This window comes from Variovorax sp. ISS6 (genome assembly GCF_056523145.1).
Map to the genome: position 1 here is coordinate 995413 of NZ_JAWRZC010000001.1, position 444184 is coordinate 1439596.

Sequence of the window (444184 nt, forward strand, 5' to 3'; positions counted from 1 at the left end):
TGCGGCGCAGCAGGTCGCCGGTCTGCTCGCGCTCGCGCGGGCTCATGCCGGCCACGGGCTCGTCGAGCAGCAGCAGCTCGGGCTCCTGCATCAGCAGCATCCCGATCTCGAGCCACTGCTTCTGGCCGTGGCTCAGCTGGCCCGCGCGGCGGTCGAGGCGCTCGAGCAGGAACACCTCGGTGGCCATCGCCTCGATGCGCTCGCGCAGCGCGCGGGTGCGGCGGAAGCTCAGCGACTGCCACAGGCCGTGCATGCGCGGCAGCGAGATCTCGAAGTTCTCGAGCACCGTGAGGTCCTCGTAGACCGAGGGCGTCTGGAATTTGCGGCCCACGCCGGCGCGCACGATCTCGTGCTCGTTCATGCGGCCCAGGTCCTGGCCGTTGAACAGCACCCGGCCCGCGCTGGGCCGGGTCTTGCCGCAGACCATGTCGAGCAGCGTGGTCTTGCCCGCGCCGTTCGGGCCGATGATCACGCGCAGCTCGTTGCGCTCGACCGAGAGGCTCAGGCCGTCGACCGCCTTGAAGCCGTCGAAGGAGACCGTGAGGTCCTCGACGCGCAGGATCTGCTCGTTCGAGGGCGGCACGGCCGAGGCCGCCTGCGGCAGGCCGCCGTTGGGCATCGCCAGGGTCGCGTTCATGGCGCGGCCTCCGCGCCGCGGCGGCGCAGCAGCTTCTCGCCCAGGCCCGCCAGGCCGTTCGGCATCGCCCACACCACGAGGATGAAGACCGCGCCGAGGAAGTAGAGCCAGCCCTCGGGGAAGGTCTCCGACAGGTAGGACTTGAGGAAGCCGATCAGGAGCGCGCCGATCACCGCCCCGGGAATCGAGAGCCGCCCGCCCACGGCCGCGTAGATCACCATCTCGACCGAGGCCACCACGCCGATCACGCCGGGCGCGATCAGCCCCACCTGCAGGCTGTAGAAGGCGCCGCCGATGGCCGACAGCAGGGCCGCCACCGCGAACACGAAGGCCTTCATGTGCGCCGTGTTGTAGCCGCTGAAGCGCACGCGGTCCTCGCGGTCGCGGATGGCGATCAGGATCTTGCCGAAGCGGCTGCGCACGATCAGCAGCGCGCCCACCATGGCGAGCGCGACGGCCGCCACCTCGATGAAGTACATGGTCCGCTTGGCCGCGTCGCCCGCGATGTCCCAGCCCAGCAGGGTGCGGAAGTCGGTGATGCCGTTGGCGCCGCCGGTGTCGCCCTGCTGGCCGATCACCACCACGGTGAGCGTGAGCGCCAGCGACAGCGTGACGATCGCGAAGTAAACGCCGCTCACGCGCCGCTTGAAGATCGCGTACGAGAACACGTAGGCGAGCACGGCGGGGATCGCGAGGATGCCGACCAGGGTCCAGCCCAGCGAGTGGAAGGGGATCCACCACGAGGGCAGCTGCTCGACGCTGCTCCAGACCATGAAGTCCGGCAGCTCGGGCGCCGAGGCCTCGAGCTTGAGGAACATCGCCATCATGTAGCCGCCGAGGCCGAAGAACAGGCCCTGGCCCAGGCTCAGCACGCCGCCGTAGCCCCAGGTCAGCACCACGCCGATCGCGACGAAGGCGAAGGCCAGGTACTTGCTCACGAGGTTGAGGCGGAACGGATCGAGCGTGGCCGGCAGCACCACGGCCAGCAGCAGCAGCACGGTCGCCAGCCCGACGAGGTCGCCGCGGCGTTGGGGAGAAAGCTTCATGCCCATGCGCTCAGCTCCTCGAGCGGGTCGCGAACAGCCCGTTGGGCCGCACGTAGAGCACCGCGATCACCAGCAGCAGGATCGTGGCCTTGGCCATCGAGCCGCTCATCAGGTACTCGAGCCAGGTCTGCGATTGCGCGATGGCGAAGCCCGAGAGCGCGGTGCCGATCAGGCTCTGCACGCCGCCGAACACCACCACGATGAAGGAGTCGACGATGTAGAGCTGGCCGGTGCCGGGGTTGGTCGAGCCGATCATCGTGAACACCGCGCCCGCGATGCCCGCCAGGCCCGCGCCCAGCGCGAAGGTCAGCGCATCGACGCGCTGCGTGTCGATGCCGACCGCGCCCGCGATCGCGCGGTTCTGCGTCACCGCGCGCACCTTCAGCCCCCAGGAGGTGCGGTAGAGCAGCAGGTAGACACCGATGGCGACGACGGCCGTGAGCCCCACGATGAACAGGCGCGTGAGCGGCAGCTGGATGCCCGGTGTGGGCTCCCACGCGCCGGCGAGCCAGGAGGCCAGCGGCACGCTGACTTCCTGCGCGCCGAACAGCGAGCGGTAGGCCTGCTGCAGCATGAGGCTCAGGCCCCAGGTCGCGAGCAGGGTGTCGAGCGGCCGGTCGTAGAAGAAGCGGATGAAGCCGCGCTCCAGCACATAGCCGAACGCGAAGGTCACGGCGAACGCGAACGGGATCGCGGCGAACAGGTAGAGGTCCATGAAGCCCGGCGCGTAGTGCTCGAAGAAGCGCGACGCCAGGTAGGTCATGTAGGCACCGAGCGCCATCAGCTCGCCGTGCGCCATGTTGATGACGCCCATCAGGCCGAACACGATGGCCAGCCCGATCGCCATCAGAAGCAGGATGGTGAACAGGCTCACGCCGTTGAACACCTGCATCACCGCGATGTCGAAGTTCATCGCGTTCAGACCTTCGGGAACGGGTTGGGCTCGACCAGCTGCGGCGATTCCCAGACGATGTCGAACTGCCCGTCGGGCCGCGCGCGGCCCACGCGCACCTTCTTCCACACGTGGTGGTTGGTGGCGTGCACGCGCACCGTGCCCTCGGGCGCCTCGATCTCCACGCCCGCGGCGGCGGCCGTGACCTTGTCGACCTCGAAGGACCTGGCCTTCTCCACCGCCAGCTTCCAGAGGTAGACGCTGTTGTAGGCCACCTCCATCGGGTCGCCGATCACGCGGTCCTGGCCGTACTTGGCCTTGAAGGCCTTCACGAACTTCTCGTTGGCTGGCGACTTGATGCTCTGGAAGTAGCCCATGCAGGCGTAGTAGCCCGCGGCGTTGTCCTTGCCGATGCCTTCGATCTCGTTCTCCGACACCACGGTCGACAGCAGCACCTGCTTCGTGCCGTCGAGCCCGGCCGCGCGCAGCTGCTTGTAGAAGGCCACGTTCGAGCCGCCGACCACCGTGCTGTAGATGCAGTCGGGCCTGGCGGCCTTGATCTTGTTGATGATCGAGGAGAACTCGGTGTGGCCCAGCGGCGCGTATTCCTCGCCGAGCACCTTGCCGCCGGCCTTGGCGATCGCGGGCTTGGCGATCTTGTTGCAGGTGCGCGGATAGATGTAGTCCGAGCCCACGAGGAAGAAGTTCTTGCCCTTCTCGCGCGCCATCCATTCGACCGCCGCGATCACCGACTGCGTGGCTTCCTGCGAGGGATAGAACACGCGCTTGTCCTGCTCCTGGCCCTCGTAGTAGGTGGGATAGAACAGCAGGCCCTTGGCCTGGGCGAGCACCGGCAGCAGCGCCTTGCGCGAGGCCGAGGTGTAGCAGCCGATGATGGCTGCCACCTTGTCGCGCTCGAGCAGCTTGCGCGCCTTCTCTGCGAACACCGGGTTCTCGCTCGCGCCGTCTTCCACCACGGCCTCGATCTTCTTGCCGAGCACGCCGCCGGCGGCGTTGATCTCCTCGATCGCGAGCTTCTCGGCGTCGACCAGCGAGGCCTCGGCGATCGCGATCGTGCCCGAGAGCGAATGCAGCAGCCCGAGCTTCACCGTGCCGCCGTCCTGCGCGAAGGCCAGCGGTGCCATGCCGCCCGCGGCGCCCAGCACGATCATCGAGCCGCCGGTCTTCACGATCTGGCGGCGGTTGAAAGCGTTCGTCATGTCAAATTCCTTTGTGGTTGTGCGAGTCGTCAGGAAGATCCGACCTTCGGAACCGCGCTCGGGGTGTCTCCTCCCGCCACGCGGCCCTGCAAACGGGCGCTTCGTCGCCAGTGCTTTCGCTTCGGGCAAAGCTCCGCCAGCGGATGCATGCATCCGTTTCGACGAAAGCCCTGTTGCGACCGAAAAAACAAAAAGGCCCGAACCGGTGTTCAAACCGATTCGGGCCTTGTTGCCCGACACCTCGCTGGCAGCATTGGCAGCGGGCGTCGCATGACTGGTAACGATTGCTCGTTGCGGCGGATTCTTCTCAACCCGCGCCGGTCTGCAAATACGTTGTTGTGCGGATTGGCGTGGCGGCGGGGACTGTGCTATTTGCGCGCACAGGCGCGCCTGGGGCCACTTCGACGGAGGTCAGCGCGGCCGCGCGAAGTCCGCGTCGATCCAGGCCGAGGCGCTGGTGGCGCTGAGCTTGAACGAGGCCGGCACGTTCACGCGCGCGAGCTCGCTGTCGTCGGCCTCGTCGAAGGCGCTCAGCGTGGCCGAGGGGTTGTCCTCGTCGGGCACGATGGCCAGCGTGACGCGGATGCGCCGCTCGCCGGCGCTCACCGTCACGCTGCGGTTGAGCGTGGCGTGCAGCTGCTGCTCGTGGCGGCGAATCACCTCGGCCGCGGTCTTCACCAGCGTGGAGAAGGCGGGGCCGTCAAGCGGCTTGGGGTTCTTCTTGTCGCGGCCCATGGTCCAGGGGCCGACCAGCGCGGGCTCGGGATCGCCATGGCGCGTCATCTCGACGGCCCAGCCGTCGTCTTCCTCGTTCTTGATGATGCGGGCGGTCCAGCGCTCGTCGCGCCAGAGGCGGTCCTGTTGCAGCGGGAGGGTGTCGTCGGATTCGGTGGTCGGGGTCGTGTCGGTCATTCGGGAGCGGAGGTTCTTGCGCGTGCCATTGTCCCCTGGCCGGCGATGTAGGCCTGCAGCCCCTCGGCCAGCGCGTCGAAGGTGACGCGGCAGCGCGGGCTCGCGCGCAGGTCCTCGTGCATCGTGACCCAGGTCTCGAGCTTCAGCGACAGCGCGCGCGGCAGCAGCCGCACCAGCGCCGGGCCGCGCCGCGCCAGCGCGACCTGGCACACGCCGATGCCGGCGCCCGCGCGTATCAGCGCCATCTGCGCGAGGTCGCTGTCGGTGCGCAGCGAGAAGGCGTCGCGCGTGAAGCCCTTGAAGGACTTGATCGCGTCGCGCACGAAGGCCGTGGGCTGGTCGTAGCCGATCAGCGTGTGGCGCATCAGCTCCTCGGCCGTGCGCGGCGTGCCGTGGCGCGCGAGGTAGTCGGGATGGGCATGGAAGCCCAGCTCGATGTCGCCGATGCGGCGCGCCACCAATTGTTCCTGGCGCGGGCGCACCATGCGCACCGCGATGTCGGCCTCGCGTCGCAGCAGGTCCTGCACGCGGTTGGTCGACACCAGCTCGACCTTGAGCGCCGGATGGGCCTCGCGCAGCTTCACCACGATCGGCGGCAGCACCTCCACCGCGACCACCTCGCTGGTCGATACCCGCACCACGCCGCGCACGCCTTCGCCCTGGCCGCTGGCCGCGCGCTGCAGCGAGGCGGCCGTGCTCTCCATGGCCTCGGCATGCGTGCGCAGCGCCAGCGCCACCTCGGTGGGCAGCAGTCCGACCTGCGAGCGCGTGAAGAGCACCACCTCGAGCGCCTCCTCGAGCGCCGCGACGTGGCGCCCGACGGTGGGTTGCGTGATGCCGAGCGCGCGCGCCGCGCCCGAGAGGGAGCCCTCGCGCAGCACGCCGAGGAAGGAGCGGTAGAGCTCCCAGCTGATGGTCCAGGTCATGCATAAATGTATGGCTGATGGCTCATGTTCGGCAATTCCATTCCAACCCCGGCCTGCCCAGAATTCATCCATCGATCACTGTTCTGGAGATGTTTCATGGCAAGCAACGACACGGTTCTGGTTCTGGGCGCGACGGGCGGCGTCGGCGGCGAAATGGCACGCCAGCTGCGCGACGCGGGATGGCGGGTGCGCGCGATGAAGCGCGGCGCGGTGCCGGAGCGGCGCGACGGCATCGACTGGGTGGGCGGCGACGCGATGGATGCGCGGGACGTGCGCGAGGCCGCGCGCGGCTGCGCGGTCATCGTGCATGCGGTCAACCCGCCCGGCTACCGCCGCTGGTCGGAACTGGTGCTGCCGATGCTCGACCACACGATCGCGGCAGCCAAGGCCGAGGGCGCGACCATCGTGCTGCCCGGCAACGTCTACAACTACGGCGCCGACGCCTTCCCGCTGCTGGCCGAGGATGCGCCCCAGCATCCGGCCACGCGCAAGGGCGCGATCCGGGTCGAGATGGAGCGCCGCCTCGAGCTGGCCAGCCACGAGGGCGCGCGCGTGCTGATCGTGCGCGCCGGCGACTTCTTCGGTCCGAAGGCCGGCAACAACTGGTTCTCGCAGGGCCTGGTGAAGGCGGGGCAGCCGGTCAGGGGCGTGAGCTATCCCGGCGACGCCGGCGTGGGCCACCTGTGGTCGTACCTGCCCGACGTGGCCCGCACCATGGTCGAGCTGCTGGCGCGGCGCGATCGGCTCGAGCCCTTCGCCAGCTTCCACATGGCCGGCCACTGGGATGCCGACGGCACGCGCATGGCCGATGCCATCCGCCGCGTGGTGGCGCGCCGCACCGGCACGCAGGTGCGCGTGTCGGCCTTCCCGTGGTGGCCGCTGCTGCTGGCCTCGCCTTTCGTCGCCACCTTCCGCGAGCTGCGCGAGATGCGCTACCTGTGGCGCACGCCCGTGGCCATGGACAACGCGAAGCTGGTGGCGCTGCTCGGCCGCGAGCCGCACACGCCGCTCGACGAGGCGGTCGAGGCCGCGCTCGAGGGCATGGATTGCCTGCAGGCGGCGCCGCGCGCGGCGCTGGCCTGAGCGCGGCGCGGGGGCGTCGTTTTCGACCATCGGGCCGGGATGCTGATAGCCTGAGTTGCCGCTCAGCCACCGCAACCCAGCCCTTCCTGCCATGCCCGACTTCCGCTCGCCCGACTTCCTGATCGGCCACGTGCAGCACACGCTCGCGTTCTACGATGGCCGCAGCCTCGATCCGCACGGCGGCTTCTTCCACTTCTTCAAGGACGACGGCACGGTCTACGACCGCCGCACGCGCCACCTGGTGAGCAGCACGCGCTTCGTCTTCAACAACGCCACCGCCTGGCGCCGCTTCGGCCGGCCCGAGCACCTGGCGGCGACGCGCCACGGCCTCGAGTTCCTGCAGCGCGCCCATGCGCATCCGCAAGGCGGCTACCTGTGGGAGCTCGACTGGCACCAGGGCCGTGCGCAGGTGCGCGACGGCACCCACTACTGCTATGGCCTGGCCTTCGTGCTGCTAGCGCACGCGCATGCGGCGATGGCCGGCGTGGACGAGGCGCGCGCGGGCATCGAATCGATCTGGCAGTTGCTCGAACAGCATTTCTGGGAGCCGCGCCACCAGCTCTACGCGAACGAAGCCACTGCCGACTGGGCCGTGTCTCCCTACCGCGGCCAGAACGCCAACATGCATGCCTGCGAGGCGATGATGGCGGCCTTCGAGGCCACGGGCGACGCGAAGTACCTCGACCGCGCGGCGACGCTGGCGCAGGCGATCGCGCTGCGCCAGGCCGACCTGACCGGCGGTCGGGTCTGGGAGCACTTCCGCGAGGACTGGTCGGTCGATGCCGACCACAACCGCGGCAACCGCGCCGACATCTTCAAGCCCTGGGGCTTCCAGACCGGCCACCTGACCGAGTGGGCCAAGCTGCTGCTGCAGCTCGAGGGCCTGCTCGCCGGCCGGGGCGTGGAGACGGGCTGGATGCTGCCGCGCGCGCAGTCGCTGTTCGAGGCGGCGATGCGCCATGGCTGGGACGCCGAGTTCGGCGGCCTGGTCTACGGCTTCGATCCCGAGGGCGCGCTCTACGACGGCGACAAGTACTTCTGGGTGCAGGCCGAGAGCTTCGCGGCCGCCGCGCTGCTCGCGGTGCGCACCGGCGAGCCGCGCTACTGGGACTGGTACGACCGGATCTGGGACTACGCCTGGCGGCACATGGTCGACCACGAGCATGGCGCGTGGTTTCGCATCCTGTCGCGCGACAACCGCAAGCTCGGCGACGAGAAGAGCCCCGCCGGCAAGACCGACTACCACACGATGGGCGCCTGCCACGACGTGCTGCGCGCGCTCGGCGCCTGAAGCCACTCAGAACACCGACAGCCCCGTGCGCGCCACGAACATCTCGAGCGCCTTCATGCCCAGCAGCGAGTTGCCGGTGGCATCGAGCGCGGGCGACCACACGCTGAGCGTGAGTCGGTCGGGCACCACGGCCACGATGCCGCCGCCCACGCCGCTCTTGCAGGGCAGGCCGATCGAGAAGGCCACGTCGCCCGCGGCGTCGTAGGTGCCGCAGGTGAGCATCAGCGCATTGATGCGCCGGGTCTGGCGCTCGCTGGTGATCGCGGCCTCGCCGTCGATCGGGTGCGCGCCGTCGCGGCACAGGTAGCCGGCGGCGCGCGCGAGCTGGCGGCAGCTCATGCGTAGCGCGCACTGGTGGAAGTAGGTGTCGAGCACCTCGGCCACGTCGTTGTCGAGCTTGCCGAAGCTCTTCATGAAGTTGGCCAGCGCCACGTTGCGAAAGCCGGTCTCGGCCTCCGAGCGCGCGACCTCCTCGTCGAAGCCCACGGGCTCGCCGGCCAGGCTGGCCATGAGCGCGAGGATGCGCGCCTTGGCGCTGCCGCCCTCGGCGCGCGCATGGCTCACGAGCCGGTCGGCGACCGCGATCGCGCCCGCATTGATGAAGGGATTGCGCGGCTTGCCCTGCTCGTTCTCGAGCTGCACCAGCGAGTTGAACGGATTGCCCGAGGGCTCGCGGCCGATGCGCTCCCACAGCGCGTCGCCCACGGCCTGCATCGCGAGCGTGAGCGTGAACAGCTTGGACACGCTCTGGATCGAGAACGGCGTGTCGGCATCGCCGGCCGCGGCCTCCTCGCCGTCGCAGGTGCGCAGCGCGATGCCGAACTGCCGCGCGTCGACGCGCGCGAGCGCCGGGATGTAGCTGGCCACCGTGCCGGCCTGGCCCAGCAGCGGTTGCATCGCGGCCGCGATCTCGTCGAGCACGGGCTGGAATCGGGTGGATGTCGCCATGTCGCTCGTTCCTTCAGGCGCGGCGCGCGCCGCCGCGGTTGACCAGCACGATGCCCACCGCCACGCCGGCCAGCGCGATCACCAGCTGCGGCGTGAGCGGCTCGGACAGCAGCAGCACGCCGAACACCAGCGCGAACAGCGGCGTGAGGAAGGTGAAGGAGGACATCTGCGTGGCCGGGTAGTGGCGCAGCATCCACATCCACGCGAGGTAGCTCGCGAAGGCGCCGATCACGGTCTGCAGCGCGATCGAGGTCCAGGCCCAGGCCGAGTAGTGCGTGCCCCAGGTTTCGCCGAGCAGCAGCGAGATCAGAGGGCAGACCGCGGCCGTCACGGCAACTTGGTAGAACAGCGTCTTCTCGGCGCTCGCGGTGGCGAGCCGGGTGGCGCGCAGCGTCAGCGTGGTCAGGCCCCACAGCATGCCGGCGGCCAGTGCCAGCGCGTCGCCACGCAGCTGCGACGAGGAGGTGTGGCCGAAGCCTTCGCTGAAGGCCAGCACCACGGCCGCGAAGGCGATCGCGAGCCCGGCCCACTGCAGGCCGCGCAGCCGCTCGGCCGGCACCCAGCGCGGCAGGAACAGCGAGACCCAGAACGGCGCCGTGTAGAGGAACACCGTGAGCCGCGAGGCACTGGTGAGCTGCAGGCCCAGATAGATGCCCGCGAACTCGCCCGCGAACAGCAGCCCCGCGAGCAGGCCGCCGGGCAGCGTGCCGTCGCGCTCGAACAGCGGCACCTTGCGCCAGGCGCACCACAGCCCCAGCAGCACGACCGCGCCAGCCATGCGCATCGAGGCCTGCCACATCGGCGGCACCTCGGCCACCGTGGTCTTGATGAGGATCTGCTGCAGGCCCCAGAAGGCGCAGCAGACGACGAGCAGGCCGATGGCGAGCGCGTCGAGGTGGGTTTTTCTCTGGATCATCTGTTGTTCGTTCTTCGCAAGGCGGCGCGCCCGCATCGCGCGGGGGCGCCGACGATCCTAGCGCGCGGGCGCTTCCCCGCTACCATCCGGGTTTCGTTCCCGGGTACCGCCCCTCCCGTTCCTGGTTTCGCATCCGGTATAGATGCGGGGCCCGGGAGGCATGCATGGGCATGCGGAATTTTTCGTGGCTGCTGCTCGCGGCCAGCATCGCGGCGGAGGTCGTCGGAACCATCGCGCTGCGTCACGCCGACGGCTTCACGCGCGCACTGCCCTCGGCCGTGGTGGCGGCGGCCTATGCGCTCGCGATCTGGCTCATGGCGCTGGCGGTGCGGCAGCTCGAGGTCGGCCTGGCCTACGCGGTCTGGGCCGGCGCCGGCACCGCGCTGATCGCCGTCTGCGGCGTCTTCCTGTTCGGCGAAGCAGTCACGCTCGCGCGCTGCCTCGGCGTGGCGATGATCGTGCTCGGCGTGGTCGTGCTCCACCTCGACCCGCGCTGACTCGATCCGCGCCGAGGCTTCAGCGCCCCGCGACCGGGTACGGCGGCTTGCCGCGCGTGCCCACCATCAGGTCGGGCACCACCGCCTCGACGTCGGGCAGCGCGCGCGCCGCGCGTTCGAGCTGGCGTGCCAGCGCGGGCGAGGGCACGCAGCCCTGCAGGTAGACCCAGCGCCGCTGCACCATGACCCACACGCTGCCCCGGCGCACACCCGGCACCGCCTCGAGCGCGGCGCGCACCTTGGGCGCGAGCGGCTTGTCGTAGCGGTAGGCGTTGCTGTCGCTGCATTTGCCCGCGAGCCAGCAGCTGGTGCCGCGCTCCAGCCGCGAATGGATCTGGATGCGGCGCTCCTCGGCCGTGTAGAACGGGCCTTCGGGTTCGGGGCAGCCCGGCAGTCCGGCCGAGACGCGGAAGAAGGGATCGTCGAACCAGTTCTGCTTGAGCGGTGCGGCGGCGTCCTGAGCGCTGGCCGCATGCGGCGCGGTCACGGCGCACAGCAGGGCGAGCATCGACGCCGCGTGCTTCACAAGGGATGTTCCGTGTAGAAGCGGCCGCCGTGGAATAACAGCGGCGAGGCGCCGGCGTCGTGGCTGCAGCGCTCCACCTCGCCGACGAAGATCACGTGGTCACCCTCGTCGTAGCGGCTGCGGTTGAAGCACTCGAAGCTCGCCGCGGCGCCCGCGAGCACCGGCGCGCCGCCCAGGCCCTCGGTGAAGGCCACGTCGGCCCAGCGGTCGATGTCCTTGGTGGCGAAGCGCTCGGCCAGCGTCTTCTGGCTGGCCGCGAGGATGTTCACCGTGTAGTGCGAGCCGGCCCGCAGCGCGGCCATCGAGGCGGCGCTGCGCGACAGGCTCCACAGCACCAGCGGCGGCGACAGCGAGACCGAATTGAAGGAGTTGGCCGTGAGCCCGACCAGCGCGCCGTTGGCCGCGCGTGCCGTGACGATCGTCACGCCGGTGGCGAACATGCCGAGCGCCGCGCGGAATTCAGCGGACGAGAAGGTGGGCGGCTGGGCGCGGCGCAAGATGGTCACGAGGGAGCGGGAACGGTGGAGGGCAGGGGCCTATTCTGGCGCACCCGTCCTTCCCGTCCCCGGCGCGGCCGACATCACCTCGGTCACGAAGCGGGTGTAGGCCGCCGCGGCCGGCGAGGGCGTGCGGCCCGCGAGCCTGACCAGGCCGTAGTGGGTGCGCATGCCGTCGAGGCCCGCGATGGGCAATGGCACCAGCGGCTGGGTCTCGTGGCGGAAGGCCGGCGCATCGGGCGCGAGCACCACGGCGCGCGCCGTGAGCGCGAGATGGCGCAGGGTGCCGGTGTCGTCGCAGACCAGGTTGAACACGCCGCGGCCGGCGCGCTTCGCCTGGCGCTCGAACTGCGCGGCCACGCGCGCGGGCAGCCTGGGTCCGGCGACCGGGTAGTCCATCGCCTGCTCGAGCGTGACCGAGGCCAGCCTGCGCAGCGGATGGCGCGGCTGCACGAAGAACGAGACCGGCACGTCGGGCAGTCGCATGGTCTCGAGGCCGCCCTGGCGCGCGAGGTCGCGCGTGTCGGCGATGAACAGGTCGATCTCGCGCCGGTGCAGCCGCTCGGCCAGCGTGGCGGTGTCGGCCACCTCGGTGCGCACCGAGAGCTGTGGATGCCGCTGCACCAGCAAGGTCAGCGCCGCGCGCCCGAGCATGCCGGCCGCGAACGGCCCCAGGCCCACCTGCAGGCTGCCGGCGGCCAGGCCCTCGAGCTGCAGCACGTCCTCCTTGAGCTGGCGCGCGTCGATCAGCAGTTCGCGGGCGCGCGCGAGCACCAGCTCGCCGGCCTGCGTGAAGCGCACCGTGCCGTAGGCGCGGTCGATCAGCCGGACCTGCAGGCCCTCCTCGAGCGCCTCGATGCTGCGCGAGAGCGCGGGCTGCGAGAGGTGCGAGGCCTGGGCCGCGCGGCCGAAGCTGCCCTGCTCGGCGAGGGCGACGAGGTGCTGGAGCTGGCGCAGCTGCATGACGATCTTGTGTTTTTCTTTAAATCAATCGACGTATTTTGCATTTGCCAATGGTTTGGGGGCTGCCCAGAATCGCGCCACTTTCCAGCTTCCAGCTTCGCGTCAGGCCGCACATGCATCTCCTCCACGTCTTCCCACGCGCGCATCGCGCCGCCGCCGCCTGCGCCGCGATGGCCTGCGCCATGGCCTTCGCGCAGCCGGCAACGTCCCTCGCGCCCAAGCCGCCGGAGCCCGCCACGCTGGCCGCCAACGCCGAGTTCGCGAAGACGCTGCCCTTCGCCGACCGGCGCGATTTCGAGGACGCGATGCGCGGCTTCATCGGCACCGTGCCCGACGCGCTGGTGCCCGGCGCCGGCGAGCGCCCGGCATGGAGCATGAAGCCCTACGGCTTCCTGCAGGCCGACGCGCCGGCCGACAGCGTCAACCCGAGCCTGTGGCGCCAGGCGCAGCTCAATGCGATCCACGGGCTGTTCCGCGTGACCGACCGGGTCTACCAGGTGCGCGGCTTCGACATCGCGAACATGACCATCGTCGAGGGCGACGGCACGCTGATCGTGATCGACCCGCTGCTCGCCGCCGAGACCGCGCGCGCCGCGCTCGCGCTGTACTACCAGCACCGGCCGCGCAAGCCGGTCGGCACCGTGATCTACACGCACGGCCACGCCGACCACTTCGGCGGCGTCAAGGGCGTGGTCGACGAGGCCGACGTGGCGGCCGGCAAGGTGCAGGTGATCGCGCCCTCGGGCTTCATGGAGACCGCGGTGGCCGAGAACATCCTCGCGGGCAACGCGATGAGCCGGCGCTCGCAGTACCAGTTCGGCTCGCTGCTGCCGCCGGGCGTGCGCGGCCAGGTCGACACCGGGCTGGGCAAGGCGCTGGCGCGCGGCACCGTCACGCTGATCGCGCCCACCACCACCATCGACAAGCCGACCGAGGAGCGCACCATCGACGGCGTGCAGTTCGTGTTCCAGCTCGTGCCGGGTTCGGAGGCGCCGTCCGAGATGCTGATGTACCTGCCGCAGTTCCGCGTGCTCAACATGGCCGAGGACGTGACGCACACCATGCACAACCTCTACACCATCCGCGGCGCCGAGGTGCGCGACGGCAGCCTGTGGTCGAAGTACATCGACCAGGCGCGCGTGGCCTTCGGCGACAGGACCGACGTGCTGATCGCCCAGCACCACTGGCCCACCACGGGACGCGAGCGCATCGTCGAGCTGCTGAAGAAGCAGCGCGACATGTACAAGTTCATCAACGACCAGTCGCTGCGGCTGCTCAACCACGGCTACACCGCGGCCGACATCGCCGAGACCCTGCGCATGCCCGCGAGCCTTGAACAGGAATGGTCGGCGCGCGGCTACTACGGCACCCTGCGGCACAACGCGAAGGCGGTCTACCAGAAGTACCTGGGCTGGTACGACGCCAATCCCGCCAACCTGAATCCGCTGCCGCCCGTGGCCCAGGCCCGCAAGACGGTGGAGTACATGGGCGGCGCCGAAGCGGTGATCGCGCGCGCCCGCGGCGATTTCGCCAGGGGCGAGTACCGCTGGGTCGCGAGCGCGATGAGCCAGGTGGTCTATGCCGATCCCTCGAACCGCGCGGCGCGCGAGCTCGGCGCCGACGCGCTCGAGCAGCTGGGCTACCAGTCGGAGGCCGGCACCTGGCGCAGCGCCTACCTGGTGGGCGCGATGGAGCTGCGCAACGGCGTGCCGAAGATCCCGTCGGGCGGCACCGCCAACGCCGACACGCTCAAGGCCGTGAGCAACGACCTGTTCTTCGACTACCTCGGCGTGCGCCTCGATGCCGCGAAGGCCGAGGGCAAGCGGCTGGTCATCAACTGGAACTTCACGGATTCGAAGCAGCAGTTCGTGCTGACGCTCGAGAACTCGGCCCTGACCCACATCGCCGGGCGGCAGCCGGATGCCGACGCCACGGTGACGCTGAGCCGCGCCGCGCTCGACGCCGTGACGCTGAAGCAGACCAGCTTTCCGGCCGCGGTGCTGGCCGGCAAGGTGCGCATCGAGGGCGACCGCGCGAAGCTGGCCGAGCTGATGGCGATGCTCGACAGCTTCGAGCCGATGTTCCCGGTGGTGGAGCCGCGATGAACGCGGCTCAGGGCAGGTCGGGCAGCGGCATGCCGCCGACGACGACCTGGCCCAGCGTGTCCAGGTAGGTCTGCCAGAAGCGCGTGGGCTGCTGGCCCTTGCCGGGCCGGCCGAAGTCGCACACGCCGGTGGGGAAGGCGGCCTTCAGGCGCGACCATTGCGCGTCCGAGAACACCACCGTGCCGTAGCTCGCGCGGTCGAGCGGCGCGAGCTGGCACTCGAGCACGTCGCCCGTGATGGCCTCGCCGGCCGCCATGCGCGTCGAGCCGTCGGCCAGGCCGGTGCATTCGAGCATCGAGAGCCCCGTGCCGTCGGCGCTGCCGCAACGGTCGTTGGCGCTGGCCGGGCGATGGGCGATCACCTTCTGCGCGAGCGGCGTGGCGCCGCCGTCCCGCTCGATCGCGCCGAGCCAGGCATCCATCGTGTCGTAGGCCTCGCGCTGGCTGCCGGCCTGGTACCAGATCGCCTGGTTGGCGTGGCCGCCGTTGGCGCGGTCGAGCCGCGCGCGCAGGGTCCACGAGCGGTGCTGGTGATGGATGCCGCTGATGTCGAGCGTGCGGATGTCGATGATCGCCACCTGGCCCAGGCCGTTGGCCTGGTTGAACGAGCCCGAGCGGTACGAGGCCTCGATCGCGCCCGGATCGGCCGCCACGCGCGGCGCCTGCGGCGCGTAGTCGATGGTGTGCGAGCCGATGTTCGCGTTGAGGTCCACGAACTGCTCGGCGCTGATGCGGCCCGCCTTCAGCGCGAGCAGGCCGTACTGCAGGCCCACGTTCGAGTAGGGCCGGTTCGCGAAGCCGTCGGGTCGCTTGCCGAAGATCGAGATCGCCGAGTCGGCCGAGGTGCAGCGCGCGCCGCCGGAGTTGAAGGTGGCGTCGTAGCGCGCGCCCGGGGGCGCGTCGCAGCCGCCGAGCGCGGTGGGCGAGGTGCCGGGGATGTTCGCGATGTTGGTCGCGTAGGGGTTCAGGTTGTTGTTGAACTTGTAGAAGTCGATCCACTCGGTGCACACGGCGGTGTTCAGGTGGCCCGAGGCGGCGGCCTGCTGGTCGGGCGTCCACGCGGTGGCGGTGCGGCCGAAGTAGTTGCGCAGCAGCGCGCAGTCCTCGACCTCGTTGCCGGTCGATCCCGCGTCGGGGAAGGAGGCGCCGACGATGATCCCCTGGTAGAGGCCCGGGTAGGCGTTGGCCATCCACTGCTGGGCGATGGCGCCGCCCGAGCTGCCGTAGCCGAAGGTGTAGCGCAGCTCGCCGTAGGCCTCGACGACGCGCTCCTTGGCCATCATCGTGGCCTCGGCCTGCACGGCGATGTTGCAGTTGTGGCCCGAGTCGTTGAGCGACACGGCCAGCACCGCGAAGCCGCGCGAGAGCGCATCGCGGTCGAGCACGCGCTGCGAGGACAGGGCGTTGGACTGGCCGTAGCCGTTGCCGCAGCCCGAGCCATGCTGGATCAGCAGCTTGCGGTTCCACGCGGCCTGCGGCTGCCACGGCGCCCAGGGCTTCGCGGGATCGAACAGCACCGCCACGTCGTAGTAGTCGCGGTCCTGCACGCCGGTCTCGATGCGCACCACGAAGGGCACGGTGCGGCCCTGGTCGGTGGTGGTGGTGGCGATGTCGGCCGGCGGCCGGGCCGGGTCGTAGGGCTGGAAGCCCGCGACGGCCGGATCGCTCGACAGGTACTTGAAGCTGTAGCTCACGGGGCGGTTGCAGTCGGCGTCCTGCGCGCCGGCATCGCAGGCCCAGGGCTGGATCTGCGGGCCGTAGAGGATGCGCCCGCCGTTGGCGTGGTTGGTGATCACTAGCGACGACAGCGCCGTGTCGCCGGCGCGCGCGGTCAGCAGGTGGCGGCCCTCGCTCATGCCGGTGACCAGCCCCATGAAGCGCTCGCCGGGCCGCATCGCGAACGCGGACGACACGTCGGTGCCGTCGAGCTCGATGCGCAGCGCGCTCGCCGCGATGCCCGCGGCCGGCACGATCTCGACCAGCGCGTCGCCGCCGCTGACGAGGTCCGCGCGGTTCGACAGCACCTTGATGTCGGCCGCCTTGGTCGTCGTTGCGGGCGGCTGCGCGGGGTTGCCCGTGCTCGCGGGCGGAAGGCCCGCGAAGCGCGCGCCGCCATCGCCGCCCCCGCAGCCGGCAAGCAGCGCGCCGCCGCCGATGCACCACGCCGCCAGCAGCACGCTGCCGCGGCCGCTCCATGTCTTCTCGCTCATCGTGTCTCCAGGTATTGATTGGCGGCGCGATGCTAGGCAGCGCGCGTGGCCATGGCTTCCACGAAACGGCGCGGCTTTTCAGAATCTTGCAATTGCTTGCGGGCGCTGCGGGCAAACCTGCATGCCCGCGGCGGGCCGTGCGCCGGACACTCGTGTTTTCCTTCCCCGACAGAAAGACAAGACGCCCGTGCAGACCTTCGCCGAGCGATTCGACACCACGACCGCGTCCCGCACGAAGTTCGAACCCGAGGCGGTCCTGCTGCAGGACCAGGGCCTCTGGCCCGGGCTGCGGCTCGAGGAGTGGCGCGGCTCGGGCGGGGAGATGCCCGAGACCGTGCTGTTCCAGCACGGCGTGATGCTTCACCACGAGGCACTGACCTCCGCGCGCATCCACTGGTCGGGGCACCGGCCGGTGACGGGCGACTTCGCGCCGGGCAGCTTCGGCATCTTTCCCGCCGGGCTGTCGTACAGCGGGCATGCGCGCGGCCGCTGGCGCGGCGTGGTGCTGGGTCTGACGCCGGGCCTGGTGCAGGCGGTCTCGAGCTCGCCGGGCGCGAGGACGGTCGAGCTGGTGCCGGGCAACGGCATCCGCGACGGCTTCGTCTGGCAGGCCAGCCTCGCGCTCGCCGCCGACATCCGCGAGGGCTATCCGGGCGGCGCGATCTACGGGGAAAGCATCGCGGTGGCGCTGGCGGCCTACCTGCGGCGGCACCATGCGGCCGATCCGCGGCTGCAGGTCGAGCGCATCGATGCCGGCGACGCGCTGCGCCGGCGCGTGCAGCAGTTCATCCTCGACCAGTTGCACGAAAAGCTCACGCTCGCCGAGATGGCGGCCTTCGTGCAACTCGATGTCTATTCGTTCGCGCGCTGGTTCAAGCGCGCCTTCGGCATGCCGCCGCACCGTTACCTGATGGCCGCGCGGATCGCGCGCGCGAGGACGCTGCTGTTGCGCACCGAGCTGAGCCTGGTCGAGATCGCGCTGCAGTGCGGCTTCAGCAGCCAGAGCCACCTGTCGAGCGCGTTCCGGCGCTTCGCCGGCATCGCGCCCGGCAGCTACCGGGCGCGCGGGAGGGAATGAGGCGGCGGCGTGCGCCGCTCACGCCTTCAGCAGCTGGAGCCGCACCAGGCTCTCGGCCGTCGCGACGATCGCTTCCTCGGCCGAGCGCGGATTCCATCCGAGCAGCCGGCGGGCCTTCTCGCTGGTGGCGTTCATGTTCAGGCCGAGCATCGGCACGACGGCCTTCATGCGCGGGTCGGTCTTCGCGCCGAGCCGCACCAGCCAGTTGGGCAGGGCCCGCGTCGACACCTTCTGCGCCGCCGCGCCCATGCGCTCGCGCAGGATGCCCGCCACGTCGGCCAGCCACAGGCTCTCGCCCGCGATCGCGAGGAAGCGCTCGCCCTTGCCGGCCGGATGCGTCATCGCGAGCAGGTGCAGGTCCGCCACATCGCGCACGTCGACGAAGCCCGAGTTGATCTTGGGCGAGCCGGGCTGGCCGTCCATCATTCCCTTGATGATCTGGATCGAGTGCGAGAAGTCGGCGCCGAGCGCGGGGCCCAGCACCGCGGTCGGGTTGACGGCCGCGAGCTCGAGACCGCGGCCTTCCTTCTCGACGAAGGCCCACGCGGCGCGCTCGGACAGCGTCTTCGACTTCTGATAAGGCGCGACGTCGCCCGCGAGGTTGCTCCAGTCCTCTTCATTGAAGGGCCGGCCCATCGGCCCATGGCCGACGCCGACCGCGCCGAAGGCCGAGGTGAGGACCACGCGCTTGACGCCCGCATCGCGCGCGGCGCGCAGCACGCGCAGGTTGCCGTCGACGGCCGGCCGGACCCAGTCCTCGTCGGTGGCATAGCTGCCCGATGGCGTGGGCGAGGCGCCGTGGATCACGTAGGTGCATCCCTTCGCGGCCTCGGCCCAGCCGGCGTCCGCGCCCAGGTCCGCGACCACGAAGCCCAGCCGCTCGCCCGGCTCGGCGCCGCCCGTCCTGAGGTGCTCGCGGACCTCCGCTTCCCGTGCGAGCGTGCGCACGGTCGTGCGGACGCGAAATCCCTGGGCCAGCAGTGCGAGGATGCAGTGCTGCGCGATGAAGCCGGTGCCGCCGGTGACCAATACCAAAGCCTGTTCCATGTCCGTTCCTTGTTCGTCCTTGATTCGAGATGGGGAACGATATTTCGAGGGGGTCGGACTGTGAATGCTTGGGAGTACGCTTTGCTTGCGCGATAGTACGAAGATGAGCGCCGATCCCTTCTCCGACATCCTCAAGCTGACCCATGCGCAGAGCCTGGTGACCGGCGGCTTCACGGCCGGCGGCACCTGGGCCATCCGTTTTCCGGCGCCCGACAAGATCAAGTTCTTCGCCGTCGTGAAGGGCCACTGCTGGGTCCGCATCGAGGGGGAGCCCCAACCCGCGCGCTTCGAGACCGGCGACGTGGGGCTGCTGTCGGCGCACCGCTGGTCGATCCTGTCCAGCGATCCCGAGGCCGAGCCCGTCGATGCCATGGGCCTGTTCTCGGGCGCGGGCCGCTCCTCGGCGCAGCTCGGCGACGGCAGCGAGTTCGCGCACATCGGCGGCCATGTGCTGCTCGATCCGGTCAGCGGGCCCTTGTTGCTGAATGCGCTGCCGCCGTGGATCCATGTCCGCGCGTCGGCGCCGCAGGCCCCGGTGTTCCGCTGGCTGCTCGATCACCTGATGGAGGAGCGCACGCAGGCACAGCCGGGTGCGCAGCTCGCCGCGGCCCAGCTCGCGCAGCTGCTGTTCATCCAGATCCTGCGCGCGCACCTGGGAACCTCGGGGCCACTGGTCGCGGGCTGGCTGCGCGCCCTGAGCGAGCCGCGCATCGCGCCGGCCCTGCGGGCGATGCACGACGATCCGGCGCGCGCCTGGCACCTGGAGGAGCTGGCCGGCGCCTGCGCCATGTCGCGCACCACCTTCGCTTCGCACTTCAAGGCCGTGGCCGGCATCGCTCCGCTGGGCTACCTGACCGAGTGGCGCATGCGCCTGGCCGAGCGCGCGCTCGGCGAGGACGACACGCCGGTCGCGCTCGTGGCGCAGAGCCTGGGCTACAGCTCCGAGAGCGCGTTCAGCCATGCCTTCAAGCGCGTCACCGGGAGTTCGCCGACGGCCTATCGGCAGGCGCTGCGCGCGGGGGCGAGCCGTGCCGTGGTGGAACTGCCGGGCCGCGAGGCGGTGCCGCAGGAGTCCTAGCCGAAGAACCAGTAGCAGACCGCGATCGCCGCGATCACGCCGGCCAGCTCGGCCAGCAATGCGCAGGCCACCGCATGCCGCGCGCGCTGGATGCCGACCGCGCCGAAGTACACGGCCAGCACGTAGAAGGTGGTCTCGGTGCTGCCCTGGATGGTGGCGGCCACGAGCGCGGGGAAGCTGTCGACGCCCTGGCTCTTCATGGTCTCGATCAGCATCGCGCGCGCCGCGCTGCCCGAGAAGGGCTTGACCAGCGCGGTGGGCATGGCGTCGACGAAGCGCGCGTCGAAGCCGCCCGCGTCGACCAGCCAGCGCAGGCCGTCGAGCGCGAGGTCGAGCGCGCCCGAGGCGCGCAGCACGCCGATCGCGCACAGCATCGCGACCAGGTAGGGCAGCAGGTTCTTCGCGATGTCGAAGCCTTCCTTGGCGCCCTCGATGAAGCATTCGTAGACCTTCACGCGTTTCAGCGCGCCGGCCAGCAGGAACGCGACGATCACGCCGAACAGCACGAGATTGCCCAGCAGCGAGGAGAGCGCGGCGATGGCGGCGGCCGAGAGCGTGCCCAGCAGCGCCATGAAGCCGCCGAGCAGCAGCGCGCCCGGCAGCAGGTAGGCCAGCACCACCGGGTCCCACAGCTTGAGCCGCTGCGCCACGGCCACCGCGAGCAGCCCGACCAGCGTGGAGGCGCTGGTGGCCAGCAGGATCGGCAGGAACACCAGCGTGGGATCGGCCGCGCCCTGCTGCGCGCGGTACATGAAGATGGTGACCGGCAGCAGCGTGAGCGAGGAGGCGTTGAGCACCAGGAACAGGATCTGCGCGTTGGTGGCCGTGACCGGGTCGGGGTTGAGCCGCTGCAGCTCGCGCATCGCCTTCAGGCCGATCGGCGTGGCGGCGTTGTCCAGGCCCAGCGCGTTGGCTGCGAAGTTCATGGTGATCAGGCCCAGCGCCGGATGGCCGGCCGGCACGCCGGGCATCAGCCGGCGGAACAGCGGGCCGAGCATGCGCGCGAGCCAGCCCACGAGGCCGGCCGCCTCGGCGATGCGCAGGAAGCCCAGCCACAAGGTGAGGGTGCCGAACAGCAGCACCATGACCTCGACCGCGAGCCTGGCCATCGCGAACAGGCTCTCGACCAGCGCCGCGAAGACGGCGGGGTCGCCGCCGAGCAGCCAGCGGCCGAAGGCGGCCAGCGCCGCCACCAGGAAGAAACCCAGCCACAAGCCGTTGAGCACCCTTTTCTTACCCCTTTTCTTAGCCTTCTCTTACCCCGCATGCAGCCGTGCCGCCGCGCCGATCATAGGGGTGCCTTTCGTCATCGCCGCGAGCTACATTTCGAGCCATGCCCGCCACCCCGCTCCGCCGCCTCGCCGCGCTCGCCCTGTGCGCGACTGCATGGCTCGCGGGCTGCGCGAGCCTGCCGCCACCGCCACCCGAGAAGCCGCCGACCCTGGCCTTCACCGACGTGGCGCAGACCGAGCTGGGCCAGCTCGCCTACAAGGACGCGCCGGGCGGCAGCGAGACCCCGCTGTCGGGCTTCCGGCTGCTGCCCGAGGCGGCCTTCGCCTTCGACGCACGTATCTCGCTGGCGCGCCATGCCGAGAAGTCGCTCGACGTCCAGTACTACCTGATCCAGAACGACGACGTCGGCCTGCTGTTTCTCAAGGAACTGCGCGAGGCGGCCGCGCGCGGCGTGCGCGTGCGCCTGCTGGTCGACGACCTCTACACCGGCGGCGCCGACGAGGTCTTCAGCACCTTCTCGGCCTTCCCGAACGTGGAGGTGCGGCTGTTCAATCCACTGCCTTCGCGCGCGAGCTCGCTGGCCACGCGGCTGGCGCTGTCGATCACCGACTTCGGCCGCATCAACCACCGCATGCACAACAAGCTGCTGATCGCCGACAACAGCTTCGCGGTCTCGGGCGGGCGCAACATCGCCAACGAGTACTTCATGCGCAGCACGGCGGCGAACTTCATCGACATGGACGTGATCTCGTGCGGCCCGGTGGTGCGCAAGATGTCCGAGGGCTTCGACCGCTACTGGAACAGCCCGCACGTGCGCCCGATCGAGAACATCGCGCCGCTGGCCATGACGCCCGAGGCGGCGCAGCGCCGCTTCGACGAGATCGCGCGCACCGCCGTGCCCGACGTGCCGATCCGCCCGCGCGACATCCTCGACAAGTCGCCCGTGGGCGAGCAACTGATCACCGGCAAGCTCGACCGCTACTGGGCGCCGTTCACGCTGTTCGTGGACGATCCCGAGAAGATCGCGCGCAAGCCCGAGCTGGCCTACCGCGGCAGCGTGACCGAGGGCGCGCTCGGCGTCATCGACTCGGCGCAGCACGACGTGAAGATCGCCTCGCCGTACTTCATCCCGGGCGCGCGCGGCATGGCGCAGATGAAGAAGAACGTGGCCTCGGGCGTGCGCATCACGGTGATCACCAATTCGCTGGGCGCCACCGACGAGCCGCTGGCCTACGCGGGCTACGAGCGCTACCGCGCCGACATGCTGAAGATCGGCGTCAACATCTTCGAGATCGCGCCGCTGCTCAGCGGGCGCTCGGGCCAGTTCGGCGACTTCGGCAAGACCATCAGCCGGCTGCATGCCAAGCTCGCGATCGTGGACCAGGAGCGCTTCTTCGTCGGCTCGATGAACCTCGACCACCGCTCGGCCGCGGTCAACACCGAGATCGGGCTGGTGATCGACAGCCCCGACATGGTCAACGACTACGAGCGGCTGATGCGCACCACCGCGCGCGTCAACATCGGCTACCGCCTGCGGCTGGGGCCCGACGGCCGCCGCGTGCAGTGGCTCGAATATGACGACGCGGGCGGCGACATCGTCCACGAGGACGAGCCCGGCGAGTTCATCTGGCTGCGCTTCAAGAACTGGCTGCTGCTGCCGATCGTGGGCGAAGAGCTGCTCTGAAGGGCCGTCACGCCGCCCGTGCAGAATCCCCGGCGGCGGGCTCGCGCCGGGTGCCTTCACAGGGTAATAATTAAGTCTAAAGTCCCTGGCGCCTTCCGCTCCGGGCCCGATCCTTGCCGGATCGTCGCGGCGGCGATGCCCTGTCCCGTCTCTTCTTTCGAAAGCTTCACGGATGGACCTGACCGACGCGACCGATGCCGCTCCCGTCGACGATCTTGACGCCACCTTCGACCTGGCGCCGGTTTCGCTCTGGATCGAGGACTACAGCGCGCTGCGGCGCATGCTCGACGGCTGGCGTGCGCAGGGCGTGAGCGACCTCGTCGCCTTCCTGGCCGAGGACCCGCAGCGCGTGCGCGACTGCATGGCCTCGCTGAAGGTGCTGCGCGTGAACCGCCACACGCTCGAGCTGTTCGCGGCCGAGAGCCAGGCGCAGCTGCTGGGTTCGCTCGACAGCGTGTTCCGCGGCGACATGTCGGCCACCGTGGTGCACGAGCTCGACCAGCTCTGGCGCGGCCAGATGCGCTTCGAGAGCGAGACCGTGAACTACGCGCTCGACGGCCGCCGGCTCGACGTGCGGGTGCGCGCGCGCGTGCTGCCGGGCCACGAGGAGCGCTGGGACCGCGTGCTGGTGGCGCTCGACGACGTGACCGAACGCGTGGCGGCGCAGCGCCGGCAGGCCGAGAGCGAGCGCTATGCGCGCAGCCTGTTCGACCACTCGCCGGTGTCGCTGTGGGTGGAGGACTTCAGCGCGGTGCGTGGCCTGCTCGAGAACCTGCGCGCGCGCGGCATCACCGACTTCGCCACCTTCCTCAAGGTGCACCCCGAGTTCGTGACCCGCTGCATGCAGGAGATCCGCGTCATCGACGTGAACCACGAGACGCTGCGCATGTTCGGCGCGCCCGACCTGGGCACCCTGCTGGGCAGCCTGCCGCGCATCTTCCGCGACGAGATGCGCGAATCCTTCGCCGAGCAGCTGCAGGACCTGTGGAACCACAAGACGCTGCAGCAGCGCGAGGTGGTCAACTACTCGCTCGCGGGCGAGATGCTCAACATCCACATGCAGTTCGCGGTGCAGGAAGACCGCCTCGACAGCTGGGACCTGGTGCTGGTCTCGCTGGTCGACATCACCGCACGCAAGAAGGCCGAGGCCTACCTCGAGTACCTGGGCAAGCACGACGTGCTCACGCAGCTGTGCAACCGCACCTTCTATACCGAGGAGCTCAACCGGCTCGCGCGCAAGGGGCCGTGGCCGGTGTCGATCGTGGCGATCGACCTCAACGGCCTGAAGCAGCTCAACGACCAGGAAGGCCACGCCGCCGGCGACACCATGCTGCGGCGCATGGGCGAGGTGCTCGCCAAGGCGGTCGACGCGCCGTCCTGGCCCGCGCGCATCGGCGGCGACGAGTTCGCGGTGCTGATGCCGCAGACCGACGAGCGCGGCGCCGAGGCGATGCGCGAGCGCATCCTCGTGCTGCTCGAGCTCAACAACCAGTTCCATGCCGGCCAGAGCGGCCATGCGCTGAGCCTGGCGATCGGGCTGGCGACCTGCCATGCGGGCGATTCGCTCGAGGCCACGCTGCAGCGCGCCGACCGCGCGATGTACGCGGACAAGGCACTGCACTACAAGGACAGCGTGCACGAGCGCCGCGGCAGCTGAGACCGCGACGGAATTCCTAGACCGGCTGGTAATTCCGCGTGCGGGGTGTATGCCGGGCGACGCGCGAGACTAGAATTTCGGCATGACCGTTCCGACCGCCAAGCCTTCGTTCAAGGAGCAGATGCTGGCTGCGCGGGAAGAGGCCATCGTGCAGACGGCCAACCGGCTGCTGGCGCAGAAGGGCTTCGAATCGATGACGGTCGACGAGGTCGCGGCCTCGGTGGGCATCGCCAAGGCCAGCCTCTACAAGCATTTCCCGAGCAAGGAAGACCTGGCGGCCGCCGCGATGGTGCGGCTGATGCAGCGCACGCTCGACATGCTCGCGGCGCTGCCGGCCGACGAGCCGCCGATCGGCAAGCTGCGCGCCACGGTGCGCTGGGCGCTCGAGCTGCAGCTCGCGGGCGAGATGCCTTCGCTGCCGCACCAGAACTCCAGCCTGCGCGCGACCCTGCTGGGCAACCGGGGCTACATCGACCGCCTGGTGACCATCAGCGACACCCTCGGCGGCTGGATCCAGGCGGCCCAGGCCGACGGCTCGATGAATCCGAAGCTGCCCGCGATCGGCGTGCTCTACACGCTCTATGCGCGCGGCTGCGATCCGGTGCTGGGCTTCCTGCAGGGCGGCGGGCAGCACAGCGACGCGCAGATCGTCGAGTTGGTGCTCTCGACCTGCTTCGACGGCCTGGCTGCGCGTTAGAGCCAGTTGCCGGTGCCCTGCGGCATCTGGATCGTGGTGGCGGGATCGCTGCCGCCGACGAAGGCGCCGATCAGGATGCTGAGGATCGAGACGAACAGGCTCGCGAACAGCGCGGTCCAGAAGCCCGAGACCCGGAAGCCGCGCACCAGCGCCGCCACCAGCAGGATCATCAGCGCGTTGATCACCAGCAGGAACAGGCCGAAGGTCACCAGCGTGAGCGGCAGGGTCAGCACGATCAGCAGCGGCTTCACGACCGCGTTCGCCAGGCCCAGCAGCAGCGCCGAGATGACCAGCGCGCCGGTGCTCTCGAAAGTCAGGCCCTTGAAGATGTGGCTTGCTATCCAGAGCGAGAGCGCGGTGATGGCCCAGTGGATGAGGAAGGGAGCGAGGTTGTCGAGCATGCGCGGGCGGCCGGTGGCCGGAGGGCGGTTGTTGGAGGAGGAGTGCGGGCCATCATATCGGCGGCCCCCGGTTCAGCGGACCTCGATCAGCAGTTCGGGCCGGAAGCCCTCCTGCTCGCCCTTGCTGCGGTAGCCCAGCGGATTGGCCACCACGCGGCAGCCGTCCTTCACGTAGTCGAAGGCGCAGTGCAGGTGGCCGTGCAGCCAGAGGCTGGCTTGCGGCAGCAGCTCGTCGAGCGAGTTGCAGAAGCCCGCCGTGCCGGGCGTGAGCCCGTAGCGCGGATCGGCGCTGGCCAGCGAGGGCGCGAAATGGGTGATGGCGACCGTGGTGCCGTCGAAGGGCTGGGCCAGCGCCTCGCGCAGCCAGGCCTGGCATGTGAGCCCTTGCTCTCGCAATTCGGCCGACAGGAAGGGTGTGCCGTTGCGCCGCGAGGACATCTTCTCGAGGTAGAAATCGGCCGCGCGCATCGCCTTGCCGCGCTTCTTGAGCGCCTCGGCGAGGCCGTCGGTGGGCGTCACGAGCGCGTCGAAATCGGCCCACAGCGTGGTGCCGATGAAGCGGATGCCCTCGATCACCAGCGTTTCGCGCTCGAGCCAGAGGATGCCGAGCTCCTCGCACAGCGCGCGCAGCCGAACGTGGGTGTCGTCGAAATCGAGGTTGTCGTACTCGTGGTTGCCCGGCACGTAGATCACGGGCGTCGGCCAGCCCTTTTTGGGCGAGAAGCGGCCGAGGCCGAAGTCGGGATCCTCCAGGCGCGAGCCTTCCTGGTAGGAGCCCACGTCGCCCGCGAGCACCAGCAGGTCGGCGCCCGGCACGGGCTCGGCATGGAAGCGCGGATGGGATTCGAGATGCAGGTCCGACAGCAGCTGCAGTTTCATCAGGGTTTCTATCTAGGTGGATCAGTCTATGCGCATCACGCATAGATGTGGCATTTTTTAACTAGGGTTAACCCCTAATCTATGGGGCATCAACCACTGCAGCGCAGCCAAGAGCCGCGCACCATCATGTTCAGCCTCATTGCCCAAGTGGCACGTTTCTTCCGTTCCTCCGCCCATTCTGCGCCGGCCAGCCACGCCGCGGCGCTGATGGAAAGCGCCGACGTGCGCGCGGGTCTCGACGCCCACCACGCGCAGGAACTGCGCGGCGCGGCAGCCGCCTGGCTGCGCGTGGTCCGCTGAACGGCCCACTGCCGTTTCAACCGGGCACCTTCTGCCCGAGGATCGAGCCCGCGAAGGCTGCCGCCGCCGAGCGCAGCAGCGACTGCCGCAGCCATTCGTGCGAATGGGCGTGCTGGGCGCGCCGGTGCCAGATGGCATCCACGTGCACCGGCGGCTGGTCGAAGGGCAGGTCGCGCAGCACCAGCTGGTCGCCGATGCCCGTGACCGTCACGAAATGGCGCGGCAGCACCGTCAGCAGATCGGTGGTCGCGACCACCTGGCCGGCGGTGAAGAACTGGTTCACCGTCACCACGATGCGCCGCTCGCGCCCGAGGGCGCCCAGCGTCTGGTCGATGAAGCCGTAGGGCCGGCCCGAGAAGCTCACCAGCAGGTGCCGCGCGGCGCAGTAGCCGTCGAGCGTGAGCGGCTGCTCGGCCAGCGGATGGCCGCGGCGCATCACGCACACGTACTGGCCCAGGTACAGCCGCTGGGTCTCGAAGGGCACGCCCACGCCCGACTGGCCGCGCGCCGCCAGGCTCGCGATCACGGCCGGAAAGTAGCCGATCGCCATGTCGACCTCCTCGTGCTCGAGCATGCGGCGAGGGTCGCGCGTGGTCAGCGGCAGCACCCGCATCGAAATGCCCGGCGCCTCGGTCTCGGCGATCCGCACCAGGCCCGGCATCAGCTCGGCCGCGGTGGCATCGGCCATGGCCAGCAGGAAGGTGGTGTCGGCGGTGCCGGCATCGAACTCGCCCGGCGCCAGCGTGTGCTGCAGCTGGCGCAGCGCGTCGCGCACCGTGGGCCATAGCGCCAGCGCGCGCGGCGTGGGCTCCACGCCGGCACCGGCGCGGCGCACCAGTTCGTCGCCGAGCACCTCGCGCAGCCGCCGCAGCGCATTGCTCACCGCCGGCTGCGTGATCGACAGGTTGCGCGCGGCGCGCGTGAGGTTGCGCTCCGCCATCACCTCGTCGAAGACGCGAAGCAGGTTGAGGTCGAGCGTGCGGAAGTTGACGTCCATCAGTCTTGTGAATGATAAACATCAGAAAGATAAAGTGGAAAGTTACTAGGGCAAACCCTAATATCAAGCCATCGGAAATAGAAACACGCCTTGGAGGGCACCATGACCAGCTTCGTACACGTCGACCAACCCACCGTCCACCCCGGCGTCCAGCGCGCCGAAGTCCTGTTCGGACACCTGAAGGCCGCGCGCGGCGGCAGCAGCGCCCGTCCGCTGATCCTGCTCCTGATCGTCGCCATCGTCTCGGCCGTGCTCGTGGTGGCCGACACCATCGTCACCCACTGGGACGAAGGCGCGCTGCTCGCGGCCTGGGCCCTGGTCTGCGCCGGCGCCTTCGCGGTGATCGCCCTGTTCGCCGGCTCGCTGGCCAACGGTGCCAACAAGCTGGGCGCCGCCTGGCTGGCCGCCTCGCAGCGCCGTGCCGCGGCCCGCGCCGACGCCCGCTTCCTCGAAACCGCGCACAGCGACCCGCGCGTGATGGCCGAACTGCAGGCCGCCGTCTGGCGCCAGCAGTCGGAAGGCACGGCGAGCGTGGCCGACGCAGCCCGCATCGACGCACTGGCCGGCGCCGCCGCCCGTACGCAAGCGGCCCGCATGCCCACGCTGTACGAAGCGATGCGCCGCATGAACAGCTCGCGCTACTACTGAGCCCATCGCGCGATCGCGCCCACGAAAAAGCCGCCCGAGGGCGGCTTTTTCGCGTCTGGAGCGCACCCCTCGCGGGGCGCGTTCACGTCAGGCAGCGAGGCGCTGTTCGATCGCCGCCTTGGTCGCGGGCAGTTCCTTCGGCAGGTGATGGGCCAGTTGCTCGAACAGCTCGTCGTGCAGCTTGAGCTCGGCCTGCCAGGCGGCCTTGTCGATGCTGGTGACGGTGGCGAACTGCTCGGCGCTGAAGTCCAGGCCGGTCCAGTTGAGGTCCTCGTAGCGCGGGCTCACGCCGGTGATGTGGTCGACGCCGTCGGCCTTGCCTTCGATGCGGTCGATCATCCACTTGAGCACGCGCATGTTCTCGCCGTAGCCGGGCCAGACGAACTTGCCGTCGGCGCCCTTGCGGAACCAGTTGGTGGTGTAGATGCGCGGCAGCGTGGCGCCCGAGGCCTGCAGCTTCTTGCCCAGGTCGAGCCAGTGCTGGAAGTAGTCGCTCATGTTGTAGCCCATGAACGGCAGCATCGCGAACGGATCGCGGCGCACCACGCCCTGCTGGCCGGCGGCCGCGGCGGTGGTTTCCGAGCCCATGGTCGCGGCCATGTAGACGCCCTCGACCCAGTTGCGGGCCTCGGTCACCAGCGGCACGGTGGTCGAGCGGCGGCCGCCGAAGATGAAGGCGTCGATCTTCACGCCCTTGGGATCGTCCCAGGCGTCGTCGAGCGCGGGGTTGTTGGTGGCGGCCACGGTGAAGCGCGCGTTCGGATGGGCGGCCTTGGCGCCGGTTTCCTTGGCGATCTGCGGCGTCCAGTCCTTGCCCTGCCAGTCGATGCAGTGCGCGGGCGCGTCGCCCATGCCTTCCCACCAGACGTCGCCGTCGTCGGTCAGCGCCACGTTCGTGAAGATCACGTCGCGGTCGAGGCTGGCCATGCAGTTCGGGTTGGTCAGGTCGTTGGTGCCCGGGGCCACGCCGAAGTAGCCGGCCTCGGGGTTGATGGCGCGCAGCGTGCCGTCGGCCTGGGGCTTGATCCAGGCGATGTCGTCGCCGATGGTCGTGACCTTCCAGCCGTCGAAGCCGGCCGGCGGGATCAGCATCGCGAAGTTGGTCTTGCCGCAGGCGCTCGGGAAGGCGGCGGCCACGTGGTGCTTCTTGCCCGCGGGGCTGGTCACGCCCAGGATCAGCATGTGCTCGGCGAGCCAGCCTTCGTCGCGGCCCATGTTCGAGGCGATGCGCAGCGCGAAGCACTTCTTGCCCAAGAGCGCGTTGCCGCCGTAGCCCGAGCCGAAGCTCCAGATCTCGCGCGTCTCGGGGTAGTGGACGATGTACTTGGTCTTGTTGCAGGGCCAGGCGACGTCCTTCTGGCCGGCCTCGAGCGGTGCGCCCACGGTGTGCACGCAGGGCACGAACTCGCCGTCGGCGCCCAGCACCTCGTACACGGCCTTGCCCATGCGGGTCATGATCTTCATGTTGACCGCGACGTAGGGGCTGTCGGACAACTCGATGCCGATGTGCGCGATCGGCGAGCCCAGCGGGCCCATGCTGAAGGGCACGACGTACATCGTGCGGCCCTTCATGCAGCCGTCAAAAAGAGGCTGCAGAGTGGCACGCATCTCGGCCGGGGCCATCCAGTTGTTGGTGGGGCCGGCGTCTTCCTTGTTGGCGGAGCAGATGTAGGTGCGGTCCTCGACGCGCGCCACGTCGCTCGGGTCGGAGGAGGCGAGGAACGAGTTCGGGCGCTTGGCGGGATTGAGCTTCTGGAAGGTGCCGGCGTCCACCAGTTGCTGGCAGAGGCGGTCGTACTCTTCGTTGCTGCCGTCGCACCAGTAGATGGATTCGGGTTTGCACAGCGCGGCCATGTCGGCCACCCAGGCAATCAGCTTGGCGTTCTTGACGTAGGCGGGCGCCTGAATGCCAAGGCCCTTCGTGGGTGCGTTCATCGGAAATCTCCTAAGTTGAAAAATCGTCTTTCCGAACGGTGCGCCACGCCGCGGCGGCGTGGAGGTCCGTTTGAGAAAACGTTTCGGCTCGGGAGAGGAGGATGCGTCAGCGCGGGCCGCACGACCCGCGGACGAGAGCGCAAATGCCTGTCAGGCGAGGAAGACGGCGATCGATGCGAGCAGCAGCATCAGCACGCCGCCGGCGATCGGCAGCACGATCGGCATCAGGTGAACGATCGACTCGACCGTGTCTTGCTCGACGGCAGCGCCGTGCGCGGGCTCGACAGGAGTGGGGTGGGACATCGGGAATACCTCTGATACTTTGAATGACACGAACTGGTGGCATTTTACCGGTGGGGTGCATGCCCGCGGTCTAGGGGGTTGCGAGACCCCTGGAACCAGACGTAACCGGGGTCGGTCCTCAGTGCTGCTCCTGCGCCTCGAAGCCCGCGGCGGCCAGCGCTTCGAGCACGCTGGCCAGGTGTTCGCGGCCACGGGTCTGCAGCACCAGCTCGATGTCGACGTTCTGCGCCGCCAGCATGGTGAAGGCGCGCTGGTGGTGGACCTCGTCGACGTTAGCGCCCGCTTCGGCCACGGTGGCCGTGATCTGGGCCAGCGAGCCCGGCACATCGCGCGCGCTGACGCGCACCCGCGCGAGCCGGCCGGCGCGCACCATGCCGCGCTCGATGATGGCCGCGAGCAGCAGCGGATCGATGTTGCCGCCCGACAGCACCAGGCCCACGCGCTTGCCCTTGAAGCGTTCGGGGTGGCGGATCAGCGCGGCCAGCCCGGCGGCGCCCGCGCCTTCGACCAGCGTCTTCTCGATTTCCAGCAGCATCAGCACGCCCTGCTCGATGTCGCCTTCGTCCACCAGCACCAGGTCGTCGACATGGCGCGCGATGATCTCGCGCGTCAGCACGCCCGGCGTGCCGACCGCGATGCCCTCGGCGATGGTGCTCTTGCCCTGCGGATGCTGCGTGCCCTGGACCGCGTTGACCATGGCCGGGAAGCGCGTGGTCTGCACGCCCACGATCTCGATGCCGGGCTTGAGCGCGCGCGCGGCCACCGCCATGCCCGCGATCAGTCCGCCGCCGCCGACCGACACCACCAGCGTGTCGAGCGCGGGCTCGGCCGCGAGCATCTCGAGCGCCACCGTGCCCTGGCCCGCGATGATGGCCTCGTCGTCGTAGGGATGCACGAAGGCCAGGCCCTCGCGCTGCGCGAGTTCGACCGCATGGGCGCGCGCCGCGTCGAGCGTGTCGCCGTACAGCACCACCTCGGCGCCGAAGCCGCGCGTGCGCTCGATCTTCACGCCGGGCGTGAAGCGCGGCATCACGATCAGCGCGCGCAGGCCGAGCCGCTGCGCGTGATAGGCCACACCCTGCGCATGGTTGCCGGCCGACATCGCGATCACGCCGCGGGTGCCGCTCTCCGACAGGTCGACCAGCTTGTTGCAGGCGCCGCGTTCCTTGAACGAGGAGGTGAACTGCAGGTTCTCGAACTTGAGGAACACCTGCGCGCCCACGATCTCCGAGAGCGTGCGCGATTCCACGCAGGGCGTGTCGAGCACCTGTCCCGAAAGGCGTGCCGCGGCACGGCGTATTTCTTCGATTTCGACCATGGCGCGCATTGTGGACGGAATCGGACACCAGGGTTTTTACCCTTTCGGCGTCTTCCCGAAGCCAAAAGTCTGCGTTATGGTCTGGCCGGTAATTCCCCTCTCTGGAGGTTCGTCCGATGGTCAAGCGTGCGGGTGTCGATGTGGTGGCTGCTGCGGTTCGCGGGCAGGCATTGCCGTCGCCCGGTCTCAAGGAAGCACCGGTGCTCGAGCTCATGTGCTCGCACTTCGTGCTCACGCTCGCCGCCAAGCAGGGGCCGCGCTTCAACGTGCGGCGCGACATCAACGGCCTGCTCTCGCTGACCGGCCGCCACCTGGTGTGGCCGGCCGCGGTGCTGCAGCGGCTGCGCGAATTCCTCGGCCGCCGCTGCGCGGGCAACGAGGCCTGGAAGGGCGTCGAGAGCCTCGACGGCCGCACGCTGCTCGAGCGCCACGGCGTCTGGCGCGGCCCGTACGAGGAAGGCACGCTGTTCTTCTACCTCGACGAGTACGCGAAGGACCAGCCCAAGGATCTGCTCTCGGTGCTGGCCGTCACGCGCGACTGGCTCACGCATGCGCTGCGCAAGCAGTCCACGCTGGTCGAGAAGAACATCGACGCGCTCGCGGGCCTGCTGCAGCTCAACAAGGCCGAGCGCGCGCTGCTGCTGTACGGCACGCTCGCGCGCTACCAGCGCGACCTGCGCTCGCTGCTGGTCGAATTCAAGGTCAACAACGCGCCCGAGGCCTATGCCGCGATCGCCGACATCGCGGGCGTGAACGCGAGCGAGGTCGGCGAGGCGCTGCGTGCCGGCTCGCGGCTCGAGCGCATCGGGCTGGTCGAGAACCTGATCTCCGAGCACAACATCACCGACCTCGCCGACCTGATGAAGGTCAGCGAGAAGCTGCCGCCGGTGCTGATGCGCGAGTACCGCGACCACAACGAGCTGATGGCCGTGTTCACGCGGCCCTCGGCCAAGAGCGCGCTGCTGCCCAACGACTTCTCCTTCGTCGACGAGGAGGTGCGCGTGCTCGTCACGCTGCTGCGCGCGGCGGTCGCGCGCAAGGAGCTCGGCGTGAACGTGCTGCTCTACGGCCCGCCCGGCACCGGCAAGACCGAACTCGCCAAGGTGGTGGCGCAGGCCGCGGGGCTCGAGCTGTTCGAGGTCGAGTACGCCGACCGCGACGGCAACTCGCTGTCGGGCCGCGACCGCTACCGCTCGCTGCAGATCGCGCAGGTCTTCCTCAAGGGCAGCGCCCAGGCCGCGCTGCTGTTCGACGAGGTCGAGGACGTGTTCCCGCCGATCAGCACCGAGGCCGCGCAGTACATGGCGCGCGCCGAGCAGATTCCCGCGCCGGCCAACGGCAGCGTCAGCGGCAAGGCCTGGGTCAACCAGATCCTCGAGGCCAACCCGGTGCCCACGCTGTGGGTCACCAACCGCATCGAGCAGATCGATCCCGCGTTCCGCCGCCGCTTCGCCTACCACCTCGAGCTCAAGTCGCCGCCGCCGGGCGCGCGCGAGCAACTGGTGAAGAAGACGCTCGAGGGCGTGACGGTGTCCGAGGCCTTCACGGCCAAGCTGGCCGGGCGCAAGGGCCTGACGCCGGCGCAGATCCGCACCGCGGTGCGCTTCGCGGGCCTGGCCCGGACCGATGGCGCCTCGGTCGAGGCGCTGATCGAACGCCAGCTGCGCAATGCCGACCTCGCGCTGGGCACCACCGACACCGGCCGCGGCGAGCGCCGCACCGTGACCACCTACGACCTCGACATGCTCAACGTCGAGACCCGCTTCGAGATCCCGCGCGTGGTCGAGGCGCTGAAGGCGCGCGGCCACGGCACGCTGTGCTTCTACGGCGCACCCGGTACCGGCAAGACCGCGCTCGCCGAGCACATCGCCAAGGCCATCGGCCGGCCGCTGATCGTGCGCCAGGCCAGTGACCTCATGAGCAAGTACGTCGGCGAGACCGAGCAGAACATGGCCGCCATGTTCCGCGAGGCCGAGAGCGAGAAGGCCGTGCTGCTGCTCGACGAGGCCGACAGCTTCCTGCAGGACCGCCGCGGTGCCCAGCGCACCTACGAGGTCACCGAGGTCAACGAGATGCTGCAGGGCATGGAGCGCTTCAACGGCATCTTCGTGTGCACCACCAACCTGCTCGACCGGCTCGACCAGGCGGCGCTGCGGCGCTTCACCTTCAAGATCAAGTTCATGCCGCTGACCGCGGCGCAGCGCGAGCGCATGTTCGTGACCGAGGCGCTCGCGGGCGACGCCTCGCTGCTCGCGGGCGAGATCCGCGCGCGGCTGGCGCAGCTCGCGCAGCTGTGCCCCGGCGATTTCGCGGCGGTGAAACGACAGACCGATATCCTGGCGACCGAGTTCTCGGCCGCCGAGTTCCTCGACCAGCTCGAGGCCGAGCACCGCATCAAGCCCGAAGTGCGCGAATCGCGCGGCATGGGCTTCGTGCAGTAGCGGTCGCGCGCCGCCGGGGCGCAGCAAGAAGAAAGAAAGGCGGACGGGAGCCGCCATCACGCCGGGAGACACGCGCTTCCGGATTCAGACGTCCGTCCGCGTCCGCGGGCTCGAATGGGGGAGAGCTTCGATGAGGTTTCGCAACGCAGGCCGCGCGCGGCCACATGCCCGGGTCCCGGGCCCCTGGGCCCTGGCCGGTGCCTTGGCCCTCGCGGGGCTGCTCGCCGGTTGCGGCGGCGGGGGCGGGGGCGGAGGCGGCGGCTTTCCGATCGTTCCGGGCACCGGCAACCCCGGCACCGGCACGGGCGACGACGACACCATCGTGGCCTCGTCCAGCGTGGCCGGCCAGTGCGCCGCGCCGCGCGGCGGCATCAATCCGGCCACCGGCCTCGGCTACCCCGACCGCGCCGGCTCGCTCGCGATCGAGAAGCGCTGGGTGCGCGCCTGGATCGACGAAACCTATCTCTGGTACAGCGAGGTGCCGACCACGCTGAAGGCGGCCGACTACGCAACGCCGGTGGCCTACTTCAACGTGCTGAAGACGCCGGCCACCACGGCCTCGGGCCGTGCCAAGGACCGCTTCCACTACGTCTACGACACCGAGGTCTACCGCCAGCTGTCGGAGGCCGGCGTCTCGGCCGGCTACGGCATCGAGTTCGCGTTCGTGCGCAACTCGCGCCCGCGCGACCTGCGCGTGGCCTTCACCGAGCCGAACTCGCCGGCCGCCAACGCGGGCATCGCGCGCGGCGCCAAGATCCTCGAGATCGACGGCATCAGCGTGGTCAACAGCACCAACACCACCGCCATCAACAGCGCGCTGTCGCCCGACGCTATCGGCGAGTCGCACAGCTTCAAGCTCGAGGAGGCCGGCGGCGCCACGCGCACCGTCACGCTGGCCTCCGCGCGGATCACGCGCACGCCGGTGCAGAACGTGAAAACCGTCGACACGCCGAGTGGCCGCGTCGGCTACCTGCTGTTCAACGATCACATCACGACCTCCGAGGCGCAGCTGATCTCGGCCATGAACAAGTTCCAGGCCGACGGCGTGCAGGACCTCGTGCTCGACATGCGCTACAACGGCGGCGGCCAGCTCAACATCGCGAGCCGGCTGGCCTACATGGTGGCCTCGCCGACCGCGACCGCAGGCAAGACCTTCGAGCGCCTGGCCTTCAACAACAAGAACCCCTTCGGCCTGCAGCCGCCGCTGTTCTTCCTCGGCACCTCGCGCAACGGCCAGGCCCTGCCGCAGCTCGGCCTGTCGCAGGTCACGGTGCTCACCAGCCCCGACACCTGCTCGGCCAGCGAGTCGGTCATCAACGGGCTGCGCGGCGTGGACGTCAAGGTCAACCTCGTGGGCGGCGCCACCTGCGGCAAGCCCTACGGCTTCTATCCGCAGGACAACTGCGGCACCACCTACTTCGCGATCCAGTTCCAGGGCGTGAACAACAAGGGCTTCGGCGACTACGGCGACGGCTTCGCGCCCAACTGCACGGTGGCCGACGACTTCTCGCATGCGCTGGGCGATCCGAACGAGGGCCGGTTCTCGGCCGCGCTCGCGCTGCGCAGCACCGGCAGCTGCCCGGTGCCGGTCGCGGCCGCGGCGCGCACGGCGCCCGAGCTCGAGAAGACGGACGCGGCGCAGGACGCGGGTCCGATGCTGCTGCTGCGCTCGCCGCTGCGCGAGAACCGGCTGATCGAGACCGACTGACCCGCCAGCCCCCGGCGCCTTGGCCGCCGAACCTGGAAACGGGCCCATCGGGCCCGTTTTCGCTGGCCCGCGCGCGAAGTCCGCGCACCCTCCTCCTCGCGGAAAACCCCTAGGCCCCGGGCCTTGCCAGTGCCGTGCCGTCGCGCCCAGAATTTGGCAAACGTTTGCGCAAACGTTTTCGTTCGAACGCCGGTTCGATGGCTTCCCCCAGAAGACAACCACTATTCCAAGGAGAGAGAAATGCAGATGCCCAGAAGACGATGGATCGTGTCGACCCTGTCGGCCGCGGTGCTCACCGCCTGCGGCGGCGGTGGCAGCAACGGCTTCGCGTTCGTGCCGACCGGCAGCGCGCCGCCGCCCCCACCCCCGCCGCCACCGCCGCCACCCCCTCCGCCGGCGCGCAAGATCATCATCGACAGCGACTACAACACGATGAGCGACGACGGCCAGCTCGGCGCCATGGCCGCGCAGCTGCAGGCCGAGGGCAAGGTCGACGTGCTGGGCATCAGCGTGGTGTCGGGCAACAAGTGGCTGCGCCAGGGCGTGGCCGAGGCGCTGAAGTCGGTCGAGCGGCTCGGCGTGGGCGATCGCATCGGCGTCTACGTGGGCGAGAACTACGCGCTGAACCACACCAAGGCGGACATCGACGCCGAAATGAAGGCCGGCGCCGGCGGCGACGGCTACCTGGGCGCCTGGAGCTCGCCCGAGCCCAAGAGCGACGCCGACCTGGTGCCGATCCCCGACGGCTTCGCCACCCGCACCAAGGCGCAGGCCAAGGGCGCGGTCGACTTCCTGATCGATGCCATCAAGGCGAACCCGAAGCAGGTCAGCATCCTCGCGATCGGCCCGCTCACCAACATCGCGCTGGCCGCCAAGCGCGCGCCCGAGATCGTGCCTCTGATCAAGGAGATCATCTACATGGGCGGCGCGGTCCACGTGGCCGGCAACACGACGAAGACGGCCGAGTTCAACTGGTGGTTCGATCCCGACGCGGCGCAGTACGTGGTGCGGCTGCCGATCCCGCAGGTGGTGCTGCCGCTGGACGTGACCGACACCGTGCTGATGACCAAGGCCATCTACGACAAGATCGCGCACCCGGCCACGCCGACGCCGGTCACCGAGGTCTTCCGCAAGGAGTGGTTCGCGGACTCGTTCGAGACCAAGCCCGGCTACACCTCGAACATCTGGGACACGCTGACCATCGCCTACCTGCTCGACCCGAGCTACGCGACCGAGGTCAGCGAGGAGTACGTCGACGTGATCGCCAAGCCCGGCGATCCCGAGAACGGCCGCTCGGTCGGCTATGCCACGCCGCCCGCGGGCGTGCCGCTGCAGAAGATGAAGGTGGTGAAGAAGTTCGACAACGCGCGCTTCTACGACCTCTACGTCGACCTGCTCACGCGGCCGGTGCCGGTGAAGCTGCCGGTCACGAACTGAGGCCGTGGCGCGCGGTGGGTGGGCCGGCTAGAAGGCCGAGCACACCCGCAGCACCTCGCTGCCGTAGGCCTCGAGCTTCTTCGTGCCGATGCCGCTGATGCCCTTCAGGTCCTCGAGCGTGGCCGGTGCCCGCTCGGCGATCGCGGCCAGCGTGGCGTCGTGGAAGATCACGTAGGCCGGCAGGTTGTGCTCGCGCGCCACCTCGGCGCGCCAGGCCTTGAGCGCGTCGAAGCGCGACTGGCCCTGCGCGTCGAGCGCGGCCGCGGCCGGCGAGGGCGCGCCGCGCGCGGTCTTCTCGCGCCGCGACTTGCCGCCGCGCGCCGTCGGCGAGGAGATCGACTCGCGCAGCGACACCGTGGTCTCGCCGCGCAGCACCGCGCGCGAGCCCTCGGTGAGCTTGAGCGTGTTGTAGGCCTCGGCGTCGACCGCCACCGCGCCGATCGCGATCAGCTGGCGCAGCACGCCGCGCAGCTGCACCTCGCTGAATTCCGCGCCGAGCCCGAAGGTGCTGATGCGCTCGTGGCCGAACTGCTTGACCTTCTCGGTCTCCTTGCCGCGCAGGATGTCCATCACGTGGCCGGCGCCGAAGCTGATGCCGCTTTGCTGCTGCACGCGGTAGACCGTGGACAGCAGCTTGCGCGCCGCGTCGGTGCCGTCCCAGACCTGCGGCGGCGCGATGCAGTTGTCGCAGTTGCCGCAGGGCGTGCTCTGTTCGCCGAAGTAGCCCAGCAGGCGCACGCGCCGGCAGTCGCTGGCCTCGGCCAGCGAGAGCAGCGCGTCGAGCTTGCCGCGCATCACCTGCTTGAATTCCTCGCCGGCCGGGCTCTCGTCGATCATGCGGCGCTGGTTCACCACGTCCTGCAGGCCGTAGGCCATCCAGGCCTGGGCCGGCTCGCCGTCGCGGCCCGCGCGGCCGGTCTCCTGGTAGTAGCCCTCGATGTTCTTGGGCATGTCGAGGTGGGCCACGAAGCGCACGTCGGGCTTGTCGATGCCCATGCCGAAGGCGATGGTGGCGCACATCACGATGCCTTCCTCGCGCAGGAAGCGGTCCTGGTGCGCCTGGCGCACCGAGGCGTCGAGCCCCGCGTGGTAGGGCAGGGCGTTGATGCCCGCGTCGCGCAGCGCCACCGCCACGTCCTCCACGCGCTTGCGCGACTGGCAATAGACCACGCCGGCATCGCCCTCGTGCTCGCGCTCGATGAAGCGCAGCAGCTGCGTGGTGGCTTCCTTCTTCTCGACGATGGTGTAGCGGATGTTCGGCCGGTCGAAGCTCGAGACGAACTGCTGCGCCTGCTCGAGCTGCAGCCGCTCGACGATGTCGGCGCGCGTGAGCGCGTCGGCGGTGGCGGTCAGCGCGATGCGCGGCACGCCCGGGTAGCGCTCGTGCAGCACCGTGAGCGCGCGGTACTCGGGACGGAAGTCGTGGCCCCACTGGCTCACGCAATGCGCCTCGTCGATCGCGAACATCGACAGCTTGCCGCGCGCGGCCAGCGCGTCCATCAGCTCGAGGAAGCGTGGCGTGGTCACGCGCTCGGGGGCGGCGTACAGCAGCGTGACCTCGGCGCGCGCCATGCGGCGCTCGACGTCCTGCGTCTGCTGCCAGTCGAGCGTGGAATTGAGGAAGGCGGCGTCCACGCCGGCCTCGTGCAGCGCGCCGACCTGGTCGTGCATCAGCGCGATCAGCGGCGACACCACCACCGCGATGCCGTGCCCGGCGCGCTGGCGCGCGATCGCGGGGATCTGGTAGCACAGCGACTTGCCGCCGCCGGTGGGCATCAGCACCAGGGCGTCGCCGCCGCCGGTCACGTGGTCGACGATCGGGGCCTGCGGACCGCGGAAGGCGGCGTAGCCGAAGACCTCGTGCAGGATCTGCGCGGGGTCGGCGGAAGGTGAATTGGACAAGGCGGCGGGCTGGGTGGCGACGAAAGGGGTCGATTGTCGCCGCAGCGCAGCAGGCGCGCCGCTGCGGTCGCCCGGCCGGGTACGACCGCCCGTCGGTCCGGGCGGCCGGCGCGGCTGGCACGCCGTTTGCAAGCGGTCGGCATTCGCTTGAGATGCCTGTATAGACAGCATGCTGGTGCATGCATCGGGCGGTTCGCACCAATACAAGGTGCGCCCCGTGCCGGCTTGCACCGTTTCCGCCGCGGCTTTTTCGGGTTATCCTGTATATACAGGGGTGTTCAGGCGAATGACACTGCGGCCGCGTACCACGGAAAGCTCCGACGGGCGCTGCCAGCCGATTCAATTGACGCTTCACACGAACAGGAGGGCCTCGATGGCCAAGACAGTCGCAAAGATCGCCACGCTGCTGGCAGCCGGTGCATGCATCGCGGGCGCGGCCGGGGGCGCCGCCGCCCAGACCAAGATCACGCTCGGCATGTCGGGCTGGACCGGCTTCGCGCCGCTGTCGCTGGCCGACAAGGCCGGCATCTTCAAGAAGAACGGGCTCGACGTGGAACTCAAGATGATCCCGCAGAAGGACCGCCACCTGGCGCTGGCCTCGGGCGCGATCCAGTGCGCCGCCACCACGGTCGAGACGCACGTGGCCTGGAACGCCAACGGCGTGCCGATCGTGCAGATCTTCCAGATGGACAAGTCCTACGGCGCCGACGGCATCGCGGTGCGCAACGACGTCAAGGGCTTCTCCGACCTCAAGGGCAAGACCGTCGGCGTGAGCGCGCCCGGCACCGCGCCGTACTTCGGCCTGGCCTGGATGCTGTCGAAGAACGGCATGAGCATCAAGGACGTGAAGACGGTCTCGCTCGAGCCCCAGCCGGCCGCCCAGGCCTTCGTCGCGGGCCAGAACGACGCCGCCATGACCTACGAGCCCTACCTGTCGACCGTGCGCGCCAACCCGCAGGCCGGCAAGATCCTCGCGACCACGCTCGACTACCCGATGGTGATGGACACCGTGGGCTGCGCGCCGACCTGGCTCAAGGCCAACGCCAAGGCCGCGCAGGCGCTGACCGACTCGTACTTCGAGGCGCTCGAGATGATCAAGTCCGACCCGGCCAAGTCCAACGAGCTGATGGGCAGCGCGGTCAAGCAGAGCGGCGAGCAGTTCGCCAAGTCCTCGGCCTACCTGCGCTGGCAGGACAAGGCCGCGAACCAGAAGTTCTTCAGCGGCGAGCTGACCCAGTTCATGAAGGACTCGGTGCCGATCCTGCTGGAGGCCGGCGTGATCCGCAAGGCGCCCGAGGACCTGGCCGCGACCTTCGACGCGAGCTTCATCAAGTAAGCCGCCCCGAGCCGCAACGACGAAGCGCCACGCATCGCCCGCCATGGAAGCGACGACCGCCATCCCCTCCGCGCCAGCCGCTCCCGCGGCGGCCTCCGTTCCCCCCGCCGCCGTGCGCGTGGCCGCCGCGCGGCGCCGCCGCGCGATGGCGCCGCTCGAACCCGTGAGCCCGCGTGCGCGCTGGATGCTCGGCGTCGGCTTCTTCGTGCTGTTCTTCGCCGTCTGGGCCTTCTTCACGCTCGGCGGCTTCGTCTCGCCGACCTTCCTGGCCAGCCCGGTCACGATGGTGCGCGAAGGCTGGCTGCTGTTCACCGAGTACAACTTCATCCAGGACATCGGCATGACGGTGTGGCGCGTGGTCGGCGGCTTCGTGCTGGCCTCGGTCATCGCCGTGCCGCTGGGCATCGCGATGGGCGCCTACAAGCCGATCGAGGCCTTCCTCGAGCCCTTCGTCTCGTTCTGCCGCTACCTGCCGGCCTCGGCCTTCATTCCGCTCCTGATCCTCTGGGCCGGCATCGGCGAGAGCCAGAAGCTGCTGGTGATCTTCATCGGCTCGGTGTTCCAGGTGATCCTGATGGTGGCCGTGACCGTGGGCAGCGCGCGCAAGGACCTGGTGGAGGCCGCCTACACGCTGGGCGCCAGCAGCCGGGGCATCGTGCGCCGCGTGCTGATCCCGGGCGCCGCGCCCGGCATCGCCGAGACCCTGCGCCTGGTGCTGGGCTGGGCCTGGACCTACGTCATCGTGGCCGAGCTCATCGGTTCCTCCTCGGGCATCGGCCACATGATCACCGACAGCCAGGCGCTCCTGAACACCGGCCAGATCATCTTCGGGATCATCGTCATCGGCGTGATCGGCCTCGTGTCCGACTTCGCCTTCAAGGCGGTCAACCGCCGCCTCTTCGTCTGGAGCACGCTGTGAGCACCATCGTCAAGCCGGCCCAGTTGTCGATCCACGGCGTCTCGCGCACCTTCACCGGCACGCGCGGCCAGCGCACGCAGGCGCTGCTGCCGGTCGACTTCGAGGTGCGCGAGAACGACTTCGTCACCATCCTCGGCCCCTCGGGCTGCGGCAAGTCCACCCTGCTGCGCATCGTCGCGGGGCTCGACTTCCCGACCACCGGCGAGGTGCTGCTCGACGGCCAGCCGATCGAGGGCCCGGGCGCCGACCGCGGCGTGGTGTTCCAGAGCTACACCCTGTTCCCCTGGCTCACGATCGCGCAGAACATCCGCTTCGGCCTGCGCGAGCGCGGCATGAGCGAAGCCGAGCAGAAGGAGCGCAGCGAGTTCTTCATCGCCAAGGTCGGCCTGCGCGGCTTCGAGCACCACTATCCCAAGCAGCTCTCGGGCGGCATGCAGCAGCGCACCGCGATCGCGCGCGCGCTGGCCAACGACCCCAAGATGCTGCTGCTCGACGAGCCCTTCGGCGCGCTCGACAACCAGACCCGCGTGCTGATGCAGGAACTGCTGCTGGGCATCTGGGAGTCGGCGCAGAAGACGGTGCTGTTCGTCACGCACGACATCGACGAGGCCATCTTCATGGCCAACCGCGTGGCCGTGTTCAGCGCCCGGCCCGGCCGCATCAAGACCGAGATCGCGGTCGACTTCCCGCATCCGCGCCACTACACGATCAAGACCTCGCCCGAGTTCATGGAGATCAAGGCCCGGCTGACCGAGGAGATCCGCGCCGAATCGATGGCGTCGGCGGAGCATTGAGAGCGATGAAGCGCGACCTGCCGTCCTCCGCACCCAGCCCCGCCGGCGCGAGCGCGGCCGCGCCATCGCTCGCGCTCTACGCGCAGGTCAAGGACCACATCTCGCGCAAGATCCAGGACGGCACCTGGCCGCCCGGCCACCGGCTGCCGTCCGAGCACGAGCTGGTGGCGCAGTTCGCCATCTCGCGCATGACCGCCAACCGCGCGCTGCGCGAGCTCTCGGAGCAGGGCCGCATCGTGCGCGTGGCCGGCGTGGGCAGCTTCGTGGCCGAGAACAAGCCGCAGTCCACGCTGCTGCAGATCGCCAACATCGCGAGCGAGATCCGCCAGCGCGGCCACGACTACCACTGCGAGTTCATCGCGCTCGAGCGCATCGCCGCCTCGCCCGACATCGCCGTGTGGCTCGACCTGCGGCCCGGCGAGTCGGTGTTCCACACCGTCTGCCTGCACCTGGAGAACGGTACGCCGGTGCAGATCGAGGACCGCTACGTCAATCCGCGCGCCGTGCCCGAGTTCCTCGACCAGGACTTCTCGGTCGTCTCGCCCGGCGAGTACCTGGTGCGCAACGTGCCCTTCGACCAGATCGAGCACGTGGTCGACGCGGTGCTGCCCACCGCCGAGCAGGCCGAGCGCCTCGACATGCCGCCGGCCGAGCCCTGTCTGCTGCTGACCCGACGCACCTGGACCCGCGACCTGCCCGTGACGCTGGTGCGCTGCCTGCACCCGGCCTCGCGCTACCGGCTTGGCAGCCGCTTCCGCGTCGACGGCAACCAGGCCTTCGGCTGAACCCACGCACGCCATCCCGGCCTTCGATTTTTTTCGCACCTACTTGTATATACAGGATCGCACCATGAAGCTTGCTCCCAACGCCGCCACCGAATCGCTCGTGCTCTCGCCCGGCGAGGTCGACCTGCCCGCGCTGCGCCGCATCCATGCGGGCGGCGCGCGGCTCGAGCTCGCCGGCGCCGCGCGCGCCGGCCTGCTGGCCGCCCAGGCCACCGTGCGCCGCATCGTCGAGGCCGGCGAGGTGGTCTACGGCATCAACACCGGCTTCGGCAAGCTCGCGCAGACCATCATCCCGCCCGAGCGCCTGGCCGAGCTGCAGCGCAACCTCGTGCTCTCGCACAGCGTGGGCACCGGCGCGCCGCTGCCCGACGGCGTGGTGCGGCTGGTGCTCGCCACCAAGGCCGTGAGCCTGGCGCGCGGCCATTCGGGCGTGCGGCCCGAGATCGTCGACGCGCTGCTCGCGCTGTTCAACGCGGGCCTGCTGCCGCGCATCCCGAGCAAGGGCTCGGTCGGCGCCTCGGGCGACCTCGCGCCGCTGGCCCACATGGCCTGCGTGCTGATCGGCGAGGGCGAGGTCGGCACGCCCGAGGGCGAGACCATCGGCGGCACCGAGGCCATGCGCCGCATCGGCCTCGCGCCCTTCGTGCTCGGTCCCAAGGAAGGCCTGGCGCTGCTCAACGGCACGCAGGTGTCGACCGCACTCGCGCTGGCGGGCCTGTTCGGCGCCGAGGACGTGTTCGCCGCCGGCCTGATGGCGGGCGCGCTCTCGCTCGAGGCGATCCAGGGCTCGATCAAGCCCTTCGACGAGCGCATCCACGCCGCGCGCGGCCAGCCGGGCCAGATCGCGGTGGCGGGCGCGGTGCGCGCGCTGCTCGAGGGCAGCGCCATCGTGCCCTCGCACGCCGACTGCGGCCGCGTGCAGGACCCGTACTCGATCCGCTGCGTGCCCCAGGTCATGGGCGCCTGCCTCGACAACCTCGCGCATGCGGCGCGGGTGCTGCGCATCGAGGCCAACGCGGCCTCGGACAACCCGCTGGTCTTCAGCGACACCGGCGACGTGATCTCGGGCGGCAACTTCCACGCCGAGCCCGTGGCCTTCGCGGCCGACATCATCGCGCTGGCGGTGAGCGAGATCGGCGCCATCTCCGAGCGCCGGCTCGCGCTGCTGCTCGACTCGGGCCTCTCGGGCCTGCCGCCCTTCCTGGTGCGCGACGGCGGCGTCAACTCCGGTTTCATGATCGCCCAGGTCACGGCCGCGGCGCTCGCTTCCGAGAACAAGTCGCTGGCCCATCCGGCCAGCGTCGACAGCCTGCCGACCTCGGCCAACCAGGAAGACCACGTGTCGATGGCCACCTTCGCGGGCCGCCGCCTGGCCGACATGGTCGACAACACCGCGGTGGTGGTCGGCATCGAGGCCATGGGCGCCTGCCAGGGCATCGAGCTCAAGCGCAACGCCGACAGCCCGCGCAGTTCCGCGCTGGTCGAGGCCGAGTTCGCCGCCATCCGCGAGCGCGTGGCCTTCATCGAGCAGGACCGCTTCATGGCGCCCGACGTGGAAGCCATGCGCCTGTGGGCCCGCCGCGGCGACTGGGCCGCGCCGCTGGCCGCCGTGCTGCCGAGCCGCGCCTGAACCTTCCCCGATTCCTCGTCCGACCTTCCTTGCCATCGAAAGGACTCCCGCCATGAACGCACCCGACAAATTCATCGCCGCCAACGCTGCCACCGGCGCCGATCCGCGCCACGACCCCACGCGCGTGATCCGCGCTCCGCGCGGCAGCCAGCTGAACTGCAAGAGCTGGCTCACCGAGGCCCCGTTCCGCATGCTGCAGAACAACCTCGACCCCGAAGTGGCCGAGCGGCCGCAGGACCTCGTGGTCTACGGCGGCATCGGCCGCGCCGCGCGCAACTGGGAATGCTTCGACCAGATCCTCGCCTCGCTGAAGGAGCTCGAGGACGACGAGACCCTGCTGATCCAGTCGGGCAAGCCGGTGGGCGTGTTCAAGACGCACGAGAACGCGCCGCGCGTGCTGCTCGCCAACTCGAACCTGGTGCCGCAGTGGGCCAACTGGGAGCACTTCAACGAGCTCGACCGCAAGGGCCTCTTCATGTATGGCCAGATGACGGCCGGCAGCTGGATCTACATCGGCAGCCAGGGCATCGTGCAGGGCACCTTCGAGACCTTCGTCGAGGCCGGCCGCCAGCATTACAACAACAGCCTGGCGGGCAAGTGGATCCTCACGGCCGGCCTCGGCGGCATGGGCGGCGCGCAGCCGCTCGCGGCCACGCTCGCGGGCGCGGTCTCGCTCAACATCGAGTGCCAGCAGTCGAGCATCGACTTCCGCCTGCGCACCCGCTACGTCGACAAGCAGGCGCGCGACATCGACCATGCGTTCGAACTGATCAAGCAGCACTGCGACGCCAAGGAAGCGGTGTCGATCGCGCTGCTGGGCAACGCGGCCGAGATCCTCCCGGAACTGGTGAAGCGCGCGAAGGCCGGCGGCCTCAAGCCCGACCTCGTGACCGACCAGACCTCGGCGCACGACCTGATCAACGGCTACCTGCCCGCGGGCTGGAGCGTGGCGCAATGGCAGGCCGCGATGAAGGACGAGTCGCAGCATGCCGCGCTCAAGAAGGCGGCCGCGCAGTCGTGCGCGGTGCACGTGCAGGCCATGCTCGACTTCCAGGCCATGGGCATCCCGACCGTCGACTACGGCAACAACATCCGCCAGGTGGCCTTCGACGAGGGCGTGAAGAACGCCTTCGACTTCCCGGGCTTCGTGCCGGCCTACATCCGGCCGCTGTTCTGCGAGGGCAAGGGCCCGTTCCGCTGGGTCGCGCTCTCGGGCGATCCGGAGGACATCTACAAGACCGACGCCAAGATCAAGGAACTGTTCCCCGAGAACACCCACACTCACCGCTGGCTCGACATGGCGCGCGAGCGCATCAGCTTCCAGGGCCTGCCCGCGCGCATCTGCTGGCTGGGCCTCGGCGAGCGCCACAGGGCCGGCCTGGCCTTCAACGAGATGGTGAAGTCGGGCGAGCTCAAGGGCCCGATCGTGATCGGCCGCGACCACCTCGACACCGGCTCGGTCGCCAGCCCCAACCGCGAGACCGAGGCGATGAAGGACGGCACCGATGCCGTGAGCGACTGGCCGCTGCTCAACGCGCTGCTCAACACCGCGGGCGGCGCCACCTGGGTCAGCCTGCACCACGGCGGCGGCGTGGGCATGGGCTACTCGCAGCATTCGGGCGTGGTGATCGTCTGCGACGGCACCGATGCCGCCGCCAGGCGCATCGAACGCGTGCTGTTCAATGACCCCGCCACCGGCGTGATGCGCCATGCCGACGCGGGCTACGACATCGCCGTGGCCACCGCGAAGAAGCAGGGCCTGAAGCTGCCGATGATCAAGGGCTGAGCATGGCCGGCGGCACGCAGCGCTTCTCGCGCGCCACCTTGCCCGTGATGCCGTGGAAGAACGGCGGCGGCACCACGCAGGAGATCGCCTGCTGGCCGGCCGGCGCCGGGCTCGAGGACTTCGGCTGGCGCGTGAGCATCGCCAGCATCGCGCAGGCCGGGCCGTTCTCGCGCTTCGCGGGCATCGACCGCAGCATCATGCTGCTCGAGGGCGACGGCGTGCGGCTGCGCTCGGCCGACGGCGCCATCGACCATCCGCTCGACGCGCCGCACCGGCCCTTCGCCTTCAGCGGCGACACCGCGCTCGACTGCACGCTGCTGGGCGGCGCCTCGAGCGATTTCAACGTGATGACCCGCCGCGGCGCCTGGCGCGCCGAGGTGCGCGTGCTCGACGGCGCCACGGCGCTCGAAGCCGCGCCGCATGGCGTGCTGCTCGCGCTGCGCGGCGGCTGGCGGCTCGATGCCGGCGGCGCGGCGTGCCGCGAGGGCGAGGGCCTGTGCTGGTCCGATGCCCCGCGCGGCTGGCAGCTCGAGCCCGAGGACGCGACGGCACGCCTCGTGGCCGTGCGCATCGTTCCCGCCTGAGGCCGCAACCCGAGACCACAGACCCATGACCCTCTCCCATCCTTCCGCCGACGGCCTCTGGACCGGCCTGCGCCTCGCGCCGGGCGCCGCACCCGGCATCGAATCGGACGATGCCGCCCTCGTCGTCGCGCAGGGCACGATCCGCTGGGTCGGCGCGCGCGCCGCGCTGCCGGCCGAGTACGCCGCATTGCCCGTGCACGACGGCGGCGGCGCGCTGGCCACGCCGGGCCTGGTCGACTGCCACACCCACCTGGTCTACGGCGGCCAGCGCGCCAACGAGTTCGCGATGCGGCTCGCGGGCGCGAGCTACGAGGAGGTGGCGAAGGCCGGCGGCGGCATCGTCTCCTCGGTGCGCGCCACGCGCGAGGCCGACGAGGACGCGCTGTTCGCCCAGGCCGCGCCGCGGCTCGAGGCATTGCTGGCCGACGGCGTCTGCGCGATCGAGATCAAGTCGGGCTACGGCCTCGCGCTCGCGCACGAGCGCAAGCAGCTGCGCGTGGCGCGGCGGCTCGGCGAGCACTACGGCGTGACGGTGCGCACCACCTTCCTCGGCGCCCATGCGCTGCCGCCCGAGTACGCGGGCCGCAGCGGCGAGTACATCGAGCTGGTCTGCCGCGAGATGCTGCCGGCGCTCGCGGCCGAGGGGCTGGTCGACGCGGTCGACGTGTTCTGCGAGCGCATCGCCTTCTCGCTCGACGAAACCGAGCGCGTGTTCCAGGCCGCCCGGGCGCTGGGCCTGCCGGTCAAGCTGCATGCCGAGCAGCTCTCGGACATGGGCGGCGCCGCGCTGGCCGCGCGCTACGGCGCGCTGTCCTGCGACCACATCGAGCACCTGTCGGCCGAGGGCATCGAGGCGATGCGCGCGGCCGGCACCGTGGCCGTGCTGCTGCCCGGCGCCTACTACACGCTGCGCGACACCCACCTGCCGCCGATCGAGGCGCTGCGCGCCGCGGGCGTGCCGATGGCGGTCGCTACCGACCACAACCCCGGCACCTCGCCCGCGCTGAGCCTGCTGCTGATGGTCAACATGGCCTGCACCCTGTTCCGCCTCACCGTGCCCGAGGCGCTGGCCGGCGTCACCCAGCATGCGGCGCGCGCGCTCGGCCTCGAAGCCTCGCACGGCGCGATCGCCGCGGGCCGGCCCGCGAACTTCGTGCTCTGGTCGGTGCGCGACGCGGCCGAGCTCGCCTACTGGTTCGGCCAGCGGCCCGTGCGCACCGTGGTGCGGCAGGGCCGCATCGCGGTGGGAGCCTCGGCATGACGCGCGCGCTGTTCGCGGCCGACGCGCTGCTGCCCACCGGCTGGGCGAAGAACGTGCTGCTGGCATGGAACGAGGCCGGCCAGCTCGTCGAGGCGAGGGCCGATGCCGACAAGCCGGCCGATGCCGACACGGCCAGCGGCCCCGTGATCCCCGGCATGCCCAACCTTCACTCGCACGCCTTCCAGCGCGCCTTCGCGGGCCTGACCGAACACCGCGCCGAGCAGCAGGACAGCTTCTGGAGCTGGCGCACGCTGATGTACCGCTTCGCCGCGCGCCTCGGCCCGCGGCAGATGGAAGACATCGCGACCTGGCTCTATGCCGAGATGCTCGAGGCCGGCTACACCAGCGTCTGCGAGTTCCAGTACGTGCACCACGACGCCGACGGCAAACCCTATGCCGACGACGCCACGCTGAGCCGCGCGCTGCTGCGCGCCGCGCACAGGACCGGCATCGGCTTCACCCTGCTGCCGGTGCTCTACCAGACCAGCGGCTTCGGCGGCCTGCCGCCCAACGAGGGGCAGCGGCGCTTCATCCGTTCCACCGACTCGATGCTGCGGCTGCTCGAGGCGCTGAAGCCCGCCTGCGACGCGCAGGGCGCGCGGCTCGGCCTGGCGCCGCACTCGCTGCGCGCGGTGCCGCCCGAAGCGCTGCGCGAGGCGCTCGCGGGGCTCGATGCGATCGAGGCCGGTGCGCCGGTCCACATCCACATCGCCGAGCAGACCAAGGAGGTCGACGACTGCATCGCCTGGAGCGGCCAGCGCCCGGTGGCATGGCTGCTCGACCATGCGCCGGTCGACGCGCGCTGGTGCCTGGTGCATGCCACGCACATGGACGCCGACGAGTACCGGCGCGGTGCCCGCAGCGGCGCGGTCGCCGGCCTCTGCCCGACCACCGAGGCCAACCTCGGCGACGGCCTGTTCGACTTCGCGGCCTGGCGCCAGCACGGCGGCGCCTGGGGCCTGGGCTCCGACAGCCACGCCTGCGTCGATGCGGCCGAGGAGCTGCTGATGCTCGAGTACGGCCAGCGCCTGCGCACGCGCCAGCGCAACGTGGGCGCGACCGCGGCGCAGCCGCAGGTGGCGACCGCGTTGACCCTGCAGGCGGTGCAGGGCGGCGCGCAGGCCGCGGGCCGCGCCATCGGCGGCCTCGCGGCGGGCCAGCAGGCCGACTTCGTGGTGCTCGATGCGCAACGGCTCGCGCTGCAGGGGCTGTCGGCGCCCGACATGCTGTCGGCGCACGTCTTCGCGAGCCACCGCACCCGCGCCATCGACGCCGTGTGGGTGGCGGGCCGCCCGCGCGTCGCCGCCGGGCGCCATGCGCTGCATGCCGAGGCCGCGTCCGCCTTCGTGGCCGCGCGCACCCAACTGCTTCAAGACTGAGGAACCCCATGCCATGAGCTTCACCACCACCGAACCGGCCTTCCGCTTTCGCCAGGGCACGCGCCCGCTGCTGATCTCGATGCCGCACGTGGGCACCCACGTGCCGGGCGCGCTGCTCGCGCGCTTCACCGAGGAGGCGCGCCATGTACCCGACACCGACTGGCACCTCGAGCAGCTCTACGACTTCGCCGACGCGCTCGGCGCCTCGGTGCTGGTGGCCACGCACTCGCGCTACGTGATCGACCTCAACCGTCCGCCCGACGGCGCCAGCCTCTACCCGGGCCAGAGCGTCACCGGCCTGTGCCCGGTCGACACCTTCGACGACACGCCGCTGTACGCCGCGGGCGATGTGCCCGGCGAGGCCGAGATCGCCGCGCGCCGCGAGGCGATCTGGCAGCCCTATCACGCGCAGCTCGCGGCCGAATTGGCGCGACTCAAGGCCGCGCACGGCACCATCGCGCTGTGGGACGCGCACTCGATCCGCTCGGTGCTGCCGCGCTTCTTCGAGGGCAAGCTGCCCGACCTCAACCTCGGCACCGCCGACGGCAAGAGCTGCGACCCGGCGCTCGCCGCCACCTTGCTGGGCATCGCGACGTCGAATCCCGGCTACACCGGCGTGCTCAACGGCCGCTTCAAGGGCGGCCACATCACGCGCCAGTACGGCAATCCCGCGGGTGGCGTGCACGCGGTGCAGCTCGAGATGACGCAATCGAGCTACATGCAGGAGGCACTGCCCTTCGCCTACCTGCCCCAGGTGGCGGCCGGCGTGCAGCCGCAGGTGCGCCGCATGCTCGAGGCGGTGCTCGACTTCGTCGAAGGCCGCGGGTGAGCCGGCCATGAGCCAGGAGGCCTTTCTCGCCGCGCTCGTCGAGGCGCTGGGCGCCGGCCAGGTGCTGCGCGGCGAGGCCATCGCCGAGCGCCACCGCAGCGACTGGAGCGGCGTGGCGCCGGTGCTGCCGCTGGCGCTGGTGCGCCCGCGCGACACGCGCGAGGTGTCGGCCGTGCTGCGCCTCTGCAGCGAGCACCGCGTGCCCGTGGTGCCGCAGGGCGGGCTCACGGGGCTGGCCGGTGCGGCGGTGCCGCGCGCGGATGCGATCGCGCTCTCGCTCGAACGCATGAATGCCATCGAGTCGCTCGATGCCGCCGCCGGCACGTTGACCGTGCAGGCCGGCGCCACCCTGCAGTCGGTGCAGGAGGCGGCCGCCGCGCGGGGCCTGCTGTTCGGCGTGGACTTCGGCGCGCGCGGCTCGTGCCAGATCGGCGGCGCGCTGTCGACCAACGCGGGCGGCAACGGCGTGCTGCAGTTCGGGATGATGCGCGAGCAGGCGCTGGGCCTGGAGGTGGCGCTGGCCGACGGCCGCGTGCTGCCGATGCTGCGGCCCATGCTCAAGAACAACACCGGCTACGACCTCAAGCAGTTCTTCATCGGCGCCGAGGGCACGCTGGGCGTGATCACGCGCGCGCTGCTGCGGCTGCATCCGGCACCGCGCGCCAAGGCCACGGCGCTGGTCGCGCTGCCGGACTTCGAGGCCGCGCTGGTGCTGCTGCGCCGGCTCGGCGCGCGCTTTCCGGGCGCGCTGGCGGCCTTCGAGCTGATGTGGCGCGACTTCGTGCAGACCTCGCTGCGCTGGCAGCAGTTGCGCGAGCCCTTCGACGCGGCGCATCCGCTGGTGGCGCTGGTCGACGTGGCCGGCGAGGACGAGGCCGCGTTGCGCGAGGCGCTCGAGGCGGCGCTGGCCGGCGCGATGGAGGAGGGCGCGGCGGTCGATGCCGTCATCGCCCAGTCGCAATCGCAGGCGCGCGCCTTCTGGAAGATCCGCGAGGCCACGGCCGAGCTGCCGGTGCACATGCATCCGCCGATCAACCTCGACGTGAGCCTGCCGATGGCCAGCATCGGTCGCTTCGCCGACGACTGCCGCGCGGCGCTCGATGCGCGCTGGCCCGGGCACCACTCGCTGTTCTTCGGCCACGTGGGCGACAGCAACCTGCACGTGACCACCGACGGCCGGGCCATCGGCGGCGAAGCCGAGGCCTTCGAGCGCCTGGTCTACGCGCAGGTCGAGGCCCGCGGCGGCAGCATCTCGGCCGAGCATGGCATCGGCCTGCACAAGAAGCCCTACCTGGGCGCGAGCCGCACTCCTGACGAACTGGCCGCGATGCGCGCCATCAAGCAGGCGCTCGATCCCCTCCACCTGCTCAACCCCGGCAAGGTATTCGACCTGTGAACACGACCGCCATCCATGCCCTCGCGCGACCCGAAGTCGCGCCGCTGCCGGCCTACAACGCCGGCCTGTCCTCGGAGGCCGTGCGCGCGCGCTACGGCGTCGACCAGATCGCGCGGCTCGCGAGCAACGAGAACCCCTACGGCGCGAGCCCCGCGGTGGCGCGCGCGCTGGTCGACCTGGCGGCGCGCGCGGGCACCTACCCCGATGCCCACTGCACCGCATTGCGCGCCGCGATCGCCGAACGCAGCGGCGCGCGGCCGTCGGAACTGGTGATCGGCAACGGCTCGGAGGACATCCTCCAGATGCTGTGCCAGGCCTTCCTGGGCCCCGGCGACCGCGTGCTCACGCAGCGCCCGGCCTTCGGCCTGCACGAGATCTATCCGCGCATGATGGGCGCGCAGGTCGAGCTGCTGGCGCTCACGCCCGAGCTGGGCTTCGACATCGAGGCCTGGTGCGCGGCGCTCGCGCGCGGCCCCAAGCTGGTGATGCTGGCCAATCCCTCGAACCCGGTCGGCTGCATGTTCGACACGCGGGACTTCGAGCGCCTGCTGGCCGCCGTGCCCGCGGGCACGCTGCTGGTGGTCGACGAGGCCTACTACGAATACGCGCGGCTCGCGAGCGGCTACCCCGACGTGCTCGCGCGGCTGCGCGGCGAGGCGGTGGCCTTCCCGTGGATCGTGCTGCGCACTTTCTCCAAGGCCTGGGGCCTGGCGGGCCTGCGCGTGGGCTACGGCATCGCTTCCGACGCGGCGCTGGTGCAGCTGCTCGATCGCGTGCGCACGCCCTTCAACGTGAACCTCGCGGCGCAGGTTGCGGCGCTCGCGGCCTGGGGCGACGAGGCCTGCATGCAGGCGGCCGTGGAACAGACGGTGCGGCTGCGCGACGCGCTGGCCGCACAGTTGCGCGCGCGCGATTGGCCGGGGCTGCGCATCGCGCCCTCGGCGGCCAACTTCCTGTTCATCGACCTGGGCCGGCCGAACGGGCCGGTCAACGAGGCGCTGCTGGCGCGCGGCATCATCGTCAAGCCGTGGAAGGAGCCGGGCTTCGAGCGCTTCATCCGCGTCTCGGTCGGCGCGCCGCACGAGCTCGAGCGCTTCGTCGCGGCGATGGACGCGATCATGTCGAAGGCGCCATGAGGCTCTTTCGCGGCTGGGGCGTCGTCGCGGCGGCCCATGTGCTGCTGGCGCTGGTGTTCGGCGCCGCCTATTCCTTCGGCGCCTTCTTCGCCGGCATCCAGGCCAGCTTCGGCGCCGGGCGCTTCCCGGTCGCCTCGCTGTTCTCGGCCACCGCGCTGCTCTACTACATCGTCGGCGCCTTCTCGGGCGCGCTGGCCGACCGCTTTCCGCTGCGCGCGGTGGTCGGCACCGGCATCGTGCTGCTGGCGGCCGGCTTCGCGCTGGCCAGCCTGGCGCCGTCGCTGGCGGTGCTGTTCGCGCTGTTCGGCCTGTTCGTCGGCTTCGGCGTCGGCCTGGTCTACGTGCCGGCGGTGGCCGCGGTGCAGCGCTGGTTCGTGCGCCGGCGCAGCCGGGCCTCGGGGCTGGCGCTGGCCGGCACCGGGCTCGGCACCTTCGTCGGCCCGGTGACGGCCGGCGCACTGCAGCAGCACCTGTCGTGGCAGGCCACGATGCAGCTGTTCGCGCTCGGCATCCTGCTGCTCGGCGGCGTGGCGGCCTGGGCGATCCGGGCCCGGCCGCAGGAACTCGGCCTGCTGCCCGACGGCGATCGGGTGTCCGCTGCGGCGGGTGCGCCCGTCGAGACCGGCCTGCGCTGGCGCGCGGCGGTGCGCGGCGCCTGCTTCTGGTGGTACTTCGCGGCCATCGGCTGGGGCTCGATCGGACTGTTCGTCGCGCTGGTCCACGTGGCGCCGGCGGCGCAGGGGCTGGGCATCGGCGCGGCCGACGCCACCTTGCTGATCGGACTGATCGGCGTGGGCAACGTCGGCGGCCGGCTGGTGCTCGGCGGGCTCGGCGACCGGCTCGGCGCGCGCCGGCTGCTCTCGCTGCTCACGCTGGCGCTGGCCGCGCTGCACCTGCTGTGGTGGGCCGCCGGCGGCTTCGCTTCGCTGGCGCTGTTCGCACTGCTGTTCGGCGCGGCCAACGGCGGCTGCATCGCGCTCTATCCGGCGCTGGCGGCGCGCTGGTACGGCACGCGCGCGCTGGGCGCCATCCTCGGCACGCTCTACATCGCGGTCGGCGTGGCCGCTTCGATCGGCGCCAGCGCGGCCGGCCTGCTGTTCGACCTGCGCGGGAGCTACGACCTGGCCATCGTCGCCAGCGGCCTGCTGGCGCTGCTGTCGGTCGGCTGCCTGGCGCGCGCGGCCCGGCACGCGCCGACCTGAAGACTCGAAGACCCGAAGACCGCTTTGGCGGTGCGGCGCGGGCGCGTTTTCTACAATCCGGACCCATGAAGCCGATCGTCTACACCCGTGCCCAGCAACTGCCCGAGATCCTCGGGCGCCGCATCGCCATCCTCGATGGCGCCATGGGCACCATGATCCAGCGCTTCAAGCTCACCGAGGCCCAGTACCGCGGCGAGCGCTTCAAGGACTTCGAGCGCGACGTGAAGGGCAACAACGAGCTGCTGTCGCTGACCCGGCCCGACGTCATCTCCGACATCCACGAGGGCTACCTCGCGGCCGGCGCCGACCTGATCGAGACCAACACCTTCGGCGCGACCACCATCGCGCAGGAGGACTACAAGATGGCGCACCTGGCGCGCGAGATGAACCTCGAGTCCGCGAAGCTGGCGCGCGCCGCCTGCGACAAGTACTCCACGCCCGACAAGCCGCGCTTCGTGGCCGGCGCCCTCGGCCCCACGCCCAAGACCGCGAGCATCAGCCCCGACGTCAACGATCCCGGTGCGCGCAATGTCGATTTCGAGGCCCTGCGCGCCGCCTACTACGAGCAGACCGAGGCGCTGGTCGAGGGCGGCGCCGACGTGATCCTGGTCGAGACCATCTTCGACACGCTCAACGCCAAGGCCGCGCTGTTCGCCGTCGACGAGTACTTCGAGAACAGCGGCCAGCGCCTGCCACTGATCATCAGCGGCACCGTGACCGACGCCTCGGGCCGCATCCTCAGCGGCCAGACCGTGACCGCCTTCTGGCACAGCGTGCGCCATGCGCGGCCGCTGGCCATCGGCCTGAACTGCGCGCTGGGCGCGGCGCTGATGCGCCCCTACATCCAGGAGCTGGCGCGCGTGGCCGACGACACCTTCATCAGCTGCTATCCCAACGCCGGCCTGCCCAACCCGATGAGCGACACCGGCTTCGACGAGACGCCCGACGTGACCTCGCGCCTGCTGCACGAGTTCGCGGCCGAGGGCTTGGTCAACATCGTCGGCGGCTGCTGCGGCACCACGCCCGACCACATCGCGGCCATCGGGCGCGCGGTGTCGCCGGTGGCGGGGCGGCTGCTGAACAATGCGGCGGGGTTCTACAAAGAAGCGGCCTGAGGCCAAGCCCGTAGCCGCGCGTTTCAGGACGCGATAGGCACCGATACCCCGGCAGCCTGCCGCTCGCGCGAAATCAGCGCCACGAAGCGCTGCGCCCCCAGCCCCAGCGGCCTTTCGCGCGACCACACCACGTCCACCCACAGGTTCAGGCCGTTGCTGAGGTTCTCGAGCGGGATCTCGACCAGCGCGCCCGCCGCCACGTGCGGCCGCACGAAATTGCGCGGCAGCCAGCCCCAGCCGACGCCGGCGGTGATCAGGCTCAGGGCGGCCAGCGCGTTGTCGGTGCGCCAGAGGTGGCGCGCGAACACGCTGCGCGGGTCCATGGTCGCGACGAGGTCGCGGCCGGCGACCACGATCTGGCGGGTGGCGATCAGGTGCTCCTCGCGCAGGCGGCCGCCGGGCGCGGCGGCCAGCACGGGGTGGCCCGGCGCCATCACCGCGACCATGGTGTCGCTGCCCACCTCCTGGAAACCCTCGCGCCCGTCGAGGCTGGGCCGCTCGAACACAAGCGCGAGCTGGGCCCGGCCGCTGTGCAGCAGCGCCAGCGCGTCGGCCTGCGGCGCGGCCAGCACCTCGACCTGCAGCAGCGGGTACTCGTGCGCCAGCTCGGCCAGCGCGCCGCTCCAGGGCGCGGCCAGCAGCTCGGGCGCGATCGCCAGCGTGAGCCGTTCCTCCAGTCCCTGGGTCAGTGCCAGCGCCTGCGCGTCGAGCTGGCGCAGCTGTGCCGCCAGCGCGCGCGCCTGCGGCTCGAGCGAGCGCGCGGCGGCCGTGGGCCGGGGCTCGCGGCCCTTGCGGTCGAACAGCAGCAGGTCGAGCTCGGCCTCGAGGTGGGCGATGGCCATGCTGACGGCCGACGGCACGCGGCGCAGGGCGCGGGCGGCGGCCGAGAAGGAGCCGTGGTCGATCACGGCCAGGAAGACCTCGACGCTGTCGCTGGAGAAGCTCATGGCTGTTCTCGGATCGATCTATCAATAAAACTGAAATAAGTTGACTTTTTATATCAGCACGAGACACATAAAGTCCAGGGATCGCAGTCACACAACAAGCCGAGAGAGAGTCCGTCATGCAGGGAATCCAGCGCCGCATCGTCTACATCACCCTCTACGAAGGGATCGCCATCGTGGCCGCCAGCGCCGGGCTGGCGCTGATGACGGGCGCCGGCCTCGGCCATTCGGGCCTGCTGGCCGTGGCGGCCTCGGTCATCGCGGTGATCTGGAACCTGATCTTCAACAGCCTGTTCGAGCGCTGGGAGGCGCGCCAGGCGGTGCGCGGGCGCAGCCTCAAGCGCCGCATCGCCCATGCCATCGGCTTCGAGGGCGGCCTGGTCGGCCTGCTGGTGCCGATGTTCGCCTGGGGCCTGGGCATCTCGCTGTGGCAGGCGCTGGTGATGGACCTGGGGCTGGTGATCTTCTTCCTGGTCTACACCTTCGTCTTCAACTGGGCCTTCGACCGCGTCTTCGGGCTGCCGGCCTCGGCGGCGCCGGTCGCGCAGGCGGCCTGAACCCGCCGCGATAGACCCGCGCGCCGGCCGCGCCACCGGCAGCCGGTAAAATCGCCACCCCTTCCAAGGAGCGTTGCAGCGGCACCCGCCGTCAGGCTTGGAAGGCGCCTTCTCGCAGAACCTGCCCGGAAGGCCCGGTTGCAACGACGCTCACCTGACGTGTCTTCCCCTGCCCAGGTGAGCCCCATGAGCGATGTTCCCGCGCCTTCCGTTCCTCCCATGAAGCTGTCCGGCCTCGAGCCGGTGGCCATCGGTGAGGGATCCCTGTTCGTCAACATCGGCGAGCGCACCAACGTCACCGGTTCCAAGGCCTTCGCGCGCATGATCCTCAACGGCCAGTTCGAGGATGCGCTGGCCGTCGCGCGCCAGCAGGTCGAGAACGGCGCGCAGGTGATCGACATCAACATGGACGAGGCCATGCTCGACAGCAAGGCCGCGATGGTGCGCTTCCTCAACCTGATCGCCAGCGAGCCCGACATCGCGCGCGTGCCGGTGATGGTCGACAGCTCGAAGTGGGAAGTGATCGAGGCCGGCCTGCGCTGCATCCAGGGCAAGGGCATCGTCAACTCGATCTCCATGAAGGAGGGCGTGGACAAGTTCAAGCACGAGGCCCGCCTCGTGAAGCGCTACGGCGCGGCCGCCGTGGTGATGGCCTTCGACGAGAAGGGCCAGGCCGACACCTTCGCGCGCAAGATCGAGATCTGCGAGCGCGCCTACCGCATTCTGGTCGACGAGGTGGGCTTCCCGCCCGAGGACATCATCTTCGACCCGAACATCTTCGCGATCGCCACCGGCATCGAGGAGCACGACAACTACGCGGTCGACTTCATCAACGCCGTGCGCTGGATCAAGCAGAACCTGCCGGGCGCCAAGGTCTCGGGCGGGGTGTCGAACGTGAGCTTCAGCTTCCGCGGCAACGACCCGGTGCGCGAGGCGATCCACACCGTGTTCCTGTACCACGCGATCCAGGCCGGCATGGACATGGGCATCGTCAACGCCGGCATGGTCGGCGTCTACGACGACCTCGAGCCCGAGCTGCGCGAGCGCGTGGAGGACGTGGTGCTCAACCGCCGGCCCGATGCCGGCGAGCGCCTCGTCGAGGTGGCCGAGAGCGCCAAGAGCGGCGCCAAGGACGACAGCAAGAAGCTCGAATGGCGTGGCACGCCCGAGAGCCCGGTGCACGTCAACCAGCGGCTGTCGCACGCCATGGTGCACGGCATCACCGACTTCATCGTGGAGGACACCGAGGAGGCCTACCGGCAGATCCTCGCCAAGGGCGGCCGTCCGCTGCATGTGATCGAGGGGCCGCTGATGGACGGCATGAACATCGTGGGCGACCTGTTCGGCCAGGGCAAGATGTTCCTGCCGCAGGTGGTGAAGTCGGCGCGCGTGATGAAGTCGGCCGTGGCCCACCTCATCCCCTACATCGAGGAAGAGAAGCGCCAGGACGAGGCCGCGGGCCGCGACGTGCGCACCAAGGGCAAGATCATCATCGCCACCGTGAAGGGCGATGTGCACGACATCGGCAAGAACATCGTCACCGTCGTGCTCCAGTGCAACAACTTCGAAGTGGTGAACATGGGCGTGATGGTCCCGTGCCACGAGATCCTCGCCAAGGCGAAGGTCGAGGGCGCGGACATCGTGGGCCTGTCGGGCCTGATCACGCCGAGCCTGGAAGAGATGCAGTACGTGGCCGGCGAGATGCAGAAGGACGACCACTTCCGCATCAGGAAGATCCCGCTCTTGATCGGCGGCGCCACCACCAGCCGCGTGCACACGGCCGTGAAGATCGCGCCGCACTACGAAGGCCCGGTGGTCTACGTGCCCGATGCCTCGCGCAGCGTGAGCGTGGCGCAGTCGCTGCTGAGCGACCAGGCCGCGGCCTACATCGGCGAGATCAACGCCGACTACGAGAAGGTGCGCGCGCAGCACGCCAACAAGAAGCAGGTGCCGCTGTGGCCGCTGGCCAGGGCGCGCGCCAACAAGACGCCCGTCGACTGGTCGAGCTACGTGCCGCCCGTGCCCAAGTTCATCGGCCGGCGCGTGTTCCGCAACTTCGACCTGACCGAGCTCGCCAAGTACATCGACTGGGGCCCGTTCTTCCAGACCTGGGACCTCGCGGGCCCGTTCCCGGCCATCCTCAAGGACGAGATCGTCGGCACCGAGGCCGTGCGCGTCTACGCCGACGGCCAGCGCATGCTCAAGCGCCTGATCGAGGGCCGCTGGCTCAGCGCGAGCGGCGTGGTCGGCTTCTGGCCGGCCAACACCGAGAACGACGACGACATCGTGCTCTACACCGACGAGTCGCGCAGCGAGGCCGCGCTCACCTGGTACGGCCTGCGCCAGCAGACCGAGAAGCAGGAGATCGAGGGCACGATGCGCCCGAGCCGCTGCCTGGCCGACTTCGTCGCGCCGCGCGAGAGCGGCCTGAAGGACTACGTGGGCATGTTCGCCGTGACCGCGGGCCTGGGCGTGGAGAAGAAGGAGAAGTACTTCGTCGACGACCTCGACGACTACTCCGCGATCATGCTCAAGGCGCTGGCCGACCGGCTGGCCGAGGCCTTCGCCGAGGCCATGCACCACCGCGTGCGCACCGACCTCTGGGGCTACGCGGCCGACGAGGCGCTGAGCAACGAGCAGATGATCGCCGAGCAGTACCGCGGCATCCGCCCCGCGCCCGGCTATCCGGCCTGCCCCGACCACAGCGTGAAGAAGCCGATGTTCGACCTCCTGAACTGCACGGACATTGGCATGAGCCTGACCGAAAGCCTCGCTATGATGCCGGCCGCCAGCGTGTCGGGGTTCTACCTCGGGCACCCCGACAGCACGTACTTCAACGTAGGCAAAATCGGCCATGACCAGCTGCAGGACCAGGCGGTGCGCCGCAAGGCGAGCGAGTCCGAACTGGAGCGGCTGCTGGCGCCCAACCTCTGACGGCGCGCGGCGGGCCCTTTCGTTCCCCCGCGCCGCCGCCATCCACGCCGCCCGCTCCGCGGGCCGGTGAACCGATCCAGGCTTTCGGGGGATTCCCATTCAGACACTGCTCTTCATCCTCGCGCACCACGCGGCGCTGGCCCTCTTCGTGGCCGGCGCCTGGGGCTTCGGTGCCACCGTGCTGGCGCGCTTCGGGGCGCCCGCGCGGCGCGACGCCTGGCTCGAGGGCGCGATCGCGACCACGCTCGGCGTCGGCCTGTGCATCGTCGCCCTCCAGGCGCTGGCGATCGCCGGCGCGCTGCGCCAGGGTGCGGTGCTCGCGCTGCTGGGCGCGGGCATCGTGCTGGCGCTGCTGCGGCTGCCCGGCTGGCGCCGCGAGCTGAAGGCGCGCGCCGCGCTCGCGCCCGCGCAGCCGGCAGCCACCCTCGGCGAGAAATGCGCGTTCGCCGCGCTGCTGCTCGTGGGCCTGCCCACGCTGTTCTCGCCGCTGGCCCCGCCGGTGGCCTTCGACGAGGTGATGTACCACCTGCCCTATGCGCGCCAGGTCGCGCAAAGCGGCACGCTGGGCGTCTACGAGTGGCTGCGCTACCCCTGGTTCCCCTACAACTACGACCTGCTCTACGCCGCCGCGCTGACGGTCTACGACGACGTCTTCACCCACTTCATCCACGGCCTCGCGGGCTGGCTGTCGGTGCTGATGATCCATCGCCTCGGCCGGCTGCATGCCAACCGCTACATCGCCTGCCTGGGCGCCGGCATCTGGCTCGCGCTGGGCGACTATCCCAACTCGTACATCGACATGGGCGTGGCGCTGTTCGTGCTCGCGGCCTTCGTCGCGCTGTGGTGGTGGGACGAGGGCCACGTGCTCGAACCGGCGCCCGGCGCGGCGCGCCACGGACGCGCGCGCTGGCTGCTGCTGGCTGCCTTCTTCCTCGGCGTGGCCGCGGGCTCCAAGTACCAGGCGCTGATCTTCCTGCCGCTGGTGGCGGTGTTCGTGGCGCGGCGCGAGCGCCGGCCGCTGCCGTGGCTCGCGGCCCTCGCGCTGTTCCTCGTGCCGTGCATCTACTGGTATGCGCGCAACTACCTGCAGACCGGCGATCCCTTCAACCCGATCGGCGCGCGCGTGTTCGGCTTCACCAACTGGAACATGGCCGACTACACGCAGCAGCTGGCCGACGTACGCGACCACGCCAACATGCCCAACGGCCTGTTCTGGCCGCTGCTGCTGGTGCCGTTCAGCCCGCTGTGGCGCCCGGGCCCGGTGCGCGCGGCCTTCGTGTTCTGCCTCTACTCGCTCGCGATCTGGGTCGCGACCTCGCGCTATCCGCGCTACATGATGGCCTCGTTCCCGCTGCTCGCACTGATGGCCGCCGTGGGCTGGCACACGCTGCTGGGCTGGGCCGGCACCTTCGTGCGGCGCCGGCTGCCGGCGCTCGCGCGCGGCCGCACGCCGGGCGTCTTCGGCGGGCTGCTGATGGTGGTGCTCGCGGGCTTCGCGCTCGCGCATTCGGTGCGCGACGTGCGCATGATCTCGCCCACGCCCGCCTCGCGCGAGGCCTTCCTTGCCCAGCGCGTGCCGGGCTACGAGGTGCTGAGCCACCTGCGCGCCAACCCCGTGGGCCGGCTCTACCAGGTCGGCCTCAACGACTCGATCTACTTCGCGCCCAACCCGGTGTGGGGCGACATCTTCGGGCCGTTCCGCTACTCGGACTACCTGTACCTGCCGGCCGACCAGCTCGCGCGCAAGCTGGCCTCGCAGCAGTTCGGCTCGATCGTGATCCAGACCGCGCTTGCGCCCTATGTGCACACCAAGCCCGACTTCGACAAGTACTTCAGCCTGATCGTCGAGAAGGACGGTGTGAAGGCTTATCGCATACTCGCGCCCACACCATGACGACCGAAGCCCGCCTCGCCTCCCCTGCCGCCGCCATGCTTTCGCCGCTGCCGCCGGCCCTGCGCATCGCCGCGATCATCCCTTGCTACAACGAGGCGCTGGCCATTCCCAAGGTGGTGGCGGACTTCCGCGCCGACCTGCCCGAGGCGCAGATCCACATCTTCGACAACAACTCCACCGACGGCACGGCCGAGGTCGCGCGCGCCCACGGTGCGCAGGTGGTGCACGTGCCGCTGCGCGGCAAGGGCAACGTGGTGCGGCGCATGTTCGCCGACGTCGAGGCCGACATCTACATCATGGTCGACGGCGATGCGACCTACGATCTCTCGACGGTGCGCGAAATGATCCGCATGCTGGTCGAGCAGAAGCTCGACATGGTGGTGGGCGCGCGCGTCGACGACCAGACCGATGCCCAGACCTACCGCCGCGGCCATCGCCTGGGCAACCAGATGCTGACCGGCGCGGTCGCGGGCCTGTTCGGCGGCAGCTTCACCGACATGCTGTCGGGCTTTCGCGTGTTCTCGCGCCGCTACGTGAAGTCCTTCCCCGCGCTGGCCAAGGGCTTCGAGATCGAGACCGAACTCACCGTGCACGCGCTCGAGCTGCGCATGCCCTATGCCGAGGTGCCCTCGATCTACCGTTCGCGGCCCGAGGGCTCGGTGAGCAAGCTGTCGACCTACCGCGACGGCTGGCGCATCCTCGGCACCATCTCCAAGCTCTTCGTGAGCGAGCGGCCGCTGATGTTCTTCATGATCCTCGCGGGCCTGCTCGCGCTGCTGTCGCTGGGCCTGGCGATCCCGCTCGTCGTGACCTTCTGGGAGACCGGCCTGGTGCCGCGCCTGCCCACCGCGGTGCTGGCCACCGGGCTGATGCTCGGCGCGATGCTCGCGATGGTCTGCGGCGCGGTGCTGCACACCGTGACCATCGGGCGCCAGGAGGCCAAGCGGCTGCGCTACCTTGCCACGCCCGCGGCGGGTTCGCCGCCGTGGCATGACGGCACGCGCGGTTGAGATGGGGCAGGCCGGGCGCCAGTTCCTGCTGTTCGCCGTGGCCGGCGTCGTGGGCTTCGGCGTCGACGTGGCGGTGCTGTACCTCGCCGCGCCGCTCCTGGGCTGGTACGGCGCGCGCGTGCTGTCCTTCCTCGCGGCGGCCACCACCACCTGGGCGATGAACCGCAGCCTCGCCTTCGGCGACCGCCATTCGGACACCGCGCTGTGGCGCGAATACCTGGGCTATCTCGCGACCATGCTCGGCGGCGCCGTCGTGAACTACGGCGCCTACGTGCTGGTGCTGCATTCGGCGAGCGGCCGCTGGGCGCCGATGCTCGGCGTGGCCGCGGGCAGCGGCGCGGGCATGGGGGTGAACTTCCTCGCCGCGCGCTACCTGATCTTCAAGGCGCGGCGCGAGCCTTGAAGATCGGCGCGCCTCAGTGCGCGCCCGACACCACCACCGGAATCTCGGTCGCCGGCGGCGTGTTGCGGCTGCGGCCGCAGCGCACGATGCCGTCGATCATCACCATGCCCACGCCCGGGATGTCGCCGAGCTGCACGCTCTCGAGCAGGCCCGGCGCGGGCGAATGCTGGGCGCGGTCCATGAACACGAAATCGGCGTCGCGGCCGACCTCGATCAGGCCGCAGTTGAGCTTGCGGATCTTCGCGGTGTTGCCGGTCGCGAAGCAGAACACCAGCTCGGCCGGGATGTTCGCGATCGACGACAGCATCGCGACCATGCGCAGGATGCCCAGCGGCTGCACGCCCGAGCCCGCGGGACCGTCGGTGCCGAGGATCACGCGGTGCGGGCACTTGAGCTCGAGCGCGGCCCTGGCGGCGGCGATCGCCACTTTCTCGTTGCCGTTGTGCACGATCTCGATCGCGCGCGAGCTCTTCTCGCAGAGCTCGCACACATGGGCCTCGGGCAGCGAGGTGTGGCCGCCGTTGATGTGGCCGATGACGTCGGCGTCGGCCTCGAGCACCACGTCCTTGTCGATCAGGCCCGAGCCCGGAATCGAGGGGCCGCCCGTGTGGATCGTGCTCTGGATGCCGTACTTGCGCGCCCAGGCCACCATCTCCTTGGCCTCGTAGCCGGCCTTCACCGAGCCCAGGCCGACCTCGCCGAGCAGGCCGACGCCGGCCTCGGCGAGTTCCTTGAAGTCGCTCTCGACCATGCCCTTCTCGATCACCGGCGCGCCGGCCAGCACCTTCACGCCGCCGGGGCGGAAGTTGTCGAAGGCGCGCTGCGCCGTGATGGCCAGGGCCTTCAGGCCCACGATGTCCTTGGGGCGGCCGGGCAGGTGCACCTCGCCGGCCGAGATCATGGTGGTCACGCCGCCGTGCATGGTGGAGTCGATCCAGCCGAGCTGGCCCTGGCGCGGCGTCCAGTCGCCGAACACCGGGTGCACGTGGCTGTCGATCAGGCCGGGCGCGACGCAGGTCCGGCGCGCGTCGATGACGGTCTTCGCGCCCTCGAGGTCGCAGTCCTTCTGCTTGCCGATGGCGACGATCAGGCCATCGTTCACCACGATGGTGTCGGCGTCGAGGATGGGCTTGTCGATGTCGCCCGAGAGCAGCAGCCCTATGTTCTGGATGACGACCTTGCCCGACTTTCCGCTGCTCGCGATTTCTGCCATTTCGTGTTGTCCTCGTCGTGGGGGGGAGTGTTGTTGTCCTGCAGATCGTCCGCGCGCACGGTGCGCAGCACGGTCTCGATCACGAAGTCTTCCCAGTGCCTGATCGCGTCCGGCGACTCCAGCGGCTCGCCGAGGAAGGCTGTGAGCGTGTGGCGGTTGGAGGTGTAGAAATAGCCGGTGGACGCGATCAGCAGGTAGATGTCGCGCGCCACGAGGTCCTTGCGGAACAGCCCCTGGGCCGCGCCGCTTGCGAGGATCTCCGAGATGATCGCCACCGCCCGCGACGAATACTCGCGCGCGCGCAGCGACTTGGAGATGTGCCGGCCCTTGTGCAGGTTCTCGGTGTTGAGCAGCGTCACGAACTCGGGGTTCTTGCGGTAGTAGCCGAGCACGAAGCGGATCACCTCGGTGAGCGCCTCCACCGGGCGCGATGCGTCGAGCGCGATCGCTGCCTCGGCGTCGTCCATGCGCTGGTAGATGCCTTCGAGCACCGCGATGAACAGGCCTTCCTTGCTGCCGAAGTAGTAGTAGATCATCCGGTCGTACGACTTGGCGGCCTTGGAGATCTTCTCCACGCTGCCGCCGTCGTAGCCGTACTTGGCGAACACCTTGGTCGCCGACTTGAGGATGCTGTCGCGCGTGGCCTGGGCCGCGGCCTCGCGCACGCCGGTGCGGCGCTGGGGCTTGGGCTTGGTGATGGAGCGGCTGTCGGCCATCGATCGCGCGGCGTCCTGCTTACTTCTCGGCGAAGGCGCGCTCGACGACGAAGTCGCCCGGCGTCGAGGTGTTGCCTTCCTTGAAGCCGCGCGCCTCGAGGATGTGCTTGAGGTCGACCAGCAGGCCCGGGCTGCCGCACAGCATCACGCGGTCTTCCGCGGCGTTGATCGGCGGCAGGCCGAGGTCGTCGGTGAGCTTGTTGCTCGCGATCAGGTCGGTGATGCGGCCCTGGTTGCGGAACTCCTCGCGCGTGACCGTGGGGTAGTACAGCAGCTGCTTGGCGACCATCTCGCCGAGGAACTCGTGCTTGGGCAGGTGGTCGGTCACGAGGTCGTGGTAGGCCAGCTCGTCGACCTGCCGCACGCCGTGCACCAGGATGACCTGATCGAACTTCTCGTAGGTCTCGGGGTCGCGGATCACGCTCATGAACGGTGCCAGGCCGGTGCCGGTGCCGAACAGGTAGAGGCGCTTGCCGGGCAGCGTGTAGTCGATGAGCAGCGTGCCGGTGGGCTTGCGGCCCACGATGATGGTGTCGCCCACCTGGATGTGCTGCAGCCGCGAGGTCAGCGGGCCGTCTTCCACCTTGATGCTCAGGAACTCGAGGTGCTCCTCGTAGTTCGGGCTCACGATGCTGTAGGCGCGCAGCAGCGGCTTGTCGTTGACGCGCAGGCCGATCATCGTGAAGTGGCCGTTGGAGAAACGCAGCGCCGGGTCGCGCGTGGTGGTGAAGGTGAACAGGCGGTCGGTCCAGTGGTGGACGCTCAGGACCTTCTCTTCGCTGAATGCACTCATACGGAACTCAATAGTGGTGAATGACGGGGGTTGGCTGAGCCGGGATGCACGCCCTGGGGGCGCCAGCTGCCGGCCGGCTCCGAACCCTCCATTGTCGTTGGTCGGAAAAACCCCGATGAACATCGCGAGAAAACACCATTGCAAGCATCGGGCCCGTTTGCTACATTGACCTTCAATGTAGTGAATGCAACATGAAAGTGTAGGGGATGCTACACAAACGAAAGCCCCGGCACAAGCGGACATGCGGCACGTTTGTTGCAAACCCCGCCACCACGATTTGCAGCCAACAAGAGGTCGCCCCCCGATGACGGAACACACGAAGACAGACGGACTGCCGGGCATGGACGTGCCGGTGGTCGCCGAGGCCGGCCCCGGCGGTTTCGGCAAGGCGCCGCTGCGCAACGAGCGCATGAGCGCGGCCAAGGTCGAATGCAATGCCTGCCCGGTGCTGTGCCAGATCTCCGACGGCCGCACCGGCGCCTGCGACCGCTATGCCAACCGCGAGGGCGTGCTGGTGCGCGTCGATCCGGTGGTGCTGCTGCGCCGCCAGCTCGCGAGCGATGCGCCCGCGCTGGTGGCTTTCGACCGCCCCGGGGCGGCTGCGGACGGCAGCGCGGCCGAGACGGCGCCGGCCGAATGGAATGGCGACCTGCTGCATGCCGACGAGGTCTTCGTCACCGGCGTCGGTTCCTCCACCACCTACCCCGACTACAAGCCCGCGCCCTTCATCGTCGCCTCGAAGGCGCAGGGCGTGGACATGGTCACCGTGGTCACCGAGGGCATCTTCAGCTACTGCAGCTTCAAGGTGAAGATAGACACCGACCGCTTCCTCGGCGCCGAGCAGGCCAACGTGCGCTACCGCGGCGAGGTGGTGGGCCACGTCACCACGGCCGAGTACGGCTCGCAGATGCTGTCGCTGGGCGGCGTGCACCACCTCACGGGCGGCAGCAAGAAGGAAGGCCGCATGACGGCCGAGCTGATGCAGCTGCTGGGCAACAAGAAGGCCATCGAATGCACCATCGACGGCGGCGCCAGCCTGGTGATCCAGGCCGGCAAGGCGCCGATCGTCAACGGCGTGGAAGAGCAGCGCATGCGCGTGGGCTGCGGCTCGGCCGCGGTCGGCATCTTCGCGCGCCAGTTCGCCGGCGTGGCCGACGAGGTGGTGGTGGTCGACGACCACATCACGGGCGTGCTGACCGAGCACCAGGCCGGCCGCTGCCTCGACATGCCGCCCTCGGGCATCCAGATGCTGGGCCGCAAGTCGACGCCGGGGCGCTACTTCCAGGTCGCGAACCCGGGCAACGGCTGGGGCGGCACCGACATCGCCGATCCGCTGTCGATCATCGAGGGCTGGGAGGAGGGCGTGGCCAAGCCCGGCCTGCGCCTGCTCATGACCTCGACCACCGGCGAGCATGCGCAGTGGTACGTGCTGGACGATGCGTTGCAGCCCGTCGAGCAGCCGATGCCGCCCGAGGTCAAGCGCATCGTCGACCGCATCGGCGAGAACTGCGAACCCTCGCTGTGCACCGTGCTGTTCCTCGGCGGTGCCGGCGGCAGCCTGCGCGCGGGCGTCACCGAGAACCCGGTGCTGCTCACGCGCGCCATCAAGCGCGCGCTGGTCAACGTCACCTGCGGCGGCGCGCCGGCCTATGTGTGGCCGGGCGGCGGCATCACGGTGATGGCCGATGTCATGCGCATGCCCGACAACAGCTTCGGCACCGTGCCCACGCCCGCGATCGTCGCGCCCATCGAGTTCAGCATGCGGCGCACCGACTACGAGGCGCTCGGCGGCCACATGGAGCATGTCTTCCCGCTCGAGCAGGCGCTCGCGCGCGGTGCCTGGCAGGAAGACGGTGCGCCGCTCGCGCGCCAATGGCTCGTCATCGATGAAGCCAATCCCTGGCCGCTGGGCCACGCGCCCATGCTGGGTTGAGCGATGCCTGTCTCGCAGCTGGCAGTGGCTCTTGCTCCTTCCCCCTCTGGGGGAAGGTCGGGATGGGGGCAGGCCCCGCGTCCCATGGAGGCGCCGCGTGCCCCCACCCCAACCCTCCCCCAGCGGGGGAGGGAGAAACATCCGCAGCCATGACCGCCCAACGCACGGCACTCGACGAGCACCGCTGGCACTTCAACCACGGCCCGATCGACATCGTGGCCGAGGCGCACGGCGACCGCTACGCGGTGGCGGCCGCGCACGATGCGGCCTGGGCGCGCTTCGCGCACGTGCTCGACGAACTGGTGCACGAACTGCCGCTGCTGCGCCTGCCGGTCACCGACAGGATGCGCCCGCGCGGCGTGGTGGCGCGCCGCATGTGGGATGCCTGCGCGGCGTTCGCGCCGACCTTCATCACGCCGATGGCCGCGGTCGCGGGCGCGGTGGCGCAGGAGCTGATCGCCTTCTACCAGCGCCCCGGCATCGAGCGCGCCTGGGTCAACAACGGCGGCGACATCGCGGTGCATCTGGCGCCGGGCCAGACGGCGCGCGTGGGCGTCTACGCGGACCTCGCGCGCTTCGACTGGCGCGATGCCAACGGCCTCGTCGACACCGACGGCCAGTTCGAACTGCGCGCCGACCAGCCGGTGCGCGGCGTCGCCACCAGCGGCTGGCGCGGGCGCAGCTTCTCGCTCGGCATCGCCGACAGCGTGACGGTGCTGGCGGCCACCGCGGCGCAGGCCGACGCGGCCGCCACCGTGATCGCCAACGCGGTCGACGTCGACCACGAGGCGATCCGCCGCGTGCCCGCGAGCGAGCGCAAGGACAACAGCGACCTCGGTGACACGCTGGTCACCGTCGATGTGCCGCCACTGCCCCCCGCGCAGGTGCGCAGCGCACTCGATACGGGCGCGGTGTGCGCCCGCGTCCTGCAAAAAGGCGGGCTCGCATGGGCCGCTCTGCTCGTTTGCCAGGGGCAGTGGCGGCTGGTCGAGCCCTTATGCTCGAAGCCCCTCGAAGCAAGGCTTCCGCGCGCAGTTGGTTCAGTAATTGCTTAACGAAAAGCAAGGTTCTTTTTCATGATCGATATCCGCCGAGTCTTCACCCAGGTCGAGCATATCCACCACGAGTTCGGGCCGCGTGCCCAGACGCCGCTGGTGCGTGGTGCCATCGCCGCCGTGCTGACCAATCCCTTCGCGGGCCGCTACGAGCCCGACATCCTGCCGATGATGAGCCTGCTCGATCCGGTGGGCCTCGAGATGGCGCACAAGCTGCACGCCGCGATGGACGTGCCGCTCGAGCAACTCGCCACCTACGGCAAGGGCGCCATCGTCGGCGCCGCGGGCGAGCTCGAGCATGGCGCGCTGTGGCACGTGCCCGGCGGCTATGCGATGCGCGAGCTGCTCGGCTGGAAGGGCGACCGCGTCGCCTATGCCAAGGGCACCGTCGACGAGAAGAAGACCGGCCAGCCCGGCAATGCGCTGTCGATCGTGCCGTCGACCAAGAAGGTCGGCGCGCCCGGCACCACGCTCGACGTGCCGCTGACCAACATCAACGCCAGCTATGTGCGCGGCCAGTTCGACGCGATCGAAGTGCGCGTGCCCGGCGCGCCCGCGGCCGACGAGATCGTGTTCATCCTCGCGATGAGCACCGGCTACCGCGTGCATGCGCGCGTCGGCGGCCTGCTCGCCGAGAACATCGCCAAGTGGGACGGCCTGCGCTGAGCCCGTGTACGAAGAGACAAGAAGAGAAGCCAAAGGAAATCCAGACATGACCGCCAACATCCGCAAGCTCGTCGTCCAGGTCGACGAAACCCGCAAGGAAATGGGCCGCGACATCGCTCCGCCCACGCGCCGCGCGGTCGCCATCGCCGTGATCGCCAACCCCTACGCGGGCCGCTACAGCGAGAACCTCGACGAGCTGATCGCGATCGGCGAGGAGCTCGGCGCGCTGCTGGGCCAGAAGGCCGTGAAGGCGCTGGGCATCGAGCCCGGCCAGGCGCAGAGCTACGGCAAGGCCGCGATCGTCGGCGAAGGCGGCGAGCTCGAGCACGCGGCCGCGATCCTGCATCCCAAGCTCGGCGCGCCGCTGCGCGTGGCGGTCGAGAAGGGCGCGGCGCTCGTGCCCTCGGCCAAGAAGCTCGGCACCCTCGGCACCGCCATCGACGTGCCGCTGGGCCACAAGGACGCGGCCTTCGTGCGCAGCCATTTCGACGCCATCGAGGCCCGCGTCTCCGACGCCCCGCGCGCCGGCGAGATCGTGGTGGCCGTGGCGGTCACCGACAGTGGCCGCCCACTGCCGCGCATCGGCGGCCTGCAGGCCGGCGAGATCAAGGGCGAAGACGGCCTGCGCTGAGGCGACACTCCACCTTTCCACCGATTTTCCCCCGTTCCTTTCCCGCTTTTCTCGAACCCCACCAGGAGCTTCCCGATGATCCCCTTGCGCCATGTTTTCAGCGCGGCTTCCGTCCTGACCCTGACCTGCGCCCTCGTTCCCGCGCACGCCCAGGGCGTGATCAAGATCGGCGAGATCAACAGCTACAAGGCGCAGCCGGCCTTCCTCGAGCCCTACAAGAAGGGCATGGAACTCGCGGTCGACGAGATCAACGCCAAGGGCGGGGTCAACGGCCGGAAGATCGAACTGATCAGCCGCGACGACAACGCGAACCCCGGCGACGCCGTGCGCGTGGCCGAGGAGCTGATCTCGCGCGAGAAGGTCGACGTGCTCGCGGGTGCCTTCCTCTCGAACACCGGCCTGGCGCTGACCGACTTCGCGAAGCAGAAGAAGTTCTTCTACCTGGCCGCCGAGCCGCTGACCGACAAGATCGTCTGGAGCAACGGCAACCGCTACACCTACCGCCTGCGTCCCTCGACCTACATGCAGGTCGCGATGCTGGTGCCCGAGGCCGCCAAGCTCAAGAAGAAGCGCTGGGCCATCGTCTACCCCAACTACGAGTACGGCCAGTCCTCGGTCGCGACCTTCAAGACCCTGCTCAAGGCCGCGCAGCCCGACGTGGAATTCGTCGCCGAGCAGGCGCCGCCGCTGGGCAAGGTCGATTCGGGCAGCGTGGTGCAGGCGCTCGCCGATGCCAAGCCCGACGCGATCTTCAACGTGCTGTTCGGCGCCGACCTCTCGAAGTTCGTGCGCGAGGGCAACACCCGCGGCCTGTTCAAGGACCGCGAAGTGGTCAGCGTGCTGACCGGCGAACCCGAGTACCTCGATCCGCTGAAGGACGAGGCGCCCAACGGCTGGATCGTGACCGGCTATCCGTGGAGCGGCATCAAGACGCCCGAGCACAAGGCCTTCCTCGATGCCTACCAGGCCAAGTTCAAGGACTACCCGCGCCTGGGCTCGGTGGTCGGCTACAGCGCCATCCACTCGATCGCGGCGGGCATCCAGAAGGCCGGCGGCACCGACACCGAGAAGCTGGTCGCGGCCTTCAAGGGCCTGCAGCTCGACAGCCCCTTCGGCAAGATCAGCTACCGCGCGCAGGACAACCAGTCGACCATGGGCGCCTACGTGGGCAAGACGAAGAACGACGGCGGCAAGGGCGTGATGGTCGATTACGTCTACCTCGACGGCGCCAAGTTCCAGCCGAGCGACGACGAAGTCAAGAAGATGCGCCCCGCCGACTGATGCCGCTGCGCGCGGACCGCGGGCATCGCCCGAACGGTCCGCGCGTGCACGGCATGGGCAGCAGGTGGCACCACCACCGCGTCAGCCATGCGCCTCGGGCGCCTGGCGGGGGCGGGAGTTTCCAGTTCCTCGGGATCCTTGAATGAGCTTTTCAGGCTTCGTTGTTCAGTTGCTCAACGGGTTGGCCGGCGCCTCGTCGCTGTTCTTCGTGGCGGCCGGCCTCTCGTTGATCTTCGGCGTGACGCGCATCGTCAATTTCGCCCATGGATCCTTCTTCATGGTCGGCATCTACCTCGCGTACACGCTGGTCGACAAGCTCGGCGCGAGCCTGGGCTTCTGGCCCGCGCTGCTGATCGCGGCGGTCGCGGTCGGCGTGCTCGGCGCGCTGATCGAGGTGCTGCTGCTGCGCCGCATCTACAAGGCGCCCGAGCTGTTCCAGCTGCTCGCCACCTTCGCGCTGGTGCTGGTCATCAAGGACGCGGTGCTGTGGCTCTGGGGCCCCGACGAGCTGCTGGGCCCGCGCGCGCCCGGGCTCAAGGGCTCGGTCGAGATCCTCGGGCGCCAGTTCCCCTCGTACGACCTGTTCCTGATCGTGGTCGGCCCGGTGGTGCTGGGCCTGGTCTGGCTGCTGCTCACGCGCACGCGCTTCGGCACGCTGGTGCGCGCCGCCACGCAGGACCGCGAGATGGTCAGCGCGCTGGGCGTCAACCAGGCGTGGCTCTTCACCGCGGTGTTCGCGCTCGGCGCGCTGCTCGCGGGACTGGGCGGCGCGCTGCAGCTGCCGCGCGAGCCCGCCACGCTCGAGATGGACCTCAACACCATCGGCGCCGCCTTCGTGGTGGTGGTGGTCGGCGGCATGGGCTCGCTGCCCGGCGCCTACGTGGCCGCGCTCTTGATCGCCGAGATCAAGGCCGTGTGCATCTGGCTCGGCGTGGTGCAGATCTTCGGCATCGACGTGTCCTTCTCCAAGCTCACGCTGATGGTCGACTTCCTCGTGATGGCGGCCGTGCTGGTGTGGCGCCCGTGGGGCCTGTTCGGCCGCGCGCAGGCACCGAGCCGCTACGTCGGCATGCAGGAGGAACCGCTGCGCCGCGCCGGCAACCTCTACCTGGCCGGCGCCTCGGTGCTCGCGCTGGTGCTCGCCGCGCTGCCGGTGCTGACGGCCGGTTCGCCCTACACGCTGGTGCTGATGATCGACCTGCTGATCGCGGCCCTGTTCGCCGCCAGCCTGCACTTCATCATGGGCCCGGCCGGCATGCACTCGTTCGGCCATGCGGCCTACTTCGGCCTCGGTGCCTACGGCGCCGCGCTGCTCGCGCGCTCGCTGGGCCTGCCGATGGAACTCACGCTGGTGGTCGCGCCGCTGGTGGCCGCGCTCGGCGCCTTCGTCTACGGCTGGTTCGCGGTGCGGCTGTCGGGCGTGTACCTCGCGATGCTCACGCTGGCCTTCGCGCAGATCACCTGGGCCATCACCTACCAGTGGGACAGCTTCACGGGCGGCAGCAACGGCCTCACGGGCGTCTGGCCCTCGGCCTGGCTGTCGGACAAGCGCGCCTACTACTGGCTCACGCTGGTGCTGGTGTCGGCCGGCGTCTGGTGGCTGCGCCGCGTGCTGTATTCGCCCTTCGGCTACACGCTGCGCGCGGGCCGCGACTCGGTGCTGCGCGCCGACGCCATCGGCATCGACGTCAAGCGCATGCAGTGGGCCGCCTTCGTCATCGCGGGCGCGGTGGCGGGCCTGGCCGGCGCGCTGTTCGCGTTTTCCAAGGGCAGCATCTCGCCCGAGACGCTGTCGGTCGGCAAGTCGGTCGACGGCCTCGTGATGGTGCTGCTCGGCGGCATCCAGACGCTCGCGGGCCCGGTGGTCGGCGCCGTCACATTCACCTGGCTGCACGACACCGTGGCGCGCAACACCGACTACTGGCGCGCGATGCTCGGCGCCATCATCCTGATCCTGGTGCTGTTGTTCCCGCAGGGCATCGCCGGATCGATCAAGCAGCTCGTGGAGCGCCTGCGCGCGCCCAAGGAAGAGAAGGCCGCCGATGCCAAGCTCGAGGAGGTGAAGGCATGAGCCTGCTCAAGGTCAACAACCTCGGCAAGTCCTTCGGGGGCGTGAAGGCCGTCGATGGCATCAGCTTCGAGCTGCCGCCCGGCGAGCTGCTGGCGCTGATCGGCCCCAATGGCGCCGGCAAGTCCACCACCTTCAACATGGTCAACGGCCAGCTCAAGGCCGACCAGGGTTCGATCACGCTCGACGGCCAGGAACTCGTGGGCCGCAAGCCGCGCGAGATTCTGGCGCATGGGCGTGGGCCGCACCTTCCAGATCGCCGAGACCTTCGCCTCGCTCACCGTGGTCGAGAACGTGCAGATGGCGCTGCTCTCGCACGACCGCAAGCTGTTCTCGATGTGGCGCCGCGCCGCCGAGCACCAGCGCGACGAGGCGCTGGCGCTGCTCGACCAGGTCGGCATGAAGTCGCAGGCCGACCGGCCCTGCAGCGTGCTGGCCTACGGCGACGTCAAGCGCGTCGAGCTCGCGATCGCGATGGCCAACAGTCCCAAGCTGCTGCTGATGGACGAGCCCACCGCCGGCATGGCGCCGAAGGAACGCAACTCGCTGATGGCGCTGACCAAGCAGCTGGTCATCGACCGCGGTATGGCCGTGCTGTTCACCGAGCACAGCATGGACGTGGTGTTCGCCTATGCCGACCGCATGATCGTGCTGGCGCGCGGCCGCCTCATCGCGCAGGGCAAGCCGCTCGAGATCCGCGACCACCCCAAGGTGCAGGAGGTGTACTTCGGCAGCGGCAAGACCTTCGAGAAAGCAGCGGCATGAACACGACGAACGCCTCCGAACCCCTGCTCCAGGCCAAGGCCCTGTGCGCCTGGTACGGCGCGGCCCAGATCCTCTACGACGTCGACCTCGAGGTGCGGCGCGGCGAGGTGGTCGCGCTCATGGGCCGCAACGGCGCCGGCAAGTCGACCACGCTCAAGGCGCTGATCGGCATGCTCGGCAAGCGCCGCGGCGCGGTGCGCTTCCTGGGCCACGACATCTCGAAGAGCGAGCCGCACCACGCGGCACGCCTGGGCCTGGGCTTCGTGCCCGAGGACCGGCGCGTGTTCACCGACCTCACGGTGATGGAGAACCTCGAGGTCGGCAAGCAGGCCGCGCGCCGCTGGGCCGACGGCAGCGACGCGCCGCTGTGGACGCCCGAGCGGCTGTTCAAGCTGTTCCCCAACCTCGGCGAGATGCCCAACCGTCCCGGCGGGCGCATGAGCGGCGGCGAGCAGCAGATGCTGACCGTGGCGCGCACGCTGATGGGCAACCCCTACCTGGTGCTGCTCGACGAACCGTCCGAAGGCGTGGCGCCGGTCATCGTCGAGCAGATGGCGAACATGATCCTCGAGCTCAAGGCGCAGGGCGTGAGCATCCTGCTGTCGGAGCAGAACATGCACTTCGCGGAGCTGGTCTCCGACCGTGCCTACGTGCTCGAGAAGGGCCAGATCCGCTACCACGCCACCATGGCCGAGCTCGCGGCCAACGAGGAAGTGCGGCGCGCGTACCTGAGCGTCTAGTTGTCAGTTGTATGAGTCGGATGCGCCGTCGGGCGCATTCCTTGCAGGGTTTCGTTTCCATCAACGCAAGCACGGAGCACAGACCATGAACGACACGCACCGCAGACGCTTCCTCCAATCCACGGCCGCCCTCGGCCTGCTCGGCGCCTCGGGCGCGCTCTTCGCCGCCGGCGCGAAGATCAAGCCCGGCGACAAGGCCGTGCTGATCGTGGTCGACGTGCAGAACTGCTTCGTCGACGGCGGCACGCTGCCGGTCAAGGGCGGCGCCGACGTGGTGCCGGTCATCAACCAGCTGGCGGCCTCGTTTCAGAACATCGTGGTCACGCAGGACTGGCACACCCAGGGCCATGCCTCGTTCGCGAGCGCGCACGCGGGCCAGAAGCCCTTCAGCAGCATCAAGCTGAACTACGGCAACCAGGTGCTGTGGCCCGACCACTGCGTGCAGGGCACGGACGACGCGGCGCTGCACAAGGACCTCAAGCTGCCGACCGCGCAGCTGATCATCCGCAAGGGCTTCCATGCCGACGTCGACAGCTACTCGGCCTTCGAGGAGGCCGACCGCAAGACCTCGACCGGCCTCGCCGGCTACCTCAAGGCGCGCGGCATCAAGACCGTGTTCGTGACCGGGCTGGCGACCGACTTCTGCGTCGCCTGGACCGCGCTCGATGCACGCAAGGCCGGCTTCGATGCCTACGTGATCGAGGACGCCACGCGCGCCATCGACCTCAACGGCTCGCTGGCCGCGGCCTGGAAGCAGATGAGCGCCAAGGGCGTGAAGCGCATCCAGTCGGCCGACATCCAGGGCGCCTGAGAAGCCCGGCGATGCGCGGCCCCCGCCGCGCATCGACACACCACAACTGCGAGACAAGACGACCCCATGACGATTTCCCTCTCCAGGCGTTCCCTGGTGGCCGGCGGCGCGGCCCTCGCGCTCGGCCCCGGCCTGCTGGCCGCCGCGCGCGCCGACAACGGCGTGAGCGACGGCGCCATCCGCATCGGCCAGTCGGCCGTCTTCAGCGGCCCGGCCAAGGACTTCGGCATCGACTACCGCGCGGGCATCAAGCTGCACTTCGACCGCGTCAACAAGGGCGGCGGCATCAACGGGCGCCGGCTCGAGCTGGTGAGCTACGACGACGTCTACGAGCCCGCGAAGACCGCGCTCAACACCGCGAAGCTGATCGACGAGGACAAGGTGTTCGCGCTCACCGGCTACGTCGCCACCGGCAACCTCGCGGCCGCGATGCCGCTGGCCGAGAAGGCGGGCGTGCCGATGTTCGCGCCGCTGGTGGGCACCACCTCGTTCCGCACGAAGACCAACCGGCTGCTGTTCCACGTGCGCGCGGGCTACGACCTCGAGCTGCGCAAGATCATCAGCCACCTGTCGACCATCGGCATCCAGTCGATCGCGGTGGTGCACCAGGACAGCGCCTTCGGCAAGTCGAACCTCGCCACCTGCGAGGAACTCGCGGCCGACTACAAGGTGAAGGTGGTCAAGACCTTCCCGCTGGCGATCGCCGCCGAGGACGCGAAGCCGGTGGTCGCGGGCCTCGCCGAGGCCAGGCCCGGCGCGGTCGTGATGATCATGGCCGGGCGCCAGGTCGAGGTCTTCATGCGCGACTACCGCGCGAGCGCGGGCGGCGCGCCGCTGTACACGCTGTCGGTCGGCATCACCGACGCGGCCGGCTCGGCGCAGCGGCTCGAGGGCAAGCTCGCGGGCCTGGTCACGGCCAGCATCGTGCCGCCGCCGCAGGCCGTGCGCGTGCCCATCGTGGCCGATTACCAGCGCGACCGCGCCGAGTTCGGCGAGAAGATCGACAGCTACACCGCGCTCGAGGGCTACATCGTCGCGCGCGTGATGGCCGAGGGCCTGCGCCGCGGCGGCAAGGCGCTCACGCGCGAGAGCTTCGTCGCGGGCCTCGAGAGCATCGGCAGCACGCGCTTCGGCGACTTCCCGATCGAGTACGGGCCGAAGAACCACAACGGCTCGAACTTCGTGGACCTGGAGATGTACACCCGTGACGGCCAGCTGCGGCGCTGAGGGCCGCGCCGAACCGCTGCGGCTGAGGGTCAACGGCCGCTCGCAGGCGCTCGCGGTGCCGCGCGAGGCCTCGCTGCTGCAGGTGCTGCGCAACGACCTCGGGCTCAACGGACCCAAGTACGGCTGCGGCCTCGGCCAGTGCGGCGCCTGCACGGTGCATGTCGACGGCATGGCCGCGCGCGCCTGCGTGATTCCCGCGCACGGCGTGGCGGGCCGCGCCATCACCACGCTCGAGGGCCTGGGCACGCGCGGCGACTGGCACCCGGTGCAGGCGGCGTTCGAGGAGGCGCAGGCCGCGCAGTGCGGCTACTGCCTCAACGGCATGGTGATGCAGGTGGCGGCATTGCTGGCGCGCGAGCCGGGTGCCAGCGAGGCGCGCATCCGCAGCGAGCTCTCGGGCAACCTGTGCCGCTGCGGCACGCACATCGAGATCCTCGACGCGGCGCAGCGCGCGGCGCGCCGGCTGCGGGCGACGCAGCCATGACACGGCGCGCCGACCTGCCGCGCACGCGCGCGGAGTTCCTCGCCGCCGAAGGCGTGCTGCTGGTGGTGCGCGAGACCCCGCCGGCACCGCCGCCGGCCAGGGGCCAGCCGGCCTTCATCGCGGGCAATCCCGCCGAGGGCGACGAGGTGCTGCTCGCGGTGTGGGACGACGGCAGCGCCTCGGCGCTCAACGGCCACGTCGACCTCGGCACCGGCATCCAGACCGCGCTGGGCCAGATCGTGGCCGAGGAACTCGAGCTCGGCATGCCCTGCGTGCGCGTGATGCTCGGCGACACCGCGCGCGCGCCCAACCAGGGCGCGACCATCGCGAGCGCCTCGATCCAGATCCATGCGCAGCCGCTGCGCCTCGCGGCCGCGCAGGCGCGCGCCTGGCTCATCGCGCGCGCGGCCGAGCGCCTGGGCGTGGCGCCCGAGGCGCTGCAGGCGCGCAATGGCGTCGTGCGCGTGGCCGAGGCGCCCGACCGGCACCTGAGCTATGCCGCGCTCGTGGCGGGCCAGCGCACCGTGCTCAGGCTCGATGCGAAGGCCGCCACCAAGGACCCCGCCGACTACCGCGTGGTCGGCACGCGGCAGGCGCGCGTCGACATCCCGGCCAAGCTCGCGGGCGAGCTGGTCTTCGTGCACGACATGCGCGTGCCCGGCATGCTGCACGGCCGCGTGGTGCGCCCGCCCTACGCGGGTGCCGATCACGGCGACTTCATCGGCAACACGCTGGAGTCGGTCGACGAATCGTCGATCGCCCACATCCCCGGCATCCGCGCGGTGGTGGTGATCCGCGACTTCGTCGGCATCGTGGCCGAGCGCGAGGAGCATGCCGAGCAGGCGCTGCGCGAACTGCGCGTGCGCTGGAAGCCCTGGCCCGGCATGCCCGGCCTCGACGACCTCGCGCAGGCGCTGCGCGACAACCCCTCGACGCAGCGCCTGCTGGTCGACGAGGGCGACGTCGACGGCGCGATCGCGCGCGCCGCGCATCCGATGCCGCGCACCTATGTCTGGCCCTACCAGATGCACGCCTCGATCGGGCCGTCTTGCGCGCTGGCCGAATGGCAGCCCGAGGACGGAAGCGGCATGCAACTGCGCTGCTGGGCCGGCACGCAGAACCCGCACGTGCTGCGCGCCGATCTCGCGAAGCTGCTCGGCGTGCAGGACCTGCAGGTCGACGTGGTGCGCATGGAGGCCGCGGGCTGCTATGGCCGCAACGGCGCCGACGACGTGGCGGCCGATGCCGCGCTGCTCGCGCGCGCCGTGGGCGCGCCGGTGCGCGTGCAGCTCACGCGCGAGCAGGAGCATGCATGGGAGCCCAAGGGCGCCGCGCAGCTGATGGAGATCGATGGCGGCCTCGCGGCCGACGGCAGCGTCGCGGCCTACGACTTCCAGACCTCCTATCCGTCGAACGGCGCGCCCACGCTCGCGCTGCTGCTCACGCGCACCCTCGAGCCGGTGGCGCAGGCCTACGAGATGGGCGACCGCACCGCGCGCCCGCCCTACGGCTACGACAACCTGCGCGTGAAGGTCAACGACATGGCGCCGATCGTGCGCGCCTCGTGGCTGCGCGGCGTGTCGGCGCTGCCGAGCTCGTTCGCGCACGAGTCGTACATCGACGAGCTCGCGACCGCGGCGGGCGTCGACCCGGTGCAGTTCCGGCTGCGCCACCTCGACGATCCGCGCGCGGTCGAGCTGGTGCAGGCCACCGCGCAGAAGGCCGGCTGGCGGCTGCGCACCGGCCCGCAGGAGAACGCCGAGGGCGGGCTCGGGCCCGGCGGCGACATCCTGTTCGGCCAGGGCTTCGCCTATGCGCGCTACGTGCACAGCAAGTGGCCGGGCTTCGGCGCCGCCTGGGCCGCCTGGGTGGCCGACGTCGAGGTCAACCGCCGGACCGGCGAGGTGCATGTGCGCCGCGTGGTGGTGGGGCACGACGCGGGCCTGCTGGTCAATCCCGCGGGCGTCGAGCACCAGGTGCACGGCAACGTGATCCAGACCACGAGCCGCGCGCTCAAGGAGCAGGTGCAATTCGCGCCGCAGTCCGGGCCGGCCGAGGGCGGCGAACGCCTGCCCGGCGCGCTGCCTTCGGGCGTGGTCGCGAGCCGCGAGTGGGGCAGTTACCCGATCATCAACTTCCGCGAAGTGCCGGTGATCGAGGTGATGCACATGCCGCGTCCCGGCGAGCCGTCGCTGGGCGCGGGCGAGTCTTCGTCGGTGCCGGGCACGGCGGCGATCGCGAACGCGATCTTCGATGCGACGGGCGTGCGCTTCAGGGCGCCGCCGTTCACGCCGGAGACGGTGCTGGCGGAGTTGAATCGCGGGCTGCTGCCTCCTCCGCCGGGGGAGGGCGGCGGCAAGCCGCAGGCCGATGGCGATGCCGGCGTGCCCCCATCCCGGCCTTCTCCCAGAGGGGGAAGGAGCAATGCCATCTGGCCACGGCGCAAGGGCCTGTGGGCCACGGGCGCCGCGCTCGTGGTCGGCGGCATCGGCGTCGTCGCGGGCCTGCTCGGCTGGCGCTCGGCGATCGCGCCGGTGTCGCTCACCGCGCCGGTCTACAGCGAGGCCACCATCGAGCGCGGCCGCGTGCTCGCGGCGCTCGGCGACTGCGCGGTCTGCCACACCGCGCCGGGCGGCGCGCCCAACGCCGGCGGCCGCGCGATGGACACGCCCTTCGGCACGCTCTACACCACCAACCTCACGCCCGATGCCGAGACCGGCCTCGGCCGCTGGTCCTTCAGCGCCTTCCAGCGCGCGATGCGCGAGGGCGTGTCGCGCGACGGCCATCACCTCTATCCGGCCTTCCCCTACACCGCCTTCGCGAAGACCAGCGACGACGACCTGCAGGCGCTCTACGCCTACTTCATGGCGATGCCCGCGGTGCGCGCCGAAACGCCGAAGTCCGAGCTCAAGTTCCCGTTCAGCCTGCGGCCGCTGATGGCCGGATGGAACGCGCTCTTCCACGATCCCGCGCCGCTGGCGCCCGTGGCCACGCAGAGCGCCGAGTGGAACCGCGGCGCCTACCTCGTCAACGGCCTCGGCCATTGCGGCGCCTGCCACACGCCGCGCAATGCGCTCGGCGCGGAGCAGGGCGGCAGCGCCTTCCTGTCGGGCGCGATGGTCGACGGCTGGGAGGCGCCGTCGCTCACGATGCGCTCGAAGTCCGCCATGCCCTGGGACGCCGATTCGCTCTACCGCTACCTGCGCGACGGCCATTCGCCGCGCCACGGCATCGCGGGCGGCCCGATGGCCGAGGTGGTGCGCGAGCTCGGCGCCGTGCCCGATGCCGACATCCGCGCGATGGCGACCTACCTCGCCTCGTTCAATCCCGAGCCCCTGCCCGAGGCCGCCGCGCAGGCCGAGGCGCGGCGCATCGTCGACACCGCGGCGCGCACGCAGGGCCAGCTGCTCGGTCCCGCGCAGCGCATGTTCGACAGCGCCTGCGCCGCCTGCCATCACGACGGCGATGGTCCCACGCTGCTGGGCGTGAACACGCCGCTCGCGCTCAACGGCAACCTCGCGAGCGCGAAGCCCGACAACCTGCTGCGCACCATCCTCGATGGCGTGCGCCATCCCGCGACGCGCGACATCGGCTTCATGCCCGCCTTCCGCGACGCGCTCGACGACCGCCAGATCGCCGAGCTCGCGGGCTACATGCGCGCGCGCTTCGCGCCGCAGGAGCCCGCCTGGCCCGACCTGCAGGCCGAGGTCGCGCGCGTGCGCGCCGCGCCAGGGCACTGACAGCCGAATACGGGCAGCCGAACGCAGAAGGAAGACCAAGGGAGCGCAGAAGTCGCAGAAGAAGAGAGCCAATTTTTCTGGCTGTTCTTCCGCGACTTCTGCGCAACCTTCGCGACCTCTGCGTTCGGCTGTCCGCATTTCGCAAGCGCCCGCACGGCGCTACGATGCCCGCGCACTTCCACCAACAGAGACATCCACCGCCATGCCACTCGATCTCCAGACCGCCACCAGCCTTCCGCAAGACGCCGACCAGGCCACCCTCGTGGGCCGTCTCTGGCAACCGGGCGTGGGCCCCGTGCTCGTGGCCGTGCAGGGCGATGGCCTGCACGATCTCTCGCGGCTCGCGCCCACGATGAGCGACCTGCTCGAGCTGCAGGAGCCGCCCGCCGATGCCGTGCGGCGCGTGATGCGCGGCGGCCAGGCGCCGTGCATCGCGGCGCTGGCCGAGGTGCTCGCCAACAGCGACGCCACGGCGCGCAACGAGGACCGGCCCTGGCTGCTCGCGCCCTGCGACCTGCAGGCCGTCAAGGCCAGCGGCGTGACCTTCGTCGCGAGCCTGCTCGAACGCGTGATCGAGGAACAGGCGCGCGGCGATGCATCGAAGGCCGAGGCCACGCGCGCGGCGCTCGGCGGCGTGCTCGGCGACAACCTCGCCGACATCGTGCCGGGCTCGCCCGAGGCGATGAAGGCCAAGGAGGTGCTGATCGCGCAGGGCGCGTGGTCGCAGTACCTCGAGGTCGGCATCGGGCCCGATGCGGAGATCTTCACCAAGGCGCCCGTGCTCTCGTCGGTGGGCACGGGCGCCGACATCGGCATCCATGCGGCCTCGGTGTGGAACAACCCCGAGCCCGAGGTCGTGCTCGCGGTCAACAGCCGCGGCGAGACGCTGGGCGCCGCGCTCGGCAACGACGTCAACCTGCGCGACTTCGAAGGCCGCAGCGCGCTGCTGCTCGGCAAGGCCAAGGACAACAACGCCTCGTGCGCCATCGGCCCGTTCATCCGCCTGTTCGATGCGCACTTCGGCATCGCGCAGGTGCGCCGCATCACGGTCGCGCTCGAGGTGCGTGGGCCCGAGGGCTTCGTGCTCGAGGGCTCGAGCTCGCTCGCGAAGATCAGCCGCGATCCGCTGGACCTCGTGGCGCAGGCCATCGGCATCCATCACGACTATCCCGATGGCCTGATGCTGTTTCTCGGCACGATGTTCGCGCCCACGCAGGACCGCCACGGCCCGGGCCAGGGCTTCACGCATTCGGTCGGCGACATGGTGCGCATCGCGGCGCCCGAACTCGGCGCGCTGGTCAACCGCGTCGCGCATGCCGACAAGGCCCCGCGCTGGACCTTCGGCATCGGCGCATTGATGCGCAACCTGGCCGCGCGCGGCCTCTTGCATTGAATCCTGTCATGGTGCGGTCATGCACCGTTAAGCCGTACTGTGTAACGATCTTGGAAGATGTACTTCTTTGTGATTCATAGACGGCACGATGACCTCAGATGTAGTTGACCGCCTCCTCGCTTCCACTCAAGATAACTAATGATTTGTTAATGTTTTGATTGGTTGAACGAGGGAGATCGGGTGTCGCAGGCAGAGATCGAGCTTTTGCAAAAGCCCGTCGAGGGCCCGCTTCCGTGCGGTGAGGATCTGGAATACGACGCCGATTTCATGGCGTTGCAGCAGGCAACGCTCGGCAAGCGCGAGCAGCAGTTCGGCAACACCATCATTCCGGCCGAGCCGCCCGACTGGACCAAGGTCGAGCGCATCGCCAAGCAGTTGTGCGAGCGCACGCGCGACCTGCGCGTGCTGGTGCCGCTCACGCTCGCGTGGACCGAGAGCCGCGGCCTGCCGGGTTATGTCGAAGGGCTGCAGCTGGTCGACGTGGTGCTGCAGACCTTCTGGGACGACGTGCATCCGCGCGTGGTCGACGGTGGCGACGAGGACCCGCTGCCGCGCATGAACGCACTGGCCGCGCTGGCCGAGAGCGAAGGCATCGGGCGCAGCGTGCGCGATGCGCGCCTGCTCGACGACGGCGGCGTGACGATGACCTTGCGGCAGGTCGAGGCCCTGCTCGATTCGAGCAAGGCCGACCAGATCGACTATCCGGGCGGCGTGGGCCGCCTGCGCGAGGCCGCGCGCCGTGCGCACGACCACGACGCCCCGCCGATCGTCGCGCTGCGCTCGGCGCTCGCGCTGCTGCAGCGCATCCGCGAGACCTGCGAGCGCGCGCTGGGCCAGAGCTGGGCGCCCGACTTCTCGCGTCTCGAGCGTTCGATGCGCACGGTGGCGCAGTTGCTGCCCGAGAAGGCATTGCAGAGCGCGCTCGAGGCGCCACAGACCGCGCACCAGAGCCCGTCGGCGAGCGATGCGGTGGCGCCGGCCGCGTCGCCCGTCGCGGCCGCGACCGTTGCAAGTGGCGGTCCCGGCCTACGCGCAATCGGTATCAACGATATTGAAATAACGAGCCGCGAAGATGTGCAGGTGTTGTTGGAAAAGGCTTGCCGGTATCTGGAGCGCGCGGAGCCCAGCCATCCCGCGCCCCTGCTGATACGCAGGGCGCAGAAGCTGCTGGCGCTCAACTTCTTCCAGATCATCGAGGAGCTCATGCCCGAGGGACTGCAGAAGCTGGAGAGCCTGGCGGGCCGGCCACCGGGGACCGACGCATCGCAGTAGGCGCCGGCGGCCGGCGCATGCGGTCCGCACGCATTCGATCGAAGAATCAAGAGGAAGCTTTATGGCAGACAACCGTGTCAGGAACAGTGGTCAGAAGTTCATCGCGCGCAACCGCGCACCGCGCGTGCAGATCGAGTACGACGTCGAGATCTACGGCAGCGAACGCAAGATCCAGCTGCCCTTCGTGATGGGCGTGATCGCCGACCTCGCGGGCAAGCAGGTCGACCCGATGCCCGATCTCGCCGAGCGCGAGTTCATGGCGGTGGACATCGACAACTTCGACGACCGCATGAAGTCGATCAAGCCGCGCGTGGCCTTCCAGGTGCCCAACACGCTGACCGGCGACGGCCAGCTCAACGTCGACATCACCTTCGACAGCATGGACGACTTCTCGCCCGCGCGCATCGCTCGCCAGGTCGACGCGCTGCAGCAGCTGCTCGACGCGCGCACCGAGCTGTCGAACCTGCTGTCCTACATGGACGGCAAGAACGGCGCCGAGCAGCTCATCGCACAGGCGCTGCAGAACCCGGCGCTGCTGAAGTCGCTGGCCACCAGCCCGAACCCCGCGGTGGCCAGTGCCATCGACGCGGCCGCGGAGAAGCCGGCGGGCACGCCGGGCAGTGCCGAGTAAGCGCGAGCCGATCACGTCGACAGGATCATCACCATGAGTACCGTGCAAAAACAATCCGCGCGCGCGCAGCAGACCGTCGAGGCGCTCGAGCCGAACGAGTTCTCCGACCTGCTCCAGCGCGAGTTCAAGCCCAAGACCGACCAGGCGCGCGAGGCGGTGCAGAACGCCGTCAAGACGCTGGCGGTGCAGGCGCTCGAGAGCTCCGTCACCATCTCCAACGATGCCTATCGCACGGTGCAGGCCATCATCACGGAGATCGACCGCAAGCTCTCCGAGCAGATCAACCAGATCCTGCACCACGAGGACTTCCAGCAGCTCGAGGGTGCCTGGCGCGGCCTGCACTACCTCGTGAACAACACCGAGACCGACGAGCAGCTCAAGATCCGCGTGATGTGCGCCTCCAAGCGCGAAGTCGCGCGCTCGCTCAAGCGCCACAAGGGCATCGGCTGGGACCAGAGCCCGCTGTTCAAGAAGATCTACGAGGCCGAGTACGGCCAGTTCGGCGGCGAGCCCTTCGGCGCGCTGATCGGCGACTTCCATTTCGACCACAGCCCGCCCGACGTCGAGATGCTCGGCGAGATGGCGAAAATCGCCGCGGCCGCGCACTGCCCCTTCATCGCGGGCGCCTCGCCGACCGTGATGCAGATGGAATCGTGGCAGGAGCTGTCGAACCCGCGCGACCTGACGAAGATCTTCCACAACACCGAGCACACCGCGTGGCGCTCGCTGCGCGAGTCGGAGGATGCGCGCTACATCGGCCTGGCGATGCCGCGCTTCCTCGCGCGCCTGCCCTACGGCGCGCGCACCAACCCGGTCGACGAGTTCGAGTTCGAGGAGGAGACCGACTCGGCCGCGCACAACCGCTACACCTGGGCCAACTCGGCCTACGCGATGGGCGTGAACATCAACCGCTCGTTCAAGCAGTACGGCTGGTGCACCTCGATCCGCGGCGTGGAATCGGGCGGCGCGGTCGAGAACCTGCCGACCCACACCTTCCCGACCGACGACGGCGGCGTGGACATGAAGTGCCCGACCGAGATCGCGATCAGCGACCGGCGCGAGGCCGAGCTCGCGAAGAACGGCTTCATGCCGCTGGTGCACCGCAAGAACTCCGACTTCGCGGCCTTCATCGGCGCCCAGTCGCTGCAGCAGCCGGCCGAGTACTACGACGCCGACGCCACGGCCAACGCGAACCTGGCGGCACGCCTGCCCTACCTGTTCGCCTGCTGCCGCTTCGCGCACTACCTCAAGTGCATCGTCCGCGACAAGATCGGTTCGTTCCGCGAGCGCGAGGACATGGAGCGCTGGCTCAACGACTGGATCATGAACTACGTCGACGGCAGCCCCGGCACCTCGTCGCAGGACACCAAGGCGATGAAGCCGCTCGCGGCGGCCGAAGTCCAGGTGGAACCCATCGAGGACAACCCCGGCTACTACGCCGCCAAGTTTTTTCTCCGGCCGCACTACCAGCTCGAAGGGCTCACGGTGTCTTTGCGGCTGGTTTCGAAGCTGCCGTCCAACAAGAAGGACAGCAGCTAATTCAACAGTGCCTCGATGGGGCACGCACAACTCCGGGGGTTAATGATGGCAGTAGACATGTTCATGCGCGTCGAAGGCGCGAACGGCGAATCCAAGGACTCGAACCACAAGGACTGGACGGATATCAAGTCGTTCGCATGGGGTGCGACGCAGCCTGGCAACATGGTGAGCGGCGGTGGCGGTGGCGTGGGCAAGGCCAGCTTCAACGACCTGCAGGTGCTCGCGCGCATCGACAAGGCGGCACCGTCCGTCATGAAGAACTGCGCCAGCGGCAAGCACCTGAGCAAGGTCGAGGTCTCGGTCTGCAAGGCCGGTGGCGGTCAGATCGAATACACGCGCGTGACGCTCGAGGAAGTGCTGGTCACCTCGGTGCAGTACACGGCCGAGCAGGGCAGCGACGCGGTGTTCGTGCAGTACGCGTTCCAGGCCGCCAAGGTCAAGCAGCAGTACTGGGAACAGACCGACAAGGGCGGCAAGGGCGCCGAAACCCAGCTCGGCTGGAACATCAAGGAAAACAAGGAAGCCTGATCTTCCACGGGCCCGGCCGGGCTCGCGGGCGGCGCCTCGGTGCCGCGCGCGAGCCGGTCTCCGGCTGACGGTCCTGGGCCGCCAGCCGAAGGCCGAGCGGCGAAGGCGGTGCATGTCGCCGCCATCCCGCGGCGCAGGCCACGGTCCCGCGCAGCGGGTGCCGGCAGGCCACGAGCGATATCCAACCACCGACCATGGCGGCGGCCCCGGCTTCATCAGGGCCGGGACCGCGCATTGGCGAAACGACAGAGGAAGCTGCTTCATGGGCGATGCGTTTGCAGGACTGGGCGAGCGCTCGGTGGCCGAGCACACCGAGGGGATACAGCGGCAGATCCGCGCCGATCCCCAGAACGCCAGCCTGCGCCTCGCGCTGTGCCACTTCCTCGCGCTGCGCGGCGAGTGGCAGCGCGCCGAGGACCAGCTCAAGGCGGCCGTCAAGTTCGACCCCTCGTTCACGCCCGCGAGCGCCACCTGCTCGATGGCGCTGGCCGGCGAGCGCCAGCGCAGCGCCTTCTGGGCCGGCGACGCGGCGCGCGCGCCCGCGTTGCTCGGCGAGGGCGCGGACTGGGTCGATGCGCTGATCGCGGCCGCCGCGCTGCCGGCCGACCGGGCCGACGAGGCCACGCGGCTGCGCGAGTCGGCGCGCGATGCCACGCCCGCGCTGCGCGGCCTGCTGCAGGCCGTGGATCGTTCGGGCGAAGCGACGGGCGAAGTCGTCGATGGCGAGGCGCTCGAGCGCATCGACATCGACTGGCTCTGCGACGGCGACGCGCGCCTCGGTGCCGCGCTCGAGGTCATCACGCCCGCGGGCTATGGCTGGCTGCCGCTGCCCTCGGTGCGCCGCCTCAAGTTCCAGCGGCCGCAGCACCTGGTCGACCTGCTGTGGTCGCCGGTGCAGGTCGAGCTGGCCGATGGCCGCGCACTGGCCGTGCTGGTGCCGGTGCGCTACGCGGGCGAGCTCGCCACGCTCGAGGACGGCCTCGCGCTCGCGCGCCGCACCGACTGGTTGCCGCTGCCCGGCGAGGCCGCGTTCGCGGGCGCGGGCCAGCGCACCTTGATCAGCGACGCGGGCGACCACGCGCTGCTCGAGCTGCGCACCATCGAGTTCGCGGCCGGGGAGGCGGCCTGATGGCCACGGCCGGCGCCTCCGCCTGGTCGGGCCTCGATGCCGAGGGCGAGCAGGAGAGCGTCGCGCGCGACCGGCTGCAGCCGGTGCTGCTCGACCGCCTCACCGACAAGCAGCCGAGCAACCGCCAGGAGCGCGCGGGCGCCTTCCTGATGAGCGGCAAGCTGCTGCGCGACTCGGTTCTGCGCGACCTGCAGTGGCTCCTGAACACCACCAACTTCGGCACCGCGCATTCGATCCAGAACATGCCGCGCGCGCGCCGCTCGGTCGTCAACTACGGCGTGCGCGGTTGGGCCGGCGGACGCATGTCGGAGGTCGACTTCGCCGACGTCGAGGCCGCGATCCGCACCGCCATCATCGACTTCGAGCCGCGCATCATGAAGGACAGCATCGACGTGCGCTGCGTGACCGACGCCACCGAGCTCGAGCACCACAACCTGCTGGCGCTCGAGATCCGCGGCACCCTGTGGTCGGTGCCCTATCCGATCGAATTCATCCTGCGCTCCGAATTGGACCTGGAAAGCGGCCACATGATGCTGCGCCCCACCGGAGGCCTCTGATGGACGCGCGGCTGCTCGATTACTACAACCGCGAACTCACCTACATGCACGAGCTCGGTGCCGAGTTCGCGCAGCGCTATCCGAAGATCGCGGGCCGCCTGGGCATGCGCGGCATCGAGGTCAGCGACCCTTATGTCGAGCGGCTGCTCGAGGGCTTCAGCTTCCTCACGGCGCGCATCCAGCTCAAGATGGACGCCGAGTTCCCGCGCTTCTCGCAGCGGCTGCTCGAGGTGGTCTATCCGAATTTCCTCGCGCCGCTGCCCGCCATGGGCGTGGTGCAGATCGACGGCAACCTCAATGAGGGTTCGCTGAAGGCCGGCTACGAGCTGCCGCGCCACACGATCCTGCGCGGGCGCATGATCAAGGGCGAGCAGACGGCCTGCGAGTTCCGCACCGGCCACGCGGTCACGCTGTGGCCGATCCGCATCGCCGAGGCCAGCCTGGGGCCGGTGCCTGCCGAGATCCTGCATGCGCTGCCGATCGTCGCGCGGCAGGCCAGGAGCGCGATCACGATCAAGCTCGAGGCCGTGGGCGGCGCGCGCTTCGCCGAGATGCCGCTGGAGCAGCTCGAGTTCTTCCTCTCGGGCGCCGAGCTGCATGCGCTGCGCGTGCTCGAGCTCGCGGTGCACCACTCGATCGGCACCGTCTGCCGCAGCGGCCCCGGCACCGCGGGGCAGGGCGCGCGCATCGTGCCGCTGGGCGAGGAGGCGATCCGCCACGAGGGCTTCGAGCCCGACCAGTCGCTCTTGCCCTACGACGCGCGCTCGTTCCAGGGCTACCGGCTGCTGCACGAGTACTTCGCCTTCCCCGACCGCTACCTGTTCTTCAGCGTCAACAAGCTGCGGGCCGCGGCCGCGGCGATGGGCGGCAACACGATGGAGATCGTGATCCTGCTCGACCGCGCCGACGGCGACCTCGAGCGGCTGGTCGACGCGCGCCAGTTCTCGCTGTTCTGCACGCCGATCGTGAACCTGGTGCCGCGCCGCAGCGACCGCATCCCGGTGGGGCCGGGCCAGCACGAGCACCATGCGGTGATCGACCGCACGCGGCCGCGCGACTTCGAGATCTTCACCGTCGAGCGCGTGGTCGGCCACATGAGCAACGGCTCCGAGGAGCGCGAGTTCCGGCCCTTCCTCGGCTCCTTCGCCTCCGACGACGGCGACTTCGGCGCCTACTTCTCGGTGCGGCGCGAACCGCGGCTGGTGTCGGACCGCGCGCGCGCGCAGGGCACGCGCACCAGCTACACCGGCAGCGAGGTCTACGTCTCGCTGGTGGACCAGCATGACGCGCCCTTTCCGCACAGCCTGCGCCACATCACGCTCGATGCGCTGTGCACCAACCGCGACCTGCCGCTCTTGCTGCCCACGGGCCTGGAGTCGGACTTCACGCTGCGCGTGTCGGCGCCGGTGCGCGCGATCCGCATCCTGCGCGGTCCCTCGCGGCCCTACCCGGCGCTTGCCGAGGGCGCGCTGACCTGGCGCCTCATCAGCCACCTGGGCCTCAACTACCTGAGCCTCACCGACGTCGATGCCGAGCAGGGCGCGGCCGCGCTGCGCGAGATGCTCGACCTCTACGGCAACCTCGCCGATCCCTCGGTGCGCCGCCAGATCCAGGGCGTGCGCTCGATGAAGCTGGCGCCGGTGTTCCGCCGCCTGCCCGAGCCGGGCCCGATCGTCTTCGGCCGCGGCGTGGAGATCGCGCTGAAGCTCGACGAGACCGCGTTCTCGGGCGCGAGCCCGTACCTGTTCGGCGCCGTGCTCGAGCAGTTCTTCAGCCGCCACGTGTCGCTCAACGCCTTCACCGAGTTCGCGCTGTCCAGCCTGCAGCGCGGCGAGATCGCGCGCTGGCTGCCGCGCATCGGACGCCGGCCCGCCGTATGAGCAGCACCACCGAGCTCCGCGAGGACACGGGCGCCGCGCAGCAGGCGCCGGCGGGCGACGCGGCGGACCGGGCGGTGGAGCACGAGACACGGGCCGAGGCGGCGCCGCCCGTGCGCGGCCTGCCGCAGGTCGACCCGGCGCTTTGGGCCGGCCTGCTCGAGCAGCCCTTCGAGCACGACCTCTTCATGCTGCTGCGCCGGCTCGACGCGCACGGCGACCATCCGCTGCTGGGCCGCGCGCCGCGCCCGCTCGACGAGCCGCTGCGCCTCGGCCAGGAGCCCTCGATGGCCTTCGCGCCCTCGAACGTCTCGGGCGTGGACGACAGCCGAGACGGCCCGCCGCAGATCTCGATCTATGGCTTCGGCCTGTTCGGCCCCAACGGCCCGCTGCCGTTGCACCTGACCGAGTACGCGCGCGAGCGCAAGCGGCACCACAACGACCACACGCTCAGCGCCTTCGCCGACCTGTTCCACCACCGGCTGATCCTGCTGTTCTACCGCGCCTGGGCCGATGCCCAGTCGGTCAACAGCCTCGACCGGCCCGACGGCCACCGCTTCGTCGAGTACGTCGCGAGCCTCATGAACATGGGGCAGCCCGGCCTCAAGGAACGCGACCGCATCGCCGACCATGCGCGCACCCACATGGCGGGCCACCTGGTGCGCCAGACGCGCAACCCCGAGGGCCTGATCCAGATCCTGCGCCTGTACTTCGACCTGCCGGTGCGCGTCGAGGAGTTCGTGAGCGACTGGGTGACCATCGACGAGCCGCAGGTCAGCCGCATCGGCCTGTTCGGGCGCAACCACCGGCTCGGCGCCGGTGCCACCATCGGCCTCGCCGTGCGCGACGCGCAGAGCAAGTTCCGCCTCGAGCTCGGGCCGCTGACGCTCGAGCAGTACCGCGCCTTCCTGCCCGGCAGCCGGCGGCTGCAGCAGGTGGTCGACTGGGTGCGCCAGTACGTCGGCATCGAATTCGCGTGGGAGCTGCGGCTCGTGCTGCGCAAGGAAGAGGCCGGCGGCATGCAGCTCAACGGCGGCCAGCGCCTGGGCTGGGGCAGCTGGCTCGGCACCCGCCTGTCCGACACCGACGCCGGCGACCTGGTGTTCGCGCCCGAGGCCCTGCATTCGCGTTCCGCAGCCACCGCTTCCCATACCTCCGCATCCTTCACCCAGGCCTCATGACCGACATCCGCCGCGTCTCGCTGTTCTCCAAGCTCAACCCGATGCTCTACAAGGCATTGGAGACCGCCACCGCCTTCGCCAAGCTGCGCGGCAATGCCTACGTCGAACTCGTGCACTGGCTGCACCAGATCCTGCAGCTGCAGGACAGCGACCTGCTGCGCATCGTCAAGCGCGCCGGCCTCAACCTCGACGCGGTCGAGCAGGACCTGGTGCGCGCGCTCGACCGGCTGCCGCACGGCGCGACCTCGATCAGCGACATCTCCGAGCACGTCGACAGCGCGGTCGAGCGCGCCTGGGTCTATGCCAGCCTGCGTTTCGAGGCGACCTCGATCCGCGGCGCCTACCTGCTCGCGGGCATCGTCAAGACGCCGGGGCTGCGCCAGGTGCTCTCGGGCATCTCGCGCGAGTTCGACAAGCTGGTGCCCGACGTGCTGATCGCGCAACTGCCGGCCTGGACCGAAGGCTCGCCCGAGGACGACTACGACATCGCGCCCGAACCGGCGACAGGTGGCGTGCCGGCTCAGGCCGGTGCCGCGCCGCAGGCCGCGGGCGGCTCGGCGCTGGCCAAGTACGCGAGCGACCTCACGGCCAAGGCGCGCGCGGGCGAGCTCGATCCGGTCTACGGCCGCGACGACGAGATCCGCCAGATCGTCGACATCCTGATGCGGCGGCGCCAGAACAATCCGCTGCTCACGGGCGAGGCCGGCGTCGGCAAGACCGCGGTGGTCGAGGGGCTGGCGCAGCGCCTGGCCGCGGGCGACGTGCCGCCCTCGCTGCGCGAGGTCTCGCTGTGGGTGCTCGATCCCACGCTGCTGCAGGCCGGCGCGGGCGTGAAGGGCGAGTTCGAGCAGCGGCTGCGGCAGGTGATCGACGAGGTCGAGAAGAGCCCCAAGCCCATCGTGCTGTTCGTCGACGAGGTCCACACGCTGGTGGGCGCGGGCGGCACCGCCGGCACCGGCGACGCCGCCAACCTGCTGAAGCCCGCGCTCGCGCGCGGCCGGCTGCGCACCATCGGCGCCACCACCTGGTCGGAGTACAAGAAGTACATCGAGAAGGACCCGGCGCTCACGCGGCGCTTCCAGACCATCCAGGTGCAGGAGCCGACCGAGGACAAGGCCGTGATCATGCTGCGCGGCATCTCGGCCGAGCTCGAGAAGCACCACGGCGTGCTGATCCTCGATGCCGCGCTCGAGGCCGCCGTGAGCCTGTCGCACCGCTACATCCCCGCGCGCCAGCTGCCCGACAAGGCCGTGAGCCTGCTCGACACCGCCTGCGCGCGCGTGGCGCTGAGCCAGCATGCGCTGCCGGCCGCGCTCGAGGACCTGCAGCGGCGCATCGAGGTGCTGGGCATCGAGTCGGGCATCGCGCAGCGCGAGGCCGCGATCGGCGTGGGCGAAGCGCAGCGCGTGCAGGACATCGCGGCGCAGATCGATGCCGCCCAGGCCGAACTCGCGACGCTCGAGCAAAGGCGCAGCGAGGAGAGCGAACTGGTCGAGCGCATCGTGGCGCTGCGCCGGCGGCTCTCGCCGGCGGCGGTGCCGGTGCAGGCCGAAGAGGTCGCCGAGGATGGCGAGGAAGAAGACAACACGGAGGCCGCACCGGCGCCCCCCGAGGCCGAACCCGAGGCCTCGCCCGAGCAGATGCGCGCCGAGCTCGACGCGGCGCAGCGCAAGCTGTCGCAACTGCAGGGCGAATCGCCGCTGATCCTGGCCGCGGTCGACGAGCAGGCCGTGGCCACGGTGGTGGCCGACTGGACCGGCATCCCGATCGGGCGCATGGTGCGCGACGATGCGCAGTCGGTGCTGCGGCTCGGCGAGATCCTGTCGCAGCGCGTGGTCGCGCAGACCGATGCGCTCGACACCATCGCGCGGCGCATCCGCACCGCGCGCGCGCGGCTGGACAACCCCAACAAGCCGGTCGGCGTGTTCCTGCTGTGCGGCCCCTCGGGCGTGGGCAAGACCGAGACCGCGCTCGCGCTGTCGGAGGCGCTGTACGGCGGCGAGCAGAACCTCGTCACCATCAACATGAGCGAGTTCCAGGAGTCGCACACCGTCTCCACGCTCAAGGGCGCGCCGCCCGGCTACGTGGGCTACGGCGAGGGCGGCGTGCTGACCGAGGCGGTGCGCCGCCGGCCCTACAGCGTGGTGCTGCTCGACGAGATCGAGAAGGCCCACCCCGACGTGCACGAGATCTTCTTCCAGGTCTTCGACAAGGGCTGGATGGAGGACGGCGAGGGCCGCCACATCGACTTCCGCAACACCGTGATCATCATGACCTCGAACGTCGGCACCGACCTGGTCATGCAGCTGTGCGAGGACCCGGTGCTGCGCCCCGACCCCGAGCCGCTGGCGCAGGCACTGCGCGAGCCGCTGCTCAAGGTGTTCGCGCCCGCGCTGCTGGGGCGGCTGGTGGTGGTGCCCTACTACCCGCTGCATGCCGACGCGCTGCACCGCATCATCCGGCTGCAGCTCGACCGCGTGGCCGCGCGCCTGCAGGCCAACCACGGCATTACCTTGGGTTACACCGACAGCGCCGTGGAGCTTGTGGCGCGCCGGTGTACGGCCATAGAGTCGGGTGGACGGATGATCGATGCGATCCTCACGCACACCATCCTGCCGCGATTGAGCGAGGAAGTCATCGGCGCCACGGTCAGTGCGCGCAAGCTCGCGGGCGTCGAGCTCTCGGCGCAGGGCGACGACTTCCACTACGCGTTTACCGAAACCAGCTAAGCGAAGGGAGTCGCCATGGCCCGCGTTGTCACCGCCCACACACCGCTCGGTGAAGACCAGCTGCTGTTCCGCTCGATGCACGGCAGCGAGGGCCTGTCGCAGCTGTTCGAGTTCGAGGTCGACCTGCTGAGCCCGAACACCTCGGTCGACATGAAGGCCATGCTCGGCAAGCCGCTCACGCTCGAGATCAGGACGCTCACCGGCACACCGCGCTACCTCAACGGCCAGATCACGCGCTTCACGCTGGTCGGGCGCGACGCATCCTCGTCGCGCTACATGGTGTATCGCGCCTCGGTGCGCCCGTGGCTGTGGTATCTCACGCGCACCAGCGACTGCAAGATCTTCCAGAACAAGTCGGTGGTCGAGATCCTCGAGGAGGTGCTCGGCGAGTACGGCTTCGCGCTCGAGAAGAAGCTCACGGCCTCGTACCGGCAGTGGGACTACTGCGTGCAGTACCAGGAGACCGACTTCGCGTTCGTGAGCCGGCTCATGGAGCACGAGGGCATCTACTACTTCTTCAAGCACGAGAAGAACCAGCACACGCTGGTGCTGGCCGACGACATGAGCGCGCACGAGACGCTGCCCGAGTACCCGAGGATCAGCTATGTCTCGACCGACCGCGTGGGCGACCTGGGCCGCGAGGCCATCGACCAGTGGGAGGTGACCGAGGAGATCCGGCCCGGCACCTACGTGGTCGACGACTTCGACTTCAAGAAGCCCAAGGCCGACCTGCTCAACACGCGCAGCCAGCCGCGCGGCAACGACCACGGCCAGTACGAGATGTACGAATGGCTCGGCGGCTACAGCGATGCCGGCCAGGGCGAGCACTACGCGCGCATCCGGCTCGAGGAGGCGCAGGCCCAGGCCGAGCTCGACATCGGCCACGCCACCGTGCGCGGCATGGCGCCCGGCTACCGCTTCACGATGCAGAACGCACCGCGCGACGAGGACAACCGCGAGTACCTGATCGTCTCGGTGATCTACAGCCTGCGCGAGGGCGGTTATGCCTCGGGCAGCAACGAGGGCGACTACGGCTTCCAGTTCGGCGTGCAGCCGACCTCGTTCCCCTACCGCGCGCCGCGCGTGACGCGCATCCCGACCACCAACGGGCCGCAGACCGCCACCGTGGTGGGACCGGCCGGCGAGGACATCTGGATCGACAAGTACGGCCGCGTGAAGGTGCAGTTCCGCTGGGACCGCTACGGCCAGCGCAACGAGGACAGCTCGTGCTGGGTGCGCGTGTCGAGCGCCTGGGCCGGCTCGAACTTCGGCGCGGTCAACCATCCGCGCATCGGCCAGGAGGTGGTGGTCGACTTCATCGCCGGCTGCCCCGATCGGCCGCTGATCATCGGCCGCGTCTACAACGCCGACCAGATGCCGCCGCTGGAGCTGCCGGCCAAGGCCACGGTCAGCGGCTTCATCAGCCGCACCATCAAGGGCGACGGCGAGCTGGCCAACCACTTCGTGATCGACGACGACCCGAGCAACGAGTCGATCAAGATCCATGCGCAGAAGGACTTCGTCATCGAGGTCGAGAACGACGAGACGCACACGGTGGAGGGCAACCGCACCACCCACGTCCACAAGAACGACGAGCTGACGGTGGACCAGGCGCGCACCACCACGGTCAACGAAGGCCTCGACCACGCGATCTACAACTCGGGCTCCAAGCTCGAGGTGACGAAGAAGACCGAGCACTTCTTCAACAACAGCATCGAGATCACGACCAAGGAAGGCGCCAAGGAGACGGTCGAGACCGGGCGCTCCGAGGTGCACGTGATGGCCGGCCTGCGGCAGGAGACCTTCGACCAGGCGCTGCACGTGGACGTGAAGGAGGGCATGACCGAGCACGTCAAGACCGGCGACTCCAGGCTGGAGACCTGGAGCGGCAAGCGCTTCGAGAGCTACAAGACCGGGTGGGAGCGCGACGTCCTGAGCGGCGGCGGCAAGGACACGATCAAGGACGGCCTCACGGAGACGATCGCGACCGGCGACCACACGTCCACCGTCTCGGCCGGCGACTACAAGGGCTGGGCCAAGAACGTGTCGATCGAGGCCGAGGCCGACTTCAACGTCAAGGCCAAGAAGATCCTGCTGCACTCGACCGAGAAGCACACCAACAAGTACGACGGCAGCATCGAGACCGTGGCCGGCGGCAGCGCCACCACCAAGGCCACGAGCTACATCCGCTCGCAGGCGCCGCTGCTGTTCTCGATCGCCTTCGTGAACTCCTTCACCTACGCCTCGCTGTCGGAGACCTTCAACCTGGCGGCCACCAACATCGGCGGCGCGAGCTTCGACATCAAGGCCTACCGCTGGTCGAACCGCGCGCTGAACCAGAAGACCGAAACCAAGATCTCGATCGGCCCGATCTACGTGGACATCAAGATCCTGGTGCTGATCATGTGATGGCAGCGACCGCCGTGCCTCGCCGCCGTTCGATCCGGATCCTGGGCGCCGTGCTGGTGGCCGCGGGCGTGCTGCCGATGCTGATGCCGCTGGAGACCTTCTCGATGTGGCTGGCGCTGCCGTGCATCGCCGCGATCTTCGCGGGCTCGGCGCTGCTGTGCGGTGCCTGGGAACTGCTCGAGATCCGCCGGCGCGAGGCGCGCAGCCGCGGCTTCGACGCGCAGGCGCAAGGCGTGATCGTCGGCAGCGAGATCGGCGATGCCTACAGCGACACCAGCCCGCTGATGAACCTCACCGTGCGCTTCGCCGACCGCGGCGGCATCGAGCGCCAGGTCGGCGTGCAGCAGGTGGTGATGCTCAACGAGCTGCCGCTCTACGCGGTGGGACGCCCGGTGCTCGTGCGCTTCGCCTCCGCCTCGCCCGCCACCGACCTGGTGATCTCGCCGCTCGCCGGGCCGGCCGGCTTTTCCTTCTGATCCCGCGCCGGCATCGCGCGCTGCCTTCCCTTCCGAAGCCGACCCTTGAAGATCGTCAAGCCCTTTCGCCTCAGCCTGCTCACCCGCCCCTACCGCTGGCGCTCGGCCAATCACCTGGGCATCGCCGTGCTGGCCTGCGCCAGCCTGGAGGCCGAGCCGCGGCTGCAGCCCGAACAAGAGCTCTGGCAGATGGCGGGCGAGGTGCTCGACCCCGGCAGCGTGCTCGACATGAGCATGCCCAAGGGCGAGGCCGAGGTGCTGGCCAGCGGCTTCGCCTACACCGCGCACCAGGAGGACAAGACCCGCTGCGCGGCGCGGCTGCGCGTGGGCACGGTCGACCGTTCGCTGGCCGTGTTCGGCGACCGCTTCTGGCTCGGCGGCCACATCACCGAGCCGGCCCCGTTCGAGCGGATGCCGCTCGACTGGCGCCATGCCTTCGGCGGCCCCGACGTGCCCGAGAACCCGCTGGGCCTGGGCACGGTCGACGAACTCGTCAACGGCGTGCAGACCTGCCGGCTGCCCAACGTCGAGGTGGTGGGGCAGCAGATCCAGCGCCGCGGGCAGCGGCCGCGGCCGGCCTCGTTCTCGGGCTTGCTGCCCGATGCGCCGCAGCGCATGGCGCTGATCGGCACGCGCTACGACGACGCCTGGCTGCAGAACGGCTTCCCCGGTTTCGCCGACGACCTCGACTGGCGCTTCTTCAATGCCGCCGGCCCCGAGCAACGCTTCGGCCAGCCGGCGCTGCCCGCGAGCGCGCCCTACGAGATCTGGAACATGCACCCGCACATCCCGGTGCTGCGCGGCCACCTGCCGCCGTGGCAGGCCGTGTGCCACCTCAACTTCGACAAGGAGGTCGGCGAGCTGCGCCGGGTCGAACTCGGACTCAGCACCGCCTGGTTCTTTCCCGACCGCGAGCGCGTGGTGCTGGTGTGGCACGGCTCGACGCCGATCCGCGAGGACGACGCGGCCGACGTGAAGCACATCATGCCGTCGCTCGAGCTGCCCGACGCGCCGCGCCCGCACGCGCACTACGCCGACGTGCTGCGCAAGCGCATCGATCCGGAGAAGAGCGCCTCCCACGTGCTGCGCGACAGCGACCTGGTGCCGCGCGCGCTGCTCGCGGAATGGACCGCGATGCGCATGCCCGACACCCTGGCCGAACCCCTGCCGCGCAACCTGCAGGCCGGCATGCGCCGGCACTACGAGCAGCAGCGCGCCGAACTGCTCGCGCAGGGGCTGGATCCCGCCGACTACCTCGCGCCGCCGCCCGTGCCCGAGGTGCTGCCGGGCTTCGACGACCTGCCCGAGTACCTGGAGCGCGCCGAGGCGCAGGCGCAGCAGGCGCGCGAACGGCTCGAGGGCGAGGTGGCGCGCGTCGAGGCCGAGCGCGCGGCGGCGCCCGCGGCACCGCTTCCGTCGGCCTTCGAGGAGGAGCAGGACGGCCAGGCCGACGAGGAGGCCGACCCGCCGGTGGAGACCGATCCGCTGAAGCTCCAGGGCCGCCTGTATTCGGCGCACCTGGCACCGGAGGCCTCGCGCGTGACCAGCTTCCGCGCCGCCAAGCTGCGGCGCCGGCTGGCCGCGGCCGCTCCCGAGGCGCGCCACTTCTCGAAGATGAACCTCAGCGGCGCCGACCTCTCGGGCATGGACCTGCGCGGCGCCGACTTCAGCCACGCGGTGCTGGCCGACGCGAACCTGCAGGGCGCGAACCTCGAGGGCTGCGATTTCTCCGAAGCCGTGCTCGCGCGCGCGCTGCTCACCGACACGCTGCTGGCGGGCAGCCGGCTCGACAAGGCCAACCTCGGCGGCGCGCACCTGCAAGGCTGCGACCTCTCGTCGGCGAGCCTGCGCGAGACCCTGTGCCACGGCACGCGCTTCACGGGCTGCAACCTGCGCGGCGCGCTGCTCGACCAGACCCAGTTGCACGAGACCGAGATGGCCGGGTGCGCCATGCAGTCCTCGCGCTGGACACAGGTCGCGCTGCGCCGCATGACGCTGCGCGACCTGGTGCTGGACCAGGCCGAGCTCAACCAGGTGCTGCTGCTCGAATGCAGCCTGGAACGCGTGTCGCTGAATGCCGCGCGGCTGGTGCGCTGTGGCTTCGTCACGGTCCGGCTGGTGGCGCAGGTCGACCTGTCGCATGCGCGCTTCGATGCCTGCAGCATCGCGCTGGGCAGTTCGTTCGCGGGCGTGACGGCGGTGGGTACCTTCCTGAAGCAGTGCGGCATGCGCGGCACCTCCTTCGCGGGCGCGGACCTGAGCGCGGCGCGGCTGGAGAACTGCGACCTGTCGGAATGCGACCTGTCGGATGCGCGGCTCGACGGCTTCGTCGCGGGCGAGAGCCTGTTCGTGCGCGCGAACCTCGCGCGCGCCTCGCTGCGCGGTGCCCACCTGATCGACGCCAATCTCTCGAAATCGAACCTGCTGGGCAGCGACCTGCGCGAGGCCAACCTGTTCCGCGCCGACGTGTCGCAGGCCTTCATCGATGCCACCACGCTGCTCGAGGATGCCTACACGCAGCATGCCAAGGTCTGGCCGCGGCGCGATCCGGAGGCCACGCCATGACCCTGGACGCATTGCTCGACGCGGTGCGCCACGGCGTGCAGCTGCAGGGCCTCGACTGCCGCGGCTGGGACCTGCGCGGGCTCGACCTGTCGGGCGCGCTGTGGGACCGCATCGACTTCACGGGCGCCGATTTCCGCGGCGCCGACCTCTCGGGCAGCATCCTCAGCCATTGCACGATGGCGGGCTGCGACTTCGCGGGCGCCAAGGGCGGGCAACTGCAGATGTTCCGCGGGCGCTTCGAGAACGCGAACTTCTCGGGCGCCCTGCTCGAGCAGGCCGCGTTCGTCGAGTCGCACCTGGCGCTCGCGCGCTTCGACGAGGCGGTGCTCGACCGCGTCACCTTCTTCCGCTGCGACCTGGCCGAGGCTTCGCTGCGCACCCGGCGCATGGCGCAGGCCACCGTCACCGAATCGAACCTGGCGCGCTGCGATTTCACCGGCGCCAGCCTGCAGTCCGTGACGATGTTCAAGCTCGACCTGCGCAGCACCGTCTTCGCGCAGTTCGAAGGCGATGGCGTGGTGTTCCTCGAATGCGAGCTCGCGGGCCAGCAGTTCGCGGGGCTCGTGCTGCCGCGCTGCCAGTTCACCGACTCGCGGCTCGACGAGGTCGACTTCCGCCAGGCCACGCTGACGCAGAGCAACTTCAAGGGCGCCTCGCTGCGCGGCGCGCGTTTCGGCGGGGCCGAGGCCTGCATGACCATCTTCGCGGAGGCCGACCTGGCCGGCGCCGACTGCGGCGCGGGGCGCTTCGACCAGTCGCTGTGGGTGGATGCCGCGCTCGAGGGCGTGAACTTCGCGCAGGCCCGGCTGCCGCTCGCCGTCTTCCATCGCGCGCGCTGCAAGGGTGCGAGCTTCGCGCAGGCCGGGCTGGAGGACGCCGACTTCTCCTATGCCGACCTCACGGACGCGGACCTCGTCGATGCCCGCTTCCTGCGCACCCGCCTGCACCGCGCCATCCAGCAGGGCACCCGTTTCTCCAGGCGCGGCGGCATCATCGAAAACGACCCGGACCTGCACCGCGCGCAGTCGTGGTCCGACGCCCGCTGATGCCGCGCCATCGTTTCATCCGAGCTCGAAAAGGGAAAACACCATGAACGTCGTTCCGCTGCGCGTCGCCTCCGACGCCTCGTCCCCGGTTCATTCGATCGGCACGGTCCGCGGCCTGCCGGCCGACGGGCAGTTCGTTGTCGAGGCCGACGACGGCAGCCTGCGCACCTGCCGCCGCGCGGCCAGCTGCCTGCTCAAGCCCCAGACCGGCGACACCGTGCTGGTCTCGGGGCCGGATGCCTACCGCGTGTTCCTGATCGCGGTGCTCGAACAGGCCGATGCCGCCGTCAGCCGCATCGAGGTCGACGGCGCGCTGGTGCTCGGCGGCAACGCGCACCCGGTCGCGATCGAGAGCGAAGGCGAGGTGCGGCTGCGCAGCGGCACGCGGCTCGCCATGAGCGCCGAGCAGTGGTCGATGCAGGCCGACAGGGCCGACTGCCGCACCGACGCGTTGCGCCTCACGGCGAAGGAGGTCGAGGCGACCACCGGCACGGCGAAGCTGTTCGGCAAGGTCTTCGAGACCGTGGCCGACCGCATCGTGCAGATGGCGCGCAACACGCTGCGCATCGTCGACGAGATGGACCAGTCGCGCGTGCGCCACCTGGACTGCAAGGCCAGCGAGACGGCACGCATCCATGGCCGCCACACGACCGTCACGGGGCAGGACCTGGTGAAGGTCGACGCCGCGCAGATCCACATGGGCTGAGGAGGAATCCCGCATGTTCGCCAACTGCCAGCTGTTCGGGATGGACCTCGCGTTCCCCGACGTGTGCCGCACGCCGGTGCCCATTCCATTTCCCAACATGGCGCTGGGGCCGATGGCCATTCCCAACGCCTGGAACATCCTGTTCATGGGCATGCCGGCCCACAACATGGCGACCGTCACACCGATCACGCTCGGCGACCAGCCCGGCGTGCTCGGCGGCATGATCTCGCAGACCTTCATGCAGCAGTCGCGCCACCTGACGGGCGCCTTCACGGTGCTGCTCAAGGGCACGCCCGCGACGCGCGTCACGAGCGTCACGCTGCAGAACCGCTGCAACATCGTCGGCATGCGGCTGGTTCCGAGCCAGCTCAAGGTGCTGGTGCTGGCGGCCTGAAGCGCCAGCGTCGCGCTCAGCGCGGCGTGGCGGTACCCGCCAGCGTCACCTGCTGCGGAAAGCCCACCCACACCGCGAGCGCCGAGAAGTTGTCGCGCGACTCGTCGGCCTTGGCCTCGGCCGCGCGGCGCAGCAGCGCGAGCCATTCCTCGGCGCTGTCGGCCAGCTGCAGCGAGCGTTCCATGACCTGCTGCGAGATCAGCTGCCACAGCCCGTCGGTGCACAGCAGGAAGGCATCGCCGTCGGCCAGCCGCTGCGTGCCCGAGACGGTGGCCTCGGCGCGTTCGCGCGCGCCGAGCGCGCGGTAGAGCAGGTTGCTCTGGATCAGGGCCTGCGCGCCGTTGGCCGGCGCGGCCTCGCCCTGGGCCATGCCTTCGCGCGAGCGCTGCGACAGGCTGTGGTCCTCGGTGCGTTCCATCAGCACGCCGCGGCGGAACCAGTAGAGCCGGCTGTCGCCCACATGGGCCCAGCGCGCCTGGCCGCTGCTGCGATCGACGAACAGCGAGACGAAGGTCGCGCTCATCTTGCCCTGCTCGGCCTGCGCGCGCTGGCGCGCGAGGATCGCGTCGTTGGCGCGCGTTACGCACTGCTGGATGTCCTCGGCCGCCACCGATGGGTTGGCGACGAAGGCATTGAGCGCGGTGTCGACCGCGGTGCGCGCGGCCTGCTCGCCGCCCGCGTTGCCGCCCACGCCGTCGCTCACGACGAAGCAGCCGAACCAGTCGTCGAGGTGGTAGCCGATCGCATCCTGGTTGCCGCTGCGCTCGCCCACGCAGGAGAACTGCGACGTGGACAGCGGGACGGCGAACGGGGTCGTGCGGGTCGCTTCAAGCACGGCGTGCCTCCTTCAATCGTTCCATCTCCCGGTCGTAGGCCTGCTGGAAGGCCCGGCCGAACACGGCCTGGAAGTCGTCCTCGACCGCGGCCGTGGTCTCGGCATGCAGCTGCTGCAGCTGGCGCCACAGGCGCGCCTCGCGCCCGCCGGGCAACAGTTTCTCGCCGAGGCCGCCGTCGTGCGGCGTGTCCTTCTTGAGCGCCTCGGGGTCGAAGCGCTGCAGCACCATCAGCAGCGCGGCGCGCATGCCGGCGACCATGCCGAGCTGGTGCGACTGCAGGTCGCCGAGCGCGTCGTGCACTGCGGCCTCGGGCGGCAGGAAGCCCGGCATGCGTGCGCCGAACATCTGCATCAGCACCGCGCGGCCGTTGGGCAGGATCTTGAACGGGTTGTTCTCCTCGTCCACGATCATCGTGATCTCGGCGCGCACCTCGCGCTTGAGCATCGCGCGCGAGGACAGCAGCTCGATGGTGCCATCGGTGAAGGCGCGCATCAGCCGGCCGAGCCTGCGCATCATCTCGGCGTCGAGCTGCTGCTGGCCCGCGACGTCGGGCACGCCGGCGCCGTCGAGGAAGGCGCGGAACAGCGCCTCGCACGAAGCGGCGGGCAGCGCGGGCGCGGTGTCGGCGGCGGGGCTCGGCGGTGCCGCGACGGCGACCGGTTCGGCCTCCTTCGGCGCGACGACCTCGAGGGGCATCTCGGCCACGGCCGGCGCGGGCGCCATCGCGGGCGCTGTCACCGGCGCCATGGTCGGGAGCGGCGACGTCGGCGGTGCCTCGGCGGGCGCCTGCATCGGTGCGGGCGCGGCCTCGACGGGCGCGCTCTGCATCGACGCGGTGGGCGGCGCGGCCACCGGCGTCGCGGGCGTTTCCTCGCGCTCGGGCTCGGGCTCGACCATGCGCGCGGGCGGCTGCGCCACGGGCAGCGGCATCGGCGTCGGCGGACGGAACTGGCCCGACACCTCGCGCGCATGGTTCGACTGGCTGAAGCCCGGCACCGTCGGCCGCTTCTCCAGCAGGTCCATCGCGGGATGCACGTCCTCGAGCGCGGGCGCATGCGTCAGCGCGGTGGGCCGCGGATCGGACAGCGGTGAGGGCGCGCCCTGGTCGGCCGCGAACAGCGACAGCGGATCGATGCCGCGCTTGAGCGCGAAGTCGGACACGTCGGTGGTCGCGTCGGGATTCAGCTGCGTCAGCGGATCGGCCGGGTTCCTGCGCGCCTGCGAGGGCAGCTCGAAGGGCTCGTGCGCGAACGGGTCGGGCATGGGCTCGGGCGTGGTGTCGACGCGGCGCGGCGCGTTCGCGAGGATCGCGTCCCAGTCGGCGGCGGTGGGCATCGACGAGCGCGCGGCCGGTGCGGGCGCGGGCGTCGCGGGGGGCGGCGGCACCGGCGATGCGAAGGCGGCGGGCGGTGGCGCGAATGCCGGCGGCGGTGCGGGCGCGAAGACCGGCGCGGCCACGGGCGCGGGCGGCCGTTGCACTGGCGGCGGCACCGGTTGCGGTGGCGGCGCGGCATGCGTGTCGCCGATCGGCAGCGCGCCCGCGCCGAACAGGTCGGAGAACACGTCGGACACCGGTGCCTGCGGCAGCAGCGCATCGAGCGGCGCGGCCGCGGGTGGAGGCGATGGCGGATAGGCCGGCGGCATCGATGTCGGCAGCGATGCCGCCTGCGCACCGAAGTCCGGCGCCGACGCGAGGCGAGATGTCACTGGCGCCGAGGCCAGGCGCGAACTCGCGGACTCGACCGCGGGCGGCCACGCGACGGTGGGCTCCACGATGGGCTCGACGGCGGCCGCCACGGGCGCGATCGCCGGTGCCGCGCGGCTCGCGGCGGCATGCGCGGGTGCGGCTTCCAGCACGTAGCTGCCGATGGTCACGCGATCGCCCTCGGCGATCGGCGACTCCTGGTCGTGCCGCAGCGTCTGTCCGTTCACGCTGATCGGCAGCACCGCGCTCATGTTGCGCAGCACCGCGCGGCCCGCGTCGTCGAAGCGCACGGTGGCCTGCAGGCGCGAGATCTGCCGCTGTTCGTCGGGCAGCACGAGGTGGTTGTCGGGGCTGCGGCCGATGGTGCCGCCCGGGGCCGCGAGCAGGGCCGACGGGCCCGCGGCCACCGGCCGGCCCGCATGTTCGATCACCGTCCAACGCATGGCATCTCCCAGTTCATGACACGGGCTCCTGGCGCGGGAGACCCGTCAGCGCTTCATCTTCTTGGCGGCTTCGAACGCGGGGCCCCACACGGGATGCTTGCGCTCGGCGATGCTGAGATCGAAGGAAGGGAAGGCATCGAGGATCTTGAGGAACTGCGTGCGGCACTCGGGCAGCTGATTGGCCACGCAGTAGCTGAAGGCCTCGAGCTTCATCGCGGCGAGCCGCGTGTTGGGCTCGGCCGCATCGAACACCGACACGCCGCCGCTCTTGAGCGTGGAGATGGTCTTCGCGTAGTCGCCTTCGTCGTAGGCCTGCTGCGCGCGTTCGAGCGTGGTGCGCGCGACCTGCTGGCTCAGGCGTTCGGGTTGCGGCGGTCCTGGATCGACGGGGGTCTTCGGCGTGGTGTCGCAGCCCGCGACCAGAAAGAGCGGAATCACCAGGGCGCACAGCAATGACTTCAATCTTCTCTCCTGCCTTGCAAAGTTAAGCCCCGATACTGTGCCGCGTCGATATGACGGCACGTCGGCCGACATCGGCGCTGCATGACGTCTCGATACTATAGGCGCGAACTTCGATGGGAGAACCCATGCATCGACGAACCCTGTTGCGAAGCGCGATCGCGACGTCGCCATTGCTCGTTGGACTCGGCGGCTGTGCGTCGACGGCCAAGTCCATGCCCACGCCCTACGCGGTCTCGATCAAGGTCGACGACGGCGTCAACCCCGATGGCCGCGGGCAGGCCGCGCCGATCCTCGTGAAGGTGTTCGAGCTCAAGTCCTCGGGCAACTTCGAGACCGCCGACTACTTCGCGCTGCAGGACCGCGATCGCGAGACGCTCGCGGCCGAACTCGTCAATGCGGACCAGGCCATTCTGCGCAGCGGCGAGGAACGCACCTTCAAGCGCGAGGCCGGCCTCGACTCGCGCGCCATCGGCGTGATCGCGGGCTATCGCAAGCTCGAGAACGCACGCTGGCGCCTCGTGCTGCCGCTCAAGGAGCCCAAGCAGACGAACCTCTACAAGGTGTGGCAGTTCTCTCCGAGTGAACAAAAGGTTCGCATCGTGATCCGCAAGAGCGGTATCGAACTGTTGCCGACTACGTGATTTCGTAGCACTTGCGCGCACGCCCTAATACGAAAGTGCGCCGCACGTAGGCCAAGGCCTCGACGCTGCAAAAACGGTGCAAAACGTAAACATCGCCGTGTAGCATCGACACGCATTGCGCCCATGCAGGGAGGCCGTCTCGACGATGGACCGACCGCACGAGAGTGGCCGCACTCCAGGAGGTTTTCTTTGGTGACAGTTCGCAATCCGGGCGCCATCAGCAGAACGGGCGCCCATCCGCAGGCATTGGCGAATCGCGTGGTGTGGTCCGAGGGCATGTACCTGCGGCCGCAGCATTTCCAGCAGCTGGAGCGCTATGTCGAGCAGTACGTGACGCGCCGCACCGCGGGGCTGCAGGGTGCGTACTGGGGCTGGCTGCACCTGGACATCGATCGCGACGCGCATGCGCTGGGCCGCGTCTCGCTGCTCGGCGGCGCGGGCGTGATGCCCGACGGCACGCCGTTCTCCTTCGGCGTGGAGGACGCGCCCGTGCCCTACGAGGTGCCGAGCGACCTCACCGACGAGCTCGTGGTGCTCGCCTTGCCGCTGCGCCGGCCCGGCAGCGAGGAAGTCATCTTCGCGGAAGACACGACCTCGGCCGCGCGCTTCCACGTGGTCGAACGCGAAGTCGCCGATGGCAACGCGGTTGCATTGGGCCCGGCGGTGCTGCAGCTCGCGGCGCCGCGGCTGCGGCTGGTGCGTGCCTCCTCGCTGACCGCGGAGTGGCAGGCGATCGGCGCGGTGCGCGTGATCGAGCGCCGCACCGACCACAAGCTGGTGATCGACGCCAACTACATCCCGCCGGTGCTCGACGTGTCGGCGCAGCCGATGCTGCGCAGCATGGTGGCCGAGCTGCACGGCCTGCTCACGCAGCGTTCCGAGGCACTGGCCTCGCGGCTGTCGCAGCCGGGGCGCGGCGGCGTCAGCGAGGTCTCCGACTTCCTCCTGCTCGAGCTCGTGAACCGCTACCTCGCGCTCACCTGGCATGCGCAGCAGGCGGTGCAGGTGCATCCCGAGGAGCTGTTCGTCGACTGGTTCAAGCTCGCCTGCCACCTGGCCACGCACACCTCGCCCACGCGGCGGCCCGTGGTGTGGCCGGTGTACGACCACGACAACCTCAACGAGAGCATCCGCCCGCTGATGGAGGAGCTGCGCCGCTCGCTGTCGGCGGTGCTCGAGCAGAGCGCGATCGCGATCGAGCTCGAGGAACGCAGCCACGGCGTGCGCGTGGGCCGCATGCCCGACCCGGTGCTGGTGCGCAACGCGGGCTTCGTGCTCGCGGTGCATGCCGACCTGCCGGCCGATGCGATCCAGCAGCGCTTCCCCACGCAGGTGAAGATCGGCTCGGTCGAGCGCATCCGCGACCTGGTGCAGCTGCAGCTGCCGGGCGTGACCGTGCGGCCGCTGCCGGTGGCGCCGCGGCAGATTCCCTACAACGCGGGCTACCACTACTTCGAGCTCGACAAGAGCGGCGACATGTGGCGCCAGCTCGAGAAGTCGGGCGGCGTGGCCATGCACCTGGCCGGCGAATTCCCCGGCCTGGCCATGGAGTTCTGGGCCATCCGTCCGTGAGCGATCGCATGAACGGCATCAACGACGTGGCCGTCGGGCCGGGCGGCTTCGTGCCGCCGAATCCGGGTGGCGGCACCAACGGCGGCACCCATGGCAGCAACAACCCGCTGAACGCCCCGCGCGGCCTCGGCGAGCAGCCGCAGGCCTTCACCGCCTTCCACGACACGCGGCGCCCGCATGCGGGCGACACCGCGCTGGCCGGCAACAACCCGCTGGTGGCGGCGGCCAATCCGCTGCTCGACCTGATCCCGCAGATCCGCGCCACCGGCCACCACGACTCGCCCGCGCAGCTGCGCGAGCACCTGGTCGACGAGGTGCGGCGCTTCGAGACGCGCGCGCAGCAAAGCGGCATCTCGCCCGAGGTCATCATCGGCGCGCGCTACTGCCTGTGCACCGCCGTCGACGAGGCGGCCGCGCTCACGCCCTGGGGCGGCAGCATCTGGTCCTCGCAGAGCCTGCTGGTGATGTTCCACAACGAGACCTGGGGCGGCGAGAAGTTCTTCCAGCTGCTCTCGCGCCTGGTGCAGAACCCGCAACAACACCTGCACCTGATCGAGCTCATCTACTTCTGCCTCGCGATGGGCTTCGAGGGGCGCTTCCGCGTCATCGATAACGGCCGCTCGCAGCTCGAGACCCTCAAGCAGCGCCTGCTGCAGATCATCCGCCAGACGCGCGGCGAGATCGCGCAGCCGCTGTCGCCGCACTGGCAGGACACCAGCGCGCCCGTGCGCCGCACGCGCAACTGGCTGCCGGTGTGGGCCGTGGGCGCGGTGGCCGCGGTGCTCTTGATGATCGCCTTCGCGCTCCTGACCTTCAACCTCGGCGGCACCTCCGACGGCGCCTTCTCCGCGATCAACGCGGTGCGCCTGCCGCAGACGCAGCGCGCGGTGGCGCAGCCCGCGCCGCAGCCGCGGCTGCAGCGCTTCCTCGAGGCCGAGATCCGCGAGGGCCTGGTCAGCGTGCGCGACGAGGCCGACCGCAGCGTGGTGATCCTGCGCGGCGACGGCCTGTTCGCCTCGGGCGCCGACAAGGTGCTCGACCGCTACGTGCCGGTGCTCAACCGCGTGGCCGAGGCGCTCAACGCGGTCGACGGCAACGTGCTGATCAACGGCTACTCCGACGACCAGCCGATCCGCAGCGTGCGCTTCCCCTCGAACTGGCACCTGTCGCAGGCACGCGCCGACTCCGTGCGCAAGATGATCGGCGCGCGCATGACGCGCCCCGAGCGGCTGCGCGCCGAGGGCCGCGGCGATGCCGACCCGATCGTGCCGAACGATTCGCCGGCCAACCGCGCGCGCAACCGCCGCGTGGAAGTGACCTTGCTGGTCGCGCCGGTGGCACCGCAGGGAGGACGCTGAGATGCTGCGCGCGTTCTTCCGTTTCCTGGTCAGCCGCGACCTCTGGGTCTTCTTCGGCCTGGTCGCGCTGGCCTTCCTGATCTGGATCATCGGCCCGGTGATCGCGGTCGGCCGCTACCGCCCGCTCGAGAGCGAGTTCGTGCGCATCGTCGTGATCGCGCTGATGTTCGCGATCTGGCTGGTGCGCGTGGCCTATCGCAAGTGGCGCGAGCGCCGCCTCAACGCGCAGCTGCTGAACCAGCTGCGCACGCCCTCCAAGAAGGAGAAGGAGGCCAAGCCCGAGGAGGCGCCCGAGATCAAGGAGCTGCAGACCGGCTTCAACGACGCCACCTCGATCCTGCGCAACATGCGCTTCGGGCCGGGCGAGGAGGGCAAGGCCGCGGGCCGCTTCTCGATCTTCGACCGCCAGTACCTCTACCAGCTGCCCTGGTACATCTTCATCGGCGCGCCGGGCTCGGGCAAGACCACGGCGCTGGTCAACTCCGATCTCGACTTCCCGCTGGCCGACCAGCTCGGCAAGGCGGCGGTGCGCGGCATCGGCGGCACGCGCAACTGCGACTGGTGGTTCACCAACGACGCGGTGCTGATCGACACGGCCGGGCGCTACACCACGCACGAGAGCAACCGCGAGACCGACGAGGGCGAGTGGAAGGGCTTCCTCGAACTGCTCAAGAAGTTCCGCCCGCGCCAGCCGATCAACGGCGCGATCCTCACCATCAGCATCGCCGACCTGCCGCTGGCCGACGACGCGCAGCGCGCGCGCCACGCGATGGCGCTGCGCAAGCGGCTGCTCGAGCTGCGCAACGACCTGGGCATCAACTTCCCGGTCTACGTGATGGTGACCAAGGCCGACCTGCTGGCCGGCTTCAACGAGTACTTCGGCGGCCTGAGCCGCGCCGAGCGCGCGCAGGTCTGGGGCTTCACCTTCCCGATCGACGCGAGCGCCGCCAGCGCCAAGCCCGCCAAGGGCGACAAGCGCGCGGGCACCGCCACCACGCTCGAGGGCAGCGACCTGCGCGAGCGCTTCCAGCAGGAGTACCGGCTGCTGCACCAGCGGCTCGACGAGCGCCTGCCCGAGCTGCTGGCCGCCGAGCCCGACCCGATGCGCCGCGCGCAGGCCTACCTGCTGCCGCAGCAGTTCGCGAGCTTCGAGGACATCCTCGGCACCTTCCTGGCCGACGTGTTCAACCCGTCGAAGTTCGAGACCGCGCCGATGCTGCGCGGCGTCTACTTCACCAGCGGCACGCAGGAGGGCACGGCCTTCGACCGCGTGATGGGCGCGATCAAGCGCTACCTGCAGGTCAACGCGCCGCCGGCGCCGCCGCCGGGCCCGGGCAAGAGCTACTTCCTCAAGGAGTTGCTGCAGCAGGTGATCTTCCGCGACGCGGGCGTGGCCGGCACCAACCTGCGCTGGTATCGGCGCAAGCGCGCGGCCGACCTGGTGGGCTACGGCGTGATCGGCGTGCTGCTGGTGGCGCTGCTGGGCGCCTGCGTCAACAGCTGGCACAACAACAAGGAGTACGTGGCCGAGGTCGACGGCAACGCGAAGTCCTTCAACCGCGCCGCGGCGCGCGGCGAATTGCCGACCGTGGTCGACTCGAGCGGCGACCTCGCGAGTTCGCTCTTGATCCTCGACCGGCTGCGCGACCTGCCCAAGTCGGAGAAGTTCGACATCGGCGATCCGCCCCTCGGCTACCGCTTCGGCCTCTACCAGGGCGAGAAGCTGCAGGCCGCGACCGACGGCGTCTATCAGCGCGCCCTCGAGAGCGTGCTGCTGCCGCAGGCGGCGCAGCGCGTGGAGCAGTCGCTGCGCGAGGCCTCGAAGAACAACCCCGAGTACAGCTACGAGGCGCTCAAGGCCTACCTGATGCTGTACGACGCCGAGCGCTACGACGCCGACTTCCTGCAGGCCTGGCTGCTGACCGACGTGGACCGCAAGGTCGGCGCCGCGCTCACGCGCGAGCAGCGCACCAACCTCGAGTCGCACCTGAAGGCGCTGTTCGGCGGCCGCGTCGTGAGCTCGCCGTTCGCGAAGGACGAGCGCCTGATCACCGAGACGCGCGAGCGCCTCGCGGGCGTGCCGCTGGCGCAGCGCTCGTACGCGCGGCTGCGCCGCATCCTGCTGCAGACCAGCCAGCCCAATGCCTTCACCATCGCCGAGGCCGGCGGCGCCGAGTCGGCGCTGGTCGTGCGGCGCGCCAGCGGCAAGCCGCTGACCGACGGCATTCCCACGCTGTTCACCTACCGCGGCTACTGGGACATCTTCGACAAGCGCATGGCCGAGACCACGCTCGCGCTCGAGCAGGAGGACCGCTGGGTGCTGCAGATCCGCGCGCCCGGCATCACCGACATCACCTCGCGCGAGCTGCTGCTGCGCGAGGTGCGCCGGCTCTATCTCACCGACTACATCAAGGTCTGGGACGACTACCTGGCCGACATCCGGCTGGCCGACAGCCGCTCGCTGCTGCAGAGCATCCAGATGACGCGCGTGCTCTCGACCTCGGAGTCGCCGATGTCGCGCATCATCCGCGGCGCCGCGCGCGAGACCGACCTGCTGCGCAACCACGACGAGGCCGCGCGCAGCCTGCTCGACCAGGCGCAGAACCGCGTGCAGACCACGCGCGAGCGCATCGAGCAGCTGATCGGCCAGCCCGACGGCAGCCAGCGCCGCAACACCGTGCCCGACCGGCCCGAGTCGCTGGTGGACAACCACTTCGAGCCGTTGCGCCGCATGGTGACCGCGCCCAAGCAGGGCGGGCAGGCGCCGATCGACGCCACCGCCGCGCTGATCAACGAGCTCTACAACTACCTGACGGCCACCGACACCGCGCTGCGCAGCGGCAACATCCCGCCGACCAGCGACGCCGTGACCAAGGTGCAGGCCGAGGCCGGCCGCATGCCGGTGCCGTTCCAGGGCATGCTCAACGACCTCTCGGCCACCGCCTCGTCGAAGGCGGCCGCGGTCACGCGCCAGAACATCGGGCAGAACGCGGCCGCCACCATCGGCAACTTCTGCAACCAGGCGATCGCGGGCCGCTATCCGTTCTCGCGCGGCTCCAGCCGCGACGTGGCCGCGGGCGACTTCGCGAACCTGTTCGCGCCGGGCGGGATGATGGACGACTTCTTCCAGAAGAACCTCATGACGCAGGTCGACACCTCGAGCAACCCGTGGACCTGGAAGCGCGGCGTCGACGGCAGCGCCTCGGGCCGCTCGGCCTACCTCGATTCGTTCCAGAAGGCGCAGGCCATCCGCGACGTGTTCTTCTCGGGCATGGCGGGAGGGCGCACGCCCTCGTTCTCGATCGACATCCGCCCCGAGGACATGGACGCCGGCCTCACGCAGATGACGCTGGACATCGACGGCCAGACGGTGCGCTACGCGCACGGGCCGCAGGCGCCCACCACCGTCAAGTGGCCCGGTCCGCGCAACAGCAACCAGGTGCGGCTGCAGGTCACGACCTCGAGCGGCACGCCGGCCGGCGGCATCGTCACCGAGGGCCCGTGGGCGCTGCACCGGCTGTTCGACAAGGCCTCGATCTCCTCGGGCGGCTCGAGCGAGTCGTTCAATGCCAGCTTCGACCTGCAGGGCCGCAAGGTGGTGCTCAACGTGACCGCCAACAGCGTCTACAACCCGCTGCGGCTGTCGCAGATGAGCGGCTTCTCGTGCCCGGGGCGCTCGTGATGAATCCCGGCGCGACGGCGCAGCCGGCCTGGGTGCCCGGCGACGAGCAGGTCGGCTGGTACGGCAAGCTGCCCGCGGCCGGCGACTTCCTGCACCGGCGCATGTCGCGCGAGCTGCAGGCCTGGTGGGACCGCTGGATGCAGAACGGCCTGGGCGCCTTCAAGCGCTGGCCCGACGCCATGACGCGCCACTACGCGGTGGCGCCGGTGTGGAACTTCGCGATCCCCGCCACCCAGGGCGTGAGCGCGGTGCAGTTCGGTTGCATCGCGCCGAGCTGCGACCGCGTGGGTCGCTACTACCCGGTGTGCGTGAGCCTGCAGGTGGACGCGCGCGCCTACCGGCCCGCGGTGCTCGAGGGCGCGGCCGCCTGGTACTGGCAATGCGGCAACGCGATGCTGCAGGCGATCCGCCATGGCGTGGCGCCCGAGCACTTCGACGCGCAGGTGCTGGCCGCGGGCCATGGCGGCTTCCAGCCGGCCAGCGGCGGCTCGGACGACATCCTTTCAATCCTCGGGCCTACGTCGGCGGGCGAGGGCGCCCAGCAGCGGCTGGGCTGGCCGGAGCTTCCACTGTGCTTCGACGCGTTCGGAAGCACGAGCTATTGGTGGACCAACCAGGCCGACGGCTCGCCGCTGCGGACCGCGGCCCATGGCGGCGGCCTCAACACGCCGCTGTTCTCGAAGCTTTTTTCCCAGGGGCACGTGCCATGGGCGTGAGAGTCCCGATGCATGAGGAGGAACAAGAATGACGACGGAAGGACGCACCGGCCCTCCGGTGGGCACCGACCCGCAGGAGCGACCGCACCCGCTGGCCATCGGCCACCGGCTCGACGAGTTCGAGCTGCTCGAGGTGATCGGCGAAGGCGGCTTCGGCATCGTCTACCGGGCCTACGACCACTCGCTGCAGCGCGAGGTCGCGATCAAGGAATACATGCCCTCGATGCTCGCGCGGCGCATCGGCGACGACAGCGTGCACGTGCGTTCCGACCGGCTCACGGCCACCTTCCAGGCCGGGCTGCGCAGCTTCATCAACGAGGCGCGCACGCTCGCGCAGTTCAGCCACCCGGCGCTGGTGCGCGTGCATCGCTTCTGGGAATCGAACTCGACCGCCTACATGGCGATCCAGCTCTACAAGGGCCGCACCCTGCGCCGCCTGGCCGACGAGGAGCCCGGCACCATCTCCGAAGCCTGGTTGCTCGGCATGCTCGGGCCGCTGCTCGGCGCGCTCGAGACGCTGCACCGCAGCGGCTGCTTCCACCGCGACATCGCGCCCGACAACATCTTCATCCAGCAGGACGGCCTGCCGGTGCTGCTGGACTTCGGCGCCGCGCGCAAGTCGATCGCCGACCTGGTCGATGAGGTCGCGGTGATGGTGAAGTCGGGCTATTCGCCGATCGAGCAGTACGCCGACGACAACACGCTGCTGCAGGGTGCCTGGACCGACCTCTACGCGCTCGGCGCGGTGCTCTACCGCGCCGTCACCGGCCATCCGCCGCCCTCGGCCGTGGTGCGCAGCGTGCAGGACGCCTACGTGCCGCTCGCGAGCATGAACCGGCCCGACCTGAGCCCGGCCTTCTGCGCCGCGGTCGACCACACGCTGGCCGTGCACAGCAAGGACCGCACGCAGACCGTGGCGGCCTTCGCGGCCGAGCTCGGGCTCGCCAAGCTCGGCGACATCTACGTGAGCGGGCTCGCGGCGCCGGCACCCGTGGCGCCCATCGTGCCCGCGGTGCCGGTCGCGCCGCCGGCCGAGCCCTACGTGCCGGTCTCGGCGCCCGCGCCCTTCGATGCGTTGCCGCCGGCCGCGCCCGTGCCGCCGCCGGCCGAGCCGCCCGCGCGCGCGCCGAGCGCGCGGCGGCCCGCGAACAAGAAGTCCTCGCTGCCGCGCTGGGGCGTGGTCGGCGTGCTGGTGGTGGCGCTGATCGCCGTCGGCAGCTGGATCGGCCTGCGCATCACGCAGTCGCCGCCCCCCACTTCCACCGCGATGGCACCGCCGGCGCCGCCGCCGGGCGCGCCGATGTCGAACCCGGCCTCGCCGCCGGCCGTGATGCCGCCGGCCGCGCCAGCCTCGGCCGCCGTGGCGGCCGCGTCACAGCCGCCCGCGGCCGATGGCGGCGGCGTCGCGGCCGCGCCCACGGCCGGCAATTCGCCGATCGCCGTGCCGCCGGCCACCGCGCCGGGCAGCAACGGCGCGCTGAGCCCGCTCGACAACGTGCCCGCGTCGCCGCCCGCGAGCCCGCCACCCGAGCCCGCGCTGGCGATCAGCGAGGCCGAGGACTGGAACCTCGCGCAGGCCGAGAACACGCGCGAGGGCTACGAGGCCTACCTGCGCCGCTACCGCCGCGGCCCGCATGCGCGCGACGCGCGCAATGCCATCGCCGAGCTCAACCGGCTCGCGCAGCCGGCCTCCACGCAGCCGGTGCTGGCGGGCACCGTGCCGCCGGGCACGCCCGGCGTGCCGGGAGCGCCGGGTGCAACAACCCCGGTCGCGGGCGGCACGGCGGTTCCACCCGTGCCGGGCGCCGCGGCCGGCATGGGCCGCGTGACGCTCAACATCCGGCCCTGGGGCCAGGTCTTCGTCGACGGCGCCGACCGCGGCGTGAGCCCGCCGCTCAAGTCGCTGTCGCTGCGCCCCGGCATCTACAACATCGAGGTGCGCAACGGCGACCTCGAGGTCTACCGGCAGCGCGTGACGGTGCAGGACAGCAAGTCGGCGCCGGTGGTGAGCCACGAGTTCAAATAAGGGGCGAAGGCGGCGGTCAGCCGAGCAGGCTGGCCGTCGCCACCACCCGGGCGTACTCGCCCTGCAGGTTGGCCAGCGCCATCGCGTGGACCTGCTCCGCGTCGAAAGTTGCACCGTCGATGCCCGCGCGGTCGAAGGCGAAGCTGGCATCGGACACCACCGTGACCGCGAAGCCGAGGCAGCTCGCGCTGCGCGCCGTGGCCTCGACCGACATGTTGGTGGCCACGCCGACCACCACGAGCGCCTCGATGCCGCGCACGCGCAGCCAGCGCTCGAGGCCCGTGTGCGCGAAGGCATCGGTCACGTTCTTCTCGACCACGTGCTCGGTGGGCAGCGGTGCCAGCGCGTCCTGGAATTCAGCGCCCGGCTGGCCCGGGAAGAACACCGAATCGGCGAAGCGCGACATGTGGCGCACATGGACCACGGGGCGGCCGGTGGTGCGCCAGTGCATGAGCAGGCGCTGCACCTGGGCTTGCGCGCCGGGGTTGTTGCGGCGGCCCGCGCGGGGCTCCTGCATGCCTTTCTGCATGTCGATGACGAGGAGGGCGCGATCGGTCATGGCGGGCCTGGAGTGAGCGGGATTGCGCCGCACTCTAAGCGATGCACGGGGCGCTACAGGCCTTTCTGCAGCGCCCGCCGGTACTGCACCGCCTCCGCCACATGCGCCGTCTCGATGACCGGCGCCCCCGCGAGGTCGGCGATGGTGCGCGCCACCTTCAGCGCGCGGTGCGTGCTGCGCGCCGACCAGCCGAGCCGGGCGGCGGCCGTGTGCATGAAGCGGCGCGCCTCGTCGCACAGCGCCGCATGGCGGTCGATGTCGGCGCCCTGCAGCGCCTGGTTGGGCCGGCCCTGGCGTTCGATCGCGCGTTCGCGTGCGGCGACCACGCGCGCGCGGATGGCGGCGGTGGTCTCGCCCGCGGGCGCGTCGAGCAGCTGCGGCGCCGAGATCGCGGGCACTTCGATGTGCAGGTCGATGCGATCCAGGAGCGGGCCGCTGAGCTTGCGCTGGTAGCGCGCCACCTGGTCGGGCGTGCAGCGGCAGGTTTTCGTGGGGGCGCCCAAAAAGCCGCAGGGGCACGGATTCATCGTAGCCACGAGTTGAAAGCGCGCGGGGAACTCGGCCCGCCGCGCGGCCCGCGCGATGGTGATGGTGCCGGTCTCGAGCGGCTCGCGCAGCGCCTCGAGCGCGGCGCGCGAGAACTCGGGGAACTCGTCGAGGAACAGCACGCCGTGGTGCGCCATCGAGATCTCGCCGGGCCGCGGCGGCGAACCGCCACCGACCAGCGCCACCGCGCTCGAGGTGTGGTGCGGCGACGCGGTCGGCCGGTGCATCCAGCGCTCGGTCGAGAAGCGCCCGCCCAGGCTCGCGATGGCCGCGCTCTCGAGCGCCTCGTCGATGCGCATCGGCGGCAGCAGGCCGGCGAAGCGCTGGCCCAGCATCGACTTGCCCGAGCCCGGCTCGCCCATCATCAGGAGGCTGTGGCCGCCGGCCGCGGCGATCTCGAGCGCGCGCTTGGCGCCGGCATGGCCCTTCACGTCGGCCATGTCGGCATAGGCGGGGGCATCGGCTTGCGCGGACGCATGGGCGCGCGACCAGCCCTCGTCGTCCGCCTCCAGGCCCGCCTGCGCATCGGCCGGCAGGAAGCGCCGCACCACGTCGAGCAGGTGCCTGGCGCCGTAGACCTCGCCGCCGGGCACCAGCGCGGCCTCGTCGGCGCTGGTCGCGGGCAGCACCAGCCGGGTGGCGATGCCGCGCGTGTGCAGCGCGAGCGCCATCGCGAGCGCGCCGCGCACCGGCCGCAGTTCGCCCGACAGCGAGAGCTCGCCCGCGAACTCGTGCCCCGCGAGCCGCGCGCCCTCGATCTGGCCGCTGGCCGCGAGGATGCCCAGCGCCATCGGCAGGTCGAAGCGGCCCGAGTCCTTGGGCAGGTCGGCCGGCGCCAGGTTCACGGTGATGCGCTTGTTGTGCGGGAACTCCAGCCCGGCGTTCTGGATGGCCGAGCGCACGCGCTCGCGCGCCTCCTTGACCTCGGTCTCGGCCAGCCCGACCAGCGTGAAGCTCGGCAGGCCGTTGGCCAGATGCACCTCGACCGTGACACTGGCCGCTTCCAGCCCGAGCAAGGCGCGGCTTTGCACCAAAGACAGACTCATCCTTCACTCCCTCCCTATATTGGTGCGCCCGATTCCGGTCGTCGCGGGCGTCTTGTTCTTTTTTCAGTGCAAGCCACAAAGCCTTGCGCTTGTAACTATTTTTGGCTTCTTCCCGGGAGGGCGCTTCAACCGGTCGCCGGGGGATGTGCACTTTGGCACGCTCCCTGCTTTGAGGGTCATCAGGTTCCACAACACTACTTGCGAGGAGTTCCCGATGACGCACCGTTCCGCCGCCCAGGCCCTGATCGTCCTGGCCACCGCATTGACCACGTCGGGCGCCGCCCTGGCGCAGGCCACCCCAGACGCTGCGGCGGCGCCTGCCGCGGCCCCCGCGACCTCGCCGATCACGGCCAACATCTCGCTGACCACGAACTACAAGTTCCGCGGCCAGGACCAGGACATGATCGGCCGGGACGACTACGCCAAGACCCGTGGCCTCAAGCCCGCGATCCAGGGCGGCTTCGACTACGCCTTCGGCGAGAGCGGCTTCTACGTCGGCAACTGGAATTCCAGCGTCAACTGGCTCAAGGGCAACAGCGTCGAGGTCGACCTGTACGGCGGCTACAAGTTCAAGGCCGGCCCGCTGGACATGGACGTCGGTGCGCTGACCTACATCTACCCGGGCAACACCGCCGGCAACACCACCGAGCTGTACGGCGCGGCCACCTATGCCAACGAAACCTTCGGCTCGTTCACGGCCAAGTACTCGCACACGGTGTCGAAGGACTACTTCGGCTACGCCGGCAACAAGGCGGGCTCGGGCCTCAAGGGCCGCAACACCGGCTACCTGAACCTGAGCTACAGCAAGGAGATCGTGCCCAAGGTCACGCTCAAGGCCGCCGTGGGCTTCACCCGCTTCTCCAGCGACATCCGCCACAACACGGCCGCGAAGAACTACGTCGACTACAACGTCGGCGCCACCTACGACTTCGGCGGCGGTCTCACGCTCACCGGCTCGGTGCAGGGCGCGAACAAGAAGAACGCGTTCAATGTCGCGGCCGGCCCGCTGTACGACTTCGGCTTCTACACGGTGCAGGAGGTCTACTCGCCCAACAAGCCGCGCTTCATCCTCACGCTGACGAAGACGCTGTAAGCGGCACACAACGAGGCGCGGCCCATGCTGCCGCGCGAATTCTTTCCATCCAAAGGAGCAACCCATGAAGCTGGTCACAGCCATCATCAAACCGTTCAAGCTCGACGAAGTGCGCGAAGCGCTTTCGGCCATCGGCGTGCAGGGGATCACCGTCACCGAGGTCAAGGGCTTCGGCCGCCAGAAGGGCCACACCGAGCTCTACCGCGGCGCGGAGTACGTCGTCGACTTCCTGCCCAAGGTCAAGATCGAGGCGGCCGTCTCGGATGACCTCGTCGAGCGCGTGATCGAAGCCGTCGAGGGCGCCGCGCGCACCGGCAAGATCGGCGACGGCAAGATCTTTGTCTACAACCTCGAGCAGGTCGTGCGCATCCGCACCGGCGAAACGGGCCGCGAAGCCCTTTGATCGAGTCCAGGCCCGAAAGAACAACGTCCATGAAAAAACTGCTTGTCTCCCTCGCGCTCGGCTTGAGCGTGCTTGCCGCCGGCACCACCGGCTTCGCGCAGACGCCCGCGCCCGCCGCTGCCGCGTCGGCGCCGGCCGCCGAGGCCTCGGCACCGGCTGCAGCGCCCGCCGCAGCAGCCGCGCCGGCTGCTGCCGCTCCCGCCGCGCCGGCCGCGGCACCGGCACCCAAGGTCGATTCGGGCGACACCGCCTGGATGCTGACCTCCACGCTGCTCGTGATCCTGATGACCATCCCCGGCCTCGCGCTGTTCTACGGCGGCCTGGGCCGCTCGAAGAACATGCTGTCGGTGCTGATGCAGGTCTTCGTGATCTTCTCGCTGATCAGCATCCTGTGGGCCATCTACGGCTACAGCCTCGCCTTCACGGGTGAAGGAAGCTTCGTCGGTACCTTCGACAAGATCTTCCTCAAGGGCGTGACGCAGGAGACCTTCGGCGCGCTCACGACGATCCCCGAGTACGTGTTCGTCGCGTTCCAGGGCACCTTCGCCGCCATCACCGTGGCGCTGATCGTCGGCGCCTTCGCCGAACGCGCCAAGTTCTCGGCCGTGCTGCTGTTCTCGGTGCTGTGGTTCACCTTCGCCTACGTGCCGATGGCCCACATCGTCTGGGGCGGCGGCCTGCTCGGCAAGGACGGCGCGCTCGACTTCGCGGGCGGCACCGTGGTGCACATCAACGCCGGCGTGGCCGGCCTGGTCGGTGCCTACATGGTCGGCAAGCGCGTGGGCTACGGCAAGGAAGCCTTCACGCCGCACTCGCTCACGCTCACCATGGTCGGCGCCTCGCTGCTGTGGGTCGGCTGGTTCGGCTTCAACGCCGGCTCGGCGGGTGCCGCCAACGCCGCCGCTGGCCTGGCCTTCGTGAACACGGTGCTCGCCACCGCCGCCGCCGCGCTGTCCTGGATCCTGGGCGAGAGCCTGCACAAGGGCAAGGCCTCGATGCTGGGTGCCGCCTCGGGTGCCGTCGCCGGCCTCGTCGCGGTGACCCCCGCCGCCGGCTTCGTCGGCCCGATGGGTTCGATCGTGCTGGGCCTGCTGGCCGGCCTGGTCTGCCTCTGGGGCGTGGGCGGTCTCAAGCGCATGCTCGGTGCCGACGACGCGTTCGACGTGTTCGGCGTCCACGGCGTGGGCGGTATCCTGGGTGCCATCCTGACCGGCGTGTTCGCGGCCCAGGGCCTCGGCGGCACCGGCGGCCTGACCCCCGACACCTTCTCGATGGGCGCCCAGGTCTGGATCCAGATCAAGAGCGTGCTGTTCACCATCGTCTGGTCCGGCGTCGTGGCGTTCATCGCCTTCAAGATCGCCGACCTGGTGCTCGGCCTGCGTGTGACCGAAGAGGAAGAGCGCGAAGGCCTCGACATCTCGTCGCACGGCGAAACCGCCTACAACCGCTGATCGGAACCTCTCCGACACGCGACAAGGACACCGCGGGTTCCTCGCTCCAGAGGAAGGGACCCGCGGTCCACCACCAGACCACCACCCCAAGTTTTCCAAGGTCCTTCCAAGGTTTCCTGAGGCCCATTTTTTCAGCGAGAGTCTCCTTTGGATGTTCGGCCCGCAAGCACTCCGGTGCGAGCGGGCTTTTTTTTGTCCTCGGCGCGGCGCGGCCCGGTGCGGTCCGACAGCGGCGGACCGTGACGCGGGGGCACAATCCCCGTCATGTGGACCCCCCTGGACAACAGCCTCAGCGCCCTCGGCGAATCGCCGTTCTGGCACCCGCAGGAACGTTCCCTGTACTGGCTCGACATTCCCGGCCGCGCGGTGCTGCGCACGCGTGGCGAGATCGGTGCCGGCGGCGCGGTCGAGCGCTGGGACCTGCCGACCGAACCCGGCTGCATGGCGCCCGCGCGCAGCGGCGGCCTGGTGATCGCGCTGCGCGACGGCATCTACCGCGCGCGCGAATGGGGCGGCGCGCTGACCGCGATCGCGCGCGTGGAGCACGACGCGGCCACCATGCGCTTCAACGACGGCAAGTGCGACGCGCTCGGCCGCTTCTGGGCCGGCAGCATCAACGAGGCCAAGGACCGCGCCAATGCCGCGCTCTACTGCCTCGATGCGCGCCGCGACGACGGCCAGTCGCCGATGCTCTCGCAGATGGCCGAGGGCGTGACCACGGCCAACGGCCTCGCGTTCTCGCCCGATGCGCGCACGCTCTACTGGGCCGACACGCCGGCCCACGCGGTGCGCGCCTGGGACTGGGACGCCGCGCACAACACGCTCTCGCACGGCCGCGTCTTCAAGCGGTTCGACGCCAAGCCCGAAGGCTGGGCACCCGGCTCGGCGCTGGCCTATGGCGGGCGGCCCGACGGCGCCACGGTCGATGCCGAGGGCCACTACTGGGTCGCGATGTTCGAGGGCGCGCAGCTGCTGCGCCTCGCGCCCTCGGGCGAGGTCGTGGCCGCCTTCGCGCTGCCGGTGCAGTGCCCGACCATGCCCTGCTTCGGCGGCGACGACCTGCGCACGCTGTTCGTCACCACCGCGCGCAAGGGCCGGCCCGAGGCCGAACTGGCGCAGAAGCCCGCCTCGGGCAGGGTGCTGTCGATGCGCGTCGAGACGCCCGGCCTGCCGGTCCATTTCTTCGAGGACTGAGCGCGAGCCTTCGCCGCATGGCCCTGCAGCACATCCCGCCGATCCAGTGCCTCGTGACCTTCGAGGCGCTGGCGCGGCTGCGTCATGCGGGCCGCGCGGCCGACGAGCTCTGCGTGACCGCCAGCGCGGTCAGCCACCGCATCCGCCAGCTCGAGTCGCACGTGGGCTTCAAGCTGTTCGGCCGCGGCGACTTCAGCCTCACGGCCGACGGCGCGGCCTACCTCGCCAACGTGCGCACCGGCTTGGCGGCGCTGCAGGCGCATGCGGGCGGCGCCAGCGCGGCGGCGGGCCAGCGCGCCGCCACGCGGCTGCGGCTCGCGGTCACGCCGACCTTCAGCCGCCAGTTCCTCATGCCGCGGCTCGAGCTGTTCCGCAACATCTATCCCGACATCGACCTGGTGCTGCAGGTGTCGATCCCGCTGCTCGACGTGACCGCCGAGCCGGCCGACCTCGAGGTGCGCTACGGCGGCGGCAACTACGCCGACTGCGAGCACCGCCCGCTGCTCGAGGAACTGGTGGTGCCGGCCTGCAGCCCGAGCTACCTCAACGAGTTCGGCCCGTTCCACGGCTTCCGCACCGCGGCCGAGATCGCGGCCGCGCGGCTGATCCGCAGCCCGCTCGAACCCTGGGGCACCTGGTTCGCGAGCTGCGGCATCGACCAGCCCGAGCCGCAGCTGGGCTCGCAGTTCAACGACCTGGGCCTGGTCTACGACGCGGCCGCCAGCGGCTTCGGCGTGGCGCTGGTGCGCCAGAAGATGGGCGCGGCCTGGTTCGAATCGGGCCGGCTGGTGGCGCTGTCGGAGCATGCCGTGCGCTCGCCGCACCGCCACACGCTGTGCTGGCAGCCGGGCGCGCTCGAGCGCTGGGAGTGCGCGGCCTTCGCCGACTGGCTGGTGCAGGCGCTGCGCTGAACACGGTCCCGGCCCGCGCCGCGCGGCGAAGATTCCTCAAGTCCGCCGCAAAAATCCTTCAACCCGAAGGCCGCGCATTTCCTTAGAGTGGGGGGCCGGCCCCCGCCAGCCATCCGCAGAAGAACACCGAGAAGAGACTTCGCCCATGAACGCGCCCCCGAGCCCGACGCAGCATGCGTCGCTCCAGAAGACAGAACGCCAGTCGCAGGTCGTGCGCGCGCTGCAGGCCCACCTGCCGGCGCATGCGCTGATCTGGCATGCCGAGGACACCACGCCCTACGAGTGCGACGGCCTCACGGCCTACCGCCAGCGGCCGCTGGTGGTGGCGCTGCCCGAGACCGAAGAGCAGGTGGCGGCCGTGCTGCGCACCTGCCACGCGCTGGGCGTGCCGGTGGTGGCGCGCGGCTCGGGCACGGGGCTGTCGGGCGGCGCCATGCCGCACGAGATGGGCGTGACCCTGTCGCTCGCCAAGTTCAACCGCATCCTGAAGATCGACCCGGTCGCGCGCACCGCGCTCGTGCAGTGCGGCGTGCGCAACCTCGCCATCAGCGAGGCCGCCGCGCCCTACAACCTCTACTACGCGCCCGATCCCTCGAGCCAGATCGCCTGCTCGATCGGCGGCAACGTGGCCGAGAACTCGGGCGGCGTGCACTGCCTCAAGTACGGCCTCACGCTGCACAACGTGCTCCAGGTGCGCGGCTTCACGGCCGAGGGCGAGCCGGTGGCGTTCGGCGGCGAGGCGCTCGATGCCGCCGGCCTCGACCTCCTGGCGCTGGTGATCGGCAGCGAGGGCATGCTCGCCGTCACCACCGAGGTCACGGTGAAGCTGGTGCCCAAGCCGCAGCTGGCGCGCTGCATCATGGCCAGCTTCGACGACGTGCGCAAAGCCGGCGACGCGGTGGCCGCGGTGATCGCCGCGGGCATCATCCCCGCGGGGCTCGAGATGATGGACAAGCCCATGACCGCCGCCGTCGAGGACTTCGTGCATGCCGGCTACGACCTCGACGCGGCCGCCATCCTGCTGTGCGAATCCGACGGCACGCCCGAGGAGGTCGAGGAGGAGATCGGCCGCATGACGGCCGTGCTGCGCGGCTGCGGCGCCACCGCCATCGCGGTCAGCAACAGCGAGGACGAGCGCATGCGCTTCTGGAGCGGGCGCAAGAACGCCTTCCCGGCCTCGGGCCGCATCAGCCCCGACTACATGTGCCTGGACTCCACCATCCCGCGCAAGCGGCTGGCCGACATCCTGCTCGCGATCCAGGCGATGGAGCAGAAGTACGGCCTGCGCTGCTGCAACGTGTTCCACGCGGGCGACGGCAACCTGCATCCGCTGGTGCTGTTCGATGCCAACGACCCCGACGAGCTGCACCGCTGCGAGCTGTTCGGCGCCGACATCCTCGAGACCAGCGTTGCGATGGGCGGCACCGTCTCGGGCGAGCATGGCGTGGGCGTGGAGAAGCTCAACAGCATGTGCGTGCAGTTCACGGCCGCCGAGAACGAGCAGATGTTCGGCGTCAAGCGCGCCTTCGATCCCGAAGGCATGCTGAACCCCGGCAAGGTGATCCCCACGCTGCAGCGCTGCGCCGAGTACGGCAGGCAGGTGGTGCGCGGCGGCCGCCTGCCGCATCCCGAGCTGCCGAGGTTCTGATGAGCGGCATCGATCACGCACTGGGTCAGGCCGTCGAGCGCATCCGCGCCGCGGCCGCCGACGGCACCGTGTTGCGCATCCGCGGCGGCGGCAGCAAGGACTTCTACGGCGAGGCGCCGCGCGGCGAGCTGCTCGACACGCGCGCGCTCGCGGGCATCGCGAGCTACGAGCCCAGCGAGCTGGTCGTGACCGTGCGCGCGGGCACGCCGCTGGCCGAGCTCGAGGCGGCGCTGGCCGAGAAAGGGCAGTGCCTGGCCTTCGAGCCGCCGCACTTCGCGGCGGGTGCGACCGTCGGCGGCATGGTCGCCGCGGGCCTCGCGGGCCCGTCGCGCGCCAGCGTGGGCAATGTGCGCGACTACGTGCTCGGCGCCACGCTGGTCAACGGCCGCGGCGAGGTGTTGAGCTTCGGTGGCCAGGTGATGAAGAACGTGGCGGGCTACGACGTCTCGCGCGTGCTCGCGGGTTCGCTCGGCACGCTGGGCCTGATCGCCGGGGTCAGCCTCAAGGTGCTGCCGGTGCCGCCGGCCGAGGCCACGCTGGAGTTCGCGTGCGACCAGGCCGATGCGCTGCGGCTGCTCAATGAATGGGGCGGCCGGCCGCTGCCGCTCAACGCGAGCTGCTGGTTCGAATACGCGGGCGCCGGCGCGCTCTACCTGCGGCTGCGCGGCGCGGTGGCGGCGGTCGAGGCTGCCTGCACTCACCTCGGCGGCGAGCGCAAGGACAAGGATCACGCCGCGGCCGATTGGCAGTCGCTGCGCGAGCAGAGCCTGCCGTGGTTCGACACCGCGGCCGGGCCCGATGCGCTGTGGCGCCTGTCGGTGCCGCAGACCGCGCCGGTGCTGGGGCTCGAGGCATTCGGCGCGCCGCTGGTCGAATGGCATGGCGGCCAGCGCTGGTACAAGGCGCCGCCCACGCCGGCCGCGGCCGCGCGCATCCGCGAGGCCGCGCGCGCGGCGGGCGGGCATGCGACGCTGTTCCGCCTGGCCGCGCACGGCGAAGCTCACGAGGCCGCGGCGCCGCGCTTCGACCGGCTCGAGCCCGCCGTCGAGCGCATCCACCGCGCGCTGATGCGCGAGTTCGATCCGCACGCCGTGTTCGACCGCGGCCGCCTGCACGCCTTCGACTGAGCGACCCCATGCGGCGCCTGCGCTTCCTCACCGGCCGCCATCGCGCGCCCTCGACCAACCACATGCTCGGCCTGCTGCTCGCGTTCAACGCCGGCGCCGTCAATGCGGGCGGCTTCCTGGTGCTGCACATGTACACCTCGCACATGACCGGCTTCACCTCGCAGGTGGCCGACGGCCTGGTGCTCGGCAACGCCACGCTGCTGCTCAATGCGCTGGGCGCGATCCTGGCCTTCGTGGCGGGCGCGGCGGTCTCGGCGCTGCTGGTCAACTGGGCGCGCCAGCACCACCTGCGCAGCGTCTATGCGCTGCCGCTGCTGCTCGAGTCGGCGCTGATGCTGCCCTTCGGCCTGATGGGCGCGATCACGCTGACCTGGCACACGCCCTTCGCGGTGCCGCTCACGGTGCTGCTGCTGTCCTTCATCATGGGGCTGCAGAACGCGGTGGGCTCCAAGACCTCGGGCGGCCGCATCCGCACCACCCACATGACCGGCAACCTCACCGACCTCGGCATCGAGCTCGGCAAGCTGCTGTACTGGAACCGCCGCGCGAAGCCCGGCGAAACCCCGGCGGGACCGGTGCGCCACAACGCCGCGCGGCTGCGGCTGTTCGCGGGGCTGGTCGGCATGTTCGTCACGGGCGGCATCGTCGGCGCGGCCGGCTTCACCTACGTCGGCTTCGTCTGCGTGGTGCCGCTCGCGGCGCTGCTGCTGGCGCTGTCGCTGCCGCCCTTCATCGAGGACGTGCGGCGTTCGGCCCACCTGCGCCAGCTGCTCGGCGCGATCCGCCCGCGGCGCAAGAACGACGCGTCCTCCGGCCCCTGAGGCCGGCGAGTTTCACGAGACAACGACAAGAACCGACCCCACGATGCAAACCGAGCTCGCTCCCGAATTCCGCGGCACCGACGACGGCCGCGAGGCCGAGGCCATCCTGCGCAAGTGCGTGCACTGCGGCTTCTGCACCGCCACCTGCCCGACCTACCAGTTGCTCGGCGACGAGCTCGACGGCCCGCGCGGGCGCATCTACCTGATCAAGCAGGTGCTCGAGGGCCAGGCGCCCACGCGCAGCACGCAGCTGCACCTCGACCGCTGCCTGACCTGCCGCAACTGCGAGAGCACCTGCCCGAGCGGCGTGCAGTACGGCCACCTGGTCGACATCGGCCGGCGCATCGTCGACGAGAAGGTGCCGCGCCCCGCGATGGAGTCGGCCACGCGCTGGGTGCTCAAGGAAGGCCTGCCCTCGCCGCTGTTCGGCCCCGCGATGAAGCTGGGCCAGTCGGTGCGCGGCCTGCTGCCCGCCGCGCTCCAGGCCAAGGTGCCCGCGAAGCAGGCGGCCGGTGCCTGGCCCACCACCACGCACGCGCGCAAGGTGCTGATGCTCGCGGGCTGCGTGCAGCCGTCGATGATGCCGAACATCAACACCGCCACCGCGCGCGTGCTCGACGCGGGCGGCATCCAGGCCGTGCTCGCGCCCGAGGCCGGCTGCTGCGGCGCGGTGAAGTTCCACCTCAACGACCAGGAGGGCGGCAAGGCGCAGATGCGCGCCAACATCGACGCCTGGTGGCCGCTGGTCGAGCGCGACGAGGTGGAAGCCATCGTGATGAACGCCTCGGGCTGCGGCGTCACCGTGCGCGAGTACGGCCACGTGCTGCGCAACGACCCGGCCTACGCGTTGAAGGCCGCGCGCATCAGCGAGCTCACGCGCGACCTCGGCGAACTGCTGCCCGACCTGGTGCCGGCGCTCAAAGCCCGCGTGCGCGCGACGCCCGGCACCATCGCCTACCACCCGCCCTGCACCCTGCAGCACGGCCAGAAGCTGCGCGGCGGCATCGAGACCCATCTGCGCGCCTTGGGCTTCGACGTGCGCGTGGCGATGAACGAATCGCACCTGTGCTGCGGTTCGGCCGGCACCTACTCGGTGCTGCAGCCCGAGCTCGCCTATCCGCTGCGCGACCGCAAGCTGGGCCACCTGAAGCAATTGCAGCCGGTGGCGATCGCGTCGGCCAACATCGGCTGCATCACGCACCTGCAAAGCGGCAGCGGCGAGCTGCCGGTGCGGCACTGGGTCGAGCTGCTCGACGCGGCGCTGCAGCCGGCTGCGTGACGGCTCAATCGCAGCGGTAGGTGACCTCGCCCTTGGGCGCGGGCTCGATGGTCGGCGGCACGAAGCGCAGCGGCGCGCCGAAGTTGCGGCAGTAGGCCTCGGCCTCCTCGGGGCTCGGCGAACGCAGCACGCCGTCGCCGAGCATGGTCACGCGCGGCGCGGTGCGGGTCGCGCAGCCGGCGAGAACGGCCGCCAGGGCCAGGAGGATGAGCGGAGTGGCGCGGTGGCGCATGGCGTGAAATGCGCCGGATGGCGGCTTGGAAGTGCGAAGCCGCCGACTGTAGCGGGTGCCGGTGCGCCCGCGCTGCCGGGCGGCCGCGCCACCGCCGCACACGGCGCCGCGCCCTGGTCCGACTCGCCCGACTGTGGCGCCGGCGCATCATTCCCGGCATCCATCGCGCCAAGGAGTACGTCCCATGTCCCGCTTTTCCTCCCCCGCCGCGCTCGCGGCCGCCGTCCTGTCGCTCTGCGTCGGTGCCTTCACCGCCGCCCAGGCCCAGTCCGCCATGCCCGCCTGGAAGGGCGAGGGCGCCACGCGCTACGTCTGCGGCGGCATCGGCTCCGACGAGTCGAAGGCCATGCGCGCCGCCATGAAGGAACATCCGCTGGCGCTGCTGTTCGCGCGCGCCGACGGCGCCTACCTGGCCGATGTGCAGGTCGAGATCAAGGGCGCGGACGGCGCCGCCGCGCTCTCGCTGCGCGCCTCGGGGCCGGTGTGCCTGGTCGACATTCCCGCCGGCCGCTACACGGTGGTCGCGACCACCCAGGGCGGCGAGTCGAAGAGCCAGGCCGTCACGGTCGGCAGCGGCTCGACGACCGCGAGCTTCAGGTACTGAGCGTCAGGCGGAGGCGGCCAGCGCCGCCTCGATGTCGCGCGCGAGCGAGGCCGGCGTGTCGAGCGGCGCATAGCGCTTGCGCACCTGGCCGTCGCGCCCGACCAGGAACTTGGTGAAGTTCCACTTGATGGCGGTGCTGCCCAGCAGGCCCGGCTTCTCCTTCACCAGCCACTGATAGAGCGGCGCGGCACCGCTGCCGTTGACGTCGATCTTCTCCATCATCTGGAAGCTCACGCCGTAGTTCTTCATGCAGAAGGCGCCGATCTCCTCGTTGGTGCCCGGGTCCTGGCCGCCGAACTGGTTCGACGGGAAACCCAGCACCGCGAGGCCCTGGCCGGCGTACTTCTCGTGCAGTTCCTCGAGGCCCGCGAACTGCGGCGTGAAGCCGCACTTGCTCGCGGTGTTGACGATCAGCAGCACCTTGCCCTTGTAGGCCGAGAGGCTCACCGGCTGGCCGTCGATCTGCCTGGCCTCGAAGTCGTAGACGCTGGTCATGGGAATGTCCTCAGGGGGTCGAAGGAGCGCGATCTTCGCTCGCGGCGGGCGTTCGCGCAAACGAGGACCAGACCGCGGCCGCCACGATCAGCGCGCCGCCCGCGAGGATGCGCGAGTTCATCGTGGCCGCGCCCAGCGCCACCGACGACACGCTCGCGAACAGCACCTCCGACAGCATGATCACCGCCGTCGCGCTGGCCGCCAGCCGCGCGGCGCCGTACTGCAGGCAGACGTTCGCGATCACGAAGCCGAAGCCCAGCAGCGCGGCCCAGCCGATCCAGCCCGGCGAGGCGGCGGTCGGCGGCGCGAAGGCGCCGAGCGCGGTGCCGGTCAGCGCGGCCGTGCCCGCCACCACCGCGCAGCCGCAGAACATCGCGAGCGCGCGCGATTCGCCGGGCGCCGCGCGCAGCTGGCGCAGCACGATGTTGGTGACCGCGAAGCCGAAGCCCGCCGCCACGCCGAGCCAGTCGGGCAGGCTCGAGGGCACCGGCCAGTCGGTGCCCGGCGTCTTGAGCACCACCGCCACGCCGGCCAGCGCCAGCGCCACGCGCGCCAGCGATCCGCCCGTGGGCCGCTCGCCCAGCACCGCCCAGCCCAGCAGCACGCTCCACAGCGGCATCATGTAGAACAGCAGCACCACGCGCACCACGTCGCCCTGCGTCACGGCCCAGTTGAAGCCCACGTTGGTGAAGCCGGCCGCGAGGCCGAGCAGCACCAGCATCGGATGGCCCGCGAAGCCGGCCCAGGCGCCGCGGCGCAGCAGGCCCACCACGGTGGCGATCGCGAGGTAGATCAGGCAGGTGGTCCACACCGGATGCAGGCCATGGCCCTCGATGTGGCGGAACGGAAACCACGACAGCCCCAGACGAAGGCATTGAAGATCAGGGCGAGGGCGGGCATCGGGCGGGCAAACCGCCGAGCATAGCCGGCCGGTCAATGATGCTTGTCGCTGCGGGCGATTGCGAGGAGGTGCTCGACTTCCTCGGGGTACTTCTTGAGGTTGTTCTCGTGCCAGCGCTTGATGATCCACATGCAGCCCGCCACCACGAGGCCGAAGGCGCTGATCGCGCCGTAGGCCGACAGGCCCAGCCCGGTGCACACGCTGTAGAAGCCGCCGAGCAGCAGGATGCAGGCCTGCTCGTTGAAGTTCTGCACCGCGATCGAGCGGCCGGCGCCCATCAGGTTGTGGCCGCGGTGCTGCAGCAGCGCGTTCATCGGCACCACCAGGAAGCCGCCGAGGCCGCCCAGGATGATGAGGAAGGGCACCGCCAGCCAGACGTTGCCGATGAAGTTCATGCAGATCACCATCAGCCCCATCGCGATGCCCATGGGGATCACGCGGGTGGCCATGTCCAGCCGCATGCGCATCGAGGCCACGATGGCGCCCACCGCGGTGCCGATGGTCACCACGCCCGTGAGGGCCGAGGCCTGCGTGGTGTTGTAGCCCAGCGCCAGCGAGGCCCAGGCCAGCACGATGTACTTGAGGTTGCCGCCCGCGCCCCAGAACAGGGTGGTGGTGGCCAGCGAGATCTGGCCCAGGCGGTCGCGCCACAGGCGCGCGTTGCAGTGCCAGAAGTCGGGCAGCAGGCCGACCAGGTTGCGCGCCAGGCTGTGCTCGGGGTTGGCGCGCATCGGGCGCATCTCGACGCCGGTGTGCGGAATGCGCGTGTTGAACCAGGCCGCGATCATGTAGACCACGATCAGCACCGTGAGCGCGGCCTCGGCCGGCGTGTCGATGCCGGTGTCGATGAAGGGCATGTCGAAGGCCAGCAGCTTGCTCGACACCGCGTGGCCCACCAGCGTGCCGCCGAGCACGATGCCCAGCAGGATCGAGGCGATCGTCAGGCCCTCGATCCAGCCGTTGGCCTTGACCAGCTGCGAGGCCGGCAGCAGCTCGGTGAGGATGCCGTACTTGGCCGGCGAGTAGGCGGCCGCGCCCAGGCCGACGATCGAATAGGACAGCAGCGGGTGCGAGCCGAACAGCATCATCAGGCAGCCGAACACCTTGATGGCGTTGCTGATGAACATCACCCGGCCCTTGGGCAGCGCATCGGCGAAGGCGCCCACCAGCGGCGCGAGCACCACGTAGAACACCGCGAAGATCGGCACCAGCGCGGCGCGCTGCCATTCAGGCGCGCCGGCGCTTCGCATGAGATCGACCGCAACGACGAAGAGCGCTTGGTCGGCCAGCGACGAAAAGAACTGGGCCGACATGATCGTGTAGAAACCGCGCTTCATCGATGGGCTGGCTGGCCAGGGGGTCGCTGGCAGTAGTGAAAAAGTGTCGCCCGGAAGGCGAATGGGCGGTTATAGCATGGGGGTACGACAGCTCCTGCAGGCGGCTTCTGCGTATTCGACCCCATTCCCGAAGATGCTAAAACGTGGTCTGCAAATCGTTTTCAAAGACCCTTCGCCATGCCCCGCCCCATTCTCGCCACGGTCCACACCGATGCCCTGCGCCACAACCTCGAGCGCGTGCGCCGCAATGCGCTCGATTCCCGCGTCTGGGCGGTGGTCAAGGCCAACGCCTACGGCCACGGCATCGAGCGCGTCTACGAGGGGCTGCGCGGTGCCGACGGCTTCGCGCTGCTCGACCTGGCCGAGGCGCAGCGCGTGCGCGCGCTGGGCTGGCGCGGGCCGGTGCTGCTGCTCGAGGGCGTGTTCGAGGCGCGCGACCTCGAGCTGTGCTCGCGGCTTGACCTCTGGCACACGGTGCACTGCGACGAGCAGATCGACATGCTCGCGGCCCACAAGACCCTGCAGCCGCACCGCGTATTCCTCAAGATGAACTCCGGCATGAACCGCCTGGGCTTCACGCCCGAGCGCTTCGGCGCCGCCTGGACCCGCCTCAACGCGCTGACCCAGGTCGACGAGATCTCGCTGATGACCCACTTCAGCGACGCCGACGGCGAGCGCGGCATCGCGCACCAGGTCGAGGCCTTCGAGCGCGTCACCCGCGACCTGCCGGGCGAGCGCTCGATCGCCAACAGCGCCGCCACCCTGCGCCATGCCGAGCGCACGCGCGGCGACTGGGTGCGTCCCGGCATCGTGCTGTACGGCAGCGCGCCCGACTTCCCGGCCAACGACGCCGCCCATTGGCAGCTGCAGCCCACCATGACGCTGTCGACGAAGCTGATCGGCGTGCAGACCCTGCAACCGGGCGACACCATCGGCTACGGCTCGCGCTTCACGGCCGATGCGCCGCTCAAGATCGGCATCGCGGCGGTCGGCTATGCCGACGGCTATCCGCGCCACTGCGACACCGGCACCCCGGTGCTGGTCGACGGCGTGCGCACGCGCATGGTCGGGCGCGTCAGCATGGACATGATCACGGTCGACCTCACGCCCGTGCCCGACGCGAAGTTCGGCAGCGAGGTCACGCTGTGGGGCCGCTCTACCGCCAACGATGCGGTGCTGCCCATCGACGAGGTGGCGCGGGCCGCGGGCACCGTGGGCTACGAGCTGATGTGCGCGGTGGCCCAGCGCGTGCCCTTCGCGCCCGAGGCCGCCGACCGCGACCGATGAAGGTCCTCTCCAACTGGCGCTCGGTGCGCCTTTGGGAGACGCAGGTCGAGCGCGACCTGCACCGCCACCACAGCCTGCGCACGCACGGCATCCTGATCGGCAGCTTCACGCTGCTGCTGATGTGGGGTGCCTCGGCGCTGCAGATGCACCTGCTGGGCGTGCAGTCGCTCGCGGTGCGCTATTTCATGACCCTGGGCGTGGGCTACCTCGGCTACCTGCTGGTGCTGCGCTGGTGGGCGCAGCGGCTGGTGGAGGGGCGCGCCGACCTCGGTGACGCGGTCGACGCGGGCGATGCCGGCGAGCTGGCCCTCGACGCGGGCAGCGCGCTCGCGCGTTCGGGCGCCAGCGCCGACGGCGGCCTGCTGTCCGATGCCGCCAGCGGCGCGCTCGAGGTCGCGGGCGGTGCCGACGAGGGCGCCGTGGTGGTCGTGCCGGTGGTCGCGATCTTCCTGGTCTGCATCGCCGTCGTGCTCGGCGCCGGCTCGCTGGTGCTGCTGTATTTCAGCTGGGACGCGCTGCTGGCCGTGGCGATCGAGGTGGCCTTCTCGTACGTCTCGGCGCGCGCCGCGGTGCGCGTCGCGCGCGAGGGCTGGCTCATGGCCGCGGTTCGGCTGACCTGGAAGCCGCTGCTGGGCGCGGTCGCCTGCGCCGTGATCCTCGGCGCCACCCTCGACCATTTCCTGCCCGAGGCGCGCAGCCTGCCCGAGGCGGTGCGCATGCTGCTCAAGCGCTGAGGCGAGGCCCGCACCGTGGACCTGCGCACCCTGCGCTACTTCATCGCCGTGCTCGAGGCCGGCAGCCTCTCGCGCGCGGCGGGCACGCTCTACATCGCGCAGCCGGCGCTCACGGCGCAGATCAAGAAGCTCGAGGCCGAGCTCGGCGCGCAGCTGTTCGAGCGCTCGCATGCCGGCGTCACGCCCACGCCCGCGGGCCTGCAGCTCTACGAGGATGCGCGGCGCCTGCTGTCCGACGCCGACGCGGTACGCGAGCGCATCCAGCGCCTGCCGCAGGGGCCCGAGGGCTCGGTCACGGTGGCCGTGCCCTTCCTGCTGGCCTCGCTGCTGCTCGGGCCGGTGCTGGCCGAGCTCAAGGCCTCGCATCCGCGCATCCGCGTGTTCGTGCTCGACGACCTGAGCCTGATGGTGAGGAAGGCCATGCTCGACCGCCGTGCCGACGTCGGCATCCTGGTCGACACGCCGCAGGTCGAGGGCCTGGCCTGCAGTCCGCTCGCGCGCGAGGCCATCTTCGCCTGCGGCTTCGATCGCGACGGCAGCGTGGCGCCGCGCCTGCGCGCCGGCCGGCGCGGCAAGGCCCGGCCCGCGCCGCGGCCCGAGATCGACTTCGCCGACGCGGCCCGGCTGCCGCTGGTGCTGCAGTCGAGGCGCTTCGCGATCCGCCAGCGCGTGGAGGAGGCCGCGGCCGCGCTCGGCGTGGCGCTCAACCTCGCGCACGAGCACGACTCGGCGCGCGTGATCCGCTCGCTCTATGTCTGCGGCGCCGGCTTCACCTTCACGCCGGCCTGCGCGCTGTCGGACAACCCGCCCGCGGGCACGGGCTGGATCGCGGCGCGCGTGATGCGGCCCGCGCTGCAGCGCAGCTACTTCATCGCCACGCCGGCCGACCGCGCGCCCGATCCCGCCGCGCGGGTGGTGGCGCGTTCGCTCGTGCGGCAGGCCGCGCGGCTGATCGCCGAGGGCCGCTGGGAGGCCGAGCTGCTGGCCGAGGTCGAGCCCGAGGCATAGCGCGGCGCGCTTCTCGCAAGCCAGGCCATCAATGCGATTGATGGCTCGGCATCAGCAAACGGTATTTCCTGCGCGAGGCCGCTTTGGCGGACAGTGGCGCATCGCATGCACGAACGCATGCCCGCATCCAGGAGACACCCCTTGCCACAGACCACCCCCCGGGTCGCCAACGTCGGCGAACTCGTTTCGCGCTGCGCGCGCCTGCACGGCCCGCGGATCGCGCTGCGCACCGAATCGCGCAGCCTCAGCTACGAGGCGCTCGACCGCCGCTCGAACCGGCTCGCCAACGCGCTGCTGGGGCTCGGCCTCGCGCGCGGCGACCGCGTCGGCATCTACCTGCCGAACTGCATCGAGATCGTCGAGGTCGAGCTGGCCTGCTACAAGGCCGCGCTGGTCAAGGCGCCGTTCAATGCGCGGCTCTCGCCCGCCGAGGTCGGCGAGATCGTCGCCAACAGCGGCGCCGCGCTGATCGTCACCACGGCCGAGCGCGCCGAAGCCTTCCTGCCGCACCTGAAGGGCGACGCGCGCCCGATGCTGCTGTTCGTCGACCTGCCCGAGGGCGACGCCGCTTCCTACGAGGGCGCGCTCGGCCGCGCCGGCGACGCCTTCGAGGCCGCGAGCGTCGAGGCCGACGAGCTCGCCGTGCTGCACTACACCTCGGGCTCCTCGGGCGTGCTCAAGGCCGCGATGCAGACCTTCGGCAACCGGCTCGCGCAGCTGCGCAAGTTCCTCGTGCGTTCCGAGGGCATGCGCGAAGGCCATCTGCTGGGCCTGGTCGGGCCGGTCACCCATGCCTCGGGCATGCAGATCGTGCCCGCGCTGTGCAGCGGCGCCACCATCCGGCTGTTCGCGGGCTTCGAGCCCGGCCGCTTCCTCGCCGACATGAAGGCCGAGCGCGTGACCCACACCTTCATGGTGCCGACCATGATCAACATGCTGCTGGCCGAGCTCGAGGGCCGCTACCGCCCGCTGCCCGACCTGCAGCGCCTGGGCTACGGCGCCGCGCCGATGGCACCCGCGCGCATCCTGCGCGCCATGGACGTGTTCGGCCCGGTGCTGTCGCAGGGCTACGGCGCGGGCGAGACCACCTCGGGCGTGTGCGGCCTCGGCGTGGAGGACCACCTGTTCGCGCGCGCCGCCGCGCCCGAGCGGCTGGCCTCGTGCGGCCGGCCCTTCCTCGAGTCGCTGGTGGAGATCGTCGACGACGCGGGCCAGCCGGTGGCCCGCGGCGAGATCGGCGAGATCGTGGTCAGCGGCCCCGACGTGTTCGCCGGCTACTGGCGCGCGCCCGAGCTCACGGCCGAGGTGCTGCAGAACGGCCGCTACCACACGGGCGACCTCGCGCGCGCCGACGACCAGGGCTTCGTCTACATCGTCGACCGCAAGAAGGACATGGTGATCAGCGGCGGCTTCAACGTCTATCCCTCGGAGGTCGAGGCCGTGCTCTACCAGCACGAGGCCGTCGCCGATGCCTGCGTGTTCGCCGTGCCCGACGACAAGTGGGGCGAGGCCGTGGCCGCGCACGTGGTGCTCAAGCCCGGCCATGCGCTCGACAGCGGCGCGCTCGATGCCTTTTGCGCCGAGCGGCTCGGCGGCTTCAAGCGGCCGCGCCGCGTGGAGTTCGTGGGCACGCTGCCGAAGAACCCGAACGGCAAGGTCGCGCGCAAGGCGATCCAGGCGCCGTACTGGGCCGGCCAGAGCCGCATGGTCAATTGAAGGAAGGAAAGGACATGAACGCATCCCTTTCGTCGTCCGAAACGAACGCGCGGCCCTTCGAAGGTTCCGCGCGCGCGGCCGAGCTGATCGCGCGCATCGAGGACTTCCTGCATGGCGAGCTCGCCGACCTGGTGCGCGCGCACGGCATCGACCACGAGCACGGCGCGAGCCGCGAGCTGCTGCGACAGGTCTGGCGCCGCTCGCAGGCGCTGGGCTTCTACGGCATGACCCTGCCCGAAGCCATGGGCGGGCTCGGCCTCTCGGTGCTCGACCACGTGCTCGTGAAGGAAGCGATCTACGCGAGCGGCTCGCCGCTGGCACCGCACGTGCTCGGCGAGCTCAGCGGCCCGCCGCGCGTGGGCGCGCTGGTGCGCAAGGCCACGCCGCACCACATGGAGCGCTTCATCGTGCCGGTGGCGCGCGCCGAGAAGGCGATCTGCTTCGCGCTGACCGAGGCCGAGGCCGGCTCCGACGCGGGCGCGGTGCAGACGCGCGCCGTGCGCGAGGGCGAGCACTTCGTGCTCAACGGCCGCAAGCGCTTCATCTCGGGATCTCCTTTCGCCGACTTCGCGGTGCTGATGGCCTCCACCGCGAGCGACCCGGCGCAGCGCGAGGTCAGCGCCTTCTTCGTCGACCTGGCGCAGCCCGGCGTGCGCGTGGAGGCCGGCTACAAGACCATGGCGGGCCAGTCGCACACCGGCGACATCGTGCTCGAGGACTGCCGCATCCCGGTGGCGAACCTCGTGGGCGAACCCGGCCGCGGCCTGGCGCTCGCGCTCGGGCGCATCACGGTCAACCGGCTGCTGCACTGCCCCGCGATGGTGGGGCTGGCCACGGTGGCGCTGCGCGATGCCTGCGAGTACGCCAGCCGGCGGCGCCAGTTCGGCCGCGCCATCGGCCAGTTCCAGGCGATCCAGCACCTGCTCGCCGACATGGCGACCGAGCTGGCGGCCGCGCGCGCGCTGATGCTCGCGACCGCGCGCCAGATCGACGCCGGCTCGGAGGCGCGCGCCGAGGCCTCGATGGCCAAGCTGTTCTGCTCCGAGTCGGCCTTCCGCATCGCCGACCGCGCGGTGCAGATCCACGGCGGCGAGGGCATCGTGCAGGGCCGGCGCGTGGAGTTCCTGTTCCGCATGCTGCGCATGTACCGCGTGCTGACCGGCACCAGCGAGATCCAGCGCAACACCATCGCGCGCGAGCTGCTCGGCGAGCTTCCGGGCTGAACGCCCCGCACCAAGAACGACAAGGAGACAAAGACATGTGCTTCACGGACCGCCGCCGCTTCCTCGGCACCGCTTCCGCCGCGCTGGCCGCCTTCGCGCTGCCGGCCGCCTCGCGCGCCCGCGCGGCCGCCGCGCCCTGGCCCGAGCGCCCGATCAAGTGGGTCGTGCCCTACCTCGCGGGCACCGGCCCCGACATCACGGCGCGCGTGCTCGCCGAGGCCGTGGGGCCGATGCTGGGCCAACCGGTGGTGATCGATAACAAGGGCGGCGCGGGCGGCAACATCGGCGCGCGGCTGGTGGCGCGCGCGCCGGCCGACGGCTACACCTGGATCTACTCGGCCGCGCCGATGGCGGCCAACATGCGCATGTACCGCAGCCCCGGCTACGACGCGCTCAAGGACTTCCGCCACGTCATGCGGCTCACCACCTCCGACATCGTGCTGGTGGTGAACGCCGACGCGGGCATCGCGAGCCTGGCCGAGCTGGCCGCGAAGGCGCGCGCCCAGCCCGGCAAGCTCGACTACGCCTCGGGCGGCGTGGGCACGCCCTCGCACCTCGGCGTGGAGCTGCTGATGAGCGCGCTCGGCGCGCAGGCCACGCACGTGCCCTACAAGGGCGCCTCGGAGCTGGTCAATGCGATCCTCGGGCGGCAGGTGGTGTTCGGCACGCCGATCCTGTCGGTGGCCTATCCGCAGATCCAGGCCGGCCGGCTCAAGGCGCTCGCGATCGCGGGCGCGCGCCGCAACCCGACACTGCCCGAGGTGCCCACGCTGGCCGAGCTCGGCGTGAAGGGCGTCGAGCTGACCTCCTGGGGCGGCATCTCGGTGCCGGCCGGCACGCCCGATTCGATCGCCGAGCGCATCCGCGCGGCCTTCGAGAAGGCGCTCGCGCAGCCCTCGGTGCAGGCGGCGCTGACCGATTCGGGCGGCCAGGCCAGCCTGCAGGGCGCCGTCGACTACACGCGCGGCTTCACGCAGGAGATGGTGCTGACCGAGACGATGATGAAACAAGCGGGTTTGCAGCCGCAGTGAAAGCGGACTTCGCGTCCTCTGCGTCCGGTTCCCGCATTCAGCCCTCGGTCCCTAGCCGCGCCACCAGGTGGTCGATCAGCACCCGGCACTTGGGCACCGTGAAGCGGCTCGGCGGATAGAGGATCCACGCATGGCCGTGGTAGTTGCCGCGGAACTCCCAGTCGCCGAGCACGCGCGCCACGCGGCCCTCGCCCAGGGCCTGCCGCGCCGAGAAGGCCGGCACGCAGGCCACGCCCAGGCCGGCCGTCGCGGCCTCCATGCGCATCTCGCTGTGGTTGGCGATGTAGCGGCCATGCACCGTCACCTCCACGTCGTCCTCGCCGGGGCGGCTGAAGCGCCAGTGGTTGTCGCGCTCGTGCTCGCCCAGCGACAGGCAACTGTGGGCCGCGAGGTCGCGCGGATGCGCGATGGCCGCATGGCCCTCGAGGTACGCGGGCGCGGCCACCAGGATGTGCGCCACCGCCATCAGCCGGCGCGCCACCAGCCCCTCGGGCGGCTCGGTGGTGAGCCGCACCACGAGGTCCACGCCCTCGCGGATCGGATCGATGTCGCGGTCTTCCACGATCAGCTGCACGTCGACCGCGGGATGGCGCGCGAGGAAGTCCAGCACCAGCGGCTGCAGCACCCGGCGCGCGAAGGCGCGCGGCGCGCTCAGCCGCACCAGCCCGCGCGGTTCGGACGAGAAGCGCTGCGCCAGCGCCATCGTGTCCTGCGCCGCGGCCGCCAGTTCGCGGCAGCGCTCGAAGGCCTCGGCGCCGGCCTCGGTCAGGCGCAGCTGGCGCGTCGTGCGCTGCAAGAGCTGCACGCCGATCTCCTTCTCGAGCCGCTTCACCTGCCGGCTCGCGGCCGAGGGCGTGATGCCCAGCAGGTCGGCCGCGGCCGAGAAGCTGCCGAGCTCGGCCACGCGCAGGAAGGCCACCATCTCGGGCAGTACCTTGAGGAATGAATTCGGTCCCACGGTGCAACAGTCCTGTTCCTGCGGATGGCTACTCGCCGCGATCGATGCCCGGAACAATTCCGCCTCGGGCCCTGCGCATGGCGCGCGGGCACCGGCATCGAACAGGCGGAGTATGGATTCAAAGCGCGCGGGCGGCATCGCCCTCACCCCCGGCGGCGTGCCAGCCCGGCCCGGCTTCGGCATGGCCGAACTCATGCTGCTGCTGGTGGCGGCGGTCTGGGGCGGCAGCTATGCGGTCGCCAAGCAGGCCACGCTGCAACTGCCGGTGCTCGAATTCATCGCGCTGCGCTTCGGCCTGACCTTCCTCGTGCTGCTGCCGGCGCTGCGCCCGCTCGTCGGGCCGCAGTGGCGGCAGGGGCTCGCGGTGGGCGGGCTGCTGGGCGCGAACCTGCTCGCGATCTTCGTCTGCGAGACCTTCGGCGTCTCGCTCACCAGCGCGAGCAACGCCGCCTTCCTGATCAGCCTGTGCGTGGCCTTCACGCCGCTGGCCGAGTGGTGGCTGCTCGGCGAGCGGCCCGCGCCGCGCGTGTTCGCGGCCGCGGCGATCTCGCTCGCGGGCGCCGCGCTGCTGTCGCTGAGCGCGCATGCCTCGGCCAGTTCGGCCGGCCTGGGCTGGGGCGACGCGCTGATGGTCGCGGCCGCCGTGCTGCGCGCCCTCATGGTCTGCCTGACGCGCCGCCTCGCGGGCCGCCATGCGCTGCCGGCGCTCACGCTGACCGCGGTGCAGGCGGGCACCATGGCGCTGGGCGCGGCCGCGCTGGCGCTCGCGGTGTCGGGCGGCGCCTGGCATCTGCCGCCGGCCACGGCCTCGTTCTGGTGGGGCATGGCCTATCTCGTGCTGCTGTGCACCGTGTTCGCCTTCTTCGCGCAGAACCATGCGGCCTCGCGCACCAGCCCGAGCCGGGTGTCGCTGCTGATGGGCAGCGAGCCGGTGTTCGGCGCGCTGATCGCGGTCTGGGGCTTCGGCGAACGGGTCGGCCCGGGCGGCTGGATCGGCGGCGCGATGATCGTCGCGGCCGCGTGGTGGGTCACGCTGCCGCCGCGCGCGGCGCGCTGAGCCAACCGGGTCCGCCGATCGTCATACGCAGTCCGTCGGATGGCCGTGCGCTCGCACGGGAGCCACACTCGCGCCATGGCCGAACCACTTCCCGCACCCGCTTTTCCGCCCCAGTACGAACTCTTCGGCACCGTGACCGAGGCCGCGCGCGCCGCGCTCGAGTCGGTGCTCATCGAGTCGATCGAACGCCGCAAGGAGTTCGGCGGCATGATCTGCCAGCAGGGCAACCAGTTCTTCGCGATGCCGCCGCGCGAGGGCGACACCAACACGGTCGACGTGGGCCATCGCCTGGGCAACAAGGGCTGCCCCGAGGGCACGACCGCGGTCGCCTACTATCACACGCACCCGGCCTACAAGGGCGCGGGCATGAACATGAAGCCCGACCGCTTCTCGCCCGAGGACCGCGGCGTGGCCGACGACTTCGGCATCGACGCCTACGTGGGCAGCGTCTCGGGACTGTTCCTGCGCTACGACCACCGGTTGCGCAAGATCATGGTGGCGGGGCCGCGCCTGCGCAACGCACGAGACCTGCCGATGCCGGCCCCGCCGAAGAAGCGTCGCACCACGGCCGGCGGCCGCTCGCTGTCGATGGCCTGAGCCGTGCGGTCCGGCCGGCGGCGTGCGTTCAGTACAGGCCCAGCTGCCGCGTCTTCAGGCGCGCCAGGCCCAGCAGCGCATCGGTGAACGGCGTCGCGACGGCGGTCAGCTCGCCGAGCTCGCGCACCACGGTCACGAGCGCGTCGAGCTCGACCGAGCGGCCGGCCTCCACGTCCTGCAGCATCGAGGTCTTGAAGGCGCCGAGCTTGCGCGTGACCGCATGGCGGTCTTCCGGGCTCTGCGCGATCTCGATGCCGATGCGCCGACCGATCTCCTTGGCCTCGAGCATCACGGCCGAGATGAAGCCGCGCACGTAGTCGTCGCCCATGATCAGGTCGGTGGTGGCACCGGTCAGCGCGCTGATCGGGTTCACCGTCATGTTGCCCCAGAGCTTGAACCAGACGTCGCGCTGGATCTGCGGCGACAGCGTGGTCTCGATGCCCGTGGCCTGCAGCAGCTCGACCAGCTTCTTCACGCGCGGCGTGGCCTCGCCCGAGGGCTCGCCCACGATCAGGCCGTTGCCGAAGTGGTGCCGCACCACGCCGGGCGCGTCGAGCGAGCAGCTGCAGTGCACCACGCCGCCGATCACGTTGGCCGCGGGAATGGCGCGCGCGATCGCGCCGTCGGGATCGACCGCGCCCAGGCGGTGGCCCGCGATGGGGCCGCCGAAGCCGCCCTCGAGGAACCACCAGGGCACGCCGTTCATCGCGGTCAGCACCATGGTGTCGGCGCCGATCAGCGGCGCGATGCGCTCGGCCACGCCGGCCAGCGCCGGCGCCTTGACGGCGATCACCACCAGGTCCTGCACGCCGAGTTCCTCGGGGTCGGCCACCGCGTTGACCGGCACGCGCGTGCGCACGTCGCCGCGCATCAGCGAGAGGCCGTCGCGCCGCAGCGCTTCGAGCGTGGCGCCGCGCGCCACCACGTTGAGGCGCTGGCCCGCTTGCGCGAGGCCGACGCCGATCCATCCGCCGATCGCGCCGGCGCCGTAAATGCAGATCTTCATGGTCGGATCGTAGCGGTCAGGCGCGGTAGGAAGGATCGATGCGGTCGACCTGGCGCACCAGGGCATTGAACACGTCCTGGCCGGCGCCGTGCGCGGGGCTGAACTGCAGCGCGTCGCGCGTGCAGCGGCTCGCGATCTCCTCGCTCACGGGGATCGCGGCGCCCATCGAGAAGGTCGCCATCTGGATCTCGCAGGCGCGCTGCAGGGTCCAGAGGATCGCGAAGGTCTGCGGCAGCGTCTGGCCCCAGGCCAGCAGGCCGTGGTTGCGCAGGATCACGGCGTTGCGGTCGCCGATGCTCTTGAGCAGGCGCGGGCCCTCGTCGGCGTGGATGGTGATGCCCTCGAACTCGTGGTAGGCCACCATGCCGTGCAGTTGCGCGGTGTAGAAGTTGGTCTGCTGCAGGCCGCCCTGCAGGCAGGCCACGGCCACGCCCGCGGTGGTGTGCGTGTGCATCACGCAGTGCGCGCCCTCGAGGCCGTCGTGGATCGCGGCATGCACCGTGAAGCCGGCCGGGTTGACCGGGAAGGTCGAGCCGTCGAGCACGCGGCCCTGCAGGTCGATCTTCACCAGGTTGCTCGCCGTCACCTCGCTGTAGTGCAGGCCGAAGGGATTGATCAGGAACTGCTTCTCGCCACCGGTCACGCTGTCGGGCAGCCGCACCGTGATGTGGTTGTAGATCATCTCGGTCCAGCCCAGCATCGCGAAGATGCGGTAGCAGGCCGCGAGCTCCTCGCGCGCGGCGCGCTCGTCGGGATGGATCGAGGGATGGACCAGGGCCGACGCGGACGACGGCGTGGTGGTGGCGAGAGGGGTCATTGCAGTTCCTTCATGGGGTTAGCCTTCCGCGGTGAAGCCGACCTCTTTCACGATCGGCGCCCACTTGGCGGTGTCTTTCTTCAACAGTTCGGTCAGCTCGGCGGGCGTGGAGGACATGGCTTCCAGGCCGAAGGTGCCGAGGCCGTCGATCACGTCCTTCTGCGCCAGCGCGTTCTTCATCGAGGCGTTGAGCTTCGCGACCAGCTCGGGCGAGGCCTTGGCCGGCAGGAAGAAGGCGAACCACTCGCTGTGCGCCATGTCCTGGATGCCCTGCTCGCCGAAGGTCGGCACGTCGGGCGCGAAGCGGCTGCGCTTGGCGCCCGAGACGCCGAGGATGCGCACCTTGCCCGTGGGCAGGTGCTGCGTGATGTCGCCGATCGGGCCCGACACCGCCGAGATGTTGCCGCCCAGCAGGTCGAGCATGGCCGGCTGCGTGCCGCGGTAGGCCGCGTGCTTGAGCTCGACGCCGCCCTTCTTGCCCAGCAGCGCGCCGATGAAGTGCGGCGTGGAGCCGGCCGCCGGCGAGCCGTAGTTGGCGCCGGCCGGGTTGGCCTTGGCCCAGGCCAGGAACTCGGGCACGGTCTTCACGCTGGCCGGCACGGCCGGGCCGACCGCGAAGCCGAAGTCGAAGATGCAGCCGATGGTCACGGGCGTGATGTCGACCATCGGGTCGTACGGCAGCTTCTTGTAGATGTGCGGGTAGATCGTGAGGATCGAGGTCGGCGTCTGCAGGATCGTGGTGCCGTCGGCCGGGCGGCCCTTGACGTAGCTCACCGCGATCTGGCCGCCCGCGCCGGTGCGGTTCTCCACCACCGCCGCGCGCGCGTAGTCGGGGCTCAGCTTGGTCGCGACCCGGCGGCAGATGGTGTCCGAGGTGCCGCCGGCCGCGAAGCCGGTGACGATGGTCGCGGTCTCGATGCCGGCCTGCGCGAAGGCCCGTTGGCCGATGCCGGCAAGCAGCGCGGAGGCGCCGGTGGACTGCAGCAGCTGGCGGCGGGTGAAGCTCATGATGGTTCTGTCTCCGGGTAACGGTGGTTGGGGGTCAGGACTCGTCGCGCAGCCAGGTGACCGCGCCCGAATGGGTCACCGCGCCCTGGTGGGCCGGGCGCACGGTGAGCGCGTATTTTTCCAGCAAGCCACCGCGCGGGACCCCCGCGTTTACTCCACGTCCGGCGAGGCGCCGCGCGATCTCCTCGTCCGTCAGTTCCACCGAAATGGTGCGCGCCGCCGCGCGCGCGTCGATCGCGATCAGGTCACCGTCGCGCAGCGCCGCGATCGGTCCGCCGTCGGCCGCCTCGGGCCCGGCATAGCCGATGCACAGGCCGCGCGTGGCGCCCGAGAAGCGCCCGTCGGTCAGGAGCGCCACCTTGTCGCCCATGCCCTGGCCGTAGAGCAGGGCGGTGATGCCCAGCATCTCGCGCATGCCGGGGCTGCCCTTGGGGCCCTCGTTGCGGATCACGATCACGTCGCCCGCTTCGTACAGCCGGTTCTGCACCGCCGTCTGGGCCTGCTCCTCCGAATCGAAGACGCGCGCCGGGCCGCGGTGCACCAGCGTCTGCAGGCCGGCGGTCTTGAGCAGCGCCCCGTCGGGGCAGAGGTTGCCCTTGAGCACCGCCAGCCCGCCGTCGCGCGTGATCGGGTTGCCGGCCTCGCGCACCACGCGGCCGTCGGGCGCCAGGGCATCGGCCAGTTCCTCGGCCATGGTGCGGCCGGTGAAGGTGAGCACGTCGCCGTGCAGGAAGCCCTGCTCGAGCAGCGTGCGCAGGATCACGCCGGCGCCGCCGATGTAGAACACGTCGCGCGCGAGGTAGCGCCCGCCCGGGCGCAGGTCTGCGATGAGCGGCGTGCGCGCGAACACCTCGGCCACGTCGTCGAGGTGGAAGCGGATGCCGGCCTCGTGCGCGATCGCCGGCAGGTGCAGCGCGGCATTGGTCGAGCCGCCGGTGGCCGAGACCACGGCGCAGGCGTTCTCGAGCGCCTTGCGCGTGACGATGTCGCGCGGCAGCGGGCTGTCGCCCATCACGGCCTTCATCAGCGTCCTGGCGGCGCGGCGCATCAGCGGCGCGCGCTCGCTGAACACGGCCGGCACCATGCTCGAGCCGATCGGCGCGAGGCCCAGCGCCTCCGACACCATGCCCATGGTGTTGGCCGTGAACTGGCCCGCGCAGGCGCCGGCCGTGGGCAGGCAGGCGCGGCTCATGGCGTCGAGCTCGTCGTGCGTGGCCGTGCCGGCCAGCACCTTGCCGATGGTCTCGTAGGTGTCGACCACGTTGAGGTCGCGCCCGTCGGGCCCGGGCATCTGGCCCGGCAGCGCCGAGCCGCCGTGCACGAACACGCTCGGCACGTTGCAGCGCACCATGCCCATCATCAGGCCCGGCAGGTTCTTGTCGCAGGCGCCGATCGCGAAGATGCCGTCCCACTGGTGGCCGCGCACCGAGGCTTCCACGCTGTCGGCGATCAGCTCGCGCGAGATCAGTGAGAAGCGCATGCCCGAGTGCGCCATGGTCAGCCCGTCGCTGACCGACACCACCGGGCATTCGTGCGGCGTGCCGCCGCCCGCGTAGATGCCGGTCTTGGCATGCTGCGCCTGCTCGCGCAGGTTCAGGTTGCACGGGCTCATCTCGCCGCCGGTGTGGAACACGCCGACGTGCGGGCGCTCGATGTCCTCGTCGTCCTGGCCCAGCGCATGCAGGAAGCTGCGCGTGGTCGCGCGGATCGTGCCCTCGCGGATGGTGGCGGAACGGAAGCGCGGCGGCTTGGGGTCGGTGGGCGTGGTCATCGGCTGGCGGCGGGCTGGCTCGGGAAGGGGGAAAGGATCAGAACATGCCGTTGCGGTTGGCGGCGGTCTCGGGCACCGGCTGGATCACGTCCCAGTGCTCGACGATCTTGCCGTTCTCGAGCTTGAAGATGTCGACGATCGCGTTGCCGCGCGTGCCGGGCTCGCGCACCGCGTGCACGTGCAGGATCACATAGTCGCCCTCGGCGAAGCTGCGCTTGATCTCGCTCTTCGAGTTCGGGAATTTCTCGCGCAGGAAGGCGATGAACTTGCGAAAGCCCTCGGGGCCGTCGGCCGCGGTCGGGTTGTGCTGCACGTAGCGGTTGCCCACGTACTGGAGCGCGGCCTCGGCGTCCTTCTGGTTCAGGCCCTTCTCGTAGAAGGCCAGCACGGCCTGGCGGTTGGCTTCCTGCTGGGCTCCGGGGCCGGTGGCGGGGAGCTGGGCGCAGGCCGCGAGGCCCAGCACGGCGGCGGCGACGAGGAACTTGAGGGCGATGCGGCGCATGCGGACTCCTGTCGTTGCTTCAGTAGCTGCTGGGAGCGGGCGCGGCCGGGACGGCGCCGTCCTTGAACTTGGCGGCGAGCTGGCGCGCGGCCGCAGCCAGCACGATGGTGTCCACGCCCACGGCCACGAAGGTGGCGCCGGCCGCGAGCCACTTGCGCGCCTGCTCCTCGGTGGTCGAGAGGATGCCCGCGGCCTTGCCGGCCTTCTGGATGCGCGCGACCGCGTCGGCGATCACCGCCTGCACCTCGGGATGGTTGGGCTGGCCCACGAAGCCCATCGAGGCCGAGAGGTCGGCCGGGCCGATGAACACGCCGTCGACGCCGGGCGTGGCCGCGATCGCGTCGAGGTTCTTCATCGCCTCCACCGTCTCGGCCTGCACCAGCAGGCAGGTCTGGGCATTGGCTTCGTGCAGGTAGTTCGGATAGGCCTGCCAGCGCGAGGCCCGCGCGAGCGCGCTGCCCATGCCGCGGATGCCCTCGGGCGGATAGCGCATGCCCTGCACCATGCGCGCGGCCTGCTCGGCGGTGTCGACCATCGGCACCAGCAGCGTTTGCGCGCCGATGTCGAGGTACTGCTTGAGCAGCGTGGTGTCGCCCACGGGCACGCGCACGATCGGCTGCGGCCGGGTCGCGCCCTCGGGCAGCGCCGACCAGGCGCTCGAGATGCCCTGCAGCTGCGCGAGCACCGAGCGCACGTCGTTGGGCGCGTGCTCGCCGTCGACCAGCAGCCAGTCGTAGCCGGTGCCTGCCAGGATCTCGGCCGCGTAGCCGTCGGCCAGGCCGACCCACAGGCCGATCTGGGCGCGCTTCTCGGCCATGGCCTTCTTGAACAGGTTGATGGGGGTGTGCATGAGGTATTCCGAAGAGGTCAGACGAGGCGGAACGACACGGCGCCCAGCGGGCCGTAGTCGGCATGGAAGGTGTCGCCGGGCAGCGCGGTGGTCGGGCGCGTGAACGAGCCGCCGAGCACCACCTCGCCGGCCTCCAGATGTTCGTCCCAGGGCGCGAGCTTGTTCGCGAGCCAGGCCACGCCGGTGGCCGGATGGTTGAGCACGGCCGCGGCCACGCCCGATTCCTCGATCACGCCGTTCTTGTAGAGCAGCGCGCTGACCCAGCGCAGGTCGACCGCGTCGGGCTTCACGGGCCGCCCGCCGATCACGATGCCGGCATTGGCCGCGTTGTCGGCGATGGTGTCGAAGACCTTGCGCGGCGCCTTGGTGTGGCGGTCGAACTGCTCGATGCGCGCATCGATGATCTCGATCGCGGGCACCACGTAGTCGGTGGCCGCGAGCACGTCGAAGATGGTCACGCCGGGGCCCTTGAGCGGCTTGCCGAGGATGAAGGCCAGCTCGACCTCGATGCGCGGCGCGATGAAGCGCGCGAACGGGATGTCGCTGCCCTGCTCGAAGAACATGTCGTCGAGCAGCGTGCCGTAGTCGGGCTCGGTGATCTGGCTCGACTGCTGCATCGCGCGCGAGGTCAGGCCGATCTTGTGGCCCTTGGCCACGCGACCCTCGGCGATCTTCTGCCGGACCCATTCGCGCGAGATCGCATAGCCGTCCTCGATGGTCATCTCGGGAAAGCGCTTGGAGAAATGCTCGACCTGCACGCGCGAGCGTTCGCTCTCGTGCAGTTCGGCCGCGAGCCGGGCGATGGTGTCGGAAGAAAGCATGGCGGTGTGTGTGGGGGTCAGCTCTTGTTGAACAGGGGATGCAGGTTGCTGTGCTTGCCGTCGTAGACCTGGCCGGGGCTCTCGTCGATCTGCAGCGTGATGCCGATGTGGCGTTGCGAGAAGACGGGCTCGAAGTGGCTTCGCACCCTGGCCAGCAGTTCGTCGCCGGCCTTCTTCTTTACGGCCTCGGAGCGGCCCGCGGCCATGCGCAGGTTGAGGTAGACGAAGGCGTAGTCGGCCTGGCCGTCGGCCACCGCGCAGTGCGCGGCCGGGTAGGCCAGCACGCGCGTGCCGCCGGTCGGGAACACCGGCTTGCCGGCCTCGTCGCGCTGCTCGAGCATGGTGTCGGCCAGCGTGCGACACAGCGCCGACATGTCGGTCTCGGCCTCGATGTTGGGCGTGTAGAGGATCACCAGATGCGGCATGGTCGTGCTCCGTTCAAACCACCGACATCGTCGCGGCCGTGCAGGTCACCGCGAAGATCGGAATGGCCTTCATGTGGAAGATCTCGCCCTGGCCGCGCGCGGCCGCGGCCACGCTGAGGAAGGTGCGGATCTCGAAGCCGCCCTGGCCGGCTTCGCGGTAGGTCGCCTCGTCGCCGTAGTCGTCGAGCGACAGCAGCGCCTCGCGGTCGTTGGCGCACCAGCGGCGCATGAACTCGGCGTCCCACTCGGCATTGACCTTGCCCGAGTCGGGCGTGGCCGGCCAGTGCGAGATGCCGCCGGTGCCCACCAGCGCGATGCGCTCGGGCACCTTGTCGCAGGCGCGACGCAGCGCCTCGCCGAAGGCCCAGGCGCGGTGCAGCGGCGTGAGCGGCGGTCCCTGGCAGTTGATGTTGACCGGGATCACCTTGGTGTCGAAGTCCGGCGTGAGGAAGTTCAGCGGCACCATGATGCCGTGGTCGAACTTCCATTCCTCGGCATAGGCCACGTCCACCGTCTGCATCACCTCGCGGATCAGCCGCTGCGACAGCGCGGCGTCGCCCGGGATCGTGTGCTTCTCGATGCCGAGCCACTTCGGGTCCTCGATCGGTCCTTCGTAGCTGTCGGCCATGCCGATCGCATAGGCCGGCATGTTGTTCATGAAGAAGTTCGCGAAGTGCTCGGCCGCGATCACGATCACCGCGTCGGGCTTCGTCGCGCGCATGGCCTCGCCGAAGCGATGGAACTGCGCGTGGAACTCGTCCTTCACCGCCGGGTCGGCGAGATGCGCGCGGCCGGTGATGCCGGGGGCGTGGCTGCACACGCCTGCGAATACGAGACTCATACGCCCGCCACCTTTTCGTCTGTGCTTGTCGTCATTGCATAGATGCCGGCGCGCACCGGCCCGTACTTGCGCACGCCCTCGCGCATGGCCTCGAGGTAGTCGGCCCACGGAATGCCCAGGAGCGGCGCGAAGTGCATCAAGAGCTGCCCGTTGCAGCCCAGCACGTAGAGCTTGCCGACGTCGCCGCTGTCGATGGCCTCGCGCTCCTCGTCGCTGAGGTCGTAGCCGCCGAGCAGCGCCTTGCGCGTGTCGCCGCCCTCGGCATAGCGCCGCTGCACCTCGGCATCGCGGTTGAGCGCGAACAGGAATTTCTGCATCGCATAGAGGCTCATGGTCAGCCCTCGATCTGGATGTTGGCCTTGCGGATCACGTCGCCGTACTTCGCGATCTCGCTCTGGACGAAGACCGCGAAGCGCTCGGGCGAGCCCGACAGCGACGCGATGCCGCCCTTGCGGAAGGCCTCGGTCACCACCGGTCCCGCGAGCGCGCGGTTGACCTCGGCGTTCACGCGCTGCACCACGGCGTCGGGCGTGCCGGCGGGCGCCAGCAGGCCGTTCCACGAATTGGACTCGATCGCCACGCCCTGTTCGGCCAGTGTGGGAATGTTCGGCGCGTACTGCGAGCGCTGCGCGGTCGCCATGCCCAGCGCCACCAGCTTGCCGCCCTCGACATGGCCGCGGAACTCCGGCCAGTTGCCGAACATCATCGTGACCTGGCCGCCGAGCAGGTCGGTCAGCGCCGGGCCCTGGCCCTTGTAGGGCACGTGCACGATGTCCAGGCCCATCTGCAGCTTGAGCATCTCGCCCGAGAGGTGGGCCGAGGTGCCGTTGCCGAAGGAGGCGAAGCTCAGCGTGCCGGGCTTCGCCTTGGCCTGGTTGCGCAGGTCGGCCAGCGTCTTGAGGCCGCTGCCCGGATGGGTGGCGAGCACGTGTTCCGACATGCCCATCAGCGCCACCGGGCGCAGGTCCTTCAGCGTGTCGTAGGGCAGCTTGCGCACCAGCGTCTGGTTGGCCGCGAAGCTGTTGGCCACGCAGACGAAGCTGTAGCCGTCGGGCGCGGCCTTGGCGACCGTGTCGACGCCGATCACCGTGCCCGCGCCGGGCTTGTTCTCGATCACCACGGGCTGGCCCAAGGCCTTCGCGAGCTCGGTACCGACCAGCCGCGCGACGAAGTCGGTGGTGCCGCCGGGCGGGAAGGGCACGACGATGCGCACCGGCCGGGCCGGCCACGCGGCCTGGGCGCGCGCCAGCATGGGCAGTGCCGCGAGCGCGGCCGTGCCTTGCAGCAGCGTGCGGCGACGCAGGCTCATGCCACGCCCCAGTGCGGAATGTGGTGCGAGCCCATCGATACCGCCACGTTCTTCGGTTCGCAGAACACCTCGTAGCTCCAGGTGCCGCCTTCGCGGCCCGTGCCCGAGGCCTTGGTGCCGCCGAAGGGCTGGCGCAAGTCGCGCACGTTCTGGCTGTTGACGAAGCACATGCCGGCTTCCACCGCGGCGGCCACGCGGTGCGCCTTGCCGATGTTCTCGGTCCAGACGTAGCTCGACAGGCCGTACTGGATGTCGTTGGCCAGCTCGATGGCATGCGCCTCGTCGCGGAACGGGATCAGGCAGGCCACGGGGCCGAAGATCTCGTCCTGCGCGATCTTCATGCGGTTGTCGACGTCGGCGAACACCGTGGGCACCACGTAGTTGCCCTTCTTCACGCGGTCGGGCAGGTTGCTCGGTGCTTCGAGGCCGCCGCACAGCAGGGTGGCGCCTTCCTTCGGGCCCAGCTCGATGTAGCTGCGCACCTTGGCCAGGTGGGCCTGCGAGATCATCGGGCCGACGATGGTCTTCTCGTCGAGCGGGTCGCCCACCGTGATGCGTCTTGCGCGCTCGGCGAACTTGGCCGCGAAGTCGGCGTAGATCGACTGCTGCACCAGGATGCGCGAGCCGGCCGTGCAGCGCTCGCCGTTGTTGCTGAAGATCATGAACACGGCCGCGTCGAGCGCGCGGTCGAGGTCGGCGTCGTCGAAGATCACGAACGGGCTCTTGCCGCCGAGTTCCATGCTGAACTTCTTGAGGCCCGCGCTCTTCACGATGCGGTTGCCGGTGGCGGTGGAGCCGGTGAACGAGATCGCGCGCACGTCGGGGTGCGCCACCAGCGGCTCGCCCGCTTCCTTGCCGTAGCCGTGCACCAGGTTCAGCACGCCGGGCGGAATGCCGGCCTCGAGCGCCAGCTCGCCCAGGCGCGCGGCCGACAGCGGCGACAGCTCGCTCATCTTCAGCACCGCCGTGTTGCCGAAGGCCAGGCAGGGCGCGACCTTCCAGGTGGCGGTCATGAAGGGCACGTTCCACGGGCTGATCAGCGCGCACACGCCGACCGGATGGAACAGCGTGTAGTTCAGGTGCGTGGGCGTGGGATAGGTGTGGCCGTCGACGCGCGTGCACATCTCGGCGAAGTAGTAGAAGTTGTCGGCCGCGCGCGGCACCAGCTGCTTGCCCGTCTGCGCGATGACCTGGCCGCAGTCGTTGGTCTCGGTCTGCGCGATCTCGGGCACGTTCTTCGCGATCAGGTCGCCGAGCTTGCGGATCAGCTTCGCGCGCTCGGGCGCGGGCATGCCGGCCCACTTCGGGAAAGCTTCCTTGGCGGCGGCCACGGCCGCGTTCACCTCGGCCTCGCCGCCGGAGGCGACTTCGGCCAGCACTTCCTGCGTGGCGGGGTTGACGGTCTCGAAGTAGTCCGAGCCCTTGACGGACTTGCCGCCGATGAGATGGTCGATCTGTTGCATGAGGGAATCCGGTTCAGTCCAGTTTGACGTCGCGTGCCTTGATCAAAGCATGCCATTTCTTGCGCTCCGCATCGGTGTAGCGCGTCATTTCGGTGGCGTCGGCGGGGCGGGCCTCCCAGCCGGCGTCGTAGAGCTTCTGGCGCACGCTGGCATCGGCCATGGCCTTCTGCAGCTCGGTGCCGAGCTTCGCCTGCACTTCCTTCGGCGTGGCCGCGGGCACGACCAGGCCCTGCCAGGTGTAGGCCTCGACGTTGGCGAAGCCCAGTTCCCTGGCGGTGGGAATGTTCGGCAGTTGCGGCACGCGCTCGGCCGACATGGCGAGCAGCGGCACCACCTTGCCGGCCTTGACCGCGCTCACGCCACTGGGCAGGTCGAGCATCATCAGCGCGACCTGGCCGCCCATCAGGTCCTGCAGCGCGGGCGCGCCGCCCTTGTAGGGCACGTGCAGCATCGACACCCCGGCTTCGCGCTGGAACAGTTCGTAGGCGAGATGGTGCGGACTGCCGGTGCCCGGCGTCGCGATGCTGTACTTGCCGGGCGAGGCCTTGAGCGCGGCCAGCAGCGCCTTCGCATCGGCGATGCCCGCATTGGGCGCGGCCGTGATGATCAGCGGCGAGCGGCCCATCATGCCGACCAGCGCGAAGTCCTTCTCGGCGTCGTAGGGCAGCTTCTTGTAGAGCGCGGGGTTGTAGACCAGCACGCCGTTGTCGGCCGAGAACACGGTGTAGCCGTCGCCGGCCGAGCGCGCCACGTTCTCCGACGCGATGATCGCGCCGGCGCCGGGCCGGTTGTCGACCAGCACCGGCTGGCCCAGCTGCTGCGACACCTGCGCGCCCACGGTGCGCGCGAGGAAGTCGGTGCCGCCGCCGGCCGGATAGCCGACCACCCAGCGCACCGGCTTGGCGGGGTAGGCGGTCTGCGCGACGGCGAGGGCCGAGACGGCCAGCGCCATCGTGGCTGCGGCCACGGACTGGAGGAGCTTCTTGCCGGTGATCATGTCGTGTCGTCTCCGCTGATTTCTTGGGCGTATGAATGGAAAAGGAGAGCGCGCCGCGGGGGCGCGCTGGAAAGAATCAGGCCGCCGCGATGGTGTTGACCAGCGCGCCGATGCCCTCGATCTCGGTCACGATCTCGTCGCCGGGCTGGCAGTCGACGACGCCGTCGGGCGTGCCGGTGAGGATCAGGTCGCCGGGCGACAGCGTCATGAAGCGGCTGAAGTACTCGATCAGGAAGGGCGCGTCGAAGATCATGTCGCGCGTGTTGCCCTGCTGCGTGACCTGGCCGTTGACCGTGGTGCGCAGCGCGAGCGCCATCGGGTCGGCCACGTCCTTCGCATCGACCAGCCAGGGGCCGATCGGCGTGCAGGTGTCGCGGTTCTTCACGCGCAGGTTGGGGCGGTACCAGTTCTCGAGGTAGTCGCGGATCGCGTAGTCGTTGGCCACGGTGTAGCCGCCGATGAAGTCGTAGGCGTCGTCGCGCTTCACGTGGCGCGCGGTCTTGCCGATCACGATCGCGAGCTCGCACTCGTAGTGCATGAACTGCACGCCGGCCGGGCGGAAGGTCTTCTGGCGGTGGCCGATCAGCGCGCTCTGGCCCTTGACGAAGACCAGCGGCTCCTCGGGCGCCTTGAACTCGAGCTCCTTCGCATGGTCGGCGTAGTTGAGGCCGAGCGCGAGGATGGTGCGCGGGCGCGGCGTGGGCGCGAGCGGCGGCAGCCAGTCGACGGCGTCGAAGCCGACCACGCGGCCATCGGCCAGGCGCAGCGCGCCGTCGTGTTCGACGGCCTCGTGCACGGCGTTCTCGTAGCGGATGCGTGCGTGCTTCATGCGGCGGCTCCCGTCTCTTCTGCCACCAGGGTGTTGCTCAGGGTCTCGAAGCCCGGCGCCGAGATCTCGATGCGGTCGCCCACGCGCGCCAGCGGCCGGCCCGCGCCGCAGCCAAGCATGAGCACGTCGCCGTGCGCCAGCGTCATGAATTCGCCGACCTCGGCCAGCAGCTGGCGCGCGGGGCGCACCAGCGTGGAGAAGTCCAGCGTCTGCTGAAGCTCGCCGTTGATGCGCACCTCGACGCGGAACGCCGCGGGATCGTCCACCTCCTGCGCGTCGCGCAGCGCGGGGCCGATGCCGAGGAAGCCGTCGAGGCACTTGAACTTGACGGGCGGGCGGAAGAAGCTGGCATGCGGCACCGACAGGTCGTTCATGGGCACGAAGCCTTCGATGTCGCCGTCGGCGCCGACCACCATGCCGATGCTCGCGCCCACCTCGACCTCGGGCAGGTTCGCCGGCACGGGGATCGCGGCGCCGTGCGGGCTCCAGGTGTTGGCGGTCTTGACGTAGAGCACCGGCGCCTTGGGCGGTGCCTTGTAGGGCGGCGCGCTCATCTGCGGCGCGAGCGCTTCCACCTCGGCGCGGAAGTTGAGCAGCGTGCCGTAGACGGTGCCGGCGGGAAGGAAATGGGAAGGTGAAGAAGGGGGGCTCATGGCTGTTCCAGTGCGATCAGTTCGTCGAGCAGCTCGTAGAGCTGGCCGAGCTTGTCCTTGCCCAGGGATTGCTCCATCCACTGGTAGTGCGCCTCGATGCTCGAGGACAGCTTGTTCACCAGCTTCATGCCGCGCGGCGTGGCCTCGACCACGGTGCGGCGCTGGTCGGCCGGGTCGCGGCTGCGCGTGATCAGGTCGTCGCGCTCCATGCGCGCGAGCACGCCCGTGAGGCTGGGCCCGAGGATGAAGGCCTCGCGCGCCACGCGGCCGGTTTCGACCGCGCCGTGTTCGCCGAGCACGCGCAGCACGCGCCACTGCTGGTCCGACAGCGCATGCACGCGCAGGCTGGGCCGGGTGTGGGCCATGACGGCTTCGCGCGCCTGTAGCAGCAGGCGCGGAAGGTTGCGGTGGGTGAAGGCGGTGTTCATGTTGGTCGATTTATTTAACATGTTAAATGATCGGCAAAAAAACACGGCTACGGGATAACCCTGGCCCGCGCTCGGGCCAGGGTGGAGGGCTTCAGTCGACGGTCGCGCCCGAGGCGCGGATCACCTGCCCCCAGCGTTCCGATTCGCTGCGGATGTAGGCCGCGAGCTGCGCGGGCGTGCTCGAGCCGGGCTCGAAGCCGTCGTTCTCGAGCTTCTGGCGCAGCGCGGGCTGGGCGATCACCTTCGCGATCTCCTGGCTCAGCCGCTCGACCACCGGCGCCGGCGTGCCCGCGGGCGCGACGATGCTCTGCCAGGCCACGGCCTCGAAATCGGCGGTGCCCGGCAGCCGCGACTCGGCCACGGTCGGCACGTCGGGGAAGGTGGGCTGGCGCTTCTTCGAGGTCACGGCCAGCGCGCGCAGCTTGCCGCTGCGCACGTGCTGCAGCGCCGGCGCGATGTCGGTGAACATCAGCTGCAGCTGGCCGCCGAGCAGGTCGGTGAGCGCGAGCGCGCTGCCCTTGTAGGGCACGTGCGTCATCGCGGTGCCGGTGGCGAACTTGAACATCTCGGCGCCCAGGTGCTGCGGGCTGCCGTTGCCGGCCGAGCCGTAGCTCAGGCCTTCCGGTTTGGACTTGGCGAGCGCCACCAGCTCGGCCAGCGTGCGCGCGGGCACCGAGGGATGCACCACCACCATCAGCGGCACCGCGCCGATCAGGCCCACGGGCGCGAAGTCCTTGGCCGGGTCGTACGAGAGCTTCTTGTAGAGCCAGGGATTGATCGCGAGCGTGGTGCTGGTGGCCACCAGCAGGGTCGAGCCGTCGGGCGCCGCGCGCGCCACCTGCGACGCGCCGATGGCGGTGCCCGCGCCGGGCTTGTTGTCGACGATCACGGTGCGGCCGAGCGCGGTGCCGAGCTGCTGCGCGATCAGCCGGCCTAGCATGTCGGTGGTGCCGCCGGGCGCGTAGGGCACGACGATGGTGATGGGCTTGTCGTTCTGCGCCAGCGCGGCGAGCGGGCCGGCGGCGCAGGCGACGGCGGACAGGGCACCGAGCTGGCGCAGGGCGTGGCGGCGGTTCATGCGGATGTCTCTCTTTCTTTCTGGGATTCGGAAGCGGCCGCGGGCGCGACACCGCGCAGCAGGTCGACCAGCGCCTCGGGATCGGCCGGCACGGCATCGCCGCGCCAGGCCACGTGCTGGTCGGGGCGCGAGATCACGAGCGCGCGGTCGTAGAGCGCGGCGGCCTCGGGGCCGTCGATGTCGAGCACGCGCAGCGGCAGCCCGCGCGCGGCGGCCGCGGCCACGAGCGGCGCGACCTCGAGCGCCGGGTCGCGGCGCAGCAGCACGTAGCCCTCGCCGAGCGCGGCCATCGCGTCGTAGAGCGAGCGGCCGTCGGCCAGCCACAGGTGCGGCACGCGGCAGCCGGGCACGGTGGCCGGCTTGAAGTCGTACATGGTGTAGGCCGGCGCGGCCTCGCCGTCGTAGGCGATCAGCGGCGAGGCGTCGTAGAAGTAGCCGAAGTTCAGCCCGCCGCAGCAGTACTGCTGCACGTTGAGGTCGTACAGCGCCTGGCCGCGCGCGGCGCGCAGCGCATCGCCCTCGGGGCCCGGTGCCTCGATGCCCTCGGGCACGCCCTCGCGCTGCTTCTGCAGGGCCAGCGCATGGTTCATCGCGAACTTCGAGACCTGCTCGGTGATCGGCTGGCGCTCGGCCTCGTGCGCGCCGAGCGCGGCCTCGGCGAGCCAGCCGCGCAGGTGGCCCGCGAGCAGCCACGACAGGTTCATCGCATCGGCGATGCCGGCGTTCATGCCGTAGCCCGCCATCGGGATCCACAGGTGGGCCGCGTCGCCGCAGATGAAGACGCGGCGGTCGCGGAAGCGCTCGGCCACCAGGCGGCGGCCGATCCAGTCCTCCTTCGAGATCACCTCGTATTCGAAGTCCGGGCCCACGCCGAGGATCTGGCGGATCGCCCAGTCGCGGTCGATCGATTCGAAGTCGGTCTCGTCGGCCAGCAGGTAGTTGTGCAGCAGCCAGGTCTCGCGCCCGTCGATCGCATAGACGTTGCCGCAGCGCCGCGGATTGAGCGCGAAGGTGGCCCAGGCCGGCTTGTTCTTCAGCAGGCCCAGCAGCGCGGGCGCGCGGAAGTAGGTCGACTGCACGCGGCCCACCACGTCGGTGCCGCGCAGGTTGGCGCCGATCTTCTTGCGCACCGTCGAGCGCCCGCCGTCGCAGCCGATCAGGTAGCGGCAGCGGATGCGCACCGCGCTGCCGTCGTCGAGGTCGACGCCGGTCGCCCACACGCCCTCGTCGTCCTGCTCGAAGTCGTCGATGCGCGTGCGGTTGCGGATGCGCAGGCCCGGCGTGGCCTCGGCATGCGCGAACAGCACCGGCTCGAGGAAGATCTGGTTGATGCGGTGCGGCGGCTCGGCCGTGGGCCACCAGGTGTCGGGGCCGCCGGTGGCGGTGTAGCGCTCGCGCCGCGCGGGGATCGGGATGCGCGAGAGCTCGGGCCCCGTCACCGTGGTGCGGTAGGCCACGTCGTTCGGATAGTCGGCCGGCAGGCCCGCGTCGCGCAGTGCCTGCGCCACGCCGAGCCGGCGGAAGATCTCCATCGAGCGGGCCGACACGTGGTTGCACTTCACGTTCGGCGGCTCGCCGCGGTGGCGGATCTCGGTGACCAGCACGTCGATGCCGCGTTGCGCCAGGTCGATGGCCAGCGTGAGGCCGACCGGCCCGCCGCCGACGATCAGCACCTGCGCCTGCAGTGGTTCTGTCATGGGTTCGCTTGTCTCTCGTTGTGGACGGCGGCCATTACAGTGCCGAAGTGCCATCCGACAGAAGTGAAACTTTCATGGCCATTCATAAAAAGCCTTTATCAATGCGCGGAGTGCCCTCGGTGCGCCAGCTGCGCGCCTTCGCGGCCGTCTACCACAGCGGCCAGCTGTCGAGCGCTGCCGCGGCGCTGTCGCTCACCCAGCCGGCGGTCAGCGTGCTGCTGCGCGAGCTCGAGGACCGGCTCGGCGTGCGGCTGTTCGACCGCACCACGCGCAGCCTGCACCGCACCGCCGCAGCCGACGAAGCCATCGGCCATGCCGAGCGCGTGCTGGCCGAGCTCGACGCGCTGGGCAGCGGCATGGCCGAACTCGCGGCCGGGCGGCGCGGCCGCCTGCGCATCGCCGTCACCTCGACCATCGCGCAGACGCTGATGCCGCGCGCACTGCGCCGCTACACGCAGCAGCATCCGGATGTGAAGGTCGCGATCGACGACTGCGCGCCGAGCCAGTTCGTCGAGACCGTGCTGAGCGGCCAGGTCGACTTCGGCGTCGGCACCTTGCAGGCGCGCACGCCGGGCCTGGACGAGCGCGTGTTCGTGCACGACCACCTCGCCGTGATCGCCGACCGCGACCTGCCGCTGCCCGGCGGTGCCGCCGGCATCACCTGGCGACAGCTCGCGGCGCTGCGGCTCATCACGGTCAAGCCCGGCTACGGCGTGCGCAACAGCATCGATGCCGCGGCCGCCGAGGCCGGCGTGCGGCTCGAGATCGCCTACGAGGTGAGCCTGCTGACCACCGCGCTCGCGATGGCCGCGGGCGGGCTCGGGCCGGCATTGCTGCCGGCGTCGATCCTCGCGCATGCCGATCCCTCGCGGCTGGTCGCGCGCCGGCTGATCCGGCCGACCGTGGCACGCAACATCGCAGTGGTCACGCGGCAGGGCCGTTCGCTGTCGCCGGCCGCGGCGGCCTTCGCCGACCTGCTGGCGAGCGAATTCGCGATCTGAAGGCTCAGGCGCGCGGCCGCGCCAGGTAGGCCTGCATGGTCTCGATGAAGGTCTTGGCCGCCACCGAGAGCGTGCGGTCGCGCTTGGCGACCACCGAGATGTTGCGCGTCACCACCGGCGCGTGGATCTTGCGCGCCACCAGTTCCTTGAAGCCGCACTGCGCCACCAGCTCGGCCGGCACGATCGACGCGCCCAGGCCCGAGGCGCTCATCGCGAGCGCGGTGGTCAAGAGCGACACCTCCTGCTGGATGTCGAGTGCCACGTTGGCCGCGCGCGCGGTGCGGTCGATGGCATTGCGGATGCCGTAGCCGGCCTTCACCGTGATCAGCGCATGGCCCGCGAGGTCGCTCCAGCGCACCTGGCGGCGCCGCGCCAGCGGATGGCTGGGCAGGCACACCAGCGCGAGGTGGTCGTGGATCAGCGTGCGCTGGCTCAGCGCCGCCACCTCCTGGTCGGGCGAGCCGATGCCGAAGTCCACCTGCTCCGAGAGGATGCGCGGCACGAACTGCTCGGTCTCGCAGTCGACCAGCTGCACGCGCACGCCCGGATGCAGGTCGTTGAAATGCCGGATCACCGGCGGCACCAGCGTCAGCGCGATGGTCGGAGTGACCGCGATGCCGATGCGCCCGCTGGGCGCGGCCTGGCCGCGGAAGCCGGTCTCGAGCGAACGCACGTCGCGCAGGATGCGCTCCGCGATCGGCAGCATCTCGTGCGCGGCCTCGGTCGGGCTCAGCGAGCGCGTGGTGCGGTCGAACAGGCTGGTGCCGGTGGCGGCCTCGAGCTGGCGCACCAGCACGCTGACGGCCGAGTGCGTGAGGTAGAGCCGGTCGGCCGCCGCGCTGAGCTTGCGCCAGCGGTAGACCTCCACGAAGGCGCGCAGCTGGCGCAGGCTGGTGCCGGGGATCGAGCCATCGTGATTCATGAATTTATTTCGACGCTTGCAAAATAAGTTTCGATTCTCTCGTGCTGCGTCCTCCGCTCCAATCGCGCCCATGCCCTGCATCCGGAGGGCGCCAACGACAACAGGAGACTCGATGAACGGCTCGGGCTTTTCATTCGCGCACACGCGCGCCGCCGTGTCCGACGCGGAGTGGCGGCAGCGCGTCGATCTGGCGGCGGCCTTCAGGCTGGCCGGCTACTACCGCATGACGGACCAGATCTACACCCACCTCACGGCCAAGGTGCCGGGCACGCAGGCGCATTTCCTCATCAACCCCTACGGCGTGCTGTTCGACGAGGTCACGGCCTCCTGCCTGGTCAAGGTCGACATCGACGGCGAGGTGGTGTTCGACCCGACCGGCATCGGCATCAACCCCGCGGGCTTCCTGATCCACAGCTGCATCCACCGCGCGCGGCCCGACCTGCATGCGGTGCTGCACACCCACACCGCGGCCGGCATCGCGGTGGCGGCGCAGCGGCGCGGTCTGCTCAACCTGTCGCAGCACGCCATGCGCTTCCACCGCCGCATCGGCTACCACGACTACGAAGGCGTGGCGCTCGACTTCAGCGAGCAGGACCGGCTGGTGCGCGACCTCGGCCCGCACAACGTGATGATCCTGCGCAACCACGGCCTGCTGGCCGCGGGCGACACCATCCGCGAGGCCTTCGAGCGCCTCTACTACCTCGAGCGCGCCTGCGAGGCGCAGGTGCGTGCGCAGTCGGGCGGCGCCGAACTCATCGAATGCAGCGACGAGATCGCCGAGAAGGTGGCGCAGGCGCTCGACCGGCCCGGCCGCTCGGCGCGCGACAACGACTGGCCGGCGCTGCGCCGGCTGCTGGACCGCATCGATCCGTCGTACGCGACCTGAAGCCGGCGGCCCCAACAAGAACGACAGGAGACACACGATGACGAAGAAGAAGACCGTTGGATGGCCGCGCCGCGCGGCCACCTTGCTGGGCATGGCCGCCGTGGCCCTGCAACTGGCCGCGGGCGCCATGACCGCGAGCGCGCAGGCCGCCTGGCCGAGCAAGCCGATCCGCTGGGTGGTGCCCTACACGCCCGGCGGCGGCACCGACCAGAGCTCGCGCATCATTGCCGAGAAGCTCTCGGTGGCGCTGGGCCAGCCGATCGTGATCGACAACCGGCCCGGCGGCAACACGGTGATCGGCGCGGCCGCGGCTGCTTCCGCGGCGCCCGACGGCTACACCGTGTTCTTCGCGGCGCTGTCGACCATGGCCGTGATCCCGAACCTCTACGACAAGCTGCCCTATGCGAGCGATGCGCTCACGCCGGTGACGCAGCTGGTGCACTTTCCGCTGTTCCTGATGGTCGAGGCCGGCGGGCCGCTCGACAGCATGCCGAAGTTCCTCGCGGCGGCGCGCAGCCAGCCGCTGCTGTTCGCGATCGGCGGCAGCGGCAGCGGCGGCCACCTGGGCTCGGAGCTGATGAAGCGCCAGCTCAAGGCCGACATGACCGCGGTGCCGTTCAAGGCCATGGTGCAGGCCGCGCCCGAGGTCGCCACCGGCCGCGTCTCGTTCATGTTCGCCGACCTGCCGGCCGCGCTGCCGCACGTGCAGGGCGGCCGCGCGAAGATCATCGCGACCGCGGGCAAGACGCGCTCGGCGCTCTATCCCGAGGCGCCGACCCTGGCCGAGGCGGGCGTGGGCGAGATCGACTTCGACACCTGGGCCGGCCTGGCCGTGCCCAGGGGCACGCCGCAGCCCATCGTCGACCGGCTGGCGCTGGAGCTCAACAAGGTCATCGCCGATCCGGCCGTGCGCGCGAAGCTGGCGCTCATCGGCGTCGAGCCCGCGCCGTCCTCGCAGGCCCGCTTCACCGAGTTCATCGCTTCGGAGAATGCCAAGTGGCGCGCCGTGATCCAGGCCGCCGGCATCAAGCTCGAATGACGGCGCAGCCGCTGCGCTCGCTGCTGGTCTTCAACGGCGAGGCCGGGTTCTATGCGCAGGCCCTGCGCGCGCGCTGCCCGGCGCTGGAAGTGCACGCCACCACCGAGCGCGCCGAGGCGCTGCGCCTGCTGGCCGAGGTCGAGGCGCTGGTGGTCTCGGGACCGTGGGTCGACGACGCGATGCTCGCGGCCGGGCCCGCGCTGCGCTGGGTCCATGCGCTGACCTCGGGCACCGACACCATCACCGGTTCGCCCGCGCTGCGGCCCGGCACGCTCGTGACCTCGTCGCGTGGCGTGCATGGCCCGCAGATGTCCGAGCTCGCGCTGCTGCTGATGATGGCGCTGGCGCGCGACCTGCCGCGCATGCTGCGCGACCAGCGCGAAGGCGCCTGGCACCGCTGGCCGCAGCCGCTGCTGTGGCGCCGGCACGCGGTGCTGGTCGGTACGGGGCATGTCGCGCGCGAGCTGGCGCGGCGCTGCCAGGCAATGGGCATGCGGGTCAGCGGCATCTCGGCCACGCCCGCGGCGATCGACGGCTTCGACGAAGTGCATGGGCGCGAGCGGCTGCCGCAGGTGGTGGCGCAGGCCGATTTCGTGGTGGTGCTGACCGCGCACGATGCGCGCACCCACCACCTGATCGATGCGCCCGTGCTCGCGGCCATGCCGGCGCACGCCTTCCTCGTCAACCTCTCGCGCGGCGGCGTGGTCGACGAGCACGCGCTGCTCGCGGCGCTCGAGAGCGGGACCATCGCCGGCGCCGGGCTCGACGTCTACGAGACCGAGCCGCTCGCGGCCGGCCATCCGCTGCGCCGGCTGCCGAACGTGATCGCCACGCCGCACATCGGCGGCCTGAGCGACGTCTATGCGCAGCAGGTGCTGCCGATGCTGCTCGACAACGCGGCGGCCCTGGCGGTGGGCGACGTGGGCGCGCTGGTCAACCGCGTGTGCTGAGCGAGCGTCCCCGCGCCCGGACGGCGCGGGGCCACGCCCTAAACTCCCGGCCATGGCCAAGGACAAATCCATCTACGTCTGCAGCGAATGCGGCGGCACCAGCGCCAAGTGGCTCGGCAAGTGCCCGAGCTGCGGCGCCTGGAACACACTGATCGAACAAGCGGCCGGCGGCGCGAACGCCCCGGCCAACAACCGCTTCGGCACGCAGTTCGCGTCGCTCGCCGGGGCCTCCGAACTCGCGGTGCTCTCGGAGATCGAGGCCAGCGACGTCGCGCGCACGCCCACCGGCCTCGACGAGCTCGACCGCGTGCTCGGCGGCGGCGTGGTGGCCGGCGGCGTCACGCTGATCGGCGGCGACCCGGGCATCGGCAAGTCGACCCTGCTGCTGCAGGCGGTCGATGCGCTGCAGCGCGCGGGTCAGAACGCGCTCTACGTCACGGGCGAGGAGAGCGGCGCGCAGGTGGCGCTGCGCTCCAAGCGGCTGGGGCTGGACCATTCGCAGGTGCAGGTGCTGGCCGAGATCCAGCTCGAGAAGATCATCGCCACGCTCGATGCCACGCGCCCGGCCATCGCGGTGATCGACTCGATCCAGACCGTCTACTCCGACCAGCTCACCTCGGCGCCGGGCTCGGTGGCGCAGGTGCGCGAATGCGCGGCGCACCTCACGCGCTTCGCCAAGACCAGCGGCACGGCCGTGGTGCTGGTGGGCCACGTCACGAAGGAGGGCGCGCTCGCGGGCCCGCGCGTGCTCGAGCACATGGTCGACACGGTGCTGTACTTCGAGGGCGACACGCACTCGAGCTTCCGGCTGGTGCGCGCGATCAAGAACCGCTTCGGCGCGGTCAACGAGATCGGCGTGTTCGCGATGACCGAGCGCGGCTTGAAGGGCGTGGCCAACCCGAGCGCGATCTTCCTGAGCCAGCACACCGAGCCGGTGCCCGGCAGCGTGGTGCTGGTCACGCTCGAGGGCACGCGGCCGATGCTGGTCGAGATCCAGGCGCTGGTCGACGACGGCGGGCCGAGCCCGCGCCGGCTGTCGGTGGGCCTGGACCGCGACCGGCTCGCGATGCTGCTGGCGGTGCTGCACCGCCACGCGGGCGTGGCCTGCATGGACCAGGACGTGTTCGTCAACGCGGTCGGCGGCGTGCGCATCAGCGAACCGGCGGCCGACCTCGCGGTGATGCTGGCCATCACCTCGAGCCTGCGCGGCAAGCCGCTGCCAAAGGGTTTCATCGCCTTCGGCGAAGTGGGCCTGGCGGGCGAGGTGCGGCCCGCGCCGCGCGGCCAGGAGCGGCTGCGCGAGGCCGCCAAGCTGGGCTACAGCATCGCGGTGGTGCCCAGGGCCAATGCGCCGCGCAAGGGCTCGAAGGACATCGAGGGCCTGACGATCCACGCGGTGGACCGGATCGAGGAGGCGATGGACGTGGTGCGCGAGCTCGAGTGAGCGAGCGCCCAAAAAAAAACGGGCCGCAACGGCCCGTGAAAAAACGCCTGGCGCATCGGTGGCGGCGCGCCCGGCGAGCTCCCAACCTCCTACCCCCTGATTCGTGCGTCGCTGCGTGGCGTGAACGCCGGGCCGCCGTCGCGTCGGCATTGGCCGCCGGGCGACGGGGCCGGGTTCATCGCGTTCCGGCCGCCGACGGCGGCCTCTCCCTGACAACGTGGGCCGCCGCGGCCGCCTTGTTCGTGCCGGGGGTCGCCGCTGCCGCGCAGGGCGGCGAGGCTGAGCCGGACGAAGGTGACGGAGCGTGGAATGTTCATCTGTGGTGTCTGCGGGGCCCGGGCCGATGCCCGTGCGGCGAAATGTGCCCGCGACGGCCCGCGGCGCGGGCGGCTTTGTGGCCCGGTAGCGCGAGATGCGCCTGGCGGTAGCCGGGCTCGCTACCCCGCCGCGCCGGCGCGGCGACAATGCGGGCCATGAATTTCCAGAAGTTTCTCGTGCCCGTGGGGGCGCTCGTCGTGCTGGGCGTGGCCTGGCGCAGCTATGGCTGGGGCGGCGTGGCCCTGGCGGCCGGCGCGATCGTGATGTTCCTGCTGATGCACTTCAATCGCGCGATGCAGGTGCTCAAGCGCGCGGCCGACCGGCCCGTGGGCACGGTGGCCAGCTCGGTGATGCTCAACGCCAAGCTCAAGCCCGGCGTGACGCTGATGCACGTGATCGCGATGACGCGCGCGCTCGGCGAACTGCGCTCGCCGCAGGACGAGCAGCCCGAGCACTACCGCTGGACCGATGCCGGCGGCTCGTACGTCGACACGGTGTTCAACGGCGGCAAGCTGCAGAGCTGGACGCTGACGCGCCCGCCGGCGCAGGACGACGAGGCCGAGACTCCCGCGGCCTAATCCGAGGCCTTGCGCGCGCCGCGCGGCGCGCGCCACGGCGGATTGGTGCGCGCATGGTGGCGCGCCTCCTTCGCGAACTCGGTGCACGCGTGCGTCATCAGGTCGGCCGAGCGGTAGACCAGGTAGACCTCGAAGTCGGGCAGCTCGTCGGTGATCGGCAGCCGCTCGAGCGCGTCGCCGCTCAGCCGCAGCGGCCCGGCGCCGTGGAACACCGCGTCCGACCACATGCTGACCAGGTCGGTCTGCGTGGCGAGCTGCAGGCCCAGCAGGTTCGAGGCGCTCTGCACCATGCGCCGCGGCATCTCGAGCCCGTGCAGGCGCATGGTGCTGACCAGCGGGCTGAACGGATCGTCGACCGGGTCGAGCACCAGCCAGTCGGCATCGAGCAACGGCCGCAGCTTGCGCACGCGGCGCAGCGGATGGCCGGCGCGCACCGAGATGTGCATCGCCACCGAGAACAGCGGCTCCCACTGGAACACGTTCGAGCCGGGCCCGCTGCAGGTCGAGATCAGGCCGAGGTCGAGCCGGCCCTCGCGCAGGCCCTCGAGCATCTGCTGCGGCCGCATCTCGAAGGCGCGCAGCGCCACGTTCGGAAAGCGCTGGCGGAACGCCGCCATGGCCTCGGGCAGCGGGCCGTTCGAGGCCACCGCGGTGAAGCCGATGTCGAGCCGCGCCTCGTCGTGGCCGCGGATCGCCTCGATGTCCTCGAGCGCATGGCGCAGCTCCTGCTCGACCACGCTGGCGCGCTTGACCAACGCCGCGCCGTAGGGCGTGAGGCTCACGCCGCGCGTGGAGCGCGACATCAGCGTGACGCCGAGTTCGCGCTCGAGTTCGGCGATCGCCTTCGACAGCGCCGGCTGGGTGGTGTGCAGGCCGCGCGCCGCCTCGTGGATGCTGCCGTGCTGCGCCACCGCGAGCAGCACGCGCAACTGCTGCAGCTTCATTGCTTCGCGGCGGGCATCAGCGGTCGAAGGCCGCCTGCAGGCCGGCCTTGTCGCTCACGCCCTGGTGCAGCTTGAGCATCAGCAGCAGGCGCGCCTTCTGCGGGCTCAGGTCGCCGGCCATCACGGCGCCGGCGTCGAAGGTGGTCTTGCCGCCGCCGACGAAGCCGTACAGCGGCATGGTGCGGCCGTTGGGCACGCGGGTGGCGATCACCACCGGCACGCCGCGCGACAGCGCGTACTTCACCGCCTCGTACATCGAGACGTTCATGTTGCCCATGCCCACGGCCTGCACCACGATGCCCTTCGCGCCCTGGTCCACCGCGTAGCGCAGCAGCGAGCCGTCGGCGCCGCCGAACATCGCGAGGATCTCCACGCGCGGCATCTCGGCGCTGCCGATGTCGATGTGCTGGCGGCGCAGCGCGGTGCGCGAGAACACCACCTTGTCGTCCCAGACCTCGCCGATGAAGCCGAAGTCGCCCGACTTGAAGGTCTCGACGTTGCCGGTGTGGGTCTTGGTGACGGCGCGCGCGGCATTGATCTGGTTGTTCATCGCGAGCATCACGCCCTGGCCCACGGCCTCGGGCGTGGTGGCGATGCGGATCGCGTTGAGCAGGTTGCGCGGGCCGTCGAAGTCCGGCGAGGACGCGTTGCGCTGCGCGCCGATCAGGATCACGGGCTTGTTCGACTTGACCGTGAGGTCGAGCCAGTAGGCCGTCTCCTCCATGGTGTCGGTGCCGTGCGCGATCACCACGCCCGCCACCTCGGGGCGCGCGAGCGCATCGTCCACGGCCTGGGTCAGGCGCGTCCACCACTTGGGCTCGACGTAGTTGGCCGACATGGCCGAGAAGTTGTTGACCTCGATGGTGGCGTACTTGCCGGCGTCGGGCACGGTCTGCATCAGGTCGTCGCCCGAGATCGCGGGCACCACGCCCTTGGTGACGGGGTCGACCTTCATCGCGATGGTGCCGCCGGTGGCGATGAACTGCACGACGGGCCGGCTGCCCTGGGCCGAGGCGGCCATCATGCAGCAGGGCGCGAGGGCCAGCAGGCAGAGGCAGTGGCGGATGAGCTTCATGGTGTTGTCCTTGTTCTGGAGGCGGCGGTGCGCCGACGCGCCATTGTGAAGGCGGCACGCACGCGAATGGCGCGCAATGGGCCCTCTCGGTAGTTCCACCGATGGCTTCGCGGCCCCGCTTCTGCGGGGGATGCCTTTTGGTTATCGGCATGAAAATTTGTGATTCCTCGCCGCCGCGCTTTGCCTGAATACTCCGCCGCCACGGGTTCGGGGTGCCATGCGCCGCATGAAGTTCGCGCTTCGCGAATCCGTCGTCCGCACAACAACACCCCGTGGAGATCGAATGAGCGAAGCCGCCGCCCTGCCAGCCAGCCCCGTGCTGGGTTCCGCCCCGCCCGCCAATGCCGCCGCCACCAAGGGCGGCCAGAGCCAGTTCCGGCTGATCGCCGCCTGCTCGATCGGCAATGCGCTCGAGATGTACGACTTCACCGTCTACAGCTTCTTCGCGCTGCTGATCGGCAAGCTGTTCTTTCCCTCCGAGAGCGCCTTCGGCTCGCTGCTGCTCGCGGTCGCGACCTTCGGCATCGGCTTCGTGATGCGGCCGCTGGGCGGCGTGATCATCGGCAACTACGCCGACCGCAAGGGCCGCAAGGCCGCGATGACGCTGACCATCGCGCTGATGGTGGCCGGCACGCTGTGCATCGCGCTCGCGCCCACCTATGCCTCGGCCGGCGTGTTCGGTTCGCTGATGATCGTCGCGGGCCGGCTGCTGCAGGGCTTCTCGCTCGGCGGCGAGGTCGGCGCCGCGACCTCGATGCTGATGGAGGCCGGCGGCGTCAAGGGCCGCGGCTTCCGCGTCAGCTGGCAGCTCGCGAGCCAGGGCCTGTCGGCGCTGGCCGGCGCGCTCACCGGCGCGCTGCTGTATGCGCTGCTGCCGCAGGCCTCGCTCGAGAGCTGGGGCTGGCGCCTGCCCTTCCTGCTGGGCCTGCTGATCGCGCCGGTGGGCCTGTACATCCGCTCGCACCTCGAGGAAACGCACCAGGCCGAGAGCCACGAAGCCAGCCCGATCGGCCGGCTGCTGCGCGCGCATGGCGGCACCGTGTTCAAGGGCATCCTCGCGACCACCGCGGGCACGGCCACCATGTACCTGGTGGTGTTCTTCATGCCCACCTACATGATCCGCGTGCTCAAGATGCCGCCCTCGCTGTCGCTGCTGTCGGGCTGCGTCACCGGCATCACGCTGTTCGTGGTGTCGCTGGTGGCGGGCCGGCTGGCCGACCGGCTCGAGCGCCGCAAGCCGCTGGCGATCGGCTCGCTGCTGTTCAGCCTGGTCGCGGTGGGCCCGGTGTTCTGGCTCATCAGCCACCATCCGAGCGTGCCGCTGGTGCTGTGCCTGTCGGCGCTGCTCACGGCGAGCGTGAACATCGGCACCACGCCGATGTTCCTGATGCTGCTCGAGATGCTGCCGATCGGCGTGCGCGCCAGCGGCATCTCGGTGATCTACAGCGTGGGCGTCACGATTTTCGGCGGCTCCTCGCAGTTCATCGTGACCTGGCTGCTGGCGCAGACCGGCAACCCGCTCTCGCCGGCCTTCTACATGATGGCCTGCGGCGTGCTGAGCATCGGTGCGCTGCTGAGCCTGCGCGAACGGCGCGCCGATTGAGCGCCGCCTTCCTTCCCACCTTTTCCGCGAAACGATTGCCTCCCATGACCCGCGAACTCAGCCTCCAGACCACCAAGCTCCTGTCCCGCCTGCTGCCGCCGATCGAGATCGACACCGAGGCCTTCGTCGACATCCGGCGCCGGATCCATGCCGAGCCCGAACTCGGCTTCGAGGTGAGCGCGACCAGCGAACTGGTCGCGCGGCTGCTGCGCGAATGGGGCTACGAGGTGCACACCGGCATCGGCAGGACCGGCGTGGTGGGGCAGCTCAGGCTCGGCAGCGGCACGCGGCGCCTGGGCATCCGCGCGGACATGGACGCGCTGCCGATCGTCGAGGCCACGGGCCTGCCCTATGCGAGCCGGCAGCACGGCCGCATGCATGCCTGCGGCCACGACGGCCACACGGCGATCCTGCTCGCGGCCGCGAAGGCGCTCGCGAAGAGCCGCGATTTCGACGGCACGCTGAACCTGATCTTCCAGCCCGACGAGGAGAACCTCTGCGGCGCGCGCGCGATGATCGCGGACGGCCTGTTCGAGCGCTTTCCCTGCGACGCGGTCTATGCGCTGCACAACGCACCTGGCGTGCCGGCCGGCAGCTTCATCGTGCAGGCGGGACCGGTCACGCTCTCGTCCGACGTGGCCGACGTGACGATCCAGGGCAAGGGCGGCCATGGCGCGATGCCGCACCGCGCGCAGGACCCGGTGGTGGCCGCCGCCGCCACCGTGACCGCGCTGCAGAGCGTGGTGGCGCGCAACGTCGCGCCCGACGACACGGCGGTGCTGTCGGTCGGCTTCATCCGCGGCGGCGCCACCCACAACGTGATCCCGCAGTCGGTCGCGCTCGGGCTCAACGTGCGCGCGGCCCGGCCCGAGACGCGCGCGCTGGTGGAGTCGCGCATCCGCGAGATCGTCGCGCTGACCGCGCAGGCGCATGGCGTGGAAGCCTCCATCGACTACCGGCCGCTGGTGCCGCCGGTGGTCAACACCGAGGCCGAGAGCCGGTTGATGACCGAGGTGTGCGCTGCGCTGGTGGGCGCGGACAAGGTGGCGGCCACGGTGCCGCGCGGCTTCGCGGGCAGCGAGGACTTCGCCTGGATGCTGGCCGAGCTGCCCGGCTGCTACGTGCTGCTGGGCAACGGCGAAGGCGAGTTCGGCGGCTGCATGGTGCACAACCCCGGCTACGACTTCAACGACGAGGTGCTGCCGCTGGGCGCGGCCTGCTGGGTGCGGCTGGCGCAGACCTACCTGGTGGCCTGACGCCCGCCGCGCCGGCTCAGAACGGCGCGTCTTCCTCTTCGGCCGTGGCCGCGGCCGGCGCGGTGGCGGCGGCCTTCGGCGCTTCCTCGGCCGGCGCCGCGGTGAACGCCGCCTCGCCGCCGAGCGCGTCGAGCAGCGCCGGCACCAGCTGGCCCAGCTCGCCGGTGGCGATCGCCACGTCGGCATCGAAGTTGTCTTCCTTCTTGCCGCCGCCGGCGCCTTCGTCGGTGCCCTCGAGGAACACGATCTTGCGGATCTGCAGGCCGTGCGTGAGTTCGAAGGACACGCGGTCGTCCCAGGTCAGCGCGAGGCGGGTCGGGCGCTTGCCGTCGGCGATGTGCTGCTTGACCTCGTCGATGTCGAGCGGGTGCTTGGCATAGCGCACCACGGCCTTCGACTCGTCGGTGGCCTTGAGCTCGCACTCGCGGTCGATGGTGAAGCCCGCGGGCGGCTCCTGCGAGGCCAGCCATTCGGACATGGCGGCGGCCGGCTCGATCTGGGTGTTGAGCTGCATGGTGCCGAAGCCCGTGAAGTTCTGCACCAGGCTGCTGACCACCTCGTCGGCGCGCGCCGCATTGGAGCTGTTGACCACCAGCCGGCGCTCGGCCTGGTCGACCCAGACCGTGACGCGCGCGGTGCGCGTGAAGGCCATCGGCAGCAGCTCGTGCGTGATGTCCTCCTTGAGGTCCTTCTTTTCCTTCTTGCCGGGCTTGCGGCCGGTGGTGGCCTCGATCTGCGCGCAGCGCTCCTCGAGCTTGCGGCGCACCACCGAGCCCGGCACCGACTTGCTCTCGATCATGTACTCGAGCAGCCACTGGCCGTCGATGGATTCCACCAGCGGGCCGTGGGCCTCGCCGCGCGGCTCGACCCAGCCGGCCGACTTCTCCTGCGAGGCGCCGCAGGGCTCGAAGCGCTGCTTGCCCAGGCCTTCCTCGGCCTCGGCCAGCGTTTGCGACCAGCCGGGCTCGATGCGGTAGACGATGACGTTCTTGAATACGGACACGGAGAATCTTTCCCTTCAATCGCTTGTTTGGCGGAACCGGCCATTGTCGCGGCGTCGGGCCGGTTCGCGCCACCGGCGGTGCATGGCCCGGGGCGCCGGTCAGGCAAGAGCGGCACGGCGCCGTAAAATCGGCGGCTTTGGCGGCCTTCAGGCCGCACCCCCCAGCCTCCCCCCGCTGAAGGCTTTCTGCAAAAGCTCCCAAAGGAATCAGGAAATGAGCTCGATCCCCCCCTCGCTCGACGACCGTGACGGCAAGATCTGGATGGATGGCGAACTCGTGGACTGGCGCGACGCCAAGATCCACGTGCTGAGCCACACGCTGCACTACGGCTGCGGCGCCTTCGAGGGCGTGCGCGCCTACAAGACGGCCGACGGCGGCACCTCGATCTTCCGCCTGGCCGAGCACACCGAGCGCCTGTTCAACAGCGCCAAGATCCTGCGCATGAAGATCCCGTTCACGCAGGAACAGCTCAACGAGGCCCAGAAGCAGGTCGTGCGCGAGAACAAGCTCGAGAGCTGCTACCTGCGCCCGCTGATCTGGATCGGCTCCGAGAAGCTCGGCGTGAGCCCCAAGGGCAACAAGATCCACGCCATGGTCGCGGCCTGGTCCTGGGGCGCCTACCTCGGCGAGGAAGGCATGAAGCGCGGCATCCGCGTGAAGACCTCGAGCTACACGCGCCACCACGTCAACATCACGATGACGCAGGCCAAGACGGTCAGCAACTACACCAACTCGATCCTCGCCAACATGGAAGCGCTGGACGACGGCTACGACGAGGCGCTGCTGCTCGACGCGAGCGGTTTCGTGTCGGAAGGCGCGGGCGAGAACGTGTTCGTGGTCAAGAACGGCGTGGTCTACACGCCCGACCTGTCGGCCGGCGCGCTCAACGGCATCACGCGCAACACCATCCTGCACGTGTGCAAGGACCTCGGCATCGAGCTGGTGCAGAAGCGCATCACGCGCGACGAGGTCTACATCGCCGACGAAGCCTTCTTCACCGGCACCGCGGCCGAAGTCACGCCGATCCGCGAACTCGACCGCGTCGAGATCGGCAACCGCGGCGACGGCGGGGCGCGCGGCCCGGTCACCGAGAAGATCCAGGCGGCCTTCTTCGACATCGTGAACGGCAAGAACCCCAAGTACGCCCACTGGCTCACGAAGGTCTGAAGAACATGTCCACCACTGCAGTCGTCGAACTCCTCGCGAAGGAGCTCAACCACCAGGGCGGCGTGTTCTGCCCCAGCCCCAAGGCCGACATGAAGCTCTGGAACAGCCACCCCAAGGTCTACCTGGACGTGGCGCGCACCGGCGAGGCCAGGTGCCCGTACTGCGGCACCACCTACCGGCTCAAGGCCGGCGAGGTGGTTTCCGCGCGCCACTGACGCGGCGATAGAAGAAGAGACCGGGGGAGGCCCGGAACGTCCATGAAGATCAACGTCGCGATCACGATGGAGATCCGGGCCGATGCACGGCAATCGATCTGGTTCAACGGCGCCAACCAGCACTGCGTGTACCTCTACATGCTGTTGAAGCGCTCTCCGCTGGTGGGCGAGGTCTGGCTGGTGCACGGCGACGGCGTCGCCGCCTATGCCGAGGGCATGATGCTCGGCGAACTGGCCGGTGCGCTGCGGCCGCTCTCGGCGGTGGTCCACCAGACCGACCTGCTGATCGAGATGAACGCCTTCGTTCATCCGACGCATGTCGAGGCGGTGCGCCAGCGCGGCGGGCATTGCGTGTCGTACCGCTTCGGCAACGACTACGTGGTGGCGGTCGAGACCATCAACTTCCAGGCCAATCCCTGGCTGCCGAACCCGCACCGCGTGCAGTTCGACGAGCTCTGGACCAACCCGCAGCACGCCCACACCTGCAAGAGCTACTTCGAGGCCGTGTACCGCGCGCCGGTGCACGTGCTGCCGCACGTGTGGTCGCCGTACTTCCTCGAGCAGAGCCTCGCGGCCAATGCCGAGCTCAAGGCACGCTTCGGCTACCGCAACCAGGGCCGGGCCAAGCGCATCGCCTTCTTCGAGCCGAACCTCAACGTGGTGAAGAGCTCGCTGATCCCGATGCTGGCGGCCAACGAATGCCATGTGCGGCGCCCCGAGCTCGTGCAGCACGTGTACATGACGAACACCTTCGACAAGAAGGAGAACACGGCCTTCAAGCACATCGCACTGGGGCTGCGGATGGTGCAGGACGGCAAGGCCACGGCCGACCCGCGCGCGCCCTTCGTCGAATGGGCCGCGCACCACACCGACATCGTGGTGTCGCACCAGTGGGAGAACGGCCTCAACTACCTGCTGTACGAGGCGCTCTACGGCAACTACGCGCTGGTGCACAACTCGCCGTTCCTGCGCGAAGTGGGCTACTACTACCCCGAGTTCGAGGTCTTCGAGGCGGCCGCCGCGATCGAGCGCGCGGCCGAGACGCACGATGCGCAGCTGGATGCGCAGGCGCAGGCCAACGCGGCTTTCCTGCGCACGCTCGACCCGGCGCATGCGCCGAACATCGAGGCGCACGACGCGCGCATCCGCGCGCTGTTTTCGAACTAGTTCTCGTCGGCCACGCGCACCACGCGCTTGCCGAAATTGCGGCCCTGCAGCAGGCCGATGAAGCCGGCCGGTGCGTGCTCCAGGCCCTCGACGATGTCCTCCATCGGCCGCACTTCGCCGCGTTCGATCCAGTCGCCCATCTCGCGGCGGAAGGCCTCGAAGCGGTCGCCGTAGTGGTCGAGGATGACGAAGCCCTGCATGCGGATGCGCTTCTGCAGCAGCGAGGCCATCAGCAGTGGCAGGCGGTTCGTCCCCTGGGTTTCGCCGTCGGCGTTGTAGTCGGCGATGTGGCCGCAGACCGGCACGCGCGCGCCGATGTTGAAGAGCGGCAGCACCGCGTCGAACACCGGCCCGCCGACGTTCTCGAAATAGACGTCGATGCCCTTCGGGCAGGCCGCGGCGAGGCGCTCGGCCAGCGCGGGAGCGTGGCGGTCGAGGCAGGCGTCGAAGCCCAGCACCTCGACCGCGTGGCGGCACTTGTCCGCGCCGCCCGCGATGCCGACCACGCGCGCGCCCTTCAGCCGGGCGATCTGCCCGACCATCGCGCCGACCGCGCCGGTGGCCGCGGCCACGACCACGGTCTCGCCGGGCTTCGGTTGGCCGATGTCGAGCAGGCCGACGTGGGCGGTGAAGGCCGGCATGCCGAGCGCGCCGAGCGCGAGCGAGGGGCGCGCCATGTCGCCCAGCGGCATCAGGTCCTGGCCGTCGGACAGCGCGTAGTCCTGCCAGCCGGCGTTGCCGAGCACCAGCTCGCCGGCGCGGAACCGCGGGTGCTTCGAGGCCACGACGCGGTTGACCGTGCCGCCCACCATCGGCTGGCCCAGCGGCACCGAGGCCGCGTAGATCGGCGCGACCTCGTCCATCAGCTGGCGCATGTACGGGTCGAGCGAGAGGTACAGCGTGCGCAGCAGCACCTGGCCCTCGGCGGGCGCGGGCACGGCGCCCTCCTCGAGGCGGAAGTGCGCGGGCGTCGGCAGCCCGCGCGGGCGCGCGGCGAGGACGAGGCGGCGGTTGACGGTGTCGCTTTGGGGCATGGGCAGGGGCTCCTGGGTGGTGGAAGGGCGATGACCTGGCAGGTAATTAGACCGGTCGTCTAGAAGATGGCCGCAAAAAAGGCGGGAGCGACATCGGTCGTCCCGCCTCTCAGCCGACCGGGGTGGGAACGGGGGCCAGACCCAGCGCCTGCCGGGTGCCGGCCATGGTGCGGTCGAGCGGTGCGCGGTCGCGCGCGATCTTCGCGAGCAGGCTGGCGCCGAGCCAGCTCTGGTAGAGCGAGACGGCCTGGGCCTGGGCGGGATCGCCGGCTTCGGCGGCCGGCAGCGAGCCATCGGCGCGGCCGGTCTCGATGCAGCGCGCGAGCCGGTCGGTGATCTGGCGGATGCCGCGGTCCAGCGCCGCGCGCATGGTTTCCGACAAGTCGCAGACCTCGGCGCCGAGCTTCACCACGAGGCAGCGGCTCTGGGCGTCGTCGCCGGTCTGCGAGTCGAGCCAGTCCTGGAAATAGGCGACCAGCTGCTGCGCGCCCGTGCCCGACTCGGCCAGCAGGGCGTCGGTGCGCGCGAGGTAGTCGCTGAAATAGGCCTCGAGCACCGCCTCGCCGAAGGACTCCTTCGAGCCGAAGTAGTGATAGAACGAGCCCTTCGGCACCCTGGCCAGGCTCAGCACCTCGGCCAGCCCGACGGCCGTGAAGCCCTTGCGCAGCAACAGCGGATGCGCCACGTCGAGGATGTGGCGGCGAACGTCGGGAGGCGTGGCGACGGCAGTCATGGCGCCGGACTCTAGCGCCGATTAGACCAGTCGTCTAGTGCGAGATTCCGGAGTCAGCCTGGTGCCGCCGCGCGCTTCGAGGCCTCGGATTCGCTGCCGATCCGCCGGCCCGGCCAGAGGTCGCGCCAGGGCTCGGGGTCCTGCCGCTCCTGCGCCAGCCGCAGGTAGACCATCGCGATCCACAGCAGCGCCAGCCCGATCTGGGCATCGCGCAGCGCCGAGTTCACGCAGGAGGCGATCAGCGCGATCAAGGTCGCGGCCAGCGCATAGCGGCCCGCGATGTCGGGCCGCTTCCAGGCCTGCCAGACGGCCGCGACCATGATCGCGAGCAGGCTCAGCAGCCCCGGCAGGCCGCCCTGCGCGCCCATCCAGAGGAAGTCGTTGTGCGGCATGTTCGAGTCGGCGAACAGCGCGGGGCCGCGCTGGTGCCATTGCTCGGTCCAGCCGCCGATGCCCCAGCCGGTGAGCGGCCGGTCGGCGATCATGCGGCCGGTGTCGCGGTACATGAAGTAGCGGATGACCATGCTGCCGTGGAAGATCTCGCCGGCCTGCGCCTTCTCGATCTCCTGGACGCCGAGCTCGACCTTCTGCTGCAGCTGCGGCAGCTGGTAGAGGCCCGCCCCGAGCACCACGGCGCCCACGATCAGCGCCGCCGACAGCGCCTTCAGGTGGCTGCGCCACTGGTGGATGCACACCAGCGGCAGCACCAGCAGCAGCGCCAGCACCGAGGTGCGCGAGGTCAGCGGCAGCGCCACCACCGCCATCAGCAGCAGCACCAGCGCGAAGGCCGGCAGCGCGCGCAGCGGCCGGTGCGCCGCGATCTGCGACAGGCCCCAGACCGCCGCCGTCGACGCCACCACGCTGAACAGCAGCGCATTGCTGATCGACTTGTTGCCGACCTCCATCACCACGCCGCGCAGCGGCCCCCAGATGTGGAAGCCGCCGACCGCGTAGAACACCACCACCAGCAGCAGGTTGAGCGCCGAGATCAGCAGGAAGCCGCGCAGCGCCCACATCGCCTCGTCGCGCGCGAGCGCCATCGCCATCAGCAGCGTGGCGGCGATGCGCAGCCCGTGCACCAGGTTCGAGGGGGTCTCGGGGTAGTGCGGCCGGATGGCCAGCACGATCAGGGTCCAGGCCACATAGGCCATGACCGGCCACCACAGCGGATTGGCGCGCAGCCGCGCGATGCGTTCGCGGCCGTTGCCCGCCGCCAGCAGGGCGACCAGCAGCAGCAGGGCCGAGAGGTAGGTGACGCCGACCGGCATGTACACCGCGAGCCCCCAGAACATGGCCGCGGGCCGGACGATGTGCGATCTCTGCATAGGGCGCGGATTCTAGGGGGCCGCCTTCCGGCGCAACCTGACTTCACCCCCGGCGCGCGCGGGGCTTGGGCGCGCGTGCCTCAGCCGCGCGGCAGCCGGATCACGAAGCTCGCGCCGCCGCCGGGCCGGTCCTCGCAGCGCACCGTGCCGCCATGCCGCTCGGTGATCGACTTGACCAGCGCCAGCCCGAGGCCGACGCCGCCGTTGCGCTCGCTCGCGCCCGGCAGCCGGTAGAAGGGCTCGAAGATGCGGTCGCGCAGCGCGGCCGGCACGCCCGGGCCGCGGTCGTTCACGCGCACCGTGGCTTGGCCGTCGGCGCTGCCGAGTTCGACCGAGATCTCGCCGGCGCCGTAGCGGCGCGCGTTCTCGAGCAGGTTGCGGATCGCGCGGCGCAGCAGCCGCGAGACGCCGGGCACGGTCAGCGCCGCGTTGTCGGTGCCCGCCACCAGGTCGAGCTCGGCATCGACGCGCGCGCATTCCTCGGCGGCCAGGCCGGTCAGGTCGACCGCCTCGATGGTGCCCATGTCGGCCTCGCTGGCGTCCAGGCGGCTGGCCAGCAGGATCTCGTCGATCAGCTGGTCGAGCTCGGCGATGTTGCGCGAGATCTCGGCGCGCGCCGCGGGGCTCGGCTGGTCGCCCATGAGCTCCAGGCTCATGCGGATGCGGGTCAGCGGCGAGCGCAGCTCGTGCGAGGCATTCGCCAGCAGCGACTTGTGCGAGCGCACCAGCTGTTCGATGCGCACCGCCGATGCATTGAAGCGCTTGGAGAGATCGGCCACTTCGTCCTGCCCTTCCTCGGTGACGCGCACCGACAGATCGCCCTCGCCCCAGCGCTGCACGCCGCGCTGCAGCGTCTCGAGCCGCTTGGTGAGCCGGCGCACGATCGGATAGACGCCGAGCGCCACCGCCACGCCGACCAGCGCGATCATCCAGCCCAGGCCGAAGGGCGTGCGCCAGGGCGCGAAGCCGCTGGTGCCGGTGGCGCGCTCGCGCGGTGCCACGCGCAGCGTGATCGCCTTGCCGTCGCTGAGCGTCACGTCGAACTCCAGCCCCTGGCCCGGCACGCGCAAGGCCTTGCCGGCGCCGATCTGCTTGTCCTGCGCGTCGAGCACCACCACCTCGCGCGGCACCGGCGCGAGCCGCTCGCGCTCGGCCTCGGCCGCCACGCGCACGATCCAGTTGGCCATCAGCGTGAGGATCACCACGCCGCCGACCACCGCGAGCCAGATGCGCACGTAGAGGTGGCGGGAATACAGATTGATCATGGGGAGGTGTGGGGCGCGGCGGCCGGGGTCGGCCGCGTTTTTCGGAGAGGTGCCGCGAGCGGGACGGACATGACCCGCCGGCCGTTCAGTCCTGCTGCTTGGCGAACACGTAGCCCACGCCGCGCACCGTGAGGATGCGCTTCGGATTCTTCGCGTCGACCTCGATCGCCGCGCGGATGCGGCCCATGTGCACGTCGATCGAGCGGTCGAAGGCCTCGAGCTCGCGGCCGCGCACGGCTTCCATGATCTGGTCGCGCGTGAGCACCCGGCCCGCGCGCTCGGCCATCGCGACCAGCAGGTCGAACTGGTAGGAGGTGAGGTCGGCGACCTGGCCGGCCACCGAGACGGTGCGCGCGTTGCGGTCGATCTCGAGCGTGCCGAAGCGCATCATCGACGCGGCCTCGGCCTCGGTGTTGCTCTCGCCGCGGCGGCGCAGCACGGCGCGGATGCGCGCCAGCAGCTCGCGCGGCTCGAAGGGCTTGGGCAGGTAGTCGTCGGCGCCGATCTCCAGGCCGATGATGCGGTCCATCGGGTCGCCCTTGGCGGTCAGCATCAGCACCGACACCTTGGAGATCGCGCCCGGCAGCGCGCGGATGCGGCGGCAGACCTCGAGGCCGTCGGTGTCGGGCAGCATCAGGTCGAGGATGACGAGGTCGGGCGCGTGCTGCTGCAGCAGCTCGAGGCCGCTGGCGCCGTCGCCCGCATGGTTGAAGCCGAAGCCCGACTGGGTGAGGTATTCGCCGACCATCTGCGCCAGGCGCTGGTCGTCTTCGATCATCAGGAGTTGAGGGGTGCTCATGCGCTTCATGGTGGTCCACCGGGAGCAAGCTGGCTTGAACGCTCCGTAAAGTTGCGTAAACCTCGTGCGGCCATGTCAACCGGCCGGCACTGCGAAAAGCATAGCGCCGTCCTCGTGCCGTGCCGCCGAAAGCCGCTGGGCGTCACGGTATTCGGGCAGCGCGAGCAGGGCCTCGAGCGCGACGGCCTCCAGCGCCGGATCGCAGGCGCGCGCCCGCGCGAGGATCTCGCCGGCCAGCCGGCGCAGCTGCGCGGTCGAGGCCCGGATGCGCGCCTTGAAGGCCGCGTCGTCGAGCCGGTCCTTGAGGCTGCGGTTGAGCTCGGCGAACCACGGCATCGAGGCCTGGTCGAGCATCGCCGCGCGGTTGCGCTTGTCGCTCGCGCCCGACCAGGCGCGCAGCAGCGCCTGCACTGCGATGTTGAGGCGCTGGCAGTGCTGCAGTTCGTCGCGCACGCTGCCCAGCAGCGCCAGGTCGGTGAGCCGGCCCTGGAAGAAGATCTGCGACAGCACGCCCCAGTAGTAGGCGTAGTCCCAGATCACCTTCACCGGCAGCACCTCGGGATCGCCGAACAACGGGTACTGGCCCTGGTAGAGCGCCAGCGTGCTCTCGTAGAACGAGTGGTAGATCTGGTCGTAGAGCTGCGCGCGCGCCTCGATCGAGCGGCCGCGCCGGTCGTGCGCGATCAGGTCGGTGATGTAGGTGTTGCCGATCGCGATGAAGTCGCTGCCCGGCGAATAGAAGGGGTCGAGGAACAGGCCGGCCTCGCCGGTCAGCGCCCAGCGCCGGTCCGAGAACACCTGCTTGCAGCCGTACGAGAAGTGGCGCAGGAACGCGAAGTCCTGCAGCAGGTGGCGCTTGCCGTCGAGCGCCTCGTGAAGCCGCGGCTGATAGGTCGCGAACCAGTCCATCGCCTTGTCGAAGGTGTCGATGGTGGCCAGCGGATGCAGCTTCTGGTCGGCCACGATGCCCACCGAGTGCGAGCCCGAGGCCAGCGGGATCAGCCACACCCAGTAGCCCGCGCCCACCAGGTGGTTGGTCGACAGCCAGCGCGCCTGCGGGTCGCAGCGCGCGCGCCAGGCCTCGTCCTCGCTCCAGTGGTCGATGGTGATGCGCTCGCCGATGCGGAACCACACGGCGTTCACGTCGTGGTCGTTGGGCTGCGCCAGCCCGAGCTTGCGCTTGAGCAGGCCCGCGCGCCCGCAGGCGTCGATCAGCCAGCGCGCCTCGGTGTCGCGGGTTTCGCCGCCCTGGGTCCATTGCAGCCGGTGGTGGGTGGCGCCGTCCTCGGCCAGCTCGATGCGGCGCACGAAGGCGTCGTCGGCGAAGTGCACGCCGTGGCGCGCGGCCTCCTGCGCGAGGTAGTTCTCGAGGATGCCGCGGTCGATCTGGTAGCTGGGCACCGACAGGTAGCGGCTGGCGCCGATCTCGGTCACGCCGTCGATGTCGCGCCGGCCCTCGCTGAAGAAGAAGCGGAAGCCGAACTTGCGCAACTGCTCGTTCTCGAAGTGCGGCTTCAGGCCGAGCACGGTGTCGAAGTAGTGGGCGCCGATCTCCACCGAGGATTCGCCCACCTTGTGCGCCGCGTGCGGCACCGGGTGCGCGCGGCGCTCGAGCACCAGCACCGAGAGGTCGTCGAAGCGCTGGCGCAACTGCAGCGCCAGCGTGAGCCCCGCCAGACCGCCACCCATGATCACTGCGTCGTAGCGCGGGGCGGTCTGCTTCATGCGGATTCCTTCGTCAGTGCCCGCCGGGCCGCAGCCGCAGTCTCAGCGAGAGGGTGGGGGACAGCGGCAGTGCGACCTCGGCGCCGGCCGGACCGTCGAGCCGCGCGAGCGCCTCGAACAGGCCGAGCGCCTGCGCCATCGGGTTGACCTGCGCGAGCGTCTGCGCCGCCTCGGACGTGGGCGGCGTGCCGGCCGCGCCGTCGCTGGCCAGCGACCAGTCGAGCGCCGCCACCGTGCGTTCGGTGGGCTCGGGCGCCAGCACCAGCGCCAGCGCGAGCTGGCCCTGGCTGCCCGTCACGGCCGCCAGCGGGCCGGTGGCGGGCGCGTCGTAGCCCACCAGCAGCACCGCCTCGCGGTCGGCCGCGCACTGCGCCGCGGCCTCGAGCAGGGCCGCGCCGAAGCTGCTGTCGTAGGCCGAGATCGAATTGCTCGCGGCCATGCAGCCGGTGCCGATGGTCCAGTAGCCCACGGCGGCGTTGTGCACCGAGTTGTGGAAGCGCGTGGGCGACAGCACCGAGGGATCGGTGGCGAGCGTGCTGCACATGTAGTCGTTGATCGACAGGTCGCCGTGCGCCGAGACGAACACGCAGGGCAGGTCGGCGGCCTGCCGGCCCGAGCCGGCGATGGCGGCGGCCGCCACCTCGAGCGCCAGCGCCACGGTGTCGGGCGCGCGGCGGCGCTCGGCCGGGGCCAGCACCTGCGGCGCCGGGCGCTTGGCCGGTGGATCGGCGAGCGCGCCCTCGCCGCGGAAGGCCGCGCGCGCTGCCTCCCAGCCGGGCAGGGTGGGGGCCCAGAAGGCCGGACCCTCGATGTAGATCGTCGGCGCGGCGCTCATGCCTGCGCCGCCTTGCCGAACACCAGCGCGCAGTTGTTGCCGCCGAAGCCGAAGGAATTGGAAAGCGCGTAGCGCACCTCGCCGTGCGCCGGCGCGAGCCGGATCTGCGGGCCGAAGCCCGGGTCGAGCGCGGCCGAGTTGACCGTGCCCGGCATCAGGCCGCGCTCGATCGCCAGCAGGCTGATCACCGCCTCGACGATGCCCGCGGCGCCCAGCGTGTGGCCCGTGAAGCCCTTGGTCGAGCTCGCATGCGTGCGCGCCGGGAAGCGGCGTGCCACCAGCGCGCCCTCGACCTCGTCGTTCTTCTGGCTCGCGGTGCCGTGCATGTTGATGTAGTCGATCGCCTCGGGCGCGAGGCCGGCGCGCGCCAGCGCCTCGTCGAGCGCGCGCTCGGCGCCCAGGCCCTCGGGATGCGGTGTCGACATGTGGTGCGCGTCGCTGGCCTCGCCGTAGCCCAGCAGCTGCAATCCGGTGGCGGAAGCCGCGTCGGCGCGCTCGAGCAGCGCGAAGCCCGCAGCCTCGCCCAGGCTGATGCCGTCGCGGTCCGGATCGAAGGGCCGGCACGGCCCGCCCGACACCAGCTCGAGCGAGTTGAAGCCGAACAGCACGCTGCCGCACAGCGTGTCGACGCCGCCGACCACGGCCGCGTCGACCAGGCCCAGGCGGATCAGCCGCTCGGCCGAGGCGAACACCTTGGCGCTCGACGAGCAGGCGGTGGAGATGGTCTCGCTCGGCCCTTCGAGGCCCAGCACTTCCTGCACGAACATCGCGAGCGAATGCGGCGTGTGCACCGCCGGGCGGCGCTGCGCGGGCGGGAAATGGCCGTCGGCGTCGAGCTGGGTGTAGGCCAGCTCGGTCTCGCCGATGCTCGAGGTCGAGGTGCCGAGGATCAGTGCGATGCGCGCCGCGCCATGGCGCCGGCGCGCCGCGGCCACGGCCTTGAGGAAGCCGTCGGCCGAAAGGCCGAGCCAGGCCAGCCGGTTGTTGCGGCAGTCCCAGTGCGCGAAGGCCTCGGGCAGGCGGATCTCTTCGAGGCCGTCGACGCGGCCGATCCAGGTCGGCAGCGGCGCGGGGCCGAAGTCGTTGGCACGCAGGCCGCTGCGCGAATGTTCGAGCGCTTCGGCAAGCGGCTCCTTGCCGACGCCGACGGCCGAGGTGGCCGTGTAGGCGCTGATCTGGAGGGGAGGAATGCGGGCGGGCACGGTGTGGACGTGGCTGGGCGGTGACGCGGTTGGAGGAGTAGTTCTAGTGGTCGGGGCTGGGGGAAGCAGCGCAAAGCCTACCAGTTGCGGGGGTGGGGCCGTGTCGGCGGTTTCCTATGGGGCCGGGTCAGGATTTCCCGCTGTCCGGGCGCGCGGCCAGCGTGCGCGAGGCCAGCGCCACCAGCACCAGCACCGGCACGCCGAGCAGGGCGGTGGCATAGAAGAAGGTGCTGTAGCCGTAGGCGTCGACGAACACGCCCGAGTAGCCGGCGATGAACTTCGGCAGCAGCAGCATCAGCGAGCTGAACAGCGCGTACTGCGTGGCCGAGTAGCTGATGTTGGTGAGGCTCGAGAGGTAGGCGATGAAGGCCGCCGAGGCGATGCCGCCCGCGAGGTTGTCGGCCGAGACCACGGCGATCAGGGCCGTCAGGTCGTGGCCGCGCGAGGCCAGCCAGGCGAACAGCAGGTTGCTCGCCGCGCTGAGCACCGCGCCCAGCATCAGCACCCGCATCACGCCCAGGCGCATCGACAGCACGCCGCCGACGAAGGCGCCCACCAGCGTCATGACCACGCCGTAGATCTTGCTGACCGTGGCCACCTCGTCCTTGGTGAAGCCCATGTCGACGTAGAAGGGGTTGGCCATGATGCCCATCACCACGTCGCTGATGCGGTAGATCGCGATCAGCGAGAGGATCAGCACCGCCTGCCACTTGTAGCGGCGGATGAAGTCGGCGAAGGGCTCGACCAGCACGTCGCGCAGCCATTCGGCGGCATTGCGCGGCGCCGACAGCGAGCGCTTCGCGGGCTCGGGCGACAGCAGCACCGTGAGCACGCCCACGAGCATGGAGCCGGCCATCACGAGGTAGGCCGTCTTCCAGGCGCCGTTCTGGTAGGCCGCGCCGGCCGCCGCGCCCACCGCCGGCGCGGCCGGCGCGACCTCGGCCCAGGCCGCCACCCACAGCACCCCGGCCCCGGCCCAGATCATCGCGAGCCGGTAGCCGGTCTGGTAGGCCGCGGCCAGCGCCGCCTGCTTGCGGGTTTCGGCCGACTCGATGCGGAAGGCGTCGAGCGCGATGTCCTGCGTGGCCGAGCCGAAGGCCACCAGCAGCGCGCACCAGACCATCGGCACGAGGCCCTGGCGCGGATCGTTGACCGCCATGCCGACCAGCCCCGCGATCACCATGCCCTGCGCCAGCAGCAGCCAGCCGCGCCGGCGCCCGAGCAGCGTGGTCAGCGGCGGCAGCGGCAGACGGTCGACCAGCGGCGCCCACACCCATTTGAAGCCGTAGGCCAGGCCGACCCAGCTCAGATAGCCGATGGTGGCGCGGTCGATGCCGGCCTCGCGCAGCCGGAAGCTCAGCGTGCCCAGCACCAGCAGCAGCGGCAGCCCGGCCGAGAAGCCCAGCGCCAGCATGCGCAAGGTGGCGGGTTCGAGGTAGACCTTCAGGGCGTCGCGCCAGGGCGGCGAACCGGCGGCGGTGGATTCGGCGGGCGGGACGGAAGACATGTGGGAGCGATTGTCCATGAGTGCCGCGCCGGTCGGCCGCCGGGTCATCCACCAAGGCGTCTTCATTTGTTCCTATCATCCGGCCCCATATGTGCACACGCTGCGATCGCTCCGCCCCGGTCCTCTCCCATGCCTCGGCCTGGCAGCCTCGGCGCGCCTTCCTGCTGGCCGCGGCCGGCGCGGCATTGAGCGGGCCGGCACTCGCGCAGGTCGACGTCGGCAATGCCTCGGTGGCGCGCAACCTCGTGCCGGCCGACCGCATCGAGGCCGCGGGCGGCCAGCAGTACGGCGAACTGCTGGAGCAGGCGCGCGCCAAGAACGCGCTCGCGGGCGACGGCAATCCGCAGCTGCAGCGGCTGCGCGCCATCGCCAACCGGCTGATCCCCTTCGCCACGCCCTGGAACAGCCGTGCGCGGCAATGGAAGTGGGAGGTCAACCTGATCGGCAGCAAGCAGATCAACGCCTTCTGCCTGCCGGGCGGCAAGATCGCCTTCTTCACCGGCATCCTCGACCAGCTCAAGCTCACCGACGACGAGGTCGCGATGGTGATGGGCCACGAGATGGCCCATGCGCTGCGCGAGCATGCGCGCGCCCGCATGGCCAAGAGCGCGGGCACCGGCGCCGCGCTCTCGATCGGTGCGCAGCTGCTCGGCCTGGGGCAGGTCGGCGACCTCGCGGCGCGCGCGGGCACCCAACTGCTCACGCTCAAGTTCAGCCGCGGCGACGAGACCGAGGCCGACCTCGTCGGCCTGGAGCTCGCGGCGCGCGCCGGCTACGACCCGAAGGCCTCGGTGTCGCTGTGGAACAAGATGGCCACGGCCTCGAAGAACCAGGGCGGGCTGAGCTTCCTCTCGACGCACCCGAGCGGGCCGGACCGGATCGCCAAGCTGCAGGCGAATCTGCCGAAGGTGGAGAACCTGTACCGGGACGCCAAGAAGAGCTGAGCGCCCTGTCTTCCTCCTTCCCCCCTCTGGGGGAAGGCCGGGATGGGGGCACTGGGCGGTGGACAAGGCCCGCAACGATGGCAAGGCCCGGTGCCCCCACCCCAACCCTCCCCCAGCGGGGGGAGGGCGCCATACATAAATACTTGAGCGGCTGATGCCATAGGCGCGTCGGCAGCGACCCGCGCGCGCTGGCACGCCGCTTGCATCTCGACTTGTACACAAGTTTGGATGCCTGATCATGGTGCATGACGAGAAAGACCCGGCCGCTGCGGCGTGGATCCTGCGTTTCGCGCAGCCGCTGACGCGCGAGAACGACGACACGCGGGAAGCCACGCCCGCTACCACCCCCGCCCCGCTCGCGGGCCTGCGCTTCGCCGTCAAGGACAACATCGACGTCGCCGGCGTGCCCACCACCGCCGCCTGCCCGGCCTTCGACCGCCTGCCGGCCGCCCATGCGGCCGTGGTGCAGCGGCTGCTCGACGCCGGTGCGTCGCTGCTCGGCAAGACCAACCTCGACCAGTTCGCCTGCGGCCTCAACGGCACGCGCTCGCCCTATGGCGAGGTCGGCAATGCCTTCGATGCCAGCTATGTCTCGGGCGGCTCGAGCTCGGGTTCGGCCCGCGTGGTCGCCACCGGCGAGGCCGACTTCGCGCTCGGCACCGACACGGCCGGCTCGGGCCGCGTGCCCGCGGGTCTCAACAACATCGTCGGCCTCAAGCCCTCGCGCGGGCTGCTGAGCACCGCCGGCGTGGTGCCGGCCGCGCAGAGCGTCGACTGCGTCTCGATCTTCGCGCGCACGGTCGCGCTCGCGGTCGAGGTGCTGCAGGCCGCGCTCGGCTTCGATGCGCGCGATCCCTATTCGCGCGACCTCGCGCTCGATGCCGAGCCCTTCCCCGCCGCCTTCCGCTTCGGCGTGCCCGACCGCCTCGCCTTCTTCGGCGACACGCTCGCCGAGGCCGCCTTCGCCGATGCGCGCCGGCGCCTCGAGGTGCTGGGCGGCACGGCCGTCACCGTGCCCTTCGCGCCGCTGGCCGAGGCCGCCGCGCTGCTCTACGACAGCGCGCTGGTGGCCGAGCGCTATGCCGCGGTGCGCGCCTTCTTCGATCGCCACGAGGCCGAGGTCGTCGAGCCCGTGCGCGGCATCCTCGCGCAGGGCCGCGGCTACAACGCGGCCGACGTGTTCGAGGCCCAGACCCGGCTGCGCGCGCTCGCGCAGCAGGCCGAACCGATGTGGCGCGACATCGACGTGCTGCTGGTGCCCACCGCGCCCACGCACTACACGCGCGACGCGATGCGCGCCGACCCGGTGGCGCTCAACCGCAACCTCGGCGCCTACACCAACTTCGTCAACCTGCTCGACTACGCCGCGCTCTCGGTGCCCAGCAGCCTGCGGCCCGACGGCCTGCCCTTCGGCATCACGCTGATCGGCCGCTGCGGCAGCGACCTCGCGCTGGCCGAGCTGGGCCAGCGCTACCACCACGCCACCGGCCTCGCGCAGGGCGCGACCGGCGAGCCGCTGCCCGCGCCGCGGCCGATCCGTGGCCTCGCCCCGGCGCAGGCCGCGACGCTGCCGATCGCCGTGGTCGGCGCGCACCTCAGCGGCATGCCGCTCAACGGCCAGCTCACCGAGCGCGGCGCCGTGCTGCGCGAAGCCATCCAGACCGCGCCGCGCTACCGGCTGTACGCGCTGCCCGGCACCGTGCCGCCCAAGCCCGGCCTGCAGCGCAGCGCCGAGGGCGGCGCCGCGATCGCGCTCGAGGTGTGGGACCTGCCGCTGGCCGAGGTCGGCGGCTTCCTCGCGCTGATCCCCGCGCCGCTGGGCCTGGGCAGCGTCGAGCTGGCCGATGGCCGCTGGGTGCACGGCTTCATCTGCGAGGGCCATGCGCTGGCCGGTGCGGAAGAGGTCACGCGCCATGGCGGCTGGCGCGCCTATCTCGCGAGCCGCGCCGCCTGAATCCCTGTTGTCTTCGAACCCAGACCGAGGAGTCTTCCATGTCCATCTCCGACCTTCCTTCCTCCGCCTCGCGCCGACAGGTGCTGCAGGCCGGCGCCGCCGGCCTCGCGGTGCTCGCCGCGCCGGCGATCGTGCGCGCCCAGGCGGCACCGAAGATCCGCGTCGGCTTCTGGCCGGTGGCCGCGGGTCTGCCTTTCTTCGCGGCGGTCGAGCGCGGCTTCTTCAAGGAAGCGGGGCTCGACGTGGAACCGCAGAAGTTCGCGGGCGCGCAGCAGGTGATGGAAGCCATGCTCGCGGGCCGCTGCGACGGCAGCGCCAACGGCACCGGCTCGGCCAACCTCGCGATCGGCGAGATCGCGCAGCCGGGCCTGTTCAAGATCTTCTGCACCAACCCGAGCAACGCCAAGTTCGTGCTCGACGAGTTCATCGTCGCGAAGGACAGCCCGATCAAGGCCATGGCCGAGCTCTCGGGCAAGAAGGTGGCCTCGGGCCCGGGCATCCAGAACGTCACGCTGTGCAAGACCATGCTCGAGCGCGCGGGCGCCAAGGGCGTGTCGGTCAGCGAGCTGCCGATCGGCCAGCACGTGGCCGCGCTGGTGGCGGGGCAGGTCGATGCCTGCTACACGCTCGAGCCCACCGGCACCGTGGGCCGCATGAACGGCACCACGCGCGTGCTCGAGGCCGGCGTGGTCGCGCGCTACATCCTCGGCGACCCGATGGCGCCCTGGCACGGCGGCGCCGCCAGCCTCACGACCGAGTTCCTCAAGAAGAACCCCGACGCCGCGAAGAAGTACATCGCCGCCTATGCGCGCGGCGTCGAGCTGGTGCGCGGCCAGCCCGACGAGGCGCGCCAGTACATGAAGGGCTACACCGCCATCGAGGGCAAGCTCACGGCCGAGGTGCCGCTGGCCTCGTACATGCTCTACAACGAGTTCAAGCCCAGCGACGTCGCCTACTTCCAGAAGTTCTACGACCTGTTCACCGAGAAGGGGATCTTCGAGAAGAAGGTCCTGGTGGACGGCCTGCTCTACAAGGCCTGACGCCATGGCCGACAGCACCACCACCGCCTCCCCGTGGGCGCCGCCCGCGGGCAACGCCGCCGCCGCCGCGGCACCGAAGGCGCCCGCCTGGGAGCGCTGGCTGCCGGCCATCGGGCCGGTCGTCCTGTTCATCGTCTGGGACCTGGTGGTGCGGCTCGGCTTCATCAAGCCGATCCTGCTGCCCTCGCCGGCCGACACCGTGGCCGCGCTCATCACCGGCCTGGCCGGCGGGCCGCTGCTCGTCGACTTCGCCGTCACCGTGTGGCGCACCGTGCAGGCCTTCGCGATCGCCGCCATCGTCGGCATGCCGCTGGGCGTGCTGCTGGGCAGCAACGAGCGCGCCTACCGCAGCGTCGAGTTCCTGATCGACTTCTTCCGCTCCACGCCCTCGTCGGCGCTGATCCCGCTGTTCCTGCTGATCTTCGGCGTGTCCGACATCAACAAGGTGGCGATCGCGGCCTTCGGCGCGCTGCTGATCGTGGTGTTCAACAGCGCCTACGGCGTGATCAACGCGCGCAAGCAGCGCGTGATGGCGGCGCGCGTGATGGGCGCCTCGCGCTGGCAGATCTTCAAGGACGTGCTGGTGTGGGAGAGCCTGCAGCCCAGCTTCGTGGGCCTGCGCTCGGCGGTCTCGATGGCGCTGGTGATCGTGATCGTGGCCGAGATGTTCATCGGCTCCGACAACGGCCTGGGCCATCGCATCATCGACGCGCAGCAGGTGCTCAACGTCAAGAGCATGTATGCAGCCATCCTCGCGGCCGGCGCGCTGGGCTACGTGCTCAACATCCTCTTCCTCGTGGCCGAGCGCCGCATCGTTCACTGGAGCGGCCGATGAAAGCCACGCCCGACATCGTCGTCAACGGCCCGGTGTATGCCGACGTGCCCAGGCCGGTGTTCAAGCCCGGCCCGGCCGGCACCCACATCACGATCCGCGGCCTCACCAAGTACTTCGCGGGCTGGCCGCTGTACGAGAACTTCGACCTCGACATTCCCAAGCACCGCATCGTCTCGGTGTTCGGGCCCAACGGCTGCGGCAAGTCCACGCTGATCAACATGATCGCGGGGCTGATCCCCATCGACAGCGGCGAGATCCTGTTCGACGGGAAACAGCGCAAGGACACCAAGATCGGCTACGTGTTCCAGAACTACCGCGAGGCGATGTTCCCGTGGATGCGCACCATCGACAACATCGCCTATCCGCTGAAGCTCGAAGGCCGCAGCAAGGCCGAGGTCGATCGCCGCATGGAGGAGCTGGTCGCCTCCTTCGACGTCAAGTTCGACCTCAAGCGCTTTCCCTACGAGCTCTCGGGCGGCCAGCAGCAGACCGCGTCGATCATGCGCGCGCTCGCGCCGAACCCCGAGGTGCTGTTCCTCGACGAGCCCTTCTCGGCGCTCGACTTCGAGATGACCTTGTTCATCCGCGAGAAGCTGCAGGAGGTGTTCATGCAGACCGGCACCACCATGCTGCTGGTCTCGCACGACCTCGAGGAGGCCGTGTACCTGGCCGACGAGGTGCTGCTCCTGACCAAGCGCCCGACCAAGGTGGCCGAGATCCTGCGCTATGGCGATGCGCGCCCGCGCACGGTCGAGACCCTGAGCACCGAGAGCTTCGTCGCGATGAAGAAGCTCAGCCTCGACATCTTCCAGCGCGAAGTGCGCCGTTGAGAGGAGACGACGCGATGACCCCCGAACAGATCGAACGCCACGTCGACGCGGCCGCGGCCGCGCTCGGCCTCCCGCTCTCGCCCGCCCACCGCGAGGGTGTGCTGCGCTACTTCGCGCTCGCGGCCGGCTTCGCGGCCACCATCGAGGCGGTGCCGCTGTCGGTGCACGACGAGGCGGCGGTGCAGTTCGTTCCGGTCTCGCCTTCGGAGGCCGGCCGATGAACGCCGCCAGCCTGATCGCCAGGGACGCGAGCGCCATGGCCGAGGCGGTGCGCCGCGGCGAGGTCAGCGCCAGTGCGCTGGCCGAGGCCAGCCTCGCGCGCATCGAGGCCACCGACGGCCGCGTCAACGCCTTCACCGCCGTGCTGCGCGAACGCGCGCTGTGCCGCGCCGCGCAGGTCGATGCCTCGCTGGCCTCGAACGCGGCCGAGCGCACGCGCGAACTGCCGCTGCTCGGCGTGCCCTTCGCGGTCAAGAACCTGTTCGACATCGCGGGCATCGCCACGCTGGCCGGCTCGAAGATCGAGCGCGAGGCCGCGCCCGCGAATGCCGACGCGCTGCTGGTGCGCCGGCTCGAGCGCGCGGGCGCGGTGCTGGTCGGCGCGCTCAACATGGACGAGTACGCCTACGGCTTCACCACCGAGAACAGCCACGAGGGCCCGACGCGCAATCCGCACGACCTCTCGTGCATCGCGGGCGGTTCCTCGGGCGGCTCGGGCGCGGCCGTGGCCGCGGGGCAGGTCGCGCTCACGCTGGGCTCGGACACCAACGGCTCGATCCGCGTGCCGGCTTCGCTGTGCGGCGTGTTCGGCCTCAAGCCCACCTTCGGCCGGCTGCCGCGCAGCGGCAGCTATCCCTTCGTCTCCAGCCTCGATCACCTCGGGCCCTTCGCGCGTTCGGCGCGCGACCTCGCGCTGGCCTACGACGCGATGCAGGGCCCGGAGGATCCCGCCGGACGGCGCGACCCCGGCTGCACGCAGCGCGCGGTCGAACCGGTGGCGCCGCTGCTGGTGCGCGGCACGCAGGGCCTGCGCATCGGCGTGCTCGGCGGCTACTTCCGCGCCAACGCCGGCGCCGAGGCCAACGCCGCGGTCGACCGCGTGGCCGATGCGCTGGCCGCGCACGCCAGCGTTGAGCTGCCGCTGGTCGAGGCCGGCCGCGCGGCCGCCTTCCTGATCACCAACGCCGAAGGCGCGGCGCTGCACCTCGACGACCTGCGCCGCCGCGCGCACGACTTCGAGCCGCTGTCGCGCGACCGCTTCCTCGCGGGTGCGCTGCTGCCGGCCGCCTGGATCGCGCGCGCCCAGCGCGTGCGCCGCGCCTATGCCGAGGCGGTGGCGCGCGTGCTCGGCCGCTTCGACGTGCTGCTCGCGCCCGCCACGCCGAGCGCCGCCACGCCGGTGGGCGCCGAGCGCTTCGAGATCAACGGCCAGAGCCTGCCGGTGCGACCCAACATGGGGCTGCTGACGCAGCCGATCTCGTGCATCGGCCTGCCGGTGTGCAGCGTGCCGGTGTGGGGCGCGCATGCGCGGCTGCCGATCGGCGTGCAGCTGATCGCCGCGCCCTGGCGCGAAGACCTCGCGCTGCGCGTGGCCGCGGCGCTCGAGGACGCGGGCGTGGCGCGCGCGCCCGTGGCCACCCTTTGACGACCGACGGACACCCAGCTTCATGACCACTCCCGAGATCAACCTGCCCGACGTGCTCGCCGAAGTCGAGGCCGTCTTCGCGCGCTACGAGCACGCACTGGTGCACAACGAGGTCGAGGTGCTCGACGAACTGTTCTGGGCCAGCCCGACCACGCTGCGCTACGGCGCGACCGAGAACCTCTACGGCTACGAAGCGATCCAGGCCTTTCGCGCATCGCGCCCCGCGCAGGGGCTCGCGCGCGAGCTGCTGCGCGTCGCCATCACCACCTACGGCCGCGACTTCGCGACCGCCAACTGCGAGTTCCGCCGCGAAGGCAGCGAACGCAGCGGCCGCCAGAGCCAGACCTGGATGCGCACGGCCGAAGGCTGGCGCGTGGTCGCCGCGCACGTGAGCCTGCTCGGCGCCTGAGGCCCATTTCTTGCACCCCCACCTCCACCCTCCCGAAAGCACAGCATGACGAGCCAACCCAATCGCCGCGATTCCCTCAAGACCCTGGCCGCCCTCGGCGCGGCCGGCACCCTCGGTGCGCTGAGCCCCTTCGCTCGCGCGCAGGCCAAGCCGCTCACCGTCGGCGTGATCTACGTCGGCGCGCGCGACGACTACGGCTACAACCAGGCGCACGCGCAGGCCGCGGCCGAGATCAAGAAGCTGCCCGGCATCAAGCTGGTGGAAGAGGAGAACGTGCCCGAGACCGCGGCCGTGCAGAAGACCATGTCGGGCATGATCGCGCAGGACGGCGCCAAGCTGCTGTTCCCGACCTCCTTCGGCTACTTCGATCCGCACATCCTGGCCGTCGCGCCCAAGAACCCCGACGTGCGCTTCTCGCACTGCGGCGGCCTCTGGACCGAGGGCAAGCATCCGAAGAACGTCGGCAGCTTCTTCGGCTACATCGACGAGTGCCAGTTCCTCAACGGCGTGATCGCCGCCCACATGACGAAGAGCAACAAGATCGCCTTCGTCGCGGCCAAGCCGATCCCGCAGGTGCTGCGCAACATCAACGCCTTCACGCTCGGTGCGCGCTCGGTCAAGCCGAACATCACGTGCAGCGTGATCTTCACCGGCGACTGGTCGATGGCCGTGAAGGAGGCCGAGGCCACCAACAGCCTGGCCGACCAGGGCTGCGACGTGTTCACCATGCACGTGGACGGCCCCAAGGTGGTGGTCGAGACGGCCGCCAAGCGCGGCAAGATGGTCTGCGGCTACCACGCGAGCCAGGCCAAGCTCGCGCCGAACGCCTACCTCACGGGCGCCGAGTGGAACTGGCTCACCGCCTACAAGACCGCGATCGAGGCCGCGCAGACCGGCAAGCCGCATCCCAACTTCCTGCGCGGCGGCCTGAAGGAAGGCTACGTGAAGATGTCGGCCTACGGCCCGATGGTCCCGGACGCCGCGAAGAAGCAGGCCGACGACATCAAGGCCAAGATGATCGCGGGCAGCTTCGACATCTTCAAGGACGGCATCAAGGACAACAAGGGCGCGGTGGTGGTGCCCGCGGGCAAGGTGCTCAAGCAGACCGACCTCGAGCTCGAGAAGATGAACTACCTGGTCGAAGGCGTGCTCGGCTCGGTCTAGCAATGTTGGCCCCCCGGCTTGCCACTGCGTGTGCTTCGCCACCCCCCGAAGGGGAGGCTCGGCCCGCCTTGGGGCGGCCCGGCGGCGGCCGATTCTCCCCCTTTCGAGAAAGCGGTCATGCGTAGCGCATTCAAGGAATTCGCCCTCCCGGTCTTCGCCATCGCGGCGGCGCTCCTGGTCTTCGGCCTGGTCGTCGCCTTCGCGGGCGTCGATCCGGTGGAGGTCTGGACCACGCTGTTCAAGGGCGCTTTCGGCGACTGGTTCTCGTGGCAGAACACGCTGCAGCGCGCGGCGCCGCTGATGCTCACGGCCCTGTGCGTGGCGCTGCCGGCGCGCGCCGGGCTGATCGTGATCGGCGGCGAGGGCGCGCTTGTGTTCGGCGGCCTGGCCTGCGCGGCGCTCGCGCATGCGCTGCCGCTGCCTTCGGGCGTGGCCGGCATCACGCTCCTGTGCATCGCGGGCGCGGCGGTCGGCGCGCTGTGGATCATGCTCGCGGGCTGGCTGCGCCAGTACCGCGGCATCAACGAGACCATCAGCAGCCTGCTCTTGGCCTACATCGCGATCGGCATCTTCAAGCACCTGGTCGAAGGGCCGCTGCGCGATCCCGCGAGCCTCAACAAGCCCTCGACCCACACCCTGCCCGACGGCCTGCTGATCGGCGGCATCGGCGGTTCCGACGTGCACTGGGGCCTGGTGGTCGGCATCGTCGCCTGCCTGGGCCTCGCGGCCTGGCTGCGCGCCACGCCCTCGGGCTTCTCGGTGCGCGTGGTGGGCGGCAACCCGCGCACCGCGCAACTCGTGGGACTGCCGGCCACGCGGCTGATCCTCGGCGCCTGCGGCCTCGGCGGTGCCTGCGCGGGCGTGGCCGGCGCGATCGAGGTGGCGGCGGTGCACACCAACGCCAACGCCTCGCTGATCGCGGGCTACGGCTACGCGGGCATCCTGGTGTCCTTCATCGCGCGCCACAACCCCGCGGCCATCGTGCCGGTGGCGATCCTGTTCGGCGGCTTCGGCGCCGCGGGCAGCCTGCTGCAGCGGCGCGTCGGCCTGCCCGATGCCTCGGTGCTGGTGCTGCAGGGCATCGCCTTCGTGCTGATCCTCGCGAGCGAGGGGCTGCGCACGGTCAACTGGAAGAAGTTCGGCGACCGCATGCTGCCCGAAGCCAAGAGCTACGACAGGAGTTCCGTTGCATGACCGCTGACCAGTGGATCGCGCTCGTGGCCGGCATCGTCGGCGGCGCGCTGCGCGTGGGCGCGCCCTTCCTGTTCGTGAGCCTGGGCGAATGCCTCACCGAGAAATCGGGCCGCATCAACCTCGGCCTCGAAGGCGTGCTGGTGCTGTCGGCCATGGCGGCCTTCGGCGGCGCGTACCTCACCGATTCGGCCTGGCTCGGCGTGCTGATCGGCGCGACGGCGGGCGCGGCGCTCGCGCTGCTGCACGGCCTGTTGTGTTCGCTCGACCGCGTCAACGACGTGGCCACCGGCATCGCGCTGATGCTGCTGGGCACCGGGCTCGCGTTCTACCTCGGCAAGCCGCTGATCCAGCCGCAGGCGCCGCAGATTCCCGCGATCCCGCTGGGCTTCTGGAGCGACAACCCGGTGGTGCGCTCGGCGCTGCAGCTCAACGCGCTGGTGCCGGTGGGCCTGGCGCTCGCGCTGCTGCTGTGGTGGGGCTTCGCACGCACGCGCATCGGCCTGCTGGTGCGCATGGCCGGCGATTCGGCGCAGGCCACGCGCGCGCTCGGCTATTCGGTGTCGGGCCTGCGCATCGCGGCCACCACCGCGGGCGGCTTCATCGCGGGGCTCGGCGGTGCTTCGCTCACGCTGTTCTATCCGGGCAGCTGGAACGAGGGCATCTCGAGCGGCCAGGGCCTGATCGCGGTGGCGCTGGTGATCTTCGCGCGCTGGAGCCCGCTGCGCTGCGTGGGCGCGGCCTTCCTCTTCGGTGGCGCGGGCGCCATCGGTCCCGCGCTGCAGTCGATCGGCATCGGCTGGGGCTACCACCTCTTCAACACCGTGCCCTACGTGCTCACGCTGGCGATCCTGGTGCTGACCTGCCGTCCCGGCAGCGCGGCCGCGGGCAGCCCCGGCGAGCTGTCGGCCACCAGGAACTGAGCTTCGACATGACCCCTGAACCCATCACACAAGGACATCGCCCATGAGCGGCCTCGGCGGACTCAACAAATCGGTCAACGGCGTCGTCGTCGGCCTGGTGCAGCTGCAGCTGCCGAACGTGAAGACACGCGCCGAGCTCGCGGCCCAGACCGCGCGCATCTGCGAGCTGGTGGGCAAGGCCCGCCGCAACCAGTCGACCATGGACCTGGTGGTGTTCCCCGAGTACGCGCTGCACGGCCTCTCGATGGACACCAACCCCGAGATCATGTGCACGCTCGACGGCCCCGAGGTCGCGGCCTTCAAGCGGGCCTGCATCGAGCACCGCATCTGGGGCTGCTTCTCGATCATGGAAGCCAATCCGCGCGGCAACCCCTACAACAGCGGGCTGATCGTCGACGACCAGGGCGAGATCCGGCTCTACTACCGCAAGCTGCATCCGTGGGTGCCGGTCGAGCCCTGGGAGCCCGGCAACCTCGGCGTGCCGGTGTGCGACGGCCCCAACGGCAGCAAGCTCGCGCTGATCATCTGCCACGACGGCATGTTCCCCGAGATGGCGCGCGAGGCCGCGTACAAGGGCGCCGAGATCATCCTGCGCACGGCCGGCTACACGGCGCCGATCCGCCATGCCTGGAAGATCACCAACCAGGCCAACGCCTTCTGCAACCTCGCGTACACGGCCAGCGTGTGCCTGAGCGGCAGCGACGGCAGCTTCGACTCGATGGGCGAGGGCATGTTCTGCAACTTCGACGGCACGGTGCTGGTCGAGGGCGGCGGCCGCGTCGACGAGATCGTCACGGCCGAACTGCGGCCCGACCTGGTGCGCGAGGCGCGCACCGGCTGGGGCGTGGAGAACAACATCTACCAGCTCTACCACCGCGGCTACGTGGCGGTGAAGGGCGGGGCGCAGGACTGTCCCTACACCTACATGCGCGACATGGCCGCGGGCACCTACCGCCTGCCCTGGAGCGCCGAGGTGAAGGTGACCGACGGCACGCCTTGCGGCTTCGCGCCGCCCGAACGCAGCTACGCAGGACCCGGGCAATGAGCACCAACTACACCGCCGCCGTGCAGCGCCACGTCGCGGCCGAACCCTATGCCTGGCCCTACAACGGCCAGCTTCGGCCCGACAACACGGCGCTGATCGTGATCGACATGCAGACCGACTTCTGCGGCAAGGGCGGCTATGTCGACGTGATGGGCTACGACCTGTCGCTGGTGCAGGCGCCGATCCAGCCGATCGCGCGCACGCTCGCGGCGCTGCGGCCGCTGGGCTATCACGTGATCCACACGCGCGAGGGCCACCGGCCCGATCTCGCCGACCTGCCGGCCAACAAGCGCTGGCGCTCGCGCCAGATCGGCGCCAACGGCGTGGGCATCGGCGACGACGGTCCCTGCGGGCGCATCCTGGTGCGCGGCGAGCCGGGCTGGGAAATCATCCCCGAGCTCGCGCCGCTGCCCGGCGAGACCGTGATCGACAAGCCCGGCAAGGGCTCGTTCTATGCCACCGACCTCGAGCTGATCCTGCGCACGCGCGGCATCGAGAACCTGATCCTTGCGGGCATCACCACCGACGTCTGCGTGCACACCACCATGCGCGATGCCAACGACCGCGGCTTCGAATGCCTGCTGCTGTCGGACTGCACGGCGGCGACCGACCATGGCAACCATCTCGCGGCGCTCAAGATGATCACGATGCAGGGCGGGGTGTTCGGGGCGCATGCTTCGTCGCAGGCTTTGCTGGCGGCTTTATGAGCGCGGGTCATTCGGTTCGTGTCACGGGGACTGGCTTTCGACGGCCGGGGCGCGATCACGCCACTGGGGTGCCTTGCTCCGCGAATGTCCCCCGGCCTTCGGCCTCCTCCTTGATTTCGCTGCGCAAGGCACCCCAGCGACGTGATCGAGGGGCGCTGTGGTCGTACTGGCCGCGCCCCGAACGACCCCTTGGAGTCCGGACATGAGCACAACATCCCCTCACGCCATCGGCGGCCTCCCCCCAGGCACCGGCGCGCTCGCGCTCGACACCTACCGCCTCACCAAGCGCTTCGGCGCCTTCACCGCGATGGACAGCGTGACCCTGCGCGTGGAACCCGGCAGCGTGCATGCGCTGCTCGGCGAGAACGGCGCGGGCAAGAGCACATTGGTGAAATGCGTGGCCGGCTTCCAGCGCGCGGAGGAGGGCAGCATCCTGATCGACGGCCGCGAGCAGGACATCGCCAACCCGATCGTCGCGCGCGCTCTCGGCATCGGCATGGTCTACCAGCACTTCACGCTGGCACCGGGCATGACCGTGGCCGAGAACCTGCTGCTGGCCGGCGGTCGCACGCCCGCGGTGATCGACTGGAAGGCCAAGCGCGCCGAGCTCGAGGCCTTCCTGGCCACCACGCCGTTCCGCCTCGACCTCGATGCGCGGCCGTCCGAACTGGCCGCGGGCGAGAAGCAGAAGCTCGAACTGCTCAAGCAGCTCTACCTGAAGCCGCGCCTCTTGATCCTCGACGAGCCCACCTCGGTGCTCACGCCGCAGGAGGCCGACGAGGTGCTGGGCCATGTGCGCGAGTTCGCGCGCAGCGGGCTGTGCACCGTGCTGATCATCACGCACAAGTTCCGCGAGGTCATGGCCTATGCCGACGGCGTGACGGTGCTGCGGCGCGGCAAGGCCGTGCACCACGGCCGCGTGGCCGACACCAGCCCGGCGCTGCTCGCCGCGACCATGATGGGCGCGCAGCAGACCACCGCGGCCCCGGCGCAGGTCGTCGCCTCCACGCGTCGCGCGCCGGCCGCCGATGCGCCCGTCGCGCTCGAGGTCGAGGGCCTGCGCGCGCTCGGCGACCGCGGCACGCTCGCGCTGCACGACCTGAGCCTGTCGGTGCGCGCGGGCGAGATCCTCGGCGTGGCGGGTGTCTCGGGCAACGGCCAGCGTGAACTGGTCGAGGCGCTGGTCGGCCAGCGACCGCGCCTCGCGGGCCGGGTGCGCGTGATGGGCACGCCCTACCGCGCAAGCCGCGCCGAGAACCGCGAACTCAAGGTGCGCAGCCTGCCCGAGGAGCCGCTGCGCAATGCCTGCGTGGGCGACCTCAGCGTGGCCGAGAACATGGCGCTGCGCGACTTCGACCGTCCGCCGCTCGCGGCCGGCGGCCTGCTGCGCTTCTCGCGCTGGCGCGCACGGGCGCGCGAATGGATCGCCGAGTACGGCGTGAAGACCCAGGGCGAAGGCGCGCCGATCCGCAGCCTCTCGGGCGGCAACGTGCAGCGCGCCGTGCTCGCGCGCGAGCTCGCGGGCGACATCAACGTGCTGATCGCGGCCAACCCCGTGTTCGGCCTCGACTTCGCGGCCGTGGCCGAGATCCATGCGCGCATCGTGCAGGTGCGCGAGAAGGGTGGCGCGGTGCTGCTGGTCAGCGAGGACCTCGACGAGCTGCTCGAGCTGTCGGACCGCATCGTCGTCATGAGCGAGGGCCGCGTGGTCCACGAGACCGCCGCCGCGGGCGCCGAGCGGCACGTGATCGGCGCGCACATGGGCGGCGGCCACTAGAAGGACATCGAACATGCAGATCGCACAGGCCTTGCCTTTCCCTTACGACTTCGATCCGAAGACCACCGCGCTCGTGCTGATCGACATGCAGCGCGACTTCATCGAGCCCGGCGGCTTCGGCGAGACCCTGGGCAACGACGTCTCGCTGCTCGAGGCCATCGTGCCGGCCACGCAGCGCGTGCTCGCCGCGTGGCGCGCGGCCGGCGGCCTCGTCGTCCACACGCGCGAGGCGCACCGGCCCGATCTCTCGGACTGCCCGCCGGCCAAGCGCAACCGCGGCAACCCCACGCTGCGCATCGGCGACGAGGGACCGATGGGCCGCATCCTCGTGGCCGGCGAGCCAGGCAACCAGATCATCGAGGCGCTCGCGCCCGTGGCCGGCGAGATCGTGATCGACAAGCCCGGCAAGGGCGCCTTCCATGCCACCGAGCTGCACGAGTTGCTGCGTGCACGCGGCATCACCCACCTGCTGTTCGGCGGCGTCACCACCGAGGTCTGCGTGCAGACCAGCATGCGCGAGGCCAACGACCGCGGCTACGACGGCCTGCTGCTCGAGGACTGCACCGAGAGCTACTTCCCGGCCTTCAAGACCGCCACCGTCGAGATGGTGCGCGCCCAGGGCGGCATCGTCGGCTGGACCGCGACCGGCGGCCAGCTCATCGAAGCGCTCGGCGGCGCATGAAGCGCGCCGCAGCGACTACCATTCGCCCCGTGTCGACCATCGCCCGTCCCCGCCACGGCACCGAAGCCGCCGAACCCACCGCCCCCGCGTCCACCCCCGTGGCCGCCGACGCGGTCGTGTTCCGCACGCGCGCCGACGAGGTCTATGCGCAGCTCAAGCGCGACGTGGCCGAGTTCATCCTCGTGCCGGGCGACCGCTTCACCGAGAACGAGATCAGCGACCGCCTCGGCGTCTCGCGCACGCCGGTGCGCCAGGCGCTGTTCCGGCTGCAGCAGGAGGGCTTCGTCGAGGTGCTGTTCCGCAGCGGCTGGCGCGTGCTGCCCTTCGACTTCGAGCAGTTCGAGCAGCTCTACGACCTGCGCATGATCCTGGAGACATCGGCCGTGCACCGCCTGTGCGAGGCCGACCGCCGCGTCGACCGCAGCCTGCTCGACGAGCTCGCGGCCATCTGGCTGGTGCCCGCCGCGCAGCGCAGCACCGACATGGCGCAGGTCGCGGCCTGGGACGAGACCTTCCACTGCTCGCTGGTCGCGGCCGCGGGCAATGCCGAGATGGCGCGCGTGCATCGCGACGTCACCGACCGCATCCGCATCATCCGCCGCCTCGACTTCACGCAGCAGCCGCGCATCGACGCCACCTACGACGAGCACGCCAAGATCCTCAAGGCCGTGCGCGCCAACCGCGGCGACCAGGCCGCGATGCTGCTGCGTGCCCACATCGAGACCAGCCAGGCCGAGGTGCGCAAGATCACGCTGCACCAGGTGCATCTGGCGCGGCACGCGGGGCGCGCGCCGCGCTGAGGGCGCTTCCGGGGCGCCGGCTCAATCCGCCGTGATGTTCCCCTTCTTCACCACCGCCGCCCAGCGCTGCGCATCCTTCTGGATCAGCGTGCCGAACTCCGCCGGCGTCGAGCTCGCCGGCACCATGCCCTGCGCCTCGAAGGACTTCGCCACCTCGGGCGACTTCAGCACCGCGGCGATCTCCTTGTTGAGCCGCGCCACCACGTCGGCCGGCGTGCCCTTGGGGGCGAGCACGCCGTACCACATGTCGACGTTGTCGGCGGTCACGCCGGCCTCGGCCAGGGTGGGCACGTCGGGCAGTTGCGGCAGGCGGTGGCTGCTGCCGGTGGCGAGCGCCTTGAGCTTGCCGGCCTGGATGTGCTGCAGCGCCACGTGCACCGGCAGGAACATCGCGTCGATGCGCCCGCCGAGCAGGTCGGTGACGGCGCCCGCGGTGCCCTTGTAGGGCACGTGCAGCAGCTCGGTGCCGGTGCCCTGCATCAAGAGCGCCATCGACAGGTGGTGCGGCGTGCCGACGCCGGGCGTGGCGTAGGTCAGCTGGCCCGGATGCGACTTGGCCGCGGCCACGAGCTGCGCGAGCGTGCCGGCCTTCTGCGTGTTCGGGTTGGTCACCAGCAGCAGCGTGCCCCAGGAGGTCAGCGTCACCGGCGTGAAGTCCGCCACCGGGTCGTAGGCCAGCGTCTTGTAGAGGCTCTTGTTCATCACCAGCGTGTTGACCTGCACCATCAGCGTGTAGCCGTCGGGCTTGGCGCGCGCCACCTTCTCGCTGCCGATGTTGCCGCTGGCGCCGGCCACGTTCTCCACCACCACCGGCTGGCCCAGCGCCGCGGGCAGCCGTGCCGAGAGCTGGCGTGCGATCAGGTCGATGCCGGTGCCGGGCGTGTAGGGCACGACCAGCGTCACGGCCTGGTCGGGCCAGGCATGGGCGGCCATGGCGCTGGCGGCGGCGAGCAGGGTGGCGAGGGTCTTGGTCAGAAGGCGCATGGTGTCTCCGGGTGCATGTTCTTGGGGGATGGGTTCAAAGGTACGAGGCGCGCTGCTTGAGCGCGGCCGGGTCGTAGCCGGCCACGCGCTTGTAGTTGTCCGAGATCGCCTGCAGCTCCTGCTGCGTCACGATCTCGTCGAGCCTGTCGAAGCGCTTGCCGCCCGAGCGCTCGAACACCTCGCGCAGGATGGTGTCGGGCGGATTGCTGCGGTTGGTCAGCACCACCTCGGTGGTGGCCTTCACGCGCACACGGTCGTAGCTCTCGAGCGCGGCCTGGCCGACACCCTCGCGCCTCATCGCGCCGGCGAGAAAACGCGCGTCGATGATCGCCTGGCCCGCGCCGTTGGAGCCGCGCGGCACCATCGGGTGCGCGGCGTCGCCCAGGAGCGTGAGGCGGCCGTGGGTCCAGCGCGGCAGCGGGTCCTGGTCGACCATCGGGTACTCGAGGATGGTGTCGGAAGCCTGGATCAGCGCCGGCACGTCGAGCCAGTCGAAGTGCCAGTCGGCGAAGGCGGGCAGGAAGTCCTCGAGCCGGCCGGCGCGGCTCCAGTCGCGCATCGCGGGCTGCGGCGCGTGGATCTCGGCCACCCAGTTCACGAGCTGGCGGCCCTGCGCGTCGATGTCGTTGCGGATCGGGTAGATCACCATCTTGCCGACCGTGAGCCAGCCCGCGCGCACCATGCTGCCGCCCGTGAGGAACGGCTGCCACGCGGCCGTGCCGCGCCACATGTTGATGCCCGAGTAGCGCGGCGCGCCTTCGTTGGGATAGAGCTGCTTGCGCAGCGCCGAGTGGATGCCGTCGCAGCCGATCGCCACCGCACCGCGCACCGGCGCGCGGCCGTCGGCGAAATGCACCGTCACGCCCGCGTCGTCCTGCTCGACGCCGGTGCAGCGGTGGCCGCAGCGCACGCTGTCGGGGCCGAGGCGCCTCAGCGTCTCCTCGAGCAGCACGGTCTGCAGGTCGCCGCGGTGGATCGAGTACTGCGGCCAGTCGTAGCCCGCATGCCGGCCCGCGGGTTCGCGGAACACCAACTGGCCGTGCTCGGTGAAGAACACGGCCTCCTGCGTGCGCACGCCGACCCGGTCGAGCGCCTCGAGCAGGCCCAGCTCGGACAGTTCGCGCACCGCGTGCGGCAGCAGGTTGATGCCCACGCCCAGCGGGCGCAGCTCGGGCACGGCCTCGTAGACGCGGCAGGCGATGCCGGCCTGATGCAGGCTCAGCGCGAGGGTCAGGCCGCCGATGCCGGCGCCCAGGATGATGACTTCGTTGGATGCGGTGCTCATGGGGGTCGTATTGGGACCTGAAACGAGCCATAGGGGAAATTTAGATGTGATATGGATTTATCATGAATTCTTATGAACTTGAGCACGCGCCAGATGCGCGCCTTCCTGCAGGTGGCGCGCATCGGCAACTTCACGCGCGCGGCCGAGCAGGCGCACATCACCCAGGCCGGCCTGAGCATCCTGATCCGCGAGATGGAGAAGCAGCTCGGCTGCCGCCTGTTCGACCGCACCACGCGCATGGTGAGCCTCACGCCGGCCGGCCGGCGGCTGCTGCCGGTGGTCGAGCGGCTGCTGACCGATCTCGACGACGTGGCGGCCGAGCTCGGCGCCGAGGGCGACGCGGCGCGCCAGACCCTGCGCATCGCGGCCACGCCGCTGGTGTCGTCGCACCTGCTGCCCTGGGTCTTCGCGAGCTTTCGCGAGGCGCACCCGCAGGTCGCGCTGCGGCTGTTCGATGCCGACCTGCGCGACGTCGAGGCGATGGTGGAGGCGGGCGATGCCGACCTCGGCCTGGGCTTCTTCTTCAGGGCCGCGCCCGGCCTCGATCGCACGCCCGTGGGCCGCTTCGAGCTGATGCGCGTGACGCAGGCCGCGGCCGACGGCGAGCCGGTCGGCAGCGCGCCCTGGTCGGCGCTGCGCGGCGCCGCGCTGATCGGCCTGCCGCCCGGCAACCCGATCCAGAAGGTGATCGACCGTCAGCTCGGCGAGATGGGCCTGGCCGACGCGCAGCGGCCCGCCTTCAACTTCTTCGGCACGCTGATCTCGATGGTCGAGGCCGGCTTCGGCACCGCCGTGATGCCCACCTTCGCGCTCGCGGCCTGCCGCCGCCACCGCGTGCGGACCGACGTGCTCGTGAAGCCGCGCGTGGGCATGGACTTCTTCCGCGTGACCAGGCGCGGGGTGCACGAGACCGAGGCGCTGCGGGCGTTCAGCGAGACGCTGAGGAAAGCGCTGCCGGCGCTCTCGCACTGAGTCAGTCGAGCGCCGCCAGCCGCTTGCCCAGGAACTCCGCGAACGCATAGGCGATCACCGGCAGCTGCCGCCCGCGCAGGTTCGCGAGCACCAGCTCGCCGCGCGGAAAGCCGCGGTCCTCGATCTCGCGCACCACCACCTCGCGGTCGTCGGGCAGGGCGCCGATCGCCATCTGGAACGAGATCGAGCGCCGGTCGTAGACGCAGCCGCGCAGGAACTCGAAGCTGTTGCTCTCCACCATCGCGTCGATGTGTATCGAGCTGCGCGCGAGGAAGCGCTCGATCAACTGGCGCCCGCCGGTGTCGCGGTTGGGCAGCACCACCGGGTACTCGGCGCAGTCGCGCAGCCTCACGCCGGTGGCCGACCCCGGCACGGTCGCGAGCGGATGACGCGCATGCATCAGCGCCATCAGCCGCTGCTCGACCGAGGTCAGGCGCTCGATGTCGCTCTCGGGCGCGAGGTTGAACACCAGCGCGAGGTCGGTGCCGAAGCTGCGCAGCGCCTCGGCCGCCTGCACGTGGTCGCCGATGCGCACCTCGAAGGCCACCAGCGGATGGCTCTGGCGGAAGTCGTGGATCGCCGCGGGCAGGAAGCGCGGCGCCAGCGCCTGGCTCGCCACCACCCGCACCGTGCCGCGGCGCAGCCCCTTGAGCTCCTCGATCTCCGAGCGCACGCGCTCGAGGTCGGCCGCGCGGCCGCGCACGTAGCGCATGAACAGCTCGCCCGCGGTGGTCAGCCGCATGCCGCGCGGCAGCCGCTCGAAGATCGGCGTGCCGAGCTCCTCCTCGATGTCCTGGATGCGGCGGTTCACGGCCGAGGGCGCGACATGCAGCCGTTCGGCGGCCTGGCGGATCGAGCCCGCGCGGGCGACCTCGTCGGCATAACGCAGGAAGCGCAGGTGGTTCATGGCGGATCGTTGGCTGAGGGATGTGGCCGCGACCGGTTGCACGATCCGGGCCAATGGCGGCACAGGAGGTGCGTTGCCGTTGCGGCAACGCAGGGTCCGCGAAACGGTATGGATTCGGAGCACCTCCTGGCACGGTGACTGCGTAGTGATCGGGCATGAAACGCCCATCGCCGCCCCCACGCACCAAAGACGCACAGCCGGCACGCTTCGGCCCCGCCGCGCACAACGCCTGGACGCTCGACGCGCAGGGCGTGAGCCTGGTGCGCGCACCAAGGCGGCCCGTTCCGGTGCGCATCGATGCGCAGCCGCAGCCGGTGCAGTTCGACCTCGCGCGCAGCGCGCTCGTGGTGGTCGACATGCAGAACGACTTCTGCCACCCCGAGGGCTGGTTCGCGCAGAAGGGCCTGGGCACCAAGGCCGCGCGCAAGCCCATTCCCGTCATCGCGCGCCTCTTGTCCGCCTGGCGCGCGGCCGGCGGCGCGGTGGTGTGGCTCAACTGGGGCATCCGCGCCGATGCGCGCAACCTCAGCCCGACCATCCACTTCAAGGGCAAACGCAGCGCCGATGGCGTGGGCTATGCCGAGCGTTCGCCGATCGACCACGGCCCCTCGCTGGTGCGCGGCGAATGGGGCGCGCGCGTGGTCGACGAGCTCGAGGTCGCCGCCTCCGACATCACCGTGCACAAGCATCGCCTGAGCGGCTTCTGGGACAACGAGTTCGACAGCCTGCTGCGCCAGCAGGGCATCACCACCTTGCTGTTCGCTGGCATCAACACCGACCGCTGCGTGTTCTCCACGCTGCAGGACGCGGCCTTCCTCGGCTACGACTGCGTGCTCTTGAAGGACGCCTGCAACACGCCGTCGCCGGCCTACGTCACGCGCGGCATCCATTTCATCGTGCAGCAGCTGCACGGCTTCGTCGCCACGGCCGAAGCGCTCATGGCCTCGCTGCCGAAGCGTTCGCGCCGCACCGCATCCACCCCGCATCACCAGGAGTCCTGACATGTCCCTCTTCCGCCGCCCCATGCCCGCGCTGCTCTCGGCCTGCGCGCTCGCGCTGGCCGCCACCGGCGCCGCCGCCCAGACCTCGGTCAAGATGGTCCTCAACTGGAAGTACGAAGGCGCGCAGGCCTGGTTCTTCACCGCGCAGGACAAGGGCTACTTCAAGGCCGAGGGCCTCGACGTCGAGATCGACCAGGGCGAGGGCTCGGCCGCCTCGATCCCGAAGGTGGCCGCGGGCGCCTACCAGGCCGGCTTCGGCGACGTGAACGCGCTGATCGACCTGGCCTCCAAGCGCCCGGCCGACGCGCCGGTGGCGGTCTACATGCTCTACAACACGCCGCCCTTCACGCTGGTGGTGAAGCAGGACAGCCCGATCCGCGCGCCCAAGGACCTCGAGGGCAAGACCATCGGCGGCCCGGCCAACGACGGCGCGCTCAAGCTGTTCCCGGCCTTCGCGAAGATCGCCAACGTCGACCCCGCCAAGGTCAACATCACCAACATGGCGCCCAACCTGCGCGAGCAGATGTTGAGCCGCGGCCAGATCGACGCCGCCTTCGGCTATGTCACCACCGTGAGCTTCAGCGCCAAGGCCATGGGCCTCGATCCCGCGAAGGACCTGCGCTTCATCCGCTACGGCGATCACGGCATGGACCTCTATTCGAACGCCGTGTTCTTCTCGCGCGCCTTCGTGAAGGACAACCCGAAGGCGGTGCAGGGCTTCGTGAAGGCGCTCAACCGCGCGATCAAGGACGTGATCGCCGATCCCGATGCCGGCGTGGCCGCGGTGATGAAGCGCGAGCCGCTGCTCAAGCGCGAGGTCGAGAAGGAGAAGCTGCTCGCCACCCTGCGCAACGACATGAGCCATCCCGAGATCGCGCGCATCGGCCTGGGCGACATCGACGAGGCGCGCATGCAGCGCGCGATCGAGATCGTGGCCGATGCCAACAAGCTGCCGCGCAAGCCCACGGTGGCCGAGGTCTTCGACCGCGGCTTCCTGCCCGCGCGCGCCGAGCGGCCCTCGAGCCTGGACCGCCAGCCCTGAACCCCGCCACGACGACGAACGAACAGAGAAAGACACGAACATGGACCTGCAACTCAAGGACAAGGTGGCGCTCATCACCGGCCCCGCCAAGGGCATGGGGCGTGCCGTGACGCTGGCCTTCGCGCGCGAAGGCGCGAAGCTGGTGCTGGCCGGCCGCGACACCGCCGCCATCGAGCCCGTGGCCGCCGAGGCGCGCGCGCTCGGCGTGGCCGCCATCGTGGTGCCCTGCGACCTCACGCAGAGCGCCCAGACCGAGGCGCTGGCCGCGCATGCGCTCGAGGCCTTCGGCCGCATCGACATCCTGGTCAACGTGGCCGGCGGCTCGGGCCCGATCGGCAAGACCGGCTGGGAGACCACGAGCGAGGAGTTCGACGAGATCGTGCAACTCAACATGACGGGCTGCTTCAACACCATGCACGCGGTGCTGCCCTCGATGATCGAGCGCAAGAGCGGCAAGGTGGTCAACGTCGGCGGCACCTTCGGCATGCGCGGGCGCGCCGGCCGGCTCGCCTACTCGGCCTCGAAGTGGGGGCTGCGCGGCATCACCAAGAGCTTCGCGCTCGAGGCCGGCCCGCACGGCATCAACGTCAACTGCGTCGCGCCGGGCATGGTCGACGGGCCGCGCTTTCGCGAGAAGGTGTGCGCCAACATGGCCGAGAAGCTGGGCATCACGCTCGAGGAGGCGATGACGCGCCATGCGGCCGACTACGCGCTGCGCCGCGTCTCCACCGACGCCGACGTGGCCAACGCCTGCCTGTTCATGGCCAGCGAGGTCTCGCGCCAGATCACCGGCGTCGACCTGCCGGTCGATGGCGGCTGGGCCATGCTCTGAACGCGGAGGAACGAACCATGAAGGAAGTCGACCTCGTCATCCGCGGCGCCCAGGTGGTGTCGCCGGACCGCATCTTCGAAGCCGCCGTCGCGATCGCCGGCGAGCGCATCGTGGCCGTCGGCCACGACGACACCATGCCGAGCGCGCGCGAGGAGATGCGCGCCGACGGCCTGCACCTGCTGCCGGGCGCCATCGACAGCCACGTGCATTTCCGCGATCCCGGCTATCCGAACAAGGAGACCTGGAAGACCGGCTCGGCGGCCGCGGCGCTCGGCGGCGTGACCACCGTGTTCGAGATGCCCAACACCAACCCGCCGACCGGCACCGTCGAGGCGCTGCGCCTCAAGCAGAAGGCGGCCGAGTCCTCGTACGTGGACTTCGGCATCCACGGCCTGCTCGGCGACGACACCGTCGAGCGGCTCGAGGAACTGCTCGAGGCCGGCGTGACCAGCTTCAAGGCCTTCGTCGGCAACACCTTCGGCAACCTGCCCGCGCCCACCGACGGCGCGCTGCTCGAGGGCTTCGAGAAGCTCGCGCCGCTGGGCATCCGCACGGTGGTGCATGCCGAGAACTCCTCGATCCTGTTCCGGCGCCAGAAGAAGATGCAGGCGGCCGGGCGCATCGACGCGATGGCGCACCTGGCGGCGCGGCCCGCGGTGGCCGAGATCGAGGCCATCGGCCGCGTGCTCACCCTGGCCGAGTGGACCGGCGCGCGCGTGCACATCGCGCACCACAGCGCGGCCGATTCGCTCTACCTGCTGCGCGCGGCGCGCGCGCGCGGCGTCGACGTGACGGCCGAGACCTGCCCGCAGTACCTGCTGCTCAACACCGACCACATGCGCACGCTCGGCGGCGTGATGCGGCTGAACCCGCCGATCCGCGAGCCGCGCCACAACCAGCCGCTGTGGGACGCGCTGCTCGACGGCACGCTCGACATGATCGCCACCGACCATGCGCCGCACGCGCCCGAGGAGAAGACGCGCGAAAGCATCTGGGACTGCGACTGCGGCTTCCCGGGCGTGGAGACGCAGATGCCGCTGATGCTGACCGAGGTCAACCGCGGCCGAGCCTCGCTGATGGACTACGTGCGCTGGAGCTCGGTCAACCCGGCCAAGGCCTGGGGCCTGTACGGCACCAAGGGCGTGATCGCGCCGGGCGCGCATGCCGACATCGCCTTCGTCGACATGAACCGCGCGGGCGTGCTGTCGCAGAACAAGCTGCAGAGCATCAGCAAGATCTCGCCGTGGAACGGCCGCGCGGTGCGCGGCTATCCGCTGCACACCCTGCTGCGCGGGCGCTTCGTGATGCGCGACGGCCGGCTGGTGGCCGAGGCCGCGGGCTGGGGCCGCTCGGTGAAGGGCGTGCAGCGTATGCCGGTGGCCAAGCCGCGCAACACCGAGCACTACAGCAGCGCGATCCTCGAGACGCCGCCGGGCGTGCCCGTGAATGCGGTGCCGGTCGGCGAGATCGACTGGAACGCGGCATGAGCGGCGGCCGCATCCAGGAAGTGCGCGTCTGGCGCATCCCGTGCAGCGGGCCCGGCGACCTGCGCGGCGCGCGGGCGCTGATCGACGCGGGCGAGCTCGTGCCGTCCGAGATCGTCGCGGTGATGGGCAAGACCGAGGGCAACGGTTGCGTCAACGACTTCACGCGCGAGTACGCCTCCGCGGCCTGGTGCCAGCTGCTCGCGGGCGCGCTCGGCTGCACGCCCGAGGCCGTGCACCGCCAGGTGGCGCTCGTGATGTCGGGCGGCACCGAGGGCGTGCTCTCGCCGCACTTCACCGTGTTCGCGCGGCGCTGGCGCGACGAGGCCGTGCCCACGCATGGCGAGAAGCGGCTGGTGGTCGGCGTGGCGCACACGCGCGACTTCCTGCCCGAGGAGATGGGCCGCGCCGCGCAGATCGACGCCACCGCCGAGGCCGTGGCCGCGGCGATGCGCGACGCGGGCATCGACAGCACGCACGACGTGCACTTCGTGCAGGTCAAGTGCCCGCTCTTGACCTCGGCCAAGGTGGCGGCCGCGCTCGCGCGCGGTGCCGCGCCGGTCACGCACGACAGCTACGAGTCGATGGGCTACTCGCGCGGCGCCTCGGCGCTCGGCGTGGCGGTGGCGCTCGGCGAGGTGGCGCGCGCCGATATCGGCGACGCCAGCGTGATGGCCGACTGGAGCGCCTACTCGGCGCGCGCCTCGGCCTCGGCCGGCATCGAGCTCGAGGGCAACGTGGTCATCGTGCTCGGCGAGGCGCGTGCCAGCGCCTCGGCGCTGCGCATCGCCCATGGCGTGATGCGCGACGCGATCGACGGCCACAGCGTGCGCGCGCTGCTGCGCGATGCCTTCGGCCTCGATGCCGAGCGCGATGCGCAGGTCGTCTCGCGCCGGCTCGTGAACCTGCTCGCCAAGGCCGAGGCCAGCCCCGACGGCCGCGTGCGCGGCGAGCGCCACACCATGCTCAACGACTCCGACATCCATGCCACGCGCCATGCGCGCGCGGTGGTCGGCGGCGTGCTGGCCTCGCTGGCCGGCCACACCGCGCTCTATGTCTCGGGCGGCGCGGAGCACCAGGGGCCCGCGGGCGGCGGTCCGGTGGCCGCGATCGTGCGCGTCGAGGACGCGCACGCGTCCTCTCCTTCTTCCTGAAAGCGACCATGGAACGAGCCTTCATCCAACTGTCGGACGTGATGCTGCGCTACGGCGGCGGCACCATCGCGCTGGACCACACCACGCTGGGCATCGACAAGGGCGACTTCGTCGCGCTGGTCGGCCCCAGCGGCTGCGGCAAGTCGACCATCCTCAAGCTGGTGGCCGGGCTGCTGCGGCCCAGCGCCGGCGCGGTGATCGCGGGCGGGCGCGAGGTGGGCGCCGTCGGCGTGCGCACGCCCGCGGGCAGCCATGCCTCGGCCGCGCCGCGGCTGCGCATCGGCCTCGCGTTCCAGAACCCGACCATGCTGCCCTGGCTCACGATCCGCGAGAACGTGATGATCCCGCTGAAGATCGTCGAGCCGTTTCGCCAGGACTACCGGCGCAAGAAGCGCGGCGAGTACGCCGAGCGCGCCGACGCGCTGCTGGCCCAGGTGGGCTTGAAGGGCTTCGGCGACAAGCGGCCCTGGCAGCTCTCGGGCGGCATGCTGCAGCGCGCCTCGCTGTGCCGCGCGCTGGTGCACGAGCCCGAGCTGCTGCTGCTCGACGAGCCCTTCGGCGCGCTCGACCAGTTCACGCGCGAGGAGCTGTGGGACATCATGCAGTCGCTGTGGATCGCGCGCCGGCCCACGGTACTGCTGGTGACGCACGACCTGCGCGAGTCGGCCTACCTGGCCAACCGCATCTGCGTGATGAGCGCGCGGCCGGGCCGCATCCTCGAGACGCGCGAGGTCGGCTTCGCGCGGCCGCGCACGCTGGAGAGCAGCTATGCGCCCGAGTTCGCGACGCTGGTGCAGCAGCTGCGCATGCGCATCGCGCAGGCGCGCCGCGGTGGCGATGCGGTGCCCGAAGGTGCTGCGGCCGAGCCGCTGGTCGCGGAGGTGGCGGCATGAACGCGATCTCCCCCGTGCTGCGCCAGCGTCTGCTGTCGACCGGCGCGCTGCTCGGCTTCTTCGTGCTGTGGGAGCTGGCCTGCCTGGCCGGCGGCATCTCCGACCTGGTGCTGCCGCGGCCGAGCCAGATCGCCCACGTGCTGCTCGAGAAGATGCCGCTGCTGTGGCCGCACACCGTGCAGACGCTCTACACCACGCTAGCGGGCTTCGTGCTGGGCGTGGCCGCGGGCGTGCTGATCGGCGTGGCCATCGGCTCCTCGAAGCTGGCCTACGACGTGACCTATCCGCTGCTGGTGGGCTTCTCGAGCATTCCGAAGGTGGCGGTGGTGCCGCTGTTCGTGGTGTGGTTCGGGGCCGGCACCGTGCCCGCGATCCTGACCTCGATGGTGATCAGCATCTTCCCGGTGGTGGTCAACGTGGCCACCGGCCTCGCGAGCACCGAGCCCGAGCTCGAGGACGTGCTGCGCGTGCTCGGCGCGTGCAAGCGCGACATCCTCTGGAACGTGGGCCTGCCGCGCACGCTGCCCTACCTGTTCGCCTCGCTCAAGATCGCGATCACGCTGGCCTTCGTGGGCACGGTGCTCAGCGAGACCGTGGCGGCCAACAAGGGCATCGGCACCGTGATGATGATCGCCAGCGGCAACTTCGACGTGCCGATGGTGTTCGCGGGCCTGTTCCTGCTCGCGGCGATGGGCGTGCTGCTCTATGCGGTGTCGGCCCTCGTCGAACGGCGCATGACGGGCTGGGCCCAGCGCAAGACCGACATGGCCATGGCCTGAACCAAGGACGACCCCCCATGACCTCCACACGCATCCTCATCACCGCGGCCGGCCTGCGCTTCGTGGCCGAAACCCATCCCGACGCGCCGCTCACCGTGGCCGCGTTCTCGAAGCTCCTGCCCTACCGGCAGAAGCTGATCCACGTGCGCTGGAGCGGCGAGGGCTGCTGGGTGCCGCTGGGCGACTTCCAGCTCGGCGTGGGCTTCGAGAACCACACCAGCCATCCCTCGGTGGGCGACATCCTGTTCTATCCCGGCGGCTACAGCGAGACCGAGATCATCCTGGCCTATGGCGCCTGCAGCTTCTCGAGCCGCATGGGCCAGCTCGCGGGCAACCACTTCCTGAGCATCGTCGAGGGGCGCGAGCAGTTGCGCGAACTCGGCCGGCGGGTGCTGTGGGAGGGCGCGCAGGACGTGCTCTTCGAGGCCGCCTGAACTTCACGCAAGACCAAGGAGCTCCCATGCTGCAAACCCTCTCGCGCCGCGGCGCGCTCGCGGCCCTGCCCGCGCTGGCGGCCGCGCTCGGCGCGCCGCGTGCCTTCGCGCAGGCGCCCACGCCGATCAAGTTCGTGCTCGACTGGAAGCTGCAGGGCATCCATGCCTGGTACTACCTCGCGCAGGACCGCGGCTATTTCGCGGCCGAGAAGCTGGCCGTGAGCATCGACCAGGGCGATGGCTCGGCGGCCGCCGTCACCAAGGTGATGAACGGCGCCTACCAGGCGGCCTTCGGCGACATGAACGCCATCGTGCAGAACGCCGCCACGCGGCCGGCCGACGCGCCGGTGATGGTCTACATGCTCTACGACCGCGCGCCCTTCGCGCTGATCGTGAAGGCGGGCGGGCCCATCAAGACGCTCAAGGACCTCGAAGGCCGCACGCTCGGCAGCCCGGCCGGCGGCGCCGCGGCGCGCATGTTCCCGGTGATCGCGGCGCGCGCGGGCATCGACCCGGCCAAGGTGCAGTGGACCGGCATGGCGCCCAACCTGCAGGAGCAGATGCTGCTCAAGGACCATGTCGACGGCTCGGCCGTGTTCTCGGTCACCAGCTACATGAACCTGGTGACGCAGGGCGTCGACCCCGACCGCGACATCCGCTGGTTCCACTATGCCGACCATGGCGTGGACCTCTACGGCAACGGCGTGATGGTGTCGCGCGCGCTGCTGCGCGACAGGCCCGAGGCCGTGGCCGGGCTGGTGCGCGCGATCCACCGCGCGGTGCTCGACACGATCGCCGATCCCGACGCGGCCATCGCCGCGCTTGCGAAGCGCGAGCCGCTGCTCGATGCCGCGCTCGAGAAGCGGCGCCTGCTCTACACGCTGCGCACCGTGATGCTGACGCCCGCGGTCGCGCAGGCCGGCATCGGCGATGTCGACGACGCGCGCATGGGCCGCGCCATCGCGCAACTGCGCACCGCCTTCGAGCTGCCGCGCGCGCCCGCGCCCGGCGAGGTGTTCGACCGGCGCTTCCTGCCGCCCGCGGCCGCGCGCCGGGTGATGGCGAGCTGAGGCCTGGCATGAGCCTCGTCCCGCATTCCGACGCCATCGACTGCGCCTGGCTGCTGGCCGAGCCGGGCCTGCGGCCCGCGCAGGCCGGCATGCGCATCGCGCTCGACGGCGAGCGCTTCGGCGCGATCGCGCCGCGCGATGCCACCGGCCCCGCTCCGCGCCTGCTCGCGCTGCCGGCGCTGGCCAATGCGCACGACCATGCACGCACCTTCCGCAGCGCCACGCTCGGCGCCTTCGGCCAGCCGCTCGAGAGCTGGCTGCCCTTCCTGGGCACGGTGCCGGGCATGGACCCCTACCTCTGCGCCGCCACCTCGTTCGCGCGTTCGCTGCGCCATGGCGTGACGCACCTGATGGTCCACTACACGCGCGTGCAGGGCGGCATGGACTACGTCGACGAGGCGCGCGCGGTGGCGCGGGCCGCGCGCGACGTGGGCGTGCGCATCGGCTTCGCGGTCGCGATGCGCGACCGCCACGGCATCGCCTACGACGACGATGCCGCCGTGCTGGCGCTGCTGCGCCCCGGCATCCGTGACGCGGTGGCGCGGCGCCTCGCGGTGCAGCCGGTCGAGCCCGCGCGGCAGCTCGCGCAGGTCGACGCCGTGGCGCGCATGGTCGAGGAGGAGGGCCTGGGCGCGCACGTCACCGTGCAGTACGGCCCGACCGCGGTCCAGTGGTGCGGCACGCCGCTGCTCGAGGCCATCGCGCGCGCCTCGGCCGATACCGGCCGGCCGGTCCACATGCACCTGCTCGAGACGCGCTACCAGCGCGGCTGGGCCGATGCCCACCACCCGGGCGGCATCGTGCGCTTCCTCGATGCGATCGGCCTGCTGAGCCCGCGCCTCACGCTCGCCCACTGCACCTGGGCGCGGCCCGACGAACTCGCGCTGATCGCCGAGCGCGGTGCCACCATCGCCGTCAACACCAGCTCGAACCTCGGCCTCCAGTCGGGCATCGCGCCGCTGGCCGAGATGCTGCGCCAGGGCTGCCGCGTGGCCATGGGGCTGGACGGCATGGCCTTCGACGAGGACGACGATGCGCTGCGCGAGATGCGCTTGGCCTATGCGCTGCACCGCGGCTGGGGCTACGAGCGCGCCATGACCCCGGCCCAGCTCTGGTCCTTCGCCGCCGGCCACGGCCCGCGCAGCGTGGGCGGCGCGCTGGTGTCGGGCGGCCGCATCGCGACCGGCGCGCCGGCCGACCTGGTGCTGCTGGACCTCGACACGCTCGACGACGACGCGCTGTTCGACGACATCGACCCGCTCGACCTGGTGCTCGCGCGCGCCAGTGGCCGCCATGTGGCGAAGGTGCTGGTCGGCGGCCGGCTCGCGGTCGATGAAGGGCGTGTGCTGGGCATCGACGAGCCCGCGCTACGCGCCGAGTTGCTGGCGCGCATGCGGGCGGCGCTCGAGGCCGATCCTTCGCATGCTCAGTGGCGGCGCACGTTGGGGGCGCTGGCGGAGGATCTGGGGCCGCTGTACCGCGAGGGGCGGATCGGGCGGTGCTGCGGCTGAAAGCGGACAGCCGATTCGAGCAGCCGGACGCAGAGGACGCGAAGGTTTCGCGAAGAGCGCGAAAAGAAAATTTTCAAAGGGGCCGCGGTCTGCTGAGGACGCAGGCCTTGCGTGGGCTCCTCGAAGTGCGACCGCCGCGGGCGCGCAACTCATACCCTTCTGGCTGTTTTTTGCGTGCTTCGCGAAACCTTCGCGTCCTCTGCGTCCGGCTGACCGCTCCCGATTCCCAGAGTGTGGAATCGTCAATGTGGCGAGTAACCGCTTGCACGGCTGAGCAGCCACGCTGTTGCAGACCGGCGCGCTGCACGATGCAGCGGTGCCTCGCGCTTGCTCCGATAGCCCAGGTTGACGTCCACTCCACCTGAGTTGGATAAAGTTCAAACCTTTGAAATTACAGCATGACCAAGCCTGCATTCCCTCAACGCAGAGCGCCGAGCCGCAAGGCTGTGCTGCGGTCGGTGGCCAGCTCCACGGCTGTGGAAACAGGCCAAAACGTCGCGGAGCTCGAGCGCCGGTTGCAGCAACCCGTTGTGCGCTTTCCCCACATCAAGCTGGCTCGCTGAGGTGGCATCGCCATCAGCGATGGCGCAGGCCACAAGTTGACCCATGGGGAGGGCATCGAGTGCCCGGGCGCCGCTCAGAGCGTGAAGTCGTACTCCAGCGTGATCGGCGCGTGGTCGCTGAACTTGATGGTCTTGAAGATCTGCTCGGTGCGCGCGAGCGCGGCGGTCTTGGGCGTGGCGAGGTGGTAGTCGAGCCGCCATCCCACGTTGTTGGCATAGGCCTGGCCGCGGTTGCTCCACCAGGTGTAGGCCTCGCCGGTGGTGTCGGGCTTGAGCATGCGGTAGACGTCGACCAGCCCCGCGCCCTCGGCGCCGGCGTCGAGCAGCTTCGTCATCCAGGCGCGTTCCTCGGGCAGGAAGCCGCTGTTCTTCTGGTTGCCGCGCCAGTTCTTGAGGTCGATCTCCTTGTGGGCGATGTTGATGTCGCCGCACAGCACGAACTCGCGCTGCTTCTTCAGCGCCACCAGGTGCGGGAAGAAGCCCTTGAGGAAGCGGAACTTGGCCTGCTGGCGCTCCTCGCCCGAGCTGCCGCTCGGGAAATAGCAACTGATGACCGAGAACTTGCGCTTCGGCGTGTCGAAGCGCAGCTCGAGGTAGCGGCCCTCGGCGTCGAATTCGGCGTCGCCCCAGCCCACCACCACCTCGCTGGGCACGTGCTTCGTGTAGATCGCGGTGCCCGCATAGCCCTTCTTCTCGGCAAAATGGAAGTGGCCCTTGAGGCCGGCCATCTCCTCGAAGCGGCCTTCGATGTCGCTGGCCTGGACCCGGATCTCCTGCATGCAAATACAATCCGGCGCCAATTCGGCCACCCAGTCGGCAACGCCCTTGGTGGCGGCCGAACGCAGGCCATTGAGATTGAGACTGGTCAGTTTGAACACAAGGAATTCCGATGGCTGTAGATGGTGAGAAAAGCAGTGCGGTGGCGCAGGACTTCGTCCAGTTCGCGCTCGACGCGGGCGTGTTGCGCTTCGGCGAGTTCAAGACCAAGGCCGGCCGCATGAGTCCTTATTTCTTCAATTCGGGCCTCTTCGACGACGGCGCCAAGATCGCGCGGCTCGCGGGATTCTATGCAGACCGCCTGATCGAGAGCGGGCTCGAGTTCGACATGATCTTCGGCCCGGCCTACAAGGGCATCCCGCTGGGCGCCACGGTGGCGGCCGAGCTCGCGCGGCGCGGCCGCAACGTGCCCTTCGCCTACAACCGCAAGGAAGCCAAGGCGCACGGCGAGGGCGGCAACCTGGTCGGCGCGCCGCTCAAGGGCCGGGTGCTGATCGTCGACGACGTGATGTCCGCGGGCACCGCGGTGCGCGAATCGATCGCCGCGATCCAGGCCGCGGGCGCCGTGCCGCATGCGGTGGCGATCGCGCTCGACCGGCAGGAGAAGGCGACCGAGAACGGCGTCGACGTGGACCACAGCGCGGTGCAGTACGTGCGCAACCAGCTCGGCCTGCAGGTGGTGGCGATCGCCACCCTCGACGACCTGCTGAGCTACCTCTCGGGCGACGCGGCCGCCGACCTCGGCACCCACCGCGAGCGCGTGCTCGCCTACCGCACGCGCTACGGCGCGCTCTGATCTGAAGGAAACCCCCGATGCACCGCCCGCCGCACCACGCCGGCCACAGCCGATTCCGCGCCATCGGAAACGCCCGTGCCGCGCTGGCCGTGGTGCTCGCCGCCGGCTGCACGCTGGCGCTGGCCCAGGCGCAGAAGGGCGCGCCCGTGCCCGGCGCCGCGGGAATCTATTCGTGCGTCGATGCCAAGGGCCGCACGCTGACGGCCGATCGCCCGATCGCCGAGTGCAGCGACCGCGAGCAGCGCGAGCTGAGCCCGAGCGGCATGACGCGGCGCCGGCTCGAGCCCACCTACACGGCGCGCGAGCAGGCCGAGCGCGAGGACCGCGCGCGCGAGGCCGCTGTGCAGGCCGCGCGCATCGCCGACGAGCGCCGGCGCGAGCGCGCGCTGCTGATCCGCTATCCGAACGCCGCCGCCCACGAGCGCGAGCGCGGCGAGGCGCTGGTGCAGGTCGACGCGGTGATCCAGGCGGCGCGCAAGCGGCTGTCCGAGCTGGCCGACGACCGCAAGAAGATCGACGAGGAACTCGAGTTCTACAAGGGCGACGCGAGCAAGGCGCCCGGCGTGCTGCGGCGCCGGCTCGACGACAACGCCAAGAGCGTGGCGGTGCAGAACCGCTTCATCGGCGAGCAGGAAGACGAGAAGAAGCGCGTCAACGCGCGCTTCGACGAGGAGCGCGTGCGGCTCAAGCAGCTGTGGTCGGGCGATACCGCGACCACCGCGCGCTGACCGGCATCCCCCCAAAAGAAAAAACGGTGAAGCGGCCCGCGCGGGACCCGCTTCACCGTCGTGCCGGGGCGAAGCCCGGGCTCAGGCCAGCTTGGCCTTCAGCAGTTCCGTGACCTGCGCGGGGTTGGCCTTGCCGCCGCTGGCCTTCATGACCTGGCCCACGAGGCCGTTGAGCGCCTTCTCCTTGCCGCCGCGGTACTCCTCGACGTTCTTGGCGTTCTTCGCGATCACCTCGTCGAGGATCGCGTCGAGCGCGCCGGCGTCGTTCATCGGCTTCAGGTCCTTGGCCTCGATGATCGCGTCGACGTCGCTGCCTTCGCCGGTCCACAGTGCCTCGAAGACCTGGCGCGCGGCATTGTTCGGCAGGGTGCCGTCGGCGATGCGCTTCACGAGCTGGCCGAGCTGCGCGGCGCTGACCGGCGCGGCCTCGATGCCGATCTCCTGGGCATTGAGGCGGCGTGCGATCTCGCCGGTAATCCAGTTGCTCGCGAGCTTCGGCGTGGCGCCGGCCTTCACCGCGTCGTCGAAGTAGCGCGCGAGCGCGGGGCCCTGCGTGAGCTGCGCGGCGTCGTATTCCGAGAGGCCGTGGTCGCGCACATAGCGCTCGGCCATCACGCGCGGCAGCTCGGGCATCTCGGCCTTCACGCGCTCGATCCAGTCGGCGGCGATCACCAGCGGCGGCAGGTCGGGGTCGGGGAAGTAGCGGTAGTCGGACGAGTCTTCCTTGGCGCGCATCGCGCGCGTCTCGCCGGTGTCGGGATTGAACAGCACGGTGGCCTGCTCGATCTTGCCGCCGTCCTCGAGCGTGTCGATCTGCCAGCTGATCTCGTAGTCGATCGCCTGCTGCATGAACTTGAAGCTGTTCAGGTTCTTGATCTCGCGGCGCGTGCCGAGCTTCTCGCCGGGGCGGCGCACCGAGACGTTGGCGTCGCAGCGGAAGCTGCCTTCCTGCATGTTGCCGTCGCAGATGCCGATCCAGGTCACGATCTTGTGCAGCTCCTTCGCATAGGCCACGGCCTCGGCGGTGGAGCGCATGTCGGGCTCGGTCACGATCTCGAGCAGCGGCGTGCCGGCGCGGTTCAGGTCGATGCCGCTCTGGCCCACGAAGTCCTCGTGCAGCGACTTGCCCGCGTCCTCCTCGAGGTGGGCGCGCACCAGGCGCACGGTCTTCTGTTCCTCGCCGACGAAGAAGCTCACCGAGCCGCCCTGCACCACGGGGATCTCGAACTGGCTGATCTGGTAGCCCTTGGGCAGGTCGGGATAGAAGTAGTTCTTGCGCGCGAACACGCTGCGCGGCGCGATGTGCGAACCGAGCGCGAGGCCGAGCCGGATCGCGCGTTCGACGGCGCCCTTGTTCATCACGGGCAGCGTGCCGGGCAGCGCGAGATCGACCGCGCAGGCCTGCGTGTTGGGCTCGGCGCCGAAGGCCGTGGAGGCGCGGCTGAAGATCTTGCTCGCGGTCGAGAGCTGGGCGTGGGTCTCGAAGCCGATGATGACTTCATAGCCGCGCACCAGCGGGCCGGTCGGGCGGCCCTGTTGTTGTGCTTCGAAGGTGTTCACTGTCTCGCTCATGTCAGAAGCCCTCCGGCGTGCGCGCATGCCAGTCGGTGGCCTGCTGGAAGCGGTGCGCCGCGTTGAGCAGCTTCGCTTCGCCGAAGTAGTTGCCGATCAGCTGCAGGCCCACGGGCATGCCGCCGTCGAAGCCCACCGGCAGGCTCATGCCGGGCAGGCCGGCCAGCGAGGCCGGCAAGGTGAAGATGTCGGCCAGGTAGTCGGCCACGGGGTCGTCGCCGTGCTCGCCGATCTTCCAGGCGGTGGTCGGCGCGGCCGGGCCGGCGATCACGTCGCACTGCGCGAAGGCCTGCTGGAAGTCGTCGGCGATCATGCGGCGCACCTTCTGCGCCTGCAGGTAGTAGGCGTCGTAGTAGCCGTGCGAGAGCACGTAGGTGCCGATCATGATGCGGCGCTTGACCTCGTCGCCGAAGCCTTCGGCGCGCGTGCGCTCGTACATCTGCGTGAGCGCGGTCTTCTTGCTCGCGGGGTCGAGGAAGTCCTTGGCGCGGTGGCCGAACTTCACGCCGTCGAAGCGGCTCAGGTTGCTCGAGGCCTCGGCCGCGGCAATGATGTAGTAGACGGGAATCGACAGCTCGGTGCGCGGCAGCGAGACCTCGACGCGCTTGGCGCCGAGCTTCTCGTACTGCAACAGCGCTGCATCGATGGCGGCGCGCACTCCGGGCGCCACGCCCTCGCCGAAGAACTCCTTCGGCACGCCGATGCGCAAGCCCTCGAGCGAGTCGTTCAGCGCGCGGCCGAAGTTCTCGGCCGGGCGGTCGAGCGAGGTCGAGTCGCGGTCGAGGTCGGGGCCGCAGAAGGCCGACAGCAGCAGCGCGCAGTCCTCGGCCGAGCGGGCCATCGGGCCGGCCTGGTCGAGGCTGGAGGCGAAGGCCACCATGCCGTAGCGCGAGGCGCGGCCGTAGGTGGGCTTGATGCCGGTCACGCCGCAGAACGAGGCCGGCTGGCGGATCGAGCCGCCGGTGTCGGTGCCGGTGGCGGCCGGCGCGAGGCGCGCGGCCACGGCGGCCGCGCTGGCGCCCGAGGAGCCGCCCGGGATGCGCTCGAGGTTCCAGGGGTTGCGCACCGGCACGGCCCGGTCGTGGCCGACGGCGGGCACGGCCACGTTCTCGTTGGCCGAGCCCATCGCGAACTCGTCGCAGCTGAGCTTGCCCAGCGTGACGGTGCCGGCCTCGGCGAGACGGCGCACCACGGTGGCGTCGAAGGGCGAGCGGTAGCCCGCGAGCATCTTCGAGCCCGCGGTGGTGGCGAAATCGGTGGTGACGAAGATGTCCTTGTGCGCGATCGGCACGCCGGCCAGCGCCGGAGCGTTGCCGGCCGCGAGCGACGCGTCGGCCGCGCGGGCCTGGGCCAGCGTGGCGTCCTCGTTCACTTCGACGAAGCTGCCGAGCGCCTGGTGGGCCTTCATGCGGCCGAGAAAGTGCTGCGCGGCCTCGACGGCCGAGACTTCGCGCCCGGCCAGCGCCTTCGCCAGCGCGGCCACCCCGAGTTGGTGCAGGTCCTTGGCGCCGCTCATTCGATCACCTTGGGCACGAGGAACAGGCCGGCTTCGACGGCGGGGGCGCTGCGCTGGTTGGCTTCGCGGTTGTCGGGCTCGCTCACGACGTCCTCGCGCAGGCGCAGGACGATGTCCTCGATGGCGGCCACGGGATGGGCCAGGGGCTCGACGCCGGTGGTGTCGACCGAGCGCATGCGCTCGACCACGTCGAAAAAGCCGTTGAGCTGGCTGAGCATGCGCTCGCTTTCGTCGGGGGCGAGCTGCAGCCGCGCCAGGGAGGCGATGCGGGCGATATCGGAAGCGGAAAGGGACATGGTGGAACCGGCCGAAAAACCGGAGGTAAATAGCGCGCCGCAAGGGCCGCCAACACGGGATTCAGAGGGGATTCGGGTATTATCCCGCCTTTGCCGCAACCCCCGCGAACGCGCCGGCTTTTGCTGCAAAAACGATCAAATTCACCCTTCCAGCACCCCCAAAACACCCATAGAGTGAGCGACGTTCTGCCGATGCGCAGCCCGTGCTCCAGAGGATTCCGCACATGTTTGGAGCTTTCCGTCGGTACTTCTCCACCGACCTCGCGATCGACCTCGGCACCGCCAACACGCTCATCTTCGCCCGCAACAAGGGCATCGTGCTGGACGAACCCTCGGTCGTCGCCATCCGCCACGAAGGCGGCCCGCATGGCAAGAAGGTGATCCAGGCCGTCGGCCGCGAGGCCAAGGCCATGCTCGGCAAGGTGCCGGGCAACATCGAAGCCATCCGCCCGATGAAGGACGGCGTGATCGCCGACTTCGTGATCACCGAGCAGATGATCAAGCAGTTCATCAAGATGGTGCACCCGCGCACGCTGCTCACGCCGAGCCCGCGCATCATCATCTGCGTGCCCTGCGGTTCCACCCAGGTCGAGCGCCGCGCCATCAAGGACGCGGCCGAGGCCGCGGGCGCGACCTCGGTCTACCTGATCGAGGAACCCATGGCCGCGGCCATCGGCGCCGGCCTGCCCGTCAGCGAAGCCTCGGGCTCGATGGTGGTCGACATCGGCGGCGGCACCACCGAGGTGGGCGTCATCAGCCTCGGCGGCATGGTCTACAAGGGCTCGGTGCGCGTCGGCGGCGACCGCTTCGACGAGGCCATCATCAACTACATCCGCCGCAACTACGGCATGCTGATCGGCGAGCCCACGGCCGAGGTCATCAAGAAGAGCATCGGCTCGGCCTTCCCGGGTTCCGAGGTCAAGGAAATGGAAGTCAAGGGCCGCAACCTCTCCGAGGGCGTGCCGCGCAGCTTCACGATCAGCAGCAACGAAGTGCTGGAAGCCCTGACCGACCCGCTCAACAACATCGTCTCGGCCGTCAAGAACGCGCTCGAGCAGACCCCGCCCGAACTCGGCGCCGACATCGCCGAGCGCGGCATGATGCTCACCGGCGGCGGCGCGCTGCTGCGCGACCTCGACCGCCTGCTGGCCGAGGAAACCGGCCTGCCGGTGCTGGTCGCCGAGGACCCGCTGACCTGCGTGGTGCGCGGCTGCGGCATCGCCCTCGAGCGCATGGACCGGCTGGGAAGCATCTTCACGAGCGAGTGAATGCAGCGCCGCCTCCATCGGCCGGCCCCCGCTTGCGCGGGCCGGCCTTTTGTCATCTGATGCCGCAGCACCCGACCTGATCCCATGCCCCTGGGCACGCTCGACCGCACCGCGCCACCCCTGTTCAACCAGGGGCCATCGGCGCTGAGCAAGCTGATCTTCTTCAGCACGCTCGCGCTTTTCCTGATGGTGGCGGACGCCCGCTTCCACATCGTGCAGCCGGTGCGCCAGGCCATCGCGGCCGTGCTCTACCCGGTGCAGTGGGTGGCGCTCAAGCCCGTGCAGTTCGTGGTGGGCGCCGGCGGCTACCTCGAGGACCTGCAGACCGCGCAGAAGAACGAGGCCGACGCGCGCAAGGCGCTGATGCTGCAGGCCGAGCGCGCGAGCCAGGCCGATACGCTGGCGCAGGACAACGCGCGGCTGCGGGCGCTGCTCGAGCTGCGCCAGCTGCAGCAGACGCCGGGCCGCGCGGCCGAGGTGCTGTACGACGCGGCCGACCCCTACACGCGCAAGATCGTCATCGACCAGGGCCTGGCCCAGGGCGTGGCGCCGGGCTCGCCGGTGATCGACGCGCAGGGCGTGCTCGGCCAGGTGACGGCGGTGCAGCCCTTCACGAGCGAGGTCACGCTGGTGATCGACCGTGACCTCTCCATTCCCGTGCAGAACACCCGCACCGGCGTGCGCAGCGTGGCCTTCGGCGATGCCTCGGCGCATGGCGGCGGGCTCGAGCTGCGCTTCATGGCCGCCAACGCCGACCTGCAGGAGGGCGACCTGCTGTCCACCAGCGGCGTCGACGGCATCTATCCCGCCGGATTGCCGGTGGCGAAGATCGAGCGCATCGAGCGCCGCGCCGACTCGGCCTTCGCGCGCATCTACTGCGTGCCGCTCGCGCACGTGATGGCCGCGCGCTACGTGCTGGTGCTGCAGCCCACGGGCGCGCCCTCGGCACCGCCGCCGCCGGCCGCGGCCGCGCCGGCGCCGCGCCCGAAGAAGGCCGAGGGCAAGGCCGGCGCGGCCGTCAAGGGCGCGGAGAAGGCGTCCGAGAAGAACGGCGCCGCCGCACCGAAGAAACCCGCGGAGGCCGCGCGATGATCAAGCGACCCGGCCAGCAGCAGCTTCTGCTGCCCGTCAGCCCCGTGTTCATGTGGGGCAGCCTCGTGGTGGCCCTGCTGATCAACATGGTCCCGATCGGCCGCGCCGCCTGGATGCCCGACCTGCTCGCGCTGGCGATCGTGTTCTGGGGCGTGCACCAGCCGATGCGCGTGGGCATCGGCGCCGCCTTCGTCTTCGGCCTGCTGATGGACGTGCACCAGGCCTCGATGCTCGGCCAGCATGCGCTGTCCTACACCACGCTGGGCTTCTTCGCGATCACCATCCACCGGCGCCTGCTCTGGTACCCGGTGCTGTCGCAGGCGCTGCAGGTGCTGCCGCTGTTCGCGCTGTCGCAGCTGATCGAGATCGTCACGCGCATCATCGGCGGCGGGGTGTTCCCGGGCTGGTCGGTGCTGATCTCGCCGGCGGTCGAGGCCGCGCTGTGGCCGCTGGCCACCTTCGTGTTGCTGGCGCCGCAGCGCCGCACGCCCGAGCCCGACGAAAACCGTCCCTTGTGACCATGTCCGTCGCCGGGCCTTCCCTGCCGCCGTCCGTGCGGGCCTTCGTCGATGCCGCCGTCGTGGTCGGCGACCTCGGGCTGCCGCAGTGGTATCCCGAGCCCGGCGGCATCGACGCTTTCCAGGTCGGCTACCGCTCGAACGGCAACACCGGCGAGGACCTGAGCAGCGAGGCGCCGGGCCAGTGGCATCCCGCCTGGCTCGCGGTGGCGGCCAACTACTTTCGCGACCCCTACTTCATCGACCTGCGCGAGGCCGACGCGGGCTACCCGGTCTGGTGGGCGCCGGCCTCGGCCGGCCGCTGGACGCCGTCGCCCGTGGCCGCGTCGATCGAGCGCTTCGGCGCGCTGCTGCGCTCGCTGGCGGCGCTGGGCGACGACCCGGGCGCGATGCTCGCGCGCATCGAGCGCGAGCCCGGCACCGGGGGCGCGCCCTGGCGCGAGATCCGCGCCAACCTCGCCGAGGCCATGGACGCGCCCGACGAGGACGATGAAGAGCCGTCCGCGCCGGTCGACCCCGCGCACTGGACGCGCGGCACGCTGGTGCTGCGCGACGCGGGCGCGCGCCGCGTCGAGGTCGCGCAATGCGTGGTGCGGCTGCTCGGTGTCGCGCCGGCGCGTGCGCTCGCGCTGCTCAAGGCGCCGCCGCTGGAACTGAGGAGCGGTTTCCAAACTCATCTGGAAGCCGACCTGCGCAGCCTGCGCGCGCTCGGCGCCACGGTGGACTTCGTGCCGGTTGCCTCGGCACCGCATGAAGCCTAAGCTCATCCATTGACCGTTCGCCGCCCATGACCGAAATCCGCAACGTCGCCGCCGACCTCGCGCGCTTCAAGCGCCGCGTGATCGTGATCGGCCTCACGGTGCTGTTCGCCTTCGGGCTGCTGTCGTCGCGGCTGATCTACCTGCAGGTCACGCGCCACGAGGACCTCGCCGAGCAGGCCGAGAGCAACCGCACGGCCGTGGTGCCGGTGGTGCCCAACCGCGGGCTGATCCTCGACCGCAACGGCATCGTGCTGGCCTCCAACTACTCGGCCTACACGCTCGAGATCACGCCCTCGAAGGTGGGCGACGTCGAGCAGACCATCGACGACCTGACGCAGGTGGTCGAGGTCTCGCCGCGCGACCGGCGCCGCTTCAAGCGCCTGCGCGAGGACTCGCGCAGCTTCGACTCGATCCCGATCCGCACCCGCCTGAGCGACGAGGAGGTCGCGCGCTTCGCGGCCCAGCGCTACCGCTTTCCGGGGGTGGAGATCAAGGCGCGGCTGTTCCGCAACTATCCGCAGGGCGAGCTCGGCTCGCACGTGCTCGGCTACATCGGCCGCATCAACCAGCGCGAGAAGGTCGCGATGGAGGACTGGGACGAGGAAGAGCAGGCCAACTACAAGGGCACGGACTACATCGGCAAGCTCGGCATCGAGCAGAGCTACGAGAAGACGCTGCACGGCCAGACCGGCGTCGAGCAGATGGAGACCTCGGCCGGCGGCCGCGCGGTGCGCCGGCTCGCGAGCCACCCGGCCACGCCGGGCAACACCGTCATGCTGTCGATCGACATCAAGCTGCAGAAGCTGGTCGAGGAGATGTACGGCGACCGCCGCGGCGCGCTGGTGGCGATCGATCCCAAGACCGGCGAGGTGCTGGCCTTCGTGAGCAAGCCCACCTTCGACCCCAACCTGTTCGTCGAGGGCATCGACACCGAGAGCTGGCAGGCGCTGACCGAGTCGATCGACAAGCCGCTGCTCAACCGCGCGCTGCGCGGCACCTACCCGCCCGGCTCCACCTACAAGCCCTTCATGGCGCTGGCCGCGCTGCAGACCGGCAAGCGCGGCGCCAGCGTGGTGGTCAACGACCCCGGCTACTTCAACTTCGGCGGCCACCGCTTCGGCAGCCCCGAGGGCAACCTCGGCGGCGTCGACATGCGTCGTTCGATCCAGCTGTCGAGCAACATCTACTACTACTCGCTGGCCAACGAGATGGGCGTGGACCTGATCCACGACTTCATGAAGCCGCTGGGCTTCGGCCAGATCACCGGCATCGACCTCGGCGGCGAGGTGCGCGGCGTGCTGCCGAGCACCGAGTGGAAGCGCAACACCTACAAGCGGCCCGAGCAGAAGAAGTGGTACGCGGGCGAGACCATCTCGCTGGGCATCGGCCAGGGCTACAACAACTTCACCATGCTGCAGCTCGCGCAGGCCACGGCGATCGTGGCCAACGGCGGCATCAAGCACAAGCCGCACCTCGCGCTCGCCACGCGCGACACCGTCAGCGGCCAGGTGGTGCCGCTGCCGCAGCCGCCGGGCATGAACCTGGGCCTCACGGCGGCCAACATCGCCGTCATCCGCGAGGGCCTGACCAGCGTGGTCACCAGCGGCACCGCGCGCAGCGTGTTCGCGGGCGCGGCCTACCAGGCCGCCGGCAAGACCGGCACGGCGCAGGCCGTGACGCAGGCGCAGAACACCAAGTACAACGCGCGCGCGCTCGAGGAGCACCAGCGCGACCACGCGCTGTTCATGGCCTTCGCGCCGGTCAACGATCCCAAGATCGCGCTCGCCGTGATCGTCGAGAACGCCGGCTGGGGTGCCGGCGCGGCCGCGCCGATCGCGCGCCGCGTGTTCGACTACTGGCTCGCCGACCAGTACCCGAGCGAGGCCGACATGGCGGCCGTGCGCATCGGCAAGGCCGGCGCGCCGATGGGCAAGCCGCGCGTGGCCAGCGAGGTCGCCTGGCCCGCCGCGGCGCCGGCGAACGCGCCCGCGCCCTGAGCGCACGTCTCTTCTTTCCGGTCCTTGCAGCCCGCTCGGGGAATTCCCCGATGCCCCCGCCGCGCTTGCGATGGGATAGTTAGTTCGCCAGCCAAACTAAGTAGCGCCAAGGTTCTCAATCGGGTCCGTGGCGAACAACAGGCGTGGCATGGGGCGGGTCCCGGCCTTCGCGCGCCGATCCCGAAGCACAGGCCGCCTGCACCGGGCGACTCAACACTGGAGAGACATCGATGCAACTGAAACACACCCTGGCCGCGATGGCCTTCGGTCTGACGGCCGTGGGCGCCATGGCCCAGACCGTGGTCGGCGTGAGCTGGTCCAACTTCCAGGAGGAACGCTGGAAGACCGACGAGGCCGCGATCAAGGCCCAGCTCGAGAAGCAGGGCGCCAAGTACATCAGTGCCGATGCGGGCGGCTCGCCCGAGAAGCAGCTCGGCGACATCGAGGGCCTGATGGCCAAGGGCGCGAAGGCGCTGATCGTGCTGGCGATGGACAAGGACGCGATCCTGCCCGCAGTGACCAAGGCCACGCGCCAGAAGGTGCCCGTGGTGGCCTACGACCGACTGATCGAGGCGCCCGGCGTGTTCTACATCACCTTCGACAACGTCGAGGTCGGCCGCATGGAGGCGCGCGAGGTGCTCAAGGTCAAGCCCAAGGGCAACTACGTGATCATCAAGGGCTCGCCGGCCGACCCGAACGCCGACTTCCTGCGCGCGGGCCAACAGGAGGTGCTGGCCGACGCCATCAAGAAGGGCGACATCAAGATCGTCGGCGACGAGTACACCGAGGGCTGGAAGCCCGAGGTGGCGCAGAAGAACATGGAGCAGATCCTCACCAAGAACGGCAACAAGGTCGATGCCGTGGTGGCCGCCAACGACGGCACGGCCGGCGGCGCGGTGGCCGCGCTCACGGCCAAGGGCCTGCGCGGCGTGCCGGTGTCGGGCCAGGACGCCGACTTCGCGGCGCTCAACCGCATCGCGCTGGGCACGCAGACCGCCACCATCTTCAAGGACTCGCGCGAGCTCGGCCGCGAGGCCGCGAGCGCCGCGCTGGCGCTGGCGCAGGGCAAGCCGGTGGAGAAGGCCGGCACCTGGAACTCGGGCCCGAAGAAGGTCTCGCTGTCCTCGCGCCTGCTGACGCCGGTGCCGGTCACGCGCGACAACCTCGACGTGGTCGTCAAGGCCGGCTGGATCAAGAAGGACGAGCTCTGCAAGGGCGTCTCGGGCGCGAACGCGCCGGCGGCCTGCAAGTAAACGGCAGACCGGGGCGCAGCGCGCTGCGCCTCCTCCTTCCACGGGCCGGCCCCGCGCGCGGCCGCCCATCCCCTTCTCTCCGAGGGAGTCTTCCCATGAGCAATCCAACCCCCGGCTGGTGGCGGCGCAGCGGCGTCGACCTGCGGCTCGTGCTGATGTGCGTCCTGCTGGTGGCGCTGGCGATCGGCTTCAACCTGATGTCCGGCGGCGTGTTCCTCACGCCCGAGAACCTCTACAACGTGGCCCAGCAGACGGCCGTGGTCGGCATCGTGTCGACCGTGATGGTGCTGATCATCGTGGCGCGCCACATCGACCTGTCGGTGGGCTCGGTGATGGGCTTCGTGGGCGTGCTGATCGCCTACCTGCAATACACCTCGGGCTGGTCCTGGCCCACGGCCTGCCTCGCGGGGCTCGCGGTGGCGCTGCTGGTGGCCATCTACCAGGGCTGGCTCACGGCGGTGCTCGGCGTGCCCTCGTTCGTGGTCACGCTCGGCGGCCTGATGTCGTTCCGCGGCGCGGCCTTCCTGGTGGCCGACGGCAAGACCCAGCCGGTCAACGACGAGTTCTTCCAGCGCCTGGGCGGCGGTTACGACGGCGGCATCGGCGTCACGGCCAGCTGGGCGATCGCGGGGCTGGTGGCCGTGGTGCTGTTCGCGCGCATGGTGCAGAAGCGGCGCGCGCGCACGCGCCACGAGATGCCCAACGAGCCGCTGTGGATCGAGCTGCTGCTGACCGCGGTGCCGGCGGCCGTGGTGCTGCTGTTCGCGGCCGTGATGAACCACTACAAGATCGACTCGAAGGACGCGCCGCAGGGCATCCCGATCCCGGTGCTGATCTGGGCCGTGGTGGCGATCGTGCTGTCGTTCATCGTGCACCGCACGCGCTTCGGCCGCTACGTCTTCGCGATGGGCGGCAACCCCGATGCGGCGGCGCTGGTGGGCATTCCGGTCAAGCGCGTCACGCTGATGCTGTTCGCGCTGCTGGCGGTGCTGGTGACCATCGCGGCCATCGTCTCGATCGCGCGGCTGAACGCCGGCACCAACTCGCTGGGCACCGGCATGGAGCTCTACGTGATCGCCGCGGCCGTCATCGGCGGCACCGCGCTGGCCGGCGGCAGCGGCTCGATCTTCGGCTCGGTGCTGGGCGCGCTGATCATGCAGTCGCTCGACAGCGGCATGCTGCTGCTCGACGTGCCCATCGGCAAGCGCATGGTGATCATCGGCCAGGTGCTGATCGTGGCCGTGGTGTTCGACGTGCTCTATCGCCGCAAGTTCGGGGAGAGCTGAGATGAAACACGAACAGCCGGACGCAGAGGACGCGAAGGATTCGCGAAGGGCGCGAAAGAGAAATTCAAAAATTTTCTTGGCTTTCTTTTGCGTCCTTTGCGAAATCTTCGCGTCCTCTGCGTCCGGAAGTCCGCATTCCTTCCCCATCCACCGCTTCCCGACATGACCATCGACACATCCAAACCCCTCGTCGAACTGCACGAGATCCGCAAGGCCTTCGGCGGCGTGAAGGCGGTCGACGGCGTGAGCGTCAACCTCTATCCGGGCGAGGTGGTGGCGCTGCTGGGCCACAACGGCGCCGGCAAGTCCACGCTGATGAAGATGCTCGCGGGCGCCTACCCGATCGACTCGGGCGAGGTGCGCATCGCGGGCGACAGGGTCAACATCCGCACCCCGGCCGAGGCGCAGGCGCAGGGCATCGAGACCATCTACCAGACGCTGGCGCTGGCCGACAACCTCGACTCGGTGGCCAACCTGTTCCTGGGCCGCGAGAAGATGACGGCCTGGAACACGCTCGACGATCACTTCATGGAAGTGCAGGCGCGCAAGGTGTTCCAGCGCCTGAACAGGAACTTCACCAACATCCGCATCCCGGTGCGCCGCCTCTCGGGCGGCCAGCGCCAAGTGGTGGCGATCTCGCGCGCGCTGTATTTCAACGCGCGCATCCTGATCATGGACGAGCCCTGCGCCGCGCTCGGCCCCGAAGAAACGGCGATGGTCGGCCGGCTCGTGAAGCAGCTCAAGGACGACGGCGTGGGCATCTTCCTGATCACCCACGACATGCCCGACGTGTTCTCGCTGAGCGACCGGCTCGCGGTGATGAAGAACGGCAAGCTGGTCGGCACCTACCGCACCGCCGACGTCACCGAGGACGAGGTGCTCGGCATGATCATCGCGGGCAAGCGGCCCGAGGGCCGCGAGCAGGCGCCGCACGCGGCGACGGCGGTGGCCGCGGCCTGAGGCTTTTCCATCCGGCCCCGCGCATGAAGACCATCGGCGATCAGCAGTTGCTCAAGCGCATGAACCGCAGCGTGCTGCTGCGGCTCCTGCGCGCGCAGCCGGGGCTGTCGCGCGCGCGGCTCGCGAGCGAGAGCGGCCTCACCAAGTCGACCGTGAGCCTGCTGGTGCGCGAGCTGCTCGACGAGGGCTGGCTCAGCGAATCGGGCGCCGCGGTGGCCGACGGGCTCGGGCGGCCCTCGACCCCGCTGCAGATCAATGTCGGCGTGCGCGCGCTCATGGGCATCGAGATCGCGGTCGACACGGCGCGGCTGGCCTGCGTCTCGCTGCAGGGCGAGGTGCTGCATTCGGACGAGCAGGCGCTGGCCGACAGCGCGCCGGCCGGCACCTGCGCGCAGGTCGCGCGCATGGCCGCGGCCGCGCACCGCCGGCTGGCCGAGCGCGGGCTGCGGCTGTCGAGCATCGGCGTGTGCGTGCCGGGCGCGGTCGACGACTGCACCGGCGAGGTCCGCTTCGCGCCCAACCTCGGCTGGCGCAACGTGCGCCTGCTGCCGATGCTCGAGGACGCGCTGGCTGCGGCCGGCCTCACGGGCGTGACGGTGCAGCTGCAGAACGATGCCGACGCCGCCGCGCTCGGCGAGTACGAGTTCGCCGCGGGCGAGGGCGAGGACCCGCTGATCTTCGTCAACTGCGACGTGGGCGTGGGCGCGGGCGTGGTGCTCAACGACCGCCTGTTCACCGGCGCCCAGGGCATGGCCGGCGAGATCGGCCACACCATCCTCGCGCTCGACGGCCCGCCGTGCTCGTGCGGCCGGCGCGGCTGCGCCGAGGCCTTCTTCGGCGCCCGCGTGCTGGCGCGCGAGGGCGTGGACATGCCGCGCGCCGCCGCGCTGTTCGGCGTGCTGCTGCAGAACCTCTGGGTCACCTTCAATCCGCGCGCCATCGTGCTCGGCGGCAAGTCCTGCGCCGAGCACCGCGGCTTCGCGCAGGCCGCCTTCGCGAGCGTCAAGCACCATGCCGACGGCGCCGGCATGCCCGCGCCCGAGCTGCGCACCGCACGCTACGACGCGCTCGCGCCCGCGGTGGGCGCGGCCGCGCTCGCGCTGCACGAGTACCTGCGGCCGCTGCAGCCCGATGCGCGGGCGCGGCGGGCGCGGGTGGCGCTGGGCGCGCGGGCCTGAGCTGCCGGGACTCGCGAGTACCTTCGTCCACGCCGCGCTCGCGCGCTGCATACCTTGGTCCCCGCGCGCGCCATCTGCCGCGCCGCGCCGGGAGGCACATGCGCGAACCGCCTACGCCGGCATGGCGCGCGCGGGACTACGGTGAGGACTTGCCCGCCGTTCCGGAGTCCCCGCCATGCCCTCGTCCACCCGTCCCCGCGCCAGCGCGCTGCTCCTCGTCCTCGCGCTGCTGATCGGACTGGCCGGCCTGGGGCTCGTCGTCGCGGGCGGCTGGCTGATCGCGCTCGGCGGCTCCTGGTACTACCTGCTCGCGGGCCTGGGCCTCATTGCCACCGCGCTGCTGCTGCCGCGCGGCGGCGGGCGCGGCCTGATGGTCTATGCGCTGGTGGTCGCGGCCACGCTGGCCTGGGCGCTGTGGGAGGTGGGGCTCGCATGGTGGCCGATGGCCGCGCGCGGCGACCTGTTCTTCCTGCTCGGCCTGCTGCTGCTCACGCCCTGGGTCGCGCGTGCGCTCGCGCGGCGCGACGGTGCCGGCATCGTGGCCTCGCGCCGGGCGCTGAGCCTGGTGCTCGCGGCCTTCGCGGTGGCGGCCGTGCTGTCGTGGGTGCGCGGCGACGAGCGCCTCGATGGCATCGCGCCGCAGGCCGATCCGCCCTTCACCAGCGAGGCGCTGCCCCCCGCCGGCGCCGACTGGACCGCCTACGGCGGCACCGCCATGGGCCAGCGCTATTCGACGCTGGGCCAGATCACGCCAGTGAACGTGTCGCAGCTCGAGGAGGCCTGGCACTACCGCACCGGCGACGTGCGCGGCCAGCCCGGCGATCCCGAGGAGACCACCTTCGAGGTCACGCCGCTGAAGGTCGGCGAGCGGCTGTTCCTCTGCACGCCGCACCAGTCGGTGGTGGCGCTGAATGCCACCACGGGACAGGAGCTGTGGCGCCACACGCCGAAGATCGCGCCCTCGCTCGCGCTGCAGCATCTCACCTGCCGCGGCCTCTCGTACCAGCCGCCGCCGGCCGCGGCCCCGTCGCCCAACCTCTCGGCCGATGGCGCCTGCGCCGCCAAGCTGTTCATGCCCACGGCCGACGGCCGCGTGCTCGCGCTCGATCCCGAGAGCGGCAAGCCCTGCCTGCGCTTCGGCGGCGGCAGCGGCCAGATCGACCTGTGGAAGAACATGCCCAACGTGAAGCCGGGCTCGTACTACGCGACCTCGCCGGTGGTGGTCACGCGCTCGCTGATCGTGGTGGGCGGCACCGTGCTCGACAACGTCTCGACGCAGGAGACCTCGGGCGTGATCCGCGCCTTCGACATCGAGACCGGCGCGCTGGTGTGGAACTGGGATTTGGGCCGGCCCGAGGACACCGCGCCGATCGGCCCGGGCCGGACCTATTCCGTCAACTCGCCCAACAGCTGGTCGATCTCGAGCGTGGACGAGAAGCTCGGCATGGTCTACGTGCCCATGGGCAACCAGCCGCCCGACCAGTGGGGCGGCAAGCGCACGGAGGGCGCCGAGCGCTATGCGTCGTCGGTGGTCGCGCTCGACCTCGCGACCGGCCGCGTGCGCTGGCATTTCCAGACCGTGCACCACGACCTCTGGGACTACGACGTGCCCGCGCAGCCCAGCCTGGTCGACCTGCGCGTGGGCAGCGTGCGCGTACCGGCGCTGGTGCAGCCGACCAAGCAGGGCGAGCTGTTCGTGCTCGACCGCCGCACCGGCCAGCCCGTAGTGCCGGTGCGCGAGCAGGCCGCGCCGCAGGGCGCCGCGCAGGGCGACCGCACGGCGCCGACGCAGCCGGTGTCGGGCCTGTCCTTCGACCCGCCCGCGCTGCGGCCGGCCGACATGTGGGGCGCCACCGTGTTCGACCAGCTGGCCTGCCGCATCGCCTTCCACCGGCTGCGCTACGAGGGCCGCTTCACGCCGCCGTCGACGCAGGGCTCGCTGATCTACCCGGGCAACTTCGGCGTCTTCAACTGGGGTGGCGTCGCGGTCGATCCGCAGCGCCAGATCGCGTTCGCCACGCCGGCCTCGCTGGCCTTCGTCTCCACGCTGATCCCGCGCGCCGACGACAGCACGCTCTACGTGCAGGGCGGCAAGCCGCCCGAGGGCAGCCTGCCCGCGCTCAACGAGAACTTCGGCGCGCCCTTCGCGGTGAAGCTCAAGCCCTTCACCTCGGCGCTCGGCCTGCCGTGCCAGGCGCCGCCCTGGGGCCACGTGGCGGCGGCCGACCTGCGCAGCGGCCAGATCCTCTGGAAGCACAAGAACGGCACCGTGCGCGACAGCTCGCCGCTGCCGCTGCCCTTCGCGATGGGCGTGCCCAGCCTCGGCGGCCCGATCCTCACGGGCGGCGGCGTGGCCTTTCTCTCGGGCACGCTCGACTACTACCTGCGCGCCTACGACGTGAACAGCGGCCGCGAGATCTGGCGCAGCCGCCTGCCCGCGGGCGGGCAGGCCACGCCCATGACCTACCAGGGCGCGGACGGCCGCCAGTACGTGGTGGTGGCCGCGGGCGGCCATGGCTCGCTGGGCACGCGCACCGGCGACCACGTGATCGCTTACGCGCTGCCCAAGCGCTAGGAACTCAATCGAGCTGCAGGCCCGCGTCCTGCGCCGCCTTCGGCAGGATCGCGAGCTCGCGCTTGAGCACCTCGGCGAAGGCCTCGGGCGTGTTGCCGGTCGCGGGCGCCACGCCGCCGAGGTCGTTGAGCCGCTTGCGGAAGGCCGGCTCGGCCGTGATCTTGGCGATCTTCTCGCCGAGCAGCTTGACCACCGCGGGCGGCGTCTTCGCGGGCGCGACCACGCCGAACCAGACGTCGAAGTCCACGCCGCCGGGCACGCCCTGCTCGGTCAGGGTCGGCACCTCGGGCCACAGCTCGGAGCGGCCGTTGCGCAGCTGGCCGATGGCCTTGAGCTTGCCCGACTGGATGAAGCTGCGCACGTCGCCCGTGCCCAGCAGGCCCCAGCTCACCTCGTTGGCCATCAGCGCCTGCACCAGCGGCGCGCCGCCCTTGTAGGGCACGTGCGTGAAGTTGCCGTCGGCGTTGGCGTTGAAGGCTTCCGAGGCCAGGTGCGAGAGCCCGCCCGCGCCGGCCGAGCCGTAGGGCATGCCGCCCTTGCCGGCCTTTTTGCCCGCGGCCAGCAGCTCCTGCACGTTCTTGTACGGCGACTTCTCGGGCACCACCAGCAAGAGCGGCGCCAGCGACACGCGCGCGACCGGCACGAAGTCCGAGGCCTGGAAGCCCGCCTTCTTGTAGATGACCGGGTTGATCGACAGCATGCCCGTGAGCGTCACCGCCAGCGTGTGGCCGTCGGCGGGGCTCTGCATCACGTTGACCATGGCGATGTTGCCGCCCGCGCCGGGCCGGTTGTCGACCAGCACGGTCTGGCCCAGCTCCTCCTGCAGGCGCGGGCCCAGCATGCGCGCGGCCACGTCGGTGGCGCCGCCCGGCGGGTAGGGAACGACCAGGCGGATCGGCTTGGTCGGATAGGCCGCGTCCTGCGCCAGGGCGGCGCCGCCGAAGGCCAGCGCCAGGGATCCCGCCGTGAGGACACGGCCGATGAGGGTGAGGGTACGCACGTGTGCTCCTGATTCTTCTGATGGGAAAACGGACGGGGCCGGCTCAGCGGACCTCGTAGTGCGCCTGCCGTTCCTCGAGCGCATGCCAGCCGATGATGTGCTTGAAGTCGGCCATCGAGGTCTGGGCGAAGGGCAGGTCGGCGAAATCGCCCGAGCGGCGGCGCGCCAGTTCGCGCAGGTTGGCCTGCACCGTGTGCACGGTGGTCAAGAGGCCCGCGATCGGATAGCTCGCGAAGGCCGCCACGCTCTCGATCTGTTCGCGCGTCAGCGCCGTCATCCAGGTGCCGGCCATCAGCATCAGCGACAGCCGGCGGCCGCAGGCCTCGCGCAGCTGCACCAGCTGCTCGTGGCGCTCGAAGGTGCGCGAGATCGGCTGGATCAGGTCGGCGCCGGCCTCGGCATAGCGCGCGGCGCGCTCGAGCGCCTCGCCGGGGTCCTGGGCATCGGTGCGCGCGACGATCAGCAGGTCGGGGTCCTGGCGCGCATCGAGCGCGGCCTTGATGCGCGCCACCGCGTCGTCGATGGACACCAGCGTGGAGGGCGCCGCCGCGGCCGGGCAGCGCTTGGGGCTCAACTGGTCCTCGAGCTGCAGCGCCGCGGCGCCGGCCTTCTCGAACTCGCGCACCGCCCGGCCCACGTTGAGCACGCTGCCGTAGCCCGTGTCGGCGTCGACGAAGATCGGCTTGCGCACCACGTTCGCCATGCGGTTCACGGTGGCGACGTTCTCGCTCAGCGTGTAGAGCTCCATGTCGGGCTGGCCCAGCAGCGCGGCGGAAACGCCGAAGCCGGTGCTGAAGATGCCGTCGAATTCCGACTGATCGACCAGCAGGGCCGACAGCGCGTCCTGCGCGCCGCCGAACCAGAGCGTCGGGCCGTGGGTGATGCGCTGGCGCAGCGCCTGGCGGGATGAGGTCATCGTGTGTCTCCAGAAAAAGGGCGTGGCGACCCGACATGGGCGCTGCGCCATGAACTCACTGCAAAGGAAGAGAAAAGGAGGCTCAGCTCGCGGGGGCCACGCGTCGCTTCAGATAAGGGATGAGTCCGCCCGCGTCGAGCATGCCGCGCTCGGAGGCCGAGAAGGGCTGCAGCATCAGCGTCTGGCCCGAGCGCAGGTTTCTCACTTCGTTCGTGTCCCAGTTGACCGTCAGTTCGTCGCCGCGCGCCGTGGCCGCGCGGATGCCCGGGCAGCTCACGAGCGGAAAGCCCATGCTGGTCTCGCCGCGGAAGAAGCCCGGCGAGAAGGATTCGGCGATCACCGCCGCGATGCCCAGGTGCCGCATGGCGCGCATGGCCGGGTAGTGCGGATGGCCGTAGCCGAAGTTGTGGCCGCCGACCAGCAGGTCGCCCTTGTGCACGCCGGCCGCGAAGCCGGGCATGTAGTCGGCCATGGCCAGCGCGGCCAGTTCCTTCACGTCGGTGATCTTGATGTTGCGCACGCCGACGATCAGGTCGATGTCGTAGTCGTCTTCCTCGAAGACCCAGGCCGCGCGGCCGCGCAGATTCACGAGGCTCATGCCGCGACTCCTTCGCGCGCCGCCGCCAGGTAGGGCCGCGGGTCGGCGATGCGGCCCTCGAGCGCGGAGGCGGCGACCACGGCCGCGTTGCAGATGTAGATCTCCGAATCCACGCTGCCCATGCGGCCCGGCGTGTTGAGCGTGCCGGTGGACACGGCGCGCTGGCCGTCGCTCATGGTGGCGATGCGGCCGAAGCAGTAGTCGCAGCTCGGCGAGCTGATGAAGGCGCCGGCCTCGACCAGCACCTCGATCAGCCCCTCGCGCGCGGCCGCCGCCATGATGGCCTTGGAGGTCGGCACCACGTGCAGCTGGAAGCCCGGCTGGATGCGGCGCCCGCGCAGCACCTCGGCCGCGATGCGCAGGTCCTCGAGCCGGCCGCTGGCGCACGAGCCCAGGTAGCCGGTGTGCACCTCGATGCCGGTGTAGTCCTGGAGGTCGCGCGTGTTGGCGGGGCTCGGCGGAATCACCACGATGGGCTCGAGCGCCGAGACGTCGATCGTCACCACGCTTTCGTACGTCGCATCGGCATCGGGGTAGACCGGATCGAGCGCGATCTTCGAGCGGCCCTGCACGTAGGCCAGCGTCTTCGCATCGGGCGCGATCAGCATCGTGGTCGCGCCCAGGAACATGGCCTGGCCGCAGAGGGTCTGGCGGCCCTCGATGCTCATGGCGTCGATGACGGGGCCGCAGAGCTCCACCACCTTGAAGCGGCAGGAGGCCGGGCCCATCACGCGCACCATGTGATGGAACACGTCGCGCGCCATCACGCCGGGTTGCAGCGTGCCCGTGAGTTCGACCTTGACCGTCGCGGGCACGGTCAAGGTCAGCGTCTCGGTCACGAAGGACTCGAGCACGCCCTTGCGCGCGCCGAAGGCGAAGGTGCCGAAGGCGCCGAGCTGGCTCACGTGGCCGTCGAAGTGCACGGCGAAGGCGCCCGGCGTGGCATAGCCGAGCTCGGCCGCGACCTGGTGGCCGATGCCCTCGCGCTCGTGCACCGGCACGCCCTGTTCCTTGCCCCAGGCGCGGGTGATCTTGTGCAGCTCCTCTTCCTTCGGCGCGGTGGCCGGCACCATGTGGTCGATGAACAGCACGAAGCGCTCGGGGCTCGCGACCTTCTCGATGCCGAAGTCCTCGCGCGTCTCCTTGAAGAACACGTCGGTGTAGCCCGGGAAGTCGTAGGCGATCACGAAATCGGGCCGCGCCGTGATCTCCTCGCCCGGCCTCACGCGCGGCCGGCCGGCGGCGCGGGCCAGGATTTTCTCGGTCATCGTCTGGGGCATCTTGTTCGGCTTTCGACTTCCACGATGTGGCAGTCCTTGGGTTTCGATCCACCGATTACAGTCGAGGGAAATTCTTCCCCATTGGGGAGCAACCCGAATTACTGCCGCATCGTGGAAACTAAACGCCGCACCACCGCCAAGACCGCCCCGCCGCCGGCCGCCGCCGCCGCGCGCTCGGGCACGCAGAGCATCGAGCGCGTGGTGGGCATGCTGCGCGTGGTGGCCTCGCGCGGGCGGCGCGGCATGCGCATCGCCGATGTCGTGAGCCTCAGCGGCCTGCCGATGTCGACCTGCTTTCGCATGCTGCAGCGGCTCGAGGTCGAGGGCCTGCTGGTGCGCGACCTGCTCACGCGCAAGTACCACCTGGGTCCGCTGCTGCACGAGCTCGGCATGCTGGCCCAGCCGCGCTACCACCTGAGCGAGCTGTGCGAGCCGGCGCTGCGCGCCGTCGCCGAACTCACGCAGGACACGGTCTACCTCAGCGAGCGGCGCGGCCCCGAATCGATCTGCACCAGCCGCGCGCTCGGTGCCTATCCGATCAAGGCGCTGACGCTCGACGTCGGCATCCGCCGGCCCATGGGCGTGGGCGCGGGCGGCCTCGCGATCCTCAGCGCGCTGCCGGAGGCCGAAGCCGAACTGATCGTGGCCGCCAACGAGGCGCGCTATGCGAAGTTCGGCGCCGCCTTCGCGCCGGGCTTCCTGCGCGAGGCCATCGCGCAGACGCGCGCGCAGGGCCATTCCTTCCTCGACAGCGCGGCCACGCCGGGCGCGGCCGCCATCGGCGTCGCCTTTCCGCCCGACAACCCGATCGCGGCCGTGAGCGTGGCCGCGATCTCCAGCCGCATGGGGCCGGCGCGCCGCGCCGAGGTGGCGAAGATCATCGAGCAGCAGGTGCGCGCGATCTGCGTGCTGCTCGAATCGCAGCCGGTGGAGGCGGGCTCGGGCCGCGAGGGCGAGTGAGCTAGGCGTCGCCGGGCTCGTCGCTCCCCTGTTCCCAGCCGCGCAGCCGCCGGTACAGCGTGCCGCGCGACACGCGCAATTGCCGCGCCGCCTGCGACACGTTGCCGCCGTGCGCGGCCAGCGTCTCCTCGATCAGCTTGCGGCTGTGCTCGCGCAGCGTGCCGGCCTGCGGCGCGGCCGGCGCATCGGCGGACTGCTGCTCCGGCGTGTCCTCCTGCTGCATCTGCTGCGGCGGCTCCTGTGCCGGCGCCGGTGCCTCGACGCGCTGCGCCAGCGCCACCGCGTGTCCGAAGTCGACGCCGTCGGCCCCCTGCAGCCGCGCCTGCACCCACACGCCGAGCCCGCTGGCCAGCCGCAGCGGCTGCGCCGACTCGCGCCGGCCCAGCCGCAGCAGGCTCGCGAGGTCGTGGCCCAGCAGGCATTCGACGCCGCGCGCATCGGGCTGCTCGGGCAGGTGGCCGATGAGCCGCGCCCCCGCGCCGTTGAGCCAGGCGATGGTGCCGTCCGACGCGATGCCCGCGAGGCCCTCGAGCGGCGTGCCCAGCAGCGTGGGGCTGGCCTGGAAGCGCAGGATCAGCTGCTCGCGCGACTGCGCCTGCAAGAGGCGGTTCTCGATCGTGGTCGCATAGAGCGCCACCATCGAGGCGGCGTCGAAGCCGAAGCGCTGCGCCTCCACCGTGAGGTCGAGCACGCCCGCGAGCCGGCCGTCGATGCCGCGGATCGGTGCCGCGGCGCACTGCATCTCGCGCAGCACGTCGAAATAGTGCTCGGCGCCGTCGACCGTGCAGGCCAGGCCGGTGCTCGCGACGATGCCCGGCGCGGTGGTGCCCACCACGCGCTCGGAGATGTTCACGCCCACGCGCGCGGTCTTGCGCAGCACCGGCTGGTGCGCGGGCGCGGACTCGTGCGTGACGTGCACCACCACGCCGTCGCGGTCGGTGAGGATCACGCGGCAGTCGGTGCCCGCGAGCGAATGCTCCATGGTCGCGAGCTCCTGGCGCGCCACCTCGAGCAGCTCGCGGTTGCGCGCCAGCGTGGCATGCAGCCGGCTCGGCGTGACGGGATCGAAGGGCACGATGCGCTGGCGGTCGCTGTGGGTGCGGCAGCAGCGCATCCACGACTGCAGCACCGCTTCGCCGACGAGGCCCGAGGGCCGCACGCCTTCCTCGAAGAACTGCTGCCGCGCGAGTGCCACGCGCTGTGCCGGCGTGGTGGCGAAGAGTTGGCGCGGCGCGTTCGCCGTGCCCAGCCTGTCGAGGGTCATGTGCCATCGCCTCCGTGGGGTACCGGGACCAGCATCGAATGTGTTCCGCAATGGAACAGCACCGGATCGGGGAAATCCCGAAGGTGAACGCGCGCGCCGCCCGGACGATTCTCTGGGCACAAGGAGACCCACGATGACCCGAAGAAGGAATTCCTCCGCGCTGGCGGCGCTGGCCGCCGCATGGCTGTTCGCGCTCGCATCGATCGCCTCGGCGCAGGGCAGCGGGCCCTCCGCCCAAGACCGTGCCGCGGCGGCCGCCCGGCGCGTCGACGGCGGCTTCATCCGCGCCAACGCGGCGCAGAAGCAGACGCCCGACTGGCCCAGCATCGGGCTGGACTACGCCGAGACCCGCTTCAGCAAGCTCGACCAGGTGAACGCCGGCAACGTGAAGCAGCTCGGCCTGGTCTGGTCGTACAACCTCGAGTCCACGCGCGGCGTCGAGGCCACGCCGCTGGTGGTCGACGGCATCATGTACGTCACGGCCTCGTGGAGCGTGGTGCATGCGATCGACACGCGCACCGGCCAGAAGCTGTGGACCTTCGATCCCGAGGTCGATAGGTCCAAAGGCTTCAAGGGCTGCTGCGACGTGGTGAACCGAGGCGTTGCGTTGTACCAGGGCAAGGTCTACGTGGGCGCGTTCGACGGGCGCCTGATCGCGCTCGATGCCGCCACCGGCCGCAAGCTCTGGGAGAAGAACACCATCGAGGGCCAGAAGGGCAGCTACACCATCACCGGCGCGCCGCGCGTCTTCAAGGGCAAGGTGATCATCGGCAACGGCGGCGCCGAGTACGGCGTGCGCGGCTACATCACGGCCTACGACGCGGCCAGCGGCGAACAGAAGTGGCGCTGGTTCACCGTGCCCGGCGACCCGGCCAAGCCCTTCGAGGACGAGGCCATGGCGCGCGCCGCCAAGACCTGGGACCCCGACGGCAAATACTGGGAGGCCGGCGGCGGCGGCACCGTGTGGGACTCGATGGCCTTCGATCCCGAGCTCAACCTGATGTACATCGGCACCGGCAACGGCTCGCCCTGGGCCCACAAGGCACGCAGCCCCAAGGGCGGCGACAACCTCTACCTGGGCTCGGTGGTCGCGCTCAACCCCGACACCGGCAAGTACGTCTGGCACTACCAGGAGACGCCCGGCGACAACTGGGACTACACCTCCACGCAGCCGATGATCCTGGCCAACATCAAGGTCGACGGCAAGCAGCGCAAGGTGGTGCTGCATGCGCCGAAGAACGGCTTCTTCTTCGTCATCGACCGCACCAACGGCAAGTTCATCTCGGCGAAGAACTTCGTCGAAGTGAACTGGGCCACGGGCTACGACAAGAACGGCCGGCCGATCGAGATCGCCGCCGCGCGCCAGAACGAGAAGCCCGGCGACAGCATCCCCGGCCCCTTCGGCGCGCACAACTGGCACCCGATGTCCTTCAATCCGCAGACCGGCCTGGCCTACCTGCCCGCGCAGCACGTGCCGCTGAACCTGATGGACGACAAGGACTGGAAGTTCGACCAGAACGCACCGGGCCGCCCGCATGCCGCGCTGGGCTGGAATACCGGCAAGTTCGCCAACGTCGAGCCGCCCACGAGCAAGCCCTTCGGCCGCCTCGTGGCCTGGGATCCGGTGAAGCAGAAGGAAGCCTGGGGCGTGGACTATGCGTCGCCGTGGAACGGCGGCACGCTCACCACCGCGGGCAACCTGGTGTTCCAGGGCACGGCCGACGGCCGGCTCGTGGCCTACGACGCGCGCAACGGCGACAAGCTCTGGGAGACCCCCACCGGCACCGGCGTGGTCGCCGCGCCCGCCACCTACATGGTCGACGGCAAGCAGTACGTGTCGGTGGCCGTGGGCTGGGGCGGCGTCTACGGCCTCGCGCAGCGCGCCACCGAGCGCCAGGGCCCGGGCACCGTCTACACCTTCGCGGTCGGCGGCACGGCGAAGATGCCGGACTTCGTGCAGTACCGCATGAGCAAGCTGGTGCAGGGCGTGAAGTACGACCCCGCCAAGGTCCAGGCCGGCACCATGCTCTACGTCAGCAACTGCGTCTTCTGCCACGGCGTGCCCGGCGTGGACCGCGGCGGCAACATCCCGAACCTCGGCTACCTCGATTCCGCGTACATCGAGAACCTCGACAAGTTCGTGCTCAAGGGCCCGGCGATGGCGCGCGGCATGCCCGACTTCACGGGCAAGCTGTCGGCCGACGACATCGACAGCATCAAGGCCTTCATCCAGGGCACGGCCGACGCGATTCGTCCGAAGTAGGGGGCTTCGGTTGTCGGGGGCTTTTGTTCGGGGCGCGTGCACAGGGCATCGGGTACTTCCCTCCGCGAATGTCCCCCGCCCTTCGGGCTCCTCCTTTATTTCGCTGCGGGAAGCACCCGATACCCTGTGCACGGGAGACGCTGCGGTGGTGCCGGCGGAGCACGACGATTGCGTCCCGGCTCACGTCGATGGGGTACTCCCCGTAGCGAAATAAAGGAGGAGCCGAAGGCGGGGGACATTCGCGGAGGGGAGTACCCCATTGGCGTGAGCCCGCCACGGCCCGTGGACGCACCTCGTACCGAACACTCACCCGCCCGCGCGGCCCAGCTCCTGAATCAACCCCGCCACGTTCCCGACCTCGAGCTTCTCGTAGATCGACTGGATGTGGTTGCGCACCGTGGCCGGCGCGCGGTGCAGCATGGCCGCGATCTCCTTGTGCGTGTTGCCGCGCGCCACCAGCTGCGCGATGGTGTGCTCGCGCGGCGTCAGGTCGTCGGCGCGGCAGCGCGCGCGGCACTTGAGGAACAGCAGCCGCTGCTCGACGTGGTGGCTCGCGACGAGGGCGCGGCCCGCATAGCGCGGCTGCCCCTGCAGGAAGGCCTCGAGCATCGCGCCGGGCAGCGTGCGGCCGTGCCAGCCCGGCCATTCGCGGCGCAGCAGTTCCTCGAAGGCGCTGTCGGCGTGGTAGAGCACGCCGTGCAGATCGCCGATGGCCGAGCCGCCGGGCGTGCCGCCCAGCGGGGCCTCGAGCCGGTCGAGGTGCACGATGCGGTTGAGCGACAGCGCCTGCATCGCATGCGGCGCCAGCGCCGACAGCAGCTGCGTCTCCTCGGGCGTGCCATGGGCCTCGGCGTCGGCGCGGAACAGCGTGATCCAGTGCACCAGCCCGCTCGCGGCATGCACGTCCGAGGTGATGAAGAAGTTGGCCTGCTCGTGGCGCCGGCCGTGCTCGCGCAGCGCGCCCTGGTGCCGGCCCGAGAACCAGGCGTCGGCATTGAAGGCCAGCGTGGTGCGCGGGCGGCGCGCGACCTCGGCGGCCGCGGTGTCGAGGTGCTTCACGCGCTCGTAGCTCTCGATCATCTCCATCGACTGGTTGTGCAGGTGCAGCGTGTGGATGTCGATGCCGGCCGTGCCGCGCGAGGCCGTGCCCCACATGCAGGAGTCGAAGGGCAGCACCGGCTTGATCAGCTGCAGCGCCGCGTCCTGGAAGTCGTCGATCGGCAGTTCGTGCGCGTGTCGGTACAGCCGCAGCAGGAGCCCGCTGAAATCTTGTAGCCCGGGAGTACTCATCGGGTTCGATCTTCGGAAGCTGTCGCCGCTCACGCATCACCCGTTCAGGGGAGGGCGCGGGATGTGTGAATGGTGCATTTGCACCATTCGCCGAGCGAAAACGAAAGATATCGTTTCCGCAGTCTCCGGATTCACCGGAGCCGATCCATCCCAACCCCGACAACACCAAGAGAGAGAGGAGCTCGACCATGTCCCTGCCCGTGCGAAGAATCCCCCTGGCCCTGTCCGCGATGACCCTCGCGCTGCTCGCCGCCTGCGGCGGCGGTGGTGGGGGCGGCGGCGGTGGCTTCGGCTTCATCCCGCCCTCCTCTTCCGGCGGCGGCACCACGCCGCCGGCCGCATCCACCACCACGCTCAGCGGCACGGCCGCCACCGGCGCGCCCTTCGCGGGCGCCGCGCTCACCGTGTTCGACCAGACCGGCGCCAAGGTCTGCGAGGTCCGCACCGGAGACGACGGCCGCTACAGCTGCACGCTGCCCGCTGGCACCAAGGCGCCGCTGGTGATCCAGGCGGTGCGCGACGACCTCGTGCTCTACAGCACCACCGCGAGCAGCGCCACCGGCACCGCCAACGTCACGCCGCTGACCACCGTGGTGGTGTCGCGGCTCGCGCCCGGCGGCGATCCCGCGAAGCTGCTCGAGGCGGTGCAGGCCAACGCCGGCGCGGTCACGGCCGGCACGATCGGCGCGCAGGTCAAGCAGCTGCTCGATGCGCTGCAGCCGCTGCTGAGCGCGCTGGGCACCACCATCGATCCGATCGGCGGCGCCTTCAGCGCCGACGGCACCGGCCAGGACCGCGTGCTCGACACCCTGAGCGTCTCGGTGCGCCCCGACGGCAGCGCCGCGAGCATCGAGATCACCGTCAAGTCGCTGCCGGCCGGCGAGGACAGCGCGCCGGTGTCGCTGGTGTTCCGCAGCGGCGATGCGCGGATCGAACCCTTGCCCGCGATCGCCGCCGAGGCCGTGCAGCAGCCGCCCACGCCGCAGATGGTGCAGGCGCTGCTCGAGCGCCTCAACGCCTGCTATGCGCTGCCGCTCGCGCAGCGCGTGAACAGCACCGTCAACGGCGACGGCAATGCCTACGGCGACGCCTCGAACGTGGTCGCTCCGGCCTGCCGCACGCTGTTCGTGGGCGACGACCCGGCCAACTTCGTCTCGTTCGGCGCGCGCATCGGCCGCGTCGAGAGCGGCGCGCGCCGTTCCTTCGAGAGCCTGTTCCGCGCCGGCCCGACCAACCTCAAGCACGACCGCGGCAACTTCGAGTACTTCTACGCCAACGGCGATGTCGCGCTCACCTACCGCTGGACCGACGTGCTGGGCAACACCGACAACGACGTCTTCAACGCGCGCATCGTCGGCGGCGCGCTCAAGCTGGTCGGCAACGAGAACGCCTACCGCGCCAGCGTGCGGCCGCACCTGGACATGAAGGACTTCCTCAAGCACCAGAACCTGGTGTTCCATTCGGTCGGCTACACCGTCAGCGTCGACAACCGGCGCGACGCGCAGGGCAACCCGCTGTTCTCGAAGGTGGTGGCGACCTCGACCGCGCTGCCGGGCCGCTCGCTGGTGCTGGTGCCCAACGGCAGCATCACCACGCTGGTGCTCACGGCCGACGGCTCGCAGGGCGGCACGCCGCTGGCTTCGCCCGTGTGGCGCATGGCGGCGCAGTACCGCGACGCCACGCAGGTCGGCAGTCCGTCCGACATCGACAGCGGCAACCTGTTCGCCGCACCGGCCTTCACCGACGCTCAGCTCGCCGCGCTGCCCGACCAGGCCGTGTGGCGCCTCGAGTTCTTCCATGTCGACCCCGAGCGGCCCAACGTGGTCCAGTACGCGCGCACCTTCTCGCGCGTGCCGACGATCGCCGAGGCGCGCGCGGCCGCGCTGGTCGAGCTCACGCCGGCGCTGCGCGCCGAACTGCTCGAGGAGACCCGCAACACCGGCCGCGGCCTGGTGTTCCCGGCCATCGATCCCAACGACCCCTCGTCCAACAACGTGGACTTCAGCGCCGCCGGCAACACCGACGGCTGGAGCGTTCCCTCCGGTGCCTATGCGCCGATCTCGCTGGGCATCTTCGGCCGCGCGCCGGGCAACACCGCGCGCTACAGCGAGAACGTGACGCTGCGCTCCAACCTGCGCAAGGTGATCGCCTACTGCCAGCCCTCGGGCGCCCAGGACACCCACTGCGCGCCGGGCACCGGCAGCAACCGCCAGTACGCGCAGGGCACCTCGATCAGCAACTTCGTGTTCAGCGCGCGCACGCCGCGCCTGGTCGACCAGCGCCGCAGCTTCGAGCTCTGGACCGTGACCCAGCCCTGACGGGCGCGCGAGCGGCCATGAAAAAGCCGCCTGGCCCCGCGAAGGGCCAGGCGGCTTTTCTGTTTCTGCGAAGCGATCGGCGCTCAGTCGGCGTAGACGCCGGCGGCCTTGATGATCGGGCTCCACTTGGCGATCTCGGCCTGCACGAACTTCTTGTGGCCATCGGGCTCGATGCGACCGTCGACCGCGACCACGGCGCCCAGCGCTTCTTCCTTCTTCAGGAAGTCGGGGTCCTTGAGCGCGACCTTCAGCGCATCGTTGATCTTCTTGAGCACCGGTGCCGGCGTGCCCTTGGGCGCGTAGAGGCCGTGCCAGATCGTGACCTGGAAGTCCTTCAGGCCCGACTCCTGCAGCGTGGGCAGGTCCTTGAGCAGCGGCACCGTCAGGCGCTTGGGCGTGGTCACGGCATAGGCCTTGACCTTCTTGCCCTCGATCTGCGGCGAGGTGTTCGTGGTCTGGTCGCACAGCAGGTCGATCTGGCCGCCGATCAGGTCGGTGATGGCCGGAGCCGTTCCCTTGTAGGGCACGGGCGTCATCTCGGTCTTCATCGCGCTCTGGTAAAGCAGGCCGCACAGGTGCGAGGCCGAGCCCACGCCCGCGTTGCCGAGGTTGATCTTGCCCTTGTTGGCGGCGATCCAGTCGGTCAGTTCCTTGTAGTTGTTGGCCGGCAGGCTGGGCTTGGCGATCAGCGTCATCGGCACGTCGTTGATGATGCCCAGGTACTCGAAGTCGCTCTCGACCTTGAACGGCACGTTGCGCACCAGCGTCGGGATGGTCGACATCGCGATGTGGTTGAGCAGCAGCGTGTAGCCGTCCGGTGCCGCGCGCGCCACCTTGGCCGCGCCGATCGAGCTGCCCGCGCCGGGCACGTTGTCGATCACCACGCTGGCGCCGCCCAGCGGCTTGCGCAGCGCCTCGGCCAGGTCGCGCGCGACGCGGTCGGTGGGGCCGCCGGCGGCGAAGGGCACCACGATGCTGATGGGCTTGCCGCTCGGGTAGTCCTGGGCGTGGGCGCCGATGGCAACAGCGGCGATCGCCGTCAGGGCTAGCAGTTTTTTCATGGAGAGGACCCCCGGAAGAGGAAAAAGGAATGAAGGGAAATTGAAAGCGGGCGCGATCTTAAAGGCTGACCATGCGCTGACGAATCCCCACAAGCCCTAGTCCACATGGCAAGGCGGGCGGCGGCTCCTGCGGAAGGAGGGGTGCCACCGTCGCGCCGCGTGGCTCGGGCATGATGTTTCCCTGGGAGACGCGCCATGGGGGGCGCGCATGCCGCAACGACGGTGCGGCCCGCCGGGCCGCGACAAAAGAAGGGAAAACACACATGGATCCTCTGGTCTATCCGCGCGAGCGCACGCTCGGCGCGATCACGCTCGTGCTCGGCCTGCTGGTCTGGCTGGCCCTGCTGGTGGGCACCTTCGGCATCCTGCTGCTCTACCTGCTGATGGGTTTCATCGGCTACTGCTTCGCGCACTCGGCGCTGATCGCCTGGATCAAGGGCACCGGCGTGAAGCTCTCGCCGACCCAGCTGCCCGAGCTCAACGCGCGCTTCGAGGCCTGCTGCGCGCGCCTGGGCATCGCCAAGCCGCCCGAGGCCTACCTGCTGCACGGCGACGGCATGTTCAACGCCTTCGCCACCCGCTTCCTCGGGCGCGACTTCGTGATCCTGCTGTCGGACGTGGTCGACGCCATGGAGCCGCAGCCCGACGGCATCAACTTCTACATCGGCCACGAGCTCGGCCACATCCGGCGCAAGCACCTCACGGGCCATTTCTGGCGCGCGCCGGTGCTGTGGCTGCCGCTGCTGGGCGCGGCCTATGCGCGCGCCAAGGAATACACCTGCGACCTGCACGGCGCCGCCTGCTGCGAGCAGCTCGACTCCGCGCCGCGCGCGCTGCTGGCGCTGGCCGCCGGCGCGCACCAGTGGCGCAACGTCGACATGAACGCCTATGCGGCGCAGTCGCGCGCCAATGCCGGCTTCTGGGGCTCGTTCCACGAGGTGGTCGGCGGCTACCCCTGGCTCACCAAGCGCGTGGCGCGCGCCATCGATCCGGCCGCGCGCCTGCCCGAGCGCAATCCCGCGGCCTACCTGCTGGGCCTGTTCGTGCCCTACGCGGGGCGCGCCGGCGGCGGCGCGCTCGGCATCCTGGTGACGGTGGCCGTGATCGGCATCCTGGCCGCGGTGGCACTCCCCGCCTACCAGGACTACCAGTCGCGCGCGGTGGTCGCGCAGGCCTGGGCCAACGGCGCGCCGGTGCGCCTCGCGCTCGCCGAGTACTACCGCGAGAAGGAGGAGATCCCCGAGAGCCTCGAGGCCGCGGGGCTGAGCGAGACCCTGCCCGACGGCACCGCGCTGCGGCTCGACAGCGACACCATGGTGGTCGAGGTGCAGACCGCGCGCGGCACGCTGCTGATGGAGCCCGCGCCCGCCGGCGACGGCCTGCGCTGGACCTGCGGCGCCGGCGAGGGCCTGGCCGAGAAGGCCCTGCCCGCGAGCTGCAAGTAGGTCTTCAAACCCGAGCCGCACGCGCGGATTTGGCGCGCACGGCTTGCGGCCCGGGCCCGGGCGTGGTCCCCTCGTCGTTTTCCCTTTCAGCAACGACGACCCGGAGACCCTGCCCGATGCCCGCCCTTCGACTCAAAGACCCGACCCTGCTGCGCCAGCAGGCCTACGTTGCCGGCGCCTGGATCGATGCCGACGACGGCACCACCGTCGCGGTGACCAACCCCGCCAACGGCGAGACCATCGGCACCGTGCCGATGTGCGGCACGGCCGAGACCGAGCGCGCCATCGCGGCCGCCGAGAAGGCCCAGAAGGGCTGGGCCCGGCTGCCCGCCAAGGAGCGCTCGGCGATCCTGCGCAAGCTCAACGACCTGATGCTGGCCAACGTCGACGACCTCGCGTTGATCATGACCACCGAGCAGGGCAAGCCGCTGGCCGAGAGCCGCGGCGAGATCGCCTACGCCGCCTCGTTCATCGAGTGGTTCGCCGAGGAGGCGCGCCGCGTCTACGGCGACACCATTCCCGCGCCGCAGGCCGACCGCCGCATCCTCGCGCTCAAGCAGCCCGTGGGCGTGACGGCCGCCATCACGCCCTGGAACTTCCCGGCCGCCATGCTCACGCGCAAGGCCGGCCCCGCGCTGGCCGCGGGTTGCGCGATGGTGGTCAAGCCCGCCACGCAGACGCCGTACTCGGCGCTGGCCTTCGCCGAACTGGCCGAGCGCGCGGGCGTGCCCAAGGGCCTGCTGTCGGTGCTCACCGGCTCGGCCAGCAAGATCGGCGGCGAGATGACGCGCAGCCCGATCGTGCGCAAGCTCACCTTCACCGGCTCCACCGAGGTCGGCCGCACGCTGATGAAGCAGTCGGCCGACACCATCAAGAAGCTCTCGCTCGAGCTCGGCGGCAACGCGCCCTTCATCGTGTTCGACGATGCCGACATCGACGCGGCCGTCGAGGGCGCGATGGTGTCGAAGTACCGCAACACCGGCCAGACCTGCGTCTGCGCCAACCGCCTCTACGTGCAGCGCGGCGTGCTCGAGGCCTTCACGCAGAAGCTGGTGGCCAGGGTCCAGGCGCTCAAGGTCGGCGACGGCACCGAGGCCGGCGTCAACCAGGGCCCGCTGATCGATGCCAAGGCGGTCGAGAAGATCGAGGAGCACGTGGCCGACGCCGTGGCCAAGGGCGCGCAGGTGCTGGCCGGCGGCAAGCGCCATGCGCTCGGCGGCCTGTTCTACGAACCCACCGTGATCGGCGGCGCCACCGCCGACATGCTGTTCGCGCGCGAGGAGACCTTCGGCCCGCTGGCGCCGATCTTCGCCTTCGACACCGAGGAGGAGGCCGTCGCCGCGGCCAACGACACCGAGTTCGGCCTCGCCGCGTACTTCTACAGCCGCGACATCGGCCGCATCATGCGCGTGGCCGAGTCGCTGGAGTCGGGCATCGTGGGCGTCAACACCGGCCTGGTGTCGACCGCCGAGGCGCCGTTCGGCGGCGTCAAGCAGTCGGGGCTGGGGCGCGAGGGCTCGAAGTACGGGCTCGACGATTTCCTCGAGGTCAAGTACGTCTGTCTCGCGGGCCTCGACAAGTAAGCGGAGGTTGCCGGCCGTCGAACTGTCCGACAACGGCGGCCGGCGCCGGCCGATGCGGCATGCGCGGCACGGGCCTAGGGTGAAGTTTCATTGCCTCGAGAAACCCACCCAAGGAGTGATTCACCATGCCCACCATCACCACCTCTTCACTGGACGGAATGACGGTCGCGATCCTCGTCTCGGACGGCTTCGAGCAGGTCGAGATGACCGAGCCGCGCAAGGCGCTGGAGGCCGCGGGCGCTAAGACGCAGGTCGTCTCGCCGCTCGACGGCAGCGTGCGCGGCTGGAAGCACCACGATCCGGCCGACACCTTCGAGGTCGACGTGCCGCTCAAGACCGCGAACCCCGGCGACTTCGATGCGCTGCTGCTGCCCGGCGGCGTCGTCAATCCCGATGCCCTGCGCATCGACGAGAAGGCGGTCGCGTTCGTGCGCGCCTTCGTCGAGGCCGGCAAGCCGATCGCGGCGATCTGCCACGGACCCTGGACCCTGATCGATGCCGGCGGCGTGAAGGACCGGCGCATGACCTCGTGGCCCTCGCTGCGCGCCGACCTGCGCAACGCGGGCGCGCGCTGGAGCGACCAGGAGGTCGTGGTCGACCACGAGCTCGTGACCAGCCGCAAGCCCGACGACCTGCCGGCCTTCAATCGCGAGATGGTGCGCTTGTTCGAGCTGGCGCACGAGGCGGCGCTGCAGCACCACTGAGTCCGCGCTTCAGTCCTGCGCGACGGCCGGCCCCGTGTAGCGCGCCCGCGGCCGTATCAGGTGGCCCGTGGCCGCCTGCTCGAGCACGTGCGCGGTCCAGCCCACGCTGCGCGCGAGCGCGAACAGCACCAGCGGCGCATCGGCCGGCAGCTTGTGCACGGCCGCGAGCGCGGCCAGCGCGAAGTCGATGTTGACGGGCTCGCCCACGAGGCGCTCGCCGGCCTCGCGCAGCGCCGCGAAGGCCGGCGGCAGTTCGAGCTCCTCGAGCAGCGCGGCGCAGCGCACATCGCCGGCCGGATAGAGCGGATGACCGAAAGCCGCGAGCGGCCGGTCGTGCGCGAGCCACTCGCGCGCGGCCGCGTCGGCGCTCGACTGCTCGGCTTGCCGCACCAGCGCCTGCACGGCGCGCGCCGCGCCGCCGTGCAGCGGGCCGGTCAGGGTCGCGAGGCCGGTCAGCAGGCAGGCCGCGAGCGAGGCGCCGGTGGAGGCCGTGACGCGCGCCGCGAAGGTCGAGGCATTGAGCTCGTGGTCGGCCAGCAGCACCAGCGCACGACGCAATTGCGCTGCCGCGCGCGGGCGGCGCCAGGCCGCGGCGAGGCGCGCATGCAGCGGCTGCGCGGCGGCGCTCGCCGGCACCTTGCCGATCAGCGCATCGGCCAGCGTGCCCACCACCTCGGCGGCCTCGGCGCGCAAGGCCTGCGGCGAGCGGCCGCGCGAGGGCGGGTCGATCGCCGCGCGCAGCGCGAGCGCGCGCAGGCCCGCCTGCAGCGGCGGCATGCCGTCGCGCGCTTCGGCTTCATCGGCAGACAGGCGCGGCGGCGCGCATTCCCACAGCAGGCCCGCCACGTCCTCGAGCGTGGCCCCGATCGACAGCGCGCAGGCATCCTGCCCGCGGTACCAGAGCCGCCCGCCGGCCACGGTCGACACGGCCGAGGGCAGCACCGGCTCGCCCCACTGGATCGCCTCGCTCGCCACCGCCTCGCTGCTGCGCCGCCCCTGCGCGCGCGCCGCGAGCCGCTGCACGTCGTCGCGGTGGTAGAGGCTGCGCCGCGGGTCGGCGGCATCGGGCTTGGCGCGGATGCGGCCGCGGCTCACGCCGGCATAGAGCGTCTGGGGCCGCACCTGCATCAGGGCGAGCGCTTCGGCGGCGGGAAGCCAGGGCGAGGAGCGGGTCATGTTGATGGAATGGATCAAGATTGACGTCAATGTTAGCGGCGCCAGAATCGTCCGCATCGTGAACACGAATGGAGCATGAAACGATGAACGACGATGGACTCGAAGGCGTGGTGGCGGCGCACACCGTGCTGTCGGAGGTGGATGGCGCGGCGGGCCGGCTGGTGATCCGCGGCCACACGCTCGACGAGATCGCGCGCCGCTGGCAGTTCGAGGACGTGGCGGCCGCGCTGTTCGAGGGCTTCTTCGAACGCGCGCCCGATGCCGCCAGCCTGCGCGTCGCGCTGGGGCGCGCGCGGCGCGAGGCCTTCGAACGGCTGCAGCCCGGCGACGAGGCGCAGCTGCGCCGCCTGCCGCCGATCGAGGCCGTGCGCGCGCTGCTCGCGCGGTTGCCCGACGGCGACGACCTCGCGACCGCGCTGCGCCTGCTGGCGGGCCCGGCGGTCTATACGGGCGCGGTGATGCGCTGGCGGCTCGGCGTGCCGGCGCTCGCACCCGACGAAGGCCTGGGCCACGCGGCCGACATGCTGCGCATGCTGCATGGCCGCGCGCCCACGGCGGCGCAGGCGGCGGCGCTCGACACCTACCTCGTCACCGTCTGCGACCACGGCCTCAATGCCTCGACCTTCGCGGCGCGCGTGGTGGCCTCCACCGGCGCGGGCCTGGCCTCGGCGGTGCTCGCGGGCATCAGCGCGCTCAAGGGGCCGCTGCATGGCGGCGCGCCCGGGCCGGTGCTCGATGCGCTCGACGCCATCGGCAGCGCAGCCCATGCGCGCGCCTGGCTCGAGGCGGCCGTGGCCGAGGGCCAGCGCCTGATGGGCTTCGGCCACCGCATCTACCGCGTGCGCGATCCGCGCGCCGATGCGCTCAAGGGCGCGCTGAAGCGGCTCAGCGCCGAGGGCGGGGTCGATGCCGCGCGCTTCGCGCTGGCCGAGGCCGCGGAGCAGGCCGCGCTCGCGATCCTGCGCGAGAAGAAACCCGACCGGCCGCTCGAGACCAATGTCGAGTTCTACACGGCGCTGTTGCTCGAGGCGCTGGGCTTCGGCCGCGAGAGCTTCACCTGCGTGTTCGCGGCCGGTCGCACCGCGGGCTGGCTCGCGCATGCGCGCGAGCAGGTGCAGAAGGGGCGGCTGATCCGGCCGCAGTCGGTCTACGTGGGGCCCGAACCCGCCGCGCGGGAACCCGCACTCGCGCACTGAGCCTACACGGCGGTCCCGCCGTCCTCCGATACGCTCGTGGCGACTGTCTTCCATTTCCCGCGACACGACGTACCGACCGATGACGACCGCCGACCCCGCCCATGCCCGCGCGCTGCGCCTGCCGCGCGACTTCGCGCTGATCGCGGTCGGCCTCGATGCCGTGCTGCTCGCGGTCAACATGGCGATGCTGCTGCTGCCGGGCACCGACGATGCGGCGCAGATCCGCCGCGCCTACGCGCAGGCCGGCGTGTGGATCCTGCTGGTGGCGAGCACGGCGATGTCGTGGGCGTTGATCGGCGGCCTGGCCTGGAGCCATGGCCGCCAGGCGCTCGAGCGGCTGGGCGTGCCGCGGGTGGCGCTGTCGGGCGGCGCGCGGCTGCGTTTCGGCGGGGCCTGGCTGCTGGTGCTGGTGCTCAACCACCTCGCGCTCACGCCGCTGTTCTACGAGCTGCAGCTGATGTTCATGCCGGGCGGCCGCTATGCCGAGGCGCTGGGCGGAGCGATGCCGCGCCTGAGCCTGGGACTCGCGGCACTGCTGCAGTCGCTGGTGCAGCTCGCGGTGCTGGTGCTGGGCCTCTGGCTCGCGGCGCGCTTCGCGTTGCGCCGCAGCCGCTCGGCGGCGGCCGAGGCGCTCGATGCGCGCGCGCCCGATGAAGTCTCGACGGTGCCGGCCGGTGCCTCGCCGCGCGCGGCGGTGGCGCTGCTGGTGGGGGCGTTGTTCGCGTCGCTGCAGGTCTGGAGCGCGCTCGCGGCGGCGCGCTGGGCCGGCGCCTCGCAGGACGGCGGGCCCTGGGCGTTGCTGTTGACCTGGGCCCTGCCTCCGGTCGTGGCCTGCGCGCTCGCGGTCTGGGGCGGCTGGCTGGGCACGCGCCCGGGCCTGTGGCCGGTGCGCCCGTTCCGCGCGGTGTCGGCCGCGCTGCTGAGCTTCGTGCTGGTGCAACTGGGCTGCATCGCCTTCGCGTTCCTCTGGTTCGCGCTCGCGGTGGGCGCGGTCCAGGCGCTGCAGGGCATCGGCGCGATGGCCGGCTTCATGGTCGTGCTGATCGCGCTCTACGCGGCGCTCACGGTGCTGCTGGCGCGCGCGATGACGCGCCGGTTGTACCGGCGCTACTTGTAGCTGCGCGCGTCCTCGATCACCTTGCCGTCGTTCGGCAGGCTGCCGGGCGCCACCAGCTCGATGGTGCCGCGCAGCTTGGTCACCTCGCGCACGGCCTCCGCGATGCGCACCACCAGGCCTTCGGGCGCGCCCGCGCATTCGAGCCGGAAGTTCATCTGGTCGTCGCCCATCTCTCCCGACACGACGAGCCGCGCGCGCTGGATCTCGGGAAAGCGCCGCGCGATGTCGGCCACCTGCGAGGGATGCACGAACATGCCGCGCACCTTGGTGGTCTGGTCGGCGCGGCCGAGCCAGCCCTTGATGCGCTTGTTCGTGCGGCCCGTGGGGCAGGTGCCCGCGAGCACGGCCGAGAGGTCGCCGGTGCCGAAGCGCACCAGCGGATAGTCGGGGTTGAAGGTGGTCACGACGATCTCGCCGACCTCGCCGTCGGGCACGGGGTCGCCGGTGCCGGGGCGCACGATCTCGACCAGCACGCCCTCGTCGAGCACCAGGCCTTCGCGCGCGCTGGTCTCGTAGGCGATGAGGCCGAGGTCGGCGGTGGCGTAGCACTGGGTGCCCTTCACGCCGCGCGCGGCGATCCAGTCGTGCAGGCTCGGCGGAAAGGCCTCGCCCGAGACCAGGGCCTTGGTGAGCCAGGGCAGCTTCTGGCCCTTCTCCTCGGCCTTCTCGAGCAGGATCTTGAGGAAGCTTGGCGTGCCGGCATAGCCTTCGGGCTTGAGGTCGACCATGGCCTCGAGCTGCTGTTCGGTCTGGCCGGTGCCGCCCGCGAACACGGTGCAGCCGACGGCGCGCGCGCCGCTCTCCATGATGGAGCCGGCCGGTGTCATGTGGTAGCTGAAGCTGTTGTGGATCAGCTCGCCGCTGCGAAAGCCCGCGGCATGCAGCGCGCGCGCGGTGCGCCAGTAGTCGCGCGCCTCGCCCTCGGGTTCGTAGATGGTGCCGGGGCTCGCGAACACGCGCGGCATGCGGGTGCCGCGCGCAATGGCCGAGAAGCCACCGAAGGGGTCGTTCTCGCGGCCTTGCTTCTGCAGTTCGAGCAGTTCCGACTTGCGCGTGACCGGTAGTTTCGCGAGGGCCTCGCGCGTGGTGACGTCGGCGGCCTTGATGCCGTCGAGGATCTTCGAGAGGGCGGGCGCGGCGGTCTGGGCCTGGGTGATCTGTCGGGGCAGCGCGGCCAGCAGGTCGCGTTCGCGTTCGGCAGGGTCGCGGATCTCTAGTGCGTCGTAGTGGTCGGTCATGTCCGTACCCTTCAATCTGTTCAATTCGGATTTCTGCTGTCTTGCTTCGAGAGGGGCGTCCGGGGCGCGTGCACAGGACAGCGGGTACTTCCCTCCGCGAATGTCCCCCGCCCTTCGGCCTCCTCCTTGATTTCGCTGCGGGAAGCACCCACTGCCCTGTGCACGTGGGCGCTGCGGTGGTGCCGGCGGTTCAACAACGATTGCGTCCCGGCTCGCGTCGATGGGGTACTCCCCGCAGCGAAATAAAGGAGGAGCCGAAGGCGGGGGACATTCGCGGAGGGGAGTACCCCATCGGCGCGAGCCCGTCCCCACACGCAAGCAGTAGGCAAACACATCAAGCCAGCCACCTCTTGCGCCGCTTGTAGCTCTTCACATCCCGGAAGCTCTTGCGATCCGCCCCACCCACGCCGAGGTAGAACTCCTTCACGTCCTCGTTCTCGCGCAGGCTCTGCGCCGCGCCGTCCATCACGATGCGGCCGTTCTCGAGGATGTAGCCGTAGTCGGCGTAGCGCAGCGCCATGTTGGTGTTCTGCTCGGCCAGCAGGAAGGTCACGCGTTCCTTGGTGTTGAGGTCCTTCACGATCTCGAACACCTCCTCCACGATCTGCGGCGCCAGGCCCATCGAGGGCTCGTCGAGCAGCACCATCGTCGGGTTTGCCATCAGCGCGCGGCCGATCGCGCACATCTGCTGCTCGCCACCCGAGGTGTAGGCCGCCTGCGAGGTGCGCCGCGTCTTCAGGCGCGGGAAGTAGGCATAGACCTTCTCGAGCGTCTGCTGCACCGCGGCCTTGCCGTCGGTGCGCGTGTAGGCGCCCGTCATCAGGTTCTCCTCGATGGTCAGGTGCGCGAAGCAGTGGCGGCCTTCCATCACCTGGATCAGCCCGCGCTTGACCAGCTCGGCCGGCGACAGCGCCTCGATGCGCTCGCCGCGCAATTCGATCGTGCCCTTGGTGACCGCGCCGCGCTCGCCCGCGAGCAGGTTGCTCACCGCGCGCAGCGTCGTCGTCTTGCCCGCGCCGTTGCCGCCCAGCAGCGCCACGATCCCGCCCTCGGGCACGGTCAGCGACACGCCCTTGAGCACCAGGATCACGTGGTTGTAGATGACCTCGATGCCGTTGACGTCGAGAAGGATGTTGGGTTGGCTCATGGTGTTCTTTCGGACATCCGCAAGCGCACGTGGAACGAGACGCTGCGCTTGCGGATGCCGCCTCCCACGCAGGGGAGGCAGGCCCCCTTCCGCCTGGCGGGAGGGGGTAGAGGGAGAGTGCCGTCGACCGGTGGCACTTGCCAGAGCGTCAGCTCTGGCAGTCGGCCGCGTCGCGGCGCGTGAGCTTCTTCTCGGTGGCGTACTTGTCGGCCGCAGCCTTCGCCATCGGCTTGATGATCTGCTCGTCGGCCTGGTACCAGTCCGACATGCCGCCCCACTGCGCGCCATCCCAGGTGTGGACGCGCGCCCAGGTCGAGCCGATGTGGTCCTGGCACGAGGTGCTCACCGGACGCATCACGCCCGAGAAGCCCAGTGCGTCGAGCTTCTTCTGGTCGAGCGCGAGGTTCTCGAAGCCCCAGCGCACCTGCTCGCCGGTCATGACCTTGCCCTTGCCGAAGCGCTCCTGCGCGCGGCGCACGGCCTCGACCGACAGCATCTGGATGATCACGCCGCGCGTGTAGAGGACCGAGCCCACCTCGTCCTTCGGACCCGTGCCCTGGCCCTTCTCGTGCACCTGCTTGAGGATGTCCTGGATCACCTTGGGCTGCGTGCCCGAGGTGTTGAGCGCCAGCGCGTTGTAGCCCTTGGCATTCGCGCCCACGTCCTTCACGTCGGGCTCGGCGCCGGCCCACCACACGCCGTACATCTTCTCGCGCGGGTAGCCCGTGGCCACGGCTTCCTTCAGCGCGGTGGAGTTCATCACGCCCCAGCCCCACAGCAGCACGTAGTCGGGACGCTGCTGGCGCACCTGCAGCCAGGCGGACTTCTGCTCGACGCCGGGCGCGGTCACGGGGATCAGCGAGAGCTCGAAGCCGTTCTGCTTCGCGCGCTCCTGCAGCAGCGGGATCGGTTCCTTGCCGAACGGCGAGTCGTGATAGACCAGCGCGATCTTCTTGCCCTTGAGCTTGTCGAGGCCGCCTTCCTTCTTGCCGATGTGCTGGATCAGGATGTCGGCCGCGGTCCAGTAGCTGCCCATCAGCGGGAAGTTCCACTTGAACACGCCGCCGTCCTGCGAGGCCGCGAGGCCGTAGCCCAGCGTGATCAGCGGGATCTTGTCGGTCAGCACCTTGTCGGTCAGCGCGAAGGTGATGCCGGTGGCCTGCGGGTCGAACAGCGCGACGCCCGGGCGGCCCTTGAGGCGCTCGTAGCATTCCACGCCCTTGTCGGTGGCGTAGCCGGTCTCGCACTCTTCGTAGGAGATCTTCACGCCGTTGATGCCGCCTTGCGCATTGACCAGCTTGATGTAGTCCTGCTTGCCGTTGGCCCAGGGCGTGCCGTTGGGCGCGTAGGGGCCGGTGCGATAGACCAGCAGCGGGAAGAACTGCTCCTTGGCCTGAGCCTGCGCGAGCGAGGGCGCCAGCGCGGTGCCGAGGGTGCCGGCCACCAGGGCGGCGGTCAGAGCGAGCGATTTCAGTTTCATGCCTGTCTCCTTCTTGGGGGCACCGCGGTGCCGGGTTGTCAACGCCGAAAAAACGCCTGGAAAGCTCAATGGGGGAAGGGCCACAGCCGCAGCTTCTCCTTGGCCGTGGACCACAGCCGCGCGAGGCCGTGCGGCTCCACGATCAGGAAGAACACGATGAGCGCGCCGAAGATCATGTATTCGAGGTGCGAGGCCAGCGCGGTCGAGATCGAGAAGCCCAGCCAGCCCGGCAGCTGGTTCAGCAGCAGCGGCAGCAGCACGATGAAGGCGGCGCCGAAGAAACAGCCCATGATCGAGCCGAGGCCGCCGATGATCACCATGAACAGCAGCTGGAACGAGCGGTCGATGCTGAAGGCGGCCGGCTCCCAGGCCCCCAGGTGCACGAAGCCCCACAGCGCGCCGGCCACGCCGACGATGAAGCTGCTGACCGCGAAGGCCGTGAGCTTGGCGTAGACCGGGCGGATGCCGATCACCGCGGCCGCCACGTCCATGTCGCGCATCGCCATCCATTCGCGGCCGATCGCGCTGCGCACCAGGTTCTTCGCGAGCAGCGCGAAGATCACCACCAGCGCCAGGCAGAACAGGTACTTCTGCACCGGCGACTCGATCGGGATGCCGAACACGTTGAGGCCCGCCACGCTGACCGAACCCGACGACGAGTTGTTGGTGAACCACTGGATGCGCAGGAAGGCCCAGTCGGTGAAGAACTGCGCCGCCAGCGTGGCCACCGCGAGGTACAGCCCCTTGATGCGCAGGCTCGGAATGCCGAACAGCACGCCGATCACCGTGGCGCACAGGCCGCCCAGCAGCAGCGAGGCGATCAGCGGCATGCCGTCGATGCGCACGTGGAAGTTGTAGGCCGCGTAGGCGCCCACTGCCATGAAGGCGCCGGTGCCCAGCGAAATCTGGCCGCAGTAGCCCACCAGCACGTTGAGTCCGATGGCCGCGAGCGACAGGATCAGGAAGGGCGTGAGGATGGCGCGCATCCAGTAGTCCGACACGCCGAGCGGCACCGCGATGAAGGCCACCGCGAGCAGCGCGATGATCGCCACGCGGTCCTGCAGGATCGGGAAGATCTGCTGGTCGGCGCGGTAGGTCGACTTGAACTGGCCGTTTTCTCTATAGAACATGTCTCAGACCCGATCGATGATCTTCTCGCCGAACAACCCCTGCGGCCGTACCAGCAGGAACACGAGCGCCAGCACATAGGCGAACCAGATCTCGATGCCGCCGCCGAGCATCGGCCCGAGGTAGATCTCCGAGAGCTTCTCGCCCACGCCGATCAAAAGGCCGCCGATGATCGCGCCCGGGATCGAGGTCAGGCCGCCGAGGATCACCACCGGCAGTGCCTTGAGCGCCACCAGCGAGAGCGAGAACTGCACGCCGAGCTTGGAGCCCCAGATGATCCCGGCCACCAGTGCCGAGAAGCCGGCCACCGACCACACGATCACCCAGATGCGGTTGAGCGGAATGCCGATCGACTGCGCCGCCTGGTGGTCGTCGGCCACGGCACGCAGCGCGCGGCCGGTGGCGGTCTTCTGGAAGAAGATCGCGAGCACCACCACCAGCGCCGCCGCCACCAGCGCCGCGATCAGGTCCTCCTGGCTCAGCAGCAGGCCGCCCTGGAAGGTGCTCTCGAGCACCATCAGCGGTTCCTTCGGCATGCCGACGTCGATCTTGTAGATGTCGTTGCCGAACAGCGTCTGGCCCAGGCCGTCGAGGAAGTAGGCGATGCCCAGCGTGGCCATCAAGAGCGTGATGCCTTCCTGGTTCACCAGCTTGCTGAGCGCGAGCCGCTCGATCAGCCAGGCCACCACCACCATGATCGCCATCGCCGCGACGAAGGCCAGGATGTTCGCGAGGATCAGGCTCTGGAAGCCCAGCCACTGCGGGATCCATTCGGCGAAGCGCGCCATCGCGAGCGCCGCGAACAGCACCATCGCGCCCTGCGCGAAGTTGAAGACGCCCGAGGCCTTGTAGATCAGCACGAAGCCGATCGCTATCAGCGAATAGAGCATGCCTACCATCAGGCCGCCGAAGAGGGTTTCTAGGAAAAAGCCCATATCAATGCTCCACGCCCAGGTACGCCCGGATCACGTCTTCGTTGTTGCGCACTTCGTCGGGCGTGCCGTCGCCGATCTTCTTGCCGTAGTCGAGCACCACCACGCGGTCGGAGATGTCCATCACCACGCCCATGTCGTGCTCGATCAGCACGATGGTGGTGCCGAACTCGTCGTTCACGTCGAGGATGAAGCGGCTCATGTCCTGCTTCTCCTCCACGTTCATGCCGGCCATCGGCTCGTCGAGCAGCAGCACCTGCGGCTCCATCGCGAGCGCGCGCCCCAGGTCCACGCGCTTCTGCAGGCCGTAGGGCAGGCGGCCCACCGGCGTCTTGCGGTGCGCCTGGATCTCGAGGAAGTCGATGATGTGCTCGACGAACTCGCGCTGCTTGAGCTCCTCGCGCTCGGCCGGGCCCCAGCGCAGCGCCTGCGCGAGCAGGCCGCTCTTCATCTTGAGGTTGCGCCCCGTCATGATGTTGTCGAGCACGCTCATGCCCTTGAACAGCGCGAGGTTCTGGAAGGTGCGCGCCACGCCCATCTCGGCCACCTGGCGCGAGTTCATGTGCTTGAAGGTCTGGCCGCGGAAGGTGATCGAGCCCTGCTGGGGCCAGTACACGCCGTTGATGCAGTTGAGCATCGAGCTCTTGCCCGCGCCGTTGGGCCCGATGATGGCCCGTACCTCGTGCTCGCGCACGTTGAAGCTGATGTCCGTCAGCGCCTTCACGCCGCCGAAGCTCAGGGAGATGTTCTGCACGTCCAGGATGACGTCGCCGGTTTTTCTTGCCATGTCAGGCCGCCTTTGCCATGCCGGGGAAGCGCTTCGCCTCGACGATCTTCAGGGTCGCGCTCACCGCGCCGGTGCGGCCGTCCTCGAACTTCACCTGGGTCTCGATGAACTGCTCGGTCTTGCCGCCATAGAGCGCCTCGACCAGCACCGCGTATTTCTCGGCGATGAAGCCGCGGCGCACCTTGCGCGTGCGGGTCAGCTCGTCGTCGTCGGGGTCGAGCTCCTTGTGCAGCACCAGGAAGCGCGCGATCTGCGTCTCGCCCATGCCGGCTTCCGCCGCCAGGTCGGCATTGACCTTGCCCAGGCACTCGGCGATCAGCGCCAGCACCTCGGGCTTGCCGGCCAGGTCGACGTAGCCGCCATAGGCCAGGCCGCGGCGCTCGGCCCAGTTGCCCACGGCCTCGAAGTCGATGTTGACGAAGGCGCTGACCTCGTCGCGCGCATGGCCGAAGCACACGGCTTCCTTGATCTGCGGGAAGAACTTGAGCTTGTTCTCGATGTAGTTGGGCGCGAACATCGCGCCGCCCGCGAGCCGCCCCACGTCCTTGGCGCGGTCGATGATGCGCAGGTGGCCCTCGCTGTCGAGCACGCCGGCGTCGCCGGTGTGGAAGTAGCCGTTGGCATCGAGCACCTCCGCGGTGGCGTCGGGGCGCTTGTAGTACTCCTTGAGCACCGAAACGCCGCGCACCAGCACCTCGCCGTCGTCGGCGATCTTGAGCTCGATGCCCGGCGCGGCCGTGCCCACGGTCTGCAGCTTGACCTTGCCGTCCTGCTGCAGGCAGACATAGGCGCAGGTCTCGGTCTGGCCGTAGAACTGCTTGAGGTTGACGCCGATCGAGCGGTAGAAGCGGAACAGGTCGGGCCCGATCGCCGCGCCCGCGGTGTAGGCCACGCGGATGCGGCTCATGCCCAGCACGTTGCGCAGCGGCCCGTAGACCAGCAGGTTGCCCAGGCCGTACAGCAGCCGGTCGCCGGCGCCCACGGGCTGGCCGTTGAGGATGTCGGCGCCCACGCGCTGCGCGAGCGCCATGAACTTCGCATAGAGCCAGCGCTTCGGAGCGGCCGCGTCCTCCATGCGGATCGACACCGCGGTGAGCAGGCCCTCGAAGGTGCGCGGCGGGCCGAAGTAGTAGCTCGGGCCGATCTCGCGCATGTCGTTCATCACCGTGGCGGCCGACTCGGGGCAGTTGAGCGTGAAGCCGCCCACCAGCCACTGCGCCACCGAGAACAGGTGGTCGCCGACCCAGGCCATCGGCAGGTAGCTCATGATGTTGTCGCCGGGGCCGAGCCTGTCGGTCTCCACGCCGCCGCGGCCCGCCGCGATGAAGCTCGCATGCGTCTGGCACACGCCCTTGGGGCGGCCGGTGGTGCCCGAGGTGTAGAGGATCACGCCCACGTCGGTGGCCTCGCCGCTGGCCACCGCGGCGTCGAACACGCCGGGGTGCGCCTGGTCGTAGGCGCGGCCGAGTTCGCGCAGCCGGTCGTAGCTGATCAGGCCGGGCTGGTCGTAGTGGCGCAGGCCCTTCGGGTCGTCGTAGACGATGTGGCGGATGCCCTGGCGGCCCTCGCCGCGTGCCACGCGCTCGGCCTGCAGGTCGCGGCACTCGAGCAGCTTGTCGACCTGCTCCTGGTCCTCGACCACCACGAAGTCGATGGCCGCGTCGTCGAGCATGAACACCATCTCGTTGGCCACCGCGTCCTGGTACAGCGGCACCGGCACGCCGCGCAGGCTCTGCGCCGCGACCACCGCCATGTAGAGGTGCGGCCGGTTGGCGCCGACGATCGCGAGGTTGTCGAAGGATTGGAAGCCCAGGCTCGCGAGGCCGCACGCGATCTCGCGCACTTCCTGCGCCACGGCGCGCCAGGTCCAGGTCTGCCAGATGCCGAGGTCCTTCTCCCGCACCGCGGGCGACTCGGGCTGCGCTTGCGCATGCGCAAGCAGCAGGCGGGGAAAGGTGAGGGCGTTTGTTTGCACGGTGCGCGGATCGTAGGGCCGCACTTTGACGCCGAGTTGTCGTTCCAACGACAATCCTAGGGACACTACTCCCCGGAGTTTCCCGATGCCGAACGGCAGCCCCTCGCTCAACCTCCCCCTCGCCGCGGGCAGTTCGATCAAGGACCGCGTGCGTCCGCCCAACGCGGCCGAGCTCGAGGGCATCCCCTGGCTGCTCACGCTCACCGCGCCCGAGCGCCGCCGCGCCGAGGCCGCGCTGGTGGTCGGCGAGGCCGAGGTCGGCGATCTCGTGTGCCGCGTGGGGCGTTCGCCCACCTACTGGTTCGGCGTGGTCGAGGGCCTGCTCAAGATGAGCAACGACAACGCCGACGGCGGCTCGGTCACCTACACCGGCGTGCCGCCCGGCGGCTGGTTTGGCGAGGGCACGGTGATGAAGCGCGAACCCTACCGCTACAACATCCAGGCGCTGCGGCGCAGCCTCGTCGCGGGCCTGCCGATCGAGAGCTTCCACTGGCTGCTCGACCATTCGATCGGCTTCAACCGTTTCGTGATGAACCAGCTCAACGAGCGCCTGGGCCAGTTCATCGCCGCGCTCGAGATCGATCGCCTCAACAACCCCGACGCGCGCGTGGCGCGCAACCTGGTCTCGCTGTTCAACCCGGTGCTTTATCCGGGCGTGGGCGAGGTGCTGCGCATCACGCAGCAGGAACTGGCCTACCTCGTGGGCCTGTCGCGCCAGCGCGTGAACGAGGCGCTCAACGGGCTGTCGGCGCAGGGCCTGATCCGCGTCGAGTACGGCGGCCTGCGCGTGCTCGACCTGCCCGGGCTGCGCGCGACGGCGATGACGAGCCGCAAGGCTTCCTCCACAGACACCGGCCACGGAAAGAAATCATGAGCCTGCAAGACCAACTCCAGATCGTTCCCGCCGATGCCGACGTGGCCGGCTTCGTGCCACCGCCGCCGCCCGCGCCCAAGGCCGAGGAGCCGGGCCCCACGCCCGAGCAGCTGGCCGAGCGCAATGCCGCGCTGAGCGAGCGGCTCGAGGCGATGGACGCGCTGCTCGCCAAGCCGCTCAAGGACATCCTCGCCGAGCACGAGAAGGCCGGCGAGTCCGCGCTCGCGTGGGATCGCTTCGGCGCGATGTGGATGCTGTCGCAGCGCGCGATGCGGCGCGTGGCGCTGGACCTGGGCGCGCAGCTCGGCGTGAGCGAACAGGAGATCGTGGCGCGCGCGCTCGCGCATGCGAACGCGGTGCTCAACGGCGCGGACGAGAACGACCTGGGCGGCACGATCGCGCCCGCGCAGATGGGGCACATCGCGCGGCACCGCAACTTCCTGCGCGGCCAGTTCCGCGGCGGCTGAGCGCGCGCGGAACCGCTAGCGCTCGAGCGCCATCTGCTTGAGCTTGTTGTAGAGCGTCGAGCGGCTGATGCCGAGCAGGCGGGCCGCGAGCAGCTTGTTGCCCCTGGTCTCCTGCAGCGCATTGAGCAAGGCCTTCTGCTCGGTCTCGTTCACGGCGGCGTGCAGGTCGTGGCGCGCCGGGGCCACCGTCGCGGTCGACGCAGCAACCGCGGCCGGCCGCGCGCCGTCGTTGAGCAGCATGTGCTCGGCGCGCAGCTCCGAGGCATCGCCAGACACCACGCAGGCGCGCTCGAGCACGTTGCGCAGCTCGCGCACGTTGCCGGGCCAGCCGAAGCGCGCGAGCCGCGCCAGCGCGTCGGGCGCGACGTCCTTCTCGCGCATGCCGAGCGTGGCGCAGAGCTCGGCCAGCAGCAGGTCGACCAGCTCGGGCAGGTCCTCGAGCCGCTCGCGCAGCGGCGGGATCTGGATCGGCACCACGCTCAGGCGGTAGTAGAGGTCGGCGCGGAACTGGCCGGTCTCGACCAGTTGCCGGAGGTCGCGGCTGGTGGCCGCGATCACGCGCAGGTCGAGCGGGATCACGGTGTTGCCGCCGATCGGCTCGATCTCGCGCTCCTGCAGCGCGCGCAGCAGCTTGACCTGGATGCGCATCGGCATGTCGCCGATCTCGTCGAGGAACAAGGTGCCTTTGTCGGCCAGCATCATCTTGCCGGTGCGGCCCTTGGGATGGGCGCCGGTGTAGGCGCCCGGCGCGGAGCCGAAGAACTCGGCCTCCATCAGTTCCTCGGGAATGGCCGCCACGTTGACGCCGATGAAGTTCTGCCGCGCGCGCCGCGAGGCCGCATGGATGCCCTGCGCGACCATCTCCTTGCCCGTGCCGGTCTCGCCGAGCAGCAGCACCGTCGAGTCGGTGGCCGCCACCTGCCGCGCGCTGCGCCGCACCTGCGCGGCTTGCGGGCTCGAGCCGACGAAGTGGCTGAACTCGTACTTCGTGCGGCGCAGCTGGTTGAGCTTCGAGCGCGTGCGCTCGAGCTCGCTCTGCAGCTGCTGGATGCGCGCGAGCATCGGCCGCAGCGGATCGATCTCGTCGAACAGCACGAAGCAGAAGCCGCCGATGACCTCCTGCTCGTCGTTCTTGATCGGAAAGCGCGACACCACGGCCCAGCGGTTGTTGACCTCGATCACGTCGAACGGGATCGAGCGGCCGGTCTCGACCACCTCGGGCATGCGGGTCGTGGGCACCACCGTCGAGATGTGCTGGCCGACCACCGGCCGGTCGGGCTCCAGGCCGATGAAGGCCAGGTAGCGCGCATTGGCCCAGATGACCTTGCTGTCGCGGTCGACCACGAAGGCGCCCTCGGCGAGCTGGCCGAAGAGCTCGAAGAAGGACTGCAGGGCCTGGCCCCGGATGCTCGCCAGGTCGAAGGCCTGGTCTCCCTTGATCTGCAGCATGGCTGACTCCCTTGGTTCGCGGTGCGAATGCCCACCGCGCGCGCAACGACTGTAGTGGCTCCGAATCGCTGTCCAGTTGTTGGACGTTGTGTGCAGTGGCTTGAACACTATTGGACATTGCTCGCACGGTATTCCGCGGGCGTGCCGCATGCGGGTTTGTACGAAGCGCCCGAGTGAAAAGCGCGTCCCTCGGCGAGGGGCGCAGTGTCCGGGCACGCTTTCTGCAAAAACCAGCGCAAGGCACCGAACGATCTCGGTGCCAAGCGATGCCGGGAGACAAGCTGCATGCATGGAAAGAATCGACGCGTGGCCGTGGTGGGCGCAGGGCTCATGGGCGTGGGCATCGCCACCTGCCTGGCGCTTGCCGGTGAAGACGTCGACGTGTTCGATCTCAGCGATGCGCGGCGCGGCGAACTGCCCGCGCTGGCCGAAAAGATCTTCGAGGAATTGATCGCCGCGGGCCGCATCGAGGAGGCCGGGCGCGACGCGGCGCTGGCGCGGATTCGCGTGGTCGCGACGCTCGCGGCGATGGCCGATGCCACGCTGGTCTTCGAGGCGGTCGTCGAGCGGCTCGAGGTCAAGCATGCGCTCTATGCGGAGCTCGAGGCGCTCCTGCCTTCCTATGCGCTGATCGCGAGCAACACCAGCGGCTTCATGCCCGACGTCCTGTGCGAGCGCATGCAGCATCCCGAGCGCTTCCTGGTCGCGCACTTCTGGAATCCCCCGCATGTCATCCCCTTCGTTGAACTCGTGCCGGCGACCGCGACGGCCCCCGATGCCAGCGCGGCCGTGCGCGAGCGGCTCGAGCATGCCGGCTTCGAGGCGGTGCTGCTGAGCCGGGCCGCGCCCGGCTTCATCGGCAACCGCATCCAGTTCGCGGTGCTGCGCGAGGCGCTGCACCTGGTGCAAAGCGGTGTCGCCGATGCGGCCACCGTCGACACCGTCGTCCGCTCCTGCATCGGACGCCGCTACGCATCGTTCGGCCCCTTCGAGACGGCCGACCTCGGCGGCCTGTGCACCTTCCTCGACATCGCGGGCCACCTGATGCCCGAACTCGAGAGCGACGCCTCGGGGCTGCAACTGTTGAAGGCCATGGTCGCGACCGGCCATTGGGGGGCGACGGTGGGCCAGGGCTTCTACGAGTGGACCGACGCGCACTGGCAGTCGGTGCGGGAGCGAAGGCTGCGCATGTTGACGGACATGCGCTCGCCGCACTGACCGCCGCCGGTCCGGCCCGCGCCGCCAGCGCGGCAACGCGAGGTGTTTCCCGCCGCGCCCGCGTGGCGACTTTTCGAATTCATCACAAAGAGAGACAAGCATGCACCGAAGCACATCGACCCCCTCGCGGCGCGCCGCTCCAGCCATGCCGTGGGTGCTGGCCCTCGCCGCCGCGGCCTTGCTGGGCGCCTGTGGCGGCGGAAGCAGCGGCGTGACCCTCGGCGCCATCGTTCCGGGCGCGCCCGGGCCGCAGACACCGGCGGCACCGCCGCCGTCCGTTGAGGCGACACCGCTGGGTTGCGAGCAGATGGCCAGGCTGTCCGTGCCCGCATCGGCGATCGCGCTCGCCACCGGCGGCGCCAAGGTGACGGCGGCCACGCTGGTGCCCGCGGGCGGCAAGGCGCCGAAGAACTACGGCGAGCACTGCAAGCTCAGCGCCGAGATCGCTCCGGTCGATCCGGCCGCGCCGCCGATCAAAATGACCCTGCTGCTGCCCACCGAATGGAACCGCAAGGCGATGATGTACGGCGGTGGCGGCTACGACGGCACCATTCCCGGCGTCGGTGGCAATTTTTCCGCCGGTCCGGTCGATGTTCCCGACCCGATCGGCCGCGGCTATGCGATCTTCGCGAGCGACTCGGGCCACGACGCGGCCACCGATCCGAAGAACCCGGGTGCCTTCGCGCTCAATGAAGAGGCCTTGCGCAACTTCTCGTTCGAGGCCTTGAAGAAGACGCGTGATGCGGCCGTCTTCCTGATCCGCCAGCGCTATGCGCGGGAGCCGGAACGCAGCTACTTCTTGGGCGGTTCGTCGGGCGGTCGCGAGGCGCTGGCGGTGGTGCAGAAATGGCCGACCGATTTCGACGGTGCCATCGCCTTCTATCCGGCCTTCAACGCGGCCGGTCTCGATCTGCAGTTCGGCCGCATCACGCGTGCGCTGGCCAGGCCGGGCGCCTATCCGAGCCTCGCGAAGCGCGCGGCGCTGTTCGATGCGTCGATGCAGGCCTGCGACGCCCTCGACGGCGCGAAGGACGGGGTGATCGGCAACCAGAGCGCCTGCAACCGGCGCTTCGATCCCGCGACGGCCCTGCTCGATGGACGGGCGCTGCGCTGCCCCGGCGGCGCCGATACCGCGGACGACTGCCTGTCGGACGCGCAGATCGCCGCCTTCAAGGTGATCGACACGCCGGCGATCTTCAACTATCCGCTGGGCAGCGGCGAGAACCAGTATCCGGGCTTCAACGTCTGGGGCGCAGAATTCGGCCGGCCCGGCACGGGCACCAAGGCCGACGAGACCCAGATGCTCCTCGCGTACCTGGGCCTCGGCTGGAGCGCCCCTGCCTTCCCGATGCCCGAAAGGGCGCCGTACCTCTCGGGATTCTGGGACCAGTGGGTGCGCTTCTTCGTCACGAAGGACCCGGGCTTCGATTCGCTGACGCTCGATCCCGAGAATCCCGGCCCGTGGCAGGCGCGGATCGCGGAGCTCACGCGGCTGCAGGACATCAACCAGGCCGACCTGTCCGCGTTCGCCGCGCATGGCGGCAAGCTGCTGATGGCGCACGGCACGGCCGACCCGTTGGTGACCCCGCGCGCGACCGACCAGTACTTCAACCGGGTGCGCGCCACCATGGGCGCCGAGCGCGTGAAGAGCTTCATGCGTTACTACCAGATCCCGGGCTACGGGCATGGAAGAAGCCTGGTCTTCAACGCCAGCTGGGATTCGCTGGCCGCGCTCGAGAACTGGGTGGAGCAAGGCATGGCACCGAGCGCGCAGACCGTGGCCGATACCCAAGGCGTTCCGGGCCGTACCCGACCGCTTTGCGACTACCCCGCATGGCCCAGGTACAACGGCCGCGGCGACCTCGACCTCGCGGCGAGCTTCTCGTGCGTCGACGAATGAGGGCCTCGCGCATGAAAGAACCCATCGCATCGAAAGAGGTCCATCGATGAGCGGCTGCATTCTCGAAACACGCCAGCTCACCAAGGAATTCAAGGGCTTCACCGCGGTCAGCAAGGTCGACCTGTCGGTGGTGCGCGGCTCGATCCACGCGCTGATCGGACCCAATGGCGCGGGCAAGACCACCTGCTTCAACCTGCTCACGAAGTTCCTCGAACCCACCAGCGGCACGATTCTCTTCAACGGCCAGGACATCACGGGCGAGCGCCCCGCGCAGATCGCGCGGCGCGGCATCATCCGCTCGTTCCAGATTTCGGCCGTGTTCCCGCACCTCACGCTGCTGGAGAACGTGCGCCTGGGGCTGCAGCGCCGCCTGGGCACCTCGTATCACTTCTGGAAGAGCGAGAAGTCGCTCGAGCCGCTCAACGCCAGGGCGCGCGAGCTGCTCGCCGAGGTGGGCCTCGAAGAACTCGCCGAAGAGCAGACGGTGAACCTGCCCTACGGCCGCAAGCGCGCGCTCGAGATCGCGACCACGCTCGCGATGGAGCCCGAGCTGATGCTGCTGGACGAACCCACGCAGGGCATGGGCCATGAGGACGTGCACCGCGTGGCCGAGCTGATCAAGCGCGTGTCGGCGGGCCGCACCATCCTGATGGTCGAGCACAACATGAGCGTGGTCTCGACCATCGCCGACACCATCACCGTGCTGCAGCGCGGTGCCGTGCTGGCCGAGGGGCCCTACGCGGAAGTCTCGAAGAACCCGCAGGTCATGGAGGCCTACATGGGCACCACCGACGGCCAACTGCAGGGAGCGCACTGATGACCGCCGCACTCGAGATCAAGGGCCTGCAAGCCTGGTACGGCGAATCGCATGTGCTGCATGGCGTCGACATGGTCGTGCAGCCGGGCGAGGTCGTCACCTTGCTGGGCCGCAATGGCGCGGGCCGCACGACCACGCTGCGCGCGATCATGGGCCTGACCGGCGCGCGCAAGGGCAGCATCGAGGTCAATGGCAAGGAGACGATCGCGATGCCCACGCACCGCATCGCGCACCTGGGCATCGGCTATTGCCCCGAGGAGCGTGGCATCTTCGCGAGCCTGTCGTGCGAAGAGAACCTGATGCTGCCGCCCGAGCTCAAGGGCGCGGGGCAGGGCATGTCGGTCGAGGAGATCTACGCGATGTTCCCGAACCTGGCGGAGCGCCGCCACAGCCAGGGCACGCGGCTGTCGGGCGGCGAGCAGCAGATGCTGGCGGTGGCGCGCATCCTGCGCACGGGCGCCAAGCTGCTGTTGCTCGACGAGATCTCCGAAGGCCTGGCGCCGGTGATCGTGCAGGCGCTCGCGCGAATGATCACGACCCTGCGTTCCAAGGGCTACACCATCGTGATGGTGGAGCAGAACTTCCGCTTCGCGGCGCCGCTGGCCGATCGCTTCTACGTGATGGAGCATGGCCGCATCGCCCTGAAGTTCGGCGCCGCCGAGCTCGAAGCCCGGATGCCCGTGCTCACCGAACTGCTCGGTGTTTAGCGATCCCCATTCATCCACCAAGGAGGCAATCCCATGAAACAACGCAACCCATTCATCGCCACCGCCATCGGCCTCGGCATCCTGGCGCTCGGCGCGGCCAGCGCGGCACAGGCGCAGGAGAAGGTCAAGATCGGCTTCATCACCGACATGTCCGGCCTCTACGCCGACCTCGAAGGCAAGAACGGCGCGACGGCGATCCAGATGGCGATCGATGACTTCGGCGGCAAGGTCAACGGCCAGCCGATCGAGCTGCTGACGGCCGACCACCAGAACAAGGCCGACATCGCCGCGTCGAAGGCGCGCGAATGGATCGACACGCAGGGCCTGAGCATGGTGTTCAGCGGCACCAACTCCGGCACGGCGCTCGCGACCGCGAAGGTGGCGACCGAGAAGAAGCGCGTGCACTTCAACAACGGCGCCGCGTCCTCCGCGCTCACCAACGAACAGTGCAGCCCCTACACCGTGCACTACGCCTACGACACGGTCGCGCTGGCCAAGGGCACGGGCGCGGCGGTGGTCGACCGTGGCGGCAAGAGCTGGTTCTTCCTGACCGCGGACTACGCCTTCGGCGCGGCGCTCGAGGCCGACACCACCACGGTGATCAAGGAGAAGGGCGGCACGGTGGTCGGCGGCGTCAAGCATCCGCTCAACGCCTCCGACTTCTCGTCCTTCCTGCTGCAGGCGCAGAACTCCAAGGCGCAGATCCTGGGCCTGGCCAATGCCGGCGGCGACACCATCAATTCGATCAAGGCCGCCAGGGAGTTCGGCATCAACAAGACGATGAAGACCGCGGGCCTGCTGGTGTTCCTCACCGACATCCACAGCCTGGGCCTGAAGAACACCGAGGGCCTGCTGCACACCACGAGCTGGTACTGGGACCTCAACGACGACACGCGCAAGTTCGCCAACCGCTTCTTCGAGAAGACCAGGCGCATGCCGACCGACGTGCAGGCCGCCGACTACTCGGCCACCACCACCTATCTGAAGGCGGTGGCCGCTGCGAAGACCACCGACGCCGACAAGGTGATGGCGCAGCTCAGGAGCATGAAGATCGACGACTTCTACGGCAAGGGCCAGATCCGCGCCGACGGCAGCTTCATCCACGACATGTACCTGGTGGAGGCGAAGTCGCCGGCCGAGTCGAAGAAGCCCTGGGACTACCTGAAGGTGCTCAAGACGCTGCCGGGCGACCAGGTCTTCACGACCAAGGCCGAGAGCAAGTGCGCGCTCTGGAAGTGATCGACCCCCGCGGGCCCGAGCGGGCCCGCGCTTGCTGAATCCCCTATGACCATTTCCCTTCCCGCCCTGTTGAGCCAGCTCCTCCTGGGGCTGGTCAACGGCTCCTTCTATGCCATCCTGAGCCTCGGGCTGGCCGTCATCTTCGGCCTGCTCAACGTCATCAACTTCGCGCACGGCGCGCTGTTCATGCTCGGCGCGGTGCTCACCTGGATGGCGATGGAATATTTCGGCATCAACTACTGGGTGATGCTGATCGCCGCGCCCATCGTCATCGGCCTGTTCGGGGTGGTGATCGAGCGGCTGCTGCTGCGCTGGATCTACAAGCTCGACCACCTCTACGGCCTCCTGCTCACCCTGGGCCTCACGCTGCTCATCGAGGGCGTGTTCCGCTCCATCTACGGCGTCTCGGGCCTGGCCTACGACGCGCCCGAGGCACTCTCGAGCGCCACCGACCTGGGCTTCATGGTGCTGCCCAACTACCGCGCCTGGGTGGTCGTGGCCTCGCTGGTCGTGTGCATCGCCACCTGGTTCGTGATCGAGAAGACCCGCATCGGCGCCTACCTGCGCGCGGGCACCGAGAACCCGCGGCTGGTCGAGGCCTTCGGCGTCAACGTGCCGCTGATGATCACGCTGACCTACGCCTTCGGCGCGGGCCTCGCCGCCTTCGCGGGCGTGCTGGCCGCGCCGGTGATCCAGGTCTCGCCGCTGATGGGCCAGAACCTGATCATCGTCGTGTTCGCCGTCGTCGTGATCGGCGGCATGGGCTCGATCATGGGCGCCATCCTCACCGGGCTGGGGCTGGGCGTGATCGAGGGCTTCACCAAGGTCTTCTATCCCGAGGCCTCGTCCACCGTCGTGTTCGTGATCATGGTCATCGTGCTGCTGGTGCGTCCTGCCGGCCTGTTCGGCAAAGAGAAGTGAGAGCGGGCGCATGAACATGAAAAAGATCTCCACCGTCGTCTACGGCCTGCTGCTCGTCGCGCTGGTGCTGGCGCCGTTCTTCGGCGCCTATCCGGTGTTCGTGATGAAGCTGCTGTGCTTCGCGCTGTTCGCCTCGGCCTTCAATCTGCTGCTGGGCTTCACCGGGCTGCTGTCCTTCGGCCATGCGGCCTTCCTCGGCGGCTCGGCCTACGTGGCCGGCCATGCGATCAAGGTCTGGGGCCTCACGCCCGAGCTGGGCCTGATCGCGGGCACGCTGGTGGGCGCGCTGCTGGGCTGGCTGTTCGGCGTGCTGGCCATCCGCCGCCAGGGCATCTACTTCGCGATGATCACGCTGGCCTTGGCGCAGATGATGTTCTTCGTCGCGCTGCAGGCCAGGTTCACGGGCGGCGAGGACGGGCTGCAGGGCGTGCCGCGCGGCAAGCTGTTCGGCCTCATCGACCTGAGCAACGACCTCACGATGTACTACGTCGCGCTGGCGATCGTGGCGGCCGCCTTCCTGCTGATCGTGCGCACCATTCACTCGCCGTTCGGGCAGGTGTTGAAGGGCATCAAGGAGAACGAGCCGCGCGCGCTGTCGCTGGGCTACGACGTGGCGCGCTTCAAGCTGCTGGCCTTCGTGATCTCGGCGGCGCTGTCGGGGCTGGCGGGTTCGCTCAAGACGCTGGTGCTGGGTTTCGCGACCCTGTCGGACGTGCACTGGACCGCTTCGGGCCAGGTGATCCTGATGACGCTGGTGGGCGGGTTGGGCACGCTGTCGGGCCCGCTGGTGGGCTCGGCCGTGGTGGTGCTGCTGGAGAACAAGATCGGCGAGCTGGGCAACCTGCTCGCGCGCATCACCACCATCGACTGGTTCAACACGCTGGGCGAGTCGGTGACCATGGTCACGGGCCTGATCTTCGTGATCTGCGTGCTCGCCTTCCGCAAGGGAGTCATGGGCGAACTGAACAGCCTGATCGAGCGCCTTGCCGAGGGCCGCAAGCGCGGCAGGTAGCCGCGGTCCCTCTCCCTTCTTTCACGACCAGCGAGGTGTCGATGTAGAGCGCGAATCCAACCCGGAAAGTCAGCAACTCAAGGAGGCGACATGAAAAGAAAGTTCGAAACGTTGTTCGTGGGCCAGGCCCTGTTCAAGACGGTATGGCGCACGGCCTGGGCGACGGTGGTCGTCGGGGCCATGGCAGCCTGTGGTGGTGGAGGCGGCAACGACAATGCGAATGCCGCGGCGATCGCGGCGGTCGTCGCCGCCAACGCGGCCGGGTCCTCGGGCCCGCCTCCACCCGCGGTCGTGCCCGCGCCGCCGGTCGAGCCGTCGGTGCCAACGGAAGTGGCTCCTCCCGAAAAGAAGACCAAATGGGCCACGACCTGGCAGGTCGCGCTGTACCGCAACATCCCGCAGAACGAAAACTCCGACACCGTCCGGATGCGCATCCGGACGAGCGTGGGCGGCGAGGGCGTCCGGATCCGGCTGTCCAATGTCTTCGGCACCGCCACCATGCGCGTCGACCATGCCAGCGTGGCGCTGCCCGATGACGGCGACGCCTCGGACCCGACGGCCATCGACCTCGGTACGCGCAAGGTCCTGACCTTCAACGGCAAGACGCTGGCCGAGGTTCCCGCGGGGACGGAGCTGCTGAGCGATCCCGTGTCGATGAACGTGCCGAAGCTTTCCGACCTGCTGATCACCCTGCATTTCCAGGGGAGCACCCAGTATGCGGACATGCACATGGAAAGTGCCGTCCCGCTTCCCAGGTACTTCGTGGTGAGGAAGCGCGATGTCTCGGGCGAAGCATCGATCAAGGCGGCGGCGCCGAACTATCAGACCTACAACGGGGCCTTCAGCCTCAGCGAGGTCAAGGTGCTCGCGCCCGAAGAGACCCGTGTCGTCATTGCGATGAGCGAATCGATCACGGCCGGATTCGGCGCGAAGGGCATTCAGGAGCCATGGCCCGCCGTCTTGTCGAAGCTGGCGAATTCCAATGGCGAGCCGCTCGGCGTGGGCAATGCGGGCATCAGCGGCAACTCCATGATCGGCTCGGGCAGCGGACCCTCCTTGCGCAGCCGGTTCGAGCGCGACGTGCTGTCCCGCGATCCGACGGACATCGTCATCCTGGCCGGCGACAACGACCTCAATCAGGGCTATACGCCGGACCAGATCATCGAGCACTACAAGTACTTCGTCGAAACGGCGCGCGCCAGGAAGATCAAGGTCTATGGCGGCGTCAACACGCCGATCGGGAACATTCCCGGCATCGGGGAAGCGGGCAGGACCTATTTCGTCGACGACCCCGCCAACTACGGCAAGTGGCTCAAGATCAACGAATGGATCAAGACGCCCGGAAACTTCGATGGCGTCATCGATTTCCCCGCGGTGGTGAGCAATCCCGCGAGCATGCCGCTCGCGCTCTCGAGCGATTGCTACATGCCGGGCAGTCCCATCCACCTGAACACGCGCGGTCTCGACGTGATGGGGACCCTGGCCTACGACGTCCTGTACGGAAAGAAGGAGAAGCCGGCCGCGCCTTGCAACGGGCTCGAATTCCCGCCATCCAACTGAACGGACCGGGCATGGAGGAGGGCGGCGGCGTCTCCTCGGCGCGATGACTATCATCGCCCCATGCCCACCTCCCACCTCTACCTCATCACCGGCGCATCGCGCGGCCTCGGCCGCGCCATGGCCGAACAGCTGCTGCAGCCCGGCCACGTCCTGCTGTGCATCTCGCGCCGCCAGAGCCCCGAGCTCGCCGAACAGGCGAAGGCGGCCGGCGTCGAACTCGTGCAATGGGAACAGGACCTGTCCGATCCCGTCGCCTCGGCCGCGCGCCTGCGCGAATGGCTGGCGGCGCAGGACGCCCAGCGCTTCGACGCCGTCACGCTGATCAACAACGCGGGCACGGTCGGCAATCCGGCGCCGCTCGCGGCCGCGGTCGATGCCGAGCTCTCGCAGGCGCTGCGCATCGGGCTCGAAGCGCCACTGCTGCTGACGGCGGCCTTCCTCGGCGGTACGCGCGGCTGGCGCGGCGCGCGCAAGGTGCTCAACATCTCCTCGGGCCTGGGCCGCAACGCGATGGGCAGCCAGGCACCGTACTGCGCGGCCAAGGCCGGCATGGACCACTACTCGCGCGCGGTCGCGCTCGAGGAGGCGAACCTGCCGAACGGCGCGCGCATCGTGTCGCTGGCGCCCGGCGTGATCGACACCGACATGCAGGTGCAACTGCGTGGCGCCTCGGCCGAGAACTTCCCCGACCGCACGCGCTTCGAGAAGCTCAAGAGCGAGGGCCTGCTCGACAGCCCCGAGAGCGCGGCCGCGAAGGTGCTCAAGTACCTCGCGCGCGCGGACTTGGGCGCCAAGCCGGTGGCCGACGTGCGCGATCCGGACTGAGCACCCGCGCCATGGCCACCGCCCAGGGCATCGACACCGGCGAGTACAAGCTCTTTCCCTCGCCGCGCAACCGGCACCGCGTCGTCTTCACGCACCAGGTCTTCGTGCCGTACCCGTACGCGCTGATCGTGATGGACGAATTCGGTTTCCAGGGCCGCTACAGCCTGTTCGCGGCCTGCCGCGCGAGCGACGGCAAGATGGGCCAGCTCGCGGCCTTCGAGCTCGAGTCGGACGTGGCGGTGTTCAACCGCAAGTTCGTGCCGGACTGAGACGGGCCGCGGATGACGAGAACGTAACCGGGCGGATAAGTCCGCGTCGGTTTGCTTTCCTAGTGTGTGGGCGTGGAGAGATCGACGCCCCGGATGGCACGCCCACGCACCTCGCCGTATCTCCACCCCCGCGCCTGACATCCAGCCGCGGGGAACAACCACAGGAGATATGCATGTCGAACAGAAAAATCCTCGCGCTCGCGGCCGCTTCCGTCCTGGCTGGCCTCGTGCCGGCCGTGGCCCTTGCCCAGCAGAGCGTGCAGCACGTCGATGCGCCTTCGCACTTCGCGGCCAACGAAGCGGGCATCAAGACCCATGCGGAACTGGCCGGCTCGGGCAAGTCGACGGACCAGGTCGGCCAGGAGCTGGCGACGGCGCGAAGCGATCCGAAATGGAAGAACTTCCTGGCCTACGGCACGCCGGTTCCGGCGACCAATGCCCAGCCGAAGACGCGCGCCGAAGTGACGGCCGAACTCGAGCGTGCGCAGCGGCACCCCGGATGGGACCGGGCTTCGCGCTCGGGCGCGCCGCTGGTGCTGCCCGCCGCGCCGGTGCCCGTGTCGGCGCGCTGAGGTCCGGCGTCGCGCTTACTCGATGGTCGCGCCCGAGGCCTGCACGATGCCCTTCCACTTCTCGTAGTCGGTCTTGAGCAGCGTGCCGAACTGCTCGGGCGTCATGCTCTGCGGTTCGGCGCCCTGCGCGATGATCGCGGCCTGCATCTCGGGCGTGGCCAGCAGCTTGTTGACCTCGGCGTTCAGGGTGGCGATCACGTCCTTGGGCGTCTTGGCCGGCACGAACAGGCCGTACCAGGTGCTCACGTCGAAGCCCTTGTAGCCGAGCTCGGCCACGGTGGGCGTGTCGGGCAGCGAGCTGCTGCGCTTGGCCGAGGTCACGGCCAGCGGGCGCAGCTTGCCGGCCTTGATCTGGGCCATGGCCGAAGGCACCGACGACACCATCAGGTCGACGTTGCCCGCGAGCACGTCCATCATGGCCGCGTTGGAACCCTTGTAGGGCACGTGGCGCATCTTGATCTTGGCCGCGCCGTTGAAGATCTCGCCGGCCAGGTGGATGGTGGTGCCGTTGCCGGGCGAGCCGTAGGTGACGGTGTCGGGCGCGGCGCGCGCGGCCTTCACCACGTCGTCGAGCGTCCTGTACTTGGAGTTGGCCTGCGTGACGATCACCACGGGCGTGAAGGCCACGTGGGCCACCGCGGTCAGGTCCTTGGTCGGCTCGTAGCTGAGGTTCTTGTAGAGCCAGGGCGCGACGACCATGTTGTCCTTCTGGCCCATCACGATGTCGTAGCCCGTGGGCGCGGCGCGCGCGGCCTCGGCGATGCCGATCGTGCCGCCGGCGCCCGCGCGGTTGTCGGGCACCACGGTCCAGTGGTTGGTCTCGGTGAGCTTCTGGGCCACCAGGCGCGCCAGGATGTCGGTGCCGCCGCCGGGCGGGAAGGGCACGATCATGCGCACGGGCTTGGCGGGCCAGGCCTGGGCCTGGGCGGTGGAGGCGGCGCCGAAGGCCAGCGGAAGCGCCAGCGCGAGGGCTAGCGGACGAAGGAGTCTGCGGATCATGGGTGTTGTCTCTGCTCTAGGGGTTGGGGCCTGGCGCCGGCCACCGGGGCGGGTCTCGCCGCGCCGGGGATGCAGTGTGCCGGAAGCGCTCGGCGCGGGTTTTCGCGCTTCGCGATGGCCCTCGTCTCGGTGCGCGCTGGCCCGGGGACGGCGATTCTCTCCGATGAGCCCGCGCGGCGCCGCGGCAACGGCTTTGTGACGAGCCTTGACGCGGCTTGACAGGGCGCCCGGGGCGATCGAATACTTCACCGAACGGTTGAGTATTCATTGCTGCCCACAACAGGAGGCTCCATGCTCGGAAACATCGATGCCGTGGCCAATCTCGCGGTGAAGGACCTGGCGGCGGCGCGCCGCTTCTACGAGGACACGCTGGGCCTGGCCCAGGTCGACGCCGAGGGCGACGAGGTCATCGTCTACCGCAGCGGCAACACGCGCCTCAACGTGTACCGCTCGTCGTTCGCCGGCACCAACCAGGCGACGGCCGTCACCTGGCGGGTGGGGGCGGACATCGAGCGCCTCGTCGCCGCCCTCCGGGCCAAGGGCGTGCGCTTCGAGCACTACGACATGCCCGGCACGCGGCACGAGGGCGACCTCCATGTCATGGGCGACATGAAGGTCGCGTGGTTCAAGGACCCCGACGGGAACATCCTGAACCTGATCAACGGCTGATCGATCAGCCGAAGTTCTTCTCGGCGAAGCCCCAGTTGACCAGCTTGGCCAGGAAGGTCTCGACGAACTTCGGACGCAGGTTGCGGTAGTCGATGTAGTAGGCGTGTTCCCAGACGTCGACCGTCAGCAGCGCCGTGTCGGCGGTCGTCAGCGGCGTGCCGGCGGCGCCGGTGTTCACGATGTCCACGCTGCCGTCGGCCTTCTTCACCAGCCAGGTCCAGCCCGAGCCGAAGTTGCCCACGGCCGACTTCGCGAAGGCTTCCTTGAAGGCGTCGTAGCTGCCCCACTTGGCATCGATGGCCTTGGCCAGCGCGCCACTGGGAGCGCCGCCGCCTTGCGGCTTCATGCAGTTCCAGAAGAAGGTGTGGTTCCAGATCTGGGCCGAGTTGTTGTAGATGCCGCCGCTGGACTTCTTGACGATCTCCTCGAGCGTCATCGACTCGAACTCGGTGCCCTTCTGCAGGTTGTTGAGGTTCACCACGTAGGCGTTGTGGTGCTTGCCGTAGTGGTACTCGAGGGTCTCCTTCGAGTACTCGGGTGCCAGTGCGTCGAGGGCGTAGGGCAGGGGAGGCAGGGTGTGTTCCATCGTGGGGTCCTTCTGGTTGGTAAAAAAGAAAAAGATGCGGGTCGGGCGCTCAGCCGGCGCCCTTGCCCGCCTTGGGTACGACGCGGTACGCGCAGCGCCGCGCGCCCGCGAGCACGTGCTCGACGCGGCTCACGGCCACGTCGGGCCCGAGCACTTCGTCGAAGAGCTGCAGCTCGCTGCGGCAGAAGCCCGTGCAGGCGCGCGCCGCGGTACAGATCGGGCAGTGGTTCTCGATGAAGAGGAAGCCCTCGCCCTCGTCGTCGGGGCGGTACTCGGCCATGTAGCCCTCGCGGCTGCGCACCTCGGCCAGCCGCTCCAGCCGCGCGCCGATGCCGCGCGCGCCGCGCAGGGCCTCGCGGTAGCTGGCGCGCATGGCTTCCTCGCGCGCGCCGATCAGCTGGTCCATGCCCTTCTCGCCGAACACCTGGATCACGGCGCTGATCATCTGCACCGTCATCTCGGCATGGGTGTCGGGAAAGCGCGCGTGGCCCGAGGCCGTGAGCCGCCAGAATCTGCGTCGGCCGGCCGCGCCCGGCGCTGCGGCTCTCGGCGTCGACCAGGCCCTCGGCCTGCAGCTTGGCCATCTGCTGGCGCACCGCCTCCACCGTGACCTGCAGCACCTTGGCGATGTCGGGGATGCCGAGCGCGCCGCGGGTCTTGAGCGTCGAGAGGATGCGGTCGGCCGGCTGGTGCGGGGTCCAGGCGGGCTTGGCGTCGGCGGTGTCGTTGGCGGACATGGCGCGGTCTTCGTGGGGAGCGGAACGTAAAGGCGGCAACCCTTGCATTGTCAGGTGCTCGGGGCGTCCTTCGCGGAAACGCCCGAAAGCCCCTTGGCCGCGCCCGCGTCGTGGCCCGCGGTCGGGGCGTCCGGCGCCTGCCATCCGCCGCCCACGGCCTTGTAGAGCGCGACCAGGCTGGTGTACGAGGCGGTCTCGGCCTCGGCCACCGCATCCTGCGCGCGCAGCAGCGTGCGCTGCGCATCGAGCACCGACAGGTAGGGCGCGGCGCCTTCGCGGTAGCGCACCTCGGCCAGCTCGGCCGCGCGCGCGCTCTGTTCCGAGGCCAGCACCAGGCTTTGCAGCCGCTGCTGGTTCTGGCCGTAGCCGGTGAGCGCGTTCTCCACGTCCTCGATGGCGCGCAGCACGGTCTGCTCGTAGGCCGCGCGCTCGCCCTGCGCGCGCGCCTGCGCGCCGCGCAGTTGCGCGCGCACCGAGCCCAGCCGCAGCGCGGGCCAGCTCAGGCCCGGCGTGAGGCTGAAGGCGCGGCTCGACCCGCTGCCCAGGTCCGAGCCGCGCAGCGCGATGAAGCCGAGGAAGCCACCGATGTCGAGCCGCGGGTACAGCGCGGCCGTGGCCGCGCCCACGTCGGCCGTGCTCGCTGCCAGGCCGCGCTCGGCGCGCAGCACGTCGGGCCGGCGGCGCAGCAGGTCGCCGAGGTCGCCCACCGGCAGCCGCTTGGCGAGCAGCCGCAGCGGGCGCGGCGCGAGCATCGGCTCGAGCTCGGCCGGCTGCAGTGCCGCGAGCACCGCCACGCGATGCGCGGCCTGGCGGCGCGCGGTCTCGAACAGCGGCAGCTGGGCCTCGGTGCTCGCGAGGTTGGCGCGCGCGCTCGCGAGGTCGCCCGCGAGGCCGCGGCCGATGCCGACCTGGGCCTCGGTCACGCGCAGGCTGTCGCGCAGGCTCTGCAGCGTGCGCTGCGTCACCGCGAGCCGCTGCTCGGCACCGCGCATCTCGTAGTAGTTGCGCGCGAGCTCGGCCACCACCACGATGCGCGCCTGCTCGAGGTCGGCGGCCTGGGCCTCGGCGCGCGCGCTGGCGGCCTCGTCGAGCCGGCGCAGGCGGCCGAACAGGTCGATCTCCCAGCCGGCGTCGAAGCCCAGGCGGCTGCTCTCGGCCAGCGTGCGGGCCTCGGCCGGCACGCCGTTGCCTTGCGCGATGCCGCGGGTCTTGCTCGCACCCATCGTCACGGTGGGCCAGCGGTCGAGCTCGGCCTCGTCCTGCACGGCGCGGGCTTCGAGCAGCCGCGCCTGCGCGATGCGGATGTCGTGGTTGGCGGCCAGCGCGCGCTCGATCAGCGCGTCGAGCTGCGCATCCTCGAGCTGGCGCCACCAGTCGCGCTGCACCGCGTCGGGCGCGAACAGGTGGCGCTCGGGCGCGGCGATCGTCACCGGCGAGGTCTCGGGTGCCGCGTAGCGCGGGCCGACCGCGCAGCCGGCCAGCAGCAGTGCCGTGGCCAGCGTCGACAGGGAAAGGGTCAAGGCCTTCATGGTCGTTCTCCCGTGCTTCATGCGTGACTGCCCGCGGTGGCCGGTGTCGCCGGGCCGTCCTCGAGCGCCGCGAGCTCCGCCGCGCGCTTCGATTGCCCCGCGGCGCGGTGGTCGCGCGCGAGCAGCGTGTACATCGTGGGCAGCACGAACAGCGTGAACAGCGTGCCCACCAGCATGCCGACCACGATCACCAGCCCGATGCTGAAGCGGCTGTTGGCGCCCGCGCCGCTCGCGAACAGCAGCGGCACCAGGCCCACCACCATCGCGGCCGTGGTCATCAGGATCGGCCGCAGGCGGATGCGCGCGGCCTCCTCGATCGAGGCGCGGCGGTCGAAGCCCTTGCGCGTCTGGATCTCGTTGGCGAACTCCACCATCAGGATGCCGTGCTTGCTGATCAGCCCGATCAGCGTCACCAGCCCGATCTGGGTGTAGATGTTGATGGTCGCGAAGCCCAGCGCCAGCGGCACCAGCGCGCCGCAGATCGACATCGGCACGCTGACCAGGATGATCAGCGGGTCGCGCAGGCTCTCGTACTGCGCGGCCAGCACCAGGTAGATCACGACGATCGCGAACACGAAGGCCAGCACCAGCGCCGAGCCCTCCTGCGTGAACTGGCGCGCGTCGGATTGCCAGTCGTAGCTGAAGCCGGCCGGCAGCTTCTTCGCCTCGGCGCTCAGGAAGGCCACCGCGTCGCCCATGGTCACGCCGGGCATCGGAATGGCCTGGAAGGTGGCGGCGTTGAGCTGGTTGAACTGCGTGAGCTTGTTCGGGCCCACGCTGGTCGACAGCTGCACCAGGTTGGCCAGCGGCACCGGCTGGCCGCTCGCGCTCTTCACGAAGTAGCGCGACAGCGCCTCGGCCGTCAGCCGCTGCTCGCGCGGCGTCTGCGGGATCACGTCGTAGGAGCGGCCGTCCATGCCGAAGCGGTTGACGTAGTTCTCGCCCACCAGCACGGCCAGCGTGTCGCCGATGGACTTCATGGTCACGCCCAGGCTGTTGGCCTTGGCGCGGTCCACGCGCACCTCGACCACCGGGTTGTTGAACTCGAGGTCGCTGTCGACCACGGCGAACTTGCCGCTCTCGCGTGCCGCCTTCTTGAGCGCCTCCATGGCCTCGAACACGCTGCGGTGGTCGCCCGGGCTGCGGATCACCATCTGCACCGGCAGCCCGCCGGTGGAGCCCGGCAGCGAGGGCAGCTGGAAGGCGAAGATGTTGCTGCCTTCCACCGCGCCCATGCTTCCTTGCACCTCGTGCTGGATCTGGTCGGCGTTGCGCTGGCGGTCCTTCCAGTCGGACAGCTGCACGCCGCCGATCGAGTTCGACACGCCGTCCGAGCCGTTGATCAGCCAGCGGCCGGTGTTCTCGGGCAGCGCGGCGAACACGTCGTCCCACTTCTTGCCGAACTTCTCGACGTAGTCGATGTTGGCGTGCTGCGGCGACTTGATCGCGGTCAGCACCATGGCCTGGTCCTCGCCGGGCGCGAGCTCGCGCTGCGCGGCGTTGTAGAGGAAGGGCAGGCTCGCGAGCACCACCGCGGCCAGCGCACCCGTCACCCAGCGGTGGCGCAGCGACACGTCGAGCACGCGGCCGTAGCCGGTGGCCAGGCGGTGGAAGAAGCCCTCGGCCAGCCGCGCCATGCGCGTGCCGGTGGCGTCCTGCGGCAGCAGGAAGGAGCTCATCACCGGCGACAGCGTGAGCGCGATCACGCCCGACACCACCACCGCGCCCGCGAGCGTGAAGGCGAACTCCTTGAACAGCGAGCCGGTGAGCCCGCCCATCAGGCCGATCGGCGCGTAGACCGCGGCCAGCGTGAGCGTCATCGCGATCACCGGGCCGGCCACTTCGCGCGCGCCGATCAGCGCCGCCTGCACGCGCGACTTGCCTTCCTCGATGTGGCGGTGCACGTTCTCCACCACCACGATCGCGTCGTCCACCACCAGCCCGATCGCCAGCACCATCGCCAGCAGGGTGAGCAGGTTGATCGAGAAGCCGAACAGCAGCATCAGCGCCGCGGCGCCCAGCATCGACAGCGGAATGGTCACCACCGGGATCAGCACCGCGCGTACCGAGCCCAGGCACAGGAAGATCACCAGCACCACGATCACCACCGCCTCGAGCAGCGTGTGGCGCACCTCGTCGATCGAGGCCTCGATGAAGCGCGCGAGCTCGAACGGCAGCTGCACCTCCACGCCCGCGGGCAGGTTTTGCTTGATGCCGGGCAGCAGTTCGCGGATGCGCTTCACGATCACCAGCGGATTGCCGTTGGGCGCGGCCTGCAGGCCGAGGTAGATGGCCTTGTCGCCGTCCATCATCGCGCTGACGTCGGCGCTCGCCGCGCCCAGCTCGACCGTCGCCACGTCGCCCAGGCGCACCAGCGCATCGCCGTCGCGCTTGATCACCATGTCGCGGAACTCGGCCACGTTCACCAGGTCGGTGTTGACGCGGATGTTCGACACCACGTACAGGCCCTTGACCTGGCCCGGCGCCGCCTGCACGTTGTTCTGGCGCAGCGCGTCGGCCAGCTCGCCGGCCGAGATGCCGCGCGCGGCCATGCGGTTGGCGTCGAGCCACACGCGCATCGCCAGCGTCTGGCCGCCCGAGACCTCCACGCCCGACACGCCCTCGATCGACGCGAACTGCGGCTGCACCACGCGCGAGAGGTAGTCGGTGAGCGCCGGCATGCCCATGGTCTTGCTCGAGAAGCCCACGTAGGCCACGGCCGTGGCCTCGCCCGAGGACTTGAGGATCACCGGGTCGAAGGCCTCCTGCGGCAGCCGGTACTTGACCTGGCTCACCTGCGCCATCGCCTGCGTGAGCGCCTGGTTGGCGTCGGCGTTGAGCTTCATGCGCACGGTGATCACGCTGCGGCCCAGCGTGGAGGAGGACGACAGGTAGTCGACGTTCTCGATCGTGGCCACCGCCTGCGCGATCGGCTGCGTGACGAAGCCCTGCATCAGCTCGGGCGAGGCGCCCGGGTACTGGGTGGTGATGGTCAGCGTGGTGCTCTCGGTCAGCGGGTACTGGCGCACCGGCAGCGAGCCGAGGGCACGCGCACCCAGCAGCAGGATCAGCGTGCTCACCACCAGCGCCAGCACGGGCCGGCGCACGAACAGGTCGGTGAACCTCATGACTTGCGCTCCCGCACGGCCAGCGTGTCCTTGTCCATCGGCTGCACCGCGGCGCCGCCGTACAGGCGCAGTTGGCCCGAGGTCACGACGCGCTCGCCGGCCTGCAGGCCCTTCTCGATCACCACCTGGCCGTCCTGCCGGTCGCCGGCCGTCACGAACAACTGCTGCACCACGAAGCCCTCGCCCTTGTCGGCCGGGCGCACCACGTAGACCGAGTCGCCGTGCGTGCTGTAGGTGATCGCGGTCTCGGGCACGGTGATGGCGTCGGCGCGCGGCGGCAGCGCCACGCGCGCGCTCACGTACATGCCGGGCGCGAGCGCGCCGTCGGCGTTGTCGATCGCGGCCTGCAGCCGCACGGTGCGCGTGTCGCTGCCGATCTGCGGCTCGATCGCGCTGAGCCGGGCCTGGAAGGCGCGGCCGGGCCAGGCGTCGACGTTGAGCAGCACCTGCTGGTTGCGCTGGAGCGCGGGCAGGGCGGCCTCGGGCAGGGTGATGGTCGCGAGCAGCGTGCGGGCGTCGGTCAGCGAGACCAGTGCATCGCCGGCACGCACGAACTGCCCGAGGTTGACCTTGCGCAGGCCCAGCCGGCCGTCGAAGGGCACCACGATGCGCTTCTGGGCGATCTGCGCCTGCACCCGCCGCAGCTCGCCGCTGGCCTGGTCGTAGCCGGCCTGCGCCTGGTCGAGCTGCTCCTGCGTGGCGGCCTGCTGCGGCAGCAGCCGGCGCGTGCGCTCGAGCAATGCCTTCGCATTGGCGCGCTGCGCCTGCAGCCGTTCGAGGTCGCCCTGCTCGGGTGCGTCGTTGAGCTGCACCAGCAACTGGCCCGCGCGCACCTCGGCACCCGCGGTGAAGAGGATCTTCGCGATCCGCCCCTCCACCTCGGCCGGCACCTCGACCTGCCGGTTCGCCTCCAGCGTGCCGATGCCGCTGAGGAAGCGCGGCAGTTCGGTCTGCCGCGCCGCGGCCACCGCCACTTGCGCCGGCGGCATGCCGCCGCCACCGCCGCCGTCGGCCGCTCTGGATTTCGCCACGAGGCCATAGCCGGCCCCTCCCACCACCACTGCCGCGAAGCCGGCACCGAGCCAGGCCCTTGATCGTGCGTTCATGATCATACCGTTATTAATCAAAGAGAGTGCTTGGATTATTGGCGGGCTCGTGGCGGCCTGTCGAATAAAGGAAAGCAATGCCCCCGATGAAGGCGGGCTATCCGGGTCGTGTCGCGCATCTGGAATCTCCGAAGGTCGCGCGGCACATGCCGCTGCAGCGAAGACGGGCGATGGGGAGGGTTTGTGACGCGCGCGATTCACCGGTCCGGCGGCCGTGCATTGCGCGCGGGGCCGGGGGCCGATGTACATTGCGGCCTGCTCAAAAATCTTTCAGCATGGCCACCAAGTCCCGAAAAAAGCCCGCGGCCGTCACCGAGGACGAGGTCTTCGACATCGCTGCCGAGCTGTTCCGGGCCATGGCCGCGCCCATGCGGCTGAAGATCGTCAGCCTGCTGTGCAACGGCGAGAAGAACGTGAGCGAGCTGCTGGCCGAGATCGACACCACGCAGCCCAACATGTCGCAGCACCTCAACACCCTCTACCAGGCGGGCGTGCTCGCGCGGCGCCGCGAAGGCGTGAGCATCTACTACAGCATCGCGAACGAGACCGTGGTGGCGCTGTGCCGCAGCATCTGCGTGCAGATCGCCATCGAGCAGGCCTGAGGCCCGTGGCGGGCCGCCGCCCTCAGGGCTTCAGGTAGACGTAGCCTTCCTGCGCCTGCAGCCGCGCCACCTCGGCCACGCCCGAGGGCACCACCTTCGCTTCCATCAGCAGCCGGCCCGCGTCGATGTTGCGCGTGCTCAGCGTGTTGTTGCAGACGTCGAACACCACGCCGCGCGCGGCCAGGGCGCTCACCGGGCCGCTGAACTCGCGGCCCTTGCTGTCCTTCGCGTCGCTCAGCAGGAAGTCGATGCCGGGGCCGTGCGTCACCACCACGATCTTCGCCTTCGGGTCGGCGTTGAGGTGGTTCGTGATGTTGGCGAGGATGGCCGCGCTGGTCTCGACGCCGGTGTTGACGTGATAGACCGCCTTGACCGCCTGCTGCGCGCCGGCGAACGACGCCGCGATGGCCAGAAGGAACGCGATGAATGCCTGTCTCATGGGGAAACCCTCGGTTGTTGTTGTGGACCTCAAAATATCATCTTCTACTTATATTTACAGCCGGGCAAGTCCGGGGTCGCGCGGCGATGCATCGCGCGACGATGAAAAAAAGAGAGACGCCACGATGTTCCCGCTCCTTCTTCGCGCGCTTCTTCGCACGCTGTGGCCGCTGGCCTTCGGCCTCTTCGTGGCGAGCGCGGGTGCCGCGCCCGACATCGCGCCGCGCGCCGTCGCACCCGATGTCTACTACGTGCAGGGCGTGCCGGCACTGGGCTCGGCCGAGAACCAGAACTTCATCTCGAACGCGGGCTTCTTCGTCACGCGCGACAGCGTGGTGCTGATCGATGCGCTCGGTTCGCCGGCCGCGGCCGAGCGGCTGGTGCGGGAGATCCGACGCATCACGCCCAAGCCGATCAGCCACGTGATCCTCACGCACTACCACGCCGACCACATCTACGGCCTGCAGGTGTTCAAGGCGCTGGGCGCGCAGGTGATCGCCCATGCGCTGGCCAGGACCTACCTGTACTCCGACGCGGCGCGGCTGCGCCTCGAGGCCTCGCGCAAGGACCTCGCGCCATGGATCGACGACAGCACGCGGCTGGTGCCGGCCGATGTCTGGCTCGAGGGCCGCACCGAGATGACCATCGGCGGCACGCGCTTCGTGATCCAGCCCGCGGGCCCGGCCCACACGCCCGAGGACCTCGCGATCTACCTGCCGCAACAGCAGGTGCTGTTCTCGGGCGACGTGGTGTTCCGCAACCGCATTCCCTACGTGGGCACGGCCGACAGCCGCCACTGGATCGCGGCGCTCGATGCGCTGCTCGCGCTCGATGCGCGCACCATCGTGCCGGGCCACGGGCCGGCCTCCTCCGATCCGAAGCAGGACCTGCAGCTCACGCGCGACTACCTCGTGTTCCTGCGCGAGGCCATGCGCAAGGCCGCGGCCGACATGACGCCCTTCGAGGAAGCCTATGCGGCCACCGACTGGTCGCGCTATGAAGCCATGCCGCTGTTCAAGGCCGCGAACCGCATGAACGCCTACAACACCTACCTGTTGATGGAGCAGGAGACGCGATGAACGCGCGCGGCCCCACGCGGCGCGGCGCCCTCGCTGGCATCGCGCTGTCGTGCGCCTGGCCCGTGGCGAATGCCGCCGAGTCGGCGCTGCCCGCGCCCGACTCTCTGGCCGATGCGCTCGCCAATGCGCTCGCGCGTTCGCAGCCTTTGGTTGTGATGGCCAGCCTGCGCGGCTGTCCCTTCTGCCGCATCGTGCGCGAGCACTACCTGATGCCCGAGCTGGCGACGGGCCTGCCCGTGGTGCAGATCGACCTGCGCGACCGCCGCATCGTGCGCGACTTCGACGGCGCGCCGCGCACGCACGAGGCCCTGCTCGCGGCCTGGGGCATCGCGGTCGCGCCCACGCTGCTGTTCTTCGGCCGCGGCGCGCGCGAGGTCGCCGAGCGGCTCGCGGGCGGGGCCTCGGATTTCTACGGTGCCTACCTCGAGCAGCGGCTGAACCAGGCCCGTACAGCCGTGCGCGCGTGATCGCGAGCTAGCGTTATGCATGAGCGTGCCGAGCGGGTTTCCCCCAGGCACGAAGCCCTTCCCATCGACGCGCGGACTCCTAAAATCAATACATAACGATTTACTTATTTAACGATGAAACTGGCAGCTTCGATGCGAGTTTCGAGGAGACGAAATTGAAGTTGTTGCCGTCGCTCGCGGTCGCCGCCGCATTGCTGATCTGCGCCCAGGCGCATGCGAGCAAGGAGCTGGCCCAGAAGAACGCCTGCCTCGCCTGCCACGCGACCGACAAGAAGCTCGTGGGTCCGGCCTACCAGGACGTCGCGAAGAAGTACGCGGGCCAGTCCGATGCGCTGGCCGTGCTCACCGCGAGCATCCAGAAGGGCAGCAGCGGCAAGTGGGGGCCGGTGCCGATGCCGGGCCAGCCCGCGCTGAGCGAGGCCGATGCGAAGTCGCTGGCCGCCTGGGTGCTGGGCGGCGCCAAGTAGGCAGTTGCGAAGGCCTGCGATGAGCAACATCCAGCAGCCCGGCCAGGTGCGCAAGGCGCCCGAGAACTTCGTCGACGCGCAGGGCGTGCGCACCGTGTTCTCGGAAGCGCGCAAGGGCCGGCGCGATTTCATCCGCGGCGCCTTCGCGGCCGCCGTCGCGGGCGGCGCGGCAACGGCGGCGCTCGCGCAGGCCGATGGCGATCCGGCGATCCTCCAGCTGCCAGCGCACAGCACCGGCCTCGGCCAGCCCGTGGTCACCGACGGCTACGGCAAGCCCTCGAAGTACGAGGCCAACGTGCAGCGCCGCCAGAGCCCCGGCCTCACGCCGACCGCGCAGGCCTCGGTCTCGTTCGCGCCGCTGCAGTCGCTGTTCGGCATCGTCACGCCCAGCGGCCTGCACTTCGAGCGCCATCACCAGGGCTGGTGGGACATCGATCCTTCGAAGCACCGCCTGATGATCAACGGCCTCGTGAAGGCCGCCAAGGTTTTCACGCTCGACGAGCTGATGCGGCTGCCCTCGGTGTCGCGCTTCCACTTCATCGAATGCGGCGCCAACACCGGCATGGAATGGGGCAACGTCGCCGTGCCCACCGCGCAGTACACGCACGGCATGCTCTCGTGCAGCGAGTTCACGGGCGTGCCGTTGATCACGCTGCTCGAGATGGCCGGCGCCGACCTCAAGGGCGAGCGCTTCGTATTGGCCGAGGGCGCCGACGGCTCCTCGATGACGCGCACCATCCCGATGAGCCTGGTGCGCTCGGGCGAGGTGCTGGTGGCCTACGGCCAGAACGGCGAGATGCTGCGGCCCGAGCAGGGCTACCCGCTGCGCCTGGTGGTGCCGGGCGTGCAGGGCGTGAGCTGGGTCAAGTACCTGCGCCGCATCGAGCTCGGCGACATGCCCTACGGCACCAAGGACGAGACGGTGCACTACGTCGACCTGATGCCCGACGGCCAGCACCGCCAGTACACCAGCGTGCAGGAATGCAAGAGCGTGGTGACCACGCCCTCGGGCGGGCAGATGCTGCTGGACAAGGGCTTCTACAACATCACCGGCCTCGCCTGGTCGGGGCGCGGCAAGGTGAAGCGCGTCGACGTCAGCGTGGACGGCGGGCGCAACTGGCGCAGCGCGCGGCTCGAGTCGCCGGTGCTCTCGAAGTGCCTCACGCGCTTCAACATCGACTGGGTGTGGGACGGCTCGCCGGCCATCATCCAGAGTCGTGCGATGGACGACACCGGCTACGTGCAGCCCGGCTACCGCCAGCTGCGCGCGGTGCGCGGCACGCGCTCGATCTATCACAACAACGCGATCCAGTCCTGGCAGGTGCAGGCGAGCGGGGAGGTGGCGAATGTCCAGCTCGGCTAGCCGCATCGTGCTGCGCGCGCTGCTGGCGCTCGCGGGCTGCGGCGTCTGCATCGCCACCTGGGCGCAGCCGAAGGCCGCCTACCCGGGCATCGGGCGCGACGCCACGCCGAAGGAAGTGGCGGCCTGGGACATCGACGTGCGCCCCGACTTCAAGGGCCTGCCCAAGGGCTCGGGCTCGGTCGCGCGCGGCCAGGACCTGTGGGAGAGCAAGTGCGCCTCGTGCCATGGCGTGTTCGGCGAATCGAACCAGGTGTTCAGCCCCATCATCGGCGGCACCACGGCCGAGGACATCAAGACCGGCCACGTCGCGCGGCTCAAGGACCCGGCCTTTCCGGGCCGCACCACGCTGATGAAGGTGGCGAGCCTCTCGACCGTCTGGGACTACGTCTACCGCGCCATGCCCTGGAACCAGCCCAAGTCGCTGACGCCCGACGACGTGTTCGCCGTCACCGCCTACATGCTGAACCTCGGCGGCATCGTGCCCGACGACTTCACGCTGTCGGACCGCAACATCCGCGAGGTGCAGGCGCGCATGCCGAACCGCGACGGCACCACCACCGCGCACGCGATGTGGCCCGGCAACGAGTTCGGCCGCGCGGCGAAACCCGACGTGGCGGCGGTCGCCTGCATGCGCGACTGCGTGCCGGCCACGCAGACCGTGTCGCAGCTGCCGCCGCATGCGCGCGGCAGCCACGGCAACCTCGCCGAGCAGAACCGGCTGGTGGGCCCGCAGCGCGGCATCGACACCGCGCCGGCCGCGAAGGCCGGTGCCCCCGCCGCGGCGGCACCGGCCTCCAAGGCCCCGCTGGCCGTGCTCGAGAAGAACAGCTGCGTTGCCTGCCACGGCATGACGCAGAAGCTCGTCGGCCCCGCCTTCTCCGACATCGCGAAGAAATACCCGGGTCAGGTCGACCACCTGCTCGAGAAGATCAAGAGCGGCGGCAGCGGCGTATGGGGTGCGATCCCGATGCCGCCGCAGACCATCGGCGACGACGATGCCAGGGCCATCGCGCGCTGGCTCGCCGAAAGCGCCGGGCCATGACGCGGCAGCCACGCACCCGGCCCACCATCGATTCGACAGGAGACAAGCCATGAAGAACCGCAGACAGATCCTCCAGCAGTCCGCCGCGCTCGCGGGCCTCGCCGCCACCGGCGCCTGGCTGCCGGCCAGCGCGCTGGCCTACACCAAGGAAGCCTTCGAGGCCAAGAGCGTGGCCGACGCGCTCAAGGCCGTGGGCGCGGGCACGCCCACCGAGAGCAAGGAGGTCACGATCACCGGCCCCGACATCGCCGAGAACGGCGCCGTGGTGCCGCTCAGTGTCGCGACCTCGCTGGCCGGCGTGAAGCAGCTGATGCTGCTGGTCGAGAAGAACCCGAACGCGGTGGTCGCGATCTTCAACACCTCGGAGTTCGTCGAGCCGAACTTCACCACGCGCGCCAAGCTGGGCCAGTCCTCCGACGTGTACGCGATCGCCGTCATGAACGACGGCAAGGCGCTGTTCGCGAAGAAGGAAGTCAAGGTCACGCTGGGCGGCTGCGGCGGCTGACGCGCGCGCCGACCCCCACGAAGAAACAACGAGAGAAGGAGACCCACCATGGCAGATCCCATGCGCATCCGCGCCCAGGCCGCGGGCGACAAGACGACCGTCCGCATCCTGATGGCGCACGAGATGGAAACCGGCCAGCGCAAGGACGCCGCCGGCAAGACCATCCCGGCCTGGTTCATCCAGGAGGTCACGGCCTCGCTCAACGGCAAGACCGTGCTCACGGCCGACTGGGGCCCCGCGGTCTCGAAGAACCCGTTCATGCAGTTCACGCTCAAGGGCGCGAAGGCGGGCGACAAGATCTCGGTGACCTGGAAGGACAACCGCGGCGACACCCGCACCGACGAAGCCACCGTCAGCTAGGCGGCCGCCATGCGCAAGATCCCACTCCCGTGCCTGCTGCTGCTGGCGGGCAGCCTGTCGCTGCACGCCGCCGCGCAGAAGACCACCGCCGAAGGCATCGCCGAGTACCGCGCGCTGCTGCAGGACGGCAACCCGGCCGAGCTGTTCGAGGCCAAGGGCGAAGACCTCTGGAAGCAGAAGCGCGGGCCCAAGGGTGCCTCGCTCGAGAAGTGCGACCTCGGCAAGGGCCCGGGCGTGGTCAAGGGCGCGTTCGCCGAGCTGCCGCGCCACTTCGCCGACACCGGCCGCGTGCAGGACATGGAGTCGCGCCTGCTGACCTGCATGCAGACCCTGCAGGGCTTCGATGCCGCCGAGATCGCGAAGACGCCGTTCGGCAGCGGCGAGCAGAAGAACCTCGAGGCGCTGGTGGCCTGGATCTCGGCCGAGTCGAAGGGCATGGCGCTGAACCTGCCGCAGTCGCATGCGAGCGAGCGCCGCGCCTACGAGGTGGGCAAGCGCCTGTTCTTCCTGCGCGCCGGACCGCACGACTTCGCCTGCGCCACCTGCCATGGCGCCGACGACAAGCGCATCCGGCTGCAGGACCTGCCGAACCTCACGAAGAGCCCCGGCGCCGGCGACGGCTTCGGTGCCTGGCCGGCCTACCGCGTGTCCTCGGGCGAGCTCTGGGGCATGCAGCGGCGGCTCAACGACTGCTTTCGCCAGCAGCGCTTTCCCTACCCGGGCTATGCCAGCGACGCGACCATCGCGCTGGCCGTGTACATGGGCGTCAACGGCAAGGGCGTGAAGACCACGGCCCCGGCCATCAAGCGCTGAAGGAACGCGACATGAATGCCGACCACATCCTGGGCGCCGTCGCGGCCGCCTGCGCGCTGGCCCTGTTCGGCTGCGCGAGCGCCGACAGCGCCGCCGACATCGACCGCTACACCGCCGAGGCCCTGAAGAGCTCGTTCCGCGACCAGGGCATCGCCAAGGTCGACCGCCTCGTGCAGGACCCGGCCAACCGCGCCTGCAGCGAGGCCGACGCCAGCGGCAAGCCGCTCGACGAGAAGACCGCCAAGGAGATCGAGGCGGCCAACATGAAGACCATCCGCTGGCCCGCCGACGGCAGGTTCGTCGGCGACTGGCGCGAGGGCGAGAAGATCGCGCAGAACGGACGCGGCCTGACCTGGACCGACGCGGCTGCCTCCGCCAAGGGGCCGGCCAACGGCGGCAACTGCTACAACTGCCACCAGATGTCGAAGGAGGAGATCTCCTTCGGCACCCTCGGTCCCAGCCTCTACCAGTACGGCAAGCTGCGCGGCGTGAGCGACCCGGCGGCCGCGGCCTCGAAGCCGATCGTCGAGTACACCTGGGGCAAGCTCTGGAACGCGCGCGCCTACAACGCCTGCTCGAACATGCCGCGCGTCGGCCACTCGGGCATCCTCGACGAAGCGCAGATCCGCGACGTGATGGGGCTGCTGCTCGATCCGAAGTCGCCGGTCAACCGATAGACGCAGAGGGCCCGCCGCTTCCATGAACCTTTCCAAGCGCGAGTTCCTGCAACTGCTGGGTGCCGGCAGCGTGGCCGGCCTGGGCCTGGGGCGCCACGACGGCGCCGGCGCGGCCGGTGCCGTCGATGCGATGTACGCGCTGCCGCGCTTCGGCAACGTGTCGCTGCTGCACATGACCGACTGCCATGCGCAGCTCAAGCCGCTGTACTTCCGCGAGCCCAGCGTGAACATCGGCCTGGGCAGCATGCGCGGCAAGGTGCCGCACCTGGTCGGCGAGCAGCTGCTCAAGGCCGCGGGCGTGGCACCGGGCACGCGCGTGGCGCATGCGCTCACGCACCTCGACTTCGACCGCGCGGCGCAGCGCTACGGCAAGGTCGGCGGCTTCGCGCACCTCGCTACCCTGGTCAAGCAGCTCAAGGCCAGCCGGCCCGGCGCGCTGCTGCTCGACGGCGGCGACACCTGGCAGGGCTCGGCCACCTCGCTGTGGACCCAGGCGCAGGACATGGTCGATGCCTGCAAGCTGCTCGGCGTCGACGTGATGACCGGGCACTGGGAGTTCACCTACGGCATGGAGCGCGTGAAGGAGATCATCGAGAAGGACTTTGCGGGCCGCGTCGAGTTCGTCGCGCAGAACGTCAAGACCGCCGACTTCGGCGACCCGGTCTTCAAGCCCTACGTCATGCGCGAGATCAACGGCGTGCCCTGCGCCATCGTGGGCCAGGCCTTTCCCTACACGCCGATCGCCAACCCGCGCTACATGGTGGCCGACTGGACCTTCGGCATCCAGGACGACAACCTGCAGCGCGTGGTGGACGAGGCGCGTGCCAAGGGCGCGCAGGTGGTGGTCGTGCTCTCGCACAACGGCATGGACGTGGATCTCAAGATGGCCAGCCGCGTGCGCGGCGTCGATGCCATCCTCGGCGGCCACACGCACGACGGCACGCCCATGCCCACGCTGGTGAGCAATGCCGGCGGCCAGACCATCGTGGTCAACGGCGGCTCCAACGGCAAGTTCCTCGGCGTGCTCGATTTCGAGGTCAAGGGCAAGAAGGTCAGCGACTTCCGCTATCGCCTGCTGCCGGTGTTCTCCGACCTGATCCCGGCCGACCGCGAGATGGACGCGCTGATCGCGCGCATCCGCGCGCCCTACGAAGCCAAGCTGTCGGAGACGCTGGCCCACACCGACGGCACGCTGTACCGGCGCGGCAACTTCAACGGCACCGGCGACCAGCTGCTGCTCGACGCGCTGATGGAGGTGCAGGACGCGCCGATCGCCTTCTCGCCGGGCTTCCGCTGGGGCACCTCGCTGCTGCCGGGCCAGCCCATCACGCGCGAATGGCTGATGGACATGACCGCCACCACCTACTCGTACGCCACCGTCACGCCGATGAGCGGCGAGATGCTCAAGACCGTGCTCGAGGACGTCTGCGACAACCTGTTCAACCCCGACCCCTACTACCAGCAGGGCGGCGACATGGTGCGCGTGGGCGGCCTGCAGTACGCCTGCGACCCGACGGCCGCGATGGGCCAGCGCATCCAGGACATGCGCCTGGACGGCAAGCCCATCGAGGCCGGCCGCACCTACAAGGTGGCGGGATGGGCGCCGGTGAGCGAGGAGGCGCGCAGCGCCGGCAACAAGCCGGTGTGGGAGGTGATCGAGCCCTGGCTGAAGTCGCGCAAGGTGGTGGCCGCGCGCGCGCCCGAGGCGCCGGTGCTGAAGAACGTCGCGCCCAATCCGGGGCTGGCCTGAGGGCCGCGGGTGGGAGCGTGGCCGCACGCCGCGCTCCCTAGAATCGCCGCATGTCTGTCGAACAGGTCTCCCTCCTCACCTCGTTCGCGCTCGCGGCCGCCTTCGCGCTCTCGGCCGTGTTCGGCGCCGTGGCGCGCGCCACGCGCTTCTGCACCATGGGCGCGATCAGCGACGTGGTCAACCTCGGCGACTGGACGCGCGTGCGGCAATGGGCCGCGGCCGGCGGCGTCGCGCTGATCGGCTTCTCGGCGCTGGTGTTCGCGGGCTGGGTCGATGCCGACCGCACGCTCTATGCATCGAACCGCATCCTCTGGCTCTCGGCGCTGGTGGGCGGCCTGCTGTTCGGCTTCGGCATGGTGCTGGCCTCGGGCTGCGGCAACAAGACGCTGGTGCGCGTCGGCGGCGGCAGCCTCAAGGCGCTGGTCGTGCTGCTGGTGATGGGCATCGCGGCCTTCGCCACGCTCAAGGGCATCACCGCCGTGCTGCGCGTGGCCACCGTCGACGCGGTGCACCTGGAGCTGGCCGTCAATGCCTCGCTGCCCGAGGTGCTGGCCGGCGCGCTGCGCATGCAGGCCGCGCCGCTGCGGCTCGCGATCGGCCTGGTCGCGGGCGGCGCGCTGATCGCGTGGGCCGCCTGGGGCCGGCGCGATGCGCGCAGCCTCGCGGGCGGGCTCGCCATCGGCGCGCTGGTGGTGGCCGCCTGGTGGCTCAGCGGCCACTGGGCCGTGGTCGAGGAGCATCCGCTCACGCTCGAACACGTGTTCCTCGCCACCAACTCCGGCCGCGCCGAGGCGCTGAGCTTCGTCACGCCCGTGGCCTATGCGCTCGACTGGCTGATGTTCTACAGCGACGCCAACAAGCTGCTGACCCTGGGCATCGCCTCGGTGGCCGGCGTGATCGTGGGTGCCGCCGCGCAGGCGCTGTGGACGCGCGAGTTCCGCTGGGAGGGCTTCGCCGGCAGCGGCGACCTCGCGCACCACCTGGGCGGCGCCGTGCTGATGGGCATCGGCGGCGTCACCGCCATGGGCTGCACCATCGGCCAGGGCCTGAGCGCGCTCTCCACGCTGAGTCTCGCGAGCCTGCCCGCGATCGTCGGCATCGTCGCGGGCGCGGTGGCGAGCCTCAAGTACCAGGCCTGGCAGCTGCAGCGCGATCTTTGAGTGCGTGGGGCGCGCCATGCTTGACCCGGCCCCTGCGGCCACCTCGATAAAGACGGCATCGCAGCAAAACCGAGGTGATTCCGTGAACCCTTCGTCCCGTTTCCTGAACCCGTCCGAGGCCGCGCGCCGGCTCGGCGTGTCCGCCAAGGCCCTGCGGCTGTACGAGCAGCGCGGCCTGCTGGTGCCGGCGCGCACGGCCGCGGGCTGGCGTTCCTACGGGCCCGCCGAGATGGCGCGTGCCGCCGAGATCGTCGCGCTGCGCGCGCTGGGCTTGAGCCTCGCGCAGGTGGCGCGCGTGCTCCAGGGCGACGCGCAAGGGCTGGCACCGGCGCTGGCGGCGCATCAGGCGGCGCTCGAAGCCAAGGCGCGAGAGCTCGACGCCACGCTGGACAGAGTGCGCGGCCTGCGCGACGAACTCGCGCGCGGACGCCTGCCCGCGCCCGGCGAACTCGCGCGCCTGCTGCAGCCCGACACCCGACCCGCGCTCGAATTCGAGCTGCCCTGGCCCTGGGGCGGCGAACGCTTCGCGCTGAACGACATCCGGCCCATCAACCACATCGTCGGCCCGCTGGGCAGCGGCAAGACGCGGCTCGCGCTGCGCATCGCCGAGCGTTTTCCGGGCGCTGTCCTCCTGCCGCTGGACCGCGCCGAGGGCGATGCCACCGCCACGCGGTTGCGCGAGGACGCCGGCCTGCGCGCGCGCGTCGATGCCGCGCTGGCCTGGCTCGTGGAGGACGGTGCCACCGGATCCGAAGCCCTGGTCGCGCTGCTGGCCGGCCTCGAGGCCGAAGGCCCCGCCGCCATCGTCGTCGACATGGTGGAGCAGGGCCTCGACCACGCGACCCAGGAAGCGCTGATCGCCCATCTGCGCCGCCGCGGCGCCGGGGCGCGGCCGCTGTTCCTGCTCACGCGCTCCAGCGCCTTCCTCGATCTCGCGGCGGTCGGCGCGCTCGAGTCGATCCTGCTGTGCCCGGCCAACCACAGTCCGCCGACCTATGTCGCGCCGTTCGAAGGCGCACCCGGCTACGAGGCCGTCGCCACCTGCCTCGCGACACCCGAGGTGCGCGTGCGCACGCAGGGCGTGATCGCGTGGCGGCCGACGGTGTCGGATCCCGCCGGCTGACGCCGGGCCGCCAGCGTGTTCCACTGGCGGCAGTTGCTCCCGATGCTTCCATGAGCCCCACGCAGATCGATCGTTTCAAGACCCACGGCTGTCTCCACCTCGAAGGCTTCCACCCGAAGTCCCGCGTGGCCCCGCTGCGCGAGAAGCTGCGCGACGAGCTCAAGCGCATGGCTGGCGCCAAGGGCGGGATGGGCGCGGTGCGGCGCCTGCCGCTGTTCCAGCAGATCGGCAAGCTCTCCGCGCTCGTCAACGTGCCCGGCCTGCATGAAGCCCTGGTCACGCCGGCGCTGCTCGATCTCGTCGCCGAGCTCGGCGGCCTCGCGTCGCCGCCCGCGGCGGGCCCCCAGGGCACGCAGCTGCTGTTGTCGCCGCCAGGGCAAGGCGACTGGACCCTGCAGGCCCTGAACTGGCATGTGGACCTCGCGGCGCGGCCGCAGGATCCGCTGCCCGGCGTGCAGGCCTTCTTCCTGATCGACGACGTGGCACCGCATGGCGGCGCCACGCTCGCGCTCGCGGGCTCGCACCGCATCGACACGCGTCGGCCGGCCTCGGATTCGCAACCCGCGCTGCGCGAGCTGCTCAAGGACCCGACGGACCTGGAGCGCCGCCTGGGCGAGCAGGGCCTGGCCATCGTCGAGATGTGCGGCCGCGCCGGCGACGTGTTCCTGATGGACATGCGCGTGCTGCACACGCCCTCGGTCAACGCGACGAGGCAGCCGCGGATGATGGCGACCACGCGCTGCATCTTCGGCACCTGACGCGCCGCGACAAGACGCCGAGGCGTCATGGCGCGGCGCACCGGCCACGCGAAAATTCCTGCATGGATAACGAAAAATTCCCGAGCGCGCTGATGCACACCATCGGCTTTTCGCAGCTGCTGCGCAGCGATGCCGAGGCCGGCCTCGCGCGCGTGCGTTTCGTGGCGCGGCCCGAGTTCGCGCACAGCAACGGCACGGTGGTGCAGGGCGGGCTGGTCACCGCATGGCTCGATTGCGCGATGGCCTTCGCGGTGAACGCGAAGGACGCTGCGGCCGGCCTCGCGAGCCTCGAGCTCAAGATCTCGTTCCTCGACCGGGCCGACGTCGCCAGCTTCGAGGCCGAGGCGCGCATCCTGCGCTGGGGCCGCAGCGTGGTGTTCCTCGAGGCCGACCTCTGGGCGCTCGATGGCCGGCTGATCGCGCGCGCCTCGTCCACGGGCAAGCTGGTCCGGCGAGGTGCCTGACCCGCTTGCCTCGCGCGATCAGCGACGACGCCGGCGCGCGGCCACCAGGCCCGCCACGCCGAGCGCGGCCAGCGCGAGGTCGACCAGGTCCAGCGCGCCCCCGCTCTTGCGGAAGGGGAACGCGATCGGCATCACCGGCTGCTCGGGTTGCTCCGGTGTGACCCCGGGCGCGGCCTTGACGTTCAGGAACGCGGCCGACACCGAGCCGGGCTTGTCGTCCTCGTTGATGCCCTGCACGTAGACCATGTGGCGGCCCGGCGCGAGGCCCGTGGTGTCGAGCATGCCGCTCGCGGTCCGGGTCGCTTCCTCGAAGCCGGGGCTGGCCTGGTCCGAGGCCGAGAGCGCCAGCGGGATGCCGACCGCGCCGGCCTCCCACGGCAGCTTGCCGACATAGGCCAGCGCGGTCTTGATCTTCTTGACGACCGGGACCGGCGGCGCCGGAATGTCCGACTGCCCGGGCTTCGAATAGAGGTAGCGGTTGTCGTCCACGGTCGCGGTGACTTGCGCCTTCGCGCCCACCTGCACGGCCTCGGCGTCGATCTTCACGTCGACCGTGTCCGGTCCCTGCGGCAGCTGGTAGGGCCGGTACAGCACGCGGCTCAGGTAGTGGAAGCCGTTGAAGTTCTCGGGATAGACCTCCTTGTTGAAGTTGTCGCAGCTCTCGTAGAAGGAGCGGCCCATCTCCACCGTGTACGAAGGCGCGCCCAGGTAGCCGTAGATGGCGTCCTTGGTCGTGCCCTCGGTGTCGTAGCCCAGCACCTGCTGCGCCGAGTACTTGTTGTGATAGGCCATGCGCTGCGCGATGGTGGCCAGCCCGAGGTTGTTGGGCGTCTGGATGTTGTTCTCGTTCTCGGAGCGCCGCACGCCCCAGGACCAGAGGATGGCGCGTGCCGCGCTGTGCAGGTCGATGAACACCCCGCCGCCGTAGTTCTCGTCGGCGCCGGTCTTCCAGTCGAATTCGCCGGCACCGCCGTTGTCGCGGTTCTGCGCGTTGCAATAGGTCGCGCTCTTGGGCCGGCCGTCGGGCAGCGCGCCGCCCTCCCACTTGCAGGCCGCCTGGTTCCAGCTGCCGCGCACGTAGTCGAGCACCACCTGCGTCTCGGGCTCGGAGACGGCCGCGGTGCCGCGGTAGTCCTCGGCGCACTGGTTGTCGGAAGCACCGGGCCCGCCCGTGCGCCAGCCGAACGGGTAGTTGCGGTTCAGGTCGACCCCGCCGCTGCGCACCGTGCTGCAGGCCGCCGTGGCGTAGTTGGTGTTCTTGCGCTGCCGGGCCGTGATCTGCTGCTCGGCGATCGAGCGGCCGTCGGGGTTGTGGACGATGAAGTGGTAGCGGTTGCTGTCCAGCATCATGCGGGCGTTCGCGTCGGTCTCGTAGTTGTCGAGCAGCCACTCGATGTACTTCATGCCGACTTCCTGCGGGGCGTATTCGCGCGCGTGGATGCCGCCGGTCCAGACCATGTTCGGCGGCTTGCTCGCCTGCGCGTCCTGCTTCTCGAAGTTGCCGGCCACGATCACGCGGATCGGGTAGGGCTCGGTGGGAAACAGGCTCAGGTTGAAGGTGTTGAGAACGCTCGCGGGCAGGTACTTGACCAGCAGGTTGACCCAGGACGAATTGGCGTTGTTGTCGGAGTCCGTGCCGGGCTTCTGGTACTGCCCGCCCATCCAGGTCTTGCCGAGGGTCTGCACCTTCACCAGCTTCGGGTACTTGGCGGCCAGCTCGTCGAAGCTGGTGTAGACCTGTCCGACCGTGCGGTAGCAGGCCGCGTGCGAACCGCCGTCGGAGATCTTCTTCGTGCCCGGCGTGGTGTCCGGTGCGGGCGAGGCCTGCTTGCCCACGCCCTTGGTGATGTAGTCGCGGATCCGGGCCGTCTCGGCCTCGTTGATCTGCACGGGAAGGCCCAGCATCCGCAGCTGCGCCAGTTCGCCCGGGCCGACCTCCGCCGACACCGTACGGGCCTTCTGGTCCACGTAGGCATGGTCCAGCAGCCGGGTCAGGGCGTTGAGATCGTTGTCGTTGGAGTAGGGCACGACGATCGAATAGACCTGAACCCAGTCGGCGGTGTCGGGCGACTGCGCCGACACCGGATGGCCGGCCACGAGGGCGGCCGCGAGCGCGATGGACCATTGCGCGGGACGTGAGATGCGATGACTGATCCTCATGACAATTCCCCTTGTTTTGTTGAACAAAAATTGGCCGACCACAGCTTGAAGGCCCCTCCGCCGGGGTTCGATAGTGATTACCCGGATTTCGCGCGCGGGCAGGCTGTGCAAGTCGCGCCGATACACTGCCGCGCATGCAAGACCCGCCGTCCTCCTCGCCGGTGCCCGCGCATTGGCGCGGCCCCCTGGTGCTTGCGTGCCTGATGCTCGCGCTGCAGGCGGGCGGCGAACCGGTGTACGAGGCGCTGCGCTACGAGCGTGCGGCCGTGCTCGGCGGGCAGCTCTGGCGTTTGCTCACGGCGCACCTGGTGCACCTCGGCTGGATGCATTGCCTGCTGAACCTCGGCGGGCTGGCCGTGTGCGCGGCGTTCGCGAAGGACCGCGCCGGCGCGCGCGCCTGGGCCGGCGCCTTCGTCGCGCTGGCGCTCGGCGTGAGCGCCCTGCTGCTGGTGGCATCGCCCCGGGTCGCTGACTACGCGGGGCTGTCGGGCGTGCTCTATGGCCTGTTCGTCTGGGTGCTCGCGCCGCAGGCCTGGCGCGGCGACCTGGTGGCCCGCGTCGCGCTGGCGGTGGTCGTGGTCCGCATCGGCTGGCAGCTGTGGAGCGAGCCCACCGAGGCCCAGCGTGCATTGATCGGCGGCGAGGTGCTGGTGCAGGCGCATCTCTATGGCGCGGCCTGCGCCGTGCTGCTGGTTCTCGCGCAGGCGCTGCGCGGCCGCTCCAGCGCCTGATCCGAAGCCGCCCCCGCGCGGGCGTTTTTACGCTTTCTTTACGGCCCCCCACCGACTCTTTCCCCCGTTTTGACGCGCATCTGCCGAGACTGCCATTCATCTTTTTGATAGCAGGAGTGATGCATGGACATCGTCTGGATGGGCGCCTTGCTGGCGCTGTGGGTCGTGGTGGCGGCCATGGTCGTCGGGCTGAACCGGCTCGAGGGTCCGAACCCGCCGGCGGCGAAAGAGGGAGAGGCATCGTGATCGGCCTCGACGTCCTCTACGGCTTCGGCGCGCTGATCGCCGTGGTGCTGTTCGCCTACCTGGTCTTCGCGCTGATCTGCGCCGAGGAATTCTGAAATGACGGGTTCCGCCTGGGGCCTGCTGGCCCTCTTCTTCGCGCTGCTGCTGCTGCTGGCCTGGCCGGTCGGCCGCTTCCTCGCGGCGCTGTGCAACGAACGCGTGCCGCGCTGGATGGCGCGCGTGGAGTCCCCCTTCTACAAGCTGGCCGGCGTGGCGCCGGCGCAGTCGATGAGCTGGCGCGTCTATGCGCTGGCGCTGCTGGCCTTCAACACGGTCGGCGCGATCGTGGTCTACGGCCTGCAGCGGCTGCAGGGCCTGCTGCCGCTCAACCCGGCCGGCATGGGCGCGGTGTCGCCCGACTCGGCCTTCAACACCGCCGTGAGCTTCGTCGCCAACACCAACTGGCAGGGCTACGCGGGCGAGTCGACGATGAGCTACCTCACGCAGATGCTCGGCCTCACGGTGCAGAACTTCGTGTCGGCCGCGACCGGCATCGCGGTGGCGTTCGCGCTGGTGCGCGGCTTCGCGCGCCGCGGCGAAGGACAGGGCCGCGGCCTGGTCGGCAACTTCTGGGCCGACATCGTGCGCATCACGCTGTGGGTGCTGGTGCCGATCTCCTTCGTGCTGGCGGTGGCGCTGGTGGGCCAGGGCGTGATCCAGAACTTCGATGCGTACAAGGCCGTCGACACGCTCGAGACGACCGCGTTCCAGCAGCCCAAGGCCGGCCCCGACGGCCAGCCGCTGAAGGACGACAAGGGCGCGCCGGTGATGGAGGACGCCACCACCGCGACGCAGACGCTGGCCATGGGCCCGGTCGCCTCGCAGGAGGCGATCAAGATGGTCGGCACCAATGGCGGCGGCTTCTTCAACGCCAACTCGGCGCATCCCTACGAGAACCCGACCGCGCTGTCGAACCTGCTGCAGATGCTCGCGATCTTCCTGATCCCGGCCGCGCTGTGCTTCACCTTCGGCCGTGTGGTGGGCGACATGCGCCAGGGCTGGGCGGTGTTCGCGGCGATGGCGGTCATGTTCGTGGTCGCGGTGGCGGTGCTCACGTCGGCCGAGCAGGGCGGCAACCCGCTGCTCGCGCCACTGGGCGTCGACCAGGCCGCGGGCGCGCTGCAGTCGGGCGGCTACATGGAAGGCAAGGAGGTGCGCTTCGGCATCGATGCCTCGGCGCTGTTCGCCGCCGTGACCACGGCCGCCTCGTGCGGCGCGGTCAACCTCATGCACGACTCGCTGACGCCGATCGGCGGCCTGGTGCCGCTGGTGCTGATGCAGCTCGGCGAGGTGGTGTTCGGCGGCGTCGGCTCGGGCCTGTACGGCATGCTGGTCTTCGCGATGCTCGCGGTGTTCATCGCCGGGCTGATGATCGGCCGCACGCCCGAGTACCTCGGCAAGAAGATCGAGGTGCGCGAGATGAAGCTGCTGTCGATCGCGATCCTGGTGACGCCGATCCTGGTGCTCGTGGGCACCGCCATCGCGGTGGCCTCGGGCGCGGGCAAGGCCGGCATCGCCAACCCCGGCGCGCACGGCTTCTCCGAGATCCTCTATGCGCTGACCTCGGCCGCCAACAACAACGGCAGCGCCTTCGCGGGCCTGTCGGCCAACACGCCCTTCTACAACGCGCTGCTGGGCCTGGCGATGTGGTTCGGCCGCTTCGCGATGATCGTGCCGGTGCTCGCCATCGCGGGCTCGCTGGCCGCCAAGAAGCGCCTGCCGGTCACGGCCGGCACGCTGCCCACGCACGGGCCGCTGTTCGTTTCCCTGCTGATCGGCACCGTGCTGCTGGTCGGTCTGCTCAATTACGTGCCGGCGCTGGCCCTCGGGCCGATCGTCGAGCACCTGGTGCTCTGGAAGTAAGGAGGAGCACGCCATGACCCCAACCAAGACTTCCCTGTCGCTGTTCGACGCGGCACTGGTGCGCCCCGCGCTGCGCGGCGCCTTCGCCAAGCTGAACCCGCGCACCCAGTGGCGCAACCCGGTGATGTTCATCGTCTACATCGGGAGCATCCTCACCACGCTGCTGTGGATCCACACGCTGAGCTTCCCGGGCGACACCGGCATGTCGCCGACCTTCGTGCTCGCGGTCACCGTGTGGCTCTGGTTCACGGTGCTGTTCGCCAACTTCGCCGAGGCGCTGGCCGAGGGCCGCAGCAAGGCCCAGGCCGCCTCGCTGCGCGGCCTGCGCAAGGACACCTGGGCCAAGAAGCTGGCCGAGCCGCAGCGCGACGCGAAGTGGCTCCCGGAGCAGGCGCCCAACCTGCGCAAGGGCGACGTGGTGCTGGTCGAGGCCGGCGACGTGGTCCCGCTCGACGGCGAGGTGATCGAGGGCGTGGCCTCGGTCGACGAGAGCGCCATCACCGGCGAATCGGCACCGGTGGTGCGCGAGTCGGGCGGCGACTTCTCGGCCGTGACCGGCGGCACCCGCGTGCTGTCCGACTGGCTGGTGGTGCGCATCGCGGTGAACCCGGGCGAGTCCTTCCTCGACCGCATGATCGGCATGGTCGAGGCCGCGCGCCGCCAGAAGACGCCCAACGAGATCGCGCTGACCATCCTGCTGGTGGCGCTCACGCTGGTGTTCCTGATGGTCACGGTCACGTTGCTGCCGTTCTCGGTGTTCAGCGTGGAAGCCGCGGGCGCCGGCACGGTGGTCTCGCTGACCGCGCTGGTCGCGCTGCTGGTGTGCCTGATCCCCACCACCATCGGCGGCCTGCTGTCGGCCGTGGGCGTGGCGGGCATGAGCCGCATGATGCAGGCCAACGTGATCGCGACCTCGGGCCGCGCGGTGGAAGCCGCCGGCGACGTCGACGTGCTGCTGCTCGACAAGACCGGCACCATCACGCACGGCAACCGCCAGGCCAGCGCCTTCCTGCCGGCGCCCGGCGTCACCAAGGCACGGCTCGCGCGCGCCGCCATGCTGGCCTCGCTGGCCGACGAGACGCCCGAGGGCCGCAGCATCGTGGAGCTCGCGCGCCGCGACGGGCTGGAACCCGTGCCGGTCGAGAACGCGCGCTTCGCCGACGGGCCGTCCCGAGGCGAAGCCGCCCCCTCGGGGGGCAGCGAAGCACACGCAGTGGCGAGCGTGGGGGCTCGTTTCGTGGCCTTTACCGCGCAGACCCGCATGAGCGGCGTCGACCTGCCGGCCGCGCCGAACAGCCTGGACACCGATCCCATCGTGCTGCGCAAGGGCGCGGTCGAGGCGGTGCGCCGGCACGTCGAGGCGCTCGGCGGCACGATGGCGCCCGAGCTGCTGCGCGCCGCCGAGGAGGCCTCGCGCCGCGGCAGCACGCCGCTGGCGGTGGCCGAGCGCGACCGCGTGCTCGGCATCGTCGAGCTCAAGGACATCGTGAAGACCGGCATCAAGGAGCGCTTCGCCGAGCTGCGCCGCATGGGCATCAAGACGGTGATGATCACCGGCGACAACAAGCTCACCGCCGCCGCGATCGCGGCCGAGGCCGGCGTGGACGACTTCCTGGCCGAGGCCACGCCCGAGGACAAGCTGGCGCTGATCCGCAAGTACCAGGCCGAGGGCCGGCTGGTCGCGATGACCGGCGACGGCACCAACGACGCGCCCGCGCTCGCGCAGGCCGACGTGGCGGTGGCCATGGGCAGCGGCACCCAGGCCGCGAAGGAGGCCGGCAACATGGTCGACCTCGACTCGAACCCGACCAAGCTGCTCGAGGTGGTGGAGACCGGCAAGGCGCTCCTGATGACGCGCGGTTCGCTGACCACCTTCTCGATCGCCAACGACGTGGCGAAGTACTTCGCGATCATTCCCGCGATCTTCGTCTCGACCTATCCGCAGCTCGCGGCGCTCAACGTGATGCGCCTCGCGAGCCCGTCGTCGGCCATCCTGTCGGCGGTGATCTTCAACGCGCTGGTGATCGTGTTCCTGATCCCGCTGGCGCTCAAGGGCGTGCGCTACCGGCCGGTGGGCGCCGCCGCGCTGCTGCGCCGCAACCTCGCCATCTACGGCCTGGGCGGCCTGCTCGTTCCCTTCATCGGCATCAAGCTGATCGACTGGCTGCTGGTGGCAGTCCACCTGGTCTGAGGAGTCCCCATCATGAGCAACACCACCGGCGGCATCGTCCGCCCCGCCATCGTCGTCTTCGCGCTGCTGAGCGCGCTCACCGGCCTGATCTATCCGATGGCCGTCACCGGCGCCGCCAAGGCGGCCTTCCCCGCGCAGGCGGCCGGCAGCCTGATCGTGCTCGACGGCACCACCGTCGGCTCGAAGCTGATCGGCCAGAACTTCAGCGACCCCAGGCACTTCTGGGGCCGCCCCTCGGCCACCGCGCCGCAGCCCTACAACGCCAGCGCCTCGGGGGGCGCGAACCAGGGCCCGCTGAACCCGGCCCTGACCGACGCCGTGAAGGCGCGCGTGGAAGCGCTGCGCGCGGCCGACCCGGGCAACACCGCGCCGGTGCCGGTCGACCTGGTGACGGCCTCGGGCAGCGGCCTCGACCCCGACATCAGCCCGGCCGCGGCGCGCTACCAGGCACCGCGCGTCGCGCGCGAGCGCGGCCTGCCGCTGGGGGAAGTCAACGCGCTGATCGATCGCCAGACCCAGCAGCCGCTGTGGGGGCTGCTCGGCGAGCCGCGCGTGAACGTGCTGGCGCTGAACCTCGCGCTCGACAAGCGCTGAACCCCGGACCCAGGCAAAGGAGACCTGTATGGCCTACGCCGCTTATCGCGAACATCCCGTGTATTTCCGAAGTCCCGCCGCGGCCGGTGCCGCGATCGCGGCCGCCCGCAGGACGGCCGCCGACAGCTTCCATGTGCTCGACGTCACCGTGAGTTGCGCCGACGCGCTGCGCGTGCGCCGCAGCCTCGCGGGCTGCGCCGATGCCGGCGTGGTGCGCTGCGAGCCGCTGCTGCACGGTTGCAGCTCGCAGGAGAGCGACGCGCCCTGCGTGCGGCTGATGATCCGCCTGCCGATGCGCAGCTACGCCGAGGTGCTGCACCGGTTGATCGAATGCGTGCCCTCGGGCGAGATCGGCCGGCTGGTGAGCTGGCGCGAACATCTCGCGCGCTGCGGACTGCGCCATGGCCACTGACTGGCTCCATGCGCTGCTCGCGCTGGCGGCGCTGTTCGTGCCGCTGGGCTTCGCCTGGCTGGTGCTGTCGCGCACGGCGCGGCGCCACGAGCATCGTGCCCGGCGCAAGAACGGAGCTTCCCGTTGATGTGGCCGCTTGCGCGACCGATGTCCGCTGCCGGTTCAGCGCGGCCGCGCGGTGCGCCACGCGCTGGCGGCGCAGCCGGCCTGCACCACCGCGCCCGCGAGCATCGCGCAGCGCAGGCCCGCGGCGCCGCCGCCCGCCATGGCATAGAACGCACCCAGCGCGGCGACGCCGATCGTCGCGCCCGCGATGCGCGCGACATTGATCAGCGAGCCCGCGGTGCCCGAGCGCGCGGCATCGACCGCGCCCACGGCCTCGGCCATCAGCGGCCCGGTGGCCAGTCCCATGCCGAGGCCCGCGAGCGCCAGTCCGGCCTCGGCCCAGGCGATGGACGCGTGGCCCGCGCCCAGCGCCACCAGCAGCAGCCCGCCGGCGATGACCGCCACGCCCGCGCAGCTGACCGCGCGCGCACCGAGCCGCGCCACGATGCGGCCGCTGAACGGCGACAGCGCGACGAACAGCAACGCCATCGGGATCAGCGCGAGGCCGGCCCGCGTGGCGTCGAGCAGGCCCGCCTGCTGCCAGTGCAGCGGCAGCAGGAACAGCAGGCCGTACATGCCGAAGGTCATGCCGGCGGTGGCGATCATCGCGGCGCGGAAGGCGGGCAGGCCGAACAGGTCGAGCGGCACCAGCGCGGTCGCGCCGCGCCGGCCTTCGATGCGCACGAACAGCACGAGCGCCGCCAGCGCGACCGCCAGCGCCGCGATCGCGACCCGCGGCGCCTCGTGCGACTCGATCGCCGCGAAGGCGAGCGCGCCGAGCGCGAGGCCACCGCCGACCTGCGCCCCCGCGTCGAGGCTGCGCCCGCGCGGATCGGACGACTCGGGGATCGAGGGCCGCGCCAGCAGCAGCGCGGCGAGGCTGAACGGCAGCACCGCGAGGAAGATGCCGCGCCAGCCGAAGCGGTGGATCAGCACGCCGCCCAGCGGCGCGCCGATGGCCATCGCCAGGCCGTTGCAGGCGGCCCAGATGCCGAGCACGCGGCCGCGCTCGCGCGCGTCCTGCCACACCACGCGCACGATCGCGAGCGAGGCCGGCATCAGCAGCGCGGCGCCCAGGCCGGCCAGCGCGCGGCCCGCGACCAGTATCCAGACCGAAGTGGCCGCGGCGCACAGCACGGTGGCACCCGTGAAGACGGCCGCGCCGAGCATGAAGATCCGGCGCCGTCCGTACAGGTCGGCCAGCAGGCCGCCGGTGAGCAGCAGCACCGCGTAGGCGAGGTTGTAGCCGTCGACCACCCATTGCAGGGCGGTCACGCCGGCGCGGAAGTGCTCGCCGATCGGCCGGGTGCCGAGGTTGACCACGGCCATGTCGACCTGCGCCACCAGGACCGCGAGGCACAGCGTGAGCAGGGCGAGGCCGCGGCGCGGCGCGGCCGGGCGGTCGGGGTGTCTGTCGTTCATGGGGGAACAGCCTTCTTGGAACCAGACGGCCCATTGTGCGAAGCCGGCGTCGCCTTGCTTCGGCGCGCACCGAAGCGTCGGTGCGCGGGGCGATGCGCTAACCTGCGCTCCCGATGAGCGAGCCCTCCCGCCCCGACCCCGACGCGCTGATCGCCCAGCTGCGCAGCGACGAGGCGCGCGCGCGGCGCGGCAAGCTGCGCATCTACTTCGGCGCCAGCGCCGGCGTGGGCAAGACCTGGGCCATGCTGAGCGCCGCGCAGCGCGAGCGCAAGGCCGGGCGCGACGTGCTGATCGGCGTGGTCGAGACCCATGGCCGCGGCGAGACCGCGGCGCTGCTGGCGGGGCTCGATGCCCTGCCGCTGCGCGAGATCGCCTACCGCGGCCGCACGCTGGCCGAGTTCGACCTCGATGCCGCGCTGGCGCGCCGGCCCGCGGTGCTGCTGGTCGACGAGCTGGCCCACACCAACGCGCCCGGCTCGCGCCATGCCAAGCGCTGGCAGGACGTGCAGGAGCTGCTGGCCGCGGGCATCGAGGTCTGGTCGGCGCTCAACGTGCAGCACCTCGAGAGCCTCAACGGCACGGTCGGCGCCATCACCGGCGTGCGGGTGCACGAGACCGTGCCCGACTCGGTGCTCGACGAGGCCGACGAGGTGGTGCTGGTCGACGTCACGCCCGACGAGCTCACGGCGCGGCTCGCGGCCGGCAAGGTCTACCTGCCGCAGCAGGCCGAGCGCGCGGCGCAGAACTTCTTCCGCAAGGGCAACCTGATCGCGCTGCGCGAGATCGCGTTGCGCCGCACCGCCGAGCACGTGGAGGACGACGTGCGCGGCTGGCGCGTCGAGCAGTCGGGCCCGGGCACCGGCCTGCAGGCCTGGCACACCTCGGGCGCGATCCTCGCGTGCGTCGGCCCGCACGAGGGCGCGGCGCAGACGGTGCGCACCGCGGCGCGGCTCGCGGGCCAGCTCAACGTGCGCTGGCATGCCGTGTATGTCGAGACGCCGCGGCTGCAGCGGCTGGCCGCGGCCGAGCGCGACCGCATCCTCGCGGTGCTGAAGCTGGCCGAGGAACTGGGCGCTGCCACCGCGGTGCTGACCGGCGACGACGTGGCCGCGCAGCTCGCCGAGCAGGCGCGCCGGCTCAACTGCGCGACGCTGGTGCTCGGGCGGCCCGAGCCCGCGACCGGCTGGCGCCGCCCGTGGACGGCGGCGCGGGTGCCGCTGGCGCGCGCGCTCGCGCAACTGGCACCCGCGCTCGACATCCTCGAGGTGGGCCGCGCCGACAGCGCGCGCCGGCTGTCGCGCTCGCCGCTGGGCGTGGCGGGGGCGCGCATCGACAGCGACGACCACGAGCAGGCGCCGATCCACTGGCCCGGCTATGCCTGGGCCGCGGCCACCAGCGTGGCGCTCACGCTGCTGTGCACGCCGCTGACCGGCGTGCTCGAGCTGTCGAACATCGTGATGCTGTTCCTGCTCGGCGTGGTGGGCGTGGCGATGCGCTTCGGGCGCGGGCCCTCGGCGCTGGCGGCGCTGCTCAACGTCGCGGCCTTCGACTATTTCTTCGTGCCGCCGCGGCTGTCGTTCGCGGTCAGCGACGTGCAGTACGTGCTGACCTTCGCGATCATGCTGGGCGTGGGCCTGCTGGTGGGCCAGCTCACGGCCGGGCTGCGCTTCGCGGCCGGCGTGTCGACCAGCCGCGAGCGCCGCGCGCGCTCGCTGTTCGAGCTCACGCGCGAGCTCTCGGCCGCGCTCGAGAGCTCGCAGGTGATCGCGCTCGGCGCGGCCGCGGTGCAGGGCCACTTCGGCGGCCATGCGCTGGTGCTGGTGACCGATGCCGCCGACCAACTGGTGGCGCCGGCCGATCCGCCGCCGGGCTTCGACGCGCAGGTGGCCGACTGGGCCTTCCGCCATGGCCAGAGCGCGGGCCTCGCCACCGCCACCCTGGCCGCGCAACCCTGGCACTACGTGCCGCTGCAGGCGCCGATGCGCGTGCGCGGCGTGCTCGCGCTCGAACCGGCGCAGCCGCGCTGGCTGCTGATCCCCGAGCAGGCGCAGCAGCTCGACACGCTGGCGCGGCAGATCGCGATCGCGCTCGAGCGCGTGCACTACGTGGAGGTGGCGCAGCAGGCGGTGGTCGAGATCGAATCGGAGCGGCTGCGCAACGCGCTGCTGGGCGCGATCTCGCACGACGTGCGCACGCCGCTGACCGCGCTGATCGCGCTGGCCGAATCGCTGCAGACCCTGCCGGCGGAAGAACATGCCGAGGCGGCGCGCGCGATCGTCGCGCAGGCGCACGAGCTGCATGCGCTGGTCAACAACCTGCTCGACATGGCGCGGCTCGAGAGCGGCATCGCGGGCGGCGCGGTCAACCTGCGGCGCGACTGGCAGTCGGTCGAGGAGGTGGTGGGCTCGGCCATCCGCGCGGCGCGCACCGCGCTCGGCGCCACCGTGGTCCAGACCGCGCTCGATGCCGGGCTGCCGCTGATCGAGTTCGACGCGGTGCTGATCGAGCGCGTGCTGGTGAACCTGCTCGAGAACGCCACCAAGTACGGCGCGCCGCCGATCGTGGTGGGCGCGCGCGCCGAGCCCGGCACGCTGGTGCTGAGCGTGCGCGACCACGGCCCGGGCCTGCCCGCGGCGCTGCTGGGCCACGAGCAGAAGCTGTTCGACAAGTTCACGCGCGGCGAGGTCGAGTCGGCCACGCCGGGCGTGGGGCTGGGCCTGGCGATCTGCAAGGCGGTGGTGAGCGCCCATGGCGGCGAGATCGTGGCCGCCAACGCGCGCGGCGGCGGTGCAGAATTCACGGTCACGCTCCCGCGCCGGGAGCCGCCCGAACCGGCCGAAGCCCCGCTCTGACCCCATGCCTGCCCCCACCGCCATCGTGATCGAGGACGAGCCGCAGATCCGCCGCTTCGTGCGGGGCGCGCTCGAGGCCGAGGGCTGGCTGGTGCACGAGGCCGGCACGCTGCGCGACGGCCTCGCCGCGGCCGGCACGCGCCAGCCCGACCTGCTGGTGCTCGACCTGGGCCTGCCCGACGGCGACGGCGTCTCGCTGATCCGCGACGTGCGCGGCTGGTCGGCGGTGCCGATCATCGTGCTGTCGGCGCGCAGCGACGAGGCCGACAAGATCGCCGCGCTCGACGCCGGCGCCGACGACTACCTGACCAAGCCCTTCGGCACCGGCGAGCTGCTCGCGCGCGTGCGCGCCAACCTGCGGCGCCCGCGCGCGGCCAGCAGCGAGGAGGTGCCCGAGGCGCTGTTCCGCTTCGGCGAGATCGAGCTCGACCGCGCCGCGCGCATCGTGCGCCGCGCGGGTGCCGAGGTGCACCTCACGCCGACCGAGTACCGGCTGCTGTCGGTGCTGGCCGCGAACGCGGGGCGCGTGCTGACGCAGCGCCAGCTGCTGCGCGAGGTCTGGGGGCCGTCGCACACGGACCAGAGCCACTACCTGCGGATCTACATGGGGCACCTGCGGCAGAAGCTCGAGGACGATCCGGCGCAGCCGCGGCATCTGCTGACGGAGACCGCGGTGGGGTATCGGCTGGTCGTCTGAGATTTCTGAAATTGGGATCGGGAACCGTACGCAGAGGACGCGAAGGTTTCGCGAAGGACGCGAAAGGAAGACAAAAAGATGTGGCGAGTCGTCTTTCGAAGGCCTTGGGTCTTGCCGATCGCTAAGAAGGGGAGCAACGCCCGCACCGGCGCTTCCATTTTTCATGGCTGTTCTTTCGCGCCCTTCGCGAAACCTTCGCGTCCTCTGCGTCCGGTTGCCCGCATTCATGCGCGTGGCATCCACCCAACGCCAACGAAGCGCGGCTTGCCATCGACCGCAGGCAAGCCCACAATCCGCCCCACCATGAAATTCACCCAAGCCATCGAAGCCGGCCTCACCGCCACCTGACATCGCCTTCGATCGCGTTCGGAAGGCGTTGCGCCTTCCGGTACTGAAAACCCCGGCAGGCCCGTCCTCCGGGGTTTTGTCTTTTCCGCCTCTCACTTCTTCATCGCCATGCGTACCTACGACAAGCTGATCGCCACGATTCGCCTCCGCCGGAGCGTGGCTTCCGTGCGCCCGGGCTCCGGCCGCCGCATCAGCAGATTGCACGACACCGTTCGTCGCTAGCCCTCAGGCGAATCCTTTCCGCCTGGGGTTGGCACATGCCCACCAGGCTCTCGAAGCCGTGCTTCGAGCCAGAGAAAGAAAGATTCGCCATGACCCACACACCCAGGAACCTGCGCAACATCGGCATCATTGCCCACGTCGACGCCGGCAAGACCACCACCACCGAACGCATCCTGTTCTACGCGGGCGAGAGCCATCGCATCGGCGACGTGAGCCGCGGCACCGCGCGCATGGACTTCGATGCGCAGGAGCGCAAGCGTGGCATCACCATCAGCAGCGCCGCCATCACGCTGCAGTGGAACGCGACCCAGATCAACCTGATCGACACGCCGGGCCACATCGATTTCAACATCGAGGTGAACCGCTCGCTGCGCGTGCTCGACGGGGCCGTGGTCGTGTTCGACGGCGTGGCCGGCGTGGAGCCGCAGACCGAGACCAACTGGCGCCTCGCGGACCGCTATCGCGTGCCGCGCATCGCCTTCGTCAACAAGCTCGACCGCCTGGGCGCGGACTTCCCGCGCGTGGTCGCGATGATGGAAGAACGCCTGGGCGTGAAGGCCGTGCCGGTGCAGTGGCCGATCGGCGCGGAAGGCGACTTCCGCGGCGTGGTCGACCTGCTGGGCCTGCGCGCGCTGGTCTGGGACCTCGACGATGCGAGCCGGCCGTACCGCGTGACCGAGGTGCCCGCCGAGCTGATGGCCACCGTGTTGCAGCAACGCGCGCGGCTGGTGGAGCTCGCCGTCGAGCAGGACGAGGCCGCGATGGGGGCCTACCTGAACGGCGAGGAGCTGCCGGCCGAGGTGCTGCGCGCTTGCATCCGCAAGGGCGTGCTGGCCGGTGCCTTCGTGCCCGTGCTCGCGGGCTCGGCCTTCCGCAACCGCGGCGTGGAACCGCTGCTCGACGCCATCGTCGACTGGCTGCCGAAGCCCGGCGAGGTGGCGCTGCCCTGCGATCCGCGGGCGCCGTTCGCGGCGCTGGCGTTCAAGGTGGCGAGCGACGACCACGGCGCGATGGTGTTCGTGCGTGTCTACAGCGGCCGCTTGCGGCGCGGCGACAGCATGCTCGACGCCACCACCGGCCGCATCGAGCGCGCGGCACGGCTGTACGAGGTGCAGGCGGGCGACCGCATCGAACGCGACGAACTGGTGGCCGGCGACATCGCCGGCATCGTCGGGCTGAAGGACACGCTGACCGGCCACACGCTGTGCGACCGGCACCATCCGGTGCAGCTCGAACAGATCGGCGTGCCCGAGCCCGTGCTCCACATCGCGATCGAGCCGAAGGCGCAGGCCGACCAGCAGGCGCTCGCGAAGGCGCTGCAGGCGCTGCTGCGCGAGGACCCGAGCCTGCGGCTGCGGCAGGACGCCGAGTCGGGCCAGACCATCGTGTCGGGCATGGGCGAGCTGCAGCTCGAGGTCTCGATCGAGAAGCTGCGCGAGCGCTTCGGCGTCGAAGTGTCGGTGGGACGGCCCCAGGTCGCGTGCCGTGAAACGGTATCGAAGGAAACGGAGGTGCACCATGTGCACAGGAAACAGAACGGCGGCCAGGGCCAGTTCGCGGAGCTGAAGCTGCGCATCGCCCCGCGCGGGCGCGGCGAAGGCATCGCGTTCGAGAACCGGGTGGTGGGCGGCGCGATCCCGCGCGAGTTCATCCCCGCGATCGAGGCCGGCATCCGCCGTGCCGCGCAGTCGGGCGTGCTGGCCGGCTATCCCTGCGTGGACTTCGTGGCCACGCTGCTGGACGGCAGCCACCATGAGCGCGACTCGTCGGCGATGGCCTTCGAGTTCGCGGCCGCCGCGGCCTTCCGCGAAGCGGCGGCGCAGGCCGGGGGGCAGTTGCTCGAGCCGGTGATGGCCGTGGAAGTGACCACGCCCGCCGAGCACGTGGGCGACTGCATCGGCGACCTGCACCGGCGGCGCGGCATGGTGCGCGGCCAGGCGATGCGCGGCAACGCGATCGTGGTCGAGGCCCATGTGCCGCTGGCGCGGATGTTCGGCTACATCGGCAACCTGCGCGCGCTGTCCTCGGGCCGCGCGCAGTACGCGATGCAGTTCGACCACTACGCCGTGGTGCCCGCGGGCGAGATGGCCGGCCTCGTGAAGCGTTGACGGCCCCAGAGGGCGACCCGCGAGGGTCGCCCTTTTTTTCGTCTATCTCAGGCCGCGATGCCCTTGTTGGGATTGAGCAGGAACTTCTCGCCCGTCGCCTGCTTGCCGTAGACGCCGATCGCATCGAGCTGCAGCGCCTCGGTCAGCGAGACCTCGCGCGTGTAGCGGCTCGCGAAGGTGGTCTTGAGCTCGGCCACCACGCGTGCGCGCAGCCGCTGCGTGCCTTCGGCGCCGAGCTTCTGCAGGAACGGGAACAGCAGCCAGCCGCCCATGCCCCAGGCCATGCCGAAGTTGCGCACGAACTCGGTCGGGCCGCGGTCGAGGCCGCCGTAGATGTAGACCTGCTTGTGCGTGGTCGAGCCGTAGCGGCTGTATTCCTTGGCGGTGCGGTTGAGCGCCGCTTCCATGCAGCCGAGGATCTGGCCCGCGAGCTTGCCGCCGCCGGTGGCGTCGAAGGCCAGGGTGGCGCCGGTCTCGACCAGGGCCTGCGTGAGATCGTCGAGGAAGGTGGGCGAGGCGGCGTTGCAGACGTACTTGGCGCCGAGGCCGCGCAGCAGCGCTTCCTGCTCGGGCTTGCGCACGATGTTGACGAGCGCGATGCCGTCCTTCTGGCAGATCTTGTTGAGCATCTGGCCGAGGTTGGAGGCGGCTGCCGTGTGGACCAGCGCGGTGTGGCCTTCGCGCTTCATGGTCTCGACCATGCCGAGCGAGGTCAGCGGATTGACGAAGCACGACGCGCCATCGGCCGGCGCGGTGCCTTCGGGCAGCTCGAGGCATTGCGCGACGGCCACCGCGCGGTACTGCGAGTACATGGCGCCGCCGATCGCGGCCACGGTCTTGCCGAGCAGGGCCTGGGCCTCGGGCGACGAACCGGCCTTCACGACCGTGCCCGCGCCCTCGTTGCCCACGGGCATCGACTGGTCGAGCCGGCCCGCCATCGCGGGGCGCGCGCGCTCGGGCACGGTGGCGGTGACGACCGGGCGCTCGGCGCTGCCCGAGGCCTTGGCGGTCGCCATGTCGGCGGCACCGAACAGCAGGCCGAGGTCCGAGGGGTTCATCGGCGCCGCCTCGACGCGGATCACGACCTCGTGGGCCTGCGGTTCGGGGATGGGTTCGTCGTGCAGCGAGAGTTCGAGTTCGCCGTTCGAACGGACGAGCGAGCGCAGTTGGAGTGCCATGGCGGATGCCCCTTGTGAAGCGGATGAAGCGTGTGCGGAAGGTGGGTGCGACCGGCCGCCCGGGGCCGGCGCGGGCCAGTATAGGAGCGGGCCGCGAAGCCTGCTGGCGCCTTCAGGACAGCCCTGGAGCCGCCGGCACGGCCGGTGCCTGGGCCAGCGCGTGGCGCATCTTCTCGGGGTCCACGCGCTCGATGTAGCGCGGGATGTTGCGCCACAGCGTGTGGTAGCCGTAGCCGCCGCGCAGCATCTCCTGGCGCGCGGCCTCCTTGTCCCAGCCCTGCAGCGCCATGCGGTAGACGGCGGAGACGACACCGGTGCGGTCGGCGCCGTGCATGCAGTGGATCAGCACCGGCCCGTCGCGCTCGGCCGCGAGGATCGCGCGCAGCGCGCGCTGCACCTTCGCGTCGTCGATGTCCCAGGTGTTGATCGGCACGCGCACCAGCCGGATGCCGCTGCCCGCGAACACCTCCCGGTCGTCGTTGAAGGAACGCAGGCTGACCACGGTGCGGATGCCGAGCGAGCGCAGCGCCGCCACGTCCCTCGCGCGCGGCTGGGCGCTGCGGTAGAGCGTGGGCGTGAGGCGGTGCAGGTTCTCCACGCCCAGCGCGTCGAGCGGATCGGCCCAGTGGCCGGGCCGCTCCACGGGCGCGGCCTGCGCCTCGCGCTGCGCCCGGCGGGCCTCGCGCATGCGGCGCACGATGTTCGCGCGGCTCATCGGCGCGGCCAGTGCCGGCGCACCAGGATCAGCGCGGCGACCGCGAGGCCGCCCCAGTAATCGACCGGCGCGCCCCACATCCAGTGCTTGTGCCAGAAGGCCTTGGTGGGGTTGAAGTTGTCCCAGCCGAAGGCCGGGTTGATGAGGAACCAGAGGAAGTCCTCGCAGACCCAGAACACGATCAGGCCCGCGAGCGCGAGGCCCCAGTCGCGCAGCTTCCAGCGGCCCGAGAAGGCCAGCGGCGAGAAGAACACCAGCGCCATGAAGGTGAAGACCCAGGCGTGGTAGCCGGTCATCGCGCGGCCGCCCCAGAAGATGTCGAGCCAGATGCTGTTCTCGATGCGCCAGGTCGGCAGCGAGGTGGCCCAGCCGGCGCCGCCCTCGATCTGGATCTCGGCATTGGCGAAGAAGAAGGCCATGGTGACGACCCAGAGCAGGTACACCAGCGTTCGGCCCACGGTGGGCTTGTCTTCGTTTCTCCAGCTCATGCCGAGGGCCCCAGCACGCGATCGAGCACCGCGCGCGCGGCCCGTGGCTTGCCGAGCGCCTTGCTGCGCTGGGCCATGTGGGCGAGCTTGGCCGGATCGGCCATCAGCCGCGCGACCTTGTACTCGAGGCCGATGGCATCGTAGGCGAGCCAGCCCGCGCCTTCCTCCATCAGGAAGCCGGCGTTGTGCTCCTCCTGGCCGGGGATCGGCGAGATCAGCAGCATGGGCTTGCCGAGCGCGAGGCATTCGGAGACCGTGAGGCCGCCGGGCTTGGTGACGACGAGGTCGGACGCGGCCATGAGCTTGTGCATCTCGTTGGTGAAACCGACGGCCACCACGCGGCCCGGATGGCGCGCCGCGAGGGCCTGCAGCCGGCCGTGCATCTCGGCATTGCGGCCGGCCACGGCGATCACCTGGAAGCGGCCGCCGGGTTCGTCTCCGGCGCCGAGCGCGAGCACGCGCTCGACCATGCTCGAGAGATCGCCCACGCCGGCGCCGCCCGAGACCATCAGCAGCACGGGCCGCGCGGGATCGAGGCCGAGCGCGGCGGCGCAGGCGTCGCGTTCCAGCGCATCGGGTTCGGAGAAGGCGGGCATGACGGGAATGCCGGTGACGTGGATGCGCTCGGGAGGGATGCCGCGCGCGCGCAGCCGGAACGCGACCTCCTCGGTGGCCGCGAGGTAGCCGGTCATGCCCGGCACCAGCCACATGTTGTGCAGGTCGTAGTCGGTGACCTGCAGCCACACCGGATACTCGATGCGCCCGCGGTTGCGCTCGCGCATCAGCAGCTCGGCCGGCAGGAAGTGGGTGCAGATCACCGCATCGGGCTTCTCGCGCCGGATCTCGCGCACCAGCGCGACGGTGCTCAGCCGCTCGATGCCGCGGCGCATGCGCTGCGAGGGTGCGTGGTGCGGCGTGACGTCGGTGCGCTGGTGCAGGTACGACCAGAGCTCGGGCGCGCGGTTCACGAGCTGGATGTACCAGTCGGTGTAGACCTTGCGAAAGCCCGCGGGCACGTGGGCCATGGCGTCGATGTGGACCGCCGGGCAGGGCGGGCTGAGGGTTTGGGCGGTGGCGGCGAGGGCCTGGGCGGCCCGCACGTGGCCGTTGCCCGCGCTCACGCTGAGGATCAGGAGTTTGGTCATGTGTTCGGCGGTCTGCGCGGATTATGGCGAGGGCTTATGGCAGTGCGGAATCGGGGGCCGGGGCGCCGGGGTGGGCTCACGCCGACGGTGTGCTCCCCTCCGCGAATGTCCCCCGCCCTTCGGGCTCCTCCTTGATTTCGCTGCGGGGAGCACACCATCGACGTGAGCCTGGACACCGCGGTAGAACCGGCCGCACAACCCGAGCGCGTCTCGTGCACAGGGCAGTGGGTGCTTCCCGCAGCGAAATAAAGGAGGAGCCGAAGGCGGGGGACATTCGCGGAGGGAAGTACCCGCTGTCCTGTGCACGCGCCCCCGCCCCAAACAAGCCGATCAGAGCGGCGCCCGAGAAGTAACCAACCGCCCCACCCCAGAAGCGGCAAGTCCACGGATCCCTTCGAAGCTGCTCTCCCGAACGATCCGCCCGTTCTCATACACGGTCTCGAGCAGATCCACCTGCCCAGGCTCCAGAACTTGCTCGGCACGTTGCGTACGCACTTCGCCATCGGCGGAAGCCGCCAGCACCAGCCGCCCCTTCTTCGAGGTCTTGCTCGTGTCGCCCACGGGCGCCTTGTAGACGTCGCGCCATTCGCCGTCGACCTGCATTGCCGAGCACTTCATCGCCCATTGCATGGTGTCGCGGTTCACCTGCTGCAGCAGCCCGCCGCCCATGCCGAAGGCGATGTTCTCGGCCGAGAAGCCGTTGTGGAAGAAATTGGACAGGCACAGCCGCAATGAATCGAGCGTCACCCCGTCGCCCTGGATGATGCGCACGTTGTTCAGCACCCGGAAACCCTTGGCATTGGTGGTCGTGCCGAAGCGCTCGGCCAGGATCTGCGCCACCTTCAACGTCGTCTCGGCCGGGTCGCCCGAGTCGGGGCGCACCACCAGCGTCGCGCCCGAGCGGATCACCTGCTCCCGCAGTGCATCGCCCCACAGGCGGGCACAGGCATTGAAGATGTCGTAGCTGTCGCTCACCACCGCGAAGATTGCGCCCGGCTTGCCGAACTGCGCCACCATGTTGCGGTAGGCATCGGCCTCGTGCTCGCGGCCCCAGCCCGTGATGGTGCTGTGCTCGGCCGCGGGGATCGAGAAGCCCGCCACGTCGCAGTCGTAATAGCGGCGCGCGGCCAACAATGCGCTCAGCGTGTCGGTGCCCATGAAGTTGACCAGGTGCGCCATGCCGCCGAGCGCCGCCGATTCGAGGCTCGAGACCCCGCGCGCGCCGAAGTCGTGCAGCTTGAACGCGATCTGGCCCTGCGGATCGTCGCAGGTGGCCTCGAGGTAGCGCAGCAGGGTGGTCTTGGCCGCGGCCGAGACCGTGGCCACGGTGGTCGGATACCAGATCGCGCGCAGCAACTCGGTCTCGAGGAAGCTCGTGACCCAGAAGAACTCGGGGTCCGTGTTCTCGATCGTCGCGAGCACGTTGTGCACCGGCAGCACGCTGCCCTCGGGCACCGCGCGGATGCGCACCGGCATCAGCCCGCCGTGCTTCTCGGTCAGCCGCAGCCAGCCTTCGCGGTTGAAGGGCTCGCCGTGCACCGCCATCAGCGCGGCGGCCTCGTCCACGTCGTCGCGCGTCACCGGCGTCTGCAGATATTCGCGCAGATAGGCCTGCAGCCCGAAGAACAGCGAATGGCTGAAGAGCCCGCCGCGCGACTCGATGTAGCTGAACACCGTCTGCGTGCCCGGCGGGTATTGCATCCAGTGCGACACCTTGTAGGAGTCGGTGCGCAGCAGCAGGTTGCTGCCGAGGGAGGGAGAGAGCGTGCGGTTCATGTGAAAGCTCCTTTCACGGTGGCACCCGTCAACCGGGGCCGTTCTTGCCGACAAGGCTTGGGCCAGGTTCTCTCAGGACTTGCCCAGGCCACCCAGGAAATGATTGGCGATGAAGAAGTGGTCTTCGTAGACCCGCTCCTGCATGCCGAGGAATTCGGCGATCGGCACCCAGCGCACCGCGGCCGCGTCGTCGTCGGCGCGCACGTCCGACAGGCCCGCCCACTGGTTGTGCGCGAGCTCGAAGAAGAAGCCGTGCGTGATGGTGCGGCCGCGCTGCGAGCGCTCGGGCGCGTCGAACACGTGGCTGCCCTTCATGCTGCCGTGGAGCACGGGCACCGGCACCTTGAGACGGGTTTCCTCCTTGAGTTCGCGCACCGCGGCATCGAGCAGCCGCTCCTGCTGGCCCACGAAGCCGCCGGGCAGCGCCCAGGTGCCGCGCCCCGGATGGAACTTGCGCTGCACCATCAGGATGTGGCCGGCCTCGACCACCACCGCGTCGACCGTGGTGTAGATCGGCGGGAAGTCGCTGCCCGCGTAGCGGTACTTGTCGCGGTAGTCGGCGAGGAAGGCGCGCTCCTCGCAGAGCTCGGCATAGTCGGCCGTCGATGCGAAGCGCTCGAGAAAGGCCGCGCTACCCTCGGGCAGGTCGGCGCGCGCGAGCTGGCCGCGGTTCTCGGGATCGAAGTAGAGGTTTCGCACGTCGGTGGCGTTGAGGCTCTCGACGTTGTGCTGGCCCACGAACTCCCAGTGCGGGAACAGCTTGAGGTAGTAGCTGGAGGCGTCCTTGAGATGCCCCACCAGCGCGACCCTGGCCTGCGCGGGCGCGAGGCCGTCCTGCAGGATCAGCCGCTCGACCGCCGACTGGATCGACGCGATCCACAGCTGGTCGTTGTAGGGCGAATCGCCGACGCCGACCACGCTCACGCGCATCTGGTCGCCGCCGCGCAGGCAGGCGCGCACCATGCGTTCGCGTTCGTCGAAGGTAAAGGGGTTCTTGACGCTGCGCGGCGTGCGGTCGGAGCCGACCACCACGATCACGCGGTCGGCCGCGCGGGCGGCTTCCTCGATGAGTCTCTGGTGACCGAAGTGGACGGGCTGGAAGCGCCCGATGACGATGGCGTAGTGGTACTTGCGTGCGGTGCTCATTTGGGAATCCCCCAAAAAGGGCGCGATCAACTCGCGCTTGCCGCCACGATAGCACCGGCCTCGCATGCGGCGCAAGCCGGACAAAAGGCTTACGCCCTGCGCGCTGGCGATAATCGGCCATGCCCGCGCCTCCTTCCTCCAACGGTCCGTCCTCCTTTCGCCGCGCACCCGCGCCGCAGTCCGCGCAGGCCCCGGCCGACGGCCCCATGCGGCTCAACAAGCGCATGGCCGAACTCAAGATCTGCTCGCGCCGCGAGGCCGACGAATGGATCGCCAACGGCTGGGTCAAGGTCAACGGCAAGCCGGCCGAGATGGGCGTCAAGGTCACGCCCGCCGACCGCATCGAGATCGACAAGGCGGCCAAGGGCCAGCAGGCCAACCAGGTCACCATCCTGATCAACAAGCCCATCGGCTACGTCAGCAGCCAGGCCGAGGACGGCCACGAGCCCGCGGTCACGCTGTTCACGCCCGCCAACCGCTGGGCCGAGGACAACGCGCGCTTCTTCTTCAACCCGCAGCAACTGCGCGGCCTCGCGCCCTGCGGCCGGCTCGACATCGATTCCATCGGCCTGCTGGTGATGACGCAGGACGGCCGCGTCGCGCGCCAGCTGATCGGCGAGGACTCGACGATGGAGAAGGAGTACCTGGTGCGCGTGGCCTACCACGGCCTGGGCCAGCCCGCGCCCACGGGCCAGCTGGTGCGCATGGACGACGACGACCCGGTCACGACCAACGTGCAGGCCGTGTTCCCGCCCGCCATGCTCGCCAAGCTGCGCCACGGCCTGAGCCTCGACGGCCAGGCGCTCAAGCCCGCGCGCGTCGAATGGCAGAACCCCGAGCAGCTGCGCTTCGTGCTGACCGAAGGCAAGAAGCGCCAGATCCGCCGCATGTGCGAGCTGGTCGGCCTCAAGGTGGTGGGGCTCAAGCGCGTGCGCATCGGCAAGGTCATGCTCGGCAACCTGCCGCTGGGTCAATGGCGCTACCTGGCACCGCACGAGAAGTTCTGAGCCTGCGCGCGCTGAACCGCGCCACGCTGGCGCGGCAGATGCTGCTGGCGCGCCAGCGCCTGCCGGTCGCGCAGGCCATCGAGCGCCTCGCGGGACTGCAGGCGCAGGCACCCAATCCGCCCTACGTCGGCCTCTGGAGCCGGCTCGAGGATTTCCCGCGCGAAGCCCTGACCGAGGCACTGCGCCGACGCCGCGTGGTGCGGCTGTCGATGATGCGCGCGACCCTGCACCTGGTGAGCGCGCGCGATGCGCTGGCCTGGCGGCCGTTGCTCGATGCGGCGCACCAGCGCGGCCTGCTGGGCAACCACAAGCGCGCGCTCGAAGGCGTCGACCGCGCCGAGGCGCTGGCCCTGGGCCGCGCACTGCTCGACGAGCGCGCACGCACCAGCACCGAGCTCGGCCAGGCCTTGCTCGAACGCTGGCCCCGCAGCGAGCCGGCCTCGCTCGCCGGGCTGATCCGCAACAACCTGCCGCTGGTGCACCTGCCGCCCGCGGGCAGCTGGAATTCGCACCAGAACGCGCTGCTGCAGCGGCTCGGCGCCTGGCTCGGCAAGGAGGAAGAAGAGGGCGCTGCCACGCAGGACGACCTGCTGCTGCGCTACCTCGCCGCCTTCGGCCCCGCGACCCTGGCCGATGCGGGCGCGTGGTCGGGCCTCACGGGCTGGAAGGCCGTGGCCGAGCGGCTCGGTACGCGGTTGCGCCGCTTCGAGGGCCCGCAGGGCGAAACGCTGTTCGACCTGCCGCGCGCGCCGCGTCCCGACGAAGCCACGCCCGCGCCGCCGCGCCTGCTCGCCGAGTGGGACAGCCTGCTGCTCGCGCACGAGGACCGCGGCCGCGTGCTCGACGAGGCGCATCGCCCGCGCGTGTTCACCATCAACGGCATCGTGCGCGGCACGGTGCTGATCGACGGCTTCGTCGCCGGCACCTGGAAGATCGAGCGCGCGAAGGGCGCCGCCACCGCCGTGCTCGAACCCTTCGCGCGCTGGCCCGAGGTCGGGCGCGAGGGCGCCGAGCAGGAGGCGCTGCGCCTTCTGGCCTTCGCCGCCGACGCGCCCGGCGAACGCCATGCGGTGCGCGTCGCGCGGCCCGCTGCCTGAGCGGCGCCTGACCCCACGGCGCGCCTGGCGCCTAAGCACCGTCTAAGTATTCGCCCCTAGTCTGCGCCACGGCGCAGGCACTACCGATCATCCCGTTCGCGTGCTACCTTGCGGCCCGGACCCAACGCCCCCTGGCGCACGGCCGCGCCGCAAGGCGGTGCGGCGCTTTCTGCGTGAATTGAGGAGTCGCTGCGATGCGCGTTCTGCTGGTGGAAGACGATGAAATGATCGGGCGCAGCCTGAAACAGGCGCTCGAGGGCGCGGGCTGGTCGGCCGACTGGGTGCGCGACGGCGAGCTCGCGCAGAGCGCGCTCGGCGACGGCGGCTACACCTGCGTACTGCTCGACCTGGGCCTGCCGCGCCAGGACGGCACCGAAGTCCTGCGCCGCGCGCGCGAGCGCGGCGATGCCACGCCGGTGCTGGTGCTCACGGCGCGCGACGGCCTCGACGACCGCATCCACAGCCTCGACCTCGGCGCCGACGACTACCTGCTCAAGCCCTTCGAATTTCGCGAACTGCTCGCGCGCATGCGTGCCATCGTGCGCCGCCGCGATGGCGCCGCGCATTCGCTGGTGGGCAGCGGCGCGCTGCAGCTCGACCTCACGACGCGCGAGGTGGTGGTCAACGGCAACCGCGAGGCGCTGACCGCGCGCGAGTTCGCGCTGCTGCATGCGCTGCTCGAACGCCCGGGCGCGATCCTCTCGCGCGAGCAGCTCGAGAACCGCATCTACGGCTGGGGCGAGGAGGTCACGAGCAACGCGATCGACGTGCTGATCCACGGCATGCGCCGCAAGCTCGGCGCCGAGTCGATCCGCAACGTGCGCGGGCTCGGCTGGCGCGTCGCCGCGTGAGCGCCGGCAAGGGTGGCTGGCGCCGGCCGCGCTCGCTGCGCACCCAGCTGCTGCTGTGGCTCATCACGCTGCACCTCGCGGCGGCGGTGCTCACGGCCTGGTTCTCGTTCCTGGCCTACGGCAACCTGGTGCACAACGCGCTCGACGACCAGATGCGGCTGGTGGCCGAGTCGTACGCGGGCGGCGACCAGTCGCGCACGCCGCGCCTCGTGAACAGCGACGCCGTGCTCGAGCGCGGCGCCTTCGTGGTGCAGATCTGGAGCCCCGACGGCAGCCGGCTGCTCAGCAGCTCCTGGCCCGACCTGCCGATGCCGCTGCAGCCGCGCCCTGGCTTCGGCGACCTGCGCACCGGGCCGCAGGCCTGGGCCCACTGGCGCGCCTTCACCGCCGAGCCCGGCACGCATGCCGACCAGCGGCGCGTGCAGGTGCTACAGAACGAGGACTACCGGCGCCGGCGTGCCCTGCGCCGCGCGCTGCTCGAAGGCCTGCCGATCACGCTGCTGCTGCCGGTGGCGCTGCTCGCGCTGTGGCTGATCGTCTCGGCCGCCTCGCGCTCGCTGCGCGCGGTGGCGCGCGACGTGGCCTCGCAGGACGAGCGCAGTCCCACCGACCTGCCGCTGGCGCGCGTGCCCGACGAGATCGCGCCGCTGGTGGCCTCCTTCAACCACCTGCTGGGCCGCGTGCGCAGCGCCTTCGCCACGCAACGCCGCTTCGTGCAGGACGCAGCGCACGAGCTGCGCACGCCGATGGCCGCGATCGGCCTGCAGATCGAGAACCTGCGCGCCCACATCCCGGCCGGCGAGGCCACCGAGCGCTTCGTGCAGCTCGAGGCCGGCGTGACGCGCGCGCAGCACCTGATCGAGCAGCTGCTGAGCCTCTCGCGCCAGGACGCGCCGCGCCGCGCGATGGCGCGCGAGGCGGTCGACATCGAGGTGCTGCTGCGCGAGAGCGTGAGCCAGCTCATGGTGCTGGCCGATGCGCGCCAGGTCGACGTGGGCTTCGAGGGCAGCATCGCGCCCGTGGTGTTCGCGCCCGCGGCCGAGCTGCGCAGCGTGTTCGACAACCTGATCGACAACGCGCTGCGCTATGCGCCCGAAGGCGGCGTGGTCGACGTGAAGCTGCACGCGGTCGATGGCCATGGCGTGGTGGACGTGCTCGACAACGGGCCGGGCATTCCGGCCGATGCGATGGCGCGCGTGTTCGACCGCTTCTTCCGCGTGCCGGGCGCGGCCGCCGGCGGCAGCGGGCTGGGGCTCGCGATCGCGCGCACCGCGGCCGAGCGCAACGGGCTGCGCATCGAGCTCAGCAACCGCGAGCACGGGCGCGGCCTGCGCGCGCGCGTGCACCTGCCGGCCGAGCCCGAGGCGGCGGCGAAGGCGTAGCGAGGCCCTCACGCGGCGCGAAGTTTTTGCTCAGTGCCCGCTGAGACTCCAGGCCTAGAGTGATCTCCAGGGCCGAGGGGCCGCATGTCGCGGCCGTCGCGAGCCCGCATTCAAGGAGTTCGCCATGCAGATCGCATTCCTCTCTTCGCGCCGGTTCGCCCTCATCGCGGGCGCGATGGTGGCGCTGGCCCCGATGGTGGCCGCGCAGGCCGACGAGGCCGACGGTTCGGAGCACGCGTTGCAGTTCCAGTCGCAGCGCTCGCGTGCCGACTTCGCGCGCGATGCGGCCCAGGCCTCGCAGACCGCGACCGCCTCGCCGATGCTGTCGCAGGAGACCGCGCCGCCGATGGAGCGCGCGCAGCCGGGGCTCACGCGCGAGAGCGTCAGCGCGCTCGCGGCGCAGGCCGAGCGCGAGGGGCGCATTCCCTATGGCGAGCTCGGTGCCGCCGGCGAATGAATGCCTTCGTGCCCAGTGCGGCGCGCGCAGTAGGAAATTCGGCCAACGTCGGCGAAGTAGTCTTCAACGCCCGCTAAGGCCCTCGTAACTCTTTACTCACGCTGCCCTCAGTCGGCCTGCATAGAGTGCGTTCAGGCCTGCCGCGCGCCCATCGGCGCCGGCACGAGGCCGGGGACAACTGTGACCAGGAGAACACGCATGCGCACTTCCTTCAAGCTTCTCGCCGTCGCCTCCTTCGCCGCGCTCGCGGCGACGGGCGCGATCACCGCATCGGCCCAGGAAAAGATGGACGGTTCGGACTACCACCCGCTGCAGATGAATTCGCCCGCCAGCGCCGAGATCCAGGCCGCGGCCATGGCCGCCGCGCGCCCGAGCGGCACCGAGTCCATCGGCCAGTCGACCAGCGCGCCCGCGATGAATTCGGTGACGCCGGTGTCGGACATCCAGGCCGGCGCCTACGCGGCCTCGCATCCGAGCGGCACCGAGTCGATCGGCCAGTCGACCTCGGCGCCGCTGGTGAAGTCGGCCACCGGCAGCTGAGCGACCGGCGCGTCGGCACGACGAAAAAAGGGGGGAGGCAGCGATGCCTCCCCCCTTTTGTCGTTTGCGCGCCGCGCGTCGTTCAGAGCGCGCTGTCGCTGCCGCTTCCGCTGCCACCGTTGCCGCGCAGCCGCAGACCGCGGTAGATCAGCGCGCCGATCACGGCACCCGCGATCGGCGCCACCCAGAACAGCCACAGCTGCTCGACCGCGTAGCTCGGGCCGAACAGCGCCACGCCGGTGCTGCGCGCCGGGTTCACCGAGGTGTTGGTGACGGGGATCGAGATCAGGTGGATCAGCGTGAGGCACAGGCCGATGGTCAGGCCCGCGAAGTTCTGCGCCGCGCGGCGGCCGGTGGCGCCGAGGATCACGACCAGGAACACGGCCGTGAGCACCACCTCGATCAGCAGCGCCGACACCAGGTTGTAGCCGCCTGGCGAATGCTCGCCGTAGCCGTTGGTGGCGAAGCCGCCGAGCTGCGCGCCGGCCTTGCCGCTGGCGACCAGGTAGAGCAGGCCGCCGGCGGCGATCGCGCCCAGCAGCTGCGCCACGATGTAGGCCGCGAGCTGCGCCGGATTGAAGCGCCCGGCCGCGGCGAGGCCGATCGAGACCGCGGGGTTGAAGTGGCCGCCCGAGATCGGGCCGAGCGCATAGGCGCCGGTCAGCACGGTGAGGCCGAAGGCCAGCGCGACGCCCGCGAAGCCGATGCCCAGTTCCGGGAAGCCCGCGGCGAGCACCGCGCTGCCGCAGCCGCCGAAGGTGAGCCAGAAGGTGCCGATGAATTCGGCGGCCCATTTCTGCGGTGCACTGAAGTCCCTGCGTTCCATGTTCGATGTCCTCTCTCTGATGTTCTCGATGTCAACGAAAACGCCGGGAAGGCCCGGCGCGCGCGGATTCTGAAACGGGAAACGAAGGGGAAACGTTCGGGCGCCCGCACGGGGCCGGGAAAGCCGGGCAACTCTTCACGAAAACGCCGCGCTTTTCCGTGCCGCGCGGCGGTCGGCGCAGGCTCAGAGGGTCACGACGATCTTGCCGAAGGCGCCGCGCGCGAGGTGGTCGAGCGCCTGCGGCAGCGCGTCGAAGCCGTAGCGGGCGGCGATCGCCGGGCGCAGGCCGTTGGCGTCGACGGCGCGCACGAGGTCCTCGAGCGCGCGCCGGTGGCCCACGCCGATGCCCTGCACCGTGACGCGGCCGAGCACCAGGCCGTAGAAGGAGGCGTCGAGCGTGGTGCCCTCGAGCATGCCGATGACCGACACCCGCGCGCCCTGGGCGGCGGCCTGCAGCGAGCGGTCGAGGTTGGGGCCGCTCGCGAGCTCGAGCACGTGCTCGGCGCCGCGCCCGCCGGTCAGGCGCCGCACCTCGGCGGGCCAGTCGCTGTCGCGCGCCAGCACATGGCTGGCGCCGAGGGCGCGCGCGGCCTCGTGCTTGTCGGCACTGCCCGAGACCACGATGGCCCGCGCCCCATGCAGCCGCGCGATCTGCAGCCCGAACAGCGCCACACCGCCGGTGCCGTGGATCAGCACCGTCTGGCCCGCGCGCAGCGCGCCGAGCTCGGCCAGCGCGAACCAGGCCGTGAGCCCGGCGCAGGGCAGGGTGCTGGCCTCGGCCAGCGAGAGCGTGGCGGGCGCGGCCACCGCGGCCTCGGCGTCGATGAGCACGTGCGAGGCCAGCATGCCCGGCCCGGGGCCGCCCGCGGGCACGGCATGGGCGGGCCAGTGGTGGTCGATCCAGCCGTTCCAGAAGGTGTTGATCACGCGGTCGCCGGGCGCGAAGCGGCGCACGCCGTCGCCGACCGCCTCGACCGTGCCCGCCATGTCCGAGCCCGGCGTGAACGGCAGCGCGAGCGGCATGCCCATGCCGTCCTCGGTCATCAGCAGGTCGCGGTAGTTGAGCGCGACCGCGCCGACGCGCACCAGGATCTGGCCGGGGCCCGGCGCGGACAGCGCTGCCTGCACCTGTTCGAGATGGGTGCGGCCGTAGGCGGGAAGTTGCCAGCGGCGCAGGGTGGTTTCGGGCATGAAGGGCCTCCGCAAAAGAAAGAAGGCCTCATGCTATTGACGCTCGATAGGCATCGGTGGTGGATAATTTTCCCAAATTTGTTGCCTGAAATTCGCCAATGAGCCAGCGCCTGCAAGGCATCGAGGAATTCGTCGCCGCCGTCGAGGCCGGCAGCTTCGCGCTCGCCGCGCAGCGCCTGCACGTCACGCGCTCGGCGGTCGCCAAGAGCATCGCGCGGCTCGAGGCGCGGCTGCACACGCGGCTGTTCCTGCGCACCACGCGCAGCCAGAGCCTCACCGAGGAAGGCCATGGCTACTACGAGCGCTGCCGCAACGCGCTGGCCGAGCTCGAGGCCGCCGAGGCCCTCGCCGATGCGGCGCGCAGCACGGCCTCGGGCGTGGTGCGGCTCAGCATGCCGGCCATGCTCGGGCGGCTCAAGGTCGGGCCGCTGCTGCTGGCACTGGCGCGCCGTCATCCGCAGCTCTCGCTCGAACTCGCGTTCAGCGACCGGCGCGTCGACCTCGCGGAGGAGGGGCTCGATCTCGCGATCCGCAGCGGCGATCTCGGCGACAGCGCGGCGCTGATCGCGCGGCCCGTGGGCACGCAGTGGATGGTGCTGTGCGCCGCGCCGTCCTACCTGGCCGAGCGCGGGCGTCCCGAAGGCATCGAGGACCTGAAGCCGCCGCACGAGGCGGTGCTCTACGCGCGCGACGGCGAGGCCTCGGCCTGGCGCTTCCACACCGGCGATCGCCTCGCCGAGATCCTGCTGCCCTCGCGGCTGCGCTGCGACAGCGCCGAGGTGCTGCTCGAGGCGGCCATCGGCGGCATGGGGCTCGCGCGGCTGCCGGCCTGGCTCGCGGCCGAGGCGCTGGCGGCCGGCACGCTGGTGCGCGTGTTCGAGGAGCCGCGGCCCTTCGGCTTCGCGCTGCACGTGATCCGCGCGCGCAGCCGCTACCTGCCGCTGAAGACGCGCGTGGTGATCGACTGGCTGGCCGAGCATCTTCCGCCGCTGCTGGCAACCGACTGAACCCTGTCGGCGCCCGCGCGCGCCGGCGCTATCCTGACCCCGAGGAGACCCACGATGCACTTGCTCGCCTTCACCCGCACATTCGCCGCGCTCGGCGCGGCCGCCACCCTGCTGGCCTTGGCGCCGCATGCGGCCGCGCAGGGCACGGTCAACGCGCTGTGCAGCACCGACGCCGGCTGGTGCGAGGCCGCGGCCGCCGCCTTCACGCGCGAGACCGGCATCAAGGTGCTGCAAGCCCACAAGGGCACCGGCGAGATCGGCGCCCAGCTGCGCGCCGAGGCCGCCAATCCCAAGACCGATATCTGGTGGGGCGGCACCGGAGACCCCTTCCTGCAGGCGGCCGAGCAGGGCCTGCTCGAGCCCTACCGCCCGGCCTACATCAACGACCTGCACGACTGGGCCGTGCGCCAGTACGCGCTGTCGCAGAACATGGTCGGCGGCTTCTACACCAGCGCGATGGGCTTCGGCTTCAACACCGAGCTGCTGAAGAAAAAGAAGCTGCCCGAGCCGCACTGCTGGGCCGACCTCGTGAAGCCAGGCTACAAGGGCGAGATCGAGATCTCGCACCCGGCCACCAGCGGCACGGCCTACACCATCATCGCGGGCCTGGTGCAGCAGATGGGCGAGGAGGCCGCCTTCGACTACCTGAAGAAGCTGCATCGCAACGTCACCAGCTACACGCGCAGCGGCCAGGCCCAGGCGCCCAACGTCGCCAAGGGCGAGGTCGCGGTCGGCGTGAGCTTCATCTTCGGCTTCGAGCGCTGGCGCCACGACGGCTTTCCGGTCAAGACCGCCGCGCCCTGCGAGGGCACGGGCTACGAGATCGGCGGCATCGCGCTGGTGAAGGGCGCGCGCAACAAGGAGAACGCGAAGCGCTACTACGACTGGCTCATGAGTCCCGCGGGCCAGTCCATCGGCGCCAAGGCCGGCAGCCTGCAGTCGCCGGCCAACAAGACCTCCAAGCCCGATCCGCGCATTCCCTCGATGGACGGCGTGAAGCTCATCAAGTACGACTTCCAGAAGTACGGCCAGGCGGCCGAGCGCAAGCGGCTGATCGACCGCTGGACGCGCGAGGTCGAGGCGCTGCCGCGCTGAAGCGCGGGCCTGCGGGCTTCCGCTGGCCTCTTCTCCCTGCCGCCGGCAGGGTGTTGTTTTTGCACGAGGCTGTCCCCATTTGCAAAAGTTGGCGAGCCGGCCGTCCTCTGCGGACGGGCCGACTTAGAATTTTTGGGCTTCGATCCTTATCTCACCCATGGCTGACTCCTCCAACACCAAACTCCCGTTCCAGGCCGAAGTCGCGCAACTGCTGCACCTCGTCACGCATGCGCTGTACTCGAACAAGGAAATCTTCCTGCGCGAGCTGATCTCGAATGCATCGGACGCCTGCGACAAGCTGCGCTTCGAGGCCATCGACCATCCCGAGCTCTACGAAGGTCAGTCCGAGCTCGACGTGCGCATCAGCTTCGACAAGGCCGCGCGCACCATCACCATCGCCGACAAGGGCATCGGCCTGTCGCGCCAGGAGGCGATCGACAACCTCGGCACCATCGCCAAGAGCGGCACCAAGGACTTCGTGAGCAAGCTCAGCGGCGACCAGAAGGCCGACGCGCAGCTCATCGGCCAGTTCGGCGTGGGCTTCTACTCGGGCTTCATCGTGGCCGACCGCATCACCGTCGAGTCGCGCCGCGCGGGCCTGCCCGCCGAGCAGGGCGTGCGCTGGGCCAGCGGCGGCGCCGGCGACTTCGAGGTGGCCGACATCGTGCGTGCCGAGCGCGGCACCAGCATCACGCTGCACCTGCGCGAGGATGCCGACGAATACCTCAACGCCTGGAAGCTCAAGCAGATCGTCGGCAAGTACTCCGACCACATCTCGCTGCCGATCCTCATGGAGAAGGAGGAGTGGAAGGAAGGCGAGAACGACCAGCCCGGCGACATGGTGAAGACCGGCGAATGGGAAACGGTCAACAAGGCCAACGCGCTGTGGAGCCGTCCCAAGAAGGACGTCACGACCGAGCAGTACGAAGAGTTCTACAAGAGCATCAGCCACGACTTCGAGGCGCCGCTGGCCTGGAGCCACAACCGCGTCGAGGGCAGCACCGAGTACACGCAGCTGCTCTACATCCCCGCCAAGGCGCCGTTCGACCTCTGGAACCGCGAGAAGAGCGCGGGCGTCAAGCTCTACGTGAAGCGCGTCTTCATCATGGACGACGCCGAGGCGCTGATGCCCAGCTACCTGCGCTTCGTCAAGGGCGTGATCGACTCGGCCGACCTGCCGCTCAACGTGAGCCGCGAGCTGCTGCAGGAAAGCCGCGACGTGAAGGCGATCCGCGAAGGCAGCACCAAGCGCGTGCTCGGCATGCTCGAGGACCTGGCCAGGAAGCAGAAGACCGGACCCGAGAGCGGCGAGGGCCGCATCGACGTGGGCTCGGGCGAATCGGTGCCCACGCCCGAGCCGACCGAGGCCGTGACGGACGTGGTCGACAAGAACGCGCCGACCGCGGCCGAGACCGCCGCCGCGGCCGCCGACGACGCGGGCAAGTACGCCAGGTTCTACGCCGAGTTCGGCGCCGTGCTCAAGGAAGGCCTGGGCGAGGACTTCGGCAACCGCGAGCGCATCGCCAAGCTGCTGCGCTACGCCTCGACCACCACCGATGCCGTGAGCGTGAGCTTCGCCGACTACAAGGCGCGCATGAAGGACGGCCAGGACGCGATCTACTACATCACGGCCGACACGCTGGCCGCCGCCAAGAACAGCCCGCAGCTCGAGGTCTTCAAGAAGAAGGGCATCGAGGTGCTGCTGATGACGGACCGCGTCGACGAGTGGGCGCTCAACTACCTCAACGAGTTCGACGGCACGCCGCTGCAGAGCGTGGCCAAGGGCGCGGTCGACCTCGGCAAGCTGCAGGACGAGGACGAGAAGAAGGCCGCCGAGGAGGCCGCCGAGTCGTTCAAGCCGCTGCTCGAGAAGCTCAAGGAAGCGCTCAAGGACAAGGCCGAGGACGTGCGCGTCACCACGCGCCTGGTCGACTCGCCGGCCTGCCTCGTGGTGCAGGACGGCGGCATGAGCACGCAGCTCGCGCGCATGCTCAAGCAGGCCGGCCAGCCCGCGCCCGAGCTCAAGCCGGTGCTCGAGGTCAATGCCGAGCACGCGCTGGTCAGGAAGCTCGAGGGCTCGGCCCACTTCGACGACCTCGCGAACATCCTGTTCGACCAGGCGCTGCTCGCCGAGGGCGGCCTGCCGGCCGATCCCGCGGCCTACGTGCGGCGCGTGAACGCGCTCCTGGTGTGAGCACGCGGCCGCGCACCCGCATCGCGGCCGCCGGCCTTCCGGCCGGCGCGCTGCTCGCGCTGCTGGTGAGCGGCTGCTCCCACTACCGCATCGGCATTCCGATCGCGCCCGGCCTTGCGATCGGCCTGGGCGCCACCAAGGACGGCAACTTCTCGGTCGGCCTCAACACCGGCTTCGGCCCGCTCGGCGCGGGCGTCGCGGTGCACAACAGCGGCGTGGTCGCGGGCTCGGTCGGCATGGGCGCGGGCATCGGCCCCGCCGGTGTCGGCGTGGGCCAGAGCGTGGTGCTGCACGATCCCAACGCGGGCCAGGCCAATGCCCTGCCCACCGCGCCCGTGACCAGCATGAGCGCGGGCGTCGGTGGCGCCGGGCTCGGCATGGGCGTGACGAAGACGCTGCCGCCGGGCGATGGCTCGCAGCCCGCGGCCGAGCCGCTGCCCTTGCCCTCGACCGCCACCGCGTCGACGGCCCTGCCTGCCGCCGCCTCGGCGCCGGCCGTGCGCGGCCGTGGCAACGGCGTGGTCGTTCGCCGCGGCACCGGCGGCGCATCCTCTGCGGCGGCGCCGCCGGTGCGCATCGTCCACAGGCCGCCCGAGGCCGTGGCGTCCGCGCCCGCGGCCTCGGGCGCCGGCCCGGCGCGCGAGATCGTCCCCGCGCTCGGTTCCCCGGCCAACCCGATCGCGCCCTGAAGCGATGGCATCGAACGCGGCACGCACGGCATCGGCGCGGTCCGCGGAATCGACGGCGATCGACCCATGCCGCCGCCGCGCGGCCCTCGCGATCGGCCTCGCGCCCGCCTGGCTGCTGGCCGGCGTGCCCGCCACCGCGCATGCCCAGCGCGAATTCCCCGAGCGGCCGATCCGCTGGATCGTGCCCTACCCCGCCGGCGGCGGCTCCGACTTCCTCACGCGCATCGTCGGCCACCAGCTCGCGATCGACACCGGCCAGCCGGTGGTGGTCGAGAACCGCACCGGCGGCAACACCGCGCTCGGCGCCGCCGAGATCCTGCGCGCGCCGGCCGACGGCTACACCGTGCTGTCGGCCGACAACGGCACGCTGGTCTTCAACCCGCTGCTCTACCGCAACCTCGGCTACAACCCGCAGCGCGACTTCGCGCCGGTCACGCTGCTCGGCCGCTTCCCGATGGTGCTGCTGGTCGGCCCCGCGAGCGGCGTGCGCGACGCGCGCGCCTTCCTCGAGGACGCGCGCGCCTACCCCGGCAAGCTCAGCTTCGCCTCGGCCGGCACCGGCAGTCCGCACCATCTCGCGATGGAGCTGCTCGAGCGGCAGGCCGGCCTGCGCATGCAGCACGTGCCCTACCGCGGCGCCGCGAACGCGGTGGCCGATCTCGCCGGCGGCCAGCTGCAGACCATGATGTGCGACCTCGCCGCGGCGCTGGGCTTCATCCGCAGCGGCCGCGTGCGCGCGCTCGCGGTCGCCGACAGCGTGCGCCTGCCGCAGCTGCCCGGGGTGCCGACCTTCGCCGAGCTCGGCATCGCGGGCGTCGAGGCCGCGGCGCTGGTCGGCGTGGTGGCCTCGGTGCGCACGCCGGCCGAGCTGGTGGCGCGGCTGCAGCAGGCGATCGCGAGCGCGATCCACAACCCCGCGGTGCATCGCCGGCTCGCGGCCTACGGCATCGAGCCGGTGGGCGGCACGCCGGCGCAATTCGCCACGCTGTTGCATCAGGAATCCGAGCGCTGGGACGGCCTGATCCGCGAGCTCAACCTGACGCTCGACTGAACCGCCCGCGTACTTTGCGTGCCGTTCACGCGCGGCGCGCGCTTTACGCGGCCTTTGCATGAACTTTGCGCGCGCGGGACGCGCGGCTCACCGCCCGCTAAGAGTGCGGTCCTAGATTGGCGCCTCCACCTCAGCCACCGGCCGGCGAGGCGGCCCGCAGGGCCTCCGGCACCGACCGTCCCACGCCATGCCAGCACGCCGGTTCCACCAGGTCATCTTCGCGGACGATCTCTTCCGCTCGCCCGCCAACGGGCTCAACCACTTCCCCGCCAACCGCCGTTTCCTCAAGGGCTTCTTCGGCTCGGCGCTCGGGCGGCTCGGCCTGCCGATGCGCGAGATCGCGCCACGCTCGCACGGCGGCGCGATCGACGTGGCGCGCGCGATGGCGCTCCTGGGCCTGCCGGCCACGCCCGCAGGCTGGGCCCGCGCCTGCATCGCCGACCTCGCGCCGCTGCGGGAGCTCGAGGGCTGGCCCGCCTTCGGCCCCGGCTGCCTGGTGATCGGCTGGGGCCTGACGCCCGCGCTGCAGCACGCGATCGACCGCGGCGGCGCGAGCTACCTCGACATCGAGATCGACCCGCGCCGCTTCACCGAGCACCTGCACTTCTGCGCGCGCACCAACGACGCGCGCATCCGTGCCGCGCTCGAGGCCCGCGCCATCGGCGAGGAGCTGTTCTGGAACCACGCGGCCTCGCTGCAGGGCTTCTTCGCGCGCCGCGGCGCGGGCGCGCTGTTCGATCCGCGCCTGCGCGTGGGCGTGTTCTTCGGCCAGAGCCTGGTCGACCTGTCGCTGGTGAGCGGCGGGCGCAGCCAGCATCCGTCGGCCGTGATCGGCGCGCTGCGCACGCTGGCGCAGGAGGTCGACCTGCTGGTGGTGAAACCGCATCCCTACGAGCCCGCGCTGCACGACCTCGCGCCGATCGCGCGCGCCATTCCCAACGTCGCCTGGACGCGCGAGAACAGCTATGCGCTGCTGTCGGCCGACAACGTGCGCTTCGTCGCCGGACTGTCGTCGAGCGTGCTGACCGAGGCGCGCTACTTCCTCAAGCCCACGCGCGCGCTGATCCGTGCCGACCGCAACGCGCCCGAATGCCTGCCCGCGGGCTGCTCGCCGTGGATGCCGGTGGGACCGGAGCTCGGCTCGCTCGACTTCGTGCTGGAGGCCTGCCAGGCGCCCGAGTCGCAGGGGCTGATCGCAGCATCGACCGGCGATGCCGGCGCCTGGCCCGCGGATGCGATCGAACGCGCCTTCTCCACGCGCTGGGGCCTCGACGACGACAGCCCGGGCCTGCAGCCGCTGCCCGAGCTCGTGCTCGGCCGCGACTACGCCTTCCGCACCGGCAATCCGGCCACGGCCTGGCTGGCCCATGGCTGGGCGGCACCCGACGACGTCGACACCTGGAGCGAAGGCGCGCTGGCCTGCCTGGCGATCCCGCTGCCGCCCGCGGCCGTGTTCGCGCACCCGCTGCAGGCGCCGGCGCAGCGCTTGCGCGTGCGCATCGACTACCGCTGCGAGGCCAAGGGCACGCGCGTGGTGGCGCTGCTCGACGGCGCGATGCTGCCGGGCCAGCGCACGACGGGCGCATGGCGGCGCAGCCTGGTGTTCGAGCTCGTGCCCTCGCCGCAGCGCAAGTGCCTGGTGCTGCAGTTCTTCGTCGGCGAGGCGGCCGGCGCGGAGGTGGCCGACGGCACGCAGGCGCCGGTGGTGCGCTCGGGCTTCACCTTGCGCCGGCTGCGCGTGTCGATGAACGCGACCGGCACGGGCGGGGTCGCGGCGCTGCCGCAGCCCGAGGCCTCGACGGCGGCGCCCGGTCGCGTGCTCGACCGGATGCTGCGCGTCTTCCTTCCGTCCGGCCGGCGCGCGGCCGGCTAGGAGTCTGCGCCCGCGCGGGCCGGGGCGGCCTGCGTGGCCAGCTCCAGCAGCAGCTCGCGCCACGGCTGCAGCCGCTCGAGCGCCGCTTCACGGCCCTGCGCGGCGGTGGCCTCGGTGCGCGCGCCCAGCTCGCGCGCCGCGGCCGCCACGTCGTTCGCGAACGCGGCCGCATCGCCGCGCCACACCACCGTGCGGTGATGCAGCCCGAGTTGCGCGGCGCGCTCGGCATTGCTCGCCTGCTCGGGCTGGTCGGTCAACAGCAGCAGGATCGGCTTGCGATAGACCTGGGCCACAGACAGCGCCGCCATGCCCGGGGCCGAGACGATGAAGGCGCTGCGCGCCGCGCTGTCGATCCAGTGCGCGTCCTGCGGCTGCCAGCCGGCGCGCCCGGCATAGCCTTCGCCCACGCAATGCGCGTTCAGGCTCGCGGCGGCCAGGCCGCGTTCGAGGCCGTCGGCCAGCGCCGTGTCCCTGAAGTGCGGGTTGAGGTAGACCGCGGCCCGCGGTGCAACGGGCCCGACGTCCTCGCCCGAGGCCACGGCCACCGGCGTCGCGAGCCGGTGCGTGCCATGGCCCTCGTGCGCCGGCGCTCCCTGCGCGAAGTCGTGCGCGATGCGCGCGCGGCTGCGCCCGATCTGCCAGGCCACGATGCGGCCGAAGGCGCGCGCCGTCCAGCCCGGCAGCCGGCCGCTGAAGTTGCCTTCGAGCGCGCGTCGCAGGCTCGCGCCGTACACGTGCACCACCTTGTGCCGCCACGGCGGCAGCGCGCCCATGAACAGCAGCGCGGGATGAAAGGAGTCGTTGACCACCAGGTCGGCATCGCGCAGCCGGCCGTGCAGCCGCACGATGTCGCGCAGCATGCGGCCGGGCCGGAACACGTAGTGCGCCACGTTGCGGTCGGTCTCGCGGCGCAGCATGTTCTGCCGCGCGTCGAACTGCACCGCGTAGTGGCGCGAGAGCACGGGCGCCTCGATGCCGAAGCCGGCGAGGAAGAGCGCGCCCTCGTCGGAGGTGGTCAGCACCTGCACCTGCGCGCCGGCCGCGCGCAGCGCGTGCGCGAGCAGCTGCGAGCGCATCAGGTGGCCGCGCGCGTCCGCGGTCGCGAGGTAGAGGATGCGCGGCATGGCTCAGCCGACGCTCAACCCGCGTGCGGCGCGAGCCGCAGCACCGCGCCTGCGCACCACATGCCGAGCGCGCCCGTGACGCCGAAGTCGCGCTCGATGGCGCGCACCTCGTCCATCAGCCGCGCGAGCCGCGCGCGCTCGTGCGGCGCCACGCAGCGCCTCAGCGTGTGGCTGCACAGCCGCACATGGCGCTGCTCGTCGGCCCACACGCGCGCGAGCAGCGGATGCAGCGCATGCGCGGGCCCGATCAGCGCGCAGTGACGCTCGAGGATGCGCGAGGCCATCTGCTCGGCCGCGAGGCCGATCGCATAGGCCGGCACCAGTCCGCCATGCGCGAAATGCGGCGCGTGGCGCCGGATCAGCGCCTGCCAGCGCGCGAGCTTGCGCCGGCTGAACCAGTCGGGCCGCGGCTGCTCGCCATCGAGGGCACCGGCCCGTGCGCGCCCGCCGCGTTCGGCGATGGCCTCGGCGAACAGCCGCGCATGCAGCTGCTCGTCGGCCAGGTGCTGGTCGAGCTGGCGCGCGAGCCAGTCGGGCGCGGCGGCGCGCAGTTCGCGCTGCAGCGCCTGCTCCGACGATTCCTCGCCCACGAGGTAGAAGCGCAGCAGCAGCGCCTCGCCCGCGCGGCTGGCATGCAGTTGCCGCAGCGCGGCGCGCTTCACGCGGTGCACCAGCGCGGCCTGCAGCGCGGGCCAGCCGCGCAGCGATGGCGGAGCGAGGCTCTCGAAGCCCGGGGCTTCGGTCTCGGCCTGCGCGTACGGCTCAGCGGCCATTCGGCCGCGCCTTCGCGTCCAGTGCCACGGGCTGCAACTGCTGTTGCTGCCAGCCGAGCACCAGCCCCAGGAAGCTGCCCTGCAGGAAACCGCGCGCCGTGGCGTCGGCGCCCGCGAACTCGCGCTGCTGCCCGTCGTAGCGCACGAAGCCCTTGCCGCCGGTGGCGCCGATGGTCAGCTTCTCGTTCTTGCGGAAGCCGCGCTGCAGCAGCGGCTGCAGCAGCGACTGCGATTCGAGTCCGTAGAGGAACAGGTCGCGCTGCACCACCTGGCGCGGGATCCGGCCGCTGAGCGCCTGCAGCTCGAGCGACCAGTTGCCCTCGCGCATCGCCTCGGCCAGCGGCTGGTTGCGCGTCGTGGCGAAGCGCGTGCGCGCCACCCACTTGACGGCCTTCGACACGCCGAGCCCGACCGTGATGTCGGCGTCGCGCGCGGCGCTCTCGCGGTTGTCGCGCACCTGCACCAGCTCGTCGGCCAGGCGCGCCGTCAGCGAGGGCCTGGCGAGCGCCTCCACGACCTGCGCGCTGCTGAACAGCACGCGCTCGCCGCCGGCCTCGCCGACCACGAGCTGCCAGGGATCGATGCGGATCTCGGAGAACTCGCCGCGCACCGGCGCATGCGCATGGCTGCTGAACGACCAGTCGCTGCCCGAGCGGCTCAGCAACGCATGGAAGCTCAGCGGCACGCGCTGGCCGTCGGCCGTGCGGCCCGAACCCTGCAGCACCACGTCGCCGACGATGCGCTTGCTGTCGTAGCCGAAGCCATTCGAGAAGCGCAGCGTGTGCGTCGCCTCGTCGAGCGTGGCGCGCGTGTGCTCGTCGTCGAGCGCGAGCCGGTTGCAGTCCTCGCCGCCGTTGGCGAGAGGGCAGCCGCTGCCCGAGCGGAAGGCGAAGACGCCGCGGCCCGAGAACTCGGCCGAGGCCGCGAGTCCGGGGGCGAGCAGCGCGAGGGCGGCGAGAACGAGCATGCGTGCCATGGTCGCGGGCCTCAGGGGCGGTGGTATGACAGCGCCTGCGCATCGGCATGCGCGCGGCCCGTGGTGTGCAGGCCGATGCCGCGCGCGAAGGCGCCGAGCATGTCGACGGCCGAGAAGCCCAGGATCAGCAGCACGCCGAGCGCCCAGCGCGCGCCGCGCAGCGGCGGCAGGTCCTGCCGGTTGAGCGCGCGCAGGCTGAAGCCCAGCCGCGTGACGAGCACGCACAGCGGGCCGATCGGACCGCTCTTCGCGAGCCATTGCCAGCGCGGCGAGACGTAGCTGCGCAGCAGGTGCGGCGTGAGCGAATACGTGTCCTGCCCGCGCATCCAGCGCAGCTTGAGCGCCTCGCGCCGCGTGTCGGGCAGGCGGTGCTCGGTGTGGGCGCGCGCCGCGTAGTGCAGCGGGATGCCGGCCGCGCGCAGCCGCATGCCGAGCACCTGGCAGTGGGCGCGGTACACGCCGTCGAGCGCCTGGTAGCCGTGGGTGTCGAAGACCTCGCGCCGGAACGCCACGTTGTTCGCGTAGAAGTTGCTCGTCGCGCCCGCGTGCTCGTTCGGGAAGTACATGAAGTCGATGGTGGTGAGCGCGGTGCCCACCACGTTGGCCGCGTAGCTGGTGCGGCCCGCCACCACGGCCGGCGCGTCGGCGCGCGCGAAGGGCGCGAGCAGCTCGCGCAGCCAGTCCTCGCCGGGCAGGCAGTCGGCATCGGCGAACACCACCCAGTCGCAGCGCGCCGCGTCGGTGGCCGCGAAGCCGGTGTTCTTGGCGTCGTAGTAGCCGGTGCTGGCGTCGATGCGCACGAAGTCGACGGGCCGGCCGGCCAGGCGCTGCACTTGCTCGCAGGTGGCGGCATCGAGGCCGTCGTGCGTGATGACCACCTGGGCCAGCGTGGACAGCGGCTGCTTCTGACGCGCGAGCAGCGCGATGAGCCGCTGCAGGCTGGCGGCGGTCCTCGCCTGCGCATCGGCGCCGCCGCGCAGGTTGTTGGTCTCGAGGACCAGCGCGGTGCGTGCCGCCACGCGCGCGATGGCGCCGTCCGTTCCGGGAGGAACCGCAGGAGTGGATTGCATCCCGCCTTTATCGCACAAGGCGGGAACGGCGGGGGCCTCAGCGCCCCGGCGTGTCCGCCTCGCGCGGCAGGAAGGCATCGCCCGGCGTCAGCGGCGCATGCCGGTAGCTCGCGGGCGTGCGGCCCAGCTTCACGGGTGCGCCGATGCCGCGATAGCCACCTTCGAGCTCGACCACCATGCCGCGATGCGCCGTGTGCGGATGCTCGAGCGCGGCGGCCACGGGCAGCACGGGCGCGGCCGGCACGCCCGCGGCCATGAGCTGCTCGACCAGCACGCGGCCGTCGAAGGCGGCCATGGCGGTCTCGAGTTGCTGCTTGAGCGCGTCGCGGTTCACCGAGCGCGCGCCCGCGGTGGCGAAGCGCGGATCCGTGGCCAGCGCGGGCAGGCCGATGCAGCCGCACAGGCTCGCGAACTGGCGGTCGTTGCCGACGGCGACGAACACGGGGTCGGTGCCGGTGGCGAGGGCGTCGTAGGGATAGATGTTGGGATGGGCGTTGCCGGTGCGGCGCGGCGCGCTGCCGTCCATGAACCAGTTGGCGGCGTGCGGATGCAAGAGCGAGATGCCGCTGTCGTAGAGCGCGGCCTCGACGAACTGGCCGCGTCCGCTGCGCTGGCGTTCCTGCAGCGCGAGCAGCACGCCGATGACGGCGTTGAGGCCGGTCACCATGTCGACCACGGGCAGGCCCACGCGCAGCGGCCCGCCCTCGGCCTCGCCGTTGACGCTCATGATGCCGGTCATGGCCTGCACGGCGGCGTCGTAGCCGGGCAGCGCACCGAGCGGACCGTCGGCGCCGAAGCCCGAGACGCGGCACCAGACCAGGCGCGGAAAGCGCTGCGACAGGGTCTCGTAGCCGATGCCCCAGCGTTCCATGGTGCCGGTCTTGAAGTTCTCGATCAGCACGTCGGCCTCGGCCACCAGCGCGAGCAGGGCGGCGCGGCCTTCCTCGGTCGAGAAGTCGAGGTGCTGCACGCGCTTGTTGCGGTTGAGGCCGTGGTAGTAGGAAGCCACGCCATCCTTGAACGGCGGGCCCCAGGTGCGCGTGTCGTCGCCCTGCGGCGGCTCGATCTTGAGCACGTCGGCGCCATGGTCGCCGAGGATCTGGCCGCAGTAGGGGCCGCCGAGGATGCGGGAGATGTCGAGCACGCGGATGCCCGCGAGTGCGCCTTGTGTCATTTCTTGTTCCCTTTGTCTTGTCGTTCGGGGCGCGTGCGGCGGATCGGTTGCGGATGCGCTAGTCGAGCTGCGCGCCCGACTTCTTGACCACGTCCTTCCACTTCGCCGACTCGCTCGCGATGAACTGGCCGAGCTTCGGCGGCGAGGTGTCGGCGCTGGCCTCGAGGCCCTGGGCCGCGAACATCTGCCTGACCCTGGGCGAGTTCAGCACCTCGGCGAAAGCATGGTTGAGCTTCGCCACGCGATCGGCCGGCGTGCCCGCGGGCGCGACGATGCCGAAGAACACGCTCACGTCGTAGCCCTTGTAGCCCTGCTCCGAGATCGTGGGCACCTCGGGCAGCGCCTGCGAGCGCGCGAGGGTGGCCACGCCCAGCGCGCGCAGCTTGCCGGCCTTGACGTAGGGCAGCGCGGTGAGGATGTCGGTGAAGGTCATGCTGACCTGGCCGCCCAGCAGGTCGTTGAGCGCGGGGCCGGTGCCCTTGTAGGGGATGTGCTGGAAGTCCGTGCCGGCGATCGAGTTGAACAGCACGCCCGCGAGGTGCGAGGAGGCACCGTTGCCCGAGGAGGCATAGCTGAGCTTGCCGGGGTTGGCCTTGGCATAGGCGACGAGCTCGGGCACGGTCTTCACCGGCAGCGCGGGATTCACCACCAGGATGTTCGGCAGGTAGCCGACCTGGATCACGGGCGCGAAGCTCTTGACCGGGTCGTAGTTGATCTTGCGGTAGAGGCTGGCGTTGATCGCGAGCGGGCCCGAGGTGCCGAACAGCAGCACATGGCCATCGGCCTCGGCGCGCGCCACGTACTCGGCGCCGATGTTGCCGCCCGCGCCGGCGCGGTTCTCCACGATCATCGGCTGGCCCATGCGGTCCTTCATCTCGGCCGCGAGCGTGCGCGCCATCGCGTCGGTGGGACCGCCGGGCGGGAAGGGCACGACCAGCATCATCGGCTTGGACGGGAAGGCGGTGTCGGCCTGCGCGGCGGGGGCCGCGGCCAGCAGGCCGGCGCAGGCGGTGGCCAGCGCGAGGAGGGAGGCGAGGTGTTTCAAGAGGAGGTCTCCGTTCTTTGTTCGAGGGAAGGGCTCAGGCCGCGGTCCAGTCCGCGGGCAGCGCATCGGGCGCGAGCGGATCGCGCGGCAGCACGCGGTGCAGCAGCGCGAGCTGCGACCAGCGCAGCCGCGCGGCCGAGCCGGTGCGCGCGGCCTCCCAGGCCATCGCGCTCGCGCTGGTGCAGTGGTAGAGCGCCGAGGCGGCCTGGCGCGCGAGCACGTCGCCGCCTTCGCGCGCGGCCGTCTCGGCCAGCGCGGCGGCGCGCGCCAGCGCATCGCGCAGCGCCTGGGCGAAGGCCGGGGTCGGTTCGGCTTCGGCGATCAGCTTTTCGCAATGGGCGCGCAGCACCGGCAGCGAGCCCTCGCGCTTGACGGCGCGGATCACGTCGAGCGCGACGATGTTGCTGGTGCCCTCCCAGATCGAGCCCAGGTGGGCATCGCGCACCAGCCGCGGATCGCTCCATTCCTCGATGTAGCCGCAGCCGCCGCGCACCTCCATCGCGTCGCCGGTGACCTTGCGCGCATCGCGGCAGGCGCGGAACTTGATGAGCGGCGTGAGGATGCGCAGGAGCGCGTAGGCATCGGGCTCGCCGGCATCGGAGCGCGTGAGCGCCAAGGCGGTCTGGCAGACCATGGTGCGCGCCTGCTCGGCCGGCACGCGCAGCTTGTCGAGCTGGCGCTGCATCAGCGGCATCCGGTCGAGCGTGCGGCCGAAGGCCTGGCGCTCGGCCGCGATGTACTCGGCCTCCGCCACCGCGCGGCGCATCAGGCCCGCGGCGCGCACGCCGTTCGACAGCCGCGAGTTGTTGACCATGTCGGCCATCTGCACGAAACCGCGGCCTTCCTCGCCGACCAGGAAGGCGAGCGCGCCCTCGAGCCGGATCTCGCCGCTGGCCATCGAGCGCGTGCCGAGCTTGTCCTTGAGCCGGATGATCCGGTAGTGGTTGAGACTGCCGTCGTCGAGCCGGCGCGGCAAGAGGAACAGCGACACGCCCTTCATGCCGGCCACGCCGTCCTCGGCGCGCGCGAGCACCATCGCGAAGTCGGCGTCGGGGTTCGAGCAGAACCACTTGTCGCCCGTGAGGCGCCAGCTGCCGTCGGCCTCGCGCCGCGCCAGCGTGGCGGTGGCGGCGATGTCGGAGCCCGCGGCCTGCTCGGTCATGAACATCGCGCCCTGCGCGAGTTCGTCGAAGTCGAGCGAGGTCAGGCGCGGCAGGTACTTTCGCACCAGCTCTGGCGCGCCGAATTTCTTGAGCGTGCGCGTGAGCGAGTCGGTCATCGAGACCGGGCAGCACAGGCCGAACTCGGCCTGCACGAACAGGTAGGTCAGCGCGTATTTCACGAGCGGCGGCATGCGGCCCTTCCAGCCCAGCGTCTCGTCGCGGTGCGAGATCGCGGCCAGCCCGAATTCGCTGAGCGCGAGGCGCTCCATCTCGACGTAGGCCGGGTGCTTGATCACCTGCTGTTCGTCGAGCCCGGTGCGCGTGCGCTGCTTCAAGGTGGGCGGGTTGCGGTCGGCGGTGCCGGCCAACTCGTCGAGCCTGCCGCCCGCGAGGCCGCCGAGGCGCTCGAGCTGCGGCCGCAGGTGGCGCAGCAAGTCCTCGGGCAGGTAGAGCGCGAGCAGCGACTGCAGCTCGGTGTCGACGGTGTAGAGGTTCTGACCGTGGCGGTCGGGGATGGGGTGAACGGCGGGCGCTGCAGGCACGGCAGACGTCTGGGGCATGGCTTGTCTCCTGGATTCGCGCCATTGTTCAAGCCGTGACGATCCGTGTCTAATATCGTTTGGGTCTTACTCGATTCGATTTTCCTATTCATGGAACTGCGTCACCTGCGCTATTTCTCCGTGCTCGCCGAGGAGCTGCACTTCGGGCGCGCGGCGCGCCGGCTCTCGATCTCGCAGCCGCCGCTGTCGGTGGCGATCCGCCAGCTCGAGGACACGGTGGGTGCGCGCCTGTTCGAGCGCAACAGCAAGGAGGTGCGGCTCACGCCCGCGGGCGATGCGCTGCGCGTGTCGGCGCGCCGGCTGCTGCAGCAGGCCGAGGAGGCCGCGCTCGAGGCGCGTGACATCGCGCAGGGCTCGGCCGGCCGGCTGCGCATCGGCTTCGTCGGCGCGATGCTCTACCGCGGCCTGCCGCAGGCGCTGCGCGCGTTCCAGGCCAAACATCCGGCGGTGCGCATCACGCTGGCCGAACTCAACTCGGGCGTGCAGATCGCCGAGCTGATGCACGACCGGCTCGACCTCGGCTTCGTCCACACCGCGCGCATGCCGCCCGAGCTGCAGCACCGGCTGCTGCTGACCGAGCCCTTCGTCTGCTGCCTGCCCGCGGGCCATGCGCTGGCGCGGCGGCGCGCGCTCGCGCCGGCCGAGCTGCGCGGCGAACCCTTCGTGCTGTTCTCGCGCGAGGCCTCGCCCGACTACCACGAGCGCATCCTCTCGATCTGCGCCGACGCGGGTTTCCATCCCGAGGTGCGGCACGAGGTGCGGCACTGGCTCGCGGTGGTCTCGCTGGTGTCGCAGGGCATGGGCGTGGCGCTGGTGCCGCAGGCGATGCGGCACTCGGCGTTGAGCGGTGCGGTGTTCCGTCCGCTCGACCGCGAGGTCACGCCCTCGGAGGCCTACGGCGTGTGGCGCGCGGGACCGCCGAACATGCTGGTGCAGCGGCTGCTCGACGGGCTCGCGAAGAGCCTGCGCGAGAGCGCGAAGCGCTGAACGCGGACGCCGTTCTGCACCGTCTTCGTGGCAGGGCCGTGACCATGCGGGACATCGACCCCGCGCCGCGCCGGGCTACCGGAACCGGTGATGCCCAAGGCCTTGCGAAGGCTTTAGTATTCCCGCCAACCTCGCCGTGGCCCGGGCCTTCAAGAGCACGCCAGAAAAAAGGGGTGCCGCCAGGGGGTTCAGATCAACGACATGGCCGAGTCGACGCCAGCATGCCCAAAGGTATCCCCAATTCCGCCGCCATGTACGGCATCTTCACCCGGCCCTGGGGCTACGAGGTCTCCGTCATGCGCAACGGAACCCGCCATTACCGGCAGTTCGGCCGGGCCAGCTACGGCGGCGCCGAACAGGCGCTCGCGCATGCGCAGGACTGGCGCGACGCCATCGTGCGGCAGCACCCGCCGATCGCGCGCCGCGCGCGGGCCGAGCAGCCGCGCGCCAACAACAGCACCGGCGCGCCCGGCGTCTACAGCCGCGTCGCGCCCGACGGCCGCGTGCGCGCCTGGCTCGCCAAGACCTACATCGCCGAGGACCAGATCCTGCAGACCTATTTCTCGGTCGACGGCGCCGACCGCGCAGCCCATGCGGCGGCGCTGGCCGAGCGCGCGCGCCAGCTCGCGCAGATGACCGGCCTGGCGCACGTGCACCCGGCCGAGGAAGCGATCCGCCGCGAGACCGATGCCGCGCCGCGCGCGCGCACGGCGCGGCTCTCGCGCGCGGAGATCGTGCGGCGCAACAACTCGAGCGGCACCAGCGGCGTGCAGTTCAAGTCGCCGCGGCCCGACCATCCGGGCTACTGGATGGCGATCACCTTCATCGCCGGGCGCGGCACCGTCAGCAAGGCCTTCTCGGTGAAGACCCATGGCGAGCAGGCGGCCAAGCGGCTCGCGATCGCCGAGCGCGAGACGCAGCTCGCGCTCAAGCGGCAGCTCGACGGCGCGGAGCTGGCGTCCTGATGGCGGCGCGTGCGTGCAGGGCCGGGCCGGCGGGCACGGCCGGGGCGGTGCTGCCATGAGCCTCAAATCGTTGAACCGGCTGCTGCGCGTGGCCTCGCACCTGCTCGACCAGGCCGCGGCCGACGTGCGGGCCTGCGGCCTCGAGCCGGCCACCGAGCAGGTGCACCGCATCGGCCGCGCGATGGTCGAGCTGATCGAGGTGCAGCGCCGGATCTATGCCGAGCAGCCCGAGCTGCAGCCGCGCACGCTCGCGGCCTCGCGCCGCGAGGCCGATGCCAACCGGCTGTTCACGCAACTGATGCTCGAGGCGCTGGACCTCGAGGACGCGGGCAACGTCGCGGCCGCGCTCGAGAAGTACACGCAGTTCATCGGTCTCTCGCCCTCGCACCATCACCGCGAGATCGTGCGCGAGGAGATCCGCCGGCTGTCGGCGCCGACGGTTCAGGCGTAGATCGGGTCCTCGGCCATCGCCTCGCACTGGTCCTGCAGCATCTGGACCTGGCCCTTCCAGTAGTCGCTACTGCCGAACCAGGGGAAGTTGATCGGGAAGATCGGGTCTTCCCAGCGCCGCGCGAGCCAGGCGCTGTAGTGGATCAGGCGCAGCGTGCGCAGCGGCTCGATCAGCGCGAGCTCGCGGCGGTCGAATTCGCGGAACTGCTCGTAGCCGTCGAGCAGCCCGGAGAGCTGCGCGGTGCGCTGGGCGCGCTCGCCCGACAGCAGCATCCACAAATCCTGCACCGCGAAGCCGGTGCGCGCGTCGTCGAGGTCGACGAAGTGCGGGCCGCCGTGGGGGCGGTCGGTCGGCGTCCAGAGGATGTTGCCGGGGTGCACGTCGCCATGCAGGCGCAGCTTGCGCGGCCCGTCGCCAGCGGCGACCGAGCCTGAAAGCGGGGTCGCGGCGATCATCTCGAGCGCCTCGTTGCAGGCCTTCTCCCAGTCGCGCTGCACATCGAGCGGCAGCTTGTCGTGCGCCAGCAGCCAGTCGCGCGAGGCGGTGCCGAAGTTCCGCAGGTCGAGCGCGGGCCGCGCCTCGAAGGGGCGCGCGGCGCCCACGGTGTGGATGCGCGCGAGAAAGCGCCCGACCCATTCGAGCACCTCCAAGTCGTCGAGCTCGGGCGCGCGGCCGCCGCGGTAGGGGCTCACGCTGAAGGCGAAGCCGGCATGGCGGTGCAAGGTGGCGCCGCCGAAGGCCAGCGGTGGCACGGCGGGGACCTCGGCCGCGGCGAGTTCGAGCGAGAAGGCGTGTTCCTCGAGGATCTCGGCCTCGCTCCAGCGGCCGGGCCGGTAGAACTTGACCACCACGGCCGGGTGCGGCTGCGGGTCCTCGAGGTGCACCTGGTAGACCCGGTTCTCGTAGGAGTTGAGCCCGGTGAGCCGGCCGTCGCCGTGCAGGCCGAGGCCCGCGAGCGCGTCGAGCACCACGTCGGGCGTGAGGCTCTCGTAGGGATGGGCAGGGTGGCCGGCGGGCGCCGCGGGGGAATCGGGAATCATGCGGCGATTGTCGTCGCCCGCACCCCGCGCGCTTTTCAGAGGCCGCCGGGGTGCGCGTGCAGCGACAGGATGTGGCCGGTGCGCGGATCGCCCTTGCCGGCCAGCACCTGGGCATAGGCCGCCTGCGCGGCCGCGCCGCCGTGGTGGTGCTCGGCGCGCAGCCAGGGGCTCGCGGCATCGGTCGCGCGTGCGGTGAAGGCCTGCCAGGCCGCCACCATGCGGCGGCTGAATTCCTCGGCGCCCCATTCGGCGGTGCGCTTCTTGATCTGCGCGGGCGCGAAGAACAGCGTGGCGCGCGGGCCCGCGAGCTCGCGGGTGGCGCCCTTGGAGGCCAGTTCCTCGACATGCGTGCCGCCGATCGCGCAGCTGTAGCGCAGGCCGGTGAAGCGCGCATGGATCGCCTCGCGCAGCGCGCCGTTGCCCGCGAAGTCGATGTAGACGCAGGGCGTGTCGGCGGGCAATTCGTCGAGCGCGTCGTAGCGCAGCACGCGGTGGTAGCAGCCCAGGCTCTCGCAGTAGCCGACGTTGGCGGCCGAGGTCAGGCCGACCACCTCGATGCCTTCGCGCTGGTGCAGCTGGAACGCGGTGCCGTAGGCCGTCTTGCTCGAGGCGCTCGACAGCAGCATGGTGCGTGCGCCGAAGAAGTCGTTGTCGGCCATGAAGTCGTCGATCAGCCAGGAGGTGATGAACAGCGGGCGCAGCAGCGCCTGCGTGTCCTCGCTGTCGGCGGTGTAGAGCGGGTCGGCATTGCAGCGGAAGTACTGGTTGTAGACCGCCGGCAGCTCGGCGCGGTGCGCGGCGCCGTCGGCGAAGCGCTCGGGCGACAGCCGCGTCGGGCTCAGCACCGCGCCGGTGGCCATGGGCCAGTAGCCGTAGAGGCGCTCGCCCACGGCCACGCCCGGATGCAGCGACTGCACCACGCTCGCGAAGCCCCACACGGGGATGTTGCCCCAGGCCTCGTCGCCGGTGGGGAAGAAGCGCCAGTAGCTCATGGCGTCGCCGAAGGCGGCGTAGGTGATGTTGTTCGAGGTCAGCGCGAAGCTGTCGATGCGCACGCGCACCTGGCCGTCGGCCAGCGGGGTGTCGGTGCTGTCGTCGAGGCGGGTGTCGCCCAGTCGGCTCTTGCGGATCTGCAGGCTGAGGGTGGTGCTCATGGCGTGTCGAAGCTCCGTGGCTGCGCGGCGTTCCGGCCGCTGGGGTGGCAAGGGGTGCGTCCACGTGACATTAGCCAAGCTTCGTGAAAGGCGCCATCGCGCAGGTCGCCGGCGCGTCACGCGCGGGACAAGCGCGCGCACGCAAAAAAGCCCCGCGAGCGGGGCTTCGTCATGGAGCGCAAGGGGGCTCAGGCGATCGTCAGTTCGACGTCGATGTTGCCGCGCGTGGCGTTCGAGTACGGGCAGACCTGGTGGGCCGTGTCGACCAGCTTCTGCTTCTGTTCGGCGTCGAGGCCGGGCAGCGTGATCGCGAGCTTGACCGCGATGCCGTAGGCGGCGCCGCCATTCGTCGGGCCGAGGGAGACGCTGGAGTCGATCGCCACGTCGTCCGGCACCTTGACGCCGATCTTCGGGCCCACGGCCTTCATCGCGCCGATGAAGCAGGCGGCGTAACCGACCGCGAACAGCTGTTCGGGGTTGGTGCCGGGCTTGCCCGAGCCGGGCGAGCTCAGCTGGACGTCGATCGCGCCGTCGCTGGATTTGCCGGCGCCGTCGCGGCCGCCCGTGGTGTGGGCCTGGGCGGTGTAGAGCACTTTGTCGAGCTTGGTGGTCATGGTGATGTTTCCTTGGTCGAAGTGGAACGGTGGTTGCGGAAAAACCGTCGTGGTCCGGAAGGGCACGCGGCGGGAGAAACCTGTTGTAGTGATTGAAATGGCTTGCTTGCTCAGGCGGCCTTGCGGATGCGGTCGCGCAGCGCTTGAATCTGGTGGGTGAGGTCCACGAGCTCGGGCACCGAGCATTCGGAGGCCGCGAGCAGGCATTCGGGCACATGGCCCGCGCGCGCCTTGAGGCGGCGGCCCGCGGCCGTGAGCGTGATGTGCACGCGGCGCTCGTCGGCCACGTCGCGCACGCGGGCCACGAAGCCGTTGGCCTCGAGGCGCTTGAGCAGCGGGGTGAGCGTGCCCGAGTCGAGCGAGACGCGCTCGCCGAGTTCGGAGACCATGGGGCCGTCTTTCTCCCACAGGGCGAGCATCACCAGGTACTGCGGGTAGGTGAGACCGAGCTTGTCGAGCAGGGGCTTGTACAGGCGGGTCATGGCCAGCGAGGCGGAGTACATGGCGAAGCAGAGCTGGTTGTCCAGCTTCAGGAGTTCGTCTTGCGTGAGGGAGGGCATGGGGCGAATTATGGCACTCAATTAAATTGTGTGCAAAGTATTTCGTGCCACGGGGTTTTCAGGCGCCCTCTCCCGGCGGGAGAGGGCAGGAAAAATCAGGGGCGCTTCATCAGCGCATCGGCCACCGCGGCGAAGCCCGGCAGCGTCAGCGGGTCGTTGCCGGCATTGGCGGCGATCGGGTGCGCCGCGTAGCGCACGATCACCATCTGTGCCGCCGGGTCCACGTAGATGCTCTGGCCGTGGATGCCGCGCGCCATGTAGGCGCCGTGCGCGTTGTTCGACACCCACCACATGTTGCGGTACGACCAGCCCGGCAGCAGGCCGTAGCCGGCCTTCGCGAACTTGGCGGTGTCGCCGCCGCGGCGGATGTCGTCGACCACCGCCTTCGGGAACACCTGCTGCCCGTTGGGCGCGCGGCCGCCGTTGCGCAGGGTCTCGCCGAAGCGCGCGAGGTCGCGCAGCGTGGTGTTGAGGCCGCCGCCGCCCGATTCGGTGCCGATGCTGTCGACCATGAAATAGGCGTCCTGCTCGGCGCCGATGCGGCGCCAGATCTTCTCGCTGAGCAGGTCGGCCAGCGACTGGTTGCTGGCGCGTCGCAGGATCCAGGCCAGCACCTCGGCATTGATGGTCTTGTAGCCGAAGGCCTCGTCGTGCGTGCCTTCCTTCTTCTGCAGCGCGAGGAACTCGTAGAAGGTCTTCGGGCCGCTGTAGCCGGGCGCGCGCGGGATGAAGCCGCCGGCGCGCGAGTAGTCCCAGATCTCGGCCTTGGGGTCGGCGTAGCTCTCGGAATAGCGCACGCCGATGGTCATGTCCATCACCTGGCGCACCGTGGCGTCGCCATAGGCGCTGTCCTTGAGCTCGGGCACGTATTGGGTCACGGGCGCCGCGGGGTCGAGCTTGCCCTCGTCGGCGAGGATGGCCGCGAGCGTGCCCACGAAGGACTTGGTGACCGACATCGCGAGGTGCGGCCGCTCGGGCGTGAGCGCGCCGAAGTACTTCTCGTACACCACCTGGCCGCGGTGCAGCACCAGGAAGCCGTCGGTGTAGGTGTTGGCGATCATCTGGGCGACCGTGCTGTCCTCGCCCGACAGCGACTTGAAGCGGATGCTCTCGATCTGCTCGGGCGTCACGCCCGTGGCGGCCGGCAGCGGGCTCGCGGCGCCGCTGCCGCGCCACACGTTGGCGGTGGGCACGACCTCGCGCACGTGCGAGAAGGTCCAGCGGTTGCGCGGGAAAGCGTTGCCGGCGGGGTTCTCGAAGGTGATCAGCTTGTCGGGCGGCGGCGGAAAGCCGCGCATCCAGCCGAGCGCGTCGACGGAGGTGGCCGCGGGATCGGGCAGGGCCGCGGGCGCGGCCGGTGCCTGGGCGTGGAGGGAGGTGTTCACGGCGGAGAGGGTCAGGGCGGCCAGGGCCGCGCGCAGTCGCAGGGTCATGGTGAGAGGGGAAGAAGAGGGGAGGAACGGGGGCGTTCGTCAGCGCCCGCTGAAGCGCGCGGGCCGGCGCTCGATGAAGGAGCGCACGCCCTCGGCCGCGTCCTCGCTGTTCGACAGCCGCTTCTGCGTCTCGATGAACTCGCCGACCGCGGCCAGCGGCCCCTGCTCGATCGCCTTGAGCACGTTGAGGCGCGTGGCCACCACCGCCAGCGGCGCCTGCGCGGCGATGCGCTGCGCGATCGCGAGCGCCTCGTCGAGCTCCTGGCCCGCGGGCACCACCTTCTGCACGAAGTTCAGGCGATAGGCCTCGGCGCTGCCGAACTCGTCGGCCGTCAGCAGGTGCAGCATCGCGTTGCCGAGGCCCGCGCGCTCGGCCATGCGCAAGGTGGCGCCGCCCGTGGCCATGATGCCGCGCTGCACCTCCATCTGCGAGAAGCGGCAGTTGTCGGCCGCCACCACGATGTCGGCGCCGAGCATCAGCTCGATGCCCACCGTGAAGCAGATGCCCTTGACCGCCACCACCATCGGCTTGGTGCGCCGGCGGTAGCCCTCGAGGCCGAAGTCGTGCGGCTCCACCAGGCCCTGCGGGATCGCCTTCTCGCCGCGCTTCATGTAATCGGCCACCGCGGGCAGGTCGAGGCCGGCCGTGAAGTGGTCGCCGAAGGCATGCAGCACGCCCACGCGCAGCTTCGGGTCGTCGTCCAGGCGCGTGTAGGCCTCGGCGAGCTGGCGGAACATCGGCGGCGTCCAGCCGTTGCGCTTGGCGGGCCGGTTGATGCCGATCAGCAGCACGTGGTCGAGCACCTGGGTGTCGATGCAGCCTTCGGTCGGCGGGGTGGTGGGCGTGGCGGTCATGGCGTTCCCTGTCTTCTCGTTCTTCGGCGCGTCAGTAGGTGTAGACGCCGCGGCCGGTCTTGCGGCCCAGCTGGCCGGCGGCCACCATTTCCTTCAGCAGCGGGCAGGGGCGGTATTTGGAGTCGCCGAACTGGTCGAGGTAGACCTCCATCACCGCGAGGCAGACGTCCAGGCCGATCATGTCGGCCAGCGCCAGCGGGCCGATCGGCTGGTTGCAGCCCAGCTTCATGCCGGCGTCGATGTCCTCGGCGGTCGCGATGCCCTCGGACAGCACGAAGAAGGCCTCGTTGATCATCGGCACCAGGATGCGGTTGACCACGAAGCCCGGCGCGTTCTTCACCGTGATCGGCGACTTGCCCAGGCGCTCGGCCAGTTCCTTCACCGTGTCGTGGGTGGCGTCGCTCGTGAGGTAGCCGCGGATCAGCTCGACCAGCGCCATCATCGGCACCGGGTTGAAGAAGTGCATGCCGATGAAGCGGTCGGCGCGCGAGGTGGCGGCGGCCAGCTGCGTGATCGAGATCGAGGAGGTGTTCGAGGCGATGATGACCTCGGGCCCCACGAGCTCGTCGACCTGCTTCAAGATCTTGAGCTTGAGCGCGTGGTTCTCGGTCGCGGCCTCGATCACGAGCTGCGCGCCCTTGAGGTCGTCGTAGTCGGTCGAGCCCTGGATCAGTGCCAGCGCGGCGGCCTTCTGCTCGGCGGTGAGCTTTTCCTTCTTGATCAGCCGGTCGAGGCTGCCCGAGACGGTGGCCAGGCCCTTGTCGACCGCCGCCTGCGCGACGTCGACCATCACCACCTTGACGCCCGCCACCGCACAGGCCTGCGCAATGCCGTTGCCCATCGTGCCGGCGCCGATGATGCCGACGGTCTGAATCGCCATGAGAAATGCTCCTTGAGAAAACGAAAGGGGAAGAAAAGAGAAGGCGGGCCAGCCGCCGTGCCGTCCATTGTGGATCAGCCCCGCCGGCGCGTCGTTGCCGCGGGCGACACGGGTGGCTTACAGTGCGCGCTCGCGCTTTTCCCCTCTTTTTCTTCCCTCCCGAACCGACAGAAGCCGCCATGACCACCCTCGGCACCCCCCTCTCCCCCTCGGCAACCCGCGTGATGCTCCTCGGCTCCGGCGAACTCGGCAAGGAGGTGCTGATCGCCCTGCAGCGCCTGGGCGTCGAGACCATCGCCGTCGACCGCTACGAGAACGCACCCGGCCAGCAGGTGGCCCACCATGCGCGCACCATCGTCATGAGCGACCCCGCGCAGCTGCAGGCGCTGATCGAGGCCGAGAAGCCGCAGCTCGTGGTGCCCGAGATCGAGGCCATCGCCACGCCGATGCTGCAGCAGCTCGAGGACGCGGGCACGGTGCGCGTGATCCCCACGGCCCGCGCCGCCCGCCTCACGATGGACCGCGAAGGCATCCGCCGCCTGGCCGCCGAAACCCTGGGCGTGCCCACGAGTCCCTACAAGTTCTGCGATTCGCTCGCCGAGTTGCAGGCCGCGATCGACGCGGGCATCGGCTACCCCTGCATCGTGAAGCCCGTGATGAGCAGCTCCGGCAAGGGCCAGAGCAAGATCGACGGCCCGTCCGATGTGCAGAAGGCCTGGGACTACGCCATGGCCGGCGGCCGCGTGAGCCATGGCCGCGTGATCGTCGAGGGCTTCATCGACTTCGACTACGAGATCACGCTCTTGACCGTGCGCGCCAAGGACGCCGGCGGCGCCGTGAGCACCCGGTTCTGCGAGCCCATCGGCCACGTGCAGGTCAGCGGCGACTACGTCGAGAGCTGGCAGCCGCACCCGATGGCGCCCGCCGCGCTGCGGAAGGCGCAGCAGATCGCCGAGGCGGTCACGGCCGACCTCGGCGGCCAGGGCCTGTTCGGCGTCGAGCTGTTCGTCAAGGGCGACCAGGTCTGGTTCAGCGAGGTCAGCCCGCGGCCGCACGACACCGGCATGGTCACCATGGCCACGCAGTGGCAGAACGAGTTCGAGCTGCATGCGCGCGCGATCCTCGGCCTGCCGGTGGACACCACCCTCAAGAGCCCGGGCGCCAGCGCGGTGATCTACGGCGGCGTCGATGCCCAGGGCATTGCCTTCGACGGCGTGGCCGAGGCGCTGCAGGTGCCGGGCGTGGACCTGCGCCTGTTCGGCAAGCCCGAGAGCTTCGTCAAGCGCCGCATGGGCGTGGCGCTGGCGCATGCCGCCGACGTGGAGACCGCGCGCGCCAACGCCAAGGAAGCGGCTTCGCGCGTGAAGCCGCGCCAGGCCTGAACGCTTCGGCCGCCGGGTTGCGCGCGCGACAGCCGTAGCCAGTTTTCGCAAGCCGCGCCGCAGCGGCGCAGGCATGGTGCCAGTGCTGACGAAAGACGCCGGCCCTGGGGAGGGATGCGGGTGCATGCGGATACCGTCCGCGCGCGCCGCGCTCCACACTGGGTCGATTGATCGATCCACCGGAGACACCATGCTGCATCCCCAGGCCCGGGCGCTGCTCGACTTCATCGAGGCGCGCGGCATCCCGCCGACCCACACGCTGTCGCCCACCGACGCGCGCGCCTTCTACCGCGAGCGCCGCGCCGCCACCCAGCCGCTGCCGGCCGAAGTGGCCGAGGTGCGCGACCTCGCGGCCGACGGGCCGCACGGCCCCATTCCGGTGCGCATCTACCGGCCGCTGGCCTCGGGCGCCGGCCCGTTGCCGGTGCTGGTGTATTACCACGGCGGCGGCTGGGTCATCGGCGACCTCGACACGCACGACGTGCTGTGCCGCGAACTGGCCAACGGCGCCGGCTGCGCGGTGGTGGCGGTCGACTACCGCATGGCGCCCGAGCACCGCTTCCCGGCCGCGGTCGACGACGTGCTGGCCGCCACACGCTGGGTGCGGCGCGAGGCCGCGGCGCTGGGCGTGGACGCGAGCCGCATGGCGGTGGGCGGCGACAGCGCCGGCGGCAACCTCGCAGCGGTGGTGGCGATCGCCGCGCGCGAGAGCGCCGACCTGCCGCTCGTGTTCCAGCTGCTGATCTATCCGGCCACCGACATGCGGCGCGGCCATCCGTCGCACCAGGCCAACGGCCAGGGCTACCTGCTGACGCGCGACACGATGACCTACTTCCACGACCACTACATCACCGATGCGAAGCACGACCTCGACTGGCGTGCCTCGCCGCTGCTGCACGGCGATCTGTCGCGGCTGCCGCCGGCACTGGTGCTCACCGCCGGCTACGACCCACTGCGCGACGAAGGCCTGGCCTATGCCGAGGCGCTGACCGCGGCCGGCAACAGCGCGAACTACCTCTGCTTCGAGCGCCAGATCCATGGTTTCGTGACCATGGGCAAGGTGCTCGACGAGGCCAACACCGCGGTCGCGCTTTGCGCCACCGAGTTGCGTCGCGCGTTCGCGGCGCCACGGCCGCAGGCCTAGGGAAAGTCCCCGCGCAAATCGGTGCCGCGCCGCGCGCGTGCCCCGCTACGATCAGCCCCACAACGACGCCGACCCAGGGCCCGTGCCCTGGCCCAGGCCCCCGAATGCAGGAGACAGACACCATGCAGGGAACGAGGATGGCGCCGTCGACGCAAGGCGGTGCCCGCGAGGGTCGCGGCCAGGGCGAACGCCTGATGTGGCTCACCACGCAGCGCGTGTTCTACGCCGGCCTGCTGGGCCGTGCCGCCGTGCGCACCATGGGCGGCCATGGCGTCTATATCTCTCCCGCGGGCGCACCGCCCAACCGCCTGCGCGTGGGCGGCGGTGCCTGGCAGAGCGGCGAGCTGCTGGTGGTGCCGCCGCAGGTGCCGATCGAGATCGAGAGCGCGCATCCGCTGATCCTCAACCTGCTGATCGAATCGGAGTCGGTCGATCCCGCGCGCATGCCCGATTGGCTGCAGCACTGCGGCCCGGTGCAGGCACCGGCCTTCGTGCAGCGCGTGCGCGAGAGCCATGCCCAGCTGCTCGCCGCCTCGGCGCGCGGCCAGCGCTTCGACGGCCTGGACTTCGACCGCCAGTTCTTCGGCGCGCCGCTCGCGCCGCGCGCGCTCGATGCGCGCATCCGCAAGGTCATCGACGCGATCAACGCCGACCCCGCGGCCGCCACCTCGGCCGAGGAATGCGCGGCCTCGGTGCACCTCTCGTTCTCGCGCTTCCTGCACCTGTTCAAGCAGGAGACCGGCATGGCCTTCCGTGCCTTCCGCGCCTGGAAGCGCGCGCGCAGCCTGCTGCGCTACGTGCGCCAGACCGCCACCCTGACCGACATCGCGCTCGAGGCCGGCTATCCCGACTCCACCCATTTCAGCCATTCGATCCGCCAGGTCTATGGCCTGAAGCCCAGCGACATCCTGGCCGGCTCGCGGCGCCTCGCGCTGCACGACGCCGCCGGCGCGGCCTACCGCCCCTTCACGTCCCCGTTCCGTCACCTGCGCCAGTAAGGCCAAGGAGGTTCCCGTCGTGCAGATCCTCCAGCTCCTGCTGTCGGGCATCGCGCAAGGCTGCATCTACGGCCTGATCGCGCTCGGCTTCGTGCTGATCTACAAGGCCACCGAGACGGTGAGCTTCGCGCAGGGCGACCTGATGATGCTTGGCGCCTTCGCCGCGTTCGCGGGCATGTCGCTGTTCGGCATGCCGTTCTGGCTCGCGGCCGTGCTCGCCATCGCCGCGATGGCGGCCTTCGGCGTGCTGCTCGAGCTGGTGGTGATCCGCCCGATCCTCGGCCAGCCGCAGTTCTCGATCGTGATGCTCACCATCGGCATCGCCTACGTGGCGCGCGGCCTGGTCACCATGGTGCCGGGCATCGGCACCGAGACCCATGCGCTGGCCGTGCCCTACAAGGACCGGATCTGGAAGCTCGGCGAGCTGGTGGTGAACCTCGAGCAGCTCGTGATCATCGTCGCCACCGCGATCCTCTGCGGCCTGCTGTTCGCGATGTTCCGCTACAGCAAGCTCGGCATCGCGATGCAGGCCTCGTCGCAGAACCAGCTCGCGGCCTACTACATGGGCATTCCGGTCAAGCGGCTCAACGGGCTGGTGTGGGGGCTGGCGGCCGCGGTCGCGGCCATCGCCGGCATGCTGCTCGCGCCGATCACCTTCGTGCACGCCAACATGGGCTTCATCGGGCTCAAGGCCTTTCCGGCGGCGGTGGTCGGCGGCTTCGGCAGCCTGCCGGGCGCGATCGTCGGCGGGCTGGTGATCGGCATCGTCGAGTCGTTCGCGGGCTTCTACCTGCCCGACGGCTTCAAGGACACGGCGCCGTACATCGTGGTGCTCTTGATGCTGATGATCAAACCGAACGGTCTGTTCGGCGAGAAGTTGCGCAAGAAAGTCTGAACATGCGCTACATCTTCAAGACTTCCTACGACCAGGACATCCGGCTCGCCAAGCATGGCGGCCAGGTCTTCTGGTATGGCCTCTTGTGCGTCTTCCTGCTGGCCGCGCCGTGGGTCATCGACGAGTACTGGCTCGCGCAACTGACCTTCGTGCTGATCTACGGCATCGTCGGCCTGGGCCTGATGCTGCTCGCGGGCTTCACGGGCCAGTTCTCGATCGGCCACGCGGCCTTCCTCGGCACCGGTGCCTACACGCAGGGCGTGCTGACCAACCTCGGCGTGCCGTTCCCGCTCGCGCTGGTCGCGGCCGCGGCGCTGTCGGCCGGCGTGGGCGTGGTGGTGGCGCTGCCGGCGCTGCGCGTGAAGGGCATCTACCTGGGCATCGCGACGCTCTCGTTCGGCTTCATCGTCGAGGAGGTGTTCGCGCGCTGGGAGAGCGTGACCGGCGGCAACGCGGGCCTGCACGTGAAGTCGCCGCAGCTCTTCGGCTGGTCGCTGGGCTCGGGCGACGGCTTCTACTTCCTGTGCCTGGTGGTGGCGGTGCTCAGCACGCTGGGCATCCTGAACTTGCTGCGTTCGCCGACCGGCCGTGCCTTCGTGGCGATCCGCGACTCGGAGATCTCGGCGCAGAGCATGGGCATCCATCTCGCGCGCTACAAGACGATGTCGTTCGCGATCTCGGCTGCGCTCGCGGGGCTCGGCGGCGCGCTCTACGCGCACAAGCTGAGCTTCATCTCGCCCGACCAGTTCAACATCCTGCAGTCGATCGACCTGCTGCTGATGGTGGTGATCGGCGGGCTCGGCTCGGTGCACGGCGCCTTCCTCGGCGCGATCTTCCTGATCGCGATGCCGCAGCTGATCTCGATGGGCAAGGACTGGCTGCCCGCGGTGATCGGCCAGGCGCCGGGCCTGCAGGGCTTCGTCTACGGGGTGGTGCTGATCGTGTTCGTGCTGTTCGAGCCGCTGGGCCTGTACGGGCGCTGGCTCAAGGTGCGCACCTACCTGCAGCTGTTTCCGTTCTACCGCAAGGGCCTGTTCAAGCGGCAGAAGTCCTTCACCAAGTCGGATCGCCTGAGATGAGCGGCGGCGACATCCTTCTCTCGGCCCGGGACCTGAGCGTGCGCTTCGGCGGCGTGCTCGCGGTCAACAAGGTCAGCTTCGACGTGCGGCGCGGCGAGGTGTTCACGCTGATCGGGCCGAACGGCGCGGGCAAGACCACGGTGTTCAACCTGATCAGCCGCATCTACACGCCGACCTCGGGCCAGATCACCTGGCATGGCGAGGCCGGCGGCGCGGTGGCGCTGACCAGCCAGGCGCCGCACGCGATCGCGGCGCTCGGCATCGCGCGCACCTTCCAGAACATCGAGCTGTTCGAGCATGCGACCGTGCTGCACAACCTGCTGATCGGCCGCCACACGCACCGGCGCAGCGGCTTCTGGCGCGAGCTGTTCTTCACGCCGGCCACGCGGCGCGCCGAGATCGAGGCGCGCGAGAAGGTCGAGCAGGTGATCGAGCTGCTCGACCTGCAGCACCACCGCGACGCGATGGTGGCGGGCCTGCCCTACGGCGTGCGCAAGGTGGTGGAGCTGGCGCGCGCGCTGTGCACCGAACCCAAGCTGCTGCTGCTCGACGAACCCTCGTCGGGCCTCAACGTCGAGGAGACGGCCGACATGGCGTTCTGGATCCAGGACATCCAGCACGAGCTCGGCGTGTCGGTGCTGATGGTGGAGCACGACATGTCGCTGGTGTCGAAGGTGTCGGACCGCGTGCTCGCGATGAACCAGGGCGAGGTGCTGGCCACGGGCTCGCCGCGCGAGGTGCAGGCCGATGCGCGCGTGGTGGAGGCTTACCTCGGCACGGTCGACGACGTGAGCAGCCTGCGGAGGGTTCGAGCATGAGCGACGTGGTTCTTCAGTTGCTCAACGTCGAGAGCGCCTACGGCCCGATCAAGGCCATCCGCGGCGTGAGCCTCCAGGTGCGCCAGGGCGAGATCGCGACCGTGCTGGGCTCCAACGGCGCGGGCAAGACCACCATCCTCAAGACCATCTCGGGAATCATCGATCCGCGCAAGGGCAGCATCGAGTTCCAGGGCCGCGACATCACGGCCAGGGACCCGGCCCACATCGTGCAGCAGGGCCTGAGCCACGTGCCCGAGGGCCGCGAGGTGTTCCCGCTGCTGTCGGTGCGCGACAACCTGCTGATGGGCGCCTACACGCGCCAGGACCGCGACGGCGTGGCGCGCGACATCGAGACCGTGTTCGGCTACTTCCCGATCCTGCGCGAGCGCGCCACGCAGGACGCCGGCCTGCTCTCGGGCGGGCAGCAGCAGATGCTCGCGATCTCGCGCGCGATCATGGCGGCGCCGCAGCTGATCCTGCTCGACGAGCCCAGCCTGGGCCTGAGCCCCAAGCTCACCAAGGAGATCTTCGAGATCGTGGTGCGCATCAACCGCGAGCGCGGCACCACCATCCTGCTGGTGGAGCAGAACGCCAACATGGCGCTCAACGCGGCCGACCACGGCTACGTGCTCGAGAACGGCCGCATCGTGATGGAGGACAGCTGCGAGCGGCTGCGCGAGAAGGAGGACATCAAGGAGTTCTACCTCGGCGTGAAGGACGAGGGCGTGCGCGGCGAGCGGCGCTGGAAGAAAAAGAAGACCTGGAGGTAGCACCGATGAGCAGCACCTTCACACTGCGCGCGCCGGCCGGCCTCTGGGACCTCGCGCACCTGCAGCCCCGCACCGAGGTGGTGGTGCCGGGCGACACCATCCCGGCCGTGTTCTGGAAAGCGGTCGAGTTGCGCCGCGACAAGGTCTGGATGCGGCAGAAGGAGTTCGGCATCTGGCGCAGCTGGACCTGGGGCCAGACCGCCGAGGCGGTGCGCGAGATCGCGGGCGGCCTGATGGCGCTGGGCTTCGCGGCCGGCGAGTGTGCCTCGGTGCTGTCGAACACCGTCATCGAATGGGTGCTGGCCGACGTGGCGGTGCTCAGCTGCGGCGGCGTCTCCAACGGCATCTACCCGACCGACGCGGCCTCGCAGGTGCAGTACCTGTGCGAGGACTCGCGCACCACGGTGCTGTTCGTCGAGGACGACGAGCAGCTCGACAAGGCGCTCGAGGTGCGCGCCGCGCTGCCGCTGCTGCGCAAGGTGGTGGTGTTCGACATGGAGGGCCTGCGCGAGCTCGACGATCCCGACGTGCTGAGCCTGGAGGCCCTGCGTGCCCTGGGCCGCGCGCACCTGGCCGCGCATCCGCGGGCGCTCGAGCAGCGCGTGGCCGCCTGCCGCGCCGAGGACCTCGCGATCCTGGTCTACACCTCGGGCACCACCGGCAAGCCCAAGGGCGCGATGCACAGCCACGGCGGGCTGGTCTACACCATGCGCGGCTACAACACGCTGCTGGCGCAGGACGAGAGCGACGAGCGCATGTGCTTCCTGCCGCTGTGCCACATCGCCGAGCGCATGGGTGGTGAGTACTTCGCGATGTACACCGGATCGATCCTCAACTTCGTCGAGAACCCCGAGACCGTGCCCGAGAACGTGCGCGAGATCGCGCCCACCGTGTTCACGGCCGTGCCGCGCGTGTGGGAGAAGTTCTATTCGGGCGTGATGATCGCGCTCAAGGAGGCCAGCCGGCTGCAGCAGGCGGCCTACGGCTGGAGCATCGGCGTGGGCCAGCAGATCGCGCAGCGGGTGCTCGAGGGCCGGCCGGTGGGCGCGGGGCTGCGCCTGAAGTTCCGCCTGGCGCGCTGGCTCGCGCTCGACAACGTGCGCAAGCTGATCGGCATCCACCGCGCGCGCTTCCTCGTGACCGGTGCCGCGCCGATCTCGCCCGAGCTGGTGCGCTGGTACCTCGCGCTCGGCGTGCCGATGCTCGAGGTCTGGGGCATGACGGAGTCGTGCGGCGCCTCCACCGGCGTGCCGGTCACGCGCATCATGCCGGGCTCGATCGGCCCGGCGGCCGGCTACAACGAGGTGCGCCTCGATCCGCAGACCGGCGAGATCCTGGTGCGCGGCCCGAACGTCTTCATGGGCTACCTGAACCTGCCCGAGAAGACCGCCGAGACCATCGACGCCGAGGGCTGGCTGCACACCGGCGACGTCGGCACGGTCGACGCGGAAGGGTATTTCCGCATCACCGACCGCATGAAGGACATCATCATCACGGCAGGTGGCAAGAACATCACGCCGAGCGAACTCGAGAACGAACTCAAGTTCAGCCCCTACGTCACCGACGCGGTGGTGATCGGCGACAAGAGGCCCTACCTGACGGTGATCGTGATGATCGACCAGGAGAACGTCGAGAAATTCGCGCAGGACAACGACGTGCCGTTCAGCAACTACGAAAGCCTCACGCGCACGCAGGAGGTGCTCGACCTGATCCAGGGCGAGATCGACCGCGTCAATGCGAAGTTCGCGCGCGTGGAGCAGATCAAGAAGTTCTTCCTGCTCGAGACGCAGCTGAGCGCCGAGGACGAGGAGCTGACGCCGACCATGAAGCTCAAGCGCAAGCTGGTGCAGACCAAGTACGCGCCGCGCATCGAGGCCATGTACCGCTGAGCGCATCGAAGAACGTCCCGATCGCCACCCGATTTTTTCGCCAACCCGAGGAGACAAGCGCATGAAGCTCAAGACACCGACGATGCTGGCCGTGCTGGGCCTGGCCGCGACGCTCGCGTCCGCGCAGCAGGGCGTGACCAAGGACGAGATCCGCATCGGCACGATCCAGGACCTCTCGGGGCCGCTCGCCGGCTTCGGCAAGCAGGCGCGCAACGGCATGCAGCTGCGCGTGGACGAGCTCAACGAGCAGGGCGACGTCAACGGCCGCAAGCTCAAGCTCTACGTCGAGGACTCGGGCTACGACCCGAAGAAGGCCGTGCTGGCGGCGCAGAAGCTGGTGAACCAGGAGAAGATCTTCATCATGGCCGGCCACATCGGCACGGCGCAGAACATGGCGGCGATGCCGGTGCAGTTCGACAAGAACGTCGTCAACTACATGCCGATCACCGCGGCGCGCGAGATGTACGAGCCGCTCAACCGCCTCAAGTACTCGTTCGCCGCCACCTACTACGACCAGATCCGCCTGGCGCTGCCGAAGATGGTGAAGGACAAGGGCGCGAAGAAGGTCTGCACCATCTACCAGGACGACGAGTTCGGCCTCGAGGTGCAGCGCGGCGCCGAGGCCGGCCTCAAGACCGTCAACATGGAGCTGGCCGAGAAGACCTCGTTCAAGCGTGGCGCCACCGACTTCAGCTCGCAGGTCGCGAAGATGAAGGCCGCCAATTGCGACCTGGTGGTGCTCGGCACCATCATCCGCGAGACCATAGGCACGGTGGGCGAGGCGCGCAAGACCGGCTTCAACCCGACCTTCCTGGGGTCGAGCGCGGCCTACACCGACCTGATCCACAAGCTCGGCGGCAAGGCCATGGACGGCATCTACGCGACCATGACGGTGCAGAACCCCTACACCGACGAGCAGTCGCAGCCGCTGCGCTTCTGGGCCAACAAGTACAAGACCAAGTTCAACGAGGACCCGACCGTGTTCTCGGTCTACGGCTACGTGATCGTCGACTCCTTCATCAAGGCGGCGCAGAAGGCCGGCCCGAACCTCACGACCGACAGCTTCATCAAGGCCATGGACAGCATCACCTTCGAGCCCGACATGTTCGGCAGCCCGAAGAGCACCTACACCGCCACCAAGCGCCTGGGCAACGACCAGTCGCGGCTGTCGCAGATCAAGGACGGCAAGTGGGTGGTGGTGTCGGACTACGTGGCACCCTGAGGCCGGGCCCCGGCGGCGGGGCGGGCGGCTATATTGCGCGGCATCCCATCCTCGCGAGAACGCCATGCCCCAGTACTGGCTGATGAAATCCGAGCCCGACGAGGTCTCGATCGACGATGCGCTGGCCGCGCCCGACGCCACCGTGGCGTGGACCGGCGTGCGCAACTACCAGGCCCGCAACTTCATGCGCGACGGCATGAAGGTCGGCGACGGCGTGCTGTTCTATCACTCGAGCTGCCCCGAGCCCGGCATCGCCGGCCTCGCGCGCGTGGCCTCGGGCATCAAGCCCGATCCCACGCAGTTCGACCCGAAGTCGCCCTACTACGACGCGGCCTCGAAGCAGGACGATCCGCGCTGGCTGCTGGTGGACGTGCAGGCGCTGCGCAAGACGCGCCTGCTGGCGCTGCCCGAGCTGCGCGCGAAGCCCGAACTGGCCGAGCTCACGATCCTGCGAAAGGGCAACCGGCTGTCGATCACGCCGGTGGAGCCGGCGCACTGGAAGATCATCGAGAAGATGCTGGGCTGAGCCGGCCCGCATCCGGTCGCGCTACTTGGCGAGGATCGGGAACAGCTTGCCCAGGCCGTCGGTCATCACCTCGACCGCCAGCGCCGCGAGGATCAGGCCCATGAGCCGGGTCATGATGTTGATGCCGGTCTTGCCGAGCACGCGGGCGATCGGCTGGGCGAGCGAGAAGGCGATGGCCGTGGCCAGCGCCACCACCACGCCGTAGCCCACGAGCACCGCGAGCTCCCACAGGTGCCTGGCCTTGTCGGCGTAGATCACCACGGTGGAGATGGTGGCCGGGCCGGTGAGCAGCGGGATGGTCAGCGGCACCACCGCGATGGAGGCGCCCATCGAGGCCTTGACCTCGGTGGCGCGCAGCTCCTCGACGTTGGTCTTGCTCTCGGCCGGCTGCGCGTTGAGCATCGACAGCGAGCTCATCAGCAGCAGCAGGCCACCGCCGACCTGGAAGCTCGCGATCGAGATGCCGAAGAAGGACAGGAGCTGCAGGCCGATCAGCGCGCTGACCGCGATCACCACGAAGGCGCTGAAGGCCGACATGCGCACCGTGCGGCGGCGCTGCGCGTCGGAGTAGCCCTGCGTGTAGTGGATGAAGAAGGGCACGATGGCCAGCGGGTTGACGATCGCCACCAGCGTGACCAGCGGCTTGATCAGGTCCATCGAGGTGCTCATCAGCGTCCTCCCGAGACGTCGAGCAGGGCCATGGTGGTGTAGCTGGCCTCGTCGGACAGCAGCCACACGATCGCGTTCGCCACCTCTTCCGCGCTGCCGGGGCGCTTCATCGGCACCGAGGCGGCGAGGTCGAAGGCCCGGTCGGGCATGCCACCCGAGGCATGGATCTCGGTGTCGATCAGGCCCGGGCGCACCGCGTTGACGCGGATGCCTTCGTCAGCCACTTCCTTGGCCAGGCCGAGCGTGAAGGTGTCGATCGCGCCCTTGCTCGCGGCGTAGTCCACGTACTGCTCGGGCGAACCCAGCCGCGAGGCGGCGCTCGAGAGGTTGACGATGACGCCGCCCGTGCCGCCGTGGCGCGTGCTCATGCGGCGCACCGCCTCGCGCGCGCAGACGAAGCTGCCGATCACGTTGATGCGGAACATGCGTTCCAGCCGCGCCGCGCTCATCTCGTCGACGCGCGCGCGCACGTCGACCACGCCGGCGCTGTTGACCAGCGCGGTGAGCCGGCCGAGCCTGGCGTCGACCTGCTCGAACATGGCCATCACCTGCGCTTCGTCGCCGACATCGGCCTGCACCGCGATCGCCTTGCCGCCCGCGGCGCGGATCGCGCGCACGACTTCGTCGGCCGCGAGCGAGTTGCTCGCGTAGTTGACCGCCACGGCATGGCCGCGCCGCGCCGCCAGCAAGGCGGTGGCGGCGCCGATGCCGCGTCCGCCCCCCGTGACCAAGAGCACCTGCTGGTTCAATTCCGATCTCCTGCACAAAAGCTGCGCGTCAGTTAAAACCGTCGGTCCGGATTACATCACCGAGGGTGGCTCGCAAGTCGCGGGCCTTACCCGCAGTACCGGGATGTTCCGGCGGCGCTTCGTGCGCGGAGGTGAATTCATGAGCAAGACCATCGACTACTACTTTCCCCCCCAAAGCCCCTGGACCTACCTGGGCCATGCGCGCTTCGCCGCGATCGCGGCAGCGGCCGGCGCCACGGTGCGCGTGCGTCCGGTGGACATGGGCAGCATCTTTCCGGTCTCGGGCGGGCTGCCGCTGGGCAAGCGCGCGCCGCAGCGGCAGGCCTACCGGCTGGTCGAGCTGGCGCGCTTCTCGAAGCACCTGGGGATTCCGCTGCATCCGAAGCCGAAGTTCTTTCCGGTCGCGGGCGACGACGCGGCGCGGCTGATCATCGCGGTCGATCTCAACGACGGCTGCGAGGCCGCGATGCGCATGTGCGCGGCGGTGTTCGGCGCGGTGTGGGCGCAGGAGCGCAACATCGGCGACCCCAAGGTGCTCGAGGCGCTGGTGGCCGAATGCGGCCTGCCGGCCAAGCGCGCCGAGCAGGCGCAGAGCCAGGCGGTGCAGGAACGGTACGAGGCCTACACGCAGGAGGCCATCGACATCCAGGTCTTCGGCGCGCCGAGCTACGTGATCGACGGCGAGATCTTCTGGGGCCAGGACCGGCTCGATTTCGTCGAACGCGCGCTGCGCGCGGGGCCGGCGGGCTGAACGCCGCCGACACGCATCGGACACGCACCGGACACGCATCCTCTCCATCCTTCCCATTGCCATCAAAGGAGCAACAACTCATGGGTCAATTCATCGATCTCACAGCCAAGGACGGCTTCGTCTTCCCCGCCTACGTGGCCGAACCCGCCGGCACGCCGCGCGGTGCCGTCGTCGTGGTGCAGGAGATCTTCGGCGTCAACTCGCACATCCGCTCGGTGGCCGACGGCTACGCGGCCGCGGGCTACCTGGCCGTCGCGCCCGCGACCTTCCACCGCGTGAAGCCGGGCGTCGAGCTGGGCTACAGCGAGGACGACATGAAGACGGGCTTCGGCCTGAAGACGGCCGTGGAGGCGCTGCCCGCGCCCGGCGTGCTGCAGGACATCGAGGCCGCCGTGGCCTACGCGGCCAAGGCCGGCAAGGTCGGCATCGTCGGCTACTGCTGGGGCGGCCTGCTGACCTGGCGCGCCGCCGCGCTGGTGCCCGGCCTCTCGGCCGCCGCGCCCTACTACGGTGGCGGCATGACCTCGCCCGAGGAAACCGCGCGCCAGCCCAAGGTGCCGGTGCAGGCCCACTTCGGCAACCAGGACCACTGGATCCCGCTCGACACCATCGAGAGCTTCAAGAAGGCCCATCCCGAGGTCGAGGTGCACGTGTACCCGGTGGGTCACGGCTTCAACTGCGACCAGCGCGGCTCGTACGACGCCGACGCGGCCAAGCTGGCGCGCGAGCGCGTGCTGGCCTTCTTCGCGCAGCACATCGGCTGAGCGCGCTCGCTTCGTCGCATGGGAGCCCGGCGCCGCCGGGCTTTTTCATTTCTTGAGGCCGGGCTTGTCGCCCACGCGGGTCTCGAGGAAGTCGAGCAGCGCGCGCAGCGCGGCGCTGTTGTGGCGCCGCTGCAGGTAGACGGCCGACAGCCACATGTCCTTGCGCGCATAGTCCTGCAGCACCGGCACCAGCTCGCCCTGGTCGATGTGCGACTGCACCAGGATCGAGGGCAGGTAGATCACGCCGAAGCCGCGCATCGCGATGCGGATCAGCGGCGCGCCCTCGGTGCAGTCCATGCGGCTCCTGACGTGCACGTCGAGCGGCTCGCCGCCGTCGTCGAAGCGCCAGACCGGCTGGGCGCCGAGCAGCGAGTGGGTGAGCGCCTCGTGGTCCGCCAGGTCGCGCGGATGCTCGGGCTTGCCGTGCTTCTTCCAGTAGACCGGCGAGGCGCACACCACCATGTTCATGAGCCGCAGCTTGCGCATGATCAGGTTGGCGTCCTCCACCGGGCCGCTGCGGATGTCGACGTCGATGCCTTCCTCGGCGAGGTCGACCGTGCGGTTGGTCAGCTGCAGGCTGATGCGCACGTCGGGGTAGTGGCGCATGAAGTCGGCCAGCAGGTTGGGGAACTCGCCGTTGCCCATGCCGTGCGGCGCCGAGATGCGCAGCCGGCCGCCGGGCTGGCTCGCGCGCTCCTGCAGCTCGGCCTGCGTGAGCTCGACCATCTCGAGCACCGGCGTGCTGCGCTCCAGCAGCAGCTGGCCGGCGTCGGTGAGGCTCACCGAGCGCGTGGAGCGGTTGAGCAGGCGCACGCCGAAGCGGGTCTCGAGTTCGGCGACATACTTGCTGACCGTGGCCTTGGACATGTCGAGCCGCTTGGCCGCCTGCGAGAAGCTGCCATGCGCCGCGACTTCGCGAAAGGTTCTGATCAGGTCGAGGCTGTCCATGGATGTCGTGCCGGTAGCGCTGGGCGATGGCGCGATTCTCAAGGGTTTTTCTTAGCATAGCCGCGCGGCACTTTCGTGGCGCGCCGCGACTCGCACGCAGGCAAGGATGCATTCGATGACACGTACTTTTCGATTTCATGCGGCCCTCGCGCCGTCGATGCTGGCACTGGCGGCCCTGTGGCTGCCGGCCGGCGGGGCGCTCGCCCAGGCCTTCGATCCGATCCGGCCGATCGGCCCCGGCGCGGACCGCGCCGCGCTGGCCGCCGAAGCGGCCGCGGCGGCGCGCGCCGGCAATGCGTATGGCGACGTGGAGGCCGAGCGGCCGCTCGCCGCGCCGCGCACCGGCGGGCGCGACCGCGCGGCGGTACGCGCCGAGGCGGTGGCGGCCTCGCACGACCCGAGCCTGAACCTCGACCGCCGCGCCTTCGTCAACAGCGAGATCCCGCCGCAGATCAAGGCCGTGCCGGGCACGCCGCGTACCGGGCGCTGAGCATGCGGCGGGGCGGAATGGCCCGCTGCGTGCCCAGGTTAATGACTGAACGGTCGACCTGACATTGTTTCAATACCGGAAACACCGTGTCTCTGAACCGGGTGTTTTCCCGAACGATTTCGCCTTGAAACTCGCCGCACAGGCGAGCCGATTCGCGCGCCTGGTGGCTAAACCCTCCGACGTACCGTATCAAGGACAAACGAAATGAAGACCTCGCACATCATCGCCGCCGCCGCCCTGGCCCTCGTTGCCGCCGCTGGCGCCCAAGCCGAAACCTATGAAGGCGTGACCCAGGCCGTCTCGACCAAGAGCCGCGACGAAGTCAACACCGAAGCCGTGCGCGCCGCCGCCGCTCCGAACCAGAACGTGACCCGCGGCTCGCGCGGCCCGGAAACGGTCGCCGTGTCGAAGGATCGCGCCCTGGTCGAAGCCGAAGCGATCCGCACCGCCGCCGCTCCCGACCAGAACGTGACCTCGGGTTCGCGCGTGAACAGCAAGGTCATCTCGACCATGCAACACCCGCTCGACGCACGCGTCCAGGCCCAGCAAGGCACCGGCGCCACCGCCAAGTAAGCTGTCGCACGGCACCGGGCGGCCTTCGGGCCGTTCGCATCCGGACGAGAAAAAGCCACGCGGAGATCGCTCCGCGTGGCTTTTTTTCATGCGCGTTCGGTCAGCGCGTGCGCGCGAGGTAGCGCTTGCGCCAGAAGATCAGCACCAGCACCACCGCGATCGCGAGCATCGAGCCCATGGCGATCCAGAAGCCGTCGGCCTTGTGCACCAGCGGGATGAACTCGAAGTTCATGCCGAAGATGCCGGCGATCAGGTTCAGCGGCAGGAACACGGCGGTGAGCACCGTCAGCACCCGCATGATGTCGTTGGCCCGGTGGCCCTGCACGCTGAAGTGCATCTGCACCGCGGTCTCGGCGTTCTGCTCGAGCCGGCGCACGTGGTGCACCACGCGCTCGATGTGTTCGAGCACGTCGCGGCTGCGGATCATCACCAGCTCGCGCTCGCGCCCCTCGGCCGCGTCCTTGGGCGGCGGCAGGGTCTCGAGGTTGTCGAGCCAGTCCTGCATGGCGGCGCGCTGGTCCTCGCAGATCTCGTCGAGGTGGTGCAGCGACTGGCGCGATTCCATCAGCGCGCCCCAGTTGGTGAAGCGGCTGCGCGGGTCGATGAGCTCGGCCTGCCAGTGGTCGAGCTGCTTCGTGAGCTCGCGCCGCAGGTCGAGGTAGCCGTCGACGATCTGGTTGATGACGCGCAGCATCAGGTCGGCCGGGCTGGTGGGCACGCGGTTCGTGACCGCGCGCACGTCGAGCGCCGGCGTACCGCGGTCGCCGGGCGCGGCGGCCGCCAGCAGGCGCGCGGCGAAGACGTCGCGCACCGCGCCGTCCTCGGGATGCACCGACAGCAGCACGCGGTCGAACACGGCGAAGCCGACCGGGCGGGTGTCGATGCGGCGCAGCACGGGCGGGCCGCCGCGCGGGCGCGGGGCCGGGGCGGCGGCGGGTGGCGCGATCGAAGCGGGCGGCGCCGGCTGGCCGTTGCCGCTCGCGAGCCGGCGGAACACCAGCACGTCGTACTGCGAGGTGTAGTCGCTGTGCGAGGGCAACTGGTCGTTCAGCAGGTCGGCCACGTGCAGGTCGACCAGCTGGGTCTGGCACAGCGTCTGCAGGATCTGCTGCACCTCGGGCAGCGAGGCGCGGAATTCGTCGCGCGTGAGCGAGATCCAGAGATAGCTGGCGGCGCTGCAGGAGCCGGGCAGGGCCAGCGGCGCCAGCGCGGCATGCTCGCTGACCTGCGAGCTGTTGATTTCGAAGATTCGCATCGCGCGCCCCCGTGCTTGCTCAAGATGGCCCGAACCGAAGGCCGGGCGGCCCCATTGTGCTACTTAGTTTGTAGCAGGCGGGCAGCGTCGAGCGCGAAGTAGGTGAGGATGCCGTCGGCACCCGCGCGCTTGAAGGCCAGGAGGCTCTCGAGCACCACCGCGTCGTGGTCGAGCCAGCCGTTCTGGGCCGCGGCCTTGAGCATCGCGTACTCGCCGCTCACCTGGTAGGCGAAGGTCGGTACGCGGAACTCGTCCTTCACGCGGCGCACGATGTCCAGGTAGGGCATGCCGGGCTTCACCATCACCATGTCGGCGCCCTCGGCGATGTCGATTCCCACCTCGCGCAGCGCCTCGTCGCTGTTGCCCGGGTCCATCTGGTAGACCTTCTTGTTGCTCTTGCCGAGGTTGGCGGCCGAGCCGACCGCGTCGCGGAACGGGCCGTAGAAAGCGCTCGCGTACTTGGCGCTGTAGGCCATGATCCGCGTGTGCACGTCGCCGCGCGCTTCGAGCGCCTGGCGGATCGCGCCGATGCGCCCGTCCATCATGTCGCTGGGCGCCACGATGTCGACGCCGGCCTGCGACTGTGTGAGCGCCTGCTTCACCAGCACTTCGACCGTGGGGTCGTTGAGGATGTAGCCGCTGTCGTCGAGCAGGCCGTCCTGGCCGTGGCTGGTGTAGGGGTCGAGCGCGACGTCGGTCATCACGCCCAGTTCGGGAAAGCGCGCCTTGAGCGCCGCCACCACGCGCGGGATCAGGCCGTCGGGGTTGAAGGCCTCGTCGCCGGCCGGGGTCTTGAGGCTCGCGTCGATCACCGGGAACAGCGCCATCACCGGGATGCCCGCCGTCACGCACTGCTCGGCCACGGGCAGCAGCAGGTCGAGGCTCAGGCGTTCCACGCCCGGCATCGAGGCCACCGCGTCACGCCGGCCGCTGCCTTCCTGCACGAACACCGGGTAGATCAGGTCGTGCGTGGTGAGGGCGTTTTCCCGCACCAGGTTGCGCGTGAAGGCGTCGCGGCGAAGGCGGCGCGGGCGCCCGGCGGGGAAGGCGGCGAAGGAGGAAAGGGTGGAGCTCATGCGGAAAATTGTGCCCGAACTAAAGTTCCTGACCTGTTGTCGCGGATGGGACCAGTTGTCCGACAACTACGGAAATTAGTAGTACCAAAGTAATAAATTTTTACCCGAGAATGTTAATTAAAGCGCAGCAGTCGCTTGAAACCTTGTTTCGTCTTTGTTAAATTCTGCCTCGGACGGCTTGCCGTCCCCCGCTTTTCCTCCCTGAGCGGGTGCCTTGATGTGTGACAGCAAAAGGGCTTCCCAGCCCGACGTGAAGACGTCGGGCTTTTTTTTGTCCGCCGCTTTCGTGGGGGCCGCCGAAACCGGGTGCCTGGGGGCGGGGAGCGGCCACTAAACTGGCCGCCATGCTCTGGGTCAAGTCCTTCCACATCGTCTTCATCGCCAGCTGGTTCGCCGGCCTGTTCTACCTGCCCCGGATCTTCGTCAACCTCGCGATGGTGCCGCCCGAGTCGCTCGCCGAGCGCGAGCGCCTGCTGCTGATGGCGCGCAAGCTGCTGCGCTTCACCACCTTCCTGGCCGTGCCGGCGCTGGGCTTCGGCCTCTGGCTGTGGCTGGGCTACGGCATCGGGCGCGGCCCGGGCAACGGCTGGATGCACGCCAAGCTGGCGCTGGTGCTGGTGGCGATCGGCTACCACCACGGCTGCGCGGTGCTGCTGCGCCGCTTCGTGGCCGGCGAGAACCGGCGCAACCATGGCTGGTACCGCTGGTTCAACGAGCTGCCGGTGCTGCTGCTGCTGGCGATCGTGATCCTGGTCGTGGTCAAGCCCTTCTGACGGCGGTGGCGACGCAGCACAAGTCCGCAGCGCTGCCCCTTGCGCTGGCCTATGCGGCGCTGATCGTCTACGCGAGCCTCTATCCCTTCGCCGACTGGCGCGACCAGGGCATCGCGCCCTGGGCCTACCTGTGGGCGCCCTGGCCCAAGTACTGGACCGGCTTCGACTTCGCGATCAACGTCGCGGGTTACGTGCCCTTCGGATTTCTCTGCGCGCTGTCGGTGCTGCGCACCCGCAGCACGGCGAGCAACGGCCGCGCCGTGCTGCGCGCCACGCTGGCGGGCGTGGCGGTGTCCTTCGCGATGGAAACACTGCAGAGCTACCTGCCGGTGCGCATTCCCTCGAACGTCGACCTGGGCCTGAACAGCGCCGGCGCGCTGCTGGGCGCCGTGCTGGCGGTGGCGCTCGAGCGCTTCGGCGCGGTCGCGCACTGGGGGCGGGTCCGGGCGCAATGGTTCGGCGACGACGCCCGCGGCGCGCTGGTACTGCTCGCGCTGTGGCCGTTCGCGCTGCTGTTCCCGGCCGCCGTGACCTTCGGCCTGGGCCAGGTGTTCGAACGGCTCGAGGCGGCGATCTCCGAATGGCTGCTCGACACCCCGTTCATCGACTGGCTGCCGGTGCGCCAGTTCGAGCTCGAGCCGCTGGTGCCGGCGGTCGAGCTGCTGTGCGTGATGCTGGGCGCGCTGGTGCCCTGCCTGCTCGGCTATCTGGCGGCGCGCACGGTGGTGCAGCGCGCGGTGCTGCTGCCGCTGATCCTGCTGACGGGCGTGGCGGCCTCCGGGCTGTCGGCCGCGCTGAGCTACGGCCCGGACCATGCCTGGGCCTGGCTCGGGTTGCCGGCGCAGGTCGGCATCGCGGCGGCGCTGTTCGCCGGGGTGGCGCTGCTGTTCGCGCCGCGGCGCCTGTGCGGCGCGCTGCTGCTGGTGGCGCTGGTGCTGCAGCTGAGCCTGCTGAACCAGGCGCCCGAGAGCGCCTATTTCGCGCAGACGCTGGCGACCTGGGAGCAGGGGCGCTTCATCCGCTTCCACGGGCTGGCCCAGTGGCTGGGCTGGTTCTGGCCCTTCGGGGTGCTGGCCTACGTGATCTTCCTGCTGTCGCGGCGCAGCCGGGCGCCGGCCGCCTGAGGGGAAGGTCCGGGCGCGCGGGCGGCGGTCCTAGAATCCGCCGATGTCCACCCCCGCCAGCCACGCCGCGCCTTCGGGCTACTACGGCCGCCACATCTTCTTCTGCCTCAACGAACGCAAGAACGGCGAGGATTCCTGCGCCATGCACAACGCCCAGCAGGGCTTCGACCGCTGCAAGTCCAGGGTCAAGGAGGAGGGGCTCTCGGGGCCCGGCAAGGTGCGCGTCAACAAGGCCGGCTGCCTCGACCGCTGCGCCGGCGGCCCGGTCGTCGTGGTCTATCCCGAGGCGGTCTGGTACACCTTCGTCGATGCCGACGACATCGACGAGATCGTCGACTCGCACCTGAAGAAGGGCGAGATCGTCGAGCGCCTGCTGCTGCCGCCCGACGTCGGGCGCTGAACTTTTCGCCCGGGCCTGCGCTCGTACCGTGCTCGCCGCAGGCACCCCTCTCACTGTCGGCCTGCCGGCCCGTTCCACTCCGAGCCTCATGAATTCCCAGACCGAAAAGATCAGCCTCCACGGCGCCGCCGGTGCCATCGAGGTGCAGCGCGACCAGCCGGCCGAGGCCGCGCGCGGCATCGCCGTCATCGCCCATCCTCATCCGCTGTTCGGCGGCACCATGGACAACAAGGTGGTGCAGACCCTCGCGCGCGCCTTCATCGCCTGCGGCTGGACCGCGGTGCGCTTCAACTTCCGCGGCGTCGGCGCCAGCCAGGGCGTGCACGACGAGGGCCGCGGCGAGCTCGAGGACATGCTGAACGTCGTCGGCCAGCTCGCGCCCGAGGGCCCGCTGGCGATCGCCGGCTTCTCGTTCGGCGCTTTCGTCGCGAGCGGCGCGGTCGAGAAGCTCTGGGCCGCGCGCGACGTGCGGCAGATCGTGCTGGTCGGCACCGCCGCCGCGCGCAACACCGTGGCCGTGCTGCCGCCCGAGGCCCACGAGCGAACGCTGGTGGTCCACGGCGAGGCCGACGACACGGTGGCGCTGTCGGCCGTCATGGACTGGGCGCGGCCGCAGTCACTTCCTGTCACAGTCGTCCCCGGGGGCGGCCATTTCTTTCACGGACAATTGCCGCTGCTCAAGAGTCTGGTCGCGCGCCATCTGCGCGCGGACAACCCGGCCGCCTGAAAGCCTGGCTTGCAGGCACGTCTTCGTTTCTTTCCCATCGCTCCCATGAATCGCTTCCTCCACGGTGCCCGCGCGCTGTTGCTCGCCGCCGCCGCTTCCGTCTGCCTGATCGCCGCCGCCCAGGTGCCCGCACCCCCCGAGATCGCCGCGCGCAGCTACCTGCTGCTCGACGTGACGGCCAACCAGATCCTCGCGCAGAAGGACATCGACAGCCCGGTCGAGCCCGCGTCGCTGACCAAGCTGATGTCGGCCTACATCGTGTTCGACGCGCTGCGCGCCAAGAAGATCACCCTGACGCAGACGATGCCGGTCAGCCCGCGCGCCTGGAAGATGCCGGGCTCGCGCATGTTCATCGACCCGAAGATGCAGGTGCCGGTGGAAGACCTGATCAAGGGCCTGATCGTGCAGTCGGGCAACGACGCCACCGTGGCGCTGGCCGAGGGCGTGGGCGGCACGGTCGAGCATTTCGTCGAGATGATGAACGCCCAGGCCAAGGTGCTGGGCATGAAGAACACCACCTACAAGAACCCCGAGGGCCTGACCGCGCCCGGCCACACCACGACCGCGCGCGACCTCAGCATCCTGGCGACCCGGCTGGTGCGCGACTTCCCCGAGGAAGCCAAGTACTACGCGATCAAGAAGTACCGCTACCCGGGCACGCCCTCGACCAACGACACCAACCGCAACCTGCTGCTGTTCCGCGATCCGACCGTCGACGGACTGAAGACGGGCCATACCGAGGCCGCCGGCTACTGCATGATCGCCACCGCCAAGCGCGACTTCCCGAACCTGACCGGCGGCCGCCGCCTGCTGTCGATCGTGCTCGGCACCTCGGGCGAGACCGTGCGCGCCAACGAATCGCAGAAGCTGCTGAACTGGGGCTACACCGCCTACGACGCCGTGCGCCTGTTCGACGGCGGCCAGCCCGCGGCCACGCCGGCGGTCTGGAAGGGCAAGCAGAACGTGCTCAAGCTCGGCCGTCCCGAGCCGATCGTGGTCGCCGTGCCCGCGGGCACCGCCAGCAAGCTCAAGACCCAGATCGCGCGCCCCGACCCGCTGGTGGCGCCGTTCACCAAGTACCAGCCCGTGGGCACGCTCAAGGTCACGCTCGACGACCAGCCGGTGGCCGAGGTGCCGCTGGTGGCGCTGGAGCCGGTCGAGCAGGCCGGCATGCTGGGCCGCGCCTGGGATGCGGTCCGACTCTGGATCAAGTAACCGGCAGGGCAGGGAGCCGGCGGTTTCAGGCCGGCGGCAGGGGGCGGAATGCCTCCAAAGCCGGCTGACTTTGCCGATTCACGAGCCCGCTGCTATACTCATGGGCTTTTCGGAAAATTCCGAAGGGATTCACGTTTGCGTCATCTCCCGGTTCCTGAGTCACGATCAGGGCGCCGCAAGGCAGTTCCGGGGTATTTCTCGTTTTGGGACTAATTCATTCATGCCAACCATCAATCAACTGGTGCGTCAGGGCCGGACGGTCGAAAAGATCAAGTCCAAGAGCCCTGCCATGCAGAACTCGCCGCAACGTCGCGGTGTCTGCACCCGGGTCTACACCACGACCCCCAAGAAGCCGAACTCGGCGCTTCGTAAGGTCGCCAAGGTCCGCCTGACCAACGGCTTCGAAGTCATTTCCTACATCGGCGGCGAAGGCCACAACCTGCAGGAACACAGCGTCGTGCTGGTTCGCGGCGGTCGTGTCAAGGACTTGCCCGGTGTGCGCTACCACATCGTGCGCGGTTCGCTCGACCTGCAAGGCGTGAAAGACCGCAAGCAGTCGCGTTCCAAGTACGGCGCGAAGCGTCCCAAGAAGGCCTGATCGGGTTCTTCTTTCAGTAGTTGTTTCATCGGTGTTCGAGTGCCTTGGCGGGCATGTCGAGCGTAGTGACCCGAAGTTGGGTCGAGTAAGTGAGGGTCCGAGTCGACTCTCGCGGTGCCGGAGACGGTGCCAACTGAAGCAAAGAGGTTAAGAAAATGCCACGTCGTCGCGAAGTCCCCAAACGTGAAATCCTGCCGGATCCCAAGTACGGCAATGTCGAGCTGTCGAAGTTCATGAACGTGATCATGGAAGGCGGCAAGAAGGCTGTTGCCGAGCGCATCATCTATGGCGCGCTCGACTTCATCGAGAAGAAGAACCCGGACAAGGACCCCCTCGAGGCGTTCACCGTTGCCATCAACAACGTGAAGCCGATGGTCGAAGTGAAGTCGCGCCGCGTCGGCGGTGCGAACTATCAAGTGCCGGTCGAAGTCCGTCCCGTCCGCCGCCTCGCCCTGTCGATGCGCTGGATCAAGGAAGCCGCCCGCAAGCGCGGCGAGAAGTCGATGGCCCTGCGTCTGGCCAACGAACTGATGGAAGCCACGGAAGGCCGTGGCGGCGCGATGAAGAAGCGCGACGAAGTGCACCGCATGGCGGAAGCCAACCGGGCGTTCAGCCACTTCCGCTTCTAAAAACCAAACTTCGCTTGGGCGTTGGGTGTCGGGTGTCGGGCGTATAGCCCGCCCCGGGGCCCAGCGCTCAACGCATTTCAACCCGAAAGTAAATCATGTCCCGCAAGACCCCCATCGAGCGCTACCGCAACATCGGCATCTCCGCGCACATCGACGCTGGCAAGACCACGACGACGGAACGTATCCTGTTCTACACCGGTGTGAACCACAAGATCGGTGAAGTGCACGACGGTGCCGCCACGATGGACTGGATGGAGCAGGAACAAGAGCGCGGCATCACGATCACCTCGGCTGCCACGACCTGCTTCTGGAAGGGCATGGCCCAGAATTTCCCCGAGCACCGCATCAACATCATCGACACCCCCGGCCACGTGGACTTCACCATCGAGGTGGAGCGTTCCATGCGCGTGCTGGACGGCGCCGTGATGGTCTATGACGCCGTCGGCGGCGTGCAGCCCCAGTCGGAAACCGTCTGGCGCCAGGCCAACAAGTACAAGGTTCCCCGTCTCGCGTTCGTCAACAAGATGGACCGCACCGGCGCGAACTTCCTGCGCGTGCGCCAGATGATGATCGACCGCCTGAAGGCCAACCCCGTCGTGATCCAGATCCCGATCGGCGCCGAAGACAAGTTCCAGGGCATCGTCGACCTCGTGAAGATGAAGGCCATCATCTGGGACGAGGACAAGGGCGTGACCTTCACCTACGGTGAAATCCCGGCCGACCTGGTCGACGTCTGCAACGAGTACCACGAGAAGCTGGTCGAAGCAGCCGCCGAAGCGAGCGAAGAGCTCATGAACAAGTACCTCGAAGGCGAGAAGCTCTCCGAAGAGGAAATCAAGAAGGCCCTGCGCCAGCGCACCATCGCCGGCGAAATCCAGCCGATGCTGTGTGGCTCGGCCTTCAAGAACAAGGGCGTGCAGGCCATGCTCGACGCCGTGATCGAGTACATGCCCGCTCCGACGGACATTCCCCCGGTTGCCGGCACCGACGAAAGCGACGCACCGGTGGTGCGCCAGGCCGACGACGAAGAGAAGTTCTCGGCGCTCGCCTTCAAGCTGATGACCGACCCGTTCGTGGGCCAGCTGACCTTCGTGCGCGTCTATTCGGGCGTGCTTTCGAAGGGCGACAGCGTCTACAACCCGGTGCGCGGCAAGAAGGAACGCATCGGCCGTATCGTGCAGATGCACGCGAACAACCGCGAGGAAGTCAGCGAAATCCGCGCCGGCGACATCGCCGCCTGCGTGGGCCTGAAGGAAGTGACCACCGGCGAGACGCTGTGCGATCCCGATTCGGTCGTGACCCTCGAGCGCATGGTGTTCCCGGAGTCGGTGATCTCGCAGGCCGTCGAGCCGAAGACCAAGGCCGACCAGGAAAAGATGGGCATCGCCCTGCAGCGCCTCGCGCAGGAAGACCCGTCGTTCCGCGTCAAGACCGACGAGGAATCGGGCCAGACCATCATTTCGGGCATGGGCGAGCTCCACCTCGAAATCATCGTGGACCGCATGAAGCGCGAGTTCGGCGTGGAAGCCAACGTGGGCAAGCCGCAGGTGGCCTACCGCGAGACGATCCGCAAGACCGTCGAGGAAGCCGAAGGCAAGTTCGTTCGCCAGTCGGGCGGCAAGGGCCAGTACGGCCACGTCGTGCTGAAGATCGAACCCCAGGAAGCCGGCAAGGGCTTCGAGTTCGTCGACGCCATCAAGGGCGGTGTGGTTCCTCGCGAATACATCCCCGCGGTGGAAAAGGGCGTGGTGGAAGCGCTGACGCAAGGCGTGCTGGCGGGCTACCCCGTCGTGGACGTCAAGGTCACGCTGCACTTCGGCTCGTACCACGACGTGGACTCGAACGAAATGGCGTTCAAGATGGCCGCGATCTTCGGTTTCAAGGAAGGTGCCCGCAAGGCCAACCCCGTGATCCTCGAGCCGATGATGGCCGTGGAAGTCGAGACGCCCGAAGACTACGCCGGCAACGTGATGGGCGACCTGTCGTCCCGTCGTGGCATGGTGCAGGGCATGGACGACATGGTCGGTGGCGGCAAGGCCATCAAGGCCGAAGTGCCGCTGTCGGAAATGTTCGGCTACTCGACCACGCTGCGCTCGATGTCGCAAGGCCGCGCCACGTACACGATGGAGTTCAAGCACTACGCCGAAGCTCCGCGTAACGTCGCCGAAGCCATCGTGGCTGCCCGCGCGAAGTAAGCGTTTCAGGAATGCAGGGCCGCGCAGTGCGCGGCCCTTCTTGTCTGCGATCCGGTGCCGTCTCGTTCCCGTGCGAGGCGATCCAGCAATCGGATGCAGACATAAAACCAATACACGGGACTGCTCTTTCAAGGATTGAAAAATGGCAAAAGGTAAATTCACCCGCACGAAGCCGCACGTGAACGTGGGCACGATCGGTCACGTTGACCATGGCAAGACGACGCTGACGGCCGCGATCGCGACGGTGCTGTCGTCGAAGTTCGGCGGCGAAGCGAAGGCCTACGACCAGATCGACGCTGCGCCCGAAGAAAAGGCCCGCGGCATCACGATCAACACCGCGCACGTCGAGTACGAAACGGCCAACCGCCACTACGCACACGTCGACTGCCCCGGCCACGCCGACTACGTGAAGAACATGATCACCGGCGCCGCCCAGATGGACGGCGCGATCCTGGTGTGCTCGGCCGCCGACGGCCCGATGCCCCAGACGCGTGAGCACATCCTGCTGGCTCGCCAGGTGGGCGTGGGCTACATCATCGTGTTCCTGAACAAGTGCGACATGGTCGACGACAAGGAACTGCTCGAGCTGGTCGAGATGGAAGTCCGCGAACTGCTCGACAAGTACGAATTCCCCGGCGACGACACCCCGATCATCCACGGCTCGGCGAAGCTGGCCCTGGAAGGCGACAAGGGCGAGCTCGGCGAAGGCGCGATCATGAAGCTGGCCGAAGCGCTGGACACGTACATCCCGACGCCCGAGCGCGCCGTGGACGGCACGTTCCTGATGCCCGTGGAAGACGTGTTCTCGATCTCGGGTCGCGGCACGGTGGTGACCGGCGCTGTCGAGCGCGGCGTGATCAAGGTCGGTGAAGAAATCGAAATCGTGGGCATCCGCCCGACGGTCAAGACCACCTGCACCGGCGTGGAAATGTTCCGCAAGCTGCTGGACCAGGGGCAAGCCGGCGACAACGTGGGCGTGCTGCTGCGCGGCACGAAGCGCGAAGAAGTCGAGCGCGGCCAGGTGCTGTGCAAGCCCGGTTCGATCAAGCCGCACACGCACTTCACCGCCGAGGTGTACGTGCTGTCGAAGGACGAAGGCGGCCGTCACACGCCGTTCTTCAACAACTATCGCCCGCAGTTCTACTTCCGCACGACGGACGTGACCGGCGCGATCGAGCTGCCGAAGGACAAGGAAATGGTCATGCCTGGCGACAACGTCAGCATCACCGTGAAGCTGATCAACCCGATCGCGATGGAAGAAGGCCTGCGCTTCGCCATCCGCGAAGGCGGCCGTACCGTGGGTTCGGGCGTCGTGGCCAAGATCCTCGACATCTAAGCCGAACGCAAAGGAAACACCATGGCAACCAAGCAAAAAATCCGCATCCGCCTGAAGGCGTTCGACTACAAGCTGATCGACCAATCGGCCGCCGAGATCGTCGACACCGCGAAGCGCACCGGCGCGATCGTCAAGGGCCCGGTGCCCCTGCCGACTCGCCTGAAGCGTTTCGACATCCTGCGCTCGCCGCACGTCAACAAGACCAGCCGCGACCAGCTCGAGATCCGCACGCACCAGCGCCTGATGGACATCGTCGACCCCACCGACAAGACCGTGGACGCGCTGATGAAGCTCGACCTGCCGGCCGGCGTCGACGTCGAGATCAAGCTGCAGTAAGCAGCATCGAACGAAGCCCGCTCGCGCGCCGAGCGCGGCATCGCTCCTCGAGGCCCGTTCACAGAAATGTGAGCGGGCCTTTGTCATTTGCGCGTCGTCTGTGGCATCCTCGCGCACCACCGGCCATCGATGCGTTGGCCGGAGCTGAATGAGGGCAGCACAAGCTATGAGCCACAGGATTCTTTCTGGTATCGGTTCGGCGTCGATTGCCGCGGCGCTCCTCGCAGGTTGCGGTGGAGGCGGCGGTGGTGGCGGCGGTGGAATCCCGATCGGTTTTCCGCCCCCGGTAATCGGTGGGGTCACGCTCAGCGGCAAGGCCACCTACGACTCGGTGCCCAACAACAGCGGGCCGCTGGTCTATTCGGCCACCGTCGCGAAGCCGGTGCGCGGCGCCTTCGTCGAGGTGCTCGATGCACTGTCGAACCAGGTCGCGGTGACGGCCACCGACGCCAACGGCAGCTATTCGGTGTCGGTGCCAGCGAACAGCACGGTGAGCGTTCGTGTCCGAGCCCAGCTCCAGACCGCGGCGTGGGACGTCAGCGTGCGGGACAACACCGGCGCCAACACACCGCTCTACTCGATGCAGTCGGCCGCCTTCGCGACCGGCTCCGCGGCGCTGACGCGCGACCTGCGCGCGGATTCGGGATGGGGCGGCTCGAGCTATACCGGGCCCCGCGTATCGGCACCGTTCGCGGTGCTCGATACGGTCTACACCTCGATGCTGAAGGTGCTGTCGGTGGCGCCCGCGACGAACTTCCCGCCGCTGAAGGTGTTCTGGAGCCCGAACAACGTGCCGAGCGGCGGCAGCCTCGCGCTCGGTCAGATCGGCAGCACCTTCTTCACCAACCGCAGCACCGGCCGCGAGATCTACGTGCTCGGCAAGGAGAACGTGGACACCGACGAGTTCGATGCGCCGGTGATCGCGCACGAGTGGGGGCACTACTACCAGTCGTCCTTCAGCCGGGACGATTCGGTCGGTGGATCGCACGACCTGAGCGACCGCCTCGATCGCCGCGTGGCCTTCTCCGAAGGCTGGGGCAACGGCTGGTCGGGCATTGCGCTCGGCCGCAGCAACTATGTCGATTCCCGCGGCGAAGGGCAGGTCGCGCCCGACGTCAGCGTGTCGGTCAACCTGGCGGTGGGGCCATCCAGCAATCCGGGCTGGTACCGCGAGCGCTCGATCCACTCGATCTTCTGGAATCTCAACCAGCAGGTGGGCTTCAAGCCGATCCACGATGCGATGACCAGCGCGCAGTTCAGGGGCGGCGCCGCCGTGACCTCGATCCATCCGTTCACCGCGGCCTTCAATGCGGCGGCGCCCGGCAGCGCGTCGGCATTGGCGGGCCTCCTGAGCGCGCAGAACATCAGCGCCGGTGCCAACGATCCGTTCGGCGAAGCCGAGGGCAACGGCGGTGGAACGCCGAGCGTGCCGAACGCACTGCCCCTGTACGGCAGCGCCGTGGTGGGCTCGCTCGCCAATGCCTGCGTCTCGACCGTGGCGGGACGCGGCAACAAGCTGGGCAACTACGCCTACCTGCGCTTCGTGGCACCCACCACGCGCGAGTACCAGATCTCGGTGGCGTCGAGCGCGCCGACGGTGAATCCGGATTTCGCCGTGTTCCGCGCCGGCCAGATCCTGCGGTCGGGCAACAAGGTCAGCCTGCCGGCCGGCGAGTACGTGCTGGCCGTCACCGATCTCAACAGCTCGGGCGCGAACTGCATCAGCGTCGCGATCCAGTAAGAGGAATGATGGCCATGACGATTCGCTCGAACACACGGACCGCCATCGCGGCGCTCTCGCTGGCGGTGCTGACGACCTGGGCGCTGGCCGACGGCACGCCGGACTCGCGCGTGCACAAGCGCGTGCCGCACAAGGCGGCGGCGGCACCCATGACCACGGCCGTGCAGAAGTCAAACGGCGCCGGTGTCGCGGTGCAGTACCGTGTCGACGGAGTGCCGCGGGCGGGGAGCGCCACGTCGGTGGTGCTGCAGTTCGACGACGTGACCGATCCGCAGGGCGCGTCGGTGCGCTTCACCGCGGACCCCGGCCTGACGCTGCGAAACGGCGCGCCGCTGACGCTTCCCGCCGGCCAACGCAGCACCGCGACGCTGTCGGTCATCGGCGAATCGGACGGGCTGCGCTACCTGAACGTGTTCGTGACCCAGGGCGGCGCGAGCAGCGCCATCTCGATCCCGATCCAGACCGGAGCGGCACCGTTGATGAAGCCGCAGGGCGACACCCAGACCACTAAGGAAGGCGACAGCATCGTCACGATGCCCGCCAAATAGGCAAAAAGCGGCCTCCAGGAGCCGTTGCAGCCGCCCCGAAAGGGGCCTTTTCCAGCACTTGCAACCCGCGCAGGACGCGGGCTATAATCGCTGGCTCTGCCCTTGTTGCGTCCGCAAGGTACGTGCAGGTCGGAGATTTATCAACCTTCCCCCGTTGCCGCGAGTCGGTCATACGACTTCGGTCAAACGCTGTCGCCAATTGAAGTGGCAGCGGCGGGAGAAGCTTCCATTTTTTGGAGAAAACACATGAGTCTGAGCAACTCCCTCGGGTTGCTGGGCCGCAAGGTGGGGATGATGCGTCTCTTCACCGATGACGGGGACGCAGTTCCTGTCACGGTGGTGGATGTGTCGAACAACCGCGTGACCCAGATCAAGTCGCAAGAGACCGATGGCTACGTCGCACTGCAAGTGACGTTCGGTTCGCGCAAAGCATCGCGCGTGACCAAGCCCGAAGCCGGCCACCTCGCCAAGGCGGGTGTCGAAGCTGGCGAAATCATCCAGGAATTCCGCGTCACCGCAGATACCGCAGGTCAGCACCAGGCTGGCGGCGTGATCGCGGCCGGCAGCGTGTTCTCCGTGGGCCAGAAGGTGGACGTGCAAGGCACCTCCATCGGCAAGGGCTACGCCGGCACGATCAAGCGCCACAACATGAGCTCGCAGCGCGCGTCGCACGGTAACAGCCGTTCGCACAACGTGCCCGGCTCGATCGGCATGGCACAGGACCCCGGTCGCGTGTTCCCCGGCAAGCGCATGACGGGCCACCTCGGCGACGTCACCCGCACGACGCAGAACCTGTCGGTGTTCCGCATCGACGAAGCGCGTCAACTGCTGCTCATCAAGGGCGCGATCCCGGGTTCGAAGGGTGGCTTCGTCACCGTGCGTCCCGCCGTCAAGGCTAAGCCGCAAGCGGCTGAAGGAGCGAAGTAATGGAACTCGAACTCCTGAACGAGCAAGGTCAGGCCGCGTCGAAGTACGACGCCCCCGAAACCGTGTTCGGCCGTGACTACAACGAAGACCTGGTCCACCAGATCGTCGTCGCATTCCAGGCCAACGCCCGCCAAGGCACGCGCGCCCAGAAGGACCGCGAACAGGTCAAGCACTCGACCAAGAAGCCTTTCAAGCAAAAGGGAACGGGCCGCGCCCGTGCCGGTATGACGTCCTCGCCGCTGTGGCGCGGGGGTGGCCGGATCTTCCCGAACATGCCTGACGAAAACTTCTCGCAGAAGATCAACAAGAAGATGTACCGCGCCGGCATGGCGTCCATCTTCTCGCAACTCGCTCGCGAAGGCCGTCTGGCCGTGGTCGATTCGATCAAGGTCGACTCGCCCAAGACCAAGCCGCTGGCTGCCCGCTTCAAGGCGATGAATCTCGACTCCGTGCTCGTGATCGCCGAAGAAGTCGACGAGAACCTTTACCTTGCCTCGCGCAACCTGGTGAACGTCCTCGTGGTCGAGCCGCGCTACGCAGACCCGGTGTCGCTGGTGCACTACAAGAAGGTGCTGGTCACCAAGGGTGCCGTCGACAAGCTCAAGGAGATGTTCGCATGAGCCGCGTGAACCCCACCCCTGCTCAACGTCAGTTCGACGAAGGCCGTCTCATGAACGTGCTGGTCGCCCCGATCGTGTCCGAAAAGGCCACGATGGTCGGCGAGAAGTCGAACGCTGTCACTTTCAAGGTGTTGCAAGACGCCACCAAGCCCGAGATCAAGGCCGCCGTCGAACTGATGTTCAAGGTCGAAGTCAAGGGCGTGTCGGTTGCCAACATCAAGGGCAAGACCAAGCGCTTCGGCAAGTCCGTCGGCCGCCGCGACCACGTTCGCAAGGCCTACGTCACGCTGAAGGCCGGTCAAGAGCTCAACCTCGTCGGGGAAGGCGCTTAATCATGGCCGTCATCAAGATGAAACCCACTTCGCCGGGCCAACGCGGCGCGGTGAAGATCTCGCGTGACCACCTGTACAAGGGTGCTCCGCTCGCATCCCTGCTGGAACCCCAGTTCCAGAAGGCCGGCCGCAACAACAACGGCCACATCACGACCCGTCACAAGGGCGGCGGTCACAAGCACCACTACCGCGTGGTGGACTTCCGTCGCAACAAGGACGGCATCCCGGCGAAGGTCGAGCGCATCGAGTACGACCCGAACCGCACCGCCCACATCGCGCTGGTCTGCTACGCCGACGGCGAGCGCCGCTACATCATCGCCCCGCGCGGTCTGGAAGCCGGTGCAACGCTGCTGTCGGGTTCGGAAGCTCCGATCCGCGCCGGCAACACGCTGCCGATCCGCAACATTCCGGTGGGTTCGACGATCCACTGCATCGAACTGCAGCCCGGCAAGGGCGCGCAGATCGCCCGCTCGGCCGGTACCTCGGCCACGCTGCTGGCCCGTGAAGGCGTCTACGCTCAGGTCCGCATGCGTTCGGGCGAAGTCCGCCGCATTCACATCGAATGCCGCGCGACCATCGGTGAAGTGGCCAACGAAGAACACAGCCTGCGCCAGCTTGGCAAGGCCGGTGTGAAGCGCTGGATGGGTATCCGCCCGACCGTTCGCGGCGTGGTGATGAACCCGGTCGACCACCCGCACGGTGGTGGCGAAGGCAAGACCGGCGAAGGCCGTCACCCTGTCGACCCGTGGGGCAACCTGACCAAGGGTTACCGTACCCGTAACAACAAGCGCACGCAGGTCTTCATCGTGTCGCGCCGCAAGAAGTAAGGGATAGCAAATGACTCGCTCTCTCAAAAAGGGTCCGTTTGTTGACCATCACCTCGTTGCCAAGGCCGACAAGGCCGTGACGACGAAGGACAAGAAGCCGATCAAGACCTGGTCGCGCCGCTCGATGGTCCTGCCCGAATTCATCGGCCTGACCATTGCCGTGCACAACGGCAAGCAGCACGTGCCCGTGTACATCACCGACCAGATGGTCGGCCACAAGCTCGGCGAATTTGCGCTCACGCGCACGTTCAAGGGGCACCCCGCGGACAAGAAAGTCCAGAAGAAGTAAGGAACGACCATGTCTGAAACACGTGCAGTCCTCCGCGGTGTCCGCCTCTCGGTCGACAAGGGCCGTCTGGTCGCCGACCTGATCCGCGGCAAGAAGGTCGATCAAGCGCTCAACATCCTGCAATTCACGCAGAAGAAGGCCGCTGTGATCGTCAAGAAGGTGCTCGAGTCGGCCATCGCCAACGCGGAGCACAACGACGGTGCCGACATCGACGAACTGAAGGTCAAGACCATCTACGTCGAACAGGGCGCCACGCTCAAGCGCTTCACGGCGCGCGCCAAGGGTCGCGGCAATCGCATCAGCAAGCCCACGTGCCATGTGTACGTGACGGTTGGCAACTAAGAGCCTGGAAGAAATATGGGACAGAAAATCCATCCGACCGGCTTCCGTCTGGCGGTTACCCGTAACTGGTCCAGCCGCTGGTACGCCAGCGACCGTGATTTCGCGGGCATGCTGGCCGAAGACATCAAGGTTCGCGAATACCTGAAGAAGAAGCTGAAGAACGCTTCGGTGTCGCGCGTCCTGATCGAGCGTCCCGCCAAGAACGCCCGCATCACGATCTACTCGGCTCGTCCGGGCGTCGTGATCGGCAAGAAGGGCGAAGACATCGAGAACCTCAAGCGCGAACTGGGCCGCCAGCTCGGCGTGCCGGTGGCAGTGAACATCGAGGAAGTGCGCAAGCCCGAAATCGATGCCCAGCTGATCGCCGACAGCATCACGCAGCAGCTCGAAAAGCGGATCATGTTCCGCCGCGCCATGAAGCGCGCCATGCAGAACGCCATGCGTCTGGGTGCCCAGGGCATCAAGATCATGTCGGCTGGCCGCCTGAACGGCATCGAAATCGCTCGTACCGAGTGGTACCGCGAAGGTCGCGTGCCGCTTCACACGCTGCGCGCCGACATCGACTACGGCACCTCGGAAGCCAAGACCACCTACGGCGTCATCGGCGTCAAGGTGTGGGTCTACAAGGGCGACACCCTGGGCCGCAACGACCTGCCCGCCGTCGAGACCCCGCGTCCCGAGGAAGAGCGTCGTCCGCGTGGTCCGCGCCGCGATGGCCGCCCGGGTGGCGACCGTCCGGGCGGTGACCGCCGCGGCGGCCCGCGTGCCGGTGCCCGTGGCCCGATCGGTGGCAACACCGCGCCCGCCGACGGCAGCGACAAGCCCGCAGAAGCAACCGGCGGTGCCGGTGCAGACTCGAAACCCGCCGTTAAGCGCGTCCGCAAAGCCGCGCCCGCTGCAGCAGCGGACGGTGCCAAGACCGAGTAATCGGTCTGTAGCCCCGGGTGTGCATCCGCACAGGAAGCCCGGGGCAGTCCTCACGGAGTAACAAGACATGCTGCAACCTGCACGCAGAAAGTTCCGCAAGGAACAAAAGGGCCGCAACACCGGCGTCGCCACCCGGGGCAACTCGGTGGCCTTCGGTGACTTCGGTCTGAAATGCACCGACCGCGGCCGCCTCACGGCGCGCCAGATCGAAGCCGCTCGCCGCGCGATTTCGCGTCACGTGAAGCGCGGTGGCCGTATCTGGATCCGCGTGTTCCCCGACAAGCCGATCTCGACCAAGCCCGCAGAAGTGCGGATGGGTAACGGCAAGGGCAACCCCGAGTACTACGTCGCCGAGATCCAGCCCGGCAAGATCGTGTTCGAGATCGTCGGCGTGCCCGAAGAACTCGCCCGCGAAGCCTTCCGCCTGGCCGCTGCCAAGCTGCCGCTGCGCACGACGTTCGTCTCGCGCCAGCTCGGCGCCTGAGAGGAGAACATCCATGGCAACACGTAAGAAGAAAGAAGCCGCGGCTCCGGCCAAGGTGAGCAAGGCAGCAGCACTGCGCGAGAAGGACGTCGCCGGTCTGCAAGCCGAAATCAAGGATCTGCAGAAGGCCCATTTCGGCCTGCGCATGCAGAAAGCCACGCAACAGCTGTCGAACACCTCGACGCTGCGCGTGACGCGTCGCGACATCGCGCGCGCCAAGACCGTTCTTGCTCAGAAGCAGCAAGAAACCCAAGCCGCCAAGTAAGGAGTGAACATGACGGAAGCTAAAAAATCCCTCAAGCGCACCTTGATCGGCAAGGTGGTCAGCGACAAGCGTGCCAAGACCGTGACCGTGCTGGTCGAGCGCCGTGTGAAGCACGAGCTCTACGGCAAGATCGTGGCGAAGACCAGCAAGTACCACGCCCATGACGAAAAGGGCGAGTACAAGCTGGGCGACACCATCGAGATCACGGAAAGCCGTCCGATCTCGAAGACCAAGAACTGGGTCGTGACCCGTCTGGTCGAGAAGGCCGTCCTGGTCTGATCCCCCTCGGGTAAGCCGGCTCCGCGAGGCAGCCGGCAGTCCATCGCGAAACGGCCCACAATGTGGGCCGTTTTTCTTTTTCCAGGAGCACTTTCAAATGATCAAAGTCGGCGACACCCTTCCCTCGGCCACCCTGCAGGAGTATTCCGAAGTCGAGGGCGAAGGCTGCAGCATCGGCCCGAACCCCGTCGACGTGAGCAAGGCAACGGCCGGCAAGACGATCGCGCTGTTCGCGCTGCCGGGCGCCTTCACGCCCACCTGCTCGGCCAAGCACGTGCCCGGCTATGTGCAGCACTTCGACGACTTCAAGGCCGCGGGCGTGGACGAGATCTGGTGCGTGAGCGTGAACGACGCCTTCGTGATGGGCGCCTGGGCGCGCGACCAGAAGACCGGCGCCAAGGTGCGCATGCTGGCCGACGGCAGCGCAGACTTCGCCAAGGCCACCGGCCTCACGCTGGACCTTACGGGCCGTGGCATGGGCCTGCGCAGCAACCGCTACTCGATGCTCGTGAAGGACGGCAAGGTCGCGACGCTCAATGTCGAGGCACCGGGCAAGTTCGAGGTCAGCAACGCCGAGACGCTGCTGGCGCAAGCCAAGGGCTGAAGCGGCGAAGCCGGGGCGACGCCTACAGGTCCACCTTCAGGTAGTGCGCCCCCGCGATGGGGTTGTGATAGAAGGGCGGCACCTCTGCGAAGCCCAGGTCCTCGTAGAGGGCGCGTGCCGACTCCATCTCGTCGAGCGTGTCGAGCAGCACGCAGCCGTAGCCCGCGCCACGCGCCGCGTCGAGGATCGCCTCGGCGAGCTGGCGGCCCAGCCCCAGGCCGCGAAAGCCCGGGCGCACGTACAGGCGCTTCATCTCCGCCGCATTCACGTAGTCCGCGCTGTCGAGAGGCCGCAGCGCGCAGCAGCCGGCCACGTGCGCGACCCGGCCATCGGCGCGCACCAGCGTGGGCGTGGCGCGGCCGGCCTCGTCCTTGACGTGCGCCGGATCGACCAGCGCCAGCAGCAGCGTGCCGCGCGGCTCGACGTATTCGCCCGGCAGCGCGGCCAGTTCCTGGTCGAAATTCTGGAAATCGAGATCGATGCCCAGCGAGGCGGCGTAGTCGCGGAAGATGAGGCGCGCGGCCTCGAGTTCGTGGGCCTCGTCGGGCGTGAGCAGCACGACGGCCGGCGTGTCCGACAGCGGCAGGGGGCGTGAGACCGAGGAGCTCATGCGCGCAACGACGAAACCCAGTACGCGACGCCCGCGCACAGCAGCGCGAGCACCAGCGCGAGGCCGCGCGACGCGGCGTCGTCGCGGCTGCCGGCGACGGGCGCGGCACGATCGGCGGCGGCGATGTCCTTGTCGCCCGAGAGCATCGGCGCGACCAGCCGGTGGCGCTTCACCAGCACGTAGAACAGCACCGCGAGCACGTGCAGGCTCGCGAGCGCGATCACGATCCACTTGCCCTGCGTGCTGTGCCAGCCCGTGGCCAGGCTCACGAGATCGCCCGAGACGAAGCGCGTGAGCGGCCCCGCGGCCGAGATCTCGTCGTCGGCCACGAGGCCGGTGGCCACCTGCAGCGCCAGGATCGCGAGCACCGCGAACACCGACAGCGCGCCCAGCGGCGTGTGGCCGATCAGGTGGTCGGGATGGGCGCGGCCGCGCAGGTAGGCGAGGAGCGAGCCCGGCGCGTAGACGAAGGCCGCGAAGCGCGACCAGCGTCCGCCGACGAAACCCCAGACCAGCCGGAACAGCAGCAGCGCGAGCACCGTGTAGCCGAGGCGGAAATGCCATTCCATGACGCCGCCGAGGCCGGTGGCGATCAGCCCGATCACGGCGGCGGCCAGGGCCCAGTGGAACAGCCGGGTCGGCAGGTCCCAGACGCGTGTTCGGGTGGCCTGGCGAGACGCCGCGGCCGCGGGGGAGTCGGTCATCGAAGGAGGGGGGAGCGCAAGGCTGCGGAAGGCGCAGATTAGCAAAGTCCGGGCCGTCCGCTCCATCGGGTTGTTGCTATGCGCGCCGGCCGGCCTGCCCCTACACTGCCGCGCAGGTGCCGCGCCCGACGGCATCACCCACGATTTCCCCACGTCAGGAGGACCCCGATGATCCGACTCGCCACCTTCGCGCTGGCCGCCGCCTGCGCCGCCACCACCCTGCCGGCCGCGGCCCAGTTCGCGAAGCCTGAAGACGCCATCAAGTACCGCCAGAGCGCGCTGTTCGTCATGTCGCAGCACTTCGGCCGCCTGGGCGCCATGGCCAATGGCCGCGCGCCCTACGACGCGGCCGCCGCCGCGGCCAATGCCGAGGTGGTGGCCGACATGGCGAAGCTGCCCTGGGCCGGCTTCGGCGCCGGCACCGAGGGCGGCAAGGCCAAGCCCGAGGTCTGGAAGGAAGCGCCGAAGTTCAAGGAGCACCAGGACAAGCTGATCGCCGAGACCGGCAAGCTGCTGGTGGCCGCCAAGGCCGGCAACATCGATGCGCTCAAGGCCCAGTTCGGCCCGACCGCCGCGAGCTGCAAGGCTTGCCACGACAGCTTCCGCGACCGCTGATCCGCCATCGCTTGCCCCAACGAAAAAGGCGCTGCCCGGTCACGGGCAGCGCCTTTTTGGCGGGCAGGAGGAGGGCTCAGGCCTCGGCCAGCAGCTTCTCGATCAGCTTGTGCAGCTCGGCGAAATCGGGTTCGCCCACGTAGCGCTTGACTATCTGGCCCTGCTTGTTCACGAGGTAGGTGGTCGGCGTGAGCTTCACGTCGCCCCAGGCCTGCGCCACGCTGCCGGTGTTGTCGATCGCCACCTTGAACGGCAGCTTGCGGGTTTCGGCGAAATTGACGACGTAGCTCGGCGGGTCGTAGCTCATGGCCACCGCCAGCGTGTCGTAGCCGCGCGCCTTGTACTTGTCGTAGGTGGCGATCACCTTGGGCATCTCGCCGACGCAGGTCACGCAGCTGGTGGCCCAGAAGTTGACCAGCGTGACCTTGCCCTTGAGGTCCTCGGTGCTCTTTTTCGTGCCGTCGAGCAGCACGAAGGTCGAGGCGGGCGCCGCGGTGGTGCCCGAGCCGAGGTACACCCCCACGCCGGTGGCCAGGGCGACGGCAACGGCGGCTGCGATAACGTACTTTTTCATGGCTGCTGACTGAGTGGGGCGGCGCGATTCTAGTTCCGTGCGTCCGAACGTGCAGGCGCGCGCGACAGTCTCCGTGGAACGGTGGATCGATAATCCGATCCCCATGCCGCTGCCCACCTCCCGTCTTCGCCGCCGTGCGCGCGCCGCCTGCGCCGCCGCCGCGGTCCTCGCGCTCGCGGCCTGCAGCCCGACCTTCAACTGGCGCGAAGTCCCGGTGGCCGAGGCCGGCCTGGTCGCGCTGCTGCCCTGCAAGGCCGACCGCGCCACCCGCGCGCAGCCGCTGGGCGCCGAATCGGTGCAGGTCGACATGGCCGGCTGCGAGGCCGGCGGTGCCACCTTCGCGATCGCGCATGCCACCGCCGCCGATGCCGCCCAGGCCGAGAGCTGGCTGCGCGCCTGGCAGCTCGCCACGCGCGAGCAGCTGCAGGGCGCGGCCACCACCGAGGCGCCCGCCACGGTGCCGCGCGCCGCCCCCGTGCCCGCGCCGCTGCGGCTCGACGCGCCGGCCACGCCCACGGGGCAGCCGCTGCAGGTGCTGTGGTTCGCCCAGGCCGAGACCCGCTCGACGCCGCCGGGCGCCGTGTCGCTCTACCAGGCGATGGTGCTGGGCCGGCCCTCGTCGGGCGAGGCCGCCAAGACCTTCTTCGAAGGACTGCGGCTGCCATGAGCCGCGCGCGGCGACGGTTTCGATCGTGCGTCGCTGCCGCGCGCCGGGGCGTCCGTTGCGCAATGGCCAAGCTTGCGGGCTGGCGCGTTATGTCGTCTATCTACTTCCTCCGGGCGCCCCCGCATAATCGAAGCGCCGTCCCCCGAGCCGCATGAACAGCATCCTCATCATTGCCCATTCGCCGTTCGCACAAGCGTTGCGGAAGTGCGCGCTGCATGTGTTTCCCGACAGCGAGAACGCCATCGTCGCGCTCGACGTGCTGCCCAACGTGCCGCCCGAGGAAACCCTGGCGGCCGCGCGCATCACGCTCGCGCAGCAGCTCAACGGGCCGCGCGTGCAGGTGCTGGTGCTGGCCGACGTGTTCGGCGCCACGCCCTGCAACGTGGCGCAGAAGCTGGTGGACGGCGTGCGCTCGCGGCTCGTGGCGGGCGTCAATCTTCCGATGCTGCTGCGCGCCGTGACCTACCGGCACGAGCCGCTCGACGTGCTCGTGCAGCGCGCCATCACTGGCGGCACTTCGGGCGTGATGCAAGTGGCGGTGGCGGCACCGCAGAACCAGGCCAAGAGAAAGCACAGTGATCAAGAAATCCGTGACCATCAGCAATAAGCTGGGACTGCATGCGCGCGCATCGGCCAAGCTGACCAAGCTCGCCGGCAGCTTCCCCTGCGAGGTGTGGCTCTCGCGCGGTGACCGCCGCATCAACGCCAAGAGCATCATGGGCGTGATGATGCTGGCCGCCGGGCTCGGCTCGACCGTCGAGCTCGAGACCAACGGACCGCAGGAAGAAGAAGCGATGAACGCCATCGTCCAGCTCATGGACGACAAGTTCGGCGAGGGCGAATGACCTTCGCAGTCCACGGCCTCCCCGTCGCCCGTGGCATCGCCATCGGCCGCGCGGTGCTGGTGGTGTCGAGCCGCATCGACGTGGCCCACTACTTCATCAAGCCCGAGGAGATCGAGACCGAGATCGACCGGGTGCGCATCGCGCGCAACGAGGTGGCCGAGGAACTCGCCAAGCTGCAGACCAGCGTCGCGCAGATGGGGCCCAACGACGCGCCGCACGAACTCGCGGCGCTGCTCGAGGTGCACCAGCTGCTGCTGCAGGACGAGGCGCTGACCGGCGGCGTCAAGCACTGGATCACCGAGCGGCTCTACAACGCCGAGTGGGCGCTGACCACGCAGCTGGAGATCGTCGCGCGCCAGTTCGACGAGATGGAGGACGAGTACCTGCGCGAGCGCAAGGCCGACCTCGAGCAGGTGGTGGAGCGGCTGCTGCACCGCATGAAGGGCACGGCCGCGGTGCTGGCACCGAGCCCGCCGCGGCGCAAGCGCGCCTCGTCCGACGAGGACGACGACCTCACCGCGGGCGACGGCATCGACGTGCCGCTGGTGCTGATCGCGCACGACCTCTCGCCGGCCGACATGCTGCAGTTCAAGAAGAGCGTGTTCGCCGGCTTCGTCACCGACGTCGGCGGACGCACCTCGCACACCGCGATCGTGGCGCGCAGCATGGACGTGCCGGCCGTGGTCGGCGCGCGCACCGCGAGCCAGCTGGTGCGGCAGGACGACTGGGTCATCATCGACGGCGATGCCGGCGTGATGATCATCGATCCCTCGCCGATCATCCTGGCCGAGTACGGCTTCAAGCAGCGCCAGGGCGACCTCGAGCGCGGGCGCCTCGCGCGGCTGCGCCACAAGCCGGCCGTCACGCTCGACGGCCAGCGCGTCGAGCTGCTCGCCAACATCGAGATGCCAGAGGACACGGTGGGCGCGATGAAGGCCGGCGCGGTCGGCGTGGGCCTGTTCCGCAGCGAGTTCCTGTTCATGGGCCGCGAGTCGTCGGCGCGCCAGACCCGGCTGCCCGACGAGGAGGAGCAGTACCAGGCCTACAAGCGCGCGGTCGAGGGCATGCAGGGCATGCCGGTCACCATCCGCACCATCGACGTGGGCGCCGACAAGCCGCTGGACAACAAGTCCGCCAACAAGCAGGAGCACCTGAACCCCGCGCTCGGCCTGCGCGCCATCCGCTGGAGCCTGGCCGATCCCGCGATGTTCCTCACGCAGTTGCGCGCCATCCTGCGCGCGGCCGCGCACGGCGAGATCCACCTGCTGATCCCGATGCTCGCGCATGCGAGCGAGATCCGCCAGACGCTGGCGCTGCTCGCGCTCGCGCGCACCGAGCTCGACAACCGCGGCGCGGTGCACGGCCAGGTGAAGCTCGGCGCCATGATCGAGATCCCGGCCGCGGCGCTCACGCTGCGCACCTTCCTGAAGCACTTCGACTTCCTCTCGATCGGCACCAACGACCTGATCCAGTACACGCTGGCGATCGACCGCGCCGACGAGTCGGTGGCGCACCTCTACGACCCGGCCCATCCGGCGGTGCTCAAGCTGGTGGCCGACACCATCGCGGAGTGCCGGCGCCAGGGCAAGGCCGTGGCGGTGTGCGGCGAGATGGCGGGCGACGTCGCCTTCACGCGGCTGCTGCTGGGCCTGGGGCTGCGCAGCTTCTCGATGCATCCCTCGCGCATCCTCGCGGTCAAGCAGGAGGTGCTGCGCGCCGACACGAGCAAGCTCGAGGCCTGGGCGCGCTCGGTGGTCGACTCGGACGATCCCGCCACCATGCTCGCGGGCTGAGCGCCGCGCGCGCTTCAAGCCCGCCGCAATAAAACGAAACACGCCGAAACCGCGGCGAAAGGACTTGCCGCGCGCCGGCAAGCACGATCAGGCCTTCTCTTCACCAACCCTGAAAGGCCCGATCCATGAAGCTCTCCCTGACCCAGGCTGTCGCCGTCGCCTCCTTCGCCATGCTCGCCGCCGCGGGCGCCAAGGCCGAAAGCTATGACGGCGTGCACCAGGCCGTGTCGGCCAAGACCCGCGCCGAGATCAACGAGGAAGCCGTGCGCGCCGCCGCGGCACCGAACCAGAACGTGACGCGCGGCTCGCGCGGTCCCGAGACCGTGGCGCGCTCCACCGACCGCGCCAGCGTGGTGGCCGAGGCAGTGCGCACCGCGGCCGCGCCCGACCAGAACGTGAGCTCGGGTTCGCGCGTCAACAGCAAGGTGATCTCGACGCTGCAGAACCCGGTGGACGCACGCGCCGCCGCCTCGCGCGACGCCAGCAAGCTCTGAGCGACACGGCCCTTCGCGCCCCCGGAAGCAAGCGACGCATCGGCGTCGCTTTTTCGTTTCGGCCCTCCGGCCTCGCATCGCAATAAAACGAAACACGCCGATACCGCGGTGAAAGGACGCGAAGCCGCCCCGAAAGCACCATCGAGCTTCCTCCTCCAACACACACAAGGACCCGTCATGAAACACTGGATCAAACGCACGCTCTTCGGTTTTGCCGGGCTCGCCGTGGTGGCCGGCAGCGTCGCCGGCTGCGCCGGCCATCGCCACGGCTGGAACGGCGACAGCGCCGAGTTCCGCGCCAAGATGGTCGAGCGCGTGGGCAGCAAGCTCGACCTCGATGCAGCGCAGAAGCAGAAGCTCACCGTGCTGGCCGAGAAGCTGCAGGCGCAGCGCCAGGCCCTGCGCGGCGCCGACGGCTCGGGCGACCCGCGTTCGCAGTTCCGCGCCCTGTTCGCCGGCAACAAGCTCGACCAGGCCGGCGCCACGCGCCTGGTCGACGAGAAGACCGCGGCGCTGCGCAACGGCAGCCCCGAGATCATCGCGGCCGCGGCCGACTTCTTCGACCACCTGAACCCCGCGCAGCAGCAGAAGGTGCGCGAGTTCATGGAGCGCGGCGGACGCCGCTGGAGCCGCCAAGGCTGATGCACCGGCGGCCCCGTCCCCCGGCCGGGGCCGCATTCCCATCCTTTCCGGGGCCCGGCGCCCTCCACCTGATGCGAGCACACCATGAAGACCATCGAACCGAACCTGGCCGACCTGATCGCGCTGCGGCGCCAGGCCGCGCGCCGCGCGAGCGATGCCGCGACCGATGCGCAGGAAGGCGCCGCGACCGGCGGCGTGCGCACCACGCTGCGGCTCGAGGCGCTGGCCGTGCTGGCGGGCGCGCTGATCGCCTACGACCGCACCGGCAGCGGCTGGGGCCTGTTCGCGCTGCTGTTCCTGCTGCCCGACCTGTCGATGCTCGGCTACCTGGCCAATGCACGCATCGGCGCGCGGGTCTACAACCTCGCGCACTCGTACCTGGTGCCGCTGGGCATCGGCGCGCTGGGCCTGCTGGTGGCGCTGCCCTTCGCGCTGCCGCTGGCACTGGTCTGGGCCGCGCACATCGCGTTCGACCGGACGCTGGGCTTCGGCCTCAAGTACGAGGCGGGCTTCGGCTTCACGCACCTGGGCCGCGTCGGAAGGCAGGACCCATGGTGAGCGCGCGTCCCGACGATGTCGTGCGGCCCGTGCTGCGCCCCGCCGTCGCGCGCACCTGGCTGCTGGCCGAGGCGCTCGCGCTCGGCACTGCCTCGGCCGTGCACGCGGGCCGGCTGATCCCCGGCTTCGCGCATGCGCAGGCGCGCACGGCCGAGGCCGTGATCGCGCTGGTGCTGGTGGGTGCCGCGGCCGCGAGCTGGCTGCGCCCGGCCTGGACGCGCTGGTTCGCGATCCGTGCCCAGGGCTTCGCGCTGCTCGGCACGCTGGTGGGCCTGTTCACCATCGCGATCGGCATCGGGCCGCAGACCGTGCCCGATGTCGCCTATCACCTGGTCCTGCTCGCCGCGCTCGCGGCCGGCCTCGTCGTGGCGGTGCGATGCCGGGCGGGTTGATCATCAGCCAGCTCCTGGCCAGGAGGCACAATCCGCCCATGCCGCGCATCCTGCTGATCGACGACGACGAGCATCTCGGCGCGCCGCTGGCGAGCTACTTCGCGCGCTTCGGCTGCACGCTCGAGAGCGCCGTGCGGCCCAGCGAAGGCCTGGCGCGGCTGCGCGCCGAGAGCTTCGACGCCGCCATCCTCGACGTCATGCTGCCCGAGATGGACGGCTTCGCGCTGTGCCGCGAGATCCGCAAGGAAAGCGACATCCCGATCGTGATGCTGACCGCGCGCGGCGAGGTGATGGACCGCGTGGTCGGCCTCGAGCTCGGTGCCGACGACTACGTGCCCAAGCCCTTCGAGCCGCGCGAGCTGGTGGCGCGCGTGCAGACCATCCTGCGGCGCCAGCGCGTCGCGCCGCCCGCGGCGGCCGCGTCGCAGCAGCGCGTGTTCGACGGCCTGGCGATCGACCTCGACCGGCGCCTGGTGCTGCGCCAGGGCGAGCGCGTCGACCTCACCGGCACCGAGTTCGAGCTGCTGGCGCTGCTGGCGGCCGAGCCCGGCAAGGTGTTCAGCCGCGACGACATCCTCAACCGGCTGCGCGGCCACGAGGCCGAGCTCTACACGCGCGCGGTCGACATCGTGGTGAGCCGCCTGCGCAAGAAGCTCGAGCCGCTGGACTGCATCAAGACGCTGCGCAACGCGGGCTACGCGCTGGCCGTGGCGCCCGGCGAGCCTTCTTCATGAACTTCCGCCGCAGGGAACGCCGCGATCGCGAGGGCGCGTGGCACGCCTTCGCCTGCCGCCGTGACGAGCTGCACCGGCAGTGGCATGCGCAGTGGCACGAGAAGGTGCAGGGCAAGCGCCGCTGGCGCCGCTCGCTGCGCATCCGGCTGGTGATGATGTTCGTGCTGCTCGCGGTGGTCATGACCGGCGTGTTCCTCGCGGGCATGAAGAAGTCCTTCTCCACCGGCTGGGCCGAGGCCGCGCAGCCGATGCTGGTCGACTACGCCGACCGGCTGGTGGCCGAGCTCGGCACGCCGCCCGACGTGTCGCGCGCGCAGGCGCTGGTCGACCGCCTGCCGATCACCATCCGCATCGTGGGGCCGACCGTCAACTGGGATTCCAATCCCGGCGAGCACGGCACGCGCGGCGGCTGGATGCGCGACCACGACGAATCGATGTGGGGCGACAAGTGGTTCATCCGGCCCACGGCCGACGGCCACCGCGTGATCTTCGGCTGGGCGCCGCGGCTGTGGCAGATCGCGCCGCGCGCGGCCGGCTGGGCCACGCTGAGCCTGCTGCTGCTGCTCGTGGTGCTGGGCTATGCCTACGTGAGCCGGCTGCTGCGGCCGCTGATCGACATCCGCGAGGGCGCGCAGCGCTTCGGCCGCGGCGACTTCGAGCGACCGATCCCGGTGCGGCGCAACGACGACATCGGCGACCTCGCGGAACACATCAACACCATGGCCCACGACATCCAGGCCATGCTCGATGCCAAGCGCGGCCTGCTGCTGGCGCTGAGCCACGAGCTGCGCTCGCCGCTCACGCGCGCGCGGCTCAATGCCGAACTGCTGCCGTCCACGGCCGAAGGCCGGGCCGAGCGCGAGGCGCTGCTGCGCGATCTCAACGAGATGCGCGACCTGATCAGCGACCTGCTCGAGAGCGAACGGCTCGCGAGCCCGCACGCGGCGCTGCAGCGCGAGCGCATCGACCTCGCGGCGCTGGTGCGCGAGACCGTGGCCGAGATGCCGGCCGCGCGCGAGGTCCACCTCGACCTCGCCGAGGGCCTGCCGGCCCATTCGGTGGATCGCATGCGCATCCGCCTGCTGGTGCGCAACCTGCTGGACAACGCGCTGCGCTACAGCACCGAGGCGCCGCGTCCGCCGAGCGTGTCGGTGCGCGCCGTGCTCGAGGGCCAGGCGCAGGGCGTGGAGATCGAGGTGCGCGACTTCGGCCCGGGCGTGGACGAGGCGCAGCTCGAGCGGCTGACCGAGGCCTTCTACCGCACCGACGGCGCGCGCCAGCGCGCCACCGGCGGCGTCGGCCTGGGCATGTACCTGTGCCGGCTGATCGCCGAGGCGCACGGCGGCAGCCTGCGGGTGCGCAATGCCTCGCCGGGGCTGCAGATCGTGGTGCGGCTGGGCTGAGCGCGGGCCTGGCTGTCGCCTGCGCTACGCGCTGCCTGGAGCGGCGCGGCTAGCATGCGCCGCATCCGCCACACCGGGGCGCGGGCCCCATCTCCAGGAGACGCTTCATGACCGACACCACCGCACTCGTCAACCACCAGGTCCGCCTTGCCAAGCGTCCCGAGGGCGCCGCCACGCGCGAGCACTGGAGCTTCGGCAGCGAGCCCGTGGCCCAGCCGGCCGAGGGCGGCGTGCTGGTCAAGACGCTGTCGCTGTCGCTCGACCCGGCCATGCGCGGCTGGCTCAACGACGCCAAGAGCTACATCCCGCCGGTCGAGATCGGCGCCGTGATGCGCGCCGGCGGCATCGGCCGCGTCATCGCCTCGAAGAACCCGCAGTTCGCGGTCGGCGACACCGTCTACGGCACGCTCAACGTGCAGGAATACATGCTGATCCCGCAGGAGGAGATCAAGCGCAACGGCCTGGTGAAGATCGACCTGCGCGTGGGCAGCATCACCCAGTGGCTCAACGTGCTGGGCATGCCCGGCATGACCGGCTACTTCGGCCTGATGGACGTGGGCCAGCCCAAGGCCGGCGAGACCGTCGTGATCTCGGGCGCCGCCGGCGCGGTCGGCCAGACCGTGGGCCAACTGGCCAAGATCAAGGGCTGCCGCGTGGTCGGCATCGCGGGCGGCGAGGCCAAGTGCGACTGGGTGGTCAAGGAGCTGGGCTTCGACGCCTGCATCGACTACAAGGCCGGCGCCGCCGCCGTGCGCGACGGCCTCAAGCAGCACTGCCCCAAGGGCGTGGACATCTACTTCGACAACGTCGGCGGCGAGATCCTCGACCTCGTGCTGGCGCGCATCGCGCGCAAGGCCCGCATCATCATCTGCGGCGCCATCAGCCAGTACAACAACGCCAACAGCATGCCTGCGGCCGGCCCGCGCAACTACCTGAGCCTGCTGGTGAACCGGGCCCGCATGGAAGGCATCGTGGTGTTCGACTACGCCGACCGCTATCCCGTGGCCATTGCCGAATTGGCCGGCTACCTGAAAGATGGGCGCATGAAGAGCAAGGAAGACATCGTGCAGGGCCTCGATACCTTCCCCGAGGCCCTGAACCGGCTCTTCAGCGGCGCCAACTTCGGCAAGCTGGTCCTGCAGGTGGCGACCGAGTGATGACAGCTGGGTAGTATTTGGCAAAACTTTCGTATCGAAAAGTTCGCGATTGGCTTTAGTTCACAAACAGTTAGTTAACAATGTCAACCACTGTCAACTGAGGCCAAATGCACTTCTTCTCCTAGGAATTGATTAATAGACTGCGCTCTGCCTTGTAAAGGCATGTAGTCCTTTTGTTAACAATCCCCAGGGAATTCAGATGCGTAAAAGTTTCTTCAAGCTGGCGGCTCTGGCCGCTGTTGCCGGTGCGCTGTCTCAAGGCGCGATGGCTGCCGACGGCACCATCAACTTCACGGGCGAAATCGTCGATGCGCCCTGCTCGATCTCGCCGAACAGCCAGAACATGACCGTGCCGCTGGGCAAGGTCGCGCGTACGGTGCTCGACGGCGGCAAGGGCAAGAAGGCCACGCCGTCGAAGTTCACGATCGACCTGCTCGGCTGCGGCGCCACCGCCAAGGGCGCGACCGTGTCGTTCACCGGCACGCCCGACCTCGACGACGCCACCACCCTGCGCCTGGCGAATGCCGGCCAGGTCGGCGTGACCACCGCTTCGGGCGTGGCCATCGAGCTCGGCGATTCCGCCGCCACCAAGATTCCGCTCGGCTCGGAATCGGCGCAGTACGTCCTGGGCCAGGGCGACAACGCCCTGAAGTTCCAGGCCGTGTACGTGTCGACCAAGGACACCGTGACGGTCGGTCCGGCCAACTCGGTGGCCCAGTTCACGGTCAACTACAAGTAAGCCGCTGACGCGGGATCCGGCCCCTGCCATCGCGCGGGCGCCGGCCGGATTCCGCTCCGGACCGACGCGGCGCGGCGACCTCGCGTGGGCGCGCCGCGTTGGCCGGTTTTTTCCATCACCCGTCTTTTTTCCGCCGGTGCGCCGCGTGCGCCGCCGTGCTGGGGTGCGCCCGGACGCCAGCGTCCACCGCACCGAGGAACCCGTCGTATGTGCAGCAAGAATCGAATTCGTTGGACCCTGGGCATCGTGGCGATGCTCTGCCTTCAATGGCCGGCCGCGGCGGGCGTGATGCTCGGCGGCACGCGCGTCATCCTGGGCGAAAAGGACCGCGAAGCCTCGATTCCGGTGAAGAACACCGGCACCTCGCCCTACGTGGTCCAGGCCTGGATCGACGCCGGCGAAGGCAAGAACAAGACCCCGATGCTGGTCACGCCGCCGTTGTCGCGGCTCGATCCCGGCATGGAGAACATCCTGCGCATCATGCGCGTGGCGGGCGAGCTGCCCGCCGACCGCGAGTCGGTGTTCTGGCTCAACGTGAAGGAGATCCCCGAGCGCTCGAAGGACGAGAACGTGCTGCAGATCGCGGTGCGCAGCCGCATCAAGCTGTTCTACCGGCCCAGCGGCCTGGGCGGCAAGTCCGAGGAGGCCCGCGCGCAACTGCAGTGGGCGGTGGCCGGCGGCGCGCAGGGCGCGGTGCTTCGAATCGGCAACCCGACGCCCTACCACGTGACCTTCACGGGTCTGAAGATCAACGGCGGCCAGCAGGACATCAACGCCGACATGGTGCCGCCCTTCGGCGAGTCGGTGTATCCGCTGACCGCGGTGAAGGCGCCGCAGGCGATCCAGGTCAACTTCACCACGCTCAACGATTACGGCGGCGAGACGCCCGAGGAACTGGTGCGCGTGCCCGCGGGCGATGCGCCGGTGGCCGTGAAGGCCGAGCTGGTTCCGGTCGCGGCGGACGCCGCGAAGCGCTGAGGAAGGCGAGCCGAGCCATGCGCCGCCGCGTGCCCACCTTCCCCGCGCTGCGTCGCGCGCCGGTTGCCGCCGCGCTGCTCGCGGGACTCGGCATGCATGGCGTCCATGCCACGCCCGCGCCGCAGAAGCAGCAGCTCGCCGCCTCGAGCTTCAACGAGGAATTCCTCGGCATCGGCGGCGACCAGCCCCATGCCGACCTCTCGCTGTTCTCGTTCGGCAACCGCGTGCTCGCGGGCAAGTACACCGTCGACGTGTCGCTCAACGAGCGCGGCGTGGGCCAGAGCGAGGTCCGCTTCGAGGACAGGGAAGGCACGAACGACGCGGTGGCCTGCCTCACGCGCGGCCTGCTCGAGGGCTGGGGCGTGAACGTCGCCGTGTTCCCCGCGATCGCCGGCGCCGCCGACGAGGCCTGCATCGACCTCGCCAGCGCCATTCCCGAATCGAAGCTCAGCTACGACGCCGGCCGCCAGCGCCTGTTCCTGAGCATTCCGCAGGCCGCGCTCAAGCGCAGCGCGCGCGGCGCCGTGGGTCCCGAGAAGTGGGACAAGGGCATCACCGCCTTCATGCTGGACTACCAGGTCAACTACTCGCGCTTCAGCGGCAGCAACTACCGCAACGACAGCCTGCTGGCCAACCCGCAGCTCAACGTCTTCGACGCGGCCGACCCGTTCAACCGCAACCGCAACACGCTCCAGCGCAACACCTTCTTCGCGGGCGTGCGCGCGGGCTTCAACATGGGCGACTGGCGCTTTCGCCACTACTCGACCTACAACCGCGGTCTCGACGGCAAGAGCCGCTGGCAGGGCGTCACCAGCTACGCGCAGCGCGACCTGGCCTCGATCAACGGCCAGCTGCTGATCGGCGACGGCAACACGCCCGGCAACTTCTTCGACAGCCTGCCGTTCCGCGGCGTGCAGGTGTCCTCCGACGACGCGATGCTGCCCGACAGCCTGCAGGGCTACGCGCCCACGATCCGCGGCATCGCCCAGACCAATGCGCGCGTCACCGTGCGGCAGAACGGCTACGTGGTCTACAGCACCTTCGTGGCGCCCGGGCCGTTCGTGCTCGACGACCTCTACCCGACCTCCTCGAGCGGCGACCTCGAGGTCACGATCACCGAGGCCGACGGCCGCCAGACCAGGTACACCCAGGCCTTCTCGGCCGTGCCCACGCTGTTGCGCGAAGGCACCTGGCGCTACTCGGCCACCGTGGGCAAGTACCGCAACGGCTACGACAGCGTGAACACCAACCCGCTGCTGCCGAGCCAGGTGCCGGCCGAGCCCGTGTTCCTGCAGGCGACCCTGGCGCGCGGCCTGCCCGACGAATACTCGGTGTACGGCGGCCTGATCGCCGCGCGCAGGTACCAGTCGGGCCTGGTGGGCGTGGGCAAGAACATGCGCACCTTCGGCGCGGTCTCGGTCGATCTCTCGGCCGCGCGCACCGTCGACCGCTTCGACAAGACCTACAACGGCCAGTCGCTGCGCTTCCTCTATTCGAAGGCCTTCGTCGATTCCGGCACCAACTTCCGCGTGGCCGGCTACCGCTACTCGACCAGCGGCTATCGCACCTTCCAGGAGGCGGCGCTGATGCAGGGGCTGCTCGCGCCCGGCAACTTCAACAGCCGCCGCAACGAGCTGCGCTTCGAACTCTCGCAGCAGATCGGCGACTGGGGCTCGGTGTTCGCCTCGGCGCGCCAGCAGACCTACTGGGGCACGCCCGCCAAGGACCGGCTGGTGCAGATCGGTTGGTCGGGCAACTACAAGCAGTTCGGCTACAGCATCTTCTACAACTACAGCACCAACAACGGCAGCGTCGACGCCCTCGGCACCGGCGTGGCGCGCCCGGCCAACCGGCAGCTCATGGTGCTTTTCACCATTCCGCTGGGCGACACCCGCGCGAGCGCGCAGTACACGGTCAGCCGCGACAGCGACGGGCGCCTGAACCAGCAGGCCAGCGTCTACGGCAGCGCCTTCGAGGACAGCCGGCTGACCTACAACGTCACGGCGGGCCACACCAGCGTGCAGGGCGACGGCGCGAGCGGCAGCAGCAGCGCCAGCGCCAGCGCCAGCGCCAGCTATCTCTCGCCGGTCGGGCGCTTCGACCTCGGCCACTCGCAAGGCAAGGGCTACGGGCAGACCACCTTCGGCATGTCGGGCGGCCTGCTGGTCCACGGCGGCGGCATGACGCTGTCGCAGCCGCTGGGCGAGACCATCGCGCTGGTGCAGGCACCCAAGGCCGGTGGCGTGGGGCTGGAGTCGCAGCCGGGCGTGGCCACGGACAGCGCGGGCAACGCCGTCATCCCGAACCTGAGCCCGTACCGTCTCAACCGCCTCGCGCTGCGCACCGGCGACCTCGGCGACACCGTCGAGGTGAAGAACGCGGCGATGGAGGTGGTGCCCACGCGCGGCGCCGTGGTGGTCGCCAAGTTCGAGACCTCGGTGGGCTTCCGCCTGCTGATGACGCTGACCGACACGAAGGGCCGGGCGTTGCCGCTGGGCTCGAAGATCGAGAACGAGGCGGGGCAGGAGGTCGGCATCGTCGGCCCCGACGGCCAGGCTTTCGTGACCGGCGCGGGGCAGAGCGGGCGCCTCGTGGTGCGCTGGGGGCAGGGCGCGAGCGACCAGTGCTCGGTGGCCTACAGCCTGCCCGAGGACGCCAATCCGCCGCCGATCCGCGAGCTCGCGGGGCGCTGCGACGCCGAGCCGGCGCCGCAGGCCGTGCCCGGCTTCCTGCAATCCAGGGATGGCGCGGGAGGCGGCCAGGACGCCCGCGCCACCCCCTCATCGAAGGGAGCGGAATGACGCATCTCCGACACCGACCCGCCGCGCGGCGCCTGCTTCGCCTCGCGCTGCCCGTCGCCATGCTTTCGCTGGGCGCCCAGGGCGCATGGGCCGCCTGCACGAAGAATCCCGCCTACACCGAGCGCGTCATCAACATGGTGATGGGGACGATCGTCGTGCCCAACGACGCGGTCGTGGGGCAGAAGATCGGCGAGAAGGACTTTCCCGTCTACACCGCCGGCGTGAACAACCAGCCCTGGGTCTGCAATGGTGCGGGCGGCACGGTGAGCGGCGTGATGCTGCAGGGGCAGGACCTGAACTTCCCGGGGTTGGAGAAGCTGTACTCCACCAATGTCCCGGGCATCGGCATCCGGCTGCTGCGCACCATCTCCAGCACGCAGAAGACCTACTACCCGCACACGCTCACGGGCAGCTTCGGCTCGTTCGACCCGAACGCCGCGTTCCGCGTCGAGGTGTACAAGACCGCGGCCACCACCGGCAGCGGGCCGCTCGCCTCGGGCACCTACACCCAGTACTACAGCCTCGACGACGGCAAGTCGGTGCTGACCACCTTCCTGAGCGCCAACGCGATCACGATCATCACGCCGACCTGCTCCGTGGACGTGGGCTCGCGCAACATCTCGGTGCAGTTCGGCAAGGTGCCGCAGAGCGATTTCAAGGGGCGGGGCACGACCGCGGCCGAGCGCAACTTCAACATCAAGCTCAACTGCAAGGCGGGCACGGGCATCACGAACACGGTCTACCTGCGCATGGATGCGACCAAGGATCCGGCCGGCGATGATGGCGTGCTGCGCATCACCCAGGGCGGCGCCGGAACCGCCACCGGCGTCGGCATCCAGGTGATCGACGGGCAGAAGACGCCGGTGAAGTACGGCGAGGGCGCGCTGGTCGGCCCCTCGAAGGACGGCGACTACACGCTGCCCTACACCGCGCGCTATTTCCAGACGGGCAACGCGGTGACGCCCGGGCGCGCCGACGGCACCGCGACCTTCACGCTCGAATACAAGTAGCGGCGGCGCGCGCTGGAAGGACCGGACAGGCTGTGACTCAGCCCAGGTCCGGCCGCATCGGAATGTCGCCCATCGCGTCATCCTCGCGCAGCCCGCGCGCGGCCTTCAGCAGCTCGATCGACAGTCCGTCGCCGTGGCCCGCGAAGCCCTGCGCGATGCCCTCCAGCGCGGTCGAGAGTCCGAGTTCCCCGTCGGCGCGCGCGTCCATGCTGATGTTGAGCACGCGCGCCGCCATCTGGCGGTAGGTGACGGCGCCCGCGCCCTCGAGCGCCGCGACCAGGTCGAGGTACAGCGCGAGGTTCATGTCGAACACGAGCTTGGGGGTGATCTCGAAATCCTCGTTGTTGTTCTTCTTGTCCATGCGATGACTCCTTTCTTCGGGAGTCACCACTCTAGCCACAAAAAGCGCGCGCGCCCGTCGGACACGGGCGATGTTGTGCCGCGTGCACGCATCCGGGGCCGCGCCCGCGCCGCGGTCATCCCAGCCGCAGCAGCAGCGCCGAGGCCGCGCACACCAGCAGGAAGGGCACGCTCAGGCGGTGGAACTCGCGCAGCCCGTGGGGCAGCTTCGCGAGCCGCAGCGCGATCAGGTTGGCGAGCGAGCCCAGCACGCAGCCGAAGCCGCCCACGCTCACGCCGGCGGCCAGCGCCGGCAGGTCGTGCACGTAGCGGTCGAGCAGGATGGTGGCCGGCACGTTGCTGATGAATTGCGAGCTCACGATCGCCGCCAGGTAGGCGCGCCAGCCTTCGGCGATCGGCCATTGCGTCATCAGCGCGGCGATGAAGGGCAGCTCGGCGAGCTGGCGCAGGTCGACGAACATCAGCGCGATGATCGCGAGCAGCGCCCAGTCGACGTCGCGCAGCACGCGGCGCTGGAACAGCAGGTAGGCGCCGAACACCACCGCCAGGCCCGCGGCCAGCCAGTGCCGGTCGAGCGCGATCACGAAGCCCACGAACAGCAGGCCCGACAGCGCCAGCCGCCGCGGCTGCACCGGCGCGCTGTCGGCCGCCGGCTTGAGCGCGATCGCGGTGCGCGGCACCAGCAGCCAGACGGCGGCGAACAGCCAGAACAGCATCACGCCCACCGTGGGCGCCATCATCCCCATGAAGCCCGCGAAGCTCTCGCCGCTGCGGTGCCACAGGTAGAGGTTCTGCGGATTGCCGATCGGCGTGAGCGCCGAGCCCGCGTTGACCGCCAGCGCCTCCAGCACCACCAGCCGTGCCAGCGGCAGGTGCGCCTGGGTGGCGAGCACGCGCGTGAGCGGCACCAGCAGGAACAGGCTGACGTCGTTGGTGACCAGCGCCGACAGCACGGCGGCGCTGGCCACGAGCAGCAGCGCGAGCCGGCGCAGGTCGGTGGTGCGCGCCAGCAGGCGCTGCGCGGCCGACTGCAGCACGCCGCTCTTCTCCACGCCCTGCGTGATCGCGAGCAGGCCCGCGAGCGCGCCCACGGTCTGCCAGTCGATCAGCTTGAGCCAGTCGAGCGGCGCGCGCGGCCGCAGGAAGGCGAACAGCACGGCCACCGCCACCAGCACCCAGAGCAGGCCGTTGCCGCCGCCCTCGTGGGGCGAGCTGGTGTCCGTGGCGGCGGTGGCGGGGGGCAGGGCGGACGCGGCGGTGTCTTTGGTCATGGAGCGGCGGTGATCGGGGCGCGGGCGGCGGGAGCGTGCGCGGCACGCACCTGCCGCCCCCGAGTTTCGGGCATGGCGAGCGCGAACAGCGCGAGCGCGGCGGCGGCGATGGCCGCGAGCACGACGAAGGCGGTGCCGTAGCCGGCCGCGTGCGCGATGCTGCCCGCCAGCAGGTTGCTGAGCGCGGCACCCAGCCCGACGCAGGCCGCGCCCAGGCCGAGCGCGAAGTTGAAGTGGCCGCTGCCGCGCGTGAGGTCGCCGATCATCAGGGTCAGCATCACGCCGAAGATGCCCGCGCCGATGCCGTCGAGCACCTGCAGCGCGAGCAGCGCGGCGGGGCTGTCGGCCAACAGGTAGAGCAGCCCGCGCACCGGCAGCACCGCGAAGCCGACCAGGAACACCGGCTTGCGCGCGAGCCGTGGTGCCCAGCGCCCGACCGCCATCGCGATCGGGATGGTCACCAGCTGCGTGACGATCACGCCGGCCGACAGCCACAGCGTGGCGACCGCGCCGGTGCGCGTGCCGACCTTCTGCGCCACCAGCGTCAGCATCGCGGCATTGGCCAGGTGGAACAGGAAGGCGCAGGCCAGCAGCACGACGAGGCGGCGATCGTGCCAGCGGACGGTGCCGCTCGCGGCATCGGGCGGCGCGTCGGCGCCGCGCGCCAGCCGCGGGTCGACGTCGCGGTCGCGGATCAGCAGCGCCGCCGCGATGGTCGGCAGCGCCATCGCCACCGCGTAGAAAAACATCGCGCGCGGCCCGAAGGCATGGCCGACCCAGCCGGTGCCCAGCGCCCACAGCACGGTGCCGGCCGCGGTGATCGCGGCATTGCGGCCGATGCGCGCATCGAGGCCGGCGCGGCCCACCATGCCGAGGCTGGTGGCCGCGATGGCGGGCGCGACCAGCGTGCCCGCGGCGCCGATCAGCGACTGGCCCGCGAGGATCACGCCATAGGTCGGCCAGCGCGCCATCGCCACCAGGCATAGCGCGATCAGCGCGATGGCGCCCGCGATCCAGCGCGGCTTGCGGCGCACGCTGTCGATCAGCGCGCCGGCCGGCGCCTGCACCGCCAGCCCGACCAGCGCCGAGACGAACATCACGCTGCCGATGCGCTGCGGATCCCAGGCCAAGGAGCCGGCCATGAAGACCACCAGGAAGGGGCCGACGCCGCCCTGGATGTCGGGTGCGAAGAAGGCCAGCGCATCGAGGGCGCGCAGGCTGCGGCGGGCGGGCGTGGTCGTCATGGCGGGGCGAGCCGAGGATCAGGAAGCCGGGCCGCGCGGGGCAGGGCGCGGACCGGGCCCCATGCCCAGGCCCGGACGTGGACCGCGCAGCACCTCGGCGACCGTGTCCGCCGTCGGGCCCAGGCCGGTGGCCTCGAGCGCCGTGCCCTGCGCGCCGCGCGTGCCCCAGCCGCGCGCATGGAGCTCGGCGCCCGGCCGCAGCTGGTCGCGGTACATCGCGCCCACGTGCGGCGGGAAGCGCACGATGGTCTGGTCGGCCAGCAGCACGCCGTTCACATCGCCGCGGTCGGTGTAGAGCAGGCGGTCGATGCGGCCCTGCGCGCTCAGCGCGTCGAGCGCGCCCGGTTCGCGCGGCGGCCGCGGCGGCGCCATGCCGGGCGTGGGCGGGGTGTCGGCCAGGCTGCGGCCGTTGGCCTCGAGCGAGCGCATGCGCAGCACCGGCACGCCGGGCGCGCGCCAGCCGCCGACCTGCACCGTGTCGCCGGGCCGCAGCAGCTGCATCGCGTCGGCCGACAGGTGCGGCGGGAACGCGACCTGGGTGCCGTCGGCCAGCAGCAGGCCGTCGGCCTCGCCGCCGGGGTTGAGCAGGAAGCGCTGCACGCGGCCTGTGACGACCGTGCCGGCCTCGGGCGCGGCGGTTGCGGCGCCCGGGGGCAGCGGAGCACCGGGCGGCGGGGACGGCAGTTGGGCGAAGGCCGTGCCGCCCGCGAGCAGGAGGGCGGCGGCGATGAAGGGGGTGCGGACGGTCATGGGAGGCTCCTTGCGGGGTGGATGTCTCCAGGACATCTCACGCAACGTGCCAGCACCGGAATCCTTTGGAATCAACGACTTGCGAGCGCCGCCGCGGCGGCGTCCGGATGATCCGGGGACAGCGGGCGTCCGCTTTCCGGACACCGCGTCACTCGAGCCCGTACTGCGTCAGCTTGCGATAGAGCAGCTGGCGGTGGATGCCGAGCCGGCGCGCGGCCTCGGCCCGGTTGCCTTGCGCCTGCGCGAGCGCATGCGCGATCAGCAGCCGCTCCAGCCTTTCGACGGCCACCGGCAGTTCGGCCTCGAGCCAGTCCGCGGGCAGCGCCGGCGCGGCATCGACGGCCGGCGCGGCACCCAGCGCGGCGGCCAGGTCGGCCTCGCCGATCACGCGGTGCCGCACCAGCGCCTGGCAGCGCTCCATCGCATTGCGCAGCTCGCGCACGTTGCCGGGCCAGGGATGGCCGAGCAGGCGGCGGGCGGCCTCGGCCGACAGCGACTTCGGCGGCTCGGTCGCATCGCGCGGGACCGCGCGGCGCAGGAAGTGCTCGGCCAGCGGGATGATGTCGGCCAGCCGCTCGCGCAGCGGCGGCAGGCGGATCGACAGCACGTCGAGCCGGTACAGCAGGTCCTCGCGGAAGCGCCCCTCGCGCACGGCCGCGCGCAGGTCGCGGTGGGTCGCGGCGACCACGCGCACGTCGACCTTCACCGTGCGGTGCCCGCCCAGCGGCGTCACTTCGCCCTCCTGCAGCGCGCGCAGCATCTTGGCCTGCACGTCGAGCGCCATGTCGCCGATCTCGTCGAGCAGCAGCACGCCGCCGTCGGCCGCGCGAAAGCACCCGGGCCGCTCGCCGGTGGCGCCCGTGAAGGCGCCGCGCACATGGCCGAACAGCTCGCTCTCGAGCAGCTCCTTCGGGATGGCCGAGCAGTTGATGGCCACGAAGGGCCCGCCGGCGCGCGCCGAATGGCGGTGCAGCGCGCGCGCCACCATCTCCTTGCCGGTGCCCGTCTCGCCGAGCACCAGCACTGGCATCGCGCTGGCGGCCGCCAGGCCGATGCGCTTGTGCACTTCGCGCATGGCTTCGCTCGGCCCGATCAGTTCGGCGTCGTCCGCGTCGTCGGGTGCGGCCGAGGGCGCGGTCGCCGTGCGCTGTTGCAGCGCGCGCTCGAGCACCTCGCGCACCGCCTCACGGCCGATCGGCTTCGCCAGGTGGTCGAAGGCGCCCAGGCGCATCGCCTCGATGGTGTTGCCCGCGCTCGAGAACGCGGTGAGCACGATCACCGGCGGCAGCCTGCCCGCGCGGGCGCGCAGCGCCGAGAGCGTCTGCAGGCCGTCCATGCCGGGCATGCGGTGGTCTAGGAACACGGCGTCGAAGCGCGTGCGCGCGAGCACTTCGATGGCCTCGGCGCCGCCGGCCACGGCCGTCACCTCGTGGCCCAGGCCCTCGAGGGTTTCGGCCAGCGTGTCGCGGAAGGCGTCGTCGTCGTCGACGATCAGGAGGTGCGCCATGGAAGCTCCAGTTCGAAACGGGTGCCCGGCGCCAGCGGCAGGTGGCGCAGCTCGCCGCCATGCGCCAGCGCCACCTCGCGCGCCAGCGCCAGGCCCAGGCCGGTGCCGTCGGCGCGGCCGGTGGCGAAGGGCTCGAACAGGCTGGCCTGCAGCGACTCGGGCACGCCCGCGCCGTCGTCGTCGACGCGCAGCGCCAGCGTGCGCGCATCGGGCTGCACCGCCGCGAGCACGACCTCGCCGCCGCGCGGCGCATGGCGCACGGCGTTGTCGAGCAGGTTGTCGATGGCGCGCGCCAGGTGCACGGGGTCGAACACGGCGCTGTCGGGCGCCTCGTGCCGCAGCACGAGCCGCACGCCCGCGGCCTCGGCCTTCGGCGCCACGGCCGCCAGCCGCTCCTCGAGCCAGCGCGCGAGCGGCACCGGCACCGGGGCCAGCGTCACGGGCTGCACCAGCGCCAGCAGGCTCTGCACCAGTCCGTCGAGCCGGTCGATCTGGCCGACGATGGCCTGCAGCGCCGGGCCCTGCCGTTCGGGCGAGGCGGCCAGCGCGTTCTCGGCCTTCAGCCGCATGGTGGCGATGGGGTTGCGGATCTCGTGCGCGATGCCGCCCGTCATGCGGCCCAGCGCGGCCAGCCGCTGGTCGCGGCTGCGCTGCTGCGCGGCCGCGCGCAGGTGGGCGCGCGCCTCCTCGAAGCGCAGCCGGTAGCGGTTGAAGCCGTCGACGATGCGGTCGAGCTCGCGCACGCCGGTGCGCGGCAGCTCGGGCATGGCGTCGCCATCGGCGTCGGCCCGCGCCAGCCGGCTCTCGAGGCGCTGCACATGGCGCAGCCCGCGCAGCAGGATCGAGCCCAGCCACAGGCCCGAGGCCAACACCAGCAACAGCAGCACGCCGAGCCCGGTGCGCAGGCTGTCCTGGGCCGCGAGCGCGCCGCCGTTGGTGCGCGTCATGGTCCAGGCCGCGAGGTCGTCGGCCGGCGCCGGCAGCGGGCAGGCCGAGACGATCAGCGCCTCGCGGCTGCCGCGCACCACGTCGGTCTGCGGCTGGCGGGTGCGCGCCGCGAGCTGCGCCAGCTGGGCGATCAGCGGCTGCTCGGCCGCGGGCACGTCGCGCTTGACGCCGCTGCCCTCGTAGGTCGGGTAGGCGTAGGCCAGCGGGCCGTCGACCGCATGCCAGACGCCGCCCTCGACATGCGGCGCCTCGATCAGCACCAGCTGCAGCAGCACGCGCAGCAGGTCGAGTTCGGGCCGCGGCGGCGCGGGCGTGGCGATCGACCTGGCGTAGCGCGCCGCGATCGCGCGGCAGGACTGCTCGGTGGCGGCGCGTCCGGCCGCCACCTGGGCGCCCGCGCTGCTGCGGTAGAGCGTGAACATCACGACCGCGAGCGCCGCGCACATGCCGAGCAGCAGCACCCAGAAGAAGACCAGTTGACCGCGCAGCGATTTCATCTGCCGCGATCCTGCCCGGTCTCCGGCGCGCGGCGCGTCAGCCGCGAACGCGTTCTCGCAGTTCGCGCTTGAGCACCTTGCCGATCGCGCTGCGCGGCAGTTCGTCGATCAGCTCCAGGCCCGCGAGCCGCTGCGTCTTGCCGAGCTGGGCATTGGCCCACTGCAGCAGCGCGTCGCCGGGGGTGGCATCGCCCTCGCGCCGCACCACGAAGGCCACCGGCGTCTCGCCCCATTGCTCGGAGGGCACGCCGACCACCGCCACGTCGGCCACGGCCGCATGGCCGCGCAGCACCGCCTCGAGGTCGCTCGGGTAGATGTTGAAGCCGCCGCTGATGATCATGTCCTTCTTGCGGTCGAACAGCGTGAGGAAGCCGTCGGCGTCGAAGCGGCCCACGTCGCCGGTGCGGATGAAGCGCTTGCCCGTCGCGTCGAACCACTCGGCCTCGCGCGTCTTCTCGGGCTGGCGGTGGTAGCCGGTCATCATGCCGGCCGAGTGGCCGACCACCTCGCCGGCCACCTCGGTGTCGCCCGCCGGCAGCTCGCGGCCTTCCTCGTCGATCAGCCGGATGTCGCTGCCCGGTGCCGGCTGGCCCACGGTGTGCAGCTTGGTCGGATGCAGGTGGGCCTCGAGGATGCAGGTGCCGCCGCCCTCGGTCATGCCGTAGAACTCGATCAGCCCGCCGGGCCAGCGCGCGAGCACGTCGGCCTTGAGCGCGGCATTGAAGGGCGCGCTGGTGCTGAATTTGAAGCGGTAGGCCGAGAGGTCGTGCGCGTCGAAGCGTGGATGCGCCATCAGCCGCTGGTACTGCACCGGCACCAGCATGGTGTGGGTCACGCGGTGCCGTTCGGCCAGCTGCAGGTAGCCGAGCGCGTCGAACTTGGGCATCAGCACCACGCAGCCGCCGAAGGCCAGCGTGGGGAAGAACACGACCAGCGTGGTGTTGGAATAGAGCGGCGTCGACAGCAGCGTGACGGTGTGGCTGTCGTACTCGTACTTGGCACCGCGCTGCACGTGGGCCCAGCGCATGCCGTGGCCCTGCACGATGCCCTTGGGTTCGCCCGTGGTGCCCGAGGAATAGATGATGTTGAAGGCCGTGCCGGGCTGCACGTCGGCGGGCTCGGGCGTGGCGCCTTCGGGCGCGAGCCAGTCGACCAGCGAGCGGCCGATGGCCGAACCGTCGAGCGCCACGCGCGCGATGCCGCCGGGCTGCGCCGGGCCGATCACCTCGGCCGCGCCCGCGTCGGCGAAGAGGATGCGCGCATCGGCGTCCGAGATCATGCGCGCCAGGCTGGCCGGCGTGGAGCCCGGGGCCAGCGGCGCCACCGCCACGCCCGCGCGCAGCGCGCCCAGGAACACGGCCGCGTAGTTCACCGACGAGGCGGCGCAGACCGCGATCGCGTCGCCGGCGCGCAGGCCGTCGCGCTGCAGGCTGGCGGCGATGCGGTCCATCAGCGCGTCGAGCGCGCGGTAGTCGAGTTGCTGCGCGGCATCGGCGAGCGCGGGCCGCTCGGGGGTGTTGTGCGCGTGGAAGCGGATCAGGTCGGCGATCACGCCGAAGTCGCGTTCCATCAGGGCCTGAAAGGAAGCGTCGGAAGAAGCGGAAGCGGGTTGCTGCAAGGTCGGTCCTCGGTCGTTGCCGGTCGTGCAGGATAGCGAAGATGCCCCGCGCCCGGTGAGCCCGAGGCGACGGGCCGCGCCATGAAAAAAGCGGCCCGGAGGCCGCTCTGTGCGGGGGCTCGCGCGGCTCAGACGCCGGCCGCGTGCGCCTGCTGGTCCGCGTGGTAGCTCGAGCGCACCATCGCGCCCACGGCCGCGTGCGAGAAGCCCATCTTGTAGGCCTCTTCCTCGAACATCTTGAAGGTGTCGGGGTGCACGTAGCGGCGCACCGGCAGGTGCGAGCCCGACGGCGACAGGTACTGGCCGATGGTCAGCATGTCGATGTCGTGGGCGCGCATGTCGCGCATGACCTGCAGGATCTCCTCGTCGGTCTCGCCGAGGCCGACCATGATGCCGCTCTTGGTCGGCACGTCGGGGTGCAGCGCCTTGAACTTCTTCAGCAGGTTGAGGCTGAACTGGTAGTCGCTGCCCGGGCGCGCTTCCTTGTACAGGCGCGGCGCGGTCTCGAGGTTGTGGTTCATCACGTCGGGCGGCGCGGCCTTGAGGATCTCGAGCGCGCGGTCGTCGCGGCCGCGGAAGTCGGGCACCAGGATCTCGATCTGCGTCATCGGCGAGAGCTCGCGGATGTTCCTGATGCAGTCGACGAAGTGCTGGCTGCCGCCGTCGCGCAGGTCGTCGCGGTCGACGCTGGTGATCACCACGTACTTCAGGCGCAGCTTGGCGATGGTCTTCGCGAGGTTGAGCGGCTCGTCCTTGTCGAGCGGATCGGGGCGGCCATGGCCCACGTCGCAGAAGGGGCAGCGCCGCGTGCACTTGTCGCCCATGATCATGAAGGTGGCGGTGCCGTTGCCGAAGCATTCGCCGATGTTGGGGCACGAAGCCTCTTCGCAGACCGTGTGCAGGTTGCTCTCGCGCAGGATCTGCTTGATCTCGTAGAAGCGCGTGGTGGGGCTGCCGGCCTTGACGCGGATCCACTCGGGCTTCTTGAGCACCTCGCCCTGCTGGATCACCTTGACGGGGATGCGCGAGAGCTTGGCCGCGGCCTTCTGCTTGGCCAGCGGGTTGTAGGTTTCGGCGCTCTGGGCGTCGCGGACGACTTCGGTGGTGCTCATTGGAGTTCTCGTCAAGGCGCCAGGAAAGTACCGAGCTTGCGGCCCAGCACGGCGGCGGCTTCTTCCCATGTGGATTGGACGCCGATTGTAGAAAGGTCGACCGTTTGCAGCCCGGCGTAGCCGCAAGGGTTGATTCGCGAGAAGGGTTCGAGGTCCATCGCGACGTTGAGCGCCACGCCGTGGTAGGTGGCGTGGCGGCTGACCTTGATGCCCAGCGCGGCGATCTTGCCGAGGCCGCGGAACGGGTCGTGCTCGGGCCGCGGGCCGGTGAGGGCGGCGTGCGAGAACGGGTCGTCCAGGCGCACGTAGATGCCGGGCGCGCCCGCCACGCGGTGGCCGGTGACGCCGAAATGCGACAGCGTGCGCAGCACCGCCTCCTCGAGCCGGTAGACGTATTCCTTGACGAAGTAGCCCGCGCGGCGCAGGTCGATCAGCGGATAGGCCACCACCTGGCCCGGGCCGTGGAAGGTGACCTGTCCGCCGCGGTCGGTCTGCACCACGGGGATCTCGCCGGTGTTGAGGATGTGGTCCTGGCGGCCCGCGATGCCCTGCGTGAAGACCGGTGCGTGCTCGCAAATCCATAGCGCGTCGGCCGTGTCGGGCGTGCGTTCCAGCGTGAACTGCTTCATCGCGGCGAAGGTGGCGGCGTAGTCGACGCGGCCTTGCCGGTCGAGGGCGATGGGGGGCGCTGCGGTGTCGGTGCTCATCGTGGGGGCTGCCGCTCGGGCAGGGTGCGGGTCTCGCCGATGGCGAGCGTGAAGAAATCGTCGGCGGCCACGCCCTGGGCCTGGCGCGCGGCGGTGAGGTCGCGCGGCGGCTGGTCGAGCGCCTCGTCGGTCAGCGCGAAGGTGCCCCAGTGCACGCCCAGGCTGCGCCTGGCGCCGAGTTCGCGGTGGATGCGCACGCTCTCCTCGGGATTCACGTGCTGGTCCTTCATGAACCAGCGCGGCTCGTAGGCGCCCACGGGCAGCAGCGCGAGGTCGAAGCCGCCGCCCTGGCTCGGGCCCTGGCGCGGCGCAAAGCGGGCCTGGATGTCGGCGAAGTCGCGCGAGTAGCCGGTGTCGCCCGAATAGAAGAGCTGCAGCTTCGGCGACAGCACGGCGAAGCCGCCCCACAGCGTCTTCAGGCGGTCGCCGAGGCCGCGCGCGCTCCAGTGCTGGGCGGGCGTGAGGAAGACCTGGGTGGCGTCCGTCGCGGCCGCGAGGCCCGCGCCGTTGCGCTGGATGCGCACCTGCGAAGCCCGCGGCGGGGCGCTGCCGGCGCCCGTGCCGGCCGGCAGCTCGAGGCTGTCCCACCAGTCGAGCTCGACCGCGTTGGCGATGCCGCGCTCGGCCAGCCAGGGCGCGATGCCCAGCGGCACCACGAACAGCGGCGATCCGCCGGCCTGCGCCGCGAGCGCCTTCACGCTGGCCTCGTCGAGGTGGTCGTAGTGGTTGTGGCTGATCAGCACCAGGTCGATGCGCGGCAGCTCGGCCAACGCCAGGCCCGGCGGCTGGAAGCGCTTCGGGCCCGCGAAGGACACCGGCGAGGCGCGTTCGCCGAACACCGGATCGGTCAGCACATGGAGGCCGCCGGCCGCGGTCGGCAGCTGCACCAGCACGCTGGCATGGCCGATGAAGGTGGCGGTGGGGCGCATCGGCTGCGCCGTGGCGTTGGCGCGCAGCAGCGCGAGGTCGGGCTTCACCACCGGCGGCGGCGCCTCGGGCGCCTTCGGCAGGCCCTTGAACCAGGACGGGATCTGCCAGCGCACCAGCACGTCGATGAAGAAGTTCTTGGGCTGGAACTCGACGTAGTTGTCCTGGAAGCCGTCGGGCCGGTGGTGCGGGCGGCTCGCGTCGTAGTAGGGATTGGGGGCGGTGGAGCAGGCCACCGCCAGGCCGCCCGCGCACAGCGCGGCCGCGAGGTGCCGCCAGCGTGTCAGCGCGGAACGCGGCATCGCTCGCCCGTGCTCAGAGCACGACCTTGACCATCGGGTGCGAGGACAGGGCGCGGTAGAGGTCGTCGAGCTGCTCGCGGCTGGTGGCGGTCACGGTGATCGTCACGCCGAGGTAGTTGCCGGCCTTGCTGTCGCGCAGCTCGACGGTGGTGGCGTCGAACGTCGGGTCGAAGCGCTCGGCGATCTGGGTGATCGCGTGCACGAAGCCGTCGACCTTCGCGCCCATCACCTTGATCGGGAACTGCGAGGGGTACTCGATCAGCGAATCCTTGCGCGGATCGGTGACGGCGTCGGTGGCGGGCGTGTCGGGACGGTCGGTGCTCATGCGGATACTCCTCGTGGCGGCTGCTGCGCCTGTGCGTTGCGTCGCTTGGCCTCCTGGTAGGCCGCGTACAAGCTCTGGTAGATGGGGCCGGGTCGGCCATTGCCAATGGGCCGGTCGTCGAGCTGCGTCACGGGCAGCACCTCCTTGGTGGCCGAGGAGATCATCAGCTCGTCGGCCACGAACACCTCGTCGCGCGCGATGCGCCGCAGCACGAACGGGATGCCGCGCTCGGCGCACAGGCGCTCGAGCAGGCCGTAGCGGATGCCGGTCAGCACGAGGTTGTCGCGCGGCGGGCCGTACACGGTGCCGTCCTTGACCACCCAGACGTTGCTCGAGGCCGCTTCGCTGAGCCATTCGTCGCGGAACATCACGGTCTCGGTCGCGCCCGCGTCGACGCCGATCTGGCGCGCGATCACCGCGCCCAGCAGGCTGGTGCTCTTGATGTGCGCCTTGGCCCAGCGGAACTCGTCGGCCGTCACGCATTTCACGCCGTTGGTGCGCGCCGCCTCATTCGGCAGGGTGAGCCGGTTGACCATCGCGAAGACGGTGGGCGCGATGCCCTGGACCATGGCGTGGTCGCGCGGCGCGACCCCGCGCGTGACCTGGATGTAGACTGAAACGGTCGCCTCTTCCGTGGCCGAGTCCACGAGCCGCTGCGCCAGGGCGCGCCAGCCCTCGCGGTCGTGCGGGTTCGGGATGCGCACCTCGGCGAGCGAACGCTCGAGCCGGGCCAGGTGCTCGTCGAGGCAGAACAGGTGGCCGTCGTAGGCCGGGATCACTTCGTAGATGCCGTCGCCGAAGATGAAGCCGCGATCGAGGACGCTGATCTTCGCGTCGCGCAGCGGGAGGTATTCGCCATCGAGGTGGCACAGGGTGGCGGGCAGGGCTTGCATGGCGCAAATTATGAGCGCCGTCCCCAATGTGTCGCTTGTGCGCCCAAGATGTCCGGATCGGGGCGGGTTTGTCCTTATAATCAGAGGCTTTGTAGAATTCTCGGCTGGCGAGGGGTCGCATTCCAAATGACAACCAGAACCCCGGAAGCCCACGTGGAGGCCGAAGAAGATGATTTCAAGCCGCTGACGCCCGAAGAGGCACGGCGGTTGCGCGAGAAAAATCCCGGACTGTCGCCCTGGTGGGTGATCGGGGCCCAGGTGGCCTTGGGATTGATCGTGGCGGGGGTGGCATGGATGTGGACTGGACGGCCTTCGGCTGCCGTGTCGGCGCTCTACGGGGCGATCGCGGTGGCCGTTCCGGCGGCACTGTTCGTTCGAGGCGTACGGCGCGGAACGGGTGCAGTGTCACAGTCGGCTGCCATGCTGAGGTTTTTTGTGTGGGAGTCGATCAAGATCGTGCTGACCGTGGCCATGCTGGTCGCGGCGCCCTGGCTGATCGGCGGGCTGAACTGGCTGGCGCTGGTCGCCGGCGTGATCGCCGCCCTGAAGACGTACTGGATCGCGCTCATGGTGCGGCCCAGGTTGTTGAACCGGATTTGATGTTTAAGAAGAGACGCTGAAGATGGCCGCCGAAGGACACGCACCGACTGCGAGTGAGTACATCGTTCACCACCTCCAGCATTGGCAGGTCGACTGGAATCTCAATCCCGTGGTGCAGAAGTCGATCGTCGACTTCAACATCATCAACCTCGACTCGATCCTGTATGCGCTGGTCATCGGCGCGCTGGGCTGCTTCGTGCTGTGGCTCGCCGCGCGCAAGGCCACGCCGGGCGTGCCGGGCCGCTTCCAGGCCGCGGTCGAGATCCTGGTCGAGATGGTGGACAACCAGGCCAAGGCCAACATCCACAACGCCAAGAGCCGCAAGTTCATCGCGCCGCTCGCGCTCACGGTGTTCGTCTGGATCTTCCTGCTCAACGCCATGGACATGCTGCCGGTGGATCTGCTGCCGGCCATCTGGGCGAAGCTGCACGAGGTCGCCGGCCACGATCCGCACCATGCGTACATGCGCGTCGTGCCCACGGCCGACCTGTCCACCACGCTGGGCCTGTCGACCTCCGTGCTGCTGCTGTGCCTGATCTACAGCGTCAAGATCAAGGGCGCCGGCGGCTGGGCGCACGAACTGGTGACCGCGCCGTTCGGCACCAGCAAGAACCCCGCGTTTGCCGTGATCCTCGGCATCATCAACCTGCTCATGCAGATCATCGAGTACGTGGCCAAGACCGTGTCGCATGGCATGCGGCTGTTCGGCAACATGTACGCGGGCGAACTCGTTTTCATGCTGATCGCGCTCATGGGTGGTGCGATGGCTGCGTCGTTCTCGGGAGTGCTGTTGCCAGTGGGCCACGTCATTGCCGGTACTGTCTGGGCGATCTTCCACATTCTGGTGATCACGCTCCAGGCATTCATTTTCATGATGCTGACGCTCATTTATCTGGGCCAGGCTCATGAGGCCCACTGAGGCTCGGTTCCCTTTCGTTCTTTTTCTTTTGCATTCATCCAGTTAAATCTAAGGAGTCATCATGGAAGCATCCAACGTTCTCGGTCTCGTTGCCCTCGCCTGTGGTCTGATCGTCGGTCTCGGCGCTATCGGTGCATCGATCGGTATCGCCCTGATGGGTGGCAAGTTCCTGGAATCGTCGGCCCGTCAGCCCGAGCTGATGAACGACCTGCAGACCAAGATGTTCATCTTGGCCGGTCTGATCGACGCGGCCTTCCTGATCGGCGTGGCCATCGCCCTGCTGTTCGCGTTCGCCAACCCCTTCCTGTCCGCCCTGCCGAAGTAATCCGGTTTCAACGCCACTCTAGAAAGGTGTTGCCGTGAGTATCAACGCGACCCTGTTCGTTCAGGCCATCGTCTTCCTGTTGCTCGTGCTGTTCACGATGAGATTCGTGTGGCCGCCGATCGCGAAGGCTTTGGATGACCGGGCACAAAAGATCGCCGCGGGCCTGGCGGCCGCCGACAAGGCCAAGGCCGAACTGCAGTCCGCCAACCAGCGCGTCGAACAGGAACTGTCGGCGTCTCGCACCGAGACCGCCAGCCGTCTTGCCGACGCCGAGCGCCGCGCCCAGCAGATCATCGAAGAAGCCAAGGGCCGTGCGAACGAAGAGGCCAGCAAGATCGTCGCGGCTGCCCGCGACGAGGCCGAGCAGCAGACCGTGCGCGCCCGCGAAGCCCTGCGCGAGCAGGTCGCCGCGCTGGCCGTCAAGGGTGCCGAGCAGATCCTTCGCAAGGAAGTCGATGCCGGCGTCCATGCCGACCTGCTCCAGCGCCTGAAGACCGAGCTCTGAGGACGACATGGCCGAACTCGCGACCATTGCCCGTCCCTACGCTGAAGCGCTGTTCCAGGCCAGTGCCGGCAACCTCGACGCCACCGCCGGCTGGATCGACCAGCTGGCCGCCGTCGTCGGGAACCCGCAGCTGATGCAGTTCGCGGCCAATCCCAAGGTCGCGCCCGAGCAGGTCGTCGGCCTGGTCGCCGGCCTGTTGTCCCAGCCGCTGCCGGATCTCGGCACGAACTTCCTTCGCACCGTCCTCGACAACGGCCGCCTCGCGGCCGTTCCCGAGGTGGCGGTCCAGTTCCGTGCCCTCAAGAACGCCAGCAGCGGTTCGTCCGATGCGGTGATCTACAGCGCCTTCCCGATCGAAGGCGCCGCGCTGCAGGACATCGAGGCGGCGCTCGTGCGCCGCTTCGGTCGCAAGCTCAAGACGAGCGTCGCGATCGATCCCGAGCTGATCGGCGGCATCCGTGCCGTGGTCGGCGACGAGGTGCTCGACATGTCCGTCAAGGCCCGGCTCGAACAAATGAAAGCAGCGCTCACCGCCTGAGGCGGTCTGTCGCCGCGGTAAGCCCTATTTATTGAAAGAAGGAAAGAGTCATGCAACTCAATCCCGCAGAAATTTCCGAGCTGATCAAGAGCCGCATCGAAGGGCTTGGCGTCAGCGCAGACATCCGTAACCAGGGCACCGTGGTGTCGGTGACCGACGGCATCGTGCGCGTGCACGGCCTGTCGGACGCGATGCAGGGCGAAATGCTCGAGTTCCCGCCCACGGCCGACGGCGTCCCGTCGTACGGCCTGGCGCTGAACCTCGAGCGCGATTCCGTCGGCGCCGTGATTCTGGGCGAGTACGAGCACATCTCGGAAGGCGACACCGTCAAGTGCACGGGCCGCATCCTGGAAGTGCCGGTGGGCCCCGAGCTCATCGGCCGCGTGGTCAACGCGCTGGGCCAGCCGATCGACGGCAAGGGTCCGATCAACGCGAAGATGACCGACGTGATCGAGAAGGTCGCGCCGGGCGTGATCGCACGGAAGTCCGTCGACCAGCCGATGCAGACCGGCCTCAAGTCGATCGACTCGATGGTGCCCGTCGGCCGTGGCCAGCGCGAGCTGATCATCGGCGACCGCCAGACCGGCAAGACCGCCGTGGCGATCGACGCGATCATCAACCAGAAGGGTCAGAACATGACCTGCGTCTACGTCGCGATCGGCCAGAAGGCTTCGTCGATCAAGAACGTGGTGCGCGCTCTCGAACAAGCCGGCGCGATGGACTACACCATCGTGGTGGCCGCATCGGCGTCGGAATCGGCCGCCATGCAGTACGTGTCGGCCTACTCGGGCTGCACGATGGGCGAATACTTCCGCGACCGCGGCCAGGACGCCCTGATCGTCTATGACGACCTGTCGAAGCAGGCCGTGGCCTACCGCCAGGTGTCGCTGCTGCTGCGCCGCCCGCCGGGCCGCGAAGCCTACCCCGGCGACGTGTTCTATCTCCACAGCCGCCTGCTCGAGCGTGCGGCCCGCGTGAACGCCGACTACGTCGAAGCCTTCACCAAGGGTGAAGTCAAGGGCAAGACCGGTTCGCTGACCGCGCTGCCGATCATCGAAACGCAGGCCGGCGACGTGTCCGCCTTCGTTCCGACCAACGTGATCTCGATCACCGACGGCCAGATCTTCCTCGAGACCAACCTGTTCAACGCCGGTATCCGTCCCGCCATCAACGCCGGTATCTCGGTGTCGCGCGTGGGCTCGTCGGCACAGACCAAGGCGATCAAGGGCCTGTCGGGCGGTATCCGTACCGACCTCGCGCAGTACCGTGAACTGGCTGCGTTCGCGCAGTTCGCTTCCGACCTCGACGAAGCCACCCGCAAGCAGCTCGACCGCGGTGCCCGCGTGACCGAACTGCTGAAGCAGGCCCAGTACAGCCCGCTGTCCATCTCGCTGATGAGCGCGTCGCTGTTCGCGGTCAACAAGGGCTTCATGGACGATCTCGACGTCAAGAAGGTCCTGGCCTTCGAGCACGGCCTGCACCAGTTCCTCAAGACCAGCCACGCGGCCCTGCTCGACAAGGTCGAACAGGCCAAGGCGATCGACAAGGACTCGGAAGCCGAACTGCACGCGGCGATCACCTCGTTCAAGAAGTCGTTCGCCTGATCGACCCCCAAAGGAATCCTCATGGCAGCTGGTAAGGAAATCCGCGGCAAGATCAAATCGGTGGAGAACACCAAGAAGATCACCAAGGCCATGGAAATGGTGGCCGCGTCGAAGATGCGCAAGGCGCAGGAACGCATGCGCGCCGCCCGCCCCTACAGCGAGAAGATCCGCAACATCGCGGCCAACCTCGGCCAGGCGAATCCGGAGTACACGCACGCGTTCATGAAGGAGAACGAGGCCAAGGCCGCGGGCTTCATCGTCGTCACGACCGACAAGGGTCTGTGCGGCGGCATGAACACCAACGTGCTGCGCGCCGTCACCGCCAAGCTGCGCGAGCAGCAGTCGGCCGGCAACGCGGTCGAGGCGGTCGCCATCGGCAACAAGGGCCTGGGCTTCCTCAACCGGATCGGCGCACGCGTGGTGTCGCATGTCACCCAGCTGGGCGACACGCCGCACCTCGAAAAGCTGATTGGCCCGGTCAAGGTCCTGCTCGACGCGTACGCCGAGGGCAAGCTGAGCGCCGTGTACCTGTGCTACACGAAGTTCATCAACACGATGCGCCAGGAATCGGTGGTCGAGCAGCTGCTGCCGCTCGCTTCCGAGACGCTGCAGGTCGAGAGCGGCCAGCACGCCTGGGACTACATCTACGAGCCCGATGCGCAGAGCGTCATCGACGAGCTGCTGGTGCGCTACGTGGAGTCGCTGGTCTACCAGGCCGTGGCCGAGAACATGGCGTCCGAGCAGTCGGCGCGCATGGTCGCGATGAAGGCCGCCACCGACAACGCGGGCAACGTGATCAGCGAGCTGAAGCTGGTCTACAACAAGACCCGCCAGGCCGGCATCACGAAGGAGCTTTCGGAAATCGTGTCGGGCGCGGCCGCGGCGGCGGGCGTCTGATCGAGGCAATGCACAGGGCCACATTGCCCACGGGTTCGCACGCGGACCGGTGACAACGGCCCAGCTCATAAGAAGGGGACCCGACTCAATGAAGAAACTTCTCGCCCTGGTAGCCGTGGCTGCCGCTCTGACCGCCTGTTCCAAGAAGGAAGAGGCACCGGCACCCGCGCCCGCTCCGGCGGCCGCACCGGCTCCGGCGCCTGCTCCCGCTGCATCGGCTCCCGCCGCGGCACCGGCAGCGCCCGCTTCGGCACCGGCCGCAGCAGCACCGACCGCTTCGGCCGCCGACCTGCCGCAAGAGTGCAACGACTACCTGACGAAGGTCAGCGCCTGCGTCGCCTCGCAAAGCGGTGCCGCCGCCGACGCGATGAAGGCCAGCCTCGACCAGACCAAGGCGACCTGGGCTTCGATGGGCGCCGACAAGGCCGCCCTGGGCCAGGCCTGCAAGGCTGCGTCGGACGCTTTCGCCGCGCAAGCCACGGCGATGAAGTGCTGAGCACGGCGAGCGCAGAGATCCGAACGCATCGTCATTGACTTCGAGGATGCCGGCCCGGCCGGCATTCTTGCAAAAGCGGCCCGCATTGGCACCAGGACGCTTCTGCAAGAACCTGTCGCAAATTTATTGAGAATCCATCCAGAAGGAAACGCCATGGCTGAAGGAAAAATTGTCCAATGTATCGGCGCCGTGGTCGACGTGGAGTTCCCGCGTGACCAGATGCCCAAGGTGTACGACGCCTTGAAGTTCGAAGGCAGCGCGCTGACCCTCGAAGTGCAACAACAGCTTGGTGATGGCGTGGTGCGCACGATTGCGCTGGGCTCGTCGGACGGCCTGCGCCGCGGCCTCGTCGTGACCAACACCGGCGCACCCATCACGGTGCCGGTCGGCAAGGCCACCCTCGGCCGCATCATGGACGTGCTGGGCGCGCCCATCGACGAGCGCGGTCCCGTCAGCCAGGAGCTGACCGCCCCCATCCACCGCAAGGCCCCCGCGTACGACGAACTGTCGCCCTCGCAGGACCTGCTGGAAACCGGCATCAAGGTGATCGACCTGGTGTGCCCGTTCGCCAAGGGCGGCAAGGTGGGCCTGTTCGGCGGCGCCGGCGTGGGCAAGACCGTGAACATGATGGAACTCATCAACAACATCGCGAAGGCCCACTCGGGTCTGTCGGTGTTCGCCGGCGTGGGTGAACGTACCCGCGAAGGCAACGACTTCTATCACGAAATGTCGGACGCCAAGGTGGTGGACCTCGACGACCTGCCGAACTCGAAGGTGTCGATGGTCTACGGCCAGATGAACGAACCCCCGGGCAACCGTCTGCGCGTGGCGCTGACCGGCCTGACCATCGCCGAGTCGTTCCGCGACGAAGGCCGCGACGTTCTGTTCTTCGTCGACAACATCTACCGCTACACGCTGGCCGGTACCGAAGTGTCGGCACTGCTGGGCCGCATGCCTTCCGCCGTGGGCTACCAGCCGACGCTGGCCGAGGAAATGGGCCGCCTGCAGGAACGCATCACCTCGACCAAGGTCGGCTCGATCACCTCGATCCAGGCCGTGTACGTTCCCGCCGACGACTTGACCGACCCGTCGCCCGCCACCACCTTCGCCCACCTGGACTCGACCGTGGTGCTGTCGCGCGACATCGCTTCGCTCGGTATCTACCCCGCCGTGGACCCGCTGGACTCGACCTCGCGCCAGCTCGACCCGAACGTGGTCGGCGAAGAGCACTACAACGTGGCCCGCGCCGTGCAAGGCACGCTGCAGCGCTACAAGGAACTGCGCGACATCATCGCGATCCTGGGCATGGACGAACTGGCGCCCGACGACAAGCTCGCCGTGGCCCGTGCCCGCAAGATCCAGCGTTTCCTGTCGCAGCCCTTCCACGTGGCCGAAGTGTTCACGGGCTCGCCCGGCAAGTACGTGCCGCTGTCGGAAACCATCCGCGGCTTCAAGATGATCGTGAACGGCGAAGCCGACCACCTGCCGGAACAGGCGTTCTACATGGTGGGCAGCATCGACGAAGCGTTCGAGAAGGCCAAGAAGGTCGCTTAAGAAGGAATCACCATGGCAGGCACCATTCATGTGGACGTGGTCAGCGCGGAAGAGTCGATCTTCTCGGGCGAAGCCAGGTTCGTCGCGCTGCCCGGTGAAGCCGGTGAGCTCGGCATCTATCCGCGCCACACCCCGCTGATCACGCGCATCCGCCCCGGCGCCGTGCGCATCGAAACGGCCGACGGCAACGAGGAGTTCGTCTTCGTCGCCGGCGGCATCCTCGAAGTGCAGCCGAACGCCGTGACCGTGCTGTCGGACACCGCGATCCGCGGCAAGGACCTCGACGACGAGAAGGCCAACCAGGCCAAGGCCGCCGCCGAGGAAGCGCTGAAGAACGCCAAGAGCGACATCGACATCGCGATGGCGCAATCGGAACTGGCCGTGATGGCCGCGCAGATCGCAGCGCTGCGCAAGTACCGCCAGAAGAAGTAAGCCCGCGCGCTTGCTCATCGCAAAAGCCGCCCCTCGAGGCGGCTTTTTTTCGTCCCGGCCCGGGGCGGAGCGGGCTCGTCAAGATAGAATCGAGTCATCTTCGATCAGAATATGGTCGAAGTTCAGCCTTGCCCGGCTGAAGCCGGCCTCCTAGTATTCGCCTTCGCCCGCCGGCCTCGATGCCGCCGGGTCCCGACAAAAAAACCGGAGACAAGCGCGCGTGGCACCCTGGAGCGGCATCACTGCGGACGAAATGCGTTTGCTGGAGACCACCTTCTGGTCGGCCGGCGGTTCGCGCCATGCCATGGCCGAGGAACTCGGCTTCTCCAAGAGCAAGGCCAATGCGCTCATCGCCGGGCTGCTCGAGCAGGGCCTGCTGGCCGAAGCCGGCCTGCAGCGCTCCTCGGGCGGACGCCGCCCCGAAAACCTCCAGCTCCATGCCGACCTCGGCGTGCTCGTGGGCGTCGACATCGGCGCCACCAGCCTCGGCGTCGCCGTGCTGCAGCCCGACCTCACGGTGCTCGCGCAGCACGAGGAAGCGGCCGACGTGCGCGACGGCCCCGCGGTCGTGCTGGCGCGCGTGCGTGCGCTGATGCGCGAACTGCTGGGCCGCTGCGGCCGCACGGCGCGCGACGTGTTCGGCATCGGCATCGGCGTGCCCGGACCGGTCAACTTCGAGATCGGCCAGCTCGTCAATCCGCCGCTGATGCCGGCCTGGGACAGCTTCTCGATCCGCGACTACCTGCGCGAGGACTATGCCGCGCCGGTGTTCGTCGACAACGACGTCAACCTGATGGCGCTCGGCGAACTCTGGCGCCTCAAGCGCTCGCTCTCGAACTTCCTCGTCATCAAGATCGGGACCGGCATCGGCTGCGGCATCGTCTGCCACGGCGAGGTCTACCGCGGCGCCGCGGGTTCGGCCGGCGACGTGGGCCACATCTGCGTCGACCAGGAAGGGCCGCGCTGCCACTGCGGCAACCTGGGCTGCGTCGAGGCGATGGCGGCCGGCCCCGCGATCACGCGCATGGCGGTGCAGGCGGCCGAGGCCGGCGAGAGCGCCGTGCTGGCCGAGGTGCTGCGCAGCCAGGGCCGCATCGAGGCACTCGACGTGGGCCAGGCCAGCCGCGCCGGCGATCCCGCAGCCAACGCCATCGTGCAGCGCGCGGGCAACCTCATCGGCCAGATGCTGGCTTCGGTCGTCAACTTCTTCAATCCGTCGCATGTGTTCATCGGCGGCGGCATCACGCGCATCGGCCCGCTGTTCCTCGCGGCCGTGCGGCAAAGCGTCTACCAGCGCTCGCTCGCGCTGTCGACGCGCCATCTCGAGATCCAGTACACGCCGCTGGCCGCGCAGGGCGGCCTGATCGGCGCCGGCGTGCTCGCGATGCAGCAGAGCCTCAAGGCGAGGGGGATCGCGCCATGAGCGAAACGCAGAGCAAGACCAGCGTGGCCGTCGAATTCGACGACGTGCGGAAATCCTTCGGCCCGGTGCAGGTGCTGCACGGCGTGAGCTTCGCGCTCGCGCCCGGCAAGGTCTACGGCCTGCTCGGCGAGAACGGCGCGGGCAAGTCCACGCTGATGAAGATTCTCTCGGGCTACGAGGGCCTCACGGGCGGCACGCTGCGCATCAACGGCCAGCCGCAGCAGTTCGCCGGCTCGCGCGATGCCGAGGCGCTGGGCATCGTGCTGATCCACCAGGAGTTCAACCTCGCCGAGGACCTGAGCATCGCGCAGAACATCTTCCTCGGCCACGAGAAGAAGAAGGGCCTGTTCCTCGACGATGCCGCGATGGAGCGCGAGTCGGCCGCCGCGCTGGCCGCAGTGGGCCTGCAGGCCGACCCGCGCACCAAAGTGCGCCGGCTCATCGTGGCCGAGAAGCAGCTGGTGGAGATCGCCAAGGCCATCGCGCGCCGCGCGCGCCTCCTGGTGATGGACGAGCCCACCGCCACGCTCACGCCCGGCGAGACCGAGCGCCTGTTCAAGCTGATCGCGCAGTTGCGCGCCGATGGCGTGACCATCGTCTACATCTCGCACAAGCTCGACGAGGTCGAGCGCGTGACCGACGAGGTGATCGTGATGCGCGACGGCCGCTTCGTCGCGCGTTCGCCCACGGCCGAGGTCACGCGCCAGCAGATGGCCAACCTGATGGTGGGCCGCGAGCTGGCCGACCTCTATCCGCCGCGCGACCCGGTGTCGGCCGCGCAGGCGCCCGCGATGCGCGTGCAGGGCTTCAGCGTGCCCGGCTGGGCACGGGACGCGAGCTTCGAGGTGCGCCCCGGCGAGATCCTCGGCTTCGCGGGCCTGGTCGGCGCCGGTCGCACCGAGCTGTTCGAAGGCCTGCTGGGCCTGCGGCCCGCCGCCGGCAGCGTCGAGATGCTCGGGCGCGCGGTGCCCGGCGGCAAGGGCTGGCGCAGCCCGCGCGATGCCGCGAAGCACGGCCTCACCTACCTGAGCGAGGACCGCAAGGGCAAGGGCCTGCACGTGCACTTCGGCCTGCGCCAGAACCTCACGCTGATGGCGCTCGAGCGCTACGCCACGCCCTGGCTCAAGCCCGAGGCCGAGCGCGGCGCGCTGGCCGAGGCGGTCAAGGACTACGGCATCCGCGCCGGCTCGCTCGAGGTCAGGGCCTCGTCGCTGTCGGGCGGCAACCAGCAGAAGCTCGCGCTCGCCAAGGTGCTGCAGCCGCGCCCGCGCGTGGTGGTGCTCGACGAGCCCACGCGCGGCGTCGACGTGGGCGCCAAGCGCGACATCTACTTCCTGGTCCAGCGCCTGGCGCGCGAGGGCCTGGCCGTGATCGTCATCTCGTCCGAGCTCATGGAACTGATCGGCCTGTGCCACCGCGTCGCGGTGATGCGCGCGGGCCGGCTGGTCGCCACGCTCGACGCCGACCACCTGAGCGAAGAAGCGCTCATCGCCCACGCCACCGGCGCGCACTGAGACACGACCCACACCCGGCCCCCATGAACAACAGCCCCGAACCCACCGCCGACACCCACCGCGCCCAGCCCAAGGCGCGCTGGACCGAGCACCTGCACGGCCTCGGCCCCGTCATCGGCCTGGTGCTGCTGTGCATCGCCGGCACCCTGCTCAACGGCGACTTCGCCACCGTCGACAACGCGATGAACGTGCTCACGCGCACCGCCTTCATCGGCATCATCGCGGTCGGCATGTGCTTCGTGATCATCTCGGGCGGCATCGACCTGTCGGTGGGCTCGATGGCCGCGCTGATCGCGGGCAGCGTGATCATGTTCATCAACTGGGCCGGCCCGGCCACCGGCTCGCCGCTGATGGCGGTGATGCTCGGCGCCGTGCTCGCGGTGGTGCTGGGCGCGCTGTTCGGCCTCGCGCACGGCCTGCTGATCACCAAGGGCCGCATCGAGCCCTTCATCGTCACGCTGGGCACGCTCGGCATCTTCCGCGCCTACCTCACCTACTTCGCCGACGGCGGTGCGCTCACGCTCGACAACGAGCTGTCGGACCTCTACGCGCCGGTCTATTACGCGAGCCTCGCGGGCATCCCGGTGCCGGTGTGGGTGTTCGTCATCGTCGCCATCGTCGGCGGCGTGATCCTCAACCGCACCGCCTACGGCCGCTACGTGCAGGCCATCGGCTCCAACGAGCAGGTGGCGCGCTATGCCGCGGTCGACGTCGACCGCGTGAAGATCCTGACCTACGTGCTGCTCGGCGTGTGCGTGGGCATCGCCACGCTGCTGTACGTGCCGCGCCTGGGCTCGGCCTCGCCGACCACGGGCCTCTTGTGGGAGCTCGAGGCGATCGCCGCGGTGATCGTCGGCGGCACCGCGCTCAAGGGCGGCGCGGGCAGCATCACCGGCACCGTGGTGGGCGCGATCCTGCTCTCGGTCATCAGCAACATCCTGAACCTCACCAGCATCATCAGCGTGTACCTGAATGCCGCGGTGCAGGGCTTCGTGATCATCATCGTGGCCTTCCTCCAGCGAGGAAAGCGATGACGCCGTTGGGCGTGGCCACACCTGGTTCCTTCCCGTTCCGTTCCATCCACCAAGAGGAGACATCAGCATGACCCGTTTCACCCGACGCATCGCGCTCACGGCCGTGGCCGCCGCGGCATTCGCCAGCCTGCCCGCGCTCGCCGCGGACAAGGTCAACCTCGGCGTTTCGATCCCCGCCGCCACCCACAGCTTCATGGGCGGCATCAACTACTGGGCCAACCAGGCGAAGAAGGATCTCGAGAAGGAACACAAGGACCTGAAGATCACGATCAAGACCGCCGCCAACGCGCCCGAGCAGGCCAACCAGCTGCAGGACCTGTCGACGGTCACCAAGATCAACGCGCTGGTCGTGTTCCCGTTCGAATCGGCCGCGCTGACCAAGCCGGTCGCGCAGGTCAAGGCCAAGGGTGCCTACGTCACCGTGGTCGACCGCGGCCTGACCGACACCAGCGCGCAGGACGCCTACGTGGCCGGCGACAACACCGCCTTCGGCCGCATCCCGGCCGAGTACATCGTCAAGCAGCTCGGCGGCAAGGGCAACGTGGTGGCATTGCGCGGCATCGCGACCACGCTCGACAACGAGCGCATGGACGCCTTCAACGCGGTGCTCAAGAACAGCCCCGACGTGAAGCTGCTCGACGCCAAGTACGCCAACTGGAACCGCGACGACGCCTTCAAGGTCACGCAGGACTACCTCACGCGCTTCAAGCAGATCGACGCCATCTGGGCCGCCGACGACGACATGGCCGTGGGCGTGCTCAAGGCCATCGAACAAGCCAAGCGCGACGACATCAGAATCGTGTTCGGCGGCGCCGGCGCCAAGGGCATGGTCAAGACCATCATGGACGGCAAGGACAAGCGCATCACGGCCGACGTGAGCTACTCGCCCAAGTTCATCTACGACGCCATCAAGCTCACGGCCGAGGCGCGCCTGAAGGGCGAGAAGCTGCCCGCGACCACGATCATCCCGTCGGTGCTGATCACCAAGGACAACGCCAAGGACTTCTACCACCCGAACTCGCCGTTCTGAACGGGATCGGCCGGCCGGCCGATCGCTTCGCTCCCTCTCCCCGCGGGGAGGGGGAACCCCGTCTCTGGAACCTCAAGGAGTTGGATGACCGACACCCCCCATCGCAAGCTGCGCTACGCCATGGTCGGCGGCGGCCGCGATGCCTTCATCGGCGGCGTGCACCGCAAGGCGATCGCGCTCGACGGCCAGATCGAACTCGTGGCCGGCGCGCTGTCCTCCGATCCCGCCAAGGCGCGCGCCTCGGGCGCCGACCTCGGCCTGGCCGACGCGCGCAACCATGGCGACTGGCAGGCCCTGCTGGCCGATGAACTGAAGCGGCCCGCCGGCGAGCGCATCGACTTCGTCTCGATCGTCACGCCCAACCACGTGCACTACCCGGTGGCGCGGGCCTTCGTCGAGGCCGGCTTCCACGTGGTGTGCGACAAGCCGCTGGTCCACACGCGCGAGCAGGCCGATGCACTGGTCGCCAGCGTGGCGGCACAGGGCACGGTCTTCGGCGTCACCTACAACTACACCGGCTACCCCATGGTGCGGCAGGCCCGCGCGATGATCCGCGCGGGCGAGCTCGGCACGCTGCGCAAGGTGGTCGTGGAATACAACCAGGGCTGGCTCGCGAGCCAGCTCGAGGGCACCGGCAACAAGCAGGCCGACTGGCGCACCGACCCCGCGCGCAGCGGCGCGGCCGGCGCCATCGGCGACATCGGCTCGCATGCGGAGAACCTCGTCGCCACGCTGACCGGCCTCGAGATCGAGAGCCTGTGCGCCGACCTCACGGCGCACGTGGCCGGTCGCCAGCTCGACGACGACGGCAGCCTGCTGCTGCGCTACCAGGGCGGCGCGCGCGGCGTGCTCATCGCCTCGCAGATCAGCACCGGCCTCGAGAACGACCTGCGCGTGCGCATCGCGGGCACCCTGGGCACGCTCGAGTGGCACCAGGAACAGCCGAGCCGGCTGCTGCACCTGCCGCACGACGGGCCGCTGCGCGTGCTCACGCGCGGCGCCCCCTGGCTGCACGAATCGGCGCGCCGCGCGAGCCGCCTGCCCGCGGGCCATCCCGAGGGCTTCATCGAGGCCTTCGCCAACGTCTACGCGGGCGTCGCCGCCGACATCCGCGCGCGCCTCGAAGGCCGGCGCGCCGACCCGCTCGACGCCGACTATCCGCGCGTGGAGGATGGGGCGCGCGGCGTGCGCTTCATCGAACGCACGGTGGCCTCGGCGCGAAGCGATTTAAAGTGGACGCCCTGGTGATGCCGCGGCCCCGCACCCGCGGGGCCCGCGCGCATCGCCTCCGGCGCCCATGACCTCCTTCCCCGACTCCAAGCCCGTCGCCACGCCAACGCCCTGGGCCCGCGCCCTGGGCCGCCGCGCGCTCGCGCTGTGGCCGCTCAAGCTGATCGGCAACACCCTCGCCACCATCGGCTTCTTCCCGCTGTACTTCTGGGTCATGCGGCATTCGGGCGAGGCCTGGGTGCTGCCGCTCACGCCGATCGACCGGCTCGTCGCCTTCTGGCCCGCGCTGCTGCCGGTGTACCTGTCGCTGTGGCTCTACATCGCGCTGCCGGTGCTGTTCTCGCGCGACCGGCGCGAGCTCACGGTGTTCTCGCTCGCCTGCGCGCTGATGACGACCATCGCGCTCGTCGTGTTCTGGTGCCTGCCGACCGCGATCCCCAACTTCACCATCGACACCAGTCCCGGCACCACGCTGCACTTCCTCAAGACCAAGGACTCGGCGGGCAATGCCTTTCCCTCGCTGCATGTCTCGTTCTCGGTGTTCGCCTGCGTGGTGCTCGCGCGCCAGCTGCGCAGCGTGGGCGCGCCCGCCTGGCTGCGCGGCCTCAACCTCGCGTGGGCCGCGGGCATCGTCTACTCGACCATGGCGGTGCGCCAGCACGTGCTGATCGACGTGGGCGGCGGCTTCGTGCTGGGCATGGTGTTCGGGCTGGCCACGCGCGTGCGCGCGGCGGCGAGCGGCACGAGCGGCATCGCCGGGGCCGGCCGCGCGGCGTAGACCGATCGCGGTATTCCGCGCCGCGGGGGCGCCCTGTACAAACCGGGGCATCGTCGAGCCTTCGACACGCCGCGCCCGGAGCCGCCCCATGAAGACCCTTCCCCTCGTCCTGGCCTTCCTCGCCGCCTGCGCCGCGGTGCTGCCCTGCGCCGTGCTCGCCGGGCCCGCGGTGGCGATCGACTATCCCGCGCGCAAGCCCGGCCTGTGGGAGATGCGCAGCGACGACGGCAGCGGCGCGAAGGAGGGCAGCCACACCATGCAGCAGTGCATCGACGCGGCCACCGACAAGGCCCTACGCGAGATGGGCCAGGGCATGGGCCGCAGCCTGTGCTCGAAGCAGGACCTGCGCGCCGAGGGCGGCAAGCTGGTGATCGACTCGGTCTGCAAGATCGGCAGCACCACCGCCACCTCGCGCGCCGTGATGAGCGGCGACTTCGGCTCGGCCTACCGCGTGGAAAGCAGGTCGACCTACAGCCCGCCGCTGATGGGCCGCAGCGAAGGCATGGCCGTCGTCGAGGCGAAATGGGTCGGCCCCTGCAAGGCCGGCCAGAAGCCCGGCGACATGGTGATGGCCAACGGCATGAAGATGAACGTGCTCGAGATGACGGCCGCGCGCCGCGGCAAGCAACCCTGAGCACCCGGGACAGGCGCGCCGGGTAGGCGCCGGCCCACGGCGCCTCGCGGCATCCGGGCCAAGGCGCCGCGGGCCGCGAGCGCCTACGATGGCATGCCATGCCCGCGCAGGAAGAAGATCTCGTCGTCGCGCGCCCCGAGGGCCTGTACTGCCCGCCGGGCGATTTCTACATCGACCCCTGGCGGCCGGTCGCGCGCGCCGTCATCACGCACGCGCACTCCGACCATGCGCGCACCGGCCACGGCCACTACCTCGCCCACACCGACAGCGCCGGCACCTTGCGCGCGCGCCTGGGCGCCGACATCCCGCTGCAGACGCTGCCCTACGGCGAGGCGATCGAGCACCGCGGCGTGCGCGTGTCGCTGCATCCGGCCGGCCACGTGCTGGGCTCGGCGCAGGTGCGGCTCGAACATGGCGGCCGCGTCTGGGTGGCCTCGGGCGACTACAAGACCGAGCCCGGCGGCACCTGCGCGCCCTTCGAGCCGGTGCCCTGCGACACCTTCATCACCGAGTCCACCTTCGGCCTGCCGATCTATCGCTGGCCCTCGCAGGCGCAGCTCATCGCGGAGATCGACGCCTGGTGGCGCGCCAATGCCGAGGCCGGCCGCGCCTCGGTGCTGTTCTGCTATGCCTTCGGCAAGGCGCAGCGCATCCTGCATGGCGTCGACGCCTCGATCGGGCCGATCGTCGTGCACGGCGCGGTCGAGCCGCTCAATGCGGTCTACCGCGCCGCGGGCGTGGCGCTGCCAGCCACCTTGCGCGTCACCGACCCCGGCGTCGACGCGGCGCTGCTGAAGCGCGCGCTGGTGCTGGCGCCGCCCTCGGCGCAGGGCACGCCGTGGATGAAGCGCTTCGGCGCCTATGCCGATGCCTTCGCGAGCGGCTGGATGCAGTTGCGCGGCACGCGGCGCCGGCGCGGCGTCGATCGCGGCTTCGTGATGTCGGACCATGCGGACTGGCCCGGGCTGCAGCAGGCGATCGCGGGCACGGGCGCCGAGCGCGTGTTCGTCACCCATGGCAGCGTGCAGGTGATGGTGCGCTGGCTGTCGGAGAACGGCCTCGACGCGCAGGGCTTCAAGACCGAGTACGGCGACGAGGACGACCAGGAAGCACCGCCGCCCGCCGGGGAGGCGGCGCCGGCATGAAGGACTTCGCCGCGCTCTACCGCGAGCTCGATGCCAGCACCTCGAGCCTCGCCAAGCAGGCCGCATTGCAGCGCTACCTGCGCGCGGCCGATCCGGCCGATGCCGCCTGGGCCGTCTACTTCCTCGCGGGCGGCAAGCCGCGCCAGCTGGTGCCGACCAAGCTGCTGCGCCTGCTCGCGCAGGAGGCCGCGGGCCTGCCCGAGTGGCTGTTCGACGAGAGCTACGAGGCCGTCGGCGACCTCGCCGAAACCATCGCGCTGCTGCTGCCGCCGCCGAGCGAAACGCACGAGCTCGGTCTCGCGGCCTGGGTCGAGCAGCACCTCCTGCCGCTGCGCGAGGCCGCGAAGGCGGCGCCCGAGGAACTGGCCGAGCGGCTGCGCGCGCAGTGGCGACGGCTCGCGGCCGAGGAGCGGCTGGTCTACTTCAAGCTCATCACCGGCGCCTTCCGCGTCGGCGTGTCGAAGCTGCAGGTCACGCAGGCGCTCGCGGCCGTGGGCGGCATCGATGCCAAGCGCGTCGCGCAGCGGCTCATGGGCTACACCCACATCGGCGCGCGGCCGCGGGCCGACGATTACGGCACGCTGATCGCGCCCGAATCGGACGCCGAGCAGGTGCGGAAGACCAGCGGGCAGCCCTATCCCTTCTTCCTCGCGCATCCGTTCAACCTGCCGCTCGAGCAGTTCGACGCGGCGCTGGGGCCGCCTTCGGACTGGATCGTCGAGTGGAAATGGGACGGCATCCGCGCGCAGCTCGTGAAGCGCGCGGGCGTAGCGTGGCTGTGGTCGCGCGGCGAGGAACTGGTGACCGAGCGCTTCCCCGAACTCGCGGCGCTCGGCGAGGCGCTGCCCGACGGCACGGTGGTCGACGGCGAGATCGCCGTGTGGCGCGACGGCCGGGTGCAGCCCTTCGCCGAACTGCAGAAGCGCATCGGCCGCAAGACGCTGGGGCCGAAGCTGCTGCGCGAGATCCCGGTGGTGCTGCTGGCCTACGACCTGCTCGAGTGGGAGGGCCGCGACCTGCGCGCGCTGCCGCAGGCCGAGCGCCGCGTGCTGCTCGACGAGCTGGTCGCGCGCCTCGCGCATCCGCTGCTGCTGCCGAGCCCGATGCTGGACGGCGCCGACTGGGCCGATCTCGCGCGCCAGCGCGAGGCGGCGCGCAGCATGGGCGTCGAAGGGATGATGCTCAAGCGCCGCAGCGCGCAGTACGGCGTGGGCCGCACCAAGGACGTGGGCGTGTGGTGGAAGTGGAAGATCGATCCGCTGAGCATCGACGCGGTGCTGGTCTATGCGCAGCGCGGCCATGGCCGCCGCGCCAGCCTCTACAGCGACTACACCTTCGCCGTGTGGGGCGGCCCGCCCGAACAGGCCGAGCGCAAGCTCGTGCCCTTCGCCAAGGCCTACTCGGGCCTCACCGATGCCGAGATGGCGCGCGTCGACGCGGTCATCCGCAAGACCACCATCGAGAGCTTCGGGCCGGTGAAGAGCGTCAAGCCCACGCTGGTGTTCGAGCTGGGCTTCGAGGGCATCGCACGCAGTGCGCGCCACAAGAGCGGCATCGCGGTGCGCTTTCCGCGCATGCTGCGCTGGCGCGAGGACAAACCGGTGCAAGAGGCCGACACGCTGCAGACGCTGGCCGCGCTGCTGCCGTCATGAGCAAGGCGGTCAAGGCGGCGCTCGACGCCTGGTTCGACGCGCGCGGCTGGAAGCCCTTCAAGTTCCAGCGCGAGGTGTGGAAGGCCGTGGCGCAGGGCCGCTCGGGCCTGCTGCATGCGACCACCGGCGCGGGCAAGACCTACGCCGTGTGGCTCGGCGCGCTGCTGGCCCATGCGCAGGCCGCGCGGCCGCGCAAGGAAGGCGCGCGGCCGGCGCCGGCGCCGCCGCTCACCGTGCTGTGGCTCACGCCGATGCGCGCGCTCGCGGCCGACACCCTGCGCGCGCTCCAGCAGCCGCTGGAGGCGCTCGGCGCCGGGGTGCAGCCCTGGAGCGCGGGCGCGCGCAGCGGCGACACCTCCTCGGCCGAGCGCAGCGCGCAGAACACGCGCCTGCCCACGGTGCTGGTCACCACGCCCGAGAGCCTGTCGCTGCTGCTCGCGCGCGCCGATGCCGGCGAGGTGCTGGGCCAGGTGAGGATGGTGGTGGTCGACGAGTGGCACGAGCTGCTCGGCAACAAGCGCGGCGTGCAGGTGCAGCTCGCGCTCGCGCGGCTTCGGCGCTGGAACGCGGGGCTCGCGGTCTGGGGCATGTCGGCCACGCTCGGCAACCTGCACGAGGCGATGCACGCGCTGCTGGGCCACGGCGACGGCGTGCTGGTGCAGGGCCAGGTGCCGAAGAAGCTGGTCATCGATTCGCTGCTGCCGGGCCGCGCCGAGCGCTTTCCCTGGGGCGGCCACCTGGGCCTCACGATGCTGCCGCAGGTGCTCGAGGAGATCGCGGCCAGCAGCACCACGCTGGTCTTCACCAACACGCGCTCGCAGTCGGAGATCTGGTACCAGGCGATGCTCGAGGCGCGGCCCGAATGGGCCGGCACCATCGCGCTGCACCACGGCTCGCTCGACCGCGAGGTGCGCGAATGGGTCGAGCTGGGCCTGAAGAGCGGCGAGCTCAAGGCGGTGGTCTGCACCTCGAGCCTGGACCTCGGCGTCGACTTCCTGCCGGTGGAGCGCGTGCTGCAGATCGGCTCGCCCAAGGGCGTGGCGCGGCTGCTGCAGCGCGCGGGCCGCTCGGGCCATGCGCCGGGCCGGCCCTCGCGCATCACGCTCGTGCCCACGCACAGCATCGAGATGGTCGAGGGCGCGGCGGCGCGCGCCGCCATCGCCGAGGGCCACATCGAGGCGCGCCATTCGCCCGACCAGCCGCTCGACGTGCTGGTGCAGCACCTCGTGACCGTGGCGCTCGGCGGCGGCTTCGTGCCCGACGATCTCTACGAGGAGGTGCGCGGCACCGCCGCCTATGCCGGGCTCACGCGCGAGCACTGGGCCTGGTGCCTGGACTTCGTCTCCCAGGGCGGCGCCTCGCTCGCGGCCTATCCCGACTACAGGCGCGTGGTGCCCGATGCGCAAGGCGTGTGGCGCGTGCCCGATGCGCGGCTCGCGCGGCGCCACCGCATGAACATCGGCACCATCGTGAGCGACGCGAGCATGGCGGTGCAGTACCTCGGCGGCGCGAAGATCGGCAGCGTGGAGGAGGGCTTCGTCGCGCGCATGAAGCCCGGCGACTGCTTCCTGTTCGGCGGCCGGCTGCTCGAGCTGGTGCGCATCCACGACATGACGGCCTGGGTGCGGCGCGCCAGCGGCCAGCGGCCCGCGGTGCCGCGCTGGAATGGCGGGCGCATGCCGCTGTCGAACACGCTGGCCGACGCGGTGGTGCAGCAGCTCGCGCTGGCCGACCAGGGCCTGTGGGAGTCGCCCGAGCTGCGCTGCGTGCGGCCGCTGCTCGAGCTGCAGCAGCAGTGGTCGGCATTGCCCACGCCGCGAACGCTGCTGGCCGAGACGCTGAAGACGCGCGAGGGCTGGCACCTGTTCCTCTATCCCTTCGCGGGCCGCCACGTGCACCTGGGGCTCGCGAGCCTGCTGGCCTGGCGCGTGGCGCAGCACGAGGCGCGCACCTTCTCGATCGCGGTCAACGACTACGGCTTCGAGCTGCTGAGCGCGAGCGAGGTCGACTGGCCCGCGCGGCTGCCCGAGGTGCTCGGCATGCCGGCGGGCGACGCGGCACAGGCGCACGAGGCGCTGCTGCACGAGGTGCTGGCCTCGCTCAACGCGGGAGAGCTCGCGCAGCGGCGCTTTCGCGAGATCGCGCGCGTGTCGGGGCTGATCTTCCAGGGCTATCCGGGCGAGAAGCGCAGCAGCCGGCAACTGCAGGCCTCGTCCTCGCTGTTCTGGGAGGTGTTCCGCAAGTACGACCCCGACAACGCGCTGCTCGCGCAGGCCGAGCGCGAGCTGCTGTCGCAGGAGCTCGAGATCGGCCGCCTCGCCGCCAGCCTCGCGCGCATGGGAACGCAGCAGCTGGTGCTGCGCGCGCTCGAGCGGCCGACGCCGTTCTCGTTTCCGCTGATGGTCGAGCTGTTCCGCGAGAAGCTGTCGAACGAGAACGTGGCCGACCGCATCGCGCGCATGGTCGAGCAGCTCGAGAAGGCGGCCGGCGGTGTCGTGACCGCGGGCGGCGCGGAGCGGGTGCGCGGCTCGCTGGCCTTCGGGCAGGAGGGCGCCGCCCGGCCGCCGGCGCCGCGGCGCGAACGCCGGCGGCGGCCTTGACGCTTCAGCCGGCGCCGTGGGCCCTGGCCCAGCGCACGATGTCGGCCGCGCCCATCGCGCCGGCCTGGCGCGCGACCTCGCGGCCGCCCTTGAACAGCGCGAGGGTCGGGATGCTGCGGATGTTGAAGCGCGCGGCCAGCGCGGGCACGGCCTCGGTGTCGACCTTGGCGACGCGCACGCGCGGCTCGAGCTGCGCCGCGGCCTGCTCGTAGGCCGGTGCCATCTGGCGGCAGGGGCCGCACCACGGGGCCCAGAAATCGACCAGCACCGGGATCTCGTTGCGCGCGATGTGGCGGTCGAAGCTCGCCACGTCGGGCAGCGCGGCCGAATGGGCGCCGAACAGCGGCTTGTGGCAGTTGCCGCAGTCGGGCGCGCTGGCCAGTTGGGCCTCGCGCACCCGGTTGGTGGTGTGGCAGTGCGGGCAGACGATGTGCAGCGTGGGCGATTCGGTCATCCGGCAAAGCTAGGGGCAGGGCGGGCGAATTGCAAGTCGGACGCGGCCGCACGGTGCTTTTGCGACACTGGCCGGCGATGCGTTCCCTTCCGTCTTCTTCCACCTCCACGCCGCTGCCGCTCCAATGGGCGGGCGAAACGGTGCAACTGCTGCCCGAGCGCGCGCTCTGGTGGCCGGCCGGGCGGGCGCTGTTCGTCGCCGACCTGCACCTGGGCAAGGCCGCCACCTTCCGCGCGCTGGGCCTGCCGGTGCCGGGCGGCACCACGCTCGAGAACCTCGCGCGGCTCGATGTGCTGATCGCGCGCCATGCGCCCGAGCGCCTGGTGTTCCTCGGCGACTTCCTGCATGCGGCGCCCGCGCGCGCGGTGCTGCCCGTGGTGCGGGAATGGCGCGAGCAGTATGCGGCGCTCGCGATGACGCTGGTGCGCGGCAACCACGACAGCCGCGCGGGCGATCCGCCGCCCGCGCTCGGCATCGAGGTGGTCGACGAGCCCTGGCTGCTCGGTCCGTTCGCCTGCTGCCACCATCCGCAGGCGCATGCCACGCACTTCGTGCTCGCGGGCCATCTGCATCCGGCGCGCCGGCTGCACGGGCCGGGGCGCGACAGCGTGCGGCTGCCGTGCTTCGTGCACGAGGAAGGACAAGGACAAGGTCAGGCCGTGCTGCCCGCCTTCGGCGAGTTCACGGGCGGCTGGACCATGGAGTCGGCGCCGGGGCGGCGCTTCTATGCGGTGGGTGGATCGACCGTGTGGGCGTTGCCCGAGGTCGATTGACGAACCGGTTCAGAGCACAACGGGTTCGTCGGGCAGCTCGTTGCGGTCGGGCTCGTCGTCGCGCAGCGGGAAGTGCTCGACCAGCAGCGCCGACATCTCCTCGAGCGCCTGCGTGAGCCCGTCCTCGAAGCGGCCCTCGCGAAAGGCCGCGCCCATGCGCTGCGCCATCGCGCGCCAGTCGTCGTCGCTCACCCGTGCATCGATGCCGCGGTCGGCCACGATCTCGATCGCGTGCTCGGCCAGCAGCAGGTAGATCAGCACGCCGTTGTTGTGCTCGGTGTCCCACACGCGCAGCTTGCCGAACAGCGTGACCGCGCGCTGCCGTGCCGGCGCCTCGCGGCGCAGGTAGGACATCGGCAGGCCGGCCTCGATGCAGATGCGGATCTCGCCGCTGTGGCGCCGCTCGCTCGCGCCCACGCGCGCGGCCAGCCGCGCGAGCGCGTCGGCCGGCAGCACGCGGCGCACCGCGGCCTCGTCGATCCAGCGATGGCGCCACATGCGGCCAAGCTTGGAGAAAAGGGTTGCCATGCTCACCAGTCTCCCGAGGCGCCGCCGCCGCCGAAATTGCCGCCGCCGCCCGAGCTGAAGCCGCCGCCTCCGCCGCCACTGCGGCCGCCACCGCTCCAGCCGCCACCTCCGCCGCCGCTCCAGCCACCGCCGCCACCCCCGCTGCTCCAGCCGCCACCGCCGAAGCGCGCGAGGCCCGAGGCCAGCGAGACCACGAGCGCGACCATGCCCGCGAGCACCGCGATCACGAGGCTGGTGGTGAGGAAGAACGCGACCACGCCGATGCCGCCGCCCATGACCACCGAGCCCAGGGTCTTGCCGAGGATCGCGCGCACGATCGGCGCGCCGATGAAGACGCCCACGAACAGGAAGATCGCGAGGTTCTCCCAGTCGAAGCCCTGGCTGCCGCGATCGCCGCCGTCGCGCGCGGGCTCGGGCAGCGGCTCGCCGTCGACCAGGCCGATCAGCCGGTCGACCGCCGCGTTGATGCCGCCCGCGAAGTCGCCGTTGCGAAAGCGCGGCTTCATCTCCTCGTCGACGATGCGTGCCGCCGCGAGGTCGGGCACCGCGCCCTCGAGCGCCTTGGCGGGGGCGATGCGCATCCGGCGGTCGTCCTTGGCGACGATCACGAGCAGGCCGTCGCCCACGCCCTTGCGGCCGATCTTCCAGGCATCGCCCACGCGCTGGGTGTAGCTCTCGATGTCCTCGGGCTGCGTGGTCGGCACCATCAGCACCGCGATCTGCGAACCCTTGCGCTGCTCGAAGGCCGCGAGCTTGGTCTCGAGGCCGGCGCGCTGCGCGGCGTCGAGCGTGCCGGTCTGGTCGATCACGCGCGCCGTGAGCGCGGGCACCGGCAGCGGGGCCTGCGCGAAGGCCGGCAGCGCGGCCCAGCCGAGCGCCACGGCGAGGAACGCGGCCAGCAGGCGGCGGATCAGGGCTGCGGCCATCGGCGCAGCTTTGCCTTACTTCTTCGGCGCGCCGAAGTCGACCGTCGGCGGCACCGAGATCTGGGCTTCGTTCTGCACCGAGAAGTTGGGCTTGGGCGCGTAGCCGAAGACCTTGGCCGTGAGGTTGGTCGGGAAGCTGCGCGCGAGCACGTTGTACTCCTGCACGCTCTCGATGTAGCGGTTGCGCGCCACGGTGATGCGGTTCTCGGTGCCCTCGAGCGTCACGCGCAGGTCGCGGAACGCCTGGTTGGCCTTGAGGTCGGGGTAGCGCTCCGACACCACCATCAGCCGCGACAGCGCCGAGGAGAGCTCGCCCTGCGCCTGCTGGAACTTGTTGAAGGCCTCGGGGTTGTTGAGCGTCTCGGGCGTGACCTGGATCGAGGTCGCCTTGGCGCGCGCCTCGATCACCTTGGTCAGCGTGTCCTGCTCGAAGGCGGCTTCGCCCTTCACGGTGGCGACGATGTTGGGCACGAGGTCGGCGCGCCGCTGGTACTGGTTGAGCACCTCGCTCCAGGCCGACTTGCTGGCCTCGTCGAGCGACTGGAACTGGTTGTAGCCGCATCCGCTGAGGGACAGGACCGCCGCGAGGATCAGGAGCCAGCGCTTCATCATCATTTGCATTACCTCCACAGAATGGGGCCGAAGTTAGCATAGGTGCTGCTATGTCCCTCGATCCGCTCCAAGCCCTGCGTGGCGCGAACCGCCCGGCGGTGCCCGTCCCCAACGCCTCCGCCGCCTTCGGCACGCTGCTCATTGCCGGTGCCACCGGCGCGCTGGGCCAGGACCTGCTGCACCGGCTCGCGGGCAGCCACCGCCACGCCCATGTGCGCGTGCTGGTGAGCGAGCCCATGCACGACGGGCTGCCCGGCGTCGAGTCCTGCCTGTGCCCGCCGCGGCCGATTGCGCAATGGCCGCCGACCTCGGCCCGGGCCGCGATCGTGGCCTTCGACGCGCCGCGCCTGTACCACGGCCGCGAGCGCGCGCTGTGGCTGCCCGACCCCGAGCAGCTGCCGGCGCTCGCGCGCTGGCTGCGCGGCTGCGGCGTGCAGACGCTCGTCATCGTGCAGCCGCACGACCAGGGCCGCCTGCCCGAGGCGCTCAAGCGCGGCCTCGCGAACCTCGACGAGCAGGCCGTGGTGGCCTGCGGCTTCGAGCGCCTGCTGATCCTGCGCTCGGCGCGCAAGCCGGCCGCGGCGCAGCGCGCGAGCCGCCCCGAGCGGCTGGCGGCCTGGATGCTCGGAACGCTGAGCTACATGGTGCCCAGCAGCGAGCAGCCGGTGCGGCCGTCGAAGCTGGCCGAGCTGGTCGACCTCGCGCTGCGCATCGCGCCGCCGGGCGTGCACATCGCGGCGCCCGAGGTGGTGTGGCGCGCGGCGCAGCCCGGGGCGATGCAGGCGGTGGCGCGCGAGTGGCTCGGCGCGCCGGCTGACGCGTAGCCGCTCAGCCGCGCCACTGGCGCAGCAGCTCCCGCGATTCCATCACCAGCCCGAGGTGCAGCGAGACCATCGCGAGCGCCGCGCTCTCGAGCCGCGTGTCGGTGCCGCGCACCAGGTCGCGCAGCACGATCACGCGGTAGTTGTGGTTGTTGGCGTCGAAGGCGGTGTTGAGCACGCAGCAGTCGGTGAAGCCGCCGTCGAGCACGACGGTCTCGATGCGCTGGTTGCGCAGCAGGAAGTCGAGGTCGGTGGGATAGAAGGCCGAGAGGCGCCGCTTGCTGTCCACGCGCAGGTCGCCGGGTTCCACGCGCGTGACCCACTCGGTCCATTTCGAGCCCTCGAGGGCATGCGCATCGGCGTTCGGGATCTCGCCCACGTGCAACGGGAAGGTGCGCCGCCAGGCGGCCGGAATGCCGCGCAGGTCGTCGCTGCCGTCGGGCCGCAGCACCGACTTCACGTGCACGATGCGCACGCCGAGCGCGCGCGCTTCGTCGTGGAAGCCGTCGATCGGCGCCACCACCTCGCGGGCGCGCGGCGCCGGGCAGGGGCAGGCGGGATCGTCGTCGAGGTGGCCGCGGTGCATGTCGATGGAGACCACCGCGGTGGTTTTCGGATCGAGGTAGTCGGCGAAGCGCGCCGCCTCGAGGTCGCGCGGTTCGTCGTAGACCCAGGCCTTCAGCGTCATCTTCTTTCCTCCCGCACATAGGCCTGGCCGAGGGCGCCGGGCTCCTCGTCGGCGCCGCGCCGCGACAGCGCCACCCAGACCATCACGCCGAGCGTCACCGCGTATGGCGTCATCATCACGAAGTACTGCGGCAACTGCACGCCGGCCGCGGCCAGCTGCGGGATCAGCGCCTCGATGCAGCCGAACAGCAGCGCGCCCACCAGCGCCTTCCACGGCGACCAGCGCGCGAAGATCACCAGGCCCACCGCGATCCAGCCGCGCCCGCCGGTCATGCCCGCGATCCATAGCTTGGTGCTGACCACCGAGATGTAGGCGCCCGCCAGGCCCACCAGCGCCGAGCCCGCGAGCACCGCCGCGAAGCGCCAGGCCGGCACGCGGATGCCGGCCGCGTCGGCCGCCTGCGGGTTCTCGCCCACGGCGCGCAGCCGCAGGCCGGTGGCGGTGCGCGCGAAGAACCAGGCCACCGCGCCGAACAGCGGCAGCGTGAGCCACACCATCGCGTTCTGCTCGAACAGCCGGCCCACGCCCGGCAGCAGCGACAGCGGCCACAGCCCCATCGCGCCGATGCCCTCGGTGGCATGGTTGGTCCAACCGGCCAGGCTGCCGACCAGCGCCGTGAGCCCCTGGCAGAAGAACACCAGCGCCAGCCCCGCGATCACTTGGTTCACGCGCAGCCAGATCACCATGACCGCGAACAGCACCGACACCGTGGCCGCCGCCAGCATCGCGAGCGCCAGCGACACTGCGGGCTGGCCGATCGCGATCTGCGCGCCGATGCCGGCCAGCGCGCCCACCAGCATCAGCCCCTCGGCGCCGAGCGAGAGCACGCCCGCGCGTTCGCTGAGGATCAGGCCGAGCGCGGCCAGCGCATAGGGCACCGCGAAGTCGGGCGTGCTCGCGAGCCAGTTGAGGATCACGCCGCCGTTCATGGCGCGGTCTCCGTGCCCACGCGGCGCAGCCGGTGGCGGATGAAGAAGTCGCTCGAGGCGACGCACACCACGATGATGGCCTGGATCAGCTGCACCATCGAGAACGGCACCTGGTAGAACACCTGCAGGCTGCGCCCGGTGACGAACAGCGCCGCCACCAGCAGCGCCACCACCGTGGCCGCGAGCGGGTTGTTGCGCGCGAGGAAGGCGATCAGGATGCCCGAGAAGCCGTAGCCCTGGTAGAAGGCCTGCGTGAGCCGGCCCTCCTGGCCCGCGGCGACCGCGAAGCCCGCGAGCCCGGCCATCGCGCCCGACAGCAGCACCGCGCCGTAGATCGTGCGCCGCACCGGCACGCCGTTGGCATGCGCCACGCGCGGGTTGGCATCGACGAAGCGCAGGTACAGGCCCGCGCGGCTCACGCCCACCAGCCACCAGGCCAGCAGCGCGACGATGCCCGCGAGCAGGATCGCGCTGCCGATGCCGGCCCCGAGTTCGGGCAGCCGCTCGAAGGCGCGGAACTGCGGCGAGTAGGGGAAGCTGTCCTTCGGATCCTTCCAGGCGCCGTAGACCAGGTGCAGCAGGAAGTTGGCAGCCATGTAGTTGAGCATCAGCGTAGAGATGATCTCGTTCACGCCCAGCCTGAGCTTGAGCCAGGCGGGGCCGAGCACCCACAACAGGCCGCAGCCGATGGCGGCCGCGAACATCAGCGGCAGGCGCAGCGGCTCGGGGCCGAGCTGCCAGATCGAGACGGCGGTCGCGCCGATGGCGCCCCAGATCATCTGGCCCTCGAGCCCGAGGTTCCAGAAGCGCGCGCGAAAGGCCATCGAGCCCGCGAGGCCGACCAGGATCATCGGCGCGGCCTGGAACAGCACGGCGCGGAAGTTCTGGCCGTCGAGGAAGGTCTGGGTCACGAACTCGTTGGCGAGCTCGTCGGCCGGCACGCCCGCGGCCACGAGGATCGCGGCCGAGATCGCGAAGCCCGCGATCAGCGCGGCCGCGAGGATCAGCGCCTGCCAGCGCCAGGCCATGTGCTGGCGGATCTCGAGCGCGTAGCGGCGGCGTGCCGGCGGCTGCACGCGGCGCGGTGCCGAGCCGCGCGCGGTGTCGGGGGCGAGCGCGGCTTCAGCCATGGTCCACCATCGCCTGTCCGATGGCCTGGCGGTCGGCCGGCTGCGCGAACTCGCCCGCGATGCGGCCGCGCGTCATCACGCCCACGCGGTCGGCCAGCTGCAACACCTCGTCGAGGTCCTCGCTGATCAGCAGCACCGCGGCACCGCCGTCGCGCGCGGCGCGCAGCCGCGCATGCACCTCGGCGCTGGCGCGCACGTCGAGCCCGCGGC

At 70.2% G+C, this 444184-nt stretch carries 419 protein-coding genes, 3 pseudogenes and 1 riboswitch (2 of these 423 running past the window's edge); of the genes and pseudogenes, 274 read left to right on the forward strand and 148 right to left on the reverse strand.

Features of this window, described 5'->3' with window-relative positions; all coding sequences use genetic code 11:
* The 6 genes from urtD to AC1HIL_RS04640 all read right to left on the reverse strand — a co-directional run.
* Positions 1-619, reverse strand: the 5' portion of a protein-coding gene (gene urtD, locus AC1HIL_RS04615) for an urea ABC transporter ATP-binding protein UrtD (RefSeq protein ID WP_261212072.1). 164 nt of this gene lie to the left of the window's left edge; only the first 619 of its 783 coding nucleotides appear in the window; its start codon is at positions 617-619; its stop codon lies off the left edge, out of view.
* A gap of 14 nt (positions 620-633) precedes the next feature.
* Positions 634-1683, reverse strand: a complete 1050-nt coding sequence (urtC, locus tag AC1HIL_RS04620) for an urea ABC transporter permease subunit UrtC (protein ID WP_479671251.1) — start codon at positions 1681-1683, stop codon at positions 634-636.
* Between the two features lie 10 nt (positions 1684-1693).
* On the reverse strand, positions 1694-2596 hold the full coding sequence (gene urtB / locus AC1HIL_RS04625; RefSeq protein ID WP_057592374.1) for an urea ABC transporter permease subunit UrtB: 903 nt from the start codon (positions 2594-2596) through the stop codon (positions 1694-1696).
* A gap of 5 nt (positions 2597-2601) precedes the next feature.
* A complete protein-coding gene (gene urtA, locus AC1HIL_RS04630; protein ID WP_261212064.1) occupies positions 2602-3795 on the reverse strand; it encodes an urea ABC transporter substrate-binding protein in 1194 nt (397 codons plus the stop codon).
* A gap of 411 nt (positions 3796-4206) precedes the next feature.
* Positions 4207-4707, reverse strand: coding sequence for a hypothetical protein (locus AC1HIL_RS04635; protein ID WP_413761866.1), 501 nt, complete (start codon positions 4705-4707; stop codon positions 4207-4209).
* Positions 4704-5633 (reverse strand): LysR family transcriptional regulator, encoded by a 930-nt coding sequence (locus AC1HIL_RS04640; protein WP_479671252.1) that lies wholly within the window; start codon positions 5631-5633, stop codon positions 4704-4706. Before AC1HIL_RS04640 ends, AC1HIL_RS04635 begins: the two co-directional genes overlap by 4 nt.
* 96 nt (positions 5634-5729) lie before the next feature.
* On the opposite strand from AC1HIL_RS04640, the gene AC1HIL_RS04645 reads away from it, so the two are divergent.
* A complete protein-coding gene (locus tag AC1HIL_RS04645; RefSeq protein WP_479671253.1) occupies positions 5730-6716 on the forward strand; it encodes an NAD-dependent epimerase/dehydratase family protein in 987 nt (328 codons plus the stop codon).
* 91 nt (positions 6717-6807) lie between these two features.
* Positions 6808-8007 (forward strand): AGE family epimerase/isomerase, encoded by a 1200-nt coding sequence (locus AC1HIL_RS04650; RefSeq protein ID WP_479671254.1) that lies wholly within the window; start codon positions 6808-6810, stop codon positions 8005-8007.
* 6 nt (positions 8008-8013) lie between these two features.
* On the opposite strand, the gene AC1HIL_RS04655 is transcribed toward AC1HIL_RS04650, so the two are convergent.
* A complete protein-coding gene (locus tag AC1HIL_RS04655; protein WP_261212059.1) occupies positions 8014-8955 on the reverse strand; it encodes a glutaminase in 942 nt (313 codons plus the stop codon).
* Positions 8956-8968: 13 nt separating this feature from the next.
* Complete coding sequence (locus AC1HIL_RS04660; RefSeq protein ID WP_479671255.1) at positions 8969-9871, reverse strand: DMT family transporter; 903 nt, start codon at positions 9869-9871, stop codon at positions 8969-8971.
* A 170-nt stretch (positions 9872-10041) separates the two neighbouring features.
* Here AC1HIL_RS04660 and AC1HIL_RS04665 point away from each other — a divergent pair, with 170 nt between their 5' ends.
* A complete protein-coding gene (locus AC1HIL_RS04665) occupies positions 10042-10368 on the forward strand; it encodes a DMT family transporter (protein ID WP_261212057.1) in 327 nt (108 codons plus the stop codon).
* Between the two features lie 19 nt (positions 10369-10387).
* On the opposite strand, the gene AC1HIL_RS04670 is transcribed toward AC1HIL_RS04665, so the two are convergent.
* Genes AC1HIL_RS04670 through AC1HIL_RS04680 form a run of 3 tightly spaced genes read right to left on the reverse strand, consistent with a single transcriptional unit; the run spans position 10388 to position 12354 of the window.
* Positions 10388-10894 carry a BON domain-containing protein gene (locus AC1HIL_RS04670; RefSeq protein WP_296729845.1) on the reverse strand — a complete coding sequence of 169 codons (507 nt, stop codon included), beginning with the start codon at positions 10892-10894 and terminating at the stop codon, positions 10388-10390.
* Complete coding sequence (locus AC1HIL_RS04675) at positions 10891-11400, reverse strand: flavin reductase family protein (RefSeq protein WP_479671256.1); 510 nt, start codon at positions 11398-11400, stop codon at positions 10891-10893. Before AC1HIL_RS04675 ends, AC1HIL_RS04670 begins: the two co-directional genes overlap by 4 nt.
* Positions 11401-11430: 30 nt before the next feature.
* The gene (locus tag AC1HIL_RS04680) at positions 11431-12354 is read right to left on the reverse strand and encodes a LysR family transcriptional regulator (protein WP_479671257.1); all 924 of its coding nucleotides are present in this window, start codon (positions 12352-12354) and stop codon (positions 11431-11433) included.
* Between the two features lie 113 nt (positions 12355-12467).
* On the opposite strand from AC1HIL_RS04680, the gene AC1HIL_RS04685 reads away from it, so the two are divergent.
* Positions 12468-14459 (forward strand): alkyl/aryl-sulfatase, encoded by a 1992-nt coding sequence (locus tag AC1HIL_RS04685; protein WP_479671258.1) that lies wholly within the window; start codon positions 12468-12470, stop codon positions 14457-14459.
* A gap of 7 nt (positions 14460-14466) precedes the next feature.
* Here the strand turns inward: AC1HIL_RS04685 and AC1HIL_RS04690 are convergent, their stop codons facing one another.
* Positions 14467-16668, reverse strand: coding sequence for a DUF6351 family protein (locus tag AC1HIL_RS04690; protein ID WP_479671259.1), 2202 nt, complete (start codon positions 16666-16668; stop codon positions 14467-14469).
* A 187-nt stretch (positions 16669-16855) separates the two neighbouring features.
* Here AC1HIL_RS04690 and AC1HIL_RS04695 point away from each other — a divergent pair, with 187 nt between their 5' ends.
* Positions 16856-17746, forward strand: coding sequence for an AraC family transcriptional regulator (locus tag AC1HIL_RS04695; protein ID WP_296729835.1), 891 nt, complete (start codon positions 16856-16858; stop codon positions 17744-17746).
* Positions 17747-17764: 18 nt separating this feature from the next.
* Here AC1HIL_RS04695 and AC1HIL_RS04700 read toward each other — a convergent pair whose 3' ends face one another.
* On the reverse strand, positions 17765-18793 hold the full coding sequence (locus tag AC1HIL_RS04700) for an SDR family oxidoreductase (RefSeq protein WP_479671260.1): 1029 nt from the start codon (positions 18791-18793) through the stop codon (positions 17765-17767).
* Between the two features lie 64 nt (positions 18794-18857).
* On the opposite strand from AC1HIL_RS04700, the gene AC1HIL_RS04705 reads away from it, so the two are divergent.
* Entirely contained in the window at positions 18858-19871 is a 1014-nt protein-coding gene (locus AC1HIL_RS04705; protein WP_479671261.1) for an AraC family transcriptional regulator, read from the forward strand.
* On the opposite strand, the gene AC1HIL_RS04710 is transcribed toward AC1HIL_RS04705, so the two are convergent.
* On the reverse strand, positions 19868-21097 hold the full coding sequence (locus AC1HIL_RS04710) for a nucleoside recognition domain-containing protein (RefSeq protein WP_479671262.1): 1230 nt from the start codon (positions 21095-21097) through the stop codon (positions 19868-19870). The two genes, AC1HIL_RS04705 and AC1HIL_RS04710, sit on opposite strands and share 4 nt — an antisense overlap.
* A gap of 107 nt (positions 21098-21204) precedes the next feature.
* On the opposite strand from AC1HIL_RS04710, the gene AC1HIL_RS04715 reads away from it, so the two are divergent.
* The 3 genes from AC1HIL_RS04715 (at position 21205) to AC1HIL_RS04725 (ending at position 25142) form a co-directional block, all read left to right on the forward strand.
* Complete coding sequence (locus tag AC1HIL_RS04715) at positions 21205-22788, forward strand: phospholipase D family protein (RefSeq protein ID WP_057592389.1); 1584 nt, start codon at positions 21205-21207, stop codon at positions 22786-22788.
* Between the two features lie 172 nt (positions 22789-22960).
* Positions 22961-24445 (forward strand): sensor domain-containing diguanylate cyclase, encoded by a 1485-nt coding sequence (locus AC1HIL_RS04720; RefSeq protein WP_261212042.1) that lies wholly within the window; start codon positions 22961-22963, stop codon positions 24443-24445.
* A gap of 82 nt (positions 24446-24527) precedes the next feature.
* Positions 24528-25142: a TetR/AcrR family transcriptional regulator gene (locus AC1HIL_RS04725; protein WP_057592391.1), complete on the forward strand. Its 615-nt coding sequence runs from the start codon at positions 24528-24530 to the stop codon at positions 25140-25142.
* On the opposite strand, the gene AC1HIL_RS04730 is transcribed toward AC1HIL_RS04725, so the two are convergent.
* The gene (locus AC1HIL_RS04730) at positions 25139-25543 is read right to left on the reverse strand and encodes a phage holin family protein (protein WP_057592392.1); all 405 of its coding nucleotides are present in this window, start codon (positions 25541-25543) and stop codon (positions 25139-25141) included. The two genes, AC1HIL_RS04725 and AC1HIL_RS04730, sit on opposite strands and share 4 nt — an antisense overlap.
* Before the next feature lie 72 nt (positions 25544-25615).
* Positions 25616-26422: a metallophosphoesterase gene (locus AC1HIL_RS04735; RefSeq protein WP_057592393.1), complete on the reverse strand. Its 807-nt coding sequence runs from the start codon at positions 26420-26422 to the stop codon at positions 25616-25618.
* Positions 26423-26548: 126 nt separating this feature from the next.
* Between AC1HIL_RS04735 and AC1HIL_RS04740 the strand changes: the two genes are divergently transcribed.
* Positions 26549-26722 carry a hypothetical protein gene (locus AC1HIL_RS04740; RefSeq protein WP_172705418.1) on the forward strand — a complete coding sequence of 58 codons (174 nt, stop codon included), beginning with the start codon at positions 26549-26551 and terminating at the stop codon, positions 26720-26722.
* 16 nt (positions 26723-26738) lie between these two features.
* Here the strand turns inward: AC1HIL_RS04740 and AC1HIL_RS04745 are convergent, their stop codons facing one another.
* On the reverse strand, positions 26739-27719 hold the full coding sequence (locus tag AC1HIL_RS04745; protein ID WP_413761859.1) for a LysR family transcriptional regulator: 981 nt from the start codon (positions 27717-27719) through the stop codon (positions 26739-26741).
* A 102-nt stretch (positions 27720-27821) separates the two neighbouring features.
* On the opposite strand from AC1HIL_RS04745, the gene AC1HIL_RS04750 reads away from it, so the two are divergent.
* The gene (locus AC1HIL_RS04750) at positions 27822-28367 is read left to right on the forward strand and encodes a hypothetical protein (RefSeq protein ID WP_057592407.1); all 546 of its coding nucleotides are present in this window, start codon (positions 27822-27824) and stop codon (positions 28365-28367) included.
* A gap of 87 nt (positions 28368-28454) precedes the next feature.
* Here AC1HIL_RS04750 and AC1HIL_RS04755 read toward each other — a convergent pair whose 3' ends face one another.
* The 3 genes from AC1HIL_RS04755 to AC1HIL_RS04765 form a co-directional block, all read right to left on the reverse strand.
* Positions 28455-30302 (reverse strand): phosphoenolpyruvate carboxykinase (GTP), encoded by a 1848-nt coding sequence (locus AC1HIL_RS04755; RefSeq protein WP_057592396.1) that lies wholly within the window; start codon positions 30300-30302, stop codon positions 28455-28457.
* A gap of 150 nt (positions 30303-30452) precedes the next feature.
* The gene (locus tag AC1HIL_RS04760; protein ID WP_172705419.1) at positions 30453-30605 is read right to left on the reverse strand and encodes a hypothetical protein; all 153 of its coding nucleotides are present in this window, start codon (positions 30603-30605) and stop codon (positions 30453-30455) included.
* A 118-nt stretch (positions 30606-30723) separates the two neighbouring features.
* On the reverse strand, positions 30724-31923 hold the full coding sequence (locus AC1HIL_RS04765) for a threonine ammonia-lyase (RefSeq protein WP_172705420.1): 1200 nt from the start codon (positions 31921-31923) through the stop codon (positions 30724-30726).
* 116 nt (positions 31924-32039) lie between these two features.
* Between AC1HIL_RS04765 and AC1HIL_RS04770 the strand changes: the two genes are divergently transcribed.
* From AC1HIL_RS04770 to AC1HIL_RS04780, 3 genes are all read left to right on the forward strand, one after another.
* Positions 32040-34364 carry an ATP-binding protein gene (locus AC1HIL_RS04770; RefSeq protein WP_057592398.1) on the forward strand — a complete coding sequence of 775 codons (2325 nt, stop codon included), beginning with the start codon at positions 32040-32042 and terminating at the stop codon, positions 34362-34364.
* 130 nt (positions 34365-34494) lie between these two features.
* On the forward strand, positions 34495-36072 hold the full coding sequence (locus AC1HIL_RS04775) for a S41 family peptidase (RefSeq protein ID WP_479671263.1): 1578 nt from the start codon (positions 34495-34497) through the stop codon (positions 36070-36072).
* Between the two features lie 246 nt (positions 36073-36318).
* A complete protein-coding gene (locus tag AC1HIL_RS04780; protein WP_479671264.1) occupies positions 36319-37509 on the forward strand; it encodes a nucleoside hydrolase in 1191 nt (396 codons plus the stop codon).
* 27 nt (positions 37510-37536) lie between these two features.
* Here AC1HIL_RS04780 and recQ read toward each other — a convergent pair whose 3' ends face one another.
* A complete protein-coding gene (gene recQ / locus AC1HIL_RS04785) occupies positions 37537-39411 on the reverse strand; it encodes a DNA helicase RecQ (RefSeq protein ID WP_057593444.1) in 1875 nt (624 codons plus the stop codon).
* A gap of 373 nt (positions 39412-39784) precedes the next feature.
* Between recQ and AC1HIL_RS04790 the strand changes: the two genes are divergently transcribed.
* The 14 genes from AC1HIL_RS04790 to AC1HIL_RS04855 all read left to right on the forward strand — a co-directional run bounded on the left by AC1HIL_RS04790 (position 39785) and on the right by AC1HIL_RS04855 (position 55563).
* Positions 39785-40747: an ABC transporter substrate-binding protein gene (locus tag AC1HIL_RS04790; protein ID WP_057593443.1), complete on the forward strand. Its 963-nt coding sequence runs from the start codon at positions 39785-39787 to the stop codon at positions 40745-40747.
* 43 nt (positions 40748-40790) lie between these two features.
* Positions 40791-41666, forward strand: coding sequence for an ABC transporter permease (locus AC1HIL_RS04795; RefSeq protein ID WP_479671265.1), 876 nt, complete (start codon positions 40791-40793; stop codon positions 41664-41666).
* Between the two features lie 5 nt (positions 41667-41671).
* Positions 41672-42460 (forward strand): ABC transporter ATP-binding protein, encoded by a 789-nt coding sequence (locus tag AC1HIL_RS04800; RefSeq protein WP_057593448.1) that lies wholly within the window; start codon positions 41672-41674, stop codon positions 42458-42460.
* 5 nt (positions 42461-42465) lie between these two features.
* Positions 42466-43245 carry a histidine utilization repressor gene (gene hutC, locus AC1HIL_RS04805; protein WP_057593442.1) on the forward strand — a complete coding sequence of 260 codons (780 nt, stop codon included), beginning with the start codon at positions 42466-42468 and terminating at the stop codon, positions 43243-43245.
* Between the two features lie 64 nt (positions 43246-43309).
* Complete coding sequence (gene hutH / locus AC1HIL_RS04810) at positions 43310-44875, forward strand: histidine ammonia-lyase (RefSeq protein WP_479671266.1); 1566 nt, start codon at positions 43310-43312, stop codon at positions 44873-44875.
* Between the two features lie 52 nt (positions 44876-44927).
* Complete coding sequence (gene hutU / locus AC1HIL_RS04815) at positions 44928-46661, forward strand: urocanate hydratase (RefSeq protein WP_413761854.1); 1734 nt, start codon at positions 44928-44930, stop codon at positions 46659-46661.
* A 2-nt stretch (positions 46662-46663) separates the two neighbouring features.
* Positions 46664-47245: a HutD/Ves family protein gene (locus tag AC1HIL_RS04820; protein WP_479671267.1), complete on the forward strand. Its 582-nt coding sequence runs from the start codon at positions 46664-46666 to the stop codon at positions 47243-47245.
* A 25-nt stretch (positions 47246-47270) separates the two neighbouring features.
* On the forward strand, positions 47271-48506 hold the full coding sequence (gene hutI / locus AC1HIL_RS04825; RefSeq protein ID WP_479671268.1) for an imidazolonepropionase: 1236 nt from the start codon (positions 47271-47273) through the stop codon (positions 48504-48506).
* Positions 48503-49885: a formimidoylglutamate deiminase gene (locus tag AC1HIL_RS04830; protein ID WP_479671269.1), complete on the forward strand. Its 1383-nt coding sequence runs from the start codon at positions 48503-48505 to the stop codon at positions 49883-49885. The genes hutI and AC1HIL_RS04830 overlap by 4 nt, the downstream gene beginning before the upstream one ends.
* 13 nt (positions 49886-49898) lie before the next feature.
* Complete coding sequence (hutG, locus tag AC1HIL_RS04835) at positions 49899-50714, forward strand: N-formylglutamate deformylase (protein WP_479671270.1); 816 nt, start codon at positions 49899-49901, stop codon at positions 50712-50714.
* Between the two features lie 7 nt (positions 50715-50721).
* Positions 50722-52110 (forward strand): FAD-binding oxidoreductase, encoded by a 1389-nt coding sequence (locus AC1HIL_RS04840; protein ID WP_479671271.1) that lies wholly within the window; start codon positions 50722-50724, stop codon positions 52108-52110.
* The gene (locus AC1HIL_RS04845; RefSeq protein ID WP_479671272.1) at positions 52107-53246 is read left to right on the forward strand and encodes a histidinol-phosphate transaminase; all 1140 of its coding nucleotides are present in this window, start codon (positions 52107-52109) and stop codon (positions 53244-53246) included. Before AC1HIL_RS04840 ends, AC1HIL_RS04845 begins: the two co-directional genes overlap by 4 nt.
* Positions 53243-54448, forward strand: a complete 1206-nt coding sequence (locus tag AC1HIL_RS04850) for an MFS transporter (protein WP_479671273.1) — start codon at positions 53243-53245, stop codon at positions 54446-54448. The genes AC1HIL_RS04845 and AC1HIL_RS04850 overlap by 4 nt, the downstream gene beginning before the upstream one ends.
* A gap of 65 nt (positions 54449-54513) precedes the next feature.
* Positions 54514-55563 carry a homocysteine S-methyltransferase family protein gene (locus tag AC1HIL_RS04855; protein ID WP_208510647.1) on the forward strand — a complete coding sequence of 350 codons (1050 nt, stop codon included), beginning with the start codon at positions 54514-54516 and terminating at the stop codon, positions 55561-55563.
* Positions 55564-55586: 23 nt separating this feature from the next.
* On the opposite strand, the gene AC1HIL_RS04860 is transcribed toward AC1HIL_RS04855, so the two are convergent.
* Entirely contained in the window at positions 55587-56510 is a 924-nt protein-coding gene (locus AC1HIL_RS04860; protein ID WP_479671274.1) for a LysR family transcriptional regulator, read from the reverse strand.
* Positions 56511-56626: 116 nt separating this feature from the next.
* Between AC1HIL_RS04860 and AC1HIL_RS04865 the strand changes: the two genes are divergently transcribed.
* From AC1HIL_RS04865 to AC1HIL_RS04885, 5 genes are all read left to right on the forward strand, one after another.
* The gene (locus AC1HIL_RS04865; protein WP_479671275.1) at positions 56627-57064 is read left to right on the forward strand and encodes a PACE efflux transporter; all 438 of its coding nucleotides are present in this window, start codon (positions 56627-56629) and stop codon (positions 57062-57064) included.
* 59 nt (positions 57065-57123) lie between these two features.
* A riboswitch (S-adenosyl-L-homocysteine riboswitch) is annotated at positions 57124-57223 on the forward strand.
* A 60-nt stretch (positions 57224-57283) separates the two neighbouring features.
* Positions 57284-59998, forward strand: coding sequence for a methionine synthase (metH, locus tag AC1HIL_RS04870; RefSeq protein ID WP_479672470.1), 2715 nt, complete (start codon positions 57284-57286; stop codon positions 59996-59998).
* A 148-nt stretch (positions 59999-60146) separates the two neighbouring features.
* Complete coding sequence (locus tag AC1HIL_RS04875) at positions 60147-61892, forward strand: ArnT family glycosyltransferase (RefSeq protein WP_479671276.1); 1746 nt, start codon at positions 60147-60149, stop codon at positions 61890-61892.
* A 35-nt stretch (positions 61893-61927) separates the two neighbouring features.
* Positions 61928-62902 carry a glycosyltransferase family 2 protein gene (locus AC1HIL_RS04880; RefSeq protein ID WP_057593447.1) on the forward strand — a complete coding sequence of 325 codons (975 nt, stop codon included), beginning with the start codon at positions 61928-61930 and terminating at the stop codon, positions 62900-62902.
* Positions 62883-63305, forward strand: coding sequence for a GtrA family protein (locus AC1HIL_RS04885; protein ID WP_296742061.1), 423 nt, complete (start codon positions 62883-62885; stop codon positions 63303-63305). Before AC1HIL_RS04880 ends, AC1HIL_RS04885 begins: the two co-directional genes overlap by 20 nt.
* Before the next feature lie 13 nt (positions 63306-63318).
* Here the strand turns inward: AC1HIL_RS04885 and AC1HIL_RS04890 are convergent, their stop codons facing one another.
* Genes AC1HIL_RS04890 through AC1HIL_RS04900 form a run of 3 tightly spaced genes read right to left on the reverse strand, consistent with a single transcriptional unit; the run spans position 63319 to position 66027 of the window.
* Positions 63319-64518 (reverse strand): amidohydrolase family protein, encoded by a 1200-nt coding sequence (locus AC1HIL_RS04890; RefSeq protein ID WP_479671277.1) that lies wholly within the window; start codon positions 64516-64518, stop codon positions 63319-63321.
* Positions 64464-65234: a TetR/AcrR family transcriptional regulator gene (locus AC1HIL_RS04895; protein WP_057593424.1), complete on the reverse strand. Its 771-nt coding sequence runs from the start codon at positions 65232-65234 to the stop codon at positions 64464-64466. The genes AC1HIL_RS04890 and AC1HIL_RS04895 overlap by 55 nt, the downstream gene beginning before the upstream one ends.
* A 19-nt stretch (positions 65235-65253) precedes the next feature.
* Positions 65254-66027, reverse strand: coding sequence for a ferredoxin--NADP reductase (locus tag AC1HIL_RS04900; RefSeq protein ID WP_057593423.1), 774 nt, complete (start codon positions 66025-66027; stop codon positions 65254-65256).
* A gap of 304 nt (positions 66028-66331) precedes the next feature.
* On the opposite strand from AC1HIL_RS04900, the gene AC1HIL_RS04905 reads away from it, so the two are divergent.
* The 28 genes and pseudogenes from AC1HIL_RS04905 (at position 66332) to AC1HIL_RS05040 (ending at position 101860) form a co-directional block, all read left to right on the forward strand.
* Entirely contained in the window at positions 66332-67960 is a 1629-nt protein-coding gene (locus AC1HIL_RS04905) for a 6-hydroxynicotinate reductase (RefSeq protein WP_479671278.1), read from the forward strand.
* Positions 67961-68109: 149 nt separating this feature from the next.
* Positions 68110-69015, forward strand: a complete 906-nt coding sequence (locus AC1HIL_RS04910; RefSeq protein WP_479671279.1) for a UPF0280 family protein — start codon at positions 68110-68112, stop codon at positions 69013-69015.
* Positions 69016-69036: 21 nt separating this feature from the next.
* Entirely contained in the window at positions 69037-69681 is a 645-nt protein-coding gene (locus AC1HIL_RS04915; protein ID WP_057593420.1) for an amino acid synthesis family protein, read from the forward strand.
* Positions 69682-69727: 46 nt separating this feature from the next.
* The gene (locus tag AC1HIL_RS04920; RefSeq protein WP_057593419.1) at positions 69728-70312 is read left to right on the forward strand and encodes an amino acid synthesis family protein; all 585 of its coding nucleotides are present in this window, start codon (positions 69728-69730) and stop codon (positions 70310-70312) included.
* Positions 70313-70387: 75 nt separating this feature from the next.
* Positions 70388-71593 (forward strand): ABC transporter substrate-binding protein, encoded by a 1206-nt coding sequence (locus tag AC1HIL_RS04925; protein WP_057593418.1) that lies wholly within the window; start codon positions 70388-70390, stop codon positions 71591-71593.
* Positions 71594-71735: 142 nt separating this feature from the next.
* On the forward strand, positions 71736-73664 hold the full coding sequence (locus tag AC1HIL_RS04930) for an ABC transporter permease (protein ID WP_479671280.1): 1929 nt from the start codon (positions 71736-71738) through the stop codon (positions 73662-73664).
* A pseudogene (locus AC1HIL_RS04935) lies at positions 73661-74426 on the forward strand (ABC transporter ATP-binding protein). The gene AC1HIL_RS04930 and the pseudogene AC1HIL_RS04935 overlap by 4 nt, the downstream one beginning before the upstream one ends.
* Positions 74423-75166, forward strand: a complete 744-nt coding sequence (locus AC1HIL_RS04940; RefSeq protein ID WP_479671281.1) for an ABC transporter ATP-binding protein — start codon at positions 74423-74425, stop codon at positions 75164-75166. Before AC1HIL_RS04935 ends, AC1HIL_RS04940 begins: the two are co-directional and overlap by 4 nt.
* A gap of 85 nt (positions 75167-75251) precedes the next feature.
* Positions 75252-75977 (forward strand): bifunctional nicotinamidase/pyrazinamidase, encoded by a 726-nt coding sequence (gene pncA / locus AC1HIL_RS04945; protein WP_413761842.1) that lies wholly within the window; start codon positions 75252-75254, stop codon positions 75975-75977.
* Between the two features lie 66 nt (positions 75978-76043).
* Entirely contained in the window at positions 76044-77204 is a 1161-nt protein-coding gene (locus AC1HIL_RS04950) for an ABC transporter substrate-binding protein (protein ID WP_413761841.1), read from the forward strand.
* Positions 77182-77688 carry a (2Fe-2S)-binding protein gene (locus tag AC1HIL_RS04955; protein WP_479671282.1) on the forward strand — a complete coding sequence of 169 codons (507 nt, stop codon included), beginning with the start codon at positions 77182-77184 and terminating at the stop codon, positions 77686-77688. The genes AC1HIL_RS04950 and AC1HIL_RS04955 overlap by 23 nt, the downstream gene beginning before the upstream one ends.
* Positions 77685-81428, forward strand: coding sequence for a molybdopterin cofactor-binding domain-containing protein (locus tag AC1HIL_RS04960; RefSeq protein WP_479671283.1), 3744 nt, complete (start codon positions 77685-77687; stop codon positions 81426-81428). Before AC1HIL_RS04955 ends, AC1HIL_RS04960 begins: the two co-directional genes overlap by 4 nt.
* A 202-nt stretch (positions 81429-81630) precedes the next feature.
* Positions 81631-82821, forward strand: coding sequence for a fumarylacetoacetate hydrolase family protein (locus AC1HIL_RS04965; protein ID WP_479671284.1), 1191 nt, complete (start codon positions 81631-81633; stop codon positions 82819-82821).
* Positions 82822-83001: 180 nt separating this feature from the next.
* The gene (gene tssA, locus AC1HIL_RS04970; protein WP_261212001.1) at positions 83002-84093 is read left to right on the forward strand and encodes a type VI secretion system protein TssA; all 1092 of its coding nucleotides are present in this window, start codon (positions 83002-83004) and stop codon (positions 84091-84093) included.
* A gap of 61 nt (positions 84094-84154) precedes the next feature.
* Complete coding sequence (tssB, locus tag AC1HIL_RS04975) at positions 84155-84724, forward strand: type VI secretion system contractile sheath small subunit (protein WP_057593409.1); 570 nt, start codon at positions 84155-84157, stop codon at positions 84722-84724.
* Between the two features lie 33 nt (positions 84725-84757).
* Positions 84758-86263 (forward strand): type VI secretion system contractile sheath large subunit, encoded by a 1506-nt coding sequence (gene tssC, locus AC1HIL_RS04980; RefSeq protein ID WP_057593408.1) that lies wholly within the window; start codon positions 84758-84760, stop codon positions 86261-86263.
* Between the two features lie 45 nt (positions 86264-86308).
* Complete coding sequence (locus AC1HIL_RS04985) at positions 86309-86791, forward strand: Hcp family type VI secretion system effector (RefSeq protein ID WP_057593445.1); 483 nt, start codon at positions 86309-86311, stop codon at positions 86789-86791.
* Between the two features lie 262 nt (positions 86792-87053).
* The gene (locus AC1HIL_RS04990) at positions 87054-87920 is read left to right on the forward strand and encodes a type VI secretion system accessory protein TagJ (protein WP_479671285.1); all 867 of its coding nucleotides are present in this window, start codon (positions 87054-87056) and stop codon (positions 87918-87920) included.
* Positions 87920-88477, forward strand: a complete 558-nt coding sequence (gene tssE / locus AC1HIL_RS04995) for a type VI secretion system baseplate subunit TssE (protein ID WP_057593406.1) — start codon at positions 87920-87922, stop codon at positions 88475-88477. Before AC1HIL_RS04990 ends, tssE begins: the two co-directional genes overlap by 1 nt.
* Positions 88477-90357, forward strand: coding sequence for a type VI secretion system baseplate subunit TssF (gene tssF, locus AC1HIL_RS05000; RefSeq protein ID WP_479671286.1), 1881 nt, complete (start codon positions 88477-88479; stop codon positions 90355-90357). The genes tssE and tssF overlap by 1 nt, the downstream gene beginning before the upstream one ends.
* Complete coding sequence (tssG, locus tag AC1HIL_RS05005) at positions 90354-91535, forward strand: type VI secretion system baseplate subunit TssG (RefSeq protein WP_479671287.1); 1182 nt, start codon at positions 90354-90356, stop codon at positions 91533-91535. The genes tssF and tssG overlap by 4 nt, the downstream gene beginning before the upstream one ends.
* Positions 91532-94264, forward strand: a complete 2733-nt coding sequence (tssH, locus tag AC1HIL_RS05010; protein WP_479671288.1) for a type VI secretion system ATPase TssH — start codon at positions 91532-91534, stop codon at positions 94262-94264. The genes tssG and tssH overlap by 4 nt, the downstream gene beginning before the upstream one ends.
* 15 nt (positions 94265-94279) lie before the next feature.
* Positions 94280-96673 carry a type VI secretion system Vgr family protein gene (locus tag AC1HIL_RS05015; protein WP_261211995.1) on the forward strand — a complete coding sequence of 798 codons (2394 nt, stop codon included), beginning with the start codon at positions 94280-94282 and terminating at the stop codon, positions 96671-96673.
* Positions 96673-97149 (forward strand): hypothetical protein, encoded by a 477-nt coding sequence (locus AC1HIL_RS05020; protein ID WP_296726300.1) that lies wholly within the window; start codon positions 96673-96675, stop codon positions 97147-97149. The genes AC1HIL_RS05015 and AC1HIL_RS05020 overlap by 1 nt, the downstream gene beginning before the upstream one ends.
* 45 nt (positions 97150-97194) lie before the next feature.
* Positions 97195-99714, forward strand: coding sequence for a DUF2169 family type VI secretion system accessory protein (locus AC1HIL_RS05025; RefSeq protein WP_479671289.1), 2520 nt, complete (start codon positions 97195-97197; stop codon positions 99712-99714).
* Positions 99711-100760, forward strand: coding sequence for a pentapeptide repeat-containing protein (locus AC1HIL_RS05030; protein ID WP_261211993.1), 1050 nt, complete (start codon positions 99711-99713; stop codon positions 100758-100760). Before AC1HIL_RS05025 ends, AC1HIL_RS05030 begins: the two co-directional genes overlap by 4 nt.
* 43 nt (positions 100761-100803) lie before the next feature.
* Positions 100804-101466 (forward strand): DUF3540 domain-containing protein, encoded by a 663-nt coding sequence (locus AC1HIL_RS05035; RefSeq protein ID WP_261211992.1) that lies wholly within the window; start codon positions 100804-100806, stop codon positions 101464-101466.
* 13 nt (positions 101467-101479) lie between these two features.
* On the forward strand, positions 101480-101860 hold the full coding sequence (locus AC1HIL_RS05040; protein WP_057596865.1) for a DUF4150 domain-containing protein: 381 nt from the start codon (positions 101480-101482) through the stop codon (positions 101858-101860).
* Positions 101861-101876: 16 nt separating this feature from the next.
* On the opposite strand, the gene AC1HIL_RS05045 is transcribed toward AC1HIL_RS05040, so the two are convergent.
* From AC1HIL_RS05045 to AC1HIL_RS05055, 3 genes are read right to left on the reverse strand one after another with little or no spacing between them, the layout of a single operon-like run.
* Complete coding sequence (locus AC1HIL_RS05045; RefSeq protein ID WP_413761833.1) at positions 101877-102695, reverse strand: PP2C family protein-serine/threonine phosphatase; 819 nt, start codon at positions 102693-102695, stop codon at positions 101877-101879.
* Complete coding sequence (gene tagH / locus AC1HIL_RS05050) at positions 102688-104844, reverse strand: type VI secretion system-associated FHA domain protein TagH (protein ID WP_479671290.1); 2157 nt, start codon at positions 104842-104844, stop codon at positions 102688-102690. The genes AC1HIL_RS05045 and tagH overlap by 8 nt, the downstream gene beginning before the upstream one ends.
* A gap of 45 nt (positions 104845-104889) precedes the next feature.
* Entirely contained in the window at positions 104890-105306 is a 417-nt protein-coding gene (locus AC1HIL_RS05055) for a TssQ family T6SS-associated lipoprotein (RefSeq protein ID WP_057596868.1), read from the reverse strand.
* Between the two features lie 125 nt (positions 105307-105431).
* On the opposite strand from AC1HIL_RS05055, the gene tssJ reads away from it, so the two are divergent.
* From tssJ to AC1HIL_RS05085, 6 genes are all read left to right on the forward strand, one after another.
* Positions 105432-105947 carry a type VI secretion system lipoprotein TssJ gene (gene tssJ, locus AC1HIL_RS05060; RefSeq protein ID WP_057596869.1) on the forward strand — a complete coding sequence of 172 codons (516 nt, stop codon included), beginning with the start codon at positions 105432-105434 and terminating at the stop codon, positions 105945-105947.
* Between the two features lie 189 nt (positions 105948-106136).
* Positions 106137-107519 carry a type VI secretion system baseplate subunit TssK gene (tssK, locus tag AC1HIL_RS05065; RefSeq protein ID WP_057596870.1) on the forward strand — a complete coding sequence of 461 codons (1383 nt, stop codon included), beginning with the start codon at positions 106137-106139 and terminating at the stop codon, positions 107517-107519.
* 8 nt (positions 107520-107527) lie between these two features.
* Entirely contained in the window at positions 107528-108877 is a 1350-nt protein-coding gene (locus AC1HIL_RS05070; protein WP_057596872.1) for a DotU family type VI secretion system protein, read from the forward strand.
* Position 108878: 1 nt separating this feature from the next.
* The gene (tssM, locus tag AC1HIL_RS05075; protein ID WP_296726328.1) at positions 108879-112559 is read left to right on the forward strand and encodes a type VI secretion system membrane subunit TssM; all 3681 of its coding nucleotides are present in this window, start codon (positions 108879-108881) and stop codon (positions 112557-112559) included.
* The gene (tagF, locus tag AC1HIL_RS05080; protein ID WP_057596873.1) at positions 112559-113275 is read left to right on the forward strand and encodes a type VI secretion system-associated protein TagF; all 717 of its coding nucleotides are present in this window, start codon (positions 112559-112561) and stop codon (positions 113273-113275) included. Before tssM ends, tagF begins: the two co-directional genes overlap by 1 nt.
* 28 nt (positions 113276-113303) lie before the next feature.
* Positions 113304-115301 (forward strand): serine/threonine-protein kinase, encoded by a 1998-nt coding sequence (locus AC1HIL_RS05085; RefSeq protein ID WP_296726331.1) that lies wholly within the window; start codon positions 113304-113306, stop codon positions 115299-115301.
* 16 nt (positions 115302-115317) lie between these two features.
* Here AC1HIL_RS05085 and AC1HIL_RS05090 read toward each other — a convergent pair whose 3' ends face one another.
* Both AC1HIL_RS05090 and AC1HIL_RS05095 read right to left on the reverse strand, forming a co-directional pair.
* On the reverse strand, positions 115318-115860 hold the full coding sequence (locus tag AC1HIL_RS05090; protein ID WP_479671291.1) for a cysteine hydrolase family protein: 543 nt from the start codon (positions 115858-115860) through the stop codon (positions 115318-115320).
* A gap of 53 nt (positions 115861-115913) precedes the next feature.
* Entirely contained in the window at positions 115914-117452 is a 1539-nt protein-coding gene (locus AC1HIL_RS05095; protein ID WP_479671292.1) for a YifB family Mg chelatase-like AAA ATPase, read from the reverse strand.
* Positions 117453-117666: 214 nt separating this feature from the next.
* Between AC1HIL_RS05095 and AC1HIL_RS05100 the strand changes: the two genes are divergently transcribed.
* The 9 genes from AC1HIL_RS05100 (at position 117667) to glcF (ending at position 127379) form a co-directional block, all read left to right on the forward strand.
* Positions 117667-118545: a TorF family putative porin gene (locus AC1HIL_RS05100; protein ID WP_082321720.1), complete on the forward strand. Its 879-nt coding sequence runs from the start codon at positions 117667-117669 to the stop codon at positions 118543-118545.
* A 64-nt stretch (positions 118546-118609) separates the two neighbouring features.
* Positions 118610-118948, forward strand: a complete 339-nt coding sequence (glnK, locus tag AC1HIL_RS05105; protein WP_057597341.1) for a P-II family nitrogen regulator — start codon at positions 118610-118612, stop codon at positions 118946-118948.
* 29 nt (positions 118949-118977) lie between these two features.
* The gene (locus AC1HIL_RS05110) at positions 118978-120399 is read left to right on the forward strand and encodes an ammonium transporter (RefSeq protein WP_057597342.1); all 1422 of its coding nucleotides are present in this window, start codon (positions 118978-118980) and stop codon (positions 120397-120399) included.
* A 264-nt stretch (positions 120400-120663) separates the two neighbouring features.
* Positions 120664-121593: an SMP-30/gluconolactonase/LRE family protein gene (locus tag AC1HIL_RS05115; RefSeq protein WP_261211983.1), complete on the forward strand. Its 930-nt coding sequence runs from the start codon at positions 120664-120666 to the stop codon at positions 121591-121593.
* A 17-nt stretch (positions 121594-121610) separates the two neighbouring features.
* Positions 121611-122504, forward strand: coding sequence for a LysR substrate-binding domain-containing protein (locus AC1HIL_RS05120; RefSeq protein WP_057597344.1), 894 nt, complete (start codon positions 121611-121613; stop codon positions 122502-122504).
* 145 nt (positions 122505-122649) lie between these two features.
* Positions 122650-124152 (forward strand): FAD-linked oxidase C-terminal domain-containing protein, encoded by a 1503-nt coding sequence (locus AC1HIL_RS05125; protein ID WP_479671293.1) that lies wholly within the window; start codon positions 122650-122652, stop codon positions 124150-124152.
* Positions 124152-125279 carry a glycolate oxidase subunit GlcE gene (glcE, locus tag AC1HIL_RS05130; RefSeq protein ID WP_479671294.1) on the forward strand — a complete coding sequence of 376 codons (1128 nt, stop codon included), beginning with the start codon at positions 124152-124154 and terminating at the stop codon, positions 125277-125279. Before AC1HIL_RS05125 ends, glcE begins: the two co-directional genes overlap by 1 nt.
* Positions 125280-125287: 8 nt before the next feature.
* The gene (locus AC1HIL_RS05135) at positions 125288-126100 is read left to right on the forward strand and encodes a YoaK family protein (protein WP_479671295.1); all 813 of its coding nucleotides are present in this window, start codon (positions 125288-125290) and stop codon (positions 126098-126100) included.
* Between the two features lie 43 nt (positions 126101-126143).
* Positions 126144-127379 (forward strand): glycolate oxidase subunit GlcF, encoded by a 1236-nt coding sequence (glcF, locus tag AC1HIL_RS05140; RefSeq protein WP_057597347.1) that lies wholly within the window; start codon positions 126144-126146, stop codon positions 127377-127379.
* A gap of 4 nt (positions 127380-127383) precedes the next feature.
* On the opposite strand, the gene AC1HIL_RS05145 is transcribed toward glcF, so the two are convergent.
* Positions 127384-127611: a hypothetical protein gene (locus tag AC1HIL_RS05145; RefSeq protein ID WP_261211978.1), complete on the reverse strand. Its 228-nt coding sequence runs from the start codon at positions 127609-127611 to the stop codon at positions 127384-127386.
* A 184-nt stretch (positions 127612-127795) separates the two neighbouring features.
* On the opposite strand from AC1HIL_RS05145, the gene AC1HIL_RS05150 reads away from it, so the two are divergent.
* A complete protein-coding gene (locus AC1HIL_RS05150) occupies positions 127796-128215 on the forward strand; it encodes a carboxypeptidase regulatory-like domain-containing protein (protein ID WP_479671296.1) in 420 nt (139 codons plus the stop codon).
* Between the two features lie 3 nt (positions 128216-128218).
* On the opposite strand, the gene AC1HIL_RS05155 is transcribed toward AC1HIL_RS05150, so the two are convergent.
* The 3 genes and pseudogenes from AC1HIL_RS05155 to lplT all read right to left on the reverse strand — a co-directional run bounded on the left by AC1HIL_RS05155 (position 128219) and on the right by lplT (position 130948).
* Complete coding sequence (locus tag AC1HIL_RS05155) at positions 128219-128710, reverse strand: glutathione peroxidase (protein WP_057597349.1); 492 nt, start codon at positions 128708-128710, stop codon at positions 128219-128221.
* A gap of 10 nt (positions 128711-128720) precedes the next feature.
* A pseudogene (locus tag AC1HIL_RS05160) lies at positions 128721-129610 on the reverse strand (DMT family transporter).
* 33 nt (positions 129611-129643) lie between these two features.
* The gene (lplT, locus tag AC1HIL_RS05165) at positions 129644-130948 is read right to left on the reverse strand and encodes a lysophospholipid transporter LplT (protein WP_057592732.1); all 1305 of its coding nucleotides are present in this window, start codon (positions 130946-130948) and stop codon (positions 129644-129646) included.
* Positions 130949-131125: 177 nt separating this feature from the next.
* On the opposite strand from lplT, the gene alr reads away from it, so the two are divergent.
* The 6 genes from alr to AC1HIL_RS05195 all read left to right on the forward strand — a co-directional run bounded on the left by alr (position 131126) and on the right by AC1HIL_RS05195 (position 137947).
* Positions 131126-132235 carry an alanine racemase gene (alr, locus tag AC1HIL_RS05170; protein WP_057592733.1) on the forward strand — a complete coding sequence of 370 codons (1110 nt, stop codon included), beginning with the start codon at positions 131126-131128 and terminating at the stop codon, positions 132233-132235.
* Positions 132232-132969: a hypothetical protein gene (locus AC1HIL_RS05175; RefSeq protein ID WP_057592734.1), complete on the forward strand. Its 738-nt coding sequence runs from the start codon at positions 132232-132234 to the stop codon at positions 132967-132969. The genes alr and AC1HIL_RS05175 overlap by 4 nt, the downstream gene beginning before the upstream one ends.
* Positions 132970-132984: 15 nt before the next feature.
* Positions 132985-133977 carry a LysR family transcriptional regulator gene (locus AC1HIL_RS05180; protein WP_479671297.1) on the forward strand — a complete coding sequence of 331 codons (993 nt, stop codon included), beginning with the start codon at positions 132985-132987 and terminating at the stop codon, positions 133975-133977.
* Positions 133978-134082: 105 nt separating this feature from the next.
* The gene (locus tag AC1HIL_RS05185; RefSeq protein WP_479671298.1) at positions 134083-135693 is read left to right on the forward strand and encodes an AMP-binding protein; all 1611 of its coding nucleotides are present in this window, start codon (positions 134083-134085) and stop codon (positions 135691-135693) included.
* A 14-nt stretch (positions 135694-135707) separates the two neighbouring features.
* On the forward strand, positions 135708-136916 hold the full coding sequence (locus AC1HIL_RS05190; protein WP_479671299.1) for an acyl-CoA dehydrogenase family protein: 1209 nt from the start codon (positions 135708-135710) through the stop codon (positions 136914-136916).
* A gap of 35 nt (positions 136917-136951) precedes the next feature.
* Complete coding sequence (locus AC1HIL_RS05195) at positions 136952-137947, forward strand: tripartite tricarboxylate transporter substrate binding protein (RefSeq protein ID WP_479671300.1); 996 nt, start codon at positions 136952-136954, stop codon at positions 137945-137947.
* 37 nt (positions 137948-137984) lie between these two features.
* On the opposite strand, the gene AC1HIL_RS05200 is transcribed toward AC1HIL_RS05195, so the two are convergent.
* Positions 137985-138905: a LysR family transcriptional regulator gene (locus tag AC1HIL_RS05200; protein WP_479671301.1), complete on the reverse strand. Its 921-nt coding sequence runs from the start codon at positions 138903-138905 to the stop codon at positions 137985-137987.
* Between the two features lie 112 nt (positions 138906-139017).
* Between AC1HIL_RS05200 and AC1HIL_RS05205 the strand changes: the two genes are divergently transcribed.
* Together AC1HIL_RS05205 and AC1HIL_RS05210 are read left to right on the forward strand one after the other, a co-directional pair.
* Positions 139018-139962, forward strand: a complete 945-nt coding sequence (locus AC1HIL_RS05205; RefSeq protein WP_413761807.1) for a DMT family transporter — start codon at positions 139018-139020, stop codon at positions 139960-139962.
* 75 nt (positions 139963-140037) lie between these two features.
* A complete protein-coding gene (locus AC1HIL_RS05210; RefSeq protein ID WP_172705405.1) occupies positions 140038-140559 on the forward strand; it encodes a DUF4329 domain-containing protein in 522 nt (173 codons plus the stop codon).
* A gap of 28 nt (positions 140560-140587) precedes the next feature.
* Here the strand turns inward: AC1HIL_RS05210 and AC1HIL_RS05215 are convergent, their stop codons facing one another.
* From AC1HIL_RS05215 to AC1HIL_RS05300, 18 genes are all read right to left on the reverse strand, one after another.
* Positions 140588-141565, reverse strand: coding sequence for a 2-dehydropantoate 2-reductase (locus AC1HIL_RS05215; RefSeq protein ID WP_261211961.1), 978 nt, complete (start codon positions 141563-141565; stop codon positions 140588-140590).
* Between the two features lie 16 nt (positions 141566-141581).
* Complete coding sequence (locus AC1HIL_RS05220) at positions 141582-142382, reverse strand: class II aldolase/adducin family protein (protein WP_203203723.1); 801 nt, start codon at positions 142380-142382, stop codon at positions 141582-141584.
* A gap of 18 nt (positions 142383-142400) precedes the next feature.
* A complete protein-coding gene (locus AC1HIL_RS05225) occupies positions 142401-143390 on the reverse strand; it encodes a Bug family tripartite tricarboxylate transporter substrate binding protein (protein ID WP_057592744.1) in 990 nt (329 codons plus the stop codon).
* Positions 143391-143424: 34 nt separating this feature from the next.
* Positions 143425-145161: a dihydroxy-acid dehydratase gene (gene ilvD, locus AC1HIL_RS05230; protein ID WP_261211959.1), complete on the reverse strand. Its 1737-nt coding sequence runs from the start codon at positions 145159-145161 to the stop codon at positions 143425-143427.
* 37 nt (positions 145162-145198) lie between these two features.
* Entirely contained in the window at positions 145199-145663 is a 465-nt protein-coding gene (locus AC1HIL_RS05235; RefSeq protein WP_479671302.1) for a nuclear transport factor 2 family protein, read from the reverse strand.
* Positions 145664-145682: 19 nt separating this feature from the next.
* Positions 145683-146513: a 4-hydroxy-2-oxoheptanedioate aldolase gene (gene hpaI / locus AC1HIL_RS05240; RefSeq protein ID WP_479671303.1), complete on the reverse strand. Its 831-nt coding sequence runs from the start codon at positions 146511-146513 to the stop codon at positions 145683-145685.
* 17 nt (positions 146514-146530) lie between these two features.
* Positions 146531-147334, reverse strand: a complete 804-nt coding sequence (gene hpaH / locus AC1HIL_RS05245; protein ID WP_413761803.1) for a 2-oxo-hept-4-ene-1,7-dioate hydratase — start codon at positions 147332-147334, stop codon at positions 146531-146533.
* Between the two features lie 17 nt (positions 147335-147351).
* Positions 147352-147759: a 5-carboxymethyl-2-hydroxymuconate isomerase gene (locus tag AC1HIL_RS05250; protein WP_479671304.1), complete on the reverse strand. Its 408-nt coding sequence runs from the start codon at positions 147757-147759 to the stop codon at positions 147352-147354.
* A gap of 13 nt (positions 147760-147772) precedes the next feature.
* A complete protein-coding gene (locus tag AC1HIL_RS05255; RefSeq protein WP_057592750.1) occupies positions 147773-148600 on the reverse strand; it encodes a DODA-type extradiol aromatic ring-opening family dioxygenase in 828 nt (275 codons plus the stop codon).
* Positions 148597-148932, reverse strand: coding sequence for an aromatic ring-opening dioxygenase subunit LigA (locus tag AC1HIL_RS05260; RefSeq protein WP_093343983.1), 336 nt, complete (start codon positions 148930-148932; stop codon positions 148597-148599). The genes AC1HIL_RS05255 and AC1HIL_RS05260 overlap by 4 nt, the downstream gene beginning before the upstream one ends.
* Before the next feature lie 2 nt (positions 148933-148934).
* Positions 148935-149909: a tripartite tricarboxylate transporter substrate binding protein gene (locus AC1HIL_RS05265; RefSeq protein ID WP_261211952.1), complete on the reverse strand. Its 975-nt coding sequence runs from the start codon at positions 149907-149909 to the stop codon at positions 148935-148937.
* Positions 149906-151372 carry a 5-carboxymethyl-2-hydroxymuconate semialdehyde dehydrogenase gene (gene hpaE, locus AC1HIL_RS05270; RefSeq protein WP_057592752.1) on the reverse strand — a complete coding sequence of 489 codons (1467 nt, stop codon included), beginning with the start codon at positions 151370-151372 and terminating at the stop codon, positions 149906-149908. Before hpaE ends, AC1HIL_RS05265 begins: the two co-directional genes overlap by 4 nt.
* Positions 151373-151385: 13 nt before the next feature.
* Positions 151386-152369, reverse strand: coding sequence for a Bug family tripartite tricarboxylate transporter substrate binding protein (locus tag AC1HIL_RS05275; RefSeq protein ID WP_479671305.1), 984 nt, complete (start codon positions 152367-152369; stop codon positions 151386-151388).
* Between the two features lie 76 nt (positions 152370-152445).
* Entirely contained in the window at positions 152446-153198 is a 753-nt protein-coding gene (locus tag AC1HIL_RS05280; protein ID WP_261211948.1) for a fumarylacetoacetate hydrolase family protein, read from the reverse strand.
* The gene (locus AC1HIL_RS05285; RefSeq protein ID WP_479671306.1) at positions 153195-153851 is read right to left on the reverse strand and encodes a fumarylacetoacetate hydrolase family protein; all 657 of its coding nucleotides are present in this window, start codon (positions 153849-153851) and stop codon (positions 153195-153197) included. The genes AC1HIL_RS05280 and AC1HIL_RS05285 overlap by 4 nt, the downstream gene beginning before the upstream one ends.
* Complete coding sequence (gene hpaR, locus AC1HIL_RS05290; protein ID WP_057592756.1) at positions 153848-154279, reverse strand: homoprotocatechuate degradation operon regulator HpaR; 432 nt, start codon at positions 154277-154279, stop codon at positions 153848-153850. Before hpaR ends, AC1HIL_RS05285 begins: the two co-directional genes overlap by 4 nt.
* A gap of 91 nt (positions 154280-154370) precedes the next feature.
* On the reverse strand, positions 154371-155357 hold the full coding sequence (locus tag AC1HIL_RS05295; protein ID WP_479671307.1) for a Bug family tripartite tricarboxylate transporter substrate binding protein: 987 nt from the start codon (positions 155355-155357) through the stop codon (positions 154371-154373).
* Positions 155354-157054 carry an FAD-dependent oxidoreductase gene (locus tag AC1HIL_RS05300; protein WP_296738427.1) on the reverse strand — a complete coding sequence of 567 codons (1701 nt, stop codon included), beginning with the start codon at positions 157052-157054 and terminating at the stop codon, positions 155354-155356. The genes AC1HIL_RS05295 and AC1HIL_RS05300 overlap by 4 nt, the downstream gene beginning before the upstream one ends.
* Positions 157055-157155: 101 nt before the next feature.
* On the opposite strand from AC1HIL_RS05300, the gene AC1HIL_RS05305 reads away from it, so the two are divergent.
* Positions 157156-158055, forward strand: coding sequence for a LysR substrate-binding domain-containing protein (locus AC1HIL_RS05305; RefSeq protein ID WP_479671308.1), 900 nt, complete (start codon positions 157156-157158; stop codon positions 158053-158055).
* 4 nt (positions 158056-158059) lie between these two features.
* Here AC1HIL_RS05305 and AC1HIL_RS05310 read toward each other — a convergent pair whose 3' ends face one another.
* The gene (locus AC1HIL_RS05310; protein WP_057592759.1) at positions 158060-158977 is read right to left on the reverse strand and encodes a LysR family transcriptional regulator; all 918 of its coding nucleotides are present in this window, start codon (positions 158975-158977) and stop codon (positions 158060-158062) included.
* A gap of 112 nt (positions 158978-159089) precedes the next feature.
* Here AC1HIL_RS05310 and AC1HIL_RS05315 point away from each other — a divergent pair, with 112 nt between their 5' ends.
* From AC1HIL_RS05315 to AC1HIL_RS05335, 5 genes are all read left to right on the forward strand, one after another.
* Positions 159090-159863: a class II aldolase/adducin family protein gene (locus AC1HIL_RS05315; protein ID WP_057592760.1), complete on the forward strand. Its 774-nt coding sequence runs from the start codon at positions 159090-159092 to the stop codon at positions 159861-159863.
* 37 nt (positions 159864-159900) lie between these two features.
* Positions 159901-160902 (forward strand): Bug family tripartite tricarboxylate transporter substrate binding protein, encoded by a 1002-nt coding sequence (locus tag AC1HIL_RS05320; RefSeq protein ID WP_479671309.1) that lies wholly within the window; start codon positions 159901-159903, stop codon positions 160900-160902.
* On the forward strand, positions 160899-161852 hold the full coding sequence (locus AC1HIL_RS05325) for a D-2-hydroxyacid dehydrogenase (protein WP_479671310.1): 954 nt from the start codon (positions 160899-160901) through the stop codon (positions 161850-161852). Before AC1HIL_RS05320 ends, AC1HIL_RS05325 begins: the two co-directional genes overlap by 4 nt.
* 52 nt (positions 161853-161904) lie before the next feature.
* Positions 161905-163296, forward strand: coding sequence for a DNA repair protein RadA (radA, locus tag AC1HIL_RS05330; RefSeq protein ID WP_057592763.1), 1392 nt, complete (start codon positions 161905-161907; stop codon positions 163294-163296).
* A 464-nt stretch (positions 163297-163760) separates the two neighbouring features.
* Positions 163761-164192, forward strand: coding sequence for a hypothetical protein (locus tag AC1HIL_RS05335; RefSeq protein WP_057592764.1), 432 nt, complete (start codon positions 163761-163763; stop codon positions 164190-164192).
* Here the strand turns inward: AC1HIL_RS05335 and AC1HIL_RS05340 are convergent.
* Both AC1HIL_RS05340 and AC1HIL_RS05345 read right to left on the reverse strand, forming a co-directional pair.
* Positions 164189-165136 carry a LysR family transcriptional regulator gene (locus AC1HIL_RS05340; protein ID WP_057592765.1) on the reverse strand — a complete coding sequence of 316 codons (948 nt, stop codon included), beginning with the start codon at positions 165134-165136 and terminating at the stop codon, positions 164189-164191. The genes AC1HIL_RS05335 and AC1HIL_RS05340 overlap by 4 nt on opposite strands.
* A gap of 16 nt (positions 165137-165152) precedes the next feature.
* The gene (locus tag AC1HIL_RS05345) at positions 165153-166211 is read right to left on the reverse strand and encodes an asparaginase (RefSeq protein WP_479671311.1); all 1059 of its coding nucleotides are present in this window, start codon (positions 166209-166211) and stop codon (positions 165153-165155) included.
* Positions 166212-166494: 283 nt separating this feature from the next.
* Here AC1HIL_RS05345 and AC1HIL_RS05350 point away from each other — a divergent pair, with 283 nt between their 5' ends.
* Positions 166495-167814, forward strand: a complete 1320-nt coding sequence (locus AC1HIL_RS05350) for an MFS transporter (RefSeq protein ID WP_261211934.1) — start codon at positions 166495-166497, stop codon at positions 167812-167814.
* Between the two features lie 44 nt (positions 167815-167858).
* On the forward strand, positions 167859-169070 hold the full coding sequence (locus AC1HIL_RS05355) for a M20 aminoacylase family protein (RefSeq protein ID WP_261211932.1): 1212 nt from the start codon (positions 167859-167861) through the stop codon (positions 169068-169070).
* 16 nt (positions 169071-169086) lie between these two features.
* On the opposite strand, the gene AC1HIL_RS05360 is transcribed toward AC1HIL_RS05355, so the two are convergent.
* A complete protein-coding gene (locus tag AC1HIL_RS05360; protein WP_296738452.1) occupies positions 169087-170073 on the reverse strand; it encodes a recombination-associated protein RdgC in 987 nt (328 codons plus the stop codon).
* Between the two features lie 214 nt (positions 170074-170287).
* Here AC1HIL_RS05360 and AC1HIL_RS05365 point away from each other — a divergent pair, with 214 nt between their 5' ends.
* From AC1HIL_RS05365 to AC1HIL_RS05375, 3 genes are read left to right on the forward strand one after another with little or no spacing between them, the layout of a single operon-like run.
* Complete coding sequence (locus tag AC1HIL_RS05365; RefSeq protein WP_057592769.1) at positions 170288-171241, forward strand: branched-chain amino acid transaminase; 954 nt, start codon at positions 170288-170290, stop codon at positions 171239-171241.
* Between the two features lie 5 nt (positions 171242-171246).
* Positions 171247-171456: a zinc-finger domain-containing protein gene (locus AC1HIL_RS05370; RefSeq protein ID WP_057592770.1), complete on the forward strand. Its 210-nt coding sequence runs from the start codon at positions 171247-171249 to the stop codon at positions 171454-171456.
* Between the two features lie 42 nt (positions 171457-171498).
* On the forward strand, positions 171499-172623 hold the full coding sequence (locus tag AC1HIL_RS05375) for a DUF2827 family protein (RefSeq protein ID WP_479671312.1): 1125 nt from the start codon (positions 171499-171501) through the stop codon (positions 172621-172623).
* On the opposite strand, the gene AC1HIL_RS05380 is transcribed toward AC1HIL_RS05375, so the two are convergent.
* The 9 genes from AC1HIL_RS05380 to AC1HIL_RS05420 form a co-directional block, all read right to left on the reverse strand.
* Positions 172620-173657, reverse strand: coding sequence for an NADP-dependent oxidoreductase (locus tag AC1HIL_RS05380; RefSeq protein WP_479671313.1), 1038 nt, complete (start codon positions 173655-173657; stop codon positions 172620-172622). The genes AC1HIL_RS05375 and AC1HIL_RS05380 overlap by 4 nt on opposite strands.
* 109 nt (positions 173658-173766) lie before the next feature.
* On the reverse strand, positions 173767-174390 hold the full coding sequence (locus AC1HIL_RS05385) for a TetR/AcrR family transcriptional regulator (RefSeq protein WP_296738460.1): 624 nt from the start codon (positions 174388-174390) through the stop codon (positions 173767-173769).
* 53 nt (positions 174391-174443) lie between these two features.
* Positions 174444-175715 carry an O-antigen ligase family protein gene (locus AC1HIL_RS05390; RefSeq protein ID WP_479671314.1) on the reverse strand — a complete coding sequence of 424 codons (1272 nt, stop codon included), beginning with the start codon at positions 175713-175715 and terminating at the stop codon, positions 174444-174446.
* 80 nt (positions 175716-175795) lie between these two features.
* Positions 175796-176980: an ATP-binding protein gene (locus tag AC1HIL_RS05395; RefSeq protein WP_261211925.1), complete on the reverse strand. Its 1185-nt coding sequence runs from the start codon at positions 176978-176980 to the stop codon at positions 175796-175798.
* Between the two features lie 85 nt (positions 176981-177065).
* The gene (locus tag AC1HIL_RS05400) at positions 177066-177788 is read right to left on the reverse strand and encodes a response regulator transcription factor (RefSeq protein WP_057592776.1); all 723 of its coding nucleotides are present in this window, start codon (positions 177786-177788) and stop codon (positions 177066-177068) included.
* 66 nt (positions 177789-177854) lie between these two features.
* On the reverse strand, positions 177855-179504 hold the full coding sequence (locus AC1HIL_RS05405; protein ID WP_479671315.1) for an NAD(P)/FAD-dependent oxidoreductase: 1650 nt from the start codon (positions 179502-179504) through the stop codon (positions 177855-177857).
* Positions 179505-179517: 13 nt separating this feature from the next.
* Positions 179518-180339 (reverse strand): beta-ketoacyl synthase chain length factor, encoded by an 822-nt coding sequence (locus AC1HIL_RS05410; protein WP_479671316.1) that lies wholly within the window; start codon positions 180337-180339, stop codon positions 179518-179520.
* Complete coding sequence (locus AC1HIL_RS05415; RefSeq protein ID WP_479671317.1) at positions 180336-181541, reverse strand: beta-ketoacyl-[acyl-carrier-protein] synthase family protein; 1206 nt, start codon at positions 181539-181541, stop codon at positions 180336-180338. The genes AC1HIL_RS05410 and AC1HIL_RS05415 overlap by 4 nt, the downstream gene beginning before the upstream one ends.
* A 127-nt stretch (positions 181542-181668) precedes the next feature.
* Entirely contained in the window at positions 181669-183048 is a 1380-nt protein-coding gene (locus tag AC1HIL_RS05420; RefSeq protein ID WP_261215286.1) for an AmpG family muropeptide MFS transporter, read from the reverse strand.
* Positions 183049-183137: 89 nt separating this feature from the next.
* Between AC1HIL_RS05420 and AC1HIL_RS05425 the strand changes: the two genes are divergently transcribed.
* The 16 genes from AC1HIL_RS05425 to AC1HIL_RS05500 all read left to right on the forward strand — a co-directional run bounded on the left by AC1HIL_RS05425 (position 183138) and on the right by AC1HIL_RS05500 (position 198994).
* On the forward strand, positions 183138-183992 hold the full coding sequence (locus AC1HIL_RS05425) for a M48 family metallopeptidase (RefSeq protein ID WP_057592780.1): 855 nt from the start codon (positions 183138-183140) through the stop codon (positions 183990-183992).
* Positions 183993-184230: 238 nt separating this feature from the next.
* Entirely contained in the window at positions 184231-185946 is a 1716-nt protein-coding gene (atzF, locus tag AC1HIL_RS05430) for an allophanate hydrolase (protein ID WP_479671318.1), read from the forward strand.
* 38 nt (positions 185947-185984) lie between these two features.
* On the forward strand, positions 185985-186986 hold the full coding sequence (locus AC1HIL_RS05435; RefSeq protein ID WP_422099626.1) for an ABC transporter substrate-binding protein: 1002 nt from the start codon (positions 185985-185987) through the stop codon (positions 186984-186986).
* Between the two features lie 4 nt (positions 186987-186990).
* Positions 186991-187821, forward strand: coding sequence for an ABC transporter permease (locus AC1HIL_RS05440; RefSeq protein WP_479671319.1), 831 nt, complete (start codon positions 186991-186993; stop codon positions 187819-187821).
* Positions 187818-188651: an ABC transporter ATP-binding protein gene (locus AC1HIL_RS05445; RefSeq protein WP_479671320.1), complete on the forward strand. Its 834-nt coding sequence runs from the start codon at positions 187818-187820 to the stop codon at positions 188649-188651. Before AC1HIL_RS05440 ends, AC1HIL_RS05445 begins: the two co-directional genes overlap by 4 nt.
* 14 nt (positions 188652-188665) lie before the next feature.
* Complete coding sequence (locus AC1HIL_RS05450; RefSeq protein WP_261215301.1) at positions 188666-188872, forward strand: DUF4089 domain-containing protein; 207 nt, start codon at positions 188666-188668, stop codon at positions 188870-188872.
* Complete coding sequence (locus tag AC1HIL_RS05455; protein WP_479671321.1) at positions 188869-190296, forward strand: AtzE family amidohydrolase; 1428 nt, start codon at positions 188869-188871, stop codon at positions 190294-190296. The genes AC1HIL_RS05450 and AC1HIL_RS05455 overlap by 4 nt, the downstream gene beginning before the upstream one ends.
* A gap of 22 nt (positions 190297-190318) precedes the next feature.
* Positions 190319-190705 carry an oxalurate catabolism protein HpxZ gene (gene hpxZ / locus AC1HIL_RS05460; RefSeq protein WP_057592787.1) on the forward strand — a complete coding sequence of 129 codons (387 nt, stop codon included), beginning with the start codon at positions 190319-190321 and terminating at the stop codon, positions 190703-190705.
* Between the two features lie 45 nt (positions 190706-190750).
* Complete coding sequence (locus AC1HIL_RS05465; RefSeq protein WP_209540463.1) at positions 190751-191869, forward strand: BMP family ABC transporter substrate-binding protein; 1119 nt, start codon at positions 190751-190753, stop codon at positions 191867-191869.
* Between the two features lie 117 nt (positions 191870-191986).
* Positions 191987-193063: an ABC transporter permease gene (locus AC1HIL_RS05470; RefSeq protein ID WP_057592789.1), complete on the forward strand. Its 1077-nt coding sequence runs from the start codon at positions 191987-191989 to the stop codon at positions 193061-193063.
* Positions 193060-193983, forward strand: coding sequence for an ABC transporter permease (locus tag AC1HIL_RS05475; RefSeq protein ID WP_057592790.1), 924 nt, complete (start codon positions 193060-193062; stop codon positions 193981-193983). The genes AC1HIL_RS05470 and AC1HIL_RS05475 overlap by 4 nt, the downstream gene beginning before the upstream one ends.
* 43 nt (positions 193984-194026) lie before the next feature.
* On the forward strand, positions 194027-195028 hold the full coding sequence (locus AC1HIL_RS05480; RefSeq protein ID WP_479671322.1) for a formamidase: 1002 nt from the start codon (positions 194027-194029) through the stop codon (positions 195026-195028).
* Positions 195025-195735 (forward strand): biuret amidohydrolase, encoded by a 711-nt coding sequence (gene biuH, locus AC1HIL_RS05485; protein WP_261215318.1) that lies wholly within the window; start codon positions 195025-195027, stop codon positions 195733-195735. Before AC1HIL_RS05480 ends, biuH begins: the two co-directional genes overlap by 4 nt.
* A gap of 202 nt (positions 195736-195937) precedes the next feature.
* The gene (locus AC1HIL_RS05490; RefSeq protein WP_479671323.1) at positions 195938-197512 is read left to right on the forward strand and encodes an ABC transporter ATP-binding protein; all 1575 of its coding nucleotides are present in this window, start codon (positions 195938-195940) and stop codon (positions 197510-197512) included.
* A gap of 13 nt (positions 197513-197525) precedes the next feature.
* On the forward strand, positions 197526-198194 hold the full coding sequence (locus tag AC1HIL_RS05495; RefSeq protein WP_422099633.1) for a cysteine hydrolase family protein: 669 nt from the start codon (positions 197526-197528) through the stop codon (positions 198192-198194).
* 29 nt (positions 198195-198223) lie between these two features.
* The gene (locus AC1HIL_RS05500; RefSeq protein WP_479671324.1) at positions 198224-198994 is read left to right on the forward strand and encodes a GntR family transcriptional regulator; all 771 of its coding nucleotides are present in this window, start codon (positions 198224-198226) and stop codon (positions 198992-198994) included.
* Between the two features lie 21 nt (positions 198995-199015).
* Here AC1HIL_RS05500 and AC1HIL_RS05505 read toward each other — a convergent pair whose 3' ends face one another.
* A complete protein-coding gene (locus tag AC1HIL_RS05505) occupies positions 199016-199978 on the reverse strand; it encodes a tripartite tricarboxylate transporter substrate binding protein (RefSeq protein ID WP_261215322.1) in 963 nt (320 codons plus the stop codon).
* Between the two features lie 34 nt (positions 199979-200012).
* Positions 200013-201263, reverse strand: coding sequence for a flavin-dependent oxidoreductase (locus tag AC1HIL_RS05510; RefSeq protein ID WP_479671325.1), 1251 nt, complete (start codon positions 201261-201263; stop codon positions 200013-200015).
* A gap of 72 nt (positions 201264-201335) precedes the next feature.
* On the opposite strand from AC1HIL_RS05510, the gene AC1HIL_RS05515 reads away from it, so the two are divergent.
* Positions 201336-202235: a LysR family transcriptional regulator gene (locus AC1HIL_RS05515; RefSeq protein ID WP_479671326.1), complete on the forward strand. Its 900-nt coding sequence runs from the start codon at positions 201336-201338 to the stop codon at positions 202233-202235.
* Position 202236: 1 nt separating this feature from the next.
* On the opposite strand, the gene AC1HIL_RS05520 is transcribed toward AC1HIL_RS05515, so the two are convergent.
* Complete coding sequence (locus AC1HIL_RS05520; protein ID WP_479671327.1) at positions 202237-203142, reverse strand: LysR family transcriptional regulator; 906 nt, start codon at positions 203140-203142, stop codon at positions 202237-202239.
* Positions 203143-203297: 155 nt separating this feature from the next.
* On the opposite strand from AC1HIL_RS05520, the gene AC1HIL_RS05525 reads away from it, so the two are divergent.
* The 10 genes from AC1HIL_RS05525 to AC1HIL_RS05570 are packed head-to-tail and all read left to right on the forward strand — an operon-like array spanning position 203298 to position 213342.
* Positions 203298-204143, forward strand: a complete 846-nt coding sequence (locus AC1HIL_RS05525; protein WP_479671328.1) for a cysteine hydrolase family protein — start codon at positions 203298-203300, stop codon at positions 204141-204143.
* A gap of 1 nt (position 204144) precedes the next feature.
* Positions 204145-205185 carry an ABC transporter substrate-binding protein gene (locus AC1HIL_RS05530; protein ID WP_479671329.1) on the forward strand — a complete coding sequence of 347 codons (1041 nt, stop codon included), beginning with the start codon at positions 204145-204147 and terminating at the stop codon, positions 205183-205185.
* A 40-nt stretch (positions 205186-205225) separates the two neighbouring features.
* Positions 205226-206017 (forward strand): SDR family NAD(P)-dependent oxidoreductase, encoded by a 792-nt coding sequence (locus tag AC1HIL_RS05535; RefSeq protein WP_093344065.1) that lies wholly within the window; start codon positions 205226-205228, stop codon positions 206015-206017.
* 17 nt (positions 206018-206034) lie between these two features.
* A complete protein-coding gene (gene allB, locus AC1HIL_RS05540) occupies positions 206035-207504 on the forward strand; it encodes an allantoinase AllB (protein ID WP_479671330.1) in 1470 nt (489 codons plus the stop codon).
* Positions 207501-208655, forward strand: coding sequence for a cyanuric acid amidohydrolase (gene atzD / locus AC1HIL_RS05545; protein ID WP_479671331.1), 1155 nt, complete (start codon positions 207501-207503; stop codon positions 208653-208655). Before allB ends, atzD begins: the two co-directional genes overlap by 4 nt.
* Before the next feature lie 8 nt (positions 208656-208663).
* Positions 208664-209548 carry an ABC transporter ATP-binding protein gene (locus AC1HIL_RS05550; RefSeq protein ID WP_057591271.1) on the forward strand — a complete coding sequence of 295 codons (885 nt, stop codon included), beginning with the start codon at positions 208664-208666 and terminating at the stop codon, positions 209546-209548.
* Complete coding sequence (locus AC1HIL_RS05555) at positions 209545-210327, forward strand: ABC transporter permease (RefSeq protein WP_479671332.1); 783 nt, start codon at positions 209545-209547, stop codon at positions 210325-210327. Before AC1HIL_RS05550 ends, AC1HIL_RS05555 begins: the two co-directional genes overlap by 4 nt.
* A gap of 17 nt (positions 210328-210344) precedes the next feature.
* Complete coding sequence (locus AC1HIL_RS05560) at positions 210345-210761, forward strand: DUF3830 family protein (RefSeq protein WP_296732874.1); 417 nt, start codon at positions 210345-210347, stop codon at positions 210759-210761.
* 26 nt (positions 210762-210787) lie between these two features.
* Positions 210788-211831 (forward strand): ABC transporter substrate-binding protein, encoded by a 1044-nt coding sequence (locus AC1HIL_RS05565; protein ID WP_479671333.1) that lies wholly within the window; start codon positions 210788-210790, stop codon positions 211829-211831.
* A gap of 8 nt (positions 211832-211839) precedes the next feature.
* The gene (locus AC1HIL_RS05570; protein WP_413761767.1) at positions 211840-213342 is read left to right on the forward strand and encodes an amidohydrolase family protein; all 1503 of its coding nucleotides are present in this window, start codon (positions 211840-211842) and stop codon (positions 213340-213342) included.
* A gap of 637 nt (positions 213343-213979) precedes the next feature.
* Here AC1HIL_RS05570 and AC1HIL_RS05575 read toward each other — a convergent pair.
* On the reverse strand, positions 213980-214783 hold the full coding sequence (locus AC1HIL_RS05575) for an exodeoxyribonuclease III (RefSeq protein ID WP_057591267.1): 804 nt from the start codon (positions 214781-214783) through the stop codon (positions 213980-213982).
* A gap of 11 nt (positions 214784-214794) precedes the next feature.
* Here AC1HIL_RS05575 and pyrE point away from each other — a divergent pair, with 11 nt between their 5' ends.
* Both pyrE and AC1HIL_RS05585 read left to right on the forward strand, forming a co-directional pair.
* Positions 214795-215478, forward strand: coding sequence for an orotate phosphoribosyltransferase (gene pyrE, locus AC1HIL_RS05580; RefSeq protein WP_057591266.1), 684 nt, complete (start codon positions 214795-214797; stop codon positions 215476-215478).
* Between the two features lie 17 nt (positions 215479-215495).
* Positions 215496-216206 (forward strand): DUF4124 domain-containing protein, encoded by a 711-nt coding sequence (locus AC1HIL_RS05585; RefSeq protein WP_261215356.1) that lies wholly within the window; start codon positions 215496-215498, stop codon positions 216204-216206.
* A gap of 81 nt (positions 216207-216287) precedes the next feature.
* Here the strand turns inward: AC1HIL_RS05585 and gatB are convergent, their stop codons facing one another.
* From gatB to gatC, 3 genes are read right to left on the reverse strand one after another with little or no spacing between them, the layout of a single operon-like run.
* Positions 216288-217778, reverse strand: a complete 1491-nt coding sequence (gene gatB / locus AC1HIL_RS05590) for an Asp-tRNA(Asn)/Glu-tRNA(Gln) amidotransferase subunit GatB (RefSeq protein WP_057591264.1) — start codon at positions 217776-217778, stop codon at positions 216288-216290.
* 1 nt (position 217779) lies between these two features.
* Complete coding sequence (gene gatA, locus AC1HIL_RS05595; RefSeq protein WP_413761765.1) at positions 217780-219294, reverse strand: Asp-tRNA(Asn)/Glu-tRNA(Gln) amidotransferase subunit GatA; 1515 nt, start codon at positions 219292-219294, stop codon at positions 217780-217782.
* Positions 219291-219590, reverse strand: coding sequence for an Asp-tRNA(Asn)/Glu-tRNA(Gln) amidotransferase subunit GatC (gatC, locus tag AC1HIL_RS05600; RefSeq protein WP_057591262.1), 300 nt, complete (start codon positions 219588-219590; stop codon positions 219291-219293). The genes gatA and gatC overlap by 4 nt, the downstream gene beginning before the upstream one ends.
* A 224-nt stretch (positions 219591-219814) precedes the next feature.
* Between gatC and AC1HIL_RS05605 the strand changes: the two genes are divergently transcribed.
* From AC1HIL_RS05605 to AC1HIL_RS05650, 10 genes are all read left to right on the forward strand, one after another.
* Complete coding sequence (locus AC1HIL_RS05605) at positions 219815-220858, forward strand: rod shape-determining protein (RefSeq protein WP_057591261.1); 1044 nt, start codon at positions 219815-219817, stop codon at positions 220856-220858.
* 84 nt (positions 220859-220942) lie between these two features.
* Entirely contained in the window at positions 220943-221950 is a 1008-nt protein-coding gene (mreC, locus tag AC1HIL_RS05610) for a rod shape-determining protein MreC (RefSeq protein WP_057591260.1), read from the forward strand.
* Positions 221947-222468, forward strand: a complete 522-nt coding sequence (gene mreD, locus AC1HIL_RS05615) for a rod shape-determining protein MreD (protein WP_057591259.1) — start codon at positions 221947-221949, stop codon at positions 222466-222468. The genes mreC and mreD overlap by 4 nt, the downstream gene beginning before the upstream one ends.
* Positions 222465-223229 (forward strand): hypothetical protein, encoded by a 765-nt coding sequence (locus AC1HIL_RS05620; protein WP_479671334.1) that lies wholly within the window; start codon positions 222465-222467, stop codon positions 223227-223229. Before mreD ends, AC1HIL_RS05620 begins: the two co-directional genes overlap by 4 nt.
* A 26-nt stretch (positions 223230-223255) precedes the next feature.
* Entirely contained in the window at positions 223256-225226 is a 1971-nt protein-coding gene (mrdA, locus tag AC1HIL_RS05625) for a penicillin-binding protein 2 (protein WP_057591257.1), read from the forward strand.
* Between the two features lie 230 nt (positions 225227-225456).
* Positions 225457-226479, forward strand: a complete 1023-nt coding sequence (xylF, locus tag AC1HIL_RS05630) for a D-xylose ABC transporter substrate-binding protein (protein WP_413761762.1) — start codon at positions 225457-225459, stop codon at positions 226477-226479.
* A gap of 95 nt (positions 226480-226574) precedes the next feature.
* On the forward strand, positions 226575-227765 hold the full coding sequence (locus tag AC1HIL_RS05635; protein ID WP_479671335.1) for a sugar ABC transporter permease: 1191 nt from the start codon (positions 226575-226577) through the stop codon (positions 227763-227765).
* A 162-nt stretch (positions 227766-227927) separates the two neighbouring features.
* Positions 227928-228725, forward strand: coding sequence for an ATP-binding cassette domain-containing protein (locus AC1HIL_RS05640; RefSeq protein ID WP_479671336.1), 798 nt, complete (start codon positions 227928-227930; stop codon positions 228723-228725).
* A gap of 23 nt (positions 228726-228748) precedes the next feature.
* A complete protein-coding gene (locus AC1HIL_RS05645) occupies positions 228749-229903 on the forward strand; it encodes an ROK family transcriptional regulator (RefSeq protein ID WP_479671337.1) in 1155 nt (384 codons plus the stop codon).
* Positions 229904-230078: 175 nt separating this feature from the next.
* Positions 230079-232478: a membrane-bound PQQ-dependent dehydrogenase, glucose/quinate/shikimate family gene (locus AC1HIL_RS05650; RefSeq protein ID WP_479671338.1), complete on the forward strand. Its 2400-nt coding sequence runs from the start codon at positions 230079-230081 to the stop codon at positions 232476-232478.
* A gap of 4 nt (positions 232479-232482) precedes the next feature.
* Here the strand turns inward: AC1HIL_RS05650 and AC1HIL_RS05655 are convergent, their stop codons facing one another.
* The 4 genes from AC1HIL_RS05655 to AC1HIL_RS05670 all read right to left on the reverse strand — a co-directional run bounded on the left by AC1HIL_RS05655 (position 232483) and on the right by AC1HIL_RS05670 (position 236260).
* Complete coding sequence (locus AC1HIL_RS05655) at positions 232483-233478, reverse strand: Bug family tripartite tricarboxylate transporter substrate binding protein (protein WP_057591251.1); 996 nt, start codon at positions 233476-233478, stop codon at positions 232483-232485.
* Positions 233479-233521: 43 nt separating this feature from the next.
* Positions 233522-234394 (reverse strand): isocitrate lyase/PEP mutase family protein, encoded by an 873-nt coding sequence (locus AC1HIL_RS05660; protein ID WP_057591250.1) that lies wholly within the window; start codon positions 234392-234394, stop codon positions 233522-233524.
* Between the two features lie 82 nt (positions 234395-234476).
* The gene (locus AC1HIL_RS05665) at positions 234477-234992 is read right to left on the reverse strand and encodes a LeuD/DmdB family oxidoreductase small subunit (protein WP_479671339.1); all 516 of its coding nucleotides are present in this window, start codon (positions 234990-234992) and stop codon (positions 234477-234479) included.
* Positions 234989-236260: a 3-isopropylmalate dehydratase large subunit gene (locus tag AC1HIL_RS05670; RefSeq protein ID WP_479671340.1), complete on the reverse strand. Its 1272-nt coding sequence runs from the start codon at positions 236258-236260 to the stop codon at positions 234989-234991. The genes AC1HIL_RS05665 and AC1HIL_RS05670 overlap by 4 nt, the downstream gene beginning before the upstream one ends.
* A 123-nt stretch (positions 236261-236383) precedes the next feature.
* On the opposite strand from AC1HIL_RS05670, the gene AC1HIL_RS05675 reads away from it, so the two are divergent.
* A complete protein-coding gene (locus tag AC1HIL_RS05675) occupies positions 236384-237232 on the forward strand; it encodes an IclR family transcriptional regulator (protein ID WP_479671341.1) in 849 nt (282 codons plus the stop codon).
* Between the two features lies 1 nt (position 237233).
* On the opposite strand, the gene AC1HIL_RS05680 is transcribed toward AC1HIL_RS05675, so the two are convergent.
* Positions 237234-238496 carry a helix-turn-helix domain-containing protein gene (locus AC1HIL_RS05680; protein WP_057591246.1) on the reverse strand — a complete coding sequence of 421 codons (1263 nt, stop codon included), beginning with the start codon at positions 238494-238496 and terminating at the stop codon, positions 237234-237236.
* A gap of 133 nt (positions 238497-238629) precedes the next feature.
* Here AC1HIL_RS05680 and AC1HIL_RS05685 point away from each other — a divergent pair, with 133 nt between their 5' ends.
* The gene (locus tag AC1HIL_RS05685; protein WP_479671342.1) at positions 238630-240759 is read left to right on the forward strand and encodes a PQQ-dependent dehydrogenase, methanol/ethanol family; all 2130 of its coding nucleotides are present in this window, start codon (positions 238630-238632) and stop codon (positions 240757-240759) included.
* A 306-nt stretch (positions 240760-241065) separates the two neighbouring features.
* On the opposite strand, the gene AC1HIL_RS05690 is transcribed toward AC1HIL_RS05685, so the two are convergent.
* Positions 241066-242049, reverse strand: a complete 984-nt coding sequence (locus AC1HIL_RS05690; protein ID WP_479671343.1) for a response regulator transcription factor — start codon at positions 242047-242049, stop codon at positions 241066-241068.
* A 188-nt stretch (positions 242050-242237) separates the two neighbouring features.
* Between AC1HIL_RS05690 and AC1HIL_RS05695 the strand changes: the two genes are divergently transcribed.
* Positions 242238-244367 (forward strand): carboxypeptidase-like regulatory domain-containing protein, encoded by a 2130-nt coding sequence (locus AC1HIL_RS05695; protein ID WP_479671344.1) that lies wholly within the window; start codon positions 242238-242240, stop codon positions 244365-244367.
* A gap of 83 nt (positions 244368-244450) precedes the next feature.
* Here AC1HIL_RS05695 and AC1HIL_RS05700 read toward each other — a convergent pair whose 3' ends face one another.
* Positions 244451-245428 (reverse strand): tripartite tricarboxylate transporter substrate-binding protein, encoded by a 978-nt coding sequence (locus AC1HIL_RS05700; RefSeq protein ID WP_057597706.1) that lies wholly within the window; start codon positions 245426-245428, stop codon positions 244451-244453.
* 263 nt (positions 245429-245691) lie between these two features.
* Here AC1HIL_RS05700 and AC1HIL_RS05705 point away from each other — a divergent pair, with 263 nt between their 5' ends.
* The 3 genes from AC1HIL_RS05705 (at position 245692) to AC1HIL_RS05715 (ending at position 249160) form a co-directional block, all read left to right on the forward strand.
* Entirely contained in the window at positions 245692-246873 is a 1182-nt protein-coding gene (locus tag AC1HIL_RS05705) for a M48 family metalloprotease (protein WP_479671345.1), read from the forward strand.
* A 116-nt stretch (positions 246874-246989) separates the two neighbouring features.
* Positions 246990-248456: an NAD-dependent succinate-semialdehyde dehydrogenase gene (locus AC1HIL_RS05710; RefSeq protein WP_057597704.1), complete on the forward strand. Its 1467-nt coding sequence runs from the start codon at positions 246990-246992 to the stop codon at positions 248454-248456.
* Positions 248457-248581: 125 nt separating this feature from the next.
* Complete coding sequence (locus AC1HIL_RS05715) at positions 248582-249160, forward strand: type 1 glutamine amidotransferase domain-containing protein (protein WP_479671346.1); 579 nt, start codon at positions 248582-248584, stop codon at positions 249158-249160.
* Positions 249161-249169: 9 nt separating this feature from the next.
* Here the strand turns inward: AC1HIL_RS05715 and AC1HIL_RS05720 are convergent, their stop codons facing one another.
* On the reverse strand, positions 249170-250336 hold the full coding sequence (locus AC1HIL_RS05720) for a citrate synthase (protein WP_479671347.1): 1167 nt from the start codon (positions 250334-250336) through the stop codon (positions 249170-249172).
* An 83-nt stretch (positions 250337-250419) separates the two neighbouring features.
* Between AC1HIL_RS05720 and AC1HIL_RS05725 the strand changes: the two genes are divergently transcribed.
* Positions 250420-251532: a citrate synthase/methylcitrate synthase gene (locus AC1HIL_RS05725; protein WP_261215412.1), complete on the forward strand. Its 1113-nt coding sequence runs from the start codon at positions 250420-250422 to the stop codon at positions 251530-251532.
* Positions 251533-251611: 79 nt separating this feature from the next.
* Positions 251612-252649, forward strand: a complete 1038-nt coding sequence (locus AC1HIL_RS05730) for a hypothetical protein (protein WP_413761751.1) — start codon at positions 251612-251614, stop codon at positions 252647-252649.
* On the opposite strand, the gene AC1HIL_RS05735 is transcribed toward AC1HIL_RS05730, so the two are convergent.
* The 7 genes from AC1HIL_RS05735 to AC1HIL_RS05765 form a co-directional block, all read right to left on the reverse strand.
* Complete coding sequence (locus AC1HIL_RS05735) at positions 252640-253887, reverse strand: phenylacetate--CoA ligase family protein (RefSeq protein ID WP_057597144.1); 1248 nt, start codon at positions 253885-253887, stop codon at positions 252640-252642. The two genes, AC1HIL_RS05730 and AC1HIL_RS05735, sit on opposite strands and share 10 nt — an antisense overlap.
* 334 nt (positions 253888-254221) lie before the next feature.
* Positions 254222-255034: an ABC transporter ATP-binding protein gene (locus AC1HIL_RS05740; protein ID WP_413761750.1), complete on the reverse strand. Its 813-nt coding sequence runs from the start codon at positions 255032-255034 to the stop codon at positions 254222-254224.
* A 148-nt stretch (positions 255035-255182) separates the two neighbouring features.
* A complete protein-coding gene (locus AC1HIL_RS05745) occupies positions 255183-256514 on the reverse strand; it encodes an ABC transporter substrate-binding protein (RefSeq protein WP_057597142.1) in 1332 nt (443 codons plus the stop codon).
* A 65-nt stretch (positions 256515-256579) separates the two neighbouring features.
* Positions 256580-257644: a branched-chain amino acid ABC transporter permease gene (locus tag AC1HIL_RS05750; protein WP_479671348.1), complete on the reverse strand. Its 1065-nt coding sequence runs from the start codon at positions 257642-257644 to the stop codon at positions 256580-256582.
* Between the two features lie 3 nt (positions 257645-257647).
* Positions 257648-258577, reverse strand: a complete 930-nt coding sequence (locus AC1HIL_RS05755) for a branched-chain amino acid ABC transporter permease (RefSeq protein WP_422099660.1) — start codon at positions 258575-258577, stop codon at positions 257648-257650.
* A gap of 1 nt (position 258578) precedes the next feature.
* The gene (locus tag AC1HIL_RS05760) at positions 258579-259361 is read right to left on the reverse strand and encodes an ABC transporter ATP-binding protein (protein WP_057597139.1); all 783 of its coding nucleotides are present in this window, start codon (positions 259359-259361) and stop codon (positions 258579-258581) included.
* 1 nt (position 259362) lies between these two features.
* Entirely contained in the window at positions 259363-261336 is a 1974-nt protein-coding gene (locus tag AC1HIL_RS05765) for an AMP-dependent synthetase/ligase (protein ID WP_261215420.1), read from the reverse strand.
* A gap of 85 nt (positions 261337-261421) precedes the next feature.
* On the opposite strand from AC1HIL_RS05765, the gene AC1HIL_RS05770 reads away from it, so the two are divergent.
* Both AC1HIL_RS05770 and AC1HIL_RS05775 read left to right on the forward strand, forming a co-directional pair.
* Positions 261422-262210: a Crp/Fnr family transcriptional regulator gene (locus AC1HIL_RS05770; protein ID WP_057597138.1), complete on the forward strand. Its 789-nt coding sequence runs from the start codon at positions 261422-261424 to the stop codon at positions 262208-262210.
* On the forward strand, positions 262207-262677 hold the full coding sequence (locus AC1HIL_RS05775) for a hypothetical protein (protein WP_057597137.1): 471 nt from the start codon (positions 262207-262209) through the stop codon (positions 262675-262677). The genes AC1HIL_RS05770 and AC1HIL_RS05775 overlap by 4 nt, the downstream gene beginning before the upstream one ends.
* A 15-nt stretch (positions 262678-262692) precedes the next feature.
* Here AC1HIL_RS05775 and AC1HIL_RS05780 read toward each other — a convergent pair whose 3' ends face one another.
* Complete coding sequence (locus AC1HIL_RS05780; RefSeq protein WP_479671349.1) at positions 262693-264126, reverse strand: sigma-54 interaction domain-containing protein; 1434 nt, start codon at positions 264124-264126, stop codon at positions 262693-262695.
* Positions 264127-264411: 285 nt separating this feature from the next.
* Between AC1HIL_RS05780 and AC1HIL_RS05785 the strand changes: the two genes are divergently transcribed.
* The 11 genes from AC1HIL_RS05785 (at position 264412) to AC1HIL_RS05835 (ending at position 275166) form a co-directional block, all read left to right on the forward strand.
* Complete coding sequence (locus AC1HIL_RS05785) at positions 264412-265344, forward strand: 3-hydroxyacyl-CoA dehydrogenase family protein (protein WP_479671350.1); 933 nt, start codon at positions 264412-264414, stop codon at positions 265342-265344.
* A 100-nt stretch (positions 265345-265444) separates the two neighbouring features.
* A complete protein-coding gene (locus tag AC1HIL_RS05790) occupies positions 265445-267244 on the forward strand; it encodes a tannase/feruloyl esterase family alpha/beta hydrolase (protein ID WP_479671351.1) in 1800 nt (599 codons plus the stop codon).
* Positions 267245-267290: 46 nt separating this feature from the next.
* Positions 267291-268061, forward strand: coding sequence for an ABC transporter ATP-binding protein (locus AC1HIL_RS05795; protein ID WP_057598721.1), 771 nt, complete (start codon positions 267291-267293; stop codon positions 268059-268061).
* Complete coding sequence (locus AC1HIL_RS05800; RefSeq protein ID WP_479671352.1) at positions 268061-268768, forward strand: ABC transporter ATP-binding protein; 708 nt, start codon at positions 268061-268063, stop codon at positions 268766-268768. Before AC1HIL_RS05795 ends, AC1HIL_RS05800 begins: the two co-directional genes overlap by 1 nt.
* A gap of 33 nt (positions 268769-268801) precedes the next feature.
* Positions 268802-270007: an ABC transporter substrate-binding protein gene (locus tag AC1HIL_RS05805; protein WP_479671353.1), complete on the forward strand. Its 1206-nt coding sequence runs from the start codon at positions 268802-268804 to the stop codon at positions 270005-270007.
* Positions 270008-270052: 45 nt separating this feature from the next.
* A complete protein-coding gene (locus AC1HIL_RS05810; protein ID WP_057597932.1) occupies positions 270053-270928 on the forward strand; it encodes a branched-chain amino acid ABC transporter permease in 876 nt (291 codons plus the stop codon).
* Between the two features lie 10 nt (positions 270929-270938).
* On the forward strand, positions 270939-271940 hold the full coding sequence (locus AC1HIL_RS05815) for a branched-chain amino acid ABC transporter permease (RefSeq protein WP_479671354.1): 1002 nt from the start codon (positions 270939-270941) through the stop codon (positions 271938-271940).
* Positions 271941-272030: 90 nt separating this feature from the next.
* On the forward strand, positions 272031-273500 hold the full coding sequence (locus AC1HIL_RS05820) for a GDSL-type esterase/lipase family protein (RefSeq protein ID WP_479671355.1): 1470 nt from the start codon (positions 272031-272033) through the stop codon (positions 273498-273500).
* A gap of 60 nt (positions 273501-273560) precedes the next feature.
* Positions 273561-274325 (forward strand): SDR family NAD(P)-dependent oxidoreductase, encoded by a 765-nt coding sequence (locus AC1HIL_RS05825; protein ID WP_479671356.1) that lies wholly within the window; start codon positions 273561-273563, stop codon positions 274323-274325.
* Between the two features lie 11 nt (positions 274326-274336).
* Positions 274337-274594: a hypothetical protein gene (locus tag AC1HIL_RS05830; protein WP_057597808.1), complete on the forward strand. Its 258-nt coding sequence runs from the start codon at positions 274337-274339 to the stop codon at positions 274592-274594.
* Positions 274595-274767: 173 nt separating this feature from the next.
* Positions 274768-275166, forward strand: coding sequence for a hypothetical protein (locus AC1HIL_RS05835; protein WP_479671357.1), 399 nt, complete (start codon positions 274768-274770; stop codon positions 275164-275166).
* 15 nt (positions 275167-275181) lie between these two features.
* On the opposite strand, the gene AC1HIL_RS05840 is transcribed toward AC1HIL_RS05835, so the two are convergent.
* A complete protein-coding gene (locus AC1HIL_RS05840; protein ID WP_422099671.1) occupies positions 275182-276165 on the reverse strand; it encodes a Bug family tripartite tricarboxylate transporter substrate binding protein in 984 nt (327 codons plus the stop codon).
* A gap of 291 nt (positions 276166-276456) precedes the next feature.
* Here AC1HIL_RS05840 and AC1HIL_RS05845 point away from each other — a divergent pair, with 291 nt between their 5' ends.
* Positions 276457-276834, forward strand: a complete 378-nt coding sequence (locus tag AC1HIL_RS05845) for a VOC family protein (RefSeq protein WP_479671358.1) — start codon at positions 276457-276459, stop codon at positions 276832-276834.
* Between the two features lie 4 nt (positions 276835-276838).
* On the opposite strand, the gene AC1HIL_RS05850 is transcribed toward AC1HIL_RS05845, so the two are convergent.
* From AC1HIL_RS05850 to AC1HIL_RS05870, 5 genes and pseudogenes are all read right to left on the reverse strand, one after another.
* Positions 276839-277420, reverse strand: a complete 582-nt coding sequence (locus AC1HIL_RS05850) for a superoxide dismutase (protein ID WP_479671359.1) — start codon at positions 277418-277420, stop codon at positions 276839-276841.
* 49 nt (positions 277421-277469) lie between these two features.
* Positions 277470-278157: pseudogene (locus AC1HIL_RS05855) on the reverse strand (helix-turn-helix transcriptional regulator).
* A 50-nt stretch (positions 278158-278207) separates the two neighbouring features.
* Positions 278208-279707 (reverse strand): efflux transporter outer membrane subunit, encoded by a 1500-nt coding sequence (locus tag AC1HIL_RS05860; protein WP_412179429.1) that lies wholly within the window; start codon positions 279705-279707, stop codon positions 278208-278210.
* Positions 279704-282814 carry a MexW/MexI family multidrug efflux RND transporter permease subunit gene (locus tag AC1HIL_RS05865; protein ID WP_057593586.1) on the reverse strand — a complete coding sequence of 1037 codons (3111 nt, stop codon included), beginning with the start codon at positions 282812-282814 and terminating at the stop codon, positions 279704-279706. Before AC1HIL_RS05865 ends, AC1HIL_RS05860 begins: the two co-directional genes overlap by 4 nt.
* Entirely contained in the window at positions 282811-283920 is a 1110-nt protein-coding gene (locus AC1HIL_RS05870) for an efflux RND transporter periplasmic adaptor subunit (RefSeq protein WP_479671361.1), read from the reverse strand. Before AC1HIL_RS05870 ends, AC1HIL_RS05865 begins: the two co-directional genes overlap by 4 nt.
* A gap of 275 nt (positions 283921-284195) precedes the next feature.
* Between AC1HIL_RS05870 and AC1HIL_RS05875 the strand changes: the two genes are divergently transcribed.
* A complete protein-coding gene (locus tag AC1HIL_RS05875; RefSeq protein ID WP_093355146.1) occupies positions 284196-284522 on the forward strand; it encodes an ArsR/SmtB family transcription factor in 327 nt (108 codons plus the stop codon).
* A 22-nt stretch (positions 284523-284544) separates the two neighbouring features.
* Here AC1HIL_RS05875 and AC1HIL_RS05880 read toward each other — a convergent pair whose 3' ends face one another.
* Positions 284545-284961 (reverse strand): DsrE family protein, encoded by a 417-nt coding sequence (locus AC1HIL_RS05880; protein ID WP_479671362.1) that lies wholly within the window; start codon positions 284959-284961, stop codon positions 284545-284547.
* Positions 284962-285085: 124 nt separating this feature from the next.
* On the opposite strand from AC1HIL_RS05880, the gene AC1HIL_RS05885 reads away from it, so the two are divergent.
* The 14 genes from AC1HIL_RS05885 to AC1HIL_RS05950 all read left to right on the forward strand — a co-directional run bounded on the left by AC1HIL_RS05885 (position 285086) and on the right by AC1HIL_RS05950 (position 296988).
* A complete protein-coding gene (locus AC1HIL_RS05885) occupies positions 285086-286039 on the forward strand; it encodes an MBL fold metallo-hydrolase (RefSeq protein WP_479671363.1) in 954 nt (317 codons plus the stop codon).
* Positions 286036-286506 carry a thioredoxin domain-containing protein gene (locus tag AC1HIL_RS05890; RefSeq protein WP_479671364.1) on the forward strand — a complete coding sequence of 157 codons (471 nt, stop codon included), beginning with the start codon at positions 286036-286038 and terminating at the stop codon, positions 286504-286506. Before AC1HIL_RS05885 ends, AC1HIL_RS05890 begins: the two co-directional genes overlap by 4 nt.
* A gap of 164 nt (positions 286507-286670) precedes the next feature.
* A complete protein-coding gene (locus tag AC1HIL_RS05895) occupies positions 286671-286973 on the forward strand; it encodes a c-type cytochrome (RefSeq protein ID WP_409976580.1) in 303 nt (100 codons plus the stop codon).
* A gap of 19 nt (positions 286974-286992) precedes the next feature.
* Entirely contained in the window at positions 286993-288336 is a 1344-nt protein-coding gene (gene soxC / locus AC1HIL_RS05900; protein WP_057593580.1) for a sulfite dehydrogenase, read from the forward strand.
* Positions 288320-289378, forward strand: coding sequence for a c-type cytochrome (locus AC1HIL_RS05905; protein WP_479671365.1), 1059 nt, complete (start codon positions 288320-288322; stop codon positions 289376-289378). Before soxC ends, AC1HIL_RS05905 begins: the two co-directional genes overlap by 17 nt.
* Positions 289379-289427: 49 nt before the next feature.
* A complete protein-coding gene (gene soxY / locus AC1HIL_RS05910) occupies positions 289428-289883 on the forward strand; it encodes a thiosulfate oxidation carrier protein SoxY (RefSeq protein ID WP_057593578.1) in 456 nt (151 codons plus the stop codon).
* A 48-nt stretch (positions 289884-289931) separates the two neighbouring features.
* Complete coding sequence (gene soxZ / locus AC1HIL_RS05915) at positions 289932-290243, forward strand: thiosulfate oxidation carrier complex protein SoxZ (protein WP_172705585.1); 312 nt, start codon at positions 289932-289934, stop codon at positions 290241-290243.
* A 9-nt stretch (positions 290244-290252) separates the two neighbouring features.
* Positions 290253-291056, forward strand: a complete 804-nt coding sequence (soxA, locus tag AC1HIL_RS05920; RefSeq protein WP_057593576.1) for a sulfur oxidation c-type cytochrome SoxA — start codon at positions 290253-290255, stop codon at positions 291054-291056.
* A gap of 11 nt (positions 291057-291067) precedes the next feature.
* The gene (gene soxX, locus AC1HIL_RS05925) at positions 291068-291733 is read left to right on the forward strand and encodes a sulfur oxidation c-type cytochrome SoxX (protein WP_057593575.1); all 666 of its coding nucleotides are present in this window, start codon (positions 291068-291070) and stop codon (positions 291731-291733) included.
* A 22-nt stretch (positions 291734-291755) separates the two neighbouring features.
* Complete coding sequence (gene soxB, locus AC1HIL_RS05930) at positions 291756-293483, forward strand: thiosulfohydrolase SoxB (protein WP_057593574.1); 1728 nt, start codon at positions 291756-291758, stop codon at positions 293481-293483.
* A gap of 50 nt (positions 293484-293533) precedes the next feature.
* On the forward strand, positions 293534-294643 hold the full coding sequence (locus AC1HIL_RS05935) for a YeeE/YedE family protein (RefSeq protein ID WP_093355170.1): 1110 nt from the start codon (positions 293534-293536) through the stop codon (positions 294641-294643).
* 82 nt (positions 294644-294725) lie between these two features.
* On the forward strand, positions 294726-295766 hold the full coding sequence (locus tag AC1HIL_RS05940) for a MerR family transcriptional regulator (RefSeq protein ID WP_479671366.1): 1041 nt from the start codon (positions 294726-294728) through the stop codon (positions 295764-295766).
* A gap of 50 nt (positions 295767-295816) precedes the next feature.
* A complete protein-coding gene (locus AC1HIL_RS05945) occupies positions 295817-296524 on the forward strand; it encodes a phytanoyl-CoA dioxygenase family protein (protein ID WP_479671367.1) in 708 nt (235 codons plus the stop codon).
* A gap of 62 nt (positions 296525-296586) precedes the next feature.
* On the forward strand, positions 296587-296988 hold the full coding sequence (locus tag AC1HIL_RS05950; protein WP_479671368.1) for a PaaI family thioesterase: 402 nt from the start codon (positions 296587-296589) through the stop codon (positions 296986-296988).
* Positions 296989-297006: 18 nt separating this feature from the next.
* Here AC1HIL_RS05950 and AC1HIL_RS05955 read toward each other — a convergent pair whose 3' ends face one another.
* Positions 297007-299148 (reverse strand): M14 family zinc carboxypeptidase, encoded by a 2142-nt coding sequence (locus AC1HIL_RS05955; RefSeq protein ID WP_479671369.1) that lies wholly within the window; start codon positions 299146-299148, stop codon positions 297007-297009.
* A 134-nt stretch (positions 299149-299282) separates the two neighbouring features.
* Between AC1HIL_RS05955 and rrtA the strand changes: the two genes are divergently transcribed.
* From rrtA to AC1HIL_RS05995, 8 genes are all read left to right on the forward strand, one after another.
* Positions 299283-299879 (forward strand): rhombosortase, encoded by a 597-nt coding sequence (gene rrtA / locus AC1HIL_RS05960; protein WP_479671370.1) that lies wholly within the window; start codon positions 299283-299285, stop codon positions 299877-299879.
* A 123-nt stretch (positions 299880-300002) separates the two neighbouring features.
* Complete coding sequence (locus AC1HIL_RS05965) at positions 300003-300125, forward strand: hypothetical protein (protein ID WP_296732183.1); 123 nt, start codon at positions 300003-300005, stop codon at positions 300123-300125.
* Complete coding sequence (gene kdpF, locus AC1HIL_RS05970; protein ID WP_057593567.1) at positions 300122-300220, forward strand: K(+)-transporting ATPase subunit F; 99 nt, start codon at positions 300122-300124, stop codon at positions 300218-300220. The genes AC1HIL_RS05965 and kdpF overlap by 4 nt, the downstream gene beginning before the upstream one ends.
* 1 nt (position 300221) lies before the next feature.
* Positions 300222-302027: a potassium-transporting ATPase subunit KdpA gene (kdpA, locus tag AC1HIL_RS05975; RefSeq protein WP_479671371.1), complete on the forward strand. Its 1806-nt coding sequence runs from the start codon at positions 300222-300224 to the stop codon at positions 302025-302027.
* Positions 302028-302040: 13 nt separating this feature from the next.
* Complete coding sequence (gene kdpB / locus AC1HIL_RS05980; protein WP_479671372.1) at positions 302041-304218, forward strand: potassium-transporting ATPase subunit KdpB; 2178 nt, start codon at positions 302041-302043, stop codon at positions 304216-304218.
* 12 nt (positions 304219-304230) lie between these two features.
* Positions 304231-304812, forward strand: coding sequence for a potassium-transporting ATPase subunit KdpC (gene kdpC, locus AC1HIL_RS05985; protein ID WP_057593564.1), 582 nt, complete (start codon positions 304231-304233; stop codon positions 304810-304812).
* 28 nt (positions 304813-304840) lie between these two features.
* Positions 304841-305224: a hypothetical protein gene (locus AC1HIL_RS05990; RefSeq protein ID WP_057593563.1), complete on the forward strand. Its 384-nt coding sequence runs from the start codon at positions 304841-304843 to the stop codon at positions 305222-305224.
* Positions 305214-305351: a hypothetical protein gene (locus tag AC1HIL_RS05995; RefSeq protein ID WP_172705584.1), complete on the forward strand. Its 138-nt coding sequence runs from the start codon at positions 305214-305216 to the stop codon at positions 305349-305351. Before AC1HIL_RS05990 ends, AC1HIL_RS05995 begins: the two co-directional genes overlap by 11 nt.
* 35 nt (positions 305352-305386) lie before the next feature.
* Here the strand turns inward: AC1HIL_RS05995 and AC1HIL_RS06000 are convergent, their stop codons facing one another.
* Complete coding sequence (locus AC1HIL_RS06000) at positions 305387-306751, reverse strand: MFS transporter (RefSeq protein WP_479671373.1); 1365 nt, start codon at positions 306749-306751, stop codon at positions 305387-305389.
* A 113-nt stretch (positions 306752-306864) separates the two neighbouring features.
* On the opposite strand from AC1HIL_RS06000, the gene AC1HIL_RS06005 reads away from it, so the two are divergent.
* The 4 genes from AC1HIL_RS06005 (at position 306865) to fusA (AC1HIL_RS06020) (ending at position 312978) form a co-directional block, all read left to right on the forward strand.
* A complete protein-coding gene (locus tag AC1HIL_RS06005) occupies positions 306865-309603 on the forward strand; it encodes a DUF4118 domain-containing protein (protein ID WP_479671374.1) in 2739 nt (912 codons plus the stop codon).
* Between the two features lie 4 nt (positions 309604-309607).
* Positions 309608-310300, forward strand: coding sequence for a two-component system response regulator KdpE (kdpE, locus tag AC1HIL_RS06010; RefSeq protein WP_093355193.1), 693 nt, complete (start codon positions 309608-309610; stop codon positions 310298-310300).
* Between the two features lie 111 nt (positions 310301-310411).
* Complete coding sequence (locus tag AC1HIL_RS06015; RefSeq protein WP_479671375.1) at positions 310412-310648, forward strand: hypothetical protein; 237 nt, start codon at positions 310412-310414, stop codon at positions 310646-310648.
* A gap of 311 nt (positions 310649-310959) precedes the next feature.
* Positions 310960-312978 (forward strand): elongation factor G, encoded by a 2019-nt coding sequence (gene fusA / locus AC1HIL_RS06020; protein ID WP_479671376.1) that lies wholly within the window; start codon positions 310960-310962, stop codon positions 312976-312978.
* A gap of 47 nt (positions 312979-313025) precedes the next feature.
* On the opposite strand, the gene AC1HIL_RS06025 is transcribed toward fusA (AC1HIL_RS06020), so the two are convergent.
* The 6 genes from AC1HIL_RS06025 to AC1HIL_RS06050 all read right to left on the reverse strand — a co-directional run bounded on the left by AC1HIL_RS06025 (position 313026) and on the right by AC1HIL_RS06050 (position 319426).
* Positions 313026-314156, reverse strand: a complete 1131-nt coding sequence (locus AC1HIL_RS06025) for a zinc-binding dehydrogenase (RefSeq protein WP_479671377.1) — start codon at positions 314154-314156, stop codon at positions 313026-313028.
* A gap of 112 nt (positions 314157-314268) precedes the next feature.
* Positions 314269-314871 carry a dual specificity protein phosphatase family protein gene (locus AC1HIL_RS06030; protein WP_422099688.1) on the reverse strand — a complete coding sequence of 201 codons (603 nt, stop codon included), beginning with the start codon at positions 314869-314871 and terminating at the stop codon, positions 314269-314271.
* On the reverse strand, positions 314868-315359 hold the full coding sequence (locus tag AC1HIL_RS06035; RefSeq protein ID WP_057593557.1) for a hypothetical protein: 492 nt from the start codon (positions 315357-315359) through the stop codon (positions 314868-314870). Before AC1HIL_RS06035 ends, AC1HIL_RS06030 begins: the two co-directional genes overlap by 4 nt.
* Complete coding sequence (locus AC1HIL_RS06040; protein WP_422099690.1) at positions 315356-316504, reverse strand: MGDG synthase family glycosyltransferase; 1149 nt, start codon at positions 316502-316504, stop codon at positions 315356-315358. The genes AC1HIL_RS06035 and AC1HIL_RS06040 overlap by 4 nt, the downstream gene beginning before the upstream one ends.
* 330 nt (positions 316505-316834) lie before the next feature.
* The gene (locus tag AC1HIL_RS06045) at positions 316835-318280 is read right to left on the reverse strand and encodes a nicotinate phosphoribosyltransferase (RefSeq protein ID WP_479671378.1); all 1446 of its coding nucleotides are present in this window, start codon (positions 318278-318280) and stop codon (positions 316835-316837) included.
* Between the two features lie 72 nt (positions 318281-318352).
* Positions 318353-319426, reverse strand: a complete 1074-nt coding sequence (locus tag AC1HIL_RS06050) for a bifunctional nicotinamide-nucleotide adenylyltransferase/Nudix hydroxylase (RefSeq protein WP_057593554.1) — start codon at positions 319424-319426, stop codon at positions 318353-318355.
* Positions 319427-319632: 206 nt separating this feature from the next.
* On the opposite strand from AC1HIL_RS06050, the gene AC1HIL_RS06055 reads away from it, so the two are divergent.
* The 6 genes from AC1HIL_RS06055 to AC1HIL_RS06080 all read left to right on the forward strand — a co-directional run bounded on the left by AC1HIL_RS06055 (position 319633) and on the right by AC1HIL_RS06080 (position 324760).
* Positions 319633-320433, forward strand: coding sequence for a pseudouridine synthase (locus AC1HIL_RS06055; protein ID WP_057593553.1), 801 nt, complete (start codon positions 319633-319635; stop codon positions 320431-320433).
* Positions 320400-321530: a winged helix DNA-binding domain-containing protein gene (locus AC1HIL_RS06060; RefSeq protein WP_479671379.1), complete on the forward strand. Its 1131-nt coding sequence runs from the start codon at positions 320400-320402 to the stop codon at positions 321528-321530. The genes AC1HIL_RS06055 and AC1HIL_RS06060 overlap by 34 nt, the downstream gene beginning before the upstream one ends.
* Before the next feature lie 194 nt (positions 321531-321724).
* Entirely contained in the window at positions 321725-322381 is a 657-nt protein-coding gene (locus AC1HIL_RS06065; protein ID WP_057593551.1) for a response regulator, read from the forward strand.
* Positions 322378-323763, forward strand: coding sequence for a sensor histidine kinase (locus tag AC1HIL_RS06070; protein ID WP_057593550.1), 1386 nt, complete (start codon positions 322378-322380; stop codon positions 323761-323763). The genes AC1HIL_RS06065 and AC1HIL_RS06070 overlap by 4 nt, the downstream gene beginning before the upstream one ends.
* A 124-nt stretch (positions 323764-323887) precedes the next feature.
* The gene (locus AC1HIL_RS06075; RefSeq protein WP_261215183.1) at positions 323888-324220 is read left to right on the forward strand and encodes a hypothetical protein; all 333 of its coding nucleotides are present in this window, start codon (positions 323888-323890) and stop codon (positions 324218-324220) included.
* Positions 324221-324418: 198 nt separating this feature from the next.
* Complete coding sequence (locus tag AC1HIL_RS06080) at positions 324419-324760, forward strand: hypothetical protein (protein ID WP_057593548.1); 342 nt, start codon at positions 324419-324421, stop codon at positions 324758-324760.
* A gap of 82 nt (positions 324761-324842) precedes the next feature.
* Here AC1HIL_RS06080 and aqpZ read toward each other — a convergent pair whose 3' ends face one another.
* Complete coding sequence (gene aqpZ, locus AC1HIL_RS06085; RefSeq protein ID WP_057593547.1) at positions 324843-325586, reverse strand: aquaporin Z; 744 nt, start codon at positions 325584-325586, stop codon at positions 324843-324845.
* A gap of 183 nt (positions 325587-325769) precedes the next feature.
* Positions 325770-326777: a zinc-dependent alcohol dehydrogenase family protein gene (locus AC1HIL_RS06090; protein ID WP_479671380.1), complete on the reverse strand. Its 1008-nt coding sequence runs from the start codon at positions 326775-326777 to the stop codon at positions 325770-325772.
* 98 nt (positions 326778-326875) lie between these two features.
* Between AC1HIL_RS06090 and AC1HIL_RS06095 the strand changes: the two genes are divergently transcribed.
* The 6 genes from AC1HIL_RS06095 to AC1HIL_RS06120 all read left to right on the forward strand — a co-directional run bounded on the left by AC1HIL_RS06095 (position 326876) and on the right by AC1HIL_RS06120 (position 334686).
* Entirely contained in the window at positions 326876-327784 is a 909-nt protein-coding gene (locus AC1HIL_RS06095) for a LysR family transcriptional regulator (RefSeq protein WP_479671381.1), read from the forward strand.
* A gap of 54 nt (positions 327785-327838) precedes the next feature.
* On the forward strand, positions 327839-328879 hold the full coding sequence (locus AC1HIL_RS06100) for an ABC transporter substrate-binding protein (protein ID WP_479671382.1): 1041 nt from the start codon (positions 327839-327841) through the stop codon (positions 328877-328879).
* A gap of 157 nt (positions 328880-329036) precedes the next feature.
* Positions 329037-331073, forward strand: coding sequence for a molecular chaperone HtpG (htpG, locus tag AC1HIL_RS06105; protein WP_057593543.1), 2037 nt, complete (start codon positions 329037-329039; stop codon positions 331071-331073).
* Positions 331070-331762 carry a hypothetical protein gene (locus AC1HIL_RS06110; RefSeq protein ID WP_479671383.1) on the forward strand — a complete coding sequence of 231 codons (693 nt, stop codon included), beginning with the start codon at positions 331070-331072 and terminating at the stop codon, positions 331760-331762. Before htpG ends, AC1HIL_RS06110 begins: the two co-directional genes overlap by 4 nt.
* 4 nt (positions 331763-331766) lie before the next feature.
* Positions 331767-332813, forward strand: coding sequence for a Bug family tripartite tricarboxylate transporter substrate binding protein (locus tag AC1HIL_RS06115; RefSeq protein WP_479671384.1), 1047 nt, complete (start codon positions 331767-331769; stop codon positions 332811-332813).
* A 187-nt stretch (positions 332814-333000) separates the two neighbouring features.
* Positions 333001-334686, forward strand: a complete 1686-nt coding sequence (locus tag AC1HIL_RS06120) for a hypothetical protein (RefSeq protein ID WP_479671385.1) — start codon at positions 333001-333003, stop codon at positions 334684-334686.
* Here AC1HIL_RS06120 and AC1HIL_RS06125 read toward each other — a convergent pair.
* The 7 genes from AC1HIL_RS06125 to AC1HIL_RS06155 are packed head-to-tail and all read right to left on the reverse strand — an operon-like array spanning position 334683 to position 342571.
* Complete coding sequence (locus AC1HIL_RS06125) at positions 334683-335810, reverse strand: glycosyltransferase family protein (RefSeq protein WP_479671386.1); 1128 nt, start codon at positions 335808-335810, stop codon at positions 334683-334685. The genes AC1HIL_RS06120 and AC1HIL_RS06125 overlap by 4 nt on opposite strands.
* Positions 335811-335824: 14 nt before the next feature.
* Positions 335825-336583, reverse strand: a complete 759-nt coding sequence (locus AC1HIL_RS06130) for a hypothetical protein (RefSeq protein ID WP_479671387.1) — start codon at positions 336581-336583, stop codon at positions 335825-335827.
* Positions 336573-337559 (reverse strand): hypothetical protein, encoded by a 987-nt coding sequence (locus tag AC1HIL_RS06135; RefSeq protein WP_479671388.1) that lies wholly within the window; start codon positions 337557-337559, stop codon positions 336573-336575. The genes AC1HIL_RS06130 and AC1HIL_RS06135 overlap by 11 nt, the downstream gene beginning before the upstream one ends.
* A gap of 11 nt (positions 337560-337570) precedes the next feature.
* Positions 337571-338629, reverse strand: a complete 1059-nt coding sequence (locus AC1HIL_RS06140) for a glycosyltransferase family 2 protein (protein ID WP_479671389.1) — start codon at positions 338627-338629, stop codon at positions 337571-337573.
* A gap of 37 nt (positions 338630-338666) precedes the next feature.
* Positions 338667-339803: a CaiB/BaiF CoA transferase family protein gene (locus tag AC1HIL_RS06145; protein WP_479671390.1), complete on the reverse strand. Its 1137-nt coding sequence runs from the start codon at positions 339801-339803 to the stop codon at positions 338667-338669.
* Positions 339804-339861: 58 nt separating this feature from the next.
* Positions 339862-340848: a Bug family tripartite tricarboxylate transporter substrate binding protein gene (locus AC1HIL_RS06150; protein WP_479671391.1), complete on the reverse strand. Its 987-nt coding sequence runs from the start codon at positions 340846-340848 to the stop codon at positions 339862-339864.
* A 34-nt stretch (positions 340849-340882) separates the two neighbouring features.
* Positions 340883-342571 carry an acyl-CoA dehydrogenase family protein gene (locus AC1HIL_RS06155; RefSeq protein ID WP_479671392.1) on the reverse strand — a complete coding sequence of 563 codons (1689 nt, stop codon included), beginning with the start codon at positions 342569-342571 and terminating at the stop codon, positions 340883-340885.
* A gap of 90 nt (positions 342572-342661) precedes the next feature.
* Between AC1HIL_RS06155 and AC1HIL_RS06160 the strand changes: the two genes are divergently transcribed.
* From AC1HIL_RS06160 to AC1HIL_RS06170, 3 genes are all read left to right on the forward strand, one after another.
* Positions 342662-343558, forward strand: coding sequence for a LysR family transcriptional regulator (locus AC1HIL_RS06160; RefSeq protein WP_057595131.1), 897 nt, complete (start codon positions 342662-342664; stop codon positions 343556-343558).
* Between the two features lie 221 nt (positions 343559-343779).
* Complete coding sequence (locus AC1HIL_RS06165; protein WP_261215212.1) at positions 343780-344523, forward strand: AP2 domain-containing protein; 744 nt, start codon at positions 343780-343782, stop codon at positions 344521-344523.
* Between the two features lie 55 nt (positions 344524-344578).
* Complete coding sequence (locus AC1HIL_RS06170; RefSeq protein ID WP_057595129.1) at positions 344579-344974, forward strand: hypothetical protein; 396 nt, start codon at positions 344579-344581, stop codon at positions 344972-344974.
* On the opposite strand, the gene AC1HIL_RS06175 is transcribed toward AC1HIL_RS06170, so the two are convergent.
* From AC1HIL_RS06175 to AC1HIL_RS06205, 7 genes are all read right to left on the reverse strand, one after another.
* Complete coding sequence (locus AC1HIL_RS06175; protein WP_479671393.1) at positions 344965-346014, reverse strand: serine/threonine protein kinase; 1050 nt, start codon at positions 346012-346014, stop codon at positions 344965-344967. The genes AC1HIL_RS06170 and AC1HIL_RS06175 overlap by 10 nt on opposite strands.
* Positions 346015-346049: 35 nt before the next feature.
* Positions 346050-347168: a DUF2855 family protein gene (locus tag AC1HIL_RS06180; protein ID WP_479671394.1), complete on the reverse strand. Its 1119-nt coding sequence runs from the start codon at positions 347166-347168 to the stop codon at positions 346050-346052.
* A 188-nt stretch (positions 347169-347356) separates the two neighbouring features.
* Positions 347357-347782, reverse strand: a complete 426-nt coding sequence (locus AC1HIL_RS06185) for an organic hydroperoxide resistance protein (protein WP_057595126.1) — start codon at positions 347780-347782, stop codon at positions 347357-347359.
* Positions 347783-347892: 110 nt separating this feature from the next.
* Positions 347893-348342: a MarR family winged helix-turn-helix transcriptional regulator gene (locus tag AC1HIL_RS06190; RefSeq protein ID WP_057595125.1), complete on the reverse strand. Its 450-nt coding sequence runs from the start codon at positions 348340-348342 to the stop codon at positions 347893-347895.
* A gap of 95 nt (positions 348343-348437) precedes the next feature.
* On the reverse strand, positions 348438-349775 hold the full coding sequence (locus AC1HIL_RS06195; protein WP_479671395.1) for a serine hydrolase domain-containing protein: 1338 nt from the start codon (positions 349773-349775) through the stop codon (positions 348438-348440).
* Between the two features lie 39 nt (positions 349776-349814).
* Complete coding sequence (locus tag AC1HIL_RS06200; protein ID WP_422099704.1) at positions 349815-350630, reverse strand: crotonase/enoyl-CoA hydratase family protein; 816 nt, start codon at positions 350628-350630, stop codon at positions 349815-349817.
* A 31-nt stretch (positions 350631-350661) separates the two neighbouring features.
* Positions 350662-351510 carry a 3-hydroxybutyryl-CoA dehydrogenase gene (locus AC1HIL_RS06205; RefSeq protein ID WP_479671396.1) on the reverse strand — a complete coding sequence of 283 codons (849 nt, stop codon included), beginning with the start codon at positions 351508-351510 and terminating at the stop codon, positions 350662-350664.
* 179 nt (positions 351511-351689) lie between these two features.
* Between AC1HIL_RS06205 and purT the strand changes: the two genes are divergently transcribed.
* From purT to AC1HIL_RS06255, 10 genes are all read left to right on the forward strand, one after another.
* Positions 351690-352892: a formate-dependent phosphoribosylglycinamide formyltransferase gene (purT, locus tag AC1HIL_RS06210; protein ID WP_479671397.1), complete on the forward strand. Its 1203-nt coding sequence runs from the start codon at positions 351690-351692 to the stop codon at positions 352890-352892.
* A 190-nt stretch (positions 352893-353082) separates the two neighbouring features.
* A complete protein-coding gene (locus tag AC1HIL_RS06215; protein ID WP_431511145.1) occupies positions 353083-354036 on the forward strand; it encodes an alpha/beta hydrolase in 954 nt (317 codons plus the stop codon).
* A 122-nt stretch (positions 354037-354158) separates the two neighbouring features.
* Positions 354159-355034 (forward strand): helix-turn-helix domain-containing protein, encoded by an 876-nt coding sequence (locus AC1HIL_RS06220; RefSeq protein WP_208510568.1) that lies wholly within the window; start codon positions 354159-354161, stop codon positions 355032-355034.
* Positions 355035-355053: 19 nt separating this feature from the next.
* Complete coding sequence (locus AC1HIL_RS06225) at positions 355054-355929, forward strand: branched-chain amino acid ABC transporter permease (protein ID WP_057595118.1); 876 nt, start codon at positions 355054-355056, stop codon at positions 355927-355929.
* A 2-nt stretch (positions 355930-355931) separates the two neighbouring features.
* Entirely contained in the window at positions 355932-357008 is a 1077-nt protein-coding gene (locus tag AC1HIL_RS06230; protein ID WP_093355289.1) for a branched-chain amino acid ABC transporter permease, read from the forward strand.
* Entirely contained in the window at positions 357005-357826 is an 822-nt protein-coding gene (locus tag AC1HIL_RS06235) for an ABC transporter ATP-binding protein (RefSeq protein WP_203203899.1), read from the forward strand. Before AC1HIL_RS06230 ends, AC1HIL_RS06235 begins: the two co-directional genes overlap by 4 nt.
* Positions 357823-358596: an ABC transporter ATP-binding protein gene (locus tag AC1HIL_RS06240; RefSeq protein WP_093355294.1), complete on the forward strand. Its 774-nt coding sequence runs from the start codon at positions 357823-357825 to the stop codon at positions 358594-358596. The genes AC1HIL_RS06235 and AC1HIL_RS06240 overlap by 4 nt, the downstream gene beginning before the upstream one ends.
* Positions 358597-358601: 5 nt before the next feature.
* A complete protein-coding gene (locus AC1HIL_RS06245) occupies positions 358602-360485 on the forward strand; it encodes an AMP-dependent synthetase/ligase (protein ID WP_479671398.1) in 1884 nt (627 codons plus the stop codon).
* A gap of 61 nt (positions 360486-360546) precedes the next feature.
* The gene (locus tag AC1HIL_RS06250) at positions 360547-361707 is read left to right on the forward strand and encodes an ABC transporter substrate-binding protein (RefSeq protein WP_057595113.1); all 1161 of its coding nucleotides are present in this window, start codon (positions 360547-360549) and stop codon (positions 361705-361707) included.
* A 64-nt stretch (positions 361708-361771) separates the two neighbouring features.
* A complete protein-coding gene (locus AC1HIL_RS06255; RefSeq protein WP_057595112.1) occupies positions 361772-362233 on the forward strand; it encodes an EVE domain-containing protein in 462 nt (153 codons plus the stop codon).
* 21 nt (positions 362234-362254) lie between these two features.
* On the opposite strand, the gene AC1HIL_RS06260 is transcribed toward AC1HIL_RS06255, so the two are convergent.
* Both AC1HIL_RS06260 and AC1HIL_RS06265 read right to left on the reverse strand, forming a co-directional pair.
* On the reverse strand, positions 362255-362902 hold the full coding sequence (locus AC1HIL_RS06260; RefSeq protein ID WP_413761709.1) for a MarC family protein: 648 nt from the start codon (positions 362900-362902) through the stop codon (positions 362255-362257).
* On the reverse strand, positions 362902-363651 hold the full coding sequence (locus AC1HIL_RS06265) for an SDR family oxidoreductase (protein ID WP_261215237.1): 750 nt from the start codon (positions 363649-363651) through the stop codon (positions 362902-362904). Before AC1HIL_RS06265 ends, AC1HIL_RS06260 begins: the two co-directional genes overlap by 1 nt.
* A 139-nt stretch (positions 363652-363790) precedes the next feature.
* Here AC1HIL_RS06265 and AC1HIL_RS06270 point away from each other — a divergent pair, with 139 nt between their 5' ends.
* Together AC1HIL_RS06270 and AC1HIL_RS06275 are read left to right on the forward strand one after the other, a co-directional pair.
* Complete coding sequence (locus AC1HIL_RS06270) at positions 363791-364402, forward strand: 2-hydroxychromene-2-carboxylate isomerase (RefSeq protein WP_413761707.1); 612 nt, start codon at positions 363791-363793, stop codon at positions 364400-364402.
* 80 nt (positions 364403-364482) lie between these two features.
* Positions 364483-365166 carry a dienelactone hydrolase family protein gene (locus tag AC1HIL_RS06275; protein WP_057595109.1) on the forward strand — a complete coding sequence of 228 codons (684 nt, stop codon included), beginning with the start codon at positions 364483-364485 and terminating at the stop codon, positions 365164-365166.
* Positions 365167-365211: 45 nt separating this feature from the next.
* Here AC1HIL_RS06275 and AC1HIL_RS06280 read toward each other — a convergent pair whose 3' ends face one another.
* Positions 365212-366114 carry a LysR family transcriptional regulator gene (locus AC1HIL_RS06280; RefSeq protein ID WP_057595108.1) on the reverse strand — a complete coding sequence of 301 codons (903 nt, stop codon included), beginning with the start codon at positions 366112-366114 and terminating at the stop codon, positions 365212-365214.
* 115 nt (positions 366115-366229) lie between these two features.
* On the opposite strand from AC1HIL_RS06280, the gene AC1HIL_RS06285 reads away from it, so the two are divergent.
* Together AC1HIL_RS06285 and AC1HIL_RS06290 are read left to right on the forward strand one after the other, a co-directional pair.
* Positions 366230-366604: an alpha/beta hydrolase gene (locus AC1HIL_RS06285; protein ID WP_479671399.1), complete on the forward strand. Its 375-nt coding sequence runs from the start codon at positions 366230-366232 to the stop codon at positions 366602-366604.
* Between the two features lie 204 nt (positions 366605-366808).
* Positions 366809-367177 carry a DUF4148 domain-containing protein gene (locus AC1HIL_RS06290; RefSeq protein ID WP_057597508.1) on the forward strand — a complete coding sequence of 123 codons (369 nt, stop codon included), beginning with the start codon at positions 366809-366811 and terminating at the stop codon, positions 367175-367177.
* A gap of 100 nt (positions 367178-367277) precedes the next feature.
* Here the strand turns inward: AC1HIL_RS06290 and AC1HIL_RS06295 are convergent, their stop codons facing one another.
* Both AC1HIL_RS06295 and hemB read right to left on the reverse strand, forming a co-directional pair.
* Complete coding sequence (locus tag AC1HIL_RS06295; protein WP_479671400.1) at positions 367278-368432, reverse strand: magnesium transporter CorA family protein; 1155 nt, start codon at positions 368430-368432, stop codon at positions 367278-367280.
* 59 nt (positions 368433-368491) lie between these two features.
* The gene (hemB, locus tag AC1HIL_RS06300; protein WP_261215251.1) at positions 368492-369508 is read right to left on the reverse strand and encodes a porphobilinogen synthase; all 1017 of its coding nucleotides are present in this window, start codon (positions 369506-369508) and stop codon (positions 368492-368494) included.
* Positions 369509-369852: 344 nt separating this feature from the next.
* Between hemB and AC1HIL_RS06305 the strand changes: the two genes are divergently transcribed.
* The 23 genes from AC1HIL_RS06305 (at position 369853) to AC1HIL_RS06415 (ending at position 387026) form a co-directional block, all read left to right on the forward strand.
* Positions 369853-370281 carry a CopD family protein gene (locus AC1HIL_RS06305; protein ID WP_057597511.1) on the forward strand — a complete coding sequence of 143 codons (429 nt, stop codon included), beginning with the start codon at positions 369853-369855 and terminating at the stop codon, positions 370279-370281.
* A 5-nt stretch (positions 370282-370286) separates the two neighbouring features.
* Positions 370287-371405, forward strand: coding sequence for a VanZ family protein (locus tag AC1HIL_RS06310; protein ID WP_057597512.1), 1119 nt, complete (start codon positions 370287-370289; stop codon positions 371403-371405).
* Positions 371406-371448: 43 nt separating this feature from the next.
* Complete coding sequence (locus AC1HIL_RS06315; RefSeq protein WP_479671401.1) at positions 371449-371805, forward strand: (2Fe-2S) ferredoxin domain-containing protein; 357 nt, start codon at positions 371449-371451, stop codon at positions 371803-371805.
* Between the two features lie 88 nt (positions 371806-371893).
* A complete protein-coding gene (locus AC1HIL_RS06320) occupies positions 371894-372532 on the forward strand; it encodes an alpha/beta hydrolase (protein WP_479671402.1) in 639 nt (212 codons plus the stop codon).
* A 45-nt stretch (positions 372533-372577) separates the two neighbouring features.
* Positions 372578-373747, forward strand: a complete 1170-nt coding sequence (locus tag AC1HIL_RS06325) for a D-alanyl-D-alanine carboxypeptidase family protein (protein ID WP_057597515.1) — start codon at positions 372578-372580, stop codon at positions 373745-373747.
* A gap of 220 nt (positions 373748-373967) precedes the next feature.
* On the forward strand, positions 373968-374345 hold the full coding sequence (rpsL, locus tag AC1HIL_RS06330; RefSeq protein WP_057597516.1) for a 30S ribosomal protein S12: 378 nt from the start codon (positions 373968-373970) through the stop codon (positions 374343-374345).
* A 155-nt stretch (positions 374346-374500) separates the two neighbouring features.
* A complete protein-coding gene (gene rpsG / locus AC1HIL_RS06335) occupies positions 374501-374974 on the forward strand; it encodes a 30S ribosomal protein S7 (protein WP_007829591.1) in 474 nt (157 codons plus the stop codon).
* A 95-nt stretch (positions 374975-375069) separates the two neighbouring features.
* Complete coding sequence (gene fusA / locus AC1HIL_RS06340; RefSeq protein WP_057597517.1) at positions 375070-377169, forward strand: elongation factor G; 2100 nt, start codon at positions 375070-375072, stop codon at positions 377167-377169.
* A gap of 142 nt (positions 377170-377311) precedes the next feature.
* Positions 377312-378505 carry an elongation factor Tu gene (tuf, locus tag AC1HIL_RS06345; RefSeq protein WP_093356177.1) on the forward strand — a complete coding sequence of 398 codons (1194 nt, stop codon included), beginning with the start codon at positions 377312-377314 and terminating at the stop codon, positions 378503-378505.
* 21 nt (positions 378506-378526) lie between these two features.
* Complete coding sequence (gene rpsJ, locus AC1HIL_RS06350) at positions 378527-378841, forward strand: 30S ribosomal protein S10 (protein ID WP_057596142.1); 315 nt, start codon at positions 378527-378529, stop codon at positions 378839-378841.
* A gap of 331 nt (positions 378842-379172) precedes the next feature.
* Complete coding sequence (locus AC1HIL_RS06355; protein WP_479671403.1) at positions 379173-380582, forward strand: hypothetical protein; 1410 nt, start codon at positions 379173-379175, stop codon at positions 380580-380582.
* Positions 380583-380596: 14 nt separating this feature from the next.
* The gene (locus tag AC1HIL_RS06360) at positions 380597-381130 is read left to right on the forward strand and encodes a hypothetical protein (protein WP_422099714.1); all 534 of its coding nucleotides are present in this window, start codon (positions 380597-380599) and stop codon (positions 381128-381130) included.
* Between the two features lie 246 nt (positions 381131-381376).
* Positions 381377-382057, forward strand: coding sequence for a 50S ribosomal protein L3 (rplC, locus tag AC1HIL_RS06365; RefSeq protein ID WP_057596145.1), 681 nt, complete (start codon positions 381377-381379; stop codon positions 382055-382057).
* A complete protein-coding gene (rplD, locus tag AC1HIL_RS06370) occupies positions 382057-382677 on the forward strand; it encodes a 50S ribosomal protein L4 (RefSeq protein WP_057596147.1) in 621 nt (206 codons plus the stop codon). Before rplC ends, rplD begins: the two co-directional genes overlap by 1 nt.
* Positions 382674-383009 (forward strand): 50S ribosomal protein L23, encoded by a 336-nt coding sequence (rplW, locus tag AC1HIL_RS06375; RefSeq protein WP_057596149.1) that lies wholly within the window; start codon positions 382674-382676, stop codon positions 383007-383009. Before rplD ends, rplW begins: the two co-directional genes overlap by 4 nt.
* A gap of 2 nt (positions 383010-383011) precedes the next feature.
* Positions 383012-383836 carry a 50S ribosomal protein L2 gene (gene rplB / locus AC1HIL_RS06380; protein ID WP_057596151.1) on the forward strand — a complete coding sequence of 275 codons (825 nt, stop codon included), beginning with the start codon at positions 383012-383014 and terminating at the stop codon, positions 383834-383836.
* Positions 383837-383846: 10 nt separating this feature from the next.
* A complete protein-coding gene (gene rpsS / locus AC1HIL_RS06385) occupies positions 383847-384125 on the forward strand; it encodes a 30S ribosomal protein S19 (protein ID WP_007838132.1) in 279 nt (92 codons plus the stop codon).
* 9 nt (positions 384126-384134) lie between these two features.
* A complete protein-coding gene (gene rplV / locus AC1HIL_RS06390) occupies positions 384135-384467 on the forward strand; it encodes a 50S ribosomal protein L22 (RefSeq protein WP_019657678.1) in 333 nt (110 codons plus the stop codon).
* A 15-nt stretch (positions 384468-384482) separates the two neighbouring features.
* Entirely contained in the window at positions 384483-385394 is a 912-nt protein-coding gene (gene rpsC, locus AC1HIL_RS06395; RefSeq protein ID WP_057596153.1) for a 30S ribosomal protein S3, read from the forward strand.
* Positions 385395-385461: 67 nt separating this feature from the next.
* Positions 385462-385878, forward strand: coding sequence for a 50S ribosomal protein L16 (gene rplP / locus AC1HIL_RS06400; protein WP_057596155.1), 417 nt, complete (start codon positions 385462-385464; stop codon positions 385876-385878).
* Between the two features lie 55 nt (positions 385879-385933).
* Positions 385934-386143 carry a 50S ribosomal protein L29 gene (gene rpmC / locus AC1HIL_RS06405; protein WP_057596180.1) on the forward strand — a complete coding sequence of 70 codons (210 nt, stop codon included), beginning with the start codon at positions 385934-385936 and terminating at the stop codon, positions 386141-386143.
* A 9-nt stretch (positions 386144-386152) separates the two neighbouring features.
* The gene (gene rpsQ / locus AC1HIL_RS06410; protein WP_015867662.1) at positions 386153-386422 is read left to right on the forward strand and encodes a 30S ribosomal protein S17; all 270 of its coding nucleotides are present in this window, start codon (positions 386153-386155) and stop codon (positions 386420-386422) included.
* Between the two features lie 97 nt (positions 386423-386519).
* Complete coding sequence (locus AC1HIL_RS06415) at positions 386520-387026, forward strand: peroxiredoxin (protein WP_057596157.1); 507 nt, start codon at positions 386520-386522, stop codon at positions 387024-387026.
* Positions 387027-387048: 22 nt separating this feature from the next.
* Here AC1HIL_RS06415 and AC1HIL_RS06420 read toward each other — a convergent pair whose 3' ends face one another.
* Positions 387049-387636 (reverse strand): GNAT family N-acetyltransferase, encoded by a 588-nt coding sequence (locus AC1HIL_RS06420; RefSeq protein ID WP_093350209.1) that lies wholly within the window; start codon positions 387634-387636, stop codon positions 387049-387051.
* Entirely contained in the window at positions 387633-388340 is a 708-nt protein-coding gene (locus AC1HIL_RS06425) for a cytochrome b/b6 domain-containing protein (RefSeq protein WP_479671404.1), read from the reverse strand. The genes AC1HIL_RS06420 and AC1HIL_RS06425 overlap by 4 nt, the downstream gene beginning before the upstream one ends.
* 168 nt (positions 388341-388508) lie before the next feature.
* Between AC1HIL_RS06425 and AC1HIL_RS06430 the strand changes: the two genes are divergently transcribed.
* Complete coding sequence (locus AC1HIL_RS06430; protein WP_057596160.1) at positions 388509-388955, forward strand: c-type cytochrome; 447 nt, start codon at positions 388509-388511, stop codon at positions 388953-388955.
* 76 nt (positions 388956-389031) lie between these two features.
* On the opposite strand, the gene AC1HIL_RS06435 is transcribed toward AC1HIL_RS06430, so the two are convergent.
* Positions 389032-389529, reverse strand: a complete 498-nt coding sequence (locus AC1HIL_RS06435) for a TlpA family protein disulfide reductase (protein ID WP_057596161.1) — start codon at positions 389527-389529, stop codon at positions 389032-389034.
* 103 nt (positions 389530-389632) lie between these two features.
* Between AC1HIL_RS06435 and AC1HIL_RS06440 the strand changes: the two genes are divergently transcribed.
* The 15 genes from AC1HIL_RS06440 to AC1HIL_RS06510 all read left to right on the forward strand — a co-directional run bounded on the left by AC1HIL_RS06440 (position 389633) and on the right by AC1HIL_RS06510 (position 403742).
* A complete protein-coding gene (locus AC1HIL_RS06440; RefSeq protein ID WP_296735068.1) occupies positions 389633-390196 on the forward strand; it encodes a hypothetical protein in 564 nt (187 codons plus the stop codon).
* A 151-nt stretch (positions 390197-390347) separates the two neighbouring features.
* On the forward strand, positions 390348-390803 hold the full coding sequence (locus AC1HIL_RS06445; protein ID WP_057596163.1) for a PTS sugar transporter subunit IIA: 456 nt from the start codon (positions 390348-390350) through the stop codon (positions 390801-390803).
* Positions 390772-391041, forward strand: coding sequence for an HPr family phosphocarrier protein (locus AC1HIL_RS06450; RefSeq protein ID WP_057596164.1), 270 nt, complete (start codon positions 390772-390774; stop codon positions 391039-391041). Before AC1HIL_RS06445 ends, AC1HIL_RS06450 begins: the two co-directional genes overlap by 32 nt.
* Entirely contained in the window at positions 391038-392834 is a 1797-nt protein-coding gene (gene ptsP / locus AC1HIL_RS06455) for a phosphoenolpyruvate--protein phosphotransferase (RefSeq protein WP_057596165.1), read from the forward strand. The genes AC1HIL_RS06450 and ptsP overlap by 4 nt, the downstream gene beginning before the upstream one ends.
* A gap of 125 nt (positions 392835-392959) precedes the next feature.
* Positions 392960-393328, forward strand: coding sequence for a hypothetical protein (locus AC1HIL_RS06460; protein ID WP_057596166.1), 369 nt, complete (start codon positions 392960-392962; stop codon positions 393326-393328).
* Positions 393329-393505: 177 nt separating this feature from the next.
* A complete protein-coding gene (locus AC1HIL_RS06465; RefSeq protein WP_057596167.1) occupies positions 393506-393970 on the forward strand; it encodes a Spy/CpxP family protein refolding chaperone in 465 nt (154 codons plus the stop codon).
* A gap of 84 nt (positions 393971-394054) precedes the next feature.
* Positions 394055-394528 carry a DUF4260 domain-containing protein gene (locus AC1HIL_RS06470; protein WP_261215569.1) on the forward strand — a complete coding sequence of 158 codons (474 nt, stop codon included), beginning with the start codon at positions 394055-394057 and terminating at the stop codon, positions 394526-394528.
* Positions 394522-394920, forward strand: coding sequence for a hypothetical protein (locus AC1HIL_RS06475; RefSeq protein ID WP_409976582.1), 399 nt, complete (start codon positions 394522-394524; stop codon positions 394918-394920). Before AC1HIL_RS06470 ends, AC1HIL_RS06475 begins: the two co-directional genes overlap by 7 nt.
* Before the next feature lie 38 nt (positions 394921-394958).
* The gene (locus AC1HIL_RS06480; protein ID WP_057596169.1) at positions 394959-395654 is read left to right on the forward strand and encodes a response regulator transcription factor; all 696 of its coding nucleotides are present in this window, start codon (positions 394959-394961) and stop codon (positions 395652-395654) included.
* Positions 395651-397057 (forward strand): HAMP domain-containing sensor histidine kinase, encoded by a 1407-nt coding sequence (locus AC1HIL_RS06485; protein ID WP_057596170.1) that lies wholly within the window; start codon positions 395651-395653, stop codon positions 397055-397057. Before AC1HIL_RS06480 ends, AC1HIL_RS06485 begins: the two co-directional genes overlap by 4 nt.
* Positions 397058-397164: 107 nt before the next feature.
* On the forward strand, positions 397165-398214 hold the full coding sequence (locus AC1HIL_RS06490; RefSeq protein ID WP_057596171.1) for an NADP-dependent oxidoreductase: 1050 nt from the start codon (positions 397165-397167) through the stop codon (positions 398212-398214).
* A gap of 199 nt (positions 398215-398413) precedes the next feature.
* Entirely contained in the window at positions 398414-398953 is a 540-nt protein-coding gene (locus AC1HIL_RS06495) for a fimbrial protein (protein ID WP_057596172.1), read from the forward strand.
* A 207-nt stretch (positions 398954-399160) separates the two neighbouring features.
* Positions 399161-399931 carry a fimbrial biogenesis chaperone gene (locus tag AC1HIL_RS06500; protein WP_479671405.1) on the forward strand — a complete coding sequence of 257 codons (771 nt, stop codon included), beginning with the start codon at positions 399161-399163 and terminating at the stop codon, positions 399929-399931.
* Positions 399932-399960: 29 nt separating this feature from the next.
* Positions 399961-402732 carry a fimbria/pilus outer membrane usher protein gene (locus tag AC1HIL_RS06505; protein WP_479672749.1) on the forward strand — a complete coding sequence of 924 codons (2772 nt, stop codon included), beginning with the start codon at positions 399961-399963 and terminating at the stop codon, positions 402730-402732.
* Positions 402729-403742 (forward strand): fimbrial protein, encoded by a 1014-nt coding sequence (locus AC1HIL_RS06510; RefSeq protein ID WP_479671407.1) that lies wholly within the window; start codon positions 402729-402731, stop codon positions 403740-403742. The genes AC1HIL_RS06505 and AC1HIL_RS06510 overlap by 4 nt, the downstream gene beginning before the upstream one ends.
* A gap of 37 nt (positions 403743-403779) precedes the next feature.
* Here AC1HIL_RS06510 and AC1HIL_RS06515 read toward each other — a convergent pair whose 3' ends face one another.
* From AC1HIL_RS06515 to AC1HIL_RS06570, 12 genes are all read right to left on the reverse strand, one after another.
* A complete protein-coding gene (locus AC1HIL_RS06515) occupies positions 403780-404103 on the reverse strand; it encodes a hypothetical protein (RefSeq protein ID WP_261215558.1) in 324 nt (107 codons plus the stop codon).
* Positions 404104-404218: 115 nt separating this feature from the next.
* Positions 404219-405373 (reverse strand): SLC13 family permease, encoded by a 1155-nt coding sequence (locus tag AC1HIL_RS06520; RefSeq protein WP_479671408.1) that lies wholly within the window; start codon positions 405371-405373, stop codon positions 404219-404221.
* Positions 405370-406617, reverse strand: a complete 1248-nt coding sequence (locus AC1HIL_RS06525) for an MFS transporter (protein WP_479671409.1) — start codon at positions 406615-406617, stop codon at positions 405370-405372. The genes AC1HIL_RS06520 and AC1HIL_RS06525 overlap by 4 nt, the downstream gene beginning before the upstream one ends.
* A gap of 18 nt (positions 406618-406635) precedes the next feature.
* Positions 406636-407367, reverse strand: a complete 732-nt coding sequence (locus AC1HIL_RS06530; protein WP_479671410.1) for a hypothetical protein — start codon at positions 407365-407367, stop codon at positions 406636-406638.
* A 148-nt stretch (positions 407368-407515) separates the two neighbouring features.
* Complete coding sequence (locus AC1HIL_RS06535; RefSeq protein ID WP_479671411.1) at positions 407516-408874, reverse strand: sigma-54-dependent transcriptional regulator; 1359 nt, start codon at positions 408872-408874, stop codon at positions 407516-407518.
* Positions 408859-410319 (reverse strand): sensor histidine kinase, encoded by a 1461-nt coding sequence (locus tag AC1HIL_RS06540; protein WP_057593990.1) that lies wholly within the window; start codon positions 410317-410319, stop codon positions 408859-408861. Before AC1HIL_RS06540 ends, AC1HIL_RS06535 begins: the two co-directional genes overlap by 16 nt.
* Positions 410320-410356: 37 nt before the next feature.
* Entirely contained in the window at positions 410357-411889 is a 1533-nt protein-coding gene (locus tag AC1HIL_RS06545; RefSeq protein ID WP_057593989.1) for a class I adenylate-forming enzyme family protein, read from the reverse strand.
* Between the two features lie 176 nt (positions 411890-412065).
* Positions 412066-413049: a lipoyl synthase gene (gene lipA, locus AC1HIL_RS06550; protein ID WP_057593988.1), complete on the reverse strand. Its 984-nt coding sequence runs from the start codon at positions 413047-413049 to the stop codon at positions 412066-412068.
* An 11-nt stretch (positions 413050-413060) separates the two neighbouring features.
* Complete coding sequence (gene lipB, locus AC1HIL_RS06555; protein WP_479671412.1) at positions 413061-413756, reverse strand: lipoyl(octanoyl) transferase LipB; 696 nt, start codon at positions 413754-413756, stop codon at positions 413061-413063.
* Positions 413753-414985 carry an MBL fold metallo-hydrolase gene (locus AC1HIL_RS06560; RefSeq protein WP_479671413.1) on the reverse strand — a complete coding sequence of 411 codons (1233 nt, stop codon included), beginning with the start codon at positions 414983-414985 and terminating at the stop codon, positions 413753-413755. Before AC1HIL_RS06560 ends, lipB begins: the two co-directional genes overlap by 4 nt.
* A 13-nt stretch (positions 414986-414998) precedes the next feature.
* Complete coding sequence (locus AC1HIL_RS06565; protein WP_261215533.1) at positions 414999-415310, reverse strand: YbeD family protein; 312 nt, start codon at positions 415308-415310, stop codon at positions 414999-415001.
* Positions 415307-416203: a D-amino acid aminotransferase gene (locus AC1HIL_RS06570; protein WP_479671414.1), complete on the reverse strand. Its 897-nt coding sequence runs from the start codon at positions 416201-416203 to the stop codon at positions 415307-415309. Before AC1HIL_RS06570 ends, AC1HIL_RS06565 begins: the two co-directional genes overlap by 4 nt.
* A 126-nt stretch (positions 416204-416329) precedes the next feature.
* Here AC1HIL_RS06570 and AC1HIL_RS06575 point away from each other — a divergent pair, with 126 nt between their 5' ends.
* The 20 genes from AC1HIL_RS06575 (at position 416330) to AC1HIL_RS06670 (ending at position 437113) form a co-directional block, all read left to right on the forward strand.
* Positions 416330-416803, forward strand: coding sequence for an ATP synthase subunit I (locus AC1HIL_RS06575; RefSeq protein ID WP_057593984.1), 474 nt, complete (start codon positions 416330-416332; stop codon positions 416801-416803).
* Positions 416804-416825: 22 nt separating this feature from the next.
* Entirely contained in the window at positions 416826-417722 is an 897-nt protein-coding gene (gene atpB, locus AC1HIL_RS06580) for a F0F1 ATP synthase subunit A (RefSeq protein WP_057593983.1), read from the forward strand.
* A 61-nt stretch (positions 417723-417783) separates the two neighbouring features.
* Positions 417784-418047, forward strand: a complete 264-nt coding sequence (atpE, locus tag AC1HIL_RS06585; RefSeq protein ID WP_057593982.1) for a F0F1 ATP synthase subunit C — start codon at positions 417784-417786, stop codon at positions 418045-418047.
* 34 nt (positions 418048-418081) lie between these two features.
* The gene (locus AC1HIL_RS06590; protein ID WP_057593981.1) at positions 418082-418552 is read left to right on the forward strand and encodes a F0F1 ATP synthase subunit B; all 471 of its coding nucleotides are present in this window, start codon (positions 418082-418084) and stop codon (positions 418550-418552) included.
* Between the two features lie 7 nt (positions 418553-418559).
* Positions 418560-419090, forward strand: coding sequence for a F0F1 ATP synthase subunit delta (locus tag AC1HIL_RS06595; RefSeq protein ID WP_057593980.1), 531 nt, complete (start codon positions 418560-418562; stop codon positions 419088-419090).
* A gap of 50 nt (positions 419091-419140) precedes the next feature.
* Positions 419141-420694, forward strand: a complete 1554-nt coding sequence (atpA, locus tag AC1HIL_RS06600) for a F0F1 ATP synthase subunit alpha (RefSeq protein WP_057593979.1) — start codon at positions 419141-419143, stop codon at positions 420692-420694.
* Positions 420695-420715: 21 nt separating this feature from the next.
* Positions 420716-421591 (forward strand): F0F1 ATP synthase subunit gamma, encoded by an 876-nt coding sequence (atpG, locus tag AC1HIL_RS06605; RefSeq protein ID WP_479671415.1) that lies wholly within the window; start codon positions 420716-420718, stop codon positions 421589-421591.
* Positions 421592-421679: 88 nt separating this feature from the next.
* Complete coding sequence (locus AC1HIL_RS06610; RefSeq protein ID WP_057593977.1) at positions 421680-422087, forward strand: hypothetical protein; 408 nt, start codon at positions 421680-421682, stop codon at positions 422085-422087.
* Positions 422088-422240: 153 nt separating this feature from the next.
* Positions 422241-423641, forward strand: coding sequence for a F0F1 ATP synthase subunit beta (gene atpD, locus AC1HIL_RS06615; RefSeq protein ID WP_057593976.1), 1401 nt, complete (start codon positions 422241-422243; stop codon positions 423639-423641).
* Positions 423642-423653: 12 nt separating this feature from the next.
* Complete coding sequence (locus tag AC1HIL_RS06620) at positions 423654-424073, forward strand: F0F1 ATP synthase subunit epsilon (protein ID WP_057593975.1); 420 nt, start codon at positions 423654-423656, stop codon at positions 424071-424073.
* Positions 424074-424326: 253 nt separating this feature from the next.
* Complete coding sequence (locus AC1HIL_RS06625) at positions 424327-425496, forward strand: ROK family protein (RefSeq protein WP_057593974.1); 1170 nt, start codon at positions 424327-424329, stop codon at positions 425494-425496.
* Positions 425493-427010, forward strand: coding sequence for a sugar ABC transporter ATP-binding protein (locus tag AC1HIL_RS06630; protein ID WP_479671416.1), 1518 nt, complete (start codon positions 425493-425495; stop codon positions 427008-427010). The genes AC1HIL_RS06625 and AC1HIL_RS06630 overlap by 4 nt, the downstream gene beginning before the upstream one ends.
* Before the next feature lie 23 nt (positions 427011-427033).
* The gene (locus AC1HIL_RS06635) at positions 427034-428044 is read left to right on the forward strand and encodes an ABC transporter permease (RefSeq protein ID WP_057593972.1); all 1011 of its coding nucleotides are present in this window, start codon (positions 427034-427036) and stop codon (positions 428042-428044) included.
* 67 nt (positions 428045-428111) lie between these two features.
* On the forward strand, positions 428112-429074 hold the full coding sequence (locus tag AC1HIL_RS06640; protein ID WP_057593971.1) for a substrate-binding domain-containing protein: 963 nt from the start codon (positions 428112-428114) through the stop codon (positions 429072-429074).
* A gap of 84 nt (positions 429075-429158) precedes the next feature.
* Positions 429159-430322, forward strand: coding sequence for a Gfo/Idh/MocA family protein (locus AC1HIL_RS06645; protein ID WP_057593970.1), 1164 nt, complete (start codon positions 429159-429161; stop codon positions 430320-430322).
* Positions 430323-430371: 49 nt separating this feature from the next.
* Positions 430372-431082 carry a phosphatase PAP2 family protein gene (locus AC1HIL_RS06650; RefSeq protein ID WP_479671417.1) on the forward strand — a complete coding sequence of 237 codons (711 nt, stop codon included), beginning with the start codon at positions 430372-430374 and terminating at the stop codon, positions 431080-431082.
* An 88-nt stretch (positions 431083-431170) separates the two neighbouring features.
* Positions 431171-431716 (forward strand): DUF3617 domain-containing protein, encoded by a 546-nt coding sequence (locus AC1HIL_RS06655; protein WP_479671418.1) that lies wholly within the window; start codon positions 431171-431173, stop codon positions 431714-431716.
* A gap of 98 nt (positions 431717-431814) precedes the next feature.
* Positions 431815-432861: a ligase-associated DNA damage response exonuclease gene (locus tag AC1HIL_RS06660; protein WP_479671419.1), complete on the forward strand. Its 1047-nt coding sequence runs from the start codon at positions 431815-431817 to the stop codon at positions 432859-432861.
* The gene (locus tag AC1HIL_RS06665; RefSeq protein WP_479671420.1) at positions 432858-434513 is read left to right on the forward strand and encodes an ATP-dependent DNA ligase; all 1656 of its coding nucleotides are present in this window, start codon (positions 432858-432860) and stop codon (positions 434511-434513) included. Before AC1HIL_RS06660 ends, AC1HIL_RS06665 begins: the two co-directional genes overlap by 4 nt.
* Positions 434510-437113 carry a ligase-associated DNA damage response DEXH box helicase gene (locus AC1HIL_RS06670; RefSeq protein ID WP_479671421.1) on the forward strand — a complete coding sequence of 868 codons (2604 nt, stop codon included), beginning with the start codon at positions 434510-434512 and terminating at the stop codon, positions 437111-437113. Before AC1HIL_RS06665 ends, AC1HIL_RS06670 begins: the two co-directional genes overlap by 4 nt.
* Positions 437114-437117: 4 nt before the next feature.
* Here the strand turns inward: AC1HIL_RS06670 and trxC are convergent, their stop codons facing one another.
* Positions 437118-437567 (reverse strand): thioredoxin TrxC, encoded by a 450-nt coding sequence (trxC, locus tag AC1HIL_RS06675; protein ID WP_057593964.1) that lies wholly within the window; start codon positions 437565-437567, stop codon positions 437118-437120.
* A 77-nt stretch (positions 437568-437644) separates the two neighbouring features.
* On the opposite strand from trxC, the gene pdeM reads away from it, so the two are divergent.
* The gene (gene pdeM / locus AC1HIL_RS06680) at positions 437645-438340 is read left to right on the forward strand and encodes a ligase-associated DNA damage response endonuclease PdeM (RefSeq protein WP_479671422.1); all 696 of its coding nucleotides are present in this window, start codon (positions 437645-437647) and stop codon (positions 438338-438340) included.
* A 9-nt stretch (positions 438341-438349) separates the two neighbouring features.
* Here pdeM and AC1HIL_RS06685 read toward each other — a convergent pair whose 3' ends face one another.
* From AC1HIL_RS06685 to AC1HIL_RS06695, 3 genes are read right to left on the reverse strand one after another with little or no spacing between them, the layout of a single operon-like run.
* Positions 438350-438868 carry a TPM domain-containing protein gene (locus AC1HIL_RS06685; protein WP_172705455.1) on the reverse strand — a complete coding sequence of 173 codons (519 nt, stop codon included), beginning with the start codon at positions 438866-438868 and terminating at the stop codon, positions 438350-438352.
* 2 nt (positions 438869-438870) lie between these two features.
* Positions 438871-439794 carry a TPM domain-containing protein gene (locus AC1HIL_RS06690; RefSeq protein ID WP_479671423.1) on the reverse strand — a complete coding sequence of 308 codons (924 nt, stop codon included), beginning with the start codon at positions 439792-439794 and terminating at the stop codon, positions 438871-438873.
* A 15-nt stretch (positions 439795-439809) separates the two neighbouring features.
* Positions 439810-440409 carry a LemA family protein gene (locus AC1HIL_RS06695; RefSeq protein WP_395349219.1) on the reverse strand — a complete coding sequence of 200 codons (600 nt, stop codon included), beginning with the start codon at positions 440407-440409 and terminating at the stop codon, positions 439810-439812.
* 47 nt (positions 440410-440456) lie between these two features.
* Between AC1HIL_RS06695 and AC1HIL_RS06700 the strand changes: the two genes are divergently transcribed.
* A complete protein-coding gene (locus AC1HIL_RS06700; RefSeq protein ID WP_479671424.1) occupies positions 440457-441230 on the forward strand; it encodes a hypothetical protein in 774 nt (257 codons plus the stop codon).
* A gap of 4 nt (positions 441231-441234) precedes the next feature.
* Here AC1HIL_RS06700 and AC1HIL_RS06705 read toward each other — a convergent pair whose 3' ends face one another.
* The 4 genes in view from AC1HIL_RS06705 to AC1HIL_RS06720 are tightly spaced (at most 2 nt apart) and all read right to left on the reverse strand, a layout consistent with a single transcriptional unit that may run on beyond the window.
* The gene (locus AC1HIL_RS06705; protein WP_208511295.1) at positions 441235-441909 is read right to left on the reverse strand and encodes a cysteine hydrolase family protein; all 675 of its coding nucleotides are present in this window, start codon (positions 441907-441909) and stop codon (positions 441235-441237) included.
* Between the two features lie 2 nt (positions 441910-441911).
* Positions 441912-442844 carry an ABC transporter permease gene (locus tag AC1HIL_RS06710; protein WP_479671425.1) on the reverse strand — a complete coding sequence of 311 codons (933 nt, stop codon included), beginning with the start codon at positions 442842-442844 and terminating at the stop codon, positions 441912-441914.
* Entirely contained in the window at positions 442841-443974 is a 1134-nt protein-coding gene (locus AC1HIL_RS06715; protein WP_479671426.1) for an ABC transporter permease, read from the reverse strand. Before AC1HIL_RS06715 ends, AC1HIL_RS06710 begins: the two co-directional genes overlap by 4 nt.
* On the reverse strand, positions 443967-444184 hold the final stretch of the coding sequence (locus tag AC1HIL_RS06720; protein WP_479671427.1) for an ABC transporter ATP-binding protein. Its footprint extends 1309 nt past the window's final position; only the last 218 of its 1527 coding nucleotides appear in the window; its start codon lies off the right edge, out of view — the gene reads right to left on this strand; it ends in the stop codon at positions 443967-443969. Before AC1HIL_RS06720 ends, AC1HIL_RS06715 begins: the two co-directional genes overlap by 8 nt.

What these genes read in the sequence shown, in the direction of transcription:
- urtC (WP_479671251.1), bottom strand. Translation starts at nt 1,683, where the DNA reads ATGAAGCTTTCTCCCCAACGCCGCGGCGACCTCGTCGGGCTGGCGACC.
- urtB (WP_057592374.1), bottom strand. Translation starts at nt 2,596, where the DNA reads ATGAACTTCGACATCGCGGTGATGCAGGTGTTCAACGGCGTGAGCCTG.
- urtA (WP_261212064.1), bottom strand. Translation starts at nt 3,795, where the DNA reads ATGACGAACGCTTTCAACCGCCGCCAGATCGTGAAGACCGGCGGCTCG.
- AC1HIL_RS04635 (WP_413761866.1), bottom strand. Translation starts at nt 4,707, where the DNA reads ATGACCGACACGACCCCGACCACCGAATCCGACGACACCCTCCCGCTG.
- AC1HIL_RS04640 (WP_479671252.1), bottom strand. Translation starts at nt 5,633, where the DNA reads ATGACCTGGACCATCAGCTGGGAGCTCTACCGCTCCTTCCTCGGCGTG.
- AC1HIL_RS04645 (WP_479671253.1), top strand. Translation starts at nt 5,730, where the DNA reads ATGGCAAGCAACGACACGGTTCTGGTTCTGGGCGCGACGGGCGGCGTC.
- AC1HIL_RS04650 (WP_479671254.1), top strand. Translation starts at nt 6,808, where the DNA reads ATGCCCGACTTCCGCTCGCCCGACTTCCTGATCGGCCACGTGCAGCAC.
- AC1HIL_RS04655 (WP_261212059.1), bottom strand. Translation starts at nt 8,955, where the DNA reads ATGGCGACATCCACCCGATTCCAGCCCGTGCTCGACGAGATCGCGGCC.
- AC1HIL_RS04660 (WP_479671255.1), bottom strand. Translation starts at nt 9,871, where the DNA reads ATGATCCAGAGAAAAACCCACCTCGACGCGCTCGCCATCGGCCTGCTC.
- AC1HIL_RS04665 (WP_261212057.1), top strand. Translation starts at nt 10,042, where the DNA reads ATGCGGAATTTTTCGTGGCTGCTGCTCGCGGCCAGCATCGCGGCGGAG.
- AC1HIL_RS04680 (WP_479671257.1), bottom strand. Translation starts at nt 12,354, where the DNA reads ATGCAGCTGCGCCAGCTCCAGCACCTCGTCGCCCTCGCCGAGCAGGGC.
- AC1HIL_RS04685 (WP_479671258.1), top strand. Translation starts at nt 12,468, where the DNA reads ATGCATCTCCTCCACGTCTTCCCACGCGCGCATCGCGCCGCCGCCGCC.
- AC1HIL_RS04690 (WP_479671259.1), bottom strand. Translation starts at nt 16,668, where the DNA reads ATGAGCGAGAAGACATGGAGCGGCCGCGGCAGCGTGCTGCTGGCGGCG.
- AC1HIL_RS04700 (WP_479671260.1), bottom strand. Translation starts at nt 18,793, where the DNA reads ATGGAACAGGCTTTGGTATTGGTCACCGGCGGCACCGGCTTCATCGCG.
- AC1HIL_RS04705 (WP_479671261.1), top strand. Translation starts at nt 18,858, where the DNA reads ATGCTTGGGAGTACGCTTTGCTTGCGCGATAGTACGAAGATGAGCGCC.
- AC1HIL_RS04715 (WP_057592389.1), top strand. Translation starts at nt 21,205, where the DNA reads ATGCCCGCCACCCCGCTCCGCCGCCTCGCCGCGCTCGCCCTGTGCGCG.
- AC1HIL_RS04720 (WP_261212042.1), top strand. Translation starts at nt 22,961, where the DNA reads ATGGACCTGACCGACGCGACCGATGCCGCTCCCGTCGACGATCTTGAC.
- AC1HIL_RS04725 (WP_057592391.1), top strand. Translation starts at nt 24,528, where the DNA reads ATGACCGTTCCGACCGCCAAGCCTTCGTTCAAGGAGCAGATGCTGGCT.
- AC1HIL_RS04730 (WP_057592392.1), bottom strand. Translation starts at nt 25,543, where the DNA reads ATGCTCGACAACCTCGCTCCCTTCCTCATCCACTGGGCCATCACCGCG.
- AC1HIL_RS04735 (WP_057592393.1), bottom strand. Translation starts at nt 26,422, where the DNA reads ATGAAACTGCAGCTGCTGTCGGACCTGCATCTCGAATCCCATCCGCGC.
- AC1HIL_RS04740 (WP_172705418.1), top strand. Translation starts at nt 26,549, where the DNA reads ATGTTCAGCCTCATTGCCCAAGTGGCACGTTTCTTCCGTTCCTCCGCC.
- AC1HIL_RS04745 (WP_413761859.1), bottom strand. Translation starts at nt 27,719, where the DNA reads ATGGACGTCAACTTCCGCACGCTCGACCTCAACCTGCTTCGCGTCTTC.
- AC1HIL_RS04750 (WP_057592407.1), top strand. Translation starts at nt 27,822, where the DNA reads ATGACCAGCTTCGTACACGTCGACCAACCCACCGTCCACCCCGGCGTC.
- AC1HIL_RS04755 (WP_057592396.1), bottom strand. Translation starts at nt 30,302, where the DNA reads ATGAACGCACCCACGAAGGGCCTTGGCATTCAGGCGCCCGCCTACGTC.
- AC1HIL_RS04760 (WP_172705419.1), bottom strand. Translation starts at nt 30,605, where the DNA reads ATGTCCCACCCCACTCCTGTCGAGCCCGCGCACGGCGCTGCCGTCGAG.
- AC1HIL_RS04765 (WP_172705420.1), bottom strand. Translation starts at nt 31,923, where the DNA reads ATGGTCGAAATCGAAGAAATACGCCGTGCCGCGGCACGCCTTTCGGGA.
- AC1HIL_RS04770 (WP_057592398.1), top strand. Translation starts at nt 32,040, where the DNA reads ATGGTCAAGCGTGCGGGTGTCGATGTGGTGGCTGCTGCGGTTCGCGGG.
- AC1HIL_RS04775 (WP_479671263.1), top strand. Translation starts at nt 34,495, where the DNA reads ATGAGGTTTCGCAACGCAGGCCGCGCGCGGCCACATGCCCGGGTCCCG.
- AC1HIL_RS04780 (WP_479671264.1), top strand. Translation starts at nt 36,319, where the DNA reads ATGCCCAGAAGACGATGGATCGTGTCGACCCTGTCGGCCGCGGTGCTC.
- AC1HIL_RS04790 (WP_057593443.1), top strand. Translation starts at nt 39,785, where the DNA reads ATGGCCAAGACAGTCGCAAAGATCGCCACGCTGCTGGCAGCCGGTGCA.
- AC1HIL_RS04795 (WP_479671265.1), top strand. Translation starts at nt 40,791, where the DNA reads ATGGAAGCGACGACCGCCATCCCCTCCGCGCCAGCCGCTCCCGCGGCG.
- hutC (WP_057593442.1), top strand. Translation starts at nt 42,466, where the DNA reads ATGAAGCGCGACCTGCCGTCCTCCGCACCCAGCCCCGCCGGCGCGAGC.
- hutH (WP_479671266.1), top strand. Translation starts at nt 43,310, where the DNA reads ATGAAGCTTGCTCCCAACGCCGCCACCGAATCGCTCGTGCTCTCGCCC.
- hutU (WP_413761854.1), top strand. Translation starts at nt 44,928, where the DNA reads ATGAACGCACCCGACAAATTCATCGCCGCCAACGCTGCCACCGGCGCC.
- AC1HIL_RS04820 (WP_479671267.1), top strand. Translation starts at nt 46,664, where the DNA reads ATGGCCGGCGGCACGCAGCGCTTCTCGCGCGCCACCTTGCCCGTGATG.
- hutI (WP_479671268.1), top strand. Translation starts at nt 47,271, where the DNA reads ATGACCCTCTCCCATCCTTCCGCCGACGGCCTCTGGACCGGCCTGCGC.
- AC1HIL_RS04830 (WP_479671269.1), top strand. Translation starts at nt 48,503, where the DNA reads ATGACGCGCGCGCTGTTCGCGGCCGACGCGCTGCTGCCCACCGGCTGG.
- hutG (WP_479671270.1), top strand. Translation starts at nt 49,899, where the DNA reads ATGAGCTTCACCACCACCGAACCGGCCTTCCGCTTTCGCCAGGGCACG.
- AC1HIL_RS04840 (WP_479671271.1), top strand. Translation starts at nt 50,722, where the DNA reads ATGAGCCAGGAGGCCTTTCTCGCCGCGCTCGTCGAGGCGCTGGGCGCC.
- AC1HIL_RS04850 (WP_479671273.1), top strand. Translation starts at nt 53,243, where the DNA reads ATGAGGCTCTTTCGCGGCTGGGGCGTCGTCGCGGCGGCCCATGTGCTG.
- AC1HIL_RS04855 (WP_208510647.1), top strand. Translation starts at nt 54,514, where the DNA reads ATGAAGCCGATCGTCTACACCCGTGCCCAGCAACTGCCCGAGATCCTC.
- AC1HIL_RS04860 (WP_479671274.1), bottom strand. Translation starts at nt 56,510, where the DNA reads ATGAGCTTCTCCAGCGACAGCGTCGAGGTCTTCCTGGCCGTGATCGAC.
- AC1HIL_RS04865 (WP_479671275.1), top strand. Translation starts at nt 56,627, where the DNA reads ATGCAGGGAATCCAGCGCCGCATCGTCTACATCACCCTCTACGAAGGG.
- metH (WP_479672470.1), top strand. Translation starts at nt 57,284, where the DNA reads ATGAAGCTGTCCGGCCTCGAGCCGGTGGCCATCGGTGAGGGATCCCTG.
- AC1HIL_RS04880 (WP_057593447.1), top strand. Translation starts at nt 61,928, where the DNA reads ATGCTTTCGCCGCTGCCGCCGGCCCTGCGCATCGCCGCGATCATCCCT.
- AC1HIL_RS04885 (WP_296742061.1), top strand. Translation starts at nt 62,883, where the DNA reads ATGACGGCACGCGCGGTTGAGATGGGGCAGGCCGGGCGCCAGTTCCTG.
- AC1HIL_RS04890 (WP_479671277.1), bottom strand. Translation starts at nt 64,518, where the DNA reads ATGGCAGAAATCGCGAGCAGCGGAAAGTCGGGCAAGGTCGTCATCCAG.
- AC1HIL_RS04895 (WP_057593424.1), bottom strand. Translation starts at nt 65,234, where the DNA reads ATGGCCGACAGCCGCTCCATCACCAAGCCCAAGCCCCAGCGCCGCACC.
- AC1HIL_RS04900 (WP_057593423.1), bottom strand. Translation starts at nt 66,027, where the DNA reads ATGAGTGCATTCAGCGAAGAGAAGGTCCTGAGCGTCCACCACTGGACC.
- AC1HIL_RS04905 (WP_479671278.1), top strand. Translation starts at nt 66,332, where the DNA reads ATGACGGAACACACGAAGACAGACGGACTGCCGGGCATGGACGTGCCG.
- AC1HIL_RS04910 (WP_479671279.1), top strand. Translation starts at nt 68,110, where the DNA reads ATGACCGCCCAACGCACGGCACTCGACGAGCACCGCTGGCACTTCAAC.
- AC1HIL_RS04915 (WP_057593420.1), top strand. Translation starts at nt 69,037, where the DNA reads ATGATCGATATCCGCCGAGTCTTCACCCAGGTCGAGCATATCCACCAC.
- AC1HIL_RS04920 (WP_057593419.1), top strand. Translation starts at nt 69,728, where the DNA reads ATGACCGCCAACATCCGCAAGCTCGTCGTCCAGGTCGACGAAACCCGC.
- AC1HIL_RS04925 (WP_057593418.1), top strand. Translation starts at nt 70,388, where the DNA reads ATGATCCCCTTGCGCCATGTTTTCAGCGCGGCTTCCGTCCTGACCCTG.
- AC1HIL_RS04930 (WP_479671280.1), top strand. Translation starts at nt 71,736, where the DNA reads ATGAGCTTTTCAGGCTTCGTTGTTCAGTTGCTCAACGGGTTGGCCGGC.
- AC1HIL_RS04940 (WP_479671281.1), top strand. Translation starts at nt 74,423, where the DNA reads ATGAACACGACGAACGCCTCCGAACCCCTGCTCCAGGCCAAGGCCCTG.
- pncA (WP_413761842.1), top strand. Translation starts at nt 75,252, where the DNA reads ATGAACGACACGCACCGCAGACGCTTCCTCCAATCCACGGCCGCCCTC.
- AC1HIL_RS04950 (WP_413761841.1), top strand. Translation starts at nt 76,044, where the DNA reads ATGACGATTTCCCTCTCCAGGCGTTCCCTGGTGGCCGGCGGCGCGGCC.
- AC1HIL_RS04960 (WP_479671283.1), top strand. Translation starts at nt 77,685, where the DNA reads ATGACACGGCGCGCCGACCTGCCGCGCACGCGCGCGGAGTTCCTCGCC.
- AC1HIL_RS04965 (WP_479671284.1), top strand. Translation starts at nt 81,631, where the DNA reads ATGCCACTCGATCTCCAGACCGCCACCAGCCTTCCGCAAGACGCCGAC.
- tssB (WP_057593409.1), top strand. Translation starts at nt 84,155, where the DNA reads ATGGCAGACAACCGTGTCAGGAACAGTGGTCAGAAGTTCATCGCGCGC.
- tssC (WP_057593408.1), top strand. Translation starts at nt 84,758, where the DNA reads ATGAGTACCGTGCAAAAACAATCCGCGCGCGCGCAGCAGACCGTCGAG.
- AC1HIL_RS04985 (WP_057593445.1), top strand. Translation starts at nt 86,309, where the DNA reads ATGGCAGTAGACATGTTCATGCGCGTCGAAGGCGCGAACGGCGAATCC.
- AC1HIL_RS04990 (WP_479671285.1), top strand. Translation starts at nt 87,054, where the DNA reads ATGGGCGATGCGTTTGCAGGACTGGGCGAGCGCTCGGTGGCCGAGCAC.
- tssE (WP_057593406.1), top strand. Translation starts at nt 87,920, where the DNA reads ATGGCCACGGCCGGCGCCTCCGCCTGGTCGGGCCTCGATGCCGAGGGC.
- tssF (WP_479671286.1), top strand. Translation starts at nt 88,477, where the DNA reads ATGGACGCGCGGCTGCTCGATTACTACAACCGCGAACTCACCTACATG.
- tssG (WP_479671287.1), top strand. Translation starts at nt 90,354, where the DNA reads ATGAGCAGCACCACCGAGCTCCGCGAGGACACGGGCGCCGCGCAGCAG.
- tssH (WP_479671288.1), top strand. Translation starts at nt 91,532, where the DNA reads ATGACCGACATCCGCCGCGTCTCGCTGTTCTCCAAGCTCAACCCGATG.
- AC1HIL_RS05015 (WP_261211995.1), top strand. Translation starts at nt 94,280, where the DNA reads ATGGCCCGCGTTGTCACCGCCCACACACCGCTCGGTGAAGACCAGCTG.
- AC1HIL_RS05020 (WP_296726300.1), top strand. Translation starts at nt 96,673, where the DNA reads ATGGCAGCGACCGCCGTGCCTCGCCGCCGTTCGATCCGGATCCTGGGC.
- AC1HIL_RS05030 (WP_261211993.1), top strand. Translation starts at nt 99,711, where the DNA reads ATGACCCTGGACGCATTGCTCGACGCGGTGCGCCACGGCGTGCAGCTG.
- AC1HIL_RS05035 (WP_261211992.1), top strand. Translation starts at nt 100,804, where the DNA reads ATGAACGTCGTTCCGCTGCGCGTCGCCTCCGACGCCTCGTCCCCGGTT.
- AC1HIL_RS05040 (WP_057596865.1), top strand. Translation starts at nt 101,480, where the DNA reads ATGTTCGCCAACTGCCAGCTGTTCGGGATGGACCTCGCGTTCCCCGAC.
- tagH (WP_479671290.1), bottom strand. Translation starts at nt 104,844, where the DNA reads ATGCGTTGGACGGTGATCGAACATGCGGGCCGGCCGGTGGCCGCGGGC.
- tssJ (WP_057596869.1), top strand. Translation starts at nt 105,432, where the DNA reads ATGCATCGACGAACCCTGTTGCGAAGCGCGATCGCGACGTCGCCATTG.
- AC1HIL_RS05070 (WP_057596872.1), top strand. Translation starts at nt 107,528, where the DNA reads ATGAACGGCATCAACGACGTGGCCGTCGGGCCGGGCGGCTTCGTGCCG.
- tssM (WP_296726328.1), top strand. Translation starts at nt 108,879, where the DNA reads ATGCTGCGCGCGTTCTTCCGTTTCCTGGTCAGCCGCGACCTCTGGGTC.
- tagF (WP_057596873.1), top strand. Translation starts at nt 112,559, where the DNA reads ATGAATCCCGGCGCGACGGCGCAGCCGGCCTGGGTGCCCGGCGACGAG.
- AC1HIL_RS05085 (WP_296726331.1), top strand. Translation starts at nt 113,304, where the DNA reads ATGACGACGGAAGGACGCACCGGCCCTCCGGTGGGCACCGACCCGCAG.
- AC1HIL_RS05090 (WP_479671291.1), bottom strand. Translation starts at nt 115,860, where the DNA reads ATGACCGATCGCGCCCTCCTCGTCATCGACATGCAGAAAGGCATGCAG.
- AC1HIL_RS05095 (WP_479671292.1), bottom strand. Translation starts at nt 117,452, where the DNA reads ATGAGTCTGTCTTTGGTGCAAAGCCGCGCCTTGCTCGGGCTGGAAGCG.
- AC1HIL_RS05100 (WP_082321720.1), top strand. Translation starts at nt 117,667, where the DNA reads ATGACGCACCGTTCCGCCGCCCAGGCCCTGATCGTCCTGGCCACCGCA.
- glnK (WP_057597341.1), top strand. Translation starts at nt 118,610, where the DNA reads ATGAAGCTGGTCACAGCCATCATCAAACCGTTCAAGCTCGACGAAGTG.
- AC1HIL_RS05110 (WP_057597342.1), top strand. Translation starts at nt 118,978, where the DNA reads ATGAAAAAACTGCTTGTCTCCCTCGCGCTCGGCTTGAGCGTGCTTGCC.
- AC1HIL_RS05115 (WP_261211983.1), top strand. Translation starts at nt 120,664, where the DNA reads ATGTGGACCCCCCTGGACAACAGCCTCAGCGCCCTCGGCGAATCGCCG.
- AC1HIL_RS05120 (WP_057597344.1), top strand. Translation starts at nt 121,611, where the DNA reads ATGGCCCTGCAGCACATCCCGCCGATCCAGTGCCTCGTGACCTTCGAG.
- AC1HIL_RS05125 (WP_479671293.1), top strand. Translation starts at nt 122,650, where the DNA reads ATGAACGCGCCCCCGAGCCCGACGCAGCATGCGTCGCTCCAGAAGACA.
- glcE (WP_479671294.1), top strand. Translation starts at nt 124,152, where the DNA reads ATGAGCGGCATCGATCACGCACTGGGTCAGGCCGTCGAGCGCATCCGC.
- AC1HIL_RS05135 (WP_479671295.1), top strand. Translation starts at nt 125,288, where the DNA reads ATGCGGCGCCTGCGCTTCCTCACCGGCCGCCATCGCGCGCCCTCGACC.
- glcF (WP_057597347.1), top strand. Translation starts at nt 126,144, where the DNA reads ATGCAAACCGAGCTCGCTCCCGAATTCCGCGGCACCGACGACGGCCGC.
- AC1HIL_RS05145 (WP_261211978.1), bottom strand. Translation starts at nt 127,611, where the DNA reads ATGCGCCACCGCGCCACTCCGCTCATCCTCCTGGCCCTGGCGGCCGTT.
- AC1HIL_RS05150 (WP_479671296.1), top strand. Translation starts at nt 127,796, where the DNA reads ATGTCCCGCTTTTCCTCCCCCGCCGCGCTCGCGGCCGCCGTCCTGTCG.
- AC1HIL_RS05155 (WP_057597349.1), bottom strand. Translation starts at nt 128,710, where the DNA reads ATGACCAGCGTCTACGACTTCGAGGCCAGGCAGATCGACGGCCAGCCG.
- lplT (WP_057592732.1), bottom strand. Translation starts at nt 130,948, where the DNA reads ATGAAGCGCGGTTTCTACACGATCATGTCGGCCCAGTTCTTTTCGTCG.
- alr (WP_057592733.1), top strand. Translation starts at nt 131,126, where the DNA reads ATGCCCCGCCCCATTCTCGCCACGGTCCACACCGATGCCCTGCGCCAC.
- AC1HIL_RS05175 (WP_057592734.1), top strand. Translation starts at nt 132,232, where the DNA reads ATGAAGGTCCTCTCCAACTGGCGCTCGGTGCGCCTTTGGGAGACGCAG.
- AC1HIL_RS05185 (WP_479671298.1), top strand. Translation starts at nt 134,083, where the DNA reads ATGCACGAACGCATGCCCGCATCCAGGAGACACCCCTTGCCACAGACC.
- AC1HIL_RS05190 (WP_479671299.1), top strand. Translation starts at nt 135,708, where the DNA reads ATGAACGCATCCCTTTCGTCGTCCGAAACGAACGCGCGGCCCTTCGAA.
- AC1HIL_RS05195 (WP_479671300.1), top strand. Translation starts at nt 136,952, where the DNA reads ATGTGCTTCACGGACCGCCGCCGCTTCCTCGGCACCGCTTCCGCCGCG.
- AC1HIL_RS05205 (WP_413761807.1), top strand. Translation starts at nt 139,018, where the DNA reads ATGGATTCAAAGCGCGCGGGCGGCATCGCCCTCACCCCCGGCGGCGTG.
- AC1HIL_RS05210 (WP_172705405.1), top strand. Translation starts at nt 140,038, where the DNA reads ATGGCCGAACCACTTCCCGCACCCGCTTTTCCGCCCCAGTACGAACTC.
- AC1HIL_RS05215 (WP_261211961.1), bottom strand. Translation starts at nt 141,565, where the DNA reads ATGAAGATCTGCATTTACGGCGCCGGCGCGATCGGCGGATGGATCGGC.
- AC1HIL_RS05220 (WP_203203723.1), bottom strand. Translation starts at nt 142,382, where the DNA reads ATGACCCCTCTCGCCACCACCACGCCGTCGTCCGCGTCGGCCCTGGTC.
- AC1HIL_RS05225 (WP_057592744.1), bottom strand. Translation starts at nt 143,390, where the DNA reads ATGAGCTTCACCCGCCGCCAGCTGCTGCAGTCCACCGGCGCCTCCGCG.
- ilvD (WP_261211959.1), bottom strand. Translation starts at nt 145,161, where the DNA reads ATGACCACGCCCACCGACCCCAAGCCGCCGCGCTTCCGTTCCGCCACC.
- AC1HIL_RS05235 (WP_479671302.1), bottom strand. Translation starts at nt 145,663, where the DNA reads ATGCGCCGCATCGCCCTCAAGTTCCTCGTCGCCGCCGCCGTGCTGGGC.
- hpaI (WP_479671303.1), bottom strand. Translation starts at nt 146,513, where the DNA reads ATGCACACCCCCATCAACCTGTTCAAGAAGGCCATGGCCGAGAAGCGC.
- hpaH (WP_413761803.1), bottom strand. Translation starts at nt 147,334, where the DNA reads ATGCTTTCTTCCGACACCATCGCCCGGCTCGCGGCCGAACTGCACGAG.
- AC1HIL_RS05250 (WP_479671304.1), bottom strand. Translation starts at nt 147,759, where the DNA reads ATGCCGCATCTGGTGATCCTCTACACGCCCAACATCGAGGCCGAGACC.
- AC1HIL_RS05255 (WP_057592750.1), bottom strand. Translation starts at nt 148,600, where the DNA reads ATGAGTCTCGTATTCGCAGGCGTGTGCAGCCACGCCCCCGGCATCACC.
- AC1HIL_RS05260 (WP_093343983.1), bottom strand. Translation starts at nt 148,932, where the DNA reads ATGAGCCTCTATGCGATGCAGAAATTCCTGTTCGCGCTCAACCGCGAT.
- AC1HIL_RS05265 (WP_261211952.1), bottom strand. Translation starts at nt 149,909, where the DNA reads ATGAGCCTGCGTCGCCGCACGCTGCTGCAAGGCACGGCCGCGCTCGCG.
- hpaE (WP_057592752.1), bottom strand. Translation starts at nt 151,372, where the DNA reads ATGCAACAGATCGACCATCTCATCGGCGGCAAGTCCGTCAAGGGCTCG.
- AC1HIL_RS05275 (WP_479671305.1), bottom strand. Translation starts at nt 152,369, where the DNA reads ATGATCACCGGCAAGAAGCTCCTCCAGTCCGTGGCCGCAGCCACGATG.
- AC1HIL_RS05280 (WP_261211948.1), bottom strand. Translation starts at nt 153,198, where the DNA reads ATGAAGCACGCACGCATCCGCTACGAGAACGCCGTGCACGAGGCCGTC.
- AC1HIL_RS05285 (WP_479671306.1), bottom strand. Translation starts at nt 153,851, where the DNA reads ATGAGCCCCCCTTCTTCACCTTCCCATTTCCTTCCCGCCGGCACCGTC.
- hpaR (WP_057592756.1), bottom strand. Translation starts at nt 154,279, where the DNA reads ATGAACACCGCCTTCACCCACCGCAACCTTCCGCGCCTGCTGCTACAG.
- AC1HIL_RS05295 (WP_479671307.1), bottom strand. Translation starts at nt 155,357, where the DNA reads ATGAACCGCCGCCACGCCCTGCGCCAGCTCGGTGCCCTGTCCGCCGTC.
- AC1HIL_RS05300 (WP_296738427.1), bottom strand. Translation starts at nt 157,054, where the DNA reads ATGACAGAACCACTGCAGGCGCAGGTGCTGATCGTCGGCGGCGGGCCG.
- AC1HIL_RS05305 (WP_479671308.1), top strand. Translation starts at nt 157,156, where the DNA reads ATGCGCGGAGTGCCCTCGGTGCGCCAGCTGCGCGCCTTCGCGGCCGTC.
- AC1HIL_RS05310 (WP_057592759.1), bottom strand. Translation starts at nt 158,977, where the DNA reads ATGAATCACGATGGCTCGATCCCCGGCACCAGCCTGCGCCAGCTGCGC.
- AC1HIL_RS05315 (WP_057592760.1), top strand. Translation starts at nt 159,090, where the DNA reads ATGAACGGCTCGGGCTTTTCATTCGCGCACACGCGCGCCGCCGTGTCC.
- AC1HIL_RS05320 (WP_479671309.1), top strand. Translation starts at nt 159,901, where the DNA reads ATGACGAAGAAGAAGACCGTTGGATGGCCGCGCCGCGCGGCCACCTTG.
- AC1HIL_RS05325 (WP_479671310.1), top strand. Translation starts at nt 160,899, where the DNA reads ATGACGGCGCAGCCGCTGCGCTCGCTGCTGGTCTTCAACGGCGAGGCC.
- radA (WP_057592763.1), top strand. Translation starts at nt 161,905, where the DNA reads ATGGCCAAGGACAAATCCATCTACGTCTGCAGCGAATGCGGCGGCACC.
- AC1HIL_RS05335 (WP_057592764.1), top strand. Translation starts at nt 163,761, where the DNA reads ATGCGGGCCATGAATTTCCAGAAGTTTCTCGTGCCCGTGGGGGCGCTC.
- AC1HIL_RS05340 (WP_057592765.1), bottom strand. Translation starts at nt 165,136, where the DNA reads ATGAAGCTGCAGCAGTTGCGCGTGCTGCTCGCGGTGGCGCAGCACGGC.
- AC1HIL_RS05345 (WP_479671311.1), bottom strand. Translation starts at nt 166,211, where the DNA reads ATGAAGCTCATCCGCCACTGCCTCTGCCTGCTGGCCCTCGCGCCCTGC.
- AC1HIL_RS05350 (WP_261211934.1), top strand. Translation starts at nt 166,495, where the DNA reads ATGAGCGAAGCCGCCGCCCTGCCAGCCAGCCCCGTGCTGGGTTCCGCC.
- AC1HIL_RS05355 (WP_261211932.1), top strand. Translation starts at nt 167,859, where the DNA reads ATGACCCGCGAACTCAGCCTCCAGACCACCAAGCTCCTGTCCCGCCTG.
- AC1HIL_RS05365 (WP_057592769.1), top strand. Translation starts at nt 170,288, where the DNA reads ATGAGCTCGATCCCCCCCTCGCTCGACGACCGTGACGGCAAGATCTGG.
- AC1HIL_RS05370 (WP_057592770.1), top strand. Translation starts at nt 171,247, where the DNA reads ATGTCCACCACTGCAGTCGTCGAACTCCTCGCGAAGGAGCTCAACCAC.
- AC1HIL_RS05375 (WP_479671312.1), top strand. Translation starts at nt 171,499, where the DNA reads ATGAAGATCAACGTCGCGATCACGATGGAGATCCGGGCCGATGCACGG.
- AC1HIL_RS05380 (WP_479671313.1), bottom strand. Translation starts at nt 173,657, where the DNA reads ATGCCCCAAAGCGACACCGTCAACCGCCGCCTCGTCCTCGCCGCGCGC.
- AC1HIL_RS05385 (WP_296738460.1), bottom strand. Translation starts at nt 174,390, where the DNA reads ATGACTGCCGTCGCCACGCCTCCCGACGTTCGCCGCCACATCCTCGAC.
- AC1HIL_RS05390 (WP_479671314.1), bottom strand. Translation starts at nt 175,715, where the DNA reads ATGCAGAGATCGCACATCGTCCGGCCCGCGGCCATGTTCTGGGGGCTC.
- AC1HIL_RS05395 (WP_261211925.1), bottom strand. Translation starts at nt 176,980, where the DNA reads ATGATCAATCTGTATTCCCGCCACCTCTACGTGCGCATCTGGCTCGCG.
- AC1HIL_RS05400 (WP_057592776.1), bottom strand. Translation starts at nt 177,788, where the DNA reads ATGAAGCGCATGAGCACCCCTCAACTCCTGATGATCGAAGACGACCAG.
- AC1HIL_RS05405 (WP_479671315.1), bottom strand. Translation starts at nt 179,504, where the DNA reads ATGAAGCAGACCGCCCCGCGCTACGACGCAGTGATCATGGGTGGCGGT.
- AC1HIL_RS05410 (WP_479671316.1), bottom strand. Translation starts at nt 180,339, where the DNA reads ATGAGCGCCGCGCCGACGATCTACATCGAGGGTCCGGCCTTCTGGGCC.
- AC1HIL_RS05420 (WP_261215286.1), bottom strand. Translation starts at nt 183,048, where the DNA reads ATGTCTTCCGTCCCGCCCGCCGAATCCACCGCCGCCGGTTCGCCGCCC.
- AC1HIL_RS05425 (WP_057592780.1), top strand. Translation starts at nt 183,138, where the DNA reads ATGTGCACACGCTGCGATCGCTCCGCCCCGGTCCTCTCCCATGCCTCG.
- atzF (WP_479671318.1), top strand. Translation starts at nt 184,231, where the DNA reads ATGGTGCATGACGAGAAAGACCCGGCCGCTGCGGCGTGGATCCTGCGT.
- AC1HIL_RS05435 (WP_422099626.1), top strand. Translation starts at nt 185,985, where the DNA reads ATGTCCATCTCCGACCTTCCTTCCTCCGCCTCGCGCCGACAGGTGCTG.
- AC1HIL_RS05440 (WP_479671319.1), top strand. Translation starts at nt 186,991, where the DNA reads ATGGCCGACAGCACCACCACCGCCTCCCCGTGGGCGCCGCCCGCGGGC.
- AC1HIL_RS05445 (WP_479671320.1), top strand. Translation starts at nt 187,818, where the DNA reads ATGAAAGCCACGCCCGACATCGTCGTCAACGGCCCGGTGTATGCCGAC.
- AC1HIL_RS05450 (WP_261215301.1), top strand. Translation starts at nt 188,666, where the DNA reads ATGACCCCCGAACAGATCGAACGCCACGTCGACGCGGCCGCGGCCGCG.
- AC1HIL_RS05455 (WP_479671321.1), top strand. Translation starts at nt 188,869, where the DNA reads ATGAACGCCGCCAGCCTGATCGCCAGGGACGCGAGCGCCATGGCCGAG.
- hpxZ (WP_057592787.1), top strand. Translation starts at nt 190,319, where the DNA reads ATGACCACTCCCGAGATCAACCTGCCCGACGTGCTCGCCGAAGTCGAG.
- AC1HIL_RS05465 (WP_209540463.1), top strand. Translation starts at nt 190,751, where the DNA reads ATGACGAGCCAACCCAATCGCCGCGATTCCCTCAAGACCCTGGCCGCC.
- AC1HIL_RS05470 (WP_057592789.1), top strand. Translation starts at nt 191,987, where the DNA reads ATGCGTAGCGCATTCAAGGAATTCGCCCTCCCGGTCTTCGCCATCGCG.
- AC1HIL_RS05475 (WP_057592790.1), top strand. Translation starts at nt 193,060, where the DNA reads ATGACCGCTGACCAGTGGATCGCGCTCGTGGCCGGCATCGTCGGCGGC.
- AC1HIL_RS05480 (WP_479671322.1), top strand. Translation starts at nt 194,027, where the DNA reads ATGAGCGGCCTCGGCGGACTCAACAAATCGGTCAACGGCGTCGTCGTC.
- biuH (WP_261215318.1), top strand. Translation starts at nt 195,025, where the DNA reads ATGAGCACCAACTACACCGCCGCCGTGCAGCGCCACGTCGCGGCCGAA.
- AC1HIL_RS05490 (WP_479671323.1), top strand. Translation starts at nt 195,938, where the DNA reads ATGAGCACAACATCCCCTCACGCCATCGGCGGCCTCCCCCCAGGCACC.
- AC1HIL_RS05495 (WP_422099633.1), top strand. Translation starts at nt 197,526, where the DNA reads ATGCAGATCGCACAGGCCTTGCCTTTCCCTTACGACTTCGATCCGAAG.
- AC1HIL_RS05505 (WP_261215322.1), bottom strand. Translation starts at nt 199,978, where the DNA reads ATGCGCCTTCTGACCAAGACCCTCGCCACCCTGCTCGCCGCCGCCAGC.
- AC1HIL_RS05510 (WP_479671325.1), bottom strand. Translation starts at nt 201,263, where the DNA reads ATGAGCACCGCATCCAACGAAGTCATCATCCTGGGCGCCGGCATCGGC.
- AC1HIL_RS05515 (WP_479671326.1), top strand. Translation starts at nt 201,336, where the DNA reads ATGAACTTGAGCACGCGCCAGATGCGCGCCTTCCTGCAGGTGGCGCGC.
- AC1HIL_RS05520 (WP_479671327.1), bottom strand. Translation starts at nt 203,142, where the DNA reads ATGAACCACCTGCGCTTCCTGCGTTATGCCGACGAGGTCGCCCGCGCG.
- AC1HIL_RS05525 (WP_479671328.1), top strand. Translation starts at nt 203,298, where the DNA reads ATGAAACGCCCATCGCCGCCCCCACGCACCAAAGACGCACAGCCGGCA.
- AC1HIL_RS05530 (WP_479671329.1), top strand. Translation starts at nt 204,145, where the DNA reads ATGTCCCTCTTCCGCCGCCCCATGCCCGCGCTGCTCTCGGCCTGCGCG.
- AC1HIL_RS05535 (WP_093344065.1), top strand. Translation starts at nt 205,226, where the DNA reads ATGGACCTGCAACTCAAGGACAAGGTGGCGCTCATCACCGGCCCCGCC.
- allB (WP_479671330.1), top strand. Translation starts at nt 206,035, where the DNA reads ATGAAGGAAGTCGACCTCGTCATCCGCGGCGCCCAGGTGGTGTCGCCG.
- atzD (WP_479671331.1), top strand. Translation starts at nt 207,501, where the DNA reads ATGAGCGGCGGCCGCATCCAGGAAGTGCGCGTCTGGCGCATCCCGTGC.
- AC1HIL_RS05550 (WP_057591271.1), top strand. Translation starts at nt 208,664, where the DNA reads ATGGAACGAGCCTTCATCCAACTGTCGGACGTGATGCTGCGCTACGGC.
- AC1HIL_RS05555 (WP_479671332.1), top strand. Translation starts at nt 209,545, where the DNA reads ATGAACGCGATCTCCCCCGTGCTGCGCCAGCGTCTGCTGTCGACCGGC.
- AC1HIL_RS05560 (WP_296732874.1), top strand. Translation starts at nt 210,345, where the DNA reads ATGACCTCCACACGCATCCTCATCACCGCGGCCGGCCTGCGCTTCGTG.
- AC1HIL_RS05565 (WP_479671333.1), top strand. Translation starts at nt 210,788, where the DNA reads ATGCTGCAAACCCTCTCGCGCCGCGGCGCGCTCGCGGCCCTGCCCGCG.
- AC1HIL_RS05570 (WP_413761767.1), top strand. Translation starts at nt 211,840, where the DNA reads ATGAGCCTCGTCCCGCATTCCGACGCCATCGACTGCGCCTGGCTGCTG.
- pyrE (WP_057591266.1), top strand. Translation starts at nt 214,795, where the DNA reads ATGGCTGTAGATGGTGAGAAAAGCAGTGCGGTGGCGCAGGACTTCGTC.
- AC1HIL_RS05585 (WP_261215356.1), top strand. Translation starts at nt 215,496, where the DNA reads ATGCACCGCCCGCCGCACCACGCCGGCCACAGCCGATTCCGCGCCATC.
- gatB (WP_057591264.1), bottom strand. Translation starts at nt 217,778, where the DNA reads ATGAGCGAGACAGTGAACACCTTCGAAGCACAACAACAGGGCCGCCCG.
- gatA (WP_413761765.1), bottom strand. Translation starts at nt 219,294, where the DNA reads ATGAGCGGCGCCAAGGACCTGCACCAACTCGGGGTGGCCGCGCTGGCG.
- gatC (WP_057591262.1), bottom strand. Translation starts at nt 219,590, where the DNA reads ATGTCCCTTTCCGCTTCCGATATCGCCCGCATCGCCTCCCTGGCGCGG.
- AC1HIL_RS05605 (WP_057591261.1), top strand. Translation starts at nt 219,815, where the DNA reads ATGTTTGGAGCTTTCCGTCGGTACTTCTCCACCGACCTCGCGATCGAC.
- mreC (WP_057591260.1), top strand. Translation starts at nt 220,943, where the DNA reads ATGCCCCTGGGCACGCTCGACCGCACCGCGCCACCCCTGTTCAACCAG.
- mreD (WP_057591259.1), top strand. Translation starts at nt 221,947, where the DNA reads ATGATCAAGCGACCCGGCCAGCAGCAGCTTCTGCTGCCCGTCAGCCCC.
- mrdA (WP_057591257.1), top strand. Translation starts at nt 223,256, where the DNA reads ATGACCGAAATCCGCAACGTCGCCGCCGACCTCGCGCGCTTCAAGCGC.
- xylF (WP_413761762.1), top strand. Translation starts at nt 225,457, where the DNA reads ATGCAACTGAAACACACCCTGGCCGCGATGGCCTTCGGTCTGACGGCC.
- AC1HIL_RS05635 (WP_479671335.1), top strand. Translation starts at nt 226,575, where the DNA reads ATGAGCAATCCAACCCCCGGCTGGTGGCGGCGCAGCGGCGTCGACCTG.
- AC1HIL_RS05640 (WP_479671336.1), top strand. Translation starts at nt 227,928, where the DNA reads ATGACCATCGACACATCCAAACCCCTCGTCGAACTGCACGAGATCCGC.
- AC1HIL_RS05645 (WP_479671337.1), top strand. Translation starts at nt 228,749, where the DNA reads ATGAAGACCATCGGCGATCAGCAGTTGCTCAAGCGCATGAACCGCAGC.
- AC1HIL_RS05650 (WP_479671338.1), top strand. Translation starts at nt 230,079, where the DNA reads ATGCCCTCGTCCACCCGTCCCCGCGCCAGCGCGCTGCTCCTCGTCCTC.
- AC1HIL_RS05660 (WP_057591250.1), bottom strand. Translation starts at nt 234,394, where the DNA reads ATGACCTCATCCCGCCAGGCGCTGCGCCAGCGCATCACCCACGGCCCG.
- AC1HIL_RS05665 (WP_479671339.1), bottom strand. Translation starts at nt 234,992, where the DNA reads ATGAGCCTCGTGAATCTGCGCGGCCGCGCGGCCTGGGTCTTCGAGGAA.
- AC1HIL_RS05670 (WP_479671340.1), bottom strand. Translation starts at nt 236,260, where the DNA reads ATGACCGAGAAAATCCTGGCCCGCGCCGCCGGCCGGCCGCGCGTGAGG.
- AC1HIL_RS05680 (WP_057591246.1), bottom strand. Translation starts at nt 238,496, where the DNA reads ATGACCCTCGACAGGCTGGGCACGGCGAACGCGCCGCGCCAACTCTTC.
- AC1HIL_RS05685 (WP_479671342.1), top strand. Translation starts at nt 238,630, where the DNA reads ATGACCCGAAGAAGGAATTCCTCCGCGCTGGCGGCGCTGGCCGCCGCA.
- AC1HIL_RS05690 (WP_479671343.1), bottom strand. Translation starts at nt 242,049, where the DNA reads ATGAGTACTCCCGGGCTACAAGATTTCAGCGGGCTCCTGCTGCGGCTG.
- AC1HIL_RS05695 (WP_479671344.1), top strand. Translation starts at nt 242,238, where the DNA reads ATGTCCCTGCCCGTGCGAAGAATCCCCCTGGCCCTGTCCGCGATGACC.
- AC1HIL_RS05700 (WP_057597706.1), bottom strand. Translation starts at nt 245,428, where the DNA reads ATGAAAAAACTGCTAGCCCTGACGGCGATCGCCGCTGTTGCCATCGGC.
- AC1HIL_RS05705 (WP_479671345.1), top strand. Translation starts at nt 245,692, where the DNA reads ATGGATCCTCTGGTCTATCCGCGCGAGCGCACGCTCGGCGCGATCACG.
- AC1HIL_RS05710 (WP_057597704.1), top strand. Translation starts at nt 246,990, where the DNA reads ATGCCCGCCCTTCGACTCAAAGACCCGACCCTGCTGCGCCAGCAGGCC.
- AC1HIL_RS05715 (WP_479671346.1), top strand. Translation starts at nt 248,582, where the DNA reads ATGCCCACCATCACCACCTCTTCACTGGACGGAATGACGGTCGCGATC.
- AC1HIL_RS05720 (WP_479671347.1), bottom strand. Translation starts at nt 250,336, where the DNA reads ATGACCCGCTCCTCGCCCTGGCTTCCCGCCGCCGAAGCGCTCGCCCTG.
- AC1HIL_RS05725 (WP_261215412.1), top strand. Translation starts at nt 250,420, where the DNA reads ATGAACGACGATGGACTCGAAGGCGTGGTGGCGGCGCACACCGTGCTG.
- AC1HIL_RS05730 (WP_413761751.1), top strand. Translation starts at nt 251,612, where the DNA reads ATGACGACCGCCGACCCCGCCCATGCCCGCGCGCTGCGCCTGCCGCGC.
- AC1HIL_RS05735 (WP_057597144.1), bottom strand. Translation starts at nt 253,887, where the DNA reads ATGACCGACCACTACGACGCACTAGAGATCCGCGACCCTGCCGAACGC.
- AC1HIL_RS05740 (WP_413761750.1), bottom strand. Translation starts at nt 255,034, where the DNA reads ATGAGCCAACCCAACATCCTTCTCGACGTCAACGGCATCGAGGTCATC.
- AC1HIL_RS05745 (WP_057597142.1), bottom strand. Translation starts at nt 256,514, where the DNA reads ATGAAACTGAAATCGCTCGCTCTGACCGCCGCCCTGGTGGCCGGCACC.
- AC1HIL_RS05750 (WP_479671348.1), bottom strand. Translation starts at nt 257,644, where the DNA reads ATGTTCTATAGAGAAAACGGCCAGTTCAAGTCGACCTACCGCGCCGAC.
- AC1HIL_RS05755 (WP_422099660.1), bottom strand. Translation starts at nt 258,577, where the DNA reads ATGGGCTTTTTCCTAGAAACCCTCTTCGGCGGCCTGATGGTAGGCATG.
- AC1HIL_RS05760 (WP_057597139.1), bottom strand. Translation starts at nt 259,361, where the DNA reads ATGGCAAGAAAAACCGGCGACGTCATCCTGGACGTGCAGAACATCTCC.
- AC1HIL_RS05770 (WP_057597138.1), top strand. Translation starts at nt 261,422, where the DNA reads ATGCCGAACGGCAGCCCCTCGCTCAACCTCCCCCTCGCCGCGGGCAGT.
- AC1HIL_RS05775 (WP_057597137.1), top strand. Translation starts at nt 262,207, where the DNA reads ATGAGCCTGCAAGACCAACTCCAGATCGTTCCCGCCGATGCCGACGTG.
- AC1HIL_RS05780 (WP_479671349.1), bottom strand. Translation starts at nt 264,126, where the DNA reads ATGCTGCAGATCAAGGGAGACCAGGCCTTCGACCTGGCGAGCATCCGG.
- AC1HIL_RS05785 (WP_479671350.1), top strand. Translation starts at nt 264,412, where the DNA reads ATGCATGGAAAGAATCGACGCGTGGCCGTGGTGGGCGCAGGGCTCATG.
- AC1HIL_RS05790 (WP_479671351.1), top strand. Translation starts at nt 265,445, where the DNA reads ATGCACCGAAGCACATCGACCCCCTCGCGGCGCGCCGCTCCAGCCATG.
- AC1HIL_RS05795 (WP_057598721.1), top strand. Translation starts at nt 267,291, where the DNA reads ATGAGCGGCTGCATTCTCGAAACACGCCAGCTCACCAAGGAATTCAAG.
- AC1HIL_RS05800 (WP_479671352.1), top strand. Translation starts at nt 268,061, where the DNA reads ATGACCGCCGCACTCGAGATCAAGGGCCTGCAAGCCTGGTACGGCGAA.
- AC1HIL_RS05805 (WP_479671353.1), top strand. Translation starts at nt 268,802, where the DNA reads ATGAAACAACGCAACCCATTCATCGCCACCGCCATCGGCCTCGGCATC.
- AC1HIL_RS05810 (WP_057597932.1), top strand. Translation starts at nt 270,053, where the DNA reads ATGACCATTTCCCTTCCCGCCCTGTTGAGCCAGCTCCTCCTGGGGCTG.
- AC1HIL_RS05815 (WP_479671354.1), top strand. Translation starts at nt 270,939, where the DNA reads ATGAACATGAAAAAGATCTCCACCGTCGTCTACGGCCTGCTGCTCGTC.
- AC1HIL_RS05820 (WP_479671355.1), top strand. Translation starts at nt 272,031, where the DNA reads ATGAAAAGAAAGTTCGAAACGTTGTTCGTGGGCCAGGCCCTGTTCAAG.
- AC1HIL_RS05825 (WP_479671356.1), top strand. Translation starts at nt 273,561, where the DNA reads ATGCCCACCTCCCACCTCTACCTCATCACCGGCGCATCGCGCGGCCTC.
- AC1HIL_RS05830 (WP_057597808.1), top strand. Translation starts at nt 274,337, where the DNA reads ATGGCCACCGCCCAGGGCATCGACACCGGCGAGTACAAGCTCTTTCCC.
- AC1HIL_RS05835 (WP_479671357.1), top strand. Translation starts at nt 274,768, where the DNA reads ATGTCGAACAGAAAAATCCTCGCGCTCGCGGCCGCTTCCGTCCTGGCT.
- AC1HIL_RS05840 (WP_422099671.1), bottom strand. Translation starts at nt 276,165, where the DNA reads ATGATCCGCAGACTCCTTCGTCCGCTAGCCCTCGCGCTGGCGCTTCCG.
- AC1HIL_RS05845 (WP_479671358.1), top strand. Translation starts at nt 276,457, where the DNA reads ATGCTCGGAAACATCGATGCCGTGGCCAATCTCGCGGTGAAGGACCTG.
- AC1HIL_RS05850 (WP_479671359.1), bottom strand. Translation starts at nt 277,420, where the DNA reads ATGGAACACACCCTGCCTCCCCTGCCCTACGCCCTCGACGCACTGGCA.
- AC1HIL_RS05860 (WP_412179429.1), bottom strand. Translation starts at nt 279,707, where the DNA reads ATGAAGCACGGGAGAACGACCATGAAGGCCTTGACCCTTTCCCTGTCG.
- AC1HIL_RS05865 (WP_057593586.1), bottom strand. Translation starts at nt 282,814, where the DNA reads ATGAGGTTCACCGACCTGTTCGTGCGCCGGCCCGTGCTGGCGCTGGTG.
- AC1HIL_RS05870 (WP_479671361.1), bottom strand. Translation starts at nt 283,920, where the DNA reads ATGAACGCACGATCAAGGGCCTGGCTCGGTGCCGGCTTCGCGGCAGTG.
- AC1HIL_RS05875 (WP_093355146.1), top strand. Translation starts at nt 284,196, where the DNA reads ATGGCCACCAAGTCCCGAAAAAAGCCCGCGGCCGTCACCGAGGACGAG.
- AC1HIL_RS05880 (WP_479671362.1), bottom strand. Translation starts at nt 284,961, where the DNA reads ATGAGACAGGCATTCATCGCGTTCCTTCTGGCCATCGCGGCGTCGTTC.
- AC1HIL_RS05885 (WP_479671363.1), top strand. Translation starts at nt 285,086, where the DNA reads ATGTTCCCGCTCCTTCTTCGCGCGCTTCTTCGCACGCTGTGGCCGCTG.
- AC1HIL_RS05890 (WP_479671364.1), top strand. Translation starts at nt 286,036, where the DNA reads ATGAACGCGCGCGGCCCCACGCGGCGCGGCGCCCTCGCTGGCATCGCG.
- soxC (WP_057593580.1), top strand. Translation starts at nt 286,993, where the DNA reads ATGAGCAACATCCAGCAGCCCGGCCAGGTGCGCAAGGCGCCCGAGAAC.
- AC1HIL_RS05905 (WP_479671365.1), top strand. Translation starts at nt 288,320, where the DNA reads ATGTCCAGCTCGGCTAGCCGCATCGTGCTGCGCGCGCTGCTGGCGCTC.
- soxY (WP_057593578.1), top strand. Translation starts at nt 289,428, where the DNA reads ATGAAGAACCGCAGACAGATCCTCCAGCAGTCCGCCGCGCTCGCGGGC.
- soxZ (WP_172705585.1), top strand. Translation starts at nt 289,932, where the DNA reads ATGGCAGATCCCATGCGCATCCGCGCCCAGGCCGCGGGCGACAAGACG.
- soxA (WP_057593576.1), top strand. Translation starts at nt 290,253, where the DNA reads ATGCGCAAGATCCCACTCCCGTGCCTGCTGCTGCTGGCGGGCAGCCTG.
- soxX (WP_057593575.1), top strand. Translation starts at nt 291,068, where the DNA reads ATGAATGCCGACCACATCCTGGGCGCCGTCGCGGCCGCCTGCGCGCTG.
- soxB (WP_057593574.1), top strand. Translation starts at nt 291,756, where the DNA reads ATGAACCTTTCCAAGCGCGAGTTCCTGCAACTGCTGGGTGCCGGCAGC.
- AC1HIL_RS05935 (WP_093355170.1), top strand. Translation starts at nt 293,534, where the DNA reads ATGTCTGTCGAACAGGTCTCCCTCCTCACCTCGTTCGCGCTCGCGGCC.
- AC1HIL_RS05945 (WP_479671367.1), top strand. Translation starts at nt 295,817, where the DNA reads ATGAGCCCCACGCAGATCGATCGTTTCAAGACCCACGGCTGTCTCCAC.
- AC1HIL_RS05950 (WP_479671368.1), top strand. Translation starts at nt 296,587, where the DNA reads ATGGATAACGAAAAATTCCCGAGCGCGCTGATGCACACCATCGGCTTT.
- AC1HIL_RS05955 (WP_479671369.1), bottom strand. Translation starts at nt 299,148, where the DNA reads ATGAGGATCAGTCATCGCATCTCACGTCCCGCGCAATGGTCCATCGCG.
- rrtA (WP_479671370.1), top strand. Translation starts at nt 299,283, where the DNA reads ATGCAAGACCCGCCGTCCTCCTCGCCGGTGCCCGCGCATTGGCGCGGC.
- AC1HIL_RS05965 (WP_296732183.1), top strand. Translation starts at nt 300,003, where the DNA reads ATGGACATCGTCTGGATGGGCGCCTTGCTGGCGCTGTGGGTCGTGGTG.
- kdpA (WP_479671371.1), top strand. Translation starts at nt 300,222, where the DNA reads ATGACGGGTTCCGCCTGGGGCCTGCTGGCCCTCTTCTTCGCGCTGCTG.
- kdpB (WP_479671372.1), top strand. Translation starts at nt 302,041, where the DNA reads ATGACCCCAACCAAGACTTCCCTGTCGCTGTTCGACGCGGCACTGGTG.
- kdpC (WP_057593564.1), top strand. Translation starts at nt 304,231, where the DNA reads ATGAGCAACACCACCGGCGGCATCGTCCGCCCCGCCATCGTCGTCTTC.
- AC1HIL_RS05990 (WP_057593563.1), top strand. Translation starts at nt 304,841, where the DNA reads ATGGCCTACGCCGCTTATCGCGAACATCCCGTGTATTTCCGAAGTCCC.
- AC1HIL_RS05995 (WP_172705584.1), top strand. Translation starts at nt 305,214, where the DNA reads ATGGCCACTGACTGGCTCCATGCGCTGCTCGCGCTGGCGGCGCTGTTC.
- AC1HIL_RS06000 (WP_479671373.1), bottom strand. Translation starts at nt 306,751, where the DNA reads ATGAACGACAGACACCCCGACCGCCCGGCCGCGCCGCGCCGCGGCCTC.
- AC1HIL_RS06005 (WP_479671374.1), top strand. Translation starts at nt 306,865, where the DNA reads ATGAGCGAGCCCTCCCGCCCCGACCCCGACGCGCTGATCGCCCAGCTG.
- kdpE (WP_093355193.1), top strand. Translation starts at nt 309,608, where the DNA reads ATGCCTGCCCCCACCGCCATCGTGATCGAGGACGAGCCGCAGATCCGC.
- fusA (WP_479671376.1), top strand. Translation starts at nt 310,960, where the DNA reads ATGACCCACACACCCAGGAACCTGCGCAACATCGGCATCATTGCCCAC.
- AC1HIL_RS06025 (WP_479671377.1), bottom strand. Translation starts at nt 314,156, where the DNA reads ATGGCACTCCAACTGCGCTCGCTCGTCCGTTCGAACGGCGAACTCGAA.
- AC1HIL_RS06030 (WP_422099688.1), bottom strand. Translation starts at nt 314,871, where the DNA reads ATGAGCCGCGCGAACATCGTGCGCCGCATGCGCGAGGCCCGCCGGGCG.
- AC1HIL_RS06035 (WP_057593557.1), bottom strand. Translation starts at nt 315,359, where the DNA reads ATGAGCTGGAGAAACGAAGACAAGCCCACCGTGGGCCGAACGCTGGTG.
- AC1HIL_RS06040 (WP_422099690.1), bottom strand. Translation starts at nt 316,504, where the DNA reads ATGACCAAACTCCTGATCCTCAGCGTGAGCGCGGGCAACGGCCACGTG.
- AC1HIL_RS06045 (WP_479671378.1), bottom strand. Translation starts at nt 318,280, where the DNA reads ATGAACCGCACGCTCTCTCCCTCCCTCGGCAGCAACCTGCTGCTGCGC.
- AC1HIL_RS06050 (WP_057593554.1), bottom strand. Translation starts at nt 319,426, where the DNA reads ATGAGCACCGCACGCAAGTACCACTACGCCATCGTCATCGGGCGCTTC.
- AC1HIL_RS06055 (WP_057593553.1), top strand. Translation starts at nt 319,633, where the DNA reads ATGCGGCTCAACAAGCGCATGGCCGAACTCAAGATCTGCTCGCGCCGC.
- AC1HIL_RS06060 (WP_479671379.1), top strand. Translation starts at nt 320,400, where the DNA reads ATGGCGCTACCTGGCACCGCACGAGAAGTTCTGAGCCTGCGCGCGCTG.
- AC1HIL_RS06065 (WP_057593551.1), top strand. Translation starts at nt 321,725, where the DNA reads ATGCGCGTTCTGCTGGTGGAAGACGATGAAATGATCGGGCGCAGCCTG.
- AC1HIL_RS06075 (WP_261215183.1), top strand. Translation starts at nt 323,888, where the DNA reads ATGCAGATCGCATTCCTCTCTTCGCGCCGGTTCGCCCTCATCGCGGGC.
- AC1HIL_RS06080 (WP_057593548.1), top strand. Translation starts at nt 324,419, where the DNA reads ATGCGCACTTCCTTCAAGCTTCTCGCCGTCGCCTCCTTCGCCGCGCTC.
- aqpZ (WP_057593547.1), bottom strand. Translation starts at nt 325,586, where the DNA reads ATGGAACGCAGGGACTTCAGTGCACCGCAGAAATGGGCCGCCGAATTC.
- AC1HIL_RS06090 (WP_479671380.1), bottom strand. Translation starts at nt 326,777, where the DNA reads ATGCCCGAAACCACCCTGCGCCGCTGGCAACTTCCCGCCTACGGCCGC.
- AC1HIL_RS06095 (WP_479671381.1), top strand. Translation starts at nt 326,876, where the DNA reads ATGAGCCAGCGCCTGCAAGGCATCGAGGAATTCGTCGCCGCCGTCGAG.
- AC1HIL_RS06100 (WP_479671382.1), top strand. Translation starts at nt 327,839, where the DNA reads ATGCACTTGCTCGCCTTCACCCGCACATTCGCCGCGCTCGGCGCGGCC.
- htpG (WP_057593543.1), top strand. Translation starts at nt 329,037, where the DNA reads ATGGCTGACTCCTCCAACACCAAACTCCCGTTCCAGGCCGAAGTCGCG.
- AC1HIL_RS06115 (WP_479671384.1), top strand. Translation starts at nt 331,767, where the DNA reads ATGGCATCGAACGCGGCACGCACGGCATCGGCGCGGTCCGCGGAATCG.
- AC1HIL_RS06120 (WP_479671385.1), top strand. Translation starts at nt 333,001, where the DNA reads ATGCCAGCACGCCGGTTCCACCAGGTCATCTTCGCGGACGATCTCTTC.
- AC1HIL_RS06125 (WP_479671386.1), bottom strand. Translation starts at nt 335,810, where the DNA reads ATGCCGCGCATCCTCTACCTCGCGACCGCGGACGCGCGCGGCCACCTG.
- AC1HIL_RS06130 (WP_479671387.1), bottom strand. Translation starts at nt 336,583, where the DNA reads ATGGCCGCTGAGCCGTACGCGCAGGCCGAGACCGAAGCCCCGGGCTTC.
- AC1HIL_RS06135 (WP_479671388.1), bottom strand. Translation starts at nt 337,559, where the DNA reads ATGGCACGCATGCTCGTTCTCGCCGCCCTCGCGCTGCTCGCCCCCGGA.
- AC1HIL_RS06140 (WP_479671389.1), bottom strand. Translation starts at nt 338,629, where the DNA reads ATGCAATCCACTCCTGCGGTTCCTCCCGGAACGGACGGCGCCATCGCG.
- AC1HIL_RS06145 (WP_479671390.1), bottom strand. Translation starts at nt 339,803, where the DNA reads ATGACACAAGGCGCACTCGCGGGCATCCGCGTGCTCGACATCTCCCGC.
- AC1HIL_RS06155 (WP_479671392.1), bottom strand. Translation starts at nt 342,571, where the DNA reads ATGCCCCAGACGTCTGCCGTGCCTGCAGCGCCCGCCGTTCACCCCATC.
- AC1HIL_RS06160 (WP_057595131.1), top strand. Translation starts at nt 342,662, where the DNA reads ATGGAACTGCGTCACCTGCGCTATTTCTCCGTGCTCGCCGAGGAGCTG.
- AC1HIL_RS06165 (WP_261215212.1), top strand. Translation starts at nt 343,780, where the DNA reads ATGCCCAAAGGTATCCCCAATTCCGCCGCCATGTACGGCATCTTCACC.
- AC1HIL_RS06170 (WP_057595129.1), top strand. Translation starts at nt 344,579, where the DNA reads ATGAGCCTCAAATCGTTGAACCGGCTGCTGCGCGTGGCCTCGCACCTG.
- AC1HIL_RS06175 (WP_479671393.1), bottom strand. Translation starts at nt 346,014, where the DNA reads ATGATTCCCGATTCCCCCGCGGCGCCCGCCGGCCACCCTGCCCATCCC.
- AC1HIL_RS06180 (WP_479671394.1), bottom strand. Translation starts at nt 347,168, where the DNA reads ATGAGCACCACCCTCAGCCTGCAGATCCGCAAGAGCCGACTGGGCGAC.
- AC1HIL_RS06185 (WP_057595126.1), bottom strand. Translation starts at nt 347,782, where the DNA reads ATGACCACCAAGCTCGACAAAGTGCTCTACACCGCCCAGGCCCACACC.
- AC1HIL_RS06190 (WP_057595125.1), bottom strand. Translation starts at nt 348,342, where the DNA reads ATGCCCTCCCTCACGCAAGACGAACTCCTGAAGCTGGACAACCAGCTC.
- AC1HIL_RS06195 (WP_479671395.1), bottom strand. Translation starts at nt 349,775, where the DNA reads ATGACCCTGCGACTGCGCGCGGCCCTGGCCGCCCTGACCCTCTCCGCC.
- AC1HIL_RS06200 (WP_422099704.1), bottom strand. Translation starts at nt 350,630, where the DNA reads ATGACCGCCACGCCCACCACCCCGCCGACCGAAGGCTGCATCGACACC.
- AC1HIL_RS06205 (WP_479671396.1), bottom strand. Translation starts at nt 351,510, where the DNA reads ATGGCGATTCAGACCGTCGGCATCATCGGCGCCGGCACGATGGGCAAC.
- purT (WP_479671397.1), top strand. Translation starts at nt 351,690, where the DNA reads ATGACCACCCTCGGCACCCCCCTCTCCCCCTCGGCAACCCGCGTGATG.
- AC1HIL_RS06215 (WP_431511145.1), top strand. Translation starts at nt 353,083, where the DNA reads ATGCTGCATCCCCAGGCCCGGGCGCTGCTCGACTTCATCGAGGCGCGC.
- AC1HIL_RS06220 (WP_208510568.1), top strand. Translation starts at nt 354,159, where the DNA reads ATGCAGGGAACGAGGATGGCGCCGTCGACGCAAGGCGGTGCCCGCGAG.
- AC1HIL_RS06230 (WP_093355289.1), top strand. Translation starts at nt 355,932, where the DNA reads ATGCGCTACATCTTCAAGACTTCCTACGACCAGGACATCCGGCTCGCC.
- AC1HIL_RS06235 (WP_203203899.1), top strand. Translation starts at nt 357,005, where the DNA reads ATGAGCGGCGGCGACATCCTTCTCTCGGCCCGGGACCTGAGCGTGCGC.
- AC1HIL_RS06240 (WP_093355294.1), top strand. Translation starts at nt 357,823, where the DNA reads ATGAGCGACGTGGTTCTTCAGTTGCTCAACGTCGAGAGCGCCTACGGC.
- AC1HIL_RS06245 (WP_479671398.1), top strand. Translation starts at nt 358,602, where the DNA reads ATGAGCAGCACCTTCACACTGCGCGCGCCGGCCGGCCTCTGGGACCTC.
- AC1HIL_RS06250 (WP_057595113.1), top strand. Translation starts at nt 360,547, where the DNA reads ATGAAGCTCAAGACACCGACGATGCTGGCCGTGCTGGGCCTGGCCGCG.
- AC1HIL_RS06255 (WP_057595112.1), top strand. Translation starts at nt 361,772, where the DNA reads ATGCCCCAGTACTGGCTGATGAAATCCGAGCCCGACGAGGTCTCGATC.
- AC1HIL_RS06260 (WP_413761709.1), bottom strand. Translation starts at nt 362,902, where the DNA reads ATGAGCACCTCGATGGACCTGATCAAGCCGCTGGTCACGCTGGTGGCG.
- AC1HIL_RS06270 (WP_413761707.1), top strand. Translation starts at nt 363,791, where the DNA reads ATGAGCAAGACCATCGACTACTACTTTCCCCCCCAAAGCCCCTGGACC.
- AC1HIL_RS06275 (WP_057595109.1), top strand. Translation starts at nt 364,483, where the DNA reads ATGGGTCAATTCATCGATCTCACAGCCAAGGACGGCTTCGTCTTCCCC.
- AC1HIL_RS06280 (WP_057595108.1), bottom strand. Translation starts at nt 366,114, where the DNA reads ATGGACAGCCTCGACCTGATCAGAACCTTTCGCGAAGTCGCGGCGCAT.
- AC1HIL_RS06285 (WP_479671399.1), top strand. Translation starts at nt 366,230, where the DNA reads ATGACACGTACTTTTCGATTTCATGCGGCCCTCGCGCCGTCGATGCTG.
- AC1HIL_RS06290 (WP_057597508.1), top strand. Translation starts at nt 366,809, where the DNA reads ATGAAGACCTCGCACATCATCGCCGCCGCCGCCCTGGCCCTCGTTGCC.
- AC1HIL_RS06295 (WP_479671400.1), bottom strand. Translation starts at nt 368,432, where the DNA reads ATGCGAATCTTCGAAATCAACAGCTCGCAGGTCAGCGAGCATGCCGCG.
- hemB (WP_261215251.1), bottom strand. Translation starts at nt 369,508, where the DNA reads ATGAGCTCCACCCTTTCCTCCTTCGCCGCCTTCCCCGCCGGGCGCCCG.
- AC1HIL_RS06305 (WP_057597511.1), top strand. Translation starts at nt 369,853, where the DNA reads ATGCTCTGGGTCAAGTCCTTCCACATCGTCTTCATCGCCAGCTGGTTC.
- AC1HIL_RS06315 (WP_479671401.1), top strand. Translation starts at nt 371,449, where the DNA reads ATGTCCACCCCCGCCAGCCACGCCGCGCCTTCGGGCTACTACGGCCGC.
- AC1HIL_RS06320 (WP_479671402.1), top strand. Translation starts at nt 371,894, where the DNA reads ATGAATTCCCAGACCGAAAAGATCAGCCTCCACGGCGCCGCCGGTGCC.
- AC1HIL_RS06325 (WP_057597515.1), top strand. Translation starts at nt 372,578, where the DNA reads ATGAATCGCTTCCTCCACGGTGCCCGCGCGCTGTTGCTCGCCGCCGCC.
- rpsL (WP_057597516.1), top strand. Translation starts at nt 373,968, where the DNA reads ATGCCAACCATCAATCAACTGGTGCGTCAGGGCCGGACGGTCGAAAAG.
- rpsG (WP_007829591.1), top strand. Translation starts at nt 374,501, where the DNA reads ATGCCACGTCGTCGCGAAGTCCCCAAACGTGAAATCCTGCCGGATCCC.
- fusA (WP_057597517.1), top strand. Translation starts at nt 375,070, where the DNA reads ATGTCCCGCAAGACCCCCATCGAGCGCTACCGCAACATCGGCATCTCC.
- tuf (WP_093356177.1), top strand. Translation starts at nt 377,312, where the DNA reads ATGGCAAAAGGTAAATTCACCCGCACGAAGCCGCACGTGAACGTGGGC.
- rpsJ (WP_057596142.1), top strand. Translation starts at nt 378,527, where the DNA reads ATGGCAACCAAGCAAAAAATCCGCATCCGCCTGAAGGCGTTCGACTAC.
- AC1HIL_RS06360 (WP_422099714.1), top strand. Translation starts at nt 380,597, where the DNA reads ATGACGATTCGCTCGAACACACGGACCGCCATCGCGGCGCTCTCGCTG.
- rplC (WP_057596145.1), top strand. Translation starts at nt 381,377, where the DNA reads ATGAGTCTGAGCAACTCCCTCGGGTTGCTGGGCCGCAAGGTGGGGATG.
- rplD (WP_057596147.1), top strand. Translation starts at nt 382,057, where the DNA reads ATGGAACTCGAACTCCTGAACGAGCAAGGTCAGGCCGCGTCGAAGTAC.
- rplW (WP_057596149.1), top strand. Translation starts at nt 382,674, where the DNA reads ATGAGCCGCGTGAACCCCACCCCTGCTCAACGTCAGTTCGACGAAGGC.
- rplB (WP_057596151.1), top strand. Translation starts at nt 383,012, where the DNA reads ATGGCCGTCATCAAGATGAAACCCACTTCGCCGGGCCAACGCGGCGCG.
- rpsS (WP_007838132.1), top strand. Translation starts at nt 383,847, where the DNA reads ATGACTCGCTCTCTCAAAAAGGGTCCGTTTGTTGACCATCACCTCGTT.
- rplV (WP_019657678.1), top strand. Translation starts at nt 384,135, where the DNA reads ATGTCTGAAACACGTGCAGTCCTCCGCGGTGTCCGCCTCTCGGTCGAC.
- rpsC (WP_057596153.1), top strand. Translation starts at nt 384,483, where the DNA reads ATGGGACAGAAAATCCATCCGACCGGCTTCCGTCTGGCGGTTACCCGT.
- rplP (WP_057596155.1), top strand. Translation starts at nt 385,462, where the DNA reads ATGCTGCAACCTGCACGCAGAAAGTTCCGCAAGGAACAAAAGGGCCGC.
- rpsQ (WP_015867662.1), top strand. Translation starts at nt 386,153, where the DNA reads ATGACGGAAGCTAAAAAATCCCTCAAGCGCACCTTGATCGGCAAGGTG.
- AC1HIL_RS06415 (WP_057596157.1), top strand. Translation starts at nt 386,520, where the DNA reads ATGATCAAAGTCGGCGACACCCTTCCCTCGGCCACCCTGCAGGAGTAT.
- AC1HIL_RS06420 (WP_093350209.1), bottom strand. Translation starts at nt 387,636, where the DNA reads ATGAGCTCCTCGGTCTCACGCCCCCTGCCGCTGTCGGACACGCCGGCC.
- AC1HIL_RS06425 (WP_479671404.1), bottom strand. Translation starts at nt 388,340, where the DNA reads ATGACCGACTCCCCCGCGGCCGCGGCGTCTCGCCAGGCCACCCGAACA.
- AC1HIL_RS06430 (WP_057596160.1), top strand. Translation starts at nt 388,509, where the DNA reads ATGATCCGACTCGCCACCTTCGCGCTGGCCGCCGCCTGCGCCGCCACC.
- AC1HIL_RS06435 (WP_057596161.1), bottom strand. Translation starts at nt 389,529, where the DNA reads ATGAAAAAGTACGTTATCGCAGCCGCCGTTGCCGTCGCCCTGGCCACC.
- AC1HIL_RS06440 (WP_296735068.1), top strand. Translation starts at nt 389,633, where the DNA reads ATGCCGCTGCCCACCTCCCGTCTTCGCCGCCGTGCGCGCGCCGCCTGC.
- AC1HIL_RS06445 (WP_057596163.1), top strand. Translation starts at nt 390,348, where the DNA reads ATGAACAGCATCCTCATCATTGCCCATTCGCCGTTCGCACAAGCGTTG.
- ptsP (WP_057596165.1), top strand. Translation starts at nt 391,038, where the DNA reads ATGACCTTCGCAGTCCACGGCCTCCCCGTCGCCCGTGGCATCGCCATC.
- AC1HIL_RS06460 (WP_057596166.1), top strand. Translation starts at nt 392,960, where the DNA reads ATGAAGCTCTCCCTGACCCAGGCTGTCGCCGTCGCCTCCTTCGCCATG.
- AC1HIL_RS06465 (WP_057596167.1), top strand. Translation starts at nt 393,506, where the DNA reads ATGAAACACTGGATCAAACGCACGCTCTTCGGTTTTGCCGGGCTCGCC.
- AC1HIL_RS06470 (WP_261215569.1), top strand. Translation starts at nt 394,055, where the DNA reads ATGAAGACCATCGAACCGAACCTGGCCGACCTGATCGCGCTGCGGCGC.
- AC1HIL_RS06475 (WP_409976582.1), top strand. Translation starts at nt 394,522, where the DNA reads ATGGTGAGCGCGCGTCCCGACGATGTCGTGCGGCCCGTGCTGCGCCCC.
- AC1HIL_RS06480 (WP_057596169.1), top strand. Translation starts at nt 394,959, where the DNA reads ATGCCGCGCATCCTGCTGATCGACGACGACGAGCATCTCGGCGCGCCG.
- AC1HIL_RS06485 (WP_057596170.1), top strand. Translation starts at nt 395,651, where the DNA reads ATGAACTTCCGCCGCAGGGAACGCCGCGATCGCGAGGGCGCGTGGCAC.
- AC1HIL_RS06490 (WP_057596171.1), top strand. Translation starts at nt 397,165, where the DNA reads ATGACCGACACCACCGCACTCGTCAACCACCAGGTCCGCCTTGCCAAG.
- AC1HIL_RS06495 (WP_057596172.1), top strand. Translation starts at nt 398,414, where the DNA reads ATGCGTAAAAGTTTCTTCAAGCTGGCGGCTCTGGCCGCTGTTGCCGGT.
- AC1HIL_RS06500 (WP_479671405.1), top strand. Translation starts at nt 399,161, where the DNA reads ATGTGCAGCAAGAATCGAATTCGTTGGACCCTGGGCATCGTGGCGATG.
- AC1HIL_RS06510 (WP_479671407.1), top strand. Translation starts at nt 402,729, where the DNA reads ATGACGCATCTCCGACACCGACCCGCCGCGCGGCGCCTGCTTCGCCTC.
- AC1HIL_RS06515 (WP_261215558.1), bottom strand. Translation starts at nt 404,103, where the DNA reads ATGGACAAGAAGAACAACAACGAGGATTTCGAGATCACCCCCAAGCTC.
- AC1HIL_RS06520 (WP_479671408.1), bottom strand. Translation starts at nt 405,373, where the DNA reads ATGACCAAAGACACCGCCGCGTCCGCCCTGCCCCCCGCCACCGCCGCC.
- AC1HIL_RS06525 (WP_479671409.1), bottom strand. Translation starts at nt 406,617, where the DNA reads ATGACGACCACGCCCGCCCGCCGCAGCCTGCGCGCCCTCGATGCGCTG.
- AC1HIL_RS06530 (WP_479671410.1), bottom strand. Translation starts at nt 407,367, where the DNA reads ATGACCGTCCGCACCCCCTTCATCGCCGCCGCCCTCCTGCTCGCGGGC.
- AC1HIL_RS06535 (WP_479671411.1), bottom strand. Translation starts at nt 408,874, where the DNA reads ATGGCGCACCTCCTGATCGTCGACGACGACGACGCCTTCCGCGACACG.
- AC1HIL_RS06540 (WP_057593990.1), bottom strand. Translation starts at nt 410,319, where the DNA reads ATGAAATCGCTGCGCGGTCAACTGGTCTTCTTCTGGGTGCTGCTGCTC.
- AC1HIL_RS06545 (WP_057593989.1), bottom strand. Translation starts at nt 411,889, where the DNA reads ATGGAACGCGACTTCGGCGTGATCGCCGACCTGATCCGCTTCCACGCG.
- lipA (WP_057593988.1), bottom strand. Translation starts at nt 413,049, where the DNA reads ATGAGCACCACCGAAGTCGTCCGCGACGCCCAGAGCGCCGAAACCTAC.
- lipB (WP_479671412.1), bottom strand. Translation starts at nt 413,756, where the DNA reads ATGAGCACCGACACCGCAGCGCCCCCCATCGCCCTCGACCGGCAAGGC.
- AC1HIL_RS06560 (WP_479671413.1), bottom strand. Translation starts at nt 414,985, where the DNA reads ATGCCGCGTTCCGCGCTGACACGCTGGCGGCACCTCGCGGCCGCGCTG.
- AC1HIL_RS06565 (WP_261215533.1), bottom strand. Translation starts at nt 415,310, where the DNA reads ATGAGCACCGACCGTCCCGACACGCCCGCCACCGACGCCGTCACCGAT.
- AC1HIL_RS06570 (WP_479671414.1), bottom strand. Translation starts at nt 416,203, where the DNA reads ATGCAAGCCCTGCCCGCCACCCTGTGCCACCTCGATGGCGAATACCTC.
- AC1HIL_RS06575 (WP_057593984.1), top strand. Translation starts at nt 416,330, where the DNA reads ATGACAACCAGAACCCCGGAAGCCCACGTGGAGGCCGAAGAAGATGAT.
- atpB (WP_057593983.1), top strand. Translation starts at nt 416,826, where the DNA reads ATGGCCGCCGAAGGACACGCACCGACTGCGAGTGAGTACATCGTTCAC.
- atpE (WP_057593982.1), top strand. Translation starts at nt 417,784, where the DNA reads ATGGAAGCATCCAACGTTCTCGGTCTCGTTGCCCTCGCCTGTGGTCTG.
- AC1HIL_RS06595 (WP_057593980.1), top strand. Translation starts at nt 418,560, where the DNA reads ATGGCCGAACTCGCGACCATTGCCCGTCCCTACGCTGAAGCGCTGTTC.
- atpA (WP_057593979.1), top strand. Translation starts at nt 419,141, where the DNA reads ATGCAACTCAATCCCGCAGAAATTTCCGAGCTGATCAAGAGCCGCATC.
- atpG (WP_479671415.1), top strand. Translation starts at nt 420,716, where the DNA reads ATGGCAGCTGGTAAGGAAATCCGCGGCAAGATCAAATCGGTGGAGAAC.
- AC1HIL_RS06610 (WP_057593977.1), top strand. Translation starts at nt 421,680, where the DNA reads ATGAAGAAACTTCTCGCCCTGGTAGCCGTGGCTGCCGCTCTGACCGCC.
- atpD (WP_057593976.1), top strand. Translation starts at nt 422,241, where the DNA reads ATGGCTGAAGGAAAAATTGTCCAATGTATCGGCGCCGTGGTCGACGTG.
- AC1HIL_RS06620 (WP_057593975.1), top strand. Translation starts at nt 423,654, where the DNA reads ATGGCAGGCACCATTCATGTGGACGTGGTCAGCGCGGAAGAGTCGATC.
- AC1HIL_RS06625 (WP_057593974.1), top strand. Translation starts at nt 424,327, where the DNA reads ATGCGTTTGCTGGAGACCACCTTCTGGTCGGCCGGCGGTTCGCGCCAT.
- AC1HIL_RS06630 (WP_479671416.1), top strand. Translation starts at nt 425,493, where the DNA reads ATGAGCGAAACGCAGAGCAAGACCAGCGTGGCCGTCGAATTCGACGAC.
- AC1HIL_RS06635 (WP_057593972.1), top strand. Translation starts at nt 427,034, where the DNA reads ATGAACAACAGCCCCGAACCCACCGCCGACACCCACCGCGCCCAGCCC.
- AC1HIL_RS06640 (WP_057593971.1), top strand. Translation starts at nt 428,112, where the DNA reads ATGACCCGTTTCACCCGACGCATCGCGCTCACGGCCGTGGCCGCCGCG.
- AC1HIL_RS06645 (WP_057593970.1), top strand. Translation starts at nt 429,159, where the DNA reads ATGACCGACACCCCCCATCGCAAGCTGCGCTACGCCATGGTCGGCGGC.
- AC1HIL_RS06650 (WP_479671417.1), top strand. Translation starts at nt 430,372, where the DNA reads ATGACCTCCTTCCCCGACTCCAAGCCCGTCGCCACGCCAACGCCCTGG.
- AC1HIL_RS06655 (WP_479671418.1), top strand. Translation starts at nt 431,171, where the DNA reads ATGAAGACCCTTCCCCTCGTCCTGGCCTTCCTCGCCGCCTGCGCCGCG.
- AC1HIL_RS06660 (WP_479671419.1), top strand. Translation starts at nt 431,815, where the DNA reads ATGCCCGCGCAGGAAGAAGATCTCGTCGTCGCGCGCCCCGAGGGCCTG.
- AC1HIL_RS06665 (WP_479671420.1), top strand. Translation starts at nt 432,858, where the DNA reads ATGAAGGACTTCGCCGCGCTCTACCGCGAGCTCGATGCCAGCACCTCG.
- AC1HIL_RS06670 (WP_479671421.1), top strand. Translation starts at nt 434,510, where the DNA reads ATGAGCAAGGCGGTCAAGGCGGCGCTCGACGCCTGGTTCGACGCGCGC.
- trxC (WP_057593964.1), bottom strand. Translation starts at nt 437,567, where the DNA reads ATGACCGAATCGCCCACGCTGCACATCGTCTGCCCGCACTGCCACACC.
- pdeM (WP_479671422.1), top strand. Translation starts at nt 437,645, where the DNA reads ATGCGTTCCCTTCCGTCTTCTTCCACCTCCACGCCGCTGCCGCTCCAA.
- AC1HIL_RS06685 (WP_172705455.1), bottom strand. Translation starts at nt 438,868, where the DNA reads ATGGCAACCCTTTTCTCCAAGCTTGGCCGCATGTGGCGCCATCGCTGG.
- AC1HIL_RS06690 (WP_479671423.1), bottom strand. Translation starts at nt 439,794, where the DNA reads ATGGCCGCAGCCCTGATCCGCCGCCTGCTGGCCGCGTTCCTCGCCGTG.
- AC1HIL_RS06695 (WP_395349219.1), bottom strand. Translation starts at nt 440,409, where the DNA reads ATGATGATGAAGCGCTGGCTCCTGATCCTCGCGGCGGTCCTGTCCCTC.
- AC1HIL_RS06700 (WP_479671424.1), top strand. Translation starts at nt 440,457, where the DNA reads ATGTCCCTCGATCCGCTCCAAGCCCTGCGTGGCGCGAACCGCCCGGCG.
- AC1HIL_RS06710 (WP_479671425.1), bottom strand. Translation starts at nt 442,844, where the DNA reads ATGAACGGCGGCGTGATCCTCAACTGGCTCGCGAGCACGCCCGACTTC.
- AC1HIL_RS06715 (WP_479671426.1), bottom strand. Translation starts at nt 443,974, where the DNA reads ATGGCTGAAGCCGCGCTCGCCCCCGACACCGCGCGCGGCTCGGCACCG.